Raw genomic sequence first — 345,200 nt, forward strand, 5'->3', positions numbered from 1 at the left:
ATCGAATCGTTAATAAGGCGAAAACCGACTGCCTTACCAACTGCTTCTGGCTTCGATGAACTGAAGCGTAACCGCTGCCGAAAACTGCGTAACTCGTTGAATCTCAAGGAGTTTTCCGTTTCGACTGCGCCGGAAGTGGGGCGAATTATAGACCTGTAGAATCTGCCGTCAAGGGTTAATTACGATTTTGTTGCAGAAGATGCTTTTTTAGCGATTAGGCGCGGAATCCGGCGCATTACAGGAGGAACACGCAGCAGCAACAATAGCCCCCCTATAGAAGCGTAGACCGACCACTCCTTCAGGTCCGCCCGGACAATCCATAGCATATGCAGTAGCCCCAGCCCCAGGATGAGATAAACCAGGCGATGCAGCTTCTTCCAACGCGCCCCCAAGCGACGCTGGCTATAACGATTGGACGTCACAGCCAATAACAACAGAAAGAGGAACCCCAGGCTTCCGACAAAGATATAGGGGCGCTTGCGCAACTCAACTCCCAGCTGCGACCAGTCCAACCCCAAGATGAATACCCCATAAGCACTCAGGTGCAGCACTGCATAAGCGAAGCACCACAACCCCAACTGTCGGCGCACAGCGATCCAGCCCGACCACCCCGTGAGTTTTTGCAAAGGAGTCATGCCCAAGGTGATCAGCAACAGCACCAGCGTGCCCAACCCTAGGCGATCAACCAGTACCTTGCCCGGGTCCGGCCCCAGGACCGAAGCCCAGGCTTCATACAGCCAATACAGCGGCCAGATAACCGCAGCGATAAAGACACCGATACGCCAGAACGAATAACGCATCAGTAGTTCTTCCGCAGATCCATGCCGCTATATAAAGAAGCGACTTCATCCGAGTAACCGTTGAACATCTGGGTTTCCCGCACATTGGGACTGAACAGACTGCTGGGTAGACGTCGTTCCCGAGCCTGGGTCCAGCGTGGATGATCAACCGTCGGATTCACATTCGCGTAAAAACCATATTCGTTGGCCGCAATGCTCTGCCAGGTAGTCTTGGGCTGCTCGCTGACCAGGCTGATGCGCACAATCGACTTCACACTTTTGAAGCCATATTTCCAAGGCACTACAAGGCGCAGCGGCGCACCATTCTGGTTAGGCAGTTCACGCCCGTACATCCCCACTGCAAGAATCGCCAATGGATTCATTGCCTCATCAAGACGCAATCCCTCGACATAGGGCCAGTCGATCAAGGCAAAGCCGGAGCGCTGGCCCGGCATACTCTTGGGATCCTGCAACGTTTCAAAGCGAATGAACTTGGCGTTGCTGGTGGGCTCCACCTGCTTGAGCAAGGCAGAGATTGGAAAACCTATCCAGGGAATCACCATCGACCAGGCCTCTACGCAACGCAGTCGATAAATACGCTCCTCCAGCGAGTAGGGCTTCATGAAATCTTCCAGGGCGTAGCGGCCTGGCTTAGCCACCTCACCATCCACGACCACACTCCAAGGCTGAGTCTTGAGCGCGCCCGCGTTGGCCGCCGGGTCCCCCTTGTCAGTGCCGAATTCGTAGAAGTTGTTGTAGTGAGTCGCGTCCTTGAAAGGCGTGATCGCCTCATCCCTGACGGTTACTGCTTGCCACCGAGTGGTAGACAGCTTGTCGGAGAACCACCCGGGAGCCTGGCCCGGCTCAACATCGGCATAACGCGACGCGTCCTGTGCTGCTGCCCATCGCGGCAAGCTGGCAAACGCCATGCCCGCAACCGCACCACTCAGCAGGCTGCGTCGAGAGAGGTAAAGAGATTCGGGCGTAACCTCAGACTCATTGCAGTCGGACGACTTGGGGAATTTGAATAACATGGCAACTCCGCAGTATTGGAGGACAGATGTACCAATAGACTGCGGAGTATGGGGGAAATTACATCACTCGACGCTTTTGCGACGACGCAGGTGCAACAGGTACTGGACAGGGCCCGACGCCGCATAGGCGAGGAACACCAAAAGCAGAATGCGCGGCGGATCGCTGAACACCACCGCAAACACCAGCACCACCGCCAGGATCGCCACAAAAGGTACGCGCCCTTTCAGGTCCAGGTCCTTGAAGCTGTTGTACTTGATGTTACTGACCATCAGCATGCCTGCGGCGGCCACCATCAACGCCACCAGGAACGACATCTTCGACCCCTGGATCCCGTAGTCGCTGAATGCCCAGACGATACCAGCCACCACACCCGCCGCTGCCGGGCTGGCAAGGCCGATGAAATAACGCTTGTCGGCAGTACCGACTTGAGTATTGAAACGCGCCAGACGCAAGGCCGCGCCTGCCACATAGATGAAGGCGACCATCCAGCCGACCTTGCCCATGTCACCCAGGGCCCAGCCAAAGGCCAACAACGCCGGCGCTACGCCGAATGCAACCATATCGGACAGCGAGTCGTATTCAGCGCCAAAAGCACTCTGTGTGTTGGTCATGCGGGCAACACGCCCATCCAGGCCATCAAGCACCATGGCCACGAAAATGGCGATCGCGGCAAAGGCAAAGTACTTGCTCGCCCCGGCCGCATCTCCGGCGCTCATTGCACTCTGGGCGCTCATGGAGCTAATGATGGAATAGAACCCCGCGAACAGGTTCGCAGTGGTGAACAGATTCGGCAGAAGATAGATACCACGATGCCGGACTTTACGGCCTTCAGCGTCATGCCCTTCTTCGACATGCTCATCGATCGGTAGCAGGCTTTCGGCGTCAGAGGCCTGGTTTGGCTCTTCGGGACGTTCGCTCATGGACATTACCTTGCAACGGTGTGAAAAGTTTCGACAGATACCCAGGGCCGCGATTCGGCCACAAAGGATCCAGCTTTATACCAGAACCTATCCATGCAAACGAAAAAACGCGGCCTAGGCCGCGTTTTCCCTGACAAGACTCGAACTTAGTTCTTGGCTTTGTCGACGATTTTGTTGGCACCGATCCAAGGCATCATCGAGCGCAGTTGCTCGCCGATGATTTCGATACCGTGAGCAGCGTTGTTACGACGCTTGGCGGTCATCGATGGGTAGCCGGTAGCGCCTTCGCTGATGAACATCTTCGCGTATTCGCCGTCCTGGATGCGCTTCAGAGCATTGCGCATGGCCTGACGGGATTCGGCGTTGATGACTTCTGGACCAGTCACGTACTCGCCGTATTCAGCGTTGTTGGAGATCGAGTAGTTCATGTTGGCGATACCGCCTTCGTACATGAGGTCAACGATCAGCTTCAGTTCGTGCAGGCACTCGAAGTAGGCCATTTCTGGAGCGTAGCCAGCTTCAACCAGGGTTTCGAAACCGGCTTTGACCAGCTCGACGGTACCGCCACACAGAACAGCCTGCTCACCGAACAGGTCGGTTTCAGTCTCGTCCTTGAAGGTGGTTTCGATGATGCCGGTACGGCCGCCGCCCACGCCTGCGGCGTAGGACAGGGCAACGTTCTTGGCGTTGCCGGAAGCGTCCTGGTAGATCGCGATCAGGTCAGGAATACCACCGCCCTTGACGAACTCGGAACGTACGGTGTGGCCTGGAGCCTTCGGCGCGATCATGATCACGTCGAGGTCGGCACGAGGCACAACCTGGTTGTAGTGGATCGCGAAGCCGTGGGAGAAGGCCAGAGTGGCGCCCTTCTTGATGTTCGGCTCGATTTCGTTCTTGTACAGCTGGGACTGGAACTCGTCCGGGGTCAGGATCATGACCAGGTCGGCACCGGCAACGGCAGCAGCAACGTCGGTCACTTTCAGGCCGTGGGCTTCAGCCTTGGCAACGGTAGCCGAGCCTTTACGCAGGCCGACAGTCACGTCTACGCCGGAATCCTTCAGGTTGCATGCTTGAGCGTGGCCCTGGGAACCGTAGCCGATGATGGCAACTTTCTTACCCTGGATGATCGACAGGTCGCAGTCTTTATCGTAGAAAACTTTCATGAATTTCCCCTATATCAGGCCGTTCCGGCCATTCGCTAATTTGAGTTAGATGCTCAGTACTTTGTCGCCACGGGCAATCCCGGTGACACCACTGCGTACGGTTTCCAGAATCGATGCGGTGCCGATCGATTGAATGAAGCTGTCGAGCTTGTCGCTGGTACCGGTCAGTTGAACGGTATACACGCTGGCGCTGACATCAACGATCTGCCCACGGTAAATATCGGTAGTGCGCTTGACCTCGGCGCGCTGGGCGCCAGTGGCCTTGATCTTGACCAGCATCAGTTCACGCTCGATGTGCGCGCTTTCCGACAGGTCTACCAGCTTCACCACCTCAACCAGCTTGTTCAGGTTCTTGGTGATCTGCTCGATGATCTCGTCATGGCCAACGGTGGTCAGGGTCAGACGCGACAGTGTCGGGTCTTCAGTCGGCGCCACCGTCAGGCTTTCGATGTTGTAGTTGCGTTGCGAGAACAGACCTACAACACGAGACAGAGCACCCGGTTCGTTTTCCAGAAGCAAGGAAATAATGTGCCGCATGATTAAGTACGCTCCGTCTTGCTCAGCCACATATCGCGCATGGAGCCGTCTTTGATCTGCATCGGATAGACGTGCTCGCTGGTGTCGACCTGGATATCGAGGAACACCAGGCGATCCTTCATGGCGAACGCTTCTTCCATCTTCGGCTTCAGATCCTTCAGATCCGTGATACGCATGCCCACGTGACCATAGGCTTCGACCAGCTTGACGAAGTCAGGCAGCGATTCCATGTAGGAGTGCGAATGACGGCTGCCGTAGCTCATGTCCTGCCACTGGCGCACCATCCCCAGCACACCATTGTTCAGATTGATGATCTTGACCGGCAGATCGTACTGCAGACAGGTCGACAGCTCCTGGATGTTCATCTGGATACTGCCTTCACCGGTGACGCAGGCGACATCATTATCCGGAAAGCTCAATTTCACGCCCATGGCCGCCGGAAAACCGAAGCCCATGGTGCCCAGGCCACCGGAGTTGATCCAGCGGTTGGGCTTGTTGAACCGGTAGTACTGCGCCGCGAACATCTGGTGCTGCCCCACGTCGGAGGTCACATAGGCATCGCCCTTGGTGACTTCGCACAGGGTTTCGATCACGGTCTGTGGCTTGATGATGCTGCCGTCGCCCTTGTCGTAAGGGAACAGGCCGCGATCACCGCGCCACTCTTCGATCTGCTTCCACCAACTGGCGACCGTCTCCTTGTTCGGGGTATCGCCGATTTCCTTGAGTGCCGCGACCATTTCAGTCAGGACGCTCTCCACTGGACCGACGATAGGCACATCGGCCTTGATGGTCTTGGAGATGGAAGCTGGGTCGATATCGACATGGATGATCTTGGCATTCGGGCAGAACTTCGGCGCACCGTTGATCACCCGGTCATCGAAGCGCGCGCCCACGGCCAGGATTACGTCGGCATGGTGCATGGTCAGGTTGGCGGTGTAGCTGCCGTGCATGCCGAGCATGCCCACGAACTGCCGGTCGGTGCCCGGATAGGCGCCCAGGCCCATCAAGGTATTGGTCACTGGCAGATTGAGCATCTTGGCCAGTTCGGTCAGCGGTGCGGAACCGCCGCCGAGAATCACGCCGCCGCCTGCATAAAGCACAGGGCGCTTGGCCGCCAGGAGCATTTCTGCCGCCTTGCGGATTTGCCCGGAGTGACCGCGAACAGCTGGGCTGTAGGAGCGCAGCTTGGCTTTCTTGGGGAAAACGTATTCGAACTTTTCAGCCGGGTTGGTCATGTCCTTGGGGATATCGACCACCACCGGACCAGGACGACCGGATTGCGCCAGGTAGAAGGCTTTCTTCATGACTTCCGGGATTTCCGAAGCGTGCTTGATCATGAAGCTGTGCTTCACGATCGGCCGGGAGATACCGATCATGTCGGTTTCCTGGAACGCGTCGGTGCCCACCATGGTGCTGGGCACCTGGCCGGAAATGATCACCATGGGAATCGAGTCCATATAGGCGGTGGCAATACCGGTAATGGCATTGGTCGCGCCCGGGCCGGAGGTCACCAGTACCACGCCGGCTTTACCGGTGGCACGGGCATAGCCGTCAGCCATATGGGTCGCCGCTTGTTCGTGACGAACCAGGATGTGGGTCACGTCCGGTTCTTTGAACAGGGCATCGTAAACATGAAGGAGAGCACCACCCGGGTACCCGTAGATATATTTGACGCCTTCGTCACGCAAAAAGCGGACGAGCATCTCACCGCCAGATAAAAGCTCCACGTTGTTCACCTCTAAAACGCCAGAATACCGCCCTCAAAAGGGAGCGGGTCTTAATAGGTTTACTTCTCAGCAGAGCATGAGCGACGGTGGTCGCCGACTACGTCAGCACTGACTGAGCAAGTATTGGGAGCGCCCCAAAGTGTTGCGGGGTTTTCCCACCCAGCGCGAGGTAACGCGTTGCGGGTGTAGCACTTCGGCGCGGATGTGCGCCTCATGATCTGCTGAGTGGGTCTGCTTCTGGCAGTCCCTCTACAGCGGACTTTGGATTCTTCTGTTTCGTCCTCTTCAAGTCAAGTCGTCTATGTGGTTAATTCGAACTAAGCGCATGAGAACGCAAGAAAAAACCCAAAAACGGCTGCTGTCTGCGCTTCAATTGCGCAATCTTCGGCAAGCAACTCAGAAATGCGAACCCGGACTTTGGGCGAAACCCCATTGCCAGAGAGCCGAGAGGAGCGTCATGCACTGCAACAACAGCAATGCACGGACAGACATGAACCCTCCGAAGTTGTCACCTCGAGAGAGCGAGACTGAAGTGGGCAGCATGGAGGGAGGCGACTGCCAGGCATACCTGGCAGTCGTGTTTCAGCGAGTAGCAACGATGAGCTGATCAAACTCTTTGAGCAGAACTCGCAACTGCTGGTCGCGCCCCTGCATCGGGCGAGTGGAGAACACCATCTCGGCCATTTCCTGAATACCTGACGCATTGGGCAGCGGCAAATCCTGCTCCAGAATCATCTTCATGCGGGGCAGAAAGATCCACTGCAGCCATTGCTCGAACTCCAGAGTATCCACGGCAAAGGGCTGAGTGCTGGCCAGTGCCTCGGCGCTGGGCACAGCGTCGTCCCACAGGCCCTGCACACGCAACTCACGCTCGATCAGCAGCAACTGCTCGGCGATCCTGGGAAAGCGCCCATCCATCACAGCGAAACCCGAGCTTTCTGGCGCGCCTGCGCTGCACCTGCGGCATCACCCTGTTTCTCACGCGCCTGGGCAATCAGCTCCCACAGGCTTGCCTGGAGATCAGGGCGGCCGTTGGCAAAGCTCAGGCCACGGCGAGCGAACTGCTCGGCCTGGGGCGCATCCCCCTGGGCCATGCGTACCTGAGCCAGGCGATACAGCACCTGCGGCTCGCGTGGCGCAACACGCTGCGCTCGCTCGAGGCTGGAGGAAGCACCGTTCAAGTCACCACTGGACTGCTGCTGTTGCGCAGTGGTCAGCAACGCCAGCACCGGGCCATCCAGTTGCTCATCGGCCGACAGACCACCGGCCCGGGCCGAAGGGATGCCACTGGGCGTAGAGGGCATGTTGTAAGTGCCCTGACTGATCGGTGCCGACTGATAACCGGAGCCGTCCACCGGCCCCGGGGTAATAGGCCCTGAAGTGACCGGCCCCGGAGTAATGGGCGAACTGCTGATCGGCGCCGAGGCCGTAGCGCCGCCGCCCGGAACCATTACCACTACGCCGGAATCTTCCGGAATCGCCTGTGCCTGAGCCTGCGCCGGGCGCTTGATGGTCGTCTGGCGAAAGCCTCCGGAGGCGGAAATCCGCTCGCTGTTGGACACGGCAGTGCCGGAATCCACGACGGGAATAGAGCCGCGCTGCACACTGGCGCAACCGTTGAGCAACGCCAGAGCTGTAATAGCTGGAATCCACCACTTGTTCACGTCAAACCCTCATCGCTTAGTTCATCCAGCCCTTGACCCAATCCATCACCGAATCGCCGCCTGCCGGGTTTTCTCCCCCACAGGAAGCACCGGGAGGCGGTTCGCTGCCGCGAATATACGGCATCTGCACAGCCCCCGGACAGTTGGCATCGGAGCCCTGCCCGGTACGCGAATCGACCCAGGCCTGAACCACGTTGTCCGGCTGCGGCATATCCAGCGGCAGCGGGTCGGCCTTGCGCATGAAACTGGTCCACACCTGCAAGGCGCCGGTAGCACCGGTAAACGGCGTCTTGCCGTTATCGTCGCGGCCCAGCCAGACCACGGCTAGCAGGTCCTGGCTGAAACCGGCGAACCAGCTGTCACGGGAATCGTTACTGGTACCGGTCTTGCCCGCCAACGCTAGAGTCTTGGGTAACACGTTGTACACCGAGCTGCCGGTGCCTTCGCGCATCACCCGCTGCATTGCGCTTTGAATCAGATAGATCGAGCCGGCATCAAAGCGCTGCTGAATCTGGAACGGATAGCGCTTGAGCGGCTCGCCTTCCGCTGTCAACACGCTGCGAATCCCGCGCATCGGCGTATTGAAGCCGCCATTGGCCAGCGTCTGGTACATGGTCGCCACTTCCATCGGGCTCATGCCCCCTGCCCCCAGCAGCATCGATGGGAAGGCCGGGAACTCGCGGGTCACCCCCAGGCGCCCAAGGGTCTTCAGGACATTGGGCACACCCACTTCCAGGCCGAGCCGTGCGGTAGACAGGTTGTAGGAGTGAGCCAGGCCCTGGTACAGGAACACCGTACCGTGGGAGCGCCGGTCATAGTTCTGCGGCTTCCACACCTGCCCGTCTCCGCCTTTTACCGAGAACGCCTCATCCGACAGCCAACTGGTCAGGGTGTACTGGCTGGGCTTTTCCAGGGCGGTCAGGTAGACCGCCGGCTTGATCAACGAGCCCACCGGGCGCACCGCATCCAAGGCCCGGTTGAAACCGGCAAAGCTGGCTTGACGACTGCCGATCATGGCCTGGACCTCGCCCGTTTCCGGGTTGGTCACCACCATCGCCGCCTCGACGTCTTCCGAGCCCTTGCGCCCGGCCAGGCGCTTGAAGGTGTCGTTGACCGAGGCTTCGGCCTTCATCTGCAGGATCGGATCGAAACTGGTGAAGATCCGCAGGCCTTCTTCAGTCAAGTCTTCATCACGGTAGTCTTCGCGCAACTGACGCTTGACCAGGTCGAGGAAACCGGGAAAGGAACTGTCCGCCAGGCTGCCGCGCTTGGTTACGCCCAGCGGCATCTTCTTCGCCGCCTCCACCTGTTCCGGGGTAGCCACGCCCTGCTGTGCCAGCAGATCGAGCACCAGGTTACGCCGCTCCAGGGCACGTTCCGGGTAGCGCCGCGGGTTGTAATAGGAAGGCCCTTTGACCATCCCGACCAACAGCGCCACCTGGTGCAACTTGAGTTCGGACAGGGGCTGGCTGAAGAAGAACTGGCTGGCCAGACCGAAACCGTGCACCGCACGCTGACCGTCCTGGCCGACGAAGACCTCGTTGAGGTAGGCCTCGAGAATCTCGCGCTTGTCGTAATGCAGCTCCAGCAACAACGCCATCATCGCTTCATTGAGCTTGCGCGACAGGCTGCGCTCGTTGGTCAGGAAGAAGTTTTTCACCAACTGCTGGGTCAGGGTACTGCCGCCCTGGCGCATCTGGCCGGACGAGGTGTTGACCCAGATCGCACGGGCAATCGACTTGGGCGACACCCCGTGGTGTGAATAGAAGTCGCGGTCTTCCACCGCCACCAGAGTTTCCAGCAGATACGGCGGAACCTGATCGATCTTGATCAGGATCCGGTCTTCGAGGTTCTTCGGGTACAGGCCGCCGATCAGCAATGGCTCCAGGCGCACCACCGCGAGCTTGGCCCCCTTGCTGCCGGACAGTTCCGCCACGTAATCGCCGGAGAAGCGCACGCGCACCGGCTGAGCCTGCTCCAGCCCTTCATAGAACTGGAAGCCGCGGGTGTTCAGGTCCACGGTATTGCCATTGACCGAGGCTGCGCCCGGGCCGTTGGCGACACTTTCACGGCGATAGCCCAGAGCGTCGAGTTCCGTAAGGAAATCGTCCTTGCTGAGCTTTTGTCCGACGAACAGCTCAAGCGGGCGGGCGTAGACCTTGGCCGGAATGGTCCAGCGCTTGCCGGAGAATTTTTCCTGGACCACGGCATCGAGGTAAACCGCAAAGCCGGCGAGCACCACCAAACCGACCAGACTAAGCTTGAGGGCCCAGCCCAGCCAGGGGCGCAGGCCACCAGACGGCGTTTTTTTAGCAGAACGAGGGGATCGGGTACGAGTCATGGCGGCGGATTATACGCACTTTATTCATCGTCAACATGCGCCACCCGAGGTTTGCCTTAGTGCGTTCAGCGGCCATAATGACGCCCTCGATTTTCCCGACTCTGAAGGATCGCCTGTGAGCCAGTCACTGATCGCTGCCCTGCAAAACCCCGCCTTGTTTCCTCATCCCGTAGAAGGGTTTCAGGTCATCGAAACCCACATCTCCTGGGTTCTGCTCACCGGCCCCTTTGCCTATAAAGTGAAGAAGCCGGTCAATTTCGGCTTCCTCGACTTCACCAGCCTGGACGCCCGCGAACACTTCTGCGGCGAAGAGTTGCGCCTGAACCAGCGCCTGACCGAGGACCTGTACCTGGAAGTCCTGCCGATCACCGGTAGCGCCGAAGCCCCGGTACTGGGCGGCGATGGTCCGGCTATCGAATACGTACTGAAAATGCGTCAGTTCCCGCAAAGCCAGTTGCTCAGCACCTTGCAGGCCAACAGCGAGCTGACCACTGCGCACATCGATGAGATGGCCAGGCAGATCGCCCACTTCCACCTCAACGCGCCCAAGGTTCCAGCTGAGCATGAAGCCGGCACCCCTGAGAGCGTGATGGCTCCGGTGCGTCAGAACTTCGAGCAAATCCGCCCGTTCCTCAGCGACAAGGCCGACCTGCAACAACTTGAAGCCCTGGAAGCCTGGGCCGAAACCAGCTTCGAACGCCTCAAGCCTCTGCTGGCCCAACGCAAGAGCGAAGGTTTCATCCGTGAATGCCATGGCGATATCCACCTGGGCAACGCCACCCTGATCGACGGCAAGGTGGTGATTTTCGACTGCATCGAATTCAACGAACCGTTTCGTTTCACCGACGTCTACGCCGATACCGGCTTCCTTGCCATGGACCTGGAAGACCGCGGTCTGAAGAGCCTGGCGCGACGCTTCATCAGCCAGTACCTGGAGCTGACCGGCGACTACCAGGGCCTGGAGCTGCTCAATTTCTACAAGGCCTACCGTGCACTGGTACGCGCCAAGGTCAGCCTGTTCAGCATGCCTGCCGATGCCGCGCCGGTGCAGCGCGCTACCACCCTGCGCCAGTACCGCAACTACGCCAATCTGGCGGAGAGCTACAGCACCATTCCATCGCGTTTCCTGGCCATCACCTCAGGCATTTCGGCGGTCGGCAAGAGCCGCGTGGCCATGCGCCTGGTAGAGGCACTGGGGGCCGTTCGCCTGCGCTCCGACGTAGAGCGCAAGCGCCTGTTCGGCGAGCAACAGGTGCCCAACGACCCACACGCTGGCATCTATAGCAGCGAAGCCAGCAGCGCCACCTACGCGCGCCTGCATGAAATCGCCGAAACCATCCTGCGTGCCGGCTTCCCGGTAGTGATCGACGCGACCTACCTCAAACGTGCCCAGCGCGATGCCGCGGCCAAAGTGGCCGAGGCCACTGGTACGCCCTGCCTGATCATCGACTGCAACGCTCCTGAGGCAGTGGTTGCCAGCTGGCTGGCCCAGCGCCAGGCCGATCAGAACGATCCATCCGACGCCACTCTGGAAGTGATTGCCAACCAGCAAGCCACTCGCGAAGCGCTGACCGACGAAGAGCTGCTGCGCAGCAAGCGCATAGAAACCAACGAAAGCGGCAGCCTGGACGCCCTGGTTGCCAACATTCGCCAACGCCTCCCAGGCCTGTAAACGGTCATTTCAGCCGTGAAGTGGCAAAGACTTCACGGCTGAAAAATAGTGGCACTATACTGGCGTCATAAATCCAACACTGGTGACGTCGCCATGAGCCAACCGAAACTTCTCGACACTCCGCTTTACGCCCTGCTGCATAAAGACGACATCGTCGGCTTCAACCGCGAACGCCCGAAAGATCAACCCATCGACATGCGCGGCGGGGATTTCCGCGGCCTCGACTTGCGGGAACTGAACGCACAAGGCATCGATTTCACTGACGCCTACTTTCGCTCCGCGGATCTGCGGGGGCTGGACTTGAGAAACTCGTCCATGGAAGGCGCCAGCCTCGCCCATGCACAGATTTCCGGCGCCTACTTTCCGGTGGAACTGAGTGCCGACGAGATTCTCATGTCGGTCAATTTCGGCACCCGCCTGCGTTACCGCACTCGCTGACCCCCGCCGCCCGTCTTTGTCCGGCGTTCTGTTCAGCGCCGGACCTGGTCCGTTTTCTCGCCTGCACCCTGCCCTTCGCATGACCTGCCCCCCCTCCCTTCGAGCTTCACCGCTGCGCCCTTAGAAGCATTTGCGCCAAACCCGACCAAAGAACAGCGCGTTTTCTACTGAGCGCTACACTCCTCTGAGGCTGCCCACTCACCATTCGGCCATCGCCAGGAGGCTTAATGAATGATGAACTGCAACACCTGAAGAACCTTGGCAAGACATCGGCACAATGGCTGCATGCAGTGGGCATCCATAGCGCTTCCGACTTGCGCCGCCTGGGTGCGGTGGACGCCTACCGGGCCGTGCGGACCCGTGGTTTTCGTGCGTCGAAAGTCTTGCTCTATGCCATCGAGGGCGCCCTGATGGACATGCACTGGAACGACCTTCCCGCTGAACGCAAAGAGGCGTTGAACAAGCAACTGGACGCCATTTCCTCTCGTCACAAAAACTGACTGGCAGAGCCAAATGTATCTAATGGGGGAGCAGCCGGCTTACGCCGACGCCTTGATCAACAGACTGCAGAGCATTCCGCCGCAATTGCTGGACGGGCTTGCGCCCAGCGGCCCGACGTTGGAGCTTGGCCCCATCGCTGAGCTGTCCAGCGTATTGCCCGGCGACCAGTTGTTCCTGCTGGCAAGTGGCGTGATCCAGGCCAGTGTCGAAGAGCGGCCACTGTTCTACCTGCATGAAGGCGACCTGGTGGGGCTGCGGCGCGGCATCGAACTCCCGCAGTGGCAACTGCACTGCGATACGCCGCTGCAACTGATTCCCTATCTGAGGACTGAAGTGTTTCGGCACATCCAGGCCGACGTACAACGCTCGGAACTGCTCGTACAGTACCTGATCGGCCAGACCGCCCTGCTGTCCGATGCCATTGCCCGTCTCAAGCCGCCAGAGTTGCGCAGCAGCAACGGCTTCAAGCGCGTGGAGGCGGGCGAAAGGCTGATTACCCAGGGGGATGAGGCAGATCATGTGTTTGTAATACTCGAAGGCCATGCACAGGCCTTCGTCGACGGGCACAAGGTCGGCGACGTCCCCAAGGACGAGATTTTCGGCGCCATGGCAGTGTTCACCGGAGAAAAACGCAGCGCCAGCGTGATCGCCAGCGAACCCAGCACAATCATGCTGATTCCCAAGGACCAGTTTCTCAGCCTGACCCAGAGCAATCCGCGCATTGCCCACAGCCTGATCGAAAGCATGGCGCGCCGCATCGACCTGTTGAACAAGGAAGTGACCCGGCTCATGACCTTGAACAACCCGAACTGACCCCGGATTCCAGGCAGATCCAAACGGACGTTTGGCAAAATATGCAGAAATCTGAAAAGCCTTGTTGACTTCGAAATGAGAATCGTTATGATTATCACAACTGGTCGCGAGATCAGTCGATAACCTGGAAGACCAGTGGTTCGGACTCTCAGATTATCTCCTCATCAGGCTAATCACGGTTATTTGACCCGGCTCTTGCCGGGTCTTTTTTTGCCCGCAGAAAAGCCCTCCGATCAGGGCCTCAGTTGCGCGCAATAGTCCTTGGCGGGCTGGGGCGGCGTATACCAGACGTAGTCGGCCGATGCCGCGGCAACCTGATGCCCCTGCTCCGCCAGAATCAACACCACCACCTCCTGGCCTCGGTCCAGATCGGCAAGATGCAGGGGCACGCCAAGATCCTTGCGACCGTGAAACGCCCCGGCCAGCAACAGGGCCGGAGCCGGAGCCGCCAGCAGCTGTTCAGCCATGCGTCGGTCCCGTTGCTGCTGCACCGCCCGCATTGCCGGCACCTGGCTCTCCGGCAGCAAGCCACAGTGCGATTCGCGGATTTGCCCGGCCAATGCCTCGATCACCGACGGTGCGTTGCTCCGTGTGCCGGTCAGGACGGGCGCCCGTGCATAAATGGCACGCACCTCCTGACGATCCAGATTGGCAGCGAGCAAGGGATAGGGCTGACGCAGGGCAAAACCCACCAACGGGCCGTAGAGGCTCCAATCCCAGCCTGATTGCCAGGCCAACCTGCCGGGTAGGTCATCAGGCAAACGCCCCCCATCAATGGAGCGTTTTACCCCATCGACTTCTGGCTGCTGATCCGGGTTGAGCATTTCCAGCAACAGGCTGCCCTGTGGCCGCTCCCGGGCCATGGAGCGCAAGAGCCAGAGTTGCAGGGCATGATGATCGGGATTGTCATGCTGCTCGCCAATGATCACTCGAGGGGCCCGTGCCAGGCGCCCTACCAGTTCGACAGGAGTCAGCGCCTGGGCACTGCGCAGCTCAATGATACTGCCGGGCGCCGAAGCCACCGGCGGCGGCAGGATCCCCGGCATGCTGTGACAGGCGGCCAGCAGCATGGCCAGCAACAATGGCAATACGCGCATCAGGTCTCTCCGGGCTTCGCCTCAGCGGGCGATGATCAACGGGTGCCCGCGTTCGGGATGCTCCTGCACCAGAACTTCCAGGCCGAACACCGCCTTCAGGGGCTCAGGCCGCAGTACCGCGGTCGGTGTTCCCAATGAATGCGGGCGGCCGCCTTCAAGCAACAAGACCCGGTCACAATAACGCGCAGCCAGATTCAGGTCATGCAGGATGACCAGCACCGCCGCGCCGCGGTCGGCGAAGGCTCGAATGGCCTGCAAGGTGACGTGCTGGTGCAAGGGGTCGAGTGCAGAAGTCGGCTCATCCAGCAGCAGGTTGTGCCCTGGCTGGCCCGGCCACAGTTGCGCCAGGACCCGCGCCAGATGCACCCGCTGGCGCTCGCCGCCGGACAGCGCGAGATAGCTGCGCCCCGACAGGTGCGCCACATCGGCAGCATTCAAAGCAGCGTTGACGATTTCCTCGTCACGCACGCGCCCGGTCTGATGGGGCAAACGCCCCAGCGCCACCACCTCCTCCACACGAAAGGCGAAATCCAGGCTCGAAGCCTGGGGCAGCACTGCCAGGCGCTGCGCACGCTCGGCGCCCGACCAATGAGCCAGTTCCTGATCATCCAGCAGCACCTGCCCCTGATGAGCCGCCAGTTCACCACTCAAGCCCCCCAAGAGGCTGCTTTTACCTGCACCATTAGGGCCGAGGACTCCCAGCACCTCGCCCGGCAGCAACTGCAGGTCGATGCCAGCCAGGACGTCTTTGCCGCCGCGCCGCACCTGCAGGTTCTCGACTCGCAGCATCAGGCACGCCCTCGCAACAACAGGTACAGAAAGAATGGCGCACCGATAAAGGCCGTGACGATACCGATGGGCAACTCGGCAGGCGCCAGCGCCAGGCGCGCCACCAGGTCAGCCAACAGCAGCAGGCTGGCTCCGGCCAGGATCGAGGCCGGGAGCAAGGTCCGGTGATCCGGACCGGACAACAGGCGCACCAGATGCGGCACCACCAGGCCGACAAAACCGATCATTCCCGCCGCCGCCACGGCAGCGCCCACACCCAGCGCGGTGCAGAACACCAGCTCGCGCTTGAGACCTTCGACATCGATGCCAAGGTGCTTGGCCTCGGACTCGCCCAACAGCAGTGCATTCAACGCCTTGGCTCGGCGCGGCAGCCACAGCGCAACCGCGGCGGTCACCAGCAGCAAGGGCCACAAGCGCTGGTAACTGGCACCATTCAGGCTGCCCAGGTTCCAGAAAGTCAGAGTGCGCAACGTGGCGTCGTCCGCCAGATAGGTGAACAACCCCACCGCCGAACTGGCCAGCGCCGTCAGGGCAATCCCCGCCAGCAGCATGGTTGCCACATGGGTCTGCCCGTTGCGCCGCCCCAGGCGATACACCAGCGCCGTCACCCCCAGGCCGCCAAGGAAGGCACACAGGGAGAGCAAATAAGGGCCGACAGCCTCTGGCAGGCCGCCGAACATCGAGCCGCCAACAATGGCGATGGCCGCACCCAATGCTGCACCACTGGAAACCCCCACCAGCCCCGGGTCTGCCAGGGGGTTGCGAAACAGCCCCTGCATGGCGACCCCGGACAGCGCCAGAACTCCGCCCACCGCAAGACCGAGCAGAGTCCGGGGCAAGCGAATCTGTCCCAGGATCAGTTCCGCCTGCTCCAGCCCCTGCCCGTCGATCGGCAATCCAAGCAGGCGCAAGGCGGCACGCAAGGTATCAAACAAGGGCAGGCTGACAGGGCCCAGGGCCAGGGACAGCCAGATCGCCACAAGGCACAGGACACCCAGCCCGATAAACAGTGTTCGAGGCTTGACCAGACGACTCATTGGGCCGGCTTGGCCTGGGGATAAAAGGCGCTGGAGAGGCGTTTCAGGCTATCAGGCAAGCGAGGGCCCAGGCCTCCCACCAGCAAGGTCGGGTCCAGTTCCACCACCCGCCCGGCCTTGGCCGCCGGTGTGGATGCCAGCACCGGGTTCTCCTTGAACAGTGCGGCACGAGCGGCATCGCCGGTCAGGCTGCGATCGGAGAACACCAGCACATCCGGATTCAACCCCGCCAGGGATTCGACCGAGAATGGCTTATAGCCGGTATGAGTCGCCAGGTTGCGCCCACCGGCCTGTTGCAATAGCCAATTCGCGGAGGTGTCCTTGCCGGCGATCAGGGGTTTGCCGCCGGCATGCCCGAGCAACAACAGCACCCCGGGCGCCGCGTGTTGCGCTTGAGCCTGGGCGACCCAGGCCTGCTGCTGCCCAAGTTGTTGTTGATAGCCCTGGAACAGTTGCCCGGCCTGCTCTTCTCGGCCCAGTAATAGCCCCAGGTGCTGCAGGGTAGCTTGCAAGGTCGGCAAGTCGGCCTGGGCGGAAAACAGTTCGACCTTGACCCCGGCACTGCGGATCTGCGAAAGCACTGGCGGCGGCCCCATCTCCTCGGTACCCACCAGAATCTGCGGCCGCAGGCTGAGAATGCCTTCGGCCGACAACTGACGCTGATAGCCGATGCTCGGCAGCGCCTTGAGCGACTCCGGGTGCTGGCTGGTGGTATCGACGCCCACCAGCTTGGACTCGGCCCCCAGAGCCGTTATCCACTCGGACAAGGCCCCACCGGCACTGACCCAACGCTGCGGCAACTCATCAGCGGTGGCCCACTGGCTCACCAGCAATCCGGCACAGAACGCAATGGCGCAGGCACTCAGGCGCATAAGAACATTTCCTTCATTAAAGTGGGGGCCCGCGCAGCTGCTGTCCATGTGACATGCCGGACAGGCCGGGCATCGAAAGGAACAAGCGCCCCGTAACGGGCGGGGCGGCCATTTGATAATTGTTTTCATTTAGCCGTCAAGCGCCGACATGTTTCATCCTGCAGCCGGAAAGAAACTGTGACAGCCTGGACGCAGAGCCTTCGGACCAAGAGGATAGCCATGAAATTTCTTTGCGCCGGCAACGATCTGCCCGAAGCCGGCAGCCGGGGCTTCCAGCTCGCGGGGCTGAAGCTGTTCGCCGTGCGGCGCGAGCAGCGGGCCTATGTCTATGCCAATCGCTGCCCGCACCGGGGAGTGGCGCTGGAGTGGCAGGCTGACCAGTTCCTCGACCCCAGCGCCAGCCTGATCCAGTGCGCCACCCATGGCGCCCTGTTTCTGATCGAGAGCGGAGAGTGCGTGGCCGGACCTTGCGCCGGCCAGTTCCTGGAGAGCATCGGCTGCCATGAAGACAGCCAGGGGATCTGGGTGGACCTCTAATCCCCGAGCAACACTTCAAGACGTCGGTCGATGCACACTTGCTCGGCCGTCAGGCACACACCATAGGCCAGCACCTCAACCCCCGCCGCGCGGGCTTCGCGCAGGGCAGCGGCGTAACCCGGATCGATCTCCTGCGCCGGCCGCACCGCGTCGATGCCCGAAAGGTTGACGCAATACAGCTGAACCGCCCGCACGCCCTCCCGGGCCAGGCTCGCCAGTTCCCGCAGATGCTTGGCGCCGCGCTGGGTCACGGCATCGGGAAACGCTGCCACCGGCGTGCCATCGAAGCCCAGGGTGACGCTTTTGACCTCGACGTACGCCGGACCGTCCGGGTAATCCAGGCGAAAATCGATGCGGCTGTTCTCTTGCCCGTAAGGCACCTCGCGCTTGAGCCCGGTGAAGCCGTTCAACTCGCTGATAAGCCCCGAGCGCAAGGCTTCTTCCACCAGCCCGTTGGCCCGCCCGGTGTTGACGCAGGCCAGGCGGCCTTGAGGGGTTTCGCTGATTTCCCAGGTGCCCGGCAACTTGCGCTTGGGGTCATTGGAGCGGCTGAACCACACCTGCCCGCCCTCGACCATGCAATTGAGCATCGAGCCGGTATTGGGGCAATGGATGGTCAACAGCTCGCCGGTGGTGGTTTCGATGTCCGCCAGGAAGCGCTTGTAACGACGCAGCAGACGCCCCTCTTCCAGGGGAGGATCGAAGCGCATCAGGCGTGCCAGCTCTGCAGGCCACGGGCGATACGCTCAACCGCCTCCTGCAGGCGTTCCAGGCTCTGGGTATAGGCAAAGCGCACATGATGGCCAGCCTGATGCCGGCCGAAGTCCAGGCCAGGGGTAAAGGCCAGGTGCTCGGTTTCCAGGAAGTGCCGGCAAAAGGCGAAGGCATCACCGCCGAAGGCGCTGATGTCCGCGTACAAGTAGAACGCCCCTTCAGGTTCCACAGCGATGCCGAAGCCCAACTCACGCAAGGCTGGCAGCAGGAAATCCCGGCGGCGCCCGAACTCGGCGCGGCGCTCCTCGAGGATCTCCAGGGTCTGCGGCTCGAAGCAAGCCAGCGCAGCATACTGGGCCATGCTCGGCGCACTGATATAGAGGTTCTGTGCCAGCTTTTCCAGTTCACCCACGGCTGCCGGCGGAGCTACCAGCCAGCCCAGGCGCCAGCCGGTCATGCCGAAATATTTGGAGAAACTATTCAGGACGAAAGCGCTGTCATCCACTTCCAGAACGCTGGCGGCATCGGTGCCATAGGTCAGGCCATGGTAGATCTCGTCCACCACCAGATGCCCGTTGCGAGCCTTGATCGCGGTGGACAACCCCGCCAACTCGTCCCGGCTCAGGACCGTGCCGGTGGGGTTCGCCGGCGATGCCACCAGGGCGCCCACGCTGTCCTGATCCCAATAGCGCTCCACCAGGTCCGGCGTCAGTTGGTAACGCACATCCGGCCCCACCGGGACCAACTGCGCAGCGCCTTCCACCAGACGCAGAAAATGCCGGTTGCACGGATAACCCGGGTCCGCCAGCAGCCAGTGCTTGCCCGGGTCCACCAACAGGCTGCTGGTCAACAGCAGGGCACCGGAACCACCGGGGGTGATCATGATCCGCTCGGGATCGATGTCCAGGCCGTAACGCTGCTGATAGAAGCCGGAAATCGCCCCTCGCAGCTCGGGAATTCCGCGGGCTGCGGTGTAGCGCGTCTTGCCGGCGCTCAACGCGGCCTGCCCGGCCTTGATGATCGGCTCGGCGGTGGTGAAGTCCGGTTCGCCGATTTCCAGGTGAATCACATCATGCCCGGCGGCTTGCAGCTCATTGGCGCGGGCCAGCAAGGCCATGACATGGAAAGGTTCGATAGCGCGACTACGCGCACTGTAGGGCTGAGCCATTAGCCTTCCTTCATTGATTCGAGGGGGGAGCAAAGGACCGATTCTACCCATCTGATCAAGCCCGGGAGAACCCAGGCGGATCCGAGCGGTCTGTTGCTTGCGCCAACTGGCGCCAACACAACCCGCAGACTTGACTAAAATCAATGATTGAACGAACCGATCAGCAAGCCATGTCAGACTTTTCCCATATCCATGGACGAAGCAGGACATAGGCTCGACAACCGGGAGTAGCGCGCTCTGGTTTGATCTGGTAAGTTCGCCCGCTTGCAGCCGCAGGGCCGGCAAGTGTCGGAGATGGAGCAATCCTGCGCAATGGATTACAAGAGTAGAGGCGGTCCATTCATGCCCACCCAAGCAAAGCAACAGATTCAATCGATCAGCGGTTTTGAACCTTACGTTGAAACTGCGGGCGAAGAGTACATGGGCAAGCCCATGCGCGAGCACTTCACCAAGATCCTGAACAAGTGGAAACAGGACTTGATGCAGGAAGTCGACCGCACTGTTGATCACATGAAAGACGAAGCGGCCAACTTCCCCGACCCGGCTGACCGTGCCAGCCAGGAAGAAGAGTTCAGCCTCGAACTGCGGGCCCGTGATCGCGAGCGCAAGTTGATCAAGAAGATCGACAAGACCCTGCAACTGATCGAAGACGAAGAATACGGCTGGTGCGAATCCTGCGGCGTCGAGATCGGTATCCGCCGGCTGGAAGCCCGCCCAACCGCCGACATGTGCGTCGACTGCAAGACACTGGCGGAAATCAAGGAAAAACAGGTCGGCAAGTAATCGCCGGCTGGAACCTGAAACGGAGCGTACCCACGCTCCGTTTTCGTTTCTACCTTCCCTGCAAGAGCAAGCCCGCTCGCCAAAGCGATCCCCCGGCACCATCGTCACCCCGGGGCCAGACGAAGTAACATCCGCTCCATGACTGCCTCCACCTCTTCCTCGTACATCGGGCGCTTCGCCCCCACTCCCAGCGGCTATCTGCATTTCGGCTCTCTGGTTGCCGCGCTTGCCTCCTATCTTGATGCCCGCGCCGTCGGCGGCCGCTGGCTGCTGCGCATGGAGGACCTTGACCCGCCCAGGGAAGAGCCCGGTGCCCAGGCGGCCATTCTCAAGGCTCTGGAAAGCTACGGCTTCGAATGGGACGGGCAGATGATCCGCCAGAGCGATCGCCACGACGCCTATGGCGAAGTCCTCAATCGCCTGTTCCAGCAGGGCCTGGCCTATGCCTGCACCTGTTCGCGCAAACAGCTGGAGCCCTACCATGGCATTTACCCAGGACTGTGCCGCAACCTCGGCCACGCCCAGGACGACGCCGCGATCCGCCTGCGGGTACCCGAACTGGAGTATCGCTTCGTCGACCGGGTCCAGGGCGAATACCGCCAGCACCTGGGTCGGGAAGTGGGGGACTTCGTGATCCGCCGCCGCGACGGTCTCTACGCTTACCAACTGGCCGTGGTGCTTGACGATGCCTGGCAAGGCATCACTGATATCGTGCGCGGCGCCGACCTGCTGGATTCCACACCGCGCCAGCTGTACCTGCAGGAACTGCTGGGCCTTTCCCAGCCCCGCTACTTGCATGTACCGCTGATCACCCAGCCGGACGGGCACAAACTGGGCAAGTCCTACCGCTCGCCCCCGCTGACCGAGGATCAGGCCCCGCCCCTGCTGCTGCGCGCCCTGCGGGCACTGGGCCAGAAGCCACCGGCCGACCTCGATGGCGCCAGCGTCGCGCAGATAATGGCCTGGGGCATGGCCCACTGGGATGCCGCCCTGATTCCACGCACACTGAGCGTGCCGGAAGCGCAATTAAGCTGACGCCACTTGCAGCTTGGCGCCCATCCGTTACCATCGCCGCACGTTTTCGGGCACGCACACAATAAAGAGAGGCCGAGATGTACATCTATCGCTTGGTCCTGCTCCTGGTAGTGGGGATCTATCTGTTCTCCCCCGCCATCATGGATTGGTGGATCGATGCTACTGGCGCCTGGTATCGCCCGTATCTGCTCTGGCTGATTCTGATCGTCGTGACCTTCATCCTGCAGAGCCAAAAAGATGCCGATGAGCTTTAGCCTGACCCAGATGATCCTGATCAGCGCCGCCTACCTGGCGGTGCTGTTCGGCGTTGCCTGGATCAGTGAGCGCGGGATGATCCCCCGCTCGATCATTCGCCACCCGCTGACCTACACCCTGTCACTCGGGGTCTATGCCAGCGCCTGGGCGTTCTACGGCACGGTCGGCCTGGCCTACCAGTACGGCTATGGCTTCCTGTCCAGTTACCTGGGGGTTTCCGGGGCCTTCCTGCTGGCACCGGTACTGCTCTACCCGATCCTGAAAATCACCCGCACCTACCAGCTGTCATCCCTGGCCGACCTGTTCGCCTTCCGTTTTCGCAGTACCTGGGCCGGTGCGCTGACCACGATCTTCATGCTGATCGGCGTGCTGCCATTACTGGCGCTGCAGATCCAGGCCGTGGCCGACTCCATTGGCATTCTCACCCACGAGCCGGTGCAGCATCGGGTGGCGCTGAGCTTTTGCGCGCTGATCACCTTGTTCACGATCTTCTTCGGCTCGCGGCATATCGCCACCCGGGAAAAACATGAAGGCCTGGTGTTCGCCATTGCCTTTGAATCGGTGATCAAGCTGATCGCCATTGGCGGTGTCGGCCTGTACGCGCTGTACGGGGTATTCGACGGCCCGCAGCAACTGGAACTCTGGCTGCTGCAGAACCAGACTGCCCTTGCCGCACTGCATACACCCCTTCAGGAAGGCCCGTGGCGCACCCTGCTACTGGTGTTCTTCGCCTCGGCGATCGTCATGCCGCACATGTACCACATGACCTTTACCGAGAACCTCAACCCTCGCGCCCTGGTCAGCGCCAGTTGGGGGCTGCCGCTGTTCCTGCTGCTGATGAGCCTGGCAGTGCCGCTGATTCTCTGGGCCGGCCTCAAGCTCGGCGCTACCACCAACCCGGAATACTTCACCCTGGGCATCGGCATCGCCGCCAACAGCCCGGCCCTGGCTCTGCTGGCCTATGTCGGCGGGCTGTCGGCCGCCAGCGGCCTGATCATCGTCACCACCCTGGCGCTCTCGGGGATGGCCCTGAACCACCTGGTGCTGCCGCTCTACCAGCCGCCGGCGGAGGGCAACATCTACCGCTGGCTGAAGTGGACCCGCCGCGCCCTGATCGTCGCCATTATCATGGCCGGCTACGCCTTCTACCTGCTGCTGGGCGCCGAGCAGGACCTGGCCAACCTGGGGATCGTGGCCTTCGTCGCCACCCTGCAATTTCTTCCGGGCGTGCTGTCGGTACTGTACTGGCCAACCGCCAACCGTCGGGGCTTCATCGCCGGCCTGCTGGCGGGGATCCTGGTGTGGCTGGTGACCATGCTGCTGCCGTTGATCGGCAACCTGCAGGGTTTCTACATCCCGCTGCTGAACATGATCTACGTCCTGGACGACACCAGTTGGCATATGGCGGCCATCGCCTCGCTGGCGGCCAACGTCCTGATGTTCACCCTGATCTCGCTGTTCACCAATGCCAGCACCGAGGAGGCCAGCGCTGCCGAAGCCTGTGCCGTGGACAACGTGCGCCGTCCGCAGCGCCGGGAACTGCACGCCGCCTCGCCCCAGGAGTTCGCCACCCAACTGGCCAAGCCGCTGGGGGCCAAGGCAGCCCAGAAGGAAGTGGAGCAGGCCCTGCGTGATCTGTATCTGCCCTTTGACGAACGCCGACCTTACGCCCTGCGGCGCCTGCGCGACCGCATCGAAGCCAACCTGTCCGGGTTGATGGGCCCCAGCGTCGCCCAGGACATGGTGGAAACCTTCCTGCCCTACAAGGCCGGTGGAGAAAACTACGTCACCGAGGACATCCACTTCATCGAAAGCCGGCTGGAGGACTACCACTCACGCCTCACTGGCCTGGCCGCCGAGCTCGATGCCCTGCGCCGCTATCACCGGCAAACCCTGCAAGAGCTGCCGATGGGGGTCTGCTCCCTGGCCAAGGACCAGGAGATCCTCATGTGGAACAAGGCCATGGAGGAGCTCACCGGCATACCTGCCCAGCACGTGGTGGGCTCGCGCCTGAGCACCATTACCAACCCGTGGAAGGACCTGCTGCAGGGCTTTATCAACCTGCCGGACGAACACTTGCACAAACAGCACCTGGCCCTCGATGGCCAGACCCGCTGGCTGAACCTGCACAAGGCCGCCATCGATGAGCCTCTAGCCCCGGGCAACAGCGGCCTGGTACTACTGGTGGAAGACCTGACCGAAACCCAGACCCTGGAAGACAAGCTGGTGCACTCCGAACGCCTGGCCAGCATCGGGCGCCTGGCGGCCGGGGTGGCCCATGAGATCGGCAACCCGATTACCGGCATCGCCTGCCTGGCGCAGAACCTGCGCGAAGAACGGGAAGAGGACGGCGAACTGACGGAAATCAGCGAGCAGATCCTCGAACAGACCAAACGCATCTCGCGCATCGTCCAGTCGCTGATGAGCTTCGCCCACGCCGGCAGCCATCAGCACAACGACGAGGCGGTGTGCCTGGCCGAAGTGGCCCAGGACGCCATTGGCCTGCTGGCGTTGAACCGGCGCAATTTCGAGGTGCAGTTCTTCAACCTGTGCGATCCCGACCACTGGGTCGACGGTGATCCCCAGCGCCTTGCCCAGGTACTGATCAACCTCCTTTCCAACGCCCGCGACGCCTCCCCTCCTGGCAGCGCGGTACGCGTCAAGAGCGAGGCTTTCGAGCACACGGTCGACCTGATCGTGGAGGACGAAGGCAGCGGCATTCCGAAGAACATCATGGACCGATTGTTCGAACCGTTTTTCACCACCAAGGACCCTGGGGAAGGCACCGGTCTGGGCCTTGCACTGGTCTATTCCATCGTTGAAGAGCATTATGGACAAATCACCATCGACAGCCCGGCCGATCCTCAAAGCCAACGCGGCACCCGTATCCGGGTGACTTTACCGCGTCATGTCGAAGCGACGTCCGCTGTGAACTGAGACCGTCGAGAGAATTGAATCAATGCCGCATATTCTGATCGTCGAAGACGAAACCATTATCCGCTCCGCCCTGCGCCGCCTGCTGGAACGCAACCAGTACCAGGTCAGCGAAGCCGGCTCAGTGCAGGAGGCACAGGAACGCTTCAGCATTCCCACTTTCGATCTGATCGTCAGTGACTTGCGCCTGCCAGGCGCCCCGGGCACCGAATTGATCAAGCTCGGCCAGGGCACTCCGGTGCTGATCATGACCAGCTACGCCAGCCTGCGCTCAGCCGTGGACTCGATGAAAATGGGCGCGGTGGACTACATCGCCAAGCCGTTCGATCACGATGAAATGCTCCAGGCCGTGGCGCGGATCCTGCGGGATCGGCAAAGCGCCGAAAATGCCCCGCCAGACCGTCCGGCCGCCAAGGCTGGCGCCACTGCGGAGCGGGCCGGTGCGGGCAACAACAATGGCGAAATCGGCATCATCGGTTCCTGCGCTCCCATGCAGGATCTGTACAGCAAGATCCGCAAAGTGGCGCCCACTGACTCCAATGTACTGATTCAGGGTGAATCCGGTACCGGCAAGGAACTGGTAGCCCGGGCCCTGCACAACCTGTCCAAGCGTGCCAAGGCACCGATGATTTCGGTGAACTGCGCAGCCATTCCGGAAACCCTGATCGAGTCCGAACTGTTCGGCCACGAGAAAGGCGCGTTCACCGGGGCCAGCGCCGGCCGTGCCGGCCTGGTAGAAGCTGCGGACGGCGGCACCCTGTTCCTCGACGAGATTGGCGAGCTACCGCTGGAGGCGCAGGCGCGATTGCTGCGAGTACTGCAGGAAGGCGAGATCCGCCGTGTCGGCTCGGTACAGTCACAGAAAGTCGATGTGCGCCTGATTGCAGCCACTCACCGCGACCTGAAAAGCCTGTCGAAAATAGGCCAGTTCCGTGAAGACCTGTACTACCGCCTGCACGTGATTGCCCTGAAACTGCCGGCCCTGCGTGAGCGCGGTGCAGACGTCAATGAAATTGCCAATGCCTTTCTGGCCCGCCAGAGCGCACGCGTCGGCCGCACGGACCTTAAGTTCGCCGCCGATGCAGAACAGGCCATCCGCCATTACTCCTGGCCGGGGAACGTGCGCGAACTGGAGAACGCTGTCGAGCGTGCGGTCATTCTGTGCGAAAGCCCGGAAATCTCGGCCGACCTGCTGGGCATCGACATCGAACTGAGCGACCTGGAAGACGACGACTTCGTCGGCCTGCCCCCACAAGCGGGTAACACCAGCCACGAACCGACCGAAGACCTGTCCCTGGAGGACTACTTCCAGCACTTCGTCCTCGAACACCAGGACCACATGACCGAGACCGAGCTGGCACGCAAACTGGGCGTCAGCCGCAAATGCCTGTGGGAACGTCGTCAGCGCCTGGGCATCCCACGGCGCAAGAGTGGGGTCGCCAGCGAAAGCTGAACCACGGCTGACGAAAACGCGGGTAACACTCGCTTTTGTGAAAAAAACTGTTACCTGCTCCATCGCACGTAACAGGAACCGGGGCTAAAGGTAACGAAGCCCCGGTTTTTTTTGCCCTGAAAAACACCCAACGGCACGCCTAACCCCTTGTTTTACTGGGGATCGCAAAAGTTGGCACGGCACCTGCTATATGTTTAGTACAAGAACAATAACAAGCAATGCACAAGACAATAAAAATAAGACGAATCGACTCACGCATAATAAAAACAACACGGCGGAGGCGCAGCTAACTGATTCTTTTGGAGAGGCGTTGTATTTGGGGCTTGCCCCACAACCAGGCCGAGAACAACAAAAACTGCCCTAAGGCAGAGCCTGAACTGGTTGGATCGAAAGGTCATTGCAACTCAGCGATCAAAGCAATCCGTTTGCTCTTGGCTCCCGATTGGGAGGGTCATCCTGGGTAAACCAGATGACAAGGGCGTTTAACAAAAACAAGAAGCCCGAAACCAATAATAAAAATAGAGCACGCAACTATTCTGGGGGAGCTTCGGCTCCCCTTGTGGTTTCCGGAATTCGTGTTTTCACTCCCCCGCCCCCCATCCAACCTCACCAAACCGCAGCTCAGCGCCAGCCTGTACAAGTCGCGGCAGCTTCCTACACCATCCTTCGACTAAATGCTAGAATCCCCGCCCATCATGCGGCCACTCTTCGTTTTGGCCGAATATTCCTTCAAACAGTGCATCCCATGCTGAAGAAGCTGTTCCAGTCATTCCGTTCTCCCTTGCGTCGTACGCAACATAAACGCAGCACGCCTGAAGTGCTCAATAGCAGCCAGCATTCGCTGCAACGTGCCCAGTTCAGCCGGTATGCGGTGAATATCGTCGAACGCCTGCAGAACGCCGGCTACCAGGCCTACCTGGTGGGTGGCTGCGTGCGCGACATGCTGCTCAATATCACCCCCAAGGACTTCGACGTCGCCACCAGTGCCACGCCGGAACAGGTCAAGGCCGAGTTCCGTAACGCGCGCATCATTGGTCGGCGTTTCAAGCTGGTGCACATCCACTTCGGTCGCGAAATCATCGAAGTTGCGACTTTCCGCGCCAATCACCCGCAAAACGAAGACGACGAGGACAGTAACCAGTCATCGCGCAACGAAAGCGGGCGGATCCTGCGGGACAACGTCTATGGCACCCTGGAAGAGGACGCGCAACGTCGCGACTTCACCATCAATGCCCTGTACTACGATCCGGTCAGCGAACGCATTCTCGATTACGCCAATGGCGTACACGACATTCGCAACAACCTGATCCGCCTGATCGGCGATCCTCGCCAGCGTTATCAGGAAGACCCGGTACGTATGCTTCGAGCAGTACGCTTTGCAGCGAAACTGAACTTCGGCATCGAGAAACACACCGCCGCGCCCATTCGCGAACTGGCACCGATGCTGCGGGAAATCCCCTCGGCGCGCCTGTTCGAAGAAGTGCTCAAGCTGTTCCTCTCCGGCTACGCGGCGGACACCTTCGAAATGCTGGTGGACCTGCAACTGTTCGACCCGTTGTTCCCGGCCAGCGCCGAAGCCCTGGAGTACAACCCGACCTACACCCATACGCTGATCAGCGAAGCCTTGGTCAACACCGACCTGCGGATCAAGCAGAACAAGCCGGTGACCCCAGCCTTCCTGTTCGCCGCCCTGCTCTGGCCAGCCCTGCCGGCCCGGGTGCTGCGCCTGCAGGAGCGTGGCATGCCGCCGATTCCGGCCATGCAGGAAGCCGCCCACGAGCTGATCGCCGAACAGTGCCAGCGCATCGCTATTCCCAAGCGCTTCACCATGCCGATCCGCGAAATCTGGGATATGCAGGAACGCCTGCCACGGCGCAGCGGCAAGCGCGCCGACCAGTTGCTGGACAATCCGCGCTTCCGCGCCGGCTACGACTTCCTGCTGCTGCGCGAAAGCGCCGGCGAGCAGACCGATGGCCTGGGAGAATGGTGGACCGACTATCAGGACGCCAATGACGCCGAACGCCGCGACATGATCCGCGACCTCAGCGGCAAGGAAGACGCCAGTGGCGCGCCACGCAAGCGCCGGCGCAGCAGCGGTGCCAAGCGCAAGCGCAGCAGCGGCGCATCGGGCGAGTAATAGATGGAACGCATCTATATCGGCATGGGCAGCAACCTGGCAGCCCCTGAAGCACAACTGCGCAGTGCCATCGAGGCCCTCGCGCAGTTGCCCGAAAGCCGCCTGCACGGCGTATCGGCCTTCTACCAGAGCGACTCATTGCTCCCAGGCCAGCCACGCTATACCAACGCCGTCGCGGCGCTGGACAGCGCGCTGGCGCCGCTAGCCCTGCTGGACGCCTTGCAGGCCATCGAAAACCAGCAAGGCCGCGAGCGAAATGAGCGCTGGGGCCCACGTACCCTGGATCTGGACATCCTGTTGTTCGGCGATCGACTGATCGACGAACCCCGCCTCAAAGTCCCCCATTACCACATGCAGGCACGCCCCTTCGTGCTCTACCCGTTGGCGGAACTAGCCCCTGCCGACCTGCAACTGGCTGACGGCCGCACCCTGCACGAACTGCTCGCTGCCTGCCCATTTGTCGGCCTGGAACGCCTGGCCTGACCGCTGAAACGCATCAGTAACGGCGGTAACACTGGCAGCGTAACAATGCGGTAACACATCTAATTGACTTCCCGAGTTCTCCTCACGACTATAGGCGTCCCGTTGCCGCCATCACGGCGCTAAAGGGCGCAATTCAAGTGAGGCCGGTTCGCGGCGAGCCCGGGAAACGCCAGGCAGGGGCAGTTGTGCAACGGCGGTGGCACCCGCTGGCATGGCACCTCTTCTGGGCACAGAATGATGGGCCCGACGCCACAGGCGCGACTCCCGCAAGCCCGTTCAAATCGCTTGGAACCAGGCTGTATAAGCACGACAAAAGACCGTGCGCCTGAATAACGAAGAATCACGCGCGTTACTCGCAGTAGTTTCCAAAGCGCCTGAAATGAGGACCCCTTTCATGCCAGATATCACTCTGACCACCCTGCAAAGCCTCAAGCAGAAAGGTGAGAAAATCACCATGCTGACCTGCTACGACGCCACCTTCGCCCACACCTGCTGCGAGGCAGGCGTCGAAGTCCTGCTGGTAGGCGACTCCCTGGGCATGGTGCTGCAAGGACACGACAGCACCCTGCCCGTCAGCACCGCTGACATGGCCTATCACGTCGCGGCGGTCAAGCGCGGCAACAACGGGGCACTGATCCTGGCCGACCTGCCATTCATGTCCTACGCCACCACTGAACAGGCCCTGAGCAGTTCGGCCCAGCTGATGCAGGCCGGCGCCCATATGCTCAAGATCGAAGGCGCAGCCTGGCTGGCCGATCCGGTGCGCCTGCTGAACGAGCGTGGAGTGCCGGTCTGCGTGCACATGGGGCTGACGCCACAGACCGTGAACGTTCTGGGCGGCTACAAGGTCCAGGGCCGCAATGAAAGCCAGGCGCGGCAGATGCGTGCCGATGCCATCGCCCTGGAGCAGGCCGGCGCGGCAATGCTGCTGCTGGAGTGCGTGCCCAGTGAGCTGGCGGCGGAAATCACCCAGGCGGTGAAGATCCCGGTAATAGGTATCGGTGCCGGCAATGCTACCGACGGTCAGGTCCTGGTGCTCCACGACATGCTGGGGCTGTCCCTCAGCGGCCGCTCGCCGAAGTTCGTGAAGAACTTCATGGCAGGCAAGGACAGTATCCAGGCCGCCTTGAGCGCCTATGTCGAAGAAGTCAAAGCCGTCACCTTCCCTGGCGCCGAACACGGGTTCTCTGCATGAATACAGTCAAAACCGTGCGCGAATTGCGCGCCGCGGTCGCCCGCGCGCGCAGTGAGGGCAAGCGGATCGGCTTCGTGCCCACCATGGGCAACCTGCACAGTGGCCACGCCGCCCTGGTGGCCAAAGCCGCCCAGCGGGTGGACTTCGTGGTCGCCAGCATCTTCGTCAACCCACTGCAGTTCGGTGCCGGCGAAGACCTGGACAAGTACCCACGCACCCTCGCCGCCGACCAGGAAAAATTGCTGGAAGCCGGTTGCCACCTGCTGTTTGCCCCCACCGTCGAAGAAATGTACCCCGACGGCATGGCCGGGCAGACCCGGGTCAGCGTTCCCCAGCTGTCCGAAGGCCTGTGCGGCGCCAGCCGTCCCGGGCATTTCGAAGGCGTGGCTACAGTGGTCAGCAAGCTGTTCAACATGGTCCAGCCCGATCTCGCGGTGTTTGGCCAGAAGGACTACCAACAGTTGGCAGTGATTCGGGCCCTGGTGCACGACCTGAACATGCCGATCCAGATCATCGGTGAGCCAACGGTACGTGCCGCCGACGGCCTCGCCCTGTCGTCGCGCAACGGCTACCTGAGCGAAGAGCAGCGCGCTATCGCCCCGGTGCTGTACCGCAGCCTGAGCCAGATTGCCCAGGCCATCAGGAACGGCGAACGCGACTATCCCAAGCTTGTGGCCGAACAACAGCAGCAGCTTGAAGCCGCCGGTCTGCGCCGTGACTACCTGGAAATCCGCCAGGCACAGAACCTGCGTCCAGCCACCGCGCAAGACCGTGAACTGGTGATTCTTGTGGCAGCCTATCTGGGCGCGACACGGTTGATCGACAACCTGCACCTGGACCTCGACACACCGGCATGAACGCCCGATTGCCCGAACTCCAACCTTCGGGCAAACTGCCGCCGGCTGGGGCCTGCAGCCCATGACTGCGGGCCCCGTTCAAGGATCCGCCCCAGGGAACACCCCATGTACACCATCATGTTCAAGGCCAAGGTCGGTGATCGAGCGACCCTCTGTACCTATGCTCCCTGCAGTGAAGCCGAACTGCTCGGTTTCAAGCCGCGCATGCTGCACATGGCCCCTGGCAATGAGCAGAGCCTTACCAGCCCTGCGATTGCAGATCAGGTCGCCTGACGCTTCCCCCTATTTCTACCCATTGAAAGCCCGAATCCAGACCAGGCAGGCCCGCTGAGTACAAAATAGTACTGGCCACCAGTCGGACAAAGCCAAGACAGAACAGCACGCCGGGGTTACTGTTATCCCCCCGAGTGATTAAACGTATCAGCACAGGGCCGGCCCAACGGGTCCTTGAGACCGCGCAGGACGTTCCGGGCTTTTCAGTGTCCAAAAGGCAGTTCAAGCAAAAGGAAAACCGCAGCGATGGCGTACTACCGCACTCCTCATGACGTTACCGCTCTGCCCGCCTGGCAAGCGTTGAAAGACCACCGCCAAGCCATGCAGGATTTCAGCATGCGCGAGGCGTTCAATGCCGATCCGCAGCGCTTCAGCCAATTCACCCTGAGCAGCTGCGGGCTGTTTCTCGACTATTCGAAGAACCTGATCACCAGCGAAACCCGCGACCTGCTGGTGAACCTGGCCAAGGAAGTCGGCCTTTCAGACGCCATCAAGTCCATGATCACCGGCGAACTGGTCAACGCTTCCGAAGGCCGCCCGGCCTTGCACACCGCACTGCGCCGCCCGGTGGGCGACAAGCTGTCGGTGAACGGTGTCAACGTGATGCCCGAAGTGCACAAGGTACTGAACCAGATCACCGAGCTGGTGGGCCGCATCCACGACGGCCTGTGGCGCGGCTACACCGAGAAGCCCATCACCGACGTGGTGAACATCGGCATCGGCGGCTCCTTCCTCGGCCCGGAGCTGGTTTCCGAAGCGCTGTTGTCCTACGCCCAGAAAGGCGTGCGCTGCCATTACCTGGCGAACATCGATGGCAGCGAGTTCCATGAGCTTTCTGCGAAAATCCGTGCAGAAACTACGCTATTCATCGTTTCCTCCAAGTCTTTCAATACCCTCGAAACCCTGAAGAACGCCCAGGCAGCACGGGCCTGGTACCTGGCCCAGGGCGGCTCGGAGGCCGAACTGCACCGCCACTTCATCGCCGTGTCGAGCAACAATGCGGCGGCAGTGGCCTTCGGCATTCGCGAAGAGAACATCTTCCCGATGTGGGACTGGGTCGGCGGGCGCTACTCGCTGTGGTCCGCCATCGGCCTGCCGATCGCCCTGGCCATCGGCATGTCCAACTTCAAGGAGCTGCTGTCCGGTGCCTACACCATGGACCAGCATTTCCAGAGCGCCCCATTCGAACAGAACATGCCGGTGCTGCTGGCGCTGCTGGGCGTGTGGTACGGCAATTTCTGGGGCGCGCAGAGCCACGCGATCCTGCCGTACGACCACTACCTGCGCAACATCACCAAGCACTTGCAACAATTGGACATGGAATCCAACGGCAAGAGCGTGCGCCAGGACGGCACCCCGGTGGCCACCGATACCGGCCCGGTGATCTGGGGCGGCGTGGGCTGCAACGGCCAGCATGCCTACCACCAGTTGCTGCACCAGGGGACCCAGTTGATTCCGGCCGACTTCATCGTGCCGATCGTCAGCTTCAACCCGGTGGCCGACCACCATCAGTGGCTGTACGCCAACTGCCTGTCCCAGAGCCAGGCACTGATGCTGGGCAAGACCCGCGCCGAAGCCGAGAGCGAACTGCGCGAGAAAGGCCTGAGCGAAGCCGAAATCGCGAAACTGGCACCGCACAAGGTGATTCCCGGCAACCGTCCGAGCAACACCCTGGTGGTGGAGCGCATCAGCCCGCGGCGCCTTGGCGCACTGGTGGCGCTGTATGAACACAAGGTCTTCGTGCAAAGCGTGGTCTGGGGCATCAACGCCTTCGACCAGTGGGGCGTGGAGCTGGGCAAGGAGCTGGGCAAAGGCGTCTACAACCGCCTGGTCGGCAGCGACGAAACCCTGGCCGACGACGCATCGACCCAAGGCCTGATCAACTACTTCCGCGGCCGTCACCGCGGCTGATCGACCCTGTCACCCCAGGAGCCGGCCACACCGGCTCCTGTCCGGGCCCCGGCCCTTCCCCACTTGAACCTTCCCGGCACTTGTGCGCACCCTTATGACTTGTCGCAAAACAAGAATAAGGAACCGTCATGTTCGATATCAGCACTTTTCCGAAAGCCGATGCCGTCCGCCGGGCGGCACAAATGAGCCAGGACGACTACCACCACCTCTACCGCCAGTCCATTGAGCAGCCGGACCAGTTCTGGGCCGAGCAGGCCAGGCGTTTCCTGCACTGGAGCAGCCCCTGGGACAGCGTCCACAGCCACGACATGCGCACCGGCGAGGCCAACTGGTTTCGCGGTGGCCAACTCAACGTCAGCAACAACTGCATCGACCGTCATCTGGAAAAACGCGGCAATCAGGCGGCGATCATCTGGGAAGGTGACAACCCGGCAGACTCCCAGCGCATCACCTACCAGGAACTCCACGACCGGGTCTGCCGCCTGGCCAACGTGCTGAAAAGCCGTGGCGTGAAGAAGGGCGACCGGGTGTGCATCTACATGCCGATGATTCCCGAAGTGGCCTACGCCATGCTCGCCTGCACCCGGATCGGCGCGGTGCATTCGGTGGTGTTCGGCGGCTTTTCGCCGGAGGCCCTGCGCGACCGCATTCTCAACGCCGACTGCCGCACCGTGATCACCGCCGATGAAGGCGTGCGCGGCGGCAAACTGATTCCGCTGAAGAGCAACGTCGACAAGGCCCTGCTCAGTTGCCCGGATGTCAGCAGCGTGCTGGTGGTCGAACGCTCCCGCAACCCGGTGAACTGGGTGCCAGATCGCGACATTTCCTATGAACAGGCCGTGGCTGGCGCCAGCAACCAATGCGCCACCGAGCCGATGGACGCCGAAGACCCGCTGTTCATCCTCTACACCTCCGGCAGCACCGGCAAACCCAAGGGCGTGCTGCACACCACCGGCGGCTACCTGCTACAGGCCGCCATGACCTTCAAGTACGTGCTGGACTACCGCGACGGCGAAGTCTTCTGGTGCACCGCCGACGTCGGCTGGGTCACCGGCCACAGCTACATCCTCTACGGCCCCCTGGCCAACGGCGCGACCACGCTGATCTTCGAAGGTGTGCCCAACTACCCCAGCACCTCGCGTTTCTGGGAGGTGGTGGACAAGCATCAGGTGAACATCTTCTACACCGCGCCCACCGCTCTGCGTGCCCTGATGCGCGAAGGCAGCGCCCCGCTACAGAACACCTCCCGCGCCAGCCTGCGCTTGCTCGGCAGCGTCGGCGAGCCGATCAACCCGGAAGCCTGGGAGTGGTATTTCAACGTGGTCGGCGAACAACGCTGCCCGATTGTCGATACCTGGTGGCAGACCGAAACCGGCGGCATCATGCTCAGCCCCCTGGTCAGCGCCCGGCAGATCAAGCCCGGATGCGCCTCGACCCCGATGTTCGGCGTACAACCGGTGCTGCTGGACGACCAGGGCAAGGAAATCCATGGGGCAGGCAGCGGCATCCTGGCAATCAAGGCCAGTTGGCCGGCGCAGATACGTAGCGTCTATGGCGATCCCAAGCGCATGGTCGAAACCTATTTCGCTCCCTACCCCGGCTATTACTTCACCGGTGATGGTGCCCGGCGCGACGAGGATGGTAGCTACTGGATCACCGGGCGCATCGACGACGTGATCAACGTTTCCGGGCACCGCATCGGCACCGCCGAAGTGGAAAGCGCCCTGGTGCTGCACGACAGCATCGCCGAAGCGGCGGTGGTCGGTTACCCCCATGATCTCAAGGGCCAGGGAATCTATGCCTTCGTCACACCGATGCAGGGCGTCGAGCCCGACGAGGCACTGAAGAAGGAACTGCTGGCCCTGGTCAGCCGCGAGATCGGCAGTTTCGCCAAGCCGGAGCTGATCCAGTGGGCTCCGGCCCTGCCGAAAACTCGCTCGGGCAAGATCATGCGGCGTATCCTGCGCAAGATCGCCTGCAACGAACTGGATACCCTGGGTGACACTTCGACCCTGGCGGACCCCAGCGTGGTGGACGGCCTGATCGACAAACGCCTGAACGTTTGAAACCGGCGCGGCATCCGCCGCGCTTCTTTTTTAAATAGCCACACCGAGCTGTCATGGAATTCATTCGCAGCCGCATCGAAAGCCAGGTCATGAGCCTGTCCGGCCTGTCTCTGGGCCAACTCGACCTGGAACATCCCAAAGGTGACCCCGGCCTGTTCGGGCCGGGGTCCGTCAGTTGGCAGGTGCACGCCGACTTCAGCAGCATGCTGATCGGCGGCATCAGCGCCCTGTTGATGCAGGCCCTGCATCCTCTGGCCTTGGCCGGCGTCTGGGATCACTCGAACTTTCGCCAAGACATGATCGGCCGCCTGCGCCGCACCGGGCAGTTCATCTCCGGCACCACCTTCGGCTCCCGCCAGGACGCCGAATGGCTGATCGACAAGGTACGCAGCATTCACTTGCACATAGTCGGCACCGCCCCCGATGGCCGCCCCTATGCCGCCAGCGACCCCGATCTGCTGACCTGGGTTCACGTGGCTGAGGTCAGCAGCTTTCTTGCCGCGCACTTGCGTTACCTCAACCCTCATCTTTCCGGGGCTGACCAGGATCGCTACTACGACGAGATCGCCCTGATCGCCGAACGCCTGGGAGCCCGGGACGTGCCGCGCTCGCGACGCGCCGTGGCCGACTACCTGCAGGCCATGCGCCCCCAACTGCTCTGCGACCAGCGCAGCCGGGAAGTCCTGCGCCTGCTGCTGGCTGCCCCAGCCCCCAGCCGCCTGGCCAAACCCTTCGGGTCGTTGATGATGCAGGCCGGCATCGACCTGCTGCCGGACTGGGCCAGCGCCATGCTCGAGGTCAATCAGAACCCGCTGCAACGCCAACTGATTCGTGCCAGCGTCAAGCGCAGCACGCCGATGCTGCGCTGGGCGGTACGGGACAGTTCCGTGCACCGGGCGAAACGACGCATGGGCCTGTAAAAACCGACCGTTCAAGCACAACCCGACCGGCCGGTTCGCGATTGGCCGGCTCCCGGGGTTGTGTGCAACCATGATTTCGCCAATTTCCAGTGCCTGTGCCGCCCGGCCAACACCCGCACCACGCCACAGGTCCCCGCCACCGAACACAAGGACCCGATCATGCAAGACGTCGTAATCGTTGCCGCCACCCGCACCGCCGTGGGCAGTTTCCAGGGCTCCCTGGCGAACATTCCCGCCGTTGACCTGGGCGCCGCGGTCATCCGCCAATTGCTGGCCCAGACCGGCATCGACCCGGCCCAGGTCGACGAAGTGCTCATGGGCCAGGTGCTCACCGCCGGCGCCGGGCAGAACCCCGCCCGCCAGGCCGCGATCAAGGCCGGCCTGCCCCACGCGGTACCCGCCATGACCCTGAACAAGGTCTGCGGCTCCGGCCTCAAGGCCCTGCACCTGGGCGCCCAGGCCATCCGCTGCGGCGATGCCGAGGTGATCATCGCCGGCGGCCAGGAAAACATGAGCCTGTCCAACTACGTGCTGCCCGGCGCCCGCACCGGCCTGCGCATGGGCCACAGCCAGATGGTCGACTCCATGATCAGCGACGGCCTGTGGGACGCCTTCAACGACTATCACATGGGCATCACCGCCGAGAACCTGGTGGAGAAATACGGCATCAGCCGTGAAGCCCAGGACGCCTTCGCCGCCGCTTCCCAACAGAAAGCCGCAGCAGCCATCGAGGCCGGGCGCTTTGTCGACGAGATCACCCCGATCCAGATTCCCCAGCGCAAGGGCGACCCCCTGACCTTCGCCACCGACGAGCAGCCACGCCCCGGCACCACCGCCGAAGCCCTGGCCAAGCTCAAGCCCGCGTTCAAGAAAGACGGCAGCGTCACCGCCGGCAACGCCTCGGCGCTGAACGACGGCGCTGCCGCGGTGATGCTGATGAGCGCCAGCAAGGCCCGGGCCCTGGGCCTGCCGGTGCTGGCAAAAATTGCCGCCTACGCCAACGCCGGCGTCGACCCGGCGATCATGGGCATCGGCCCGGTCTCGGCCACCCGCCGCTGCCTGGACAAGGCCGGCTGGACCCTGGACCAGCTGGACCTGATCGAAGCCAACGAAGCCTTCGCCGCGCAGTCGCTGTCGGTGGCCAAGGAGCTGGAATGGGACGCCAGCAAGGTCAACGTCAACGGCGGTGCGATCGCCATCGGCCACCCGATTGGTGCATCGGGCTGCCGGGTGCTGGTGACCCTGCTGCATGAAATGATCAAGCGTGATGCCAAAAAGGGCCTGGCCACCCTGTGCATCGGCGGCGGCCAGGGCGTGGCCCTGGCGATCGAGCGCTAACCTCCGCGCAAAACCGCCCTCCTTGTAGGAGCTGGCTTGCCAGCGAAGGCGCCCGTGAGAGCGCTTTCGCCAGCAAGCTGGCTCCTACGGGGAAGACGTGCGCATGATCGTCTTTGCCAGCAAGCTGGCTCCTACAACGGACGGGACGCTGGTAAACTGCCGCGCCTCACTCCTCAGCTCCAAGGCGCTCCGCATGTCCTCCTTGAATCAGGCGCTGCGCGCCGCTCTCGATCACCGCCAGGACCTGCTCGCCGAGCTGCATCAGCAAGGCACCGATTGCTATCGCCTGTTCCACGGCAGCCAGGAGGGTGCCGGCGGCCTGACCATCGACCGCTATGGCCCGCAATTGCTGGTACAGAGCTTTCACCAGACGCTGGAACGCGACGCCCTGCTGCAACTGCACGACAGCATCAATCAGCATCTGAACCTGTCGACCCTGCTGGTCTACAACGACCGCTCCCGGGGCAACTCGCGGATCGACCGCGAAGACTCGGTGTACCGCGCCGAAGAGGCTGCCCTGGAGGACCTGGTTGGCCACGAATGGGGCCTGAATTACCGCGTGCGTGGACGCCACGCCGGGCAGGACCCGCTATTGTTTCTCGACCTGCGCAACGCCCGTGGCTGGGTCAAGCAACACAGCGCGGGTAAAAGCGTGCTCAACCTCTTCGCCTACACCTGTGGCGTAGGCCTCAGCGCCGCAGCTGGCGGCGCGCGCGAGGTGTGCAACCTGGACTTCGCCGAGGGCAACCTGGCCGTCGGACGGGAGAACGGCCAGCTCAACCCGCAACTGCCACAGATGCAGTTCGTACAGTCGGACTATTTCCCGGCCATTCGCCAACTGGCGGGCCTGCCCATCAGCCAGCGCCGCGGGCAGAAACTGCCCAGCTATCCGCGCCTTGAACAGCGCCAGTACGACCTGGTACTGCTGGACCCGCCAGCCTGGGCCAAGAGCGCCTTCGGTACGGTCGACCTGCTGCGTGATTACCAGAGCCTGCTCAAGCCGGCACTGCTGGCCACCGCCGAAGACGGCGTGCTGATCTGCTGCAACAACCTGGCCAAGGTCTCGATGCCGGACTGGCGTGAACAAGTATTGCGCTGCGCCGAGAAGGCCGGGCGTCCGGTGCGCGACTGCCAGGTCCTGGTACCCGCCGCGGACTTCCCTTCCCAAGACGGGCAACCCCCACTGAAAACCTTGATCCTGCAACTTTGACCAAGAGCAGGAAATCTGAACAATCCTGAAGACTGGAGTGGTTTCGGAACCGTAAACGCGTGCCATACTCCAAGGCACTTCCGATTCAGATAGATGAAGCCTCGCATGACCAAAGGATTGATTCGCGCTCTTTGCGCCTTGTTGACCGCTCTCGCCCTTTACAGTCTGCTGGGCTTTCTGATTCTGCCGGGCATTGCCTTGCGGGTGGCCAACCAGCAATTGGCCAACTACGCCACCACCCCAGCCCATATCCAGCGCATCGAGCTCAACCCCTTCAGCCTGGAGCTGACCCTCTGGGGCCTGAGCATCGGTGAACCGGGCAAGGAGCAGATCGCCTTCGATCGCCTCTACGCCAATCTGCAATTGGACAGCCTGTGGAAACGCGCGCTGCACCTGGCGGATGTCGAGCTGGACCAGCCCAAGACCGAAATCCTCTTCGACAAGGAAGGCAAGCTCAATCTCCTGGCCCTGTTCAAGCTGCCGGCCAGCGAACCGACCCCAAGCGACCCCAACGCCAAACCCTTCCCGGTACGCATCGAACGCATCAAGCTGGCCGGCGGCTACCTGCATTTCAAGGATCTGCGCCCCAGCGAACCCATCGAATTCCTCTACAACAAGCTCGATTTTGAGTTGAAGAACCTCAGTACCCTGCCGGACGACAGCGCCGACATGACGCTGGTCGCCACCGGCCCCGAGGGCGGGCAGATCGACTGGAGCGGCAACTTCAGCGTGACGCCGCTGACCTCCGAAGGCACCTTGAAAGTCACCGACGGCAAGATGAAAGCCTGGTGGCCCTATGTGCGCGATGCGGTGCCGCTGGTGCTGGAAGACGGCGTGGTCAACCTCAGTACCCACTACAAATTCAGCCTGACCAAGGAAACCGAGCTGCTGCTGGACAACACCTCCATCAGCGTCGCGCCCTTTGCCATCAAGGCCCCGGACGGTCGCCCACTGGCGCGCCTGGAGCGCCTGGACGTCAGCGAAACCACAGTCGACCTGGCCAAGCAGCACGTGATTGTCGGCAAGGTCCGCAGCCAAAAGCTCGAAACCTGGGCCGCCCTTGAAGCCGATGGCCAGTTGGACTGGCAAAAGCTCTTCGCCAGTCAGCCGGCCAAACCGGCGCCAAAACCCGAGCCGGCCGCCGCCGACGCGCCCAAGGAACCAGCAGTACCAGGTAAACCCTGGCAGGTGCTGCTCAAGGACGTGCAACTGCGCAACTACCAGGTGCACCTGGCCGATCGCAAGGCCAAGCCCGCCGTAGCCCTGGAGCTGGGGCCGCTGAACCTGGACCTGCAGAACTTCGACAGCCTCAACCAGTCACCCTTCACCCTCAAGCTCGATACCGGCCTGGGCAAACAAGGCAAGGTCAACGCCACCGGCGAGGTCAACCTCAACCCCGTCAGCGCCAAACTCAAGGTGCAGACCCGGGACATCGACCTGCGCGTCGCCCAGTCCTATATCAGCCCGTTCATCCGCCTGGAACTGCGCAGCGGCATGCTCGGCAGTGACCTGGCAGTGGACCTGAAGAAAGTCGAACCCCTGACTTTCAGCGTCACCGGCCGGGCCAATGTGGACCAGCTGCACACCCTGGACACCCTCAAGACCCGCGACTTCGTGAAATGGAAACAAGTGGTGGTCGAAGGCCTGAACTATCAGCACGGTGACAGCCTGACCATCAGCCGGGTCAACCTGATGCAGCCCTATGCACGCTTCATCATCAACGATGACCGCACCACCAATATCGACGACCTGCTGATTCCACAACCACCCAGCAGTGGTGGCAAATCCTCGACGAAGGCCGAGCCCAGCTCAAGCAAGCCCCTGGGCATCCACATCGGTGAAATCGCCATCAACGACGGTTCGGCGAACTTCGCCGACCTGAGCCTGACGCCGAACTTCGCTACCGCCATCCAGCAGCTCAACGGCCATGTCGGCACCATCGACAGCCGCCAGGCCAAGCCGGCAGACGTGGACGTCAAGGGCAAGGTCGACCGCTATGCGCCGGTGACCATCAAGGGCAGCGTCAACCCGTTCGATCCGATGGCCGCCCTGGATATCGCCACCAGCTTCAAACGAGTGGAACTGACCACCCTGACCCCCTACTCCGGGAAATTCGCCGGTTTCCGCATCCGCAAGGGCCGGCTCAACCTCGACCTGCACTACATGATCACCAAGGGCCAGCTCAAGGCCGAGAACAAACTGGTGGTCGAGCAGTTGCAACTGGGGGAAAAGGTCGACAGCCCGGACGCCGTGGATCTGCCGATCCGCCTGGCAGTGGCCTTGCTGAAAGACACGGACGGCAAGATCTCCATCGAGCTGCCTATCTCCGGTGATTTGAACAACCCGCAGTTCAGCGTGATGCCGATTGTCTGGCAGACCCTGCGCAATCTGGTGCTGCGCGCCGCCCAGGCACCCTTCAAGTTCATTGGCGGGCTGGTCAGCGGTGGTGGCTCGGAAGACCTGAGCAACGTGTCCTTCGCTCCAGGCTCCAGCGACCTGAGCAAGGAATCCGAGTCGGCCCTGACCACCCTGGCCAAGGCGCTCAAGGAGCGTCCGACCCTGCGCCTGGAAATCGAAGGTACCAGCGCCCAGAGCAGTGACGGCCCGCTGATCGCCGAACAGCGGCTGGAGCGCGAATACCAGTACAACTACTACAAGATCCTCCAGCGCCGCGGTGACAAGGTCCCCGCCCAGGCGTCCCTGCTGCAGGTTCCCGAGGGCGAAAAGGCCCCTCTGCTGGAAGGCATCTACCGCACCCGCCTGAAACAGCAGCCGCCGGCGGAATGGACCCAGCTCAGCCGCGACGAACGCAGCGCCAAGCTGCGTGAAGGTCTGATCAAGTTCTGGAGCAGCAGCGACGTGCTGTTGCGACAACTGGGTCAGGAGCGCGCCAGCAGCATCAAGGACTTCCTGGTGGACAAGGGCCAACTGGCCGACGACCGGGTCTACTTCATCGATGCCAACCTGGGCCAGGCCGAAAGCGATGGCCGGGTCGTCACCCCGCTGCACCTGGACAGCGAATAAACCTCTCGCGCCGGGCTCCACCCAGCCCGCCCGGTCTCTCCTGCAGCGCCTGCCTGGCGCCCACAATAGAACAGGCCCCGACACTCAGTGCCGGGGCCTGTAATGATCACGTCCTTGTGATCTTCCGCATGAACCCTTTTGAGAAGCGGCAGACGTATCACTCGGCTCGTCTACCGCACCCTCTCCCTGTCCAGGCGAGAAGCGTGAGTGTTACTCGGCTTTCAGGCCGTCAGCGGAAACTGCCTTGACGCCTTTGATTTTCTTGGTGATGGCCACGGCGGTAGCTTTCTGAGCCTCGGTTACCGCAACAGTGGACGACAGCGAAACAACGCCCTTGTTGGTTTCAACCTTGATGTCGGTGCCAGGAATGCCTTTCTCGGTTACCAGATCGCTTTTCACTTTGGTGGTGATCCAGGTATCGGAGGTGGCCTCTTTGGCCTTGGTCACTTCACCGGCAGCCACCACCATGGGCGACTGGGTGTTTTGAGTGGTCTGCGCAAATGCTGCGTTAGCCATGGTCAGGGTCAGAGCGGTAGCAGTTGCGGCAGCGATAGCGAACTTCTTCATACGAGTAACTCCTGTTCTTTAAGAAAGCCTGCGCCGTGTCCTGGCAACAGGGTTATGAGGGATATTGCAGGTGCTGTGCCAAGTCTTGGATCCTATAAATATTCATAAAAATCAATAAGTTATAAAATCACAAATAATTCGGCATCATGCAAAATGCATGACTGCCCGCCAATCTGCATGCAAGTTGCGGCTTTTTCAGCGCGGCCTGGCCAATCGTGAAAAGCCTCCTCAAGCCCCCTGTGCACCACAGCCTTTGGGCGCATAGTCGGCCTCCACAGTGGTGGTGCATGTCCATCCTGAAGTCGCCGAACGGGTCAGGGTCAGGGTCTTGTTCAGCACCGGCCCCGGCGCATTGAGCAGGGTGCAGCCAATGCTGCCTTCACCGGTGGCCGCCGTCCCGCCGGCACTCATCCGGCAGTTGGCGGTCTGGGCCGTGCCCCCGGCGAGGGCCAGGGTCGGATCGGTCCCTTGGTTCAGCAGATCCTCGACGTTGACCTTCAGGGCCGACGCCTCGGCCAGGGCGGCAATCACCTTGGCCCGCGCCTGGTACTTGGCATACATCGGCATCGCCACGGTGGCGAGGATGCCGATGATGGCTACCACCACCAGCAATTCGATCAGGGTAAAACCGGATTGATGTTTCATGGGTTGCCTCCTGGCATGGACGAATGTTGCATGAGCACAAAGGCGTGAAGCACAGCCTGTGCCAGGGGATAACCCACGGATTACGTGGCCTGCAGGTGCGATAGCCCATGGCCTTGAGCGCAAGGAGTCGCACAAACTGACAAATTTCGTCAGCCCCTGCCCCTCTCCGGCAGCGCCTCGCCAGCTAGGCTTGGACAGGTGCATGGCGGCCCGACGGTCGGCTCGCGCCCCCACCAAGGAACGTCCGGGGGGGCAGGGTGATCTATCACCCGTTCGAACACAGCAGGGCGCTTGCGCCTCCCTATCCACCCTTGCACCAAGGATCGAACCATGGCGGTAAAAGCACCCGCGACCAGTGTCTATCTCTGGCACGGCACCGACAGCCAGGGCCGCCCCCTCACCGGAGAACTCAGCGCCGCGACCCCGGCCCTGATCAGGGCGCAATTGCGCAGACAGGGCATCACCCCAACCCGAGTCCGACGCAAACCCAAGGGCTGGCTGCGCCTGCATCAGCGAGTAGGGGCACGGGACATTGCCCTGCTCACCCGGCAGTTGGCCACGCTGATGCAGGCCGGGGTGCCGCTGCTGCAATCCTTCGACATCATTGCCGAAAGCTTCGAGCATCCGCAGATGCGCCAACTGCTGGCCAGCCTCAAGCGCGACATCGAGGCCGGCTCCAGCCTGGCCACGGCGTTGCGCAGACAGCCGCGCCACTTCGACCCGCTGTACTGCAACCTGGTGGACGCCGGCGAGCAGGCCGGCGCCCTGGATACCCTGCTGGAGAGAGTCGCCACCTACAAGGAAAAGAGCGAGAACCTGAAGGCGCGGCTGAAGAAGGCCATGGTCTATCCCTTGGCGGTGATCGGCGTGGCGGTCGTGGTCAGCAGCATCCTGCTGCTCAAGGTGGTCCCCCAGTTCCAGAGCCTGTTCGCCGGTTTCAATGCCGAGCTGCCACTGCTCACCCAGTGGGTCATCGCTCTGTCACATTTCATCCAGCAGCAGGGGGCGCTGCTGCTGGCCGCCGGTGTGCTGGGCGGGCTTGCGGCGCGCCTGGCCTATCAGCGCTCCCCGAGCTTGCGTGACCGCCTGGATGTCGGCCTTTTGCACATGCCCCTGGCCGGGCCACTGCTGCACAAATCCGCGGTGGCCCGCTACGCACGGACCCTGGCCACCACCTTCGCCGCCGGCGTTCCCCTGGTGCAGGCCCTGGATTCAGTGGCCGGAGCCAGCGGCAACCCTGTCTTCAGGCAAGCGGTGCAACGGATCCGCCAGCAGGTCGCCGCCGGCATGCAATTGAACTTTGCCATGCGCGCCAGCGGCGTCTTCCCGACCATGGCGATCCAGATGACCGCCATCGGCGAAGAGTCCGGAACCCTGGATCATCTGCTGGAAAAAGTCGCGATCCATTACGAGGTCGAGGTGGACAACCTGGTGGACAGCCTGACCAGCCTCATGGAGCCGTTGATCATGGTGGTCCTGGGGGGTATCGTCGGCGCCCTGGTGGTTGCCATGTACCTGCCTATCTTCCAACTCGGTACAGCGATCTGAACATGCCCCTGACTGACGCCCTCACTCTCTACCCCATGGCCTTCGTGGCTGCGGCCCTGGTATTGGGCCTGATCGTCGGCAGCTTTCTCAACGTGCTGGTGTGGCGCCTGCCGAAAATGCTCGAACGCGACTGGCGAGCCCAGGCCCGCGACGTGCTGGGGCTGGAGCCGGAACCTGTGGCTGCGCCCTATAACCTGATGCTGCCGCACTCCCAGTGCCCGCACTGTGCGCAGCCGATCCGCCCCTGGGAAAACATTCCGCTGCTCAGTTACCTGTGGCTACGTGGCCGCTGCGCCCACTGCAATAGCTCCATCAGCCCGCGCTACCCGTTGACCGAACTGGCCTGCGGGCTGATCTCGGGTTTTATCGCCTGGCACTTCGGCTTCGGCTGGGCGGCCGGGCTGATGCTGATCCTCAGTTGGGGGCTGCTGGCAATGAGCCTGATCGACGCCGATCACCAGCTGCTGCCGGATGTGCTGGTGCTGCCACTGTTGTGGCTGGGGCTGATCGCCAACAGCTTCGGCCTGCTGATCAGCCTGGAGGATGCGCTGTGGGGGACGGTGATCGGCTACCTGTTCCTGTGGTCGGTGTTCTGGCTGTTCAAGCTGCTGACCGGCAAGGAGGGCATGGGCCACGGTGATTTCAAGCTGCTGGCCCTGTTCGGGGCCTGGGGCGGCTGGCAGATCCTGCCGCTGACCCTGCTGCTGTCATCCCTGTTGGGGGCGATTCTCGGCACGATCCTGCTGCGCCTGCGCCGGGAAAAGACTTCGACGCCAATCCCCTTTGGACCCTTTCTGGCCATTGCCGGCTGGATTGCCTTGCTCTGGGGTGGTCAAATAACCGACTTCTATCTGCAGTTTGTCGGTTTCCAATGACTCGCTCCGTAAACACACCCTGGACCCTCGGCCTGACCGGCGGCATCGGCAGCGGCAAAAGTGCCGCCGCCCAGCACTTCATCGACCTGGGGGTGCATGTGATCGATGCCGATCATGCCGCCCGCTGGGTGGTGGAGCCCGGCCGCCCGGCCCTGGAACAGATTGCCCGGCACTTTGGCCAAGGCGTTCTGCAGGCCGACGGCCAACTGGATCGCGCGGCTCTGCGCAAGCTGATCTTCGAGGTGCCCGAACAGCGTCGCTGGCTGGAAGCCCTGCTGCACCCGCTGATCGCCGAGGAAATTGTCAGCCACCTGGCCCGCGCCGAATCGCCCTACGCAATCCTGGTGTCGCCGCTGCTGATCGAATCCGGCCAGTCGCGGATGACCCAGCGGATTCTGGTGATCGACGTGCCCCAGCAACTGCAGATCGAGCGTACCCTGCAGCGCGACCAGATCAGCGAACAGCAGGTCCAGGCGATTCTCCAGGCCCAGGCCAGCCGTGAGGAACGCCTGCGCCATGCCGATGACGTGCTGGTCAACGACCGCGACCACGCCTGGTTGCGCAGCGAGGTCGAGCGCCTGCATCACTTTTACCTAACTTTGCGTGGAGGCCAGTCATGAGCCAACCCCTGACCGTCGAATGCCCAACCTGTGGCGCCCCTGTGGAATGGACCGCGGCCAACATCAACCGGCCCTTCTGTTCCGATCGCTGCAAGCTGATCGACCTGGGCGCCTGGGCTGCCGAGGAGCACAAGATTCCGGTGAGCCCGGATGCCGAGGACGACCTGTTCTCCGAAGAGCTGCCCCCTCGCGCTCACTGAGTGCTCACCCCGGCGCCGGTCAGGGCCGCATGAAGCTGTAGTCCTGATCGTCGTCGAGGTTTTCCGCTAGAAACTGCAGCTCGTCTGCCAGGTCCTCGATGCTGCGCACACTCTTGCTTTGCTGCACCACCGCACTGAGCAGGGCGCGCAGGCTCAACCCCGGTTCAAAACCTTCCTGCTGAGCATTGTGCAGACTGTCGCGCACTTCCTGCCGGGCCCACTGGTAGACACTCATGACCGCACTCCTGAGATTTTTGCCGAGCATGCAGCCCGGCAAAACACCGTGGATTGATATGGATCAAGGGCGCGGATCCTCGTCTTTCCAGGGCGCCGACAGGTAGCGGGTACGGTTGAAGGTTTCCAGCCATTCCGGGCAGAACACCACCAGGGCGCTGATCACCATGCCGTTGATAAAGGCTTCCGGGAAGATGATCAGCCACAGGTAGCCGACAAAATCTTCCAGCCATTCGGGCATGGCAAAGCGTTCGTCGAACCACAGCAGGCCCAGGCCGCAGAGCAGGCATAACAATGCCGAGAGTGCCGCGGCAAAGAACCCCGAGCAGAAGATATAGACGAAGGGATTGCGCGGCTGGGCCCGTTCCACCAGGCAGGCGCAGGCCTCGGTGACCGCCACCGGCAGCAGGATCAGCAAGGTTCCATTGACCCCCAGCGCCGCCAGGTCCTGCCGGCCCAGGGCCAGCAGGCCCAACTGTGCGATCAAGCCGCCAACTATCGCCAGCGGCCAGTCCAGCAGCAGGGTTACTGCGGTCATGCCGATGAAGTGGTAGGAGACCCCCGTGTCGAAATCCCGGCGCACCAGCCACAGCAGAAACAAGGCGAACACCGTGCCAAACAGCAAGTGCTGGCGCCGGCTGTCGGTAAACAGCTCGACCCAGGGCGCCCGCAGTACCGCCCAGATCAGTACTGGCACATACAGCAGCCAGCCGCCAATCAGGCTTTGCGGCGACAGCAGCGCCGCGCTGATCATGGCTGGGCCCGCTCCAGCGCCGCAGCCAATTGCGCGGCCGTGGCGAACGCCTGCCGGGCGACCAGTTGCCCATCCTGCAGCTGCAGCCACAGCACCTGATCCTCGGCGGCGGGATAGCGTGGTGCCACGCGCCCATCGCGATCGAGCATCACTCGGTAGGGGTAATCCTTCATGGCCGGCACCGCAAACAGTTTGGCGATCACTGTCGGCATGCGCTGGATATCGGCGACAAACACCCCGTGGCGCTCCTGCAGGTAGCCCTTGGGTTTGTCCTTGAGCGCCGCGTTCACCACTTTGGCGGCGTCCATGCTGCGTGCCACCAACAGGATCCGCGCCTGGGAATCGAGGCTGTAGGGCTGGTCGAATTGATCCAGCAGGGTCCAGGGCGCCAGGCGCTCTCCTATTTCCAGGGCCTGGGCCCACAACGGCAACAGGGCCAGCAACAGCATTGACCAGCGCTTCACTGCGCACTCCTTTTCGAATGGTTGGACGGCAAACAGTCTACACCGCCCCTGGGCAGGCTCCAGCGAGGTTGCCGGCAACGCCTGCGGAGGTTTTTGCACGGCCGTGGTTTTTAAGGTCATATTTGAGCGCTAAGCTTGGGGGTATGGATGACTCAGATTTTTTGCGCCTGCTTACCATCCAGGCCGAACAAGCCAACGCGTTCCTGTCCAATGCCCGCAAATGGGAGCGTGAGCGTTGGGTCTGCCAGCGCCTGCTGCAAGGCCTGAACATTCCCTACCGCAACGACGAGTTCACCGCCGCCGGGCAAGAGCCCCCCGATGTGCTGTTTCGCGAGGCCAGCTTCGAGGTGTTCTTCGTCCTCGACGAAGGCCGCAGGCTCAACGATGAATGGCGCGACGAATTGCAGCGCCGGCGCAGCGCGTTCTCCCTGAGCCAGCTGGTGCGCCGCGAAGCCAAGCCCAAGCGCATCCCGGCCAGCGAACTGTTGCTGCGCCTGGCACCGACCTTGCGCAAGAAGGCCCACAACTATCAGGAGCGCGGAATGAACCTCGGCGAGCTGGACATCATTGCCTTCGCCGCCCTGAAACGCGAAGTCCTGGACCTCAACAGCCACTTCCCGCCCCCCACCGAATACCTGCGCCAGGGCTGGCGCTCGCTGTCCCTGGTGGGGCCGACGTTCGCCCGCGTGCTGTTCGCCCACCCGGATGCACCGGAGTTCCTGCGCTGCAACCTGGGCCGCAGCATCCTCTTCGACGTCGGCATCAGTTTGTAACGCCGGTCAATGCGGCCTGTGTAGCCATGGCGCAATCCGCCCGGCAATGGTAAAAAAGCACACTTGCCTGCCATCGCCGGGCCCGTGCCAGCGAGCCCTCACGCGGCAGCGGCTATGCTCCGTTCATGCCGGATAACACCGCGCTGTAACATTCCTCAACGTTGCGACGTCTATCTGACGAGGTCTTTTATGAGCAGCCGCCTGAACCCCGACGACCAACGCCATGTCGAAGAATACCTGCAACTGCCCCAGCATCGAGTCGAGCGCCGGCCCTTCCGGCCGTGGATGCTCCTCGTGGTGGTGATTGCGGTGACTGTCGCCCTGGGCCTGTTGAGCCGTTTCATCAGTTACCTGACGCTATGAGCTGCTTCGCGCTCGCTCGGTTGACTGCACCGATTTCTTTTAGCCTTGCGAGATATCCCCATGACTCATCGTATTGTCATCGTTGGCGGCGGCGCCGGCGGCCTGGAGTTGGCGACCCGCCTGGGTAAGACTCTGGGCAAGCGCGGCACCGCCAGTGTGATGCTGGTGGACGCCAACCTGACCCACATCTGGAAACCGCTGCTCCACGAAGTGGCTGCCGGTTCGCTGAACTCCTCCGAAGACGAACTCAACTACGTCGCCCAAGCAAAATGGAACCACTTCGAGTTCCAGCTGGGCCGCATGAGCGGGCTCGATCGGCAGCGCAAGAAGATCCAACTGGCCGCCACCTACGACGAAGAAGGCGTGGAGCTGTTGCCGGCCCGGGAGCTGGGCTACGACACCCTGGTGATCGCCGTGGGCAGCACCACCAACGATTTTGGCACCCAGGGCGCGGCCCAGCATTGCCTGTTCCTCGACACCCGCAAGCAGGCCGAGCGCTTCCACCAGCAACTGCTCAACCACTACTTGCGAGCCCATGCCGGGCAGACCGATACCGTGGAGCAGATCAGCGTGGCCATCGTCGGCGCCGGCGCCACTGGCGTGGAACTGGCGGCAGAACTGCACAACGCGGCCCATGAACTGGCGGCCTACGGGCTGGACCGGATTCTCCCGGAAAACATGCACATCACCCTGATCGAGGCCGGGCCACGGGTGCTGCCTGCCCTGCCCGAACGCATCAGCGGCCCGGTGCACAAGACCCTGGAGAAACTCGGGGTCAAGGTGCTGACCAACGCCTCGGTCAGCGAAGTGACCGCCGACAGCCTGATCACCGCCGACGGCCAGACCATTCCCGCCAGCCTCAAGGTCTGGGCCGCGGGCATTCGCGCGCCAGGCTTCCTCAAGGACATCGACGGCCTGGAGACCAACCGCATCAACCAACTGCAGGTACTACCGACCCTGCAGACCACTCGCGACGAGAACATCTTTGCCTTCGGCGACTGCGCCGCCTGCCCGCAACCAGGCAGCGACCGCAATGTGCCGCCACGGGCCCAGGCCGCGCACCAGCAAGCCTCGTTGCTGGCCAAGTCGCTGAAGCTGCGCATCGAAGGCAAGGACCTGCCGACCTATAAGTACACCGACTACGGCTCACTGATCTCGCTGTCGCGCTTCTCGGCGGTGGGCAACTTGATGGGCAACCTCACTGGCAGCGTGATGCTCGAAGGCTGGCTGGCGCGGATGTTCTACATCTCGCTGTATCGCATGCACCAGATGGCGCTGTACGGAGTCTTCCGCACCGCGATGCTGATGCTTGGCAGCCGAATCGGCCGCGGTACCGATCCACGCCTGAAGCTGCACTAGGCCCCTGAAAAACCACGCCCCCGCTACGCAACGTAGCGTGGGGTGCTGGCGTGCGGTTACAGGCATTCATCGAGAAAATTCACGACGGTGCCCATGCAGGCGACCCGCTCCTCGACGTGGGGCATGTGGCTGGAGTGTTCGAACAACGCCAGGCGAATGCCGGGAATCTTCTCCAGGTAGGGTCTGACCACAACTGGCGTGGCTTCATCGTAGCGGCCACAGATCAAAAGCGTCGGCACCTCGATGCGCCCCAGGCGCTCGACGATGCTCCAGTCCCGCAGGTTGTCCATCAGCGGAAAACCTCCCCCCCGCTCCGCGCCATCGGCACCACGGCCCTGGGCAAACATCCGCGCCACCTCTTCAGGCCACGGGCGCAGCCGACATACATGCCGTTCAAAGTACAACTGCCAGGCCTGCACATATTCGGCGCCACGAGGGGAGCCCGGCTGCTCATGCCAGGCCAGCACCTGCAACGCTTCCTCAGGCAGGGCTGTGCGCAGTTTCAGGGTCTCGGCTTCCCAGGTGCGCATGTCGGCTGGCGCATTGGCCAGGATCAGCGCACGCAAGCCGGCCGGCGCGCGCACCCCGTGCTCGCTGGCCAGCGCAGCTCCCCAGGAGTGTCCCAGCAGGGCGTAGTCCTGGCTGATGCGCAGGTGGTCCAGGAGGTTGTCCAGCTGCTCCAGGTAGAGTTCAAGGCTCCAGAACGACGGCGGCTTGCCATCCAGACGAGTGGAGAGGCCACTTCCCAGGTGATCGAACTGAACGATCGCCCGACCACTGGCGGCCACATCCCTGAAGGCGTCCAGGGTGTCATGGGTGCAGCCCGGACCGCCGTGCAGAATCACCAGGGGCGTAAGTCCGCTGTGCAGATCCCCGGTGACCCGATACCACGTCTGATGGACGCCAAAGGAGGCATAGCCTTCCAGTGGTGGTTTGCTTGCATTCATTGCGCATCGCTCCCTGATGACAATCAGCCTGTGTCGTTCAATCTTCCGTTCCGCGCTCCGACGCCTCCAGTGCGGCAGAGCCTGTGCTACTCGCCTCAGTTACCCAGCAGGCGATAGTGAACCGCGCGAACCACCGCCTGAACCCGATTCCTGGCGCCCAGCTTGTGCATCGCCGAGGTCAGGTGCAGGTTGATCGTGGCCTGCGAACGCTGCAGGCGCTCGGCAATCTCGCCGGAAGTCATGCCCTCTGCAGCCCATTTCAGGCACTCGCGTTCACGCCGGGTCAGATCAACCGGATAACTGCGAACGCATTTGCTGAGCTGTGGATAGAGATGCTCCTGCAACGCATGAGCAAGCAGGGTGAAGTGGCCCTGAACCTGTTGCAAGTCCTGTAATGCCACCGTGGCATTGCCGGAGCGCAAACCGGTGAGGCTGGCGAAACCGCCCCTGGGTAAATGGATGGGCACGGTCATGCCGTGGGCCATTTGATGATGGTGCAGGTAACTGGATACCGGAGCGTGCTGCTGCCCGAGGGCCTGACGCAGGACGGTTTCCGCCTCGGGCTTGTAGGACCAGATAAAGGGCGAGGAGCTGTCCAGAGCAACCTGCTGGACCGGGTCGATATGGTAGTAACCCTGATCGCACCAGAGCTCCAGCCAGTCTCTGGGGGTATTGCAGACCATGGCACTGGGGATGATCAGCTCGCCTGCCTGATCGAAAGGCACCGGGCTGTAGTCATAAACCAGGGCCTCGAAACCCAGTTCCGAGGCCAGTGTCATGGTTGCCGTCATTCGCTCATGCAGCGAGTTTCCGGACAAAAGATAGGTATCAAATTCCGCGAGCCTGCTCTGCATCCTTGCCGCTTCCTTACTGTTGATCCTTAACAGCGAAGGGCCAGAATGCCACGCCCGGCCGCAACGGGCCAGGCAAAACCTATAAGAAATACCAGGTTTGCGGCACAACCAGCGCTTGCCCCAGCGTCATCGGCGCCCATGGCCATGACCCGCAAAACAGCGCTGACAACCAGCTCAAGGTCGGTACCGCACATGCCTGCCTCCGCCCTATCTGCTGCAATGCAGTGTCACGGCCCACCCCGTGTGGCGCCATGCATCGCTCATAGCAGACAAGGACCCAGGCCATGCAGATGCCCCAGACGCTTGAGTTGCACAACGGTGACAAAGCCCCTGCCACCTTCTCCCCCAAAGAATACGCTCGACGCCTGGTCGCCCTGCGGGCCTACATGGCGCAACAGGACATTGACGCCGCGCTGTTCACCTCGTACCACAACATCAACTACTACGCCGGCTTCCTGTATTGCTCCTTCGGCCGCCAGTACGCCCTCGTGGTGACCCAGGAACACAGCGTGCTGATCAGCGCCAATATCGACGGCGGCCAACCGGGGCGGCGGGCGACCTGCGATGCCCAGGTGATCTACACCGACTGGCAGCGGGGCAATTTCTTCGTCGCGGTCAAGCAGGCCCTGCCCCGCGCTTCGCGCCTGGGGCTGGAGTTCGATCATCTGACCCTGCCCAATCACCGGGCCTTTGCCGAGCTCTATCCCCAGGCACAGTTACTGGACATCGCCGCGCCCTGCATGAACCTGCGCATGCTCAAGTCCGCCGAAGAGCAAGCGCTGATCCGCCAGGGTGCGCGGATTGCAGACATCGGCGGGGCCGCCGCCATCGAAGCCCTGCACGACCAGGTACCGGAATACGAAGTGGCCGGACACGCCACCCAGGCCATGGTGCGGGCGATTGCCGAGGCGTTTCCGGGGGCCGAACTGATGGATACCTGGACCTGGTTTCAGTCCGGGCTCAATACCGATGGCGCCCACAATCCACTGACCTCGAGACGGGTCAGCCCAGGAGAAGTGCTGAGCCTCAACTGCTTCCCGATGATCGCCGGCTACTACACCGCCCTGGAGCGCACGCTGTTCCTCGGCCATTGCCCCGACGCCTGCCTGCGATTGTGGGAGATCAACGTCCAGGTGCATGAAGCCGGGCTGCAACTGGTCAAGCCCGGCGCACGCTGCAGCGATATTGCTCGACAACTGAACGCCCTCTACCTGGAGCACGACCTGCTGCAATACCGTACCTTCGGCTATGGCCATTCGTTCGGCATCCTCAACCACTACTATGGGCGCGAGACCGGGCTGGAGTTTCGTGAGGATGTGGAGACCATTCTTGAGCCCGGCATGGTGGTGTCCATCGAACCGATGATCAGGCTGCCCGAAGGCCTGCCCGGTGCCGGCGGTTATCGGGAACACGACATCCTGATCGTCGACGAGCACGGCGCGTGCAATATCACCGGGCTGCCGTACGGGCCGCGGTACAACATCATTGGCAGTTGACTCAACTGCCTGGAAAACGCCCTCCCCCACAGAGAAGGCTCGCCGCTTCAGCCATGACTCGAGTCATCAGCCAAATACAGTGACGGAGAACATTCAGCACAAGCACAATCGAGGCATCAAGGGCTGTAGGTACCCTACCCAGGCTCGACGCCAGCGGGCCTGCGAACTTTTCCACGGGCATACGAAAAAGGGCACCTCAATGAGGTGCCCTTTTTCGTGAATATGGTCGGGGTAAGGGGATTCGAACTCCTGACATCCTGCTCCCAAAGCAGGCGCGCTACCGGACTGCGCTATACCCCGGTAAAAAAAAGGCACCTTCTAGAGGCGCCTTCTTCGAACAGCGCTTTTGGCCTCTGTTCTTAAGATTCGATTCCAGCGCTAACTGGTTTCAAAAATGGTGGGTCGTGTGGGATTCGAACCTACGACCAATTGGTTAAAAGCCAACTGCTCTACCAACTGAGCTAACGACCCAAAAATGGTCGGGGTAAGGGGATTCGAACTCCTGACATCCTGCTCCCAAAGCAGGCGCGCTACCGGACTGCGCTATACCCCGGTTTGAAATTGGCTCCGTGACCAGGACTCGAACCTGGGACCCAATGATTAACAGTCATTTGCTCTACCGACTGAGCTATCACGGAACTACATATTTCAAGTTACAACTTTTTACTTCATCCTCTTCGACTTGTTCGTATCGCTACGTTCATGTCTCTGAGGCGCGCTATTTTACAATCTTAAAAACCCCTGTCAACCCCTTAAATTGCTTTTAAGACAATGATTTGCGACTTCATTGCCGGTTTCTTCTTGATCAGAAAAAACCTCGGGGGTGACTGACTGCGGGGCGCACTTTACAAGCCTTTTCCTTACAGTTCAACGCCCTAGTGAAAAAAAAGGCCTCGCAATGCGAGGCCTCCTCTATAAACCCACCGATCCGTGATCAGGCGAAGACGATTTCGTCGTCCTGCACCGAGGCGGTAACCGTAGCTCCCGGCAGGAAACCGCCGGAGAGGATCAACTGCGCCAACGGGTTCTCGATCCAGCGCTGGATCGCCCGTTTCAGCGGCCGTGCGCCATACACCGGGTCGTAACCCACAGCGATCAGCTTGTCCAAGGCCTCGTCGCTCAGTTCCAGGCTCAGCTCGCGCTCCGCCAGGCGACTGCGCAGGCGACCCAACTGGATCTGCGTGATGCCGGCGATCTGATCCCGTGCCAGAGGCTCGAAGATCACCACTTCGTCGACCCGGTTGATGAACTCCGGCCGGAAGTGGGTGGACACCGCGTCCATCACCGCCGCACGTTGTGCCTCGCGATCCCCTACCAGTTCCTGGATCTGCGCCGACCCCAGGTTGGAGGTCATGACGATCACCGTATTGCGAAAATCCACGGTACGCCCGTGGCTGTCCGTCAGACGGCCATCTTCCAGGACCTGCAGCAGGATGTTGAACACATCCGGGTGCGCCTTCTCGACTTCGTCCAGCAGAATCACCGAGTACGGCTTGCGACGCACGGCTTCGGTCAGGTAACCGCCCTCTTCATAACCGACATAGCCTGGTGGCGCACCGATCAGGCGAGCCACGGAATGTTTCTCCATGAACTCGGACATGTCGATCCGCACCATGGCCTCTTCGGTATCGAAGAGGAATTCCGCCAGGGCCTTGCACAGCTCGGTCTTACCCACGCCGGTCGGGCCGAGGAACATGAACGAACCGCTGGGCCGGTTCGGGTCGGACAACCCGGCTCGGGAACGGCGCACAGCGTTGGCCACCGCCACCACGGCTTCGTTCTGGCCAATCACCCGCTCGTGCAGCAGGCTTTCCATCTTCAGCAGCTTGTCGCGCTCGCCTTCAAGCATTTTCGACACTGGAATGCCGGTCCACTTGGACACCACTTCGGCAATCTCTTCCTCGGTAACCTTGCTGCGCAGCAACTGGTTCTCGCTGTGGCCGTGCTGGTCGACCATCTGCAGGCTGCGCTCCAGGTCCGGAATCACCCCGTACTGCAGCTCGGCCATACGATTGAGATCGCCTTTACGACGCGCCGCTTCCAGTTCCTGGCGCGACTGCTCGATCTTCTGCTGGATCTGCGCAGAACCCTGCACTTCGGCTTTCTCCGAGGTCCAGACTTCTTCCAGGTCAGCGTATTCACGCTCCAGGCGGACAATCTCTTCCTGGAGTTTTTCCAGGCGCTTGATCGCGGCCTCGTCGTCTTCTTTCTTCAGGGCCTGGGATTCGACCTTGAGCTGAATCAGGCGCCGCTCCAGACGGTCCAGCACTTCCGGCTTGGAGTCGATCTCCATGCGGATGCGGCTGGCGGCCTCGTCGATCAGGTCGATGGCCTTGTCCGGCAGTTGCCGGTCAGTGATGTAACGATGGCTGAGCTTGGCCGCGGCAATGATCGCGCCGTCGGTGATCGCCACCTTGTGGTGCACCTCATAGCGCTCTTTCAGGCCGCGCAGGATAGCAATGGTGTCTTCCTCGCTCGGTTCATCCACCAACACTTTCTGGAAGCGCCGCTCGAGGGCTGCGTCCTTCTCTATATATTGGCGGTATTCGTTGAGCGTGGTGGCGCCCACGCAGTGCAGCTCGCCACGGGCCAGGGCCGGCTTGAGCATATTGCCCGCATCCATCGAGCCTTCGCCTTTACCAGCGCCGACCATGGTGTGCAGCTCATCGATGAACAGGATGATCTGCCCTTCCTGCTTCGACAGTTCATTAAGCAAAGACTTCAGGCGTTCTTCGAACTCGCCACGGTATTTGGCACCGGCGATCAAGGCGCCCATGTCCAGGGACAGCAAGCGCTTGCCTTTGAGGCCATCGGGCACTTCGCCGTTGATGATCCGCTGGGCCAGGCCTTCGGCGATGGCGGTCTTACCCACGCCTGGTTCACCAATCAGCACCGGGTTGTTCTTGGTCCGGCGTTGCAGCACCTGGATGGTCCGGCGAATTTCGTCGTCACGGCCGATTACCGGATCAAGCTTGCCGTCTTCGGCGCGCTTGGTCAGGTCGACGGTGTACTTGTCCAGGGCCTGGCGCGACTCTTCGACGTTGGCGTCATTCACCGCCTCACCGCCACGCAGGTTGTTGATGGCGTTCTCCAGGGCTTTCTTGCTCACGCCCTGGCCCAGCAACAATTTGCCGAGTTTGCTGTTCTCATCCATGGCGGCCAGTAGCACCAGCTCGCTGGAGATGAACTGGTCGCCTTTCTGCTGCGCCAGGCGGTCGGCCTGGTTGAGCAGGCGCGCCAGATCCTGGGACATGTTGACGTCGCCAGTGGGGTTCTGGATTTTCGGCAGCTGGTCGAGCTCTTTGCTCAGTTCCTTGCGCAGGCTGTTGACGTCGAAGCCCACCTGCATCAGCAGAGGCTTGATCGAGCCGCCCTGCTGTTCCAGCAGCGCCTGCATCAGGTGCGCCGGTTCAATGGCCGGATGATCGAGGCCAACCGCCAGAGATTGAGAATCGGATAAGGCCAGCTGCAATTTGCTGGTTAATCGGTCTATACGCATTAGTCACCTTCCTTTTGAGCAGGCCGGAGCGATGGACACACCTAAATAGAGAAACCTGCCAGATGTTTCACTAGATGCGGTCGATTCTGGGAGATTCAAGCGTCAGCAGCTTGACACAAGTCAGATTAGTCTAGTGCTCAAGCCAGATAAGGGAGGCAAAACGCCCGGTGCGCGGGCTGCGCCGGTAGGAAAAGAAGCGGGGATCGCTGACGGTGCAGTAGCCGCCACCGTACACGGCAGTCACACCACAGGCAGCCAGGCGCAGGCGCGCCAGCTGATAGATATCGGCCATGAAGCGCCCGGCATTGGCGCTCGGCACAAAGGCCTGCTCGGCTGCCAGCAATTGGGCGACGAAGGCTTCACGCACCTCTGGCCCCACTTCAAAGCGCTGCGGGCCAATGGCCGGCCCCAGCCACACCAGCACCTCGGCGCAGGGCGTATGCAGGCTGTCGAGGGTGGCTTCCAGCACGCCCGCCGCCAACCCGCGCCAGCCGGCATGGGCCGCGGCGACTCGGGTTCCGGCACGGTTGCAGAACAGTGCCGGCAGGCAGTCGGCCGTCATCACCGCACAGGCAACGCCCGGGGTGGCGGACCAACTGGCGTCCGCGGTCGCGACCATGGAAGGGTCGGCGTGGGCCACGGCCACCCCGTGCACCTGTTGCAGCCAGGCCGGGGCGATGCCGAAGTGTTCGCTCAAGCGACGGCGATTCTCGGCCACTGCTTGCGGCTGATCGTCGACATGGTCGCCCAGGTTGAGGCTGTCGAACGGCGTCAGGCTGACGCCGCCAGCGCGGGTGGTAGTACAGGCTTTGACTCCGGCCGGCGCGGGCCAGTCGGGAATCAGCCAGTCATTCATCCGATGAACGCCTCACGGTCCTGCTTGAGCAGCGACAGCAGCCAGACGAAATCGTCCGGCAGCGGCGATTCCCAGCTCATGCGGATACCGGTGGTCGGATGATCCAACTCCAGGAAGCGTGCATGCAGGGCCTGGCGCGGGAAGTTCTTCAGCGAGTCGACCATGGTCTGGCTCGCCGCCGGCGGAATGCGGAAGCGGCCGCCGTAGGCTGGATCCCCCACCAGCGGGAAGTTGATGTGGGCCATGTGCACCCGGATCTGGTGGGTACGACCGGTTTCCAGCTTGACCCGCACATGGGTGTGGGAACGGAAACGTTCCAGGACCCGGTAGTGGCTGACGGCCTGCTTGCCGCCTTCCATCACCGCCATGCGCTGGCGCTGCTGGCCATGACGGCCGATAGGAGCGTTGATCTTGCCCCCGGCGGTTACCACGCCGATCACGATGCATTCATAGATGCGGCTGACACTGCGGCTTTGCAGCTGGGCCACCAGTTGGGTCTGCGCCTGGATGGTCTTGGCCACCACCATCAGTCCTGTGGTGTCCTTGTCCAGGCGGTGGACGATACCGGCCCGCGGCACATTGATAATGTCCGGGATGTGATGCAGCAGGGCATTGAGCAGGGTGCCGTCGGCATGGCCGGCAGCCGGGTGCACCACCAGGCCCGCAGGCTTGTTGATCACCAGGATGTCGTCATCTTCATAGACGATGTCCAGCTCGATATCCTGGGCGATCCACTCGCCCTGGGCCTCCTGCTCGGCAGTCAGCTCAAGAATGGAGCCGCCGTGCACGATGTCCCGCGGGCGGATGACCGCTCCGTCCACAGTCAGGCGGCCGTCCTTGATCCAGGCGGAAAGGCGCGAGCGCGAATGCTCAGCGAATAGTTGGGCGGCGACTTGATCGAGGCGTTGACCGCCCAGTTCGGACGGCACCTCTGCGCGAAGTTCAATTTTATCGGACATGCTCGGACTGGGCGTCGGCACAGCCTTTGGTTTCGGCTGCGCGCTTGTGGTTAAATACGGCGTCTTTTGCCCCGAGGCTTTCAACGGGGCGCTCATCATAACAGGACGGCACCGCCCAAGACAGCGGCCGTCATAGGGACGCAAGCCGCCATGCAAGTGAAACACCTGCTGCTGATCGCCATCCTCGCACTGACCGCTGCTTGCTCATCGAAGGAAGTCGTTGACGAAAACCTGAGCGAAGTCGAGTTGTACCAGCAGGCGCAGACCGACCTGGACAACCACAGCTATACCAGCGCCACCGCCAAGCTCAAGGCCCTGGAATCGCGCTATCCCTTTGGTCGCTACGCCGATCAGGCACAGCTCGAGCTGATCTACGCCAACTACAAGAATGCCGAGCCGGAGGCCGCCAAGTCCGCCGCCGAGCGCTTCATTCGCCTGCACCCCCAGCACCCGAACGTGGACTACGCCTACTACCTCAAGGGCCTGACCTCGTTCGACCAGGACGTCGGCCTGCTGGCGCGCTTCCTGCCGCTGGACATGACCAAGCGTGACCCGGGTGCAGCCCGCGACTCCTACAACGAGTTCGCCCAGCTGACCAGCCGCTTCCCCAACAGCCGCTACGCGCCGGACGCCAAGCAGCGCATGATCTACCTGCGCAACCTGCTGGCTGCCTACGAGATCCACGTAGCCGACTATTACCTGACCCGCCAGGCCTATGTCGCCGCCGCCAACCGTGGCCGCTACGTAGTGGAGAACTTCCAGGAAACCCCATCGGTCGGCGACGGCCTGGCGGTGATGACCGAGGCCTACCAGCGCCTGCACCTGGACGAACTGGCTGCCACCAGCCTGGAAACTCTCAAGCTCAACTACCCCAACCACCCAAGCCTGGTGGACGGTCAGTTCGTGCCACGCATGGCTGAAGCCGACAACCGTTCGTGGCTGAGCAAGGCCACCCTGGGCCTGATCGAGTCCCGTCCTCCGCTGCCGCCGGGAGAAACCCGCGCCAACCAGGACGTGATGAAGCAGTACCAGGATGCCAAGGACGCCATTCCGTCCGAGCTCAAGCCTAAAGACAGCAACGGCGACGTGGTCGAGGAAGAAGAGCACGAGGCTGCCGGCAACAACAATAGCGACCGCTCCTGGTTCAGCTACATGACCTTCGGCGTGTTCGACTGATCACCCCGCAGGCCGGAAAGGGAGACTTGAAGTCTCCCTTTTTTATGCCCGCACACTGATGGGCCTGTGCGCCCGTCGGGCGCTTGGCTAAACTGCCCCCTCCCCCTTCAAAAAGCTGGTTGCCATGGTTCGTCTACTGTTCTGGATCGCTCTGATTGCCGCCGCGGTATGGTTCTGGCGCAAGTTCAAGCGTCCTGTCGCCGCCCCTCGCTCCCCCAATGAACCGGCCACTACGCCCATGGTGCGTTGCGCCCATTGCGGCGTGCACCTGCCCCAGGACCGGGCCCTGAGCCAGTCGCAACAATGGTACTGCAGCCAGGCACACCTGCAACAAGGGCCGGGAAACCAGGACCGCTGAGCCCCCAGGCCCACTGCGGATACCCGAGGCAAGGAACTCGGGGGCGAAAAATGGCGTCTGACACGGACTATTCCAGGCCTTGGTCAGCGCATGAACCGGCTCGTCGCCCCCTTCCTCCCTCGCCTCTCCCAGGCTTCGAACCTCTACCCAGGAACGGGAAGGCCCAAGTGCCAACCCCGGCCGAACAATTGGCGACAAAATAGCCTGTTGGCGCCCACTCGCCGTTTCGCTCTCGGGCAGAGCGCTGTAGCCCCCCATCCATGGGCACCACAACGTCCCGACGACGCGCACCTTCAGGACGCCCGGCAGGATGACCAGTGGCCCATCCCCTGCGCCGCTACCCCGTCGGGCCTAGACTTGAGTTCACGCCCATCGGGCGAGCACTGTCGCCCGCTCCTCACTCACGGATGAAAACTGCAGCCGCCATGAACCCACGGCAATCGGTGCTGGTGGTCGATGACGCCACGGAAACCCGCGCCCTTGTGGAGATCACTCTGGGCCGAATGCGCTTGCACACCCAAAGTGCGCGCACCCTGCAGGAAGCCCGTGGCCGCCTGGCCCGGGAGCGCTTTGACCTGTGCCTGACCGACCTGCAGCTACCGGACGGCAGCGGGCTGGAGCTGCTGCGGCACATCCGCCAGTCCCACCCCAACCTTCCTGTGGCGCTGCTAAGCAACGGCGCCTGTGCACAGGCCAGCGCGGGCGCCCTGCAGGCCGGAGCCTGCCAGTTGCTGCACAAGCCTCTGGACCTCAAGCAACTGCGCGCTTGGGTAGGTGCCAGCCTGAAGCAGGCCACGGACTGCGCAACGGATGACCCTGCCCGGCAATTGCTGGGAGACTCGGCGCCCATGAATGCCCTGCGTCGCCACATCGACAAGCTGGCCCACAGCCTGGCGGCGGTCTATATCAGCGGTGAGTCCGGCAGTGGCAAGGAACGGGTCGCCCGCCTGCTCCACCAGCTTGGCCCCAGGGCCCGATACCCGTTCGTCCCGGTCAACTGCGGGGCGATTCCTTCCGAATTGATGGAGAGTGAACTCTTCGGCCATTGCAAAGGCAGCTTCAGTGGCGCCGTCAGCGATCAGCCCGGGTTATTTCTGGCCGCCCACGGCGGCACCCTGTTTCTTGATGAGGTCGCCGACCTGCCCCTGGCCATGCAAGTAAAACTGCTGCGAGCCTTGCAGGAAAAATCCGTGCGCCCTGTAGGCAGCCAACAGGAAAAAACCGTCGACGTGCGGATTCTCTGTGCCACCCACAAGGACCTGAAAAACGAGGTAGAGACCGGGCGCTTTCGCCAGGACCTCTACTACCGCCTGAACGTCATCGAGTTGCGAGTCCCTGCGTTGCGCGAGCGCCGTGGCGACATCCCCGCACTGGCCGGGCACGTCCTGCAGCGCCTGGCCAGGGACAGCGGACAGCCTGCCGTCCAGCTACGTCCCGAAGCCCTGCAAGCCCTGGAGCGCTATGACTTTCCGGGCAACGTGCGAGAGCTGGAAAACCTGCTGGAACGGGCGCAGACCCTATGCGAAGGACGCTGGATAGAAACAGACGACCTGCAGTTGCCCAGAGCCGACAGCCTTGAAGCCCGATCATCGGCGGCGGCCACCCAGCTAGACCTGGCGCTGCACCTGCAACAGGTGGAGCGCCAGCTGCTGCTCCAGGCCCTGGAGGAAACCCGCTGGAACCGCACGGCGGCGGCCCGGCGGCTGAGCCTGTCGTTTCGTTCGATGCGTTACCGCATGAAGAAGCTCGGGCTGGACTAGATCCGACCTTCAGGCGCATAAGGCGCCGGGTCGATGATCGGCGGGTTCCCCAGCAGCAGGTCGCAGAACAGCTGGCAGGAGGCCGGCGCCAACACCAGGCCATTGCGGTAGTGCCCGCAGTTGAGCCACAGGCCAGCAAAGCCCGGAACCGGCCCCACGTAGGGAATGCCTTCCGGAGAGCCCGGGCGCAGCCCGGCCCAGTGCCCGACCACCTCGGCCTCGGCGAGGGCGGGAATCAGCTCGACCGCGGAGGCCTTGAGGCTCTCCAGGGCCGAAACGGTCGGGGTCTTGTCGAAGCCTTCATGCTCCAGGGTGCTGCCCACCAGAATGTGGCCATCGCGCCGCGGGATGGCATAGCGCCCCTTGGCCAGGACCATGCAGGACAGAAAGTCGGCAGCACACTTGTAGAGGATCATCTGCCCCTTCACCGGCTCCACCGGCAGTTCCAGGCCCAGGCTGCCCAGCAGTTCGCCACTCCAGGCCCCCGCGCAGAGCACCACCTGATCAGCGCGAACCTCGCCCAGCGAGCTATCGACCCCCACCACTTGCTGGCCTTCGCGGATAAAACCACTGACGGTGCATTGCTCATCGATTTGCACATTAGGCAACGCCTGTAACGCCGCCTTCAGGGATTTGACCAGGCGCGGGTTGCGCACGTTGGCCACATCGGCCATGTAGATCGCCTGTTGATAACCATTGCCCAGCACCGGCACCGCGTCATGCACCGCCGAGATATCCACAGCACTCAGCGGCCGGCCTTCACGCTTGGCCCACTCCAGGGCCTGGGCTTCATCCTCCAGGTCCAGCCAGTAGAGGCCGGTGACATGCACTTGCGGGTCGACACCGGTGGCACTGAACAGTTGCTGGGCCAGTTGTGGGTAGAAATCCTGCGACCAGTGCGCCAGGGCAGTGACCGCCGGGCTGTAGCGCCAGGGGTAAAGCGGCGAGACGATCCCACCACCGGCCCAGGACGATTCACGCCCCAGGTCCGAACGTTCCAGAAGCCGTACCTGCTGGCCCTGGGACGCCAGATTGAAGGCGGTGAGCAGGCCGATCACCCCGCCGCCCACCACCAACACTTGCTGTTGCTTAGCCATAGTCCGATCCAATCATGAGAAAGACAGTGGGCGCCGCGGCCCGAATCAGGTGCTCAGCGCCCCCAGCAATCCTTGGCGGTCAGCCCTTCGGCCTGGCCGCTGATGCGGGTCGCGCCGGTCTGGTCGATGCTGAAACTGCCGCATTTATCCGCCGCCATCAGCCCATCGTCCTTCGGGGTCGCAGTCAGGGAGAAGCCGGTGTCGGTCAGGGTTGCGGCAATGCTGTAGTACTCATTGCCGGCGCTCAGGTCCGGGGCGTTGCTGTAGACCCCAGCCTTGGAGAAATGCCGTTCAAGCTGCTGCGCCTGCTCGGTAAGCAGTACCGCGATTTCGCTGCGGTGCGGTTTTTTCACGTATTCGGTGATGCTGGGAAGGCTCAACGTAAGGACCAGACCGATGATCGCAATCACGATCATGATTTCGATCAGGGTAAAACCTTGGTTGGATCTGCGCATGGTCAAGAATCTCGCTTACTGGATTTGTCGCCACAGGATGCGCCGGCTGCCACCGCCGGGCCTTTCCACCAGGGTGCTGATGCCACCCCTGGAGTCACTGATGATCTTGCGGGCGCCATTGCTGGCAACTCCGCCAAGGCTGGGCACGGTGCCGACGTAGCGCACGCCGCTGGAGGGCTGGTCCTGGTCATCCACGACCCCGTCGCCATTGGTGTCGAGCACCGCAGCGTCGAGCATCTTACCGCTGAACGCCTCCAGCTCGATCAATTTCCCACTGCCGGCACTCGAACAAGGGTCGTCGGGCTCCAGTTGCAGGGTGCTGAACACCACCCTGCCGGCCACCAGGGTCGCCTCGTTGAGCACCCGCTCGCCGGCTGCCAGGCCACCTTGTACCAGGGGCAGGTACCAGCCGCGCTGCGCCGGATAACGCACCTCGTTGAGGGTGCTGCGCAGGAAACTGCCGGCCGCCGCGCTGAACCCGGCCTCAAGGTGCTGCACCTGCAACTGACTTTCGCCAATGCCCCCAGGACCGCCCTCGGCGTCCCACACGCCATAGAATCCCTGGCGCGCCCGGCTTTGCTTGTCCCGGGTCTCGTTGAGCTTGCCCGTACCGAACAGCACCAATTGGCCACCACGGGGATGATCGAGCAGGCGCGGCGGTGCGCTGATCGGCTGGCTGGCGCCTCCCGCGGTGCGGAACAAGGGCTGCCCGGCAAATGCCAGATGCCAGCTGGCGCTATCGTTGCCGGACAGCTCGAATTTCCACAGTCGCCCCTTGAGGTCGCCCGCATAGGCCGCCTGCACTTCATTGCGTGCATTGACCTTGAGGGTGACGGACGACAGGCCATTGTCAGGCTGGTCGTCAATGGCGATCTCGCGAATCAGCGAGCCATCATTCAGGTCCACCACATACAGCGCTGCCACCCCGGAATGGCTGCCGTAGCCATTGCCGATGAAAGCCGCCCAGCGACCATCGGCCAAGCGCGCTACCTGTGGGCGGGCATAGGCATACCCCAGGTCATTGAAAGGATGATTGCGGTCTGGCTCGGGAGGAGCGCCGATTTCCCACAAGGCGCCAGGCGTATTGCCGTGCACGGCGTCGAACAGACGCACCGCAAAGAAACTCTTGCCGCCCGCCCCGACGCCCCCCAGGGCCAGGGTTTGCCAGGCACCGCCCCGCTGCCCATCGAACACCGCCAGGGGACCATCCACCAGATAGCGATGGCGCTCGCCCCGCCGATAACCGGGATCGGCGACCTGCGCCAGGGCGCCCAACGCGCTGGAGGGCATGTAGCCATAGAGGCGCTCACCGCTGGCCGGGGCCAGCACATTGAACAACCCGTCATTGCTGTTCACCAACAAGCGCGTCGCCATGGCCGTGGCTTTCTGTGCCAGGTAGCGGCTGTAGTCGCCCCCGGCAGCCCCATCGACAGCACTGCGCTGCCCGGCAGTTGCCAGCACCAGCGGCGAATTGACGATATCTCCCAACTGATAGCGGCGCTCCCTGAGCCCGCTCACCGAGCGGCCCTGGCTCCAGTCCAATAGCTCGGCGCCACTGACACCTGCAGGCAACGACTGCTCAAGTTCGCCACGCTGAGCGGTGGACAAGTTGCCGTAGGCCAGGCTCACCGGACGCCGGCTGGCAGTGTTCCAGGTCTCATGGATTACCGCCGCGCCGGCACCATCCACGCCACTATCGCTGCTCCACAACGGCGAACCGACAGCCACTCGGCCCTGATTGTCGATGCCGTAGGCGCGGATCGTGCCATGCCAATCGACCGGGTCGTACTGGCTCTGGTAATAACGACCACTGGCGGCATCCAGTACACCACTGCCGGCAGACACGGCACTGGCTACGCCTTCGCCCAGAACGCCTGCCAGCACGCGTTCAAGGTTGCTGCGGGCCTGGAAATACTCACCCTGGCCGTAGTCCGCAGCACCCATCAGCAGAGGGTTGTGGGCCTGGAAACCCACCGTGAAGGTATTCAGGTACTGACGGGGGAAATCCACCGCCGCCCAGCTTTTCCCGGCCTCATCCACTCCTGGGCCACGCAAGTCGATATCGAAGGCGAACTTGGCCAGGTCATCGAGGAATAGAGTCTGCCCATCGCGCTCGCCACCATCGTTGCCGATCCCGTCCCAGTTGGGCAGGCGCCCCGCCCCCAAAGGGTCGTTGAACGGGAACTGAGTATCGTGATCCGCCGCGCCGGCACTGATCACCACCCCGTAGTTCTTCTGGCAACGGTATTGAATGGGGCTGCTGTAGAGCGCCGGTGAAAGGTTGTAGTACGGCACCATGCCGCGCAGGTAGCGGGTGATCTCGTAGTAGGTTTCCGCCAACGGCGTATGACCGCCGGCCTTGAGGCCGTTGATTGTCGCCAGCAGGGCTTGGTAATTGGCCTCGGCCTGGGCCGGGCTCACAGCGCCTTCAATGGCCGACAGGTCACTGATGGGACGGGCAATGTAACCCCCAGGGCCCGGATCACCCGGGGCCGGCGGGTTGAAGGTGGCCAACCCCAGGCGCAGCCAGCGATACCGGGTCACCAGGGCCGTGGCCAGCCGCCGAGCCACATTCATCCGGTAGTCGTTGGGAATGGAACCGTCAGTGAAGTCTCGCTCCCGTCCCTTGGCCTGCGCCAGTAGCCAGGACAGGTAGTCCGCGGAGTACAGCGTATTTCCAGCCCCAACCGGGTCCGGCAGCTTCAGGCAGCGCACCCCACGCTCGGGATCATGGAAGCTGTGAAAGCCTGCCCGGCACCCCGACTCGCCGAGGCTGGACAAGGCAATCGCCTGGCCTGCAAGCCGCTCACCCCGAGCACACTCGCCCCCCACTCCGGCACAGCGCCAGACCGCAGCCCGGGCGAGCAGCGGATCGAACTCCCGGGCATGGACAATGCTGTTCATGCCCAGGGAGTCATCCAGCACCAGCATCACGTTCGGCGCCACCGCCGCGGCACCAAGAAGCGGGGTGCTGGCAGGGTTGAACGCCATGGCCAGAGGTACCGGCAACAGGCTCAGCAGCAGCGCGCCCAGGCTTCGCCAGCCAGGCCGACGCATGCCCCGATCAATACTTGGCATAGATGCTCTCCAGCACACTGCGCGATTGCCCGGCCAGACCAACAGCGGTCACGCGATACAAAGTGGCTGGAGTATTGCTCGGCACATTCACCGCATCCTGTGAAACACCGAGGTTCTGCACCCCGTAGAAGCCAGAGCCGCTAGCGATCCACAGCACCGCCGAAGCAGCATTGACTCCAGGAGCCTTGACCAGCGCTGATTCGGCGGGAGGCGCACACTGAGCAGGGCTGGCACATACCGGCAAGCGAAAATCATCCTGCTGCACCGCACTCTCCCCCACACGCAGCGCGGCTTCGGCGGCCTGGAATGCGCGGTTGTGCAGAGCCAGGCTGGCGGCCATTTTTTCCTGCAGGGTGGCGTTCTGCAGCGACGAGAGCCCGATCAGGGTCAGCAGCAACAGGAACACCAGGCTGACCAGCAACGCCATGCCCCGCTGCCCGAGAGGAACCCGACCTCGCAAGCGCGTCATCAGGGCAACCTGTTGCGCAGGGCCGCGACCACGCTATAGGTCTGCGGGCGCACACGGTCATGGGGCTCGGCCAGGGTCAGGCGCAAGCGCACACTGCGGATCTGTTCCGGGTCCAACGGGTTGCGACTGTAGCTGGAGGCGGCAATGTCGGTGGCCGAACGGGCCATGCCGAAACTCACATCAAAGGCTTCGACGTTGTCCAGCAGCACCGCTTGCTGCTTGCCAAGGCCGCTGCCCAGCAGCAACTGGCGATTCTTCAGGCTGTAGAACAGCCGGCGCAGGGCGAACACCTGCTCAGCGCCGGCCCCTTGATGAGCGCCTGAATAGGCTACGGCGCTGTGCTGGCAGTCGCTGACCACGCTCCAGGTCGGCGTACCGCCATCGTCCCCGACATCGGCGGTGATCAGGGTCAGTTTCTGCTCGGCGTTGTCCCATTGGATCGGCGTCGCCGCATAGTGCGAGAACTCCCGTGCCGTGCTGGCATCACTGATGGTCCGCAGGCAACCGAACAGCCCCACCATGCGGATTTCCTGAAGCATCTTGCTCAGGACAAAGCGAGCATCCTCCTGCAGGTAGGCGGCAGCGCTCTGACTCTGGTAGGTGTTCTTCGCCGCAATGAATACCTGGGCCACCCCCAGTACCAGCACCAGGCTCAACGCCAGTGCCAGCATCATCTCCACCAGGCCGAAGCCACTATCGGCCCGGTTCACGGCAAGCCTCCCGGTTGCGCTGCAACCCGGCTGCTGAGCTCCAGGCTACGCAGGCTGCCCCCCCGGCCTTCGGCACGGGAGTCGTCCCAGGTGATGCGAATGGTGTAGACATGCTGCTTGACGCTGATGCTGCCCTTGCCGCTGGGGCCGGCGAAGCTCGCGATATTGGCGGCGAAGTCGTACAGGTCCTGATCCCGCACATTGCCCGGGTTGCCCTCTGCCGGTATCGCCACGCTGTAGTCGGCGGCGGCGTTGGCGCGGATCCGGTCGAGCATGTCATAGGCGATAAAGCTGGCCTGGGTGGTCATCCGCGAGCTGTCGGTGTACTGCAGCGCCTTGATCTGCACCGCCGCCGCACCCAGCAGGCCCACCGCCAGTATCAACAGCGCCACCAGCACCTCGATCAGGGTCATGCCATCCTGTGCATCCCGCACGTTCATCCGCAGTTCTCCGCTGCTATCACCCGCCCATTGAGACAGACACTGATCACCCGCCGCTGCTGGTCCAGTCCATAGACGATGTGCAGCGCATCACTGGCCGCCAAGCCGCCGAGGCGATTGAAATCGATGCTGTGGTCATCTGAGGTTAGCGTCAGCGTGGCCCCCGGACTGATGGCTGGAACAACCCGCAATACATTGCCTCCGGGGTCCTGCCCCGCATATACCATCAATTCGCCGTTCCAGGGAGCGTCCTTGGCAGCCGGGCGAATCCCGACCCTCTGGCGGCGATTGATCGCTTCCAACCGTGCGTAAGCCAGGGCCTGGCGTAGTTGATTGATCTCGGTGTCGGCACGCACTCGCTGCACGGTGGTGCGATAGGCTGGCACCACCAGGCCCAGAAGAAGGGCCACGATCGCCAGGGCGACGAGCAATTCCAGCAAGGTGAAACCCTTTGTATGCAAATTCATGGCCGGCCTTGGAAGTGTCATCGGCTATAACAGGCAAGCGCCCGGACCCTCCATAGACCGGCGCTTTGGCCATTTGCTCAATGAACACGCACGGATTGCGTGAAACCGTCGTCCCCAGGGAGGGAGACCCCATGCATGAGAAAGGCTTCAGCCTGATTGAACTGCTGACCGCACTGGTTCTGCTGGCCCTGCTGCTGCCGCTTTCCGGTAGCGCCATGAGTGAGCTGCTGCGCTCCAATCGCCAGCAGGACGCCGCGCAGATGCTCGCCAGTGGCCTGCGCAACGCCCGGGCGGCAGCGATCCTGCACCAGCGCACGGTCCTGATCCATGGTCTGGAGGACGACTGGAGCCGGGGCTGGAGGATCATCCTGGATATCAGCGGCAAGGGCGCCCAGGACGCACGCAACCCGCAACTGATCGAGCGCCAAGGCAGTGGGCAGGTATTGATCGTGGGCAATCGCCCGGTGCAGCACTTCGTGCGCTTCAGTGCCCTGGGCCATCCGCTGCTGCCCAGTGGCGCCTTCCAGGCCGGAACACTCCATGTCTGCCAGGTAGGCCAGGAGTACAGCCGCCATCAAGTGGTGCTGTCACGTAGCGGGAGGGTCAGCCTGCGCAGCGAAAACGCCGAGCAGGCCTTGTGTGCAGGCGTCGGCTGATCAGAGCAGCGAGCGAACCCGCAGCTCTTTGGGCATGGAGAAGGTGATGTTTTCTTCGCGGCCGGCCAGCTCATCGGCGCCGGTGGCACCCCAGGCCTGCAGTTGCTGGATCACGCCACGCACCAGCACTTCCGGGGCCGAGGCGCCGGCGGTAATGCCGATGCGCTCCACACCATCGAACCAGCTGCGCTGCAGGTCTTCGGCACCGTCGATCAGGTAGGCCGGGGTGGCCATGCGTTCGGCCAGCTCGCGCAGGCGGTTGGAGTTGGAGCTGTTGGGGCTGCCGACCACCAGCACCACGTCGCATTCGTCGGCCAGTTGCTTGACCGCGTCCTGACGGTTCTGTGTGGCGTAGCAAATGTCGTCCTTGCGTGGCCCGCCGATGGCCGGAAAGCGCGTGCGCAAGGCATCGATCACCCGGCTGGTGTCATCCATGGACAAGGTGGTCTGGGTCACGAATGCCAGGCGCTCGGGGTTGCGCACCTGCAATTCGGCCACATCCTTTTCGTCTTCCACCAGGTAGATGGCGCCGCCATTGCTGGCGTCGTACTGGCCCATGGTGCCTTCGACCTCGGGGTGGCCGGCGTGGCCGATCAGGATGCATTCACGGCCGTCGCGGCTGTAGCGCGCCACTTCGATATGCACCTTGGTCACCAGCGGGCAGGTGGCGTCGAACACTTTGAGGCCACGACCTGCAGCCTCGCTGCGCACCGCCTGGGAAACACCGTGGGCGCTGAAGATGACGATGACATCATCCGGCACCTGGTCCAGCTCTTCGACGAAGATCGCTCCACGATTGCGCAGGTCTTCGACGACAAATTTGTTGTGCACCACTTCATGCCGGACGTAGATCGGCGGCCCGAAGACTTCCAGGGCGCGATTGACGATTTCGATCGCCCGGTCCACGCCGGCGCAGAAGCCACGGGGGTTGGCGAGTTTGATTTGCATGCTGTGCCTCGTGTCTTGCGCGCAAGAAGTTAGATCGTTGTAGACAGCGGATCGCCGGCAGCCGGCTCCTGGATAATAGAAGACGGCATGCCGGCGATGCTTTTAAAGCGCTTTGACGTCGATGATTTCAACGTCGAAGGTCAAGGTCTTGCCGGCCAGCGGATGGTTGAAATCGATGGTCACCTGCGCGTCATCGAAAGTTTTGACCACACCTGGCAACTCGGTGTTCGCCGCATCGTTGAAGATCACCAGCAAGCCTTCCGAAAGCTCCATGTCCTGGAACTGCGAACGCGGGATGACCTGCACGTTCTGCGGGTTGGGCTGGCCGAAGGCGTTTTCCGGTTCGATGGTCAGGTTGCGCTTGTCGCCGGCCTTGAAGCCGAACAGCGCCGCCTCGAACCCTGGCAGCAGGTTGCCATCGCCGACCTTGAAGGTCGCCGGGGCCTTGTCGAACGTGCTGTCTACGGTGTCGCCGTTCTCCAGGCGCAATGCGAAATGCAAAGTGACTTCCGTGTTCTGACCGATGCGTTGTTCAGTCAATACCTGTTCAGTCATGAACGGCTTCTCCGGTTTTCTTGCTCTTGAACATATCCAGGGCCAGCATCACCGCGCCAACGGTAATGGCACTGTCGGCGAAGTTGAATGCCGGGAAGTACCAGCGGTTCTGCCAGTGCACCAGGATGAAATCGATCACATGGCCCAGGGCGATGCGGTCGTACAGGTTACCCAGGGCCCCGCCCAGCACCAGCGCCAGAGCGATGGCCAGCCAGGTTTCATTGCGCCCCAGACGCTTGAGCCAGACTACCAGCACCGCACTGACCGCAATCGCGATCAGGGCGAACAGCCAGCGCTGCCAGCCGGAGCCGTCAGCGAGGAAGCTGAAGGCGGCGCCAGTGTTGTAGGCCAGGGTCCAGCTGAAGTAATCCGGGATCACCACGATCTGCTGGTACATGCTCAGCGAACTTTCGAAGTGCAGCTTGCTGACCTGGTCGATGACCAGGACCAGCACGCTCAACCACAGCCAGCCCAGACGGCCGAAACGGCCTGCGGCGTTAGGCATAGTGACGGACCTCGCCTGCTCCGCTGATGTTGTCTACACAACGACCGCAGATTTCCGGGTGCTCAGGGTGCACGCCGACGTCTTCACGGCAGTGCCAGCAACGAGCGCACTTGGGGAAGGCCGACTTGACGACTTTGAGCTTGAGGCCCGGTACTTCGGTGGCCACGGCGTCCGCTGGTGCCTGGGCAAACGGGGCCAGGCTGGCGGTCGAGGTGATCAGCACGAAACGCAGTTCGTTGCTCAGCTTGGCCAGGTCAGCGGCCAGGCCATCCTCGGCAAACAGGGTGACTTCGGCTTGCAGGTTGCCACCGACGGCCTTGGCCGCGCGCTGAACTTCCAGTTCCTTGTTCACCGCAACCTTGACGGCCATCACGCCTTCCCAGTACTCGCGGCCCAGTTCGAAGTCAGCGGGCAATTCGCTCAGGCCTTCGTACCAGGTGTTGAGCATCACGGATTCGTTACGCTCGCCCGGCAGGTATTCCCACAGCTCATCGGCGGTGAAGGCCAGGATCGGTGCGATCCAGCGCACCAGCGCTTCGGAGATGTGGTACAGCGCGGTTTGCGCTGAGCGGCGCGCCTTGCTGTTGGCACCGGTGGTGTACTGGCGGTCCTTGATGATGTCGAGGTAGAAGCCGCCCAACTCCTGCACGCAGAAGTTGTGCACCTTGGAGTAGACGTTCCAGAAGCGGTATTCGCCGTAGTGCAGCTCCAGCTCGCGCTGCAGCAACAAGGTACGGTCCACGGCCCAACGGTCCAGGGCCAGCATGTCTTCGGCCGGCAGCAGGTCGGTGGCCGGGTTGAAGCCGCTCAGGTTGGAAAGCAGGAAACGCGCAGTGTTGCGGATCCGCCGGTAGGCGTCAGCGCTGCGCTGCAGGATCTGATCGGAAACCGCCATCTCGCCGGAGTAGTCGGTGGCCGAGACCCACAGGCGCATGATGTCGGCACCCAGGGTGTCGTTGACCTTCTGTGGCGCGATCACGTTGCCCAGGGACTTGGACATCTTGCGGCCGTTCTCGTCCACGGTGAAGCCGTGGGTCAACAGTTCGCGGTACGGCGCGTGGTTGTCGATGGCGCAACCGGTGAGCAGGGACGAGTGGAACCAGCCACGGTGCTGGTCGGAGCCCTCCAGGTACAGGTCGGCCCGCGGACCGCTTTCGTGGCCCATGGGGTGCGAACCGCGCAGCACGTGCCAGTGAGTGGTGCCGGAGTCGAACCAGACGTCCAGGGTGTCGCTGATCTTGTCGTACTGGGCGGCTTCGTCGCCCAGCAGCTCAGCGGCGTCCATCTTGAACCAGGCCTCGATGCCTTCCTGCTCGACGCGCTGGGCCACTTCTTCCATCAGCTCGACAGTGCGTGGGTGCAGGTCGCCGCTTTCCTTGTTCAGGAAGAACGGGATCGGCACACCCCAGTTGCGCTGGCGGGAGATGCACCAGTCCGGGCGGTTGGCGATCATCGAGTGCAGGCGTGCCTGGCCCCAGGCAGGTACGAACTGGGTGTCTTCGATGGCTTGCAGGGCGCGTTGGCGCAGGGTGTCGCCGGCTTCCGGCTGCTTGTCCATGCCGACGAACCACTGCGCGGTGGCGCGATAGATCAGCGGGGTCTTGTGGCGCCAGCAGTGCATGTAGCTGTGGCTGATGGTTTCGGTGTGCAGCAGCGCACCGACTTCGCTCAGCTTGTCGACAATGGCCGGGTTGGCCTTCCAGATGAACTGGCCGCCGAAGAACTCCAGCGATGTCGCGTAGACACCGTTGCTCTGCACCGGGTTGAGGATGTCGTCGTTGACCATGCCATAACGCTTGCAGGTCACGAAGTCGTCTTCACCATAGGCCGGGGCCGAGTGAACCACGCCAGTGCCGGCACCCAGCTCCACGTATTCGGCCAGATACACCGGCGACAGACGATCGTAGAACGGATGACGGAAATTGATCAGTTCCAGGGCCGAACCTGGAGCCGTGGCAATCACCGAGCCTTCCAGGTTGTAGCGGGCCAGGCAGGATTCCACCAGCTCTTCGGCCAGCACCAGCAGGCGTGCGCCGGTGTCGACCAGCGCATAGTTGAACTCAGGGTGTACGTTCAGCGCCTGGTTGGCCGGGATGGTCCAGGGGGTGGTGGTCCAGATCACGATGGCAGCAGGCTTGGCCAGCTTGGCCAGGCCGAAGGCGCCGGCCAGCTTGGCTTCGTCGGCGACCGGGAAGGCCACGTCGATGGTCGCGGACTTCTTGTCCTGATACTCGACTTCTGCTTCAGCCAGGGCCGAACCGCAGTCGAAGCACCAGTTCACCGGCTTCAGGCCCTTGAACACGAAGCCGCCCTTGACCATTTCCGCCAGGGCACGGATCTCGCCGGCCTCGTTGGCGAAGTTCATGGTCTTGTAGGGATTGGCCCAGTCGCCCAGCACACCCAGGCGGATGAACTCGGCCTTCTGCCCTTCGATCTGCTCGGAAGCGTAGGCGCGGCACAGCTCGCGGGTCTGGTCCGAGGACAGGTTCTTGCCGTGGGTCACCTCGACCTTGTGCTCGATCGGTAGACCGTGGCAGTCCCAGCCAGGAACGTAAGGCGCGTCGAAACCCGCCAGGGTTTTCGAGCGGATGATCATGTCCTTGAGAATCTTGTTGACCGCATGACCGATGTGAATCGAGCCGTTGGCATAGGGAGGACCGTCGTGCAGTACGAACTTGGGACGATCCTTGCCAATCTCGCGCAACTTTCCGTACAGGCCAATGCTGTCCCAACGCTGCAGAATCTGTGGTTCGCGCTGAGGCAGGCCGGCCTTCATTGGGAAGGCGGTGTCCGGAAGGTTTAACGTGGCTTTATAGTCGGTCATTTAAGGCTCTTCATTAGCGATTGGCGCTATGGATACGTGCCACTTGGGCACGGGCGGCGGCAACATCCGCATTGATCGCCGTCTTCAACGCCTCCAGGGAGGCGAAACGCTGCTCTTCACGCAGCTTGTGGTGGAAAACCACCGTCAAACGCCGGTCATACAGATCGCCGGCAAAATCTAAAAGATGTACTTCCAGGTGGGCCTTGCCATCACCTGCAACCGTGGGCCGCACGCCGATATTGGCGACGCCGGGCCAGGTCCTGCCATCGAGCTCGACGCTCACCAGGTACACCCCGGAAAGCGGCACGCGACGGCGCTTCAACTGCACATTGGCAGTGGGCGTACCCAACTGGCGCGCCAGTTTCTGGCCGTGCAACACCCGCCCGGCAATGCGGTACGGGCGACCCAGCAGGCGCTCGGCCAGATCGAAATCGGCGGCGGCCAGGGCATTGCGGACCTGGGTACTACTCACCCGCAGGCCGTCGAGCTCGACGGTCTGCGCCGCCTCCACGGTAAAGCCGTGGGTGGCGCCGGCCTGCTGCAGGAAGTCAAAATCACCGACCCGGTCGCAACCGAAGCGGAAGTCATCACCCACTTCCAGGTGCTGTACACCCAGGCCATCCACCAGGATTCGCTCGACGAACTCGCTGGCGCTGAGTTTGCTCAGGCGCTGGTTGAAGGCCAGGCACAGCACCCGGTCGACACCGGCGTCAGCCAGCAACTGCAGTTTGTCCCGCAGGCGGGCCAGACGCGCCGGAGCCGTCTCGGGGGCAAAGAATTCCCGCGGCTGGGGCTCGAAAATCACCACGCAGCTGGGCACGCCCAACTCGAGCGCACGTTCGCGCAGCCGGCCCAGGATAGCCTGGTGACCACGGTGAACACCGTCAAAGTTGCCAATAGTGGCGACGCAGCCCCGATGCTGGGGGCGCAGATTGTGGAGGCCTCGAACCAGCTGCATAACGCGCTTCTTGCTCATAAAGTGGTCGATTATAACCACACCCGGCGGCCGACGACAGGCAGCACCGCACCCAATGTGGTTGATCCGACAAAACCGATGCCTGCCCTGCCCTGGCGACTAAACAGCCGTCAGTTCAAGGCCTTGCGATTGAAGTCGCGCAAACGGAAACCCAGCAGCGCCAGCATGCCGAAATATGCCACCACCCCAGCCACCACCAGCACGCCCAGGCGCAGGAACCGCTGGAGCATGTGGCCTTGATCCCAGGCCGGCATGAAATGCATCAGGCCCAGCAATACCGCGGACATGACCGCTACCGCCAACAGCAACTTCAAGGTGAACCGCCCCCACCCTGGCAGCGGCTGGAACATCTGCTGCTTGCGCAACTGGTAGAAAAGCAGTCCGGCGTTGATACAGGCCCCGGCGCTGATGGCCAGGGCCAGGCCCGCGTGTTTCAGGGGGCCGATAAAGGCCAGGTTCAGCAGTTGGGTGACGATCAGCGTAAAGATGGCGATTTTCACCGGTGTACGAATGTTCTGCTGCGCATAGAAGCCCGGCGCCAGCACCTTGATCACGATGATCCCCAGCAAACCCACGGCATAAGCCACCAGCGCACGCTGGGTCATGGACGCATCGAAGGCACTGAACTCACCGTATTGGAACAGTGACACGGTCAGCGGCTCGGCGAGGATACCCAGGGCCAGGGAGCACGGCAGCACCAGGATGAAACACAGGCGCAGGCCCCAATCGAGAATCCGCGAATACTCGTGGCGGTCCTTGCTGGCGTAGGTCTTGGCCAGGGTCGGCAGAAGAATGGTGCCCAGCGCCACCCCCAGCACACCGGACGGCAGCTCCATCAGGCGGTCGGCGTAATACATCCACGACACCGAACCGGCTACCAGGAAAGAGGCGAAGATGGTGTTGATGATCAACGAGATCTGGCTCACCGAAACCCCGAGAATCGCCGGCAGCATCTGCTTCATCACCCGCCAGACCCCGGTATCCCGCAGGTTCAGGCGTGGCAGCACCAGCATGCCGATCTTCTTCAGGTGCGGCAGCTGATACAGCAACTGCGCCAGGCCGCCAGCCAGCACCGCCCAGCCCAGAGCCATCACTGGCGGATCGAAATACGGCGTGAGAAACACCGCAAAAATGATCATGCTGACGTTGAGCAGGGTCGGCACGAAGGCCGGCACCGAGAAACGATTCCAGGTATTGAGGATTGCCCCGGCCAGAGACGACAGCGAGATCAGCAATATATAAGGAAAGGTCACCCGCAACAGGTCAGAGGTCAGGGCGAACTTTTCCGGAGAGTCGACGAACCCCGGTGCCGTGGCCCAGATCACCCAGGGCGCGGCGATGATGCCCAAAGCCGTCACCAGCGCCAGGACCAGGGTCAGCAGACCCGAGACATAGGCAATGAAGGTACGGGTCGCCTCTTCCCCCTGCTGGCTCTTGTATTCCGCCAGGATCGGCACGAACGCCTGGGAGAACGCTCCTTCGGCAAAGATGCGCCGCAGCAGGTTGGGCAGCTTGAAGGCAATGAAGAAGGCATCGGTGGCCATCCCGGCACCGAAAGTGCGCGCGATGATGGTGTCACGCACAAACCCCAGTATCCGGGAAAGCATCGTGATAGAGCTGACGGCGGCCAACGACTTGAGCAGGTTCATGAAAAGGTTTTGCGCCTTGTAGATAAACAGCAGGCGAAAAGACACCCACTTATGCGATACTCCGCGCCGCAACAGCACAGAGCCAAAGCTCGCGAGTTTACAGGTCAAGCGCCGGAAATAAATATCCCGCCTCTTCAGATCGACCACTCAGCGGAACGCATCACCCGCCCTTGACAAGACTTCAACTCATCGGCATGATTCGCGGCCTATTTTGTTTGCTATTTCCCAAAAAGTCTTTCGAGGAGCTCGACGGTGGCCAACTCACCTTCCGCCAAAAAACGTGCAAAACAGGCTGAGAAGCGTCGCAGCCACAACGCCAGCCTGCGTTCCATGGTTCGTACCTACATCAAGAATGTAGTTAAAGCCATCGACGCAAAAGACGCTGAAAAAGCGCAAGCTGCTTATGTTCTGGCTGTGCCAGTTATCGACCGCATGGCCGATAAAGGCATCATCCACAAGAACAAGGCTGCTCGCCATAAAGGTCGTCTGAATGGCCACATCAAGGCTCTGAACCTTGCTGCTGCAGCCTAAGCGACACGCTTGTTAAAAAACCGACCCAAGGGTCGGTTTTTTATTGCCCGCGATTTACCCACCCGGCAAACCAGCCCCGCCTTCAACAGAGAGCCAGCATGCCAGGAGAAACTCCGTTACGGGTGCGGCCAGGGCAGGATCGGGATAGCCGTCACCGCATTCTGCGGACTACCCTCGATCAGGCGATCGCTGTAGACCAGGTACACCAGGGTATTGCGCTTCTTATCCAGGAAACGCACCACCTGCATGGTCTTGAATACCAGCGAGGTGCGCTCCTTGAATACCTCGTCGCCATCCTTGAGCTCACCCTTGAACGCAATAGGCCCCACCTGACGACAGGCAATGGAGGCTTCCGCACGATCTTCCGCCAGGCCCAGGCCACCCTTGAGCCCACCCGTCTTGGCTCGCGACAGATAGCACGTCACCCCATCGACCTTGGGATCATCGAACGCCTCGACCACGATCCGGTCATTCGGCCCGACAAACTTGAACACCGTGGACACCTGGCCAATCTCCTCGGCCGAAGCCATGAACGGCATCGCCAAGAGCAAGCCCAACAATCCTTTTGCTACGCGCATACGCTTTTCCTTACGCCACTTACACCAGAATCAGGTTATCGCGGTGTACCAGTTCAGGCTCCGCCATATACCCCAGGACACCGACAATAGCGTCGGACGGCTGACCAATGATCTTCTGCGCCTCAAGTGCACTGTAGTTGGCCAGGCCACGAGCAATCTCACGACCATCCGGCGCTACGCACACCACCATCTCACCACGCCGGAAACCACCCTGGACCTGCTTGACCCCCACCGGCAACAGGCTCTTGTTACCCCGGGACAGAGCCGACACCGCCCCCTCATCCAGCACCAGGGTGCCACGGGTCTGCAGATGCCCGGCCAGCCACTGCTTGCGCGCCGCCAGCATGCCGCGCTCCGGCGATAGCAACGTGCCGATGCGCTCGCCAGCCTTGAGGCGGTCCAGCACGCGATCCAGACGCCCACCAACGATGATTGTATGCGCCCCGGAACGCGCAGCCAGCCGCGCCGCACGCAACTTGGTCTGCATGCCGCCACGCCCCAGCGCACCGCCCGTACCACCGGCCACCGCATCCAGCGCCGGGTCGTCGGCCCGCGCCTCATAGATCAGCTGGGCATCAGGATTGTTACGCGGGTCGGCATCGAACATGCCGTCACGGTCGGTAAGAATCACCAGCAGATCAGCCTCAACCAGGTTGGCCACCAGCGCCGCCAGAGTATCGTTGTCGCCAAAGCGGATCTCGTCGGTCACCACGGTGTCGTTCTCGTTGATCACCGGGATCACCTTGAGCTCCACCAGGGCACGCAAGGTACTGCGAGCATTGAGGTAGCGCTTGCGATCGGAGAGGTCGTCATGGGTCAGGAGAATCTGTGCAGTATGCCGGCCATGCTCGGCAAAGCTCGACTCCCAGGCCTGCACCAGCCCCATCTGGCCGATGGCCGCAGCGGCCTGCAACTCATGCATCGCACTCGGTCGTGCGGTCCAGCCCAGGCGACTCATGCCGGCCGCTACAGCACCGGAGGAAACCAGTACCAACTCGACGCCAGCCTCATGCAAGGCCACCATCTGCTCCACCCACACACCCATTGCCGTGCGATCCAGCCCCTTGCCGTCCGCCGTCAGCAGCGCACTGCCGATCTTAACGACCCAGCGCTGCGCACCTGTCACCTTGCTCCGCATCTTATTCAACCTTTGCCAGCGAGCGACGCGACCGAGCGCCACTCATGGGGTTATTCGTATTTGTATCCTGCAGACACCAAAACGCCGCTCAAATGAGCGGCGCCTTGGAAGCTGGCTTGGCAGCGATGATAACACCGCACCCTGCCAGATAAACCGTCTTCGCGGGGCAAGCCCGCTCCTGCCGAATCAGTCGCGGACGTAAATGATTTCCGGACCATCTTCATCGTCAACGCCTTCTTCATCCCAGTCATCGTCACCGATGTCATGGACGCTCTTCACGCCACTGCGGCGCAGAGCACGCTGATCGTCGAGGGCTTGCAACTGGGCACGCGCCTCGTCTTCGATGCGCTGATCCAGCTCAGCCAGCTCGTCGGCATAGGCAGGGTCGGCTGCCAGGCGATCGGCACGATCCTCCAGGTAACGCATGATGTCGCGGCTCAAGCGCTCGGTACCATCCTTGGAGATGGCCGAGATCACGTATACCGGCCCTGTCCACTCCAGGCGATCAACGATTTCCTTGACCCGCTCTTCGCGCTCTTCCTCGAGGATCTGATCGGACTTGTTCAGCACCAGCCAGCGCTCGCGCTCGGCCAGGGACGGGCTGAACTTCATCAACTCATTGACAATCACCTCTGCCGCATCCGCCGGGCTGCTTTCATCCAGCGGCGCCATGTCCACCAGGTGCAGCAGGATGCGCGTACGTGCCAGGTGCTTGAGGAAGCGAATCCCCAGGCCGGCACCATCGGAAGCACCCTCGATCAGACCCGGAATGTCGGCGATCACGAAGCTCTTCCAGCGATCGACGCTGACCACACCCAGGTTCGGCACCAGGGTGGTGAACGGGTAATCGGCCACCTTCGGCTTGGCCGCGGACACCGAGCGGATAAAGGTACTTTTGCCCGCATTCGGCAAGCCCAGCAGACCCACGTCCGCCAACACCTTCAGCTCCAGCTTGAGATCACGCTGCTCACCCGGCTTGCCCGGAGTGGTCTGGCGCGGCGCACGGTTGGTACTGGACTTGAAACGGGTGTTGCCCAAACCGTGCCAGCCGCCCTGCACCACCATCAACCGCTGGCCAGCCTTGGTCAGGTCGCCAATGACTTCCTGAGTGCCCGCATCAATGATCGTGGTACCGACCGGAACCCGCAGCTCCAGATCCTCACCCTTCTTGCCGGTGCAGTCGGTACTGCCGCCGTTGGAGCCGCGCTCGGCATCGAAGTGCCGGGTGTAGCGGTAGTCCACCAGGGTATTGAGGTTTTCGTCGGCGACCATGTAGATCGAGCCGCCATCACCACCATCACCACCGTTGGGACCACCGTTCTCGATGAACTTTTCCCGACGGAAACTCATGCAACCATTGCCGCCGTCGCCAGCCTTTACTCGAATCGATACTTCATCAACAAACTTCATGTTCAAACGCCTCTCGCCACACGGGCGAGCTGAAAAGCACTAAGACATAAGACTCTTGCAAAAATGAGCGCAGCGACCTCAATCAACGACCGAAACATCCAACGCTGGCAGCTCGTACAAACAGTTTTGCAAGAGACTCATCCCACAAACGAAAAAGCCCCGTCGCGAGACAGGGCTTTTCCAGCGATCGCGCAATTAAGCTGCGACGACGCTCACGTAACGACGACCGAAGGCGCCTTTTACTTCAAACTTGATCACGCCTTCGATTTTCGCAAACAGGGTGTGATCTTTACCCATGCCAACGCCGTAGCCAGCGTGGAATTGGGTGCCGCGCTGACGCACGATGATGTTGCCGGCCTTGATGACCTGGCCGCCATACATCTTCACGCCAAGGCGTTTGGCTTCTGAGTCGCGACCGTTACGGGTACTACCACCAGCTTTTTTGTGTGCCATGAGTTCAATTCTCCTAGTGAGGAATTAGGCTGAAATTAAGCCTGAATACCGGTGATTTTGATCTCGGTGAACCACTGGCGGTGGCCCATACGCTTCATGTGGTGCTTACGGCGACGGAACTTGATGATGCGGACTTTATCGTGACGACCTTGGGAGATCACTTCAGCCTTGACGGTTGCGCCAGCAACAACAGGTGCGCCGATGTTCACGTCGTCGCCGTTGGCGACCAACAGAACGCGGTCAAAAGTCACGGATTCGCCAGTAGCGACTTCCAGTTTTTCGATCTTCAGGTATTCACCTTCAGCGACCTTGTATTGCTTACCGCCGGTAACGATTACTGCGTACATGGTATTTCTCCGATAATCCTGCTCACCCAGCTCTTTATAAGAAGAGGTATTGGCTGGCATGGCTGCATGGGGCTGGAACGGCCCAAGTGCAATTGCGTAAGGCAGGTGCTGCCCAGGAAGTTCAGGGTGCGCGATTGTACGCAAGGCTCAATGGCCTTGCAAGTGCCGTTCAGGCCACGTCGGACAACGCTGCCAGCCCTGGCGCCGGGGACCTAACCCCCTGAAACCAGGGTTTAATGGCAGCAAGCGACTATACCCCAGTGTTTTACCCTGACAAATTACAGCCCGTCGGGGCTTTAGCCGTGCGGGACCGCGCCTTGACACCCGCGGACGTGGGTCCTAGCATGCCGCGCAACCCTTCTGGAGCACCTGTCGCTGATGCAACCCCAAGCTTTCTACCGCGCGGTGGCGGACGATTTTAGCGCCGTCGACGGCATCATCAAGAAACAGCTGACCTCCCGAGTTCCGCTGGTTTCCAAAATCGGCGATTACATCACCTCGGCCGGAGGCAAGCGCCTGCGTCCTTTATTGGTGCTGCTGTGCGGCAAGGCCCTGGGCCGCGAAGGCGACGACCTGCGCCTGCTGGCCGCCACCATCGAATTCCTGCACACCGCCACTCTGCTGCATGACGACGTGGTCGACATGTCCGGCATGCGCCGTGGCCGCTCAACCGCCAACGCCATGTGGGGCAACGCTCCCAGCGTACTGGTGGGCGACTTCCTGTACTCGCGCTCGTTCGAAATGATGGTCGAGCTCGGCTCGATGCCGGTCATGCGCATCCTGTCCCAGGCCACCCGGATCATCGCTGAAGGCGAAGTCCTGCAGCTCTCCAAGGTGCGTGACGCCAGCACCACCGAAGAAACCTACATGGAAGTCATCCGCGGCAAGACCGCGATGCTCTTCGAAGCCTCGACCCACAGCGCCGCCGCACTGGCCGGCGCCACCGAGGAACAGGCCGAGGCCCTGCGCACCTTTGGCGACCATCTGGGCGTGGCCTTCCAACTGGTGGACGACCTGCTGGACTACCGCGGCGATGCCGAGACCCTGGGCAAGAACGTCGGTGACGATCTGGCAGAAGGCAAGCCGACGCTGCCGCTGATCTACACCATGCGCGAAGGCACACCGGAGCAGGCAGCCCTGGTTCGCCAGGCGATCCAGAAAGGCGGCATCGAAGATCTGGAAAGCATCCGTGCCGCCGTCGAGGCCTCGGGTTCCCTGGACTACACCGCACAACTGGCCCGCGATTACGTCGCGCGCGCCATCACTTGCCTGGAAGCCCTGCCACCGAGCGAGTACCGCGATGCCCTGGTGGAACTGAGCGAATTCGCCGTCGCCCGCACCCACTAAACAGCCCGGCTCCTGCTCATCACAGGAGCCGGCTCGTTGCCCTTCATCCCCTCTCGCCCACAAAACCCTATACAATGTGCGCTTTTTAGCCATCCTGACTTTGAGGAGCTTAAGTGAGCACTTTGCCACCCTGCCCAAAATGCAATTCCGAATACACCTACGAGGACGGCACCCAGCTGATCTGCCCTGAGTGCGCCCACGAGTGGTCCGCCAGCGGTGAAGCCGAAGCCGTATCCGATGAAGCCGTGAAGAAAGATTCGGTGGGCAACGTGCTGCAAGACGGCGACACCATTACCGTGATCAAGGACCTCAAGGTCAAGGGCACCTCGCTGGTGGTCAAGGTCGGCACCAAGGTCAAGAACATCCGCCTGTGCGATGGCGACCATGACATCGACTGCAAGATCGACGGTATCGGCCCGATGAAACTCAAGTCCGAGTTCGTCCGCAAGGTCTGAATCCCCCCCTCTCGCGCCCGCCGCGAGAGGGTCCCCCCCTACGCCCCTCCCCGCTCGGTCAACCCGCAACCTTACTAGCAGAAAGCCAGTCGATTTGATCGAAAACAATTTCTGCACAGAAAAAAGCAGAAACCGCCAATAGGCACTTGCTATTCATTGAATAAGAATTATTCTCATTGAACCCCATTCAAGGAGATGACGACCATGACTTATTTGATTGATGCCTGGCTGGACCGCCCACACCCTTACCTGCGAATCCTGCATCGGGAAACCGGGGAAGTTTGTGCGGTACTGGAAGAGGAAGCCCTGAACGAGCTGCAGGACCAGGGAGATCTGGACCTGAACGGCCTGAGCTCCAGCGAACCGCTGGTACTCAAGGAATTGGTGCGCAACCTGTTTTTGTTCTGCTACGCCAGAGCCTTGCGGCCGACCGGCACCGATGGTCAAAGCCTGGGCGCAAAAATCCGTCTATGAAACCTAAGCCGATCAAGGGGCAAGCTTGCCGGCGATGAGCAGACCGCGAGTGCGCAGCCTTCATCGCCAGCAAGCTGGCTCCTACAGGGGTTACAGAACGTCCAGCAGCTCGACGTCGAACACCAGGACGCTGTGCGGCGGGATGCTGCCCACGCCTTGTGCGCCGTAAGCCAGTTCGCTCGGCACGTACAGACGCCATTTGCTACCGGCGTTCATCAGTTGCAGCGCTTCGGTCCAGCCAGCGATCACGCCGCCAACCGGGAATTCGGCAGGCTGGCCGCGCTCGTAGGAGCTGTCGAACACAGTGCCGTCGATCAGGGTGCCGTGGTAGTGAGTGCGAACGCTGTCTTCACGGGATGGCTTGGCGCCTTCGCCCTGGGTCAGCACTTCGAACTGCAGGCCGGAAGCCAGGGTGGTGATGCCTTCACGCTTGGCGTTTTCCGCCAGGAATGCCAGACCGGCACCGGCAGCCGCTTCGGCCTTGGCAGCGGCTTCAGCCTGCATGATTTCGCGGATGACTTTGAAGCTGGCAGACATTTCTTCCTGACCCACACGGCTCGGCTTACCGGCGAAAGCGTCGGTCAGACCGGCCAGGATTGCATCCAGGCTCACGCCCGGGGGCGGGTTGTCACGCAGTTGGTCGCCCAGCTGACGGCCGATGCCGTAGCTGACGCGGGTTTCGTCGGTGGACAGATTTACTTCGGACATGACACTGCTCCGCTGTGCGGACGGCTCGGGAAAGGCCGTGGAAACACAGCACCTTCCGGAGCGCCCGGAACCAAAAGGGCGAGCAGACTAGCACAGAAGTCCGGCGACAATCAGCGCAACCCCGGCGCTACCAGCCGGAGTGCAGGGTGATTGGCACCTTGAGGCTTTCCTCGGCGCTGGCAGACAACCCGCACATCTCGTCATGCACCGAGGTGTGGATCAGGTTGAACGGCAGCTTGGGAAACGACTGCAGCACTTCACGGGCATGCTCCACCGAACGCAGATGAAACATCTGCCCATGGGCATCGCTCAACGGGTATGCAGCCCCGTGCATGCGCGCCTCAAGCAGGTAGATTCCGCCTTCCAGCGAAATCAGGTTCAACTCATCGACTTTTCCGGCAATGGCGTAGGCATTCATTTCCTGCAGGTTCATGAGCGCACCTCGTGCAATTGAAAGCCATGACCCCTACAGGCATATGCCCCGCCCGGAAAAAGCACAAGCCACAAACAACGCCGCCCGTCCGTTTCACAACGGCCGGGCGGCTGGTGTCCGGTGGGCAGGGGGCGGTCAGTGCTTGGTCAGCTTGTCCAGGTACCCCATGGCAAATGCCGAGATCACGAAGGTCATGTGGATCACCACGTACCACAGCAGGTACTCGGTGGGGGTGTTCTTGGCGTCCATGAACACCCGCAGCAGGTGGATCGAGGAGATCGCGACGATGGACGCCGCCACTTTCATCTTCAGCGACGAAGAATCCATCTTGCCCAGCCAGCTGAGCTTTTCCTTGTCCTCATCGATGTCCAGCTGCGACACGAAATTTTCGTAGCCGGAAATCATCACCATCACCAGCAGGCCACCCACCAGCGCCATGTCGATCAGCGACAGCAGCACCAGGATCAGGTCGGACTCGGCCATGGAGAACACATTGGGAATAACGTGGAAGACTTCCTGGAAAAACTTCAATGCCAGTGCCAGCAGGCCCAGGGACAGTCCGAAGTAGATCGGCGCCAGCAGCCAGCGTGAGGCATACATTGCATTTTCGATAAAACGTTCCATTGAATCTCGTACCCGGTGTAAAAACGGCGGCGAGTATATCAGCGCGCCAAAAGCCCATAAACCACAGACAATCCCCTGACCCACGGGTTTGTCCGAACGTTTTTTCTGCTAGTGTCGAAGCCATTGCCACCGCCCACCGACACTGGACAGGAAGACTGGAAAATGGATTTGCGATTGCCTTTGGCCAGCTTCGGCCTTGGTCTGGCGCTGCTGATCAGCGGCGGCTGTTCACCCAGCGACGAAAAGAAGCAGGCCAGCCTCGAAGAGAGGACCGCACAGTTTGAAAAATCCCTGGACGCCATCCAGGACCCCAAGCTCAAGGACGCCATCGCCGACCTCGGCGGCTCACTGCTGCTGCTCGAGCGTGCGCAGATCAAGCTCGACAGCAAGCCGATCGAAACCGAATACGGTGACGACAGCCTGGCCCTGCTCAAGCACTACCCCACGGCCCAGGCGCTGGTGGACACCTACGTCAATGGCCTGTTCGTGCTGCGCAAGCCCTCCAGCTCGGACTACCTGACCGACCTGCAGCCGGTGTTCCCCTTCAGCTTCAACATGCCCGCGCAGTTCCCTTTTCCCCATGGCCTGGAGTGGCAGTCCGTCACCCTGAGCAACAAGAAGGTCATCCCCTTTCAGCCCGAATGGTCGGAAACCGACCCGGGGATTCAACTCAGCCCGTCCAGTTCCAACCTGACCAACCCGGATGACCTGACCGTGACCTATCCCTTCATCGAGGGCCTGGAAGTGGACAACAAGAACCAGCCGCAGCCGGTCTCGCTGCAGGGCAAGCTGGAAGTGATAGCTCCCAGCCGCACCCTGACCTTCGAACTGACCCGGGCCGACATCGGCAAGCCACGCCAGGACGGCAACATCAGCCTGACCTTGCTGGCGCTGGAAAAGAATGTCGCCGAGATCGAACTGAGCAATAACGCCGCCCTGCCTGAGGAAGCCGACGACGCCTCCCTCAACCCCTTGCTGGCGCAGGCTCGGGACAGCAGCGGGCAAATCCTCTCTCGGTCGGGCTCGATCAATGAGAGCGCCCAGCAGGTCGCCTTTTACCGCCAGCAACTGGCCGAGATGCAGAAGCAGAAGAGCTGGAGCGAGGCCTTCGAGAAGCGACTGGAGGATGAGCAGAAAGCCTTCGACCAGCAGCACACCCAGCATTACGCCAAGGTGTATTTCAACGGCCAGATCGACAAGCTGGAGGTCGCCGTACTCGACTTCGCTCAGGCCAGCGTGACCCGCAAGGACCTCGACCTGCCGGTACACCGCTTCGATCGGCTCACCACCGACAAGAACATCCAGCCACTGCCGATGCCGGTGGTGGTCTATGACGATCAGGCCGCCAGCTACCTCAAGGGCGCGGAGCTTGATGAGGATTCATTGAAAAAGTCCGTGACCATCAGCCAATCGGTGGAAGATGCCAGTGCAGCACGCATTGAGTTCAGCCATCCGCGGACCTTCAACGACGAACTGCTGGGCTCGGAGTTCAATGCCGGCGACACCCCGCTGACCTTCTTCACTCAGGACGACAAGGGCCAGCGTGGCGAACCGATCGAACTGCCGGACGAGGCCTTTGAAATCGACCCCATGCGTGGCGTCATCACCTACGACCTGAACCTGTTCCCGGAAACCCCGGCCTATGCCGTCGGCTCTATCCCGCTGTTTCTCGCCAACATCGAGAAAAAGACCATCAGTGCCCAGCAACTGCCCAAGGGCCTGGAGCTCAAGGGCAATGCCCTGATAGTCGACCAGAAGCTCTTTCCCGCGGATGCCTGGCGCTTCTACGCCAAGGACGACAGTGGCCAGTACCTGAAGGAGATCCTTGCCGTCAGCCACGGCGCCTCGAACAACGGGCCCGCGCTGTTCGACGTGCATTACTTCTACGGCCAGCCCAGCCAACTGGAAAGCTACGAGCGCAGCGAACTCAATGCCGTCGAATACGGCTTCGAGGTCAAACTCGACAAAGCCGAGCCGACACCACCCTAGCCATCAATGTTCGGGATGGAACTGGAAATCCCCGGCATGACGCCCCCGCTCACCGTTGATCTGCCGCAGTTGGGCCTGCAGATGCAGGCACCATATCTGCGGATCGTCGGCCAGTTGGTAACCGTGGGTAGTCAGGCTTTCAACGATCGAATCGAGGATCGATTCGGCCACCACAGGTCCGCAGAACGGCCCCTGGGACTTGATCGCCGAGGGTTGTTCACCGGCCATTCCGGCGGCGAAGAGAAGGGTCCACATACCGTTGTCCCCCGCCAAAGGGCGAACAATGCATTCGATACGGGTAACCAGGCCAAGGCATTGGCGAGTAAGGCAAAGGTTGCGCGACATGGCGGCGACCCTCGGTAGATCCACTATTCAGCCTTCAACGCAAGGCTGTTTCGATCCAGCGACGACTGTCGTTCTCCTTGCCCTGAGAATAGAAGAAAAGCCTGATAAACAAAGTTGACCGATCCAACAGGCGCCGAATGGTCTATTTTGAAAAATTGGCGTCAGCGGCCTGGCGCCGATGGCGAGGGAATACTCCCCTCGCCATCGAACAGCATCACGCCGGCTTGGTATCGGCCAACGCCTCCTGGGCCTGTTCCTTCTCGGCCTCCTTCAGGTCGTCTTCGCTGATCATCTCGGCAATCACCCGCAGCCGCTCCACCACACGCGCATTGACGCTGCCCTCGGGGAACTGCCCTTCGGCATCCGGCTCGCCAGCCGGCTCGCCCACCAGGAGGCTCAGGGCCTCATCGGCCTGGCGCACCGCATACACATGGAACTGCCCGGCTCGCACCGCCTGCAAGACCTTCTCGTCGAGCATCAGTGTGGCGACGTTGGCCTGGGGAATGATCGCCCCCTGCTCCCCGGTCAGGCCACGGGCCTCGCACAGACGGAAGAAGCCCTCGATCTTCTCGTTGACCCCGCCGACCGCCTGCACCTCACCAAACTGGTTGATCGAGCCGGTAATGGCGAAGCACTGCTTGAGCGGGGTTTTGGAGAGCGCCGAAATCAGCGTGCAGGCCTCGCCCAGCGAAGCACTGTCACCGTCCACATAGCCATAGGACTGCTCCAGGGCGATGCTCGCGGAAATCGCCAGGGGGAACTCCTGGGCGTAACGGCTGCCCAGGTAACCCGTGAGGATCATCACCCCCTTGGAGTGGATCGGCTGGCCGAGATTGACCTCGCGCTCGATGTCGACGATACCGCTGCCGCCGGGGTAGACCGTGGCCGAGATCCGCGCCGGCACGCCAAAGGCCGAGTCCCCGACCTCCAGCACCGTCAGGCCGTTGCACTTGCCTACCGCGGCACCACCGGTGTCGATGAGGATGATGCCCGCCAGCATGTCGTCGAGAATCCGCGCCGACACCCGCCCGGTACGCGTGGCCTTGGCCTTCAGCGCGCGCTCGATATGCCCGGCGTCGGTCATTTCATCCGAAGCCAGGTGCCGGATGAAATCGGCTTCGCTGACCAGTTGGAACAGATCACCGATACGCGCCGACAAGCGCCCCTGATGCTCCGCCAGGCGTGCACTGTAGGTGGCCAGCCGCGCCACGGCGTCGGCGGTCAGTGGCGCCATGCCCTCTTCCGAGGTGCGGGTTTTCAGCAACTGGGCGAACTGCTCCAGGCTTTCATCCACCATCGGAATGTCTTCGTCGAAATCCACCAGTACCCGGAACATCTCCTGGAAGTCCGGATCCAGGTCCTGCAGCGTGTAATACAACTGGCGGGCGCCAATGATGATGACCTTGACCTGCAGCGGAATCACCTGCGGCGTCAGGGTCACAGTGGCCAGGCGGCCCATCTCGCCCAGTGGCGACTCCATCTTCAGCTTGCGCGATTGCAGGGCGCGCTTGAGCGCGTCCCAGACAAAGGGTTCGCTGAGCATCTTCTCGGCTTCCAGAATCAGGAAACCGCCATTGGCCCGGTGCAAGGCGCCAGGGCGCAACTGCCGGTAGGTGGTGTAGAGCGCCCCCTGGTCGGTGCTGTACTCGATACGCCCGAACAGGTTGTCGTAGGTCGGATGGGGCTCGAATACCACCGGGGCGCCACCGCTGGCCGGGTGACCGACCACCAGGCTCGGGCAGTACTGTTCTTCCAGCAGCTTGCGCGCCACGGCGTCGGTCTTGCTGTCGTCCACCAGTTGTTCGACCACGGTCTTCAACAGATAGACCTGCATGGCCTGCAGGTAACCGCAGACCGCGGCGTTTTCCGCGTACTTCTCGGACAGCGGCGCGAGCAAGGGTTGCAGGGCCAGGGTGATGGTTTCTTCATTGAGCTGGCGCAACTGGTTGCTCGACTCGCGCTTCCATTGCGGCAGGCTCGCCAGTTCTTCGTTGAGGCGCTCCTCCAGGGCGGAAATGTCCTCGTGGAAGCGTTCGCGATCGGCCTCGGGCAACTGGGCGAACTCAGCCTCGTCCAAGGCCTTGCCTTCGAACATCGGGGTAAAGGCGATGTTGCTGCTGTCGCGGTACAGCGCCACGTCCTTTTCCAGGGCCAGGCGCTCGATCACATCCAGGGCACGGTCATAGCGCTGGTTGAAGGCGCGATCGATGGCGCTCTTCTTCTGCTGGTACGAAGGGTGCTCGAAGACCGCCGGAAAGGTGGCCAGCAGGTTATCGATCAGGCCGTTGATGTCGCTGATGAAACTGCCCGCGGCCCCCGCTGGCAGCTCCAGTGCCCGGGGTTCCCGGGGCTCGTCGAAGTTGTTGGCATAGACCCAGTCCGACGGGGTCTGCAGGCGCTTGCCTTCGGCCTTCAGATAGCGTTTGACGAAAGAGAAGCGGCCGGTGCCCGGCTCGCCCATGACAAAGACGTTGTAGCCGGGGCGCGGCATGGCCACGCCAAACTGCAAGGCTTCGACCGCACGTTCCTGGCCTAGCACACCGCGGAAGGGCTCCAGATCATTGGTGGTGGAGAAGCTGAACTGTTCAGCAGAGAAAGGACGGGTCAGCGCTTCAGGCGCAAGACGCAGGCTGGCAGCAACAGGATCAGGCATCGGGCTTCCTTACATCAGGCGGGGCAGATGGCGGCATTCTGGCGCCGGGTATGCCCGGCTGGCAAGGCGCGCCTCAGGGGAAAGCATAGACAAGCCGCAGGCCACGACCCGCACCAAGTAAAACCAGCTGTTTCAGGTATTGTTTTGTAAATAGTTACGGAACCTGAGGAACCTGCCTAAACTCCAAACTGCGCGGCTGGATAGATAACCGGCCCACTGGCGCCCACACGGGCCAGTCTCCCTGTCCATTGGTATGCACACAAAGAGAACAACGCTATGAAACGGATTCTTCTCGGTACTCTTTTCACCGCTGTATCCCTCAACGCCATGGCCCAGGCGCCAGGCGGCCCGGATTGCGGCTGGGGCAACATGCTGTTCGAAGGCCAGCGCGGCACTCCGGCGCACTTCCTCGCATCCACCACCAACGGCACCTCAGGCAACGCCACTTTCGGCATGACCTCCGGTACCAACGGCTGCTCGACCAATGCCTCGCTGACCTATGGCGGCAAGTCCTGGTTCGCCATGAACGGCATGATGAACGAGCTCTCCGAAGACATGGCCAAGGGTCAAGGCGAAGCCCTGACCACCTACGCCGTGGTACTCGGTGTAGCCCCTGAGGATCGCGCGCACTTTGCCGCGGTTACCCACGAGCACTTCCAACAGATCTTCAGCAAGGCTGACGTGACCGCGGAAGATGTGCACACCAATACCCTGGCCGTGTTGAAAAACGACGCGCGCCTGGCCAAGTACGCAACCCCAGCTTAAGCTCGCCCCACCCGCTCCTCGCGAGGAGCGGGTTTTATTTTCCGGACCTTGCCCACCTTGGGTCTTTGTATTTCCGACTTAAGTTGCCCAACATGCTCAAACGCCTTGCCTACCTGGCGCTCTGTGTCTGCGCCCCGCTGTATGCCGCGCCTCACATCGACCCTCAACGTTTGCAGCAACTGGCCAATGACCCCTTCTGGATATCCATAGGTCACTACGAAACTGCCAAGCTCGGCGGCTGGCGCAGTTATGTCAGCGACCCGAAATTCTTCCTCGCTGCCGACGGTGCCCATCATCCCGACGCTGAGCTGGCCGCGACCCTGAACGCCCTCTACGCCCCCGCCGATGCGGGTGACCAGCATGCCCAGTGCGTCTATCCGTCCCGCACCCGCTGGCTCAAGGCGCAACTGGGCCTGAATGACTTGCCTGCGGTGGAGTGCGCCGAGTTCAAGCAATGGTTCAAGGATGTCTCGCCCCACAGCACGGTGATGATCTTTCCCGCGGCCTACCTGAACAGCCCCTCGTCGATGTTCGGCCACACCCTGCTGCGCATCGATCAGGCGGACGTACAGAGCAACAACACCGCGCTGCTCAGCTACGCAATCAACTTCGGGGCCTATATCGAGGGCTCGGACAACAGCATTCTCTACGCCTGGAAAGGCCTGATGGGCGGCTATCCGGGGCTGTTCGCTCTGGTGCCCTACCAGGAGAAGCTCTCGGAATACCGCAGCCTGGAAAACCGCGACCTGTGGGAATACCGCCTGAACCTGACCCAGGCCGAAACCGAACGCATGGTGGAGCATGTCTGGGAACTCAAGCAGATCAAGTTCGACTACTTCTTCTTCGATGAAAACTGCTCCTACCGGCTGCTGGAACTGCTGCAAGTGGCGCGCCCCAGCCTGCGCCTGACCGAACAGTTCCCGCTGACGGCGATCCCTACCGATACGGTCAAGGCAGTCAAGGACGCCGGGCTGGTGGAACGCATCGACTATCGCCCGTCCCGGGAGCGGGAGCTGCTGAGCCGCGCCCAGCCCCTGGACCCGGAAGAACAGCAATGGGTGCTCAAGGTCAGCGCTGACCAGAAGCAATTGCAGGCCCCTGAGCTGAAGGCTCTGCCCCGGGATCGACAGGCCTTGATCGTGGATGCCGCCTACCGTCTTGAACGCTACCGGGCCAACGGCCTGGAACGAGATGCGCAGCGCTCGCAACGCAGTTTCGAACTGCTGCGGGCAATCAACCAGAACCCGGCACCGGAGCTGCAGATCCAGCGCCCCGGCCTGCCGGAAGACGGCCACCAGTCGCGCACCTGGCAGCTGGGAGTCGGCACCCGGGACGACAAGGCCTTCGCCGAGTACGGCCTGCGCATGGCCTATCACGACCTCAACGACAACGCCGAAGGCTTCCCCCTGGGGGCGCAGATCGAGATCCTGCAGATGAAGCTGCGCCAGTACGAAGGCAACCACTGGCAGTTGCAACAGTTGGACCTGGCGACCATCCGTTCCCTGACCCCACGCAATGACCTGCTGCAACCCTGGTCCTGGCAGGTCACCGGCGGCCTGGAGCGAGTACCGGGCAAACACGACGACGAGACCCTGGTCAGCCACGTCAACGGCGGGGCCGGCGGCACCTGGCAGTTGGGCGAGAACACCCTGGGCTTTGTCCTGGGCACGGTGCGGGTCGAGCACAACGCCGACTTCGCCGGTTTCATCGCCCCGGCAGCGGGCTTCAACTCCGGGCTGCTGTGGAAAAACCCGCTGGGCAACTTCAGCCTTGAGGCCAAGGGCGACTACTTCACCAATGGCGAGGTACGCCGCAGCCTGAGCCTCAACCAGCAGTGGGAGCTGTCGCGCAACCTGGGCCTGCGCCTGAGCGCACAGCGGGAGTTCAGCCAACTGGCGACTCCGGTCAACGAGGTCATGCTCGAACTCAAGTGGTATCACTACTAAAGGCAGCCAGAGGCCGCTCTCAAGGGCCCTGGAAGGTGCTGCGAACCTTGTCGCAGCCTGCACCAGCGGCCACGGATAAATGGGTTGATCACCCAGCTTTCACGGCTTGCTGACAAACGCCCTTCTAGACTTCACGCAGAGGAAGCCTGGGAGACGAAAATGTGGCGGTACGGGTGGGCAGCGCTGTTGCTGGCGCTAGTCGGTGGCTGTGAATCAACCCATGAGCATCTGCTGGCGCAGGGCTATCCGCCGGCCTTTGCCGATGGCTTCGATGCCGGCTGCGTCAGCGGCCGCCAGGCGGCAGGCTCCATGAGCGGAGAGTTTCGCAAGGACGTACCGCGCTACCTCAAGGACGCGCAATACGCCGAAGGCTGGAACGATGGTTTCCGCCAATGCCAGGCCATGCTGGAGAACCAGGACCGCAACGAGTATCGAGAGCGGCACTGGGACGAGCGCGAGCGAGCCTGGCAGCAGGAAAAGGACCGCGATGCGGCCCGGGCCTATCGTTCGCCGTAGGTCGCTTTCAGGTAACCGCCCAGGTGAAAAGCCTGCAACCATGGTCCACCCGCCTCCCTTCAAGGAGAAAACCGTGAGCCGCGCTTTCGTCAATGAAGATCAAGCCGCCCAGGCCGAGCAGCCGGTGGAGCGCCAGATCAGCGCCCAGCCCAATTACGTCACACCCCAGGGCCTTGCCGAATTGCAGGCCAGGGTTGCCCTGCTGCACAGCCAGCACAGCGAGCAAAACGACCTGGGGGATGACGCCGACAAGCAGCGAATGGCAGAGCTTGAGCGCGACCTGCGCTATTTCACCCAGCGCCTGCACAGCGCCCAAGTGGTGACGACGGCCAATTCAACCGACAAGGTGCAGATCGGCAGCCGGGTGACCTTCGCCGATGAACAGGATCGCCAGCAAAGCGTGCAATTGGTGGGGGAGGATCAAGCGGATGCGGCCAAGGGGCTGATCAACTGGGCCTCGCCCCTGGGTCGTGCCCTACTGGGAGCACAACCGGGGGACGAAGTCCTGTGGCAAAGGCCGGCGGGCAATCAGTTGATCGAGATCATCCGCATCGAACCGGCCTGAGACGGTTCAGACCACGCCCTGGGCCAGCATGGCATCGGCGACCTTGACGAAGCCGGCGATGTTCGCACCCTTCACGTAGTTGATCCGGCCATTCTCTTCGCCATAGTGCACGCAAGCGTGGTGGATCGACTGCATGATGTTGTGCAGCTTGCTGTCCACTTCACCGGCGGTCCACAGCAGGCGCATGGCGTTCTGCGACATTTCCAGGCCACTCACCGCCACGCCACCGGCGTTGGACGCCTTGCCCGGGGCGAAGAGGATGCCCGCGTCGATAAAGATATCCACAGCCTCCAGAGTGGTCGGCATGTTGGCACCTTCGGCGACACAGGTGCAGCCGTTGCGCAGCAGGGTACGGGCCGCCTCGGCGTCCAGTTCATTCTGCGTGGCGCAGGGCAAGGCGATATCGCACGGCAGGTCCCACGGAGTCTGGCCGGCGCGGAACTCCAGGCCGAACTGGCTCGCCAGCTCGCTGATACGCCCACGCTGCACGTTCTTGAGTTCCAGTACCGCCAGCCACTGCTCTTCGCTCAGGCCCGACTCGCAATACAGGGTGCCTTCGGAATCGGACAGGGAGATCACCTTGCCACCCAGGTCCATGACCTTGCGCGCCGCATACTGGGCCACGTTGCCGGAGCCGGAGATCGCCACGCGCTTGCCTTCGACCCGATCACCGCGGCGCTTGAGCATTTCCTCGGCGAAGTACACGCAGCCAAAGCCCGTGGCCTCGGGGCGGATCAGGCTGCCGCCGTAGCTGATGCCCTTGCCGGTCAGCACCGACGTGAACTGGTTGCTCAGGCGCTTGTACTGGCCAAAGAGGAAACCGATTTCCCGGGCACCCACGCCGATGTCACCGGCCGGGACGTCAACGTCGGCACCGATATGCCGGTACAACTCGCTCATGAAGGCCTGGCAGAAGCGCATCACCTCGGCGTCGCTCTTGCCCTTGGGGTTGAAGTCCGAACCGCCCTTGCCGCCGCCCATGGGCAGGGAGGTCAGGGAGTTCTTGAAGGTCTGCTCGAAGGCGAGGAATTTCAGCACGCCCATGTTGACCGAGGGATGGAAGCGCAGGCCGCCCTTGTACGGGCCGATGGCGCTGTTCATCTGGATGCGGAAGCCGCGGTTGACCCGGACCTTGCCCTGATCGTCGACCCACGACACGCGAAACACCACCGCGCGTTCCGGCTCGCAGATCCGCTCGAGAATACCGGAGCTCAGGTAGTGCGGATTGGCTTCGAGAAACGGCCAGAGGCTGCGCAGGACCTCTTCCACCGCCTGATGGAATTCAGGCTGGTCCGGGTCGCGTTTTTTCAGGCGGGCGAGGAAGTCTTCGACGGATTCGATCATGGGAAGTCTCGGCAAATTTATTGTCGTTAAGAAGAGATTTGCCCGGGACTTTATCAATTCAATCCGCACCGCGACAGCGCAAAATGTCGCAGATATGAATTTAAATGGTGCAATAAATATAAATAGCCCGGTTCTACAGGTGTTTTACGCACCGAATTGGTGACAAAAATTGACTGCTTTGCACTCACTTTGAACGTTGAGCCACGCCCCCGAATGAACCGCCCAGGTTTCTGCCAGGCATAAAAAAACGGAGCCCGAAGGCTCCGTTTTTTTCAAGCAGCTAACCGATCAGGCCAGCTTCTTGTGCCGTACCCGGTGCGGTTGCGCCGCGGCTTCGCCCAGGCGTTTCTTGCGATCGGCTTCGTACTCGGTGTAGTTGCCTTCGAAGAACACCGCTTGGGAGTCGTCTTCGTACGCCAGGATGTGGGTGGCCACCCGGTCCAGGAACCACCGATCGTGGGAGATCACAATGGCGGCGCCCGGGAAGTCCAGCAGGGCTTCTTCCAGGGAACGCAGGGTTTCAACGTCGAGGTCGTTGGAAGGTTCGTCGAGCAGCAGGACGTTGCCACCCTCCTTCAGGGTCAGGGCCAGGTGCAGGCGGCCGCGCTCACCACCGGACAGGTCCTTGACGAACTTCTGCTGGTCGCCGCCCTTGAAGTTGAAACGGCCGACGTAGGTACGCGACGGGATCTCGTAGTTGCCGATGCGGATCTGGTCGGAGCCGTCGGAGATCTGCTGGAACACGGTCTTGCTGCCGTCCAGGTCCTCACGGCTCTGGTCCACGCAGGCAAGCTGCACGGTTTCACCGATCTCGATGCTGCCCGAATCCGGGGTTTCCTTGCCCATGAGCATGCGGAACAGGGTCGATTTACCGGCACCGTTACCGCCGATCACGCCGACAATGGCGCCCTTGGGCATGGAGAACGACAGGTTGTCGATCAGCACGCGATCGCCGTAGCCCTTGGTGACGTTCTTGAATTCGATGACCTTGTCACCCAGGCGCGGGCCGGCCGGGATGTAGATCTCGTTGGTTTCGCTGCGCTTCTGGAATTCCTGGGACTGCATTTCCTCGAAGCGTTGCAGACGAGCCTTGGATTTCGACTGGCGGGCCTTGGCGCCTTTGCGCACCCACTCCAGCTCTTCCTTCATGGCCTTTTCATGGGCCGACTGCTGCTTGGATTCCTGGGCCAGACGGTCGGACTTGGCTTCCAGCCAACCGGAGTAGTTGCCCTCGTAAGGAATGCCGGCGCCGCGGTCGAGTTCCAGAATCCAGCCGGCAACGTTGTCCAGGAAGTAACGGTCGTGCGTGATCGCAACCACGGTGCCCGGGAAGTCGTGGAGGAAGTGCTCCAGCCAGGCGACGGAGTCGGCGTCCAGGTGGTTGGTTGGCTCGTCGAGCAGCAGCATGTCCGGAGCGGACAGCAGCAGGCGGCACAGGGCCACACGACGCTTCTCGCCACCGGACAGGTGCTCGACCTTGGCGTCCCAGGCCGGCAGACGCAGAGCGTCGGCGGCCACTTCCAGCTGGCGCTCCAGGTTGTGGCCGTCGCTGGCCTGCAGGATGGCTTCCAGCTTGGCCTGCTCGGCGGCCAGCTTGTCGAAGTCGGCATCCGGCTCGGCATAGGCGGCGTAGACCTCGTCCAGGCGCGCCTGGGCGTCCTTGATCACGCTGACCGCTTCCTCGACCACTTCACGCACGGTCTTGGCCGGGTCCAGCTGGGGTTCCTGGGGCAGGTAACCGATGTTCAGGTCCGGCATCGGGCGGGCTTCGCCCTCGAACTCGGTGTCGACGCCGGCCATGATCTTCAGCAGCGTGGACTTGCCCGAACCGTTGAGGCCCAGCACGCCGATCTTGGCGCCAGGGAAAAAGGACAGGGAGATGTTTTTCAGGATTTCCCGCTTCGGCGGAACAACCTTGCCCAGCCGATGCATGGTGAAGACGTATTGAGCCATGGTGAACCTAGCGTCAGTGACAGATGAATAGAACGGGCCGGGCCCGGGCCAGGCCATGCGCTGCGCCGGCATTGACCATGATCAATACCGACGGGCGGAAAAAGCCTGATTGTCTGGAGCTGGAACGCTCCCGCGTAACCGGCAAAACTACCTCAATGCACGATCCAGGTCCAGCCAGGCGGGACTGGCACTTTGCCACAACTCAAGGCATGCTAGCCGCCCTTCGGGCGTCCGGCTTATAGTGCACGTCGCGCCAGCCCAGCCAAACCGCAGGATCACAGCTTGTTCAACGTCACTTCGCCAAAGCCCGCGCGCGCCGCTGCCCCCGGGCCGGCCTATCCTATGCGTGGCACACTCAAAGGCGCACTGGCGACGCTGGTGCTGTTGCTGCTGGCCCTGTTGTTCTGGCAGTTGCTCGATCAACTGCAACAGACCCGCCAGGACCAGCGTCAGCATGCCATCGACTACAGCGCCGACCTGGCCGACCACCTGAGCCTGAACCTGGCGCTCAACGCCCAGATCGCCCTCAATCTGCTGCCCATCATCGAGGCACCGCAAGACAGCCAGCAGCAACAGCAACTGCTTCAGAAACTCCAGCGCTCGCTGCCAGACGTACGCAGCTTTGCCCTGCTGGACAGCAAGGGGCAAATCCTCAGCGACAGCGCCACCGATAGCCAGGACGCCCTGTGGCTCGCCGAGCTGGTCCAGCGCAGCCGTGCCCAACGCTACTACTACAGCAACCCCGCCGATGGCTCGGTGGTGCATGTCCTGCTGCACCAGTCCAGCGGCGGGAGCCGCGGCTACTGGGTCCTGCGCCTGGCTCCAAGCTTTCTGCAGACCCTGGTGCGGCAAAGCGAAGAAGGCTTCAAGCCCACCTGGGTGATCGAGAACCGCCTCAGCCACCAGGTGATCAAGCGCGATGAGCGCAGCACTTCGACCCCAGGCATGCTGGATCCCGACGAAATGGCCAGCAGCGTACTGCTGGTGCCCCTGAGCAACAGCGACTGGCAACTGCGCGGCCTGTTCGACCAGCGGGCCGTGCTCGAGGCGCTGCTGCCGGCCTTCATTGGCAAATGCCTGCTGGGCCTGGCCTTCTCCCTGCTGCCGGTGATCGCCCTGCTGAACATGCGCCGGCGCCAGCGCCAACTGCACGAAGGCCGGCGGCGCTATCAGGACATTTTCGAAGGCACCGGCGTGGCCTTGTGCGTCATGGATATCTCCGGGCTTCCAGGGTTGCTCGACAAGCACAACCTGCACAACAGCGACCAACTCAAGCGCTGGCAGGCCAGCGATCCTGGCCACCGCCTGCAACTGCTCAGTGAATTGCGCATCACCGAGGTCAACCAGGTTGCCCTGCGCCTGCTCAACGTCGAATCCAGCGAGCAGGCCTGGCAACTGCTGATCGAAGGCAGCCCGAAGAACGGCAACGCCATCGGCAGCCAGTTGCTCGAAGCCGTGATCAACCAGCAGAAACAGCTGGAACTGGAGATCAAGCTCAGCGACGCCCAGGGCAACGACCAGCATCTGTGGCTGGTACTGCGCCTGCCCGAGGCCATCGCGGACTACAGCGCGGTGATCCTCAGCATCAGCGACATCACCAGCCGCAAGCTGATCGAACTTTCACTGCTGGAGCGCGAAGGGTTCTGGTCGGACGTGGTGCGCACCGTGCCTGATCACCTGTACGTACAGGATGTGATCAGCCAGCGGATGATCTTCAGCAACCACCATCTGGGCCAGACCCTGGGCTACAACAAGACCGAGCTGCACCAGATGGGCGAGTACTTCTGGGAAATCCTCCTGCACCCGGAAGACGCCGACCTCTATCACCGCCTGCGCCAGGAACAGCGGCATTCGGCCTATGCCCAATTGCTGCAATGCCAGTTGCGTTTCCGCCACCGCAGCGGCCAGTGGCGGCGCTTCGAGATCCGCGAGCAGGCCCTGGCCCGGGACCGCTACGACCAGGTGACGCGGATCATCGGCGTGGCCAAGGACATCACCGACCAGATCGAGGCCAGCGAGTCCCTGCGTGACAGCGAGCAGCGCTACCGCATGCTCGCCGAAAGCATCAGCGACGTGATTTTCTCCACCGACAGCAAACTTTCGCTGAACTACGTCAGCCCTTCGGTGCACGCGGTGCTCGGCTACGACGTGGAGTGGATCTTCCAGAACGGCTGGCAGTCGACCATCGCCAACCCGCAGCAGTTGAGCGGCATCTACACCCTCATGGACCGGGTCAGCAAGGCCCTGGACAAACCCGAGCAACTGGCGCAATTGCGCAGCCAGGTGCAGACCCAGCTGTTCCTGTTCGACTGCCTGCGGGCCGATGGCCGCAAGATCCCCATCGAACTGCGCCTGGTACTGGTGTGGGACGAGCATGGCGCCTTCGAGGGCGTGCTCGGGGTCGGCCGCGACATCAGCCAGCAGCGCCGAGCGGAAAAGGACCTGCGCATGGCGGCCACGGTATTCGAGCACTCGACCTCGGCGATCCTGATCACCGACCCCGCCGGCTATATCGTCCAGGCCAACGAGGCGTTCAGCCGGGTCAGCGGCTACGCGGTGTCCCAGGTGCTCGACCAGTTGCCGAACATGCTCACCGTGGACGACCAGCAGGAAGCCCACCTGCGCTATGTACTCAAGCAGCTGAACCAGCACAGCACCTGGGAAGGCGAAGTCTGGCTCAAGCGCCGCAATGGCGAGCACTACCCGGCGTGGGTCGGGATCACCGCAGTGCTCGACGATGAAGGCGACCTGGCCAGCTACGTGTGCTTCTTCAGCGACATCAGCGAACGCAAGGCCAGTGAACAGCGCATCCACCGCCTGGCCTACTACGACGCCCTGACCCACCTGCCCAACCGCACTCTGTTCCAGGACCGCCTGCACACCGCCCTGCAATCGGCAGAACGACAGAAGTCCTGGGTGGTGCTGATGTTCCTCGATCTGGACCGCTTCAAGCCGATCAACGACTCCCTGGGCCATGCCGCCGGCGATCGCATGCTCAAGGAAATGGCCACGCGCCTACTGGGCTGTGTCGATGAAGACGACACCGTGGCACGCATGGGCGGCGACGAATTCACCCTGCTCCTGCAGCCGCGCTCCAGCCGTGAGATGGCCCTGAACCGGGCGATCCATGTGGCCGAGCAGATTCTCGCCAGCCTGGTCAAACCCTTCGTCCTCGAAGGCCGCGAGTTCTTTGTTACCGCCAGTATCGGCATCGCTCTGAGCCCCCAGGATGGCAACGAGCTGAGCCAGCTGATGAAGAACGCCGACACCGCGATGTACCACGCCAAGGAACGCGGCAAGAACAACTTCCAGTTCTACCAGGCGGACATGAACGCCAGCGCCCTGGAGCGCCTGGAACTGGAAAGCGACCTGCGCCACGCCCTGGAGCAGGAAGAATTCGTGCTTTATTACCAACCGCAGTTCAGCGGTGACGGCAAGCGCCTGACCGGCGCCGAGGCGCTGCTGCGCTGGCGCCACCCGCGTCGCGGCCTGGTACCGCCGGGGGACTTCATTCCGGTGCTCGAAGAACTGGGGCTGGTGGTGGATGTGGGCGACTGGGTGATCAGTGAAGCCTGCCGCCAGCTCAAGTCCTGGCACCAGGCCAAGGTGCGGGTGCCGAAGGTTTCGGTGAACATCTCCGCCCGGCAGTTCTCCGACGGCCAGCTGGGCATGCGCATCGCCACCATCCTCAAGGACACCGGCCTGCCACCGGCGTGCCTGGAGCTGGAACTGACCGAAAGTATCCTGATGCGCGAAGTCAGCGAGGCGATGCAGATTCTCGATGGCCTGAAGAACCTCGGCCTGAGCATCGCGGTGGACGACTTCGGCACCGGCTACTCATCGCTGAACTACCTCAAGCAGTTCCCCATCGACGTGCTGAAGATCGACCGCACCTTCGTCGACGGCCTGCCGTCCGGCGAGCAGGATGCGCAGATCGCCCGCGCCATTATCGCCATGGCCCACAGCCTGAACCTGGCGGTGATCGCCGAAGGCGTGGAAACCCACGAACAGCTGGAGTTCCTGCGCGAACATGGCTGCGACGAGGTCCAGGGCTACCTGTTCGGCCGGCCGATGCCGGCCAACCGCTTCGAGGCGCAGTTCAGCAACGACGCCCTGTTCATGTTCGACTAACATCCCCTGCTTGCGTAATTGCCGGCTTGCCGGCGAAGGCGGTCTCAGGGGCCTCTTCGCTGGCAAGCCAGCTCCTATACAAGCCCGTACCCAAGTGAAGGCCACTTGTCTGCGACATGATGTCCTTTCATATGCCATCTAAAACCCATTGGGTTAGAATGCCTCCCTTTTCTGCCCCCGATCCTTGAGGACCGCCATGTTCAGCCGTGATTTGACTATTGCCAAGTACGACGCCGATCTCTTTGCCGCCATGGAGCAAGAAGCTCAGCGCCAGGAAGAGCACATTGAGCTGATCGCTTCGGAAAACTACACCAGCCCAGCGGTGATGGAAGCTCAAGGCTCGGTACTGACCAACAAATACGCCGAAGGCTACCCAGGCAAGCGCTACTACGGCGGTTGCGAATACGTCGACGTGGTTGAACAGCTGGCCATCGACCGCGCCAAGGAGCTGTTCGGCGCCGACTACGCCAACGTCCAGCCACACGCCGGCTCCCAAGCCAACGCCGCGGTCTACCTGGCCCTGCTGCAAGGCGGCGACACCATCCTGGGCATGAGCCTGGCCCACGGCGGTCACCTGACCCACGGCGCCGCGGTGTCCTCCTCCGGCAAGCTGTACAACGCTATCCAGTACGGCATCGACGCCAACGGCCTGATCGACTACGACGAAGTCGAGCGCCTGGCCGTCGAGCACAAGCCGAAAATGATCGTGGCCGGTTTCTCCGCCTACTCGCAGATCCTCGACTTCCCGCGTTTCCGCGAAATCGCTGACAAAGTGGGCGCCTACCTGTTCGTCGACATGGCCCACGTGGCCGGTCTGGTCGCCGCTGGCGTCTACCCGAACCCAGTACCATTCGCCGACGTGGTCACCACCACCACCCACAAGACCCTGCGCGGTCCACGTGGCGGCCTGATCCTGGCTCGCGCCAACGCCGATATCGAGAAGAAGCTCAACTCCGCCGTATTCCCGGGCGCCCAGGGTGGCCCGCTGGAGCACGTGATCGCCGCTAAAGCGATCTGCTTCAAGGAAGCGCTGCAGCCTGAGTTCAAGGCCTACCAGGAACAAGTGGTGAAGAACGCCCAGGCCATGGCCGAAGTGTTCATCGAGCGCGGTTTCGACGTGGTGTCCGGTGGTACCAAGAACCACCTGTTCCTGCTGTCGCTGATCAAGCAGGACATCTCCGGCAAGGACGCTGACGCCGCTCTGGGCAAAGCCTTCATCACCGTGAACAAGAACTCCGTGCCAAACGATCCACGCTCCCCGTTCGTCACCTCCGGCCTGCGCTTCGGTACTCCGGCCGTGACCACTCGTGGCTTCAAGGAAGCCGAGTGCAAGGAACTGGCCGGCTGGATCTGCGACATCCTGGCGGACCTGAGCAACGAAGCGGTGATCGACGCCGTGCGTGAGAAGGTCAAGGCCATCTGCAAGAAGCTGCCGGTATACGGCGCTTAATCAGCCCGCAGACCGCAGCAGAAAAAGCCCGGCCCAGTGCCGGGCTTTTTTGTGCCCGCAGGGCCGCGGCGACAGGCGGTGAAAGGAGCCTGCGAGGTCTTGCGAACGCAGGATACCCGGGCGGCTGGTCCGGCCGATCGCAGCCTGCGACACCGGCTACAGTGGCCAGGGGAGGAAAAACCACTGGTCAGACCGGTAAAGCCAATCTGCACCCTCCCCCTTGTAAACCCATAAAACCCGAGCGTAGACTGCGCCTGCACTGGACATACCGGTAAGACCACAATAATTAAGTCCTCCATCCGCTGCGCCTCCCCCGCGCACGGCAGACAGGACACCGACCAGGATTCCCCCCATGCTCAGATGGTGCTCGCGTTCGATTTTCCTCCAGGTTGTCCTCGGACTGATGCTCGGCATCGTGTGCGGACTCACCCTCCCCGAATACTCCTCCCAGCTCAAACCCCTAGGCGATGGTTTCATCAAGCTGATCAAGATGCTGATCGGGCTGATCGTGTTCTGCGTGGTCGTCAGCGGCATCTCCGGTGCCGGCGACCTGAAGAAGGTCGGCCGCATCGGCCTCAAATCAGTGATCTACTTTGAAATACTCACCACCATCGCCCTGGTGATCGGCCTGGTCATGGCCTTCAGCACCGGCATCGGCAGCGGCGCCAACATCCATCTGGAGCAACTGTCCACCGCGGACATGGGCGACATCGCCCAGCGTGGCCAGCACATGCACACCACCACTCAGTTCCTCATGGACCTGATTCCCACCTCGGTGATCGGTGCTTTCGCCGAGAACAACATCCTCCAGGTACTGCTGTTCTCGGTGCTGTTCGGCAGCGCCCTTAACCTGGTGGGTGAAGCCGCCTCGGGCATCTCCCGGCTGATCAACGAACTGAGCCATGTGATCTTCCGCATCATGGGCATGATCGTGCGTCTGGCGCCCATCGGCGTGTTCGGTGCCATCGCCTTCACCACCAGCAAGTACGGCCTGGATTCGCTGCAGCACCTGGGCAGCCTGGTGGGGCTGTTCTACCTGACCTGCTTTGCCTTCGTCGCGGTGATCCTGGGCCTGGTGATGCGTTTGTCGGGCCTGCGCATGCTGCCCTTTCTCAAGTACCTGCGCGAAGAGTTGCTGATCGTCCTCGGCACCGCTTCCTCCGACGCGGTGCTGCCGCAGATCATGCGCAAGCTGGAACACCTGGGGATCGGCAGTTCCACCGTAGGCCTGGTGATTCCCACCGGCTACTCGTTCAACCTCGACGGCTTCTCCATCTACCTGACCCTGGCCATCGTCTTCATTGCCAACGCCACTGGCACTCCGCTGTCCATGTCGGACCTCTTGACCATTCTTCTGGTGTCGCTGATCACCTCCAAGGGCGCCCACGGCATCCCCGGCTCGGCGCTGGTGATCCTGGCGGCAACCCTGACTGCAATCCCGGCGATTCCGGTGGTGGGCCTGGTGCTGGTGCTGGCGGTGGACTGGTTCATGGGCATTGGCCGCGCCTTGACCAACCTGATCGGCAACTGCGTGGCCACCGTCGCCATCGCCCGCTGGGAAAAGGACATCGACGTGCAGCGGGCCAACAAGGTGCTCAGCGGCCAGCAGGGCTACACCTTCCAGGCCCGAAAACCGGTGACCGGCGCCCACCAGCAGGAATTTTGACCCGACCTTGTGCCTGTCATCGGCAGGCACAACACTCGGCGCGGCAACAGCGCGCTATTAATCGTTCATGGAGTCAACAGTGATCAGCTCGTCAACAGTGGTGAATTCAGTGGTAGAAAAGCTCCGGGCCGCCCTGGCCCGCGGCCAGTGGCGCTCCGGCGACATGCTGCCAGGGCAACGCGAATTGGCCGAGCAACTGGGCATCAGCCGCCCCAGCCTGCGCGAAGCGGTGATCGTCCTGGAGACCCTGGGCCTGGTGCGCTCCATGCCCGGCAAAGGCGTGGTGGTGCTGGACACCCCCCTGGACGAAGCGCAGGGCAGCGACAGTGCAGTGGCCGGGGCCAGCCTCGAAGACGTGCTGCAACTGCGCTACACCCTGGAGCCCTTCATCGTCGGCCTGGTGGCGCAATCCATCAGCAGCAAGGAAGTCGGCCAGTTGCGCCTGACGCTGATGGACATGCGCGAAGCCCTTGAAGCCGGCGACAGCGAAGCCGGGGTCAATGCCTACATCGCCTTCCACGAGGAACTCTTCACCCTGACCAGCAACCCGATCTTCCAGAACGTGGTGCAACAGACCAGCAATGCCCTCAAGCAAAGTGCACAGATCCTGCGCAATTCACCGGAGCACCTGGCCGAACGCCTGGAAGAAAATGAGGCGGTGGTGCGGGCCATCCGCAATAAGAACAGCGCCCTGGCCAGCGCCGAGATGCGCCGGCACATCCTCCAGGAAGGCCAGCGCATGGGCATCGAACTGAATATCCCGGACGATCACCTGGGCAACAGCGCCCAGTAATCCCCCCGAGTCAGCAACCGGACTGGAGACAGGCCATGGTCAGCTACGCCCTGAAAAACAATCCCTTCACCCGGGTGGCCAGCCTGCCAAGGCGCCCGCGGGGCGAAAGGAAGCTGCTGGTGGATGATGTCTACCCGCAGATCTTCGACGCCATTCTCGAACAGCGCATCGCTCCCGGCAGCCGCTTCACCGAAGACAGCCTGGGGCAGGCCTTCGGCGTCAGCCGCAGCATAGTGCGCCAGGTCCTGGCGCGGCTTTCCCATCAGCAAGTGGTGATCCTGCGGCCCAATTACCGGCCCCAGGTGGCGGCGCCGGACCTGGAACAGACCCGGCAGATCCTGCATGCCCGGCGCCTGACGGAAATCACCCTGGTGCGCCTGGCCTGCCAGCAGCCCCGGCGCCAGTTGCAACCCTTGCGCGAGTTGATCGCCCAGGAGCGCGAGGCCATTGCCCGCGACCAGCGCGGGCCGGCTATCCGCCTGTCCGGGGAGTTCCATCTGCAACTGGCGGAAATCGCCGGCAACGGGCCCCTGGCACAGTTCCTCGGCAGCCTGGTGCCCCTGACCTCACTGGCCATCGCCCAGTTCGAGGGCCAGGCCCGCAACTACTGCTCCTGGCAGGAACACTCGAAGATCATCGATGCACTACAGGAGGCCGATGCCGAAAAGGCCGAAACCCTGATGAACCAGCACCTGGCGCACCTGGAGCAGCGCCTGCTGGGCGGCCTGTAGCCGCCATCAGCCCGCGAGCATCCGCTCGAACCCCTGCCGGATCTTCTCTTCCGGCAGATCGTCGGCAATGAACACCATCACGCTCTCGCGCACTTCGCCTTCGGCCCATTCGCTGTCCCAATCGAAGCCATAGAGCTTGAGCACGCCCTGGAACACCATGCGCCGGGGCTCGTCGATAACGCTCAGCACACCTTTGTAGCGCAGCAGTTGCTTGCCGTGGTCTTCCAGCAGCTCATTCATGAATTCGCTCAGGCGATCCAGGTCCAGGGCTTGCTCGGTGCGCAGCACCAGGCTGGAAATCCGGTCCACTGACGGCGCCTTGCTCACTGGCCGCAGGCTGAGGCCGCCCCCCAGGTCGGCATTGAGATTGAACCCCCGCACATCCAGCAGCTCGGCCAGGTCGATCTGGCCGTGCTCCACCAGGCGGATCGGTGCCCGGCGGTTGATCCGGGTCAGGCGCTGGCCGAGGGCTTCGAAAGTCGCCTCGTCCACCAGGTCACGCTTGCTCACCAGCAGCCGGTCGGCAAAACCGATCTGCGCCTGGGCAATGGTCTGGGTCAGGTGGAACTCGGCGTGCTTGGCGTCCACCAGGGTGATGATGCCGTCGAGGATATAGCGTTCGCGCAGTTCCTCATCGATGAAGAAGGTCTGTGCCACCGGCGCCGGATCGGCCAGCCCGGTGCACTCGATCACCAGCCGGTCAAAGGCGATCTCGCCGCTGTCCAGACGCTCCAGCAACAGGTACAGGGCCTTGGTCAGGTCGGTGTGGATGGTGCAGCAGACGCAGCCGTTGGACAGGGTCATGACCTGTACCGGCTGCTCGCCCAGCAACTGGGTGTCGATGCCGGCATCGCTGAATTCGTTCTCGATCACGGCGATCTTCAGGCCGTGCTCGGCCTTGAGCAGGTGGCGCAACAAAGTGGTCTTGCCGGCACCAAGAAAACCGCTGAGCACGGTCACGGGAATAGGGTTGTGCAAAACAGGATCTCCCACGCATAAAAACGTAGAAGCCGGCTTGTCGGCGATGGCGTCCGAAGAACCGCTATCGCCGGCAAACCGGCTCCTACAGGGGTGTGGCTCAAACGCTGTATTTCAACAGCACTTCGGACCGCCCTTACCGCCGTATCGCGCCTCCTGGCGTTCCCGGAAGAACGCCTCGTACGACATCACCGGCTTGTCCGGGTGCTTGGTTTGCATATGCTCGACGTAGTTGTCGTAGTCGGGCATGCCGACCATCAGGCGCGCGGCCTGACCGAGGTATTTACCGAGGCGACTCAGGTCATTGAACATCGTTGCAATCCTCGAGTTACGCGTCCGGCACGGCCTGATAGGGCGATTCTTTATCCGTACGCTCCTTGCTGCCCCAGGCGGCGATGCCGACCTTGAGCGCGTAGAACAGGATGCTGAACACCACCAGCAGGAACAGGGCTGTCAGGGTCGCGTTGGTGTAGGCGTTGAAGATCACGTGCTGCATCTGCGTGATGTCCTTGGCCGGGGCGATGATCTGGCCGTTGGCCATTGCATCGCTGTATTTCTTCGCCAGCGACAGGAAGCCGATCGCCGGGTTGGCGTCGAACAGCTTGATGAAGCCTGCGGTGGTGGTGCAGATCAGCAGCCACACAGCCGGCAGCAGGGTGACCCAGATGTAGCGCTGGCGCTTCATCTTGATCAGCACCACGGTACCCAGCATCAGAGCGATACCGGCCAGCATCTGGTTGGAGATGCCGAACAGCGGCCACAGGGTGTTGATGCCGCCCAGAGGATCGATCACGCCCTGGTACAGCAGGTAGCCCCAGAGCGCCACGCAGCCTGCGGTGGCAATCAGGTTGGCGGTCCACGACTCGGTGCGTTTCAGCGCCGGAACGAAGGAACCCAGCAGGTCCTGGAGCATGAAGCGCCCGGCACGGGTACCGGCGTCCACCGCAGTGAGGATGAACAGGGCTTCGAACAGGATCGCGAAGTGGTACCAGAAGGCCATGGTGTTCTCACCCGGCAATACATGGTGGAGGATCTGCGCGATCCCCACTGCCAGGGTCGGCGCGCCGCCGGCACGGGCCAGGATGGTGTTTTCACCGATGTCCTTGGCCACCGCCTGCAGTTGGTCCGGGCTGATCGCAAAACCCCAGCTGCTGACAGTCTGGGCTACCGCCACCACGTCGCCGCCGACGATGGCCGCCGGACTGTTCATGGCGAAGTACACGCCCGGCTCGATCACCGAGGCCGCGACCATGGCCATGATCGCCACGAAGGACTCCATGAGCATGCCGCCGTAGCCGATGTAGCGGGCGTTGGCTTCGTTATCCAGCAGCTTGGGCGTGGTGCCCGAGGAGATCAGCGCATGGAAGCCGGAGACCGCACCGCAGGCAATGGTGATGAACAGGAAGGGGAACAGGCCGCCTTTCCACACCGGGCCGGTGCCGTCGGTGAACTGGGTCAGGGCCGGCATCTTCAGCTCGGGCATGGTGATCAGGATGCCGATCGCCAGAGCGATGATGGTGCCGATCTTGAGGAAGGTCGACAGGTAGTCCCGCGGTGCCAGGATCAGCCACACCGGCAGTACTGCCGCGACGAAACCGTAGCCGATCAGCATCCAGGTGATCTGCACGCCGGTGAAGGTGAACATCTTGCCCCACACCGGATCCGCCGCCACCTGGCCACCCAGCCAGATGGAGCCGAGCAACAGCAGCACGCCGATCAACGAGATCTCACCAATGCGGCCCGGGCGGATGTAGCGCATGTACACGCCCATGAACACCGCGATCGGGATGGTCGCCATCACCGTGAAGATGCCCCACGGGCTCTCGGCCAGGGCCTTGACCACGATCAGCGCCAGCACCGCGAGGATGATGATCATGATCAGGAAGCAGCCGAACAGCGCGATGGTCCCCGGGATACGGCCCATTTCCTCACGGACCATGTCGCCCAGGGAACGGCCGTTACGCCGGGTGGACAGGAACAGCACCATGAAGTCCTGCACCGCACCGGCCAGGACCACCCCGGCAATCAGCCACAGGGTGCCGGGCAGGTAGCCCATCTGCGCCGCCAGCACCGGGCCCACCAGGGGGCCTGCGCCGGCAATGGCCGCGAAGTGGTGACCGAAGAGGATGTGCTTGTTGGTCGGGACGTAGTCCAGACCATCATTGTTGACCACGGCGGGCGTGGCCCGGCCCGGGTCCAGCTGCATCACGTTGTTGGCAATGAACAGACTGTAATACCGGTACGCCACCAGATAGATGGCCACGGCGGCGACCACAATCCACAAGGCGTTGATCGCCTCGCCGCGACGCAATGCAACTACGCCAAGGGCGCAAGCTCCTACGATTGCCAGCAGCAGCCAAGGAACATGGCGCAACAGGCTATTATTATTTTTCATTTTTTTATTCCAGCCAGGAGGATAGAAAAACCGCGTTTCGAGTGTAGCGCTACTGCTCTTAAAGACCACCCCCCACGTTGGTCTAGAGCCTTCTTTTAACTTATGAGGGCGGTTTTTCTTGCTCCCGATCTGCCTGAGCGGCGCCCGCCAGGAAAAAACCGGAACCCTGGGCACTTGCCGACAGTCGCACGCTTGAGCCCTGGTGCAGGAACCTCCATGTCAACGCCACCCGAACAACCGCCATTGCCACCGCCACTCCTGTATTTACTGTGCCTGACCCTGGCGCTGTTTCTCAGCGGCTGGCTGCCCTTGCCGCTGCCGGTCAATAACGGCGTGCGCAGCCTGGCAGTGATCCTAATTGTCTTCGGGCAGGGCTTGTCGTTCTGGGCCATGTGGCGTTTCCGGCAACAGCGCACCACCTCCAGCAACTTCGACCAGCCCGACCAGTTGCTCCGCGATGGCCCCTTCGCCATCTCGCGCAACCCGATCAACCTGGGCGACACCCTGGGCTACTGCGCCATTGCCCTGCTGCTGGGCAACCTGTGGCCCTGGCTGTTGCTGCCGGGGCTGCTGTACCTGATGAACCGCACGGTGATCCGCCCGGACGAGAGACAACTGCTGGAGCTCTTTGGCCAGCCCTACCGTGACTACTGCCGCAAGGTCCGGCGCTGGTTGTAGCGACAGGCGCGAACCGGGGTCTATAGTTCAGGGCACCATGCAGAGGGCCAGCCCATGACCGAGCAACACGACGACCGCCGACGCTTCAAACGCATCGCCTTCGATGCCCGGACCGAACTCAGCCAAGGCACCCACCGCTGGCCGGTACGGCTGCTGGATCTTTCACTGAAGGGCCTGCTGATCGAGCGCCCCGACCCGTGGCTGGGCGACCCGGCGCGCCCCTTCGAGGCCGACATTCACCTGAGCTCCGACGCCGATGTGCGCATGGACGTACAACTGGCCCATGACAATAAGGGCCAACTGGGTTTCGTCTGCCTGCACATCGGCCTGGAGTCCATCGAGCACCTCAGGCGCCTGATCGAGTTGAACCTGGGAGACCCCGAGGAGCTTGAGCGCGAGCTCGGGGCCTTGATCGATATCTGATGGCCTTTCAGGGAAACAGCGCGGGCTCGGGAAACTCGCTTTCCGTGTCCCAGTAACCCGCCTGCTGGCGCGTGGCGACAGTCCACTGGCCGTCGGCATAACGGAAGGTGCGATAGGTGGTAACGAACTCTTCGTTCTCCATCGATGAAGCGGACGACACCTGCTGGATGCTTTCCGTGCCGCCACCAACGGACGGTACGATCTGCCAGGCCGCCTTGCCGGTCTGGGCAAACACCAGCGGCTGCTTCTCCGCGCCCTCCCCCTGGCACAGCACCGGGTCCAACTGATTCTGTTCCGGCATCAGCACTTGGGTGGCCGGGCCGCTGTAGCTGCCCATGGGAGCGGTCTGGTCGATGGTCAGGAAAAACGCCGGGGACGGCAGGCCGTTCAGCGGTGCCTTTTCCACGGTGGCCATCGGGTAGCCCAGGGACTTCTGCGCCAGTACCTCGCCGCTATCGGACACCAGGCGCGCCTGGGCTCCCAACGGCGCGCTCGGCTGATCCCCCTCCGGCTCGGCAAAGCTGTCGGCGTCCAGGCCATTGCCCCAGCTATCGGCATGCAACTGGGGGGTGATGCGCACATCCTCCAGCACCTCCAGCACCGAACCGTCGCCCACCAGCACCTGCTGGGCAATCCGATAGCCTTCCGGCACCTCGGCCGGCTGTGCCAGGGCCAGGCCGCAATAGCCCAGCAACCCCCAACCCAACACCCGCCCCCTGAATCCGCTCATGGCCATATCACCTGCTTCCTTTCAAAAAAGACCAGCATGCTTACTCGAAAAGTGCATCCAGCGCCTGCTCCAGGCGGGTCACGGCAATGATCTTCAAGCCCGGCGGCGCCTCTTTCGGCGCGTTGCCCTTGGGCACGATAGCTCGCTTGAAGCCGTGCTTGGCCGCTTCCTTCAAGCGCTCCTGACCGCTGGGCACCGGGCGCACCTCACCCGACAGGCCGACTTCGCCAAACACCAGCAGGTCATGGGGCAACGGACGGTTGCGCAGGCTCGACATCACGGCGGCCATCAACGCCAGGTCGGAGGCGGTTTCCAGCACCTTGACCCCGCCCACCACGTTGAGGAACACATCCTGATCGTGGGTGGGGATGCCGCCATGGCGATGCAGCACCGCCAGCAGCATGGCCAGGCGGTTCTGGTCCAGGCCCAGGGTCACCCGGCGCGGGTTGGCCAAGTGGCTGTCATCCACCAGCGCCTGGACCTCCACCAGCATCGGCCGGGTGCCTTCCCAGGTGGCCATCACCACGCTGCCCGGAACCTCTTCCTGGGCACGAGTGAGGAAAATCGCCGAAGGATTGGAGACCTCCTTCAATCCGCGGTCAGTCATGCCGAATACACCCAGCTCATTCACCGCACCGAAACGGTTCTTCACCGCCCGCAGCAAGCGCAGGCGCCCGTCGGATTCGCCTTCGAAATACAGCACGGTGTCCACCATGTGCTCCAGCACCCGCGGCCCGGCCAGGGCGCCTTCCTTGGTCACGTGGCCGACGAGGAAGATCGCCGTGCCGCTCTGCTTGGCGTAGCGCACCAGCAAGGCCGCGCTCTCGCGCACCTGGGACACGCCGCCCGGGGCCGACTGCAGTTGTTCGGTGAAAATCGTCTGGATCGAGTCGATCACCATGACCTTGGGTTTTTCTACCCGGGCCGTGGCGATGATGGTTTCGATGCAGGTCTCGGTCATCACCCGCAGTTGGTCCTGGGGCAGGCCCAGGCGCCGGGCGCGCATCGCCACCTGCTGCTGGGATTCCTCACCGGTGACATACAGCGCCGGCATGCGCGTGGCGATATTGCACAGGGTCTGCAGCAGGATGGTCGACTTGCCGATCCCCGGATCACCACCGATCAGCACCACCGAACCGTCCACCAGGCCGCCGCCCAGTACCCGGTCGAGTTCACCGGAAGCGGTGGAGAAACGCGGGATTTCCTCGACGCTGACTTCCGCCAGGGTCTTGATCTGCGCCTGCTGCCCGGCCCAGCCGGTGCGCCCGGCAGGTGCCGCCGCGCCGCCGCTTTCGATCATGGTCTCGGTCAGGGTGTTCCAGGCCCCGCACTCACCGCACTGCCCGGCCCATTTGGGAAAGGTGGAGCCGCACTCGGTGCAGCCGTACATGCGCTTGGCCTTGGCCATCTGAACCCCCGGCAAAAACCGCGATGATAGCTCAGCTGGCGCGGATCAGCGCGGTGCGGCGGTACGTATCTGCCCGCTGGCCAGGCGCGTGGCGCTATTGCCCAGGGGATCCTCGGCATTCAGGTCGGCGCCCTTGGCGGCCAGGGCGTCAAGCAATTCGACCCGCTTGAACAACCCGGCGTACATGGCGGCGGTCTGCCCGGCGCCATTGCGCTGGTCGGGGCTGCAATCGGCGGCCAGCAGGCGCCGGGCGATCTGCACCTCGCCCTTGAAGATCGCCCCCATCAAGGCCGTGTTGCCACGCTTGTCCTGGGCGCAGGCGTTGGCCCCAGCGGCCAGCAGGCGCTCCACCGCCGGGCCCTGGCCGTGATAGGCCGCGAGGATCAGCGCGGTGTAGCCCTTTTCATCCTGGGTATCGAGGGAATAGCCGGCCGCGATAAAGGTGTCGAGCATTTCCACATCGCCACGGCGGGCGGCATCGAAATAGTAGTTTTCCAGCTGGACCTTGACCGCCACCGGGTCGGCGGCGGCCGCTGCTTCGGCCGTAGGCTGCGCGTAGGCGGCAAACGACCAGGCCACTGACAGCAGCGCTATAAAAAGACGCATGGCGCGACTCCTCTGTCGGAAAAAGACGTCACGCCCGGGCGGGCGTGACGGGTAAGGCTCGCTCGATCAGTCGCTCAACTTCGCCGCCAGGGCCTTGACTCGGGCCAGGTCGCCCTTGGCCACCTTGGTCACCCCAGTGCCGTATTCCGGGTCGGCCTTGTAAAGGAACGACAGCATGATGTGCTTGCTCTCATCATCAGTGGTGGCCAGGGAGCCGCCGAAGCTGTCGATCAGGTCCTGGCGTTCCTTCTTGCTGAAGGAGCGATACAGGTCACCGGCCTGCTTGAAGTTCTGCTCGCGCTGGATCTTCGCCTGCTGGGTGCTGCCCGCCAGCGCCATCTGGCTGTAGCGCGCGGTCTGCGGCTCTTCGCGTGGCATCAGGCGGCTTGGCTGGTAGTTGACCCCCGTGCTGCTGTGGCCCAGGTTCATCGCGCCGTCCTGGTTGCCGTTGTTCACCGGGTTCTTCGGCGCGTTGATCGGCAGTTGCAGGGCATTGGCGCCGATGCGGTACATCTGGGTATCGGCATAGGAGAACACCCGGCCTTGCAGCAGGCGGTCTTCCGACGGTTCGATGCCTGGCACCAGATTGGCCGGTGCCATGGCCACTTGCTCGGTTTCCTGGAAGACGTTGGCCGGATTGCGGTTCAACACCATCTGCCCGACTTTGCGCTCGGGCACACCGGGCCAGATCTTGGTAGCGTCCAGCGGGTCGAAATCAAACTTGGCCAGGTCTTCGGGTTTCAATACCTGGACATACAAGTCCCACTTGGGAAAGTCCCCTTTATTAATGTGGGTTACCAAGTCATTAGTCATATGACTGTAATCGCGCCCCTGTACCTCCACCACTTGTTTCGGGTCGAGATTCTTCAGACCCTGCAGGCTCTTCCAGTGGAACTTCACGTAGTGCACTTCGCCCTTGGCGTTGATCAACTTGTAGGCATGCACACCATTACCGTCCATTTCCCGGTAACTGGCCGGAGTGCCGGAGTTGGAATACAGCTCGGTCAGAGTACGAGTGGCTTCTGGAACATGGGAGAAGAAGTCGAAACGCCGCGAGTCATCGTCGAGATTGGTGCGCGGGTCGGGTTTGAACGCATGCACCATGTCCGGGAACTTGATGGCATCACGAATGAAGAAGGTCGGGAAGTTGTTGCCCACCAGGTCCCAGTTACCGTCCGCGGTATAGAACTTGGTGGCGAAGCCCCGTGGATCGCGCAAGGTTTCCGGGGAGTGGTTGCCATGCACCACCGCCGAGAAACGCACGAATACCGGGGTCACTTCGCCGGCGGCAAACACCTTGGCACGGGTCAGGTCCGTGAGGTTGTCGGTTACCGTGAAAGTACCGTGGGCACCCGTGCCACGGGCATGCACCACACGCTCTGGAATGCGCTCGCGGTCGAACCGCTGGAGTTTCTGAATCAACTGCACGTCTTGCAACAGCACCGGGCCGGTGGCGCCCGCAGTCTGCGAATTCTGGTTGTCGCCCACTGCCGCACCGTTGTCGCGGGTCAGCGTGGCGGCCTGTACGGAAAGGGAAAGCATACTGGCGGCAAGCACGCCCAGTACGCGTCGCTGGGAAAGACTCCCAAGGCCAAGAGAAGCGGTCATGTTGTATTCCTCTAGTTATATAAGGCGCATCTCGATGCGCCTGCTAGAGGCTAGTGACTAAATATTTGAAAGATAAATAGAAAGGCCGTAACCGCTCGATTGACAGAATGTACTGGTTATATCGTGGGGCGCGGGGTATATCGCGCGCGATTTGATGGCACTTTGAATAAACTATTTGCCTCTTTATCGGTCGATAACCCCGCGAGCTGTAAAAAGTTGTTTCGGCAAAATGCTTTTTGCTGAATTACACTGCCGTAACCAACCTCATCTGTAGCAAGGAATAACCTATGGGCGTGCTAAGTGAATTCAAGGCCTTCGCGGTCAAAGGTAATGTGGTCGATATGGCCGTCGGTATCATCATCGGCGCCGCGTTCGGCAAGATCGTCTCGTCCTTTGTTGGCGACGTGGTCATGCCGCCAATCGGCCTGCTGATCGGTGGGGTGAACTTCGGGGATCTGGCGGTCACGCTCAAGGCGGCTGCGGGCGATACGCCGGCAGTGGTCTTGGCGTACGGCAAGTTCATCCAGAGCATCATCGACTTCGTGATCATTGCCTTCGCCATCTTCATGGGGGTCAAGGTGATCAACCGTCTCAAGCGCGAAGAAGCCGTGGCCCCGACGCTGCCGCCGGTGCCGACCAAGGAAGAAGAGCTGCTGGGGGAGATCCGCGATCTGCTCAAGGCTCAGAACAACAAGCCCTGAGGCTGATCCCGCAATACGACAACGGCGCCCTGATGGCGCCGTTTTCATTACCAGTAGTTTTCCACCGCCACCTGCCCCGGTCGCCGGGTCAAGCTCAGGCTCATGCCCCGCTGCTTGAGCAGGGCGCGGGTGTCATCGATCATCTGCGGGTTGCCGCAGAGCATCACCCGGGAGTGCTCGGGGCTCAGCTCCACGCCGGCGGCACGCTCCAGCTCACCGTTCTCGATCAACTGGGTGATGCGCCCGTTGAGGCTGCCCGGATGCTGCTCGCGGGTCACGGTGCTGATGAATTGCAGCTTGTGGGCAAATTCCGCCAGGTATTCGCGCTGGGGCAACTCGGCCAGCAGGCGCTGATAGGCCAGCTCCTTGGCCTCGCGCACGCTATAGACCAGGATGATGCGTTCGAATTTTTCCCACACCTCGAAGTCCTGGAGGATCGACAGGAACGGCGCAATCCCGGTGCCGGTGGATAGCAACCAGAGGTCGCGACCATCGACGAAACGGTCCAGGGTCAGGTAGCCAAAGGCCTGGCGATCCACCAGCAGGCTGTCCCCCACTTCCAGGCGGCTCAGCTCGCTGGTGAACTCGCCGCCGGGCACCACGATGGAAAAGAACTCGAGAAACTCATCGAACGGCGACGACACCATGGAATAGGCGCGCCACACCGTACTGCCGTCGGCCTTGGTCACCCCGAGGCGAGCGAACTGCCCGGCACGAAAGCGAAAACCCGCATCCCGGGTGGTTCGCAGGGTGAACAGGCTGGAGGTCAAGGGCTGGACCTCGAGCAGGGTCTGGCGGGTGTACTTTTCTTCACTGGCAGTCATGACAGGCTCCACAAAACCGATGCGCTAGTGTCCCGCAAAGCGCCGCGCAGAAACACCGGCGGTTTGTAGTGGCATAGAGCGCGGGCAATCAGCGACAAAAAAACGTACCATTTAGCCCCGCTTCGAACAGCCCGCACTGCCGCTGTCCGAGGGTTCCCGTGCGCTCGACAGCCCCCACCGCCGGGACATTCACCGATTACCTAGAGTCCGCCCCATGCCCCTGCTTGCAAGCCCCTTCGCCCAGCTCGACCTGATCCGCCAGCCCGAACAGCAGAACGAGCCACTGCAAGCCTTCGACGCGGCGGACGAATACCTGCTCAATCACCTGGCCGAACAACAAGCGGCCAGCGACACCCGGGTGCTGGTGCTCAACGACAGCTTCGGCGCCCTGGCCGCGAGCCTGCTGGGCAAGGTCCAGGTCAGCAGCAGTGGCGACTCCTACCTGGGCGCCCTGGCCCTGGAAAAGAACCTGGTGCGCAACGGCCTGCCCTTCGACGCCGTGCGCGTGGTGCCGGCCAGCGAGCCCCTGGCCGGCCCCTTCGACCGGGTGCTGATCCGCGTCCCCAAGACCCTGGCCCTGCTGGAAGAGCAACTGATCCGCCTGCAAGGGCAACTGGCCCCCGGCGCCCAGGTGGTGGCGGCGGCGATGGTCAAGCACCTGCCCCGCGCCGCCGGTGATTTGCTGGAGCGCTACATCGGCCCGGTCCAGGCCTCGCTGGCGGTGAAAAAAGCTCGGCTGCTGATTGCCACGCCGCAAGACAAGCAGCCCGTCGTGTCGCCCTACCCGACCCGCTATCGCCTGGAACAGCCGGCCATCGAGCTGCTCAACCACGCCAACGTGTTCTGCCGCGAAGGCCTGGACATCGGCACCCGCGCCTTCCTCCCGCACCTGCCGCAGAACCTCGGCAGCGCCCGGGTCGCGGACCTGGGCTGCGGCAACGGCGTCCTGGCCATTGCCAGCGCCCTGGACAACCCCCAGGCCCATTACACCCTGGTGGACGAATCCTTCATGGCGGTGCAATCGGCCCGGGAGAACTGGCAGGCCGTGCTGGGCGAGCGCGAAGCCCAAATGCGAGCCGGCGACGGCCTGGCCGGACAGGCAGCGCAATCCCTGGAGGTGGTGCTGTGCAACCCGCCGTTCCACCAGCAGCAGGTGGTGGGCGACTTCCTCGCCTGGCGCATGTTCCAGCAGGCCCGGGAGGCCCTGGTGGTAGGGGGCGCACTGTACATCGTCGGCAACCGCCACCTGGGCTACCACAGCAAGCTGGCGCGGCTGTTCCGCGGCGTCGAGCAAGTGGCGGCAACCCCCAAGTTCGTCATCCTCAAGGCCCGCAAGTAAGGGCTCGCCAGAACACAGCGGCCTTTTCGACAGGCAAAAAAAACCCTCCACCAAGGGAGGGTTGAAACCGAGCCGCAAGGCAACGGGATGGGATGATCAGTGGGTGGTCAGGCCTGCGGCATTCATGAACATGCGCATCAGGCTGGCGACCACGAACAGGGCCAGGACACTGCCGCCCCAGATCATTACCAGCCAACCCAGGCGCTGCCACAGCGGCTTCTTTTCCGCCTGTTCGATTTCCTGCAAAGAGTGTTTACCGCTCATGACCTCAACTCCTGCCTAACCCGGATTCCCGTAGGAGCTGGCGTGCCAGCGAAAGCGACCGCAAGCTCGGCGCAAGGCGCGAAGGCCTCTTCGCCGGCAAGCCGGCTCCTACCTAGTGATAACCGTCTTCGTGGGTGACCTTGCCGCGGAACACGTAGTAGCTCCAGAAGGTATAACCCAGGATGAACGGGATGATGAACAAGGTGCCCACCAGCATGAAGCCCTGGCTCTGCGGCGGCGCGGCGGCGTCCCAGATGGAGATCGACGGTGGCACTATGTTCGGCCACAGGCTGATGCCCAGGCCGCTGTAGCCGAGGAAGATCAGCACCAGGGTCAGCAGGAACGGCGTGTAGTGGGCGTTGCGGGCCACGGCGCGGAGCAGGCCGTACATGGTCACCAGCACCAGGATCGGCACCGGCAGGAACCAGAACAGGTTCGGCAGGGTGAACCAGCGCGCGGCAATCTCGGCGTGGGCCAGGGGCGTCCAGATGCTGACGACGCCGATCACCGCCAGCACCACGTAGGCCAGGGGCCGCGCCAGGTCATGCATCTGCAGTTGCAGCTTGCCTTCGGTTTTCATGATCAGCCAGGTGCAACCGAGCAAGGCATAGGCCACCACCAGCGCCAGGCCGCAGAACAGGGTGAACGGGGTCAGCCAGTCCAGGGAACCGCCGGCGAACTGGCGGTTGACCACCGGCAGCCCATCGATGAATGCCCCCAGGGCCACGCCCTGGAAGAAGGTCGCCGCCACCGAGCCGCCGATGAAGGCCTTGTCCCAGATGTGGCGCTTGTCTTCCTTGGCCTTGAAGCGGAACTCGAAGGCCACGCCGCGGAAGATCAGGCCCACCAGCATCAGGATCAGCGGCAGGTAGAGTGCCGAGAGCACCACCGAGTAGGCCAGCGGGAAGGCGCCGAACAACGCCGCGCCGCCCAGTACCAGCCAGGTTTCGTTGCCGTCCCAGACAGGCGCGACGGTGTTCATCATTACGTCACGGTCGCGGTCGTCCTTGACGAACGGGAAGAGAATCCCGATCCCCAGGTCGAAGCCGTCCATGACCACGTACATCATGATGCCGAAGATGATAATCACGGCCCAGAGCAGCGGAAGATCAATACCCATGACTCAGTTCCCCTTGTTCAGGCGGGTGCCGTGGTCGGCGTCGTGGTCATCGTCGGCTGCGGACAGCGGACGGGCCGGGGTGCGTTTCTGGCCGGGGCCACCGTGGCTGGTTTCGGCACCTTCGTTGGTAACCGGGCCTTTGCGCACCAGGCGCATCATGTAGCCGATACCCACGCCGAACAGCGAGAAGTACACCACCACGAACAGCGCCAGGGTGATGCTCATCTGCACAAAGCTGTGGCCGGAAGAGGCATCCGCCGTGCGCATCAGGCCATAGACCACCCACGGCTGGCGGCCGATCTCGGTGGTGAACCAGCCGGCCAGGATCGCGATCAACCCGGAGGGGCCCATCCACAACGCCAGGTACAGGAACGGGCGCGAGGTGTAGAGGGTGTCGCGCTTGCGCAGCCAGAGGCTCCACAGGCCGGTGAAGATCATCAGCATGCCCAGGCCGACCATGATCCGGAACGACCAGAAGACGATGGTCGAGTTGGGCCGGTCCTCGGGTGGGAACTCCTTGAGCGCCGGCACCTGCTTGTCCAGGGAGTGGGTGAGAATCAGGCTGCCCAGGTAGGGGATTTCCACCGCGAACCGGGTCTTCTCGGCCTTCATGTCCGGCCAGCCGAAGAGGATCAGCGGAGTCGGCTCGTTACCGACATTTTCCCAGTGACCTTCGATGGCGGCGATTTTCGCCGGCTGGTGCTTGAGGGTATTGAGCCCGTGGAAGTCACCGATCACCGCCTGCACCGGCGCCACGATCAGGGCCATCCACATGGCCATGGAGAGCATGCGACGAATGGCCGGGTTGTCCCGTCCCCGCAGCAAGTGCCAGGCTGCCGACGAGCCGACGAAGAACGCCGTGGCGACGAACGCCGCTACAGCCATGTGCGCCAGGCGATAGGGGAATGACGGGTTGAAGATCACCGCCAGCCAATCCACCGGGATCACCTGGCCGTTGACGATTTCATAGCCTTGCGGGGTCTGCATCCAGCTGTTGGACGAGAGGATCCAGAAGGTCGAGATCAGGGTGCCGATGGCCACCATCACCGTGGAGAAGAAGTGCAGCTTGCGCCCGACCTTGTTCCAGCCGAACAGCATCACCCCGAGGAAACCGGCTTCCAGGAAGAAGGCCGTGAGCACTTCATAGGTGAGCAGGGGGCCGGTGACAGAACCGGCAAAATCCGAGAAGCGGCTCCAGTTGGTGCCGAACTGGTAAGCCATCACCAGACCGGAGACCACACCCATGCCGAAGTTGACGGCAAAGATCTTCGACCAGAAGTGGTAGAGATCGCGGTAGGTGTCGTCGCGGGTCTTCAGCCAGAGGCCTTCGAGTACCGCCAGGTAGCTCGCCAGGCCGATGGTGATCGCCGGGAACAGGATATGGAACGAGATGGTGAACGCGAACTGAATTCGGGCGAGATCAAGAGCCTCTAAACCGAACATAAGCTTTCCTCTATCAGGTAATACCGGCTGCCGGCCAGAGGCCTGCACCCACTGCCCCCACGGATATGGAGTGCGGCGAATTCGGATTCGTTCTTTTTTAAACCATCGCTACGCAGGGAGTCTGGCACTTGGGCCACCACATCAGCCTTTGCAAAAAGGTTTTGATCTGGATCAAGCAACGTTGAAAGAGTAGTCCTAATTTCGCCATGCAACTCTGTGGTTATTTGCCGCGTGACAGCTTGCCTCACCCTCTCAAGCCCAGGGTTTTCTCGGCTTTTTCCCACACAAAACGCCTGTAGCCGCTGCTGAGCCTGCGAAGCTGCGAAAGGCCGGGCCGCGTTCGGTACGTAGGGCCTTGCCTGGCAACTTCCCGTCGAACCTGCGGCGTATTCAAGATCCTGGCGCCTCCTACGGAGCCGTTCGCAGCCTGCGGCAGCGGCTACTGGGTTCGCGACCAGGTGTTCGAGCGAAAAACAAGATAGATGCGCAGCTAACGAATTTTCCCCGGGCCGCAACTATTGGTTACACCTTGGTGATAATCTCGTGGCACTCCCGCTCAGATCTACCGCCCGATGCCCAGCCAAGACCCTCTGCTGCTCCGTCACCATCGTCCGTTCATCGCGTTCTGGCTGGCCCGGATCTTTACCGCCAGCGGCTTCCAGATGCTCACCGTGGCCATTGGCTGGAACCTCTACCAACTGACCGGCAATGTGCTGGACCTGGGCTTGGTGGGGCTGGTGGAATTCGCCCCGCGGGTGCTGTTCATGCTGCACACCGGGCATGTGGCCGACCGCTACGACCGGCGTCGGGTGGCGGCCATCTGCCAGTCGCTGCAAGCCCTGATCGCCCTGGCCCTGGCCGTCGGCAGCCTGACCGACAGCGTCACCCGGGAAATGATCTTCATCCTGGCCTTCCTGCTCGGCGGCGCCCGCTCCTTCGAAATGCCCACCACCCAGGCCCTGCTGCCGAGCATCGTGCCCGCGGCGCTGTTTCCCCGGGCGGTGGCCGCCGCGCAATCGGCGCAGCAGTCGGCGACCATCGTCGCCCCGGCCCTGGGCGGGTTGCTGTACGCCTTCGGCAGCGTCTGGGTCTACGGCCCCACCGTGGTCCTGTACCTGATCGCCTGCGTGCTGATGCTCAACCTGCCGGCCCGGCAGACCCCGTTGAACAAGGGCAAGGCCACCCTCGATTCGCTGCTGGCGGGCATCCGCTTCATCCGCAGCCGCCCGGACATCCTCGGCGCCATCTCCCTGGACCTGTTCGCGGTATTGCTGGGTGGCGCCACCGCGCTGCTGCCGGTGTTCGCCAAGGACATCCTGCTCACCGGCCCCTGGGGCCTGGGGCTGCTGCGTTCGGCGCCAGCGGTGGGGGCCTTGCTGATGTCCCTGTGGCTGGCGCGCTTTAGCGTCGAGCGCAAGGTCGGGCGGGTGATGTTCACCGCGGTCGGGGTGTTTGGCGTGGCCACCATCGCCTTCGGCCTCTCGACTTCGTTCTGGTTTTCCCTGGCGGTGCTGGTGGTGCTGGGGGCGGCGGACATGATCAGCATGGTGATCCGCGCCTCCTTCGTGCAACTGGAAACCCCGGACGAAATGCGCGGCCGGGTCAGCGCGGTGAACGGCCTGTTCATCGGCGCGTCGAATCAGTTGGGGGAGTTCGAATCCGGGCTGACCGCCCACTGGTTCGGCACGGTGCCGGCGGTGGTGCTGGGCGGGGTCGGCACGCTGCTGGTGACCGGCGTCTGGATCAAGCTGTTCCCGACCCTGGCCCAGCGCGATCGGATGATCGAACGGGTCGAGCAACCCAAGGCCTGAAGCCGCGCCGGGCTGGCGCGGCCAGGTTCAAGCCTCAGTGGCTGGGCTAAGCTTCAGCAGCGGCTCGCCATTTCGCCGCCTCCAGCAGGTCGCAACCATCCTGGGTCAGTACATAGAGCACGTCGATGATGTGCGGGATGTCCTTCACATCGCCGTGGCTGAAGTTCAGGCAGCAGAGGGTTTCCAGCAGATTGGCAGCCGTGCGCATGCGTTGCTCGGCGGCTTCGTGCAGCGCCTCAGGGGAGGCATTGGCGTTGATAAAAAACACACCTGGCCGGCTTATGTTGGATTTAAGCGGCACATAGTGAGCAGCAGTTTCCGGGGTATTCATCATTAGATCCTTCTTTATGAATGACCGCCCCAATCGTGACCAAACGATGGGTGGCGGACTGTGCACAGGTTGGTCAACCGGGAAGAAGGCACCCGGCACACCCGAAGGTGTCCCGCGCACAGCCCACCATTAAGCGTGCGGACACGAAAAAGTGCCTGCAAACCAGGGTGGCGCGTGCGCCTTCTAATTTCGGGTGACCAAACCCGGCCGCTGAATTGGCAGCGACGGCGCGAACTATAGGGGTGATGGGACGGGCGGTGCAACAAGCGGCTGGTTAGCCTTTGTTACCCGTTCACAAGCCCCCCGCCTGACTCCTTGTCGAACCGAGCTGCGACAGAGAAACGCCCCGTGGGGGGCCTCGTAACAGGTTATTGATCATTCTCTGCAATACAAAACCGCTACGAAGCGTGTAAGGTATCGCCTTACACTCGCACCCCATGATCAAGTCCTTTCAGCACAAAGGCCTGCGCGCCTTCTATGAAACCGGATCGACTCGTGGAATACGGGCCGAGCATGCACGCCGGTTGGCCCGCCAGCTGTCGTTCATGGATCACGCCAGCGAACCGGCAGACCTCAATCTGCCGGGCTGGCGGCTGCACCCGCTCAGGGGCGACCTGCTTGGCTACTGGTCCCTGGTAGTGTCCGGCAACTGGCGAGTGATCTTTCGTTTCGTAGGTTCGGATATCGAGCTGGTGGATTATCTGGACTACCACTGAACAGGAGGCAGGATCATGCCCATCCACAACCCGCCCCACCCCGGTGACACCCTGCGCCTGGATATCTTGCCCGAACTGGGCATCAGCGTGACGGAGCTCGCGCGGCATATCGGCTACGCCCGCCCGCACCTGTCCAAGGTGTTGAACGGCCATGCGCCGATCCGCGCGGAACTGGCGGTCAAGCTGGAACGCGCCGGAATCGGCAAGGCCAAGGTCTGGCTGGCGGTACAGGCCGATTACGACATCTGGCACACCGAGCAGGAACTGCAACCGGTGATCGAGCCCATCGTGGCCCATGTTGGCTGAGCCCTAAACCAGCAGCTCTCCAGCCACCTTGGCGCGCTTGCCGCGACCGCACAGCGCTTCCACCAGGGCCAGGGCAAACGCCAGGGCCGCGGCGGAGCCCTGGGCGGTGATGCAGTTACCGTCCACCACCACCGGCTGGTCGACAAAGGTGCAGCCCAGCAGATGATGGCTGGCGCTGGGCAGGCAGGTCATGCGCCTTTGGCGCAGCACGCCATACGCCTGCAAGGCCAGGGCCGGGGCTTCGGCGATGCCGGCGAACAGGCGCCCCGCTGCGGCCTGATCCTTGAGCAGTTGCTGCAGCGGTTGATGGGCCGCCAGGTGCTGGGCGCCCACCGCGCCGCCGGGCAATACGATCAGGTCGAAGCGCTGGGCCAGCACGTCCACCAGCATGGCGTCGGCGGTCAAGCGGGTGCCCCGGGCGCAGGTGAGCATGCGCCGGCCTTCGACGCTGGCGGCCAGCACTTCGACTTCGGCACGGCGCAATACGTCGATCAGGGTCACGCTTTGCAGGTCGTCGATGCCTTCGGCAAGGGTGACCAGGGCTCTGAAGGTCATGGGGATGACTCCGCGTGGAGGTCTTTAGAGCTTAGTCAGCTTTGCCGGCTGCCGTTCAGGGCGCCGTCACTTGATGTAGATCTGCGCGCCCAGGCTGTTGCCCGGGGCGTTGAGCGAGGTGTTGCGAAAGCTGAAGGTGCCCTCCTGCTTGCCCGCCAGGTCGAAGACATAGACATAGCCGACGGTAGTCCCCGAGTTGCCGCAGGGCACATAGCTGGAGCCGTCCTCGCACACCGGCGAACGGGTGCCATCGACCTCGAAGCCGTCCAGGGTCACATGGGGCTCGCGGCCGTAGCCGATCTCCAGCACGTAGACCTTGATGTTCGGGCCGTTGTGATCGCACTGGGTCCGTTCACGGCCGTCGGAGACATCCTCCAGGCCGCAGGAAGGTGACAGCACCTTGAGAATCTCCACCCGGCTCAGCGGCGGGGCCGAGCGCGCCATGGCCGGGGCCGCCAGCCAGCAGGCTGTCGCGCCGAGCAATGCCAGGGCTGTCATTTTCACTGTGCTGCGCATAAATCCCCCCTAAAACCAGGGCGCAGTATGCGCTACTTGCCAGCGCGGCAAAACATCGCCGACGATCGCAGCCATTGGCCCACGCTGCTGGTATGATGCGCGGCTTTTTCCGACCCAGAGCAAATCCGCAGGCACCTTATAAAGTCTGTGCTTTGCTGTTGGAGTCGATACATTCACGGCGCCCGGCGGCGCCACGGGGAGCAGACATGCTGGAAAGGCTGTTTCAACTCAAGGCACACAACACCAACGTGCGCACCGAGATTCTTGCGGGCGTGACCACCTTCCTGGCCATGGCCTACATCCTTTTCGTCAACCCGAGCATTCTCGGCGAGACGGGCATGGACAAGGGCGCGATCTTCGTTGCCACCTGCCTGGCGGCGGCCATCGGCTCCACCGTCATGGGCCTGATCGCCAACTACCCGATCGCCCTGGCACCGGGCATGGGCCTGAACGCCTTCTTCACCTACACCGTGGTCCTGCACATGGGCCACACCTGGCAGGTGGCCCTGGGTGCGGTATTCATCTCGGCGGTGCTGTTCTTCCTGCTGTCGATCTTCCGCATCCGCGAATGGATCATCAACAGCATCCCCCTGCCCCTGCGCTCGGCCATTGCCGCCGGTATCGGCCTGTTCCTGGCGCTGATCGCCCTGCATAACGCCCAGATCGTCGTGGGCAACGAGTCGACCCTGGTCGGCCTCGGCGACCTGAGCAAACCGGCCCCCATCCTCGCAGCCCTGGGTTTTGCCCTGATCGTGGCCCTGGAAGCTCTGAAAGTGCGCGGCGCGGTGCTGATCGGCATCCTCGCGGTGACCGTCGTCTCCATTCTCATGGGCGTCACCCCGTTCGGCGGCGTGACCTCGATGCCACCGTCCCTGGCCCCGACCTTCCTGCAACTGGACATCAAGGGCGCCCTGGATATCGGCCTGATCAGCGTGATCTTCGCCTTCCTGTTCGTCGATCTGTTCGACAACTCCGGCACCCTGATCGGCGTCGCCAAGCGCGCCGGCCTGATGGGCAAGGACGGCCACATGCCGAAAATGGGCCGGGCGCTGATCGCCGACAGCACCGCTGCCATGGCCGGTTCCTTGCTGGGCACCTCGACCACCACCAGTTATATCGAATCCGCGGCGGGCGTGAGCGCCGGCGGCCGCACCGGCCTGACCGCCATCGTGGTGGCGATCATGTTCCTGCTGGCGCTGTTCTTCTCGCCACTGGCAGCCAGCGTGCCCGCCTTCGCCACCGCACCGGCCCTGCTGTTCGTCGCCGTGCTGATGACCTCGGGCCTGGCAGAAATCGACTGGGAAGACATCACCGTCGCCGCTCCCGTGGTCGTCACCGCCCTGGCCATGCCGTTCACCTACTCCATCGCCAACGGCATCGCCTTCGGCTTCATCGCCTGGACCGTGATCAAACTGCTGTCGGGCCGTGCCCGTGAGCTGAACGCGCCCCTGGTGATCCTGTCGATCCTGTTCGTGATCAAGCTCGGTTACCCCGCATGACTTTTGACGCCGCAAGCTACACCACCCAGTTGAATGACAAGGTCGCGCGCTTGCGCGACCTGCTGGCCCCCTTCGATGCCCCCGAGCCTCAGGTCTTCGACTCGCCCCTGCAGCACTTCCGCCTGCGGGCCGAATTCCGCCTGTGGCGCGAGGCCGGGGAACGGCACTACGCGATGTTCTCCCAGGACGACAAGCGCACGCCGATCCTCATCGAGGAATTCCCCATCGCCAGCCAGCGCATCAACCAGTTGATGCCCCGGCTCAAGGCCGCCTGGCAAGCCAGCGCGCCCCTGAGCCAAAAGCTGTTCCAGGTGGAGTTCCTCACCACCCTGGCCGGCGACGCGATGATCACCCTGTGCTACCACCGCCCGCTGGACGAGCACTGGCACAAGGCCGCGAGCCAATTGGCCGCCGACCTCAAGGTCAGCGTGATCGGCCGTTCCAAGGGCAAGCGCGAAGTCATCGGCCAGGACTACGTAGTGGAAAAGCTCGAAGTCGGCGGGCGTACCTTCAGCTACCGCCAGCCCGAAGGCGCCTTCACCCAGCCCAACGGCACGGTGAACCAGAAGATGCTCAACTGGGCCTATGAAGCCCTGGGCGAGCGCCAGGACGACCTGCTGGAACTGTACTGCGGCAACGGCAACTTCACCCTGCCCCTGGCCACCCGGGTGCGCAAGGTGCTGGCCACCGAGATCAGCAAGACCTCGGTGAATGCGGCCTTGAGCAACCTCAGCGAAAACGCTGTGGATAACGTCACTCTGGTGCGCTTGTCGGCCGAAGAGCTGACCGAAGCCCTGAACGAAGTGCGACCGTTCCGCCGCCTGCAGGGCGTGGACCTCAAGAGCTACGAATTCGGCAGCGTGTTCGTCGACCCGCCCCGGGCCGGCATGGACCCGGACACCTGCGAACTGACCCGGCGCTTCGACAACATCCTGTACATCTCCTGCAACCCGGAAACCCTGGCGGCCAACATCGCCCAGTTGCACGACACCCACCGCATCACCCGCTGCGCGCTGTTCGACCAGTTCCCCTGGACCCACCACATGGAATCCGGGGTCCTGCTGACCCGCCGCTGATTTGCCGTGCAATAGCCAACAGCCGTCCTCGTGACGGCTGTTTTCATTAAAGGCAGCACAATTGACCCCGCAGCCAGCCTTGATTTTGATAAGGCAGAGCTTCGCTGATCCAAATCACAATGAATCACACAGGTTATTAGGATCAACTTACAGCAGCCTCGCGCTACCACTTCGATAACCAATTCAAGCCGGCGGGATCACCAGCCATGGCGCCTGAGTGCTCATTCTATTCTTCTTCGCTTTCAGATAAGGCAATGTGAGAGGCCCGCAAATTCTCGCCTGCGGCCATATTCTCTAGAGAACGACAACAGCAGAGCTCTCGGAGCGGATAAACCGGAAAACTTCCAATACACCTAAGCCAAATTGACGGGAATACCTCCTAGAACCTATAAAATCACCTCACAGGTGATGACTCCCCTCCTCAAGCAGCTTAATATCTAGGTTTCCTATCTATGAAGCTAACTCTCGCCATGACGCGGGTTTGGGAGGGACACCAAAATGGCATTATTTCCTACTTTTTTGTCGGTCGTATACATCGTTCGCAATCAAAGCGCCCAACTTGAAAGTATTCTTCGAAACGCAGAATTACAACTAGCATCACTCGTAAGTGATTACGAGTTAATTATCGTCGACAATGCATCCGACGACGACAGCATCAGCACACTAAAAGACCTAACAAGTCAATCCGGTCTCCCTAACCTTCAAGTGTATGCACTGACCAAGGAAGTTAATACTGACACAGCGTCCTGGGTCGGCCTTGAGAATGCCCTAGGTGATTTTGTTGCAGTCATCGACCCTCTCACAGAGGACATCGCCTTTCTCCCTGAGATGCTTGATAAGGCGCTCTGCGGAGTTGATGTTGTATTTGCGAACAATAAACAAAAGACCCGCCAGGCTTATACATATCGAGCAGCCTACACCGCCTTTAACCACCTGTACAAACACTTCAATGGCATACATCTTGCCAACGACGCCCCACAGTATAGATTGCTTAGTAAACGAGTGATCAATTTTATACTTCAGCATCCACAGCCCGCTCTTGCCTATCGGCATTTGCCTGCAACAAGTGGGTTCTCGCGCATAAATATGGAATACAGTTCAAAACCGCTTGTAGAGAATATGAAAAGGCTTGGTGAAAGCATTGACCGGGGAATGCGTTTGTTGGTTTCCACTACGCATGCACCGATGAGACTAGTGACATCTCTATCACTTTTTGGTGCAGCCGCTAACTTAATTTATTCCCTGTATGTCGTTGCCGTTGGACTTTTCAAGACCGACGTGGCACCAGGCTGGGTCAGCATGTCTCTGCAACACTCTGGTATGTTTTTTCTTATCTCGCTAGTTCTATTAGTTTTGGGCGAGTACATCCTACACATGGCAAGCCTTAGCAATGAGGGTCCCATATATCATGTCGCCCAAGAGTTCACCAGCACTCGGATGACCCGTAGAGAAAAGCTAAATATCGAAGAGGTAAATCTTCCGCCACTTGATAACTCTGGTACATCCGAGCGAGTTAGTGCATGACGACGAGAGAAAACAAGGTAGACGCCGTAGTAATTGGTGGCGGATTCTACGGTTCGGCAATAGCCATCTATCTTGCAAAGCAACGCGGACTGCGCAGAATAGTCTTACTTGAGAAAGAACCTAACCTATTGACTCGTGCCTCATACAATAACCAGGCGCGTGTGCACAATGGCTACCACTACCCTCGTAGTTTTACCACAGCATTCCGTAGTCGGGTCAACTTACCTCGGTTTGCGCGTGACTGGCCGCAAGCCATTGAGCAGAACTTCGTCAAGCTGTACGCCATCGCGCGTCGCAACTCCAAGGTTACAGGCAAGCAGTTCGAACGCTTCTGCAACGAGATAGGGGCAGAAATAACGCCAGCGGACCTCGAGTTGAAATCTTTGTTCGAACCTCGCCTTATTGAAGAGGTTTTCGTTACCAAGGAATATGCCTTCGACACCACGAAGCTCTCTCACTGGGCTACACAAGAGTTGCACCAACTTGGCGTTGAAGTTCGCTTTCAATCACATGCCGTTGCCATACATAGAACTTCTGAAAAGCACATGAGCGTCACGACGAAGCATCATGATGAAAGTATTGACATACTTGAATGCAACTACATTTTCAACTGTACTTACAGTGGTTTGAACCAGCTTCATGGAGATTTCCCAAGCACCAAAAATGGGTTAAAGCATGAACTTACTGAAATGGCCCTTATAAAAGTACCGAGCGTGCTGGAAAATATTGCCGTAACGGTGATGGATGGGCCATTTTTTTCAATGATGCCCTTCCCCGCCCGGAATCTGCACACCCTTTCCCATGTCCGATACACCCCTCACTTCAGCTGGAAAGATGAGCCTGGAATTGATCCGTATCAAAAATTGAACGACTACGATCAGGAAACTCGAGTAGACCGTATGTTGAGAGATGTCGGGCGGTATCTTCCTTCTATTCTTGACTCCAAATATGTTGACTCATTATTTGAAGTAAAGACCGTACTCTCGAAAAACGAAGGAGATGATGGCCGCCCCATTCTATTTGAGAAGCACGCTGAGCTACCGGGCTGCTATTCAGTGCTTGGGGGGAAAATCGATAATATTTACGACGTACTTGAAAAGCTCGACACGGAACAGTTCAAGAGCTCGAAGGAGTGATAATGACAAACGCACTAGTTGGATTTTCTGGATACGTAGGAAGCACGCTTCTCAAGCAAGCAAAATTTGATCGACTCTACCGCTCGACCAACATTCAAGATATCGAAGGTCAGAAATTCGATACGATAGTCTGTGCAGGAGCGCCAGCTCAAAAGTGGATTGCCAATCGCGAGCCTAAAGAAGATCGCAAGAAAATCGAGGCGTTGATAGGACACCTTCGCACAATCAAGTGCAAAACCTTCATTCTGATCAGTACTGTCGACGTTTTTAAAAACCCGGTTGAAGTAGATGAGTCCACACCAATCGATGAGAGCGGACTGCATGCTTATGGCCTGCACCGCCGACTAATCGAAAAGTTTGTGGAAGGTCATTTCCCCAATCATCTGATTGTTCGACTACCCGGGCTGGTAGGGCCAGGTCTACGCAAGAACGTTGTCTTTGACTTCCTGAATGACAATAATTTGCACGCAATAGAAAGTCGTGGGGTATTTCAATTTTATCCTATGGTAAATCTCTGGTACGACATCCAGACAGCATTACATGCAAATCTCCGTTTGATTCATCTTACCTCCGCCCCGATCAGTGTTGCGAATGTCGCACTTGAAGGGTTTGGAAAGACTTTTACTCAAGAACTGGCCAGCACTCCCGGACGCTACGACATGCAGACTTGTCATGCGAGTGTATTTGGCGTGCAAGGCCGGCATCAATATAACGCGCGTGAAACGATCCAGGCGATTCGAGCCTACGCCCAGTCAGAAGCGGTGACGTTAAAGCTGGCGTCGGGGGCCAAATCATGAGGCTCAGCATTTCAAATATCGCTTGGGATGTATCTGAAGACATTGCTATCGCAGAACTGTTGAATCGATACAGTATTGACGCTATTGATATAGCCCCTGGCAAATATTTTCCCGATCCTACTGCAGCCAAAGACGAAGAGATTGCAAAGGTCAAGCAGTGGTGGTTCGACCGGGGCATAGAAATCACCGGCATGCAGGCTCTGCTTTTTGGAACAACAGGCTTGAATGTATTTGGCACGCCAGACTCACAAAAAGCGTTACTTAACCACCTTGACGCCGTCTGCCGTATTGCCTCTGGACTTGGCGCCACACGACTAGTATTTGGCTCTCCAAAAAACCGTGACCGTTCCGGACTGGACGACGAACAGGTCATGAATATTGCCGTGCCATTTTTCACGAGTCTAGGTGATATAGCCCAGAAACATGGTGTAATTATCTGCCTGGAACCAAACCCGTCTTGCTATGGTGCCAACTTCATGACTACAAGTGCAGAAACAGCACGCGTTGTGAAAAGAGTTAACCATCCAGCGATAAAGATGCAGTTAGATACTGGTGCCATTACAATTAACGGCGAAAGTGCCACAGCAGTACTAGGTAATGATGCGAGTCTGATTGGGCATATCCATGCCAGTGAGCCAGATCTACTGCCTCTTGGTGATCACGAAACAGATCATCAATCAATAGCTAGCGCCATTTCTAGATTTTTACCAGACCATCTGATCTCCATTGAGATGGTTGCAACTAAAGAAGAGCCGCACCTCAACTCTGTCGAGCGCGCACTTACTTGCGCTATTCAATACTATCATCAGCGCCAAGGTGCTACGCAATGAAATGGCTGATTTTGCTGTTGGGTATCGCAGCTAATGCTTCGGCAAGCGTCTTAGTAAAATTAGCCATGATGCCTCCCCGTAAATTCCCCTCAATTTCCGACCCTATGTCTGCGCTGACCAATTGGCCATTCTGGTTGGGACTTGGTCTTTATGGAGGGGCTTTTCTTTTATATGCCGCCGCTCTGGGGCGCTTACCTTTGAACGTCGCTCATCCAGTGCTGACTGCCGGTGCAGTGGCTACTGTCGCCTTATTTTCGGTTGTTATCTTCCGAGAACCTTTTCACTGGACCACTGCCGCAGGCATCTTGCTGGTGATTACCGGGGTCGTGCTCATCACTTATCGAGTAGCTTGAAACTTATGAATAAAGCATCCACCACCTCTATTGCAGGACATGAAACATGGCAAGTGCCTGCAATGAAAACTCTCCTTTGGCTTGGCCGGCAACAACCTTGGTGCGTTGTTATTCCCGTGATCAATGAAGGACAACGCATTAAAAATCTTCTGAAAAAAATGGAGATCCAGAAGATTTCCGGAATAGCAGATATCCTTATTGTAGATGGCGGCAGCAAGGATGGCTCCCTGAACCTCGACGCTTTGAAAGAAGTGGGTGTCCGGGGATTGATCGAGAAAACAGGCCCAGGAAAACTCAGCGCCCAGCTTCGCTGTGCCTACGCGTTCGCACTTGAGCAGGGATATGAGGGCATCGTTACCATAGATGGCAATGATAAAGATGATCCTGAAGCAATACCAAGATTTATTTCAGCTCTGAGAGAGGGAGTGGACTTTGTTCAGGCCTCACGATTCATTGCTGGAGGTATCGCTGAAAACACGCCAAAGTCCCGAGACTTTGCCATTCGTTTCATTCATGCGCCCTGTCTGAGTCTAGCCTCCGGCTTCAAATGGACTGATACAACCCAAGGATTTAGAGCCTACAGCCGAAAAATGCTCATTGATCCAGAGATTTCAATATTCAGAGATATTTTCTCAAAATATGAGTTGCTCGCCTATCTATCCTACCGTGCGCCAAAATTAGGATTTAAATGTGTAGAGCTTCCTGCTGCCAGAAAATATCCCGTCGACGAGATTCCAACAAAAATCACAGCATTCAAAGGAAACCTCGACGTATTGAAAACACTATTTGCTACCTGCTTCAAGCAGTACAACCCTAAGAGAAATAATTAACATGAAGGAGAAAAAGTACTACCTCATCGTTTTTTTAATTATCAGCATTAATATTTTTATCGCCTCTAGATACATATCAATTTCCCCTATAGTTGATGGCTGGGCGGTATGGAATCGCGTGATGCTGCTCAACTTCAATGAACTGTCGTTTATTGATTATTTGCTTAATTTCTTTGGTGCACACCCACACTCTGTAGTCATGCTACTGGCCTGGATCGACTATCATGCCGGCAATGCCAACCAAATAATTCTTGCTATAGCATCTTTCAGTGCAATTGCTGCATTCGCACTGTTTTGTACTCATCGCTTTCAGGTTTGGACAAAAAAGATCAATGCTCCGGGTTACGGTATTTTTCTAGGTGGAGCCGTCATCGCTCTGCTGACAACGACCCTTGCTGACCAACAGGTCATGACCATCCCATTTCAAGCCGTATTGTCGATTTCCAGATTGAGTTATATAGTGCTGCTCTGGGCCCTGATAAGGGCTCTGCGGGAAAACTCCGCCGCCAACCTATCAATCGTAACTATTCTTTCTTGCTTTGCGGTAACCTTTCACGGATCCGGGCCAATTTTTTCCCTTTTGTTCATCGCTATACATTGCATGATGTACAAGGGTCCCTGGCGATTCCTCACAGGCTTCGCACCTGTTGCTGCGACAGCGACCCACTCCTACTTTTATAAGCTAGGTGGTGAACTTGACAACCTTGGCTCGCTGATCTCCTTGGATGGCTTCGTAAGCATTTCAAAAGCATTATTTGGTTACTTTGCCTCTATACTTCTTCCTTTCCTGGGTATTCTCGGCGAAAACACCGTTTTGATTATCGGTGCAATTGTCTTTCTATTCACCGCCTGCATCGCCTGCTACTGCCTGCTCGATTTGATCGTTAGGCGCTTGAAAAAAGCTGAGCCTCGCACCACTGACGACGAGAAGCTATTTGCCGGTATTTTGAGCGCATTTATCTTGCTTTCAGGAGCTGCTGCAGCAATTCTAATGACCGTACGTGTGGGTCCTGATTCATATAAAGCAACTCTATCCAGCTCTCGTTACATTGCCTACTCATTGCTCTCCTATGCAATGATGGTGTGCGTACTCGTGTACTCATTGAACAGAAAAAATCCAGGTAATATTTTAAGACTATCCGGGGTAGCATTCATCGGCATAATTGGCCTCTACCCTACATTAATTTTCAAAAACAGCTACTCATTCGATATAGAGCTGAACAAAGCTATCGCAGCTATTTCGATTGGAGTATCACCATTGGTATCTCCGGCCGATGCTATTTGGCCTTTGGCCAAAGATGATTGGTACTGGGTAAACTCTCTCCCTCAAACAGTGAGCTACCTCAAAGAAGAGAAGCTGGGCCCTTGGTCAAAAATCCCTGCTCTGCATCAGATATACATGGGTAAGAAAAAGCCTAAAGAGATAGAGATAACCAATTTTTCGAAAGCATCACTGTCTTGTAATGGTGAAATTTACAATTTTTCTGGAACGCTTCCGGCACCGGCACGCAGCCAGTTCTTAAGAAGCAAAATAATCACAATTATTGACGTTGAAAATAAAGTCATCGGTTTCGCTGTTCAGACCCGCTCGCAGAGCGAAACTCACGGTGCAGATATCCAAGGTTATATCGTGACCAATGATACACAACCACCTGCATCCATTTTTCTGGCACCACCTGGAAATTTTTACATAGGGAAAAATGATCTAAACCTGATCACCTCCTACAACCTGACAGACAGTACGTGGCTAAAGGGTTTTGCCAGAAACTGGCCTGGTTTCTTTGTAAAAGATACGCAGGAAAACAGACAGCTACTGGTTCCAGGTAGCCTATTGAAGTTTTCAAATGGCGATTACCGACTGCTTACAGAGCAGATTATTGCCAACGGCTTTGTCAACGTTCGCACGAATGGCACAGTTCTGAATGCTGAGGCTATTGGTTATCCAAAGCCGATCAGAATAATAAATCCCGCTTGTCAATGAGTATTGATCTGCAGAAAATTTCCAGCGAAAAAGAATTTCGGAAACTTTATAGAACGTCCTATTCGAAGGTTATGTTCATTGCAGCTCACTCAATACCCAATTGAATTGCCATTAAGAGACAGCCGTCCTTTCGACGGCTGTCTCTATTTGAAGCCTACAAATCCCAAGGGCGGCATTGCCCCGCCAACAGCGCAGTGTCAGCCCGTGGGGCGGAAGTAACCGGCCAGTTGCTGCAGGTCCTGTTCGTTGAGCAGGCCGGCGTAGTACTTGAGCTGGATCCGCGCCAAGAGGTAGGCATGACGGGCATCCGCCAGGTCGCGGCGGGCGGTGAACAGTTGTTGCTCGGCGTCCAGTACATCCAGGTTGACCCGCTCGCCGCCGTGCACGCTCTTCTGGGTCGCGGTCACCAGGGCCTCGGCGGAGCTGACGGCCATTTCATAGGCCCGGACCTTGGCCGCGGCGCTGGTGTTGAGGTTGAACTGCTTGCGCAGTTCGTTGAGGGTGGTGGCGGTCTTGGCATCCAGTTCGAACTGGGCCTGGGACAGCTGGCTGGCCGCCTGGCGGGTCGAGGCCGATACCGAGCCACCGGCAAACAGCGGCAGGCTGACCTGGATGCCCACGGTATTGGTGTCGTACTTCTGGTTGTAGGAGCTTTCCGAATCGGAACTGGTCTGACGGCTGCTGGCATATAAACTCACCTTGGGCAGGTGCCCGGCGCGCTTGCGCTCCACTTCGTACTCCGCCACTCGCAGCGCCTGCTGCTGGGACGCCAGGTCCGGGTTGTTGGCCATGGCCAGGTCACGCCAGCTGTCGAAGCGGTTGGGCAGCAGCGGCTGGATCTGGAACTGCCGGGTCAGCGGATCCAGTTCGTCGATCTGCAACGGTTCGCCGACTATGGCTTGCAGCTCGCGCAGAGCGGCATCCTGCTGGTCCTGGGCCTCGATCTCCTGCGCCAGGGCCAGGCTCAGCCGGGCCTGGGTCTCCAGCACATCGGTGCGGGTGCCCTCGCCGCCCTTGAGCAGGCGTTCGTTGAGCTGCAAGCGTTCGACGTAGGCTCGCTTCTGCGCCCGGCTCAGCTCGATGCGCTCCTGGGCCAGCAGCGCCTGGCTGTAGGCACCGAGCAAGCGCACCGCCAGTTCCTGGCTCTTGCCGCGAAAGCGTTCATCGGCGAACAGCGCCTGGGCCGAACCCTGGCGGTAGCGCGCATAGGCTTCGTAGTCCAGCAGCGGTTGCTGTAGGGTCAGGGTCGAGGCGTAGCTGCGGTAGTCCCGGTCATTGGTGACATCACCGCGAACGGTCTCCTGGGTCACTTCGGACTGGTTGCGCGAATTGTTATAGCTCCAGGACAGGTTCGGCAGCAGCCCGGCACGGCCAATGGCCCGGTTCTCTTCCCCGGCATCGCGCTCCTTGATCGCCGCCTGGAAGGTCGGGTCATTGCGCAAGGCCAGGTCATAGGCGTCCAGCAACCCCAAGGCCCGGACCGACGGGCTGCTCAACAGGCACAGCAGGGGCAGGTAGCACCAGGCTCGAATCATTCTTCCACCAACGCCATGTGAGTACGGTCAAGCAGGGGCTTGAACAGGTAGTTGAGCATCGAACGTTCGCCGGTACGGACAAAGGCTTCCACCGGCATGCCCGGGCGGATCTGCAAGCCCTGCAACTGCTGCATGCCCTGGGCGCTGACCGTGGCCCGCAAGGTGTAGTAAGGCTCCTCGGTGCGCTCGTCCACCTGCCGGTCGGCGGACACCAGGGTCACCTCCCCCGGCACCCTGGGCGTGGTGCTCTGGTTGAAGGCCGAGAACATCAGCTCCACGGGCAGCCCCGGGTGCACCTTGTCCACCAGTTGCACCGGCACCCGGGCCTCCACCAGCAGGGGTTCGTCCTGGGGCACGATGTCCATCAGCGGCTGGCCCGGCTTGATCACCCCGCCCTCGGTGTACACCTCCAGCCCCACCACCACCCCGGCGGCCGGGGCGCGCACCTGGCTGTTGGCCAGTTCGAACTGGGCGGAGGCCAGGCGATTGCGCAGGTCCTCGGTACGCACCCGGGTATCGGCCAACTGGCTGCGCAGGTCTTTCTGGAAATCCTCGGTGGTCTGGCGGATGCGCAGGCGCAGTTCGAGGATCTGCCGCTGCAACTGGCCGATGCGGCCGAAGTCCTCGGCGATCGAGCCATCGATCTGCGCGTATAGGCGCTCGCTGTCCAGCAGCCGGTTGCGCGGGATATAGCCGTCCCGGGCCAGTTCCCGCAGCCCCTGCAACTGTTCATTCAAGGCGCGGCGCTGCGCCAGCTTGCTGGCCTGGGAATCCCGGGTGCCACGCAACTGCGCCTCGGAGCCGGCGATGGTTTCGGCAATCCCCTGCTGCTCCATGCTCAGGGCCTGGCGCCGGCTGCTGAACAGCTGCCGTTGCAGGGCCAGGCTGGCGACCACGTCCGGCTCGCTGGCCAGGGCCTGAAGTTGCGGGTCGAAGACGATATCGCTGGCGCCGTCGCGCTCGGCATTCAGCCGCGCTTCGCTGGCCAGCGAGCCCAGGTACTGGCTGCGCAGGGACTGCATCTGGGTGCGCAGCGGCGTCTCGTTGAGGCGAAGCAGCACCTGCCCGGCGCTGACCCGGTCGCCTTCCTTGACTTCGATCCGCTCGACGATGCCGCCGCTCTGGTGCTGCACGGTCTTGCGATGGCCCGAGACCATGACCTTGCCCGACACCGCCACGCCCTTGTCCAGCGGAGCCAGGGCGGCCCAGCCGATAAACCCGGCAAAACCTCCCAGCACCAGGAGCCAGCCGAGCCGTGAGTACTTCCTGTCGTCCAGGGACAACACATTGCTAGCGGCCGGCCCCGCGACCGGCGCAGCAGGACCTGTGGATAAACTCGCCTTCATGCCTTTTTCCCTTCGCCGCCGGCCACGCCCAGGCGGTAGTTCATGTTCAAGCTGGTCACCGGGCTGCTCGCCGGATTGCTCATCGGTACAGCCGGCGGCGGCGCGGCCTTGGCCTTCTGGTTCGCCTCCAGCACCCGCGCCGTAGGACCATAGGCCTGCAACTGGCCGTCGCGCAGGATCATCAACTGGTCGGTCAGGGTCAGCACGTTGGGCTTGTGGGTGATCAGCACCAGGGTTCGCTGCCGCTGCTTGAGCTGGCTGATGGCTTGCAGCAGCGCCTGCTCACCGGCCTCATCGAGGTTGGAATTGGGCTCGTCGAGCACGATCAGCGCCGGCAGGCCATACAGGGCCCGGGCCAGGCCAATGCGCTGGCGCTGGCCGCCGGACAACCCGGCACCGCCCTCGCCCAGGCGCGTGTCATAGCCCTGGGGCAATTGCAGGATCAGTTCGTGCACCCCGGCCATTTGTGCGGCCTGCAGGACCTGATCCGAGTCCAGCTGGGCAAAACGCGCGATGTTCTCGGCGATGCTGCCGGCGAACAGCTGGATGTCCTGGGGCAGGTAACCGATATGCGGCCCCAGTTGCTGCCTGTCCCACTGAGCCAGGTCTGCGCCATCCAGGCGTACCTTTCCCGTCAGGGGCATCCAGGCACCGACCAACAGCCGGGCCAGGGTGGACTTGCCGCAACCGGAAGGGCCGATCACCCCCAGGACCTGGCCGGCCTCCAGGGTGAAACCGAGGTTGCTCAGGGCCGGGCGCCGGCTGCCAGGGGCACAGGCACTCAGCTGCTCGACACTCAACTTGCCCTTGGGCGTCGGCAGGCTCATGCGCGCCGGCCGTGGCGGGTTGGCCTGCAACAGCTGCGACAGGCGCTCGTAGGCCAGGCGCGCCGAGCTCCATTGCTTCCAGACCGCGATCAACTGGTCGATGGGGCTGAGCACGCGGCCCATTAGGATCGAGCCGGCGATCATCATCCCCGGGGTGATCTGGCCCTGCACCGCCAGCCAGGCGCCCAGGCCCAGCACCAGGGACTGCAGGGCCATGCGCACGCCCTTGGACCAGGCGCTGATGGTGGCGGTCTTTTCGCTGGCCAGGTTCTGCTGGGCCAGAAAGCCCTGGTGGCCGATGAACCAGCGCTCGCGCAGGGCGCCGAGCATGCCCATGGCTTCGATCGCATCGGCATTGCGCAGGTTGGCGGTGGCCTGCTGGCTGGTGATGATCGACAACTGGCTGGCCTGGGCCAGGGGTGCCTGGCAGATATGCTGGTTGATCCAGGCCAGCACCACCAGCAGCACCGCACCGGCCAGGGCCAGCAGGCCGAGCCAGGGGTGAAAGAGAAAGATCACCAGCAGGTAGACCGGAAACCAGGGCGCATCGAAGAACGCGAACAAGGCATTGCCGGTGGCGAACTGGCGCAGCGCGGTCAGGTCGTTCAAAGCCTGGCCGGCGGCCTGGGGGCTGCCCTTGAGCTGGGCTTCGAAAGCGGCGTCATACACCCGCTGGTTCAGGCGCATGTCCATCTGGGTACCGAGGTGGATCACCACCTGGCTACGCACCCACTCCAACGCCCCCATCAGGCCGAACAGGCCGAGGATCATCAGCGTCAGCATCAGCAGAGTCATCTGATTGCCCGAGGCCAGCACCCGGTCGTAGACCTGCAGCATGTAAAGGGCCGGGGCCAGCATCAGCAGGTTGATCACCGCCGAGAACAGGCCGATGTTGAAAAAGCCGCCCTTGTAGGCCGTCAAGGCCGCCAGCGTCTCGGAAGCGGCAAGTGGATTCGGCCTGCTCATCAAGGTGTCCTGTGGAGAGTTTAGGGTTACAGGGCCTTCCGCTCGGGCAGAGCGGAACGACAAGAGGCGCGCCCGGTGCGTTGACAGGCACCACGGCGCTCCCCAGAATTTGCCACCGCCGCCGCCCTGGCCTTCGAAAACTCGGGCGACGGAGGTGAGTCAAGCCAGCGAATGGAGGAGCGATCCTGCATTCGCTTTTTTATGCCTCAGGCCTGCACTCAGGCGGCCAGCGCCCAGTCCTGGGCCACGTCCTGCACACCCACCAGGCCGACATCGGCAGCGGCTGCGGCAGCCGGGTTGACGTGAGCAACGCCAGCAGCGGCCAGGTCGTCGAAGGTGGAGTTCACCGACAGGCTTGGGTCGATCGCCTTGAGCAGGGCATCGATCTCGCCGGCCAGCGCCGAGCTGTCGCCACTCATCAGGCCGTAGACCACCTTGTGCACTTCGCCTGCACGGCCTTCTTCCTTCAGGCTGTTGAGGCCCAGGTTGGTGAAGCTGACTTCCTGGCTGACCAGGTTGTAGTTGCTGCCCGAACCACCGGCGAGGGTGTCGCCCAGGGAGATAGTGTCCACCGAGCCCCACAGGGTGTGGCTCGGGTTGCTGAACAGGGTGTAGTGCAGGTTGCCGTCGGCGACGAAGGCCGCGTCACTGGCGGTGCTCTTGATGGCGTACTGGGTGCCGTCGAACGGGCCCGGGTTGAAGCCACCGGTGTTGGTGCCGTCGACCACTTCGCCTGGGCGGTGGTTGACGTCGCCGAAGTAGGCCGACCAGTCAGTCAGGTATTGCGCAACAGTATTACCGCCGTAGGTAGCGCTGTAAGAGATCGAAATGCTCATGCAAAACTCCAATACATTAGGGGGGTCATGTCCGCAGCACGCCACTGCCTGCTGCGGTTTTGCCCATCAATGGGCAAAAGCGGTCAGAACTGATACTCCACGGTGCCCTGCAAGGTCCGGCCACGGCCGAGGGTGAAGGCCAGGACATCGCCGAGGGGCACCAGGTAGGCGCGGTCGGTGACGTTTTCCATGGCCAGGCGCAGGGTCAGTTCTTCAGTGGCCCGGTAGCTGCCATACAGGTCGTAGACGGTGTAGGGCTTCCAGTCGGCCGGGTAGACGCCGGTCTGGCTCACGGTGCCGGTGGCGGAGCCGGCGATCGAATAGCCGGCGCTGTAGCGGGCCCGGGCGCCGATATCCAGCTTGCGCTCGAAAAAGCGTGCGCCCAGGGTCAGGGTGCCGCGGTCCATGGGCATGTGTTCGGCCGAACCGAGGATCGCCGCATTGCAGCGGCTGGCGTTGTTGGCCGCATCATCGGGGCGCATGCCGGTGACGATCGCACCACGCCCACTGCCATTCTTCACCGGCTGGGTCACGCCCCCCAGCCAGGCGATTTTCGTGCAGAAATCGTTGTCGCCGATCATGCGGGTGTAGTTCAGCTGGCCGTAGGCGCGACCGGCGTCATAGTCCAGCTGGTACTCCACGCCCTTGAAGCGGGTGCTGCTGAGGTCGTTGACATAGGCACTGTTGCCGATGCCGGGCGAGCCGTAGCCAGGGGGCTGCACACCCATGGCCATGTAGATGAAGTCATCGACCCGGGTATCGAAGTACGCCACCTTGATCCCCAGGCGGTCATCGTTGAACCAGAGGTTTTCCTTGAAGACGTTGACCCCCGCTTCCCAGGTGCTGGAACGCTCCGGCTTGAGGAAGGGGTTGGGGAAGGTGCTCTCCGAGCCGCCGCCGTGGGGCCGGCCGGTGATCATGGTTTCGGTCACCGCCGGTGGCCGCCAGCCCTTGCCATAGCTGGCGAACAACTGCAGCCATTCGACGCCCGGCTTGACCGACAGGCCGAAGGTCGGCGAGAAGCGCCCTTCCTCGTTGTCGATGTCATAGGCCACCGGCACCGAAATCTGCTGGGGCGTCTTGCCGATCACGAAGGTGCGGGTGTTGATTCCGGTCTCGCCCCGCAGGCGGTAGCGGTCGTAGCGCAAACCGGCGTTGAGGTTCAGCCAGCCGTCGTAGTCGAAATCCAGGCGGGTGAACAGGCTGCCCAGGGCACGATCGCCCTCGGGGGTCATGCTGGCCGCGGGCGAAGCGCTGACCGCCGACCCTTTGGGCACCGGCTGGCTGGAGTCGGGGCGGACCTTGTCATAGAAGAACTCCAGGCCGTAGTTGGCCTTCAGCGTGGCCAGCTCGCCGAGCGCGAAGGTCGAGGTGTTCTGCGCCTGAGCGCCATAGGTGTCGGTCTGGTAGGTGATCGAGTAGCCGGGGCTGCTGCGCCGGGTTAGGGTGCTCTGGTCGTTGCTGTTGTCGACGTAGTAGAGCTTGGCCTTGAAGTCGATCAGCGGGTTGTCCGGCGTGTAGCTGTAGTCGAGGCCGAAGTTCTGCGAGCGCACATCGCTGCTGCCGAGCTTTTCCCAGAGCTGTTGCTTGTTCTCGACGTTCATCATGTTGGCGTCGTCGTAGGACACCTGGGTGGTCAGGTAGCTCAGTTGCAGGCGCTGGTCCTGGGGCAGGTTGAGCCCCAGCTTGGCCAGGCGCGAACGCATCACGGAAGCGGAATAGGCCACCTTGGAATTCTTCACCCGGTCATTGATCGACGGGTCCATCCAACTGCCGGTACGCAGCTCGCCAATGCCGCCCTTGGTCCCCGGGTTGTAGTCCCCCAGGTGCCGTTCACTGGCGGCCAGCAGCATGTCCCAGACCTCGGTGCCGATGGCGAAGGCGGTGCTGCCGATGAAATGGGTGCCGTTGCTGCGGCCACCCAGGCCGCTGGTCACGCGGATCCGGCCACCGATTTCCTGGCCGGGCTTGAGCAGGTCACGGGCTTCGACGGTGCGAAAATTGGCGACCCCGCCAATCACCCCGGCGCCGCCCATGGTCGAAGTGGCGCCCTTCTCCACCACCACCTCGGAGAGCAGCTCGGGGTCGACGTAGAGGGTGCCGTTGCGCTGCTGGTGGCCGCTCTGCTGGTAGTTCTGGCGCATGCCGTCCACCGACATGTTGACCCGGCCATAGTCCTGGAGGCCGCGGATATTCACGGACAGGCCCGGGTCCTGCTGGCTGACTGCCGAATACACACCGGAGGTTTCCTCCAGCATGTCGGCCGCGTGCCGGGGCGGGTTGCGATCGAGCTGCTCGCGGCCGACCACGCTCACCGAACGCGGCGCGTTATACACCCAGTCGCTCTGGCGGCCTTCGAGGTTGCCGGAGATGGTGGTGGGCGCCAGGGCCAGGGCGCCGTCACGGCCGGTTTCCACCCGGTTCAGGGTCACTTGGCGCTCGCCGGTGAAGCGGTACTGCACCGGCGCATTGCCCAGCAACCGCGCCAGGCCCTCCTCGGCGCTGTAGCGACCCTTGAGCGGCGAGCTGTGCAAGCCATGCAGGCGCAGGCTGTCGAACAGCACCTGCACCCCGGCCTGTTCGGCAAACACCAGCACCGCACTGCCGAGGGCCTGGGCGGGGATATCGAAATCCATCTCGCGTTGCTGCTGGGCGCTCTGTGGGGCTGCACCCACAGGCTCCGCCGCGTGCAGCAAACCGCCTCCTGCCAACAGCCCTGCGACGCCCAAGTGAATGGCCAGGGCCAAACGACTTGCTGCGTGAATTCCAGTGCGACTGCCTACCCTCATGTCCCTTGTTCCTGCGCTGGCTATTTTTGTTTATGCGAATGCATCTCAATTAGCTAGACGTGCTAGGCAGGAAAACTCAGTAAGGTTTTTTTGAATTATTTTGCACAAGGGTGGAAAAAGGCCCGCAGGCCTCAGTAAATCAGGCTGACGCCGGCCAGGTCGAAACGCTGCACCTGCAATTCCTGGGTCAGGGTAACCAGGGCTGCATCGAGCATGTCCAGGCGGAAGACACCACTGACCTGACGCTGGGCCAGGGCACTGTTGGTCAGCACCACCCGCCCGGGCCGATAGCGATTGAGGCGCTCCACCACCAGGCCCAGGGGCTGGCGGTCGAACACCAGGACACCGCGCCGCCAACTGGTGGCCCGCTGCAGGTCGAGCCCATCAAGCGCCACCACCCCCGACTGCGGGTCATAGCGCACGCTCTGCCCCTCTTGCAGCACCCGCTCGGAGGCCTCGCGTTGCGCCGGGGCATCCAGGCTCACCGCGACACTGTGCTGCAACACGCCGACCCAGGCTTGTTGAGCACTCTCGCGCCCGACCACGAAACGGGTGCCCAGGGCGCGGGTCTGGCCGCCGGCACTCTGCACGATAAAAGGTCGTTTTTCCTCGCCGGCCATGGGCGCCACGTCAAACACCGCGGAGCCGGCCAGCAATTGAACCTGGCGCTTGTCGCCGCTGTAGTCCAGGCGAATGGCGCTGCCCGAATCCAGCTCCACCTGGCTGCCATCGGCCAGTTGTACGGTGCGCACCTCACCCTTGCCGGTAAGGTAGTCAGCCTGCAGGTACAGCAGCGCCTGCGGCCCTTGCAGCCAGCCCAGGGCCACCGCCAGTACCAGCATCGCCGCGCTGGCGGCCCGCACCAGCCGGCGTCGACGGCGCGGGCGCGGTATTGTCGCCGCAGGCCGCGCCGCCTGGCGCCGTGGTGGGGCAGTGGCCGCCAGTTCGGGGTCCAGGCGCAACTCGCCCAGGGCCTCCCAGGTCTGCCGGGCAAACACCAGAGCCTGGGGATGACGCGGGTCGGCGGCCTGCCATTGGGCAAGCTGCGCCTGCTCGGTGGCGCTCAGGCCTCCCGCGTGCAAACGCACCGCCCAGTCGGCGGCGGCCTCGGTGATACTGCGCTCTTGCGGACCCTGGCTATTCACGTGTGAATCTCGATTTCTCGTTATATATAAGCAGTGACGTCTGACCCCGACTTTTACCGTAACTCACTCGTCGACCGGCCGACCGTCGGTAGCCTGCAAACGCTGCATCACATAGGCCAGCGCCCGGGACAAGTGCTTTTGCACCGAGCTGTCGGAAATATTCAGGTGCCGGGCCACCTCGGCGTGGGTCATGCCTTCGATACGGTTGAGGCGAAAGATTTCCTGGGTCCGCGGGGGCAGTTCCATGATCGCCTGTTTCAGTGCCTTGCGCTGTTGCTGCGCCATCGCCTGAGCCTCCAGCCCGGCCGCCTCATCCTCGATGTCGGCCAGCACCTCATGGGGCACGGTCTCGGTCTTGCGCCGCGCCTCCTGACGTACATGGTCGATCAGCAGATTGTTCGCCGTGCGGTAGAGATAGCCCTGGGAGTTGTCGATACGCTCGCCGCGCGTGTGCTCGGCCAGCCGCAGGAAACTCTCCTGCACCAGATCAGCGGCCAACTGCGGGTCCCGTATCTTGCGCGCCAGGTACCCACGCAAGGCAGCGGCATGCTTGAGAAACAGTCCCTTGAGATCCACGTCCGACAAACCGACTCCCTGGAACATGAAGGAAATTGCCGGGCATCTTACGGTCAGTCGAGAATGATTTTCAATTGATATAAGCACTCATTGGCGGCAGCCTTGCACCTGCGAGCCCTACGCTTCCGTTCGATTACCGAACACTTAATCCGCCCGCCCCCCGTTGCGCATCTACCGCCAATTGACCAAATTAACCAGTTAGTACAATTTACCTTTCAACGCCTCGTACGCTCTCCCGAGGCCGACAATAACAACGGAGATTTACCCCATGCGTCCTATCGTTCTGGTGCTCAACGGCCCGAACCTGAACCTGCTCGGCACCCGCGAGCCGGCCACTTACGGCCACGAAACCCTGGCTGACATTTCCGCCCTGTGCGGCCGCGCCGCCGAGGAGTTCGGCCTCGCCGTGGAGTTTCGCCAGACCAACCACGAAGGCGAGTTGCTCGACTGGATCCACGGGGCGCGTGGTCGCTGCGCTGGCATCCTGATCAACCCGGCCGCCTGGACCCACACCTCGGTGGCAATCCGTGACGCCCTGGTGGCCAGCGAGCTGCCGGTGATCGAAGTGCACCTGTCCAACGTCCACGCGCGCGAACCGTTTCGCCATCACTCCTTCGTTTCCGCCATCGCACAGGCGGTGATGTGCGGCTTTGGCAGCCATGGCTATCGCCTGGCGCTGGAACACTTCAGCCAGCGGTTCAAGGGGCAAGGCGCATGAGCCGGCAAGCCAGTGTTCTGGCCGGGCTGATTGGCGCCGGCATCCAGGCCTCCCGCACCCCGGCCCTGCACGAACAAGAGGGCGATGCCCAGCATTTGCGCTACCTGTACCGCTTGATCGATCTGGATCAACTGGGCCTGGACAGCAGCGCCCTGCCTGAACTGTTGCGCGCCGCCGAGCAGATGAGCTTCACCGGCCTGAACATCACCTTTCCCTGCAAGCAGAGCATCCTGCCGCTGCTCGACGAACTGTCCCCGGAAGCCCGGGGCATCGGTGCGGTGAACACCGTGGTGCTCAAGGATGGCAAACGAGTCGGCCACAACACCGACTGCCTGGGTTTTGCCGAGGGCTTTCGCCGCGGCCTGCCGGACGTGGCAAGGCGCCAGGTGGTGCAGATGGGCGCCGGCGGTGCCGGGGCCGCAGTGGCTCACGCCCTGCTGAGTGAAGGCGTGGAGCAACTGAACATTTTTGACGTGGAGCCGCAGCGGGCGCAAAGCCTGGCGGACAACCTCAACCAGCATTTCGGCAGCGCCCGGGCCCGGGCAGGCGGTGATCTGTCGAGTGCTCTGCACAGCGCCGACGGGCTGGTGAACACCACGCCCATGGGCATGGCCAAGCTGCCGGGCATGCCGGTGCCGGTGGAACTGCTGCGAGCGCAGTTGTGGGTTGCCGAGATCGTCTACTTTCCCCTGGAAACCGAACTGCTGCGCAACGCCCGGGCCCTGGGTTGCAGGACCCTGGACGGCGGCACCATGGCGGTGTTCCAGGCGGTCAAGGCGTTCGAGCTGTTCAGCGGCCAACGCGCGGACCCGCAGCGCATGCTGGCGCACTTTCACAGCATGAACGGCTGAGACAGGGCTCGGTAGCAGCTGCTGCCTTCAGGGCGCTGGCGAGCCTGCGGCAGCGGCTACAGCCTGCTTAGTCGGATTTGAGCTGCAGGCGCGAGAGCAGGCCGATCAGCAGCACATTGAAGAGAATCATCAGCAGGCTGCCGAGGATGCCCACCAGGCTGATCACCGACGACGGCAACCAGTCGAACATGCTGAACCCGGTGAGGGACAGCAGGCGCTCGCCGAACCAGAACGTGTCGACCACGATCATCAGGATCAGGATTATTTTCAGGGTTGGAACGGGGTTGCCCATGGTGCCTTCCTTGTCGTGGTGCAGGTTGCAGAAGCCTTGGTGGCGATGGCGATCTTACGGGCGCTTTCGCTGGCAAGCCAGCGCCTGCCAAGCCAGCTCCTACAAAGAGTGGGATCAGGCCTGCAGGTAGCGCAGCACCGACTCGCAGATCATCTCCCGGTGGCGTTGCTTGATGCCTTCATCCGGCAGGTCGATCTGGAAGATCTCGCCAAAGGTGTGGCGGTTCGAGACCCGGTAGAAACAGAACGAGCTGATCAGCAAATGCACATCCAGCGGATCCAGGCCGCCGCGGAACACACCTTCGCGCGCGCCGCGCTCGAGGATCTCGCCCAGGGCATGGAGAATGGTGTTGTTCATGGCCTTGATCACGCCGGACTGCTTCACGTACTCGGCCTTGTGGATGTTCTCGATGCTGACGATACGCACGAAATCGACGTTGCGGTCGTGGTGATCGAAGGTGAACTCCACCAGCCGGCGAATCGCTTCCTGCGGCGCCAGCTCTGCCAGGTGCAGGCGGCTCTCGGTGCTGCGGATATCGCCGTAGAGCTTCTCCAGCACCTCGACGTACAGCTGCTCCTTGCTGCCGAAGTAGTAATAGATCATGCGCTTGGAGGTATGGATGCGTTCGGCGATCGCATCCACTCGCGCGCCGGACAAGCCCTGCTGGACGAACTCGACAATGGCTTCTTGAAGGATGTTCTCGCGGGTCTTTTCCGGGTTGTTCTTGCGACTCTTGCGCGGTTCGAGAGCAGGCTCATCGGGCGCAATCGAGCGTTCACTGGTCATTGTCATTCTGGGCTCACGGCCATCACTGCACACGCGGGCGATTATGGGCCGCGTCACCCTGCGAAAGAAAGCGCGACGGCGGCCGTTACCGCCGTCGTTAACAATCTTCTACAACTTGGCCTGGCGCACGGCACCGCTGCGTGATTTGGCCATGGCCGCCAGGCGCACCGCGACGTTGGCCGCACCGTAGCCGGCATAGCCGTTCTTGCGCTGGATGATCTCGAAGAAGAAGCGCCCTTCGAAGGGCTCGGTGTAGACGTGAAACAGCTCGCCGCCCTGGGCATCGCGGTCGTAGAGGACGTTGTAGTAGGCCAGTTCGCTGAGAAATTCGTCGTCGAAATCAAAGCGTGCCGCCAGGTCGTCGTAGTAGTTGAGCGGGATGTCCAGCAGCGGCACTCCAGCCTCCTTGGCCCGGCTGACTTCGGCAAAGATATCGTCGCAATCGAAAGCGATGTGGTGCACTCCGGAACCGCGATAGCTGGACAAAGCATGGGAGATCGCCGTGTTGCGGTTTTCCGAGATGTTCAGCGGCAGGCGGATCGAGCTGCAACGGCTGCGCAGGGCGCGGCTTTTCACCAGGCCGTAGGGGTCGGGCAGCACCACTTCGTCGTCGGCCTCGAAGTCCAGCAGGCTCTTGTAGAACAGCACCCAGCTGTCCAGGCTGTCCGCCGGCAGGGCCATGGCCATGTGGTCGATGCGCTTGAGGCCACCCTTGGCCACCACGCCGCTGTGCATATTGAAATCGGTGTCGTACAGGTGCTGGCCGCCCTGCTGCTGATCCACCAGGTAGATCAGGCTGCCATCGGGCTCGCGCACCGCCGCCAGCTCCAGCTCATTGGGGCCCACCAGGCCGCGATAGGGCTGGCCCTTGTAGGCCACCGCCCGCTCCAGGGCCTTGGCGCTGTCCTTGACCCGGATTGCCGTGGCACACACCGAAGGGCCGTGGGCCTCGAAGAAACTGTGGGCGAAGGAATAGGGCTCGGAGTTGAGGATCAGGTTGATATCCCCTTGGCGCATCAGGCTGACGCTCTTGGAGCGATGCTGCCCGGCCCTGGCGAAACCCAGGCGCTCCAGCCAGCCGCCGAGCTTGGCGCCCAGGGCCTCGTCCACGGCGAACTCGAGAAACTCGGTGCCGCCATAGGCCTGCACCGCAGGCGGCGCGAACAGGGTGTCGATGTTCGCCACCGGCTGGCCTTCCTGCAGCAGGCGCTCGCGGGTCTTCTCTTCCAGGTACAGCAGCGAGCGCAAGCCATCGGCGGCGTTGGCCCGCGGCGGCGCGGCGCGAAAGCCGTCGTTGAAGATCTCCAGGGACAGCGGCCCGGTGTAGCCGCTCTTGATGATCGGCGCCAGAAAGCCCGGCAGGTCGAATTCGCCCTGGCCGGGGAAGCAGCGGAAATGCCGGCTCCACTCCAGCACATCCATGGCCAAGATCGGCGCATCGGCCATCTGCACGAAGAAGATCTTGTCCCCCGGAATCTCGGCAATCGCCGCCGGGTCGCCCTTGAGCGACAGGGTGTGGAAGCTGTCCAGCAACACCCCGAGGCTTGGGTGATCGGCGCTGCGCACGATGTCCCAGACCTGTTGATAAGTATTCACGTGACGGCCCCAGGCCAGGGCTTCGTAGCCGATGCGCAGGCCCCGGGCACCGGCCCGCTCGGCCAGCAGGTGCAGGTCGTCGATGAGGATCTGCCGGTCCCCCAGGCTGTCCGCCGAGGCGTTGCTGCACACCAGCACCAGGTCGGTGCCCAGCTCCTGCATCAGGTCGAACTTGCGCTCGGCGCGCTCCAGGTTGCGCGGCAGACGGTCGCGACGACAGCCCTCGAAATCCCGGAATGGCTGGAACAGGGTGATGGCAATGCCCAGGTCGGCGCACATCTGCTTGATTTCCCGAGGGCTGCCGTCGTAGTAGAGCAGGTCGTTCTCGAAGATCTCCACGCCGTCGAACCCGGCGGCGGCGATGGCTTCGAGTTTCTCCGGCAGGGTACCGCTCAGGGACACGGTGGCAATGGAACGCTGCATGATTCGACTCCCGGGTTAGGACGGCCAGTCGGGCACAGGGGGACCGCGGCTTTTTATTGGATGTTGCGGATTATTCCACAGGCCTTGTTAAAGTGTACGAACCAGTTAGTTTTGTGTTCGATTATCGAACAAAATACAGATTGGCGAATTGACGATTTTTCAGCCACTGCGCACCATCGATAGCACATTGAGCCGGCCCCAAACCCCCGGCTTCAATCACCCAGACCCAGAACACACCATAAAAATTTCAAAAATCGGGTACACCCTCATGCTTGCACTCAACGCCCTTCACTGCTGCACATCCCTTTGGCTGATACCGCCAACGGCCTCAACCGGCACCCTGGAATACGCCGCGCTACAGCCCTGAGCTGCAGCCGACCCGATGGCGTTCGCCCGCCCGGCATCTGCCGCAGCGACGCGCCGCCCCAGCCGATCAACCCGCAGGTTCCCGGGCTGCCATGCCCCCGCCGACGGTTGGTCACGCGCCCTTGAGTTCCGACGAGCCCCGGCTCGCCAGTCACTGAACGGATGGCCCACATGACTCCTTCCCAAAGCTCTCGCATCGCCCCGAGCCTCAGCGTTGCCGGCGGCATCGGCGACAAGATCCGCGGCGCCATGGCGGTCGGCAAGACCCGCTGGGGCATGCTCGCCCTGGTGTTCTTCGCCACCACCCTGAACTACATAGATCGCGCCGCACTGGGCGTGATGCAGCCGATCCTGGCCAAGGAAATGAACTGGACGGCGATGGACTACGCCAACATCAACTTCTGGTTCCAGGTCGGCTACGCCGTGGGCTTCGTGCTCCAGGGCCGCCTGATCGACCGGGTTGGGGTGAAGCGGGTGTTCTTCTTCGCCGTGCTGTTGTGGAGCCTGGCCACCGGCGCCCACGGCCTGGCCACCTCGGCGGCGGGCTTCATGGTCTGCCGGTTCATTCTCGGGCTCACCGAAGCCGCCAACTACCCGGCCTGCGTGAAGACCACGCGGCTGTGGTTCCCGGCCGGCGAACGGGCCGTGGCCACCGGGATCTTCAACGCCGGGACCAACGTCGGCGCAATGTTCACGCCCATGCTGCTGCCGCTGATCCTCCACGCCTGGGGCTGGCAGGCCGCGTTCCTGTGCATGGCCGCGCTGGGTGGCATCTGGCTGCTGTTCTGGGGCCTGAAGTACTTCAACCCTGAAGATCATCCAAGCGTCAAAGCCTCCGAGCTGGCCTACATCCAGCAACAGGTGGAGCCGGAAGAAACCCGCGTGCCCTTCAGCCGCATCCTGCGCATGCGCGGCACCTGGGCCTTCGCCCTGGCCTATGCGATGACAGCGCCGGTGTTCTGGTTCTACCTGTACTGGCTGCCGCCGTTCCTCAACCAGCAGTACAACCTGGGCATCAACGTGACCCAGATGGGCATCCCGCTGATCATCATCTACCTGACCGCCGACTTCGGCAGCGTCGGCGGCGGCATCCTCTCTTCGTTCCTGATCGGGCGCGGCATGAACCCGATCAAGGCGCGGCTGCTGTCGATGTTCCTGTTCGCCTGCTGCATCATCGGCGTGATCATGGCCGCCGGCACCGCCAACCTGTGGCTGGCCGTGTTCGCCATCTCCCTGGGGATCGGCGCGCACCAGGCCTGGACCGCCAACATCTGGAGCCTGGTGATGGACTACACGCCCAAGCACATGATGAGCACGGTGTTCGGCTTCGGCGGCATGTGCGCGGCCATCGGCGGCATGTTCATGACCCAGATCGTCGGCCACATCCTGACCGTGACCAACAACAACTACACCCTGCTGTTCACCCTGATCCCGGCGATGTACTTCATTGCCCTGACCTGGATGTACTTCATGGCCCCGCGCAAGATTCCCCGCGTAGAAGACTGATGCTCCGTTCACGCAGGCCCACTCCGGGCCTGCGTTTTTTTATCGGCTCGCCCTCCCCCCCTTTTGTTTTTCCAGACTCGGAGATCGTCCCATGACGCTCGGTAACCTGAGCATCGCCCAACGCGCCGTGATCAGCTTCGGCGTGATTGCCCTGCTGGTCCTGCTGCAGGGGCTGTTCGCCCTCAAGCAAGTGGCCGAAGTCCGCGCCACCGGCCAACACACCGAGAACATTTCCCTGCCCAGCACCCGCTACCTGGGAGAAGTGCGCGACTACGTGTTGAGCATCCGCGTGCTGAGCCTGCGCATGGCCCTCAACCGTGAACCGCAAGTGCTGGAAAGCACCATTGCCCGCCTGCATCAGGTACAAGCCTGGCTCGACCAGGCCCTGGCCAGGTTCGCGCCGCTGGTGGGCGATCAAAATCGGGTGCCATACGAAGCATTCCTCGCCACGGTCAAGAGCTACCAACAGGCCCTGGCCCAGTACGAAGCCCTGTCCCGGGACAATCGCAGCAGCGAGATGACGGCTCTGCTCAACGGCAAGATCCAGGATTACTCGACCCAGACCGGCGACCAGTTCGCCGAGCTGATGAACCTGACGGCCGAGGAAGTCAGCCAGTCGGCCCAGCATGCAGACGTGCTTTACACCCAAGTAAAAATCACGGTGATCGGCGCCCTGATCGCCGTCGCCCTGCTGACCCTGTGCCTGGCCTGGCTGTTGATTCGCAGCATCGTCGTGCCCATCCGCCAGGCTGTGAGCGTGGCCGAGCAAGTGGCCGCCGGCGATCTCGGCCACCCCATCCACTGCGAGGGCAGCGATGAAACCGCGCGCCTGCTCAAGGCCCTGGCCAGGATGCAGGCCAGCCTGCGTGAAACCCTGCAACTGATCAGCAGCACCTCGACCCAACTGGCCGCCGCCGCGCAACAGATGAGCCAGAGCACTTATCAGGACTCCAGCCGGCTGCAGCAGCAACACAACGAAATCGAGCAAGCAGCCACGGCCGTCAACGAGATGACCGCGGCCGTCGAGGAAGTGGCACGCAACGCAGTGTCCACCTCCGACACCACCCGCCAGTCCACCGCCCAGGCCACCCAGGGGCAAACCCGGGTGACCCAGACCCTGGACGCGATCCAGGCCATGAGCAGCGATGTCGGCATCGCCCTGCAGCAAGTGCAGACCCTGGCCGAGCAGTCACGGGAAATCGGCAAGGTGCTGGACGTGATCCGCGCCATTGCCGAACAGACCAACCTGCTGGCCCTGAACGCCGCCATCGAGGCCGCGCGGGCTGGGGAAGCCGGCCGTGGTTTTGCCGTAGTGGCAGACGAAGTGCGGGCCCTGGCCCATCGCACCCAGCAGTCGACCCAGGAAATCGAACAGATGATCGGCCGGGTCCAGGGCGACACCGACAGCGTGGTGCAGTCCATGCACGGCAACAGTCAGCGGGTGGCCCAGACCCTGTCCATCGCCGAGCAGGCCGGGCTGGCCCTGGGGGAAATCACCCGGGCCATGGAACAGATCCACGAGCGCAACCTGGTGATCGCCAGTGCCTCGGAAGAACAGGCCCAGGTGGCCCGTGAAGTGGACCGCAACCTGCTGAACATCCGTGACCTGTCCCTGGAAAGCGCCGACGCCGCCACGCGCACCAACGCCACCAGCCAGGAGCTGTCGCACCTGGCGGCCGGCCTACAGAACCTGGTGGTGCGCTTCCGCTTTTGAGCCGTCTCAGCGGTGGCGTTGCTGCCAGGCCGCCGCCAGCCCGCTGAGGCAGATCACGGCGATGCCCACCTGGGTGATCAACGACGGCGCGTGGCCGAACAGCAACCAGCCCAGCAACCCGGCAAAGACAATCTGGCAATAACCGAAGGGCGCCAGCAGGGCCGGCGCCGCATGGCGAAAAGCCTGGGTCAGAAACAGGTGAGCACTCATGCCGCAAGCCCCCAGCGCCAGCATCAGCAAGCCATGGAGGAACCCGGGGGTCTGCCAGAAGAACGGCACCAGCGCACTCATCACCAGGGTGTTGCACAGCCCGGCGAAGAAGTTGCTGGTGGTGGGGCTGTCATGCTCGGCCAGCTTGCGGGTCAGCAGTTGATAGAAACAGAAAAACAGCGCCGAGCAGAACGGCAGCAACACCGCCGGCGTGAACAGCTCGCCCCCCGGATGAACGATGATCAGCACCCCGATGAAACCGCAAATCACCGCCAGCCATTGGCCGCGGGTCACCTGTTCGCCGAGCAAGGGCACCGACAACGCGGTGACCAGTACCGGGGCGAGAAAGTTGACCGCCGTGGCTTCGGCCAGGGGGATGAACAGCAACGCCGAGGTGAACAGCAGACTGGTGCTCAACAGACACAGAGCCCGGGCCAGTTGCAGCAGTGGGCGCTTGCTGCGCAGCACACGCAGGCCCGATTGCGGCAGGAAGATCCCGGCCATCAGCAAGGTATGGATCAGGTAACGGGCCCAGACCACCATGATCACCGGGAAGAACCCCGACAGGTATTTGGACAGGGCATCGTGGCTGGCGAACAGAAAGGTCGCCAGGACGATCAGCAGAATGCCCTTGAAGGGGTGATTGATCCCGGAAAGTGGCGTGCTGCGGGTCATGGGCATTCCTTGGGGTGATTGAAAACACAGCTTCGCGGTCCGCCAGCGCCTACCGGGTATTTGTAGGAGCCGGCTTGCCGGCGAAAGTCCTCCCGCCGACTCAGATCCTGGCCAGCAGCGCGCGAGTGGCTTCCAGCGCCATCTGCGCTCGCTGCAAGGCACTCACGCCCCGCTCCAGCAACTGCACCGTGGGTATTTCCAAGCTCAGGGGCAACTCCGACGGCAGACACTTGAGCAACCCCGCCAGATCACAATCGCCCTCCCCTGGAAAGCGCCGCTCGTTACGGGCCTGGCGCAGGATCTCCTGCATATCGGCCGGACAGGGCCCGGCGACATCGCACAACTGTGCATAACGCAGGCGCGCCGGATCAACCTTGGCCAGGTCCTCCAGGCGCGATCCCGAACGATCGAAGTGGAAGGCATCCACCAGCACACCGCCATTGTCACGGCCGGCGTTTTCCACCACCCGCACCGCCTGCTCCAGGTTGCGTGCATCGGTCCAGGGCATGAACTCCAGATGGGGATGCAGTCCGTACTGCTGCGCCAGATCGCACAAGGCGGCGAAGTTGTCGGTCATGCGCACCTCATCGGGATCATTGCCCGCCACCAGCAACTCGCTGGCGGCAAACTCGGCGCCCACTGCCAGCACGCCCTCGAAGTCCTTGATCCGGGTCTGCGGCTTGAGCCGCAGGATTTCCACATCCAGCACCCGCACCCCGGTATCACGTAACCGGGCCAGGGTCTGGCGGCGTAGATCGGCATCCGCCACCAAGGGAAAATGGTGCTCTTGCGGCGTCGCCGGCACCAGCCGCAGGCCAACGTGGCTGTAGCCGGCCTGGGCCGCCACCTCGACCATCTGCGGTGGGGAAAGCTCCAGCACGGTCAGGCTGGCCAGGGAGAAAATCCGCTCACTCATGCGTTCTTCACTCAATCAGGGTTGGGGTGCAGGCACGGCCGGTGGCGGCGGCCTCTCGAATCGCTTCAATCAGCGCCAGGGTGCGCGCGGCATCGGCGGCACTGACCAGAGGCTCGACTTCCCCCCGGGCCACTTGGACAAAGTGCTGCAACTGCAGGCGCAGGGCTTCGCCCGGGTCAAAGGCCTCCTGCTCCATCAGCAGAGGCTCATGCCAGCCGGCCCCGGCTTCGGCGTAGTGCCAGCGCTTGAGTTGGGGAATGCTCAAGGCGCCTGCGGTCCCGGCCAGCAGGTAACAGGGCTGGTCCGGCTGGCGCGGGTACACCGGGTTTTCCCCGGAATCCAGCTCCCAGCTCCAGGGCGCGGCCGCGGCGTCGGAACCGGTCAGGCTGCCCAGGGCGCCGTTGTCGAATTGCAGCAGCACCGCTGCGCAATCCTCGTTGGCGTAGCCGCGCACGCTGTTGCTGGTGATGGCCTGGACCTGGCGCACCTCGCCGCACAGGTGGCGCAGCAGGTCCAGGTCGTGGATCAGGTTGGTCAGCAACATGCCGGCCCCGGCCTCGCGGCGCCAGGGAATGTCGAAATAGTGCTCGGGCTTCTGCAATTGCCAGAGTGCGGTGACGTTGGTCAGGCGCCCCAGGGCGCCGCTGCGCAGCAGTTCATGGGCGCGGGCGATCAATGGGTTGTGCCGTCGATGATGACCCACCAGCACCGGGACCCCAGTGGTCCGCGTGGCCGCTACCAATTCGCGCACTTCATCCAGATGCACGCCCACCGGTTTTTCCAGCAGCACCGGCACGCCTGCGGCGAGGCAATCCTGGGCGGTGCTGACATGGAGGTTGTTAGGGTTGGCAACGATCACCGCATCCGGGCGGATTTCCCGGAGCAGGGTCTGGTGATCGGCAAAGTGCGGCACCTGCCATTGTGCGGCGACAGCCGCCGCCTGGGGGCCGGGATCGGCCACCGCGCAGAGGCAGGCCTCGGCCAGAGTCTTGAGGTGCTGATAGTGCTGCTGCCCCATATTGCCGACGCCGATCAGGGCGATGCGCAGTGGCGTGCTCAATGGAAGATCCTCTTGTGATTGTTATAGGGACACTGAATTTCAAATATTTAGAACTCAGTTCCACTTTCACACAAGAGGGATAAAAAATACCGTCCGATTATCGAACAGCTTTGTGCCGAGTCGAGGTCTACGTAGCCGCTGCCGCAGGCTGCGAACGGCTGTGAAACAGACGCGGCGGTATCAAGGCCACCACCGACCCAGCGGCAGGTCGCCAAGCAAGGCCCTGCGGCGTTACCTCAATTGAACAACTCGGACGCCTGGCTGGCGGCCGACAGTTCCTCGGCAAACTGCAACAGCAGCGGCGCCAGTTCGTGCAGCCGCGCCAGAGGCAGGCGTGCGCTGGGCCCGGCAACGCTGAGCACGCCCACGACCCGGCCATCAATGGGATGGCGCACCACCGCGGCGATCGCCGAGGTGCCCACGGCGGAGCTTTCTTCGACCCAGGCATAGCCCTGCTCCCGGGCCAGGCGCAGGCGCTCCAGCAGTTCGATGTTCGAGCGCGGAGCGTTGGGCCCCAGGTCCGTCGGGGGCTCGGCCGCCTGGCGCTCCACCAGGGACAGGGCCTCGGCTTCACTCAGGGTGGCCAGCCAGGCATGCCCGGAGGCGGTATAGAACAACGGTGCCTCACGGCCCATGTCCGGGTCGTAGCGCAAGCCGGAACGGGCGCCCTGGGACTTGGCGATCCAGGTCTGGCGCTCGCCTTCGATCACGCCCAGGCGCACCAGCTCGCCGGATTCGACCGCCAGGCGGTCCAGTACTGGCTGAACGATATCGGCGCCGCTGGCGGACAGGTAGCGAAAGCCCATGGCTACCAGCCGCGTGGACAGCTGGTAGCGCAGGTTGTCCGGGTTCTGCCGCACATAACCCAGGCGGATCAGCTCCGCCAGCAAGCGGTGGGTGGCGCTTTTGGGAATCTCCAGCTGCTCGGCCAGGGTCTGCAGCGGCAGCCCACGGGGATCAGCGGTAAGACGTTCGAGAACACTGAAGACGCGTTCGATTTGACTGCCAGCCATGGTCGGGTCCCGACAAAATTTGGCCGATTCTAGAGACAAGCGGCCGGTTGGGGAACCGGGCGACGGTGTTCGATTACCGCCCGGAATCGGCGCCGATCGAGTCTTGTACCCGGCACGGCGCCTTGTGGCAGGGTAGCCGAGCTCGTATATTTTTTGGAACCCGCTTCCATAAAACGCAAAATAACGGTTTGCCCGCCGCATCGATTTTCCGGGCATTTTCCGCCCGCCAATGCTGTCCAACCTTCAGCAACACCCCCGCAGCCCGGATTGTCACTCGCCCCTCAACCGGCTGTGCTCTTTTATCCACAGGGAGATTGCCCATGCCTCATACCCTTGACTGCCCCGTCCTCACCCACAGCGGCCTGCACATGCCCAAGCTCGGCCTGGGCACCTGGCCAATGCTCGACCAGGAATGCACCCGCGCCGTGGAACAGGCACTGGAACTGGGTTACCGGCATATCGACACCGCCCAGGCCTACAACAACGAAGAAGCGGTGGGCCAGGCCCTGGCCAACACTCCTGTGCCCCGGGAGCAGATCCACGTCACCACCAAGGTCTGGTGGGACCAGTTGCAACCCACCGCCATGCGCCACTCACTGGAGCGCAGCCTGAAAGCCCTGCAAACCGACTACATCGACCTGTTCCACATTCACTGGCCCACCAGCGACTGGGAACTAGAACGCAGCATCGAAACCCTGGTGTCGTTCAAGGAGCAGGGGCTGGTGAAACACATTGGCGTGGCCAACTTTCCTCTGGCCCTGCTGCGCCGAGTGATCGAAGGGCTGGGCGCTCCGCTGTCGGCGATCCAGGTGGAGTACCACGTGCTGCTGGGCCAGAGCGGCCTTCTGGACTACGCCCGCGAGCGCGACATGGTGTTGACCGCCTATACCCCGCTGGCGCGCAACAAGGTCTCAGAGGTGGCCGAAATCCAGCAGATCGCCGCCAAGCACGGCGTGCTGCCGACCCAGGTGGCCCTCAAGTGGCTGCTCGACCAGGACAATGTGGCAGCCATCCCCAAGGCCAGCAGCCGGGCCAACCAACTGGCCAACCTGGAGTCCCTGAAGATCCACCTGGACGATGCAGACCGGGCGCTGATCGCCGCCCTGCCCAAGGACCAGCGTCAGGTCAGCCCGGATTTCGCTCCGGTGTGGGACCACTTCGACCACTGAAACGAAACGCCCCCTGACACCGCAGCGTGGCGTCAGGGGGCGGATTCTCGAGCGCTGGCCATCCCTGGCTTGGCGATGCTTCAGAAATCGAAGAACACTGTCTCGCCTTCACCCTGGATGCGGATATCGAAACGGTAGGCACGCTGGCCATTGACCTCACAGGGATGGGCCAGCAGGGTTTCCCGACGTTGCGCCTGCTCGATCAGGTTCAACACCGGACACTGGGCGTTGGCCTCCGGCTCGTCGGCAAAGTACAGCCGGGTGTGCAGGTGGATATTGATCCCCCGGGCAAACAGCGACAGGTTGATGTGCGGCGCCATGGGCACGCCAGCTGCGTTGTTCACCACCCCGGGCTTGACCGTGTTGAGTGTCCATTCCCCGGCATCGAAGGTGGTGGCGGTGCGACCGAAGCAGTTGAACGGTTTCTCCGTATCGAACACCGGGTCGTAGACCCCGGCGTGGTCGGCCTGCCAGAACTCCAGGAATGAATCGCGCACCAGGTGGCCATTGCCATCGTAGACGTGGCCGATCAGCAGGATCCGCTCACCCGGCGCATCGGCCTTGGCCATCTGGTTCCAGATTTCCTCGGGGCGCGGCGGGTTTCCCGCGGCCGCCAGGGCCAGGCCGATATGCACATAGGGGCCGGCCGTTTGCGAGGGGGTTTCAGGCAGCAGTTGAACAGGCATGTCAGGCTCCTCAGCAGTTCTCGAAGTGGGTCTTGCGCTGGCCGCGCAGCACGATGTCGAAGCGGTAGGCCAGGCAATCCATGGGGTTGGCGCCGCCCATGTCCAGGCGCGCGATCAGGCTCTGTACCGCGTCCGGGTTGGCGATGGACTTGACGATCGGGCACAGCGGGATCAGCGGGTCGCCTTCGAAATACAGCTGGGTGATCAGGCGCGTGGCGATCGACGGGCCACTGATGGAGAAATGGATATGCGCCGGGCGCCAGTCATTGGGGCCGTTGCGCCATGGGTAGGGGCCGGGCTTGATGGTGCGGAAACTGTAGTAGCCATCACGGTCGGTGAGGGCCCGGCCGACGCCACCGAAGTTCGGGTCCAGGGGCGCCAGGTAGCGGTCGTTCTTGTGCCGGTAGCGGCCGCCGGCGTTGGCTTGCCACATTTCCACCAGGGTATGGGGAATGGGTTTGCCGTACTGATCGCAGACCCGCCCGGAAACGATGATCCGCTCGCCCACGGGCAAGCCACCGTTATTGAAGTTGAGCAGCAGGTCGTTGTCGAAACGCCCGGTGCGCAGGTGGGAAAAGTCCGGGCCTGTGGTTTCACTGACCGATTGTGGAATGCTCACCAGCGCCTGGCGCGGGGAACGAGTGACGGAGGTCTTGTAGTCGGGGGTCAGGGCCTTGGGGTGCCAATTACGGTCGCGAATCACGAAGCGACTGCTGTCTGCATCAGACATGTCGATCTCCTGTTGTTTGATTTATGGAGCGCAACCGGCGCAGTTTCAAACAAACCAGGAGCGGGGAAAATTGAAATGCCGCCCTCAATCAATAACCAAATGGTTATGGATAACTGCCCTCGCGATAGGCCAGCCCCACTTCCCGGAGCACCTCCACCGCCCATTGCGCCGCCAGGGACAAGGGCAGGCTGGCATTGCTGGAAATCCCCACCGAGCCACCGGGTTCGCGCAGGCCCAGGTCCAGCTCCCGCAGTTCACCATTGGCCAGGTCCAGGCGCACGGCATCCAGCGGCGCGATCCATAGCGCGTCGCTGGACAAGGTGTAGCGCCGGCTCAGGGCCACCGAGAGGGTTTCCAGGCGCTGCTGCGACGGGGCAATGCCGCACTGGATGAACAGGCTGTCGGCGTGCTTGCGAATGCTGGTGCCGGCCAGGGGCAGCACCAGGGGATAGGCGCTCACCGCGTCGCGGTCCAGAGGGCCGGTTGCCAGTGGATGCTGCGGACGGGCCACCAGGGTCATGGATTCGCTGTATAGGTGCTCGAAGCTCAGGCCGTGGATCTCCGGACTCTCGGTCATGCGCCCCACCACCAGGTCCAGGTCGCCGACCCGCAATTGCGACAGCAGGTAAGCACTGGGGCCGGTCAGCACACTCACGGTCAGCGCAGAATGGCGCTGATGCAGGCGCCGTATCACCTCCGGCAGCAGCAGGCTTTCCACCGTGGAAAGCACACCGATGCGCACCAGCCCGGCGGCGTACTCACCGCCGCGCAGGCTGCTGACACCTTCCCGCAGGGCCTGCACCGAAGGCCCGGCATAACGCAGGAAGGCCCGCCCGGCCTCGGTCAGGCTGAGGCCGGCCTTGCTCCTGGCAAACAGCCGGGTCTCCAGCAACGCTTCCAGTTCCTTGAGGGTTTTCGACATCGCCGGCTGGCTCACCGCCAGGACATCGGCCGCCCGGGCCAGGCTGCCCTGGCGGGCCATTTCAAGAAAACACACCAAGTGACGGAATTTGATGCGGGTATCGATGTTCAATAGGGAGCCCCGAATGCGCCTGGACCGGATCGATCCGTAACCGGGCCATGGTAGCGTGCAGAAAAATCCCTGACGACCGGACTGGCGCCGGTTCGAGCCACCAGCAACACTGACCAGCAGAAAAAACGAGGACACCCCCATGCTTTGGAAAAAAGGCCGGCGCAGCGACAACGTCGTGGACGCGCGAGATGACAGCAGCGCCGGCGGTGGCGGTGGCATGCGGTTCGGTGGAGGCAAGGGCTTGAGCCTGACGGCGATCGTACTGATCGTCGGCATCGGCTGGGCCACCGGCCAGGATCCGCTGCAGATCCTCGGGCAACTGCTGGGCCAGCAGAGCGGGCAGACTTCAGCGCCGGCCACCACCCAGGCACGCAAGGCACCACCGGCCAATGACGAACAGGCAGAGTTTGTCCGCGCCATCCTCGGTGACACCGAAGACACCTGGGGCCAGATCTTCCAGCAAGCCGGCCGCCAGTATCAGCCGCCCAAGCTGATCCTGTTCCGGGGCCGGGTCAATTCCGCCTGTGGCGCGGCCACTTCCGCCAGCGGGCCCTTCTACTGCCCCGCCGACCGCCAGGTGTACCTGGACATGGACTTCTTCCGGGAGATGGCCCAGCGCTTTTCCGCCGCCGGCGACTTCGCCCAGGCCTACGTGATTGCCCATGAAGTCGGGCACCACGTGCAGACCCTGCTCGGGGTCTCGGCAAAAATCCAGGCCGCGCGCCAGCAAGGCCAGCAGATGCAAGGCGATGGCGGCCTGCTGGTACGCCAGGAGCTGCAGGCCGACTGCTTTGCCGGGGTCTGGGCCTATCACGCACAGAAGCGCCTGAACTGGCTGGAACCCGGGGATGTGGAAGAAGCCCTGAACGCCGCCAATGCCATCGGTGACGACCGCCTGCAGCAGCAAGGCCAGGGCCGGGTGGTGCCGGACTCCTTCACCCACGGCACCTCGGCGCAGCGAGTGCGCTGGTTCAAGACCGGCTTCAGCCAGGGCCAGGTCAGCCAGTGCGATACCTTCAGCGCCAGGAGCCTGTAGATGCGCCGCTTGCTGGTCCTGCTGCTGTGCCTGGGTGGCTGCGGCGCCCAGGCGGCGGAACAGGGGGTCAAGGTCATCAGCCCGCAACGCCTGCCCCTGGAGGGCGGGCAACTGGCGCTGGGCCTGAGCCAGGATTGGCGCCAGCCGCTGCCGGGCGTAGAGCGGGCCCTGATCATCGTTCACGGCCGGCTGCGCAACGCCCAGACGTATCTGCACAGTGGGCAAAGCGCTGCCGGGCAGGCCGGGCAAAGCACAACAACCCTGGTGATCGCCCCGCAGTTTCTCAACCAGAGCGACATCGCCCACCATCAATTGCCAGACGCGCTACTGCGCTGGAAGGGCAATGGCTGGATGGCCGGCGAGCCTTCAGTTAGCCCGCAGGCCATCAGCTCCTATGCGGTGCTCGATGCCATCCTCCAGCGCCTGGAAGACCGCAAACGTTTTCCGGCACTCAAGGAAGTGGTGATCGCCGGTCACTCCGGCGGCGCCCAGGTGGTGCAGCGCTATGCGCTGAGCACCGGCAGCCACCCCGAGCTGGAAAAAGCCGGGATCGGCCTGCGCTACGTGATCGCCAATCCGTCGTCCTACGCCTACTTCGACGCATGGCGCCCGGTGGCATTCGAACCGGCCAGTTGCCCGGGCTTCAACAATTGGAAGTACGGCCTGAACCGGCTGCCGGCCTATGCCGGCGGCCATTCCCCGGCGCAGCTTGAACAGGGCTACGTTACACGCGACATCACCTATCTGCTGGGCCAGCAGGACACCGATCCCAACCATCCCGCCCTGGACAAGAGCTGCGCCGCCGAGACCCAGGGCGCGTACCGGTTGATTCGCGGGCACAACTACTTCGACTACCTGGTGCGGCGTCATCCGCAAGGCTTGCTGCAACGGCTGGTGGAGGTGCCCGGGGTCGGGCATGACGGTGACCGGATGTTCACCTCACCCGAGGGGCAGGCGGCAGTGTTCAAGTAAAGAAAGGCGCTGCCTGGAATGACGCTTTCGCCGGCAAGGCTCCGACGGGAGCCTTGCCGGCGAACAGAGCCCTCAGGCCGACAGCAGGTCGCGCAACTGCGCACAATCCCGGGCATGCCAGTCGGTCAGCTCCGGCCAGGGGTTGTCCGGCAGGTTGACCAGCACCGTACGGGTCCCGGCGGCCCGCCCGCAGTCCAGGTCGAAGCGGTAGTCCCCCACCATGACCATCCGTGACGGCGAGATATCCCAGGCTTCGGCCAGCTTCAGCAAACCGCCCGGATGGGGCTTGGGCGGTGCTTCGTCGCGGCCCAGCACGTCGGCCTCGGCAAAGCAGTCCGCCAGGCCGATGGCCTCCAGGGTCACATGGGCCAGCTCCCGCGCATTGCGGGTGAGGATGCCCAGGCGATAACCGCGCCCGGCCAGTTCCCGCACCAGTTCCACCGCACCCGGCGCCGGGCGCGAACCCTGGGCCAGGTCGCGCTCGTGTTCCAGCAGCCAGGCATGCTTGGCCGCGGATTCGTCCGCCGGCAAGGCCGCCAGGTGTGTGAGGATGTCATCCTCGGCAGGAATCGACAGCGCCTCGCGGATCGCCGCGAAATCATGCACAGCGATGGTCAGGGTGCCGTCCATGTCGAACACCCAATGTTTTATCTCTGAAAGACTCATGCCCAATCCTTGCGATGGCGGATCAACCCTTCCTGAGTCACCGAGGCCACCAACTGCCCGGCACGGTTGAACACGCTGCCCCGGGAGAAGCCCCGGGAGTTTCCGGCCCAGGGGCTGTCCATGGCATACAGCAGCCAGTCGTCAGCGCGTAGGTCGGCGTGAAACCACAGAGCGTGGTCGAGGCTGGCGACCTGCATGTCCTTCTGCCACACCGACTTGCCGTGGGGCAGCATCGAGGTGGTCAGCAGGCCGAAATCCGAAGCGTAGGCCAGCAGGTACTTGTGCAGCGCCGGACTGTCGGCCAGGGCGCCGTCGGCGCGGAACCAGACGTACTTCACCGGATCCATGGGCTGCGGGTTATAGGGGTCCTTCTCGGTCACCGGGCGCACTTCGATGGGCTTGGGGCACAGCAGTTTCTCGCGCATGTGCTCGGGAATCAGGTGCGCACGCTGGGTGGTGATCTCCAGCTCCGATGGCAGGTTTTCCGGCCCGACCACCTGGGGCATGCTGTTCTGGTGCTCGAAACCCTGTTCGTCGTACTGGAACGAGGCGCTGCAGGTGAAGATCGGATTGCCCTTCTGGATCGCCGTCACTCGCCGGGTGCTGAAGCTGCCACCGTCGCGCACCCGGTCCACCTGGTAGACCACCGGCAGCGCGGCATCCCCGGGGCGCAGGAAATAGCCGTGCATGGAGTGCACATGGCGCGCCTCCTCCACCGTCTGACTGGCCGCGGACAACGACTGGCCGAGCACCTGGCCGCCAAACAGCTGGCGAAAACCGAGGTCCTGGCTGCGACCGCGAAACAGGTTTTCCTCGATGGCTTCCAGGGTCAACAGATCGACCAGATCATCCAGCACATGACTCATTCAGACTCTCCTCACACAGAGCAAAACCGCGCAATCTCGGCTGCGGCGGTCAAATCAATTGGGGTCGCACCTCATCGGCACATTCTAAACGTGCGCGCTTGCTATCCATGCAAGGTTTCCAACCATTGTTCGCGGGTAATGCGGTACAGCACATGCTCGCGCAGCGGGTGATCGCCAGCGAGGTTCGGGTGTTCGAAGTCATCCTCGACGGCGTGATGCATACCAATGGCCTGCATGACCTTCTGCGACGGCAGATTGGTCCGGGTCGTGAACGCCACCACCTCCTCCAGCGCCAGACGATCGAAAGCGCAGCGCAGGGCGGTCCAGGCGGCCTCACTGGCGTAACCCAGGCCCCAGTGCTCGCGGGCCAGGCGCCAGCCGATTTCCACCGCCGGCGTGAAGGGCGCTTCGAAACCCACGACGCCCAGACCGGTAAAACCGATGAACTCACCGCTATCCTTACGCTCCAGGGCCCAGAGTCCGAAGCCATGTTCGGCGAAATGCCCACGCACCCGGCCGATCAGCGCCGCGCTTTCCAGACGGCTCAAGGGCGCCGGAAAGTAGCGCATGACCTGCGGATCGGCACACATCGCCGCAAATGCCGGCAAATCATCGTCGCGCCATTGACGCAGCAGCAGGCGCGCGCTTTCGAGTTGCAGTATCGGCTCCATCAGTGCCCTCCGTTTCCGTGGGTGCAAGTCTACATCGCTGGTAGGATCCTTCACGGGTTACTCTAAGAAAATGCCATGCCATTGCCATTGATCTATCACGACGACTACAGCCCCGAGTTCCCGGCGGAGCACCGCTTCCCCATGGACAAGTTCCGCCTGCTGCGCGATCACCTGGTGGACAGAGGCCTGACCCGCGACGCCGACCTGCTGCGCCCCGAGCTGTGCCCGGCAGAAATCCTCGCCCTGGCCCACGACCCGGCCTATATCGAACGCTACATGAGCGGCGAGTTGTCCCGGGAGGACCAGCGGCGCCTTGGCCTGCCCTGGAGCGAAGCCTTGGCCCGGCGCACGGTGCGTGCGGTCGGCGGCTCCTTGCTGGCCGCCGAACAGGCACTGGAACATGGCCTGGCCTGCCACCTGGCCGGCGGCACCCACCACGCCCACTATGACTACCCGGCGGGGTTCTGCATCTTCAACGACCTGGCGGTGATCAGCCATTACCTGCTGGAAAGCGGGCGCGTGGGCCGGGTGCTGATATTCGACTGCGATGTGCACCAGGGCGATGGCACCGCGCGAATCCTGCAACATACCGCCGACGCGGTGACCGTCTCGTTGCACTGTGAAAAGAACTTCCCCGCGCGCAAGGCCCAGAGCGACTGGGATATCCCGCTGCCCATGGGCATGGGCGACGCCGACTACCTGAACGTGGTGGACGACACCCTCAACTACCTGCTGCCCCTGTACCAGCCGGACCTGGTGTTGTACGACGCCGGGGTCGACGTGCATCAGGACGACGCCCTGGGCTACCTCAAACTCACCGATGCCGGCGTGGCCGAACGCGACGAACGGGTCATGCGCCATTGCCTGGGCCGCGACATCCCGGTGGTCGGCGTGATCGGCGGCGGCTACAGCAAGGACCGCCAGGCCCTGGCCCGGCGCCACGGCATTCTTCACCACAGTGCCCAGAAGGTCTGGGAATCGTCAGGGTGCTACTGACATCCGCAGGCCTTACCCACATCCACTGTGGAACCGCTTGTGGATAAGCTGGGAGAAAGCCTCTGCAGCCCTTGTCCCACGGGGCCTCAAGGCCATCGCCTGTTTTTTGATCAGTGACATCAGACGGTCATACAGTTGTGAGCGTCTTACCCCCAATCCCTGTGGAGCCGCCTGTGGATAACCTGCGTGAAAGGCGCTAGGCCCCTTGCTCTGCAAGGCCTGCAGAGCGGTGCCTGTTTTTTGATCAGGGCGCAGACCCGCCTCCCTGGCGTTTTTCACAGACCTGGACCGGCTTCAAGGGGGATGGAGAGTATTGAATGACAACATCAGCAGTGGCTGGAGTTTCTCAAGAAGATCAATCGAGAAACGCCCAAGCATCTCCAACTACACTTGATCGCCGACAAGCACGCCCCCCACAGAAAAGTTACCCAGATATAAAAACTACCTTTCCATAACACCACAGTTTATTGAAAACAGTGATGATCAAAACCGACGAATACAACCTCGCCTTAAACCCTGAAATTACTATCTTCGGGTAGAGCTCAAGTAGTTGGTTATTAGCTGGAAAACATGGATGAAGTGCTGCTCAAGCAAAGAGCCCGCAACGAACTCACACAGAAAACTGTTGGCAGTGCTATATCATTTTTTCAATTTCCACCATCAGTTCAAGATAACATTGCGACCGGACTGTCAGCACTCACTTGAAACAGGCTCATAACTATGCGGTTCTTAATAACTGGCGGTGCAGGGTATATCGGCTCACACACGGTGCTCGAATTGCTTCAGGCCGGCCATGAGGCGGTGGTTCTGGATAACCTGTGCAATAGCTCCATGCTCTCGCTACAGCGCGTGCAACAAATAACCGGTGTCGCCCCTGTATTTGTTCAAGGTGATGTTTGCGACCGCGCCATCCTTGACCGTATTTTCAGCCAGCACGAGATCGATGGGGTATTGCACTTCGCGGGCCTGAAAGCCGTCGGAGAGAGCGTAAAACAGCCTTTGCCCTACTATCAGAATAACGTCAGTGGCAGCATCACCTTGTGCCAGGCCATGGCCAGCGCAGGCGTCTACCGCCTGGTGTTCAGTTCCTCTGCCACAGTGTATGGCGACCCGGTGCAGATACCGCTGGTCGAAAGCAGCCCGCTGGGAACACCTACCAACGCCTATGGCACCTCCAAGTTGATGGTAGAGAAGATACTGCAGGATATGGCAGCCGCCGATCCACGCTGGTCAGTCGCCCTGTTGCGCTACTTCAATCCGGTGGGCGCACATCAGAGTGGACTGATGGGCGAAGACCCAAACGGCCTGCCGGAAAACCTATTGCCCTACATAAGCCGTGTCGCTGTGGGAAAGCTCGAAAGACTTTCCATCTATGGCAACGACTATCCGACCCCCGACGGCACCGGTGTGCGTGACTACATTCATGTAGTTGATCTTGCCAAAGGGCACATAGCAGCCGTGAACTACATTTCCCAGCACACCGGTATAAATGCCTGGAACCTCGGGACTGGGGTGGGTTACTCAGTACTGGAAATGATCCGGGCATTCGAGGATGCCTCTGGCTGCACCATTCCCTACACCCTCTCCCCACGCCGTCAGGGCGACATTGCGCAATGCTGGTCGGATCCGTCCAAGGCACTGCACGACCTGGGCTGGAAGGCAGAACGCGGTTTGAAGGAGATGATGGAGGATACGTGGCGTTGGCAGTCGAATAACCCGGATGGGTACAGGTCGTTTGAATGAAGACGGCACTGGCCGGCAACTCATCCAGCAGGCGCTGTTCCCGAGCATTGCTTACAATAACCGCCCCTTCCATTTTCTAGGCTTTTTGATGTCCCCCACCCTTACTTCCCGCGTCGCGATTATCGGCGGCGGCCCCGCCGGCCTGATGGCCGCCGAGGTACTGAGCCAGGCCGGGGTTCAGGTCGACTTGTACGACGGCATGCCATCGGTGGGCCGAAAATTCCTCCTGGCTGGGGTCGGTGGCATGAATATCACCCACTCCGAAGCCTATCCGGCCTTCCTCTCGCGCTACGCCGAGCGTGCGCCGCACATCGCCCCGCTGCTGCGCGAGTTCGGTGCCGAGGCGCTGTGCCAATGGATTCATGGCCTGGGTATCCAGACGTTTGTCGGCAGCTCCGGCCGGGTGTTTCCTACCGACATGAAGGCTGCGCCGCTGCTGCGCGCCTGGCTCAAGCGCCTGCGCGATGCCGGAGTCGTTATCCACACTCGGCACCGCTGGCTGGGCTGGAATGCCGACGGCAGCCTGCGCATCCGGCATGCCGAGGGTGAAAGTGCGGTACGGGCGGATGGGGTCCTGCTGGCATTGGGCGGCGGCAGTTGGGCACGCCTGGGTTCCGACGGGGCTTGGCTGCCCCTGCTGGAACAGCGCGGTGTACAGCTCGCACCCTTGCAACCGAGCAATTGCGGTTTTGAGGTCAGCGCCTGGAGCGAGCTGCTGCGCAGCAAATTCGCCGGCGCGCCGCTGAAGAACGTGGCCATCGGCCTTGATGACGACGCACCACGGCTGGGTGAATGCGTGATCACCGCCAGCGGCATCGAGGGCAGCCTGATCTATGCCTTGTCGGCGCCGATTCGCGAATCCATCAACCGGCACGGGCAGGCGACGATCCATATCGACCTGCTACCGAACAAGCCCCTGGACAAGGTCCAGGCCGCCCTTTCCAAGCCACGCGGCTCGCGGTCCATGGCCAAGCACTTGCAGAGCCAGTTGGGGATCGAGGGGGTGAAGGCGGCGTTGCTGCGGGAGCTGACCCCGGCAGAGAGCTTCAACGATCCGGCGCTCCTGGCGGCAGCCATCAAGGCCCTGCCGTTGACGCTGGTCAGGCCCCGGCCGCTGGACGAAGCCATCAGCAGCACCGGCGGCGTAATGTTTGAAGCCCTGGACGACGACCTGATGCTCCGACAGTTGCCTGGAGTGTTTTGCGCAGGGGAAATGCTCGACTGGGAAGCGCCGACCGGCGGCTACCTGCTGACCGCCTGCTTTGCCAGCGGGCGCCAGGCGGGGCTAGGGATGCTGAAGTGGTTGCGGCGCCAGCCATAAACAGCTTCGCCGGCAAGTCGGCGCCTACGAAAGGGTAGGAGCCGGCTTGCCGGCAAAGGGCCCGGCGCGATGTCAGATCAAGGCTTGCGCTTGCGCGGCCCGGTGTTGAACGCCGGCACCTTGCGCACCGGTTTCACCGCCGGAGCTTCGGCCACTTCGCCACTGTCCACCCACTTGCCCAGGTTGCGCTTGCCGCCACCGCCGGAGGTTTTCGGCTTCTTGGGCTTCTTCGGCTTTTTCACCACCTGGCCACTGGCGTCGGTTTCCGGCACCCGGTGCTCGGGTTCGAAATCCTGTTCCTCATGGCGCTTGAGGGTCTGGCGGGTGAGCATCTCGATCGCCGAGAGCAGGTTCACCTCGTCGGCGCATACCAGGGAAATCGCCTCGCCGGTGGAACCGGCACGGCCGGTACGACCGATGCGGTGGATGTAGTCCTCGGCCACGATCGGCAGGTCGAAGTTGACCACCAGGGGCAGGTCTTCGATGTCCAGGCCGCGGGCCGCCACATCGGTGGCCACCAGGATCTGGATCTCACTGGCCTTGAACCGGTCCAGGGCGCGCTGACGCGTGGCCTGTGGCTTGTCGCCATGGATGCCGTCGGCATTCACGCCCTGGCCCTGGAGTTTCTCCACCAGCGCATCCACACCGTTGCGGGTCTTGGCGAACACCAGCACCTGCTTCCAGCGATTCTTGCGCAGCAGGTGGCTGAACAGCTCCGGCTTGCGCTTCTTGTCCACCGGCACCACCCATTGCTTGACCGTATTGGCAGCCACGTTGCGCGGGCTGACCTCGATGCTCAGCGGATCGTTGAGCATCTGCCCGGCCAGCTGGCGGATGGCGTCGGAGAAGGTGGCGGAGAACAACAGGGTCTGGCGTTTCTTCGGCAGGGCCGCGTAGATGCTCTTGAGCTCTTCGGAGAATCCCAGGTCGAGCATGCGATCGGCCTCATCCAGCACCAGGGTCTGCAACTGGCTGAACTTCACCGCATTCTGACGGAACAGGTCCAGCAGACGCCCCGGAGTCGCCACCAGCAGGTCCACGCCTTTGCGCAGCTTCATCATTTGCGGGTTGATGCTGACCCCGCCGTACACCGCATAGGTGCGCAGCGGCAGGTGTTCGGCGTACTGGCGCACGCTTTCGTGGACCTGCTCGGCCAGTTCCCGGGTCGGCACCAGGATCAGCGCGCGTACCGAGTTGCTATCGACTTTCGGCCCTTCCAGGGTCAGCAACTGCAACAGCGGTAGAGCGAAACCGGCGGTCTTGCCGGTGCCGGTCTGGGCCGCGGCCATCAGGTCACGCCCGCCCAGCACTGCCGGAATGGCTTGCGCCTGCACCGGGGTCGGGGTCTGGTAGCCGAGGGTTTCGAGGGCGCGCAGCAGGGGTTCGATCAGGCCAAGAGTGGCGAATGTCATGGGGGTACCGTAGGAAAAAGTCAGCACAGGGACGCAATGGGCGGCAGTTTACCCTAATTCAGGGGCTCGCTCCCGGGCCGCCCCAGGCCTGCCAAGCCCGCCCCGGTGAGTGTATGCTCGCCCCACTGTTTGCCACGGGTCGCGCACAAGGGCAGCGCAACACCCGAGCTGGCACTCAACCGCCCCTTTGCCCTTCCCAAGGAGCCTCACCGCGCATGGACAACCAAAACCCCTTCCAGGCCCCTGCCGCCGAACTCCTGGCCAGCAAGCCAACCGATCAGAGCCTGTGCCTCTACAGCGTGGCGGCCATTGGCCTGAGCACCTTCATCGGCACCTCCGTGGCCGGCGCCTATTTCATCAGCCAGAACCTCAAGGCCATGGGCCGCGAGAGCGAAGTGAACAAAGTCTGGGCCATGGGCATCGGCCTTTTCATTGCCATGAGCGTGGCAGGCTTTTTTCTTCCGGAAAGTATCCCTGCGGTGGTGTTCATCCTGCCGCCGATCTACGGGATGAACGCCTACGCACGCCAACTGTTCGGCCCCCAGGTGATAGAGCACAAGGCCGGCAACGGGCGCTTCTTCTCGCTATGGCGAGTGGCGGGAATCAGCCTGCTGTTTTCCCTGGCCCTGGCGGCAGTGTTATTCGCCCTCGTCCTGCTGAGCGGGTTCGAGTAAGGCCCCCTGGCGGCCCTTTCGGCCGCCACAAGCCCCCACCGGGCAGCCTCTTGCGGCCTGGCTCAATGGAGTGAGCGATGCGCAATCTTGTCCTGTACACCTCAATGCTAGTGGGGCTTTGCCTGCCACACGCCTATGCAGCTGAATCCATCGGCTTTCGTGAAATCCAGCTAGGGGATTCCAGCCACAACCGTGAGCTGCATGTCGTCCTCTGGTACCCCACCGAGGACGGGGCAACGCCTGCCACCTCCTCGGAAAATCCGGTTTTCCAGGGGGTGCCGGCGATCAAGGATGCCCACCCCACCTCCCGCGCCCATCCATTGGTGGTGCTGTCCCATGGCTATGGCGGCAACTGGCGCAACCTCAGTTGGCTGGTACCGTCACTGGTCAGCCAGGGCTATATAGTGGCGGCACCTGATCATCCGGGCACCAGCACCTTCGACAAGCGCCCGGTGCAAGCCGCAAGGCTCTGGGAGCGGCCGCGGGACCTGAGCCGGGTCATCGACGCCCTCCGCGCAGACCAGTCCCTGGCAGGCGCGGTCGAGCCGCAGCGCATCGCCGCCATCGGCCATTCGCTGGGCGGCTGGACGGTCACCGCATTGGCCGGCGCCCGCTATAGCCCGCAACGCTTCCTTGAGGAATGTCGGCTGCATCCCAACCCGCGTCTGTGCGGGCTGGCTCCGGAACTGGGGATCGCGCCGCAAAACCAGGACTCTCTGGGCACCGACCTGCGGGACCCGCGAGTCAAGGCGGTCGTCTCCCTGGACCCGGGGCTGGTCCGTGGGTTCACCCCGCAAAGCTTGTCAGCGGTGCAAACGCCGACCCTGATCCTGGGAGCAGGAGTCGATATTGCCAGCATGCCGGTGGAGCAGGAGTCGGGCTACCTGGAAACCCACCTGCCGTCGGCCACCTCCAGCCTGCTGGTGATCGCCGATGCCAGCCATTTCAGCTTCATGCAAATCTGCAAGCCAGGCGCCACGGCCCTGCTCCGGGAAGAGAACCCCGAGGATGAAATCATCTGCCGGGACGGCGGCCAGCGCAGCCGCGAAGCGATTCACCAGCAAGCGAGCCAGGTCATCGGCGACTTTCTCCAACGGAGCCTGGCCGGCCTGCCACCGGGACAGTGATCAGGCCGCCTCTTCCTGGGCCGCGGCCTTGGGCTTGCGCCATTGGGGCAGGCCGATCAGCACTACGGCACTGATGATCACCAGCATGGCCATGGCCTCCTCGATGCCAATGGTTTCGCCGACGAAGACGATGCCCAGCAGCACCGCCACCGCCGGGTTGACATAGGCGTAGCTGGTGGCCGCGGCTGGGCGCACGTGCTTGAGCAGGTACATGTAGGCGTTGAAGGCGATGATCGAACCGAAACCGGCCAGGTAGGCCAGGGCCAGCCAGCCTTCCATCGGAGGCAGGGTGTCCAGATGCTCACCGCTCAGGGCACTGCCGATCATCAGCACCACGCCACCGACAAGCATTTCCGCGGCACTGGCCATGGCGCCCTGGGGCAGCGGCAGATGCTTGCTCCATACCGAGCCGAAGGCCCAGGCCGCCGCAGCGAACAGCAGCAAGGCGGCGCCCATCGGGCTCGACTGCAGGTTGGACCCCAGGTTGAGCATGCCGATGCCAATCATCCCGAGGACGATCCCGGCCCACTCCAGGCGCGTGTTGCGTGCACCCCAGAAATACCCGCAGAGCAAGGTGAACAAAGGCACCGTGGCCACCGCCAGCGCCGCGACGCCGGAGGTCACCCCGGAGTGTTCGGCCAGCGTTACCGCGCCATTGCCACAGCTCAACAGCAGCACACCGATGATCCCTGCGGCCTTCCATTGCGCCCAGGTCGGCGCCGGCACCCCGCGCCAGCGCAGAAAGGCGTACATCAGGCTACCGGCGATGATGAAGCGAATGCCGCCGAGCATCAGTGGCGGCCAGTATTCGACACCGATACGAATCACCAGGTACGTCGAGCCCCAGATCACGTAGAGGGCAAAAAAGGCAGCGATCAACGGCAGCGGAAAACGGCTTTGGCCAGGCATGGGAGGCGGCTCTGAGGCAGGCAGGGGGAGGTCTATTCTAGAAACTCGGCCCAGGGAACTTAAGTTACAAAACCTGTTTATAACGCCCGTACACTTTCCAAAAGATGGAGATAAGGGCTATATACCGTGCTTTCGAAAGCTGGATAGATCGAGAGCCTTCCATGGACAAGTACGACCGCATGCTCCTGGCCAGCCTGCTGGAAAATGGCCGGGCGAGTTACGCCGAGCTGGCACGCAAGGTGAATCTCTCGGCACCGGCGGTGGCCGAGCGCGTGGCCAAGCTGGAGGCCAGCGGAGTGATCACCGGCTACCAGGCCAAAGTCGACATGGCCAAGGTCGGCTTGCCGATCCAGTGCGTGATCGAACTGCGCCTGGCCCAGCACGGCAACCAGAAGGCCTATGACGAACTGATCAAGATTCCCCAGCTCACCGAGTGCCACCGGGTCACCGGCGACCCTTGCGTGATCATGCAGGCCGCAGTGGGATCGATGCCGGAGCTGGAGGAGTTGATCAACCGCGTGGCCCAGTTCGGTTTCAGCAAGACCTCCATCGTGCTCTCCAGTGCCATTGAACGGCGCGTGCCCCTGGGGCAACTGGAAAGCAAATGAACCTCGGGACTCAGAACCCGCGGTGGCGCTTGAGGTGTTCGGGGACTTTGGCCGCGGGAACCTTCTGCAGTTTGCACAGGAAGTCATGGGACAGCTCGCGCAGGCCATGCTTGTGCCTCAGTTCGCCGGCCAGGTGGGCCACCAGGTTGGCTGCCATTTCCGCATCGGCCATGGCCCGGTGAGCCTGGCCGGTGTGCGGCAGGCCGGCGAATGAAGTCAGGGTGCCCAGCTTGTGATTAGGAGCCGCCGGCATCAGGCGCCGCGCCAGCAGCAGCGAACAGGCGAAGTTCTGCAGGCGGGTGCGCTTGATCCGGCCCAGCTCGAAATCCCAGAACTTCTGGTCGAAGGCCGCGTTGTGCGCCAGCAACGGCGTGATGCCGACGAACTCGTTGACCTCGTTCATCACCTGCTCTGCCGGGGGTGCGCTGCGCAACATGGCATTGCTGATGCCGGTCAGTTGCTCAATAAACGCCGGCACCCGCACGCCGGCGTTCATCAGGCTCTGGTAACGCTCGACGATGCGCCCCTGCTCAAGGATCACCACGGCTATTTCCGTGGCCCGGCAACTGCTGCTCGGGGAGATCCCGGTGGTTTCAAAGTCGATGACGGCAATGCGTTCCAAACCTGTCCTGCTCCGTATGAAAATTGATCAGCTTTTAAGCAGCAAGGCGCCTTCGATCGGCACATAGCGCGTAGCCGCGCGAATCAGCGAATTGGCGGTCAGCCCCGGCACGCCATAGGCCACCGCGCTGACCCCGTGCTTGTGGATGATGCGCTCCAGCAGCAGGTCGAAATCACCGTCGCCGGAAGCCAGCACCACTTCGTCGACATGGGCCGCAGCGTCCATGATGTCGATGGTGATGCCCACGTCCCAGTCGCCCTTGGCCGAGCCGTCGCTGCGCTGGATATAGGGCTTGAGTTTTACCGTGAAGCCCAGGTTGCGCAGGATCTGCTGGAACTGCTGCTGTTTGCTGTCACCACGGTCGATGGCATAGGCATAGGCTTCGACAATCTGCCCTTGCTTGCTGATATCCGCCCACAGCGCCGCATAGTTGAAGTGGCAACCATAGGCCTGACGAACGGTGTAGTAGAGGTTCTGGACATCGGCGAACACAGCGATTTTCTTCACCGCTAATCCTCATGGCGCAGCAGCGCAAGGGCTGGATCGGGCCTCAGGCCCCGAAAAGTCGCCCAGTATGCCAGTCGCAGGGATTGTTCCGCGAATAATCGGTCCGGGGCAGGTGTCTGCCCCGGACCGACGCAGGTCAGACGAAGGAGTCGTCGTCGGAGAAGAACGAGCTGTCGTCGTTGTCGTAGTCGGCGTTGCTGAAGCCACCCTGGTCGTTGTTGCCCCAGGAATCGTTGTTGGCCAGGCGCTGGTCGTCATTGCCCCAGCCGCTGTTGTCGCTGGCCGGCGCCGGTTCTTCCTTGATGACTTCGACGATTTCCTGGGGCTGCTGGTTGTTGTGGAACAGGCTGCTGATGCCCTGGGCCAGCATGACCCCGCCCGCAACGCCGGCGGCAGTTTTCAAGGCGCCGCCCAGGAAACTGCTACCCGCCGCCGGTGCCTGCTGCGGTGCATAGTTCTGTGGCGGTGCGGCGTAATTCTGCTGCGGCGCGCCGAAGTTCTGTTGCGCGGGGGCGCCAAAGGAAGAACGCGCCGGTTCACGCCAGCCACCACCGGACGACGGTGGCGGTGCACTCTGGCTCGGTGCCGGCTGTGGCTCGCGGGAACCGCCGAAGATGCTCGACAGGAAACCGCCACCGGCCGCCGGTGCCGGAGCACTGGCCTGGGCCCGAGCCTGTTGCAGGTCAGCCTGCAATTGCTGGACTTGCTGGGTCAGTTGCTGGTTCTGCTCGTTGAGGCTCTTGAGTGCGGCCTCCTGCACCAGGATCGCCTGGGTCATGAAATACCCGGCCGCAGGCTGGCGGGTCAGATGCTCCTTGATCCGCGCCTCTGCCTGGGCGTCGCGCGGGGCTGAATCCGTTTCGGCTTGCTGCAACCGTGAAAACAGTCCATCGATCAGGGTTTGCTCTTGGTTGTTCATGGCGACCTCTTTAGATTGCCGGTAGAAATCTGGTCCGCCGCTCGGACAGAGCGGTGATACGCACCAGTTATGGGGCTGGTGCGACGACTTTCAATGGTCTTTACCCAAGGTTTACGTTTGCTCGGGCGGGGCCTGCATCGGTTAAAGTGTGCAACCGCTTCTTCAACTGCGATCTCATCGAATGAATCCGTTAGATGTACTGCGTGACTCTCTGTATTTCTTCCAGCGCAACCTCGGGCAGATCGCCCAGCTGTGCCTGCCGCTGGTGATTCTCGAAGCCTTGCTGCAACAAGGGGTCAACAGCGCCCTGGGCCCCGATACCTTCCCGGGCTACAGCGTGGTGGTGGGCCTTCTGGTGTATCCGTTGTACACCAGTGCGCTGATCCTGTTTCTCGACGCCCGCACCCGGGGCGAGTCGCCGCGTACCCGGGACCTGCTGGCCATGGCCCTGGCCCTGTGGCCGCGTTTTGCCCTGCTGACGGCGGTCAGCACCCTGCTGATCCTGCTGGGGTTGTCGCTGTATTTCCTGCCGGGGCTGTGGCTGATGGTGGTACTGGCTTTCGCCGAGTACCTGCTGGTGCTCAAGGGCATGGCGCCGCTGGCGGCCATCAGTGAAAGTTTCCGCCTCAGCCGTGGGCACTTCCTGCGGATCCTGGTGTGCATCCTGGCGGTAATGACCCCGCTGTGGCTGCTCAAGGGTGCCAGTGAAGCGGCCTATTCCGAACCGCTGAACCCGCTGCTGTCCCTGGCCATCGACAGCGCCTACAGCTTTCTGCAGCTGTTCACCAGCGTGGTGCTGTTCCGCCTGTTCATGCTGATCAGCGAGCAGCCGGACAAGCGCTGAATCCTCTCCCGGCCGCTCTGCCCCTTGGGTGACGGCCGTGCTCTCGGTTATGCTCCGGGGCCATCCTGCAACGCCATAAGCCGAGCCGATGATCCGTCTACTTCGCATCACCCTGTTGAGCCTGTTGTTGATCGGTCTGGTGCTGGCCGGGCTGGTCTACAGCCTGACCTGGCGCCCGGAAGCCAAGGAAAGCCTCGCTGTCAGTTGCAGCGCCCAGGCCGCGCCGCTGGTGCCGGGCCAGGCCCTGAAAGTGATGACCTGGAACCTGCAGTACCTGGCGGGCAAGCGCTATGTGTTCTGGAACGACCAGGCACAGGGCGAGGACGAGCAGCCGACCCTGGAGGACATGGCCTTCAGCCTCGACGAAGTGGCTCGCGTGATCCGCGACGAACAACCGGACCTGGTGCTGCTGCAGGAAGTGGACAACGGTGCCAAGGCCAGCGCCTACCAGGACCAGCTCAAACTCCTGCAGGAACGCCTCACCGATCTCTACCCCTGCAGCACCCAGGCTTACGACTGGAAAGCCGATTTCGTACCATCGCCGCATATTTTCGGCAGTGTCGGCCGACAACTGGCCACCCTCAGCCGCTATCGCATCGATCACGCCGAACGCCTGCAACTGCCCACAGCCGAACACGGCTTCATCGGCCGGCAGTTCCAGCCCAGGGAGGCCCTGCTGCTGAGCTACCTGCCCCTGAACGACGGCGGCCAGGTGGCGGTGCTCAATACCCATCTGGAACGTGCTCGCACGCCTGGCCAGACGCAATCAAGGCAGGTCGCAGCCATTGGCAAAGTCCTGGATAAACTCGAAGGCCGCGGCACGCCCTGGCTGATTGGCGGGGATTTCAACCTGTTGCCCCTGGGCCAGTACCAGCGACTGAGCGACGTGCAACGGGCGCCCTACAGTGCCGACAGCCCGCTGCACCTGCTGTGGGACAAATACCCGATGATCCCCAGCAACACCCAGGCCAGCGGCGTCGACCGCGCGCATTGGCTGACCCACTACCCCAACGACCCGAGCCTCGACGGCCCGGATCGCACGGTGGACTACCTGTTCTACAGCCCGCGGCTCAAGCGAGTCGAATCCCGGGTGCGCCAGGACGACACCTTGCGCATCTCCGACCACCTGCCGGTGCTGGCCCGGTTCCTCTTGCCGGCGCAATAAACCCCAGAGCGGCTACAGGGCAGCACGGGAGTTCGGGTTATTTGCGCGGTTTGACCCGCGCCGTGGCTTCGGCGATCAGCGGGTCATCCGGCCAGTAGTGCTTGGGGTAACGGCCCTTGAGGTCCTTTTTCACCTCGGCGTAGGTGCTGCGCCAGAAGTTCGCCAGATCCTGGGTGACCTGTACCGGACGTCGTGCCGGAGACAGCAGGTGCAACTTGACCACCTGGCGGCCACCGGCAATGCGCGGTGTTTGCGCCAGGCCGAACAGCTCCTGCAGGCGTACTGCCAGGATGGGTGGATGCTCGCTGTAGTCCAGGCGAATCGACGACCCGGAAGGCACCGTCAGGTGATGGGGGGCCAGCTCATCCAGGCGCTGAGGCAGTGGCCAGGGCAGCAGGTTGTGGATAATTCCGGCCAGTTCCAGGTTGGCGAAGTGGCTGAGCCGCGAGACCTTGCCCAGGTAGGGCTGCAACCACTGCTCCAGCCCCTTGAGCAAGGCCCCGTCACTGACATCCGGCCATTGGCTGGTGCCCGTGGCCTCCAGGTCCAGCTGGCGCAGCAACGCTACCCGGGCCTGCCACTGGCGCAGCTCCGGGGTCCAGGGCAGCAGCTCCAAGCCTTTGCGCCGGACCAGATTGACCAGGGCCTGAGTGCGGGCGGACTCATCCAGCCCGCTTAGCGGTTCGCGGCTGAGCACCAGTTCGCCGACCTTGCGCTGGCGTTCGGCCCGCAACACGCCTTCGCGCTCGTCCCAATCCAGCTGATCGACTTGCCGCACCTGCTCCGCCAGTACCGAATCGAACAACACCGGATCGAAATCCGCCGCCAGGTAGATGCGCTCCTCGCGCTGCCCCTGGCGGCTGCCCAGGTCGGCGATCACCAGCCAGGGTTGCTTCATCAGGCTGTCAGTTTCGCTGAACAGCGCCGCGCGACCGTTGGCCAGGCGGTATTCGGCACCGCCGGGGCGCCGCTGCTGGGCCACCCGGTCGGGATAGGCCAGGGCCAACAGGGCGCCGAGCCAGCGCGGGTGCTCGGGGTCGGCCACCGCAGCCTCGGGCTGCCCGCGCAGATAGCCCCGGTACTGGCGCGCCAGTTGTCGGGCACGCTGCACCCCGCCCTGGGCTCCGCGAGCGGCACGCTCTTCCCCGCCAAGCAGCACCAGGCGGCTGTGCAGGTCGGCGCCGGCGCCGCGCAGGATATCCCGTTCCCCCAGCAGCGCCGCGACATTGCAAGCCATCGGCGCCAACCCCAGGGACTGGCCGCGCAGCAGCAGATGGGCGATGCGCGGGTGAGCCGGCAACTCGGCCATGGCCTGGCCGTGGCGGGTCAGGCTGCCATCGTCATTCAACGCCCCCAGGCGCACCAGCAAGTCCTGGGCCTGGGCATAAGCAGCACTGGGGGGAGCGTCCAGCCATACCAGTTGATTTGGCGTCACGCCCCAGCGCGCCAATTGCAGGGCCAATCCGGCCAGGTCCGCCTGGAGGATTTCCGCACTGGCATAGGCGGCCAGTTGCTCCTGTTGATCGGCCGACCACAAGCGGTAGCACACGCCGGGCTCCAGACGCCCGGCACGCCCGGCGCGCTGGGTGGCGCTGGCCCGGGAGATACGCTGGGTATCGAGGCGGGTCATGCCGCTGCCGGGATCGAAACGCGGCACCCGCGCCAGCCCGGCATCCACCACCACCCGCACGCCATTGATGGTCAGGCTGGTTTCGGCAATGTTGGTGGCCAGCACCACTTTGCGCTTGCCCGACGGCGCAGGGTCGATGGCTGCGCGCTGGGCTGCCAGGTCCAGCTCGCCATGCAACGGGCAGAGCAGGATCTCACTGCGCTCGCCCAGGGCTTCGGCCAACTGCTGGTGCACCCGGCGGATCTCCGCCTGGCCGGGGAGGAACACCAGCAGGCTGCCGCTTTCATCGTTGAGGGCCTCGAGCACGGTCTGCACCACCCTTGGCTCGATGAATTCACCGGGCTGGAAGGGTCGGCCCCAGCGCTGGGTCACCGGGTACATGCGCCCTTCACTGCGCAGGATCGGCGCATCGCCGAGCAGGGTCGACAGGCGCTCGCCTTCCAGCGTCGCCGACATCAGCAGGATCTTCAGTGGCTGCTCGTCACGAAACAGCTCGCGGCCACTGAGGCTCAGGGCCAGGGCCAGATCGGCGTCCAGGCTGCGTTCGTGGAACTCATCGAAAATCAGCAGGCCGACGCCTTCCAGGGCCGGGTCATCCTGCAGGCGCCGGGTGAGGATGCCTTCGGTGACCACCTCGATGCGGGTACGCGGGCCGACCTTGCTGTCCAGGCGGATGCGATAACCCACGGTCTCGCCGACTTTCTCTCCCAGCTCGCTGGCCAGGCGCTCGGCGGCGGCCCGGGCGGCCAGGCGCCGGGGTTCGAGCATGAGGATGGTCTGTCCGGCCAGCCAGTCCTGGTCCAGGAGCGCCAGGGGCACGCGGGTCGTCTTGCCGGCACCGGGCGGGGCTTCGAGCACCGCTTCATGGCGTGTCGCCAGGGCGGTACGCAGTGCAGGCAAAACTTCATCAATTGGCAAAGAATTCATGCTGGCTCCAAAACAGAGGCGCGAGTATAACGGCGAACTGCCTGGGGTTAATCATGGTCTGAGTGCTGATCGACAAGACTCAACACCCCGCTTCATCCCTCGTTGCTTTCGTGCTTGCTAGGAGATTTCCATGCGTATTTCCCACCGTGTCATCGGCGGCGTTCTGGTGGCCACCCTGCTGACCCAACTCACCGCCTGCGGCTCGATCTTCTTCCCCGACCGGCGCGGCCAGATCGACGGCAAGATCGATCCCCTGGTGGCTGTGCTGGATGCCGTTGGCCTGCTGTTCTACGTGATCCCAGGGCTGATCGCCTTCGGCGTCGACTTCGCCACCGGGGCCATCTACCTGGAGCCGGGCAAGACCGCGCAGATCGCGCCGGAAAAACTGCAACAGGCCATCGGCGCCGACGGTAAAGTCGACAACCGCAAGCTGCAGGCCATCCTGGAAAGCGAACTGGGGGGCAGTTTCCCCCTGGATGACCCACGCCTGATCCAGCACAAGGGCAGCGTGCAGCAACTGGCGCTGTACGGCCTGCAACCTGCTGCCTGATCACTTTTACCCAGGAACCCGCCGTCGATGACCGCCAACTCGGAACACGCCCGCCTCCTGCGCCTGGCCACCCGCGCCTCGGTCACCGTGGCGGGCATACTGATCGTGACCAAGGCTGTCGCCTGGTGGCTCAGCGGCTCGGTGAGCATGCTCGCCGGGCTCACCGACTCGGTGCTGGACGGTTTCACCTCGCTGCTCAACCTGCTGGCAGTGCATTACGCCCTGCGCCCGGCAGACGACGACCACCGCTATGGCCACGGCAAGGCCGAGTCCCTGGCGGGCATGGCCCAGGCATTGTTCATCGCCGGCAGCGCGGTTCTGATTGCCTTCCAGGCGGCGCAACGCCTGCAACATCCGGAACCGGTAGGCGCGCCCTGGCTGAGCATCGGGGTGATCGTCCTGTCGCTGGCGCTGACCATCGCCCTGCTGCTCCTGCAGCACCGGGTGATCCGGGCGACCGGCTCCAATGCAGTACGCGCCGACTCCCTGCACTACCGCTCCGACCTGATGCTCAACGGCAGCATCCTGCTGGCCCTGGTGCTGGCGGCGTTCGGCCTGCATCAGGTGGACGCCTGGTTCGGCCTGGGGATTGCCGTCTACATTCTCTGGAGCGCGATCCAGATCGCCCGGGAGAGCTTCTCGGTGCTGATGGACCAGGAGCTGCCACCGGACGTCAGCCAGCACATGCTGGAGCTGGCGTGCAGTGTGCCGGGAGTACTGGGGGCCCATGACCTGCGCACACGGATTTCCGGCAGCCACTGGTTTGTCCAACTGCACCTGGAATTACCCGGGGAACTGACCCTTTCGGTGGCCCATGGCATCAGCGACCAGGCCGCCGATGCCATCCAGAAGGCCTATCCACGGGCCGAAGTGCTGGTGCACGCCGACCCGCAGGAAGTGGTGAAGGCAGACAGGGCTCAGTAGGTCACCTGATAGCCCCGTGAGCTCAAGCAGTTGCCCTGGGCCTGGCGGTAGGCCTGGACCACTTGCGGGGCCGGCTGATAGGTCACGCTCGCAGGATCGAAGCCGCTCTGCTGCACCGCCCAGCGATAGCAGTCGTAACGGTCCTGGTCGATCTGCTGCGGCGACTGGCCGTTGACCGGGTAGGCCAGCACGTCATAGCCATTGCCGCTCTGCTGCGGGTCCGCAACCGGCACGCCGGCAGGTGGCTCGACCACCACGTACTGCTGGGTGTTGGCTTCGTAGGTGTAGTAAGCCCCTGCCGCCAGAAAGAACAGCGCGCTGCCGATCCAGACTTCCCGCGCATAGTCGGGCAGGTACGTCACGCGAATGCCATAGGGCGGGCGCACCACCACATAGCGCGGGCCTTGCGGGCGGTACCAGTAACCACCGGAAAAAAAGTAATCCTGGCCGCGATAGGCGACCCGGTCATTGCGCCCGGGGAAGCGGTCGATCACATACCCGGGGCGGTACTGCGGCCCGGGGCCCCAGCCATTGCCATGGCCATCAGGGCGGCCCGGCCAGCGGTAGTCGTTGGGATGGCCGCCACCTGGCCGAGAGCCCGGGCCGCCAGCCTGCCAATGCTGGTTGTAGTCGTTGCGCCGGGGAATGTCCTGATAGTAGCCACGCTGTGGCTCCTGGGTCTGGCGCACGGTGTCGGGGCGGCCCTGGATCGGCAGGTTGTTCGGCTGCTGCACCTGGGGTTGTGGCACAGGGGCCGGGCGAACCTGCTGATTGGGATCGTGCTGAGGCCGGTTCTGCCACTGCCCTCCCGGGTTCTGGCCGTTGTGCTCGAACTGACGGCTGTTATCGCCGCGAATGATTTCATTCTGCGGCCGCTGTGGCTGCGCACTGGGTGGTGGACGGTTGGGAACATTGGCGGGCCGCGGCGGGGCATTTTCCGGGCGGCCCTGGCCTTGATGCTCTCGCTGCTCGCCCCCGGGAGCGCCATGCTGCGCAGGCGGCCGATTCTCGTCTCGCTCATCGGCGAGCAACTGAGCGTTGACGCTCAGGCACAACACACCAACACCTGCCATACGCCAGATGCGCGACTTCATGCTATTCCTCACTGCGGATAGGGGGGGCCTGTACATAAGACTGAAAAAGCCCTGGGCGGTTCTGCATCAGGTTATCAGTCACGAGACTTATTTCGCAGGCAATAAAAAAGGGCGGCCCGTCGGCCGCCCTTTGAGATTTTGTCCGTGCTCGGCGCTTTTGACGCCGGCTCACCTAACTCCGTCTTCTGGACAGTGTGTAGCCCGGGGGCCGGCTCAACCCTGTGGGATTGGCGGCCGCGGCAGGCCTGATTCGGCGGGCCGCAGTGGACTCTATGTCCGGGCAGTGATTCTGGTGATAAGAATAGGCGCGCAGCGAAGACAGAGGATTGCGAAGATTGCTTGTAAAAACACCACTTGCGCAATTTTTAACTCAAGATAGATAATTCAACGCAATAGTTACGACAAAGGCCTGATTGATGAGCAAACTCGACCGCTACGACCTGAGCATTTTGGCGGAGTTGCAACGCGACGCCCGTATCTCCAACCAGGAACTGGCCGAGCGCATCGGCCTGTCGCCCTCCCCTTGCTCGCGCCGGGTCAAGCAGCTGGAGGACGATGGCTACATTTCCCGCCAGGTCGCCCTGCTGGACCGCAAGATGCTCGGTCTGAGCCTGACCGCCTATGTCCTGATCGGCATGGACCGGCACACGCCGGAACGCTTCGAGAATTTCGAAGCCGCGATCCGCAGCCTGCCCCAGGTGCTGGAGTGCAGCCTGGTGACCGGGGTCGATGCCGACTATCAGCTCAAGGTGGTGGTACCGGACATGGACCATTACCAGAAGCTGCTGCTCGGCCATCTGACCCGTATCGAGGGCGTGACCAGCGTGCGTTCGAGCTTCGTGCTCAATCAGGTGCTCAACAGCACCGAACTGCCGCTGACCCACCTGCGCAACTGAATCCCGGCCCCCGCTGTGGCGACATAACGCATGCAGATCAATGCTTGGGCCGCGGGCGTTGGCGTATACTCGCCCGGCATTTTTTGCCCTGCCTGCACTGGAGATGAGTGATGGACCCAGCAGTATTCGAAGAGTGGATGATGACCGGCCTGGTCAGCATCCTGATCATTTTCATGGGTTTCATCGTCTGGGACCTGGCCAAGAAGTCCAAGGCCGGGCGCTTCGGCTCGTTCATCCTGTTCTTCGTGCTGGGCCTGGGCGTTGCAGCATTCATCATCAAGAGCGTGGTGATCGGCCTGATCGAGTCCGGCGCCTTATAAGCGCGCAGCCACCTCTTTCCACTGGCCCTGCTCCAGGCCGTCCAGGGTCCAGTCGCCGATCCTGACCCGCACCAGGCGCAAGGTCGGTAGCCCCACCGCAGCGGTCATGCGCCTTACCTGGCGGTTGCGCCCCTCGCGTATCACCAACTCCAGCCAACTGGTGGGCACGCTCTTGCGAAAGCGCACCGGCGGGTTGCGCGGCCATAGCGTCGGTTCTTCGAGCTGACGCGCCTCGGCCGGCAGGGTCATGCCGTCATTCAACTGCACACCTTCGCGCAAGCGCTGCAACTGCTCGGCACTGGGCTCGCCCTCGACCTGCACCCAATAGGTCTTGGCCAGCTTGTGCTTGGGATCGGCGATGCGCGCCTGCAACTGCCCGTCATTGGTCAACAGCAGCAACCCTTCACTGTCGCGATCCAGGCGCCCGGCCGGGTAGACCCCGGGAACCGCAATGAAGTCCTTGAGCGTGGCCCGCCCCTCACCATCGCTGAACTGGGTCAGCACATCGAAAGGCTTGTTGAACAGGATCAGCTTCGGCTCGACCGGCGCGGCCTTGGCCACACGCTTGGCGGGAGAGGAGGAAAACGGTTTGGCGCCAGGACGGCGGGAAGCGGGACGGGGCGGACGGGACATGGGAGCAGGAACATTCAGCGATCAGGACCGACAATGCTAGTGGCCTGACCGCCAAATGACCATGGCTTAAACGCTTAGCGGAAAGGCGGCTCGTCGAAGCTGCGCAGTTTGCGCGAGTGCAGGGAGTTGAGCTCGCTGCGCATCAGGTCCACCGCTTCGATACCGATCTTCAGATGCTGGCTGACCGCACGCTCATAAAAAGCGTTGGCCGCGCCCGGCAACTTGATTTCACTGTGCAATGGCTTGTCCGAGACACACAGCAAGGTGCCGTATGGTACTCGCAGGCGATACCCCTGGGCGGCGATGGTGCCGCTTTCCATGTCCACCGCCACGGCCCGGGACAGGTTGATCAGCGGGCGTTCCTCGGCCCAACGCAACTCCCAGTTGCGGTCGTCGTAAGTCAGCACGGTGCCGGTGCGCAGGCGTTTCTTCAGTTGTTCGCCCTTTTCCCCGGTGACATTGGCCGCCGCCTGCTGCAACGCCAACTGGACTTCGGCCAGGGCCGGAATCGGAATGTTCGGCGGCACCACGCGGTCGAGAATGCCGTCGCGCCGCATATAAGCGTGGGCCAGCACGTAGTCGCCAATGGTCTGGGACTGCCGCAGGCCGCCGCAGTGGCCGATCATCAGCCAGCAATGCGGACGCAGCACCGCCAGGTGGTCGGTGATGTTCTTGGCGTTGGACGGGCCGACACCGATATTCACCAGGGTCACACCGTGGCCATCGATGGCCTGCAAGTGGTAGGCCGGCATCTGGTAGCGGTGCCAGACCACACCGGCGGCGATGGCCGAGGCCTCGCCGTGATCCATGCTTTTCTCGATGATCACGTTGCCCGGCAGGACCATGCGCACAAAGCGCGGATCGCTGCGCAACTGCTCCAGGCCATGAACGATGAACTGGTCCACATAGCGGTGATAGTTGGTCAGCAGGATCCACGGCTGCACATGACGCCAGTCGCTACCGGTGTAGTGCACCAGGCGCCGCAGGGAGAAATCCACTCGCGCGGCATCGAACAGCGCCAGGGGCAGCGGATGGGTATTTTCCCAATCGTAGAGACCATCGGCGATGCCGTCGGTGGCGGCCGACAGGTCGGTACTCGGGAACACCCGCGCCAGCGCCGCAGCGGTCACTCCGGAACCTGCCAGCTCGTCGCCCTGCTCCACGACATAGGGATAAGGAATGTTCTGCTCACTGACGCCCACTTCCACCGTCACGGTGAAGTCGTGCATCAACGGCACCAATTGTTCGAGCAGGTAATTACGGAAGGCTGCAGGATGGGTCACGGTGACACTGTAGGTGCCCGGCAACTGGACCTTGGCATAGGCCCTTGTGGTCTGTGGGACTTCGCCATGGCAGTGGTAGGTCAGGCGCAACTCAGGGTAGCGAAACAGTGCTCGTTGCTCGGCATCCGGCTCGACCCGGTCCTTGAGATAACGCTTGAGCGCCTGGCTCAGCGCCGTGGTGGCCCGCTCATGCAGGGCGGCAAGCCGGTCCACGGCTTGCTCGGCGGTTTGAACGACAATAAAAGCTTCGGTCACGATAAGCATCCTGTGTTCTGAACTTGCAGGCGTTCATCTTGCCTGCAAGACCGTCCCACGGGAACAGCGTAATCACCGCAGGCGCCGGGAAGCCGGCGCCAGGGAGGGTCAGAAGCCCTGAGGGGAGGAGCGGGCGACAATGGCTGCCACGTCCAGGCCACGCGGCAAGGTGCCGTAGACCCGCCCGCCCTGGCCGCCCAGGCGGCTGGCGATAAAGGCGTCGCTGACCACCTGGTTGCCTGCTTCCAGCAAGAGCTTGGCCTGCAGGCCCAGGGCAATGTCCTCGGTGAGTTGACGAGCACGGTATTGAATGTCGCCGGTGTCCTTGAAGCTCTCCTTCAGCCCGTTGATATGGGCGGCCAGGCGCTTGTCGCCATGGCCATCGCCCAATTCGGCGAACAAGGCGTCCAGCACGCCCGGCTCCTTCGACAAGGCTCGCAGCACATCCAGGCATTGCACGTTGCCGGAGCCTTCCCAGGTGGAGTTCACCGGCGCCTCGCGGTACAGCCGTGGCAGGATGCTGTCCTCGACATAACCGGCACCGCCCATGCACTCCGCCGCCTCGTTGATCATCGCCGGGGCCCGCTTGCAGATCCAGTACTTGCCCACCGCCGTCACCAGCCGGGAAAACTTCGCCTCCTGGGCATCGTCCAGATGATCCAGGGCCCGCCCCATGCGCATGCTCAGGGCCAGGGCCGCTTCGCTTTCCAGGGCCAGGTCGGCCAGCACGTTCTGCATCAGGGGCTGCTCGCTGAGCACCCGCCCGCCCACGGTGCGATGGGCACAGTGATGGCTGGCCTGGGTCAGGGCCTGGCGCATCAGGGAGCTGGAGCCGACCATGCAATCGAAACGGGTCATGGCCACCATCTCGATAATGGTCGGCACGCCGCGGCCTTCCTCGCCAATCATCCAGGCCAGGGCACCGCGGAACTCCACTTCGCTGGAAGCGTTGGAAAGGTTGCCGAGCTTGTTCTTCAGGCGCTGGATATAGAACTGGTTGCGCGTGTCATCGGGACGGTGCCGGGGCAGGAGGAAGCAGGTCAGGCCCTTGTCGGTCTGGGCCAGGGTCAGGAAGGCATCGCACATCGGCGCCGAACAGAACCATTTGTGGCCCACCAGCTCGTACGCCTGCCCAGGGCCGCCAGCCCCCACCGGGTAGGCCCGGGTGGTGTTGGCACGCACATCGGTGCCGCCCTGTTTCTCGGTCATGGCCATGCCGATGGTCAGCCCGGCCTTGTGTTGCATGCCGACATTGCGCGGGTTGTACCGGGTGGCAAGGATCTTGGGCAGCCACTGGTCGGCGATATCCGGTTGCAGCTTCAAGGCCGGTACACAGGCGAAGGTCATGGTCAGCGGGCAGCCGCTGCCGGCCTCGGCCTGGCTGTGCAGATAGGTCATGGAGGCGCGGGCAACGTGGGCCCCCGCTTGCGGATCGGTCCAGGGCAGTGAGGTCAGGCCGGCTTCGATCGCCGCCTGCATCAATTGGTGGTAGGCGGGATGAAACTCCACCAGATCGATCCGGTGGCCAAAGCGGTCGTGGCTGGAAAATACCGGTTTGTTCTGATTGGCCAGGAACCCCGCCTCCATCAACGGACCACCGGCCAGGGCGCCATAGGCGTCGACCCGCGACTCGGCCCAACCGGCATCGAAACGGCGCATCCATTGCTGCAGCGGCAGGTCGATCCGATAGAGATTGGCGCCGTCCAAAGCTGGCGGCTGGTTGGTGACTTCGTGGGTTTCAGCGAACTGGTGGAGGTTCATCGCGGGGCTCCTTCAGGGTGTGCCAAGACCCCAGTTAAGCACCGCCCCCACCCCGAACAAAGTGGCATACCTGCCTAAATGTCGGCGCTTTCGCCCTGTTCCACAGAGAGCACATATCTCGACAATGCCGTTTGCAAGGCCTCGAACTTCACCGGTTTAGCCAGATAGTCGGAGCCAGCCCCCGCCGGGCAGCCCTCTTTGCCGGGCACGCAGGCCAGCAGGATGGGCAATTGGGAGTAGCCGGGCAGCGCCTGGGCCTGCAAGCGAAACGCCCCCAGTTGCGCCGTGGACATCTCGCCATCGATCAACACCGCACTGACCAGCTCACGCCCGAGCAATTGCAGGGCATCAGTAGGGCTACCGGCGGTGCGCACCTGGTAGCCCAGCTTGAGCAGCATGCCCCTGACCACCAACTGATTGACGTCGTTGTCGTCCACCAGCAGCACGGTGCAGTCCCGGGGCAAGCGTCGCGCCACTGCCGCCGGCGAGCGCGGGGCGGGTTCCTGGGCGTCGAACTCCACCAGCAGGCGGAAACAACTGCCCCGGCCTGGCGTGGATTCGTGGGTCAATTGCCCGCCCAGCAACTCCACCAACTGCCGACAGATCGCCAGGCCGATACCCAGCCCGCCATATTCACGGGTCATGGAACCATCGAGCTGGAAGAAACGCTGATACAGGGTCGCTTCATCCAGGTTGACGAAGCCAATACCGCTGTCGATCACCTCGAAACTCAGGCTGACCCGCTGCGCCGACACGGAACGCGTGAGCACCCGCAGCACCACGCTGCCCGAAGGGGTGAACTTGATGGCATTGTCCAGCAGGCACTCCAGACAATGGCTGAGTTTGCAGCGGTCGCCCTGCAAGCGATCGGGCAGCCCGGCGCTCAAGTCAATCTGGAAAGCCAGCGACTTGGCGGCGGCACTGGCGCCGTATTGGGTCTGCAGTGTCGTCAGCAGGGAGCGCAGGCTGAACGGCTGACGCTGGGCGCTGAGCTTGCCGGCCTGCAGCTCGGTCAGGGTCAGAATGCCGTTGACCATGCGCATCATGTCCCGCGCCGAGCCGGCCGCTGTCTGCTGGTATTGCTCCAGCTCCGGATCCAGTTCCAGGGTCTGCATCAGTTCCAGGGAGCCGATGACGCCATTCATCGGGGTCCGCAGCTCATGGGTCAGGGTGGCCAGGAATTCGTCCTTGAGCCGGTTGCTGTGGGCCAGTTGCTGGTTCAACACTTCAAGCTTCTGCCCGGCTTCGAGCAGTGTCTGGGCCTGTTGCTCACGCATGGCATTGATGCGATCGGCCAGGGCCAGGGACAGCAACGCCACTTCGATCGCCGAGCCGATCTGGCTGGCGTACATGGTCAGGAACACATTCGGCAGGTAACCCAGCACCATCAAGGTGTTGATCACCCCTCCAAACAAAAAGGCCGACCAGGCGATGATGAAATAGCGTGCCACGCGCAGGCCTCGACACCAGGCGACAATCCCGGCCACGTAGATCACCACGGTGAACACCAGGGCCAGGGTGGTGGCCAGGCGCAATGCCAGGGCATAACTGGTCATCAGTGAAAGCGCCATGACCAACGCGCCAAAGGCCATCAAGGCCAGTAGCACACGGTCGACCCAGGGGCTGTGGCGGGAAGTCTGCAGGAAGCTGCGGGCGAACTGGCTGCCGAACAAACCTGCCGAACCGATGAAGAACGGTGTCGCGGCATTGGCCCACCAGGGGCTGTCGGGCCAGAAGTACTCCACTGCGGCGCCGTTGACCGACAGCTGATAGAGACCGAAGGAAGCGATATAGACGATGTAGTAGAGGTAGCTGGTGTCCCGCACGCTGAGGTAGATGAACAGGTTGTACACCAGCATCCCCAGCAGCACGCCGTAAATCAGCCCGAGCACATACAACCGCACCGGCTGGGCTTCCAGGTAAGCACTGCTGGACCACAGGCTCACCGGCGCCTGGATCGAGCCTTCACTGGCCAGCCGCAGGTAGACGGTCTTGTGCTCGTGGGGAGAAAAATTCAGGTTGAACAGGTAGTTGTTCTGGCGAATCTCTCGACTGTCGAAGGGCAAGGCATCCCCGGTACGACCCGCCAGGCGATAACCACCAGACTCGTCAGGGACGTACAGTTCAAGGTGGTCCAGAGGCGGATAGGCCAACTCCAGCAACCAGCTGCGTTGTGCGCTCGGGTTGGCGGGGCGATAGTCGAGGTCGATCTTCAGCCAGAACGCCGAGCGCGAATAACCGGCGTTGAGGGTGTCTTTGTCGTGGGGTCTGAATTGTTCAGCCAGAGGCCCCGAGCTGACATCGGCAATGGTCGCCTCACCCCCCGCGTCTTCGAGTACTTGCATCACTCGGCCCAAGGGCAGGCGTTGAGTGAACTCGTCGAACTCGGCGGCGCCAGCCAGCATCGGCAAGCTCAACAGCAACATCAGCAAATAGTGCATAAAGCCCCAGCGTGGCTTGTCCGGTGGTGTCAGGAAGTCCCCCATTTCCCTTGAGCAGACGTAGAACCGGCATGACCTGTTATTGATTTGAATCCACTCTAGCATAGCCGCTGATGGCCATTGAACACCATTGTAAGTTTTAGTCTAAAGGCTCTAGAACGGGGCTTTCAGCGCAATCCAGCGGGCTAGAGCTGTTGCTTCGGTCAAGTGGGCTGGCAGGCGCCAGATCGCCCCTCTCTTATATGTCGAGCGCCGCGAAAAAAAACGTTTGGTGGTAAGCTCGCCGCCCATGAATATCTACAGCTCTCGCCCCGTTGTCCTCTGTCTCTCCGGCCACGACCCCAGTGGTGGCGCCGGCCTGCAGGCAGATATCGAAGCCCTGCTGGCTCAGGGTTGTCATGCAGCTCCGGCTGTCACCGCGTTGACCGTGCAGGACACGGTCAATGTCAGCGACTTCCGCGTCCTGGATCGCGAGTGGGTATTGGCCCAGGCCAATGCGGTGCTCAACGACTCCACGGTAGCGGCGGTCAAGCTGGGCATGCTCGGTTCCCTGGAAATGGTCGACACCGTGGTCGAGCTGCTCCAGGCCCACCCGCACCTGCCAGTGGTCTGCGATCCGGTGTTGCGCGCCGGCGGCGGTGGCCGGCTGGGCAAGGATGAAGTCGGCTACGCCATGCGCGAGCGCCTCCTGCCCCTGGCAACCATTGCCACCCCCAACCTTCCCGAAGCCCGAATTCTCGCGGAACTGCCTGAAGGCAGCGCCGACCAATGCGCCGAAAAACTCCTGCCCTTCGTCAAGCATTTGCTGATCACCGGCGGCCACGGCGATGAACACGAAGTCCACAATCGCCTGTACAGCCGTGACGGCCTGCGCGAAACCTATACCTGCCAGCGCTTGCCGGGTAGCTACCACGGCTCCGGCTGCACCCTGGCCAGCGCACTGGCCGGCCGCCTGGCCCAAGGTGAACACCTGGCCAGTGCGGTGAAGTCCGCCCTGGATTACACCTGGCGCACCCTGCGCGATGCCGAACAGCTTGGCCGTGGCCAGTTCGTTCCGCGCCGCTTGCCGCTGGATTTCTGCTCGTAATGTCATGAGGCCTGCTCAATGAAACTACGTGGTCTGTACGCCATCACCGACAGCCAACTGTTGGCCGGCAAGTTTCTGAAGTACGTGGAGGCGGCGCTGGAAGGCGGTGTCACGCTGTTGCAGTACCGCGACAAAAGCGATGACCAGGCCCGCCGACTGCGGGAAGCCGAAACCCTGCTGGCCTTGTGCGAGCGCTACAAGACCCGTTTGATCATCAACGATGATGCCGAGCTGGCGGCGCGTATCGGTGCCGGCGTGCACCTGGGCCAGACTGATGGCCCATTGACCCCGGCCCGAGCCTTGCTGGGCCGCCAGGCGATCATCGGTGCCACCTGCCACAGCCAGTTGCCACTGGCCGAGCAAGCCGCCAAGGAAGGCGCCAGCTATGTCGCCTTCGGCCGTTTCTTCAATTCCACCACCAAACCCGGCGCGCCTGCGGCCAGCCTGGAGCTGCTGGACCAGGCCCGGGCCAGCCTGCACCTGCCGATCTGCGTGATCGGCGGCATCACCCTGGACAACGCCGCGCCATTGGTGAACCACGGCGCCGACCTGCTGGCGGTGGTCCACGGCCTGTTCGGCGCCGAGAGCGCCGAGGAAGTGACCCGCCGCGCCCGCGCCTTCAACGCCATGCTTCATCTTTAAACAGTCAACCGCTGATTTTTGAGAGCCGAATAATGTCTCGTTCCGAAACCCTGTTTGCCAACGCCCAGAAACACATCCCGGGTGGCGTCAATTCGCCTGTCCGCGCCTTCAAGAGCGTGGGCGGCACCCCGCTGTTCTTCAAACACGCAGAAGGTGCCTACGTCACCGACGAAGACGACAAGCGCTATGTCGACTACGTTGGCTCCTGGGGCCCGATGATTCTTGGCCACAGCCACCCTGATGTCCTGGACGCCGTGCGCAAGCAATTGGAACACGGCCTGTCCTACGGCGCACCGACCGCCATGGAAACCGAAATGGCCGACCTGGTGTGCTCCATCGTGCCGTCCATGGAAATGGTGCGCATGGTCAGTTCGGGCACCGAAGCCACCATGAGTGCCATTCGCCTGGCCCGAGGCTTCACCGGCCGGGACAGCATCATCAAGTTCGAAGGCTGCTACCACGGCCACTCCGACAGCCTGCTGGTGAAGGCGGGCTCCGGCGCCCTGACCCAAGGCGTGCCGAGCTCCGCCGGTGTGCCCGCGGCTTTCGCCAAGCACACCCTGACCCTGCCCTTCAACGACATTGCGGCGGTGGAAAAAATGCTCGCCGAAGTAGGCCAGGAAGTGGCCTGCATCATCGTTGAACCAGTGGCCGGCAACATGAACTGCGTACCCCCGGCACCGGGTTTCCTCGAAGGCCTGCGTCGCCTCTGCGATCAGCACGGCGTAGTGCTGATCTTCGACGAAGTGATGACCGGTTTCCGTGTTGCCCTCGGTGGCGCTCAGGCCCATTACGGCGTGACACCCGACCTGTCGACCTTCGGCAAGATCATCGGCGGCGGCATGCCGGTAGGCTGCTTCGGCGGCAAGCGCAAGATCATGGAACACATCGCGCCCCTGGGCCCGGTCTACCAGGCCGGCACCCTGTCCGGTAACCCGCTGGCCATGGCCGCTGGCCTCACCACTCTGCGCCTGATCAGCCGCCCGGGCTTCCACACCGAACTGAGCGACTACACCAGCCGTCTGCTCGAAGGCCTGCAACAACGCGCCGATGCAGCAGGCATTCCGTTCGTCACCACCCAGGCTGGCGGCATGTTCGGCCTGTACTTCAGCGGTGCCGATGACATCGTCACCTTCGACGATGTGATGGCCAGCGACGCCAACCTGTTCAAGCGCTTCTTCCACCTGATGCTGGAAGGCGGCGTGTACCTGGCGCCGAGTGCCTTCGAAGCGGGCTTCACCTCCATCGCCCACGGCGAGGCCGAGTTGCAGCTGACGCTGGATGCGGCAGAGCGGGCATTCGCCGCCCTGAAGTAAGCGCTGGACGGCGGGCGTGTGAAACATCACGCCCGTTGTAGTCTTTACTTAAATTTTCTGCAGTGAAACCTGGAAATGCTGATGAATCCTTGGGATATAGCCCCCACGCAGCAGAAAAACGAGTAAAGACTTTGTAAGGTGGGCCCTGCTTATTTCATAATGCGCGCTTATTGGGCCCCACGCTGGGCCCCGCGCCCCTCAGAGGTAAGTCGATTCCCATGAACCGCACCGGCCGCGCCCTGACACTGGGCTGCCTGTTGCTCCTTCAGCCCCTGCTCGCGCATGCACAAGCAGGTGGCAACTCGTTGTTGATCCCGGCGCTGGGTCGCTGCACCCTCGATCCCCAGGCTCAGGACCAGGCCGAGGCCCTCACCGCCTGCCAGAAGGCCGCCGACGAGGGGGATGCCGAGGCGCAATACGAGCTGGGTGAGTTCTACTACGAGGGCAAAGGTGCGCCGCAAGATTTCAATCAAGCCCTGAGCTACTTCGAAAAGGCCTCCTTGCAAGGCCATGCCCAGGCGCAATTCAAGCTGGGCACCATGTTCTTCCACGGTGAAGGCGTGCCGGCCAATAACGTGCAGGCTTACATCGTGCTGAAGATGGCTGCGGTCAATGGCGCCGAAGACGCCCTGGACACTGCCGACGAAGTCGCCGAGCACATGCAGCGCGACGAACTGGAAGTTGCGACCCAGGTACTGGGACAGATTTTCCGCAAATACCTGATGGAACTGCAGAGCGCCGATGGGCGTTCACCGTTCTCGCCCCTGCCGTAGGCATTTGCGCCTCAGTCGCCGGTGAGCCGGCTTCCACACAGACAACCGCCCTCCCGGAAAGACGGAATCGGCCAGGCTTACTTTTCCGGCATCGGCATCGGGAACGGCATGACATTGCTCACCCCGCGGGCCTCGCTGATCTTCGGCGTACCCAGGCGCTCGACTTCATCGATGCGCACGATCGAATGCATCGGCACAAAGCTGCGCACTACACCTTCGAACTGGGCCTTGAGCTTCTCCTCGCTCGGGTCAACGACCACTTGCGTGCGCTCGCCAAAGACGAACTCTTCCACTTCCAGGAAACCCCACAGATCACTCTGATAGATCTGCTTGGCGTACATTTCGAACACCTGGCCCTGGTTGAGGAAAATCACCTTGTAGATTGGAGCTTCACGTTTGGTCATGGCGGGCGGGTAACACATCGGGGGACAAAAATAGGGCGCGAACTATAGCATAGCTACCCGATGCACAACCCTAGGAACCTGTGGGCATGGCCCCTATAATGCGCGGTTCTTTGAATCACGTGATGATCCCGTCCATGGCCAAGAAGCTTTACATCGAAACCCACGGTTGCCAGATGAACGAGTACGACAGCTCGCGCATGGTGGACCTGCTGGGCGAACATCAGGCCCTGGAAGTCACCGCACGCGCCGAAGATGCGGACGTCATCCTGCTCAACACCTGCTCCATTCGCGAACGCGCCCAGGACCGGGTGTACTCCCAGCTCGGGCGCTGGCGTGAGCTCAAGCTGGCCAATCCGGACATGGTGATCGCCGTAGGCGGCTGCGTGGCCAGCCAGGAGGGCGCGGCCATCCGCGACCGCGCACCCTATGTGGACGTGGTCTTCGGCCCGCAGACCCTGCACCGCCTGCCGGAAATGATCGACGTCGCGCGCATCACCAAATTGCCGCAGGTCGATGTCTCGTTCCCGGAAATCGAAAAGTTCGACCACCTGCCCGAGCCCCGGATCGATGGCCCCAGCGCCTATGTCTCGGTGATGGAAGGCTGCAGCAAGTACTGCACCTTCTGCGTCGTGCCCTACACCCGCGGCGAAGAAGTCAGCCGGCCCTTCGACGATGTGATCGCCGAGATCATCCACCTGGCGGAAAACGGCGTTCGCGAGGTGACCCTGCTGGGCCAGAACGTCAACGGCTATCGCGGCCAAACCCACGACGGGCGCATGGCCGACCTGGCCGAATTGATTCGTGTGGTTGCCGCGATCGATGGCATCGAGCGAATCCGCTACACCACCTCACATCCGCTGGAGTTCTCCGACAGCCTGATCCAGGCGCATGCCGAAGTACCAGAACTGGTGAAGCACCTGCACCTGCCGGTGCAATCCGGTTCGGACCGGATCCTCGCGGCCATGAAGCGCAATCACACCGCCCTGGAGTACAAGTCCAAGCTGCGCAAGCTCAGGGCGGCTGTTCCGGGAATCTGCATCAGTTCGGACTTTATCGTCGGCTTCCCAGGCGAGACGGAGAAGGATTTCCAGCAGACCATGAAACTGATCGAAGACGTCGGTTTCGACTTCTCCTACTCCTTCGTCTACAGCCAACGGCCGGGAACACCGGCCGCCGACCTGGCCGACGAAACACCAGAGGCGGTGAAAAAGGAACGGCTCAACGCCTTGCAGCACCGCCTCAACCAGCAAGGTTTTGAAATCAGCCGACAAATGGTCGGCTCTACCCAGCGCATCCTGGTGACCGACTACTCGAAGAAAGACCCGGGCGAACTGCAGGGACGGACCGAGAACAACCGCATCGTCAACTTCCGCTGTGACAATCCCACGCTGATCGGCCAGTTCGCCGACGTGTACATCGACTCGGCGCAGCCTCACTCGCTGCGCGGCTCCCTGCTGCAATAACCTGGCAGGGAAAAGCCCCAGCAGCCCTTGCTCCGCATAAGAGCTTTCGCACCCAGGCTGCTGGCGTTATCCTTGAATTCATCTTAATTGCCGTTGGGCGGCTAAAAACGACCTTGAACGCACCCATAGAACCTCATCGTTTCATCCTCGAGCCCTTCGAGGCTCGCCGCTTCGCCAATCTGTGCGGGCAATTCGACGAGCATCTGCGCTTGATCGAACAGCGCCTGACGATCGAGATCCGCAACCGCGGCAATCAGTTCGAACTGATCGGCGAACCCAAGCAAACCACCTCCGCGGAAAACCTTCTGCGCCGTCTCTACCGGGAAACCAAGGGCACCGAGCTGTCGCCGGACCTGGTCCACCTGTTCTTGCAGGAGTCTGCCGTGCAAGAGCTGGACAACCCTTCGGTAGCCGATGCCGCCGTGGCCCTGCGCACCAAGAAAGGCATGATTCGCCCCCGCGGCCTGAATCAGCAGCGCTACGTCAAAGAGATCCTCGGCAACGACATCAACTTCGGCATTGGCCCGGCCGGTACCGGCAAGACCTACCTGGCCGTGGCCTGCGCCGTGGACGCCCTGGAACGCGAGCAGGTGCGACGCATCCTGCTGGTGCGCCCGGCGGTAGAAGCCGGCGAAAAGCTCGGTTTCCTGCCCGGCGACCTGGCCCAGAAGATCGACCCCTACCTGCGCCCGCTGTACGACGCCCTGTATGAAATGCTCGGCTTCGAACACGTGGCCAAGCTCATCGAACGCCAGGTCATCGAGATCGCGCCCCTGGCCTACATGCGCGGCCGTACCTTGAACAACAGCTTCATCATCCTCGATGAAAGCCAGAACACCACCGTGGAACAGATGAAGATGTTCCTGACACGGATCGGTTTCGGCTCCACTGCGGTGATCACCGGCGACATCACCCAGGTCGACCTGCCCAAGGGCACCAAGTCCGGCCTGGCCCATGTGATCAACGTACTCAAGGATGTGCCTGGTATCAGCTTCACTCACTTCATGCCCAAGGACGTGGTGCGCCATCCGCTGGTGCAACGCATCGTCGAAGCCTATGAGCGCTTCGAACTGCACGCTGCCGACGAGGCCGCCAAGGCTGCCGCAGACCGAGGCAACCGCCACGATGCTTGAGCTTGACCTGCAGCGCGCCAGCCAACAGCCGGCCCCCAGCGATGAACAGTTCCGCCAGTGGTGCGAGCTGGCCCTGCGCCAGCGCACCGCCGATTCGGAACTGACCATCCGCCTGGTGGACGAAGCAGAAGGGCGTGAGCTGAACCACACCTGGCGTCATAAGGATTACGCCACCAATGTGCTGTCATTTCCTGCCGATGTACCGGATGAGCTGCTGGATATCCCATTGCTGGGGGACCTGGTGATCTGCATTGCGGTGGTCGAGCGCGAAGCGGCTGAACAAGGCAAGGAACTTCAGGCCCACTGGGCCCATCTGGTGATTCACGGCTGCTTGCATCTGTTGGGCTACGACCATATAGATGACGACGAAGCCGAAGAAATGGAAGCGCTGGAACGAACGTTGCTTGCAGAACTGGGTCATCCGGACCCTTATGCAGACGACGAAAGCTGATCAACAACCCCCTGTAACAACCAAGGATTCAGAGCAATCGCTATGAGCGAAGATCGATCGAGCAACGGGCAAAAGTCATGGCTGGGCAAACTGACCCAGGCTTTTGCCCATGAGCCGAAAAACCGCCAGGAGCTGCTGGAGCTGCTGCGCGAAGCCCATCAGAACAAGTTGCTGGACAGCGAAGCGCTGGCCATCGTCGAAGGCGCCATCCAGGTCGCTGACCTGCAAGTCCGGGACATCATGGTTCCGCGCTCGCAAATGATCAGCATCAAGGCGACCCAGACCCCTCGGGAGTTCCTGCCCGCAGTCATCGATTCGGCGCACTCGCGCTACCCGGTGATCGGCGAAAGCCATGACGACGTGATGGGCGTCCTGCTGGCCAAGGACCTGCTGCCGCTGATCCTCAAGGAGAACGGTGACAGCTTCAACATCAAGGACCTGCTGCGCCCGGCGACCTTCGTCCCCGAGTCCAAGCGCCTGAACGTGCTGCTGCGCGAGTTCCGCGCCAACCACAACCACATGGCCATCGTCATCGACGAGTACGGCGGCGTGGCAGGCCTGGTGACCATCGAAGACGTGCTGGAACAGATCGTCGGCGACATCGAGGACGAGCATGACGTCGAGGAAGACAGCTACATCAAGCCACTGCCCAGCGGCGACTTCCTGATCAAGGCGCTGACGCCCATCGAGAACTTCAACGAGTTTTTCGACAGCGACTTTTCCGACGACGAATTCGACACCGTAGGCGGCCTGGTCATGAGTGCGTTCGGCCACTTGCCAAAACGCAACGAAATCACTGAAATCGGCGCCTATCGCTTCCGCGTGCTCAACGCCGACAGCCGGCGGATTCATCTGCTGCGCCTGACCCCCATTTCCCGCTGAGGAAACGGGTCATCTGCCCTCCCCCGCACCGCGATATCGTCTTGAGGCCACTTGCCCGGCCTCAGGCGATACAGTGCGGGGACGCATCGGCCGAGCAGCGCTGCGTGACTCGACGCTCATCTGAAACAACCCAACCATTCTCCTCGTGCCTCGCCCGGTACGACACAGGAAAGAGCTGATGAAACGCCTCTTGCAGCGCTCAACCCGCCCCGGCTGGCCCGGCAACCTGCTGGCCGTGATCGCCGGCGCCATCACCACCCTGGCCCTGGCCCCCTACAACATCTGGCCTCTGGCGCTGCTGGCAGTCGGCCTGTTCTATGCCGGGCTGCGCGAGCTGACACCGCGCCAGGCCCTGGGCCGCGGCTGGTGCTTCGGCTTCGGCCTGTTCGGGGCCGGCACCAGCTGGATCTACGTCAGCATTCACACCTATGGCGGCGCCTCGGCCCTGCTTGCCGGCCTGCTGATGCTGGCCTTCATCGCCGCCATCGCCTGGTTTTTCGCACTGCCTGCCTGGCTCTGGGCCCGCTGGTTGCGACGCAATGAAGCGCCGCTGGCGGACGCCCTGGCATTCGCGGCCCTGTGGCTGGGCCAGGAAGCCTTTCGCGGCTGGTTCCTCACCGGTTTTCCCTGGCTGTATTCCGGCTACAGCCAGCTTGACGGCCCACTGGCCGGGCTTGCGCCGCTGGGCGGCATCTGGCTGATCTCCTTCTCACTGGCCCTCACCGCGGCGCTGCTCTACAACCTGCCGCGACTGATCAAGGCCGGGCGCAAAGCCTTCATCGTTGCGGGCCTGCTTCTGTTGGCAGCCCCCTGGGTCGTGGGCCTGGCCCTGAAAGGCCATGCCTGGACCAGCCCGGCCGGAGAGCCGCTATCGGTCGCCGCCATCCAGGGCAATATCGAACAGAGCATGAAGTGGGACCCGGCCGAGCTCAACGCCCAGCTGGCGCTGTATCGCGACATGAGTTTTCGCAGCAAGCGCGTAGACCTGCTGGTCTGGCCGGAAACCGCAGTACCAGTGCTCAAGGAGTCGGCCGAAGGCTACCTGACGATGATGGGCAACTTTGCCGCCGACCGTCATTCCGCGCTGATTACCGGCGTTCCGGTGCGCCAACTGGTACGCCATGAAAAACGCTACTTCAACGGCATCACCGTGACCGGCGAAGGGGACGGCACCTACCTCAAGCAGAAGCTGGTGCCTTTTGGCGAGTACGTGCCCCTGCAGGAAGTGCTGCGCGGCCTGATCGACTTCTTCAACCTGCCGATGTCGGACTTCGCCCGCGGCCCGGCCGACCAGCCGCTGCTGCAGGCCAAGGGCTATCAGATAGCGCCGTTCATCTGCTACGAAGTGGTCTACCCCGAATTCGCCGCCAGCCTTTCGGCCCGTAGCGACCTGCTACTGACCATCAGCAATGACACCTGGTTCGGCACTTCCATCGGCCCCCTGCAACACTTGCAGATGGCGCAGATGCGCGCCCTGGAAGCCGGGCGCTGGATGATTCGCGCGACCAACAACGGCGTCACCGGACTGATCGATCCGTTCGGCAGGATCACGGTACAGATTCCCCAGTTCGAACGCGGCATTCTGTACGGCGAGGTCGTGCCCATGCACAACCTGACGCCGTATCTGCAATGGCGCTCCTGGCCGCTGGTGGTGCTCTGTACCCTGCTGTTTGGCTGGGCCTTGCTGGCCAGCCGTATTGCCAAGACCGTTTGAGGGCCCTCGCTGGCAATCCGGCTCCCGAGGGAGCCGGATTGCCATCAGCGATAGAACAACCGGTAGCCCAATTGGCCCACTGCCTCATTGAGCAACTGGCCACTCTGCCAGATCGACTTGAACTCAGGCATCCAGCCTCCCAGCGGACGGGCGTTATCCACTCCCAGGAACCCCACGGGTGCAGGCACCACTTCAAACCCGGCGTGCTCGAAACTCCACACCGAGCGGGGCATGTGCCAGGCCTGGGTCACCACCACCACACGCTTGATCCCCAATGGCAGCAGGACCTCGGCGCTGAACTGCGCGTTCTCCCAGGTAGTGCGGCTGCGGCCTTCCTGCCAGCGCACCGTCACGCCAAAGTCATCGAGCAGGGATTGCGCCATCAACGCAGCCTCGGTGGGCGGCGTACCGTAATGCAGGCCGCCACTGGTCAGCACCGGCAGCCCGGAGGCCTTGGCCAGGCGCGCGGCATAGCGTTCGCGCTCCAGGCCCACGCCGGTGGGCTGATCGGAGCCCCACGCCGGATCGCCCCGCTCCCGCCCCGAACCCAGCACCACAATCACATCCGCCTGCTCGGCCAGGCTCGCCCATTGGCTTTGCGGCAAGGGCGGCAGGCGCTCCAGACCGCGCGCCCCCCACTCCACCATGACCGGCAGGCTCATCAGCCAGAAACCACCCAGCCCCAAGGCAAAACACCAACCTGCCAGCCGTGGCCGGGAACGGCGCAAGCCCCAGGCAAGCAGCAGCAACAGCAATAAAATGCCGGGCGGCAGCAGCAACTGTTTGATGAAATAGCGAAAAGGCATCGAGCATCTCCAACAAGATGCCCGAAGCCTAAAGGGGATACCTGTCCGGCAACAACCGATGCCTGGTATTTTTGCTCCCGAGGTCCTCGGCCGCGACCTCGCTCGACCCGACAAGGGGCCCTGGGACCTACTTGAACTGCTGAGATCGGACTTTCACCGATGCCTTGACGGGCGCCTGATCCTTCAGCCAAATGATCTTGGCCGAACGAGGCACCTCCTGGTGTTGCAGACTGCCCATTGGATTGATCTGCATTTCACGTTGATGGCGGGCCAGATAGGCCCTGATCAATTCAAACTCCGCCCGGCTCAAACCCCGCAGCTCCAGCTCGATAGGCCGCTCATTGCGCAGTCGATCCGCCGTTTTTGCCGCATCCAGGGCCAGAGCCAGTCGATTGAGGAGCCTTTCATACACCTCCGGTTCTGTTGCTTTTCGCTGCGATTCAAGCATCCGTTCACCTCATCGAAGATAAGACTCACTCCCCTTTTTGAGCTTAGTCGGACAGCCGAAAGCGACGCGCCGCCGCGACCAACGGCCCGCCCGAGCAATCAGGGTTTCCCTCGGCAGAGTGCGGTCATGTATGCTACGGCGCTTCCTGTAACTCCACTTCCAGCTCCATCGGGCACTGAAAAACGCCGCATTTGGCGTCATCGCCACCCGAAGTTGCGTTGAAGAGGATTAGGCCACCCCTATTCAGTACAAAAGTAGCCATGCACGAACACTATCAGCCCCGTGAAATCGAAGCCGCCGCCCAGTCGTTCTGGGACGAGCAAAAGTCCTTTGAAGTCAGTGAACAGCCAGGCAAGGAAACTTACTACTGCCTATCGATGTTCCCTTACCCCAGCGGCAAGCTACACATGGGGCACGTGCGCAACTACACCATCGGCGACGTGATCTCCCGCTACCAGCGCATGCAAGGCAAGAACGTTCTGCAACCCATGGGTTGGGACGCCTTCGGCATGCCGGCGGAAAACGCCGCGATGAAAAACAACGTGGCTCCCGCCAAGTGGACCTACGAAAACATCGCCTACATGAAGACCCAGCTGCGCAGCCTGGGCCTGGCGGTGGACTGGTCCCGCGAGGTCACCACCTGCAAGCCGGACTACTACCGCTGGGAACAGTGGCTGTTCACCCGCCTGTTCGAAAAAGGCGTGATCTACCGCAAGAACGGCACCGTGAACTGGGACCCCATCGACCAGACCGTGCTGGCCAACGAACAGGTGATCGACGGCCGCGGCTGGCGTTCCGGCGCGCTGATCGAAAAGCGCGAAATTCCGATGTACTACTTCAAGATCACCGCCTACGCGGATGAACTGCTGGAGAGCCTCGACGAGCTGCCGGGCTGGCCCGAGCAGGTCAAGACCATGCAACGCAACTGGATCGGCAAATCCCGTGGCATGGAAGTGCAATTTCCCTACGACCAGGCCTCCATCGGCGAAGCCGGGACCCTGAAAGTCTTCACCACCCGTCCAGACACCCTGATGGGCGCGACCTACGTTGCCGTGGCAGCCGAGCACCCGCTGGCCACCCTGGCAGCACAGGACAACCCCGAGCTGCAGGCCTTCATCGCCGAATGCAAGGGTGGCAGCGTCGCCGAAGCCGACATGGCGACCCAGGAAAAGAAAGGCCTGCCGACTTCGCTGTTCGTCGAGCACCCGTTGACCGGTGAAAAACTCCCGGTCTGGGTCGCCAACTACGTGCTCATGCACTACGGCGACGGCGCAGTCATGGCGGTACCGGCCCACGATGAGCGCGACTTCGAGTTCGCCACCAAGTACAACCTGCCGATCAAGGCCGTGGTACGCACCAGCGCTGGCGATGAAACTCCGGCGCCCTGGCAGGACGCTTACGGCGAGCATGGCGAGCTGATCAACTCCGGCGAGTTCAACGGCCTGGACTTCCCTGGCGCGTTCGATGCCATCGAAGTGGCGCTGCTGAAGAAGAACCTCGGCCAATCGCGCACCCAGTTCCGCCTGCGGGACTGGGGCATCAGCCGCCAGCGCTACTGGGGCTGCCCGATCCCGATCATCCACTGCGACAGCTGCGGCGATGTACCCGTCCCGCAAGAGCAGTTGCCGGTGGTATTGCCGGAAGACGTGGTTCCCGATGGCGCCGGTTCGCCACTGGCGCGCATGCCCGAGTTCTACGAGTGCAGCTGCCCGAAATGCGGAGCACCTGCCAAGCGTGAAACCGACACCATGGACACCTTCGTCGAGTCCTCGTGGTACTACGCCCGTTACGCCTCGCCGCACTATGAAGGCGGCCTGGTAGATCCGGCCGCGGCCAACCACTGGTTGCCGGTGGATCAGTACATCGGCGGTATCGAACACGCCATCCTGCACCTGCTCTACGCGCGTTTCTTCCACAAGCTGATGCGTGACGAAGGCCTGGTGAGTTCCAACGAGCCGTTCAAGAACCTGCTCACCCAGGGCATGGTGATTGCCGAGACCTACTACCGTCGCGAAGCCAATGGCAGCTACACCTGGTACAACCCGGCGGATGTCGAGCTGGAGCGTGACAGCAAGGCCAAGATCATTGGCGCCAAACTCATCTCCGACGGCCTGCCGGTGGAGATCGGTGGCACCGAGAAGATGGCCAAGTCGAAGAACAATGGCGTCGACCCGCAATCGATGATCGAACAATACGGCGCCGATACCTGCCGCCTGTTCATGATGTTCGCCTCGCCGCCCGACATGAGCCTGGAATGGTCCGACTCTGGCGTTGAAGGTGCGCACCGCTTCCTCAAGCGCGTCTGGCGCCTGGCCCAGGCCCACGTCAGCCAGGGGCTGCCGGGGGCTCTGGATATAGCGACCCTGAGCGACGAGCAGAAAGCCATTCGCCGTGCAATCCACCTGGCCATCAAGCAGGCCAGCCAGGACGTAGGCCAGCATCACAAATTCAACACCGCCATCGCCCAGGTGATGACTCTGATGAACGTCCTGGAAAAAGCGCCGCAAGGCAGCGAACAGGACCGTGCACTGCTGCAGGAAGGCTTGCAGACCGTAGCCCTGTTGCTCGCCCCGATCACTCCACACATCAGCCATGAGCTGTGGGGCCAACTGGGTCAAAGCGGCGCGATCATCGATGCCGGCTGGCCAGCATTGGACGAAAGCGCGCTGGTGCAGGACAGCCTGCAACTGGTGATCCAGGTCAACGGCAAACTGCGTGGCCAGATCGAGATGCCAGCCAGCGCCAGCCGTGAAGAAGTCGAAGCGGCCGCTCGCAGCAACGAGAACGTACTGCGCTTCACCGAAGGTCTTACGATTCGCAAGGTCATCGTGGTGCCGGGCAAACTGGTCAACATCGTCGCCAGCTAATTGGATCAGGCGCCCGGTCCGGGATCGGGCGCCGAATAAAACCTCCAGGGCCACAAGGTTGGCCCATCTGGTTTCAAGGGGAGCAATACATGATCAAACGTAATCTGCTGGTGATGGGCCTGGCCGTGCTGCTGAGCGCCTGTGGCTTCCAGCTGCGCGGCACTGGAACCCAGGAGCTGTCCATCAAGGAACTGGACCTGAGCGCCCGGGACGCCTATGGCACCACCATCAAGATGCTCAAGCAACAGCTGGAAAGCAGCGGTGTGCGAGTCCATGCCGGCGCACCTTACAAGCTGGTGCTGCTGAGCGAGGAGAACTCCCAGCGTACCCTCAGCTACACCGGCGGTGGCAACTCGGCCGAGTACGAGATCGGCACCACCCTCAGGTATGAGATCCTGACTCACGACAACCTGCACCTGCTGGACGACAAACTGGAAGTGCAGAAAGTCTTCCTGCACGACGGCAACAACATCACCGGTTCCGACCAGGAGTCTTCCGAGACCCGCAAGGAAATGCGTCGCGACCTGATCCAGCGCATGCTGATCCGCCTGCAATTGCTGACCCCGGAACAGCTTGCCCAACTGCAGGCGACCGCCGAAGCCAAGGCCAAGGCAGAAGCCGACGCCCTGGAAGCCGCACGCAAGGCTGAGGCGGAAACACCGCAACAGTCCCCTATGGAACTGCCGAACCAGTAAGCCACGCGGGGCGTTCCGGCGCCCCCCCTGGCACCCGCCTATGAAACTCGCCCCTGCCCAACTCGGCAAACACCTGCAAGGCACTCTCGCGCCGATCTACGTGATCAGCGGCGATGATCCCCTGCTTTGCCAGGAAGCCGCCGACGCCATTCGCTCTGCCGTACGCCAGCAGGGGTTCGATGAGCGCCAGGTATTCAGCGCCGACGCCAGCTTCGACTGGGGCACCCTGCTGCAAGCAGGCGCCAGCATGTCGCTGTTCGCCGAAAAACGCCTGCTGGAATTGCGCCTGCCCTCGGGCAAGCCCGGTGACAAGGGCGCAGCAGCGCTGATCGAATACTGTTCGCGGCCTGCCGAAGACACGGTGCTGTTGATCAGCCTGCCCAAACTCGATGGCAGCGCGCAGAAAACCAAATGGGGCAAGGCGCTGGTCGAGGGTGCCCAGACTCAGTTCGTACAGATCTGGCCGGTGGATGCCAACCAGCTGCCGCAGTGGATTCGCCAGCGCCTGTCCCAGGCCGGCTTGTCCGCCAGCCAGGATGCCGTCGAATTGATCGCCGCCCGGGTCGAAGGCAACCTGCTGGCTGCCGCCCAGGAAATCGAGAAGCTCAAGCTGATGGCCGAGGGCGGCCAGATCACCGTCGAAACGGTCCAGGCGGCGGTGGCCGACAGTGCCCGCTTCGACGTATTCGGCCTGGTGGACGCCATCCTCAATGGTGAAGCGGCCCATGCCCTGCGCATGCTGGAAGGCTTGCGCGGCGAAGGCGTGGAACCACCGGTGATTCTCTGGGCACTGTCCCGGGAACTGCGCCTGCTGGCCAACCTGGCCCTGCAGTTCAGCCAGGGCGTGCCATTGGATAAGGTCTTCAGCCAGGCTCGCCCGCCCGTCTGGGACAAACGCAAACCCCTGATGAGCAAAGCCCTGCAGCGCTACTCCGCACAACGCTGGGGCCAACTGCTGCTCGATGCCCAGCGCATTGATGCGCAGATCAAGGGACAGGCCAGTGGCTCGCCCTGGAGCAGCCTGAGCCGCTTATCGCTGCTGATGGCCGGCCAGCGCCTGGCGCTTGCGGCCGAGTAAAGCTGCCACCCCGTCACGCTTACAATTTTCTGCATCCATGATGCTGGACAGCGGCCCGACTCTGGCCGATGATCTGCGCCGCAACACCTCCCTCCCAAAGTGAGTATTGAGCATGAGCAAGCCATCCAAGCATGGCCCCAACAAGGCCAAATCCATCGTCGCCCAGCCACTGTTCCGCAGCCGTCAGGAACGCCCGGCCAAGGGCAAAGGCAGCTACCGCCGCGAAGCCTTCCAGTCTAAAAGCTGGGAGGCTTCTTACTTTCTGGCTGCCTGAAGCCCAGAACCCCGCCGGCATGATAAGGTCTGCACCTGATTGTTATTCTCTCTGGACCCGTGCATGCCCTTTTGTCTTTCCCGTCGTTGGCACATGCGCCAACTGATCGCTGCCTCCAGCCTTATTCTGCTAGTCGCCTGCGCGGAAAAACCCACCGCCGCCGACGCCCAGCCACTGCCCAGCCTCCAGCCAGCCCCTCTTGCCGCACCTGCCACTGTCGCGCCCCTGACCGTCGACAACCTGGATATCCAGCCCACCCAGACCTTTGACCAATGGTTGAACGCCTTCCGTGCCGAAGCCTTGGGCGCCGGTATCCGTGCCGAAGTATTTGATCGCGCCTTTGCCGGCGTGACCCCGGACATGAGCGTGATCAAGGCCGACCGCAGCCAGCCCGAGTTCAGCCGCCCAGTATGGGAATACCTGGAGGGGGCGCTGTCCCCGGTACGGGTACGCAAGGGCCAGGCACTGCTGGTGCAGTACAGCGACATCCTGCAACGGATCGAACAGCGCTACGGCGTCGACCGCCAGGCATTGGTGGCGGTGTGGGGCATGGAAAGCAATTTCGGCGACTTCCAGGGCAACAAATCGGTCATTCGCTCTCTGGCCACCCTGGCCTATGAAGGTCGGCGCCCGGCCTTTGCCAACAGCCAATTGATCGCTGCGCTGCAGATCATCCAGCATGGCGATATACAGCCCGAGAAAATGCTCGGCTCCTGGGCCGGAGCCATGGGCCAGACCCAGTTCATTCCCACCACCTACAACACCCACGCCGTGGACTTCGACGGCGATGGCCGCCGGGATATCTGGAACAGCCCGGCCGATGCACTGGCCTCCACCGCGCACTATCTGCAGAGTTCCGGCTGGCAGCAGGGACAGCCCTGGGGTCTTGAAGTACAGCTCAACAGTGGTTTCGACTACGCCCTGGCCGACGCCTCCACCCGCAAGAGTGTGGGCGAATGGATGCGCCTGGGCATGACTCCTGCCAATGGCAAGGCCCTGCCTTACGGCTCGGAACATCTGTCAGCCTCACTGCTCTTGCCAGCGGGTTACCGCGGCCCGGCGTTCCTGATCCTGGACAACTTCCGGGCAGTGCTCAAATACAACAACTCCTCGTCCTATGCCCTGGCGGTGAACCTGCTCTCCGAACGCTTCGGCGGAGCCGGCCAGATCAGCGGCAGCTGGCCCAAGGACGACCTGCCCCTGAGCCGCTCCGAGCGCATCGAGCTACAGACACTGCTCAGTGCCAACAGCTATGACGCCGGCAATCCCGATGGCATCATCGGCGCCAACACCCGCAAGGCCATTCGCAATGCCCAACAGGCACTGGGCTGGCCCGCGGATGGCTATCCGACCCACAAGCTGCTGGAAAGCCTGCGCAATCGTTAGGAGCCGGTCCGGCGCAGGGGAAACACTCCCCCTCGCCGGCCCTGCGATTACTTGAAGACAACATCCTGCGCCAGGGTCAGTTCCCTGGCTCCCGCATCCAGCCTGACCAACGCGCCCATGGGCAAGGTCAGGTTGGGGTCGCAGTGACCACTGCGCCATCCCGCCAGCACCGGAATCCGCAGCGGTTCGAAGGTCTGCTTGAGCAAAGCGCACAACGCCGCAAAATCCACACCGGCCACATCCCCCACCAATACCCCACGCAGATTTTCCAGCTTGCCGGCCAGGCGCAGGTGATTGAGCAGGCGATCTATGCGGTACAGCGGCTCATTGACATCCTCGATAAACAGGATGATGCCGTCGGTATTGATCTCATACGGGGTACCCAGGGTACTGGCGATCAGCGACAGGTTCCCGCCCAGCAGGGAGCCCAGCGCAATGCCCGGCTCGATGGTGGTCAAGGGGAAGGCCACGGGATGGGGCAGCAGGCTGCCAGCCCGGGCCTGGCCTCGAAGCAGATTGAAAAAGGAGGCCTCGGTGGGCGCCTGCTTGTCGCCCAGCAGGTCGGCGTTGAGCATCGGCCCGTGAAAGCTCACAAAGCCGGCATAACGGTTGATCGCCAGGTGCAGGGCGGTGATATCGCTGTAGCCGACAAAGGGCTTGGGATTGCGCCGCAACAGATCGAAATCGATCTTGTCCAGCAGGCGGGGGCTGCCGTAGCCGCCACGCAGGCACAGAATGGCGTCTATGTCCGTGTCGGCGAAAGCCTCATGCAGGTCCTTGAGGCGCGCTTCGTCGCTACCGGCCAGGTACCCCTCCTGCAACCCGACACCCGGGAAGATCCGTAGGCTGTATCCCCTGGAGCGCATCCATTGGTGGGCTTTTTCAGTATCCAGCGCTGCGGGACCGGCAGGTGCAATAAGGCCGATAACGCCTTCTGCGGCCAGCGCCGGCACCGGCAGGTGGGCGTTCAGCGCAGCAGTCGGTTGGATAGGCATGCAGATTCTCCCTGTGTGAATTCACTCAAGCACAGTAGCCATGAATGGTGTCAAACAGAAGAGGCGGGATTTAAAAAGCGGCGGGCGCTGCGAAAGTGCTCGAAAGAGCCGGGGAACTGCCCGCAAGACGTGCGCCTTGCGGGCAGGCAGATCAGGAAACCAGGCCTGCCTTGGCCAGTTTCGCTTGTTCGTCGGCATGGTACGAAGAACGTACCAGCGGGCCGGAAGCAACGTTCTTGAACCCCATCCGATAACCTTCCTCGGCGAACCAGGCGAAGGTGTCAGGGTGCACGAAGCGCTGGACCGGCAGGTGGTTGCGCGACGGTTGCAGGTACTGGCCAAGGGTCAGCATGTCGATGTCGTGCTCGCGCATGCGCTTCATGACCTCGATGACTTCGTCATCGGTTTCACCCAGGCCCAGCATCAGCCCGGACTTGGTCGGCACATGCGGCACCAGTTGCTTGAATTTCTGCAGCAGGGTCAGCGACCACTGGTAGTCCGAGCCAGGACGGGCGGCCTTGTACAGGCGCGGCACGGTTTCCAGGTTGTGGTTGAACACGTCCGGCGGCGTGGCGGCGGTGATTTCCAGAGCAACATCCATGCGGCCACGGTAGTCGGGAACCAGGGTTTCCAACTGCACGTTCGGCGACAACTTGCGGATTTCACGGATGCAGTCGGCAAAGTGCTGGGCACCGCCGTCACGCAGGTCATCGCGGTCCACCGAGGTGATCACCACGTATTTCAGGCGCAGATCGGCGATGGCCACCGCCAGGTTCATCGGCTCGTCGACATCCAGAGGCTTCGGACGGCCATGACCAACGTCACAGAAGGGGCAGCGACGGGTGCAGATGTCGCCCATGATCATGAAGGTCGCGGTGCCGCCGGAGAAGCACTCGCCCAGGTTCGGGCAGGACGCCTCTTCGCAGACGCTGTGCAGCTTGTGCTTGCGCAGCAGCTGCTTGATCCGATCGACTTCCGGGGAGACGGGGATGCGTACGCGAATCCAGTCCGGTTTCTTCGGCAGTTCGGTAGTCGGAATGATCTTCACCGGAATGCGCGCGACCTTTTCCGCACCGCGCAATTTGACGCCGGTTTCAACTTTCGGACGGGCCGCTCGCTCGGAGATATCCAGCGTCGGGATCAGGGTTTGAACAGCGTCTTGCGCAGTAGTCATATCAGTCGATTCCGCCCGTTAGGGTCGTCTGCTCAGCATAGTCGAGGTGTTTGACGAGCTGCGCACGCAGCCGGGCACTTACCTCGGCAAATTCAATCGGCCCTGCATGGTCGCTCAGCTGGGTCATCGCCAACCCGGCATAACCACAGGGGTTAATCCGTCGAAACGGCTGCAAATCCATGTCCACGTTCAAGGCCAGACCGTGAAAAGAGCATCCGTGACGGATACGCAGGCCCAGGGAGGCGATTTTCGCCCCATTGACGTAGACGCCCGGTGCATCGGGCTTGGCCGCCGCCGGCACGCCGTAGCTGGCCAGCAGCTCGATCAGGCAGTGCTCCATGCGGTTGACCAGGTCCCGCACACCGAAACCTAATCGGCGCACATCCAGCAGCAGGTAGGCCACCAGCTGGCCAGGGCCGTGATAGGTCACCTGGCCGCCGCGGTCCACCTGCACCACGGGGATATCCCCCGGGAGCAACAGGTGCTCGGCCTTGCCGGCCTGGCCCTGGGTGAATACCGGTGGATGCTGCACCAGCCAGACTTCATCCGGTGCATCGGTACCGCGTTCATTGGTAAAGCGCTGCATCGCTTGCCAGACCGGCTCGTAAGCCATCTGGCCAAGCTCACGAAAGCCCAGCGTCTGTGGCATCACAGCACCATGTGGACGACACCGGTAGCACGCAGGGCACTATTGATATCACGCAATTGGTCTTCACCGGTGGCGGTGATGTGCAGTTGTACGGTGGTGTACTTGCCGTTGCTGCTTTGACGCTCGGCCAGGGACTTGATGTCCAGCTTGGCGTACTTGGCAAGGATCTCGATCACGGTGTCCTTGAAGCCGACAACCGTGTCACCGATCACCTTGATCGGATAGTCATCGACGGGAAACTCAATCTTGTGCGACTTAACGTCAGTGTCTGTCATGGCAGTAACGGCCTCGTATAGCCGGACGACGGACATGGCCCCCGCTCCACTGGGGAACGAGGGCCACGCAGGTCGACAATATCAGTTGAACAAGCCGTAGAAGAATAGACGGATGCTATCCCACATGCGACGGAAGATACCACCTTCGTCGACCGCTTCCAGGGCGATCAGATCAGCGCTGTGCACCACCTTGTCGTCCAGTTTCACTTCGACTTTACCAATCACGTCGCCCTTGGCGATCGGCGCGATCAGTTGCGGGTTCATGGTCATGCTGGCGGCGAGCTTTTTCAACTGGCCTTTAGGCATAGTCATGGTCAGGTCTTCGGCCAGACCGGCTTTGACCTGATGAGTGGTGCCCTTCCAGACCTGGGCCTGGGCCAGCTCGGTGCCCTTCTGGTAGAAGGTCTGGGTTTCGAAGAAACGGAAACCGTAAGTCAGCAGCTTCTGGGTTTCAGCAGCACGAGCCTGTTCGCTGTTGGTACCGAACACCACGGCGATCAGGCGCATGCCATCACGCACCGCCGAGGACACCATGCAGTAGCCGGCTTCGTCGGTATGGCCGGTCTTCAGGCCATCAACGGTCTTGTCGCGCCACAGCAGCAGGTTGCGGTTGGGTTGCTTGATGCCGTTCCAGAAGAACTCCTTCTGCGAGTAGATCGCGTAGTGCGCAGGGTCTTCATGGATGATCGCGCGAGCCAGCACCGCCATGTCATGGGCCGACGAGTAATGCTCTGGGTTCGGCAGGCCGGTAGGGTTCATGAAGTGGCTGTTGCTCATGCCCAGGTCGGTTGCCGTCTTGTTCATCATGTCGGCGAACGCGTCTTCGCTACCGGCGATATGCTCGGAAACCGCGACGCTGGCGTCGTTGCCCGACTGGATGATGATGCCGTGCAGCAGGTCGCTGACGGTGACTTGCGAACCCACCTTGATGAACATCCGCGAGCCGCCGGTACGCCAGGCGTTCTCGCTGACGGTCACCGGATCGTTCTCGCCGATCTGGCCGCGACGGATTTCCAGGGTCGCGATGTAGGCGGTCATCAGCTTGGTCAGACTGGCCGGCGGCAGGCGCTGGTCACCATTGTTCTCCACCAGCACGTTACCGCTGCTGGCGTCCATGAGCACATAGGATTTGGCGGCCAGTTGCGGTGGCGACGGCATCGCTTCGACCGCCCAGGCGGCGGGCGTGATGATCAGCGGGACAAGCAGGCACAGGCGTTTGGCAAAGGTGGTGATGTTCATCCGTCTCTCGAAGTTGCTAATGGAAACTTGCCCTTGCGGGCAAAACTATTTCAGACAGCCTTCTAAAGGGCTGTCGCGTGTGCAGTTGTTCACTCACTGACCCTTGCCGGGCTTTTGTTGTTCGACGAGCCAACAACCAGGACCCACCCCCCAATACCGCAAGCGGATCTTCAATCTTCAGTATTCTTACTCGGCAGAGACCACGCTGGCCTGCCCAAGGTTCGCCAGGCGTACGCTGTTCTGCGCTTGCTGGGCCTCACCCGGCGTGCCGAATGGCCCCAGGCGGACCCGATGCAGCGTCTGTTGATTGCGGACGATCGAGCTGATGAACACCGGGGCGCTCACCATGCCACTCAATTTCGACCTCAACAGCTCGGCAGCGTCAGGGTTGGCGAAGGCGCCCACCTGCAGATACTGGCCAGAAGCTGCTGCCGTGTTTTTCACTTGTACGGGAACCACAGCCGCCGCGTGCTGCTGGGGCGGCGGGGTCCATTGTTCGACAGTGCCGGCCGAGGCCGTAACCACCGGCGCGCTATTCTGCGCCACTTGCGGCTCGTTGAGCATCAGCGGCGCCGGACGGCCACGCTGAGCCCACCATTGCTGCGGATCGATGCCCTCGACCTTGACCCGGGCGGTGCCGGTCTCGGCATAGCCGAGCTTCTTGGCCGCGGCGTAGGAAAGGTCGATGATCCGGTCGGAATAGAACGGCCCACGGTCGTTGACCCGCAGGATCACGCTGCGATTGTTGTCCAGGTTGGTGACCTTCACGTAACTGGGCAACGGCAGGGTCTTGTGCGCGGCACTCATGCCGTACAGGTCATAGACCTCGCCATTGGCGGTGTTCTGGCCGTGGAACTTGGTGCCATACCAGGACGCCGTGCCGGAGGCCACGTAGTTCTTCGATTCCTGGATGGGGAAATAGGTCTTGCCCAGTACCGTGTAGGGGTTGGCCTTGTAGGGGCCGGTATGCAGGGTCGGGGTCGCATCGGGGATGCGCGAAACGTCGACATCCCACCACGGCGCGCCATCCTTGTGGGCGCGGTTGACGTCCAGGCCCGGCATGGAACGCACAGCGGTGGAAGATTTCTGCTGCGGCGAGCGACTCGTCGAGCAACTGACCACCAGCAAGGACAACGCGGCAAAAGCCACCAGCTTCAGGGGTTTGCGAATTGGCATTGCCAGCATTACTTGACGCCCCGTGCTTGGACCAGCTGTTCAGACAACTGATGTACGGCCATGGCGTACATCACGCTGCGGTTATAGCGAGTGATCGCGTAAAAATTCTTCAGGCCCATCCAGTATTCCGGGCCATTGTCACCTTCCAGACGGAAAGCGGTGACCGGCATATCATCGCGCAGCGCATCATGACTCGACCAGCCCAGGGCCCGCAACTCCCCGACGGTTTTCGTCGGTTCGATCCCGGTGGTCAAGCCTTCATCTACCCGATCGCCACGCACATCGGCGCGACTGACCACCGGTTCGCCGGCCACCCAGCCGTGGCGTTTGAAATAGCTGGCCACACTGCCGATGGCATCATCGGGGTTGGTCCAGATATTGATGTGGCCGTCACCGTCGAAGTCCACCGCATAAGCCCGAAAGCTGCTGGGCATGAACTGTGGTAGGCCCATGGCTCCGGCGTAGGAACCCTTGAGGCTCAATGGATCGACCTGCTCCTCACGCGCCAGCAACAGGAACTCGCGCAGTTCCTTGCGGAAGAACTCGGCACGGGGCGGATAATCGAACCCCAGGGTGGACAATGCGTCGATCACCCGGTAATTCCCGGTATTTCGACCGAAAAAGGTTTCAACGCCGATGATCGAGACAATTACCTGGGCCGGTACGCCATATTCCTGCTCGGCGCGGGCCAGCACCGCTTCATGCTGGCGCCAGAAATCCACACCGCGGGCAATGCGCGCGTCGGTGATGAACATCGGCCGGTATTCCTTCCACTGCTTGACCCGCTCGGCGGGCCGCGAAATGGCGTCAAGAATCGACTGCTTGCGCTCGGCCTCGCGGAACACAGCCATCAGCTGTTCCCCGGCAAAACCATAGTCCCGAGTCATTTCGCCCACGAATTCGGCCACCTGGGGCGAACCTTCGTAATCACCGGCGAACGCGGGCTGCGCTGCACCAAGGATGCTTACCAGACCGACCCACGGCGCCTGCCGAGCGGCCCAGCCACGCATTGCTTGCATTGAATTCTTCACCTTAATCAAACCTGCGCGATCCACTTGCGATGGGTATGGATCGACATCAAAACCCCAAACGCTGACAGTAGCGTCACCAGCGAAGTTCCTCCGTAGCTAATGAACGGCAACGGCACCCCTACGACCGGCAACAAGCCACTGACCATACCGATGTTGACGAAAACGTAAACAAAAAACGTCATGGTCAGGCTGCCCGCGAGCAATTTGCCAAACAGTGTCTGGGCCTGGGCGGTGATCACCAGCCCGCGCCCGATCAGCAGCAGGTAGATCAGCAGCAGCGCACAGATGCCCACCAGGCCGAACTCCTCGCCCATGACAGCGATAATGAAGTCGGTGTGGCTCTCCGGCAAAAAGTCCAGGTGCGACTGGGTGCCCAGCAGCCAGCCCTTGCCGAACACCCCACCGGAGCCGATGGCGGCCTTGGACTGGATGATGTTCCAGCCGGTGCCCAGCGGATCGCTCTCCGGGTCGAGGAAAGTCAGGATCCGCTGCTTCTGGTAGTCGTGCATGATGAAGAACCACATGGCGATGGCCACGGGAACCGCAGCCGCCAGCACGCTGAGGATCCAGCGCCAGCGCAGGCCGCCCATGAACAGCACGAAGGTGCCGCCGGCCAGGATCAGCAAGGCCGTACCCAGGTCAGGCTGGCGCACGATCAGGATGAACGGAATGCCAATCAGCACCAGGCTGATCCCCACATGCTTGAGATGGGGTGGCAGGGTGCGCTTGGACAGGTACCAGGCGATGGTCGCCGGCATGATGATCTTCATGAACTCCGACGGCTGGAAGCGGATCACCCCGGGGATGTTGATCCAGCGGGTCGCTCCCATGGCGTTGTGGCCCATGACATCTACCACCACCAGCAGCACCACGCCGAACACGTAGCCCAGCGGCACCCAGCGGGCCATGAAGCGCGGCTCGAACTGGGCGATGACGATCATCGACACCAGGCCGATACCGAATGAAGTGGCCTGTTTGGCCAGCAGGTCCCAACTCTTGCCGCTGGCGGAATACAGCACGAACAGGCTACCGGCAGCCAGGGTCAGCAGCAGCACCAGCAGCGGGCCATCGATATGCAGGCGCTGCAACAGCGTCGCGCGACGACGCATCACATCCTCACTGGAGAGGATACGGTCAAAATTACTCTTCACGGGCCGTAGCCTCCGCGCTGATAGGGCTGGCGAACTCGGGCTTGAGCTGGCCGTCCTGGCCGAGAAGCCAGGCATCCATCACCTGACGCACTACCGGTGCCGCGACGCCGGAGCCCGACTCACCGTTCTCGACCATGACCGAGACCACGATCTTGGGGTTTTCCGCCGGAGCGAAGCCGACGAACAAGGCGTGGTCACGATGCCGTTCCTGGACCTTGGAGCGGTCGTACTTCTCGCCCTGCTTGATCGCCACCACCTGGGCGGTACCACTCTTGCCGGCAATCCGGTACGGCGAACCGGCCGCAGCCTTGCGCGCGGTGCCCCGGGCACCGTGCATCACCTGCTGCATGCCATGGTTGACCTTCGTCCAGTCCGAGGGGTCACGCAGGACAATGTCCGGCATCGGGTTGTGATCCACCGGCTTCTCGCCCTCGATGCTTTTGGCCAGGTGCGGCCGGTTCCACTTGCCCTTGCTGGCGACCAGGGCGGTGGCCTGGGCCAGTTGCAACGGCGTGGACTGCATATAGCCCTGGCCGATCCCGAGAATCAGGGTCTCCCCCGGGAACCAGGCCTGGCGCCGGGTGGCGCGCTTCCATTCGCGGGTCGGCATCAAGCCCGGCGACTCCTCGAACATGTCCAAAGAGACCTTCTGGCCGATACCGAACTTGCTCATGTAGGCGGACAGCCGGTCGATCCCCAGCTTGTGGGCCAGGTCGTAGAAATAGGTGTCGTTGGACCGCATGATCGCGGTATCCAGGTCGACATAACCGTCACCGGTACGGTTCCAGTTGCGGTACTTGTGGTCGTAGTTGGGCAACTGGTAGTAGCCCGGGTCGTAGACCCGGGTCGAAGCCGTGACCACGCCGGCATCCAGCCCGGCAATGGCCACCGCCGGCTTGATGGTCGAACCCGGCGGATAGAGGCCCCGCAGCACCCGGTTGAACAGCGGCCGGTCGATGGAATCGCGCAGCTCGGCATAGGCCTTGAAGCTGATGCCGGTGACGAACAGGTTGGGGTCGAAGCTCGGCTGGCTGACCATCGCCAGCACTTCACCGGTACTCGGATCCAGGGCTACCACCGCGCCACGGCGCCCGCCCAGGGCCAGTTCCGCGGCTTCCTGCAACTTGATGTCCAGGCTCAGGACAATGTCCTTGCCGGGAATCGGGTCGGTGCGCTTGAGCACCCGCAGCACCCGGCCACGGGCATTGGTCTCGACCTCTTCGTAACCCACCTGGCCGTGCAGCTCAGGCTCGTAGAAGCGCTCGATGCCGGTCTTGCCGATATGGTGGGTGCCGCTGTAGTTCACCGGATCGAGGGACTTGAGCTCTTTCTCGTTGATCCGCCCCATATAGCCCACGGAGTGCGCAAAATGCGCGCCCTGGGGGTAATGCCGGACCAGCTGGGCCACCACTTCCACACCGGGCAGGCGGAACTGGTTCACCGCGATCCGGGCGATCTGCTCTTCCGTCAGCTCGAACAGGATCGGCACCGGCTCGAAAGGCCGACGCCCCTGCTTCATGCGCTTTTCAAACAGCACCCGGTCTTCCGGAGTCAGCTCCAGCACCTCGACGATCACGTCGAGCACCTGCTGCCAGTCGCCGGAACGCTCGCGGGTCATGCTCAGGCTGAAGCTGGGCCGGTTGTCCGCCACCACCACGCCATTGCGGTCGAAAATCAACCCGCGAGTCGGTGGAATCGGCTGCACGTGGACCCGGTTGTTCTCCGAAAGGGTGGAGTGATAGTCGTACTGGATCACCTGCAGGTAATACAGCCGGGCAATCAGCACACCGATCAGGCAAACCACCATGATGGCGCCGAACACGACACGGCCACGCACCAGACGGGCGTCTTTTTCGTGGTCCTTGATGCGGATCGGCTGGGACATGAGGGGCGCGGGCTACTTGTGGTAAGGGTGCCCGGACAGCACGGTCCAGGCGCGATACAGCTGTTCACCGATGAGAATCCGCACCAGCGGGTGCGGCAAGGTCAGCGGCGACAGCGACCAACGCTGATCCGCCCGCGCACAGACCTCCGGCGCCAGCCCTTCCGGGCCGCCGACCATGAAATTCACGGTGCGCGAATCGAGACGCCAGCGATCCAGTTCCACCGCCAGTTGCTCGGTGCTCCAGGGTTTGCCATGCACCTCGAGGGTGACGATGCGCTCGTTATGCCCGACCTTGGCCAGCATGGCCTCGCCCTCCTGACGGATGAAGCGAGCCACGTCGGCGTTCTTGCCCCGGGTATTGAGCGGAATTTCCACCAGTTCCAACGCCAGCTCGGATGGCAGACGCTTGGCATACTCGTGCCAACCCTCTTCCACCCACTTGGGCATGCGTGAACCGACAGCGATCAGACGCAGGCGCACAGCCGTCCCTTATTGCTGGTCTTTGTTGAGCTTGGTGAAGTGCTCGTGGCCATGCTCCGGGCTGTGGTGCTTGCCATCGGCCGCGCGGCTCTGCTCGGCGCCCTGCCACAGACGCTCCAGGTCGTAGAACTGGCGGGCCGAGGCGGTCATCATGTGCACGATCACGTCGTCCAGGTCCAGCAGCACCCAGTCACTGTCGCCCTTGCCTTCTTCACCCAATGGGCGCACGCCCTGGGCCTTGACCATTTCACGGACCTTTTCCAGCATCGCGCCGATCTGGCGGTTGGAGGTACCGGTAGCGATGATCATGTAGTCAGTGATGCTCTGCTTGTCGCGAACATCGATCACCAGGACGTCCTGGGCCTTGACGTCTTCCAGCGCGGCGACAGCCACCTTGACCAGATCTTCGCCTTTCATTACTTGGTTAGTCATATAAAACTCGTTTAGCTCGTATGTTTGGAACGCCGCTCAGCACAGGCCGGCAGCGCTCCTTCAGTTCGGCGCACGGTAAAGCCCGTGTGCATCGATATAGGCCAGGACCGCGTCAGGCACCAGGAAACGTACCGACTTACCGCTGGCCAGCAGTTGACGGATCTGGGTGGCGGACACCGCAAGCGGCGTCTGCCAGACGAATGCAATGTGTCCCCCAGGCCCTTGCAGGGCCAAAGGGTCGCTCACCGAACGCGCTGCCAGCAGGTTGCGCAAGGCATCCGGCGGTTCGCTGTCGGCATCCGGGCGTTGCAGCACCAGGATGTGGCAATGCTGGAGTAACTCTTCCCAACGATGCCAGGTGGGCAGGCCGCAAAACGCGTCCCAGCCCAGTAACAGAAACAACTGGTCATCTGCGGCCAGCTCGGCCCGCATCTGTTCCAGGGTGTCGATGGTGTAGGACGGCTTGTCCCGTTTCAGCTCACGGTCGTCCACCACCAGGGGTGAAACGCCCGCCACCGCACACTCGACCATCGCCAGACGATCGAGAGCCGACACCTGCGGTGTATCCCGATGGGGCGGCCTGGCACTGGGTACCAGGCGCAGCTCATCGAGTTGCATGGATTCCGCCACCTCCAGCGCGCCACGCAAGTGGCCGATATGCACTGGATCGAAGGTGCCGCCCAGCAGACCGATACGTTTGCCCATCAAGTACGCACGTGACCGTCGCCAAAGACTACGTACTTCTCGCTGGTCAGCCCTTCCAGCCCAACCGGGCCACGGGCGTGCAGCTTGTCGGTGGAAATGCCGATCTCCGCGCCCAGGCCGTACTCGAAGCCGTCGGCAAAGCGCGTCGAGGCATTGACCATGACCGAACTGGAATCCACTTCGTTAAGGAAGCGCCGGGCGTCACTGAAGTTTTCGGTGACGATCGAGTCGGTGTGGTGCGAGCCATAGGTATTGATGTGCTCGATGGCCTGCTCCAGGTTGTCCAGCACGCGGATCGAGAGGATCGGCGCGGTGTACTCGGTGCGCCAGTCTTCTTCGGTTGCCTCCAACACACCGGCACCGAGGAGTGCGCGGGTTTGCGCACAACCACGCAGCTCGACGCCCTTGTCGCGGTAGATCGCGGCCAATGGCGGCAATACGCGCTCGGCAATGGCGGAGTGAACCAGCAGGGTTTCCATGGTGTTGCACGGTGCATAGCGCTGGGTCTTGGCGTTGTCGGCAATGCGAATGGCCTTGTCCAGGTCCGCCGCGACATCGATATACACGTGGCAGACGCCGTCCAGGTGCTTGATCACCGGCACCTTGGCGTCACGGCTGACCCGCTCGATCAGGCTCTTGCCGCCACGGGGCACGATCACATCGACGAACTCGGGCATGGTGATCAGCGCTCCAACCGCAGCGCGGTCGGTGGTTTCCACTACCTGCACCACGTGAGGCGGCAGGTCGGCCGCCGCCAGGCCCTGCTGAATGCAGGTGGCGATGGCGCGGTTGGAATGGATCGCCTCGGAACCGCCGCGCAGGATGGTGGCGTTGCCCGACTTCAGGCACAGGCTGGCCGCATCGATGGTCACGTTCGGGCGCGACTCGTAGATGATGCCGATCACCCCCAGTGGCACGCGCATCTTGCCCACCTGGATGCCCGACGGCAGGTAGCGCATGTCGCGGATTTCACCGATGGGGTCAGGCAGCTTGGCCACCTGACGCAGGCCTTCGATCATTTCGTCGATACGCGCCGGGGTCAGCGCCAGGCGATCCAGCAGAGCCGGCTCCAGACCATTGGCCCGGCCGTTGGCCAGGTCCTGCTCGTTGGCCGCAGTCAGTTCCGGTCGTGCCGCGTCCAACGCATCGGCAGCCGCCAGCAGCGCACGATTCTTTTGCGCGGTGGTGGCACGGGCGATCACCCGGGAAGCCTGGCGGGCAGCGCGACCCAGGCGGGTCATGTAGTCAAGAACGGACTCAGTCATGGTCTGGTGTGGTCTTGGCAAAGAGGAAAGCGGCTGATTATAGCTGTCGCGCCGGCCCACGGACAGCGGTCACGGGCGGATGGTCGAAATGGAGTGCAAATACCCGGCGTTCAGCCTGAATTAAGCCTGGAGTTGTTACCATTGCGTCACCTTTTCCGCCATAACCCTTCGCCACCATGTCCATTCTGACCTCTGCAAAACTGCCAAAAGCCCTGCCGGACGGCTTTTTCGACCGTGATGCCGAGCTTTTGGCCCGCGAACTGTTGGGCAAAGTCATCCGCCATAAAGTCGGCGATCTGTGGCTGTCCGCGCGCATTATCGAAACCGAAGCCTATTACTGCGAGGAAAAAGGCAGCCACGCCTCCCTCGGCTACACAGAAAAGCGTAAGGCTTTGTTTCTGGACGGCGGCCACATCTATATGTACTACGCCCGCGGCGGCGACTCCCTGAACTTCAGCGCCCGAGGCCCTGGCAATGCCGTACTGATCAAGTCCGCCTATCCCTGGGTCGATGAAGTCTCCGGCCCTGCCAGCCTGGCGCAGATGCTGCTGAACAATCCGGACGCCAGTGGTCGGCCGCGCCCCGCGCAAAAGCTCTGCGCCGGCCAGACCCTGCTGTGCAAGGCCCTGGGCCTGAAGGTTCCGGTCTGGGATGCGAAACGCTTCGATCACGAGATTCTCTTCGTCGAAGATGTGGGTGCCGCCGTGCCACACATCCTCCAGACCACCCGCCTGGGCATCCCCCATGGGCGTGACGAACACCTGATGTATCGCTTTGTCGATGCCGCCTACGCCCCCTACTGCACGCGCAACCCTATGCGTCGCGGCCAGGTCGAAGGGCGCGACTACCTGGTGCTCGGCTGACGCCACCGTCCCACCTCAGCAAAAAACAACAACGGAGTTGAATTTATGGGCCCATGGCTCGACAGCGTGACCGCCTGGCTAACCAGCAACCCCCAATGGCTGGCAGCCGCAGTGTTCATCGTGGCCTGCATGGAATGCCTGGCAATCGTGGGCCTGATCGTGCCGGGCACGGTCCTGCTGTTCGCGATTGCGGTACTGGCCGGCAATGGCGCCCTGTCACTGGGGGAAACCCTGCTCCTGGGTGCTGCCGGCGGATTGTTGGGGGACGTGATGTCCTATCTGCTGGGACGACATTTCCACCAAGGCATTCGCCGCTTGCCCGGCCTTCGTCATCACCCTGAATGGATCAGCGGTGCGGAAACCTACTTCCAGCGCTATGGCATCGCCAGCCTGCTGGTGGGCCGCTTCATCGGCCCGCTACGACCGATGCTGCCAATGGTGGCCGGAATGTTCGACATGCCGTTCCCACGTTTCCTCGCCGTCAGCCTGCTGGCGGCGGCGGGCTGGTCGCTGGCCTATCTGCTGCCGGGCTGGGCCACGGGCGCGGCGATTCGCCTGCCCCTGCCCGAAGGCTTCTGGCCCCAGGCGGGCATCGTCATTGGCAGCCTGGTGGTGCTTGTCGGCCTGAGCGTCAACAGCAGCCTGCGGCGCCATCGCCGGGCAACCCTGTTGATGTCCGGCCTGAGCCTGCTGATTCTGGCAGGGCTGTTCATCGGCTATCCGTACCTGACGCAGTTCGACCAGGGCCTGATCGCCCTGGTACAGGAGCACCGGGATCCGGCTCTGGACAAGATCATGGTCATGGTCACCCAGATCGGCGAGTTCCGCGCCATGTTCATCCTCAGCGCAGTGCTGACTCTGCTGCTCCTGGCCCTGCGCCAATGGCGCCAGGCCGCGTTCGCCGGAGTGACCCTGCTGTGTACTGCCCTGGCCAACACCGGCAGCAAATGGTTCTTCGCACGGGTACGCCCTGAAGTGCTGAGCGAGCCTCTCACCAGTTTCAGCATGCCCAGCGGTCACTCTTCCGGCTCCTTCGCCCTGTTCTTGACCCTGGCAGTTCTGGCCGGCCGTGGCCAGCCACCCCGCATGCGCCTGACCTGGCTGTTGCTGGGCTGCCTGCCGGCGGCCGCCATTGCCTTGTCGCGGGTCTACCTGGGAGCCCATTGGCCAACCGACATTCTCGCCGGCGCCATGCTCGCGGCCTGTGTCTGCGCCGCCAGCCTGACCCTGAGCCAATGGCAAGGCCCGCTCAAGCCGATGCCGGCCAGGGCCTGGTGGCTGCTACTGCCGGTCATGCTGTTGATGTGCGGATACATGGCGACACGGCACTTGCCTCACGCCCTGCTGCGGTACGCCTATTAAAAGCGCCAGAGGCAAGCTGCGGCCGCCACTACAGGCTGCGGCTCAGGCGAAGAGTTCGCCTTGCAGCTCGTCCAGCAACTGCTGGATGGCATCTAGACGCTGCTGTGGATCATCCAGTTGCAGCAGGTCGATCTTGTCCTGTTCGGAAAAAGGCAGCAGGTAGGCCAACTGATTGGCCAGTGACAGCTGCCCCGTAGCCTCGACCCCCATATCCAGGGCCTCGACCATCGGATGTTCGGCCAAGGCCTTGAGCAGCGCAATCAGGTCCGCATCCTCATCCTGCAACGGCTGTTCGGGGGCCTCTTCCAGCCATTGCACCCGGGCCACCGTCAGTTGGTCTTTCTGCACTTCGCTTTGCAGAATGCGAAAACGCCGACCGCCCTTGACCCTGATTCCCAGCAGCCCGTTGTCCTGCTGGTGGAAGTCGGTGATCAAGGCTTCACAGCCAATTTGCGCATAGCCCTGGGCGGCCGTCCCGACCTCCTCCCCTTCAAGGATGCACACCACCCCAAACCCGCTGCCCTGCTTCATGCAGCGCCCGATCATGTCGAGATAACGCGCCTCGAAAATCTGCAGATCGAGAATGCAATCGGGAAACAGCACGGTATTCAGAGGAAAAAGCGCCAGGTTCATACTTCCTTCCTTAAACCAGCAACGACACCGCCAACGGCAGCAACACTGCCGTGGCCACGCCCATCAGACTCATCGCCAGCGCCGCAAAGGCGCCGCACTCCTCACTTTCCTGCAAGGCCACCGAGGTGCCCACTGCGTGGGCGGTCATGCCCAGGGCCATGCCTCGCGCTTCCGGGCCATGCACCCCCAAACGGTTGAGCAGGCCCGGGCCAAATATCGCTCCGATCACTCCGGTAATCAGCACGAAGACCGCCGCCAACGCCGCCACGCCACCAATCTGCTCGGCCACCAGCATGGCAATGGGCGAGGTCACCGACTTGGGCGCCATGGTCATTAGGATCATGTGCTCGGCACCAAACCACCATCCCAGCAGTACGCCCAGGCTGGTAGCTACGACGCCACCCACCACCAGCGTAGCCAATATCGGCCAGAACAATTGGCGGATCCGTCGCAGGTTGAGGTACAGCGGCACCGCCAGGGCTACCGTCGCCGGGCCCAGCAGAATGCTCAGGATTTCGGTGCTCTTGCGGTACTCGGCATAGCTCAGGCCGCAGCCGAGCAGCACGCCGATCACCAGTAGCATGGACACCAGCACCGGCTGCAAGAACATCCAGCGGGTCTTCTCGAACGCCGCCAGCACCAGTTGATAGGCACCCAGCGTGATGCCGATGCCAAACAGCGGGTGATGGATCACCGCGGCCCAGGCCCCCTGCCAATCGAAGATCATTGACTGTCCTCCTGCCGGCCCTGGCGCTTGACCAGGCGCTGCATCAGCACGCCGACAAAGGCCATCGAGATCACCAGGGACAACACCAGCGCGCCGGTAATGGCCCAGAAGTCCGCGGCGATGTCCCGGGCATAGACCATGACCCCCACCGCAGGCGGCACCAGCAGCAGCGGCAGGTAACGCAGCAGGCTGCCAGCCGCGAGATTCAGCGGCTCGCCCACTTCACCGCGCACCACCAGGAAAACCAGCAGCAGTAACAGGCCGATGATGGGCCCGGGAAGCACGGGCAACAGCAGGTGATTGAGCGCCGTTCCGAGCAATTGGAACAGCACCAGCCATGTCAAACCGCGTAACAACATACCGCCTCTCCAGCCAGATCCCGTCGCGCATTATAAGCACGCAGGTGCTATGAACCGGCATTCGCCAAAAGCATGGATGTTTACCGGGAAGGATCGCCATGATGATCTAAAGTGGAAGTTTCAGAGCGCACCACACAACGTCGAATACTAATAAATCGTTGATCCAAGGAGAGTCTCAATGCCCCATGTTCCTGTTGCAGAGCTCAAAGATTATGTCGGGAAGGAACTCGGACGTTCCCCATGGCTCACCATCGACCAGGAGCGCATCAACCTCTTCGCCGAGGCGACCGGTGACTTCCAGTTCATCCACGTGGATCCGGTCAAGGCCGCACAGACCCCGTTCGGCAGCACCATTGCCCACGGTTTCCTGACCCTGTCGCTGATCCCCAAACTGATGGAAGACATCCTCGTGCTGCCCCAGGGCCTGAAGATGGTGGTCAACTACGGCCTGGACAGCGTGCGTTTCATCCAGCCGGTGCCAGTCAATTCCAAGGTGCGGCTCAAGGTCGACCTGACTGAAGTCACCGAAAAGAAACCCGGTCAGTGGCTGCTCAAGGCGACTGCCACCCTGGAAATCGACGGCCAGGAAAAACCGGCCTATATCGCCGAGCCGCTGTCGCTCTGTTTCGTCTGAAATCCCTCCGATGCGAAACAGCTCACGCTGTTTCGCTCAACCTCTCTATATATAAGACACACCGCTGCGGCATACTCGGTCCCCTAATTATCCGGAACCCGTTATGCGCCCACTTGCACCCCTGGTTTTGACCCTATTGCTCAGTGCCTGTGGCGACGGCGAATCGCTGTTGCCGCCCGATGCCCGCCTGCCGGACGGCGGGCGCTATCGAGGCGACCTGGTCAATGGCCTGCTCCAGGGACAAGGGCGCATCGACTACCCCAACGGCAGTTGGTACGCCGGCCAGTTCGACAAGGGCCAGTGGCATGGCCAGGGGGAATGGCACGGCAGCAACGGCGAGGTCTATCGCGGCCAGTTCCAGCAAGGGCTGTTCCATGGTCAGGGCACCCTGACCACCAAGGACAGCAGTTACAGCGGTGGCTTCAAGCTCGGCCGCCGGGATGGCGAAGGCACCCTCAAAGAAGACGGCATGACCTACCGCGGCGAATTCAAGGCCGACCTGTATTCGGGCCTCGGGCGCCTGGAACTGGACGACGGCAGCCAGTACCAGGGCCAGTTCGCCAAGGGCAAGCCCAATGGCGAAGGCCAGCGCAGCGACGCCAGCGGCAACCAGTTCACCGGCAACTTCGTCAACGGCCAGCTGGAAGGCAACGGCACCTTCAACAGTGCCGAAGGCGACATCTACGTCGGCGGCTTCAAGCACAACCAGCTCAACGGCAAGGGGCGCTACGAAAACTCCGACGGCGACGTCTGGATCGGCCAGTTCAAGGAAGGCGCCCTGAGTGGCAAGGGCGAACTGACCGGCGCCGACGGCAGCCACTATGTCGGCACCTTCAGCGACTGGCGCTTCAGCGGCGAGGGGCGGCTCAACCTCAGCGATGGCAGCTTCTACGTTGGCGGCTTCGACAGTGACAACTACCAAGGCCACGGCGTACTGGTACTGCGCGATGGCAGCGTGCAAAGCGGTGTGTGGAACAACGGCCTGCGGGTTCGCGATGCCGATGGCAAGCTACTGCCAGACCCACTGGAAACTGCGCTGCTGGTCCAGGGCCGCTTGCTCAAGGAAGCCCTCGATACGGTGCCCGCCTCCACCCCGGCCATCGAACTCTACAGCCTGACCCTGGCCGGCGACGGCAAGCAGAGCGTGTTCCTGCGCGAGGCCGACTATGTCAGCAACATGCTCGCCAGTCGCTTCGGCGCCTACGGCCAGATCCGCCTGGTCAATCACCGCGACCACCTGATGAACCGGCCCATGGCCACCCGGGAAAACCTGCGCCGCGCCGCCCAGACCCTGGCCGAACGCAGCGGCCCGGAAGACCTGGTGTTCATCTACCTCACCAGCCACGGCACCAGCGCCCACGAACTGGTGCTGGACCAGCCGCGCCTGGAGCTGGCCGACCTGCCCGCCGATGAACTGGCCACCGCCCTGGCCCCGCTGAAGAACCGCGACAAGATCATCGTCATCTCTTCCTGCTACTCCGGCGGCTTCATCCCGGCCCTCAAGGATGAGCGAACCCTGATCATGACCGCATCCCAGGCAGACCGGGTGTCCTTCGGCTGCTCGGAAGAGGCCGACTTCACCTACTTTGGCGATGCCCTGTTCGCCCAGGCGCTGAACCAGACCGACGACCTGGAGCATGCATTCAAGCTGGCCCGGGGCATCGTTGCCGAGCGTGAGCAGGCAGACGGCTTCGAAGCGTCGGAACCGCAGATCTGGGCGCCCAGAGGCGTCATTGCCCATTGGCAACAATTGCGCAAACAGCAGGCACGAAAGGCCCTGCAGAGTGTCTCTATAAGCAGCAAGGAAGCACAGAGCAACTAAGCTGAAACAGTATCAAGGGGGAATGACCATGTACTTGACGCCTCAGCATATCCTGCTCGCCGGCGCCTCCGGCCTGACCGGGGAGCAACTGCTCGATCGTCTGCTCAACGAGCCCACCATCACCCGCGTCCTCGCGCCCAGCAGACGCCCACTGAGCGAACACCCACGCCTGGAAAACCCGGTCGGCGACCCCGCCGTATTCCTGCCGCAACTCAGCGGCAAAGTGGAAATCGCCTTCTGCTGCCTGGGTACCACCCTCAAGCAGGCCGGTTCCGAAGCCGCTTTTCGCGCGGTGGACCTGGACATGGTGGTGGCCTTCGGCAAACGCGCGCGGGAGCTGGGCGCACGGCACCTGATCGTGATCAGCGCCCTGGGCGCCGACCCCAAGTCGTCGATCTTCTACAACCGGGTCAAAGGTGAAATGGAAGAAGCGCTGAAACTGCAGGGCTGGCCACAACTGACCATCTGCCGGCCATCACTGCTGCTGGGGGATCGCATCGAGCCGCGCCTGGGCGAACAGCTGGCCGGACCACTGTCGCGGCTGATACCGGGCAAGTACCGCGGGATCGAAGCCTGCCAACTGGCCCGGGCCATGTGGCGCCTGGCCCTGGAAGAGCAGACCGGCACGCGGATCGTCGAGTCCGACGAACTACGCAAGCTGGGCAAATGAATCGCTCGCCCGCGAGCCGCTCCTGCACGTACCTGTAGGAGCCGGCTTGCCGGCGAAGCACTACAACCCGCCCGTTGCCTGAAACCCCACCCCCAATACCGTCAGCACCGACAGCGGCAGCAACAGGGTATCGAGCAGGGCACTGGCTGGCAGATCCACGCCAGGATAGCTCGGTGCCTCGGCGCCAAAGCGGTCCATGGCGCAGCACCCACCCTGCATCGCATACAAGTCCAGGCGCGTCCCCGAATACACCACCGGCGCCCCGGGCTGGGCGGCATTCAAGGTCCGGGCCGTGGCACAGCCGCCCAGTTGCAGGGCGGCCAACAGCACCAGCAGGGACTTACTCATCGCTGCTCAGATGATGCTCGCCCCAGCGCGGCAACATGTCCTGCGGGATGTTCAACAGATTGAGAATCCGCGCCACGACAAAATCCACCAGGTCATCGATGGTCTGCGGCTGGTGATAGAAGCCCGGCGAGGCCGGCAGAATGGTCACGCCCATGTTCGACAACTTGAGCATGTGCTCCAGGTGAATGCTGGAGTACGGCGCCTCGCGAGGCACCAGAATCAACTGCCGGCGCTCCTTGAGGGTCACGTCCGCGGCGCGCTCGATCAGGTTGTTGCAGGCACCGGTGGCAATCGCCGACAAGGTGCCGGTGGAGCACGGCACCACTACCATCGCCGCCGGCGAGCCGGAGCCCGAGGCCACCGGCGACATCCAGTCCTCCTTGCCATAAACGCGGATCTGCCCCGCCGACGCACCGGTGTATTCGGTGAGGAAGGCCTGCATGGTCTGCGGCTTGGGCGGCAGGGTCACATCGGTTTCCGTGGCCATGACCAATTGCGCAGCCTTGGAGATCAGAAAATGCACCTCCCGGTCCTCACGCACCAGGCAGTCCAGCAGGCGCAGGCCGTACTGGGCGCCCGAGGCACCGGTCATGGCCAGGGTGATGCGTTCCGGGCCGTTGTTCATCGCAGCGCCTCGGCCAGTTTGCCGTGCAGGCCGCCAAAGCCGCCGTTGCTCATGATCACCACCTGGGTGCCCGGCTTGGCCTGGCTCTTCACCCGCTCGATGATGCCTTCCAGAGAGTCGCTGACAATCGACGGCACCGTGCACAAGGCCGCCGTGGCGGCCAGGTCCCAGCCCAGGTTGGCCGGGGCATACCAGATCACCTGGTCGGCCTGGTTGACGCTTTCCGGCAGGCCATCACGGTGCGCGCCGAGCTTCATGGAGTTGGAGCGCGGCTCGATGATGGCGATCACCGGGGCATCGCCAACCCGCTTGCGCAAGCCATCCAGCGTAGTGGCGATGGCCGTCGGGTGATGGGCGAAATCATCGTAGATGGTCACGCCATGCACTTCGGCGACTTTCTCCATGCGCCGCTTCACGCTCTTGAACGCGCTCAGGCCGGCAATGCCCATCGACGGCACCACGCCCACATGGCGTGCCGCAGCCAGGGTGGCCAGGGCATTGGCAACGTTGTGCTGGCCGGTCAGCTCCCACTCCACCACGCCCTGGCTCACGCCTTCGAACATCACCTCGAAGGCCGAACCGTCGGCGCTCAGCAACTTGACCTGCCACTGGCCACCGGCGCCGGTAGTCTGCACCGGGGTCCAGCAGCCCATCTCGATCACCCGCTGCAAGGCAGGCTCGGTGGTGGGATGGATCACCAGGCCTTCGCTGGGAATGGTCCGCACCAGATGGTGGAACTGCCGCTCGATAGCCGGAAGATCAGGGAAGATGTCCGCATGATCGAATTCCAGGTTATTGAGGATCGCGGTCCGTGGGCGGTAGTGGACGAACTTCGAGCGCTTGTCGAAGAAGGCGCTGTCGTACTCATCAGCCTCGATCACGAAGAACGGCGTACCTCCCAAGCGCGCGGAGACGGCGAAATTCTGTGGCACGCCGCCGATCAGGAAGCCCGGGCTCATGCCCGCATGCTCCAGGACCCAGGCCAGCATGCTGCTGGTGGTGGTCTTGCCGTGGGTCCCGGCCACCGCCAGTACCCAACGCCCCTGCAGCACATGGTCGGCCAGCCATTGCGGGCCGGACACATAGGGCAGGCCCTTGTTCAGCACGTACTCCACCGCCGGGTTGCCGCGGGACATGGCATTGCCGATCACCACCAGGTCCGGCACCGGGTCCAGCTGGGCAGGATCGTAGCCCTGGGTCAGCTCGATGCCCTGGGCCTGCAACTGGGTGCTCATCGGTGGATACACGTTAGCGTCGGAACCGGTGACGTGATGGCCCAGCTCTTTGGCCAGAACCGCCATCGACCCCATGAAAGTGCCGCAGATACCGAGAATATGGATGTGCATAGTCGACCTCGAAAAACATCGGCGCAGGTTAGCGTAGAGGGCTGCAAATCGCACCCATTAGCTGACCGGGAGGTTGCTGCTGGCCTGCGCTGGCGCAAGCCCGACGGGCCAGCAGCGGCCAGCAGCTCGGACTAGCGCGCGATGCCGTGCTTGCGCAGCTTTCTATAGAGGGTGTTGCGGCTCACGCCCAACTGCTCGGCGGTATGGGTCATGTGCCAGCGCTGCTGCTCCAGGGCCGCCAGCAACGCCACCCGCTCGGCATCCTCCAGTGGCCGCTCCGGCACCTCTGCTTCCGCTTCGCCCAGCGGCGCCGGGCGGCTGTGGCGGATCAGCGGCGGCAGATCATCCAGGCCAATGCGGCCGTTTTCACACAAGGCCGCCAGGGTACGCAGCACGTTGCGCAATTGCCGCACGTTACCCGGCCAGGAATAACTCAGCAGGCTCTGGCGCACCGCGTCCTCCAGCATCACCGGCTGGCCGCCCGCCTCTTCGGCCAGGAGGAAATCCAGCAACTGGGATTTGTCGCTGCGATCGCGCAAGGCCGGCAAGGCGATCTCCAGGCCATTGAGCCGGTAATACAGGTCCTCACGGAAGCTACCGTCGCGCACCCGCTCCAGCAGGTCACGGTGGGTCGCGCTGATGATGCGCACGTTGACCGGTTGCGGCTCGCCGCCGATCGGCACCACCAGCCGATCCTCCAGTACCCGCAGCAAACGGGTCTGCAGGGCCAGGGGCATATCGCCGATTTCATCGAGGAACAAGGTACCGCCATCAGCCTGCTGCAACTTGCCGCGCATGCCCTCCTTGCGCGCCCCGGTAAAGCTGCCGCCGCGATAACCGAACAGCTCGCTCTCGATCAGGCTTTCCGGGATAGCCGCGCAGTTGAGCGCGACAAAGGCCTTGCCCGCCCGCGCGCTGCCCTGGTGCACCGCCTTGGCGAAGGCCTCCTTGCCGGAGCCGGTCTCGCCATTGATCAGCAACGGCACATCGCGCTCGAACACTCGCGAGGCGCGGCGAAAATCGTTCTGCAGGCCGTCATCCCCCAGGCAGATCCCCGAGGGCCGCGCCGGCGCAATGGCCTGCGGTGCCCGCAGCACCGCTGGTTGTGCGGCCGGCTGTGGCTGGCCGCGCAACAAGGCGAACAGGCGTCGCCCGTCCCGGGTGCGCAATGGCCAACTGGCGCTGGCATTGATACTGGCGCGGCCGAGCAGTTCATCCAGGGAGCAGTCGAAAAAGCTTTCCACCGGCTTGCCCAGCAACCCGCCGCGAATATGCCCCAGCAGGTTCAGGGCGCTCTGGTTCACCGCACAGATCCGGCCATCGCCATCGAACGCCAGCAGGCCCTCGCTGAACAGCCCCACCGACTCCGCCTGCAGATGAAAGCGCAGCAGCCACTGGTTCTCGAAATAACGCAGGAAATAGCAGCTCTCGATCATCTTCGCCGACAGATTGACCAGGGCCATGGTGTGGAACTGGCTCTGCCGGGACACGTCCTGGCGCGCCGACGACACATCCAGCACCGCCAGCAACTCGCCATGGGGGTCGAACACCGGGCTCGCAGAGCAGGTCAGGCCGGTGTGCCGGCCGCGGAAATGCTCGCCCTGGTGAATGGTCAGCGGCTGGCGCTCCACCAGGCAGGTGCCGATGCCGTTGGTGCCCTCCCGGGCCTCGCTCCAATCGGCGCCCAGCCACAGTCCGGCATGCTCGAAGATCTTGCGTTCGCTGGGGGCGGTAATGCAGTTGAGGATCACGCCCCGGGCATCGGTCAGCAGCACCGCATGCCCGGCGCCGGACAGTTGTTGGTGCAGGTTGGCCATCTCGGTGCCGGCAATCTGCAAGACATCTTGCAGGCGCTCGCGGCTTTCCAACAGGCGGCCATGTTCAAGCACCGTAGGGGCCATGACCTGGGCCGGGTCGAGATGATAGTCCTCAAGGCAGCGCAGCCAGGAGCGGGCAATGGAAGGATCGCTGCCAGGGCCCTGCAAATGAGCCTTGCCCTGGGCCACGGTGAGCACCTGCTGGGCATGCCGGCTCAAGTAATTGCTAGTGTGCATTTCTTATTATTCTCCTGCTGCGCTGTCACGCTCAGACGAAATACTGTCGCCACTGCCGGGCTGCAATCGACTACGAAGGAGGAATGCTCATCAGACTTGTCCGACAAGATTCGACACGCGAACCAGCATCCTCCAGGCGCTGCTGCATTGCAATGCCGGCTTGACTCCCGAGTCACAGGTTGTGCCACTTAGGTTACAAACTGTCACTCAAGCCTGTACCGGATCCGTCACAGCGCCCCGTAGCGGTCCCCTCGAAACATCCGCAAACCCTTGATGCATATGGCCTGTAGCACGCTGGCCCGACCTTTGCTCTACGCTTGATATGCGCTACGGCGCGTCCTCCCCCATAAGCATAAAAGCCAGGAGATACCCACCATGCGTTACGCACACCCCGGTACTGAAGGCGCTATCGTTTCGTTCAAGAGCAAATACGGTAACTACATCGGCGGCGAGTTCGTCGCGCCTGTCAAAGGCCAGTACTTCACCAACACCTCGCCGGTCAACGGCCAGCCGATTGCCGAATTCCCCCGCTCCACTGCCGAAGACATCGACAAGGCCCTGGACGCCGCCCATGCCGCCGCTGACGCCTGGGGCGCGACCTCGGTGCAGGCGCGCTCGCTGATCCTGCTGAAGATTGCCGACCGCATCGAACAGAACCTCGAACTGCTGGCCATCACCGAAACCTGGGACAACGGCAAGGCCGTGCGCGAAACCCTGAACGCCGACATTCCCCTGGCCGCCGACCACTTCCGCTACTTCGCCGGTTGCCTGCGGGCCCAGGAAGGCAGCGCTGCGGAAATCGACGGCAACACCGTGGCCTATCACATCCATGAACCCCTGGGCGTGGTCGGGCAGATCATCCCGTGGAACTTCCCGATCCTGATGGCCGCCTGGAAACTCGCCCCGGCCCTGGCAGCGGGCAACTGCGTGGTACTCAAGCCCGCCGAGCAGACCCCGCTGGGCATCACCGTGCTCATGGAAGTGATCGGCGACCTGCTGCCACCCGGCGTACTCAACGTGGTGCAAGGTTTTGGCCGCGAAGCCGGCGAGGCCCTGGCCACCAGCAAGCGCATCGCCAAGATCGCCTTCACCGGCTCGACTCCGGTGGGCTCGCACATCATGAAGTGCGCCGCCGAGAACATCATTCCGTCCACCGTGGAGCTGGGCGGCAAGTCGCCGAACATCTTCTTCGAAGACATCATGCAGGCCGAGCCCAAGTTCATCGAAAAGGCCGCCGAAGGCCTGGTGCTGGCATTCTTCAACCAGGGTGAAGTCTGCACCTGCCCATCCCGCGCCCTGGTGCAGGAATCGATCTACGACGAATTCATGCAAGTGGTGATGAAGAAGATCGAGCAGATCAAGCGTGGCGACCCACTGGACACCGACACCATGGTCGGCGCCCAGGCTTCCGAGCAGCAGTTCGACAAGATCCTCTCCTACCTCGACATCGCCAAGAACGAAGGTGCGCAGCTGCTCACCGGCGGCAAGGTGGAAAAACTCGAGGGCGACCTGTCCAGCGGCTACTACATCCAGCCGACCCTGCTCAAGGGCACCAACAAGATGCGCGTGTTCCAGGAGGAAATCTTCGGCCCGGTGGTCAGCGTCACCACCTTCAAGGACGAAGCCGAAGCCCTGGCGATCGCCAACGACACCGAGTTCGGCCTGGGTGCCGGGGTCTGGACCCGCGACATCAACCGCGCCTACCGCATGGGCCGCGGGATCAAGGCCGGCCGCGTCTGGACCAACTGCTACCACCTGTACCCGGCCCACGCCGCGTTCGGTGGCTACAAGAAATCCGGCGTCGGCCGTGAAACCCACAAGATGATGCTCGACCACTACCAGCAGACCAAGAACCTGCTGGTGAGCTACGACATCAACCCGCTGGGCTTCTTCTGATCGATCCTCCCGGCGGCCCAGGCCGCCGGGAGGCCTTTTCGCGGCCCTGCCGCACAGGTTCACCTGCTCTGATCCGGTGCCGACGGCTTGCCGGACGGGACACTGCTGTCGGAAGTTCTGCGCCAAACCAGTCGTGCACAGACCCTGCTTGAAAAACAATAACAAGGGACAAACGCAATGGATCAGATCGGCAACTACGTGCTCTACCTCATCATGCTCTGCGCCGTACTTGGCGCCTTCGCCGCCATTTATGACAGCGAGCGAGGCCTGGGCAAGGAATTCATGGAAGGCATTCACGCCACCGGCTACATCTTCGTGCCGGCCGCGGGCATCATGGCCTCCATCCCCTATCTCACCGTGGTCATCGAAACCGTCTTCGGACCGTTCTTCAATTCCCTGGGAGCCGATCCGGCCCTGGCGGCGACCATGATCATCGCCTCGGACATGGGCGGCTATCAGCTGGCCTCGGCCCTGGCCGCCAGCAAGGAAGCGCTGGTAATGGCGCTGATCACCGGCTTCATGGGTGGCGCCACCATCGTCTTCTCGATCCCCATGGGCCTGGCGATGCTCGACAAGCGCGACCACAAGTACATGGCCCTGGGGATCATGTCCGGGATCCTCACCATTCCCGTGGGCGTAATGATCGCCAGCCTGATCCTGGCCTTCAGCAACCCGCAGGTACGCGAACTGGTCAGCACCAGCGGCGAAGCCAGCTACCAACTGGCCCTGGGCCTGGGCAGCATCTTCGCCAACCTGCTGCCGATCCTGATCTTCGTCGTGGCCCTGGCCCTGGGCCTGCGCTTTCTGCCGGACATGATGATCAAGGGTTTCATCATCTTCGGCCGGGCCATGGACGCGGCGATCAAGCTGGTACTGGTGTTCTCCATCGTCGAGTACTTCACCGGGGCCTTCTCCGCGGTGTTCGGCGGCTGGGGCTTCCACCCGATCATCGCCGATGCCGAGGACCAGACCCGCGCCCTGGAAACCGCCGGCTACATCGGCATCATGCTGGCCGGCGCCTTCCCCATGGTCTACCTGCTGCGCAAGTACCTGGGCAAGCCCCTGGAAAACCTCGGCGGCAAGATCGGCCTCAGCGCAGTAGGCAGTGCCGGCATGCTGGCCACCATCGCCAACATCCTGGCCATGTTCCGCCTGGTGCGCTTCATGCCGCCCAAGGACAAGGTGGTGAACATCGCCTTCGGTGTCTGCGCCGCCTTCCTGCTGGGGGACCACCTGTCCTTCACCGCCAACTTCCAGCCGACCATCATCCTCCCGGTATTGATCGGCAAGATCAGCGCCGGCTTCGTCGCGGTGGGACTGGCCTATTGGCTATCGGTGCCCAAGGCCCTGCAACTGGAAGCCCAGGACCGGGCTGCCGGAATCATCGGCGAAGGCGAGTACCTGGGCGGTACGGCCCTGGAAACCCCGGAACCGGCAGGCCAGAAGGCCACGGCCTGACTCCGGCGCGGCGAGGAACGCCTGCATGCAAGCCTTCACCGGCGGCGCCCAGGTCTTGCTGCTGGGGCTGGACTTCGGGTCCACCACCAGCAGCGTGCTGATTGCCCAGGCCAGCCTCAGCAGCCACTGCATCACCGGGCGCATGGCCCTCAACGAACCCCGGGTGCTGTTTCGCGGCGACCCGGTGTTCACGCCCTTCAAGGACGAGGTCATCGATGAAGCCGCGATCCGCGGCCTGATCGAAACCTGGCTTGAACAGGCGGACGTGCGCCCGCAGCAGTTGTTTTCCGGCGGGGTGATCATCACCGGGCTGGCGGCCCGGCGGCACAACGCCCAGGCCCTGGCGCAACTGGTGGGGCAACTGATCGGTAACGCACTGATCACCCGTGCCGACGATGGCGGCCTGGAGTCCTGGCTGGCGTTCATGGGCAGTTGCTCGGCCCTGAGCCGCTTTCACGCGCAGCAGCCCATGCTCAACCTGGATATCGGCGGTGGCACCACCAATGCCGCCTGGGGCCTGGAGGGCAATGTGCTGGCCAGCGGTTGCCATTTCATCGGTGCCCGGCACCTGCAATTCGAGCCGGGCAGCTATCGGCTCAGCGGAATGTCGGAGTTCGGCCGGGCCCTGCTCGATCACCTGGCGATTGGCAAAACATCCGGGCAACTCCTCGACAGCTCACAACTGCAGGCCGTGCTGGATTGGTACATCGACGCCCTGCTGGCGCTCGTGTCGGGGGACCGAGCGTTCTTTGCCAGCCCGCTGGGCCGGTTGACGGAGCAACTGCCGCTGAACCTGCCGGCTCACGAACCTGATGTGGCGCTGACCTTTTCCGGTGGCGTTGGCGAGTTGCTGTATCAGCACTTGCAGGGTGAAACCCTGCCCGGCACCACCCACTACGGCGACCTGGGCATCGACCTGGCCCTGGCCATTGCCCGCCAGCCGCGGCTGGTGCGTGACGCCCGCCGCCTGGTCCCGGAAAACCGTGGCCGGGCCACGGTCTACGGGCTGACCCTGCACAACACCGAAATCTCCGGCAGCACCTTGTTCCTGCCCCGGCCCGAGGCACTGCCGCTCAAGGACCTGCCCATCGTTGCCCGTCTATCGGTGCGCGCCTCCCGGCAGCAACTGGAGGCGGCCCTGGAACTGGCCCTGAGCAGCCGCGACGGTGCCTGCCTGCAACTGCTCGATGGCGGCCAGGCGCCGGGCCTGGAAGAAATACGCCACCTCGGCGCCCTGCTGTGCCGGGCCCTGGGCACTGCTCGCCCGGCTCCCCAATGGCCGCTGGTGCTGCTGTTGGAGAGCAACGTCGGCAAGGTCCTGGGCAACTACGCCACGGATTGGGGGCGCAGTTCTTGCAACCTGATCGTCATCGACGAAGTACGTGAACGCTCGGCGCACTTCATCAATCTGGGAACACCCCATCAGCACATAGTGCCCGTCGCCTTTTACGGTGTGCACTGATGCCGATGCCGGCCAAGGAGAGTCTTGCCATGTCACTCACCGAACTGCAGCACATCCGCCTTCCCGTCGTCCCGGCCGAACGTGGCTACAGCACCCGGGTGCTGGATCGCCAGATCGCCTTCGACAGCCTCAAGGCAGTGCTCGGCGCCGCTGACATCAGCAAGGCCGGGGACCGTGTGGCGGGGCTGGCCGCCGTGGATGAAATCACTCGCGAAGCAGCGCGCAAGGTGCTCTCGGAACTGACCCTGGATCACTATTTCCAGCACCCGCTGACCGACCGCCACGGCCATATCGACAGTGTCATGCAGGTCAACTACAACATCGACCACGAAGTGTTCGGGGAAATCGCCCCTCTTACCCTGGGCGCCCTGAAAGATCGCCTGCTGCGCAGCCACGGCACCGAAATACGCCGCATCGGCCGCGCCCTGACCGGGGTAATGGTGGCCGCCCTGGCCAAGCTGCTGGATGTGCATGAACTGATCCTGCTGTCGAAAAAGCTCAAGAGTGGCGCGGCCGCCAAGGCCCGAACCCTGGTGGGCCTGCCCGGCACCCTGTCGTCGCGCTTGCAGCCCAACCATCCCACCGACAACCTCAGCGGCATTACCCTGCTGGTCTACACCGGCCTGAGCATGGGCTCGGGGGACGCGTTGATCGGCCTCAACCCGGCCATCGACACCGTGGACAACATCAGCGCCACGCTCCACCACCTGGACAAGCTGCGCCGGGAAACCGGAGCACCCACCCAAATCTGCGTGCTGTCCCATATCAAGACCCAACTGGCCTGCCTCGACCAGGGCGCTCCAGTAGAGATCATGTTCCAGAGCCTGGCGGGCACCGAACGTACCCTGACCGACGAGTTCGACGTTACCGTGCAACTGCTGGACCAGGCCTGGCAGACCATGGCCGAGCGCGGCCCGCTGCGGGACGTGGCGGAAAACTTCATGTACTTCGAGACTGGCCAGGGCAGCGAGCTGACCTACGGCAAGCACGAAGGCATCGACATGACCACCTGCGAAGCCCTGTGCTACGGGCTTGCCCGGCGCTACCGGCCGTACATGGTGAACAACGTCACCGGCTTCATCGGCCCGGAAACCCACCTCGACAACTTCGAGATGACCTACTCCTGCCTGCAGGACCAGTTCATGGGCAAGTTGCTGGGCCTGCCCATGGGCATGGCCCCCTGCTACACCCTGCACTCGCAAGTAACCCTGGAAGGCCAGCAGATGGCCACCGAGTTGCTGACCGCGGCCGGGGCCAACTTCTTCATGGACGTGTACCTGAGCACCGACCGCATGCTCGCCTACTTCGACACCAGCGCCCACGACAACCAGACCCTGCGCGAGGTGCACGACCTGGCACCGGCCCCGGAATACCTGCGCTGGGCCCTGGGCAAGGGGATTTTCCAGGAAGACGCCCACGGCAACGTGGAACGCGGGCCGAACTGGGGCAACCCGAGGATTTTCTGCCAGTCGGACATCGACTTCCAGCGCCTGCTGGAATCCACCCCGGCCACCTACGGCTTCGACAACGCCGGGCCGCGCCCGGCCAACAGCGTGTCGCGTACGGTGCGCGCCAACCTGGCAGTGGCCCGCGAGGCAATCTACGTCGACTTGCGCCCCAGCGAAATCGGCGCCATTGCCCTGCGCGAGCTGCGTACCGCTGCCCCGGACAAGCTGGCTCACCTGCAAGACCCGGAGCTGGGCGCGCGGCTGACCGAGGAAGTGCTGCGGCGCCTTAAACCGGAATACAACGACGTGCAGATCGTGATTTCCGACGGCCTCAGCGCCGAGGCCATCCACCACAACATTCCCGAGCTGCTGCCGGTGCTGATGGATGGCCTGCTGAGTCGCGAGCTGCGCATCGGCCAGCCGATCCTCGCGCCTTATGGCCGGGTCAAGCTGGCGGAGTCGGTGGGCGAGGCCCTGCAACCCCAACTGATCATCGTACTGATCGGCGAGCGGCCCGGCGGCGACGCCCTGGCCTCGCGCAGCATGTCCGCCTACCTGGGCTACCGCCTGCCGGACGAGCAGGCCCGCCGCGCCGCCGCCCAGTTCAGCGGCAATGCCGACATTCGCTATGAATACACAGTGATCTCGAACATCTACAGCGGTGGCCTGCCGCCGCTGGAAGGCGGCAGCCTGGTGGCGGAAAAGGCCTTTGCCATCCTCCATCACCGGGCTGCCGGCAACCGTCTGGAAAACCTGCTGAAGAAGGTGGCATCCTGATGATCCGCCAGCACTCGGCAACGCCCCTACATCGTTGAAACGGAGACTGAGATGGCCCAATTTTCCCACAGCGTAGGTTCTCAGACCTATCGCTTCGACAGCCTCAAGGACGTCATGGCCAAGGCCAGCCCGGCCCGTTCCGGCGACTTTCTGGCCGGGGTTGCCGCCCTCAACGACGGCGAGCGGGTTGCCGCCCAGATGACCCTGGCGGATATCCCCCTCAAGCACTTTCTCGAAGAGGTGCTGATTCCCTATGAGTCCGACGAAGTCACCCGGCTGATCATCGACACCCATGACCGCGAGGCCTTCGCCACGGTCAGCCACCTGACCGTGGGCGGCTTTCGCGACTGGCTGCTCAGTGACGCCGCCGACGAACAGAGCCTGCGGGCCCTGGCGCCGGGCCTGACCCCGGAAATGGCCGCCGCGGTGTCGAAGATCATGCGCGTGCAGGACCTGATCCTGGTGGCGCAGAAGATCCGCGTGGTGACCAAGTTTCGCGGCACCCTGGGGCTGCGTGGACGCCTGTCCACCCGCCTGCAGCCCAACCACCCCACCGACGAGCCGGCGGGCATCGCCGCAAGCATTCTCGACGGCCTGCTGTACGGCAACGGCGACGCGATGATCGGCATCAACCCGGCCACCGACAGCATCGCCTCGATCTGCGCCATGCTGGAAATGCTCGATGCCATCATCCAGCGCTACGAGATCCCCACCCAGGCCTGCGTGCTGACCCACGTCACCACCTCCATCGAGGCGATCAATCGTGGCGTGCCCCTGGATCTGGTGTTCCAGTCGATTGCCGGCACCGAAGCGGCCAATGCCAGCTTCGGCATCAACCTCAACGTGCTCCAGGAAGGCTACGAGGCGGGCCTGAGCCTGAACCGCGGTACCCTGGGGCAGAACCTGATGTATTTCGAGACCGGCCAGGGCAGCGCCCTGTCGGCCAACGCCCACTTCGGCATCGACCAGCAGACCTGCGAAACCCGCGCCTACGCCGTGGCCCGGCACTTCAAGCCGTTCCTGGTCAATACCGTGGTCGGCTTCATCGGCCCCGAGTACCTGTACAACGGCAAGCAGATCATCCGCGCCGGCCTGGAAGACCACTTCTGCGGCAAGCTGCTGGGCGTGCCCATGGGTTGCGACATCTGCTACACCAACCACGCCGAAGCCGATCAGGACGACATGGACAACCTGCTGACCCTGCTGGGCGTGGCAGGAATCAACTTCATCATGGGCATCCCCGGGTCCGACGACATCATGCTCAACTACCAGACCACGTCCTTCCACGACGCGCTCTATGCCCGGCAGACCCTTGGCCTGAAACCCGCTCCCGAATTCGAGCAATGGCTGGCCAGGACCGGCATCTTCACCCAGGCCGACGGCAAGGTGCATTTCGGCAACAACCTGCCGCCGGCTTTCCGCCAGGCGCTGGCCCAGTTGGGATAAGGAACAGGCTCATGCAAAAACACCCCACCGATTCGCAGAACCCCTGGCTGGAACTGCGCCGCCTGACTCCGGCACGCATTGCCCTGGGCCGTACCGGCACCAGCCTGCCCACCGATGCTCAACTGGACTTCCAATACGCCCACGCCCAGGCCCGGGACGCCGTGCACCTGCCCTTCGACCACGCCGGCCTGAGTGCCCAATTGGCCGAGCGCGGCCGTGACAGCCTGCTGCTGCACAGCGCCGCCACCGACCGCCACAGCTACCTGCAACGCCCCGACCTGGGACGCCGGCTCAGTGACGACTCGGCCCAGGCCCTGCGCGACTACGCCAGCGCCCATCCCGGCGGGTTCGATCTGGCAGTGGTGGTAGCCGACGGCCTGTCGGCCCTGGCGGTGCATCGCCATACCCTGCCATTTCTGGCACGCATGGAGGAACAGACCGCCGCCGAAGGCTGGTCGCTGTCGCCCGTGGTGCTGGTGGAACAGGGTCGGGTGGCGGTGGCCGACGAGGTCGGGCAACTGCTGGGGGCGAAGATGACGGTGATCCTGATCGGCGAACGCCCGGGGCTCAGTTCCCCCGACAGCCTGGGGCTGTATTTCACCTACCAGCCGAAAATCGGCCTCACCGACGCCTATCGCAACTGCATCTCCAATGTGCGCCTGGAGGGCCTGAGCTACGGCATGGCCGCTCACCGCCTGCTCTACCTGATGCGTGAAGCCTGCCGCCGCCAACTGTCGGGGGTGAACCTCAAAGACGAGGCGCAAGTGCAGACCCTGGACAGCGACGAGCCGGCAGATATGAAGGGCAACTTCCTCCTGGGCCCGCCCCAAGCGTGATTTTGCAAGACGATTGCGCTTTTTCGCCGCTTTGGGCAGCATCGCAACACGGCTGCCCGAGTCATCCAACCTGTGCCGTCACATCCACTTGAAGTTGAGAGCCACCATGCGGATTACTCAAGCAACCCTCGAGCACCTGGATCTGTTGACCCCCTTATTCGTCAAATACCGCGAATTCTATGGCGCACTGCCCTACCCGGATTCGTCCAGGGCCTTCCTGGAAAAACGCCTGCGGCGCAAGGAATCGGTGATCTACCTGGCCCTGGCCGACGACGACAGCAACAAATTGCTGGGCTTCTGCCAGCTGTACCCGAGCTTTTCCTCCCTCTCCCTCAAGCGTGTGTGGATTCTCAACGATATCTACGTTGCCGAAGACGCCCGACGCCAGCTGGTGGCGGACAACCTGATGCGCACCGCGAAGAAGATGGCCAAGGAAACCAACGCCGTGCGCCTGCGGGTGTCCACCAGCAGCAACAACGAAGTGGCACGCAAAACCTACGAGTCTATGGGTTTTCGCGAAGATACCGAGTTCAAGAACTACGTCCTGCCCCTCAGCGACGACTGACTCTGCAGACAGCGGCCCCAGGGCCGCTTTGGCATTTCCGCCCCTGACGCGCGCCCTCCCGGCAACCTACCAAGCACCGGCCAAGCCGAAACGCCCCGCTACAATCTGAACACGCATTTCACTTGTCAGCCCTTATAATGCCGACCTTTTCGGATCGTAAGAAAAGCTACACACCCCTGTAGTCCCTTTCTCCGAGTCATCGCACAGGCCTGCCGAGCCAGGCTGTCATCACAGGTGCCCCAATGGATTTCAACCCGATCGACCTAATCCTTCATCTCGACGTTTATCTCGACATGCTGGTGACCAACTACGGGCCCTGGATCTACGCCATCCTGTTCCTGGTGATTTTCTGTGAGACGGGCCTGGTGGTAACCCCCTTCCTGCCCGGCGACTCCTTGCTGTTCATCGCCGGCGCGGTGGCCGCAGGCGGCGGCATGGACCCGGTGCTGCTGGGCGGCCTGCTGATGCTGGCGGCTATCCTTGGCGACAGCACCAACTATGTGATTGGACGAACGGCAGGGGAACGGCTGTTCAGCAACCCCAACTCGAAGATCTTCCGCCGCGACTACCTGCAGAAAACCCACGACTTCTATGAAAAGCACGGCGGCAAGACCGTGACCCTGGCGCGCTTCCTGCCGATCATCCGCACCTTCGCGCCCTTCGTCGCCGGCGTGGCGCGCATGCCTTACCCACGGTTCTTCGCCTTCAGCGTGGCCGGCACCATCCTCTGGGTCGGCGGCCTGGTGACCCTGGGCTACTTCTTCGGCAACGTGCCCTTCATCAAGAAAAACCTCTCGCTGCTGGTGGTGGCCATCATCCTCCTGTCCCTGGTGCCGATGATCATTGGCGTACTGCGCAGCCGTTTTGGCCGCAGTACCGAAAAAGCCGAAACCCGCTAAGCACCATGTGGTCCCTCAGCGCCTGGCGCCGCAAGCGCCGGCTGGCCAGGCACCCGGTCAGCGATGAAACCTGGCAGCGGGTACGCCAGCACCTGCCCTTCCTCGACGGCATCAGCGCCGTCGAGGACCAGTGGCTGCGCGAGGCCAGCGTGCTGTTTCTCGACGACAAGCACCTCACCGCCCTGCCCGGGGTCGAGCTGCATCAGGAACAGCGCCTGCTACTGGCGGCCCAGGCACAGCTGCCGCTGCTGCACCTGGGGGACCTGAACTGGTATCAGGGCTTCCACGAAATCATCCTTTACCCCGACGACTTCCTCAGCCCGCAACGCCATCGCGACGCCAGCGGTATCGAGCACGAATGGGATGGCGAGCACAGTGGCGAAGCCTGGCAGCAGGGGCCGATCATCCTCGCCTGGCCCGGAGTCCTGGCCAGCGGTGGCTGGGAAGCCTACAACCTGGTGATCCACGAACTGGCCCACAAGCTGGACATGCTCAACGGCGACGCCAACGGCCTGCCGCCGCTGCACAGCGACATGCGGGTCAGCGAGTGGGCGCAAGTGATGCAAAGCGCCTACGACGACCTCAACCACCAGTTGGACCGCAATCCGGACGCAGAAACCGCCATCGACCCCTACGCCGCGGAAAACCCGGCGGAATTCTTCGCCGTCACCAGCGAATACTTCTTCAGCGCCCCGGACTTGCTGGTGGCGGCCTATCCGAAAGTCTATGCACAACTACAGCTGTTTTATCGGCAGAATCCACTGGCCCGGTTACAGCAACTTCAAGCAGAAGATCCGGTCTATCAAACGCACCACTAATGTCCTGTCGCGCTATTTAAGCTGTTCATCTGAAGACCGGTTACCTGACAACCAGGCCGCCGGTCGCTCGGCAAACCCGAACACACCCGCGACACAGTACAACCAAGGTTCTACGACCCTTGGCACGTGGCATCGGTAGCGGAGTGTGTCTATAATCGCCGCCACTTTTTGGTCAATCCGGCCAAGTCATTTGGTCAACTAACGGGGGCAACGCCCAATGAGCTACAGCAAGATTCCGGCAGGCAAAGACCTGCCGAACGACATCTACGTCGCTATCGAAATCCCGGCCAACCACGCGCCGATCAAGTACGAAATCGACAAAGACAGCGACTGCCTGTTCGTTGACCGCTTCATGGCCACCCCGATGTTCTACCCGGCCAACTACGGCTTCATCCCCAACACCCTGGCTGACGACGGCGACCCCCTCGACGTACTGGTCGTGACCCCTTATCCAGTAGCGCCAGGCTCGGTGATCCGTGCCCGTCCAGTAGGCATCCTGAACATGACCGACGACGGCGGCGGCGATGCCAAAGTGATCGCGGTACCACACGACAAGCTGTCCCAGCTGTATGTCGACGTGAAGGAATACACCGACCTGCCAGCCCTGCTGCTGGAACAGATCAAGCACTTCTTCGAGAACTACAAAGACCTCGAAAAAGGCAAGTGGGTGAAGATCGACGGTTGGGGCAATGCCGATGCAGCCCGCGCCGAGATCCTGAAGTCGGTTGCTGCCTACAAAGGCTAAGAAGCAACTGCACGCTTGGAGCAACAAGCTTCAAGAAAGAGCCCCGGTCATCCGGGGCTTTTTTATGCCTGCACGCAGCACCAATTGCCTGCTGGCGCCCGCTTGCCGGTGAACCGCTTCCTCGGCCGACCACGCATCCAGCAACATATTCTTCGCACTTTTTACTGCTTCAAGGCCTCTGGAACGCGCTTCGCACTGGGAATTCCCGGCGAATATGCGTATGCTGCGCCCCACATTTGCGCATCGACCCTTCAAGCGGTCAGAGCGCCTGACGAAGCGGATGACTTTCTCGCCCAGTCCCACAGCCAGCCGCAAGAGCTGGGTGTACGTTTTGAAGGCTGGTGCGGTTTACCAAAAATGAACCAAGCCAGTCCCCGAGAAGCCGGCCACAAGCCGGCTTTTTAATGCCTGAAATAAAAGCCTGATCATTGATACCTTCACCACCTATAGGTACGAGCTTGTCATGCGCCACCTCTGACGCAACCCAGCGCAGAAAGCCTGACAGGATCTCGCTCTTGCTATGTAGGATTAGTAAATCCGAGAGAACGGAACCGATCAGATACTGTATTTTTTTGCAAATCAGATTTTTCGTGAAAGTCCTGTGTTGATGCACATAAGCCCGCCAAAGCTTGATTACCTCTAAGCAAGTCAACTACTCAGAGATTGTTGTACTACCGATGAAGCCAGAAAAAGTAGCGATGAGCGACTACTGGCCCTTCGCTACATTTCATTGCCGAGCATGTCGGCAGCTACAGATCCAATTCGTGAAATCAGAAATAAAAGCCTATAACGAGCAATGAAGACTGCCATTTATCAAAAAACTGGAGTATTTAGAGAATTACCAAGAACTTTGTGCATGAAGCCTGACTGCGGCATTTTCATCAAATGCCTCAGTCACTAGAGAGACTTAATTGGGGCTTGCATAATGTTGGATTTTTTGGAGAATTTGCCATTGCTCGGCGCTCAAATTGTGGCAAGCCTCCAGATCCACCCAAGGCCGGCCATCGGAAATCAACACGACAGACTAGAAAGCAGGCAAACACAGCCTTGCTATGCTGTCACTGGTTGAAGGTAAAACGAGCGATGGCAAAGTGCCCATGATGCTGTCTCTAGAGAAGGCTCTAAGCCATCACGTCAAGGCTGCGAACTAATCGACTCGAAAAGCTTGAAACAAATCTCCGATTGACCGTTCCCTCCCCTCCTTGGGAGAGACAGACAATTGTAGTGGCCGATACGAGAATTTCCTCACAATGCGCGCTCGATCGAACGAGATGCCAGAAGATGCTCCTAGGGCATCCTTCCCGCCGTAAAGCACTGGAGTAGATAGACCACGCAATTTCATTATCTCAGGGAGTTCGGATATGCTCCCACGCCACACACTTATGCACCAGCCAGCTCAAGAGACAGGCTTTATTAGTATTTTGCACCGGATTTATTTCATGGAGACAAATCGATGGATGGACGCGAGAAGGTCGCAATTGCCGCGGGCGGTATTTATTCCTCTGAAGCCTCTTTCGGCGATACAGCTTCAAACATGAAGCTGCAACCTGATGTAACGGCCTCCAATTCGCCGGCGGTTTCTAACATGTCGCAACAGCGCATACTTATCCCAACGATCCTCTGCGGTGGCGCAGGATCAAGACTTTGGCCTGTTTCTCGCGAGCTGCACCCAAAACCATTTATTCGACTCGCCGACGGTCAGAGCTTGCTGCAAAAAGCTTTTTTACGCGGAGCAGATCTGACAGGTGTTCCAGAAGTACTCACCGTCACCAACCGTGAGCTTTTCTTCAAAACAGAAGATGAATACCGCGAAGTGAATTCGGCAGGCGTTGCGACCTCATTCATTCTCGAGCCCGCGGGGCGCAATACCGCGGCGGCCATTGCAGCCGCGACACTGCAAGTCGCCAGCAGCCACGGCCACGACGCCTTAATGCTCGTGCTGGCGGCCGATCACCTGATCTCTGACCAATCAGCGTTTGCTGAAGCGGTGGGCCATGCTTGCAAGCTCGCTGAAAGCGGTAAGTTGGTCACCTTCGGTATTCAGCCTGATGCCCCAGAAACGGGTTATGGGTATATAGAAGCAGAAGAAAATCGCGTCATTCAGTTCGTTGAAAAACCCTCACTGGATAAGGCAAAGCAGTATCTCGCTTCGGGGAGCTTCTACTGGAACTCCGGCATGTTCTGCTTTAGCGTTAAAACAATGTTGCAGGCCATGAATGAGCACTGCCCGGACATTCTTAATGCGACCAAAAACTGTATTGCACAATCTCGCACCGCCAGCGGCAAAGGCTTTGTACAGGTAGAGCTTAGCTCCAGTGATTTCTCCGCCATTCCAGAAAACTCCATTGACTACGCAGTCATGGAGAAATCAGAGCATGTTGCTGTCGTTCCATGTGACATTGGCTGGAGTGACATTGGCTCTTGGTCAGCCCTGGGCGACCTTATCAGCCCTGACGCCGATGGCAATAGAATTACTGGTGAGGTTTCATTACATGAGACAACGAACTGCACCATCCAAAGCGTAAACCGTATGGTGGGCGTTGTCGGAGCAAGCAACCTAATCATCATCGATACTGCCGACGCTCTATTAGTAGTGGATAAACTCTGCACTCAGAACGTTAAGCATATTTATTCAGACTTAAAAAACAAAGGACATGACGTCCACAAACTGCACCGCACTGCATACAGACCATGGGGCACCTATACAGTCCTGGAGGAAGGCGAAGGGTTCAAGATAAAGCGCATTGAAGTTAAACCTGGAGCGAGCCTTAGCTTGCAGATGCACCATCACCGTAGCGAACATTGGGTTGTCGTAAGCGGGCAGGCAACGGTGATAAATGGAGATCGAGAAATACTCATCAACACCAATGAGTCAACTTTCATACCCGCGGGCCACAAGCATCGTCTTACCAATCCGGGAAAAACCCCCTGTGTAATGATTGAAGTCCAAAGTGGAAACTATCTTGGCGAAGACGACATTGTTCGCTTCGAAGATAATTATGGGCGAGCCGACTAACTTAATGTTCTGGATAAATTCCATGCACTCAGAAGACACTAACCCAGCCACTTCCGATACTTCTTTTTTTGCCGGAAAAAAAGTATGGGTCACCGGACATCGAGGCATGCTAGGTGCTGCGATGGTTAGAAATTTACAAGAAAAAGATGCAACACTACTGCTGACTTCAAGAGCAGAGTTGGACCTTACAAACCAAGCTGCGGTTCTAGAGTGGGCAGAAGCCAACAAACCGGAGCTGGTTTTTCATATAGCCGCCAAGGTGGGCGGAATCTATGCAAACGCTACCCTACCCTCAGACTTCCTTCGTGAAAATCTACTTATTCAAACAAGTGTAATCGACGCGGCGCATAAAACCGGTGTCAAAAAACTTGTTTTCGTCGCTTCCAACTGCACGTATCCAAGCCAGGCCAAAAACCCTATATCCGAAGACGCTTTGCTGACCGGCATGTTCGATCACAATATTCGAGCATATGCTATTAGCAAAATTGCAGGAATCGAAATGTGTCGAGCATACAATCGTCAACACGGTTGCGATTTCATTTCGGTAATTCCACCAAACCTGTATGGACCTGGCGACAACTATCATCCAGAGCATGGCCATGTTGTTGCAGGAATTTTACGACGGATACATGAAGCGAAGCTTTCGGGAAGCAAGGACTTTGTAGTATGGGGTGACGGTACCCCACGTCGGGAACTGCTACACGTAGATGACCTCGCAAGTGCTCTTGAGTTTGTCATGAGGGCCCGTGCAGCACACGACTTGTACAATGTAGGTTGTGGACACGATTTAACGATATCAGAAATAGCTAATATCGCATCTGAAATTGTCGGTTTCAAAGGAAACATTTCATACGACACATCCAAACCAAACGGTACGATGCGCAAACTACTCGATAGCTCTCGCATTCATGACCTCGGATGGCGTCCTAATATTAATGAGCGCGATGGAATGCAAAGCGCGTACGCTGACTTTTTGAGTAGATACTGAGTTCATGACAACTAAGCCTTTTGTACTTCCTGAAAATTTAATTGGTCGCTTTGCTATTGTAAAGCTCTGGCCCGATATTAAGACTGCGGAAGATGAATGCATTGCACGCCTGAAGATTGCCGCAAATACTCTGGGTATAGAGTGCGTAGAAGTTCACGCCGACGGTAGCTTCCTTTCACATCCGGAGGCCAAGGCGTCAAAGGACAATGTGGACTTTGTACTTCACCTGCACTATGACACCCCAAAACAGTACGATGCTTTTTCTATAGTTGCACTGTGGAATCCACTCAGATTTTATCATGAGTGGGGATACGAGCGTACCTCCAGAAACCTTACAACCCATGATGACTTCGTCAGCTGCAGTTCAGACGCAGCAGATAACCACGTGGGCAGAATGATTCGCTCAACACACTCTCATTTGCCAGTTCAGTTCAAGTTGTATCATTCAACTGCCGATATTATCCACCCCCCCTCCCTGGGTGATGGAAAGCTTTTCTATGCAGGTATTAACTGGGAAGCTATCAGCGGTGGAAAATCGCGCCACCAGGAGGTACTCAAACGCCTGGACCCAAGCGGCCTCTTGAGAATTTATGGTCCAACCATATTCCAAGGAGTGAAAGTCTGGGCTGGCTATGAGAGTTATATCAAAGAGGTTCCTTTTGATGGCACCTCCATGATCGATCAAATATCAAAGGCAGGCATTGCATTGGTGCTTTCTTCTCAGGCTCACAAAGAGTCGGAGTTGATGTCCAATCGTTTGTTTGAAAGCATTGCTGCTGGCGCACTGATCATTTGCGACGAAAATCCATTTGCCAAGAAATTCTTTGGCGACTCGCTGCTCTATGTAGACAGCCGTACAACTGCCGAACAGATGTACTCTGATATCGTCAGCCATCTTGAATGGGCCCAGAAGAACCCGACCCAAGCGTTGGCGAAGATTGAAAAAGCTCAGAAAATTTTCAGCGATCACTTTACACTTATTAAAAATCTGAGCGACTTGTACTCTGGTTTTACCCAGCGCAAAAACGATTTGCAAGAAAAACAAAATCCGCAGGGTAGCCTGTCGGTTAAAGTTCGCGTAAATCTTCTGATGCCCGAGTACTCCCCCTCGACACTCCAGGAGCACGTAAAAAGTATTCAGGCACAAGAATACTCCAATTTCTCTTCGGCTCTGGTCGTAGACAAAAAAGATGCAGTCGCCTTTCAGCGCGAGATAAGTGCCGCTCTGGCCACTTCAGCAACCCCTATTGATCTTGTTCAGGTAGAGTTCTTCAAGTCCGGAATTCATCCTGAAATCAAATCGCGGACACGTTTGGGCGAAATCATCAATGGCCTTCTTGAATCAAGCCAAGACTCCGATGCCTTTATGCTTGTGGCACCTAATGAAAGACTTTTCTCAAACCATCTAGCCGTTCTGTGTGGTGCTCTACAGCGGGACCAAAAAACTCAGTGTGCTGCAACAGCAGCGCTACTCATTGACGGCGATACCCCCATACACACCGTACATGAGCTAATTGACTTTGGGCATGTGAATCGAGCAGGACCTACAGGATACGGACGTTTTATATTCCGTACAAACGCCATACCTCATGATATTGGAATTGCTCTGCGCCACTTGGATGGCCGCCCATTGGCAGCGATGGTTGGTCAACACACGATTATGCAGCAAATGCCAGCATCCATTTCAATCAACGTGACCCAAGACTTTCCGGAGCGGACTTGGGATGATGCAGCCGAGAGCGAAATTATTTACCACTTCGCACCTGAAGCTCTAAATCTCGCGACAGGTTTTGGCCCTCGTCCGCGCCAGCCGGTACATGTTGCGACTGTAATTGAAGCTACTAGCCTGCATTTGATGAAAAAGCTATTAAACCGTAACTGGATAAAGTCTCAAATTTCGGCCATTCGAAAGCATGGACTTAAATCCAGATTCAAAGTGCTAAAAAGAAAACTAGCTCTGTAGTATCAAACCTTATAGTTCAAAATAGCCGCCTGTTTAAAAATAGCGGCTTTTTGACTACAAAGTACAGAGCATTAATTTTCTGACCCCATGCTTATAAACCTGCATGTAGAACTGGAATGAGCTTGCTATGAATACTGGTCACTTATACGAAAAATGTAAGCTCCAGGCTTTAAAAAATGAGATGCCGGCAACACTGACTGTGGATAGTGGCCCATTCGTGGTGAAGTCTGCATTAGCCTACGTAGCCCGAAACACAGGACTCCCGGGCCACAGTAGCAAAGTCAGCCTTAACGATCGCCAGAAGGTCAAACCGAAGCAGCCGTCCTGAGGACGCTGGAGAAATCGAACTGATGCGAAAATTTTCTATCTCACCAGCAGAAATGCTGATCAGCCTCTGGCGAAACCGGAGCTTGGTACGCACATTGATACAACGCGAGGTGGTAGGTCGCTATCGTGGTTCGATCATGGGAATACTTTGGTCTTTTTTTAATCCGATCTTGATGTTGGTCGTCTACACTTTTGTTTTCAGCGTGATATTCAAGGCGCGCTGGAGTGGTGGAAGCGAATCAAAAACCGAGTTTTCACTTGTATTGTTCGCCGGACTCATCATATATAACCTCTTCGCTGAATGTGTGAACAAGTCTCCTACACTGATTACGTCACATATCAATTATGTCAAGAAAGTCATCTTCCCTCTTGAGATACTGCCATGGGTTGTCTTGGGGTCAGCAATGTTTCATGCCATTGTCAGCCTGGGAGTTTGGCTGATCGCATACTCCATTCTCTTCGGAGTACCAAACGCAACGGTATTGTTATTCCCACTTATACTATTGCCCTTGGCCATGTTCATAATGGGCATCACTTGGACCTTGGCATCACTTGGCGTTTACCTACGAGATATCGCGCATTTCATCGGTACAATCACAACGCTAATGATGTTTTTGTCACCGATATTCTACTCCATCGATGTACTACCTGAAGAATATCGACCATTTTTCATGGCTAATCCACTTACTCCTATTATTGAGCAAACACGAAACGTTTTGTTTTTTGGTATATCCCCGAACTTTTCAATTTTGGCAGTTTATTTTCTTGGATCCATACTAATTGGGTGGACCGGTTTTATCTGCTTTCAAAAAACACGAAAAGGTTTCGCTGATGTCCTCTGAAATTGCGATCAAGGTAGAAAATCTGAGTAAATGTTACCAAATTTACGAACAACCAAGAGATCGTCTCAAGCAAGCTCTCTATCCGAAATTTCAAAAGCTTTTCGGACTGACAGAAAAACAATACTTCAGCGAGTTTTGGGCCCTCCGAGATATCAGCTTTGAGGTAAAAAAAGGCGAATCCGTTGGGATTATCGGCAGAAATGGAAGTGGCAAAAGTACTTTATTACAAATAATAACAGGGACACTTTCAGCCTCTACCGGAAAGGTCACCACGCAGGGACGAATCGCTGCGCTATTGGAGCTTGGCTCTGGTTTTGATCCGGACTTCACAGGCCGTGAGAACGTGTATCTAAATGGTGCATTGCTTGGAATCAGTCACCAAGAAATCGACGCGCGATTCGATAGCATTGCTGCGTTCGCCGACATAGGTGAGCACTTAGACCAACCCGTCAAAACCTATTCCAGCGGCATGCTGGTGCGGCTAGCCTTTGCTGTTCAAGTTCAAGTAGAACCTGACATTCTGATTGTCGATGAAGCCTTGGCGGTTGGCGACGCATTATTTCAAAAGCGTTGCTTTCAACGAATAGAAAGACTTGTCTCGAACGGCACTACTGTTCTTTTCGTCTCCCATGAGCAGGAAAGTGTAAGAACACTGACGAATCGTGCGCTCCTGCTAAAAGATGGTCGCTCCAGGGCCTGGGGACTGTCCTCCGATGTGGTACTAGAGTACCGACGGCTATTGCACGAGGAAGAAACCACTTACCTGTCCTCTCTCGCCAATGAGATTGCGGCCTCCAAAAGTAAGGAGGCCGAGGAAAATATTGTCGTTGATGAGAACGCCTCACGTTCAGAGAAAATGTCATTTGGCGACGGTGGTGTGAAGATACTGAGCGTTCATACACTCAGTGCTGAAAATCAGGCCTGTAATATCTTTTATCCCGGGCAGGACTTAAAAATAAAAATTACCTGTCAATCCAGTATCAAGATCAGAAATTTGAACGTCGCAGTACGTATACGCAACAAAGAGGGCGTAAAGATATATTCATGGGGAACATTGAACCAAGACATGGCGGCCATTGCCTCAGGCAGTGACAGAAATCTGTTTTGGAATAGACACATCAAGCCAGGCGAACAATTTGAAGTGATTTTAGAGGCGCCGTGCAACCTGGGAGCGAACCTTTATGAAATTCAAGCCGCTATCTCCCATGAAAACACCCCAGATTACCAATCCCAACGAATGTTGCACTGGGTTGACGAGGCAGCATTTTTCCAAGTCATGATGATGATGGATAAATATTTTTTCGGTGGTGTGTCCGACCTTAAAATGAATGCGAAATGGTAATGACACTGAATCAGAAGGCTTATCAATGACTGATTATAGAGCTGAGTACGACGACTATTGGTCGCGAGAGGACAGGGTTGGCGAATCCAGCGGTGACGTTGAAATCATTGCCAATCATATCGTGAATACCTGCGGCCTCGGCAGCGTCCTTGACCTTGGATCAGGCGAAGGCTTGCTGGTCGGCGCCCTACTGCGCAGAGGAATTGATGCTAAAGGCCTAGATGTCAGCACTGTAGTGGTTGAACGCTGCAATAAACGATTGCCGGGACGTTTCCAGCAGGGCTCCATCCTTTCACTTCCATTTACTGACGGCGCTTTCAATACCATCGTTTCAACAGACTGCATGGAGCATCTGGAAAAAACAGATGTGCCACAGGCGCTTCAGGAAATTTTTAGAGTTGCGGGCAGATACGTATTTCTGCAATTGGCAACAACCCAAGACCGAGATGGACATTGGCATTTGACTGTCGAAGGCCGTGCTTGGTGGGAGTCAAAGTGCTTTGAAGCTGGGTTTAGAAAGCACCCTAACTATTATCGATTGAATGAGTACGAGGCGCTCAACAACGATAGTTGGCAAATCTACATCCTTCTCGAAAAAATTCCGGCCGAGGCACTGACCGACTATACACTTGAGTCTCTAGATGCAGAGCGTGGCCTGCATATGGATATGACGCGCGACACTGGAGAGCGCTCGGATGCCCATATCATCCGTTATCAATGGGCATGCAACTATATTAAGCCAGGAGATCGCGTGCTGGATGCCGCATGCGGCCTCGGATACGGTGGGTATATTGTCCGTCACTTGACTGAGGCGGCATCTGTCGTAGGTATCGATGGTAGCGATTACGCAATCGACTACGCGACAAAATCTTTTTCATTCAATAGCGATAGAGCCAAATACCAATCGGGCATGCTCCCTGAAGCACTATCGCAATACCAAGATGGTTCTTTTGATGTTGTAATTTCCTTCGAGACGCTCGAACACGTCGAGAAACCAGCAGAGCTACTCCAAGAGTTCTATCGGGTACTGACGCCTGGTGGCCGGGTCATTGTGAGCGTCCCCAACGATTGGAGTGATGAGACAGGCACCGATCCGAATCCCTTTCATCTTCATGTGTACGACTGGAAGCGCTTAAAATCCGAGCTTTCTAACCACTTCTTGCTTGAAGACGCATACGCACAAACTGCAAGCCAAGTTAAGCTCGCGGGGCAAGATAATGTCTGGGAGCGTCGTAGTCGGTCCCTCAGACAAGTACCACTATCCGAAGACTCTCCGGTAGAGTGCGAGTGGTGGTTGATGACTGCCATGAAATCACCACTGGGATCCACGTTTCCATATGAAGAAAGAGTTTTCGCAAACATTGCAGACTCAGGACATCCTTCAATTCGCTACTCGGCGTATTTTGAAAACCCATGGCTCATCTATGCCATGGTTAATGTCAGCTATCGCCTGAAAAACCCTCAAACCTTAGCGACGCTCGCAGAGCAGGTATTGCGCACCATGGACCGGAAGTCCAATGACTACGCAGCCGCGCTATGTGTTAAAGCCTATTCCATTTTTGAAGCTCATCTGATGGAAGTTGGCGCAGTAGCGGAGGTTCTTGCAAAAATAGATCAATTTACAGAACTTTCCTCCAAGGACCTTATGGGGGTGCGCTGGAAAGTTTCTCTCCTCATGATTAAAGGAAAGTTACTGCAAGCTACCGGCCAAATGCTTGAGGCGAAAGAAGCTTTTATAGCCTGCACCAAGATTGACATTCGAAAGTTTGGTATCCACCTCGCTACTAAAGTAACAGAAGCACACTACCTAGCAGGTAGGATCTCACTCGCACGTGAACAGCAGGAAGAGGCTCGCCAATATTGGCAGAAAGGGCTGCTCTTTGGCCAAGTACTACTCGAAGCCTCTCTTGAAGATGTACTGATCAAAAAAACTGCTCCTAACCGTTTTAATAATGGAGATGGTGTTCGCGAGTACACAGTTGCTTGGAACAATATTGCAAAATGCGCAAACGGGATTTATCTATTAAATTTAAACCACGACATAGATTATCTTTCGCTCGAGAACTGCCACCAAACTGAATACAACAATGTAAACGAGCAGCTTATTATTGTTCGCCAGACACTGGTAGAGCGCACACGGCTACTCGAGCAAACTAAAAAAGAGTTCTCTGAACTTGATCAGGACCTGATCAATACCAGACAGCTGCTCATCGAGCGCACAGCACTTCTAGAGCAAACCAGCCAAGATCTCTTAGAGCGCACCGAAGACTTGGTCAACACTCGCCAAGTACTGATCGACCGAACTGAAAGGCTGGAAAAAGCGCTAAAAGATCTTGAGCAATAACGACCAACCAGTCCAGAGATAGGTTCCGTCACTGTCTCTGGACAACCAATTATTTTGCGATCAAGGAGGAGGGGGGGGGACAAATGATAAAACGACTTACATTAAGAACCTACTACAAAAAGGGACTAGGCTTGAATAGCGGTTCCGCAGCCAGCCAAGCAATGACGATTTAAATAGTTTTTTTGGGCATTCAGTAATACACCAGCCTGATCAAAACTTAAACACCCGAACACTACCTAACTTTAAGTGAAGAGCATGAAAAAGACAGCATTAATTACCGGAGTAACAGGACAAGATGGGGCCTACCTCGCGGAGCTTCTTTTAAGCAAAAATTATGAGGTCCATGGCATCAAGCGTCGTAGCTCACTGATCAACACTGATCGTATCGACCATCTTTACCAAGATCCGCACGAGCCCGATCAACGTTTTATCCTGCACTACGGCGACATGACCGACTCGTCGAGCCTGATTCGTATTATCCAGCAAGTACAGCCGGATGAAATCTACAACCTGGCAGCACAGTCGCATGTGGCTGTATCCTTTGAAGAGCCTGAATACACTGCTAACTCAGACGCATTAGGCGCTCTACGTATTCTAGAAGCCATTCGGATCTTGGGCCTAGAAAAAAAGACCCGTTTCTATCAAGCATCTACTTCTGAACTCTATGGCTTAGTGCAAGAGATCCCTCAAAAGGAATCCACACCGTTCTACCCGCGATCGCCTTATGCGGTTGCCAAGCTTTATGCATATTGGATTACCGTCAACTATCGTGAAGCCTATGGCATGTACGCCTGTAACGGTATCCTTTTCAACCACGAAAGCCCTATTCGTGGTGAAACCTTCGTTACTCGCAAGATAACCCGCGCACTAGCTCGAATTAAACTTGGGCTTCAAGACTGCCTGTACCTGGGTAACATTGATGCTAAACGCGACTGGGGCCATGCAAAAGACTATGTCGAGATGCAATGGCTGATGCTGCAACAAGAGACACCGGAAGACTTCGTCATCGCAACTGGAGTTCAATACAGTGTCCGTGAATTCGTAGAACTGGCAGCTGAAAAAATCGGCATTACTATTACTTGGAAAGGCCAAGGCGTTGACGAAAAAGGTTTCGACGAAAAAGGCAACTGCATAGTTTCAATTGACCCTCGCTACTTCCGTCCGACGGAAGTCGAAACTTTGCTCGGTGATGCATCAAAAGCAAGAAAAATTCTCAATTGGACTCCAAAAATCACGTTCAAGGAACTGGTTTCGGAAATGATGCTGGAAGACATGAAAATCGCAGAGCGTGATGAACTGGTGACTAAGCACGGATACTCATCCTACAATCGCCACGAGTAAATAAGCAATGGATAAAGCCTCCAAGATATACATTGCCGGCCATCAGGGGATGGTAGGTTCGGCCATTAAGCGCCGCCTTCATGAGGAAGGTTATGTCAATCTGGTATTTCGAACTCATACTGAACTGGACTTAACCAATCAGCCTGCAGTCGAAGACTTCATACGAGTCGAAAAGCCGGATTACATTTTTTTGGCCGCAGGAAAAGTGGGCGGGATTCATGCAAACCAAACTTACCCTGCTGATTTTATATATCAGAACCTGATGATCCAGACAAATGTTATACATTCAGCTTGGAAGGCAGATGTCCAGCGCTTACTTTATCTTGGATCCAGTTGCATTTATCCTCGTGAGTGCCCCCAACCTATCAAGGAGGAGTACTTGCTCACAGGGCCCTTAGAGCAGACAAATGAAGCATATGCTGTCGCAAAGATAGCAGGCCTAAAACTGTGTGAAAGCTACAACCACCAGTACGGCACTCAATATGCGTCAATTATGCCGACTAACCTCTATGGTCCCAATGACAATTACGACTTAAACAATAGCCACGTGTTGCCTGCGTTAATTCGTAAGGCACATGAGGCTAAGGTCAATGGGGAAAGCCATCTTGTCGTTTGGGGGTCGGGCAGGTCCAAACGTGAATTCCTGTTTGTCGACGATCTCGCCGATGCCAGCGTTCTCCTGATGGAGACACCTACAGATGGCGGGCTATTCAATGTCGGAACCGGCAAGGACATAACTATCCACGATCTGATCATAACTGTGATGAGTGTTATTGGTTTCGAAGGCGATATAGTCTTTGATAGTGACAAACCAGACGGAACGCCGAGAAAGCTCTTAAACATAGACCGTATGCGCAACTTGGGATGGAGCGCAAAAACTTCACTGCAGGATGGTATCGCACGTGCCTACGAGGACTTCCTGTCCAATGTGGCGGAGTAAATTAATGACCGAACCTTTGATAACAATTGCCGTACCCTCTTATAATCAAGGTGAGTTTCTTGACGACGCTTTAGCATCAATTTTTCAGCAGGATATTCCTGTTGAGGTTTTTGTCCTAGATGGCGGCTCAACTGATAACTCCGTGGAGGTTATTCGTAAATGGGAACACCGCTTATGTGGATGGCGCAGCCATGCGGATGACGGTCAAGCCGCGGCAATCAATGAGGGTATTTCGCAAGGAAAAGCACCCTATGTTTGCTGGCTAAATAGCGACGACTGGTTCCTACCAGATGGGTTGGCGACACTCGTGAAAGAGTTGCAAGCCTGCCAAGATGTACCAGCCGTTTACGGTAGGGCCTGGAATGTGATTCAGAAAAACGGAAAATGCACACCTGTGTGGGTGGAACCCTTCCAGGAGCGCAGGCTGGCCTTGCGTTGCATCATCTCTCAACCCGCAACCTTGATCCGTCGGACAGCATGGGACTTGGTAGGAGGCGTAGATGGAAAGTTGCACATGGCTATGGACTATGACTTGTGGTGGAGGCTGTACAAACAACTGGGGGCCATGCGATTCGTTGATAACTACGTGGCAGTCAATCGTGAACACGCAGCAACCAAGACCAAAACCTTGAGAAGGCGCCACTACAAGGAAGCGATGGCGGTGGTGCGTAAGTATCACGGCAGCCTACCTTTAAAGTGGTGGCTGGCTCAGCCTTACTCTGTTTGGTTCAAATCAATAGTCGGTTAGTTAAAGGTCCAGACAGGCATGAGGATTCTTCATTTCTATAAGACATCGTTCCCTGATTCAATAGGTGGTGTCGAGCAGGTGATTAGTCAAATCGCCAGAGGCGCCACTAGACTCGGGGTTCATACAGACGTATTGTCACTTACTCCTAACATCGCCCCTCGCACAATCGAAATTGACGGTTATCTTTCACACAGGGCAAGACTAGACTTCCAAATCGCATCGACTGGGTTCTCTATTTCAGCGTTCCGGCGTTTTGCACAACTGGCCAAAGAAGCAGATGTTATTCACTTCCACTTTCCGTGGCCATTCATGGATATTGTGCATTTAACCCTGCGTATAAAAAAGCCTACGGTAGTCACTTATCACTCCGACATCATCCGCCAGAAAAATCTGCTTAAAATCTATCGCCCCATTAAAAGATTATTTCTTAACAGCATGGATTGCATTGTAGCCACCTCGCCAAACTATTTAGCCACCAGCGAAGTGCTTACTGGATACGTGGATAAAGTTAGAATTATTCCGATCGGCCTAGATAAATCCAGCTATCCAGTTCCAAACGTAGAGCGTCTAACGTTCTGGCGGAATAAACTTGGAAAAAAATTCTTTCTTTTTGTAGGAATGATTCGCTATTACAAAGGGCTTCATATTCTAATGGAAGCTGCACAGGGTACTTCTTACCCTATAGTCATAGTTGGAGCAGGCCCAATTGAAGATCAGATCAAGGCACGAGCAGCTAGGCTGGGCTTGAATAATATATTCTTCCTTGGGCAACTCCCCGAGGAGGACAAAGTTTCCCTTCTTGAGCTTTGCTATGCGGTAGTGTTCCCCTCGCACTTACGATCCGAAGCTTTCGGCATTTCACTTCTTGAAGGTGCCATGTTCGGAAAACCGATGATTTCCAGTGAGATCGGTACCGGTACGACCTTTATAAATATAGCCAACGAAACGGGGCTAGTTGTTCCACCCAGCGACCCAGATGCGCTACGTCAAGCCATGCGTTACCTTTGGGATAATCCAGCAGAGGCAGAAAAACTAGGCAAGAAAGCCGAAGAGCGATACTGGAAGCACTTTACCGCAGAGGTGATGGTTAACGAATACGTCAAAATTTATCGAGAGCTGGCTAAAAAATAACCAGACAGTTTCAGGTATAATACTAATAACCTCCTGAGACTTCTGGCTCCTTTCCAGGCAAGCCCCGCCTCATATAGTTATAACCTTCCCTTGGCTCTACCCGATCTGACCTTCTGGACTTTTTTGACATATAACGCGCACGAACAATGTTACACTACAATACTAATAGCCCCCACTCCGAAAGTTTAACCATCCTTTAATTCCAACTATCCAACAACTAAATTGATTGACTCAGCTTGCCCGACCGAGCTGTTTCATGAATGATGGATAGCGGCTGGCGCCATTCTACCATTGAGACACTCAGACCGACTTCTTAGTTACCTCCAACGGACGACACAACTGCCCATTAATCCTCGTTTTATCGCTTACTCTGTTTACTCTGTTTACTGCTTAGTCTTGGACTAAATCCTGATATAACTTTGAGCAGAGGCCATTGTATTGACGCTCCACATCCCCACCCTGCTCGTGGTTTCGACTTTCATTTTCGTCCTGACCGGGCTATCGACCATTCACACCTGGCTCCGCGAAACTCGAGAGCGCCCATTGTCCGACCTGAGCAGCATGATGCTTCTGGCCGCCTTGGGTCTGGCGCAGGTAAGCCTGCATAATCTGGAAGCAGAGTTCGTACCTGAGGTGCTTGGCAACATGGTTCTTTTGCTGCTTGCAGCATGGAACCGAAGCGAAATACGCATACTCACGGCCGCACTTCCTGCAAACCGAAAATACTGGCTAGAGCAGCGTCATGGCTTGCTCTGTGCCTGATCCCCTCTTTTTATGCTTCCATAACAATATGGGTTTCGGTGTATTCAGCTATCGTCGCCAGACATGGCTTGCTAACAATATTGGAGTTCTGGCGCAACCGACATTGTCTCGAAGTTACCTACCTGCCAGCCTTGATCTTGATCTTGATCTTGATCTTGACGGTGCTGCATACCGCGTTTTATGCCGAGCGTACCTTTGTCGACCAGGACATCCCCCTTGATCAGGCGCTGAAGAGCCTTGTTGCCGGGGTGCCACTCTTCTCCATTCATGCTGTTCGAATCGATGCTGTATGTGATTGGCATTGCCTACGTGACCCTGTGCATGGTCAAGGAACGAGTCGAACTGCGCTTCAAGGCGGCGGCCTTCTGCGACGCCCTGACCGGTATCGGCAACCGCCGGGCGTTCATGGTCAATGGCGAGCGGATGCTGATCGAATGCCAGCGCCGGTGCTCACCAATGGCCTTGCTGCTGTGCGACCTGGACCATTTCAAGCGCCTGGACGACGCCTACGGTCATCAGACCGGCGACCAGGTGCTGGTCGCATTCAGCCAGGTGCTTGCAGAAACCCTGGGTACAAAAGACGTATTTGCCCGCATTGGCGGTGAAGAGTTCGCCTGCCTCCTGGCCGCGACCGATGAGCAGGCCGCAGTAACGGTAGCCGAGCGGGTTCGCCAGGCTTTTGCCCGCTTGCCTCTGCTGGAACCCGGGCTGCTCAGCGTCAGCATCGGTGTGGTCAGCAGTGAAACCCGGGGCTACGACCTGCCGCGCCTGTTGTCCCTGGCCGACGAAGCCCTGTATGGCGCCAAGCACCAGGGGCGCAACCGAGTGCACACGGTATCGCGCAGCGCCCTGGAGTTGCAGCCGGACTGAACGGCCAGGCCGCCTGGCTCCTGCGTGGTTTTGCCAATCAGCGGGATAACTGTGATACGCCCCCCAAAGGCGGCAAATAAGGCACTTAGCCAGTATTTCCGGCGCCCTTGGGCAAGAATAAACTCGCCGCTCTCCAGGACTCTCGGATGACAAGGAATGTGGAATAAAGAAGCCGCTATCAGTCACTTGAACGCTCACGCTCACGCCGGTAGTACGGGGCGCTGTGCGGCCTATACTCGCCAGGCGATCGAAGCCGGTGGCGGTGGGGTGATTCTGCACAGGAAGCACTCGGCCAAGGACTTCGGCTCATCATTGACTTCTGCCGGTTTCATCGAACAGCCGGCCGGCCAGACGCCCGCAGCGGGCGATGTGGTGATCATCCAGCCCATTCCAGGGCACCCCCACGGTCACATGGCGATGTTCAACGGCACACTCTGGGTGTCAGACTTCAAGCAACTGCACGGTTTCTACCCGGGGCATTCCTACCGGGTGCAGAAACCTGCCTACAAAATCTATCGCCATCCGTAAGGGGTCCTCCATGAGAATGCTGTTCTGCTCGCTTCTGGCAGCGGTCGCGATGCATCAGTCGGTCGCCCTGGCCGACTGCGCCAGTTCGCCAAAGCCCGCAACCCAGGCGTTTTATAGCTGGTACCTGCAAACCTTCAGCGAAGACAAGGATCCGTTGACCGACAACGTGGCGGAAATGAAGAAGTACGTCTCCGACTCGCTGATCACCAAGATCAAGAAACAGATGGCCAGCCCCGACGGCCTGGAAGAGGACTACTTCCTCAAGGCCCAGGACTACATGGATGAGTGGCTGACCCAGATCAAGGTCAGCGAACCACAAGTCCAGGGCTCCAGCGCCAAGGAGCAAGTGACGTTGGGCAACACCCCGGACACCACCCAGATCGTCGATGTGCGGATGATCAAGGACAAGGGCTGCTGGAAGATCGATGAAGTGATTTCCACCGCCGACCAGAGCGATTGACCTACCGCTTCGGCGCTGACTCCGGCCACAGCGCGGGTCGTCCATCCGGGCGATCCGCCATGCTAAGCTGCGCGCCGTTTCGGGCAACGGCCCGGGACCTCCTTCACTGAAAAAGGACTCTCAGTCATGTCGTTGCCGGCCGCAGTACGCCTGCCCCTGTCATTTCTCTCGCTGTTCAGCGTTCTCAGCCTCAGCAGTTCCTGGGCCCATGCCGATGCGCAACAGGACGTCGCCAAGGGGCGCTGGCAAGGCCTGGCCGGCATGGCCAACCTGTACCTGGACGAAGCCACGCCAGCGGATTTCATCGAGGCCGGGGACAATGAGAAGAGCCAGCACGACAACTACGCCGGCGCCCTCGCCTATTACCTGACCGCTGCCCGCCTCGATCCGAAGAATGCCTACGCCTCCTACCAGGCCGCCGGCAGCCTGGCGGCCATGGACAAGAACAAGCGCGCCGCCGAATACCTCGACCAGGCCCGCGAGCGTGGCTTCTGGCAGCTGGTGCTGCTCAAGGAAGACGACGAACTGGAATCGTTGCAGCAGGACCCGGCCTACAAGAAGCTGTTGCAGGCCGCCGAGAAGAACTACCCGGCCAAGGCCAGGGATGCGGGCCTTGCGGCCTTCAGCATTCCCCAGGGCAAGGCCCCGAGCGAGGGCTGGCCGGTAGTGGTCTGGCTGTCGGGGTTCGGTACCGAAGGCAGCGACGGCATCGACATGCGCACGGACCTTGTGGGGGAAAAAGCCGTGCTGGTGGGCATCAACGGCACTCTCAAGCGCGACGAACACCAATTCATGTGGCAGCAGCATTCGGTAGCACCGACCGAAGAAGCGGTCAGCGCAGCGCTGAAGAAACTGGAAAAGCAGACCCGTATCGATCGCTCGCGCATCGTCCTGATGGGTTTCTCCCAAGGTGCCGAGCACGCCTCGCACCTGATCGCCGAGTACCCGCAGCACTACAGCGGCGCGCTGCTGCTGTCACCCGGCGGCTACCGGATTCCCTTCGGCGAAACTAAGGCCCGGGACAAGCGCATCGTCATCGTCCATGGCGCCAAGGAGCACGAGAGCAACCAGAAGCTCACCGCCGCCACGCAACAGGCCCTGGAACCCGGCAACCAGGTCCAGAGCCATGAGCATGAGCAAGGCCATACCTTCCAGGACGACTGGCGCCAGGTGTATCCGGGCTACCTGAAGTTCGCCCTGAACCTCTGATGCCAGGTGCCGGGGCTTGAGCCCCGGCTGCTATCACTTGGCCGGAGTCATGGGCCCGGGGGCCTTTACCTGAGTCATCAGGTCATCGTCCCACTGCCCCTCGACCTTGACCTGAGCCAGGGCCCCCAACTCCATGGCCTCGATCAGGTTGTGGTTGAGGTACACGTAGGTGCCCGGCTGCTTGAAGGTGTAGAGCGCCGCCAGGGCCGAACCGCCGGGGATGAACCAGGTCTCCAGGTTGCGTTGCGGGGCGTTGGCGAACTTGCCGGTGGTCCAGACCCAGTCGCCATGGCCGCCGATCAGGTGCGGACGGCTATCGCGGTTGGCCTGGGAGTGGATGAACAGCACGCTTTCGCCGACCTTGGCGGTCAGGGCGTTGGCTCCGGTCAAGGCGCCGACACGGCCGTTGAACACCACGTGGCTCGGGGTCAGGGTACGCATCACTTCACGGGTATCCTGGTAGCTGGAGGCCAGGTCCGGGTAGCTCTTGTAATGCCCGTCCTTGTCCTTGGGGATGTACAGGTCGAACTCGCCGATGGTGTAGGCCCGGTCATAGTGCAAGGGCTTGCCGGCAGGGTCCTGCAAGCCTTCGCGCGGCAGCACCATCAAGGTCCCGCTCATGCCCGAAACCACGTGCCAGGGCACCATGCCCGGCGGCGCGCAGTGATAGACGAAGGTCCCGCTGCGGTCAGCCTTGAAACGCAGCACCACTTCCTGCCCCGGCAGCACCTGGGTCAGGGCCGCACCGCCCAGGGCACCGGTGGCCGCATGGAAGTCGATGTTGTGGGGCATGCTGTTGCTGGCCGGATTGCTCAGGGTCAGCTCGACGTAGTCGCCCTCGTGCACCACCAGGGTCGGCCCCGGCATGGAGCCGTTGAAGGTCATGGCCTGCAGGGTGGTGCCCTGATCGTCCACCACCATCTTTTTCTCTTCCACGTTCATGCGAAACTGCACGACCTTCGGCGGCCCGCTGACAGCCTGCTCATGAACATGCACCTGGGGCGGCGCCACCAGGTCCACCTTGACCCGCTGCAAACCGTCGGCGCCCGCAGCCAACACCAGGCTGGAGGCACAGCTTCCGGCCACTACACAGCACTTCAACAACGATTGAAAAGCACCCATGTTCTGCATTTCCCTGCCAATGAATGGTGATTCATTGCAAGGCAAACACCGGGGGCCCGTATTGTCTCAGGGCAATGAACGGATGGCCGGGAAAGCGCATCCGTTGAGCCCGGTCATGGATAACTGAAACTGCGCACCAGGGTCAGCTCCCCGGGAGCGCGCATCGGCACCACAAAGGTCTCGCTCTTTTCATCCGGCGTGCCTTCCTCGGTAATCACTGTGACCTGGGCGGTGGTCAGGGGCTGCACGGCATTTTCCTGGCCGCCGTCTTCATCGTCGTCACTGCGATAACCGCCACCGTAGTAGTTCACATAGACCAGGTACTGGCCCTTGAGCGGCGCCGGCATGGAGAAGATCTCCGGGCCGTAGCCCGTGGTCACGTCCACATCCAGGGTCGCGCCGTTGGGAGCCACGCGGTCGCCGTACCAGATGTGCGCGCCGTCCGGGGTTACCAGGTGCAGGTCGAGGTCGGTGTTGTCGCTGTCCCAGGACAGCAGCACGCGCAACTTGGGCGGGGTCACGCCACCGCCGGTGTTGAGAAACTGCACGCGCTTGCGCTGCTGGCCATCCGGGCTGCGCACTTCGACGCTGTTGCTGCCGTTGGGGAAGGCGTACGGCCGGTCGAAGCTGCCTTGCTCATCGAACTTGAGCGGCATGCTGACGCCATTGACGATCAGCTTGCCGGGCTCTTTGTTCGCCTTGGGCGCACCCTTGATCTGCCCGCGAATACGCGCGGTATCGGCCTGGCCCTGGGGGGTATTCACCGAGGAGGCTGGGTAGTTGACCTCCTGAATGTACTGTTCACCATCCATGGCTCGAGTGCGCCAGCCGCCCTTGGGGGTGTCGAGCTGGATGCCGCTGTCGGCCAGGGCCATGGGCAGGCTGAACATTCCACAAAGGAACAGGAGGACCGGGGGAGCAGGAAGTTTCATGGCCTATTCCAATAAAAGATGACGGGCGAGCCCTTCGATGTAGGTTTCATCCTGGCCGTTGGGATGAGCGTCAAAGGCCAGGTGCAGGTATTCATGAGTCAGGTCGAGGCGATCTTGCAGCGAGAGCACGCCCCGCACATAGATGCGTTGCCGTTCACGGTCGACGTAGGGCCGGCCGAAACTCAGGCGGCACACGGCGAACTGGCTGATTTCGTTGTAGCCGATCTCTTGCTCCAGCGGTTGGCGCCAGCGCCGGCGCTGCTGCAGCAGCCACTCCTGGGCCGCCGGCAAGGGTTCGCAGGAGGCCACGGGGTTGTCCCAGCGGCTGAGGCTGGCCCGGGGATAGGCGTGCAGCAGGATGGCGTCGTAGCGTTGCCCGGACCGGGCCTGCTCCACGGCCTGTTGCCAGGACAGTTTGTCCGGCGCCTTCAGGTCCGAGTGATAGGTGACTTGAGTGCCGGCCAGCACCAGGTCGCTGGTCCAGGCGGCAATGGCCCGGGCCTGGGCAGTGGCCGGGCGCGGCGCGACCCGCTGGCGGTTGCTGCTGTCGTCGATGCTCAGGCATTCGCCGCTGCGCCCGGCGTTCTGCAACAGGTAGGTACGGATGGCCACGGCCAACGCCTTGGCGGCCTCCACTGGCTCACTGGTGGCTTCGCGCTGCAGTACCCGAGCGACATATTCCTCACGGTCCAGGCGCGCCACCAGTCGCTGGGCCGCAGGGTCTTGCTGCAGGAACAGCTCGCCGGCGCTGTGGATATCCAGCTGGTTGCCGTTGGCAAACTCCACCCGGTAATCCCCTTGCAAGGCACCCGGTTTAGCCGGCTGGCCGCCCTGGCTGACGCTTTTGAGCGGGTAGCGGGAAAACAGGCTGACCTCCACACAGCGGCCTTTATCCACAGGCGGGTTGTCCGGCAGTTCCTGGTTCAGGGCCTGGGCGTAGTCCTTCAACACCCGTTGGCTGGTGCCACGCCCGCCCACCCACAGCGGTGTGCCATCCACCAGCCAGCCGGCAAAACCACCCTGGCGCGACTGCGGGTCCTGATCCGCCAGCCAGCTCCAGGTCTTGACCCGCAAGCGCCCGCCCAAGGCGCCCACTACTGCGCCATCGGCGGCATTGAGCACCACATCCAGCAACACGCGCCGGGCCGTGTCCCGGGCCGGCAACAACGCCAGCACCTGCAGCAGCTCCGCCACCGGGACCCGGGTCTGGGGCTGCAGCTGGTTGAGGTCCTGCAACCAGTCGGGGGCGTTGCGGGCCTGCCAGTAATGGCGCCAGTCAGCGGCGGACAGTTGCAAGCGCTGGGGCTCGAAATACAAACCGCAGGAACGTACCAGCGCCTGATCACGGGCGATGCTGGCACCCACCGCACAGCAGTAGACCTCTTCCTTGGACTTGCCCTGGCAGGCATAGGCCGGCTCCTGGGCGCCGGTGTCCACCAGCCAGGCGTAGACAAAGAGTTTCCAGACACTGCCCAGGGGCGCTTGCAGATCCTTGGGCAACGGCTCGCGAGACAGAACCTGGGTCTTGCTCAGGCTCACCAGCTCACTGTCCGGGGCGGTTTTCCAGGCCAGGCGCAGAGGCTCGTCCTGGGCCGTCACCCACCCAGGAAGCAAACACAGACATAGCCAGGCCCAGCACCGCACCATGTTATTTGACCGTGACCTGACCCAGGGCCGGGGTGCGTTCCTGAGCCTGATGCTCCGGTGCGTACACCTGGTAGAAACGTGCCGGCGGCAGATTGAACTGGCCTTTCTGGGAGAAGCGAACCAGATGGCGCAGGCGCACTTCGCTGCCGTCGTTCAACGCATCCAGCGGCACCGCGTAGCTCATCTGCCCCGGTTCGGAGCGAGCCTTCTCCAGGGACGCCGCTTCCGTACCGGCCGGGCCGGCCAGCTTGATGCCCCAGGTGGTGCGCTCGACATCGGCGCCCGGCGGCAGCGGCACTTCCAGCATGCCGTACAGCAGCGGCCGGTTGCCTTCGTTGGCGATGATCACTTCGTCCAGGTACAGGCCGTCACTGGCGATCGGCTTGTTGCCCACCGGTTCCAGCTTGAAGGTGAAGGCTTCGTCCCCCGGCACCAGGCGCAACAGGCGGCGGGTGATGTTCACCGGCGACGGCGTGCCCATGTCCAGCTTGCTCAGGTAGCTCACCGACGCCCGCAGCGGACGTTCCGGCACAGAGCCCAGGGCCAGTACCGTCGGCACCTGCGCCCCTTGCCACTGCCAGTAGCTTTCACCGCTGGCGCCCTGGCGCTGTTGCCAGCCCTGCCCCGGGTTCAAGGCCACCGCCGGGGTCGACTGGGCGATGCTGCGCTGCAACCAGGTCAGGGCCAGGGCCCGTTCCAGGGTCGATTGCGACGGCAGCAGGCGTTGCAGCAAGGCACGCGCCGCGCCTTGGTCGAACGGTTTGAGCGACAGGCTCAGGGCCTGGGTGAACGGCTGGGAGCTGATATCCAATTGCTGCTGCGCCGCTTCCAGTTGGGCGACGAACGCCGCGGGTGGCGTGACCTTGGCATCCCGCGCCAGGGCCGCGGTCAGCACCCGGGCGCTGGCCAGGCCGAGGGCCGAATCCGGATCGTCCATCACCAGGCTGTCGCTGCCGTTGTCCTGCATGCTGGCTGCCGGGCCGCTACCGGCCTTGGCCAGGTCGTCCATCAGGCCGCTGACCAGGGTGTTGATCGGCAGTTTCATTTCACGGGCGAACGACAGGATCAGCGCCCGTTGCAGCAACGGCGTATTGCCAGCCTGCTTGGCGTAGACCTCCAGCACCCGCTGCCAGTGCTCCGGCGGCAGGTTCAGGTCCAGCACCTTGCTCGCATTCCAGTCGGCGTAATAGGCGTAGGCGGTGAGGAAGGCATCCGGCTCGGCATCTTCGCCCCACCAGGTGAATGCCGCTTCCGGCCCGGCCATGTGCACCAGGCGCAGACGGCTGTTCTGCATCATTAGCCGCAGCCGGTCGCGGATCTGCGGATTGCTGGCCAGCGCCGGGTAGGCAACGCTCAGCGGCAGCAACTGGCTGGCGGTCTGTTCGACGCCGCCATACGGGTATTCCAGCAGGTCATCCAGGGCCGAACGGAACAGCGCTTGCGGGCTGTCGTCCAGGCGCAGGCGAATGTCCGCAGCATCGGCCGGCAGGCCCAGCGGCGTGCTGATGGTGACCACGTCCAGGCTCTGGGTCTGCACGCTCTGCCAGCCGGCCGCACTGCTCACCAGGCGCACCGCCAGGGCATCCACGGTCTTGCCGCCCTGCACCAGCTCGGCGCTCCACTCGCCATTGCCCGGAGCAATGGCCGGCAGCGCCACATAGTTGATGCCGCTGTTGAGGGTCAGCGGCAGGCGCTGGGACTCACCGGCGTAATGGATCACCAGTTCGGCCTTGGTGGGTTGTTCGGACTGGCTGAAGGCGAATACCCCCAGGTCCGGCTTGTCACCCGTGCGGAAGCGGGTCGGACCGCTCCACTTCAGGTACAGGGCCTTGTCGGAACGCACGAACTGCTTTTTCTGCCCCACTTGGCCATCATCGGCGATGGCCCGGGCAGTGATGCGCCAGCGGGTCAGGGAATCCGGCATGCGGAAGGTGAAACGCGCCTTGCCGCTGCCGTCGGTGACCAGCTCCGGCTGCCAGGCAGCGGTGTCGACATCTTCGCGCCGCGGACGCTCCAGTACCTTGACCCCGCGTTCGTTGCGGTTGGCCTTGCCCGGGGCGGTGGGGCTGCCCGGCAGGGCCACGTCGTAGCTGATGAACGACAGGCTGGCGCTGGTGCGCACATTGTTGCGCCGCGGGTGGTAGAAGAACTGGTCGATGCTCGGCGCCACTTCCGGTTGCAGGGCGTAGACCATTTCGTCCACCACGCTGACCGTCAGGTGTGCGGGCACCGGCTTGCCGGCGAACTGGGTAGACAGGTCGACGGTGACCATGTCACCCGGCTGGTATTTGTCCTTGTCGGTATGGATGGCCACATCGATCTGCGGCGTCAGCACCTTGATCCCGGCGTTCTGGAAGCTGTACTCGCCGCCCTTGGTGTAGAGCACGGAAAAGGTCAGGTTCGGCGCAAAACCGTCCTTCACCGGCACCCGGGCGCGGTATTGGGTGGGGCTGAGTTTTTCCACCTTGAGCCAATCGCCGCCCTTGGACAGCAGCGCCGTGGCCTCGACCTTGTCCCGCTCCAGGGACAGCAGGGCGTCGTTGATCGGCTCCGGGAAGGTGATCAGCGCCAGGGCTTCGTCACCAGCCTTGTACTCGGGCTTGTCGAGGACGATTTCCACGGTGCCCGGCACCGCTTTCACGCCCTCGCCAGTGACCGAGTGGCTGGTGCCGCCCAGTACACGATCGTGCTCGTCGCGCAGGGTCAGGTTGTAGGTACCGGGGCGCTCGAAGGCCAGGGCGAAACCGCTGTCGGCGGCAGCCAGCTTGCCCTCGCCGGTGGACTGGTCCTCCATGCGCACCCAGCCGTAGCGGCTCGGCTTGACGTTCTTGCTCTGCTCGCTGGTGTTCTGGTTGGCGTAGCTGAACTGCACCTTGTCGCCGGCCGCGCTGAAACGCTGCGGCGCGCTGAGGCTGAAGCTCGCCGCGCCACGCTCGATGAGGATTTCCTTGGTGGTCTTGACCCGATACGCAGCGCCATCACTGGCGAATACGGTGAGCATGTAGCGGCTGGGCTTGTCCGCCGCCGGCAGGTCGAGGGTCGCACTGCCCTTGGAATCGGTGGTCAGTTCGGCGCTGGTCAACTCCACCGGGAACTGGCCCATGTACTGCAGTTCGTTGTCCACCATGGACAACTGCTGGGCCCGCAGGCTCAGTTGCAGGCGAGCGTTGGCCACCGGTTTGCCGTCGGGGTAGAGCAGCACCAGGTTGCCCTTCACCGGCTCGCCGGTCTTGAAGTCCGGCTTGGCCAGGGCCAGGGAAACCTCAAAGTGCGGCTTGATGTACTCGGCCACGCGGAAGGCGCTGCTGTAGACCTGGCCCTTGTAGCCAAAACGCAGTTCATAACCACCGGCCACGGCATTTTCCGGCAGTTGGAAGCGGCCCTGGGCGCCGGACTTGGAATCCAGGTTCAGGGTCATGTTCTGCAGGGCGGTGCCGGCGGCATCCAGCACGCTGACGTTCACCGTGCCGGCACCCGGCTGTACCGAGTCCCGGGCGTTCTTGAACTCGCGACCGACGATCTTCAGCGATACCCAGTCCCCGGGGCGATACAGCGGCCGGTCGGTGAAGGCATACAGTTTGGTGTCGTAGATTTCGCTGTCGTAATAGAAGTTCTCGGAGACGAACACCCCGCCTTCCTGGTCTTCGCCGATCACGTAGGAGCGCTCGGGGCTGACGTGCTTGAGGCGCACTAGGCCCTGTTCGTCGGTGGCGCCGCTGTTCATCACGCCGAGGCCGTCGGTCCACAGCACATTGACCTTGGGCACCGAGTTGCCTTCATGCTTGCCCGCGGCCCAGACCAGCAGTTCGTCGCCGGCGATCTTGCTCACCGCCACGGTGTTGGAAACAAAGACCATGGTGGTGGCGCGGTACTTGCCCACCAGGGCCTCCACCAGGTACAGGCCGGGCTTGAGCTGCCCCAGCGGGATGTAGACGTTGCCCGGGGCGACGTTGATGAACTGGCTGGAGGAACCGGACAGGTTTACCCCGGCCGGCGGCTGGATCGGCTTGGCCTGCCACAGCGGATAACGGAACTGGGTCACCAGGGGCAGCCCCGGGATCAGGGCGAATTGCGGCTGGGCGTCATACGGCGTCGGCGCCAGCATGGAGTTGCCCACCTTCAGTTCCGGCACCTCTTCGGTGACCTGCTTGCGTGACTCGTAGGAGAAGGCGCGCTGCATCACCCGGCGGGATTTGCGGTACCAGTTGTCCCACAGGTAGGCCAGGGTGTTGGACAGGCCCTCGCCCTTGAACTGGCCGTCGCTGACCACCCGGTGCAGGTTCTTCTGGCGCTTGAGAAAGTCCAGCGGCTGGTCGATCCGGTACACCCGGATGTCCGCGCCGCCATAGGGCTCCATGCGAAAGCGCCGGTAGTCACGGCCCGGGGCTTCGAGGCGCACCATGGCCTGTTCGTCGCTGGCGAAACTGCTGTCGGCCAGGAGGAAGAAACTCTCGCCGGAGACCGCCGCATAGTCGCTGGGCGGCACCGAGTCTTCGGCGTTGACCAGGGCCACGGGGGTGAGCAGGGTCAAGGCCAGGGTCAGGCGAAACAGAAAACGGGACATACGGGATTCGCTCATTGGGTGAGGAAGTTCAGTCGATAGATGCCGATGAAGTTGGGGTTGGCTGAGTCGGGTATCCATCGAGTGTCCTTCCATGTCATCAGTTGCTGCACGCTAGCCGAGCGCATGCCGTTGTCGGTGGGAGTGGTGGTGCCGGTGTGATAGGCGATGTTGCGGCCCATCCAGATCATCAGGTGCTGGTCGTCGCCCTGGTCGAAGAACAACAGGTCACCGGGGCGCGCCTGCCCCAGGTCACGGCTCACCAGATGGCTGTTGAACTGGATCAGCTTGATGGCATTGACGTAGGGCCCGGTCTGGCCGCCGCCCTGCTGCCACTGCTGGGCCAGGCCGCGCTGGCCTTCGCTCAGTTGCAGCTCCGGCGGCAGGTAGCGATTGGACATGCCGTTGGCCCGCAGCCATTTGTTGTCGTGGACCTTGAGCGCTTCGTTGGCGGCAAAGCGCACCAGGCCCGCGCAATCCTGCTGGTACCAGCGCGGGCTCGGGCCCTGGCTCAACTGCTCCTGGGCGATGCGCACGAACCAGGCACGGAACACCTGGGACTGTTGCACGTCCAGCGGCGGAGCCTGGGTCGCGCCCACGGCGCTGCTCAGCAACAAGGCCAAGAGGCCAAGGCTGCTCAGACCTTTGCGCAGTGCACTCACAGGGCACGCCATTGCAAGGGCAGCCATTGCCAGTGACCGTCGGGCTCGCTGCCTTCGGGCAGGGTCAGGGCGTACTTGCCATAACCGCCGAGGGTACGCAGCTTGGGCACCAGGTAGGTTTGCGCGGCGTTGTTGAACACCGGCTCCATGTCCTGGGGCAGGCTGTCGAAGGTTTCCTGCTGGATCAGCTGGGCCAGGGACTGCGGGCCCAGGTACACCGGCATCAGTGCATCCTTGGGCACCACGTCCGCCAGGGGCGGGAAGCGCTTGTCCAGGGTGCCCAGGGCCTTATTCACCAGCTTGTCATCCAGGGAGAACACCAGGGTCGAGCCATGGCGGGCCAGGCTGACCTGCATGAAGGCGCGACCGGTGATGGTTTGCGGGTCCTTGGCTTCCTTGGCCGGGTACTGGCCGAAGTTGGAACTGACCTGGCGCTGCCACTGGTGCACGTCGCCGTTCTGCTGCTCGACCACCGGGAAGATGCGCTCCGCCACCTTGCTTTCCCGGGTGCCGACCATGGAGCCGAACAGCTTGCCCAGGTCCGCATCGAGCTTGGCATTGTCCTTGTCCTTGAGGCTGGCCACCAGCAGCGGTGTGTACAGCCGCGAGTCGGCGTACCAGCACAGGCCGGCGGTCCCGGCCATGTGCTCGGTCAGGGTGGTGGCCACCGCTTCTTCGGCGCCCAGTTTGACCAGCAACGGCTTCTGCTGCTCCGCCGCCAGGGGCAAGGCTACGCAGGCGCTGGCGCCCATGGGCATGGCCTGCCAGATCGGCTTGAAGTCGAACGCCGGCTGGTTGTCCTGCTCTTGCATGGCCAGGTAGCTGTGCCAGCCCTTGTCGTCCATGTCGAAGCGCAGGCCGGCGAAGTTGGGGATAAAGCGCTGGTAACCCATGGCCAAAACGCTGGAATTGACTGCCAGCCGCTGCTGCACTTCAGGCTTGCGCGCTTCCAGGCCAAAGGCCTCGGGGAACAGTTTGTCGCCGTTGAGCAGGGCCTCCAGAGCGGTGGTGGACACCGCACCATGCTCGTCGTCGGCGCCGGTGGCGGGGTCGTACAGCTTGGCGGGGTTGGACAGCACCACCAGCTTGTCGCCGTGGGAGGCGAATGCCAGGGACCGGCTGGCGTTGTAATTCAACTGGTACAGGGTCACCGCATCGCCACCGACCTTCAGGTCCGCCAGCTTGCTCAACTGGGTGTCATCCAGGGCCACCTTGGCCAGGGGCTCCAGCAGCTTGGCCAGGCCGCCGCGGTCCATCACCAGCAGGAAGTCCTTGAGACGCCCGTCGGCGCCGCGCCACAGCGCCACGTCGGCCGGCTGGTCGAACAACTGCTCGATCAGGTTGTCCTGCAGCTTCAGGTCATGCTCGTAGATGATCCGCCGCAGGCTGCCGATCAGGCCCAGGCGGTCGGCGTGGGTCTGGTAATAGAAGACGAAATCCTCGGTCAGGGTTTCCTTGAGGAAAGGCACCGCCAGCAGGTCCTTGGGCAACTGCGCCAGGGAATGGGTTTCCAGCAGCCCATCGGGGCGGCTCAGGCCCAGCTTGTCGCCGGCCAGCTCCGCCACCGGAGTCTTGGGCTTGCAGCCCACGCCGGTGACCGCGGCCGCCACCAGGCACAGGCCCATGACCAGGACCGGCCAGCGCCGCTTGCTGGCGGGTTGTTCAGTACCGGGCACGCCGGCTGCCGGGGATGCTGTGTTTTCGCTCATGATTCACAAAGCCCAATTCATCCGTGGTGCGGGATGTTCAATAGTTGAAAGACTTGACCAGCAACAGGTCGCCGATGGCCCGCATGGGCACGATAAAGGTCTCGCGTTTCTCATCGACGGTGTTTTCGTTAAGGATCAGGTTGATCTGCGAGGTGATCACCTCGTTCTGATTGCTGCCTTCGTCGAAGTTGTATCCGCCGCTGCCGAAGTTGCCCCAGTAGTTCACGTAGATCAGGTAGGTGCCCCGCAGCGGTGCGGTCATGGTGAACATTTCCGGGCCCGGGCCATCGACGCCGTCCGGGTCCAGGCCGCCGCCATTGGTCAGGCCGGGGTGGCCGAAGAAGGCGTGCTGACCGTCCGGGGTAATGATGTGCATGTCCAGCTCGGCCTTGGGATCGTCCCAGCCCAGCACTACGCGAATGCGCGGTGGAGTCTTGTTCAGGTTGGCTTCATAGAACTGCACGCGCTTGAGGGACTTGCCCTCGGAGCTGCGCACTTCGACGCTGTTGGAGCCGGCACCGAACGCATAGGGCCGGGAAAAACGGCCCTGCTCGTCGGTATAGAGATTCAACGGGTTGCCGTTGACCGACAGGCTGTGGGGCTGGCGCAAATGGCCAATGGCCTTGAGCTGGCCTTCGATCAGGGTGCGGTTGCGCTGGATGCCGCGGTCGATGGGCGGCGTCGGATAGGCCACGCGATCCTGCTCGGTGCGGTCCAGCAGGCCGGAATAACGCCAGCCGGCCAGGGGTTCCTGCAGCTCGGCAGAAGGCTCGGCGAATGCCGGCCCGGCCAGCAGCAAGGTCAGCAGAAGGGAGGATAGAGCGCGCATGTAATGCGTCCTGCCATGCATGGGAAAACCCTGGCGCCAGATCCTCGGCGCGGCTGCAAATATTCAGAAAGAGTGCCCGGCAACAAAGGGCGTTGGAAAGGCCGCAGATTAGCGACTTGGCGCCTGTTGCACAATTGCCGAAAAAGGAATTTGCGAGGGAATCGGCAATGCCCTGACCCCCCCGCAGCAAGTGCCATTACAGCGCCATCACCCCCTTCACTCCCGGGAGCAACGCGCGTCGTGAAAACCCCCGCCCCCCCTACCCCAACGCCCCCCGCCCGAAGCCCGCCAGCGGGCGCTTCTCATTTGCCCGAAACCCCGCTGTCTGCTAGTGTCGCGCCGGTTTAACGTCAACCGGGATAGCCGCCATGGCCCGCAAAAAAGCTGCCTTAGATTTCGAACAATCCCTCGCCGACCTGCAAACCCTGGTCGAGCGTCTGGAGAACGGCGAGCTGTCGCTGGAAGACTCGTTGACCGCCTTCGAGCAAGGCATCGGCCTGACCCGCGATTGCCAGGCGGCCCTGGCCCAGGCCGAGCAGAAGGTGCAGATCCTCCTGGAGCGCGATGGCGAGCTGGCGGAACAGCCCTTCGATGCGGAACAGCCGGAATGATTACCGCCTATCAGGCCTCCAGCCAGGCCCGCGTCGACGCTGCAATGCACACCCTGTTCACCGCCCCTAGCCCCGAACTTGCCCGCCTCTATGAAGCCATGCGCTACAGCGTGATGAATGGCGGCAAGCGCGTGCGCCCGCTGCTGGCCTACGCCGCCTGCGAGGCCCTGGGCGGCAAGCCCGAGCAAGCCAACGGCGCCGCCTGCGCGGTGGAGCTGATCCACGCCTATTCCCTGGTGCACGACGACCTGCCGGCCATGGACGATGACGACCTGCGCCGCGGCCAGCCCACTACCCACAAGGCTTTCGATGAAGCCTGCGCGATCCTCGCCGGCGACGGCCTGCAGAGCCTGGCCTTCAGCGCCCTGCTGGACCCGGCCCTGAGCGACGCCAGCGCCGAGATCCGCCTGCGCATGGTCACCACCCTGGCCCAGGCCGCGGGCCCGGCGGGCATGGTCGGCGGCCAGGCCATCGACCTCGGCTCCGTGGGGCTCAAGCTGGACCAGCAGGCCCTGGAATACATGCATCGGCACAAGACCGGGGCACTGATCGAAGCCAGCGTGATCCTTGGCGCCCTGGCCAGCGGCCGGGCCGAAAAGGACGAGCTCAAGGCCCTGCAAACCTACGCTCAGGCCATTGGCCTGGCGTTCCAGGTGCAGGACGACATTCTCGATGTCGAAAGCGATACCGCCACCCTGGGCAAGCGCCAGGGCGCCGATATCGCCCGGGACAAGCCGACCTACCCGGCCTTGCTGGGCCTGGCCGCAGCCAAGGAGTACGCCCTGGAACTGCGCGACCAGGCGCTGCATGCCCTGCGTCCGTTTGACGCAGCGGCCGAGCCGCTGCGCGAGCTGGCGCGCTATATCGTCGAACGCCGCAGCTGATCGGCGGTCCGCAGCAGGACCGCATATCGGCCAAGTTCGGCGCTCTGCGTGGGCAGCTTGCGATGCATAAGGTAAACTGCCGCCTCTTTCTATACCTATAACGATTCGCCTGATGCCCACGACGTTTCATGAGATTCCCCGCAAACGCCCGACCACGCCGCTGCTCGACCGCGCCCAGACGCCGGACGGCCTGCGCCGGTTAGGCGAAGCCGAGCTGGAAACCCTGGCCGATGAGTTGCGCCTGGAATTGCTCTACACGGTCGGCCAGACCGGCGGGCACTTCGGTGCCGGCCTCGGGGTCATCGAGCTGACCATCGCGTTGCATTACGTGTTCGACACCCCGGACGACCGGCTGGTGTGGGACGTGGGTCACCAGGCGTATCCGCACAAGATCCTCACCGGGCGCCGTGAGCAGATGGCCAGCCTGCGCCAGAAAGACGGCCTGGCCGCCTTCCCGCGGCGCTCCGAGAGCGAGTACGACACCTTCGGCGTCGGCCACTCCAGTACCTCCATCAGCGCTGCCCTGGGCATGGCCATCGCCGCACGCCTGCAGAACAGCGAGCGCAAGGCCATCGCCGTGATCGGCGACGGCGCCCTGACCGCGGGCATGGCCTTCGAGGCCCTGAACCACGCGCCGGAGGTGGACGCCAACATGCTGGTGATCCTCAACGACAACGACATGTCGATCTCGCGCAATGTCGGCGGGCTGTCCAACTACCTGGCCAAGATTCTCTCCAGCCGCACCTACGCCAGCATGCGCGAAGGCAGCAAGAAAGTGCTGTCGCGCCTGCCCGGGGCCTGGGAAATCGCTCGCCGCACCGAAGAATACGCCAAGGGCATGCTGGTCCCCGGCACCCTGTTCGAAGAACTGGGCTGGAACTACATCGGCCCCATCGACGGCCATGACCTGCCGACCCTGATCGCCACCCTGCGCAACATGCGCGACCTCAAGGGCCCGCAGTTCCTGCATGTGGTGACCAAGAAGGGCAAGGGCTTCGCCCCGGCGGAAGTCGACCCGATCGGCTACCACGCCATCACCAAGCTGGAACCCCTGGACGCCCCGGCGGCCGCGCCGAAAAAGGCCGGCGGGCCGAAGTATTCAGGTGTGTTCGGCGAATGGCTGTGCGACATGGCCGCCGCCGACCCGCGCCTGGTGGGCATCACCCCGGCGATGAAGGAAGGTTCGGACCTGGTGGCCTTCAGCGAGCGTTTCCCGCTGCGCTATTTCGACGTGGCAATTGCCGAGCAGCACGCCGTGACCCTGGCGGCCGGCATGGCCTGCGAGGGCGCCAAGCCGGTGGTGGCGATCTATTCGACCTTCCTCCAGCGCGGCTATGACCAGCTGATCCACGATGTGGCGGTACAGAACCTCGACGTGCTGTTCGCCATCGACCGCGCCGGCCTGGTGGGCGAAGACGGCCCGACCCACGCCGGCAGCTTCGACCTCTCCTACCTGCGCTGCATCCCCGGCATGCTGGTGATGACCCCGAGCGACGAGAACGAGCTGCGCAAGATGCTCAGTACCGGGCACCTGTACAACGGCCCTGCGGCCGTGCGCTACCCGCGCGGCACCGGCCCCAACGCACCGATCGACAAGAGCCTGGAACCGATCGAGATCGGCAAGGGCGTGATCCGCCGCCAGGGCAGGCAAGTGGCCCTGCTGGTGTTCGGCGTGCAACTGGCCGAAGCCCTGCAAGTGGCCGAGAAACTCGACGCCACGGTGGTCGACATGCGCTTCGTCAAGCCACTGGATGAAGCCCTGGTACGCGAGATCGCCAGCAGCCACGAACTGCTGGTGACCATCGAGGAAAACGCCATCATGGGTGGCGCCGGCGGTGCGGTCAGCGAATACCTGGCACGGGAAAACATCCTCAAGCCGATCCTCCACCTGGGCTTGCCGGACGCCTACGTCGAGCACGCCAAACCGGCGCAGATGCTCGCCGAGTGCGGCCTCGACGAAGCCGGCATCGAGGCCTCGGTGCGCCAGCGCCTGACGCTGCTGGGCCTGGCTTGACCCACAGCGGCTACCTTTAGCCGCTGCTGCACGCCCGCCATGCGGGCGTCGCTTTTGCTCCCCTCCTTATCCGGCTTCACACACTGCGGCGAAGGCTGAGCCGCGCTAACGGAATAGCCATGAAACTCTCTCGCCTGGCCCTGCCACTTTGCCTTCTGCCCTGCGCCGAACTCTTTGCCGACACCCCCGACCGCGATCAGGCCCTGAAACTGCCGGAGATGCTGATCAGCGCCAACCGCCAGGTGGAAGCACGCAACGACAGCAGCGCCGCCAACACCGTGTTCACCCGGGAAGACATCGACCGCCTGCAACCCACCAGCCTGACCGACCTGCTGCAGCGGGTGCCGGGGGTGCAGGTAGCCCAGGGCGGCGGGCGCGGCAACCTGCCGAATATCTTCATCCGCGGCACCAACTCGGCCCAGAGCCTGGTGCTGGTGGACGGCCAGCGCATCAGCAGCTCATCGAGCGGCGACAGTAACCTGCAGTTCATCAGTATCGAGCAGATAGAAAGGGTGGAAGTACTGCGTGGCTCGCGCTCAGTGATCTATGGCAGCGACGCCATTGGCGGGGTGATCCAGATCTTCACCCGGCGCGGAGCGGACTCGGGGCTCCATGGGCGCATGCGCGTCGCCGCTGGCAGCAACCAGACCTGGGAGCGCAGCCTGGGACTGTCCGGTGGAGATCAACAGACACGCTTCAGCCTCGGCGCCAACCTGGATGAAACCGCCGGGATCGACTGGACCCAGGAATCGTTCCCCAGCGATGCCGACCATGATGGTTACCGCAACAAGTCGTTGAGCTTCACCCTCAGCCATGCGCTGAACGATGACCTGGAGGTAGGCCTCAACCTGCTGGATAACCGTGGTCGCACGCGCTATGACAACCCCTTCGGGCGCTACGACTCAAGCTACGACGTCTTCGCCCAGGATCCTTACACCGACTTCAGTGTCAGCAGCGTCAGCGGCTATCTCGATGCGCACATCAATGATTACTGGACGTCGCGAGTAGAGCTGGGGCATAGCGAGAACCGCGACCTCAAGCGCGACAAACTCAGTGACGAACGAAACGTATTCAATACCTACCGGGACTCGCTGAACTGGCAGAACGATCTGCGCCTGGACGAACACAACAGCCTGATCCTCGGCGCTGACTGGTACGAAGACCGGCTCAATACCAGCCCGGCGCGATTTGCCGAAGACAGCCGCTGGAACCGGGCGGCCTTCATTCAGCACCGCTTTCGCGGTGACAGTTTCTCCACCGAGCTGGGTCTGCGCCGCGACCAGAACCAGCAATATGGCAGCCAGAACACCTGGAGCGGCACCTTTACCCTCCCGCTCAACCCGGACAATGACTTGCTGCTCTCCTATAGCGAAGGTTTCCGAGCGCCCAACTTCAGCGACCTGTATTACCCCGGCTTCAGCAACCCCGACCTCAAGCCGGAACACTCCAAGAGCTATGAATTGCAGTGGCGTAACCAACTGACGCAAAGCACTCGCCTGGAGACCTCGATCTTCCGCACCGATATCAAGGACGCAATCATTTATGACCGCATAGCCCAACGCCCGGAAAACGTTGGCGCAGCGAGAATCAACGGTTTCGAAGCGGCCCTGAAACAGGAACTGTTCGGCTGGCAGACCAGCATCGGCACCGCGATCATTGATCCGCGCAATCGCAAGAATGGCCATCAACTGCCGCGCCGTGCCCGCCGCACCTTGAATCTGGATCTAGACCGGCAGTTCGACCAATTGGCGCTAGGTGCCAGTTGGCAACTGGTGAGCAAGAGCCGTGAGGACTTGAGCACGAAAAAGCAGGTCCCGATTGGCGGCTACGGCCTGCTCGGACTGCGAAGCAGTTGGGCGATCAATCAGGAAGTGAAGCTGGACCTGAAACTCGACAACATCTTCGACAAGTCCTATAGCCGCACGCTCTACGAGTACAACGGCAACGACTATGGCTACCGCAGCGAAGGCCGTACCTGGATGCTCGGCGTGACCTGGACGCCTGAGCTGTAAGGTCCGCTGCCTTCGCCGGCAAGCCGGCTCCTACAGCCCCCTAGGGCAAGGCCTGCCGGTGAAGGGGCTCAGCGCTCAGGTGCGATCAAGGCACAGAGCCTGGCCGTCGCGGCAACCATCTGCCCGCTGGGCCGCTCCAGGCCCTTGTCCCTTACCAGCAGCAACCGCCCTTGCCGCACCGCCGCGACCTGCGGCCAGTCCTTCCAGGCATCCAGTTGTCCCTGGCCGGTGGCGAGGATCGCCTGCGGATTGCGCTGCAACACCGACTCGATACTGACCTGGGGCGCCGGCAGTTGCTGGTCGGCAAACACATTGCGCGCGCCGCAGACACTCAAGGCTTCGCTGATGATCTGCCCACCACCCACGGTGTACAGCGGCTGGTCCCAGACCTGATAGAACACCGGCAACGGCGGTTCGCGGTGATAGCGGACGCGCAATGCAGCCAGTTGCCCGTTCAACACGGCGGCCAGCTCGCGGCCGGCCGCCGGGCGACCCAGGCGCTCGCCGATCTCGGCAATCTGCGCGGTCAGTTGCGGGAAGTCATGGGGTTCGGCAACCAGGGTGGGGATCCCCAGGCGCGCCAGCTGATCGCGCTGGGCCGGGCCGACACTGCCCGGCCAGAGCAACAGCAGATCAGGCTTGAGACTCAGCAAGCGCTCGATATCCAGCTGGCCGTAGCGCCCCACCGAAGGCAGGTCCTTGAGCGGCGCGGGCCGTTCACCGGCATCCAGCACGCCCACCAGCAGCTCGGCAGCCCCCAGCTCTACAACGATTTCCGAGAGCGATGGCGCAAGACTCACCACCCGCTGCGCCGCCAGCGCCGGAACACTGGCCAGCAGGCACAGGACCGCCAGCCAGCGCAGCATCAGCCCAGTTGACGCGGAATGCGATAGAGGTAGAACAGCACCGCCGTGGACACCGCCAGAAGCATCAGCGGCACCGCTTCCAGGCCGACGAACACCGCCAGGGTGCCGATCCAGGCCGGCAGCGACGCCGCCAGGAACGCCACCCGCCGGCTGGCCGCAAGGTTGATCCAGGCCGCCGGTTCCTCGGGAGTGTCCAGGGCTTTCTGGGTGGCGATCAGGGCGTGCTTGTAGCCGCCGAAGAAGCGCAGGCTGACGAACATGGATGCCACCCCGGCAATGAAGAACGGCATCGCCAGCACCGGCAGGATGGGCTCGCCCTGGCCGAACAGCGCGTTGATCACGAACAACGGCAACAGGCCCAGGGCCAGGTATTGCCACCAACTGACGGTCAGGCGCCGCTTGACTTGGCCCCGGGTCACGCGCGGTCGACCTCGCCCTGGTGCTCGTTGCCCATCATGTGGTCGAGCTTGCTGGCCTTGGTCGCCAGGTAGAGTTTGTTGTGCGGGTTATGGCCGGTGTGCAGCGGTACGCGCTCGGCGACCTGGATCCCCATCTCGGTCAAGGCCTTGACCTTGCGCGGGTTGTTGGTCATCAGGCGCAGGGACTTGACCCCCAGGTGCTCCAGCATCGGCAGGCACATGGCGTAGTCGCGCTGGTCGGCGGCAAAGCCCAGGCGTTCGTTGGCCTCAACGGTGTCGGCGCCACCGTCCTGCAGTTCGTAGGCGCGGATCTTGTTCAAGAGGCCGATACCCCGGCCTTCCTGGCGCAAGTACAGCAACACCCCACGACCTTCGCGGGCGATGGCCTGCAGGGCGGCTTCCAGTTGCGAGCCGCAGTCGCAACGCTGGCTGAACAGTGCATCGCCGGTCAGGCACTCGGAGTGCAGGCGGCCGAGAACCGGAGCGCCGTCGGCGATATCGCCCAGGCTGAGCACCACATGCTCGCGGCCGGTAGCTTCATCGAGAAAACCATGCATGGTGAATTGCGCAAAAGGCGTAGGCAACTTGCAAGCAGCAACAAAAACGACGGGCACTGTTGTGCTCCTGATCTGTATGAGGACTGGAGATTCGCAGAGGCGGCATTGTAACAGCAGCCTCCACTGGACGCTTAGGCTGAATTATCGGAGATAAAGATCGATAAGTTTGATCAACGCACCGTCGGCTAAGGGCTCCCGTCAAAGGGATAAGGCTGTTTCCAGCGTTCGAAGATCGGCCGCAAACGCCCGGTGCTCACCAGCTGTGCCATGCGCTGGTCGTACAGTTCGCGCATTTCCCGCCCGCGCGGGTTGCTGGCGAACCCCAGGTACAGCGGCAGCTCGGTCAGGTGGGTACGCTTGAACTGGCTCGGATCGGAGGCCTGCCCCAGCACGTAGTCGATCTCGGTCTGGGCATCGATGTAATAGTCGGCGCGGCTGTACAGCAGCATCGGCAGGATGCCGATGCGCCGGCGGATCTCGTTGTAGCGGCGGATATTGGGCAGGTAGTCCTGGTACTTGTAGCCGCGCACCCAGACCAGTCGGTAACTGGCGATAGTCGCCAGGCTCAACTCGGGGTTGCTGGCCAGTCCCAGGGCGTAGATGTGATCGGTGTCGTAGTTCCAGTGGGGGTAAAGCACACCCGGCGACTCATCACGGTAGGCCCCCATGTGGGCGTCCACTTCGCCGCGCTGTACCAGCCCGACCGAACGGGTATAGGGCACGCTGCAACGTTCGATGGTCACACCCAGCGGCTCGAAGACTTCGCGCAGGATGTCCCAGCCCAGCCCCTCGCCGTTGGCTTCGGTGTAATCGCTCCAGACCTCGCTGGCGATGCGAATGTGCCTGGGCTGCGCCTGCGGCTCCGCGGCCCGGACGCTGCAACAGCTCAAGGCAACCAGCAATACCAGCAGCGCGCGGCACACACCCATGCCTATTTCCTCAGCTGAAGCACCACACCAGCCCTTGCATCGCCAGCCAGGCAAACACCCCGGCGAGGACGTCGTCGAGCATGATGCCGACGCCGCCATGCACATGCCGGTCGATCCAGCGAATCGGCCAAGGCTTGAGAATGTCGAAGAAGCGGAACATCAGGAAACCTGCCAGCAGCCAGTACCAGCCTTCGGGCACCAGCCACAGGGTGATCCACATGCCGACCATTTCATCCCAGACGATGCCTTCATGGTCATGCACCCGCAGATCGTCGGCCACCTTGCCGCACAGCCAGAAGCCGAACAGCATGGTGATGCCGAGCATCAGCCAGTAGCCCCAGTCCGGCAACATCTGCCACAGCGGGATAAAGGGTAGCGCAACCAGCGAACCCCAGGTGCCCGGCGCCTTGGGCAAGGTGCCGGAGCCAAAGCCGAAGGCCAGGAAATGCCAGGGGTTGCGCCACACCGACGGCGGTACGAACTCCGCCGGGACCTGTTTGGGATGATCTGTCACTGTGTCTCCGGAAAGTGTTGATAACCCCGGGTGCCGGGGGTGATGTCCTGCCCATCGGCATCCAGCAGGGTCACCCCCTGCCCGGCCACCACTCGCCCGACCACCCGCACTGGCCAGCCGGCCGTCAGTAGCGGCGCCAGTTCGGCCGGTGGCAGGGTGAAGGCCAGGACGTAGTCGTCACCGCCACTCAGGGCCGCGGCGCGAGCGCCCTGCTGGCCGAGAAAGCCCAGCAGCACCGGCGACAGCGGCAGCTTCTCGACCTCGACCTGCAAACCAACCGCCGAGGCCGTGGCGATATGGCCGCAGTCGGCCAGCAAGCCATCGGAGATGTCCAGCGCCGCCGTGGCCTTGCCCCGCAGCGCCTGGCCCAGGGCCAGTTGCGGTTGCGGCGACCAGTAATGGGCCAGCAGTGGCTCAGCCAGCGCCGGCTCGGCGCTGCGCTGGCCCAGAACCAGCGGCAAGGCGCCGGCGGCATTGCCCAAGTCACCGCCGACGCACAGCAGATCGCCTGCCCGAGCGCCGCTGCGGGTCAGGGCCAGGCCGGCAGGTACCCGGCCGAATACCGTCAGGGTCAGGGTCAAGGGGCCGCGGGTGGTATCGCCACCGATCAGGCGCACCCCGCAGTTCTGCGCCATGGCATTCAAGCCTTGGGCATAGGCCTGCAGCCAATCGGTGCTTACCGTCGGCAGGGTCAGGGCAAGGGTAAAGGCCAGTGGCGTGGCGCCCATGGCGGCCAGGTCGCTGACAGCCACCGCCAGGGAGCGTTGGCCAAGAAGAAAGGGCTCGCAGGGATCGGCGAAATGCACACCGGCCACCAGGGTGTCGGTGGAAATCGCCAACTGCTCGCCAGGGGCAACTGCCAGCAAGGCGCAGTCGTCGCCGATCCCCAGGGCAACACCCTCGCCGCCCTGCGCACAAGGCGCGGCAGCGAAGAAGTTGCGGATCAGCTCAAACTCGCCCATGGCAGCTGCAAGCGCGGTTCAGCGCTTGAACGCCTTCACTTCAGCTTCGCGCAGGCGTGGGGCCAGCTTGTCGAGTACGCCATTGACGAACTTGTGGCCATCGGTGGAACCGAAGACCTTGGCCAGTTCGATACCTTCGTTGATCACAACGCGGTACGGCACGTCGACGCGCTTGAGCAGTTCCCAGGTGGACAGGCGCAGAACCGCCAGTTCCACAGGGTCCAGCTCATCGATGGCCAGGTCCAGGCAAGGCACGAGCGCGGTGTCGATCTCGTTCTTGTTGGCCGGAACCCCGTGCAGGATTTCACGGAAGTAGGCGCCATCGATGTCAGTGAAATCGTTGTCGACCCGGAACTGCGCTTCGATCTCGTTCAGCGAATGCTTGGCCATGTGCCATTGATACAGCGCCTGGGTCGCGAGCTGACGGGCTTCGCGACGCTTGGCGCTCTTGGATGGCTTGCCGGCATTGGCAGGCTTGGGATCGCGCGGGTTGAAACGATCGCTATCGTCGCTAATCACTTGGCCTCCAACTGCGCCAGCAGGCTGACCATTTCCAGGGCGGACAGGGCAGCTTCAGCACCTTTGTTGCCGGCCTTGGTGCCGGAACGCTCGATGGCTTGTTCGATCGAGTCAACGGTCAGCACGCCGAAGGCCACTGGCACGCCGAACTCCATGGACACCTGGGCCAGGCCCTTGGTGCACTCGCCAGCCACGTATTCGAAGTGCGGAGTACCGCCACGAATGACCGCGCCCAGGGCGACGATTGCCGCGAACTCACCCTTTTGTGCCACTTTCTGTGCAACCAACGGAATTTCGAAGGCGCCAGGAGCACGGATGATGGTGATGTCGCTTTCGCTCACGCCGTGGCGAACCAGGGCGTCAACCGCGCCGCTGACCAGGCTTTCGACGACGAAGCTGTTGAAACGGCCGACCACCAGGGCATAGCGGCCTTTAGGGGCGATGAAGGTACCTTCGATGGTCTTCAGGGTCATTCGACAAATCTCTTAAAGAGCCAGAGCGTGTCTAGTACACGCTCTTCAGTGATATTTGAACCGCGAATAGGCTGCCGGAAACAGGCGGCTTTTATTCGGAGGGCACGTATTCTACAACTTCCAGGTCGAAACCGGATATCGCATTAAACTTCATCGGCGCACTCATCAGGCGCATTTTGCGTACGCCCAGGTCGCGCAGGATCTGCGAACCGGCACCGACGATGCTGTAGGTGGTGGGCTTCTTCGCCGGCTGGTGCTCCGCGGTTTCACGGATATGCGCCAGCAGCACGTCGCCATCCAGCGGGTGCCCGAGCAACAGCACCACGCCACTGCCGGCCTCGGCCACCGTGGCCATGGCCGCCCGCAGGCTCCAGCGGCCCGGTTGCTTGACCATCAGCAGGTCGCGCAGCGGATCCATGTTGTGCACCCGTACCAGGGTCGGCTCTTCAGTGCAGATCTCGCCCAGGGTCAGGGCCATGTGCACGTCGCCTTCCACGGAATCACGATAGGTCACCAGGTTGAACTGGCCCAGTTCGCTATCCAGCGGCTGCTCGGCAATCCGCTGAACGGTACGTTCGTGGATCATCCGGTAGTGGATCAGGTCGGCAATGGTGCCGATCTTGATGTTGTGCTCGGCGGCGAAGGCTTCCAGTTCGGTGCGACGGGACATGGTGCCGTCGTCGTTCATCACTTCGCAGATCACCCCGCTGGGCTCGAAACCGGCCATGCGCGCCAGGTCGCAGGCGGCCTCGGTGTGGCCAGCGCGGACCAGGGTGCCGCCGGGCTGGGCCATCAGCGGGAAGATGTGGCCCGGGCTGACGATGTCCTCGGCCTTGGCGTCCTTGGCAGCGGCGGCCTGCACGGTACGGGCGCGGTCAGCGGCGGAGATGCCGGTGGTCACGCCTTCGGTGGCCTCGATGGAGACGGTGAACTTGGTGCCAAACCCCGAACCGTTGCGCGGCGCCATCAGCGGCAGCTTGAGCAGCTCGCAGCGCTCGCGGCTCATAGGCATGCAGATCAGGCCGCGGGCGTGCTTGGCCATGAAGTTGATGTGTTCGGCCTTGCAGCACTCGGCGGCCATGATCAGGTCGCCTTCGTTCTCGCGGTCTTCGTCATCCATGAGGATGACCATCTTGCCTTGGCGGATGTCTTCAACCAGTTCTTCGATGCTGTTGAGCGCCACTCGGCACCCCCTTGAGTCAGGATTTGAGATAGCCGTTAGCGGCCAGAAAACTTTCGGTTATGGTGCCGCCCGTGGCCTCGGCCGCCTTGTCGCCCAGCAGCAGACGCTCCAGGTAGCGCGCCAGCAGGTCCACCTCAAGGTTGACCTGCCGACCCGGCCGGTAGTCGGCCATGATGGTTTCCGCCAGGGTGTGGGGAACGATGGTCAGCTCGAACTCGGCGCCATTGACCGCGTTGACCGTCAGGCTGGTGCCGTCGACGGTGATCGAGCCTTTATGGGCGATGTACTTGGCCAGCTCTTTCGGTGCGCGGATGCGGAACTGGATGGCCCGGGCATTTTCTTCCCGCGCCACCACTTCACCGACGCCGTCGACATGGCCACTGACCAGGTGACCGCCCAGGCGGGTGGTCGGGGTCAGGGCTTTCTCCAGGTTCACCCGGCTGCCGGCCTTCAACTGATGAAAAGCGGTGCAGTCCAGGGTTTCACGGCTGACATCGGCCCAGAAACCATCGCCAGGCAGTTCAACAGCGGTCAGGCAGACGCCGTTCACCGCGATGCTGTCGCCCAATTTGACGTCGGCCAGATCAAGCTTGCCGGTTTCTACATAGACCCGCACATCTCCGCCTTTTGGGGTCAATGCGCGAATGCTGCCGATGGATTCGATGATGCCGGTGAACATGGAGTCCTCCTCGAGAACAGGGCCGCCGGGTAGGCGAAAGTCGGGAATTATACGCTCGCTGGCGGGGCCGGGATGGCAGTGACTCGCCAGTCATCGCCCACCGCACGCATTTCTATGATCTTCAGCAATGGCGCCTGGCTCATCTGCGCCAGCGGCCAGTCCAGCAACGGCCGCGCAGAGGAGCCGAGGAACTTGCCGGCGACGAATATCTGGTACTCGTCCACCAGGCCCTGCTGGGCAAAGGCCCCGGCCAGGCGTGGGCCGGCTTCCACCAGCACTTCGTTGACCCCACGGGCCGCCAGCTCCAACAGCAGGCGACGCAGATCCACCTGGCCATCGGGGCCGGGAACAATCAGGCATTCCGGGCCGTTGGCGTATTGCTCTTCCACCGCCGCACAAGTGGCAACCAACGCTGGGCCTGCCTTGAAGAATGGCGCATCCAGAGGCACCCGCAGGCGGCCGTCGATCAGCACCCGCAGCGGCGGCCGGCTCATGGCCAGGGCGGTCTGCTCGGCATCCAGGCCCAGTTCGGCGGCGCGCACGGTCAGCCGCGCGTCGTCCGCCAGCACCGTGTCGGCGCCGGTCAGTACCACGCTGGACTCGGCCCGCAGGCGCTGCACTGCAGAGCGCGCCGCAGGGCCAGTGATCCACTGGCTCTCGCCACTGGCCATGGCGGTGCGGCCATCCAGGCTCATGGCCAGCTTGACCCGCACATAAGGCAAGCCGTGCTCCATGCGTTTCAGAAAGCCTTTATTGATCGCCCGCGCCTCGCCTTCCAGCACACCGCCATGGGTGTCGATGCCGGCCTGGGCCAGGCGCTGCAAGCCACGGCCGGCCACTTCCGGGTTGGGGTCCTGCATGGCCGCGACCACCCGTGCCACACCGGCATTCACCAGGGCGTCGGCGCAGGGCGGCGTACGCCCGTGATGGCTGCAGGGTTCGAGGGTCACATAGGCGGTGGCGCCACGGGCCAGTTCACCGGCCGCGCGCAGGGCATGCACCTCGGCATGGGGCTCGCCGGCCCGCACGTGCCAGCCCTCGCCCACCACCTGGCCGTCGCGCACGATGACGCAGCCGACACGCGGGTTGGGATGGGTGGAGTAGCGGCCCTTGCGCGCCAGTTCCAGAGCACGGGCCATGTAGTGGGCGTCGAGGACCGCTTGCTCGGCAGGCTGGCTCATTGCTTGGCCGGCTCACGGGCGAGACGGTCGATCTCTTCGCGGAATTCGTTGAGGTCCTGGAAACGGCGATAGACCGAGGCGAAGCGGATGTAGGCGACTTCATCGAGCTTCTGCAGCTCGGTCATCACCAGCTCACCCACGACCAGCGACTTGACCTCGCGCTCGCCGGTGGCCCGCAGCTTGTGCTTGATGTGCACCAGCGCCGCCTCCAGACGCTCGACACTCACCGGGCGTTTTTCCAGGGCGCGCTGCATACCGGCGCGCAGTTTTTCTTCGTCGAAGGGCTGACGGCTGCCGTCAGTCTTGATCAGGCGCGGCATCACCAGTTCGGCGGTTTCGAAGGTGGTGAAACGTTCACCACAGGCCAGGCATTCACGCCGGCGGCGCACCTGTTCGCCCTCGGCGACCAGACGCGAGTCGATGACCTTGGTGTCGTTGGCACCGCAGAAGGGACAGTGCATGGTGGCAGGCAACAAAAAAAGGGAGGGCCATGGTAGCGCATCCCACTGGCAAGACAAGCCATAGCCTTTACGGTATACAGACCGACTATTATGTTTCGCACACGGAAATTCGCCTTGTTGGAGCTTCAGATGCCGCTCAGACCGCTCGTTCTGCTCAGTCTTGTCAGCCTGTTGGTCGCTTGCAGCAGCGATGCGCCAAAAACCGCGGCCCCCTCCACTTCACAGCAGCAGGCGGTGAAAAAAAATCAGGAACCGGCCGATCCAGGCCCCTTGCCGGCCTACCAGCGCGAGTTGAGTGGCACCCTCGAGGGCGTACCGGCCGGCGCCGATGTCGAGCTGGCCCTGCTGGTGATCGATGAGCGCGGCCGTCCGCAACGCCTGCTGGCCAGCAGCAACCTGAGCGGCACCAGCCAGGCCCTGCCGTTCCGCCTGCGCTTTGCCACCGAAGCCTTTCCGGCCGGAGCCCGGGTCGAACTGCGCGGCCGCGCCAGCCAGTCCGGCCAATTGATCCTGCACCTGCCGGCCCAACGCATCGACCAACCCACCAGCCAGGCCCTGGGCCAACTGCAATTTGTCAAAGCCCCATGAATGTCCCGCTCGACCTGCAAGCTGCCCTCAGCGAACTGCTGGGGGACGCGCGACTGGTAGCCTGCGAGCTGCCCGATACCACACTGAAGCTCTGGCTGATCGACGCCGACAACATGGACCGCGCCTTCACCCCGGAAGAAACCCGGCGCATCCTCCACGAGCCGCCCTACTGGAGCTTCTGCTGGGCCAGCGGCCTGGCCCTGGCGCGCTACCTGGCCGAGCAGCCGCATTGGGTCGCGGGCAAGCGGGTGCTGGATTTCGGTGCCGGTTCCGGCGTGGCGGCGATTGCCGCGGCCAAGGCCGGGGCCCGGGAAGTGGTGGCCTGTGACCTTGACCCGCTGGCCATTGCCGCCTGCCGGGCGAATGCCCGACTCAATGGCGTCGAGCTGAGCTATTCCATGGATTTCTTCGCCGAGGCCGACCGCTTCGACCTGATCCTGGTGGCGGACGTGCTCTACGACCGGGCCAACCTGCCGCTGCTGGACCAGTTCCTCAGCCGTGGCCGCCAGGCCCTGGTGGCGGATTCCCGCGTACGGGACTTCCAGCACCCGCTCTATCAGCGCCTGGAAATGCTCAATGCCCTCACCCTGCCCGACCTGGCCGAACCCTGGGAATTTCGCAACGTGAGCCTCTATCACGCACAGCGGCGATAGCGATTTTCAGCCTCCCGACCAGCCTTTATAGTGGTTCCATTCCCGCTTATTCGAGATACCCCATGAGTCAGGAAACGCCCTACATCTTCGACGCCCGCACCGCTGATTTCGACCAGTCGGTGATCGAGAATTCCTTTCACAAGCCGGTCCTGGTGGACTTCTGGGCCGAGTGGTGTGCGCCCTGCAAGGCGCTGATGCCGATGCTGCAGCAAATTGCCGAGAGCTATCAGGGCGAACTGCTGCTGGCCAAGGTCAACTGCGACATCGAGCAGGACATCGTCGCCCGCTTCGGCATCCGCAGCCTGCCCACCGTGGTGCTGTTCAAGGACGGCCAGCCCGTAGACGGCTTTGCCGGTGCGCAACCGGAATCCGCGGTGCGGGCCATGCTCGAACCCCATGTGCAGATGCCGCCACCGCCGGCCGCCGATCCGCTGGAACAGGCCGAAGCCCTGTTTGCCGAAGGGCGTATCGGCGATGCCGAGGCCCTGCTCAAGGTGCTGCTGGGCGAAGACAACAGCAACGCCAAGGCGCTGATCCTCTACGCCCGCTGCCTGGCCGAGCGTGGCGAGCTGGGTGAAGCCCAGACCGTGCTCGACGCGGTCAAGAGCGATGAGCACAAGGCGGCCCTGGCCGGAGCCAAGGCGCAGATCACCTTCCTCAAGCAGGCCGCGGACCTGCCGGACGCCGCCGAGCTCAAGGCGCGCCTGGCCAAGGACCCGCAGGACGATGAAGCGCTGTACCAACTGGCGATCCAGCAACTGGCGCGCCAGCAATATGAAGCGGCGCTGGAAGCCCTGCTCAAGCTGTTCATGCGCAACCGCAGCTACAACGAAGGCATCGCCCACAAGACCCTGCTGCAAGTCTTCGACCTGCTGGGCAACGACCACCCGCTGGTGACCGCCTACCGCCGCAAGCTGTTCGCCGCCCTGTACTGAGCCGGCTGGTGCAGGAGCTGGCTTGCCAGCGAAAGCGTTCTGACAGGCCGAACGCGTTCGCCAGCAAGCGGGCTCCTGCAGGGTCATTGCACCCAGCTGTAGATCGGCGTATCGGCGCCGCTCACCACCTTGACCTCGGCGCAGTGGCGCAAGCGCACCAACAAGCGCTTGCCTGCCGCCGCGCTACCGGCCAGCCCTTCCAGTTGCGCCAGCAACTCCGGCCCGCTGAGCTGCCCGGCCTTGCGCAGCAACTCCTTGGTGGTCTGCCACAGGGCATCGTCCTGGCTGGCCGGCTTCGCCGCCACCGCGACGCTCTCAGGCTTGGCCGCCTGCAACTGCGCACCCAGTTGCGCCCAGTCGCCTTCGTCCAGTTCCAGGGTCAAATCCACCGGCCAGTCGCCGATGCTTCCACGAATCCGCAACATTGCTGTGCTCCTGAATTTTTCTGACGAGCATGCTCCCACGCGTCTTGCGCAACGCCAAGCTGACGGTCAAACTCAGTGGCCGATTGTTATAAGATCACATAACATTTATTTCATCTTCGCTCCGGAGACTTGCTATGCGCCGTCTGCTACTCGCCCTGCCGTTCGCCCTGTTGCCGCTGGCCGCCGCCCAGGCCGCGCAAGCCCATGATCACGAGCATGAACATGGCAGCCTCGGCGCCCACGAACATGGAGTCGGCCGTTTAAACGCAGTGCTCGACGGCCAGACCCTGGAACTGGAGCTGGAGAGCCCGGCAATGAACCTGGTGGGCTTCGAACACGCTCCGAGCACCGACGCCGACAAGGCCAAGGTGGCTGCCGCCCGCACCCAGCTGGAACAGCCGCTGGTGCTGTTCAGCCTGCCCAAGGCAGCGGCGTGCGTGGTAGCCAAGCAGGAGCTGGAGAGCCCGCTGTTCGGCGACAAGCCCGATGCCGATGATCACGATGACGACGACCACGACGAAGATGCCAAGGACACCGCTGGCCACGAGCATCACCATGAGCACAGCGAGATCCACGCCCACTACCAGTTCACCTGCGCCAAGCCGGATGCCCTGAAGACCCTCGATCTGGGGCAGGTCTTCAAGACCTTCCCCGCCACCCAGAAAATTCAGGTACAACTCATTTCGCCGAATGGCCAGCAGGGCGTCGAAGCCAGCGCCACGGCGGCAACCCTGAAGTTCTGAGCGACAACCCTGTAGCCGCTGCCTTCGGCGGCTACAACACTCATCCGATGATCGACCCGACATGACCCAAGCACTTATCGAACTGTCCAACCTGGGCTTCAACTGGCCCGGTCATCCACCGTTACTGGACATCCCGGACTTTCGCCTGGAAGCCGGCGAAACCCTGTTCCTCAAGGGCCCCAGCGGCAGCGGCAAGACCACCCTGCTGGGCCTGCTGGGCGGCGTGCAGAAACCCAACCAGGGCAGCATTCGCCTGCTGGGCCAGGAGCTGACCGAGCTTTCGGCCGGCGCCCGCGACCGCTTTCGCGTCGATCACACCGGCTACATCTTCCAGCAGTTCAACCTGCTGCCGTTTCTCTCGGTACGCGAGAACGTCGAGCTGCCCTGCCACTTCTCCAAGCTACGGGCCGGCCGCGCTGCACAGCGCCATGGCAGCGTCGACCAGGCCGCAGCCACCCTGCTGGCCCACCTGGGGCTGAAGGACCCGGAGCTGCTCGGCCGCCGCGCCGATTCGCTATCCATCGGCCAGCAGCAGCGGGTCGCTGCGGCCCGGGCGCTGATCGGCCAGCCAGAACTGGTGATTGCCGACGAACCGACTTCGGCGCTGGACCACGACGCACGGGAAGCCTTCCTCCAATTGCTGTTCGCCGAATGCCGTGAAGCCGGGGCCAGCCTGCTGTTCGTCAGCCACGACCAGAGCCTGGCAGCGCTGTTCGATCGCAACCTGTCGCTGGCCGAACTCAATCGCGCCGCCAAGCCCGCAGAGGTCTGAGATGTATCTGTTCCGTCTAGCCATGGCCAGCCTGGCTAACCGTCGCTTCACCGCGATCCTCACGGCCTTCGCCATTGCCCTCTCGGTCTGCCTGCTGCTGGCGGTGGAGCGGGTGCGCACCGAAGCCCGGGCCAGTTTCGCCAGCACCATCAGTGGCACCGACCTGATCGTCGGCGCCCGCTCCGGCTCGGTGAACCTGCTGCTGTACTCGGTGTTCCGCATCGGCAACGCCACCAACAACATCCGTTGGGACAGCTTCGAGCACTTCGCCAACAACCCGAAGGTGAAATGGGCGATCCCGATTTCCCTCGGTGACTCCCACCGTGGCTACCGGGTCATGGGTACCACCGACGCCTACTTCCAGCACTACCAGTACGGCCACCAGCAGAACCTGCAACTGGCGGTGGGCCGGGCCTTCGCCAGCGACCCCTTCGAAGTGGTGCTGGGGGCCGAAGTCGCCGATGCCTTGCACTACAAGCTGGGGGACAAGCTGGTACTGGCCCATGGCGTGGCGGCCATCAGCCTGGTCAAGCACGACGACAAGCCCTTCACCGTGGTCGGCATTCTCAAGCGCACCGGCACCCCGGTGGACCGCACCCTGCACATCAGCCTGGGCGGCATGGAGGCGATCCACATCGACTGGCACAACGGCGTGCCGGCCCGTGGCGAGGGGCGCATCAGCGCCGACCAGGCGCGCAACATGGACCTGACGCCACAGGCCATCACCGCCTTCATGCTGGGCCTCAACAGCAAGATCTCGACCTTCGCCCTGCAACGGGAGATCAACGAATTCCGCGGCGAGCCGATGCTGGCGATCCTGCCCGGCGTGGCCCTGCAGGAACTCTGGAGCCTGATGGGCACCGCCGAGAAAGCCTTGTTCGTGGTGTCGCTGTTCGTGGTCCTGACCGGCCTGATCGGCATGCTCACGGCGATCCTCACCAGCCTCAATGAACGCCGGCGGGAGATGGCCATCCTGCGCTCGGTGGGCGCGCGCCCCTGGCACATTGCGACCCTGCTGATCTTCGAAGCCTTCGCCCTGGCGCTGTTCGGGGTGCTGGCCGGGCTTGGCCTGCTGTACCTGGGCATCGCCCTGGCCCAGGGCTACGTGCAGTCGAACTACGGCCTGTACCTGCCACTGTCCTGGCCCAGCCAGTATGAGTGGACGCTGCTGGGCGGTATTCTGATCGCCGCGCTGCTGATGGGCAGCGTGCCGGCCTGGCGCGCCTACCGGCAATCCCTGGCCGATGGCCTGTCGATTCGTTTATGAGCCCTGGTTTATGAAGACCCAACGCTTGCTGCGCTCTCTGCTTGCCCTGTCGCTGCTGTTCAGCTCGCCGCTGTGGGCGGCGGGGGCTCCGAAGGACCTGACCTGGTCGGAAATGATCCCGCCGGACGCGCCGCCGGAAGTGCCGAACATGAAGCCGCTGCACGACCTGTCGCAGATGAGCGATGCGCTGTCCGCCGAATCGGCTCCCGCTGCCAAGCAGGACCTGCCCAATGCCCCGGTGGTGAAGAGCCTCGACGGCCAATCGGTGCGCCTGCCCGGCTACATCGTGCCCCTGGAAGTGAGCGAGGAAGGACGCACCACAGACTTCCTGCTGGTGCCCTACTTCGGCGCCTGCATCCACGTACCGCCACCGCCGTCGAACCAGATCGTCCACGTCACCAGCGAAGTCGGGGTGAAACTCGATGAGCTGTACCAGCCGTACTGGATCGAAGGCGACATGCAGGTCAAGCCCTCCACCAGCGAGCTGGCGGATGCCGGCTACCAGATGGCGGCGCAGAAGATCTACGTCTACGAGTTGCCGGAGTAAAAGAGTGCGGGCGGGCGACGCCCGGGGAACGTCAAAAGAGTGCGGGGCAAAAGAATAGTTCACCCCGCCAACCGGGGTTTGCCATTTCATTGAGCTGAGTCAAGGCGGTCAACTTGACGATCCTTACCATTGGACATAGCCAATCTGAATCGTCCTTTGGAGCTCCCATGCACAAGTCTCTGCTTAGCGCCTCCCTGATCGCGCTCGCACTCGCCGCCCCGATTGCCAACGCCCACGAAGCTGGTGACATCATCGTTCGTGCCGGTGCGATTACCGTCAAACCCAAAGCCAACAGCTCCGACGTCAAGGTCGACAGCGGCCCACTGGCTGGCGCCAACCTGGGCGGCAAGGCGACCATGGACAGCGACACTCAGCTGGGCTTGAACTTCGCCTACATGCTGACCAACAACATCGGTATCGAGTTGCTGGCCGCCACCCCGTTCGAACACGACGTGAAGATCCGCAACACGTCCCTGGCTCCGGCCAACGGCAAGCTGGGTACTCTCAAGCACCTGCCACCGACCCTGAGCGTGGTGTACTACCCGCTGGACCACAAGTCGGTGTTCCAACCCTACGTCGGTGCCGGTATCAACTACACCTGGATCTACGACGAGCACGTCGGCAGCCGCGCCCAGTCCGAAGGTTTCGACAACTTCCGCGCCAAGAACTCCTGGGGCCTGGCCTGGCAGATCGGTGCCGACTACATGCTGACCGACAACATCATGATCAACGCCCAGGCACGCTACATCGACATCGATACCCGCGCCTACGTGGACAACAACGCCCTGGCCGCCGGCACTCGTGCCAAGGTCAATGTGGACGTCGACCCATGGGTCTACATGGTGGGCCTGGGTTACAAGTTCTAAACCCGCCAGCAATAAAAAAGGCGCCTTGCAAGGCGCCTTTTTCATGTGCGTGTTTTCCCTCAGCGCCCCATCAGGCGGGCGAGGCCGACGCTCATCGGGGTCGGTTCGGGGAACTTGAAGCGCTGCAGCAGCCGCTGGTTGCCAGCCCGCGAATGGCGGATATCGCCCGCCCGAGCCGGGCCGTAGCTGATGGGTGGCAAGGCACCCACCACCTCGGCCAGGGCCGCGAGCATCTGCTTGAGGGTCGTGGCCTGGTTCAAGCCAACGTTGACCGCTCCCACTTCCAACTGCGGCGCCTCGATGGCCTGCACCAGCACCTGAACCAGATCGCCGACGTAGACGAAATCCCGGGTCTGCTCGCCATCGCCGAACACGGTGATCGGCAAGCCTTGCTGGGCCCGTTCGCTGAAGATGCTGATCACCCCGGAATAGGGCGAAGAGGGATCCTGGCGCGGGCCGAAGATGTTGAAGAAGCGAAAGATCGCCGGTTCCAGCCCGTGCTGGCGCCGGTAGAAATCCAGGTAGTACTCGCTGGCCAGCTTGTCCGAGGCATAAGGGGTCAGCGGCGCCTTGGCCGTGTCCTCGTCGATGGACTGGCCTTCCCCGTTGTTGCCATACACCGCAGCGCTGGAAGCGAACAGCACTCGCTTGACGCCGTGCTCACGCATGGCCTCACAGACATTCAGGGTACCGATGAAATTGCTCTGGTGGGTCTGCACCGGGTCGTCCACCGAGGCCTGCACCGAAGCCACCGCTGCCAGGTGCGCCACAGCGCAGCAGCCTTGCATGGCCTGGCTGACCAGCGACGCATCGGCCACATTGCCCTCGATCAGCTCGACCCGCGGATCAGCCAGCGGCAGGTTGCTCGGTTTACCGGTGGACAAGTCGTCCAGCACCCGCACCGCGTAGCCCTTGGCGAGCAGGGCATCGGCCAGGTGCGAGCCAATGAAACCGGCACCGCCGGTGATCAATACGAGGCCTTCAGCCATGACGATAAAACCTATCCAGTAAAGCCGGGAGCGCGGCACGCCAGGCGCGCGGCTTGATCCCGAAGGTATGAAGGATTTTCTTGCAGGCCAGTACTGCGTGCTGCGGTTCCTCGGCGGCATCGGCGCTGGCGGCATGGGCCTGGGCGGTCGGCGCCTCGATGGCCAGCGGGTGCAATTGCCGGGCTTCGGTCAGCACCGCCTGCCCCAGGGCCAGGGGCGTGGTCGCTTCCTGGCCGGCGTAGTGGTAAGTGCCCCAAAGCGGCGCGGCGCAATCGAGCTGCTTGAGCACCGAGATGATCACCCGCGCGGCATCGTCCACCGGGGTCGGATTACCCCGCCGGTCGTCGGCCATCAACAGTTCGTCCGGGGATTCGGCCCGGGCCAGGAAACGCCCGAGAATACCGTCCGGGCTGTCATCCAGCAGCCAGCCGAAACGCAGCAGCACGTGCTGCGGGCAGGTGGCGCGAACGCTTTGCTCGATACGCCACAGAGCCTGGCCGCGCAGGCCCAGGGGCACCGGCTCGTCCTTTTCGCTGTAGGCAGTCGCCCGGGAGCCGTCGAACACCCGGTAGCTCGAAGGTTGCAGGAGGATGATGTTGTGATGCTGGCAAAGCTCTGCCAGGCGCTCGACCGCCCGTTCCTGGCCGCTCAAGCGCGCCTCGCTCACGCTCTCCGCCTGAAACCAGTCGAAGTAGTAAGCCAGGTTGATCAAGGCATCCGGGCGGGTGTCGTCGAGCAGTTGCGTAAGGCTCGCGGCATCCCAGCCGTCTTGCGGCGGACGGGGGGCGAGGAAACCGATGTCTTCCTCCGCACCCAGGCGAATCAGCGCCTGCCCAAGGGCATTTCCGCCGCCCAGTAACATAAGGCGCATTCGCATAGAGTCAGCAGGCCCAGTCTGTTCAGAACGATGGTTGGAGTCGGCCAGTCTCGTGGGGCTGGCCGTCGATAATTGCCGGAATCGTTGCATTTTGCGGGTTTGTGGCGCAAGCGTCACTCAGAAAGTGTCGAGGCCCCCATGGAATCAACGGTGCTTGCAAGTTGCCGGGTGCGGCCGCATAAATCCATCCATGAACCTTGCCCAATCCGTGAATCCGGTGCTGGACGGCTTCCACCCCGCTGTCAGCGCCTGGTTCAAGCATACCTTTGCCGCTGTGACCCCGGCCCAGGCCCGCGCCTGGCCGCTGATCGCCCAGCGCCGCTCGACCCTGATCGCCGCGCCCACCGGCTCCGGCAAGACCCTGACCGCCTTTCTCGCGGTGATCGATGACCTGGTGCGCCAGGGGCTGGCCGGCGGTGGCCAGCTGCCGGACGCCACCCTGGTGGTGTATGTGTCGCCACTCAAGGCCTTGAGCAATGACATTCAGATCAACCTGCAGCAGCCACTGGCGGGCATCACCGAGCAACTGCGCCGCATGGGCCTGCCGGAACTGTCCATCAGCACCGCGGTGCGCACCGGCGATACCCCGCAGAAAGACCGCAACGCCATGCGCAAGAGCGCGCCGCAGATCCTCGTCACCACCCCGGAATCCCTCTACGTGCTGCTGGGCTCGGATTCCGGCCGCAGGATGCTGGCCAGCACCCGCAGCGTGATCGTCGACGAAATCCACGCCCTGGCCGGCAGCAAGCGCGGCAGCCACCTGGCCCTGAGCCTGGAACGCTTGCAGGCCTTGTGCGCCGAACCCTTGCTGCGCATCGGCCTATCCGCCACGCAGAAGCCCATCGAAGCCGTGTCGCGCTTTCTGGTGGGCCACGGCCGCCCTTGCGAAATCGTCGATATCGGCCACGCCCGGCCCCGGGACCTGGACATCGAAGTGCCGCCGGTGCCGCTGTCGGCGGTCATGGCCAATGACGTCTGGGAGCTGGTGTACGAGCGCCTCGCCAACCTGGCCAGGGAACACCGCACCACGCTGATATTCGTCAACACCCGGCGCCTGGCCGAGCGCCTGGCCCGCCACCTCAGCGAGCGCCTGGGCAAGCAGGCGGTGGCCGCGCACCACGGCAGCCTGGCCAAGGAGCAGCGCCTGGAAGCCGAGCAGCGGCTCAAGGCCGGCGACCTGCAAGTGCTGATCGCTACCGCTTCCCTGGAGCTGGGGATCGATATCGGTGATGTCGACCTGGTGTGCCAGATCGGCTCGCCGCGCTCGATCTCGGCCTTTCTGCAGCGGGTCGGCCGCTCCGGTCACCAGGTGGGCGGCACGCCCAAGGGCCGGTTGTTCGCCCTGACCCGCGACGACCTGATCGAATGCGCCGCCCTGCTCGACTGCGTGCGCCGGGGCGAACTGGACACTCTACTGATTCCCCATGCCCCCCTGGATGTGCTGGCCCAGCAAATCGTCGCTGAAGTCAGCTGCCAGGAGTGGTCGGAAGCCGCGCTGCTGGACATGCTGCGCCAGGCCGCGCCCTACGCCGACCTGGATCAGGCCCACTACCAGGCGCTGTTGCAGATGCTCGCCGAGGGCTTCAACGGGCGCCAGGGCCTGCGCAGCGCCTACCTGCACCGCGACGCCCTGGCCCGCACCCTGCGCGGGCGCCGAGGCGCCCAACTGACCGCGCTGACCAGCGGCGGGACCATCCCCGACAACGCCGACTACAGCGTGCTACTGGAGCCCCAGGGGCTGAACATTGGCAGCGTCAACGAAGACTTCGCCGTGGAAAGCATTGCCGGCGACGTGTTCCAGCTGGGCAACACCTCCTACCGTATCCTGCGGGTGGAAACCGGCAAGGTGCGGGTCGAGGATGCCCAGGGCCAGCCGCCGAACATTCCCTTCTGGCTCGGCGAAGCCCCCGGGCGCAGCGCCGAACTCTCCAGTGCCGTGGCGCGCCTGCTGGCCCAACTCGACGAGTTGCTCGGCGCCACGCCCGGCCAGTTGCAAGCGGCCATCCACTGGTTGCACCACGAACTGGGCCTGAACCTGGCCAGCGCCGAGCAACTGGTGGATTACCTGGCACCGGCGCGCCTGGCTCTGGGCGCGCTGCCGTCCCAGGACACGCTGATCATGGAGCGCTTCTTCGACGAGTCCGGCGGCACCCAACTGGTGATCCACAGTCCCTTCGGCAGCCGCATCAACCGCGCCTGGGGCCTGGCCCTGCGCAAGCGCTTCTGCCGCACCTTCAATTTCGAATTGCAGGCTGCCGCCAGCGAGGACGCGATCGTCCTTTCCCTGTCCACCAGCCACAGCTTCGCCCTGGACGAGGTCTGGCGTTACCTGCACAGCAACAGCGCCGAACACATCCTGGTCCAGGCGCTGCTGGACGCACCGCTGTTCGGCGTGCGCTGGCGCTGGAACGCCGGAGTGGCGCTAGCCCTGCCGCGCTACAGCGGCGGGCGCAAAGTGCCGCCGCAGATCCAGCGCATGAAAAGCGAAGACCTGATCGCCAGCGTGTTTCCCGACCAGATCGCCTGCCTGGAAAACCTGGCCGGCGAGCGCGAGATTCCCGACCATCCGCTGGTGGAGCAGACCCTCGACGACTGCCTGCACGAAGCCATGGACAGCGAAGGCTGGTTGAACCTGCTGCGGCGCATGGAACAGGGCCAGGTGCGCCTGCTCAGCCGCGAACTGCCGGCGCCCTCGCCCCTGGCGGCGGAAATCCTCAGCGCCAAGCCCTACACCTTTCTCGATGACGCGCCCCTGGAGGAACGCCGTACCCAGGCGGTGCTGGCCCGGCGCTGGAGCGACCCGCAAGCCACCGACGACCTGGGCGCCCTGGATGCCGAAGCGATTGCCGCGGTGGCCGCCGAAGCCTGGCCAGCCCCGGCCAGTGCCGATGAAATGCACGAAGCGCTGATGAGCCTGGCCTGTATCAGCGAAGCCGAGGCCCAGGCCAACCTCCACTGGCCCGAGTGGCTGCAAGCCCTTTCCAGCCAGGGCCGCGCCTGCCGCTTGCAGGCCGGCCCGGGCGGCGGCTTGTGGCTGGCCCTGGAGCGCATCTGCTGTCTGCGGGCGCTGTACCCTCAGGCCGCCTTGCAACCCGCGCTGCAACCGGTGCCCGGTTTCGACCAGGCCTGGGAGGCACAGCCGGCCCTGGTGGAGCTGATTCGCGCCCGCCTCAGCGGCTTCGCTCCCCTGACCCTGGCGCAGATCGCCGCGCCCCTGGGCCTGCCCGCTTCCAGCATCCACCAGGCGCTGATCCAGCTGGAGAGCGAAGGTTATGTGCTGCGGGGGCGCTTCAGCCCTGGCGGCGATGAAGAACAATGGTGCGAACGTCACCTGCTGGCGCGGATCCACCGCTACACGGTGAAGCGCCTGCGCCGGGAAATCGAACCGGTGGCCTTGCAGGATTTCATGCGCTTTCTGTTCGACTGGCAGCACCTGTCGCCGGGTACCCAGGGCCAGGGCAGCGCCATGCTGGCCGAGGTGGTCGCGCAGTTCGAAGGCTACCCCGCAGCGGCCTCGGCCTGGGACAGCGACCTGCTGCCGGCGCGCCTGAAGGATTACTCCGCCAGTTGGCTGGATGACCTGTGCCGCAGCGGCAAGGTGGTCTGGAGCCGGATCAACAGCAGCGGCAAGATCGCCGCCAGCGCCCTGCGCAGCACTCCCATCGTGTTGCTGCCCCGGGCCCGCGTGGCGCTCTGGAACGCCCTGACCTGCCCCATCGACAGCAGTGACCTGTCACCCAAGGCGCAGAAGGTTCACGCCGTACTGAGCCAGCTGGGCGCACTGTTTTTCGATGAACTGCTGCAGGAAGCCCACCTGCTGCGCAGCGAACTGGAAACCGTGCTGCAGGAACTGGTAGGCGCCGGATGGGTGAACGCCGACAGCTTCGCCGGGCTGCGGGCCCTGATCACCCCGGCCAGCAAGCGCCAGAACCGCAGCAGCCGACGGGGTCGCGGCGCCTTCGTCGGAGGAATGGACGACGCGGGGCGCTGGGCCTTGTTGCGCCGCGCCGCCAGCGAGGATAGCGCCGCCACCCTGGAGCACGTGGCCATGACCCTGCTACGCCGCTATGGCGTGGTGTTCTGGCGCCTGCTGGAGCGCGAGGCCGACTGGCTGCCCAACTGGCGCGATTTGCTGCGTACATTCCATCGCCTGGAAGCCCGCGGAGAAATCCGCGGCGGGCGCTTCGTCAGCGGCCTGGCCGGCGAGCAGTTCGCCCTGCCGGAAGCCATCCCGCTACTGCGCGAAGTGCGCCGCCGGCCCCATGACGGCAGCCTGATCGCGGTGTGCGGCGTCGACCCGCTGAACCTTGCCGGGACCCTGCTGCCCGGGCCCAAGGTCCCGGCCCTGAGCGGCAACCGCCTGGTGTTCCGCGACGGCCTGCCGGCGGCCGCCGACATCGGCGGCACCCAGCACCTGTGGCTGGAGCTGGAACCCCAGGCCGCCCAGGCCCTGCGCAACAAGCTCATCCGGCACTGACCTCCCCCCGTAGGAGCCGGCTGCCGGCGAAAGGGCCCGAAGCCCTGAGCCACATCCAGCGGCCTCTTCGCTGGCAAGCCAGCTCCTACACAAGCAGCAGGCGCCCTTCCAGACAATCCACGCCCACCCTCGTAGGAGCCGGCTTGCCGGCGAAAGGGCCCGTGAGCCCTGCGCCAGATCCAGCTGCCCTTACGCTGGCCGTCGTTGCGCAATCATTGCGGGCGGGGGGATTCGGGGAGCAGCAGCGCCGAGTCGTCCTGTTCCGGTTCGTCTTCATGCACCCGCCGCGCCGGTAACACCACCGGCTGTGGATAAGTCTGGGCGAAATGCACCCAGGGGCAGTTATCCACAAGCTTTTTCAGACGCTGGTTGAAGGCCCGGCTCACCGCGTACTGGCCGCCGGACACCGTGCGGAACTGGGCCGTCAGCACCACGCCGTTGAGGTCCATCTTGTCCACCCCGAACACGTCCAGGCCGCCTTGCAGGTTGTAGCGCAGGAAGCTGTCCTCGCTGATGGAGCGCCCGGCTTCGCGGATCAGTTCGATGGCCTTGTCGACGTCGGTGTCGTAGGTGAACTGCACCGAGAAGAAGGCATAGGCGAACTGCCGCGACTGGTTGGTGACCGCCTTGATCTGGCCGAACGGCACCGAATGCACGAAACCCTTGCCGTCGCGCAGGCGCAGGGTGCGGATGGTCAAGCCCTCGACGGTGCCGGCATGGCCGGAGTCGAGCACCACCCAGTCACCAATGGACAGGGTGTCTTCGATGATGATGAACAGGCCGGTGATCACGTCCTGCACCAGTTGCTGGGAGCCGAAACCGATGGCCAGGCCCACCACCCCGGCACCGGCCAGCAGCGGCGCGACGTTGATCCCCAGGTTGGCCATGGTGGTGATCGCGCAGATCACCACCAGGATGATTTTGATCGCATTGCGCAGCAGCGGCAGGATGGTCTTGACCCGGGTACTGGGCTGACGCGCCGAACGCTTGTTGGCCGGTGGCTTGAGGGCCTCCTGGATCGCCGTGTCGAGCACCACCCACAGCAGCCAGGTCACCAGGAAGATCAGGCCGATGCTGCTCAGGGAGTCGCTGATGGCCCGGCCCACGGTATTGCGCTGGGCGAACTCGAACAGCGAGATCCCCCAGATGCGCCCGAGGATCTCGATGAAGGCGATGGCCATGACGATCCGCAGCAGGGCGTGCAACAGGCTCAGGAAACGCTCCTTGTAGGCGCTGCTGCGCTGAATCGTCTGGGCGCTACGGGACTTGAACAGGTGCTGCAGCACGGTGCTGAGGAACACCGTGGCGATCAGCAGCACCGTGGTCAGCAAGGCGCAGCGCAGGGCCTGCTGGCTGTCCTCGCCGGCACCGATCAGGCTCACCGCCGAGACCAGCACCATCAGCAGGATCGGCCAGTACCAGAGCCCGGAAAAGATCCGCAGCGACTCCTGCAACGCCGGCTGTTTCAGACGCTGGGCCAGGGAGCGGTTGCGGATCAGGTGCGCCACCGGCCGGCGCAGGCGGATCACCAGCACCGCGAAGATCAGCGAGGCCAGCAGGCCGGTGAATACCGCCACGCTGCTGGTGATATTGCCCCCCAGCTGGCGAGCGATCTGCGGGCTGGTGAGGGCATCGCTGAGAGCCGCAAGGAAACCGATCAGAAACAGCGGTTTCGGGCAGTAGCCACGGATGATCCGCACCGCGGGCCGCTTGTGCCCGACGTTGAACATCACGATCAGGCACAACAGCACCGAGGTCGAGACGATGCCGCTGCTGGTGGCATAGGCCAGGCACAGGGCCAGCGCCCGCCCCACCGAACCGTCCAGGGAATGGCTGACGTAAAGCGTCAGCGGCAGGCAGACCAAGGCCGGCAAGGTGTAAGGCAGCAGGTATTCCAACAGGCCCTGGCCTCGGGGCCGGGCTTGCAGCCAGGGCCGCTGGCTCAGCCGCCGTACCAGCAGCCCGGCCAGCACCGTGAGCAGGGCGAAGCTGCCCAGCCAGGTACCGGACAAGGTGAGGAAATCCCCGGCCACGCTCCAGCCCGAACGGTCCGAGGGTTGGTTCACCAGGCGCCCCACTTCGTCCGCCGCGCGGTCGGCCCGCAGGCGCCAGGCGTCGATCAGGTTTTCATTGAGGTCGAGCTTGTCCTGGACATCGTCGATGCTCGAACTGATGGCGCCCAGCAGGCCCCCTTCCACCAGCAGTTCCGGCTTGGCCGGGGCCGCCGCCGGGGCTGTTGCGGCAGTGGCGGCGCAGAGCTCGCTGCTGCCCAGAACGAGCAGCATCCCGAGCAAGATCGCGGTCTTGAAATTCAACACAGCGCAGGGCTCCTTCAGCAGGGTCTGTAAGGAACTGATCAGCAAACGCCCGGCAAGTTCGCTTCAGTTGCCCCCGAGGCCGGCGCGCCGGTGAACGACGGGCTCCGGGATCCTTGACCCACAGGCAAATATCTTGTGCCGATAGGGCTATTTTTCCGCACGAGTCAAACCCGGACACTGCGCGCCAATCCCACTTTCACCGGAGTTGCAGTGATGCCCATTGCCCTGCTCGCGCTGACCCTCAGCGCATTCGCCATCGGCACGACCGAGTTCGTTATCGTTGGCCTGCTACCCACCATAGGTACCGACCTCGGGGTCAGCCTGCCGTCCGCCGGCCTGCTGGTCAGCCTCTACGCTCTGGGCGTGGCGATTGGCGCCCCGGTGCTCACCGCCCTCAGCGGCAAGGTGCCGCGCAAGCTGTTGCTGCTGTCGCTGATGGTGCTGTTCACCCTTGGCAACCTGCTGGCCTGGAAGGCACCCGGGTATGAATCCCTGGTGCTGGCACGGATTGTCACGGGCCTGGCCCACGGGGTGTTCTTCTCCATCGGCTCGACCATCGCCACCAGCCTGGTGCCCAAGGAAAAAGCCGCCAGCGCGATCGCCATCATGTTCACCGGGCTCACCGTGGCCCTGGTCACCGGCGTACCCCTGGGCACCTTTATCGGCCAGCATCTGGGCTGGCGCGAAACCTTCCTCGCAGTGTCCGCCCTGGGGGTGATCGCCTTTATCGGCAGCCTGCTGTTCGTGCCGAAGAACATTACCCACCGCCCGCCGGCGTCGCTGCTGCAACAACTGCAGGTGCTCAAGCAACCGCGCCTGCTGCTGGTGTACGCCATGACCGCGGTGGGCTACGGCGGCTCGTTCATCGCCTTCACCTTCCTGGCGCCGATCCTCCAGGACATTTCCGGCTTCAGCGCCGGCACCGTGAGCCTGGTGCTGCTGGTGTACGGCGTGTCGGTGGCGGTGGGCAATATCTGGGGCGGCAAGCTGGCGGACCGGCGCGGACCGATCGGCGCCCTGAAGATCATCTTCGCCCTGCTCGCCGCGGTGCTGCTGATGCTCAGCCTCACCGCCGGCAACCCATGGCTGGCGCTGCTGACCGTGCTGCTGTGGGGCGCGGTGGCGTTTGGCAACGTACCGGGGCTGCAGGTCTATGTGGTACGTCAGGCCGAGCACTACACACCCCAGGCGGTGGACGTGGCGTCCGGCCTGAACATTGCCGCCTTCAACCTGGGGATTGCCGGTGGAGCCTGGCTGGGGGGCTTGATCGTCGCTCACCTGGGGCTGATCCACACCGCCTGGATCGGCGCGCTGGTGGTGCTGGTGGCCCTGGCCCTGACCGTCTTGAGCGGCCACCTGGATCGCCGCAACCCGCTAGCGTTCGCGCCGGCCGGCGGCAGCGTCCGGGCAGTGGCCGGCCACTGAACAGGCCGCAGCCGGGTTACGGTACCCGGCTTGCAGCCGTTGAGGTGGCACCGAAGCGATTGCGATATTCACTGGGCGCCAGCCCGGTGATTTTCCGGAACAGGCTGCGAAAGGTGGCAGGGTCCTGATAACCCACGGTCCAGGCGATGTGATCGATGCTGCCGTTGGTGAACTCCAGCAGTTCCCGGGCCTTGCCCACCCGCAGGTGCTGACAGTACTGGGTCGGCTTGAGGCCGGTGGCCGCCCGGAAGCGCCGCAGCAAGGTGCGCGGCTCAAGCCCCGCCTGCTGCGCCATCACCGGCAGCGAAACATCCACCGCGCCATTGGCCTGCAACCAGTGCTGGAGCTTGAGAATCGCCCCGTCGCCGTGGCTGAGGATCGGTGCGAAATTGCTGCCGCACTGGCTCGCGCTGGCACTGTGTTCCATCACCAGAAAGCGCGCCGTGGCACTGGCGATGCTCGGCCCCAGCAAGCGGTTCACCAGGCGCAGACCAAGCTCGGCCCAGGCCATCAGCCCGGCGCTGGTGATCAGGTCGCCGTCATCGACAATGGGTTTGTCCGCTTCCAGGCGCACCTGTGGGTAACGCTCGGCGAAGGCCTGGGCCGAGGTCCAGTGGGTGGTGGCGCTGCGGCCATCGAGCAGGCCGCTTTCGGCCAGCAGGATCGAGCCCACACAGACCCCGCCCAGGGTGGCTCCGGCGGCGTGTTGCTGGCGCAGCCAATCCATCAGGGCGGCAGATGACTGATGGCTTGAGAAGCCCGCCAGCGAAGGCGGGATCAATACCGCCAGCAAGGCCCCGGGGGCTTCGGCCAGGCTGTCGTGGACCCGCACCGGAGGCAGTTCGCCGCTGGCCTGCCAGTGGCTGACGCGCAACCGCGGCAACTGCGCCTGCGGCTGTTCGCCGGCAATCCGGTTGGCCACCTCGAACAAGTCGCTCAGGCCATGTACCGCCGCCATCTGCACACCGGGATAGAGCAGTACCCCCAATTCGGCGTGCGTGCCTTGAATACCCACTGTCAGTTTTCCCCCGGTTAATGTCGGTGCGGCCAATCCTCGAAGGAACGACCGGTGGCGATACTGGCTCCCACGTCAATCACTCACCCGCAGGTATTACCCATGGCCAGACAGGCACTCATCGTAATCGATATCCAGAACGACTACTTCGCCGACGGCAAGTGGCCCCTGATCGGCGTCGACGCTGCAGCGGACAACGCCGCCCGGCTGATCCAGGCATTTCGCCAGAACGCTGAACCTGTGGTGCACATCCGCCACGAATTCACCTCCGACGACGCTCCCTTCTTCACTCCCGGCTCCCCAGGTGCGCAGTTGCACCCCAAGGTCCAGAACCACGCCGATGAGCCGGTGGTGCTCAAGCATTTCGTCAACGCATTCCGCGACACCGAGCTGCAATCGCTGCTCACGCGGCAGGGCATCGAGGAACTGGTGATCGTCGGCAACATGAGCCACATGTGTGTGGAAGGCACTGCCCGGGCCGCTGCCGACCTGGGCTACCCGGTCAAGGTGATCCATGACGCCTGTGCCACTCTCGACCTGGAGTTCGCTGGCCAGCGCGTGCCCGCCGCCCAGGTACAAAGTGCGGTGATGGCGGCCCTGGCGTTCGCCTATGCCAGCGTGCTGTCCACCGAGCAGTTTCTGGCGGCCGGGCAGGCCCCTGCGGCTTGATCACCCGCAAGCGGTGAGCCGTGGCTCACCGCAACTTCATGGCACCAGGCATTTCCCGGATTAAGTTCGCCGCTGTTTACCGAGAGGTTAATAGCGGCAAATGCCAATAGTTGCAGGACCTACAAGTTAACCATAATGCGCACGAATGATTCCCACTAACAAAAAACACTCCCCGACAACCCGCTCGGACAGCTCTATGGAACAACTAAATAACACCCCATTAATAAGCAAGCCATTAAATAGCTGACTAATAGTAATCAAGGGTTAATCCGTTATTTCAAAACCTGATTTGAAACATTTGTAAAAATCCATCAAGAGCTGCCCTCGCACATGATTTAGTGCGCTTTCATGAAACGATTTTTCTATATATCCAATTTTCATAATCTTTATAGCAAAGTAAAAAACAGCCCCACCGCCTATACCATCCCCAGCATTCATTGAGCAAGAACAGGCTCCACCAGACTTCTTGCAAGACGTTCAGCGGAGCCGCCCCGGACTAAACACGCACTTTCCCCTGAAGCCATAAAAGTGCCTTGCAGGCCACTTCATTCAACTTACTTGCAAAACCCTCGGCCTTGACTAAGTTGATAGCTACTCGCCACTGAAGTGTTCTTCAGCCGCCAGAAGATCAATAAAAACCGTCGAGGAATTCAATAACCAGACGCCCTCCTGCCCTACCCAGCTGACACTGACACGGAATCCAGTCATATCAATCAAGAGGGACGCTTGATGAAGCGCAGCTCGTTGTCTCGTGCCTTTTCACTCAAGGGTGCGGCCGAAAATTACTGGCTCTCGTTATTACTATTCTCGATCCTGGTTATCGCCAGTTTCCTGTTGTTTGAACAGCAGATCCAACAGCTGCTGAGTCACCTGGGCACCTTCCTTCCCACCGATCCCGTACAGCGCCTGAGCCTGGCCCTGTTGCTGGTAACCCTGTTGGCCCTGGACGTGCTGCTGCCCGTGCCCTCCAGCCTGGTGGCACTGCTGGCCGTGGCGGCCCTGGGCGCCATTGGCGGCTACCTGGTGATCTTCATCGGCCTGTGCCTGGGGGCCAGCCTTGGCTACTGGCTGGGGGCCGGCTACTTCCGCCTGCTGTCCAATTGGCTGGGGCTCAGGACCTGGCAACCCGGGCAACTGGCCTATCGCCTCAGCACCCTGTCGCTCGTGTGCCTGCGTGGCGTGCCGGTGCTGGCAGAAACCTCGGTGCTGGCCGCCGGCATGCAACGTTATCCGCTGCGCCAGTTTCTTCTGGTCACCACCCTGGCCAACGCCGGGCTGGCCCTGGCCTATGCCGCCATCGGCAGCCTACTGGTGGAACAGAACGCCCTGCTGGCAACCATTCTCGCCAGCATGGTGCTGCCCGGGCTGTTCCTCGGCACCCGCAGCCTGTTCAAGAGCCGCCTGGCCCAGCCCCGGTACGATCAGGCGCAGTCTCTGGAGGGCCGCTTCCAGGTGAGCTACCACTACCCGGTGCTGTTCACCGATCACATCTTCCAGGCCGACAACCCCTGCCTGCACCAGCAACTGACCCGGCAGAACCCGGGGCGCACCACGGTGCTGGTGTTTGTCGATGAACAACTGCTGCTGTGCTCGCCCCAGTTGCCGCTGCAGATCGACCACTACTTCAGCGCCCACGCCGCCGACCTGCATCTGCAGGCCGCACCGATCGCGGTGCCGGCCGGCGAATTGAGCAAGACCCCGGACGTGCTCCAGCAGCTGTACGCGCAGATGCTGGAACACGGCCTGGATCGCCACTGCTATGTGCTGGCCCTGGGCGGCGGCGCAGTGCTGGACGCAGTGGGCTATGCCTGCGCCACCTTCCACCGGGGCATGCGCCTGATCCGCATCCCGTCCACCGTGCTGGCGCAGAACGATGCCGGCATCGGGGTGAAGAATGGCATCAACGCCTTCGCCCAGAAAAACCTGCTGGGGGCCTTCTACCCGGCCACAGCGGTGATCAACGACTTCCAGCTGCTGCTCAGCCTTTCCCACCGGGACCAGATTGCCGGCCTGGCCGAAGCGGTCAAGGTCGCGGTGATCAAGGATGCCGCGTTCTTCCAGTGGATGGAGCAGCAGGCCGAAGCCCTGGCCGGTTTCGAGCACAACGCCAGCCGCTACGCCATTCGCCGCTGCGCCGAACTGCACCTGGGTCATATCACCGGTGCCGGCGATCCGTTCGAACGGGGCAATGGCCGCCCCCTGGACTACGGGCACTGGGCCGCCCACAAGCTGGAGAACCTCAGCCAGCATCGCTTGCGCCACGGTGAAGCGGTGGCCGTGGGCATGGCCCTGGATGCGCTGTATGCCAACGCCAGCGGCCTGCTGTCCGACGCCGACTGCCAGCGCCTGCTGCGACTGCTGGACAGGCTCGGCTTCAACCTCTGCCCGCCGGAACTGAGCCTGCGGGACAACCAGGGGCGTTCGCCGATCCTGGTGGGCCTGGAAGAGTTCCGCCAGCACCTGGGGGGCCAGCTGTCGATCCCGATGCTCAACCGCCTGGGCCAGTCGGTGGATGTGCACCAGATCGACATGCCGCTGATGGAACAGGCCCTGCTGCGCCTGGCGGGTTTCGGCGGGCCGGATTTCGCCTGGGGCCCGGGGTGCGCGCAATGATCCAATCGTCGCTGACCACCTGGCTGACCCTGGGCCGGGTCTCCAACCTGCCAACGGTATGGACCAATGCCCTGGCCGCCGCGCTGCTGGCCAGCAGCGCTACCACCCTGGCGCCACCCTCGCCGCTGGTCTGGACCCTGCTGCTGGTGGCGCTCTCGGCGCTGTACCTGGCGGGCATGCTGCTCAACGACCTGATGGACGCCGACTGGGACCAGCAGCACCACAACCCGCGGCCGATCGTTCTCGGCCTGGTCAGCCGCGCCCAGGTCCGCCTGGCCACTGCCGCGCTGCTGCTGCTGGCGGCGCTGGCGGTCCTCGGCCTGAGCCGGATGATTGCCCAGCCCCACTGGCTGCTGGCCAGCGCCGGATTGCTGCTGCTGTTTATCCTTGGCTACAACCTTCTGCACAAGAAATATCCGCACAGCGTCTGGCTGATGGGCGGCTGCCGCTCGGCGCTGTACCTGACCGCCGCCGCCAGCCTGGCCATGCCGCCCCAGCCATTGTGGCTGTGCGCCGCGCTGCTGGGCACCTACATCGCCGGCTTGACCTACCTGGCCCGCCTGGAGCATCGCAACCAGTTGCTCAGCCGCCTGCCGCTGCTGCTCATGCTCAGCCCTCTGCTCCTGGCCGCCTATGCCGGCAACAGCGTGTTCTGGCTGGTTCTGCTGCTGTGGCTGGGCTGGTTGGGCTGGCACTACCAGCGCCACCTGGCCAACCCGCAACAACGGCAGGTCCGCGCCTTCATCGGTGCCGGGCTGGCCGCCCTGCCGCTGTTCGACGCCCTGGTGCTGGCGGTGGCCAACCAGCCCTTGGGCAGCCTGCTGTGTGTGCTGGTGTTCTTTCTGCTTCCCCACCTTCAACGCTGGATCAAGCCGACATGAACATGGATCCCATCGCCCCTGCGCCGCGGGCGCTTGCCATTCGCCATGGTGCCTTCGCCGAGCGCCAGCAATTGCTGGAACGGCATCTGGACGACGACAGCCGAAGCTGGTGGCAGCAAGCCCGGGAACAACTGGCCCGACAGCCCTCGGCCAACACCCTGATGCTGCTCAGCAGTCAGTGTCGGCGCCGCTTGGCCAACGCACCGCTGGCCCCCAGCCCGGACTGCAACCGCACTCAACTGGCCCGGGCGCTGCTGCTGGCCCAGTTGCTGGAGCAGCAGGCCGGCGCCGGGCAACTGGCCCTGTTACGCCAGCTGTTTCTCTGGGGCGACGACCAGGAAAAGGCTGCCCTGCTCAAGGCCCTGGATGACCTCGACAGCCAGGGGGCCAGCCTCGACCTGGCGCTCCAGGCCGGGCGCACCAACAACCGCGAGGTGTTCGCCGCCATCGCCCTGGACAACCCCTTTGCCGCGCGCCACTACCCGGAACGGGCCTTCCACCAGTTGGTGCTCAAGACCCTGGGCATGGGCCTGGACAGCCGCCACATCCACGGCCTGGTAGAACGGCGCAGCGTCGACCTCAACCAGTTGGCCCTGGACCTGATGGAAGAACAGCTGGCCGCCGAACGCGAGGTCGCCGACGGCCTGCCCCAGGCCATTGCCTTCGAGCTGTTGAGCCAGGCCCAGTTGCAGCGCCTGCGAGGCCTGTACCAGCAGGGACGATTGCCTGCGCACTGGCGCGACCACTTCCCGGCAGGCGGTTGACCCCCGGCAGCTGAGCCCACGATTTTTCCCGCACTCAAGCAAGGAGCCACCATGGCGAAGTACTTCGACCCGCACATTCATATGGTCAGCCGCACCACCGACGACTACCAGAACATGGCCGCCGCCGGCATCACCGGGGTCATCGAGCCTGCGTTCTGGCAAGGCCAGGCGCGCACCAGCGTCGGCAGCTTCATCGACTACTTCGACACCTTGCTGGGCTGGGAGCGCTTTCGCGCCAGCATGTTCGGCATCCACCATTTCTGCACCATCGGCCTCAACCCCAAGGAAGCCAACGACCTGTCGGTGGCCAACGAAGTGCTGGAGATCCTGCCGCGCTACCTGGTCAAGGACGGCGTGGTAGCGGTAGGGGAAATCGGCTACGACGACATCACCCCGGAAGAAGATCGCTTTCTCGCCGCGCAACTGGAACTGGCCAGACAGTTCAACCTGCCGGTGCTGGTGCACACCCCGCACCGCGACAAGATCGGCGGCACCAAGCGCACCCTGGCGGTGATCCGCGAGGTGGGCATCGCCGAAAACCTGGTGATCATCGACCACCTCAACGAACTGACCCTGCCCCTGGTGCTGGACAGCGACTGCTGGCGCGGGCACTCGATCTACCCCAACACCAAGATGTCGGAACAGCGCATGGTGGCCCTGCTGCAGGAATACGGCAGCGAAAAAATGGTGGTCAACAGCGCTGCCGACTGGGGCATCAGCGACCCGCTCAAAGTGCCCAAGACCGGCCAGGCCATGCTCGCCGCCGGCTTCAGCGAAGCCCAGGTGGAGCAGGTGCTGTTCCACAACCCGGTGGATTTCTTCGCCCAGAGCGGGCAGTTGGACAAGCAACTGGTGAGCACCCCGCTGCCGATCGACCAGCGCCGCCAGTGGCAGGACAACTCGGCCCTGAGGGGCCAGGAACCGGTGGTCAAATGAGTGCCCGGGCCGGCTGGAACGCCGCGCAGATCGGCTACTGCAGCAACGTGCACCCGGCCCGTGACGTGGCAGGCCTGCGGGCGTCGATCCAGGAACATTTCCAGGGCGTGCGGCGTCAGCGTGGGCTGGCGGTGCAGGACAGCGGCCTGTGGATCAGCGCCCAGGCCGCCGCCGAACTACAGGTGCCAGAGGTGCGCGAGGCCTTCATCGAACTGCTGCACGATTGTGGCCTGCGCCTGACCTCGCTCAACGGTTTCCCCTATGGCCAGTTCCATGAAGGCGCAGTTAAGGCCGAGGTCTACCGGCCCACCTGGGCCGAACCCCAGCGCCTGGAATACAGCCTGCAACTGGCGCATCTGCTGGCCGCCGCTCTGCCCCTGGATTGCCAGCAGGGGGTGATTTCCAGCGTGCCCTTCGGTTATGCCGCCACCTGGGACGAGGCCCAGCAGCAACAGGCCGAAACCCACCTGCGGCAACTGACCGCCGAGCTGGCCAGCCTGCATCGCAGCAGCGGCAGGAAGATCCTGGTGTGCCTGGAGATGGAGCCGGATTGCGTGCTGGAAAACACCGATCAGGCCCTGGCCTTTTTCAAGCACTGGCAGGCCACCGATCCCCATCATGGCTACCTGGCGCTGTGCTTCGACGTCTGCCATCAGGCGGTGGTCTTCGAAGACTGCTACCAATCCCTGCAACGGCTGCTGGATGCGCGGGTTCCGGTGGGCAAGATCCAGCTGTCCAACGCCCTTATCTGCCAGTTGCCGTTTGCCGATCGCCCACGCCGCCAGCAGGTACTGCAGGCCCTGGGCAACTTCGCCGAAGCCACCTACCTGCATCAGGTCAAGGCCCGGGATATGGCCGGGCAGCTACTGGCCTGGGCCGACCTGCCCGGGGCCCTGGACGCCGCCGAACCGGCCCAGGGGCAATGCCCCGAGTTGCGCATTCACTTTCATGTGCCGCTGTTCAGCGAACAGTTTCTACTGGCCGAGCTCAGCGGCAGCCAGCAGGCCTTGCTGCGCACCTTCGACTTTCTCGCCGCGCACCCGAACTTCCAGCCGGTGCTGGAGGTGGAAACCTACAGCTGGAACGTACTGCCCGGTGCGCTGCGCCCGGACAGCGAGCAGGCCTTGCTGCAAGGCATCGCCGCCGAGCTGCAATGGGTCGAGGGCCAACTGCGCCAGCGGCATCTGCTGCGTACCCACTCGTCTGCCCTGGAGGCTCCGGCCCATGCCTTCTGAACGCCCGCGCCAGCCCTTGCTGCTGATCAATGTGGTGGGCCTGACACCCAGCCTGCTGGGGCCGGCCACGCCGCGGATCAACAACCTGCTGCAACGGGCGCGAATGGCCCGGCTGCGCCCGGTGTTCCCCGCCGTGACCTCCACCGTGCAGGCCTCGATCCTCACCGGGCTGCCGCCTTCGGAACACGGCATCGTCGGCAACGGCTGGTATTTCCGCGATCAGGCCGAGGTGCGTTTCTGGCTGCAGCCCAACGCGCTGATCCAGGGTGAAAAGGTCTGGCAGGCGCTGCAACGGGAGATCCCCGGCCTGCGCTGCAGCCAGTTGTTCTGGTGGTTCAACATGTATGCCCAGGTGGAGGCAGCCATCACCCCGCGCCCCCACTACCCGGCCGACGGGCGCAAGATGTTCGGCCTCTATTCGTCGCCTCCGGGGCTGCACGAACGCATCGAACAGCAGATCGGCGAGTTCCCCTTTCCGAGCTTCTGGGGCCCGGCCGCGGGGATTGCCTCCAGCCGCTGGATCGTCGACTGCGCCATCGCCGAGTTCCAGATCAGCCGCCCCGACCTGCAACTGATCTACCTGCCGCACCTGGACTACAGCCTGCAACGCCTGGGGCCGGAGCATCCGTCCATCAGCGACGAAGTGCGGGCCATCGACCATGAAGTCGGGCGCCTGCTGGATTTTGCCCAGCAGCAAGGCGCGGCCGTGATGCTGGTCTCCGAATACGGCATCGAGGCGGTGCAGCAGTCCATCTCGATCAACCGCGTGCTGCGCGAGCAAGGTCTGCTGCAGATACGTCGTTCACTGAGCTGGGAGCTGCTGGACCCCGGCGCCAGCGCGGCCTTCGCCGTGGTCGACCACCAGATCGCCCACGTCTATGTGCGCCAGCCCGAGGACATTGCCCGGGTCAAGGCCCTGCTGCTGCGCCAGCCCGGTATCGAGCAGGTGCTGGACAAGAGCGAGCAGCGGGCCTGCCAGCTCGATCACCCACGCAGCGGCGAGCTGGTGGCGGTGGCCGCCCCGGGCTTCTGGTTCGATTACTACTACTGGTTCGACGACCGCCTGGCCCCGGATTTCGCCCGCACTGTGGATATCCACCGCAAGCCGGGCTACGACCCACTGGAGCTGCTCATCGACCCGGCGATCCGCTTTCCCAAGCTGCGGGTCGCTCGCCGGCTGCTGCAGAAGAAGCTCGGCTTTCGCTACTACATGGACCTGATTCCCCTGGACACCTCACTGATTCGCGGCAGCCACGGACGCTTGCCCAGCAGTGCCGAGGTAGGGCCCCTGCTCATCACCGATTGCGATTTACCCCTGCCGGCGCACCTGCCGGCCACCGCGGTAAAGCACCTGCTCCTAGAGCATTTCCTAGGGCGCCCCTATGACGATACGGCTCAGGCCAAGGAGATTCCATGCGGCGAACCATCCCTATAGTCGTGCTCGGTGTGTTGAGCGGCCTCGCTCACGCACAGACCACGCCCGCCTTCAATTGCAGCAACTTCCTGACGTTCAATGGCGACCAGGCCGGCACCCTGAGCACCTTCAAGCAGAGCCCGGAAACCATGGCATGGAACTGGTTTGTGTGCCTCAACCAGCCGGCCGGCTCCGGTAGCCCGGAGCGGCTCTGGGAGACGTTCAAACCATCCGATGAGGTCTACCTGAGCAAGGGGCAGGCTCCCCAGCCCTACAGCACCCAGGCCAACCTGCCGAGCCAGGTGCAGACCCAGGCGCAGAAGATCCCGGGCATGAACACCAGCGGGCTGTTCCTCAACCTGGGCAACGACACCGACGGCAGCACCGACAACGGCACCCAGCAGGTCGATGGCCTGGCCCTGGAAATGGGCAACCAGGTGCCGGAAGCGCAACGGGGCCAGTCGGTGCGTTTTCACATGTTGATGGGCCAGGACACCTTCAACTACATCGTCCAGCAGAAGATCTACAACCGGAACGGCATTGCCGCCCTGACCAGCAGCCTGAACTTTCCCGCCACGGCCTGGGAGCTGAAGACCTCCTGGTTGTGGATCGGCAGCGATAGCACCTTCCAGGCGCAACTGGCAAAGGATGGCTACTTCATCGCCCAGGCCTACTACGTCGACAAGCAGGGCCAATACCACACCGGCTACGCCGGCCTCAGCGGCATGCACGTCATCAACAAGCTGACCCACGACTGGGTCTGGACCACCTTCGAGAACCGCAACAACAGCAAGTACACCGTGACCAACGGCACGCCGGCCAAGCCCATGACCAACATCACCGGGCCCACTGACGCGGCCCAGCCGGTGAATGCCACGTTCCAGCAGCAGAACCCCACGCTGGCCCAGTACGAGTTGATCGGCGTGCAGTACGACCAGGCCCAGGCCGAGCCCAAGCTGCTGGCCAACTCCCAGCTGGAATCAGCCTTCCAGAGCCACTCCTCGTGCCTGGCCTGCCACAACACCGCGGCCTATTCGAGCAACAACACCTACTTCAACTTCGCCTTGAAAGAGGATGGCGGGATCGTCTACCCCACCACCGTACTACCGGACTCCGACTTCGTCGGCTACCAGAAACTGGACTACGTCTGGTCGCTCAAACGCGCCCAGTGGCAGCGCTAAGGAGCAGCTCATGAGCGTCTTGAACTTTCCCCGGATCTACTTCAATGGCCACATGTTCTGGAACCCACCGACGGCCAACAACAACGACGTTTTCCCGCTATATGACGCGGTGAAGATGCGCATGAACTGGCCGTTCCTGTCCTACTACGGGATCAACGACCAGAACGCCCCGCAACAGCTGATGCCCTGGACCATCGCCCCGCTGGCCTACGAGAACGTGCCGGACTACGTGCTGCAGGTGCCCACCAATGGCTCGCCCAGTGGCTACCCGATGATTCCCGCCGAATGGGACCTGTTCGGCGACAACGCCTGCGGCTTGGTCGACTACGAGCAGACCCGCTCGGTGATCGTCGGTGGCGAGTTCCAGGCCAACACCTACATCGACAACGACCCGCTGGTGAACAAGTGTTACCAGTTGCAGGGCAACCCGTTCGGCAGCGCCGCGCCGACAGCCGCGCGCTTCGTCGATATCAGCCCCTGGCAGAACACCTTCACCGCCCTGTACTTCGACAAACTGGTACTGGGGGACGCCACCCGCGGCCTGACCTTGAAGCGCCGGTACCGCATGCTCGACCGCTTCCTCAACTTCAACTGGGGGGCCTTCGGCGGCTTGAGCTACGTGACTACCACCTGGCAGACCTGCTTCCCGAAAGACCAGTTGCAGTGGATCGTCGGCGACTCGCAACTGCTGAAGACCCTGCAACAGGAGATGATCAACCAGAACGCCAAGGGCCTGATGTTCCGGTTCACCACCTACCTGACCTTCTACGACAAGAACGGCATCTTCAACGACTTCCCGGTGGTGGACAGCCACTCCAAGACGCCCGAAGCCATGGCCGCACTGCAGGCGATGTACCAGAAGGGCCTGGATAACGTCGCCGACATCTTCTTCAACCCGGCCTACAGCCGCACCGCCGGTACTCTGGGCCTGTGGTTCGACAATGAATACCCCACCGCTCCGGCTGGCCGGCGCCTGGAACCCAAGGCCCCGGTACCGGTGTGCAAGGCGGTTCCCAGAGACACCAAGCCTGCGGCCATGACCCTGGGGGTGATCAGCGCCCAAGTGCACGACAACACCCTGTCCCTGGACCTGGGCAATACCTTTCCGTTCTATCCCGCCGGAGACAGCGCCGCACTGCCGCCCACCAACACTGACCTGAGCCAGGGAATTCCGGTGCCCGGGAAATACCTGGCCGGTGATTACGACATCGGGGTACGGCCCACTGGCGGCGCTTTCCACAAAGTCGCCAGTTTTGGCTTCGAACAGTATCGCCAGACCGCCTTCGACAAGCGCGCCGGCCTGCTGGACCTGCCCATCAGCCCCGCCGACCAGGCCGCGTTGCAACAGGGCGCCCTGGAGCTGCAGTTGCAGGGCAGCCAGGAACTGGTCGCCGCCGCCCAGAATATGTGGACCGCCGAGGTCCTCGACAGCGGCTGCTTCATCGATGTGGGCGACACTCGGGTCCTGAGCATCATGGTGCAGTACGACGGCCTGCCCGCGCCCGCGGGCACCGCGCTGTGGGTGGCGGAGTACAACAACGCCTACATGCTGACCACCAGCGACTATTACCTGGCCTTCAGTAACGCGGCCAACTTCACCCTGTTCAACAACTACCCGAAGGACCCCGGGAGCAACACGTCGAACCGACCGCAGTTCGTCGGCACCCAGACCGCTGAAAGCCTGTTGCACGTGGGCAGCGGCCGCCGGCTCAGCGCGGTGCTGAACGTCGAGGACAGCGAGCCATCCGAGCCCATGCTCTACCAGAGCTTCCTGACCACGCCCTCGGCCGCGGCCCTGAGCCCCCGCCTGCAGTTCACCAATGGGCAGGCACGCAGCGGCACCCTGGCAGACCCGCTGAACGCCACCGTGCAGTACAGCCTGGCGCAGATCCTGACCGACGCCAATGGCATCGCCCAGGTATCGGTCAAGGCCGTGGCGGCCGGCTTCCCGACCTTGCGCTTCTTCATCCAGGACGGCCAGCAGCAACCGACGGTGCCCTTCAGCTTCAACTACACCGACGCCTACACCGACTTCCTTGCGCCCCTGCGGGTCCTGCCCCAGGAGCCGGAGATGCTCAAGGACTTCATCGACTGCTGGAACCGGGTGTGCACCCAGGACGACGCCAGCGTGCGGATCTGGAAGGAGTTCATCTTCCCCAGAATCCTCCAGCCTTTCTATTACCTCTACCCGATCATGAACAAGTTCATGCCGCTCAACTCCCTGCAACGCATCGAGGGCGCGATCAACCAGTTCATCGTGCTGATCAGCAAGGACTACCAGGAGGAAAGCACCCTGGCCATGCCGATCACCCGGGACCTGCCGCAAAGCCGGCGCAGGGTGCTGGAAATCTGGGCCCAGGACCTGGTGAGCAAGGGCTACCCACCGATCCCGCTGAAACTCAACGACTACCCCCACGGCTGAGCCGCAAAGGCCAGCCCATGGAATGCCGGGCGACCCCGTCGCCCGGCGCTTTCAAAGGAGTGTCAGATGAACGCCAGTCTCTTCAAGCAACTGCTGTTGGCCGCCAGCCTGCTGAGCGCCAGCCAAACGCTATGGGCCGAGACCTACCCCGACAACGTCTACTTCAACATGGGCGTGCACAACGACCGGGGGTGCGACGCCAAGACCAACAACTGCATCGCCAAGCGCAAACCCGGCGAGCCGGCCGATCCGCTCTACCCGGCAACCTGGGTCAGTGACTGGATCATGTACCGGGTCACCGCCAACTACGTGAAGAACCCACCGCCCTACAGCAGCCCGCCCAGCACCCTGAAACCGGCCGACTACACCGTGTCCCGGGGCACCAGCTACTACGACAACGACTATGTGCCGGCCGACAAGGACGGCACCGGGGCGATGATGGAGCACTACGAGAAGTACTGCCTGCCGATCTTCCCGATCAAGGACAACAACTACACCTGCTCCTTCGTTTCCCTGGGCAACAAGGCCTACTTCCTCACCTACCCCGAGGACCGGCCAAAGGACATGCCGGCCTGCTGCATGTTCTCGCCCATGAACCACCCGCCGCGCCAGGACTTCATCAAGCACCTGCCCTACAGCGCCGCCCGCAGCCAGCATCTGGATGGCAGCGTGCAGGCCTACGCGCTGGAGATCCCGGTCCAGCCGAGCCCGATTCTGTTCGGTTATGCGTTCTACAAGAAAGCCAGCAGCGACGGCCCGGGCCAGCCGGCCTATCAGCATCCGCAATCGTTCTATTTCTCCGGTGACGAGAGCGTCGCCAACGCGCCAATCGTCAGCCAGAACTACCTCAACTGGCGCACCGAGAAACCAAATCCGGCCAAGACCTGGGACCAGGTGGCGAAGATGTGCCCGGCCAACCCGCCGGACTGCCAGCTCTTCACGCCACCGCCATCGCTGAAGAACGGTGCGCGGCCGCAGTGGAACCAACTTTCGCCCCCCTCGCCATGACAGGAGCCGCCTCATGAACCCTTGGAGCCGTTTCACCGCCCTGTTGTTGCTTGGCCTGGGCAGCCAGCAGGCCAGCGCCCTGCAGCCCAGCGCATCGGCGCCGCAGACCAGCTGCCCGCCCACGGCTGCGGTGCCTGCTGCGGGCGCGTCGCAGCAGGCTTTCGATCAATACAGCTGGAAGATGTTCATCAACCTGAACTGGCCGGCCCAGGCGGGACAGCGCGGAGTGGCCGATTGCAGCAAGCCCCTGGGCAGCCCTGGCGATACCGTGTGGCAGACCTACAAGAGCGTCAGCGAGACCTTCCTCCCCGGGGCCAAGAATCCGGGCCTCTGGAACTCGCAACTGCCCCGCAGAAATCTCAGCCTGATCAACATCGCCGCGGTCAAGAACACCCAGGTGGTGCAATCGGACAACCAGGCGGTGGGCGGCTGGCTGATTGACCAGCGCGGCAACCCGACCTACTACGACATCGCCGCCAACGAGGTCTCCTACAACTACATCGTCGATAACGACTTCTACAACGCGGTGGTCGTCAACGCAGCGAAGAACATCAGCTTTCCCAACAACGCCGGCGAGATCAAGAGCAGTTGGCGCATCCTCGGCAGCGCCGACGACAGCAGCCGCTATCTGACAATGAAGGCCCTGGTCACCCAGTTCGACAGTCAGGGACAGCCCAACGGCACCACCGAGGCCACTTTGGGATTGGTGGGGTTGCACATCATCAGCAAGGTGGAGGGATTCCCGCAGTGGATCTGGTCGACCTTCGAGCAGGTCGACAACGTGCCTCCCAAGACCCAGCTGGGGGGCCGTTGGGTGGACCAACCGGTCTCGGGGATTTTCTACTCCTACTTCAACGCCAAGGCGCCCGCCGAAAGCCTCAACCAATCCCCCTGCCTGTGGCAGCAACAAGCTGGACAAATGGTCTGTACCCCAAAACCCGGTAACAGCTTCAGTACCCCGGACCCACTGAACCGGGTCACCCCGATCACGGACGTCACCCAGCAGATCAATACCCAATACCAGGGCGATCCGCAGGTACAGCAAAGCGTGTTCAAGTACTACCAGTTGATCACCACCCAACGCCCGCAGTCGCCGGATAACCCCGGCAACCCCTTGGGGCAACCAACGCCATCACTGTCGGCCAACGTCACCATGGAAAGTTACATCCAGACCAACAGCAGCTGCATGAACTGCCATTCCATGGCCGCACCGCTCAACAGCCAGTACAAGAGCGACTTCTCCTTCCTGTTCAGATTCGCCCAAGCCCCAGTCACCAGCGTCGCCAAGGATAAGGAATAGATCATGAGCATATTGAATGGACCCCGACTGAACTTCTGGGGCGGCATCTCTACCGACGTCAGCGTGCCAAACAACTCACCGACCTTGCCCAATGGCATCGCCACCTCCCTTGAGCTGTTCGACCTGACCACCTCGACCGTGGCGGACCAGGCCAAGACCTATAGCGATGAGCACCTGTACCAACTGATCAACGCCCCGGACCCGAGAATCGGCCCCAACAGCCGGTACACGGCCGGCGGCTGGAACCACTATGGCGAACACGTGGTGACGCTGCACAACGCGCTGATCAGTTCCCAAGGCACCCCGGGCAACATTGCGCTGGAAGGGGATATGGTCGGACAGCCGGTTTACCTGCTCGGCTCCGTGACCCCCGGCACCGGACAAGGTCCCTACTCCGGCCCGATGATGGTCGACCTGGACCCCACAGCCAGCACCACGACCCAGATCTTTGTCGGAGGCCTGCAGATCGGCAACGGCAACACGCCTCAGCTCTTGATTCGCTGGGATACCGTGTGCAGCAGTTTCGACCTCAATACCCGGGTGCTGGAGCCTGCAACCATGGACTCGCCGGGCTCCTTCCACGCCAGCGGCACCTTTCAACTGACCTTTCCGCTGAGCAGCATCGTCAGCTACAACAAGGAAAGTGCCGGACTCCGGGCCCTGATCGAGGCGCCCAACGCTACCGGGATCGTGCTGCGTTTCGTGATGTTCGAAATGTGTCCGACCCTGACCACCGAGCAACTGAATGCCGACTACGCAGCCAACCAGTTCAGCCCGAACCCGAGCATCGGCCGGGTCATCGGTACCCTGGCCACGGCGTTTACCGATGAGCCGCAGATCTGTCCGCCGGGCCGCCAAATCATCAATGCCGACAAAGACCTGAACATCAACAGCGTGGCCTATGCCGAGGTCGCCAACGAGCAACTGAGCATCGACATGGTCAACCTGATCCCCAAGCAGACGTTCAGGGCTGTACGCGACGACATCACCAGCCCCATCGGCCCCAACGCCGACTTCGGGACCGTCACCATCGCGGCCGGAACCACGCCCCTGGCGAGCTTCGAGCCCAGCAATCCGCTGCTGCAAGACTACTACCGGTACGGCGGCATCATCGACGTGCCGCTCAACTCGACCCAGACACAGTTGGTGCAGAGCACGCCCTTGTGCATTAGTGCCCCCGGGACCACCCGCAACCCGGCGCTGTCGGCCCCCGAATGCCCCTATCGGGTCTACAGCGATCAGCGCAACACCTACCTCGATCCCGACAGCACAGGCGTGCAGATCACCTTGCAAGTCCGTTACCTGGGAGCGCCGGTGCAGAAGGCTACGCCGATCAGCATCGATGCCTCGGCGACCGCCGTCTATCAAGCCAACCGCTACTGGAACTTCCTGGAGCTTCCGAACTCGGTAACGGTGCCGGCCGGTCAACCTTCGGTGAGTTTCAACGTCGTTCCCGTCGCCGGTTCCAATACTCAGGCTGGCTTCACCACACTGACCTACACCATCGACAACAACCCTCTGACCCAGAGCTTCAGCAACTTCCGCAAGTACGCCTGGAGCGACTTCGGCGTTCCAACAGGCAGCATCGTCACCTGGGAACAGGCGTTTCAAAACGTGCTGCGCTTTCATTACCTGGCCTTCCCCGCCATGTCGCGCTACATCCAGCTCAATCAGCCCGACGCGGTGATGGGTTACAAACAGGCGATCCTGGCCCGGATATCCCCCGAGTACCAGAACACCACCTTGTACATGTCCGTGGTGCGTTCGATGTCGCCAAGCCAACGCTCCCTGCTGACCGCCTACCTCAACGGCACGCCCTGGCAGCCTTGAACAAGGAGAAGACCATGCCCGTTGCTCTGCATATTCCCACCCAGCTCGAGCAGGTGCTGCGACCGGATCACGTCATCGCCGAGGGCCTGCTCAACCCTCGCGGGGTTTGCCTGCAAGGCGATGGCAGCCTGCTGCTGGCGGAAGCCGGCTCAGGCCTGCCGGACCAGCCGTTCAGCGGCCGCATCAGCTGCCTGCGTCCGGATCCGGGCCAGCCGGGCGCCTACCTGCCGCCCCAGGTCGTGGCCCAGGGTTTTCGTTCGATGAACATGCAATCACGCATGCTTCGCGACGAAATCATGGGCCTGTCGGACATCGCCCTGGGCGACGGGCACTGCCTGGCCAGCCAAACCGATTACGTCGCCGGCTCCAAGCTGCTGGACCTGCAATACAACCCGCCCGAGCCGCTGTTCCATAGTCGCGGCAACCTCAACTCGCTGTGCTATCACCCGTCGCGCCGCAGCTGGCTGGCGGTCAAGCCCGATAGCAACCAACTGGTGGAGTTCAGCGAGGGCGGTGAACAAGTCCTGGCTCAACTGCCCGATCTGGATCAAGGCCAGGAAGCCGTTCCCGTGACCCTGGTGCACGAGCCGCAGACCGATGCCGTGCTGGTCAGCCTGTTCTCCGGCGAGCTGCGCCGGGACCCGGCGCGGATGGGTATCGACTTCGCCGACAAGGCGGGCCAGGTGATCCGGGTCTGGCCCGAGAGCGGCAGGATCGAGGTGCTGATTCGCGGACTGCAACTGCCTACCGGGCTGGCGCTGGACCCGCAGGAGCGGATCCTGGTGCTGGAACTGTGCGACCGGCTGCTGCAACCGTTGCCGCCGGACTGGGCCGGCGAAGTCCTGCACGGCGGCTTCGCCCGCTTCAGCGGCCGCCTGCTGCGCTGCGATTTGCAGCAACGCAGCGTGCAAGTACTCGCCAAGGGCCTGGATACGCCTTCCAACCTGTGCTGCGTCGGAGACGCGGTGCTGGTGAGTGAAGGCATGGGCCTGAGTGGGCGGCCGATTCCGACGCCGGAGCAGCAGGTGGTCGCACTGAGCGGCCGACTGCGGCGAGTGACGCTTTGAGCTGAGTGATGCGGCACACCGGTTAAACCCGGGCATAAAAAAACGGGGCCATCTGCATGGCCCCGTTTTTATCGATGCTGAACGCTGAAAACAGCGATCAGAACGGAATATCGTCATCGAAGCTGTCGAAGTCCGGAGCCGGCTGCGGAGCGGCCTGCTGTGGCGCTGGACGCGACTCACGCTGTGGCTGCGGAGCAGGACGGGACTGCTGTGGACGCGGTGCCGAGTTGGACATGCCGCCCTGGCCTTGCTGGTCGCCCTGTGGACGGCCACCCAGCAGCTGCATGGTGCCCTGCATGTCGACGATGATTTCGGTGGTGTAGCGCTTGATACCGTCTTTTTCCCACTCGCGGGTCTGCAGCTTGCCCTCGATGTAGACCTGCGAACCCTTGCGCAGGTATTCACCGGCGATCTCCGCGACCTTGCCGAACATCGACACGCGGTGCCACTCGGTGCGCTCGACCTTCTGACCGGTCTGCTTGTCGGTCCACTGCTCGCTGGTGGCCAGACTCAGGTTGGTCACGGCGTTACCGTTAGGCAGGTAGCGAACTTCGGGATCCTGGCCGCAAGTGCCGACCAATATGACTTTGTTAACCCCACGGGCCATAACGTTCTCCTAGGCTTCGCTCGCCGACGGCGCTGGATTGACCAGCTGCTCGAGGGTCGTGCGATCCAATAATTCGGTGTCCAATTTGATGTAAATGGCGGCCTCTTCGGCCACCACTACGGCATCTGTTACCCCAACAACGGCCTTCAGGCGCTCGACCAGGCCGGCTTCGCGGATCGCTTCGGGCGATAACGGCAAGCGCAGGCTCGTCACATACGGGGGCTCGCGCATGGTAACAGCAAAGGCCAGCCAGAGTGCAGCCAGGACTGCGCATCCAAGGAACACAGCCGACAAACCGCCATGCTGGAACAACCAGCCGCCGAGGATGCCGCCCAGTGCCGAACCGAGGAACTGGCTGGTGGAATACACCCCCATCGCCGTTCCTTTACCACCCGCCGGCGAAACCTTGCTGATCAGCGACGGCAAGGACGCTTCCAGCAGGTTGAACGCGGTGAAGAACACCACGGTACCAATCACCAGCGCCCGCAGGCTGTCGCCGAACTCCCAGAAGAATAGCTCGGTGAGCAGCAGCGTACTGACCGCGCCCAACAGAACTCGTTTCATTTTGCGTTTCTTCTCGCCGTAGATGATGAACGGGATCATGGCGAAGAAGGAAATCAGCAGTGCGGTGAGGTAGACCCACCAGTGCTGCTCCTTGGGCAGGCCGGCTTTTTCCACCAGCGCCAGGGGCAAGGCCACGAAGCTCGACATGAGCATCGCGTGCAACACGAAGATACCAAGATCCAGGCGCAGCAGATCGGGGTGCTTGAGGGTCGGGATCAGCGCCTGGCGCGCCACTCCGGATTCCCGGTGCTGCAGCGGCCCGGTTGAGCGCGGCACCATGAAGGCGATGATCAGAATGCCCACCAGGGCCATGGCCCCGGTGGCCAGGAACAGCCCCGAAAGCCCAAAACTGCGGGTCAGCAGCGGGCCAACCACCATGGCCACGGCAAAGGACAGACCGATGGTCATGCCAATCATGGCCATGGCCTTGGTCCGGTGCTGTTCGCGGGTCAGGTCGGAAAGCAGCGCCATCACCGCCGCGGAAATTGCGCCGGCGCCCTGCAGGATACGCCCGGCGATCACCCCCCAGATCGAATCGGCGTTGGCCGCCAGCACACTGCCCAGGGCGAACACGATCAACCCCAGGTAGATAACCGGACGACGACCGATACGGTCGGAAATGATCCCGAAGGGAATCTGGAACACTGCCTGGGTCAGGCCATAGGCACCAATCGCCAGCCCGATCAGGGTCGGGGTCGCTCCTGCGAGATCCATTCCATAGGTCGCCAGGACCGGCAGTACCATGAACATGCCAAGCATACGGAAGGCGAACACCAGGGCCAGCCCGCTTGCCGCGCGGGTCTCGCTGCCACTCATGCGTTCGTTGTGGGGATCGTGCATGGATAAACCTCATGTGAACCGGCGGCGATTCTACCAGTCGGATCGATTGAGGGGGTATATGGCGACGCTTTGCCGCGCAGCCCATGCCAGCGATCAAAAAAGCGCCGAACGATAGTGTGCATCCATCCAGTGTTTGGTTTTATACTCCTGCCTTTACGCCCGCCGATCGAGGCCACTTTTGGACAAGATTCTGATTCGTGGGGCCCGCACCCACAACCTGAAGAACATCGACCTGACCCTGCCGCGGGACAAGTTGATCGTCATCACCGGGCTGTCTGGGTCCGGCAAGTCGTCCCTGGCTTTCGACACGCTGTATGCCGAAGGCCAGCGCCGCTATGTCGAGTCGCTCTCGGCCTATGCCCGACAGTTCCTGTCGATGATGGAAAAGCCCGATGTCGACACCATCGAAGGCCTCTCGCCGGCGATTTCCATCGAACAGAAATCCACCTCCCACAACCCGCGCTCCACCGTCGGCACCATCACCGAGATCTACGACTACCTGCGCCTGCTCTATGCCCGCGTCGGTACTCCACGCTGCCCGGACCACGACATCCCGCTGGAAGCCCAGACCGTCAGCCAGATGGTCGACCTGGTGCTGGCCCAGCCCGAAGGCAGCAAGCTGATGCTGCTGGCCCCGGTGATCCGCGAGCGCAAGGGCGAACATCTGTCGGTCTTCGAAGAGCTGCGAGCCCAGGGCTTCGTTCGCGCCCGGGTCAACGGCAAGCTGTTCGAGCTGGACGAGCTGCCGAAGCTGGATAAACAGAAGAAGCACTCCATCGATGTGGTGGTCGACCGCTTCAAGGTCCGCGCCGACCTGCAGCAGCGCCTGGCCGAATCCTTTGAAACCGCCTTGAAACTGGCGGACGGGATTGCCCTGGTGGCGCCGATGGACGACGAGCCGGGAGAGGAGATGATCTTCTCCGCGCGCTTCGCCTGCCCGATCTGCGGCCACGCCATCAGCGAACTGGAACCCAAGCTGTTCTCCTTCAACAACCCGGCCGGTGCCTGCCCGACCTGCGACGGGCTGGGGGTCAAGCAGTTCTTCGACATCAAGCGCCTGGTCAATGGCGAGCTGACCCTGGCCGAAGGGGCGATACGCGGCTGGGACCGGCGCAACGTCTATTACTTCCAAATGCTCGGTTCGCTGGCCTCTCATTACGGCTTCAGCCTGGAAGTACCGTTCAACCAACTGCCGGCGGATCAGCAGAAGGTCATCCTGCACGGCAGCGGCACCCAGAACGTCGACTTCAAATACCTCAACGACCGGGGCGACATCGTCAAGCGCTCCCACCCGTTCGAAGGGATAGTGCCGAATCTGGAGCGCCGCTACCGGGAAACCGAGTCGGCCACCGTGCGTGAAGAGCTGGCCAAGTTCCTCAGCACCCAGCCCTGCCCGGATTGCCGTGGCACCCGCCTGCGTCGCGAAGCGCGGCACGTCTGGGTGGGCGAGAAAACCCTGCCGGCAGTCACCAGCCTGCCCATCGGCGACGCCACCGATTATTTCGGCACCTTGAAACTCACCGGGCGCCGTGGCGAAATCGCCGACAAGATCCTCAAGGAAATCCGCGAGCGCCTGCAGTTCCTGGTCAACGTCGGGCTCGACTACCTGACCCTGGACCGCAGCGCGGACACCCTGTCCGGCGGCGAAGCCCAGCGTATCCGCCTGGCCAGCCAGATCGGCGCCGGCCTGGTGGGGGTGATGTACATCCTCGACGAGCCGTCCATCGGACTGCACCAGCGGGACAATGATCGCCTGCTGGGAACCCTGAAACACCTGCGCGACATCGGCAACACGGTGATCGTGGTTGAACACGATGAAGACGCCATTCGCCTGGCCGACTATGTCGTCGATATCGGCCCGGGGGCCGGTGTGCACGGCGGGCGAATCGTTGCCGAAGGCACCGCCGCAGAGGTCATGGCCCATCCGGACTCCCTGACCGGCAAATACCTCTCGGGCCGGGTGAAGATCGTGGTGCCGGCCAAGCGCACGCCGCGCAACAAGAAGCTCTCCCTGACCCTCAAGGGCGCTCGCGGCAACAACCTGCGCAATGTCGACCTGGAGATCCCTATCGGCCTGCTGACCTGCGTCACTGGGGTATCGGGCTCGGGCAAGTCGACCCTGATCAACAACACCCTGTTCCCCTTGAGCGCCACCGCACTGAATGGCGCCACCACCCTGGAAGCCGCGCCACACGACAGCATCAACGGCCTGCAGCACCTGGACAAGGTAGTGGATATCGACCAGAGCCCGATCGGCCGGACTCCGCGCTCCAACCCGGCGACCTACACCGGGCTGTTCACCCCGATCCGCGAGCTGTTCGCCGGGGTACCCGAGTCGCGCTCCCGCGGCTACGGGCCCGGTCGCTTCTCCTTCAACGTCAAGGGTGGGCGCTGCGAGGCTTGCCAGGGTGATGGCCTGATCAAGGTGGAAATGCACTTCCTGCCGGACATCTACGTGCCCTGCGACGTGTGCAAGAGCAAGCGCTACAACCGCGAAACCCTGGAAATCAAGTACAAGGGCAAGAGCATCCACGAGGTGCTGGAAATGACCATCGAGGAAGCCAGGGAGTTCTTCGACCCGGTGCCTGCCCTGGCGCGCAAGCTGCAGACCCTGATGGATGTAGGCCTGTCCTACATCAAGTTGGGGCAGTCAGCGACGACCCTGTCCGGTGGCGAAGCGCAGCGGGTCAAGTTGTCTCGCGAGCTGTCCAAGCGCGACACCGGCAAGACTCTGTATATCCTTGATGAGCCGACCACGGGCCTGCACTTTGCGGATATCCAGCAGTTGCTGGACGTACTGCACCGCCTGCGCGATCACGGCAACACCGTGGTGGTGATCGAACACAACCTGGATGTGATCAAGACCGCCGACTGGCTGGTGGACCTGGGGCCGGAAGGCGGTTCCAAGGGCGGCCAGATCATTGCCGTGGGCACCCCGGAGCAGGTTGCGGAGATGCCGCAGTCCCATACCGGGCACTACCTCAAGCCGTTGCTGACCCGCGACCGCGCCTGAGGCCCATGAAAAAGCCCCTGGCACTTGACGGTGCCAGGGGCTTTTTTGTCTCTAGGGGTTGCTGCGCTTCCCGCAGAAGCGAGCTTTGCTCGCGAACAGGCAGCAACACCTAAGGCAATCAGAACTGCGATTGCAGGTAGTTCTCCAGGCCGATGGACTTGATCAGGCCCAACTGCTTCTCCAGCCAGTAGGTGTGATCTTCCTCGGTATCCGCCAGTTGGATGCGCAAGATGTCGCGGCTGACATAGTCCTTGTGCAACTCGCACAGCTCGATGCCTTTGCACAACGCGGCGCGCACCTTGTATTCCAGGCGCAGGTCGCTAGCCAGCATCTCCGGCACCGTGGTTCCGGTGTCGAGATCGTCAGGGCGCATGCGCGGAGTGCCTTCGAGCATCAGGATGCGGCGCATCAGGGCGTCGGCGTGTTGCGCCTCTTCTTCCATTTCATGGTTGATACGCTCATAGAGCTTGGTAAAGCCCCAGTCTTCGTACATCCGCGAGTGGATGAAATATTGGTCTCGTGCTGCCAGCTCGCCCGTCAGCAACGTGTTGAGGTAATCGATTACGTCCGGGTGACCTTGCATCGCCCTACATCTCCCTGCTTGAAAGTGGATAGTTTGAACCAAGCTGACTTGCAGGTCACTTAGAAATAGCTGAAAAAGTGAAGAATATCTGAGAAAACCAGTAGAAATAACGCAAAAACCGCCCTAATGAGGGCGGTTCTGCTTCTTATTTAGACTTACTTGAGCGATACGCCCAAAGCTTTGACGATGCCTTCGCCGTAAGCCGGGTCGGCCTTGTAGAAATGCTGCAACTGCCGATCAACCACATCAGCCGTCACTCCAGCCATGGCGCCCGCGATGTTATTGATCAGCAACGCCTTCTGCTCATCGTTCATCAGGCGGAACAACGCACCAGCGTGGCTGTAGTAGTCGGTGTCTTCACGATGATCGTAGCGGTCCGCAGCACCGCTGAGTGCCAGGGCCGGCTCGGCATAACGTGGAGCCTGCTTCGGCGCATCGCCATAGCTGTTGGGCTCGTAGTTAGGCGCCGCGCCACCATTGGTACCGAAAGCCATGGAGCCGTCGCGCTGGTAGCTGTTCACCGGGCTCAATGGAGCGTTCACCGGCAACTGTTGGTGGTTGGTACCCACACGGTAGCGATGCGCGTCGGCGTATGCGAATACCCGGCCTTGCAGCATGCGGTCCGGCGAAAGACCTACCCCAGGTACCATATTGCTAGGGCCGAATGCAGCCTGCTCGACCTCTGCAAAGTAATTCAACGGGTTGCGGTTCAGTTCCAGCTCACCCACTTCGATCAACGGGAACTCTTTCTGCGACCAGGTCTTGGTCACATCGAAGGGGTTCTCGTAATGCGCGGCGGCTTGAGCTTCGGTCATGACCTGGATGCACACGCTCCATTTCGGAAACTCACCGCGCTCGATCGCATTGAACAGGTCGCGCTGGGCGTAATCAGGATCGGTACCGGCCAGGCGCGCTGCGTCAGCCGGCGCCAGGTTCTTGATGCCCTGCTTGGTCTTGTAGTGCCACTTGACCCAGTGCCGCTCACCCTTGGTGTTGATCAGGCTGTAGGTGTGGCTGCCAAAGCCATGCATGTGGCGGTAGCCGTCCGGAATACCCCGATCGGAAAACAGAATGGTTACTTGGTGCAGCGCCTCGGGCGAATGGGACCAGAAATCCCACATCATCTGGGCACTTTTCAGATTGCTCTGGGGCAAGCGCTTCTGGGTGTGGATAAAGTCGGGAAACTTCAGCGGGTCGCGAATGAAGAACACCGGGGTGTTGTTGCCTACGATGTCCCAGTTGCCTTCTTCGGTGTAGAACTTGAGGGCAAAGCCGCGTGGGTCACGCTCGGTGTCTGCCGAACCACGCTCGCCGCCTACCGTGGAAAAACGCAGGAAGGTCGGAGTCTTCTTGCCTACCGCCTCAAACAACTTGGCGCTGGTGTACTCGGTGATATCACGAGAAACGGTGAAAGTGCCATAGGCGCCCGAACCTTTGGCGTGCACGCGACGCTCGGGAATATTCTCGCGGTTGAAATGGGCGAGCTTTTCGATCAGGTGAAAATCGTCGAGAAGCAGAGGACCCCGGGGACCGGCGGAACGAGAATTCTGGTTATCAGCGACAGGAGCGCCACTTGCGGTAGTAAGAGTTTTGGTCTGGCTCATGCTCAATCTTCCTCTGTCAGTCTGTGAAACTGCCGGCTAATCGGCTGATAAAGAGTATTGACCACCAGTGTTACAACATCCAATGCATTACACATTAGCTAACGATAGAAATATCCAATATAGGCAGACACAAAAAACCGGGCGCTAGGCCCGGTTCCTTGTTTCAGACTGACGTCTTACTCAGCGGATACAGCTTCACCGCCGACAGCACGATCAACCAGTTCAACGTACGCCATAGGAGCGTTGTCGCCAGCGCGGAAACCGCACTTGAGGATGCGCAGGTAGCCACCCTCACGGGTAGCGTAGCGCTTGCCCAGGTCGTTGAAGAGCTTACCAACGATAGCTTTCGAACGAGTACGGTCGAAAGCCAGACGGCGGTTAGCCAGGCTGTCTGTCTTGGCCAAAGTGATCAGCGGCTCGGCAACGCGGCGCAGTTCTTTAGCTTTCGGCAGTGTAGTTTTGATCAGCTCGTGCTCGAACAGCGACACCGCCATGTTCTGGAACATGGCCTTGCGGTGCGAGCTGGTGCGGCTCAGGTGACGCCCACTTTTACGATGACGCATGGTTCATTCCTTACCAAACACAACGTTCGGTGATTACGACGATCAGGCAGTCGCCTTGTCGTCCTTCTTAAGACTTGCAGGCGGCCAGTTGTCGAGGCGCATGCCGAGGGACAGACCGCGGGAGGCCAGAACGTCCTTGATTTCAGTCAAGGATTTCTTGCCCAGGTTCGGAGTCTTCAACAGTTCTACTTCGGTACGCTGAATCAGGTCGCCGATGTAGTAAATGTTTTCCGCCTTAAGGCAGTTAGCCGAACGTACAGTCAGTTCCAGATCGTCAACCGGGCGAAGCAGGATCGGATCGATCTCGTCTTCCTGCTCGACTACCACTGGCTCACTGTCACCCTTGAGGTCGACGAACGCAGCCAACTGCTGTTGCAGGATGGTTGCAGCACGACGGATAGCCTCTTCAGGATCCAGAGTACCGTTGGTTTCCAGATCAATAACCAGCTTGTCCAGGTTAGTACGCTGCTCGACACGGGCGTTTTCCACCACGTATGCGATACGGCGAACCGGGCTGAACGAAGAGTCGAGCTGCAAGCGACCAATGCTGCGGCTTTCGTCTTCATCGCTCTGACGCGAGTCGGCCGGTTCATAACCACGACCACGAGCTACTACGAGCTTCATGTTCAGGGCGCCGTTAGACGCCAGGTTAGCGATTACGTGATCGGGATTAACGATCTCGACATCATGATCCAGCTGAATATCGGCAGCGGTAACCACCCCCGAACCCTTCTTCGACAAGGTCAGCGTAACTTCGTCACGGCCGTGCAGCTTGATAGCCAGACCTTTAAGGTTCAACAGGATTTCAATTACGTCCTCCTGTACACCTTCGATGGCGCTGTACTCGTGGAGCACACCGTCAATCTCGGCCTCGACTACTGCACAGCCGGGCATTGAGGACAACAGGATGCGGCGCAGCGCGTTGCCCAGGGTGTGGCCAAAACCACGCTCGAGAGGCTCGAGGGTGATCTTGGCGCGGGTTGGACTGACAACCTGCACATCAATGTGGCGGGGTGTCAGGAACTCATTTACCGAAATCTGCATGGATGCACCTATTTTCTAGCCCTTACTTGGAGTAGAGCTCGACAATCAGGCTTTCGTTGATGTCGGCGGACAGATCACTGCGAGCTGGAACGTTCTTGAAAACGCCCGACTTCTTCTCAGTGTCTACTTCTACCCATTCTACGCGGCCACGTTGAGCACACAGATCGAGAGCTTGGACAATGCGAAGTTGATTTTTTGCTTTCTCGCGAACAGCGACCACGTCACCAGCACGAACCTGGTAGGACGGAACGTTAACGGTCTGACCGTTTACGCTGATCGACTTGTGCGATACCAGCTGACGGGATTCGGCACGAGTAGAACCGAAGCCCATGCGGTACACAACGTTGTCCAGACGGCATTCGAGCAGTTGCAACAGGTTTTCGCCGGTTGCGCCCTTCTTGCCAGCTGCTTGTTTGTAGTAGCCGCTGAATTGACGCTCGAGTACGCCGTAGATACGACGAACTTTTTGCTTTTCACGCAGCTGGGTGCCGTAGTCGGATTGACGACCGCGACGCTGGCCGTGGATGCCAGGAGCTGCTTCGATGTTGCACTTGGATTCGATAGCGCGCACGCCGCTCTTCAGGAAGAGATCGGTGCCTTCGCGACGAGCCAGTTTGCATTTTGGACCAATGTAACGAGCCATTCTTTACAATCTCCTGGATTACACGCGGCGCTTCTTCGGCGGACGGCACCCGTTGTGCGGGATTGGCGTCACGTCGGTGATGCTGGCGATCTTGTAGCCACAGCCGTTCAAAGCGCGGACTGCGGATTCACGACCTGGACCTGGACCCTTGACGTTGACGTCGAGGTTTTTCAGGCCATATTCCAGCGCAGCTTGACCAGCACGCTCAGCAGCTACTTGAGCAGCGAACGGGGTGGACTTGCGAGAACCGCGGAAACCCGAACCACCGGAGGTTGCCCAGGAAAGAGCGTTACCTTGACGGTCGGTGATGGTCACGATGGTGTTGTTGAAAGACGCGTGGATGTGGGCGATGCCATCAACCACTGTCTTTTTAATCTTTTTACGAGGACGAGCAGCAGGTTTTGCCATGACTAAATTCCTGTCGATTCGCTGGTGCGATTACTTGCGGATCGGCTTACGCGGACCTTTGCGAGTACGCGCGTTGGTCTTGGTACGCTGACCGCGCACTGGAAGACCACGACGATGGCGCAGACCGCGGTAGCAGCCCAGATCCATCAAGCGTTTGATTTTCATGTTGATTTCGCGACGCAGGTCACCTTCAGTGGTGAACTTCGCCACTTCGCCACGCAGCTGTTCAATTTGCTCGTCGCTCAGATCCTTGATCTTCGCAGCTGGGTTGACCCCAGTCACCGCGCAGATTTTCTGCGCAGTAGTGCGACCAACACCATAGATGTAGGTCAGCGAGATAACAGTATGCTTGTTATCTGGAATGTTAACGCCTGCAATACGGGCCATTCAGTGGGACTCCAATTGACAGCTACCTACGCCCCGGAAGCCAAGAAATAGGGCGCGAGATAATATCGCTGTAATAACAAATAATCAACCCGGCAGCGCACTAGCTGCCGGGCTTGAAGCACAATCACACTCAGCCTTGGCGCTGTTTGTGACGCGGTTCCGCGCTGCAAATTACTCGAACAACACCTTCGCGGCGAATAATCTTGCAGTTACGGCACAGCTTTTTCACCGATGCACGAACTTTCATCACCAACTCCTCGAACCTTATGGATTAGCGCAGCATGCCGCTGCCGTAACCCTTCAGGTTGGCTTTCTTCATCAGGGATTCGTACTGGTGGGAAACGAGGTGCGATTGTACTTGCGACATAAAGTCCATAACAACCACGACCACGATCAGCAACGAGGTCCCGCCAAGGTAGAACGGAACGTTTGCAGCAACCACCAGGAACTGGGGCAACAGGCAGACGGCCGTCATATATAGAGCACCGAACATGGTCAAACGAGTCAGAACGCCATCAATGTAGCGCGCCGACTGCTCACCTGGACGGATGCCCGGAATAAAGGCACCGGACTTCTTCAGGTTTTCCGCTACGTCTTTCGGATTGAACATCAACGCCGTATAGAAGAAGCAGAAGAAAATAATCCCTGCACTAAACAGCAGAATATTCAACGGCTGACCAGGAGCGATCGACTGCGAGATGTCCTGCAACCAGCCCATACCTTCAGACTGACCGAACCAGGCACCCAACGAAGCCGGAAACAGCAAAATGCTGCTCGCGAAGATAGCAGGAATAACACCAGCCATATTCACTTTCAGCGGCAAGTGGCTGGTCTGCGCAGCAAATACCTTGCGGCCCTGCTGACGCTTGGCGTAATGAACAGCAATACGACGCTGACCACGCTCAATGAACACCACAAAACCGATAATCGCTACTGCCAGCAAACCGATCGCAACCAGGGCAAAAATGTTGATATCACCCTGACGTGCAGACTCGAAAGACTGCCCGATCGCTCTCGGAAGACCGGCGACGATACCTGCGAAAATCAACATCGAGATACCGTTGCCAACACCACGCTCAGTAATCTGCTCACCCAGCCACATCATGAACATCGCACCAGCCACAAAAGTGGATACCGCGACGAAATGGAAGCCAAAGTCACCAGTGAACGCAACACCCTGACCCGCCAAGCCAACGGACATGCCGATAGCTTGAACCAGGGCCAGGATGACAGTGCCGTAGCGGGTGTACTGGCTGATCTTGCGACGGCCAGCTTCACCTTCCTTCTTCAACTGCTCCAACTGCGGGCTGACGGCTGTCATCAGCTGCATGATGATCGATGCCGAGATATACGGCATGATCCCCAGTGCAAAGATGCTCATCCGTTCCAGCGCGCCGCCGGAAAACATGTTGAACAAGCTAAGAATGGTCCCCTCATTCTGTCGAAACAGGTCCGCGAGTCGGTCAGGGTTGATACCTGGAACCGGGATGTGTGCGCCTATTCGGTAGACGATAATCGCCAAGAACAGAAAACGCAGACGAGCCCAAAGTTCAGACATACCGCCTTTGCCGAGCGCAGAGAGAGCACCTTGCTTAGCCATTTATTCCTCGAACTTGCCGCCAGCTGCTTCGATAGCCGCACGCGCACCTTTGGTGGCTGCGATACCCTTGATGGTCACAGCGCGAGTAACTTCGCCGGACAGCATGATTTTCACACGCTGAACGTTTTGGTTAATCACGTTGGCATCTTTCAGGGACTGCACGGTGACGATGTCGCCTTCCACTTTAGCCAGCTCGGACAGACGCACTTCTGCGCGATCCATGGCCTTCAGGGAAACGAAACCGAACTTCGGCAGGCGACGATGCAGCGGCTGTTGACCGCCTTCAAAGCCTGGAGCAATGGTGCCACCGGAGCGGGAAGTCTGACCTTTGTGACCACGGCCACCAGTCTTACCCAAACCACTACCGATACCACGGCCCGGACGATGCTTTTCGCGACGGGAACCCGGCGCTGGACTCAGATCATTGAGTTTCATCGATTAACCCTCGACACGCAGCATGTAGTAAGCCTTATTGATCATCCCGCGATTCTCGGGAGTATCCTGGACTTCTACAGTGTGACCGATGCGACGCAGACCCAGACCCTTAACGCACAGTTTGTGGTTAGGGATACGGCCGGTCATGCTTTTGATCAGCGTTACTTTTACGGTAGCCATGATCAGATGATCTCCTGGACGCTTTTGCCACGCTTGGCGGCAATGGATTCAGGGGACTGCATTGCTTTCAAACCCTTGAAAGTGGCGTGAACCACGTTTACTGGGTTAGTCGAGCCGTAGCACTTGGCCAGAACGTTCTGAACGCCAGCTACCTCGAGGACAGCACGCATAGCGCCGCCAGCGATGATACCGGTACCTTCAGAAGCAGGCTGCATGTACACCTTGGAAGCGCCGTGAGCGGACTTCATTGCGTACTGCAGAGTGGTGCCGTTCAGGTCAACTTGGATCATGTTGCGGCGAGCAGCTTCCATTGCCTTCTGGATCGCAGCAGGCACTTCACGCGACTTGCCACGGCCGAAGCCAACACGGCCCTTACCATCACCAACCACGGTCAACGCGGTGAAAGTGAAGATACGGCCGCCTTTTACGGTTTTGGCTACGCGGTTAACTTGAACCAGCTTCTCGATGTAGCCTTCGTCGCGCTTTTGGTCGTTATTTGACATAACTTAGAACTCCAGCCCAGCTTCACGAGCAGCATCAGCCAGCGCCTTGACGCGGCCGTGGTACTTGAAGCCAGAGCGGTCGAAAGCCACCTGCGAGACGCCAGCGGCTTTCGCACGCGTAGCGACCAGCTGGCCAACCTTAGTGGCCGCGTCGATGTTGCCAGTGGCGCCATCACGCAGTTCTTTATCCAAAGTCGAGGCACTTGCCAGGACTTTGTTGCCGTCGGCCGAAATGACCTGGGCGTAGATGTGCTGCGAAGAGCGGAACACGCAGAGACGCACGACTTCGAGTTCGTGCATTTTCAGGCGTGCTTTGCGAGCGCGACGCAGTCGAGTAACTTTTTTGTCGGTCATTTGCTATGCCCTACTTCTTCTTGGCTTCTTTACGACGGACGACTTCGTCCGCGTAGCGCACACCTTTGCCTTTGTAAGGCTCTGGTGGACGGAAGTCGCGGATCTCAGCGGCCACTTGACCTACCAGCTGCTTATCGATGCCCTTGATCAGGATATCGGTCTGGCTAGGAGTCTCAGCGGTGATGCCTTCCGGCAGTTCGTAATCCACTGGATGCGAGAAGCCGAGGGCCAGGTTCAGCACTGTGCCTTTTGCCTGTGCCTTGTAACCAACACCGACCAGCTGGAGCTTACGCTCGAAGCCTTGGCTTACGCCTTGGACCATGTTGTTTACCAGAGCACGAGTGGTACCGGCCATTGCGCGAGTTTGTTGGTCGCCGTTGCGAGCAGCGAAACGCAGCTCACCAGCTTCCTGAACAATTTCAACGGACGAGTGTACGTTCAGTTCGAGAGTGCCCTTGGCACCCTTCACCGAAAGCTGTTGGCCGGCGAATTTGACTTCGACACCAGCTGGCAGCTTAACGGGGTTCTTAGCGACGCGAGACATGCTTATCCCCCCTTAGAACACAGTGCAAAGAACTTCGCCGCCGACACCGGCAGCGCGCGCAGCACGATCAGTCATCACACCTTTGTTGGTGGAGACGATAGACACGCCAAGACCGCCACGTACTTTCGGCAGTTCTTCAACGGACTTGTACTGACGCAGGCCTGGACGGCTAACGCGCTTCACTTCTTCGATGACCGGACGGCCTTCGAAGTACTTCAGCTCGATGGACAGCAGAGGTTTGATTTCGCTGCTGATCTGATAACCCGCGATGTAACCTTCGTCCTTCAGGACTTTTGCTACAGCCACCTTCAGCGTGGAAGACGGCATGCTTACGACGGACTTTTCAGCCATCTGGGCATTACGGATTCGAGTTAGCATGTCCGCTAACGGGTCCTGCATACTCATGGGCTAGATGCTCCTGATACAAAAAGAATTAGCCTTGCGGCTACAACTGTCGCCGAGAAATTCCGGGCAAAAAACACGGGCTCAGGCGAGCCGGTCATTCTAGACACACCCCAGAAATGAATCAAGCCCCAAAAGGGGCTTGATTCACGTTCAAGGCCACCGGCGATCGGGATCTTGCGAGCCCGAACACCGAGACTTTGATAGCTATTACCAGCTGGCTTTAACCAGACCTGGTACGTCACCACGCATTGCAGCTTCACGCAGCTTGTTACGGCCCAGGCCGAACTTGCGGTAAACGCCGTGCGGACGACCAGTCAGGCGGCAGCGGTTACGCATGCGCGAAGCGCTTGCATCACGTGGCTGCTTCTGCAGAGCTACGGTAGCTTCCCAACGAGCTTCTGGACTTGCGTTCAGATCCACGATGATAGCTTTCAGCGCTGCACGCTTGGTGGCGTACTTGGCAACGGTGAGCTGACGCTTCAGCTCACGGTTCTTCATGCTCTTCTTGGCCATTTTCCTACTCCAATCAGTTGCGGAACGGGAATTTGAAAGCACGCAGCAGAGCGCGGCCTTCATCATCGTTCTTAGCAGTGGTGGTCAGGGTAATGTCCAGACCGCGGAGAGCATCGATCTTGTCGTAATCGATTTCCGGGAAAATGATCTGCTCTTTAACGCCCATGCTGTAGTTGCCACGACCGTCGAAGGACTTGGCATTCAGGCCGCGGAAGTCGCGAACCCGAGGCAGGGAGATCGACAGCAGACGATCCAGGAACTCGTACATACGCTCACGGCGCAGGGTCACTTTGACGCCGATCGGCCATCCTTCGCGGACTTTGAAGCCAGCGATGGATTTACGAGCGTAGGTCACAACGACTTTCTGGCCGGTGATCTTTTCCAGGTCAGCAACAGCATGCTCGATGACTTTTTTGTCGCCGATTGCTTCGCCCAGACCCATGTTCAGGGTGATTTTGGTAACGCGCGGAACTTCCATCACGTTCGAAAGCTTAAGTTCTTCCTTAAGTTTCGGAGCGATTTCCTTCCGGTAAATCTCTTTTAGTCGTGCCATGGTCTTCTACCTAGCAGTGTTCAAGCATCAACCGCTTTTTGGGTCGACTTGAAGACACGAATTTTTTTGCCGTCTTCTACTTTGAAACCAACGCGGTCAGCCTTGTTGGTTTCGCTGTTGAAAATGGCGACGTTGGAAGCGTGCAGTGGCGCTTCTTTCTCGACGATACCGCCCTGTACGCCCGACATCGGGTTAGGCTTGGTATGACGCTTGACCAGGTTCAGGCCACCGACGACCAGACGGTCGTCAGCCAGAACCTTAAGCACCTTACCGCGCTTACCTTTGTCTTTGCCGGCGATCACGATGATCTCGTCGTCACGACGAATCTTTTGCATGTCGGATCTCCTTACAGCACTTCTGGGGCGAGCGAGACGATCTTCATGAACTTCTCGTTGCGAAGTTCACGGGTCACTGGCCCAAAGATACGGGTGCCGATCGGCTCTTGCTTGTTGTTCAACAGAACAGCAGCGTTGCCATCAAAGCGGATGATGGAGCCGTCTGCACGACGAACACCATGGCGAGTGCGGACTACAACAGCAGTCATCACTTGGCCTTTTTTCACCTTACCGCGAGGAATTGCTTCCTTGACGGTAACTTTGATGATGTCACCGATACCAGCGTAACGACGATGGGAGCCACCCAGCACCTTGATGCACATAACGCGGCGAGCGCCGCTGTTATCGGCCACATCGAGCATGGATTGAGTCTGAATCATATAATTTCTCCGACCCCTAGCCCTTAGACTTCCACAGCGCGTTCGAGAACATCAACCAGGGCCCAAGACTTGGTCTTGGCCATCGGACGAGTTTCACGAATAGTGACTTTGTCGCCGATGTGGCACTGGTTGGTTTCGTCGTGCGCGTGCAGCTTAGTCGAACGCTTAACGTATTTACCGTAGATAGGGTGCTTAACGCGACGCTCGATCAGAACGGTGATGGTCTTGTCCATCTTGTCGCTGACAACACGGCCAGTCAGCGTACGGACAGTTTTTTCGGCTTCAGCCATGATTACTTACCTGCCTGCTGGTTGAGCACAGTCTTCACGCGAGCGATGTCACGCTTAACTTGCGAGAGCAGATGAGACTGCCCCAACTGGCCAGTTGCTTTCTGCATACGCAGATTGAACTGGTCGCGCAGCAGGCCGAGCAGTTGCTCGTTCAGCTGCTGTGCGGATTTTTCACGAAGTTCATTCGCTTTCATCACATCACCGTCCGTTTAACAAAGGAGGTGGCGAGCGGCAGCTTTGCAGCAGCCAGGGCGAAAGCCTCACGCGCCAGCTCTTCAGAAACACCCTCGATTTCATACAGGACTTTGCCTGGCTGAATCTGGGCTACCCAGTATTCGACGTTACCCTTACCTTTACCCATCCGAACTTCGAGAGGCTTTTTGGAAATAGGCTTGTCCGGGAATACACGGATCCAGATCTTGCCACCACGTTTTACGTGACGGGTCAGAGCACGACGCGCTGACTCGATCTGACGAGCGGTGAGACGACCACGAGCAACAGACTTCAGCGCGAACTCGCCGAAGCTGACTTTGCTACCGCGCAATGCCAGACCACGGTTGTGGCCGGTCATTTGCTTGCGGAACTTCGTACGCTTTGGTTGCAACATTTGGCGTACCCCTTACTTAGCAGCTTTTTTACGAGGCGCAGGTGCTTGCGGCTTCAGCTCTTCTTGGCGACCACCAATTACTTCGCCTTTGAAGATCCAAACCTTCACACCGATCACACCGTAAGTGGTGTGAGCTTCGTAGGTGGCATAGTCGATATCGGCACGCAGGGTGTGCAGTGGCACACGACCTTCGCGATACCATTCAGTACGTGCGATTTCAGCACCGCCGAGACGACCGCTCACTTGGATTTTGATGCCTTTGGCACCAATGCGCATGGCGTTCTGTACGGCGCGCTTCATAGCACGACGGAACATTACGCGACGCTCCAGCTGCTGAGCTACGCTCTGCGCAACCAGCATACCGTCGAGCTCCGGCTTGCGGATCTCTTCGATATTGATGTGCACAGGCACACCCATTTGCTTGGTCAGGTCCTGACGCAGCTTCTCAACATCTTCACCTTTCTTGCCGATCACGATGCCGGGACGAGCGGTGTGGATGGTGATGCGTGCAGTTTGAGCCGGACGATGGATATCGATACGGCTTACGGACGCGCTTTTTAGTTTGTCTTGGAGATACTCACGCACATTCAGATCTGCGAGCAAATAGTCCGCATAAGTCCGACCGTCTGCGTACCAGACGGAGGTGTGCTCCTTGACGATTCCCAGGCGAATGCCAATGGGATGTACTTTCTGACCCATCTCTTCGACTCCGTTACTTGTCAGCAACCTTGACAGTGATATGGCAAGACCGCTTGACGATGCGATCAGCACGGCCTTTGGCACGTGGCATGATGCGCTTCAGCGAACGCCCTTCGTTGACGAAAACGGTGGAGACCTTCAGGTCATCAACGTCTGCGCCTTCGTTATGCTCGGCGTTGGCTACGGCCGACTCCAGCACTTTCTTCATGATCTCGGCGGCTTTCTTACTGCTGAAAGCCAACAGGTTGAGCGCTTCGCCCACCTTCTTCCCGCGGATCTGGTCGGCGACCAAGCGGGCTTTCTGGGCGGAGATTCGAGCGCCCGACAACTTAGCGGCTACTTCCATCATTCCTTACCCCTTAACGCTTGGCTTTCTTGTCAGCCACGTGCCCGCGATATGTACGGGTACCGGCGAACTCGCCCAGTTTGTGGCCGACCATGTCTTCGTTCACGAGAACTGGAACATGCTGACGACCGTTATGCACAGCAATGGTCAGACCGACCATTTGTGGCAGGATCATGGAACGGCGCGACCAGGTCTTAACTGGTTTGCGATCGTTCTTTTCCGCCGCCACTTCGATCTTCTTCAGTAGGTGAAGATCAATAAAAGGACCTTTTTTCAGAGAACGTGGCACTGTCGTATCCCTCTATTTACTTGCGACGACGGACGATCATTTTGTCGGTACGCTTATTACCACGAGTCTTCGCGCCCTTAGTCGGGAAGCCCCATGGCGATACCGGATGACGACCACCAGAGGTACGACCTTCACCACCACCATGTGGGTGGTCAACCGGGTTCATGGCAACACCACGAACGGTTGGGCGAACGCCACGCCAGCGTTTGGCACCAGCTTTACCCAGCGAACGCAGGCTGTGCTCGGAGTTCGAGACTTCGCCCAGGGTCGCGCGGCATTCAGCCAGCACTTTACGCATTTCACCAGAACGCAGACGCAGGGTCACGTAGACACCTTCACGAGCGACCAGCTGAGCCGAAGCACCAGCCGAACGAGCGATTTGCGCGCCTTTACCTGGCTTCAGTTCGATGCCGTGTACGGTGCTACCAACTGGAATGTTGCGCAGTTGCAGAGCGTTGCCCGGCTTGATCGGTGCCAGAGCACCTGCGATCAGCTGGTCGCCAGCGCTCACGCCTTTAGGGGCGATGATGTAGCGACGCTCGCCATCTGCGTACAGCAGCAGAGCGATGTGAGCAGTACGGTTTGGATCGTATTCAATACGCTCGACAGTGGCAGCGATGCCATCTTTGTCGTTGCGACGGAAGTCGACCAGACGGTAATGCTGCTTATGACCACCACCAACGTGACGAGTGGTAATGCGGCCATTGTTGTTACGACCACCAGACTTCGATTTCTTCTCGAGCAGCGGTGCGTGAGGAGCGCCTTTATGCAGCTCCTGGTTGACCACCTTGACCACAAAACGGCGGCCAGGGGAAGTCGGTTTGCATTTAACGATTGCCATGATGCACCCCTTCCTTACTCAGCACTGCTGCTGAAATCGAGATCTTGGCCTGGCTGAAGGGAGATAACTGCCTTCTTCCAGTCATTACGCTTGCCCAGACCGCGAGCGGTACGCTTGCTCTTACCCAGAACGTTCAGGGTAGTAACGCGTTCCACTTTCACGCTGAACAGGCTTTCGACGGCCTTCTTGATTTCCAGCTTGGTTGCGTCAGTAGCAACCTTGAAAACGAACTGGCCTTTCTTGTCTGCCAGAACCGTAGCCTTCTCGGAAACGTGCGGGCCAAGCAGAACTTTAAATACGCGTTCCTGGTTCATCCCAGCAGCTCCTCGAATTTCTTCACGGCCGACACAGTGATCAACACTTTGTCGTATGCGATCAGACTAACTGGATCGGAACCTTGCACGTCACGAACATCAACGTGTGGCAGGTTACGAGCAGCCAGGTACAGGTTCTGATCAACAGCGTCCGACACGATCAGAACGTCGGTCAGGCTCATGTTGTTCAGCTTGCCCAGCAGATCTTTGGTTTTCGGAGTTTCAACAGCGAAATCCTGAACCACGACCAGACGATCAGTACGCACCAGCTCAGCAAGGATGGAACGCATTGCTGCGCGATACATCTTCTTGTTCAGCTTCTGGGAGTGATCCTGAGGACGAGCTGCGAAAGTGGTACCGCCGCCACGCCAGATTGGGCTACGGATAGTACCGGCACGAGCACGGCCAGTACCTTTCTGACGCCATGGGCGCTTGCCGCCACCGGAAACGTCGGAACGGGTCTTTTGCTGCTTGCTACCTTGACGGCCGCCGGCCATGTAGGCCACGACTGCTTGGTGAACCAGCGTCTCGTTGAATTCGCCGCCAAATGTCAGTTCGGAAACTTCGATCGCTTGAGCGTCATTTACATTTAATTGCATGTCAGCTTCCCCTTAACCGCGAGCCTTGGCCGCCGGACGTACAACCAGGTTGCCGCCAGTAGCGCCAGGAACAGCACCCTTGACCAACAACAGATTGCGTTCAGCGTCGACGCGCACTACTTCCAGGGACTGCACGGTCACGCGCTCAGCGCCCATATGACCGGACATTTTTTTGCCCTTGAATACACGACCAGGAGTCTGGCACTGGCCAATAGAGCCCGGGACGCGGTGGGAAACGGAGTTACCGTGGGTGTTATCTTGACCGCGGAAATTCCAACGCTTGATGGTACCGGCGAAGCCTTTACCTTTCGACTGACCGGTAACGTCTACCAGTTGGCCAGCAGCGAAGATTTCTGCATTGATCAGATCGCCAGCTTGGTACTCGCCTTCTTCAAGACGGAATTCCCAAACGCCACGACCGGCAGCAACGTTCGCTTTAGCGAAGTGACCTGCTTGAGCAGCAGTCACGCGCGAAGCACGACGCTCACCTACAGTGACCTGCACTGCACGATAGCCATCGGTTTCTTCAGTTTTGAACTGGGTGACGCGATTCGGCTCGATCTCAATGACCGTGACCGGAATGGAGACACCTTCTTCGGTGAAAATACGGGTCATACCGCATTTACGACCGACTACACCAATAGTCATGTTGTAAACCTCATGAGTGTACGGGGCTTTCACCCGCTATGGCCGCCCATTTCAGAGCGTTACACGACTAAGACCGAGTCTTAGCCGAGGCTGATCTGCACTTCCACACCTGCCGCAAGATCAAGCTTCATAAGAGCATCAACGGTTTTATCCGTTGGCTGGACGATGTCCAGTACGCGCTTATGAGTACGGATCTCGTACTGGTCACGCGCGTCTTTGTTGACGTGCGGGGAGACCAGAACGGTGAACCGCTCTTTACGGGTAGGCAGTGGAATTGGACCACGCACTTGAGCACCAGTACGTTTCGCGGTTTCCACGATTTCCTGGGTGGATTGGTCGATCAGGCGATGGTCGAAAGCCTTCAACCTGATACGGATTTGCTGATTTTGCATTGGATTTCAGACTCCAGGCTGCTATTCCCACCGGGCGCAATACGCCCGTTAAAAGGAGGCGCAATTCTATAGACGGCCCCACAGAGTGTCAACCCAATAAAAAAGCCCCCGCAAGCGGGGGCTTCTTCATGAGTCGTCGATTACTCGATGACTTTGGCTACGACGCCAGCGCCGACGGTACGACCGCCTTCACGGATAGCGAAACGCAGACCATCTTCCAT

Annotated in this window: 330 protein-coding genes, 4 tRNA genes and 1 pseudogene; 155 read left to right on the forward strand and 180 right to left on the reverse strand. The window is 61.7% G+C overall.

The window, feature by feature from the left end; translation table 11 throughout:
• Positions 1-179: 179 nt before the first annotated feature.
• From msrQ to mrcB, 9 genes are all read right to left on the reverse strand, one after another.
• The gene (msrQ, locus tag AC1RGE_RS28330) at positions 180-800 is read right to left on the reverse strand and encodes a protein-methionine-sulfoxide reductase heme-binding subunit MsrQ (RefSeq protein ID WP_492585428.1); all 621 of its coding nucleotides are present in this window, start codon (positions 798-800) and stop codon (positions 180-182) included.
• The gene (gene msrP, locus AC1RGE_RS28335) at positions 800-1,813 is read right to left on the reverse strand and encodes a protein-methionine-sulfoxide reductase catalytic subunit MsrP (RefSeq protein WP_220223289.1); all 1,014 of its coding nucleotides are present in this window, start codon (positions 1,811-1,813) and stop codon (positions 800-802) included. The genes msrQ and msrP overlap by 1 nt, the downstream gene beginning before the upstream one ends.
• 63 nt (positions 1,814-1,876) lie before the next feature.
• Complete coding sequence (gene pssA, locus AC1RGE_RS28340; protein ID WP_492585430.1) at positions 1,877-2,734, reverse strand: CDP-diacylglycerol--serine O-phosphatidyltransferase; 858 nt, start codon at positions 2,732-2,734, stop codon at positions 1,877-1,879.
• A gap of 146 nt (positions 2,735-2,880) precedes the next feature.
• Positions 2,881-3,897, reverse strand: coding sequence for a ketol-acid reductoisomerase (ilvC, locus tag AC1RGE_RS28345; protein ID WP_007959661.1), 1,017 nt, complete (start codon positions 3,895-3,897; stop codon positions 2,881-2,883).
• Between the two features lie 45 nt (positions 3,898-3,942).
• On the reverse strand, positions 3,943-4,434 hold the full coding sequence (gene ilvN, locus AC1RGE_RS28350; protein WP_011063488.1) for an acetolactate synthase small subunit: 492 nt from the start codon (positions 4,432-4,434) through the stop codon (positions 3,943-3,945).
• 2 nt (positions 4,435-4,436) lie between these two features.
• Positions 4,437-6,161 (reverse strand): acetolactate synthase 3 large subunit, encoded by a 1,725-nt coding sequence (locus AC1RGE_RS28355; RefSeq protein WP_053160192.1) that lies wholly within the window; start codon positions 6,159-6,161, stop codon positions 4,437-4,439.
• A 582-nt stretch (positions 6,162-6,743) separates the two neighbouring features.
• Positions 6,744-7,079, reverse strand: coding sequence for a YqcC family protein (locus AC1RGE_RS28360; RefSeq protein WP_011063490.1), 336 nt, complete (start codon positions 7,077-7,079; stop codon positions 6,744-6,746).
• Positions 7,079-7,825, reverse strand: coding sequence for a tetratricopeptide repeat protein (locus AC1RGE_RS28365; protein WP_011063491.1), 747 nt, complete (start codon positions 7,823-7,825; stop codon positions 7,079-7,081). The genes AC1RGE_RS28360 and AC1RGE_RS28365 overlap by 1 nt, the downstream gene beginning before the upstream one ends.
• A 16-nt stretch (positions 7,826-7,841) precedes the next feature.
• Entirely contained in the window at positions 7,842-10,166 is a 2,325-nt protein-coding gene (gene mrcB, locus AC1RGE_RS28370) for a penicillin-binding protein 1B (RefSeq protein ID WP_492585432.1), read from the reverse strand.
• Positions 10,167-10,281: 115 nt separating this feature from the next.
• Here mrcB and AC1RGE_RS28375 point away from each other — a divergent pair, with 115 nt between their 5' ends.
• The 4 genes from AC1RGE_RS28375 to AC1RGE_RS28390 all read left to right on the forward strand — a co-directional run bounded on the left by AC1RGE_RS28375 (position 10,282) and on the right by AC1RGE_RS28390 (position 13,590).
• Positions 10,282-11,838 carry a bifunctional aminoglycoside phosphotransferase/ATP-binding protein gene (locus AC1RGE_RS28375; RefSeq protein ID WP_492585434.1) on the forward strand — a complete coding sequence of 519 codons (1,557 nt, stop codon included), beginning with the start codon at positions 10,282-10,284 and terminating at the stop codon, positions 11,836-11,838.
• Between the two features lie 93 nt (positions 11,839-11,931).
• Positions 11,932-12,276 (forward strand): pentapeptide repeat-containing protein, encoded by a 345-nt coding sequence (locus AC1RGE_RS28380; RefSeq protein WP_011063494.1) that lies wholly within the window; start codon positions 11,932-11,934, stop codon positions 12,274-12,276.
• Between the two features lie 227 nt (positions 12,277-12,503).
• Positions 12,504-12,776 (forward strand): TfoX/Sxy family protein, encoded by a 273-nt coding sequence (locus AC1RGE_RS28385; protein WP_011063495.1) that lies wholly within the window; start codon positions 12,504-12,506, stop codon positions 12,774-12,776.
• A gap of 13 nt (positions 12,777-12,789) precedes the next feature.
• Positions 12,790-13,590, forward strand: a complete 801-nt coding sequence (locus AC1RGE_RS28390) for a Crp/Fnr family transcriptional regulator (RefSeq protein ID WP_011063496.1) — start codon at positions 12,790-12,792, stop codon at positions 13,588-13,590.
• A 233-nt stretch (positions 13,591-13,823) separates the two neighbouring features.
• Here the strand turns inward: AC1RGE_RS28390 and AC1RGE_RS28395 are convergent, their stop codons facing one another.
• Genes AC1RGE_RS28395 through AC1RGE_RS28410 form a run of 4 tightly spaced genes read right to left on the reverse strand, consistent with a single transcriptional unit; the run spans position 13,824 to position 17,385 of the window.
• The gene (locus AC1RGE_RS28395; protein WP_236204209.1) at positions 13,824-14,687 is read right to left on the reverse strand and encodes a ChaN family lipoprotein; all 864 of its coding nucleotides are present in this window, start codon (positions 14,685-14,687) and stop codon (positions 13,824-13,826) included.
• 21 nt (positions 14,688-14,708) lie between these two features.
• Entirely contained in the window at positions 14,709-15,476 is a 768-nt protein-coding gene (locus AC1RGE_RS28400; protein WP_346624802.1) for a heme ABC transporter ATP-binding protein, read from the reverse strand.
• Positions 15,476-16,513 (reverse strand): FecCD family ABC transporter permease, encoded by a 1,038-nt coding sequence (locus tag AC1RGE_RS28405; protein WP_011063499.1) that lies wholly within the window; start codon positions 16,511-16,513, stop codon positions 15,476-15,478. The genes AC1RGE_RS28400 and AC1RGE_RS28405 overlap by 1 nt, the downstream gene beginning before the upstream one ends.
• Positions 16,510-17,385, reverse strand: coding sequence for a heme/hemin ABC transporter substrate-binding protein (locus AC1RGE_RS28410; RefSeq protein WP_401335902.1), 876 nt, complete (start codon positions 17,383-17,385; stop codon positions 16,510-16,512). The genes AC1RGE_RS28405 and AC1RGE_RS28410 overlap by 4 nt, the downstream gene beginning before the upstream one ends.
• 219 nt (positions 17,386-17,604) lie before the next feature.
• Here AC1RGE_RS28410 and AC1RGE_RS28415 point away from each other — a divergent pair, with 219 nt between their 5' ends.
• Entirely contained in the window at positions 17,605-17,922 is a 318-nt protein-coding gene (locus AC1RGE_RS28415) for a Rieske (2Fe-2S) protein (protein ID WP_125063814.1), read from the forward strand.
• Here the strand turns inward: AC1RGE_RS28415 and sfsA are convergent.
• Positions 17,919-18,632: a DNA/RNA nuclease SfsA gene (sfsA, locus tag AC1RGE_RS28420; RefSeq protein ID WP_041119917.1), complete on the reverse strand. Its 714-nt coding sequence runs from the start codon at positions 18,630-18,632 to the stop codon at positions 17,919-17,921. The genes AC1RGE_RS28415 and sfsA overlap by 4 nt on opposite strands.
• Positions 18,632-19,804 (reverse strand): pyridoxal phosphate-dependent aminotransferase, encoded by a 1,173-nt coding sequence (locus tag AC1RGE_RS28425; RefSeq protein WP_011063503.1) that lies wholly within the window; start codon positions 19,802-19,804, stop codon positions 18,632-18,634. The genes sfsA and AC1RGE_RS28425 overlap by 1 nt, the downstream gene beginning before the upstream one ends.
• Before the next feature lie 342 nt (positions 19,805-20,146).
• On the opposite strand from AC1RGE_RS28425, the gene dksA reads away from it, so the two are divergent.
• From dksA to AC1RGE_RS28505, 16 genes and pseudogenes are all read left to right on the forward strand, one after another.
• Entirely contained in the window at positions 20,147-20,587 is a 441-nt protein-coding gene (dksA, locus tag AC1RGE_RS28430) for an RNA polymerase-binding protein DksA (protein WP_011063504.1), read from the forward strand.
• 138 nt (positions 20,588-20,725) lie between these two features.
• Positions 20,726-21,622, forward strand: a complete 897-nt coding sequence (gluQRS, locus tag AC1RGE_RS28435) for a tRNA glutamyl-Q(34) synthetase GluQRS (protein WP_011063505.1) — start codon at positions 20,726-20,728, stop codon at positions 21,620-21,622.
• 77 nt (positions 21,623-21,699) lie between these two features.
• The gene (locus tag AC1RGE_RS28440; RefSeq protein WP_003176118.1) at positions 21,700-21,876 is read left to right on the forward strand and encodes a hypothetical protein; all 177 of its coding nucleotides are present in this window, start codon (positions 21,700-21,702) and stop codon (positions 21,874-21,876) included.
• The gene (locus tag AC1RGE_RS28445; protein WP_011063507.1) at positions 21,860-24,814 is read left to right on the forward strand and encodes a sensor histidine kinase; all 2,955 of its coding nucleotides are present in this window, start codon (positions 21,860-21,862) and stop codon (positions 24,812-24,814) included. The genes AC1RGE_RS28440 and AC1RGE_RS28445 overlap by 17 nt, the downstream gene beginning before the upstream one ends.
• Before the next feature lie 22 nt (positions 24,815-24,836).
• Entirely contained in the window at positions 24,837-26,264 is a 1,428-nt protein-coding gene (locus AC1RGE_RS28450; RefSeq protein ID WP_011063508.1) for a sigma-54-dependent transcriptional regulator, read from the forward strand.
• 745 nt (positions 26,265-27,009) lie between these two features.
• The gene (locus AC1RGE_RS28455) at positions 27,010-28,401 is read left to right on the forward strand and encodes a polynucleotide adenylyltransferase PcnB (protein ID WP_011063509.1); all 1,392 of its coding nucleotides are present in this window, start codon (positions 27,010-27,012) and stop codon (positions 28,399-28,401) included.
• 3 nt (positions 28,402-28,404) lie between these two features.
• On the forward strand, positions 28,405-28,884 hold the full coding sequence (folK, locus tag AC1RGE_RS28460) for a 2-amino-4-hydroxy-6-hydroxymethyldihydropteridine diphosphokinase (protein ID WP_011063510.1): 480 nt from the start codon (positions 28,405-28,407) through the stop codon (positions 28,882-28,884).
• A 394-nt stretch (positions 28,885-29,278) separates the two neighbouring features.
• Positions 29,279-30,079 (forward strand): 3-methyl-2-oxobutanoate hydroxymethyltransferase, encoded by an 801-nt coding sequence (gene panB, locus AC1RGE_RS28465; protein ID WP_492585436.1) that lies wholly within the window; start codon positions 29,279-29,281, stop codon positions 30,077-30,079.
• Entirely contained in the window at positions 30,076-30,936 is an 861-nt protein-coding gene (panC, locus tag AC1RGE_RS28470) for a pantoate--beta-alanine ligase (protein WP_011063512.1), read from the forward strand. The genes panB and panC overlap by 4 nt, the downstream gene beginning before the upstream one ends.
• Positions 30,937-31,059: 123 nt before the next feature.
• A pseudogene (locus tag AC1RGE_RS28475) lies at positions 31,060-31,209 on the forward strand (aspartate 1-decarboxylase); the annotation flags it as partial.
• Positions 31,210-31,455: 246 nt separating this feature from the next.
• Positions 31,456-33,120 carry a glucose-6-phosphate isomerase gene (pgi, locus tag AC1RGE_RS28480; protein WP_011063513.1) on the forward strand — a complete coding sequence of 555 codons (1,665 nt, stop codon included), beginning with the start codon at positions 31,456-31,458 and terminating at the stop codon, positions 33,118-33,120.
• A gap of 128 nt (positions 33,121-33,248) precedes the next feature.
• Positions 33,249-35,186: an acetate--CoA ligase gene (acs, locus tag AC1RGE_RS28485; RefSeq protein ID WP_492585438.1), complete on the forward strand. Its 1,938-nt coding sequence runs from the start codon at positions 33,249-33,251 to the stop codon at positions 35,184-35,186.
• 53 nt (positions 35,187-35,239) lie between these two features.
• Complete coding sequence (locus AC1RGE_RS28490) at positions 35,240-36,106, forward strand: oxygenase MpaB family protein (protein ID WP_011063515.1); 867 nt, start codon at positions 35,240-35,242, stop codon at positions 36,104-36,106.
• Between the two features lie 159 nt (positions 36,107-36,265).
• Entirely contained in the window at positions 36,266-37,444 is a 1,179-nt protein-coding gene (locus tag AC1RGE_RS28495) for an acetyl-CoA C-acetyltransferase (RefSeq protein ID WP_401154766.1), read from the forward strand.
• A gap of 193 nt (positions 37,445-37,637) precedes the next feature.
• Positions 37,638-38,654: a class I SAM-dependent rRNA methyltransferase gene (locus AC1RGE_RS28500; RefSeq protein WP_011063517.1), complete on the forward strand. Its 1,017-nt coding sequence runs from the start codon at positions 37,638-37,640 to the stop codon at positions 38,652-38,654.
• Between the two features lie 105 nt (positions 38,655-38,759).
• Positions 38,760-41,678 carry a DUF748 domain-containing protein gene (locus AC1RGE_RS28505; protein WP_011063518.1) on the forward strand — a complete coding sequence of 973 codons (2,919 nt, stop codon included), beginning with the start codon at positions 38,760-38,762 and terminating at the stop codon, positions 41,676-41,678.
• A gap of 210 nt (positions 41,679-41,888) precedes the next feature.
• Here AC1RGE_RS28505 and AC1RGE_RS28510 read toward each other — a convergent pair whose 3' ends face one another.
• Together AC1RGE_RS28510 and AC1RGE_RS28515 are read right to left on the reverse strand one after the other, a co-directional pair.
• The gene (locus tag AC1RGE_RS28510; protein ID WP_011063519.1) at positions 41,889-42,245 is read right to left on the reverse strand and encodes a BON domain-containing protein; all 357 of its coding nucleotides are present in this window, start codon (positions 42,243-42,245) and stop codon (positions 41,889-41,891) included.
• A 228-nt stretch (positions 42,246-42,473) separates the two neighbouring features.
• Positions 42,474-42,890: a pilin gene (locus AC1RGE_RS28515; protein WP_492585440.1), complete on the reverse strand. Its 417-nt coding sequence runs from the start codon at positions 42,888-42,890 to the stop codon at positions 42,474-42,476.
• Positions 42,891-43,220: 330 nt separating this feature from the next.
• Between AC1RGE_RS28515 and AC1RGE_RS28520 the strand changes: the two genes are divergently transcribed.
• From AC1RGE_RS28520 to yacG, 4 genes are read left to right on the forward strand one after another with little or no spacing between them, the layout of a single operon-like run.
• Positions 43,221-44,438 (forward strand): type II secretion system F family protein, encoded by a 1,218-nt coding sequence (locus AC1RGE_RS28520; protein ID WP_015637067.1) that lies wholly within the window; start codon positions 43,221-43,223, stop codon positions 44,436-44,438.
• Positions 44,439-44,440: 2 nt separating this feature from the next.
• Entirely contained in the window at positions 44,441-45,313 is an 873-nt protein-coding gene (locus tag AC1RGE_RS28525) for a prepilin peptidase (RefSeq protein WP_072445006.1), read from the forward strand.
• Complete coding sequence (gene coaE, locus AC1RGE_RS28530; protein ID WP_011063523.1) at positions 45,310-45,933, forward strand: dephospho-CoA kinase; 624 nt, start codon at positions 45,310-45,312, stop codon at positions 45,931-45,933. Before AC1RGE_RS28525 ends, coaE begins: the two co-directional genes overlap by 4 nt.
• Positions 45,930-46,133, forward strand: coding sequence for a DNA gyrase inhibitor YacG (gene yacG, locus AC1RGE_RS28535; protein WP_047289273.1), 204 nt, complete (start codon positions 45,930-45,932; stop codon positions 46,131-46,133). The genes coaE and yacG overlap by 4 nt, the downstream gene beginning before the upstream one ends.
• A 19-nt stretch (positions 46,134-46,152) precedes the next feature.
• Here yacG and AC1RGE_RS28540 read toward each other — a convergent pair whose 3' ends face one another.
• From AC1RGE_RS28540 to AC1RGE_RS28550, 3 genes are all read right to left on the reverse strand, one after another.
• A complete protein-coding gene (locus AC1RGE_RS28540; protein ID WP_011063525.1) occupies positions 46,153-46,368 on the reverse strand; it encodes a hypothetical protein in 216 nt (71 codons plus the stop codon).
• 63 nt (positions 46,369-46,431) lie between these two features.
• Entirely contained in the window at positions 46,432-47,121 is a 690-nt protein-coding gene (locus tag AC1RGE_RS28545) for an energy-coupling factor ABC transporter permease (RefSeq protein ID WP_053153931.1), read from the reverse strand.
• Positions 47,118-47,585, reverse strand: a complete 468-nt coding sequence (locus tag AC1RGE_RS28550) for a hypothetical protein (RefSeq protein WP_026019989.1) — start codon at positions 47,583-47,585, stop codon at positions 47,118-47,120. The genes AC1RGE_RS28545 and AC1RGE_RS28550 overlap by 4 nt, the downstream gene beginning before the upstream one ends.
• Positions 47,586-47,728: 143 nt before the next feature.
• On the opposite strand from AC1RGE_RS28550, the gene AC1RGE_RS28555 reads away from it, so the two are divergent.
• From AC1RGE_RS28555 to AC1RGE_RS28565, 3 genes are all read left to right on the forward strand, one after another.
• Positions 47,729-48,358, forward strand: a complete 630-nt coding sequence (locus AC1RGE_RS28555; protein ID WP_019093219.1) for a DUF1780 domain-containing protein — start codon at positions 47,729-47,731, stop codon at positions 48,356-48,358.
• Positions 48,359-48,547: 189 nt separating this feature from the next.
• A complete protein-coding gene (locus AC1RGE_RS28560) occupies positions 48,548-48,721 on the forward strand; it encodes a DUF3094 family protein (protein WP_015637073.1) in 174 nt (57 codons plus the stop codon).
• Between the two features lie 60 nt (positions 48,722-48,781).
• A complete protein-coding gene (locus AC1RGE_RS28565; RefSeq protein ID WP_015637074.1) occupies positions 48,782-50,080 on the forward strand; it encodes an NAD(P)/FAD-dependent oxidoreductase in 1,299 nt (432 codons plus the stop codon).
• Positions 50,081-50,136: 56 nt separating this feature from the next.
• On the opposite strand, the gene AC1RGE_RS28570 is transcribed toward AC1RGE_RS28565, so the two are convergent.
• Both AC1RGE_RS28570 and AC1RGE_RS28575 read right to left on the reverse strand, forming a co-directional pair.
• Positions 50,137-51,027, reverse strand: a complete 891-nt coding sequence (locus AC1RGE_RS28570) for a proline iminopeptidase-family hydrolase (protein WP_011063530.1) — start codon at positions 51,025-51,027, stop codon at positions 50,137-50,139.
• 95 nt (positions 51,028-51,122) lie between these two features.
• Entirely contained in the window at positions 51,123-51,881 is a 759-nt protein-coding gene (locus tag AC1RGE_RS28575) for a LuxR family transcriptional regulator (RefSeq protein ID WP_492585441.1), read from the reverse strand.
• 284 nt (positions 51,882-52,165) lie between these two features.
• Between AC1RGE_RS28575 and AC1RGE_RS28580 the strand changes: the two genes are divergently transcribed.
• On the forward strand, positions 52,166-53,377 hold the full coding sequence (locus AC1RGE_RS28580; protein ID WP_053160095.1) for an aminopeptidase P family protein: 1,212 nt from the start codon (positions 52,166-52,168) through the stop codon (positions 53,375-53,377).
• A gap of 223 nt (positions 53,378-53,600) precedes the next feature.
• Here the strand turns inward: AC1RGE_RS28580 and AC1RGE_RS28585 are convergent.
• The 7 genes from AC1RGE_RS28585 to rluD form a co-directional block, all read right to left on the reverse strand.
• Positions 53,601-53,677, reverse strand: a tRNA-Pro gene (locus tag AC1RGE_RS28585).
• A 95-nt stretch (positions 53,678-53,772) separates the two neighbouring features.
• Positions 53,773-53,848, reverse strand: a tRNA-Lys gene (locus tag AC1RGE_RS28590).
• A gap of 5 nt (positions 53,849-53,853) precedes the next feature.
• Positions 53,854-53,930: transfer RNA gene (locus tag AC1RGE_RS28595), tRNA-Pro, on the reverse strand.
• Between the two features lie 9 nt (positions 53,931-53,939).
• Positions 53,940-54,015: transfer RNA gene (locus AC1RGE_RS28600), tRNA-Asn, on the reverse strand.
• Positions 54,016-54,311: 296 nt separating this feature from the next.
• Positions 54,312-56,876 (reverse strand): ATP-dependent chaperone ClpB, encoded by a 2,565-nt coding sequence (gene clpB, locus AC1RGE_RS28605; protein ID WP_011063533.1) that lies wholly within the window; start codon positions 56,874-56,876, stop codon positions 54,312-54,314.
• A 130-nt stretch (positions 56,877-57,006) separates the two neighbouring features.
• Positions 57,007-57,732, reverse strand: coding sequence for a peptidoglycan editing factor PgeF (gene pgeF, locus AC1RGE_RS28610; protein ID WP_492585443.1), 726 nt, complete (start codon positions 57,730-57,732; stop codon positions 57,007-57,009).
• The gene (rluD, locus tag AC1RGE_RS28615) at positions 57,729-58,691 is read right to left on the reverse strand and encodes a 23S rRNA pseudouridine(1911/1915/1917) synthase RluD (RefSeq protein ID WP_011063535.1); all 963 of its coding nucleotides are present in this window, start codon (positions 58,689-58,691) and stop codon (positions 57,729-57,731) included. Before rluD ends, pgeF begins: the two co-directional genes overlap by 4 nt.
• A 150-nt stretch (positions 58,692-58,841) precedes the next feature.
• On the opposite strand from rluD, the gene AC1RGE_RS28620 reads away from it, so the two are divergent.
• From AC1RGE_RS28620 to AC1RGE_RS28630, 3 genes are all read left to right on the forward strand, one after another.
• Positions 58,842-59,867, forward strand: coding sequence for an outer membrane protein assembly factor BamD (locus AC1RGE_RS28620; RefSeq protein WP_492585445.1), 1,026 nt, complete (start codon positions 58,842-58,844; stop codon positions 59,865-59,867).
• Between the two features lie 124 nt (positions 59,868-59,991).
• A complete protein-coding gene (locus AC1RGE_RS28625; RefSeq protein WP_015637081.1) occupies positions 59,992-60,225 on the forward strand; it encodes a PP0621 family protein in 234 nt (77 codons plus the stop codon).
• Between the two features lie 425 nt (positions 60,226-60,650).
• The gene (locus tag AC1RGE_RS28630; RefSeq protein ID WP_041752595.1) at positions 60,651-61,985 is read left to right on the forward strand and encodes a sigma-54-dependent transcriptional regulator; all 1,335 of its coding nucleotides are present in this window, start codon (positions 60,651-60,653) and stop codon (positions 61,983-61,985) included.
• On the opposite strand, the gene thiO is transcribed toward AC1RGE_RS28630, so the two are convergent.
• The 7 genes from thiO to AC1RGE_RS28665 are packed head-to-tail and all read right to left on the reverse strand — an operon-like array spanning position 61,982 to position 68,701.
• Positions 61,982-63,082 (reverse strand): glycine oxidase ThiO, encoded by a 1,101-nt coding sequence (gene thiO, locus AC1RGE_RS28635; protein WP_011063539.1) that lies wholly within the window; start codon positions 63,080-63,082, stop codon positions 61,982-61,984. The genes AC1RGE_RS28630 and thiO overlap by 4 nt on opposite strands.
• 53 nt (positions 63,083-63,135) lie before the next feature.
• Positions 63,136-63,537, reverse strand: coding sequence for a type IV pilin protein (locus AC1RGE_RS28640; RefSeq protein WP_015637084.1), 402 nt, complete (start codon positions 63,535-63,537; stop codon positions 63,136-63,138).
• Between the two features lie 15 nt (positions 63,538-63,552).
• A complete protein-coding gene (locus AC1RGE_RS28645; protein ID WP_492585447.1) occupies positions 63,553-66,615 on the reverse strand; it encodes a pilus assembly protein in 3,063 nt (1,020 codons plus the stop codon).
• Positions 66,602-67,084 carry a pilus assembly PilX family protein gene (locus AC1RGE_RS28650; protein WP_233447094.1) on the reverse strand — a complete coding sequence of 161 codons (483 nt, stop codon included), beginning with the start codon at positions 67,082-67,084 and terminating at the stop codon, positions 66,602-66,604. The genes AC1RGE_RS28645 and AC1RGE_RS28650 overlap by 14 nt, the downstream gene beginning before the upstream one ends.
• Positions 67,084-67,794 (reverse strand): PilW family protein, encoded by a 711-nt coding sequence (locus AC1RGE_RS28655; protein ID WP_492585449.1) that lies wholly within the window; start codon positions 67,792-67,794, stop codon positions 67,084-67,086. Before AC1RGE_RS28655 ends, AC1RGE_RS28650 begins: the two co-directional genes overlap by 1 nt.
• Positions 67,791-68,234 carry a type IV pilus modification protein PilV gene (gene pilV, locus AC1RGE_RS28660; RefSeq protein WP_072444995.1) on the reverse strand — a complete coding sequence of 148 codons (444 nt, stop codon included), beginning with the start codon at positions 68,232-68,234 and terminating at the stop codon, positions 67,791-67,793. Before pilV ends, AC1RGE_RS28655 begins: the two co-directional genes overlap by 4 nt.
• Positions 68,231-68,701: a GspH/FimT family pseudopilin gene (locus AC1RGE_RS28665; RefSeq protein WP_492585451.1), complete on the reverse strand. Its 471-nt coding sequence runs from the start codon at positions 68,699-68,701 to the stop codon at positions 68,231-68,233. Before AC1RGE_RS28665 ends, pilV begins: the two co-directional genes overlap by 4 nt.
• A gap of 131 nt (positions 68,702-68,832) precedes the next feature.
• Here AC1RGE_RS28665 and AC1RGE_RS28670 point away from each other — a divergent pair, with 131 nt between their 5' ends.
• Positions 68,833-69,357 (forward strand): GspH/FimT family pseudopilin, encoded by a 525-nt coding sequence (locus AC1RGE_RS28670; RefSeq protein WP_258611194.1) that lies wholly within the window; start codon positions 68,833-68,835, stop codon positions 69,355-69,357.
• Here AC1RGE_RS28670 and ispH read toward each other — a convergent pair whose 3' ends face one another.
• The 6 genes from ispH to murJ form a co-directional block, all read right to left on the reverse strand.
• The gene (gene ispH / locus AC1RGE_RS28675; RefSeq protein WP_011063546.1) at positions 69,358-70,305 is read right to left on the reverse strand and encodes a 4-hydroxy-3-methylbut-2-enyl diphosphate reductase; all 948 of its coding nucleotides are present in this window, start codon (positions 70,303-70,305) and stop codon (positions 69,358-69,360) included. It abuts the gene before it with no gap.
• A 102-nt stretch (positions 70,306-70,407) separates the two neighbouring features.
• A complete protein-coding gene (gene fkpB, locus AC1RGE_RS28680) occupies positions 70,408-70,860 on the reverse strand; it encodes an FKBP-type peptidyl-prolyl cis-trans isomerase (protein ID WP_011063547.1) in 453 nt (150 codons plus the stop codon).
• Positions 70,853-71,365 (reverse strand): signal peptidase II, encoded by a 513-nt coding sequence (lspA, locus tag AC1RGE_RS28685; RefSeq protein ID WP_011063548.1) that lies wholly within the window; start codon positions 71,363-71,365, stop codon positions 70,853-70,855. Before lspA ends, fkpB begins: the two co-directional genes overlap by 8 nt.
• On the reverse strand, positions 71,358-74,189 hold the full coding sequence (gene ileS / locus AC1RGE_RS28690) for an isoleucine--tRNA ligase (protein WP_492585453.1): 2,832 nt from the start codon (positions 74,187-74,189) through the stop codon (positions 71,358-71,360). The genes lspA and ileS overlap by 8 nt, the downstream gene beginning before the upstream one ends.
• A gap of 13 nt (positions 74,190-74,202) precedes the next feature.
• Positions 74,203-75,147 (reverse strand): bifunctional riboflavin kinase/FAD synthetase, encoded by a 945-nt coding sequence (ribF, locus tag AC1RGE_RS28695; protein ID WP_011063550.1) that lies wholly within the window; start codon positions 75,145-75,147, stop codon positions 74,203-74,205.
• Positions 75,148-75,275: 128 nt separating this feature from the next.
• Positions 75,276-76,814, reverse strand: a complete 1,539-nt coding sequence (gene murJ, locus AC1RGE_RS28700) for a murein biosynthesis integral membrane protein MurJ (RefSeq protein WP_011063551.1) — start codon at positions 76,812-76,814, stop codon at positions 75,276-75,278.
• 252 nt (positions 76,815-77,066) lie between these two features.
• On the opposite strand from murJ, the gene rpsT reads away from it, so the two are divergent.
• A complete protein-coding gene (gene rpsT, locus AC1RGE_RS28705; RefSeq protein WP_007924739.1) occupies positions 77,067-77,345 on the forward strand; it encodes a 30S ribosomal protein S20 in 279 nt (92 codons plus the stop codon).
• A gap of 116 nt (positions 77,346-77,461) precedes the next feature.
• Here rpsT and AC1RGE_RS28710 read toward each other — a convergent pair whose 3' ends face one another.
• The 5 genes from AC1RGE_RS28710 to rplU all read right to left on the reverse strand — a co-directional run bounded on the left by AC1RGE_RS28710 (position 77,462) and on the right by rplU (position 81,271).
• Positions 77,462-77,923 carry a CreA family protein gene (locus tag AC1RGE_RS28710; protein WP_011063552.1) on the reverse strand — a complete coding sequence of 154 codons (462 nt, stop codon included), beginning with the start codon at positions 77,921-77,923 and terminating at the stop codon, positions 77,462-77,464.
• A gap of 19 nt (positions 77,924-77,942) precedes the next feature.
• Positions 77,943-79,061 carry a glutamate 5-kinase gene (gene proB / locus AC1RGE_RS28715; RefSeq protein WP_492575278.1) on the reverse strand — a complete coding sequence of 373 codons (1,119 nt, stop codon included), beginning with the start codon at positions 79,059-79,061 and terminating at the stop codon, positions 77,943-77,945.
• Positions 79,062-79,247: 186 nt separating this feature from the next.
• A complete protein-coding gene (gene cgtA, locus AC1RGE_RS28720) occupies positions 79,248-80,471 on the reverse strand; it encodes an Obg family GTPase CgtA (protein ID WP_492585455.1) in 1,224 nt (407 codons plus the stop codon).
• Positions 80,472-80,666: 195 nt separating this feature from the next.
• On the reverse strand, positions 80,667-80,924 hold the full coding sequence (rpmA, locus tag AC1RGE_RS28725) for a 50S ribosomal protein L27 (RefSeq protein WP_003228360.1): 258 nt from the start codon (positions 80,922-80,924) through the stop codon (positions 80,667-80,669).
• A gap of 35 nt (positions 80,925-80,959) precedes the next feature.
• Entirely contained in the window at positions 80,960-81,271 is a 312-nt protein-coding gene (rplU, locus tag AC1RGE_RS28730) for a 50S ribosomal protein L21 (RefSeq protein WP_003228361.1), read from the reverse strand.
• A gap of 378 nt (positions 81,272-81,649) precedes the next feature.
• Here rplU and AC1RGE_RS28735 point away from each other — a divergent pair, with 378 nt between their 5' ends.
• The 3 genes from AC1RGE_RS28735 (at position 81,650) to AC1RGE_RS28745 (ending at position 83,547) form a co-directional block, all read left to right on the forward strand.
• On the forward strand, positions 81,650-82,618 hold the full coding sequence (locus tag AC1RGE_RS28735; protein ID WP_011063556.1) for a polyprenyl synthetase family protein: 969 nt from the start codon (positions 81,650-81,652) through the stop codon (positions 82,616-82,618).
• Positions 82,619-82,731: 113 nt separating this feature from the next.
• Complete coding sequence (locus tag AC1RGE_RS28740) at positions 82,732-83,073, forward strand: zinc ribbon domain-containing protein YjdM (RefSeq protein WP_011063557.1); 342 nt, start codon at positions 82,732-82,734, stop codon at positions 83,071-83,073.
• 204 nt (positions 83,074-83,277) lie between these two features.
• Positions 83,278-83,547, forward strand: coding sequence for a PA4570 family protein (locus tag AC1RGE_RS28745; RefSeq protein WP_011063558.1), 270 nt, complete (start codon positions 83,278-83,280; stop codon positions 83,545-83,547).
• Between the two features lie 90 nt (positions 83,548-83,637).
• On the opposite strand, the gene bamJ is transcribed toward AC1RGE_RS28745, so the two are convergent.
• The 3 genes from bamJ to AC1RGE_RS28760 all read right to left on the reverse strand — a co-directional run bounded on the left by bamJ (position 83,638) and on the right by AC1RGE_RS28760 (position 85,312).
• Positions 83,638-84,255: a BamJ family beta-barrel-assembly machinery protein gene (bamJ, locus tag AC1RGE_RS28750; RefSeq protein ID WP_007924751.1), complete on the reverse strand. Its 618-nt coding sequence runs from the start codon at positions 84,253-84,255 to the stop codon at positions 83,638-83,640.
• Between the two features lie 127 nt (positions 84,256-84,382).
• Positions 84,383-84,688: a DUF6482 family protein gene (locus tag AC1RGE_RS28755; RefSeq protein WP_011063559.1), complete on the reverse strand. Its 306-nt coding sequence runs from the start codon at positions 84,686-84,688 to the stop codon at positions 84,383-84,385.
• Between the two features lie 135 nt (positions 84,689-84,823).
• Positions 84,824-85,312: a TIGR00645 family protein gene (locus tag AC1RGE_RS28760; RefSeq protein ID WP_015637095.1), complete on the reverse strand. Its 489-nt coding sequence runs from the start codon at positions 85,310-85,312 to the stop codon at positions 84,824-84,826.
• A gap of 162 nt (positions 85,313-85,474) precedes the next feature.
• On the opposite strand from AC1RGE_RS28760, the gene AC1RGE_RS28765 reads away from it, so the two are divergent.
• Positions 85,475-87,301, forward strand: a complete 1,827-nt coding sequence (locus tag AC1RGE_RS28765; protein WP_492585457.1) for a hypothetical protein — start codon at positions 85,475-85,477, stop codon at positions 87,299-87,301.
• Positions 87,302-87,304: 3 nt separating this feature from the next.
• Here AC1RGE_RS28765 and AC1RGE_RS28770 read toward each other — a convergent pair whose 3' ends face one another.
• Positions 87,305-87,646 carry a PA4575 family protein gene (locus tag AC1RGE_RS28770; protein ID WP_015637097.1) on the reverse strand — a complete coding sequence of 114 codons (342 nt, stop codon included), beginning with the start codon at positions 87,644-87,646 and terminating at the stop codon, positions 87,305-87,307.
• A 214-nt stretch (positions 87,647-87,860) separates the two neighbouring features.
• Entirely contained in the window at positions 87,861-90,299 is a 2,439-nt protein-coding gene (locus tag AC1RGE_RS28775; RefSeq protein ID WP_492585459.1) for a Lon protease family protein, read from the reverse strand.
• A gap of 276 nt (positions 90,300-90,575) precedes the next feature.
• Here AC1RGE_RS28775 and AC1RGE_RS28780 point away from each other — a divergent pair, with 276 nt between their 5' ends.
• The 4 genes from AC1RGE_RS28780 (at position 90,576) to AC1RGE_RS28795 (ending at position 94,091) form a co-directional block, all read left to right on the forward strand.
• The gene (locus AC1RGE_RS28780; RefSeq protein WP_011063564.1) at positions 90,576-91,064 is read left to right on the forward strand and encodes a DUF3015 domain-containing protein; all 489 of its coding nucleotides are present in this window, start codon (positions 90,576-90,578) and stop codon (positions 91,062-91,064) included.
• Between the two features lie 92 nt (positions 91,065-91,156).
• The gene (locus tag AC1RGE_RS28785; RefSeq protein WP_492585461.1) at positions 91,157-93,010 is read left to right on the forward strand and encodes an Lnb N-terminal periplasmic domain-containing protein; all 1,854 of its coding nucleotides are present in this window, start codon (positions 91,157-91,159) and stop codon (positions 93,008-93,010) included.
• Between the two features lie 159 nt (positions 93,011-93,169).
• A complete protein-coding gene (locus AC1RGE_RS28790) occupies positions 93,170-93,526 on the forward strand; it encodes a hypothetical protein (protein WP_011063566.1) in 357 nt (118 codons plus the stop codon).
• 73 nt (positions 93,527-93,599) lie between these two features.
• Positions 93,600-94,091: a GreA/GreB family elongation factor gene (locus tag AC1RGE_RS28795; RefSeq protein ID WP_011063567.1), complete on the forward strand. Its 492-nt coding sequence runs from the start codon at positions 93,600-93,602 to the stop codon at positions 94,089-94,091.
• Between the two features lie 6 nt (positions 94,092-94,097).
• On the opposite strand, the gene gdhA is transcribed toward AC1RGE_RS28795, so the two are convergent.
• Both gdhA and ettA read right to left on the reverse strand, forming a co-directional pair.
• On the reverse strand, positions 94,098-95,435 hold the full coding sequence (gene gdhA / locus AC1RGE_RS28800) for an NADP-specific glutamate dehydrogenase (protein ID WP_011063568.1): 1,338 nt from the start codon (positions 95,433-95,435) through the stop codon (positions 94,098-94,100).
• Between the two features lie 288 nt (positions 95,436-95,723).
• Complete coding sequence (gene ettA, locus AC1RGE_RS28805) at positions 95,724-97,388, reverse strand: energy-dependent translational throttle protein EttA (protein WP_011063569.1); 1,665 nt, start codon at positions 97,386-97,388, stop codon at positions 95,724-95,726.
• A gap of 282 nt (positions 97,389-97,670) precedes the next feature.
• Here ettA and AC1RGE_RS28810 point away from each other — a divergent pair, with 282 nt between their 5' ends.
• From AC1RGE_RS28810 to AC1RGE_RS28830, 5 genes are all read left to right on the forward strand, one after another.
• Positions 97,671-101,519: a bifunctional diguanylate cyclase/phosphodiesterase gene (locus AC1RGE_RS28810; protein ID WP_053153981.1), complete on the forward strand. Its 3,849-nt coding sequence runs from the start codon at positions 97,671-97,673 to the stop codon at positions 101,517-101,519.
• Positions 101,520-101,715: 196 nt separating this feature from the next.
• Positions 101,716-102,969, forward strand: coding sequence for a serine hydroxymethyltransferase (gene glyA, locus AC1RGE_RS28815; RefSeq protein WP_401027849.1), 1,254 nt, complete (start codon positions 101,716-101,718; stop codon positions 102,967-102,969).
• A 352-nt stretch (positions 102,970-103,321) separates the two neighbouring features.
• On the forward strand, positions 103,322-104,635 hold the full coding sequence (locus AC1RGE_RS28820) for a C4-dicarboxylate transporter DctA (RefSeq protein ID WP_011063572.1): 1,314 nt from the start codon (positions 103,322-103,324) through the stop codon (positions 104,633-104,635).
• Positions 104,636-104,714: 79 nt separating this feature from the next.
• Complete coding sequence (locus tag AC1RGE_RS28825) at positions 104,715-105,428, forward strand: FadR/GntR family transcriptional regulator (protein WP_041119954.1); 714 nt, start codon at positions 104,715-104,717, stop codon at positions 105,426-105,428.
• Positions 105,429-105,463: 35 nt separating this feature from the next.
• On the forward strand, positions 105,464-106,159 hold the full coding sequence (locus tag AC1RGE_RS28830) for a GntR family transcriptional regulator (protein ID WP_011063574.1): 696 nt from the start codon (positions 105,464-105,466) through the stop codon (positions 106,157-106,159).
• Between the two features lie 6 nt (positions 106,160-106,165).
• On the opposite strand, the gene yjiA is transcribed toward AC1RGE_RS28830, so the two are convergent.
• The 3 genes from yjiA to AC1RGE_RS28845 form a co-directional block, all read right to left on the reverse strand.
• Positions 106,166-107,137: a GTPase gene (gene yjiA, locus AC1RGE_RS28835; protein WP_019095101.1), complete on the reverse strand. Its 972-nt coding sequence runs from the start codon at positions 107,135-107,137 to the stop codon at positions 106,166-106,168.
• A 114-nt stretch (positions 107,138-107,251) separates the two neighbouring features.
• A complete protein-coding gene (locus AC1RGE_RS28840) occupies positions 107,252-107,449 on the reverse strand; it encodes a YbdD/YjiX family protein (RefSeq protein ID WP_007937254.1) in 198 nt (65 codons plus the stop codon).
• A 16-nt stretch (positions 107,450-107,465) separates the two neighbouring features.
• Entirely contained in the window at positions 107,466-109,532 is a 2,067-nt protein-coding gene (locus tag AC1RGE_RS28845) for a carbon starvation CstA family protein (RefSeq protein WP_011063576.1), read from the reverse strand.
• Positions 109,533-109,748: 216 nt separating this feature from the next.
• Here AC1RGE_RS28845 and AC1RGE_RS28850 point away from each other — a divergent pair, with 216 nt between their 5' ends.
• A complete protein-coding gene (locus tag AC1RGE_RS28850) occupies positions 109,749-110,210 on the forward strand; it encodes a methyltransferase family protein (RefSeq protein ID WP_015637107.1) in 462 nt (153 codons plus the stop codon).
• 54 nt (positions 110,211-110,264) lie between these two features.
• A complete protein-coding gene (locus AC1RGE_RS28855) occupies positions 110,265-110,633 on the forward strand; it encodes a PilZ domain-containing protein (RefSeq protein WP_011063578.1) in 369 nt (122 codons plus the stop codon).
• A gap of 7 nt (positions 110,634-110,640) precedes the next feature.
• Here AC1RGE_RS28855 and AC1RGE_RS28860 read toward each other — a convergent pair whose 3' ends face one another.
• The 4 genes from AC1RGE_RS28860 to katB form a co-directional block, all read right to left on the reverse strand.
• On the reverse strand, positions 110,641-111,369 hold the full coding sequence (locus tag AC1RGE_RS28860; protein ID WP_019095099.1) for a hypothetical protein: 729 nt from the start codon (positions 111,367-111,369) through the stop codon (positions 110,641-110,643).
• Positions 111,370-111,403: 34 nt separating this feature from the next.
• A complete protein-coding gene (gene radA / locus AC1RGE_RS28865) occupies positions 111,404-112,771 on the reverse strand; it encodes a DNA repair protein RadA (protein WP_011063580.1) in 1,368 nt (455 codons plus the stop codon).
• Between the two features lie 45 nt (positions 112,772-112,816).
• Positions 112,817-113,377, reverse strand: a complete 561-nt coding sequence (locus AC1RGE_RS28870) for an ankyrin repeat domain-containing protein (RefSeq protein WP_015637109.1) — start codon at positions 113,375-113,377, stop codon at positions 112,817-112,819.
• Positions 113,378-113,443: 66 nt separating this feature from the next.
• Positions 113,444-114,985, reverse strand: a complete 1,542-nt coding sequence (gene katB, locus AC1RGE_RS28875; RefSeq protein WP_053160119.1) for a catalase KatB — start codon at positions 114,983-114,985, stop codon at positions 113,444-113,446.
• Positions 114,986-115,272: 287 nt separating this feature from the next.
• On the opposite strand from katB, the gene mscL reads away from it, so the two are divergent.
• Complete coding sequence (gene mscL / locus AC1RGE_RS28880) at positions 115,273-115,686, forward strand: large-conductance mechanosensitive channel protein MscL (protein ID WP_011063583.1); 414 nt, start codon at positions 115,273-115,275, stop codon at positions 115,684-115,686.
• Positions 115,687-115,733: 47 nt separating this feature from the next.
• On the opposite strand, the gene AC1RGE_RS28885 is transcribed toward mscL, so the two are convergent.
• A complete protein-coding gene (locus AC1RGE_RS28885) occupies positions 115,734-116,510 on the reverse strand; it encodes a ferredoxin--NADP reductase (RefSeq protein ID WP_019095097.1) in 777 nt (258 codons plus the stop codon).
• Between the two features lie 214 nt (positions 116,511-116,724).
• On the opposite strand from AC1RGE_RS28885, the gene AC1RGE_RS28890 reads away from it, so the two are divergent.
• Positions 116,725-117,849 (forward strand): methyltransferase, encoded by a 1,125-nt coding sequence (locus AC1RGE_RS28890; protein WP_041119963.1) that lies wholly within the window; start codon positions 116,725-116,727, stop codon positions 117,847-117,849.
• 96 nt (positions 117,850-117,945) lie between these two features.
• Here the strand turns inward: AC1RGE_RS28890 and AC1RGE_RS28895 are convergent, their stop codons facing one another.
• From AC1RGE_RS28895 to AC1RGE_RS28905, 3 genes are all read right to left on the reverse strand, one after another.
• Entirely contained in the window at positions 117,946-118,113 is a 168-nt protein-coding gene (locus tag AC1RGE_RS28895) for a DUF2474 domain-containing protein (protein ID WP_011063586.1), read from the reverse strand.
• Between the two features lie 112 nt (positions 118,114-118,225).
• A complete protein-coding gene (gene cydB, locus AC1RGE_RS28900; protein WP_011063587.1) occupies positions 118,226-119,233 on the reverse strand; it encodes a cytochrome d ubiquinol oxidase subunit II in 1,008 nt (335 codons plus the stop codon).
• Positions 119,234-119,236: 3 nt separating this feature from the next.
• Positions 119,237-120,676 carry a cytochrome ubiquinol oxidase subunit I gene (locus AC1RGE_RS28905; protein ID WP_011063588.1) on the reverse strand — a complete coding sequence of 480 codons (1,440 nt, stop codon included), beginning with the start codon at positions 120,674-120,676 and terminating at the stop codon, positions 119,237-119,239.
• 572 nt (positions 120,677-121,248) lie between these two features.
• Here AC1RGE_RS28905 and AC1RGE_RS28910 point away from each other — a divergent pair.
• On the forward strand, positions 121,249-122,487 hold the full coding sequence (locus AC1RGE_RS28910) for an MFS transporter (protein WP_103290660.1): 1,239 nt from the start codon (positions 121,249-121,251) through the stop codon (positions 122,485-122,487).
• A gap of 46 nt (positions 122,488-122,533) precedes the next feature.
• Here AC1RGE_RS28910 and AC1RGE_RS28915 read toward each other — a convergent pair whose 3' ends face one another.
• Complete coding sequence (locus AC1RGE_RS28915) at positions 122,534-122,818, reverse strand: hypothetical protein (protein WP_041774485.1); 285 nt, start codon at positions 122,816-122,818, stop codon at positions 122,534-122,536.
• A 437-nt stretch (positions 122,819-123,255) separates the two neighbouring features.
• Here AC1RGE_RS28915 and AC1RGE_RS28920 point away from each other — a divergent pair, with 437 nt between their 5' ends.
• Together AC1RGE_RS28920 and AC1RGE_RS28925 are read left to right on the forward strand one after the other, a co-directional pair.
• Complete coding sequence (locus tag AC1RGE_RS28920; RefSeq protein WP_011063591.1) at positions 123,256-123,534, forward strand: type II toxin-antitoxin system RelE/ParE family toxin; 279 nt, start codon at positions 123,256-123,258, stop codon at positions 123,532-123,534.
• 15 nt (positions 123,535-123,549) lie between these two features.
• Positions 123,550-123,840 (forward strand): HigA family addiction module antitoxin, encoded by a 291-nt coding sequence (locus AC1RGE_RS28925; protein WP_053160128.1) that lies wholly within the window; start codon positions 123,550-123,552, stop codon positions 123,838-123,840.
• Between the two features lie 3 nt (positions 123,841-123,843).
• Here the strand turns inward: AC1RGE_RS28925 and AC1RGE_RS28930 are convergent, their stop codons facing one another.
• Positions 123,844-124,395: a DJ-1 family glyoxalase III gene (locus tag AC1RGE_RS28930; RefSeq protein ID WP_065363647.1), complete on the reverse strand. Its 552-nt coding sequence runs from the start codon at positions 124,393-124,395 to the stop codon at positions 123,844-123,846.
• A gap of 66 nt (positions 124,396-124,461) precedes the next feature.
• Positions 124,462-124,911: a DUF4879 domain-containing protein gene (locus AC1RGE_RS28935; RefSeq protein ID WP_015637117.1), complete on the reverse strand. Its 450-nt coding sequence runs from the start codon at positions 124,909-124,911 to the stop codon at positions 124,462-124,464.
• 206 nt (positions 124,912-125,117) lie between these two features.
• On the opposite strand from AC1RGE_RS28935, the gene AC1RGE_RS28940 reads away from it, so the two are divergent.
• From AC1RGE_RS28940 to AC1RGE_RS28980, 9 genes are all read left to right on the forward strand, one after another.
• A complete protein-coding gene (locus AC1RGE_RS28940; protein WP_015637118.1) occupies positions 125,118-126,410 on the forward strand; it encodes an NCS2 family permease in 1,293 nt (430 codons plus the stop codon).
• On the forward strand, positions 126,407-127,486 hold the full coding sequence (gene trmA, locus AC1RGE_RS28945) for a tRNA (uridine(54)-C5)-methyltransferase TrmA (protein ID WP_492585462.1): 1,080 nt from the start codon (positions 126,407-126,409) through the stop codon (positions 127,484-127,486). Before AC1RGE_RS28940 ends, trmA begins: the two co-directional genes overlap by 4 nt.
• A 498-nt stretch (positions 127,487-127,984) precedes the next feature.
• Positions 127,985-129,010, forward strand: a complete 1,026-nt coding sequence (locus tag AC1RGE_RS28950; protein WP_072444987.1) for a glycosyltransferase — start codon at positions 127,985-127,987, stop codon at positions 129,008-129,010.
• Positions 129,007-130,146, forward strand: coding sequence for an FAD-dependent oxidoreductase (locus AC1RGE_RS28955; RefSeq protein WP_072444985.1), 1,140 nt, complete (start codon positions 129,007-129,009; stop codon positions 130,144-130,146). The genes AC1RGE_RS28950 and AC1RGE_RS28955 overlap by 4 nt, the downstream gene beginning before the upstream one ends.
• A 2-nt stretch (positions 130,147-130,148) precedes the next feature.
• Positions 130,149-130,943, forward strand: coding sequence for an NAD-dependent epimerase/dehydratase family protein (locus AC1RGE_RS28960; RefSeq protein WP_072444983.1), 795 nt, complete (start codon positions 130,149-130,151; stop codon positions 130,941-130,943).
• Positions 130,940-131,773, forward strand: a complete 834-nt coding sequence (locus AC1RGE_RS28965; RefSeq protein WP_072444981.1) for a sugar phosphate isomerase/epimerase family protein — start codon at positions 130,940-130,942, stop codon at positions 131,771-131,773. The genes AC1RGE_RS28960 and AC1RGE_RS28965 overlap by 4 nt, the downstream gene beginning before the upstream one ends.
• Positions 131,770-132,126, forward strand: a complete 357-nt coding sequence (locus AC1RGE_RS28970; RefSeq protein ID WP_072444979.1) for a DMT family transporter — start codon at positions 131,770-131,772, stop codon at positions 132,124-132,126. Before AC1RGE_RS28965 ends, AC1RGE_RS28970 begins: the two co-directional genes overlap by 4 nt.
• Before the next feature lie 5 nt (positions 132,127-132,131).
• Positions 132,132-132,956: a glycosyltransferase family 2 protein gene (locus AC1RGE_RS28975; protein WP_072444977.1), complete on the forward strand. Its 825-nt coding sequence runs from the start codon at positions 132,132-132,134 to the stop codon at positions 132,954-132,956.
• A gap of 1 nt (position 132,957) precedes the next feature.
• Entirely contained in the window at positions 132,958-134,937 is a 1,980-nt protein-coding gene (locus AC1RGE_RS28980; protein ID WP_492585464.1) for a hypothetical protein, read from the forward strand.
• A gap of 197 nt (positions 134,938-135,134) precedes the next feature.
• Here AC1RGE_RS28980 and AC1RGE_RS28985 read toward each other — a convergent pair whose 3' ends face one another.
• The 7 genes from AC1RGE_RS28985 to AC1RGE_RS29015 form a co-directional block, all read right to left on the reverse strand.
• Complete coding sequence (locus AC1RGE_RS28985; RefSeq protein ID WP_492585465.1) at positions 135,135-136,472, reverse strand: TolC family outer membrane protein; 1,338 nt, start codon at positions 136,470-136,472, stop codon at positions 135,135-135,137.
• On the reverse strand, positions 136,469-137,818 hold the full coding sequence (locus AC1RGE_RS28990; protein ID WP_210483177.1) for an HlyD family type I secretion periplasmic adaptor subunit: 1,350 nt from the start codon (positions 137,816-137,818) through the stop codon (positions 136,469-136,471). Before AC1RGE_RS28990 ends, AC1RGE_RS28985 begins: the two co-directional genes overlap by 4 nt.
• Complete coding sequence (locus AC1RGE_RS28995; RefSeq protein WP_492585467.1) at positions 137,815-139,611, reverse strand: type I secretion system permease/ATPase; 1,797 nt, start codon at positions 139,609-139,611, stop codon at positions 137,815-137,817. Before AC1RGE_RS28995 ends, AC1RGE_RS28990 begins: the two co-directional genes overlap by 4 nt.
• Before the next feature lie 218 nt (positions 139,612-139,829).
• Positions 139,830-140,447 carry a heme acquisition protein HasA gene (locus AC1RGE_RS29000; protein WP_011063600.1) on the reverse strand — a complete coding sequence of 206 codons (618 nt, stop codon included), beginning with the start codon at positions 140,445-140,447 and terminating at the stop codon, positions 139,830-139,832.
• 83 nt (positions 140,448-140,530) lie between these two features.
• Positions 140,531-143,236, reverse strand: coding sequence for a TonB-dependent receptor (locus AC1RGE_RS29005; protein ID WP_311168161.1), 2,706 nt, complete (start codon positions 143,234-143,236; stop codon positions 140,531-140,533).
• Between the two features lie 131 nt (positions 143,237-143,367).
• Positions 143,368-144,381, reverse strand: a complete 1,014-nt coding sequence (locus AC1RGE_RS29010) for a FecR family protein (protein WP_492585469.1) — start codon at positions 144,379-144,381, stop codon at positions 143,368-143,370.
• A 63-nt stretch (positions 144,382-144,444) separates the two neighbouring features.
• Entirely contained in the window at positions 144,445-144,966 is a 522-nt protein-coding gene (locus tag AC1RGE_RS29015) for an RNA polymerase sigma factor (RefSeq protein ID WP_011063603.1), read from the reverse strand.
• A gap of 259 nt (positions 144,967-145,225) precedes the next feature.
• Between AC1RGE_RS29015 and aroQ the strand changes: the two genes are divergently transcribed.
• Positions 145,226-145,675: a type II 3-dehydroquinate dehydratase gene (gene aroQ, locus AC1RGE_RS29020; RefSeq protein ID WP_492585471.1), complete on the forward strand. Its 450-nt coding sequence runs from the start codon at positions 145,226-145,228 to the stop codon at positions 145,673-145,675.
• Complete coding sequence (locus AC1RGE_RS29025) at positions 145,672-146,526, forward strand: shikimate dehydrogenase (protein WP_011063605.1); 855 nt, start codon at positions 145,672-145,674, stop codon at positions 146,524-146,526. The genes aroQ and AC1RGE_RS29025 overlap by 4 nt, the downstream gene beginning before the upstream one ends.
• A 67-nt stretch (positions 146,527-146,593) precedes the next feature.
• Here AC1RGE_RS29025 and AC1RGE_RS29030 read toward each other — a convergent pair whose 3' ends face one another.
• The 3 genes from AC1RGE_RS29030 to quiC all read right to left on the reverse strand — a co-directional run bounded on the left by AC1RGE_RS29030 (position 146,594) and on the right by quiC (position 149,623).
• The gene (locus AC1RGE_RS29030; protein ID WP_015637127.1) at positions 146,594-146,818 is read right to left on the reverse strand and encodes a hypothetical protein; all 225 of its coding nucleotides are present in this window, start codon (positions 146,816-146,818) and stop codon (positions 146,594-146,596) included.
• A gap of 114 nt (positions 146,819-146,932) precedes the next feature.
• On the reverse strand, positions 146,933-147,610 hold the full coding sequence (locus AC1RGE_RS29035) for a TetR/AcrR family transcriptional regulator (protein ID WP_011063606.1): 678 nt from the start codon (positions 147,608-147,610) through the stop codon (positions 146,933-146,935).
• Between the two features lie 102 nt (positions 147,611-147,712).
• Positions 147,713-149,623: a 3-dehydroshikimate dehydratase QuiC gene (gene quiC, locus AC1RGE_RS29040; RefSeq protein ID WP_011063607.1), complete on the reverse strand. Its 1,911-nt coding sequence runs from the start codon at positions 149,621-149,623 to the stop codon at positions 147,713-147,715.
• Positions 149,624-150,160: 537 nt separating this feature from the next.
• Here quiC and AC1RGE_RS29045 point away from each other — a divergent pair.
• Both AC1RGE_RS29045 and AC1RGE_RS29050 read left to right on the forward strand, forming a co-directional pair.
• Positions 150,161-151,495: an MFS transporter gene (locus AC1RGE_RS29045; protein ID WP_011063608.1), complete on the forward strand. Its 1,335-nt coding sequence runs from the start codon at positions 150,161-150,163 to the stop codon at positions 151,493-151,495.
• Between the two features lie 91 nt (positions 151,496-151,586).
• Complete coding sequence (locus tag AC1RGE_RS29050; RefSeq protein WP_492585473.1) at positions 151,587-153,209, forward strand: methyl-accepting chemotaxis protein; 1,623 nt, start codon at positions 151,587-151,589, stop codon at positions 153,207-153,209.
• Positions 153,210-153,215: 6 nt separating this feature from the next.
• Here AC1RGE_RS29050 and AC1RGE_RS29055 read toward each other — a convergent pair whose 3' ends face one another.
• The 4 genes from AC1RGE_RS29055 to AC1RGE_RS29070 all read right to left on the reverse strand — a co-directional run bounded on the left by AC1RGE_RS29055 (position 153,216) and on the right by AC1RGE_RS29070 (position 157,083).
• A complete protein-coding gene (locus tag AC1RGE_RS29055; RefSeq protein ID WP_011063610.1) occupies positions 153,216-154,094 on the reverse strand; it encodes a DMT family transporter in 879 nt (292 codons plus the stop codon).
• A gap of 100 nt (positions 154,095-154,194) precedes the next feature.
• Positions 154,195-155,010 (reverse strand): sugar phosphate isomerase/epimerase family protein, encoded by an 816-nt coding sequence (locus AC1RGE_RS29060; RefSeq protein WP_492585475.1) that lies wholly within the window; start codon positions 155,008-155,010, stop codon positions 154,195-154,197.
• A gap of 7 nt (positions 155,011-155,017) precedes the next feature.
• Positions 155,018-156,070 carry a Gfo/Idh/MocA family protein gene (locus AC1RGE_RS29065; RefSeq protein ID WP_492585477.1) on the reverse strand — a complete coding sequence of 351 codons (1,053 nt, stop codon included), beginning with the start codon at positions 156,068-156,070 and terminating at the stop codon, positions 155,018-155,020.
• Positions 156,071-156,306: 236 nt separating this feature from the next.
• A complete protein-coding gene (locus AC1RGE_RS29070; RefSeq protein WP_492585479.1) occupies positions 156,307-157,083 on the reverse strand; it encodes an IclR family transcriptional regulator in 777 nt (258 codons plus the stop codon).
• A 320-nt stretch (positions 157,084-157,403) separates the two neighbouring features.
• Here AC1RGE_RS29070 and AC1RGE_RS29075 point away from each other — a divergent pair, with 320 nt between their 5' ends.
• Positions 157,404-158,252 (forward strand): aldo/keto reductase, encoded by an 849-nt coding sequence (locus AC1RGE_RS29075; protein ID WP_065363636.1) that lies wholly within the window; start codon positions 157,404-157,406, stop codon positions 158,250-158,252.
• An 80-nt stretch (positions 158,253-158,332) separates the two neighbouring features.
• On the opposite strand, the gene pcaG is transcribed toward AC1RGE_RS29075, so the two are convergent.
• The 3 genes from pcaG to pcaQ form a co-directional block, all read right to left on the reverse strand.
• A complete protein-coding gene (gene pcaG, locus AC1RGE_RS29080; RefSeq protein WP_123431472.1) occupies positions 158,333-158,938 on the reverse strand; it encodes a protocatechuate 3,4-dioxygenase subunit alpha in 606 nt (201 codons plus the stop codon).
• A 10-nt stretch (positions 158,939-158,948) separates the two neighbouring features.
• Positions 158,949-159,668, reverse strand: coding sequence for a protocatechuate 3,4-dioxygenase subunit beta (gene pcaH / locus AC1RGE_RS29085; protein ID WP_011063616.1), 720 nt, complete (start codon positions 159,666-159,668; stop codon positions 158,949-158,951).
• A 103-nt stretch (positions 159,669-159,771) separates the two neighbouring features.
• Positions 159,772-160,701: a pca operon transcription factor PcaQ gene (gene pcaQ, locus AC1RGE_RS29090; protein ID WP_077934826.1), complete on the reverse strand. Its 930-nt coding sequence runs from the start codon at positions 160,699-160,701 to the stop codon at positions 159,772-159,774.
• Positions 160,702-160,840: 139 nt separating this feature from the next.
• Here pcaQ and ypfJ point away from each other — a divergent pair, with 139 nt between their 5' ends.
• Positions 160,841-161,737, forward strand: a complete 897-nt coding sequence (gene ypfJ, locus AC1RGE_RS29095; protein ID WP_011063618.1) for a KPN_02809 family neutral zinc metallopeptidase — start codon at positions 160,841-160,843, stop codon at positions 161,735-161,737.
• On the forward strand, positions 161,738-162,709 hold the full coding sequence (locus AC1RGE_RS29100) for an alpha/beta hydrolase (RefSeq protein WP_492585481.1): 972 nt from the start codon (positions 161,738-161,740) through the stop codon (positions 162,707-162,709).
• A gap of 72 nt (positions 162,710-162,781) precedes the next feature.
• On the opposite strand, the gene AC1RGE_RS29105 is transcribed toward AC1RGE_RS29100, so the two are convergent.
• From AC1RGE_RS29105 to AC1RGE_RS29115, 3 genes are all read right to left on the reverse strand, one after another.
• Positions 162,782-163,375 carry an HAD family hydrolase gene (locus tag AC1RGE_RS29105; protein WP_015637140.1) on the reverse strand — a complete coding sequence of 198 codons (594 nt, stop codon included), beginning with the start codon at positions 163,373-163,375 and terminating at the stop codon, positions 162,782-162,784.
• Complete coding sequence (tesB, locus tag AC1RGE_RS29110; RefSeq protein ID WP_011063621.1) at positions 163,372-164,241, reverse strand: acyl-CoA thioesterase II; 870 nt, start codon at positions 164,239-164,241, stop codon at positions 163,372-163,374. Before tesB ends, AC1RGE_RS29105 begins: the two co-directional genes overlap by 4 nt.
• Positions 164,242-164,342: 101 nt before the next feature.
• On the reverse strand, positions 164,343-164,912 hold the full coding sequence (locus AC1RGE_RS29115) for a GNAT family N-acetyltransferase (protein WP_011063622.1): 570 nt from the start codon (positions 164,910-164,912) through the stop codon (positions 164,343-164,345).
• 75 nt (positions 164,913-164,987) lie between these two features.
• Between AC1RGE_RS29115 and AC1RGE_RS29120 the strand changes: the two genes are divergently transcribed.
• From AC1RGE_RS29120 to AC1RGE_RS29130, 3 genes are all read left to right on the forward strand, one after another.
• Positions 164,988-165,908, forward strand: coding sequence for a histone deacetylase family protein (locus AC1RGE_RS29120; protein WP_492585483.1), 921 nt, complete (start codon positions 164,988-164,990; stop codon positions 165,906-165,908).
• A 720-nt stretch (positions 165,909-166,628) separates the two neighbouring features.
• Complete coding sequence (gene galE, locus AC1RGE_RS29125; RefSeq protein WP_072444947.1) at positions 166,629-167,651, forward strand: UDP-glucose 4-epimerase GalE; 1,023 nt, start codon at positions 166,629-166,631, stop codon at positions 167,649-167,651.
• 88 nt (positions 167,652-167,739) lie between these two features.
• A complete protein-coding gene (locus AC1RGE_RS29130; protein ID WP_492585485.1) occupies positions 167,740-168,972 on the forward strand; it encodes a TIGR03862 family flavoprotein in 1,233 nt (410 codons plus the stop codon).
• Positions 168,973-169,049: 77 nt separating this feature from the next.
• Here the strand turns inward: AC1RGE_RS29130 and rhlE1 are convergent, their stop codons facing one another.
• On the reverse strand, positions 169,050-170,384 hold the full coding sequence (rhlE1, locus tag AC1RGE_RS29135) for an RNA helicase RhlE1 (RefSeq protein WP_011063626.1): 1,335 nt from the start codon (positions 170,382-170,384) through the stop codon (positions 169,050-169,052).
• A gap of 215 nt (positions 170,385-170,599) precedes the next feature.
• Between rhlE1 and AC1RGE_RS29140 the strand changes: the two genes are divergently transcribed.
• Together AC1RGE_RS29140 and AC1RGE_RS29145 are read left to right on the forward strand one after the other, a co-directional pair.
• Entirely contained in the window at positions 170,600-171,058 is a 459-nt protein-coding gene (locus AC1RGE_RS29140; RefSeq protein ID WP_041119988.1) for a hypothetical protein, read from the forward strand.
• 77 nt (positions 171,059-171,135) lie between these two features.
• Positions 171,136-172,185 carry an alpha/beta hydrolase family protein gene (locus AC1RGE_RS29145; protein ID WP_492585487.1) on the forward strand — a complete coding sequence of 350 codons (1,050 nt, stop codon included), beginning with the start codon at positions 171,136-171,138 and terminating at the stop codon, positions 172,183-172,185.
• Here AC1RGE_RS29145 and yedA read toward each other — a convergent pair whose 3' ends face one another.
• Positions 172,186-173,094 (reverse strand): drug/metabolite exporter YedA, encoded by a 909-nt coding sequence (gene yedA / locus AC1RGE_RS29150; protein WP_011063629.1) that lies wholly within the window; start codon positions 173,092-173,094, stop codon positions 172,186-172,188. It lies immediately after the preceding gene.
• Positions 173,095-173,255: 161 nt separating this feature from the next.
• Between yedA and AC1RGE_RS29155 the strand changes: the two genes are divergently transcribed.
• Entirely contained in the window at positions 173,256-173,702 is a 447-nt protein-coding gene (locus AC1RGE_RS29155) for an Lrp/AsnC family transcriptional regulator (protein ID WP_011063630.1), read from the forward strand.
• 10 nt (positions 173,703-173,712) lie between these two features.
• Here AC1RGE_RS29155 and AC1RGE_RS29160 read toward each other — a convergent pair whose 3' ends face one another.
• From AC1RGE_RS29160 to AC1RGE_RS29170, 3 genes are all read right to left on the reverse strand, one after another.
• A complete protein-coding gene (locus AC1RGE_RS29160) occupies positions 173,713-174,324 on the reverse strand; it encodes a 3'-5' exonuclease (RefSeq protein ID WP_011063631.1) in 612 nt (203 codons plus the stop codon).
• A gap of 27 nt (positions 174,325-174,351) precedes the next feature.
• Positions 174,352-174,831 carry an NYN domain-containing protein gene (locus AC1RGE_RS29165; protein WP_011063632.1) on the reverse strand — a complete coding sequence of 160 codons (480 nt, stop codon included), beginning with the start codon at positions 174,829-174,831 and terminating at the stop codon, positions 174,352-174,354.
• Positions 174,832-174,967: 136 nt separating this feature from the next.
• Complete coding sequence (locus AC1RGE_RS29170; RefSeq protein ID WP_053154073.1) at positions 174,968-175,750, reverse strand: DUF2076 domain-containing protein; 783 nt, start codon at positions 175,748-175,750, stop codon at positions 174,968-174,970.
• Between the two features lie 181 nt (positions 175,751-175,931).
• Here AC1RGE_RS29170 and AC1RGE_RS29175 point away from each other — a divergent pair, with 181 nt between their 5' ends.
• Both AC1RGE_RS29175 and AC1RGE_RS29180 read left to right on the forward strand, forming a co-directional pair.
• On the forward strand, positions 175,932-176,594 hold the full coding sequence (locus AC1RGE_RS29175) for a hypothetical protein (protein ID WP_492585489.1): 663 nt from the start codon (positions 175,932-175,934) through the stop codon (positions 176,592-176,594).
• An 88-nt stretch (positions 176,595-176,682) separates the two neighbouring features.
• Complete coding sequence (locus AC1RGE_RS29180) at positions 176,683-177,759, forward strand: endonuclease/exonuclease/phosphatase family protein (RefSeq protein WP_015637151.1); 1,077 nt, start codon at positions 176,683-176,685, stop codon at positions 177,757-177,759.
• Positions 177,760-177,796: 37 nt separating this feature from the next.
• Here AC1RGE_RS29180 and hrpB read toward each other — a convergent pair whose 3' ends face one another.
• Positions 177,797-180,316 carry an ATP-dependent helicase HrpB gene (gene hrpB, locus AC1RGE_RS29185; protein WP_011063636.1) on the reverse strand — a complete coding sequence of 840 codons (2,520 nt, stop codon included), beginning with the start codon at positions 180,314-180,316 and terminating at the stop codon, positions 177,797-177,799.
• 130 nt (positions 180,317-180,446) lie between these two features.
• On the opposite strand from hrpB, the gene AC1RGE_RS29190 reads away from it, so the two are divergent.
• Together AC1RGE_RS29190 and AC1RGE_RS29195 are read left to right on the forward strand one after the other, a co-directional pair.
• Positions 180,447-180,866 (forward strand): hypothetical protein, encoded by a 420-nt coding sequence (locus AC1RGE_RS29190; protein WP_011063637.1) that lies wholly within the window; start codon positions 180,447-180,449, stop codon positions 180,864-180,866.
• Positions 180,867-180,893: 27 nt separating this feature from the next.
• Positions 180,894-181,790, forward strand: a complete 897-nt coding sequence (locus AC1RGE_RS29195; RefSeq protein WP_492585491.1) for a cation diffusion facilitator family transporter — start codon at positions 180,894-180,896, stop codon at positions 181,788-181,790.
• Here the strand turns inward: AC1RGE_RS29195 and AC1RGE_RS29200 are convergent.
• Entirely contained in the window at positions 181,784-182,884 is a 1,101-nt protein-coding gene (locus AC1RGE_RS29200; RefSeq protein ID WP_011063639.1) for a DUF6515 family protein, read from the reverse strand. The genes AC1RGE_RS29195 and AC1RGE_RS29200 overlap by 7 nt on opposite strands.
• Positions 182,885-183,300: 416 nt before the next feature.
• On the opposite strand from AC1RGE_RS29200, the gene AC1RGE_RS29205 reads away from it, so the two are divergent.
• Both AC1RGE_RS29205 and AC1RGE_RS29210 read left to right on the forward strand, forming a co-directional pair.
• Positions 183,301-183,780 (forward strand): Lrp/AsnC family transcriptional regulator, encoded by a 480-nt coding sequence (locus AC1RGE_RS29205; protein WP_011063640.1) that lies wholly within the window; start codon positions 183,301-183,303, stop codon positions 183,778-183,780.
• Between the two features lie 110 nt (positions 183,781-183,890).
• Positions 183,891-184,100 carry a DUF2788 domain-containing protein gene (locus tag AC1RGE_RS29210; RefSeq protein ID WP_003228500.1) on the forward strand — a complete coding sequence of 70 codons (210 nt, stop codon included), beginning with the start codon at positions 183,891-183,893 and terminating at the stop codon, positions 184,098-184,100.
• On the opposite strand, the gene AC1RGE_RS29215 is transcribed toward AC1RGE_RS29210, so the two are convergent.
• From AC1RGE_RS29215 to AC1RGE_RS29230, 4 genes are all read right to left on the reverse strand, one after another.
• Complete coding sequence (locus tag AC1RGE_RS29215) at positions 184,095-184,661, reverse strand: pseudouridine synthase (RefSeq protein ID WP_161466734.1); 567 nt, start codon at positions 184,659-184,661, stop codon at positions 184,095-184,097. The genes AC1RGE_RS29210 and AC1RGE_RS29215 overlap by 6 nt on opposite strands.
• 146 nt (positions 184,662-184,807) lie before the next feature.
• On the reverse strand, positions 184,808-186,280 hold the full coding sequence (gene amn, locus AC1RGE_RS29220; RefSeq protein ID WP_492585493.1) for an AMP nucleosidase: 1,473 nt from the start codon (positions 186,278-186,280) through the stop codon (positions 184,808-184,810).
• 99 nt (positions 186,281-186,379) lie between these two features.
• Positions 186,380-188,032 (reverse strand): acyl-CoA dehydrogenase family protein, encoded by a 1,653-nt coding sequence (locus AC1RGE_RS29225; RefSeq protein WP_492585495.1) that lies wholly within the window; start codon positions 188,030-188,032, stop codon positions 186,380-186,382.
• Between the two features lie 74 nt (positions 188,033-188,106).
• Positions 188,107-190,473, reverse strand: a complete 2,367-nt coding sequence (locus AC1RGE_RS29230) for a hybrid sensor histidine kinase/response regulator (RefSeq protein ID WP_053160197.1) — start codon at positions 190,471-190,473, stop codon at positions 188,107-188,109.
• Positions 190,474-190,762: 289 nt separating this feature from the next.
• On the opposite strand from AC1RGE_RS29230, the gene AC1RGE_RS29235 reads away from it, so the two are divergent.
• The 4 genes from AC1RGE_RS29235 to AC1RGE_RS29250 all read left to right on the forward strand — a co-directional run bounded on the left by AC1RGE_RS29235 (position 190,763) and on the right by AC1RGE_RS29250 (position 194,291).
• Positions 190,763-191,560, forward strand: coding sequence for a hydroxymethylpyrimidine/phosphomethylpyrimidine kinase (locus AC1RGE_RS29235; RefSeq protein WP_011063645.1), 798 nt, complete (start codon positions 190,763-190,765; stop codon positions 191,558-191,560).
• 18 nt (positions 191,561-191,578) lie between these two features.
• Complete coding sequence (gene thiE / locus AC1RGE_RS29240; RefSeq protein ID WP_492585497.1) at positions 191,579-192,202, forward strand: thiamine phosphate synthase; 624 nt, start codon at positions 191,579-191,581, stop codon at positions 192,200-192,202.
• A 32-nt stretch (positions 192,203-192,234) separates the two neighbouring features.
• Positions 192,235-193,518: a glutamate-1-semialdehyde 2,1-aminomutase gene (gene hemL / locus AC1RGE_RS29245; protein WP_492585499.1), complete on the forward strand. Its 1,284-nt coding sequence runs from the start codon at positions 192,235-192,237 to the stop codon at positions 193,516-193,518.
• A 218-nt stretch (positions 193,519-193,736) separates the two neighbouring features.
• Positions 193,737-194,291 (forward strand): tetratricopeptide repeat protein, encoded by a 555-nt coding sequence (locus AC1RGE_RS29250; RefSeq protein WP_011063648.1) that lies wholly within the window; start codon positions 193,737-193,739, stop codon positions 194,289-194,291.
• 77 nt (positions 194,292-194,368) lie between these two features.
• Here the strand turns inward: AC1RGE_RS29250 and AC1RGE_RS29255 are convergent, their stop codons facing one another.
• On the reverse strand, positions 194,369-194,695 hold the full coding sequence (locus tag AC1RGE_RS29255) for a DUF1820 family protein (RefSeq protein WP_007927079.1): 327 nt from the start codon (positions 194,693-194,695) through the stop codon (positions 194,369-194,371).
• 134 nt (positions 194,696-194,829) lie between these two features.
• Here AC1RGE_RS29255 and miaB point away from each other — a divergent pair, with 134 nt between their 5' ends.
• The 5 genes from miaB (at position 194,830) to lnt (ending at position 200,338) form a co-directional block, all read left to right on the forward strand.
• Positions 194,830-196,158, forward strand: coding sequence for a tRNA (N6-isopentenyl adenosine(37)-C2)-methylthiotransferase MiaB (miaB, locus tag AC1RGE_RS29260; protein WP_011063650.1), 1,329 nt, complete (start codon positions 194,830-194,832; stop codon positions 196,156-196,158).
• Between the two features lie 113 nt (positions 196,159-196,271).
• Positions 196,272-197,291 (forward strand): PhoH family protein, encoded by a 1,020-nt coding sequence (locus tag AC1RGE_RS29265; protein ID WP_011063651.1) that lies wholly within the window; start codon positions 196,272-196,274, stop codon positions 197,289-197,291.
• Positions 197,284-197,742 (forward strand): rRNA maturation RNase YbeY, encoded by a 459-nt coding sequence (gene ybeY / locus AC1RGE_RS29270; protein WP_011063652.1) that lies wholly within the window; start codon positions 197,284-197,286, stop codon positions 197,740-197,742. Before AC1RGE_RS29265 ends, ybeY begins: the two co-directional genes overlap by 8 nt.
• A 42-nt stretch (positions 197,743-197,784) precedes the next feature.
• Positions 197,785-198,624 (forward strand): CorC family transporter, encoded by an 840-nt coding sequence (locus AC1RGE_RS29275; protein WP_011063653.1) that lies wholly within the window; start codon positions 197,785-197,787, stop codon positions 198,622-198,624.
• 190 nt (positions 198,625-198,814) lie between these two features.
• Positions 198,815-200,338, forward strand: a complete 1,524-nt coding sequence (gene lnt, locus AC1RGE_RS29280; protein WP_103290701.1) for an apolipoprotein N-acyltransferase — start codon at positions 198,815-198,817, stop codon at positions 200,336-200,338.
• A 44-nt stretch (positions 200,339-200,382) separates the two neighbouring features.
• On the opposite strand, the gene AC1RGE_RS29285 is transcribed toward lnt, so the two are convergent.
• Positions 200,383-201,144, reverse strand: coding sequence for a YdcF family protein (locus tag AC1RGE_RS29285; protein WP_103290680.1), 762 nt, complete (start codon positions 201,142-201,144; stop codon positions 200,383-200,385).
• 127 nt (positions 201,145-201,271) lie between these two features.
• Complete coding sequence (locus AC1RGE_RS29290; RefSeq protein ID WP_011063656.1) at positions 201,272-201,592, reverse strand: hypothetical protein; 321 nt, start codon at positions 201,590-201,592, stop codon at positions 201,272-201,274.
• Positions 201,593-201,852: 260 nt separating this feature from the next.
• Here AC1RGE_RS29290 and leuS point away from each other — a divergent pair, with 260 nt between their 5' ends.
• The 5 genes from leuS (at position 201,853) to AC1RGE_RS29315 (ending at position 207,892) form a co-directional block, all read left to right on the forward strand.
• Positions 201,853-204,459: a leucine--tRNA ligase gene (gene leuS / locus AC1RGE_RS29295; RefSeq protein WP_019093819.1), complete on the forward strand. Its 2,607-nt coding sequence runs from the start codon at positions 201,853-201,855 to the stop codon at positions 204,457-204,459.
• A gap of 89 nt (positions 204,460-204,548) precedes the next feature.
• A complete protein-coding gene (locus tag AC1RGE_RS29300; RefSeq protein ID WP_011063658.1) occupies positions 204,549-205,154 on the forward strand; it encodes an LPS-assembly lipoprotein LptE in 606 nt (201 codons plus the stop codon).
• A gap of 40 nt (positions 205,155-205,194) precedes the next feature.
• Positions 205,195-206,232 (forward strand): DNA polymerase III subunit delta, encoded by a 1,038-nt coding sequence (gene holA, locus AC1RGE_RS29305; protein WP_011063659.1) that lies wholly within the window; start codon positions 205,195-205,197, stop codon positions 206,230-206,232.
• 112 nt (positions 206,233-206,344) lie between these two features.
• Positions 206,345-206,506, forward strand: a complete 162-nt coding sequence (arfA, locus tag AC1RGE_RS29310; protein ID WP_015637164.1) for an alternative ribosome rescue factor ArfA — start codon at positions 206,345-206,347, stop codon at positions 206,504-206,506.
• A 63-nt stretch (positions 206,507-206,569) separates the two neighbouring features.
• Entirely contained in the window at positions 206,570-207,892 is a 1,323-nt protein-coding gene (locus AC1RGE_RS29315; protein WP_019096029.1) for a lytic murein transglycosylase, read from the forward strand.
• Between the two features lie 47 nt (positions 207,893-207,939).
• Here AC1RGE_RS29315 and AC1RGE_RS29320 read toward each other — a convergent pair whose 3' ends face one another.
• The 13 genes from AC1RGE_RS29320 to AC1RGE_RS29380 all read right to left on the reverse strand — a co-directional run bounded on the left by AC1RGE_RS29320 (position 207,940) and on the right by AC1RGE_RS29380 (position 220,349).
• Positions 207,940-208,887: a S66 peptidase family protein gene (locus tag AC1RGE_RS29320; RefSeq protein ID WP_011063662.1), complete on the reverse strand. Its 948-nt coding sequence runs from the start codon at positions 208,885-208,887 to the stop codon at positions 207,940-207,942.
• A 151-nt stretch (positions 208,888-209,038) separates the two neighbouring features.
• Complete coding sequence (lipA, locus tag AC1RGE_RS29325) at positions 209,039-210,061, reverse strand: lipoyl synthase (RefSeq protein ID WP_011063663.1); 1,023 nt, start codon at positions 210,059-210,061, stop codon at positions 209,039-209,041.
• A 1-nt stretch (position 210,062) separates the two neighbouring features.
• Positions 210,063-210,710, reverse strand: coding sequence for a lipoyl(octanoyl) transferase LipB (lipB, locus tag AC1RGE_RS29330; RefSeq protein WP_011063664.1), 648 nt, complete (start codon positions 210,708-210,710; stop codon positions 210,063-210,065).
• Complete coding sequence (locus AC1RGE_RS29335) at positions 210,710-210,985, reverse strand: DUF493 domain-containing protein (RefSeq protein WP_011063665.1); 276 nt, start codon at positions 210,983-210,985, stop codon at positions 210,710-210,712. Before AC1RGE_RS29335 ends, lipB begins: the two co-directional genes overlap by 1 nt.
• An 81-nt stretch (positions 210,986-211,066) precedes the next feature.
• Complete coding sequence (locus AC1RGE_RS29340) at positions 211,067-212,224, reverse strand: D-alanyl-D-alanine carboxypeptidase family protein (protein WP_011063666.1); 1,158 nt, start codon at positions 212,222-212,224, stop codon at positions 211,067-211,069.
• 186 nt (positions 212,225-212,410) lie between these two features.
• Positions 212,411-213,409, reverse strand: a complete 999-nt coding sequence (locus AC1RGE_RS29345; protein ID WP_011063667.1) for a septal ring lytic transglycosylase RlpA family protein — start codon at positions 213,407-213,409, stop codon at positions 212,411-212,413.
• Entirely contained in the window at positions 213,409-214,419 is a 1,011-nt protein-coding gene (mltB, locus tag AC1RGE_RS29350) for a lytic murein transglycosylase B (RefSeq protein ID WP_011063668.1), read from the reverse strand. Before mltB ends, AC1RGE_RS29345 begins: the two co-directional genes overlap by 1 nt.
• A gap of 17 nt (positions 214,420-214,436) precedes the next feature.
• Positions 214,437-215,540, reverse strand: a complete 1,104-nt coding sequence (gene rodA / locus AC1RGE_RS29355) for a rod shape-determining protein RodA (protein ID WP_015637169.1) — start codon at positions 215,538-215,540, stop codon at positions 214,437-214,439.
• 31 nt (positions 215,541-215,571) lie between these two features.
• The gene (mrdA, locus tag AC1RGE_RS29360) at positions 215,572-217,467 is read right to left on the reverse strand and encodes a penicillin-binding protein 2 (protein WP_011063670.1); all 1,896 of its coding nucleotides are present in this window, start codon (positions 217,465-217,467) and stop codon (positions 215,572-215,574) included.
• Positions 217,468-217,479: 12 nt separating this feature from the next.
• Positions 217,480-217,947 (reverse strand): 23S rRNA (pseudouridine(1915)-N(3))-methyltransferase RlmH, encoded by a 468-nt coding sequence (rlmH, locus tag AC1RGE_RS29365; RefSeq protein WP_011063671.1) that lies wholly within the window; start codon positions 217,945-217,947, stop codon positions 217,480-217,482.
• Positions 217,948-217,956: 9 nt separating this feature from the next.
• Positions 217,957-218,379 (reverse strand): ribosome silencing factor, encoded by a 423-nt coding sequence (gene rsfS / locus AC1RGE_RS29370; RefSeq protein WP_015637171.1) that lies wholly within the window; start codon positions 218,377-218,379, stop codon positions 217,957-217,959.
• 60 nt (positions 218,380-218,439) lie between these two features.
• Complete coding sequence (nadD, locus tag AC1RGE_RS29375; RefSeq protein WP_011063673.1) at positions 218,440-219,084, reverse strand: nicotinate-nucleotide adenylyltransferase; 645 nt, start codon at positions 219,082-219,084, stop codon at positions 218,440-218,442.
• Positions 219,084-220,349 (reverse strand): glutamate-5-semialdehyde dehydrogenase, encoded by a 1,266-nt coding sequence (locus AC1RGE_RS29380; RefSeq protein ID WP_011063674.1) that lies wholly within the window; start codon positions 220,347-220,349, stop codon positions 219,084-219,086. The genes nadD and AC1RGE_RS29380 overlap by 1 nt, the downstream gene beginning before the upstream one ends.
• A 176-nt stretch (positions 220,350-220,525) precedes the next feature.
• Here AC1RGE_RS29380 and AC1RGE_RS29385 point away from each other — a divergent pair, with 176 nt between their 5' ends.
• Together AC1RGE_RS29385 and AC1RGE_RS29390 are read left to right on the forward strand one after the other, a co-directional pair.
• A complete protein-coding gene (locus tag AC1RGE_RS29385) occupies positions 220,526-221,212 on the forward strand; it encodes a DNA-3-methyladenine glycosylase (RefSeq protein ID WP_011063675.1) in 687 nt (228 codons plus the stop codon).
• A 45-nt stretch (positions 221,213-221,257) separates the two neighbouring features.
• On the forward strand, positions 221,258-222,574 hold the full coding sequence (locus AC1RGE_RS29390; protein ID WP_401262386.1) for a bifunctional DedA family/phosphatase PAP2 family protein: 1,317 nt from the start codon (positions 221,258-221,260) through the stop codon (positions 222,572-222,574).
• Between the two features lie 42 nt (positions 222,575-222,616).
• On the opposite strand, the gene AC1RGE_RS29395 is transcribed toward AC1RGE_RS29390, so the two are convergent.
• From AC1RGE_RS29395 to AC1RGE_RS29405, 3 genes are read right to left on the reverse strand one after another with little or no spacing between them, the layout of a single operon-like run.
• The gene (locus AC1RGE_RS29395) at positions 222,617-223,207 is read right to left on the reverse strand and encodes an LON peptidase substrate-binding domain-containing protein (protein ID WP_011063677.1); all 591 of its coding nucleotides are present in this window, start codon (positions 223,205-223,207) and stop codon (positions 222,617-222,619) included.
• A 10-nt stretch (positions 223,208-223,217) separates the two neighbouring features.
• Positions 223,218-223,934, reverse strand: coding sequence for an LrgB family protein (locus AC1RGE_RS29400; protein ID WP_011063678.1), 717 nt, complete (start codon positions 223,932-223,934; stop codon positions 223,218-223,220).
• Positions 223,931-224,293 carry a CidA/LrgA family protein gene (locus AC1RGE_RS29405; protein ID WP_011063679.1) on the reverse strand — a complete coding sequence of 121 codons (363 nt, stop codon included), beginning with the start codon at positions 224,291-224,293 and terminating at the stop codon, positions 223,931-223,933. The genes AC1RGE_RS29400 and AC1RGE_RS29405 overlap by 4 nt, the downstream gene beginning before the upstream one ends.
• Before the next feature lie 178 nt (positions 224,294-224,471).
• Between AC1RGE_RS29405 and AC1RGE_RS29410 the strand changes: the two genes are divergently transcribed.
• The 3 genes from AC1RGE_RS29410 (at position 224,472) to AC1RGE_RS29420 (ending at position 227,419) form a co-directional block, all read left to right on the forward strand.
• Entirely contained in the window at positions 224,472-224,927 is a 456-nt protein-coding gene (locus AC1RGE_RS29410; protein WP_015637175.1) for a MaoC family dehydratase, read from the forward strand.
• A gap of 103 nt (positions 224,928-225,030) precedes the next feature.
• A complete protein-coding gene (locus AC1RGE_RS29415) occupies positions 225,031-226,749 on the forward strand; it encodes a C13 family peptidase (protein WP_011063681.1) in 1,719 nt (572 codons plus the stop codon).
• 28 nt (positions 226,750-226,777) lie between these two features.
• Complete coding sequence (locus AC1RGE_RS29420; RefSeq protein WP_011063682.1) at positions 226,778-227,419, forward strand: oxidoreductase; 642 nt, start codon at positions 226,778-226,780, stop codon at positions 227,417-227,419.
• A 60-nt stretch (positions 227,420-227,479) separates the two neighbouring features.
• On the opposite strand, the gene AC1RGE_RS29425 is transcribed toward AC1RGE_RS29420, so the two are convergent.
• The 4 genes from AC1RGE_RS29425 to AC1RGE_RS29440 all read right to left on the reverse strand — a co-directional run bounded on the left by AC1RGE_RS29425 (position 227,480) and on the right by AC1RGE_RS29440 (position 231,792).
• On the reverse strand, positions 227,480-227,767 hold the full coding sequence (locus AC1RGE_RS29425) for a YceK/YidQ family lipoprotein (protein WP_011063683.1): 288 nt from the start codon (positions 227,765-227,767) through the stop codon (positions 227,480-227,482).
• Positions 227,760-228,392, reverse strand: coding sequence for a flavin prenyltransferase UbiX (gene ubiX / locus AC1RGE_RS29430; protein ID WP_011063684.1), 633 nt, complete (start codon positions 228,390-228,392; stop codon positions 227,760-227,762). The genes AC1RGE_RS29425 and ubiX overlap by 8 nt, the downstream gene beginning before the upstream one ends.
• A complete protein-coding gene (mpl, locus tag AC1RGE_RS29435; protein ID WP_492585501.1) occupies positions 228,389-229,738 on the reverse strand; it encodes a UDP-N-acetylmuramate:L-alanyl-gamma-D-glutamyl-meso-diaminopimelate ligase in 1,350 nt (449 codons plus the stop codon). Before mpl ends, ubiX begins: the two co-directional genes overlap by 4 nt.
• A 131-nt stretch (positions 229,739-229,869) precedes the next feature.
• Positions 229,870-231,792, reverse strand: coding sequence for a sigma-54-dependent Fis family transcriptional regulator (locus tag AC1RGE_RS29440; RefSeq protein ID WP_011063686.1), 1,923 nt, complete (start codon positions 231,790-231,792; stop codon positions 229,870-229,872).
• A 375-nt stretch (positions 231,793-232,167) separates the two neighbouring features.
• On the opposite strand from AC1RGE_RS29440, the gene exaC reads away from it, so the two are divergent.
• The 22 genes from exaC (at position 232,168) to AC1RGE_RS29550 (ending at position 259,886) form a co-directional block, all read left to right on the forward strand.
• A complete protein-coding gene (gene exaC, locus AC1RGE_RS29445; protein WP_011063687.1) occupies positions 232,168-233,688 on the forward strand; it encodes an acetaldehyde dehydrogenase ExaC in 1,521 nt (506 codons plus the stop codon).
• Between the two features lie 177 nt (positions 233,689-233,865).
• On the forward strand, positions 233,866-235,146 hold the full coding sequence (gene eutH / locus AC1RGE_RS29450; RefSeq protein ID WP_011063688.1) for an ethanolamine utilization protein EutH: 1,281 nt from the start codon (positions 233,866-233,868) through the stop codon (positions 235,144-235,146).
• A 25-nt stretch (positions 235,147-235,171) separates the two neighbouring features.
• A complete protein-coding gene (locus AC1RGE_RS29455; protein WP_492585503.1) occupies positions 235,172-236,608 on the forward strand; it encodes an ethanolamine ammonia-lyase reactivating factor EutA in 1,437 nt (478 codons plus the stop codon).
• A gap of 29 nt (positions 236,609-236,637) precedes the next feature.
• Positions 236,638-238,833, forward strand: coding sequence for an ethanolamine ammonia-lyase (locus AC1RGE_RS29460; RefSeq protein WP_492585505.1), 2,196 nt, complete (start codon positions 236,638-236,640; stop codon positions 238,831-238,833).
• 51 nt (positions 238,834-238,884) lie between these two features.
• Positions 238,885-240,279: an ethanolamine ammonia-lyase subunit EutB gene (locus AC1RGE_RS29465; protein ID WP_011063691.1), complete on the forward strand. Its 1,395-nt coding sequence runs from the start codon at positions 238,885-238,887 to the stop codon at positions 240,277-240,279.
• An 11-nt stretch (positions 240,280-240,290) separates the two neighbouring features.
• A complete protein-coding gene (eutC, locus tag AC1RGE_RS29470; RefSeq protein WP_041120010.1) occupies positions 240,291-241,115 on the forward strand; it encodes an ethanolamine ammonia-lyase subunit EutC in 825 nt (274 codons plus the stop codon).
• 106 nt (positions 241,116-241,221) lie between these two features.
• Positions 241,222-241,680, forward strand: coding sequence for a GNAT family N-acetyltransferase (locus tag AC1RGE_RS29475; RefSeq protein WP_011063693.1), 459 nt, complete (start codon positions 241,222-241,224; stop codon positions 241,678-241,680).
• A 242-nt stretch (positions 241,681-241,922) separates the two neighbouring features.
• Positions 241,923-242,579 carry a DedA family protein gene (locus AC1RGE_RS29480; RefSeq protein ID WP_011063694.1) on the forward strand — a complete coding sequence of 219 codons (657 nt, stop codon included), beginning with the start codon at positions 241,923-241,925 and terminating at the stop codon, positions 242,577-242,579.
• Positions 242,580-242,584: 5 nt separating this feature from the next.
• Positions 242,585-243,397 carry a M90 family metallopeptidase gene (locus tag AC1RGE_RS29485; RefSeq protein WP_011063695.1) on the forward strand — a complete coding sequence of 271 codons (813 nt, stop codon included), beginning with the start codon at positions 242,585-242,587 and terminating at the stop codon, positions 243,395-243,397.
• A 217-nt stretch (positions 243,398-243,614) separates the two neighbouring features.
• Entirely contained in the window at positions 243,615-244,142 is a 528-nt protein-coding gene (gene ppa, locus AC1RGE_RS29490; RefSeq protein ID WP_011063696.1) for an inorganic diphosphatase, read from the forward strand.
• Positions 244,143-244,157: 15 nt separating this feature from the next.
• Positions 244,158-244,547, forward strand: a complete 390-nt coding sequence (locus AC1RGE_RS29495; RefSeq protein WP_401027309.1) for a hypothetical protein — start codon at positions 244,158-244,160, stop codon at positions 244,545-244,547.
• Between the two features lie 1,180 nt (positions 244,548-245,727).
• Positions 245,728-247,158, forward strand: coding sequence for a mannose-1-phosphate guanylyltransferase/mannose-6-phosphate isomerase (locus tag AC1RGE_RS29500; protein ID WP_072445016.1), 1,431 nt, complete (start codon positions 245,728-245,730; stop codon positions 247,156-247,158).
• Positions 247,159-247,180: 22 nt separating this feature from the next.
• The gene (locus AC1RGE_RS29505) at positions 247,181-248,146 is read left to right on the forward strand and encodes a GDP-L-fucose synthase family protein (protein ID WP_072445014.1); all 966 of its coding nucleotides are present in this window, start codon (positions 247,181-247,183) and stop codon (positions 248,144-248,146) included.
• 4 nt (positions 248,147-248,150) lie between these two features.
• Complete coding sequence (locus AC1RGE_RS29510) at positions 248,151-250,109, forward strand: glycosyltransferase family protein (protein WP_492585507.1); 1,959 nt, start codon at positions 248,151-248,153, stop codon at positions 250,107-250,109.
• A 350-nt stretch (positions 250,110-250,459) separates the two neighbouring features.
• Positions 250,460-251,278, forward strand: coding sequence for an ABC transporter permease (locus AC1RGE_RS29515; RefSeq protein WP_072444912.1), 819 nt, complete (start codon positions 250,460-250,462; stop codon positions 251,276-251,278).
• Positions 251,268-252,620: an ABC transporter ATP-binding protein gene (locus AC1RGE_RS29520; protein ID WP_492585509.1), complete on the forward strand. Its 1,353-nt coding sequence runs from the start codon at positions 251,268-251,270 to the stop codon at positions 252,618-252,620. The genes AC1RGE_RS29515 and AC1RGE_RS29520 overlap by 11 nt, the downstream gene beginning before the upstream one ends.
• 25 nt (positions 252,621-252,645) lie before the next feature.
• Complete coding sequence (locus tag AC1RGE_RS29525; protein ID WP_492585511.1) at positions 252,646-254,964, forward strand: methyltransferase domain-containing protein; 2,319 nt, start codon at positions 252,646-252,648, stop codon at positions 254,962-254,964.
• 255 nt (positions 254,965-255,219) lie between these two features.
• Positions 255,220-256,305, forward strand: a complete 1,086-nt coding sequence (gmd, locus tag AC1RGE_RS29530; protein WP_072444907.1) for a GDP-mannose 4,6-dehydratase — start codon at positions 255,220-255,222, stop codon at positions 256,303-256,305.
• A 7-nt stretch (positions 256,306-256,312) separates the two neighbouring features.
• Positions 256,313-257,245: a GDP-L-fucose synthase family protein gene (locus AC1RGE_RS29535; RefSeq protein ID WP_492585513.1), complete on the forward strand. Its 933-nt coding sequence runs from the start codon at positions 256,313-256,315 to the stop codon at positions 257,243-257,245.
• A 4-nt stretch (positions 257,246-257,249) separates the two neighbouring features.
• Positions 257,250-257,993, forward strand: a complete 744-nt coding sequence (locus tag AC1RGE_RS29540; protein WP_072445012.1) for a glycosyltransferase family 2 protein — start codon at positions 257,250-257,252, stop codon at positions 257,991-257,993.
• An 18-nt stretch (positions 257,994-258,011) separates the two neighbouring features.
• A complete protein-coding gene (locus AC1RGE_RS29545) occupies positions 258,012-259,124 on the forward strand; it encodes a glycosyltransferase family 4 protein (protein WP_492585515.1) in 1,113 nt (370 codons plus the stop codon).
• 438 nt (positions 259,125-259,562) lie between these two features.
• On the forward strand, positions 259,563-259,886 hold the full coding sequence (locus AC1RGE_RS29550; RefSeq protein ID WP_492585517.1) for a hypothetical protein: 324 nt from the start codon (positions 259,563-259,565) through the stop codon (positions 259,884-259,886).
• Between the two features lie 71 nt (positions 259,887-259,957).
• Here AC1RGE_RS29550 and AC1RGE_RS29555 read toward each other — a convergent pair whose 3' ends face one another.
• Positions 259,958-260,155: a hypothetical protein gene (locus tag AC1RGE_RS29555; RefSeq protein ID WP_492585518.1), complete on the reverse strand. Its 198-nt coding sequence runs from the start codon at positions 260,153-260,155 to the stop codon at positions 259,958-259,960.
• On the opposite strand from AC1RGE_RS29555, the gene AC1RGE_RS29560 reads away from it, so the two are divergent.
• The 4 genes from AC1RGE_RS29560 (at position 260,154) to AC1RGE_RS29575 (ending at position 262,953) form a co-directional block, all read left to right on the forward strand.
• Positions 260,154-260,756 (forward strand): GGDEF domain-containing protein, encoded by a 603-nt coding sequence (locus tag AC1RGE_RS29560; RefSeq protein ID WP_345769786.1) that lies wholly within the window; start codon positions 260,154-260,156, stop codon positions 260,754-260,756. The two genes, AC1RGE_RS29555 and AC1RGE_RS29560, sit on opposite strands and share 2 nt — an antisense overlap.
• 156 nt (positions 260,757-260,912) lie before the next feature.
• Positions 260,913-261,284 carry a hypothetical protein gene (locus AC1RGE_RS29565; RefSeq protein WP_011063715.1) on the forward strand — a complete coding sequence of 124 codons (372 nt, stop codon included), beginning with the start codon at positions 260,913-260,915 and terminating at the stop codon, positions 261,282-261,284.
• 10 nt (positions 261,285-261,294) lie between these two features.
• Positions 261,295-261,744 carry a DUF3828 domain-containing protein gene (locus AC1RGE_RS29570; RefSeq protein ID WP_011063716.1) on the forward strand — a complete coding sequence of 150 codons (450 nt, stop codon included), beginning with the start codon at positions 261,295-261,297 and terminating at the stop codon, positions 261,742-261,744.
• Between the two features lie 126 nt (positions 261,745-261,870).
• On the forward strand, positions 261,871-262,953 hold the full coding sequence (locus AC1RGE_RS29575) for a dienelactone hydrolase family protein (RefSeq protein ID WP_019092772.1): 1,083 nt from the start codon (positions 261,871-261,873) through the stop codon (positions 262,951-262,953).
• A 33-nt stretch (positions 262,954-262,986) separates the two neighbouring features.
• Here the strand turns inward: AC1RGE_RS29575 and nirK are convergent, their stop codons facing one another.
• The 7 genes from nirK to AC1RGE_RS29610 all read right to left on the reverse strand — a co-directional run bounded on the left by nirK (position 262,987) and on the right by AC1RGE_RS29610 (position 274,415).
• The gene (gene nirK / locus AC1RGE_RS29580) at positions 262,987-264,075 is read right to left on the reverse strand and encodes a copper-containing nitrite reductase (RefSeq protein WP_492585520.1); all 1,089 of its coding nucleotides are present in this window, start codon (positions 264,073-264,075) and stop codon (positions 262,987-262,989) included.
• A 113-nt stretch (positions 264,076-264,188) separates the two neighbouring features.
• Entirely contained in the window at positions 264,189-265,007 is an 819-nt protein-coding gene (locus AC1RGE_RS29585) for a YfaP family protein (protein ID WP_015637188.1), read from the reverse strand.
• A 3-nt stretch (positions 265,008-265,010) separates the two neighbouring features.
• Positions 265,011-266,654 (reverse strand): DUF2300 domain-containing protein, encoded by a 1,644-nt coding sequence (locus tag AC1RGE_RS29590; protein WP_492585522.1) that lies wholly within the window; start codon positions 266,652-266,654, stop codon positions 265,011-265,013.
• A gap of 1 nt (position 266,655) precedes the next feature.
• Positions 266,656-271,233 (reverse strand): alpha-2-macroglobulin family protein, encoded by a 4,578-nt coding sequence (locus AC1RGE_RS29595; protein WP_492585523.1) that lies wholly within the window; start codon positions 271,231-271,233, stop codon positions 266,656-266,658.
• The gene (locus tag AC1RGE_RS29600) at positions 271,230-271,889 is read right to left on the reverse strand and encodes a DUF1175 domain-containing protein (protein WP_015637191.1); all 660 of its coding nucleotides are present in this window, start codon (positions 271,887-271,889) and stop codon (positions 271,230-271,232) included. The genes AC1RGE_RS29595 and AC1RGE_RS29600 overlap by 4 nt, the downstream gene beginning before the upstream one ends.
• The gene (locus AC1RGE_RS29605) at positions 271,874-273,586 is read right to left on the reverse strand and encodes a DUF2138 domain-containing protein (protein ID WP_019092776.1); all 1,713 of its coding nucleotides are present in this window, start codon (positions 273,584-273,586) and stop codon (positions 271,874-271,876) included. The genes AC1RGE_RS29600 and AC1RGE_RS29605 overlap by 16 nt, the downstream gene beginning before the upstream one ends.
• 37 nt (positions 273,587-273,623) lie before the next feature.
• Positions 273,624-274,415, reverse strand: a complete 792-nt coding sequence (locus AC1RGE_RS29610; protein WP_065363610.1) for a YfaP family protein — start codon at positions 274,413-274,415, stop codon at positions 273,624-273,626.
• Positions 274,416-274,783: 368 nt separating this feature from the next.
• On the opposite strand from AC1RGE_RS29610, the gene AC1RGE_RS29615 reads away from it, so the two are divergent.
• The 4 genes from AC1RGE_RS29615 to AC1RGE_RS29630 all read left to right on the forward strand — a co-directional run bounded on the left by AC1RGE_RS29615 (position 274,784) and on the right by AC1RGE_RS29630 (position 279,936).
• Positions 274,784-275,026 carry an exodeoxyribonuclease VII small subunit gene (locus AC1RGE_RS29615; protein ID WP_011063724.1) on the forward strand — a complete coding sequence of 81 codons (243 nt, stop codon included), beginning with the start codon at positions 274,784-274,786 and terminating at the stop codon, positions 275,024-275,026.
• Complete coding sequence (gene ispA / locus AC1RGE_RS29620; RefSeq protein WP_019092778.1) at positions 275,023-275,910, forward strand: (2E,6E)-farnesyl diphosphate synthase; 888 nt, start codon at positions 275,023-275,025, stop codon at positions 275,908-275,910. The genes AC1RGE_RS29615 and ispA overlap by 4 nt, the downstream gene beginning before the upstream one ends.
• Before the next feature lie 112 nt (positions 275,911-276,022).
• Entirely contained in the window at positions 276,023-277,924 is a 1,902-nt protein-coding gene (gene dxs / locus AC1RGE_RS29625; protein ID WP_492585524.1) for a 1-deoxy-D-xylulose-5-phosphate synthase, read from the forward strand.
• A gap of 119 nt (positions 277,925-278,043) precedes the next feature.
• The gene (locus tag AC1RGE_RS29630; RefSeq protein ID WP_492585526.1) at positions 278,044-279,936 is read left to right on the forward strand and encodes a TonB-dependent receptor plug domain-containing protein; all 1,893 of its coding nucleotides are present in this window, start codon (positions 278,044-278,046) and stop codon (positions 279,934-279,936) included.
• A 68-nt stretch (positions 279,937-280,004) separates the two neighbouring features.
• Here the strand turns inward: AC1RGE_RS29630 and AC1RGE_RS29635 are convergent, their stop codons facing one another.
• From AC1RGE_RS29635 to nrdR, 12 genes are all read right to left on the reverse strand, one after another.
• Positions 280,005-280,802: a cobalamin-binding protein gene (locus tag AC1RGE_RS29635; RefSeq protein WP_492585528.1), complete on the reverse strand. Its 798-nt coding sequence runs from the start codon at positions 280,800-280,802 to the stop codon at positions 280,005-280,007.
• Positions 280,802-281,221, reverse strand: a complete 420-nt coding sequence (locus AC1RGE_RS29640; protein WP_011063729.1) for a hypothetical protein — start codon at positions 281,219-281,221, stop codon at positions 280,802-280,804. Before AC1RGE_RS29640 ends, AC1RGE_RS29635 begins: the two co-directional genes overlap by 1 nt.
• Positions 281,218-281,835 carry a GTP cyclohydrolase II gene (gene ribA / locus AC1RGE_RS29645; RefSeq protein ID WP_011063730.1) on the reverse strand — a complete coding sequence of 206 codons (618 nt, stop codon included), beginning with the start codon at positions 281,833-281,835 and terminating at the stop codon, positions 281,218-281,220. The genes AC1RGE_RS29640 and ribA overlap by 4 nt, the downstream gene beginning before the upstream one ends.
• A gap of 128 nt (positions 281,836-281,963) precedes the next feature.
• Complete coding sequence (locus AC1RGE_RS29650) at positions 281,964-282,707, reverse strand: substrate-binding periplasmic protein (protein WP_015637198.1); 744 nt, start codon at positions 282,705-282,707, stop codon at positions 281,964-281,966.
• A 10-nt stretch (positions 282,708-282,717) separates the two neighbouring features.
• The gene (locus AC1RGE_RS29655; RefSeq protein ID WP_011063732.1) at positions 282,718-283,221 is read right to left on the reverse strand and encodes a phosphatidylglycerophosphatase A family protein; all 504 of its coding nucleotides are present in this window, start codon (positions 283,219-283,221) and stop codon (positions 282,718-282,720) included.
• Positions 283,218-284,183, reverse strand: a complete 966-nt coding sequence (gene thiL / locus AC1RGE_RS29660; RefSeq protein WP_065363605.1) for a thiamine-phosphate kinase — start codon at positions 284,181-284,183, stop codon at positions 283,218-283,220. Before thiL ends, AC1RGE_RS29655 begins: the two co-directional genes overlap by 4 nt.
• A gap of 18 nt (positions 284,184-284,201) precedes the next feature.
• Entirely contained in the window at positions 284,202-284,702 is a 501-nt protein-coding gene (gene nusB / locus AC1RGE_RS29665) for a transcription antitermination factor NusB (protein ID WP_011063734.1), read from the reverse strand.
• The gene (gene ribH, locus AC1RGE_RS29670) at positions 284,699-285,175 is read right to left on the reverse strand and encodes a 6,7-dimethyl-8-ribityllumazine synthase (protein ID WP_011063735.1); all 477 of its coding nucleotides are present in this window, start codon (positions 285,173-285,175) and stop codon (positions 284,699-284,701) included. The genes nusB and ribH overlap by 4 nt, the downstream gene beginning before the upstream one ends.
• A 91-nt stretch (positions 285,176-285,266) precedes the next feature.
• Complete coding sequence (gene ribBA / locus AC1RGE_RS29675; protein WP_492585530.1) at positions 285,267-286,358, reverse strand: bifunctional 3,4-dihydroxy-2-butanone-4-phosphate synthase/GTP cyclohydrolase II; 1,092 nt, start codon at positions 286,356-286,358, stop codon at positions 285,267-285,269.
• Between the two features lie 16 nt (positions 286,359-286,374).
• Positions 286,375-287,037, reverse strand: a complete 663-nt coding sequence (locus AC1RGE_RS29680) for a riboflavin synthase (protein WP_011063737.1) — start codon at positions 287,035-287,037, stop codon at positions 286,375-286,377.
• A 47-nt stretch (positions 287,038-287,084) separates the two neighbouring features.
• A complete protein-coding gene (ribD, locus tag AC1RGE_RS29685; protein WP_072444894.1) occupies positions 287,085-288,218 on the reverse strand; it encodes a bifunctional diaminohydroxyphosphoribosylaminopyrimidine deaminase/5-amino-6-(5-phosphoribosylamino)uracil reductase RibD in 1,134 nt (377 codons plus the stop codon).
• Positions 288,215-288,679 carry a transcriptional regulator NrdR gene (gene nrdR / locus AC1RGE_RS29690; protein WP_019095943.1) on the reverse strand — a complete coding sequence of 155 codons (465 nt, stop codon included), beginning with the start codon at positions 288,677-288,679 and terminating at the stop codon, positions 288,215-288,217. The genes ribD and nrdR overlap by 4 nt, the downstream gene beginning before the upstream one ends.
• A 129-nt stretch (positions 288,680-288,808) precedes the next feature.
• Between nrdR and AC1RGE_RS29695 the strand changes: the two genes are divergently transcribed.
• From AC1RGE_RS29695 to trxA, 3 genes are all read left to right on the forward strand, one after another.
• Positions 288,809-289,267, forward strand: coding sequence for a hypothetical protein (locus AC1RGE_RS29695; RefSeq protein WP_011063740.1), 459 nt, complete (start codon positions 288,809-288,811; stop codon positions 289,265-289,267).
• Complete coding sequence (locus tag AC1RGE_RS29700; protein ID WP_053154128.1) at positions 289,264-289,920, forward strand: class I SAM-dependent methyltransferase; 657 nt, start codon at positions 289,264-289,266, stop codon at positions 289,918-289,920. The genes AC1RGE_RS29695 and AC1RGE_RS29700 overlap by 4 nt, the downstream gene beginning before the upstream one ends.
• A 62-nt stretch (positions 289,921-289,982) precedes the next feature.
• A complete protein-coding gene (gene trxA / locus AC1RGE_RS29705; protein WP_011063742.1) occupies positions 289,983-290,855 on the forward strand; it encodes a thioredoxin in 873 nt (290 codons plus the stop codon).
• 83 nt (positions 290,856-290,938) lie between these two features.
• Here the strand turns inward: trxA and AC1RGE_RS29710 are convergent, their stop codons facing one another.
• On the reverse strand, positions 290,939-291,280 hold the full coding sequence (locus AC1RGE_RS29710; protein WP_145714323.1) for a hypothetical protein: 342 nt from the start codon (positions 291,278-291,280) through the stop codon (positions 290,939-290,941).
• 134 nt (positions 291,281-291,414) lie between these two features.
• Between AC1RGE_RS29710 and AC1RGE_RS29715 the strand changes: the two genes are divergently transcribed.
• From AC1RGE_RS29715 to AC1RGE_RS29735, 5 genes are all read left to right on the forward strand, one after another.
• Positions 291,415-292,023 carry a DUF2796 domain-containing protein gene (locus AC1RGE_RS29715; protein WP_011063744.1) on the forward strand — a complete coding sequence of 203 codons (609 nt, stop codon included), beginning with the start codon at positions 291,415-291,417 and terminating at the stop codon, positions 292,021-292,023.
• A gap of 61 nt (positions 292,024-292,084) precedes the next feature.
• Positions 292,085-292,795 carry an ABC transporter ATP-binding protein gene (locus AC1RGE_RS29720; RefSeq protein WP_492585532.1) on the forward strand — a complete coding sequence of 237 codons (711 nt, stop codon included), beginning with the start codon at positions 292,085-292,087 and terminating at the stop codon, positions 292,793-292,795.
• 1 nt (position 292,796) lies between these two features.
• Complete coding sequence (locus AC1RGE_RS29725; RefSeq protein WP_492585533.1) at positions 292,797-294,062, forward strand: ABC transporter permease; 1,266 nt, start codon at positions 292,797-292,799, stop codon at positions 294,060-294,062.
• 25 nt (positions 294,063-294,087) lie between these two features.
• Positions 294,088-294,609 (forward strand): DUF3299 domain-containing protein, encoded by a 522-nt coding sequence (locus AC1RGE_RS29730; RefSeq protein WP_026019988.1) that lies wholly within the window; start codon positions 294,088-294,090, stop codon positions 294,607-294,609.
• A 167-nt stretch (positions 294,610-294,776) separates the two neighbouring features.
• The gene (locus tag AC1RGE_RS29735) at positions 294,777-295,475 is read left to right on the forward strand and encodes an OmpW/AlkL family protein (protein WP_011063748.1); all 699 of its coding nucleotides are present in this window, start codon (positions 294,777-294,779) and stop codon (positions 295,473-295,475) included.
• Between the two features lie 59 nt (positions 295,476-295,534).
• Here the strand turns inward: AC1RGE_RS29735 and AC1RGE_RS29740 are convergent, their stop codons facing one another.
• Both AC1RGE_RS29740 and AC1RGE_RS29745 read right to left on the reverse strand, forming a co-directional pair.
• Positions 295,535-296,464, reverse strand: coding sequence for an NAD-dependent epimerase/dehydratase family protein (locus AC1RGE_RS29740; RefSeq protein WP_041752620.1), 930 nt, complete (start codon positions 296,462-296,464; stop codon positions 295,535-295,537).
• Complete coding sequence (locus AC1RGE_RS29745) at positions 296,457-297,341, reverse strand: sugar nucleotide-binding protein (protein ID WP_036995925.1); 885 nt, start codon at positions 297,339-297,341, stop codon at positions 296,457-296,459. Before AC1RGE_RS29745 ends, AC1RGE_RS29740 begins: the two co-directional genes overlap by 8 nt.
• Positions 297,342-297,531: 190 nt before the next feature.
• Between AC1RGE_RS29745 and AC1RGE_RS29750 the strand changes: the two genes are divergently transcribed.
• Entirely contained in the window at positions 297,532-301,818 is a 4,287-nt protein-coding gene (locus AC1RGE_RS29750) for a DEAD/DEAH box helicase (protein WP_174395171.1), read from the forward strand.
• 212 nt (positions 301,819-302,030) lie between these two features.
• On the opposite strand, the gene AC1RGE_RS29755 is transcribed toward AC1RGE_RS29750, so the two are convergent.
• Positions 302,031-304,136: a mechanosensitive ion channel family protein gene (locus AC1RGE_RS29755; protein WP_492585535.1), complete on the reverse strand. Its 2,106-nt coding sequence runs from the start codon at positions 304,134-304,136 to the stop codon at positions 302,031-302,033.
• Positions 304,137-304,349: 213 nt separating this feature from the next.
• On the opposite strand from AC1RGE_RS29755, the gene AC1RGE_RS29760 reads away from it, so the two are divergent.
• The gene (locus AC1RGE_RS29760) at positions 304,350-305,561 is read left to right on the forward strand and encodes an MFS transporter (protein WP_041120030.1); all 1,212 of its coding nucleotides are present in this window, start codon (positions 304,350-304,352) and stop codon (positions 305,559-305,561) included.
• Positions 305,562-305,577: 16 nt separating this feature from the next.
• On the opposite strand, the gene AC1RGE_RS29765 is transcribed toward AC1RGE_RS29760, so the two are convergent.
• The gene (locus AC1RGE_RS29765) at positions 305,578-306,519 is read right to left on the reverse strand and encodes a GlxA family transcriptional regulator (protein WP_217438384.1); all 942 of its coding nucleotides are present in this window, start codon (positions 306,517-306,519) and stop codon (positions 305,578-305,580) included.
• A 159-nt stretch (positions 306,520-306,678) separates the two neighbouring features.
• Between AC1RGE_RS29765 and AC1RGE_RS29770 the strand changes: the two genes are divergently transcribed.
• From AC1RGE_RS29770 to AC1RGE_RS29830, 13 genes are all read left to right on the forward strand, one after another.
• Complete coding sequence (locus AC1RGE_RS29770) at positions 306,679-307,245, forward strand: cysteine hydrolase family protein (protein ID WP_011063754.1); 567 nt, start codon at positions 306,679-306,681, stop codon at positions 307,243-307,245.
• A gap of 729 nt (positions 307,246-307,974) precedes the next feature.
• On the forward strand, positions 307,975-309,858 hold the full coding sequence (locus tag AC1RGE_RS29775; protein ID WP_011063755.1) for a 3-dehydroquinate synthase: 1,884 nt from the start codon (positions 307,975-307,977) through the stop codon (positions 309,856-309,858).
• A complete protein-coding gene (locus tag AC1RGE_RS29780; protein WP_011063756.1) occupies positions 309,855-310,739 on the forward strand; it encodes a UbiA family prenyltransferase in 885 nt (294 codons plus the stop codon). The genes AC1RGE_RS29775 and AC1RGE_RS29780 overlap by 4 nt, the downstream gene beginning before the upstream one ends.
• Positions 310,736-311,503, forward strand: a complete 768-nt coding sequence (locus AC1RGE_RS29785; protein ID WP_492585537.1) for an EboA domain-containing protein — start codon at positions 310,736-310,738, stop codon at positions 311,501-311,503. The genes AC1RGE_RS29780 and AC1RGE_RS29785 overlap by 4 nt, the downstream gene beginning before the upstream one ends.
• Before the next feature lie 51 nt (positions 311,504-311,554).
• Complete coding sequence (locus tag AC1RGE_RS29790) at positions 311,555-312,439, forward strand: TatD family hydrolase (protein WP_011063758.1); 885 nt, start codon at positions 311,555-311,557, stop codon at positions 312,437-312,439.
• Complete coding sequence (gene eboE, locus AC1RGE_RS29795) at positions 312,436-313,674, forward strand: metabolite traffic protein EboE (protein WP_019094228.1); 1,239 nt, start codon at positions 312,436-312,438, stop codon at positions 313,672-313,674. The genes AC1RGE_RS29790 and eboE overlap by 4 nt, the downstream gene beginning before the upstream one ends.
• A complete protein-coding gene (locus tag AC1RGE_RS29800) occupies positions 313,664-315,109 on the forward strand; it encodes an alkaline phosphatase family protein (RefSeq protein WP_492585539.1) in 1,446 nt (481 codons plus the stop codon). The genes eboE and AC1RGE_RS29800 overlap by 11 nt, the downstream gene beginning before the upstream one ends.
• Positions 315,088-316,269, forward strand: a complete 1,182-nt coding sequence (locus AC1RGE_RS29805) for a hypothetical protein (protein WP_011063761.1) — start codon at positions 315,088-315,090, stop codon at positions 316,267-316,269. The genes AC1RGE_RS29800 and AC1RGE_RS29805 overlap by 22 nt, the downstream gene beginning before the upstream one ends.
• A 10-nt stretch (positions 316,270-316,279) precedes the next feature.
• The gene (locus AC1RGE_RS29810) at positions 316,280-318,691 is read left to right on the forward strand and encodes a hypothetical protein (protein ID WP_492585541.1); all 2,412 of its coding nucleotides are present in this window, start codon (positions 316,280-316,282) and stop codon (positions 318,689-318,691) included.
• Between the two features lie 66 nt (positions 318,692-318,757).
• The gene (locus AC1RGE_RS29815; RefSeq protein ID WP_492585543.1) at positions 318,758-319,699 is read left to right on the forward strand and encodes a hypothetical protein; all 942 of its coding nucleotides are present in this window, start codon (positions 318,758-318,760) and stop codon (positions 319,697-319,699) included.
• 13 nt (positions 319,700-319,712) lie between these two features.
• Positions 319,713-320,999 carry a hypothetical protein gene (locus AC1RGE_RS29820; protein WP_019094232.1) on the forward strand — a complete coding sequence of 429 codons (1,287 nt, stop codon included), beginning with the start codon at positions 319,713-319,715 and terminating at the stop codon, positions 320,997-320,999.
• Positions 321,000-321,002: 3 nt separating this feature from the next.
• A complete protein-coding gene (locus AC1RGE_RS29825; RefSeq protein WP_220223349.1) occupies positions 321,003-322,829 on the forward strand; it encodes a hypothetical protein in 1,827 nt (608 codons plus the stop codon).
• Between the two features lie 14 nt (positions 322,830-322,843).
• Entirely contained in the window at positions 322,844-323,896 is a 1,053-nt protein-coding gene (locus AC1RGE_RS29830; RefSeq protein WP_492585545.1) for a hypothetical protein, read from the forward strand.
• A 97-nt stretch (positions 323,897-323,993) separates the two neighbouring features.
• On the opposite strand, the gene AC1RGE_RS29835 is transcribed toward AC1RGE_RS29830, so the two are convergent.
• Positions 323,994-324,503: a single-stranded DNA-binding protein gene (locus AC1RGE_RS29835; RefSeq protein WP_011063767.1), complete on the reverse strand. Its 510-nt coding sequence runs from the start codon at positions 324,501-324,503 to the stop codon at positions 323,994-323,996.
• 9 nt (positions 324,504-324,512) lie between these two features.
• Positions 324,513-325,907 (reverse strand): MFS transporter, encoded by a 1,395-nt coding sequence (locus tag AC1RGE_RS29840; RefSeq protein WP_011063768.1) that lies wholly within the window; start codon positions 325,905-325,907, stop codon positions 324,513-324,515.
• Positions 325,908-326,085: 178 nt separating this feature from the next.
• Here AC1RGE_RS29840 and uvrA point away from each other — a divergent pair, with 178 nt between their 5' ends.
• A complete protein-coding gene (uvrA, locus tag AC1RGE_RS29845; RefSeq protein ID WP_019094235.1) occupies positions 326,086-328,920 on the forward strand; it encodes an excinuclease ABC subunit UvrA in 2,835 nt (944 codons plus the stop codon).
• A gap of 118 nt (positions 328,921-329,038) precedes the next feature.
• Here the strand turns inward: uvrA and bfr are convergent, their stop codons facing one another.
• The 31 genes from bfr to AC1RGE_RS30000 form a co-directional block, all read right to left on the reverse strand.
• On the reverse strand, positions 329,039-329,503 hold the full coding sequence (bfr, locus tag AC1RGE_RS29850) for a bacterioferritin (protein WP_011063770.1): 465 nt from the start codon (positions 329,501-329,503) through the stop codon (positions 329,039-329,041).
• Positions 329,504-329,658: 155 nt separating this feature from the next.
• A complete protein-coding gene (locus AC1RGE_RS29855) occupies positions 329,659-331,107 on the reverse strand; it encodes a catalase (RefSeq protein ID WP_492585547.1) in 1,449 nt (482 codons plus the stop codon).
• Between the two features lie 176 nt (positions 331,108-331,283).
• The gene (gene rplQ, locus AC1RGE_RS29860; RefSeq protein WP_007924175.1) at positions 331,284-331,670 is read right to left on the reverse strand and encodes a 50S ribosomal protein L17; all 387 of its coding nucleotides are present in this window, start codon (positions 331,668-331,670) and stop codon (positions 331,284-331,286) included.
• A 42-nt stretch (positions 331,671-331,712) separates the two neighbouring features.
• Positions 331,713-332,714 (reverse strand): DNA-directed RNA polymerase subunit alpha, encoded by a 1,002-nt coding sequence (locus tag AC1RGE_RS29865; RefSeq protein ID WP_007970428.1) that lies wholly within the window; start codon positions 332,712-332,714, stop codon positions 331,713-331,715.
• Positions 332,715-332,736: 22 nt separating this feature from the next.
• Entirely contained in the window at positions 332,737-333,357 is a 621-nt protein-coding gene (gene rpsD, locus AC1RGE_RS29870) for a 30S ribosomal protein S4 (RefSeq protein WP_011063772.1), read from the reverse strand.
• 18 nt (positions 333,358-333,375) lie between these two features.
• A complete protein-coding gene (gene rpsK, locus AC1RGE_RS29875; RefSeq protein WP_007924177.1) occupies positions 333,376-333,765 on the reverse strand; it encodes a 30S ribosomal protein S11 in 390 nt (129 codons plus the stop codon).
• A gap of 30 nt (positions 333,766-333,795) precedes the next feature.
• A complete protein-coding gene (rpsM, locus tag AC1RGE_RS29880; protein WP_003186020.1) occupies positions 333,796-334,152 on the reverse strand; it encodes a 30S ribosomal protein S13 in 357 nt (118 codons plus the stop codon).
• Between the two features lie 130 nt (positions 334,153-334,282).
• The gene (gene rpmJ / locus AC1RGE_RS29885) at positions 334,283-334,399 is read right to left on the reverse strand and encodes a 50S ribosomal protein L36 (RefSeq protein ID WP_002555468.1); all 117 of its coding nucleotides are present in this window, start codon (positions 334,397-334,399) and stop codon (positions 334,283-334,285) included.
• 24 nt (positions 334,400-334,423) lie between these two features.
• Complete coding sequence (gene secY / locus AC1RGE_RS29890) at positions 334,424-335,752, reverse strand: preprotein translocase subunit SecY (RefSeq protein WP_003210064.1); 1,329 nt, start codon at positions 335,750-335,752, stop codon at positions 334,424-334,426.
• Entirely contained in the window at positions 335,753-336,187 is a 435-nt protein-coding gene (rplO, locus tag AC1RGE_RS29895) for a 50S ribosomal protein L15 (RefSeq protein ID WP_007924183.1), read from the reverse strand.
• A 3-nt stretch (positions 336,188-336,190) separates the two neighbouring features.
• On the reverse strand, positions 336,191-336,367 hold the full coding sequence (rpmD, locus tag AC1RGE_RS29900; protein WP_003176408.1) for a 50S ribosomal protein L30: 177 nt from the start codon (positions 336,365-336,367) through the stop codon (positions 336,191-336,193).
• A 2-nt stretch (positions 336,368-336,369) separates the two neighbouring features.
• A complete protein-coding gene (rpsE, locus tag AC1RGE_RS29905) occupies positions 336,370-336,870 on the reverse strand; it encodes a 30S ribosomal protein S5 (protein WP_007924184.1) in 501 nt (166 codons plus the stop codon).
• Between the two features lie 3 nt (positions 336,871-336,873).
• Positions 336,874-337,224, reverse strand: a complete 351-nt coding sequence (gene rplR / locus AC1RGE_RS29910; RefSeq protein ID WP_003186037.1) for a 50S ribosomal protein L18 — start codon at positions 337,222-337,224, stop codon at positions 336,874-336,876.
• Positions 337,225-337,234: 10 nt separating this feature from the next.
• On the reverse strand, positions 337,235-337,768 hold the full coding sequence (rplF, locus tag AC1RGE_RS29915) for a 50S ribosomal protein L6 (protein WP_007924185.1): 534 nt from the start codon (positions 337,766-337,768) through the stop codon (positions 337,235-337,237).
• Between the two features lie 12 nt (positions 337,769-337,780).
• A complete protein-coding gene (gene rpsH / locus AC1RGE_RS29920) occupies positions 337,781-338,173 on the reverse strand; it encodes a 30S ribosomal protein S8 (RefSeq protein WP_011063773.1) in 393 nt (130 codons plus the stop codon).
• Positions 338,174-338,380: 207 nt separating this feature from the next.
• The gene (gene rpsN / locus AC1RGE_RS29925) at positions 338,381-338,686 is read right to left on the reverse strand and encodes a 30S ribosomal protein S14 (RefSeq protein ID WP_003228726.1); all 306 of its coding nucleotides are present in this window, start codon (positions 338,684-338,686) and stop codon (positions 338,381-338,383) included.
• A gap of 13 nt (positions 338,687-338,699) precedes the next feature.
• Positions 338,700-339,239 carry a 50S ribosomal protein L5 gene (rplE, locus tag AC1RGE_RS29930; protein WP_003210069.1) on the reverse strand — a complete coding sequence of 180 codons (540 nt, stop codon included), beginning with the start codon at positions 339,237-339,239 and terminating at the stop codon, positions 338,700-338,702.
• A 20-nt stretch (positions 339,240-339,259) separates the two neighbouring features.
• The gene (gene rplX, locus AC1RGE_RS29935) at positions 339,260-339,574 is read right to left on the reverse strand and encodes a 50S ribosomal protein L24 (protein WP_010443924.1); all 315 of its coding nucleotides are present in this window, start codon (positions 339,572-339,574) and stop codon (positions 339,260-339,262) included.
• Between the two features lie 11 nt (positions 339,575-339,585).
• Complete coding sequence (gene rplN, locus AC1RGE_RS29940; RefSeq protein WP_011063774.1) at positions 339,586-339,954, reverse strand: 50S ribosomal protein L14; 369 nt, start codon at positions 339,952-339,954, stop codon at positions 339,586-339,588.
• 23 nt (positions 339,955-339,977) lie between these two features.
• Complete coding sequence (gene rpsQ / locus AC1RGE_RS29945; RefSeq protein WP_003194644.1) at positions 339,978-340,244, reverse strand: 30S ribosomal protein S17; 267 nt, start codon at positions 340,242-340,244, stop codon at positions 339,978-339,980.
• Between the two features lie 2 nt (positions 340,245-340,246).
• Positions 340,247-340,438 (reverse strand): 50S ribosomal protein L29, encoded by a 192-nt coding sequence (gene rpmC, locus AC1RGE_RS29950; protein ID WP_002555481.1) that lies wholly within the window; start codon positions 340,436-340,438, stop codon positions 340,247-340,249.
• The gene (gene rplP / locus AC1RGE_RS29955; RefSeq protein ID WP_003228729.1) at positions 340,438-340,851 is read right to left on the reverse strand and encodes a 50S ribosomal protein L16; all 414 of its coding nucleotides are present in this window, start codon (positions 340,849-340,851) and stop codon (positions 340,438-340,440) included. Before rplP ends, rpmC begins: the two co-directional genes overlap by 1 nt.
• 12 nt (positions 340,852-340,863) lie before the next feature.
• Positions 340,864-341,550 (reverse strand): 30S ribosomal protein S3, encoded by a 687-nt coding sequence (rpsC, locus tag AC1RGE_RS29960; protein WP_007924192.1) that lies wholly within the window; start codon positions 341,548-341,550, stop codon positions 340,864-340,866.
• A gap of 13 nt (positions 341,551-341,563) precedes the next feature.
• Positions 341,564-341,896, reverse strand: coding sequence for a 50S ribosomal protein L22 (rplV, locus tag AC1RGE_RS29965; protein ID WP_003103908.1), 333 nt, complete (start codon positions 341,894-341,896; stop codon positions 341,564-341,566).
• A gap of 13 nt (positions 341,897-341,909) precedes the next feature.
• Positions 341,910-342,185, reverse strand: a complete 276-nt coding sequence (gene rpsS, locus AC1RGE_RS29970) for a 30S ribosomal protein S19 (protein ID WP_002555486.1) — start codon at positions 342,183-342,185, stop codon at positions 341,910-341,912.
• Between the two features lie 16 nt (positions 342,186-342,201).
• Positions 342,202-343,026, reverse strand: a complete 825-nt coding sequence (rplB, locus tag AC1RGE_RS29975; RefSeq protein WP_011063775.1) for a 50S ribosomal protein L2 — start codon at positions 343,024-343,026, stop codon at positions 342,202-342,204.
• Positions 343,027-343,040: 14 nt separating this feature from the next.
• Positions 343,041-343,340, reverse strand: coding sequence for a 50S ribosomal protein L23 (gene rplW / locus AC1RGE_RS29980; RefSeq protein ID WP_002555488.1), 300 nt, complete (start codon positions 343,338-343,340; stop codon positions 343,041-343,043).
• A complete protein-coding gene (gene rplD, locus AC1RGE_RS29985; RefSeq protein WP_007924200.1) occupies positions 343,337-343,939 on the reverse strand; it encodes a 50S ribosomal protein L4 in 603 nt (200 codons plus the stop codon). The genes rplW and rplD overlap by 4 nt, the downstream gene beginning before the upstream one ends.
• A 12-nt stretch (positions 343,940-343,951) precedes the next feature.
• Positions 343,952-344,587 (reverse strand): 50S ribosomal protein L3, encoded by a 636-nt coding sequence (gene rplC, locus AC1RGE_RS29990; RefSeq protein WP_007924205.1) that lies wholly within the window; start codon positions 344,585-344,587, stop codon positions 343,952-343,954.
• A gap of 80 nt (positions 344,588-344,667) precedes the next feature.
• Positions 344,668-344,979 carry a 30S ribosomal protein S10 gene (gene rpsJ, locus AC1RGE_RS29995; RefSeq protein ID WP_003186070.1) on the reverse strand — a complete coding sequence of 104 codons (312 nt, stop codon included), beginning with the start codon at positions 344,977-344,979 and terminating at the stop codon, positions 344,668-344,670.
• A 140-nt stretch (positions 344,980-345,119) separates the two neighbouring features.
• Positions 345,120-345,200 (reverse strand): EF-Tu C-terminal domain-related protein (locus AC1RGE_RS30000; RefSeq protein WP_081309343.1); only part of this gene is annotated, 81 nt, incomplete at its 5' end.

Source organism: Pseudomonas sp. GW823-FHT02C05 (assembly GCF_058797595.1).

Bases quoted from the DNA above. Each gene is read 5' to 3' on its own strand.
- msrQ (WP_492585428.1), bottom strand. From the start codon at position 800: ATGCGTTATTCGTTCTGGCGTATCGGTGTCTTTATCGCTGCGGTTATC.
- msrP (WP_220223289.1), bottom strand. From the start codon at position 1,813: ATGTTATTCAAATTCCCCAAGTCGTCCGACTGCAATGAGTCTGAGGTT.
- pssA (WP_492585430.1), bottom strand. From the start codon at position 2,734: ATGAGCGAACGTCCCGAAGAGCCAAACCAGGCCTCTGACGCCGAAAGC.
- ilvC (WP_007959661.1), bottom strand. From the start codon at position 3,897: ATGAAAGTTTTCTACGATAAAGACTGCGACCTGTCGATCATCCAGGGT.
- ilvN (WP_011063488.1), bottom strand. From the start codon at position 4,434: ATGCGGCACATTATTTCCTTGCTTCTGGAAAACGAACCGGGTGCTCTG.
- AC1RGE_RS28360 (WP_011063490.1), bottom strand. From the start codon at position 7,079: ATGGATGGGCGCTTTCCCAGGATCGCCGAGCAGTTGCTGCTGATCGAG.
- mrcB (WP_492585432.1), bottom strand. From the start codon at position 10,166: ATGACTCGTACCCGATCCCCTCGTTCTGCTAAAAAAACGCCGTCTGGT.
- AC1RGE_RS28380 (WP_011063494.1), top strand. From the start codon at position 11,932: ATGAGCCAACCGAAACTTCTCGACACTCCGCTTTACGCCCTGCTGCAT.
- AC1RGE_RS28385 (WP_011063495.1), top strand. From the start codon at position 12,504: ATGAATGATGAACTGCAACACCTGAAGAACCTTGGCAAGACATCGGCA.
- AC1RGE_RS28390 (WP_011063496.1), top strand. From the start codon at position 12,790: ATGTATCTAATGGGGGAGCAGCCGGCTTACGCCGACGCCTTGATCAAC.
- AC1RGE_RS28395 (WP_236204209.1), bottom strand. From the start codon at position 14,687: ATGCGCGTATTGCCATTGTTGCTGGCCATGCTGCTGGCCGCCTGTCAC.
- AC1RGE_RS28400 (WP_346624802.1), bottom strand. From the start codon at position 15,476: ATGCTGCGAGTCGAGAACCTGCAGGTGCGGCGCGGCGGCAAAGACGTC.
- AC1RGE_RS28405 (WP_011063499.1), bottom strand. From the start codon at position 16,513: ATGAGTCGTCTGGTCAAGCCTCGAACACTGTTTATCGGGCTGGGTGTC.
- AC1RGE_RS28410 (WP_401335902.1), bottom strand. From the start codon at position 17,385: ATGCGCCTGAGTGCCTGCGCCATTGCGTTCTGTGCCGGATTGCTGGTG.
- AC1RGE_RS28415 (WP_125063814.1), top strand. From the start codon at position 17,605: ATGAAATTTCTTTGCGCCGGCAACGATCTGCCCGAAGCCGGCAGCCGG.
- sfsA (WP_041119917.1), bottom strand. From the start codon at position 18,632: ATGCGCTTCGATCCTCCCCTGGAAGAGGGGCGTCTGCTGCGTCGTTAC.
- AC1RGE_RS28425 (WP_011063503.1), bottom strand. From the start codon at position 19,804: ATGGCTCAGCCCTACAGTGCGCGTAGTCGCGCTATCGAACCTTTCCAT.
- dksA (WP_011063504.1), top strand. From the start codon at position 20,147: ATGCCCACCCAAGCAAAGCAACAGATTCAATCGATCAGCGGTTTTGAA.
- gluQRS (WP_011063505.1), top strand. From the start codon at position 20,726: ATGACTGCCTCCACCTCTTCCTCGTACATCGGGCGCTTCGCCCCCACT.
- AC1RGE_RS28440 (WP_003176118.1), top strand. From the start codon at position 21,700: ATGTACATCTATCGCTTGGTCCTGCTCCTGGTAGTGGGGATCTATCTG.
- AC1RGE_RS28445 (WP_011063507.1), top strand. From the start codon at position 21,860: ATGCCGATGAGCTTTAGCCTGACCCAGATGATCCTGATCAGCGCCGCC.
- AC1RGE_RS28450 (WP_011063508.1), top strand. From the start codon at position 24,837: ATGCCGCATATTCTGATCGTCGAAGACGAAACCATTATCCGCTCCGCC.
- AC1RGE_RS28455 (WP_011063509.1), top strand. From the start codon at position 27,010: ATGCTGAAGAAGCTGTTCCAGTCATTCCGTTCTCCCTTGCGTCGTACG.
- folK (WP_011063510.1), top strand. From the start codon at position 28,405: ATGGAACGCATCTATATCGGCATGGGCAGCAACCTGGCAGCCCCTGAA.
- panB (WP_492585436.1), top strand. From the start codon at position 29,279: ATGCCAGATATCACTCTGACCACCCTGCAAAGCCTCAAGCAGAAAGGT.
- panC (WP_011063512.1), top strand. From the start codon at position 30,076: ATGAATACAGTCAAAACCGTGCGCGAATTGCGCGCCGCGGTCGCCCGC.
- pgi (WP_011063513.1), top strand. From the start codon at position 31,456: ATGGCGTACTACCGCACTCCTCATGACGTTACCGCTCTGCCCGCCTGG.
- acs (WP_492585438.1), top strand. From the start codon at position 33,249: ATGTTCGATATCAGCACTTTTCCGAAAGCCGATGCCGTCCGCCGGGCG.
- AC1RGE_RS28490 (WP_011063515.1), top strand. From the start codon at position 35,240: ATGGAATTCATTCGCAGCCGCATCGAAAGCCAGGTCATGAGCCTGTCC.
- AC1RGE_RS28495 (WP_401154766.1), top strand. From the start codon at position 36,266: ATGCAAGACGTCGTAATCGTTGCCGCCACCCGCACCGCCGTGGGCAGT.
- AC1RGE_RS28500 (WP_011063517.1), top strand. From the start codon at position 37,638: ATGTCCTCCTTGAATCAGGCGCTGCGCGCCGCTCTCGATCACCGCCAG.
- AC1RGE_RS28505 (WP_011063518.1), top strand. From the start codon at position 38,760: ATGACCAAAGGATTGATTCGCGCTCTTTGCGCCTTGTTGACCGCTCTC.
- AC1RGE_RS28510 (WP_011063519.1), bottom strand. From the start codon at position 42,245: ATGAAGAAGTTCGCTATCGCTGCCGCAACTGCTACCGCTCTGACCCTG.
- AC1RGE_RS28515 (WP_492585440.1), bottom strand. From the start codon at position 42,890: ATGAAACATCAATCCGGTTTTACCCTGATCGAATTGCTGGTGGTGGTA.
- AC1RGE_RS28520 (WP_015637067.1), top strand. From the start codon at position 43,221: ATGGCGGTAAAAGCACCCGCGACCAGTGTCTATCTCTGGCACGGCACC.
- AC1RGE_RS28525 (WP_072445006.1), top strand. From the start codon at position 44,441: ATGCCCCTGACTGACGCCCTCACTCTCTACCCCATGGCCTTCGTGGCT.
- coaE (WP_011063523.1), top strand. From the start codon at position 45,310: ATGACTCGCTCCGTAAACACACCCTGGACCCTCGGCCTGACCGGCGGC.
- yacG (WP_047289273.1), top strand. From the start codon at position 45,930: ATGAGCCAACCCCTGACCGTCGAATGCCCAACCTGTGGCGCCCCTGTG.
- AC1RGE_RS28540 (WP_011063525.1), bottom strand. From the start codon at position 46,368: ATGAGTGTCTACCAGTGGGCCCGGCAGGAAGTGCGCGACAGTCTGCAC.
- AC1RGE_RS28545 (WP_053153931.1), bottom strand. From the start codon at position 47,121: ATGATCAGCGCGGCGCTGCTGTCGCCGCAAAGCCTGATTGGCGGCTGG.
- AC1RGE_RS28555 (WP_019093219.1), top strand. From the start codon at position 47,729: ATGGATGACTCAGATTTTTTGCGCCTGCTTACCATCCAGGCCGAACAA.
- AC1RGE_RS28560 (WP_015637073.1), top strand. From the start codon at position 48,548: ATGAGCAGCCGCCTGAACCCCGACGACCAACGCCATGTCGAAGAATAC.
- AC1RGE_RS28565 (WP_015637074.1), top strand. From the start codon at position 48,782: ATGACTCATCGTATTGTCATCGTTGGCGGCGGCGCCGGCGGCCTGGAG.
- AC1RGE_RS28570 (WP_011063530.1), bottom strand. From the start codon at position 51,027: ATGAATGCAAGCAAACCACCACTGGAAGGCTATGCCTCCTTTGGCGTC.
- AC1RGE_RS28575 (WP_492585441.1), bottom strand. From the start codon at position 51,881: ATGCAGAGCAGGCTCGCGGAATTTGATACCTATCTTTTGTCCGGAAAC.
- AC1RGE_RS28580 (WP_053160095.1), top strand. From the start codon at position 52,166: ATGCAGATGCCCCAGACGCTTGAGTTGCACAACGGTGACAAAGCCCCT.
- clpB (WP_011063533.1), bottom strand. From the start codon at position 56,876: ATGCGTATAGACCGATTAACCAGCAAATTGCAGCTGGCCTTATCCGAT.
- pgeF (WP_492585443.1), bottom strand. From the start codon at position 57,732: ATGAATGACTGGCTGATTCCCGACTGGCCCGCGCCGGCCGGAGTCAAA.
- rluD (WP_011063535.1), bottom strand. From the start codon at position 58,691: ATGTCCGATAAAATTGAACTTCGCGCAGAGGTGCCGTCCGAACTGGGC.
- AC1RGE_RS28620 (WP_492585445.1), top strand. From the start codon at position 58,842: ATGCAAGTGAAACACCTGCTGCTGATCGCCATCCTCGCACTGACCGCT.
- AC1RGE_RS28625 (WP_015637081.1), top strand. From the start codon at position 59,992: ATGGTTCGTCTACTGTTCTGGATCGCTCTGATTGCCGCCGCGGTATGG.
- AC1RGE_RS28630 (WP_041752595.1), top strand. From the start codon at position 60,651: ATGAACCCACGGCAATCGGTGCTGGTGGTCGATGACGCCACGGAAACC.
- thiO (WP_011063539.1), bottom strand. From the start codon at position 63,082: ATGGCTAAGCAACAGCAAGTGTTGGTGGTGGGCGGCGGGGTGATCGGC.
- AC1RGE_RS28640 (WP_015637084.1), bottom strand. From the start codon at position 63,537: ATGCGCAGATCCAACCAAGGTTTTACCCTGATCGAAATCATGATCGTG.
- AC1RGE_RS28645 (WP_492585447.1), bottom strand. From the start codon at position 66,615: ATGCCAAGTATTGATCGGGGCATGCGTCGGCCTGGCTGGCGAAGCCTG.
- AC1RGE_RS28650 (WP_233447094.1), bottom strand. From the start codon at position 67,084: ATGACGCGCTTGCGAGGTCGGGTTCCTCTCGGGCAGCGGGGCATGGCG.
- pilV (WP_072444995.1), bottom strand. From the start codon at position 68,234: ATGAACGTGCGGGATGCACAGGATGGCATGACCCTGATCGAGGTGCTG.
- AC1RGE_RS28665 (WP_492585451.1), bottom strand. From the start codon at position 68,701: ATGAATTTGCATACAAAGGGTTTCACCTTGCTGGAATTGCTCGTCGCC.
- AC1RGE_RS28670 (WP_258611194.1), top strand. From the start codon at position 68,833: ATGCATGAGAAAGGCTTCAGCCTGATTGAACTGCTGACCGCACTGGTT.
- ispH (WP_011063546.1), bottom strand. From the start codon at position 70,305: ATGCAAATCAAACTCGCCAACCCCCGTGGCTTCTGCGCCGGCGTGGAC.
- fkpB (WP_011063547.1), bottom strand. From the start codon at position 70,860: ATGACTGAACAGGTATTGACTGAACAACGCATCGGTCAGAACACGGAA.
- lspA (WP_011063548.1), bottom strand. From the start codon at position 71,365: ATGCCTAACGCCGCAGGCCGTTTCGGCCGTCTGGGCTGGCTGTGGTTG.
- ileS (WP_492585453.1), bottom strand. From the start codon at position 74,189: ATGACCGACTATAAAGCCACGTTAAACCTTCCGGACACCGCCTTCCCA.
- ribF (WP_011063550.1), bottom strand. From the start codon at position 75,147: ATGCAGCTGGTTCGAGGCCTCCACAATCTGCGCCCCCAGCATCGGGGC.
- murJ (WP_011063551.1), bottom strand. From the start codon at position 76,814: ATGAACCTGCTCAAGTCGTTGGCCGCCGTCAGCTCTATCACGATGCTT.
- AC1RGE_RS28710 (WP_011063552.1), bottom strand. From the start codon at position 77,923: ATGCGCGTAGCAAAAGGATTGTTGGGCTTGCTCTTGGCGATGCCGTTC.
- proB (WP_492575278.1), bottom strand. From the start codon at position 79,061: ATGCGGAGCAAGGTGACAGGTGCGCAGCGCTGGGTCGTTAAGATCGGC.
- cgtA (WP_492585455.1), bottom strand. From the start codon at position 80,471: ATGAAGTTTGTTGATGAAGTATCGATTCGAGTAAAGGCTGGCGACGGC.
- rpmA (WP_003228360.1), bottom strand. From the start codon at position 80,924: ATGGCACACAAAAAAGCTGGTGGTAGTACCCGTAACGGTCGCGACTCA.
- rplU (WP_003228361.1), bottom strand. From the start codon at position 81,271: ATGTACGCAGTAATCGTTACCGGCGGTAAGCAATACAAGGTCGCTGAA.
- AC1RGE_RS28735 (WP_011063556.1), top strand. From the start codon at position 81,650: ATGCAACCCCAAGCTTTCTACCGCGCGGTGGCGGACGATTTTAGCGCC.
- AC1RGE_RS28745 (WP_011063558.1), top strand. From the start codon at position 83,278: ATGACTTATTTGATTGATGCCTGGCTGGACCGCCCACACCCTTACCTG.
- bamJ (WP_007924751.1), bottom strand. From the start codon at position 84,255: ATGTCCGAAGTAAATCTGTCCACCGACGAAACCCGCGTCAGCTACGGC.
- AC1RGE_RS28755 (WP_011063559.1), bottom strand. From the start codon at position 84,688: ATGAACCTGCAGGAAATGAATGCCTACGCCATTGCCGGAAAAGTCGAT.
- AC1RGE_RS28760 (WP_015637095.1), bottom strand. From the start codon at position 85,312: ATGGAACGTTTTATCGAAAATGCAATGTATGCCTCACGCTGGCTGCTG.
- AC1RGE_RS28765 (WP_492585457.1), top strand. From the start codon at position 85,475: ATGGATTTGCGATTGCCTTTGGCCAGCTTCGGCCTTGGTCTGGCGCTG.
- AC1RGE_RS28770 (WP_015637097.1), bottom strand. From the start codon at position 87,646: ATGTCGCGCAACCTTTGCCTTACTCGCCAATGCCTTGGCCTGGTTACC.
- AC1RGE_RS28775 (WP_492585459.1), bottom strand. From the start codon at position 90,299: ATGCCTGATCCTGTTGCTGCCAGCCTGCGTCTTGCGCCTGAAGCGCTG.
- AC1RGE_RS28780 (WP_011063564.1), top strand. From the start codon at position 90,576: ATGAAACGGATTCTTCTCGGTACTCTTTTCACCGCTGTATCCCTCAAC.
- AC1RGE_RS28785 (WP_492585461.1), top strand. From the start codon at position 91,157: ATGCTCAAACGCCTTGCCTACCTGGCGCTCTGTGTCTGCGCCCCGCTG.
- AC1RGE_RS28790 (WP_011063566.1), top strand. From the start codon at position 93,170: ATGTGGCGGTACGGGTGGGCAGCGCTGTTGCTGGCGCTAGTCGGTGGC.
- gdhA (WP_011063568.1), bottom strand. From the start codon at position 95,435: ATGATCGAATCCGTCGAAGACTTCCTCGCCCGCCTGAAAAAACGCGAC.
- ettA (WP_011063569.1), bottom strand. From the start codon at position 97,388: ATGGCTCAATACGTCTTCACCATGCATCGGCTGGGCAAGGTTGTTCCG.
- glyA (WP_401027849.1), top strand. From the start codon at position 101,716: ATGTTCAGCCGTGATTTGACTATTGCCAAGTACGACGCCGATCTCTTT.
- AC1RGE_RS28820 (WP_011063572.1), top strand. From the start codon at position 103,322: ATGCTCAGATGGTGCTCGCGTTCGATTTTCCTCCAGGTTGTCCTCGGA.
- AC1RGE_RS28830 (WP_011063574.1), top strand. From the start codon at position 105,464: ATGGTCAGCTACGCCCTGAAAAACAATCCCTTCACCCGGGTGGCCAGC.
- AC1RGE_RS28840 (WP_007937254.1), bottom strand. From the start codon at position 107,449: ATGTTCAATGACCTGAGTCGCCTCGGTAAATACCTCGGTCAGGCCGCG.
- AC1RGE_RS28845 (WP_011063576.1), bottom strand. From the start codon at position 109,532: ATGAAAAATAATAATAGCCTGTTGCGCCATGTTCCTTGGCTGCTGCTG.
- AC1RGE_RS28850 (WP_015637107.1), top strand. From the start codon at position 109,749: ATGTCAACGCCACCCGAACAACCGCCATTGCCACCGCCACTCCTGTAT.
- AC1RGE_RS28855 (WP_011063578.1), top strand. From the start codon at position 110,265: ATGACCGAGCAACACGACGACCGCCGACGCTTCAAACGCATCGCCTTC.
- AC1RGE_RS28860 (WP_019095099.1), bottom strand. From the start codon at position 111,369: ATGGCCATGAGCGGATTCAGGGGGCGGGTGTTGGGTTGGGGGTTGCTG.
- radA (WP_011063580.1), bottom strand. From the start codon at position 112,771: ATGGCCAAGGCCAAGCGCATGTACGGCTGCACCGAGTGCGGCTCCACC.
- AC1RGE_RS28870 (WP_015637109.1), bottom strand. From the start codon at position 113,377: ATGCGTCTTTTTATAGCGCTGCTGTCAGTGGCCTGGTCGTTTGCCGCC.
- katB (WP_053160119.1), bottom strand. From the start codon at position 114,985: ATGACCGCTTCTCTTGGCCTTGGGAGTCTTTCCCAGCGACGCGTACTG.
- mscL (WP_011063583.1), top strand. From the start codon at position 115,273: ATGGGCGTGCTAAGTGAATTCAAGGCCTTCGCGGTCAAAGGTAATGTG.
- AC1RGE_RS28885 (WP_019095097.1), bottom strand. From the start codon at position 116,510: ATGACTGCCAGTGAAGAAAAGTACACCCGCCAGACCCTGCTCGAGGTC.
- AC1RGE_RS28890 (WP_041119963.1), top strand. From the start codon at position 116,725: ATGCCCCTGCTTGCAAGCCCCTTCGCCCAGCTCGACCTGATCCGCCAG.
- AC1RGE_RS28895 (WP_011063586.1), bottom strand. From the start codon at position 118,113: ATGAGCGGTAAACACTCTTTGCAGGAAATCGAACAGGCGGAAAAGAAG.
- cydB (WP_011063587.1), bottom strand. From the start codon at position 119,233: ATGGGTATTGATCTTCCGCTGCTCTGGGCCGTGATTATCATCTTCGGC.
- AC1RGE_RS28905 (WP_011063588.1), bottom strand. From the start codon at position 120,676: ATGTTCGGTTTAGAGGCTCTTGATCTCGCCCGAATTCAGTTCGCGTTC.
- AC1RGE_RS28910 (WP_103290660.1), top strand. From the start codon at position 121,249: ATGCCCAGCCAAGACCCTCTGCTGCTCCGTCACCATCGTCCGTTCATC.
- AC1RGE_RS28915 (WP_041774485.1), bottom strand. From the start codon at position 122,818: ATGAATACCCCGGAAACTGCTGCTCACTATGTGCCGCTTAAATCCAAC.
- AC1RGE_RS28920 (WP_011063591.1), top strand. From the start codon at position 123,256: ATGATCAAGTCCTTTCAGCACAAAGGCCTGCGCGCCTTCTATGAAACC.
- AC1RGE_RS28925 (WP_053160128.1), top strand. From the start codon at position 123,550: ATGCCCATCCACAACCCGCCCCACCCCGGTGACACCCTGCGCCTGGAT.
- AC1RGE_RS28930 (WP_065363647.1), bottom strand. From the start codon at position 124,395: ATGACCTTCAGAGCCCTGGTCACCCTTGCCGAAGGCATCGACGACCTG.
- AC1RGE_RS28935 (WP_015637117.1), bottom strand. From the start codon at position 124,911: ATGCGCAGCACAGTGAAAATGACAGCCCTGGCATTGCTCGGCGCGACA.
- AC1RGE_RS28940 (WP_015637118.1), top strand. From the start codon at position 125,118: ATGCTGGAAAGGCTGTTTCAACTCAAGGCACACAACACCAACGTGCGC.
- trmA (WP_492585462.1), top strand. From the start codon at position 126,407: ATGACTTTTGACGCCGCAAGCTACACCACCCAGTTGAATGACAAGGTC.
- AC1RGE_RS28950 (WP_072444987.1), top strand. From the start codon at position 127,985: ATGGCATTATTTCCTACTTTTTTGTCGGTCGTATACATCGTTCGCAAT.
- AC1RGE_RS28955 (WP_072444985.1), top strand. From the start codon at position 129,007: ATGACGACGAGAGAAAACAAGGTAGACGCCGTAGTAATTGGTGGCGGA.
- AC1RGE_RS28960 (WP_072444983.1), top strand. From the start codon at position 130,149: ATGACAAACGCACTAGTTGGATTTTCTGGATACGTAGGAAGCACGCTT.
- AC1RGE_RS28965 (WP_072444981.1), top strand. From the start codon at position 130,940: ATGAGGCTCAGCATTTCAAATATCGCTTGGGATGTATCTGAAGACATT.
- AC1RGE_RS28970 (WP_072444979.1), top strand. From the start codon at position 131,770: ATGAAATGGCTGATTTTGCTGTTGGGTATCGCAGCTAATGCTTCGGCA.
- AC1RGE_RS28975 (WP_072444977.1), top strand. From the start codon at position 132,132: ATGAATAAAGCATCCACCACCTCTATTGCAGGACATGAAACATGGCAA.
- AC1RGE_RS28980 (WP_492585464.1), top strand. From the start codon at position 132,958: ATGAAGGAGAAAAAGTACTACCTCATCGTTTTTTTAATTATCAGCATT.
- AC1RGE_RS28985 (WP_492585465.1), bottom strand. From the start codon at position 136,472: ATGATTCGAGCCTGGTGCTACCTGCCCCTGCTGTGCCTGTTGAGCAGC.
- AC1RGE_RS28990 (WP_210483177.1), bottom strand. From the start codon at position 137,818: ATGAAGGCGAGTTTATCCACAGGTCCTGCTGCGCCGGTCGCGGGGCCG.
- AC1RGE_RS28995 (WP_492585467.1), bottom strand. From the start codon at position 139,611: ATGAGCAGGCCGAATCCACTTGCCGCTTCCGAGACGCTGGCGGCCTTG.
- AC1RGE_RS29000 (WP_011063600.1), bottom strand. From the start codon at position 140,447: ATGAGCATTTCGATCTCTTACAGCGCTACCTACGGCGGTAATACTGTT.
- AC1RGE_RS29005 (WP_311168161.1), bottom strand. From the start codon at position 143,236: ATGAGGGTAGGCAGTCGCACTGGAATTCACGCAGCAAGTCGTTTGGCC.
- aroQ (WP_492585471.1), top strand. From the start codon at position 145,226: ATGCGTCCTATCGTTCTGGTGCTCAACGGCCCGAACCTGAACCTGCTC.
- AC1RGE_RS29025 (WP_011063605.1), top strand. From the start codon at position 145,672: ATGAGCCGGCAAGCCAGTGTTCTGGCCGGGCTGATTGGCGCCGGCATC.
- AC1RGE_RS29030 (WP_015637127.1), bottom strand. From the start codon at position 146,818: ATGGGCAACCCCGTTCCAACCCTGAAAATAATCCTGATCCTGATGATC.
- AC1RGE_RS29035 (WP_011063606.1), bottom strand. From the start codon at position 147,610: ATGACAATGACCAGTGAACGCTCGATTGCGCCCGATGAGCCTGCTCTC.
- quiC (WP_011063607.1), bottom strand. From the start codon at position 149,623: ATGCAGCGTTCCATTGCCACCGTGTCCCTGAGCGGTACCCTGCCGGAG.
- AC1RGE_RS29045 (WP_011063608.1), top strand. From the start codon at position 150,161: ATGACTCCTTCCCAAAGCTCTCGCATCGCCCCGAGCCTCAGCGTTGCC.
- AC1RGE_RS29050 (WP_492585473.1), top strand. From the start codon at position 151,587: ATGACGCTCGGTAACCTGAGCATCGCCCAACGCGCCGTGATCAGCTTC.
- AC1RGE_RS29055 (WP_011063610.1), bottom strand. From the start codon at position 154,094: ATGACCCGCAGCACGCCACTTTCCGGGATCAATCACCCCTTCAAGGGC.
- AC1RGE_RS29060 (WP_492585475.1), bottom strand. From the start codon at position 155,010: ATGAGTGAGCGGATTTTCTCCCTGGCCAGCCTGACCGTGCTGGAGCTT.
- AC1RGE_RS29070 (WP_492585479.1), bottom strand. From the start codon at position 157,083: ATGGCTGGCAGTCAAATCGAACGCGTCTTCAGTGTTCTCGAACGTCTT.
- AC1RGE_RS29075 (WP_065363636.1), top strand. From the start codon at position 157,404: ATGCCTCATACCCTTGACTGCCCCGTCCTCACCCACAGCGGCCTGCAC.
- pcaG (WP_123431472.1), bottom strand. From the start codon at position 158,938: ATGCCTGTTCAACTGCTGCCTGAAACCCCCTCGCAAACGGCCGGCCCC.
- pcaH (WP_011063616.1), bottom strand. From the start codon at position 159,668: ATGTCTGATGCAGACAGCAGTCGCTTCGTGATTCGCGACCGTAATTGG.
- ypfJ (WP_011063618.1), top strand. From the start codon at position 160,841: ATGCTTTGGAAAAAAGGCCGGCGCAGCGACAACGTCGTGGACGCGCGA.
- AC1RGE_RS29100 (WP_492585481.1), top strand. From the start codon at position 161,738: ATGCGCCGCTTGCTGGTCCTGCTGCTGTGCCTGGGTGGCTGCGGCGCC.
- AC1RGE_RS29105 (WP_015637140.1), bottom strand. From the start codon at position 163,375: ATGAGTCTTTCAGAGATAAAACATTGGGTGTTCGACATGGACGGCACC.
- tesB (WP_011063621.1), bottom strand. From the start codon at position 164,241: ATGAGTCATGTGCTGGATGATCTGGTCGATCTGTTGACCCTGGAAGCC.
- AC1RGE_RS29115 (WP_011063622.1), bottom strand. From the start codon at position 164,912: ATGGAGCCGATACTGCAACTCGAAAGCGCGCGCCTGCTGCTGCGTCAA.
- AC1RGE_RS29120 (WP_492585483.1), top strand. From the start codon at position 164,988: ATGCCATTGCCATTGATCTATCACGACGACTACAGCCCCGAGTTCCCG.
- galE (WP_072444947.1), top strand. From the start codon at position 166,629: ATGCGGTTCTTAATAACTGGCGGTGCAGGGTATATCGGCTCACACACG.
- AC1RGE_RS29130 (WP_492585485.1), top strand. From the start codon at position 167,740: ATGTCCCCCACCCTTACTTCCCGCGTCGCGATTATCGGCGGCGGCCCC.
- rhlE1 (WP_011063626.1), bottom strand. From the start codon at position 170,384: ATGACATTCGCCACTCTTGGCCTGATCGAACCCCTGCTGCGCGCCCTC.
- AC1RGE_RS29140 (WP_041119988.1), top strand. From the start codon at position 170,600: ATGGACAACCAAAACCCCTTCCAGGCCCCTGCCGCCGAACTCCTGGCC.
- AC1RGE_RS29145 (WP_492585487.1), top strand. From the start codon at position 171,136: ATGCGCAATCTTGTCCTGTACACCTCAATGCTAGTGGGGCTTTGCCTG.
- yedA (WP_011063629.1), bottom strand. From the start codon at position 173,094: ATGCCTGGCCAAAGCCGTTTTCCGCTGCCGTTGATCGCTGCCTTTTTT.
- AC1RGE_RS29155 (WP_011063630.1), top strand. From the start codon at position 173,256: ATGGACAAGTACGACCGCATGCTCCTGGCCAGCCTGCTGGAAAATGGC.
- AC1RGE_RS29170 (WP_053154073.1), bottom strand. From the start codon at position 175,750: ATGAACAACCAAGAGCAAACCCTGATCGATGGACTGTTTTCACGGTTG.
- AC1RGE_RS29175 (WP_492585489.1), top strand. From the start codon at position 175,932: ATGAATCCGTTAGATGTACTGCGTGACTCTCTGTATTTCTTCCAGCGC.
- AC1RGE_RS29180 (WP_015637151.1), top strand. From the start codon at position 176,683: ATGATCCGTCTACTTCGCATCACCCTGTTGAGCCTGTTGTTGATCGGT.
- hrpB (WP_011063636.1), bottom strand. From the start codon at position 180,316: ATGAATTCTTTGCCAATTGATGAAGTTTTGCCTGCACTGCGTACCGCC.
- AC1RGE_RS29190 (WP_011063637.1), top strand. From the start codon at position 180,447: ATGCGTATTTCCCACCGTGTCATCGGCGGCGTTCTGGTGGCCACCCTG.
- AC1RGE_RS29195 (WP_492585491.1), top strand. From the start codon at position 180,894: ATGACCGCCAACTCGGAACACGCCCGCCTCCTGCGCCTGGCCACCCGC.
- AC1RGE_RS29200 (WP_011063639.1), bottom strand. From the start codon at position 182,884: ATGAAGTCGCGCATCTGGCGTATGGCAGGTGTTGGTGTGTTGTGCCTG.
- AC1RGE_RS29205 (WP_011063640.1), top strand. From the start codon at position 183,301: ATGAGCAAACTCGACCGCTACGACCTGAGCATTTTGGCGGAGTTGCAA.
- AC1RGE_RS29210 (WP_003228500.1), top strand. From the start codon at position 183,891: ATGGACCCAGCAGTATTCGAAGAGTGGATGATGACCGGCCTGGTCAGC.
- amn (WP_492585493.1), bottom strand. From the start codon at position 186,280: ATGCTTATCGTGACCGAAGCTTTTATTGTCGTTCAAACCGCCGAGCAA.
- AC1RGE_RS29225 (WP_492585495.1), bottom strand. From the start codon at position 188,032: ATGAACCTCCACCAGTTCGCTGAAACCCACGAAGTCACCAACCAGCCG.
- AC1RGE_RS29230 (WP_053160197.1), bottom strand. From the start codon at position 190,473: ATGCACTATTTGCTGATGTTGCTGTTGAGCTTGCCGATGCTGGCTGGC.
- AC1RGE_RS29235 (WP_011063645.1), top strand. From the start codon at position 190,763: ATGAATATCTACAGCTCTCGCCCCGTTGTCCTCTGTCTCTCCGGCCAC.
- thiE (WP_492585497.1), top strand. From the start codon at position 191,579: ATGAAACTACGTGGTCTGTACGCCATCACCGACAGCCAACTGTTGGCC.
- hemL (WP_492585499.1), top strand. From the start codon at position 192,235: ATGTCTCGTTCCGAAACCCTGTTTGCCAACGCCCAGAAACACATCCCG.
- AC1RGE_RS29250 (WP_011063648.1), top strand. From the start codon at position 193,737: ATGAACCGCACCGGCCGCGCCCTGACACTGGGCTGCCTGTTGCTCCTT.
- AC1RGE_RS29255 (WP_007927079.1), bottom strand. From the start codon at position 194,695: ATGACCAAACGTGAAGCTCCAATCTACAAGGTGATTTTCCTCAACCAG.
- miaB (WP_011063650.1), top strand. From the start codon at position 194,830: ATGGCCAAGAAGCTTTACATCGAAACCCACGGTTGCCAGATGAACGAG.
- ybeY (WP_011063652.1), top strand. From the start codon at position 197,284: ATGCTTGAGCTTGACCTGCAGCGCGCCAGCCAACAGCCGGCCCCCAGC.
- AC1RGE_RS29275 (WP_011063653.1), top strand. From the start codon at position 197,785: ATGAGCGAAGATCGATCGAGCAACGGGCAAAAGTCATGGCTGGGCAAA.
- AC1RGE_RS29285 (WP_103290680.1), bottom strand. From the start codon at position 201,144: ATGCCTTTTCGCTATTTCATCAAACAGTTGCTGCTGCCGCCCGGCATT.
- AC1RGE_RS29290 (WP_011063656.1), bottom strand. From the start codon at position 201,592: ATGCTTGAATCGCAGCGAAAAGCAACAGAACCGGAGGTGTATGAAAGG.
- leuS (WP_019093819.1), top strand. From the start codon at position 201,853: ATGCACGAACACTATCAGCCCCGTGAAATCGAAGCCGCCGCCCAGTCG.
- AC1RGE_RS29300 (WP_011063658.1), top strand. From the start codon at position 204,549: ATGATCAAACGTAATCTGCTGGTGATGGGCCTGGCCGTGCTGCTGAGC.
- holA (WP_011063659.1), top strand. From the start codon at position 205,195: ATGAAACTCGCCCCTGCCCAACTCGGCAAACACCTGCAAGGCACTCTC.
- arfA (WP_015637164.1), top strand. From the start codon at position 206,345: ATGAGCAAGCCATCCAAGCATGGCCCCAACAAGGCCAAATCCATCGTC.
- AC1RGE_RS29315 (WP_019096029.1), top strand. From the start codon at position 206,570: ATGCCCTTTTGTCTTTCCCGTCGTTGGCACATGCGCCAACTGATCGCT.
- AC1RGE_RS29320 (WP_011063662.1), bottom strand. From the start codon at position 208,887: ATGCCTATCCAACCGACTGCTGCGCTGAACGCCCACCTGCCGGTGCCG.
- lipA (WP_011063663.1), bottom strand. From the start codon at position 210,061: ATGACTACTGCGCAAGACGCTGTTCAAACCCTGATCCCGACGCTGGAT.
- lipB (WP_011063664.1), bottom strand. From the start codon at position 210,710: ATGCCACAGACGCTGGGCTTTCGTGAGCTTGGCCAGATGGCTTACGAG.
- AC1RGE_RS29335 (WP_011063665.1), bottom strand. From the start codon at position 210,985: ATGACAGACACTGACGTTAAGTCGCACAAGATTGAGTTTCCCGTCGAT.
- AC1RGE_RS29340 (WP_011063666.1), bottom strand. From the start codon at position 212,224: ATGAACATCACCACCTTTGCCAAACGCCTGTGCCTGCTTGTCCCGCTG.
- AC1RGE_RS29345 (WP_011063667.1), bottom strand. From the start codon at position 213,409: ATGCTGGCAATGCCAATTCGCAAACCCCTGAAGCTGGTGGCTTTTGCC.
- mltB (WP_011063668.1), bottom strand. From the start codon at position 214,419: ATGCAAGCAATGCGTGGCTGGGCCGCTCGGCAGGCGCCGTGGGTCGGT.
- rodA (WP_015637169.1), bottom strand. From the start codon at position 215,540: ATGCGTCGTCGCGCGACGCTGTTGCAGCGCCTGCATATCGATGGCCCG.
- mrdA (WP_011063670.1), bottom strand. From the start codon at position 217,467: ATGTCCCAGCCGATCCGCATCAAGGACCACGAAAAAGACGCCCGTCTG.
- rsfS (WP_015637171.1), bottom strand. From the start codon at position 218,379: ATGACTAACCAAGTAATGAAAGGCGAAGATCTGGTCAAGGTGGCTGTC.
- nadD (WP_011063673.1), bottom strand. From the start codon at position 219,084: ATGGGCAAACGTATCGGTCTGCTGGGCGGCACCTTCGATCCAGTGCAT.
- AC1RGE_RS29380 (WP_011063674.1), bottom strand. From the start codon at position 220,349: ATGACTGAGTCCGTTCTTGACTACATGACCCGCCTGGGTCGCGCTGCC.
- AC1RGE_RS29385 (WP_011063675.1), top strand. From the start codon at position 220,526: ATGTCCATTCTGACCTCTGCAAAACTGCCAAAAGCCCTGCCGGACGGC.
- AC1RGE_RS29390 (WP_401262386.1), top strand. From the start codon at position 221,258: ATGGGCCCATGGCTCGACAGCGTGACCGCCTGGCTAACCAGCAACCCC.
- AC1RGE_RS29395 (WP_011063677.1), bottom strand. From the start codon at position 223,207: ATGAACCTGGCGCTTTTTCCTCTGAATACCGTGCTGTTTCCCGATTGC.
- AC1RGE_RS29400 (WP_011063678.1), bottom strand. From the start codon at position 223,934: ATGATCTTCGATTGGCAGGGGGCCTGGGCCGCGGTGATCCATCACCCG.
- AC1RGE_RS29405 (WP_011063679.1), bottom strand. From the start codon at position 224,293: ATGTTGTTACGCGGTTTGACATGGCTGGTGCTGTTCCAATTGCTCGGA.
- AC1RGE_RS29410 (WP_015637175.1), top strand. From the start codon at position 224,472: ATGCCCCATGTTCCTGTTGCAGAGCTCAAAGATTATGTCGGGAAGGAA.
- AC1RGE_RS29415 (WP_011063681.1), top strand. From the start codon at position 225,031: ATGCGCCCACTTGCACCCCTGGTTTTGACCCTATTGCTCAGTGCCTGT.
- AC1RGE_RS29420 (WP_011063682.1), top strand. From the start codon at position 226,778: ATGTACTTGACGCCTCAGCATATCCTGCTCGCCGGCGCCTCCGGCCTG.
- AC1RGE_RS29425 (WP_011063683.1), bottom strand. From the start codon at position 227,767: ATGAGTAAGTCCCTGCTGGTGCTGTTGGCCGCCCTGCAACTGGGCGGC.
- ubiX (WP_011063684.1), bottom strand. From the start codon at position 228,392: ATGAACAACGGCCCGGAACGCATCACCCTGGCCATGACCGGTGCCTCG.
- mpl (WP_492585501.1), bottom strand. From the start codon at position 229,738: ATGCACATCCATATTCTCGGTATCTGCGGCACTTTCATGGGGTCGATG.
- AC1RGE_RS29440 (WP_011063686.1), bottom strand. From the start codon at position 231,792: ATGCACACTAGCAATTACTTGAGCCGGCATGCCCAGCAGGTGCTCACC.
- exaC (WP_011063687.1), top strand. From the start codon at position 232,168: ATGCGTTACGCACACCCCGGTACTGAAGGCGCTATCGTTTCGTTCAAG.
- eutH (WP_011063688.1), top strand. From the start codon at position 233,866: ATGGATCAGATCGGCAACTACGTGCTCTACCTCATCATGCTCTGCGCC.
- AC1RGE_RS29455 (WP_492585503.1), top strand. From the start codon at position 235,172: ATGCAAGCCTTCACCGGCGGCGCCCAGGTCTTGCTGCTGGGGCTGGAC.
- AC1RGE_RS29460 (WP_492585505.1), top strand. From the start codon at position 236,638: ATGTCACTCACCGAACTGCAGCACATCCGCCTTCCCGTCGTCCCGGCC.
- AC1RGE_RS29465 (WP_011063691.1), top strand. From the start codon at position 238,885: ATGGCCCAATTTTCCCACAGCGTAGGTTCTCAGACCTATCGCTTCGAC.
- eutC (WP_041120010.1), top strand. From the start codon at position 240,291: ATGCAAAAACACCCCACCGATTCGCAGAACCCCTGGCTGGAACTGCGC.
- AC1RGE_RS29475 (WP_011063693.1), top strand. From the start codon at position 241,222: ATGCGGATTACTCAAGCAACCCTCGAGCACCTGGATCTGTTGACCCCC.
- AC1RGE_RS29480 (WP_011063694.1), top strand. From the start codon at position 241,923: ATGGATTTCAACCCGATCGACCTAATCCTTCATCTCGACGTTTATCTC.
- AC1RGE_RS29485 (WP_011063695.1), top strand. From the start codon at position 242,585: ATGTGGTCCCTCAGCGCCTGGCGCCGCAAGCGCCGGCTGGCCAGGCAC.
- ppa (WP_011063696.1), top strand. From the start codon at position 243,615: ATGAGCTACAGCAAGATTCCGGCAGGCAAAGACCTGCCGAACGACATC.
- AC1RGE_RS29500 (WP_072445016.1), top strand. From the start codon at position 245,728: ATGTCGCAACAGCGCATACTTATCCCAACGATCCTCTGCGGTGGCGCA.
- AC1RGE_RS29505 (WP_072445014.1), top strand. From the start codon at position 247,181: ATGCACTCAGAAGACACTAACCCAGCCACTTCCGATACTTCTTTTTTT.
- AC1RGE_RS29510 (WP_492585507.1), top strand. From the start codon at position 248,151: ATGACAACTAAGCCTTTTGTACTTCCTGAAAATTTAATTGGTCGCTTT.
- AC1RGE_RS29515 (WP_072444912.1), top strand. From the start codon at position 250,460: ATGCGAAAATTTTCTATCTCACCAGCAGAAATGCTGATCAGCCTCTGG.
- AC1RGE_RS29520 (WP_492585509.1), top strand. From the start codon at position 251,268: ATGTCCTCTGAAATTGCGATCAAGGTAGAAAATCTGAGTAAATGTTAC.
- AC1RGE_RS29525 (WP_492585511.1), top strand. From the start codon at position 252,646: ATGACTGATTATAGAGCTGAGTACGACGACTATTGGTCGCGAGAGGAC.
- gmd (WP_072444907.1), top strand. From the start codon at position 255,220: ATGAAAAAGACAGCATTAATTACCGGAGTAACAGGACAAGATGGGGCC.
- AC1RGE_RS29535 (WP_492585513.1), top strand. From the start codon at position 256,313: ATGGATAAAGCCTCCAAGATATACATTGCCGGCCATCAGGGGATGGTA.
- AC1RGE_RS29540 (WP_072445012.1), top strand. From the start codon at position 257,250: ATGACCGAACCTTTGATAACAATTGCCGTACCCTCTTATAATCAAGGT.
- AC1RGE_RS29545 (WP_492585515.1), top strand. From the start codon at position 258,012: ATGAGGATTCTTCATTTCTATAAGACATCGTTCCCTGATTCAATAGGT.
- AC1RGE_RS29560 (WP_345769786.1), top strand. From the start codon at position 260,154: ATGCTGTTCGAATCGATGCTGTATGTGATTGGCATTGCCTACGTGACC.
- AC1RGE_RS29555 (WP_492585518.1), bottom strand. From the start codon at position 260,155: ATGAATGGAGAAGAGTGGCACCCCGGCAACAAGGCTCTTCAGCGCCTG.
- AC1RGE_RS29565 (WP_011063715.1), top strand. From the start codon at position 260,913: ATGTGGAATAAAGAAGCCGCTATCAGTCACTTGAACGCTCACGCTCAC.
- AC1RGE_RS29570 (WP_011063716.1), top strand. From the start codon at position 261,295: ATGAGAATGCTGTTCTGCTCGCTTCTGGCAGCGGTCGCGATGCATCAG.
- AC1RGE_RS29575 (WP_019092772.1), top strand. From the start codon at position 261,871: ATGTCGTTGCCGGCCGCAGTACGCCTGCCCCTGTCATTTCTCTCGCTG.
- nirK (WP_492585520.1), bottom strand. From the start codon at position 264,075: ATGGGTGCTTTTCAATCGTTGTTGAAGTGCTGTGTAGTGGCCGGAAGC.
- AC1RGE_RS29585 (WP_015637188.1), bottom strand. From the start codon at position 265,007: ATGAAACTTCCTGCTCCCCCGGTCCTCCTGTTCCTTTGTGGAATGTTC.
- AC1RGE_RS29590 (WP_492585522.1), bottom strand. From the start codon at position 266,654: ATGGTGCGGTGCTGGGCCTGGCTATGTCTGTGTTTGCTTCCTGGGTGG.
- AC1RGE_RS29595 (WP_492585523.1), bottom strand. From the start codon at position 271,233: ATGAGCGAATCCCGTATGTCCCGTTTTCTGTTTCGCCTGACCCTGGCC.
- AC1RGE_RS29600 (WP_015637191.1), bottom strand. From the start codon at position 271,889: ATGGCGTGCCCTGTGAGTGCACTGCGCAAAGGTCTGAGCAGCCTTGGC.
- AC1RGE_RS29605 (WP_019092776.1), bottom strand. From the start codon at position 273,586: ATGAGCGAAAACACAGCATCCCCGGCAGCCGGCGTGCCCGGTACTGAA.
- AC1RGE_RS29610 (WP_065363610.1), bottom strand. From the start codon at position 274,415: ATGCGCGCTCTATCCTCCCTTCTGCTGACCTTGCTGCTGGCCGGGCCG.
- AC1RGE_RS29615 (WP_011063724.1), top strand. From the start codon at position 274,784: ATGGCCCGCAAAAAAGCTGCCTTAGATTTCGAACAATCCCTCGCCGAC.
- ispA (WP_019092778.1), top strand. From the start codon at position 275,023: ATGATTACCGCCTATCAGGCCTCCAGCCAGGCCCGCGTCGACGCTGCA.
- dxs (WP_492585524.1), top strand. From the start codon at position 276,023: ATGCCCACGACGTTTCATGAGATTCCCCGCAAACGCCCGACCACGCCG.
- AC1RGE_RS29630 (WP_492585526.1), top strand. From the start codon at position 278,044: ATGAAACTCTCTCGCCTGGCCCTGCCACTTTGCCTTCTGCCCTGCGCC.
- AC1RGE_RS29635 (WP_492585528.1), bottom strand. From the start codon at position 280,802: ATGCTGCGCTGGCTGGCGGTCCTGTGCCTGCTGGCCAGTGTTCCGGCG.
- AC1RGE_RS29650 (WP_015637198.1), bottom strand. From the start codon at position 282,707: ATGGGTGTGTGCCGCGCGCTGCTGGTATTGCTGGTTGCCTTGAGCTGT.
- thiL (WP_065363605.1), bottom strand. From the start codon at position 284,183: ATGGGCGAGTTTGAGCTGATCCGCAACTTCTTCGCTGCCGCGCCTTGT.
- ribH (WP_011063735.1), bottom strand. From the start codon at position 285,175: ATGACCCTGAAGACCATCGAAGGTACCTTCATCGCCCCTAAAGGCCGC.
- AC1RGE_RS29680 (WP_011063737.1), bottom strand. From the start codon at position 287,037: ATGTTCACCGGCATCATCGAATCCATCGGCAGCATTCGCGCATTGACC.
- ribD (WP_072444894.1), bottom strand. From the start codon at position 288,218: ATGAGCCAGCCTGCCGAGCAAGCGGTCCTCGACGCCCACTACATGGCC.
- nrdR (WP_019095943.1), bottom strand. From the start codon at position 288,679: ATGCACTGTCCCTTCTGCGGTGCCAACGACACCAAGGTCATCGACTCG.
- AC1RGE_RS29695 (WP_011063740.1), top strand. From the start codon at position 288,809: ATGCCGCTCAGACCGCTCGTTCTGCTCAGTCTTGTCAGCCTGTTGGTC.
- AC1RGE_RS29700 (WP_053154128.1), top strand. From the start codon at position 289,264: ATGAATGTCCCGCTCGACCTGCAAGCTGCCCTCAGCGAACTGCTGGGG.
- trxA (WP_011063742.1), top strand. From the start codon at position 289,983: ATGAGTCAGGAAACGCCCTACATCTTCGACGCCCGCACCGCTGATTTC.
- AC1RGE_RS29710 (WP_145714323.1), bottom strand. From the start codon at position 291,280: ATGTTGCGGATTCGTGGAAGCATCGGCGACTGGCCGGTGGATTTGACC.
- AC1RGE_RS29715 (WP_011063744.1), top strand. From the start codon at position 291,415: ATGCGCCGTCTGCTACTCGCCCTGCCGTTCGCCCTGTTGCCGCTGGCC.
- AC1RGE_RS29720 (WP_492585532.1), top strand. From the start codon at position 292,085: ATGACCCAAGCACTTATCGAACTGTCCAACCTGGGCTTCAACTGGCCC.
- AC1RGE_RS29725 (WP_492585533.1), top strand. From the start codon at position 292,797: ATGTATCTGTTCCGTCTAGCCATGGCCAGCCTGGCTAACCGTCGCTTC.
- AC1RGE_RS29735 (WP_011063748.1), top strand. From the start codon at position 294,777: ATGCACAAGTCTCTGCTTAGCGCCTCCCTGATCGCGCTCGCACTCGCC.
- AC1RGE_RS29740 (WP_041752620.1), bottom strand. From the start codon at position 296,464: ATGGCTGAAGGCCTCGTATTGATCACCGGCGGTGCCGGTTTCATTGGC.
- AC1RGE_RS29745 (WP_036995925.1), bottom strand. From the start codon at position 297,341: ATGCGAATGCGCCTTATGTTACTGGGCGGCGGAAATGCCCTTGGGCAG.
- AC1RGE_RS29750 (WP_174395171.1), top strand. From the start codon at position 297,532: ATGAACCTTGCCCAATCCGTGAATCCGGTGCTGGACGGCTTCCACCCC.
- AC1RGE_RS29760 (WP_041120030.1), top strand. From the start codon at position 304,350: ATGCCCATTGCCCTGCTCGCGCTGACCCTCAGCGCATTCGCCATCGGC.
- AC1RGE_RS29765 (WP_217438384.1), bottom strand. From the start codon at position 306,519: ATGGCGGCGGTACATGGCCTGAGCGACTTGTTCGAGGTGGCCAACCGG.
- AC1RGE_RS29770 (WP_011063754.1), top strand. From the start codon at position 306,679: ATGGCCAGACAGGCACTCATCGTAATCGATATCCAGAACGACTACTTC.
- AC1RGE_RS29775 (WP_011063755.1), top strand. From the start codon at position 307,975: ATGAAGCGCAGCTCGTTGTCTCGTGCCTTTTCACTCAAGGGTGCGGCC.
- AC1RGE_RS29780 (WP_011063756.1), top strand. From the start codon at position 309,855: ATGATCCAATCGTCGCTGACCACCTGGCTGACCCTGGGCCGGGTCTCC.
- AC1RGE_RS29785 (WP_492585537.1), top strand. From the start codon at position 310,736: ATGAACATGGATCCCATCGCCCCTGCGCCGCGGGCGCTTGCCATTCGC.
- AC1RGE_RS29790 (WP_011063758.1), top strand. From the start codon at position 311,555: ATGGCGAAGTACTTCGACCCGCACATTCATATGGTCAGCCGCACCACC.
- eboE (WP_019094228.1), top strand. From the start codon at position 312,436: ATGAGTGCCCGGGCCGGCTGGAACGCCGCGCAGATCGGCTACTGCAGC.
- AC1RGE_RS29800 (WP_492585539.1), top strand. From the start codon at position 313,664: ATGCCTTCTGAACGCCCGCGCCAGCCCTTGCTGCTGATCAATGTGGTG.
- AC1RGE_RS29805 (WP_011063761.1), top strand. From the start codon at position 315,088: ATGCGGCGAACCATCCCTATAGTCGTGCTCGGTGTGTTGAGCGGCCTC.
- AC1RGE_RS29810 (WP_492585541.1), top strand. From the start codon at position 316,280: ATGAGCGTCTTGAACTTTCCCCGGATCTACTTCAATGGCCACATGTTC.
- AC1RGE_RS29815 (WP_492585543.1), top strand. From the start codon at position 318,758: ATGAACGCCAGTCTCTTCAAGCAACTGCTGTTGGCCGCCAGCCTGCTG.
- AC1RGE_RS29820 (WP_019094232.1), top strand. From the start codon at position 319,713: ATGAACCCTTGGAGCCGTTTCACCGCCCTGTTGTTGCTTGGCCTGGGC.
- AC1RGE_RS29825 (WP_220223349.1), top strand. From the start codon at position 321,003: ATGAGCATATTGAATGGACCCCGACTGAACTTCTGGGGCGGCATCTCT.
- AC1RGE_RS29830 (WP_492585545.1), top strand. From the start codon at position 322,844: ATGCCCGTTGCTCTGCATATTCCCACCCAGCTCGAGCAGGTGCTGCGA.
- AC1RGE_RS29835 (WP_011063767.1), bottom strand. From the start codon at position 324,503: ATGGCCCGTGGGGTTAACAAAGTCATATTGGTCGGCACTTGCGGCCAG.
- AC1RGE_RS29840 (WP_011063768.1), bottom strand. From the start codon at position 325,907: ATGCACGATCCCCACAACGAACGCATGAGTGGCAGCGAGACCCGCGCG.
- bfr (WP_011063770.1), bottom strand. From the start codon at position 329,503: ATGCAAGGTCACCCGGACGTAATCGATTACCTCAACACGTTGCTGACG.
- AC1RGE_RS29855 (WP_492585547.1), bottom strand. From the start codon at position 331,107: ATGAGCCAGACCAAAACTCTTACTACCGCAAGTGGCGCTCCTGTCGCT.
- rplQ (WP_007924175.1), bottom strand. From the start codon at position 331,670: ATGCGTCATCGTAAAAGTGGGCGTCACCTGAGCCGCACCAGCTCGCAC.
- AC1RGE_RS29865 (WP_007970428.1), bottom strand. From the start codon at position 332,714: ATGCAGATTTCGGTAAATGAGTTCCTGACACCCCGCCACATTGATGTG.
- rpsD (WP_011063772.1), bottom strand. From the start codon at position 333,357: ATGGCTCGTTACATTGGTCCAAAATGCAAACTGGCTCGTCGCGAAGGC.
- rpsK (WP_007924177.1), bottom strand. From the start codon at position 333,765: ATGGCAAAACCTGCTGCTCGTCCTCGTAAAAAGATTAAAAAGACAGTG.
- rpsM (WP_003186020.1), bottom strand. From the start codon at position 334,152: ATGGCCCGTATTGCAGGCGTTAACATTCCAGATAACAAGCATACTGTT.
- rpmJ (WP_002555468.1), bottom strand. From the start codon at position 334,399: ATGAAAGTTCGTGCATCGGTGAAAAAGCTGTGCCGTAACTGCAAGATT.
- secY (WP_003210064.1), bottom strand. From the start codon at position 335,752: ATGGCTAAGCAAGGTGCTCTCTCTGCGCTCGGCAAAGGCGGTATGTCT.
- rplO (WP_007924183.1), bottom strand. From the start codon at position 336,187: ATGAAACTCAATGATCTGAGTCCAGCGCCGGGTTCCCGTCGCGAAAAG.
- rpmD (WP_003176408.1), bottom strand. From the start codon at position 336,367: ATGGCTACCGTAAAAGTAACGCTGATCAAAAGCATGACCGGCCGTATC.
- rpsE (WP_007924184.1), bottom strand. From the start codon at position 336,870: ATGTCAAATAACGACCAAAAGCGCGACGAAGGCTACATCGAGAAGCTG.
- rplR (WP_003186037.1), bottom strand. From the start codon at position 337,224: ATGACCGACAAAAAAGTTACTCGACTGCGTCGCGCTCGCAAAGCACGC.
- rplF (WP_007924185.1), bottom strand. From the start codon at position 337,768: ATGTCTCGCGTCGCTAAGAACCCCGTTAAGCTGCCAGCTGGTGTCGAA.
- rpsH (WP_011063773.1), bottom strand. From the start codon at position 338,173: ATGAGTATGCAGGACCCGTTAGCGGACATGCTAACTCGAATCCGTAAT.
- rpsN (WP_003228726.1), bottom strand. From the start codon at position 338,686: ATGGCCAAGAAGAGCATGAAGAACCGTGAGCTGAAGCGTCAGCTCACC.
- rplE (WP_003210069.1), bottom strand. From the start codon at position 339,239: ATGGCACGACTAAAAGAGATTTACCGGAAGGAAATCGCTCCGAAACTT.
- rplX (WP_010443924.1), bottom strand. From the start codon at position 339,574: ATGCAAAAGATTCGTCGTGACGACGAGATCATCGTGATCGCCGGCAAA.
- rplN (WP_011063774.1), bottom strand. From the start codon at position 339,954: ATGATTCAGACTCAATCCATGCTCGATGTGGCCGATAACAGCGGCGCT.
- rpsQ (WP_003194644.1), bottom strand. From the start codon at position 340,244: ATGGCTGAAGCCGAAAAAACTGTCCGTACGCTGACTGGCCGTGTTGTC.
- rpmC (WP_002555481.1), bottom strand. From the start codon at position 340,438: ATGAAAGCGAATGAACTTCGTGAAAAATCCGCACAGCAGCTGAACGAG.
- rplP (WP_003228729.1), bottom strand. From the start codon at position 340,851: ATGTTGCAACCAAAGCGTACGAAGTTCCGCAAGCAAATGACCGGCCAC.
- rpsC (WP_007924192.1), bottom strand. From the start codon at position 341,550: ATGGGTCAGAAAGTACATCCCATTGGCATTCGCCTGGGAATCGTCAAG.
- rplV (WP_003103908.1), bottom strand. From the start codon at position 341,896: ATGGAAGTAGCCGCTAAGTTGTCGGGCGCTCGAATCTCCGCCCAGAAA.
- rplB (WP_011063775.1), bottom strand. From the start codon at position 343,026: ATGGCAATCGTTAAATGCAAACCGACTTCCCCTGGCCGCCGTTTTGTG.
- rplW (WP_002555488.1), bottom strand. From the start codon at position 343,340: ATGAACCAGGAACGCGTATTTAAAGTTCTGCTTGGCCCGCACGTTTCC.
- rplD (WP_007924200.1), bottom strand. From the start codon at position 343,939: ATGCAATTAAATGTAAATGACGCTCAAGCGATCGAAGTTTCCGAACTG.
- rplC (WP_007924205.1), bottom strand. From the start codon at position 344,587: ATGACTATTGGTGTAGTCGGTCGTAAATGCGGTATGACCCGTATTTTC.
- rpsJ (WP_003186070.1), bottom strand. From the start codon at position 344,979: ATGCAAAATCAGCAAATCCGTATCAGGTTGAAGGCTTTCGACCATCGC.